The organism is Paenarthrobacter sp. C1 (assembly GCF_049315185.1).
In the GTDB taxonomy this organism is placed as follows: Bacteria; Actinomycetota; Actinomycetes; order Actinomycetales; family Micrococcaceae; genus Arthrobacter; species Arthrobacter nicotinovorans.
Genome location: NZ_CP186052.1, coordinates 1,768,572 through 2,229,944, shown reverse-complemented (window position 1 = coordinate 2,229,944; position 461,373 = coordinate 1,768,572). Strand labels below are relative to the sequence as shown.

The following is a 461,373-nucleotide window of genomic DNA, read 5'->3' as shown; positions in this document are numbered from 1 at the left end:
GGCTGCCCACGCGGCTGCCGCCCCGCATCTGGGCGTCAACGCCGGGGACGCAGCCGTGCTCAGCCAGGTGGCGATCGGCTTGCTCCGCCAGCAAATTCCGGGAGACCACCGTATTGCCTGTTACGTGGCGGAAGCCGGACACGTCACCAACATCATTCCGGACCATGCCGTGGTTCCGTTCGAATGCAGGGCCTTCACGCTCGCGGAGTACGAGGCACTGCTCGAACGGGTCAAGCGCTGCTTCGAAGGCGCCGCACTTGCAACCGGGACCACCCTGGAGATCACGGCGGCGGAACCGCTCTATGAGCCGCTGATCCAGGACGGCGAACTTGCCGCACACTGGACCGAAGCCATGGACGCGTTCGGCAAGGACACTTCCCCGGCGGCAGGAATGGGCGGCGGCTCCACGGACATGGGCAACATCTCCCAAGTAATTCCCTCCTTGCACCCGTGGCTGAGCATTCCAGGAGCCAACGTCCCCATCCACTCGCACGGCTTTGCAGCTCTTGCGAACACACCCGAGGCATACGCCGTGATGTTCGAGGCAGCCACCGCGCTGGCTTGGACTGTGGCGGGTGCCGCAACCAATCCCCAGCAGAGAGAACGCTTCGTCAATGCGGCCTACCGCAGTGAAGCCCCGATCCAGGAAGCAACATCATGAGCACCAGCACCGAAACCGCGCGGACGGACAAAGCCGGAACACGGCTTACGCTTCCCATTGCCGCGCTGGCGTTTGTCATCGCCCTTGCGGTCCAGTTCATTGGCCAGGCCAAGATTGATCTTGGCATTGGCGCGATCATCATCTTCCCCATGGTGTGGGGACTTATCCTCGGCCTGTTGGTCTCCATCCAGAAGTTCAAGCCGCTCGGCCTCGACCTCCAGCGCGTCGCGGCGGCCCTGGTCGGCGTCGCGGTTCTGCTCCTGGTGGCCAGGCTCGCCTTCAACATCGGGCCGAGCCTGCCGAGCCTCATCAAGGCCGGCCCCGCACTGCTGCTGCAGGAAGTGGGCCACTTGTTGGGAACCATCGTGTTGGCGCTGCCCCTGGCCGTACTGCTTCGCATGGGTAAGGCAACCGTGGGCGCAACGTTCTCCCTTGACCGCGAGCCCTCCTTCGCCATGGTCTCGGAGAAGTACGGCCCGGATTCCGATCAGTACCGCGGCGTCCTGGCCATGTACGTCTTCGGCACCCTGTTCGGTGCCATCTTCATCACCTTGCTGACCTCGTTGGTGGCCAACTGGAAGATCTTCGATCCCCTGGCCCTGGCCATGGGTGCGGGCGTTGGTTCCGGCTCCATGATGGCGGCCTCGGCGGCGAGCATCATCGCAGCCTACCCCGGCGACCAGGAAGCCATCCTGGGCATGGCCGCCGTCTCCAACCTCATCACCACCATCCTGGGTGTCTACGTTGGCATCTACATTGCCTTGCCCGTGGCCGACCGCTTCTACAAACTGCTCACGCGCAACAAGGAACCGCAGAAGGTTGCCGCCGGCACGGCTGCGGCTCCCCAAACCCGCACCGCAGCTGAGGTCGAGCAGGACGAGGTCCAAGCAGAAGAGAACCGCCGCTTCCGCGAAGAAGTCGCTAAGTCCTCGGCTGCCATCAAGTTGCCGTTGTGGCTTTCGCTGTCCGTCCTGACAGTGCTGGGCATCGGTACCGCATCGGTGGCCGCCAAGGGCCTGAGCCTGTCAGTCATTGCCGGCTACGGCATCATGCTCGCCTTGGTGCTCGTCAGCTTGTTCCTGGCAAAGGTCACCAGGAAAATCTCTGCCATAGTCTTCATCACGACCATCGGCGCCTACATTTCCAGCCCGTGGTTCTTCGGTGCCGGCGTCTTGAATGAGGCTGTGAAGACCGTGGACTTCCTGTCCATCGCCACAGTGATGCTGACGTTGGCCGGGCTCTCCCTCGGTAAGGACATTCCCCTCCTGCGCAACATCGGCTGGAAGATCATCCCCGTGGGCCTGGTCGCCATCACTGCGTCGTTCATCCTCTCCACAGTCATCGCCGAGTTCGCCTTGGGACTCTGGCACTGACAAACGGCTTCGGCCCGGATCCCCGCCTCGTGCGTGGATCCGGGCCGCTTCTGTCAGCGGCCGAAAGCTGACTGCAGACGGATCTGGCGGAGCGAAGCAAACGGGGCGAGAATAGGCACGTGGCCCCTCCACGCGCCCGCGGGACCGGCGACACCCTGAACCAGGACGCCCGCAAAATCCAACGCGTCTACCTCACATTGACGCTCGGCAATACGGTTGCGGCGTCTTTCATCTGGGGCATCAATACCCTGTTCCTGCTGGACGCCGGGCTGAGTAACCTTGAGGCCTTCGCCGCCAATGCTTTCTTCACAGCCGGCATGGTCCTCTTCGAAATACCCACTGGCGTAGTGGCCGATGGCTGGGGACGGCGCACGTCGTTCCTTCTGGGGACCGTCACGCTGGCGGCATCCACCTACTTGTACTACCTTCTGTGGCAGATCTCGGGTGCTTTCTGGATGTGGGCTGTGGTCTCCGTCCTCCTGGGCCTGGGATTCACGTTCTTCTCCGGGGCCGTTGAGGCATGGCTTGTTGATGCCCTTCGTTTCTCCGGCTATGAAGGCGGACTTGAATCCGTACTTGGCCGGGGCCAGATGGTCCAGGGCGTGGCGATGCTTCTGGGTTCCGTGGCCGGCGGCGTGATCGCCCAGGCCACCAACCTTGGGGTGCCGTTCCTGCTCCGCGTCGCGGTGCTGCTTGCCATGTTCGCCGTCGCCTTCGGACTCATGCACGACGTCGGCTTCTCACCGGAGCGTTCGACGCACCCGCTACGGGCTACCCGTGCCGTACTGACGGCGTCGATCGAGAACGGGCTGAAAAACCCGCCCGTACGATTCGTGATGCTGGCCGCGCCCTTCAGTGCCGGCGTCGGCATCTATGTCTTTTATGCGTTGCAGCCCTATCTTCTTGACCTCTTCGGCGACCCGCAGGCCTATTCAATCGCCGGTCTTGCCGCCGCGATCGTGGCCGGCTCGCAAATCCTTGGCGGTTGGTTGGCACCTCACGCCCGGAGCCTTTTCCACAAACGCACTTCTGTACTGATCCTGGGCGGGACGGGTGGCTGCGTGATCCTGCTGGTCTTAGGGATCACCCACAATTTTTGGATCGCCTTGGTACTGTTGGCGCTATGGGGCGTGGTGGGATCTGCCGTCACCCCGGTCCGGCAGGCGTACGTGAACGACATGATCCCTTCCAAACAGCGGGCAACTGTCCTCAGCTTCGATTCTCTGATGGGCTCGAGCGGTGGCGTCGTCATTCAGCCATTGTTGGGCCGTGGCGCAGACCTGTACGGATATCCGGCGTCGCTGGCCATGGCCGGAGTCATCGAACTGCTTTCCGTGCCGTTCCTGTTGGCGAGCCGCAAGCAGGGCGCAGCGGCAGACCGGTCCAGCACTCCCGATTCCAACCCGAACAATGAAAGCGCGGACACTACGTGATCTCACTGCACCAGGACGCCCAAGGCTTCATCCGCATGAAGCGGCACTTCCCATCAAGCGTTACTGTGGCCATCGAGTTCACCGACGGAACTCGGGAAATCTTCGCCGCAAGCCGACTCAACGGGATCTTTGATGAGGCGTTGGCGGCCTACAGGGCTGGAAACCACCTCGACGCCAAAGGCTTCAAGCGCGGGCCCGTCAAAAAGCAGCAACAGGGAATCGAATTTGTCCAGGTCTCGCCGGGAATGGGCCAACCTCTACCTTCGCCCTGAGGCATGGTCAACGCAGAACGGCGTCCATGGCCTGGCTTCAAGCCGGCCTTCCGGGATGTCCACCCCACAGACTTCACAGCGGCCATAGGTGCCGGCGGCGATCCTCGCCAGGGCCGCATCGATGTGCTGGAGGCCCTCCTTGCTTTGGTCAAGGAGGGCGGACGCCTGCGACAGCTCGAAGGCTATGGTGCTGCCCTCCGGATCATGTTCGTCGTCCACATTGGAGTCCTGGCGGGCGGCATTGACCGACGTGATGTCGCTCCGGAGATCTGAGAGCAGCAATAGCCTGCGTTCTCGTTCTTGCTCAAGGACAAGCCGGAACCGTTCCGCGTCAACCATGTCGGCTCACAGTTCCACGGTGTCACTTTCGCCCACGCTGAAGCGTGAGTTGGTTACTTTGGACTTGACCCACTGGAGTACCGTGGCTGCGGTACCACCGGGGCTGGTCCAGTATTCAGCGGAATCTGAATCCACGTGCAGGAGGCAAACCTCGGGAGTGTCAGGGCCGTCAGGGAACCACGCCTCCACAACCTGGTTCCAGAGCTCATGGATTTTTGCGCGGTCCGTGACAACCTCGGCAGTTCCGGCGACGGAGACCCACTCCGTATTCTTGCCGAAGGAAACGTTGACGCGGGAATCCCGGCGTATGTGGGCAACCTGGGAGGTGCCCAGTCCTGTGAAGAACCACATGTCGCCGTCGCCCTTGACGTCCTGGACAGCCAGCGGCCGGCTGACCAATGCGCCTTCTTCATTGATGGTGGTCAACATCCCGATCCTGGAATCGTTGATGATGCCGGTGACTTTGCTGATGCCCTGCTCTTCAGTCATATTCCGCTTCACTTCCTTTTCCTCCGGGGACTTTCCCCACTCGGACAGCCTATTAGTAAGTTTCCTTATTTACTAGGCGGCCGTGTAAAAGCCGGCACGGAGAACAAGGAAGGGGACTTCTTGGGAATCATGACGGCGCCCCATCCGTTCTGTTGATAAGAGGCGTGCCGATCGCAAGCCTGCCCGGCATCGGGCGAACATCGTACGAGGAAGTTTGGGGACTGCCATGATGTTGAATGAAACCATTGCCCACCTCCGTGCCGCGCACCTGATGGTCCGGGACGCCGAGGAATGGGACGCCTTGTCGACAGCCCTCACGGACGCCTACAGCGCCAACGATGAAGACCTCATAGAGCAGCTCCAATCCCCGTTTCTGCAATCATGGCGGACGGTCACGCGATATGTCCTCCGAGACACCTTCGACAACGCCGGCATCTCTGTTGCCGAGCCCAACGACCCATGGGGCATCGCGATTCTGACTTCACGCGGAGTGACTGCCGAACCCGTTCTCTGCACAAAGGCGCCGACAGGACGCCACAGCGCTTTCGAAGCGCCGGCCAGTCCGGTCGCCGGGGCTCTCTCAGGCCTGCGCCTGATGACATTCCCGGAGACCATGGACCACTACGCCGAGTCCTTAAGGCCTTTGTTCAGCGAACTGGATGCCCGGCAGGTCGGTTAGCCTCCACCACCTCTGCCGAGTGGAGTATCGATAACGCGGGGAACGTACTCCAACATTTGAAGCCGGCCATCAAACGTCCGGCTCTCCACCATGTCCAAAGCAACATCCGGGTAGCCGTCGTAGATCCGCTCGCGGCCGGTCTTGCCAGTGATCACCGGGAAGACCACCAGACGGTATCTGTCCACCAACCCGGCTGACAGCAAGGATCTGCACAGACTCAAACTGCCCAGGGTGCTTAAGGTGCCGGTACGTGTCTGCTTCATTTCCCTTACCGCTTCCACGGCGTCCCCGGAGACGAGTTCGGAATTCGGCCAGGCCAAGGGCTCTTTCAAGGTGGAGGAGAAAATGACCTTGGGCACGGCCGCCAGGCCCGCCAGGCTGTCGCCTTCTTCCTTGGAAAATCCGGAGTCCGCCTCGCCGGCCTGCCCGGACATGCCCGACATGAGCCGGTAGGTATTCGCTCCCATGAGAGTGGTGACGTCCTTCTTGGCCTCTTCATCGAGCCAGGCAAGGTATTCCGGACCCTCAAGGCCCCACCATCCCGGCCACCCCTCGGCCGAGGCATAGCCGTCCAGGGAGATAATCAGATCCACCAGCAGGGTTGCAGTGTGATCGCTCATGGCAGTCCTCCCGGTACGGCGGTCAACGAAAGCACGCGAACGAAAGCCCGCGCGCAAATGCTAGCCCCGCGCCGGACAGCTGTTCAAGGGGGAACGCTAAAGCGCCACCAGCACGAGTCCTCCGAGCGTGCTGACAATTCCAATGCCCGTGAGGATCCACCCCAGAATCAACACTGTATGGTCGAACCGCGGCGGCTCCAGCGAGCACCGTGAAGGATGGCAGGCATCGTAGTGAACCACCACGGGACCGGAATCAACCCCGCCCTCCGTGGCCGCAACGTCCAGCAGGACCTTCCGCTCCTCCTGGTCCTGGTCCATCCACTGCAGCCCCAGGTAGCCTCCAGCAGCGAACCGCTCGCCGTCGGCAGTGACCCATGTGCACCGGCGTCGGGCGATGATCCATGCCCAGACCAGCAAGGGCACGCCGGGGACGAACCCCACCCACGTCATCATCTCCAGGATGGGGCCCAGAAAATCCACGGGCCCGGTCATGACTCGATCCTAGAGGGGGCAAGTGAACATCGGGTATTCGGCGGGGTGGAAGTCCGGGCCCGGGCAGACGTGCAAGGCTTGTTCAATGGACCTGGAAATCTCCCCATCCCTGACGATTCCTTCATGGGAGCTGAGCTGGCGGTTCTCGCGTTCTTCAGGGCCGGGCGGCCAGCACGTCAACACCACTGACACCCGGGCCGAGCTGACGTGGGATGTTGCTGCTTCTGCTACTTTGACCGACGAGCAGCGGCAGTTACTGCTCAAAAGCCTGGCAAAGCGTCTCGTGGCCGGCGCTGTTACTGTGACCGCTTCCGAGGACAGATCACAGTTGCGGAACCGTGAGCTCGCGCTCGCCAAGCTGGCCGGGCTCATCAGGGCTGGATTGGTTCCCGCGACGGTCCGGCGTGCGTCCAAGCCCACCCGCGGTTCGGCACGCCGTCACCGGGTGGCCAAAGAGCACCGATCCGCAACCAAGCAACAACGACGGCGGCCTGCCGCAGATTAGTGCGAACTCCCCTGTTGGTGAACGGATCCTGGTGGGACCATACAGTCATGGCACCCATACAGCGCATCCGTCCCGAGGGGCTTGTCTCAAGCCCGGCCTTCAGCCACGTTGCCGTGGTTCCGCCGGGCGCGACCACCATCCACATCGGTGGCCAGAACGCCGTTGACGCCAGTGGAAGGCTCATTGGCGAAGGGGACGCGGCCATCCAGTCCGCGCACGCCCTCGACAATGCTGAAACTGCCCTGCAAGCGGCAGGTGCCAGCCTTGGTGATGTCATCCAGTGGAATGTCCTGTTCGTTGAAGGAGCCGACCTCGCGGCAGGATACGGGGCAATTGCGTCCAGGCTTGCCTCAGACGAACCACCCTTGGTGACCGCGGCCTTTGTCGCCGGCCTGGGTGTACCCGGCGCCTTGGTTGAGATCAGCGCTGTGGCCGCCATCGAGCGCGACGACTAAGACCGGCGGCCGGCTATGCCCCCGGCTGCGCCCCAGGCCGCATGGGCCACACAGTCCGTCAGGCCGATAGAGTCGTACCAATGGACAGTAAACTGACAATCGCCAGCGGGACCGAAGCCGCCCAACCGCCCCTGAACTCCGGCGACCTTGACGGTGGTTTCGTCCAGGTGCGCGGAGCCAAGGAGAACAACCTCCGCAACGTGGACGTCGATGTTCCCCGCGACGCTATCGTGGCCTTCACTGGAGTGTCGGGATCCGGAAAGTCCTCCTTGGCTTTCGGCACAATCTTCGCCGAGGCCCAGCGACGCTATTTCGAATCCGTCGCCCCCTACGCCCGACGCCTGATCCAACAGGGCCACAACCCCAAGGTTGAGTCAATCACGGGGCTGCCGCCCGCCGTCGCGCTGCAACAACGCAGGGGAACGGCAACCGCCCGGTCAAGCGTCGGCACGCTGACAACACTGTCCAACTCGCTGCGGATGCTCTTCTCACGTGCAGGCAGGTACCCGGAAGGGGCAAGCCAGCTCGACTCCGACGCTTTCTCGCCGAACACGGCCGCCGGCGCCTGCCCCGAATGCCACGGCCTGGGCGTGGCCCACACCGTAAGCGAGGAATCCCTCGTCCCCGATACGTCCCTGAGCATCAGGGACGGTGCCATCGCAGCGTGGCCGGGAGCCTGGCAGGGCAAGAATCTCCGCGACATCCTCAGCCACTTGGGATACGACGTCGATACGCCGTGGAAGAAGCTCCCCAAAAAGGACCGCGACTGGATCCTCTTCACCGACGAACAACCGGTGGTGGAAGTGACGCCGCAAAGGGATCGTGTGGCCAAGCCGTACAAGGGCCGTTTCTGGAGCGCGAAAAGCTACGTCCTGCACACCCTCGCGGATTCCAAGAGCAGCACCATGCGAGACCGCGTACTTCGTTTCATGGAGACCGGACGGTGTCCCATGTGCGGAGGCAGCGGACTCAGGCCGGAGGCGTTGGCGGTAACTTTCGCAGGCAAGACCATCGCCGAACTCAACGCGTTGCCGATGACCGAACTGGCCCGTCTGATCCGTCCCATCACGGAGGCCACCTCGGCCAGCACAGCATCCCGTACCCAGACCTCCGGCGAGACCAACGAGGTAGCAATCGCCATAACCCGTGATCTCCTCAACCGCATCACCGTGCTGCTGGACCTGGGCCTGGGGTACCTCGCCTTGGGCCGTCCGACGCCCACTCTCTCCCCCGGCGAAATGCAACGCCTCCGGATCGCCACACAGCTCCGCTCCGGCCTTTTCGGCGTGATCTACGTCCTGGACGAGCCCTCCGCAGGCCTCCACCCGGCCGATGCCGAACCGCTCCTCGCCGTGCTGGACACGCTCAAAAGCTCCGGTAATTCGGTGTTTGTGGTCGAACACAACATGGACTTCGTTCGCGCCGCTGACTGGTTGGTGGACGTGGGGCCGCACGCCGGCGAAGGAGGTGGCCAGATACTTTACAGTGGCCCTGTGGCGGGGCTGGAGGCTGTGGCGGATTCCGTCACCCGCCCGTTCCTTTTCCCTGACGGCGCCAGCGGCGACCGAGCCAAAGAAGCGGCCGACGACGGCCATGTCGCCACCGGGACCGGACACACGCCCCGGGAAGCAAAGGAAGCCCGGGCAGCCAGGGAAACCACCAACTGGCTGCAGCTCAAGAACGTCCACCGGCACAATCTGCGGAACCTGGACGTGGATTTCCCGCTGGGCGTGATGACGGCGGTAACGGGCGTCTCGGGATCCGGGAAGTCCACCCTGGTCAGCCGGGTACTCGCAGACGTGGTGGGCGCCGGGCTCCATCCGGAGTCACCCGGCGACGCCGGTGCTGGTGGCATCGAAAACCTGGCCGTGGACGCCGGGGCCGCGGACGCACGGGCCGCGGACGCGCCTGCATTGGTGTCAGGCCTTCACCAGCTCGACCGGCTGGTCCAGGTCGACCAAAAACCCATCGGCCGGACCCCGCGTTCCAACCTGGCCACCTATACCGGGCTGTTCGACGGGGTCCGGAAGGAATTCGCGGCCACCGACGACGCACGCGCCCGCGGCTTCGGAGCCGGCCGGTTCTCTTTCAACGTAGCTGGTGGCCGCTGCGAAACCTGCCAAGGCGAAGGGTTCGTGGCGGTGGAGCTCTTGTTCCTCCCCGGCAGTTACGGCCCGTGCCCGGAATGCCACGGTTCGCGGTTCAACCCCGAAACACTCGAGGTCACCTACCGTGGGAAGAACATCGCCGACGTCCTGGGCATGACCGTCAATGCCGCAGCTGCCTTCTTGTCCGATCTGCCGTCCGTGTCCCGCAGCCTGCAGACCCTCAAGGAAGTTGGCTTGGGATACCTGCGGTTGGGTCAGCCCGCAACGGAACTCTCCGGCGGTGAAGCCCAACGCATCAAACTGGCCACCGAGCTCCAACGCGTCCAACGCGGCCACACCCTGTACCTGTTGGATGAGCCCACCACCGGCCTGCATCCCGCCGACGTCCAACTCTTGATGGCGCAGCTGCACAGGCTGGTCGATGCCGGCAACACGGTAGTGGTGGTCGAACACGAGATGGACGTGGTGGCCGGGGCGGATTGGGTCATCGACCTGGGCCCCGGGGGCGGCGACGCCGGCGGGGAGATCATGATCGCAGGGCCGCCGGCCGTCGTCGCGCGTTCCACTTCGGGACGAACGGCGCCCTACCTCGCCGCCGCCCTGGGCCAGTAGGCCTAACGCCGGGGAATGTTCCGGAGATTGCTGCGTGCCATGCTCACGGCTTCTCCGGCGCCCCGGTTCAGGACCACCTTGGACATGGCCGTGGCGAATCCAATGACCTGGGATCCGGAAATCTTCGGCGGAATGGACAGCGCATTGGGGTCGGTGATGAGTTCCACCAAGGCTGGCCCGGGATGGGCGAACGCGGCGCGGTAGGCACCTTCAATGTCGGCGGGGTCCGTGACCCGCACGGCGTGGAAGCCCAGGGCCTTGGCTACCGCGGCATAATTGGCGTCGGGAACATCCACGCCGAAGTCCGGCAGCCCATCCACCAGCATCTCCAGCTTCACCATGCCCAAGGTGGAGTTATTGAACACAACCACCTTCACAGGCAACTGGTGTGCGGCCACGGTCACGAGCTCGCCGAGCAGCATTGAAAGGCCTCCGTCACCGGAGACAGACACCACCTGTCGCTCCGGATAGGCCACCTGGGCGCCGATGGCATGCGGAAGCGCGTTGGCCATGGACCCATGGAGGTAGGAGCCGATGAGGCGACGGGTCCCCAGGGGATTGATGTAGCGCGCCGTCCAGACGTTGCACATGCCGGTATCGGCGGTGAAAACCGCATCTTCGGCCGCTACCTGGTCCAGGAGCGAAGCGGCATATTCCGGGTGGATGGGTTGTTTCTTTTCTACTTTGCGGGTGTAGGCCCCCACCGCCTTGTTCATCAGGCGATCGTGCTTCTTGAGCATCTGGTCGAGGAAGCGGCGGTTCTTCTTGGGCCGGACCAGTGGCAGGAGGGCGTTCAGGGTAGGCAGCACGTCACCGTGAACGGCAATGTCGACGTCGGTGCGTCGCCCCAGGCGCTGCGCCGCCCGGTCCACTTGGGCTGTCCGGGTGTCCGGAAGGAACTGGTCGTACGGGAAGTCCGTCCCGAGAAGGATCAAGAGATCCGCGTCCTCGATGCCTTCCGCCGCAGCTCCGTAACCCAGCAAGCCCGTCATGCCGATATCGAACGGGTTGTCGTACTGGACAAAGTCCTTGCCCCGCAACGAGTGCCCAATGGGCGCGTTGATCAGCTCAGCCAGTGAGATCAATTCGTCGTGGGCGCCCGCAACGCCTGCTCCGGCGAAAATGGCCACCTTTCCGGCGTCGTTAATGGCATCCGCCAGCTCTCGGACACTTGCCTGGTCAGGCACCAGACTGGCGGGACGGAACGTCGCCGGAAGGGGCGTCGGTGCTGCCGCCTCAAGATCTGCAATGTCGCCGGGAAGCGTCACGACGGCCACTCCCCCCAAGCCAACCGCATTCTGGATGGCGCTATGCATGACACGTGGAGCTTGCTCGGGGGTGCTGATGAGCTCGGAGTACACGGAGCACTCGTTGAAGAGCCGGTCCGGGTGGGTCTCCTGGAAGAAGCCGCTGCCAATCTGCCTGCTCGGAATATGTGACGCAATGGCCAGGACCGGAGCGCCGGTGCGGTTGGCGTCGTACAGGCCGTTGATCAGGTGAAGGTTGCCTGGACCACAAGATCCTGCGCAGACGGCCAGCTTTCCCGTTAGTTGCGCTTCAGCCGCAGCAGCAAATGCAGCCGCCTCCTCGTGGCGGACGTGGATCCAGTCAATGCCCCCGTTTTTCGAGCCGCCTGTCTGACGGACAGCGTCAACAATTGGATTGAGGCTGTCGCCCACGATTCCATAAATCCGCTGCACGCCCGCAGCTTGGAGTTGTTCAATGAGTTGGGTGGCAAGTTCTTTGGCCATGCTGTGCAAGCTCCCTCAATTGTGGTGGTGGGCTGACATGGCCAATATAGTCGGCCAGCCTCATCAACGCCTGGGAGCAGGTCCGGCCTACGCCGCCAGCCGGACCTCGAACAGGCGCTCCGCCAGGCCCACGAGGTAGTCGGGGACGTCCTCCTCCAATCCCCCGGTTCCGTGTCCCAGGAACACGGCATTGCCGCTGACGGTGCCTTCCAAGGACGTGCCCGCTTCACGCATCAGGACCTCTGCGCGCGGATTCAGGGGCAAAGGAATATGAATTGCCTGGTCGTTCAGAAGGACATGCCAGCCCTGCCCGTCTATTGCTTCAACATTTCCTTCGACGATTGACTGGCACGCTTCCACTGTTTGTCCGATATCCTCCAGGCGAACCCGCTCACCCAGGCGGGCAGGCACAATCAAGGCAACTATCTTTGGCAAAATCTGGTTTTCCATTGCTGCAACTCTCAATTCCAAGCGACAGTAACTGTTCTCTATGAAGCCCGCCGAGGGTTGGTGCCACCTGCTAACGGCCGAGGCCCCACGCCATTGTGGGCGGCCTCGGCACGGCTTATCGTTGGTTTTTCCTGGGCTTGGAAAAGACGGTGTCGCTTGATTCAGCCTTTGCCCGCTTTTCCGCACGCTTTTCCAGAATGGTCTTGCCCTGCTTTTTCATTTTTGCACCATTGGGTGATTTACCGGACATTTCCATCTCCTTTCCATCTCCTTGTTCTTTGCTTATGACAACACCATACCTACTTATATTTTTAAAGCCAGTCCGCGGATTATCCCTACGCAGCAGACAGCCAAGGTTTCGATTTTTCCTTCCCCGTGCTCTGGTTGGATCCGATGTTCATTGCTAGCGTGACCGCATGAGCCCCTCCAAGACACCGGCGGAGATACTCGACATTGGCGGCGCCGAAGTCCGTATCTCCAACCCGGACAAAGTGGTCTTTCGCGAGCCAGGGTTGAGCAAGCTCGATCTTGTCCGCTATTACCTGGACGTTGCCGAAGGTGCACTCCGAGGGGCTGCCGGCAGGCCGATGGTGCTGAAGCGCTTCCCAAAAGGCATTGACGAGGAGCCTTTCTTCCAAAAACGGGTCCCGGAGAACCACCCCGGCTTCATCGACACTGCAACGCTGCACTATTCATCCGGGACGTCTGCGGAGGAGACCGTCATACGTGATGCCGCGGGCCTGGCGTGGGTGGTCAACCTGGGGTGCCTGGACCTCAACCCGCACCCGGTCAGGGCAGAAGACCTGGAACACCCCGACGAACTCCGTGTCGATCTCGATCCCATGCCTGGGGTGGACTGGTCGCAGATAGTGGACACCGCGTATGTTGCGCGTGAGGTGCTCGGCGATGTCGGGCTGGTTGGCTGGCCCAAGACAAGCGGTTCACGCGGACTTCACATCCTGGTCCGGATTGCGCCCCGATGGACCTTCAGGGACGTTCGGTTGGCCGCCGAGACCCTCGCACGCGAGGTGGAGAACCGGGCGCCAGGGCTCGCCACCGCAAGGTGGTGGAAGGAAGAACGGGGTGAGAGCGTCTTCGTGGACTTCAACCAAAATGCCAAGGACCGAACGGTGGCATCCGCCTACTCCATCCGGTCGCGGCCCGACGCCCGGGTCTCCATGCCGCTCACCTGGGATGAAGTCCGCTCCGCGCGCCCGGAACAGTTCACGGTACTAACTGTTCCGGAACGATTCGCCGCGATAGGTGATCCGCATTCGGGAATCGATGACGCGGCCGGCTCGCTGGACGGTCTGCTTGCCTTGGCCGCAGAACTCGGCCCGGCTGAGAAGGCACCGCGTGCCGGTGATGGTTCCGGCCGACGGACATCCTCAATGCCTCTGATCGAGGTAGCGCGGACCAAGACCAAGCCTGAAGCGCTTAAAGCCCTCGAGCAATGGAAGGAACTTCACGAAGGCGTCGTTCCCAAACTGCATCCGGCAGACGTTCTGATCGACGGCATGCGCGGATCGAGCTCGCTGTGGTACCGGGTCCGGGTCAACCTGCAGCACGTTCCGGAACCGGACCGTCCCCCACAGCAGGAGCTTATTGCCGATTACGACCCCTGGGCCGGCCGGGAATGGCCCGGAAAACCCTGACACGCCACGTCCCCCGGTGGGAGTAGAGCTGTGCGCCAACATCACCTGAAGCGGTCCGGAAATCGAAGGCACCCGTGATGCAAAGCTTGTCCGTGTCCCTGGTCCTCATCGCGGCCATGGCCGTCGCGGCACCCCTCGCCGCACGCTTCGTGGAGCGCGCGGTGAAAGTGCCAATCGTGGTTTTCGAGATCGTCCTAGGCATGCTCCTCGGGCCCAGCCTGCTGGGTTGGGTCCAGTCCACCCAGTTCACGGATACCTTGGCCGACTTCGGGCTGGCCATGCTGTTCTTCGTCGCCGGCAACGAAATCGACTTCAGGGCGATACGCGGCCGTCCCCTTGGCCGGGCTTCCGCCGGCTGGGTCATCTCCCTGGCGGCCGGCGTGGCTGCCGGCTTTGCTCTGACGTCCGCCGCCGAGCCGGCGGTGATTATCGGCGTCGCGCTCTGTTCCACCGCGTTGGGCACCCTGCTGCCCATCCTGCGGGACGCCAGCCAGGCGAAGACGCCGACTGGCATCGCCGTCACCGCTTTGGGGGCCGTGGGCGAGTTTGGCCCTCTGGTCGCCATCTCGCTCTTCTTCAGCGGCAGGCAGCTGGGAGCAGCATCCGCAGTGCTTCTTGGATTCGTTCTCCTGACGGCAGCAGCGATATTCCTGGCCTCGCGCTCACGGCACGTACTGTTCCATTCGCACATCACCCGGACGCTCCACACCAGCGGACAGTTCGCCGTACGGTCCATCATGCTTATCCTCAGCTTGCTGGTGGTCCTAAGTACGCTGCTGGGTCTTGACATGTTGCTGGGGGCTTTCGCGGCGGGGGTGCTGTGGAAAGTTGCCATCGCCCGGGCGCCGGAGGCGGAGCGGACCGTCATCGAGAGGAAAGTCGACGCGATCGCCTTCGGGTTCCTGGTCCCGGTCTTCTTTATCGACACGGGCATTGACTTCGAGCTGGCTTCCTTGACGTCGAGTCCCCTGGCCTTGGCGATGGTTCCGTTGTTCCTCGGCTTGCTCCTCCTGGTCCGTGGATTGCCGTGCGTGCTGGCAGCGCCGGTGGGCGCCACGGCGGCCGCGAAGCGCGCGATCGTTCTTTTTGGTGCCACGGGTTTGCCGGTCATCGTGGCTGTCACGGCCATTGGCAGGGACCACGATCTGATTTCGAGTGGCATCGCATCAGCGTTGGTCGGCGCAGGAATGCTTTCCGTCCTGCTGTTTCCGTTGCTGGCTCTTCGCCAGCTCCAGGGCACCTCATTGCCACGGCCGGCCCCGGAGAAAGAGAAACCCTGACCGTCGGGCTATTTCACCTCGGTGAGCGCGGAACCCTTATGGGCCGCCCGCGCTCCGGTTTTGTCCGATTCCACCACGTATTGCGGCTCGTCTTCGCTGGCGCGGTGGGTGTTGCCATCCAGCTGGAAGTCGCTGGTTTTCTTTTCAATTATTTTGCCGTGTGTCTTGCCCTGGGGAGTGTTCCACTCAACGTGGGTTCCAGCTTTCAGTGCCATGTCAGCCCTTTCGGTAGAGGTTCAGCGTACTGTCCAAGGCGGCGCTCCCGCCGCTGCCCGGCTTGCCGCCCCGCCCCTTCCCTGCCGTAATATTCTGCAAGCCTGGCCAATCCCTCGTCGAGGGACACCTCCGGCGACCAATCGAGGAGCCGGCGGGTTTCACGCTGGTCAAACCAGTGGGCTGTTGAAAGCTGCTCGGCAAGGAACCTGGTCATGGGAGGTTCCTCCTCACGGGCTGCCCAGGTCCACAGTTTCTCAACCAAGACTCCTGCCGCCCTCGCTGCAACACCCGGTACTGTCCACGACGGCGCCTGCACGCCACCCGCAGCACAGATCCCTGCCAGCAGCTCGCCGATGGGTCGCGGCTCACCGTTGCTGACCACCACGGCCCTGCCATGAACAGCATCCATCCGGTGCAGGGCGGCAACAATCGCAGACGCAGCATTGTCCACGTAGGTAGTGTCGATGAGGGCTGCACCGGCATCCAGGAGGGGCAAGCGGTTGCTATTGGCCCGCGCCAGGACGCGCTCCACCAGCTGCGTATCGCCGGGACCCCACACAATGTGTGGCCGGACGGCGGCAACCCGGAAGCCCGGAGAATCCGCGGCCAAGGCAAGCAGCTCTGCTTCCGCCTTGGTGCGTGAGTAGTGACCGTGGGCGCGCAACGGGTCGGCCGTTTCCGCGCCGAGACCGGCGATCGCCTGCCCGGAGTTCGCAACCGATGGAGAAGAGACAAACACGGTGTCCCCCACTCCGGCCGCCTGCGCGGCGTCAATCAGACGCTGGGTTCCTTCGACGTTGATGGCATGGAAGTCCTCGGCACGGCCGGCGAACGAGACCTTCGCAGCCAGGTGGATGATCCCTTCCGTGCCGTCCACGGCGCGCATGACGGCGGATCCATCCGTCACAGATCCGCAAACATCCACAGCGCCGACAACTCCGGAAGGCCGTCTCTGGAAGGTGGTCACGTCATGGCCCTGCCGGACCAGCAAGCGGGCTACTTCGCCCCCGAGCAGCCCGCTGGCACCGGTGACAAGGACCCTCATGGCGTTCCCGGACGGCCGCCGGCCAGGACGCGCGAAGCCCATCGGGCCAAGCGGGCCCTGTCGATCTTCGCGTTGTGCCGGATATCGGTCGGCTGGGCAGGTACCGCCAGGACGGCCGACACCTGGACGCCGGCATCATGCGCCGCGCGCCTGACGTGGCCGGCAAGTTGCGGCGTGGCCGGACCCGCTTTGCGGACAGGCGGGACAGTTTCGACGACGGCGGCAACAGCCTGGGTGCCGGCCGGCCCCACTCCCACGATCGCAGCCAGGCGGATGCTATCCAACCGTTCAATGGCTTGCTCAGCGCCCACCGGTGTCACCACAGCGCCGGGCGCGGTCACGACGTGGGCGAGGCGGCCTTCCACCCAAAGCCGCCCAACGGCGTCGAAATGGCCTACGTCACCGGTGCGGTGCCATCCAGCAGGATTGACGCTCACCTGCTGGGTGAGCCAAAGCCTGTCATAGGCTTCCTTGACGTGCGGCGCGCTCACCAGGATTTCGCCGGTTACGCCCGGGCTTGTCACGGGAACCGGCCCGGACGCCGTACCGTCCGCTTCCAAGGGGATGATTGCCAAGCGGGCACCCTGCACCGGCGTTCCGACGCACACGCCGTTCCCGGCACCGCGAACAGTTTCGGCTGCCGCTTCCGCTTCTGCCGCCTGGATTTCCTCGAGGCTGATGTCCGTGACCGGGAGTGCCTCCGTCATGCCATAGGGGGTGTGCAACGACGCTCCCGGCAGGATCTTCTGCACGTCAACAAGCAATGGTTCGGGCACCGGCGCCCCGGCGGACAAGAGCAAGCTGACACGGCCCAACGCCGCACGCCCTGTTTCGTCCAAGGCGTCGCCGGTGGCCACGACATTGTGGAGGGCCGCAGGCGCGGCGAAGACCACCGTAGCGTCGATGGCAGTCACAGCATCAGCCAAGGCCCGCGCCGTCAGGGTCCGGGGGGCCGTAACATCCATGTCCGGAATGACGGAAACCGCGCCAAGCGCCGGGCCCAAGAGGGCAAACGGTGCGAACCCCGCAACGAGCCGGGACCCTTCCTTGATGCCGAACGTCCCGGCTACGGTATCCCGCATTGCCGTCAATTGGCGGTGCGTGTAGAGGACCCCTTTCGCGGGGCCGGTGGAACCGGAGGTGAAAAGCACTGCGGCCGGCGCATCGGGATCGCTTGATTCCGGTGATTGTGCTGCCGGTCTCGCGGCTCCCCGCCGCATTAGGGCGTCCAGTGAGGTTTCCACCCCGAAGGTACGACGCCGCACGGCCGGCAGGTCGCGCACGCTGATCCGCCGTCCGGGCCACCCGAGCAGCGATGCCGCGAGCAGGGCCTTGTCGATACCGACGATGAAGTCCGCGGTTGCACCCTTCACCGCCCGGCTCAGGCCTTTGGTTCCCAGACCCGCATCAGCAACCACTACCACGGCGCCGAGGCGCAAACAGGCATACAGGGTGACCGTGAGATCCACACCGGGAGGGACCATCAGGCTCACGCGACTTCCCTTACCGACGCCCATGTCCCGCAGTCCTGCCTCGAGGTCCAGAATGTTCCGGTGCAGCTGGTGCCATGTCAGCGAGCGGCTGACAGTGCCGTCCGGACCCATTTCGGCCACAGCAGTTTCTGCACTGGCCGTTCCCGTTGCCAACACGTCAACAGAATCCCAGAACGGACGGAACCGGGGCGGGCCGTTCCCCTCGGCACTTTGCTGGCCTGGGTCGGGCAGGCTTGAGTGGCTGGAAAGAGCCTGTTGGCTTGAAGGGGTCGGTGCATTCCCGGCGAGCCACTGAAAGAGTGGTGACGCAATGTCCCGATCCTCGGCCACCAGGTGGCCGGCACCTTCAAAGCGGTGCACATCCGCGTGCGCGAGCCGGTCGATGAGGTCCTTGAGGTACCTGTCGGAGAAGATGGGATCCCTTGGGCCCCACATCATGAGCGCCGGGACCTTCAGGCCACGGAGGCCCTCCGCGATACTCTGCAGAGCCGGGAAACTGGGGTGCGTTGCATCTACCGGGATGTCGGCTACGAAGTTACCCACCCCGGCCCGTCGTTGCACGCCACGATAGGGCGCCATGTAGGCCTTGCGAATATCGGCAGCCAGTGGTGGGTGCGCGAGGGAATGGGTGACACGCAAAAAGGCGTCCGATGTCGTGGTTCCCCAACGGTGCACCGCAGGGTGCAAAGCGAGGCGAAGTGCCGGCGGGATGGGCGAACCGGACGGCTGATGGACCGCGGTATTCGTCAGGACCACGCCGGCCAGCTGTTCCTGGTGCGCCAGCGCCCAGCCGAGGCTGATCACTCCACCCCAGTCGTGACCTACTGTGGTGACCGGTCCTTGGAGGTCCAAGGCATCGCTCAGGTCGCCAAGATCGTTGATCCGGTCCTGCAAGCGGCGGAAGGTGCCGGTTCGCTCGGAAAACCCCATGTCCAGTTGATCAACAGCCACTACCCGCCACGGATGGGCCGGGTTGGATCCGGCAGACAACAGAGTCCGCCACAAATAGGACCAGGTTGGGTTGCCATGAACGCACAGCAGCGTGCCAATGGGGGTCAGTCCCTGTCTGGCAAGCTGGGCACCGTTGTCCAGAATGTGCCAGCGCCGCGTGATGCCGGGAGCATCCACTGCCGATGTTGACGTGACGTCAATTGACCGGGACCATGCAGGATCCACGCCTGGCCAGCTGGTGGCTACCAAACGATCTCCACCATCCCCGCGTTAAGACCGGAGCCCACCCCCATGCACAAGATCCGGTCACCGGAACTCAGCGACTGGGCCTCAGCCGCGAGGGTCATGGGGAGGGAGGCAGGCCCAACGTTGCCCCAGTGCGGGAAGGTAATAGGGACTTTGTCGGGATCGAGATCGATGGCATTGATGATGGCCTGCGTATAGGCATTGCTGACCTGATGGGTCACGTAGCGGTCCATGGCAGCCCAGTCCCAGTCGGGCATGGCCTCGTGCCAGGCATCCACCACCAGTTGAAGGCCGCCGTCAAGCAGGCCCTTCGTATCGGTGCTCATGCCGTCAATGCCGCCCACACACAATTCGTGGTGTTCGGTGCCGGCCCTCATCACTCCGCCCACCAGCCGATGCGCACCCGGGTGCTCGTTCGCGGGGCCGAGGACAGCGGCGGCGGCGCCGGATCCCAGTGTCAGTGTGGCGAATTCGCGGTTGAAATCGTCCCGGGTGGTCTCCGGCCGCTGCAGGCGCGCCAAGGTAGCTTCCTGGGTACTTTGGGCATCTTCACCATTGACGATCACGGCGTACTTAATCTGGCCGGAGTCGATCATGTTGGCCGCAAGGATCAAGCCGTTCACGAAACCCAGGCAGGCATTGGCCAGGTCAAAGTTCATGGCCGACGACGGCAGGCCCAGCTCGTGGTGGATCTTCACGGCAACAGAGGGTTCCAGGTTGCGCCTTGTCACCGAGGTGTTGATGAGCAGGCCGACTTCGGAAGCTTCGACGCCGGCCTCGGCCAAGGCTTTTGCCCCGGCATCCACTGCTGCATCGTCGAAGGACGTACCGGCTGCCCACCACCTTCGATGCGTCACTCCGGCCACGCGCTCAAGCAACCGCGGCGGAAACTTCAGCCGTTTCAGCGTGGCAGCCAACCTATGGTCGAAATCCGTCGAACTCACAATTCTGGGAGCTTCAACGCTGCTCACCGAGAGCAATGCGGTATTGCTGTGCCGGAAGGTTGCATTCCCTGCCAAGTCGAGCCCCTGTTCGTTTCCGTCTTGCATTCTTGCGGTGACTGTACCCATCGATGCAAGCCCAAGACATTAACTATGCAGGTGAAAACCCCGTCGCGCATATTTGGCACCCGTTTTCATGCGTGACGATCCCCACGGCGCCCCTTCCACGAGGACTTTCTGCTGGCATAGTGTGGGCAGACGCCCAGGGAGGAGAAGCCATGTTGATCTGCGCAGCGTGCGCTGTCGAACGCGAGGAACCCGTACCCGATCTGTGCCCCATCTGCACCGACGAACGGCAATACGTGCCCGAAGCCGGACAGCAGTGGCTTTCCCTGGAGGGGCTGGCCACTGCCGGCCAGCAATCAGTCTTGGTAGATAACGAACCAGGACTAATGGGAATCAGAACGCAACCGAAAGTCGGTATCGGCCAGACGGCCCAACTCGTCGTGACTCCCGCCGGTTCGCTGTTGTGGGATCCACCCGGATACCTGGACGACCACGCGGTGAACATGGTCCTGGGACGCGGGCCGGTCCTGGCCGTCGCGGCCAGCCATCCGCATATGTACGGAGTACAGGTGGAATGGTCACAACGGCTGGGCGGAATTCCGGTTCTGGTGCCAGAAGCGGATAGGGAGTGGCTGGGACGCCAGGATCCCGCGATTTCCTTCTGGTCCGGAACGTTCGACATTGCCGACGGGCTGACACTCCACCAAACCGGAGGCCATTTTCGCGGCAGCGCCGTGGTGCACTGGGCAGCCGGGGCCGAAGGTCGAGGAGTCCTGCTGTCCGGCGACAGTGTCTTTCCCAATCCGGACCGCCGATCCGTTTCCTTCATGCGGAGCTACCCCAACCACTTGCCACTGTCAGGTTCTGTGGCGTTGCGGATCGCCGCCCAGCTGGACGAACTGACCTTTGACCGGATCTACGGCAACTTCAACAACGTCATCCGGTCCGACGCAAAAACTGTTCTTCGGAACTCCGCCGCGCGGCATGCCGCGTGGGCGCGGGGCGACTTTGACCACCTGAGCTGACAACGCGGTTGCTCCAAAGCATTGCACGAACGATGTGTCGCATGTCATACTTTTCTCGATACGCATCGACGATACGTATCGACAACATCATTTTTGTTCACTGGACATCACCGTTCAACAGAGCTTGAGGAGGCCTGGCAATGCCCACCAGCAAGGACGTTGCCCAGGCCGCCGGCGTTGCGCAGAGTACGGTGTCGTACGTCCTGAGCGGCAAGCGCCCCATATCCGAAAAGACCCGGAAAAAAGTCGAAGCTGCCATCGAAGAGCTGACGTACCAGCCGAACGCCGGGGCCCGCGCCTTGGCCGGGCGCAGGACGCGCGTGATCGGGTTGGTCATCCCCTTCATTCCAGAGCTGGAAATGGCTTCCCTCATGGAATTCGTTTCCGTGATTGCCTCAACGGCAAGGCAGTTCGACCACGACATCCTGCTGGTCACCGAGGACGAAGGCGCTGCAGGACTCCGCAGGGTGGTGGGCCAGCAGATCTGTGACGGCTTGATCCTGATGCAGGTGGAGGACGAGGACGAACGGCTTCCCGTAGCGAGGACACTCAATGTCCCCGTGCTGCTCATCGGCATCCCCCGGGATCCCTCCGGACTGGTCTGCATCGATGCGGATTTCGAGATGGCAGGCAGCCAATGCGTCCGTGACCTGGCAGCCGCGGGACACTCAGTCATCTCGATGATCGAATGGCAGCCGGCGGTCGTCAACCGCCACGTGAATTACGTTGACCGGTTCATGCGCGGAGTTGACCGAGCAGCCGAATCCGTGGGGGTATCCGTACAGCACTTCCCGGGAGGGGCTGACGTGGCAACCATCACGGATTCCGTGGACAAAGCGCTGGCCGCCACGGAGGGTGTGCCGGCCTTCATTGCGCCTGACCGCACCATCCAGGACATCCTTCGCCGCGCACTCGCAGCGCGTGGGCTAACGCCCGGCAAAGACGTTTCCATCATCGGCAGCGCTTCTCCCACCCTTGCCGAACTGCAGCCCGTGCCACTTTCAACCATCGATCTGCGCCCGAAGGAAGTATCCCGGCGCGCTGTACAAATTATTTGCGAACTCCTCGAAACCGGAACTCCGGGACCACACGAATCCCTGGAACTGGTACCCACGGTGGTTACGCACCGTGGCAGCACGCTCCGTCCACCCCACGGCAGCTAGCATTTCCCCGCATTAACCCTGCCCCATTCCAGTATCAACAACTTTATCGATACGCATCGTCGATACGCATCGATGATGCCGCAACTACCTTGATCACCCGAAGAAAAAGGAACAGACAATGAAGTCAGCACATAGGAAAACCCGCCCCACCGCCTTGGCCGTCGCTGCCTTGGTTGGATTGCCGCTTGTCCTCTCCGGCTGCGGTTCCTCCTCCGCAGCATCATCCTCGGAAGCCGTCACCGAGGTCTCGGTCATGGACTACTACAACAACGAACCGGACAAGTCATTCATCGGCGATGCCCTCACTGCTTGTGGTACCAAAGCAGGGGTCACCATCAAGCGTGAGACCGTCCCCGGCAAATCACTCATATCCAAAGTGCTCCAGCAGTCGTCGTCCAAGACCCTGCCGGATGTACTGATGCTGGATAACCCTGATTTGCAGCAGATAGCCGCGACGGGTGCCCTGGCTCCCTTGGCGGACTTCAAGATCAGTACCGACAACTTTGCCGAAGGCGTCCTGAGCGCCGGAACGTACAAGGACAAGGTCTACGGACTGGCTCCCACAGTGAACACGATCGCCCTGTTCTACAACAAGGACATTCTGGATAAGGCCGGCGTTACGCCTCCCACCACTTGGGACGAACTCAAGGCCGCCGCGGCGAAACTCACCGCGGGAGACCAGTACGGGCTGGCCTTCAACGCCAACCCCACCTACGAGGGCACCTGGCAGTTCCTTCCGGTCATGTGGTCCAACGGCGGCGACGAGAAGAAGATCGACACCAAGGAGACGGAGCAGGCGCTCCAGCTGTGGACCGACCTGGTCAAGAGCGGCTCAGTATCGTCATCGGCACTGAACTGGACCCAGGCGGATGTGAAGGACCAGTTCATGGCAGGAAAGGCGGCCATGATGGTCAACGGTCCGTGGCAGATCCCGGCCCTGGACAAGCAGCCAACCCTGCAATACGGCGTCGTGAAGATCCCCGTCCGTGAAGCCGGGCAGACCGCGGTTGCCCCTCTCGGCGGTGAAGTATGGACCGTGCCCCAGACGGGAAACAAAGCCCGCCAGGCCAAGGCTGCCGAAGTGGTTGCCTGCCTGAACAGCGACGAGAACCAGTTGGCAATGGCCAAGGTCCGTAACACGATTCCGTCCAAGACCACCTTGGCCGACAAGTTCGCCAGCGAAAATCCCAAGCTCGCAACGTTTACTGAACTGATCAAGACAGCCCGCGCACGAACCGGAGAACTCGGCGAAGAATGGCCGGCTCAAGCCACCAAGATCTACACCGCCATCCAAACCGCACTGACCGGCAATGCCTCCCCCGCTGATGCCCTCAAGCAAGCCCAGGGCCAGTAAGCAGCCGGCCATGTCATTGACAACGGATGTATCTGAAACAACGGGACTCCCCCCGGGGAGCCCGCCCAAGGAGCACTCACGGGTGACCCCACGGGGTCCGCGGCGGTTTGGCCGCCAACGCAAGGAACGTTTTTTCCAGTGGCTGTTCCTCGTACCGGCCGTCATCTACATGGCATTGTTCTTCGGCTACCCCGTGGTCAAGAACGTCGTCATGAGTTTCCAGGACTACACCACGGCCACGTTCTTCACGGGTGAAGCCCCGTGGGTGGGGTTCGCCAACTACGTGACGGTACTGTCGTCGTCGTTATTCTCCACGTCGTTGCTGAATACCGCACTGTTTACCATCGGCTCCATCCTTGGGCAGTTCGTGATCGGGCTCGCATTGGCGATCTTCTTCCAGCGCAAGTTTCCGCTCAACGGCATCCTGAGGTCCCTGCTTCTTCTCCCCTGGCTGCTGCCGCTGATTGTCTCCAGCGCCGTGTGGCGTTGGATCCTGGACAAAGACAGCGGAGCACTGAACCGCTTCCTGGGAGACATCGGCATCATTGATACCGGCGTTCCATGGCTGACCAGCACGTCACTGGCCCTGATTGCCGTGGTGGGTGTGAATATCTGGATCGGTATCCCGTTCAACCTGACCATTCTTTACGGAGGTCTTCAGGAGATCCCGGATGAGCTCTACGAGGCCGGATCCCTTGATGGTGCCACCGGATGGAAATCGTTCCGGCACATCACCTGGCCCATGCTCCGCCCGGTGGTCAGCGTGGTCTTGGTACTGGGGGTCGTGTACACACTCAAGGTGCTGGACATCATCCTGGGCCTGACCAACGGGGGCCCGGCCAACTCCACCCAAACCATCGCCACGCAGTCCTACGATCTGTCGTTCCACGAGTTCAAGTTCGGTGAAGGTGCGGCTTTGGGCAACGTGCTGGTAATCATTTCCCTGGTCTTCGCGGTCTTGTACCTGCGGGCCAGCCGACGCGCCGTGGACGAGTGAGGACCCCATGACAACCGCACTGCATGCATCCATACGCCGCAAGGCAGCAAGCACCCCGGGCCGCAGGAACTGGGGCTACACGGCGCTGGCCCTGTTCTTCCTGGCCATCATGCTCTTCCCCGTGTACTGGATGGTCAACGCTTCGCTCCAGCCCAACGGCACCACCCTGGAGACCTCCTGGATCCCGTTGAAACCCGATTTCACCGGCTACGCCACGGCCATCAGCGAACAGGCAGGGAACCTCGGGACGAGCCTGATCATCTCGCTGGGCAGCGTGGCATTAAGCCTTGCCATCGCGGCCCCGGCCGCGTACGCCTTGGCCTATTTCAAGGTCCGCGGCGCCGGAATAGTCCTTTTCGCGATCCTGATCAGCCAGATGATTCCGGGGATCGTGGTGGCCAACGCCCTGTACACCGCGTACAACGACCTCGGTTTGCTCAACTCCATCCCGGGCCTGATCCTCGCGGATTCGGCGCACGGCATTCCCTTCGCGATCCTCATTATCCGCGCCTTCATGAACGGCATGCCGTCCTCGGTGATCGAAGCGGCACGGGTGGACGGCGCCGGACATCTCCGGGCGTTCTGGTCGATCGTCCTTCCGCTGAGCCGGAACTCGCTGATTACCGCGGGCCTCTTCACGTTCCTGTTCGCGTGGAGCGATTTCCTGTTCGCCCTCACCCTGACCACTACGGAGGCCGTCCGGCCGGTCACGTTGGGCATCTTCCAGTACATCGGCGCGTATGTGAACGACTGGAGTTCGGTCATGGCGACGGCGGTACTCGCCTCCATCCCGGCCATCGTCCTTTTGGTCGCGGCCCAGAAATACATTGCCGCGGGGACCACCGGCGGCGCGGTCAAGTAGACCGCCCCTCATCACTAACAAGGAGCATCACCATGTCTGACATCAAGCCCATCCGCGTCACCGTGTGGAGCGAGAACCGGCACGAGAAGCGCGACGAACTGGTCGCGAAGCGCTACCCCGAGGGAATGCACGGCGCCATCAAGGCAGGTATCGAGGAGAACCTGGGCTCCGACGTCGAGGTCCGGACAGCGACGCTGGACGAAGCGGAACACGGCCTCACCGAAGAAGTGTTGGCCTCCACCGATGTCCTCACCTGGTGGGGCCATATGTCCCATGCAGACGTCGACGACGACATCGTCGAACGCGTTCACCGGCACGTCCTGGCCGGCATGGGGCTGATCGTGCTGCACTCGGGCCACTGGTCCAAGATCTTCACCAAGCTCATGGGGACTTCCTGCACACTGCGGTGGCGCTCCGAGCAGGACCGTGAACTCGTGTGGACCGTCGACCCCACCCACCCCATCGCCAAGGGAATTCCGCACCCCATCGAGATACCCCAGCAGGAAATGTATGGCGAGTTCTTCGACATCCCCACGCCCGAAGAACTCGTGTTCATCAGCTCGTTCAGCGGCGGCGAAGTATTCCGTTCCGGGTGCACGTTCCGTCGGGGCCACGGCAAGATCTTCTTCTTCAGCCCCGGTGACCAGGACTACCCCGTCTACCACCACAAGGACATCCGAAAGGTAATCGCCAACGCCGTCGAATGGGCCGTCACCGATCGCCCGGAACGCGCCGTCCCGGAACTGCTCCGCTACGACACCAACGACTTCTTCAACGGCAAGAGCTACCAGGGAGCCAACGCGTGAACACCCCCTTTGCCACCATCCCAGACGACGGGAACCGCCTTCGCGTCATCGTTGTCGGCGCCGGAGGGATGGGCCAGGCATGGCTCCGTACCGTGGAGGAATCGACCCTGGTGGAGCTCGCCGGCATCGTTGACCTGGACCTTGAAGCCGCGCGTGCGGCTGCCGCGTCCTTGGGCCGTCCCGACCTCCCGGTCGGTGCACGCACCGCACAGTTGGCGTTCGACGTCGGCGCCCAGGCAGTCATCAACGTCACCGTCCCGGCGGCCCATCACCCGGTCACCACGGAAGCGCTGGCTGCCGGACTGCCGGTCCTCGGCGAAAAGCCCGTGGCGTCCACCGTGGCGCAGGGTCTTTCCCTGGCAGCGGCCGCGGAACTGCATGGCCAGTTGTTCATGGTCAGCCAGTCACGCCGCTACAACAAGCACCTGTTTGAGGCCAAGCATCTGTCATCGTCCGTGGGGCCGGTCGGCATCGTCTCAGCCGAGTTCTTCAAGGCACCGCACTTCGGCGGGTTCCGTGACGCGATGGACCATCCGCTCCTGCTCGACATGGCCATCCACCAATTCGACATGGCCCGCTTCCTCCTCGACGCCGATCCCGTTTCGGTGTTCTGCGAGGAATATAACCCTTCCTGGAGCTGGTATCGCGGCGATGCCGGGGCCACCGCCATCTTCGAAATGAGCGGCGGCGAGCGTTTCGTGTTCACCGGCAGCTGGTGCAGCCCGGGACAGGAAACGTCCTGGAACGCCTCGTGGCGGATCAGCGGCGAACACGGAACTGTGCTCTGGGACGGTGACACGCACCCAACTTCCTCGCTTCCCGGCACCTTCGAACCAAAACAGGATCCGGGACAGGAAATCGCTGGGTCATTGCGCGACTTCGTCTCTGCTGTCCGCACTGGAAGCAACCCCATGGGACGCGTCCACCGGAACATCATGAGCCTGGCCATGGTCGAAGCAGCCATCCTCAGCGCTTCTTCGGGTGCCCGCATCTCCGTGCATGAACTGCTGGAAGATTCCTACCAACAGGCGCTCCGCGCCGAACTGAATTCCGACGTCCGGGGGGTCCTGCAATCGTGGCCCTCGGTTCGCAACGCGTTGACGGATCAAAGCGTCAGGCTGTAGGCGGTCGACGCACGACGGCGGCAGGTCGCCGTCGTGCGTCGACGGCGGCTCGCCAGATGCGTTGACGGCAGCTCGACAGGGCGACCGGAACCCGTCAGAGGTACTCGCCGGCCCGCTCGCGGGCGATCTCAAGAAGCGTGGTGTGGAATGCCACTTCCGCCGGCGCGTACACCTTGTCCTGACGTTGGGCCAGCAGTACGCGTCGCAGGGGCGCGCCGGCGCCAAGGCCCAGTACCCTGACGTCGGGATGCTGCAGCGCCACAGCTGTCTTGGGCACCATGGCTACGCCCATTCCGACGCTCACCATGGCTTGGGCTTCCTGGTAGTCATTGGCCAGGAAACCAATGGTGGGTTCAAAGCCGGCGTCGTGTGCGGACCGCTGGAGAACCTCCACTACGGGGTGGGCATCAGCGCGGACAATCCACGACTCTTTCCTGAGTTCGCCCATGGTTACTTCGTCACGGTCGGCCAACGGATGTCCTTTGGCGACGAGGATGACGGTGCTCTCCTGGAAAACCTCGGTGGTCCTGATGGAGTCGTCTTCGAAGGGGTTCCAAGGGTAGTCCCAGAGCAGGCAGAGGCCTGTTACTCCGGACTCGAGGTCCGAAACCAACTCATCGAACCGGGCACTTCGAACCGACAGGCTGATGGCCGGGTACCTCTTCTTGAAGGCGCGGATCACCACGGGGAGGAAAGATCCCGCGAGCGTGGGAAAGGTACCAATCGTCAGGGACCCCCGCCGCAGACCCGCGATCTGGTCCAGGTCCGACTGTGCTGCCCGGATCTGCCCGACGATCTTCCGCGCATGGCCTGCCAGTACTTGGCCGGCTTCGGTGGGAACCACACCACGGGAGCGTCGGTTCAGCAGCGGCTGCCCCACCTCTTGCTCGAGCTTGCGCAATTGCTGCGATACTGCCGACGGGGTGTACATCATGGTGTCTGCCGCGGCAGTGATGGATCCCTGCTCGACAACCTCCACGAGCAAGGCGAGCCTGCGGAGATCATATAAATCACGGGCTTCATCGTTAAGCATTTCTGCACCCTTCTGAATGATTGGTTCATTCTATACACGCCCCTGCCTCTGCGCGCGGCAGAAAGCCCGATCAACTGTCCCATCTCCGATGAAGATCATCGATTCAGCCATGCTCCATCAGTGAATGAAGCGATACTACATACTCCTTCAGATATTGCACATTGTCTTCATGTGTGATCCGGCTCATGCTGATTGAAGAGTCCGCCGGGTAACGGCAGAAGGAGTGCAGGACAGATGAAGATAGAAGCGGAATGGATGCGTGGAGGCACCAGCAAGTGCTGGGTCTTCGAGACCGAAACCCTGAACGAAACGAGCATCGACCTTGACGAATTGCTTCCGCGACTTTTTGGAAGCCCCGATTCACGGCAAATCGACGGGGTGGGCGGCGCTACCTCCACCACCAGCAAGGCGATGATCCTTCGCCGCCCTTCAGACCCCTCCGTTGACGTGGAATTCACTTTCGCCCAGGTAGGGATCGAAGAAGCCACCGTGGACTGGGGCAGCAACTGCGGAAACTGCTCAGCAGTAGTGGGTCTCTATGCCATCGAAAAGGGCTGGGTCACCCCAAAAGGAGACACCACTCGAATTGTCACCCGCAATACCAACACCGGGCAGCTCATCATCCAACAGGTGGCCACTCCCTCCGGAGCCTTGCCCATCGTTCCGGACGCGCACATGCCAGGCGTTGCCTTTCCCGGTTTCAAAGTGGGCCTCGGCTTCCAGGACCCGGCAGGCAAGACCACCGGAGAGCTGCTACCCACGGGAACGGCAAGCGAAACGGTCCTTGCCGGCGGGAAATCCTGGACAGTATCGATGGTGGATGCCGGCGCCCCGGTCGTCATCGTCCGTGCCGAAGACCTCGGACTCGACATATCCCGCTACGACACGTGGACGGAACACGTGGAGCAGCATCTGGAAACACTGGACGCCATTCGCCGCCAGGCAGCAGTGCGCATGGGGATGGCAGCGACTCCTGCGCAAGCAGCCCGCGCCGTACCCAAATTGGCAATCGTCGGCGCTCCCGGCGATTCAGGTCCAGACTGCGACGTCAACGTCATGATGCTCTCCATGGGCAAGCCGCATCCAGCCTTGGCCATCACCGGCAGCATCGCCCTGACGCTCGCCGCACGCACACCCGGAACAGTACTCAACGCCATCACCGGCAACGCAGTCCATCCAACGCTGAAGCTCCGCACACCTGCCGGTGTCATCGAAACCTGGAGCGAGGAGCACCAAGGCTCCATCCTGGTAGGCGTTGACCGGACAGCCCGCACCATCGCCACCAGCATCATCCACCTCCCGGAGACTCTCGGCAACGCCGTCGAAGCCTCACTGGAAACAGCCACTCGATGAGGAGAGAACACCATGGCTAAGACTATTTACCAACCAGCTCCCGACGCCGAGAGCGATATCAAGGACGAGAGTTCCAAGCGTCCCACTACGCGCCGCCGTATCCTGCTGGTAACGGTTGCCGCTTCCGTCATCCTGGGTCTGGTCGCCATCCTGTTCGGGGGTGCCCTGTTCAACCCGGCGGCCACCCCTGAATCGGAGCCGACCATGACCGCCACGCAGATCATCCCGCTGGTCATACTCGTGTTGATGTTCGTCGTCGCCACGAAGTGGCCTTTGAACATCGGAGTGATGGGGCTGGTAGCCTCCTTCGGCGTCGGCTACTTCATGCTTGGCATGAGCGACAAGGAAATCCTTGCTGACTTCCCCGCCAACATCGTCATCACTATCATTGGCGTGACGTACTTCTTCAGCATGGCCCAGCGCAACGGCACCGTTGACATCATCGTCCAGACCTGCGTCCGGCTGGTCCGGGGCAAAACCCTGCTGCTGCCCTGGGTGTTCTTCCTTCTGGCCGCAGCCCTGACGTCACTGGGCACCTTCTCCCCCGCCGCCGTCGCCCTGCTGGCCCCCGCAGCGATCGGACTGGCCTACGAATCACGCATCCACCCCGTCCTGATGGGCGCCTTCATCATCAACGGCGCCCACGCGGGTGGATTCTCCCCGCTGTCCGTGGCCGGCGTCCTGGTTCACGACATCGCAGTGAAGAACGGCTTCCCCATCTCGCAGGGTGCGCTCTTCGGGGCAAGCTTCGCGCTCAACCTCATCCTTTCCATCCTCACCGTGGTTCTGTTCGCCCTGCTCGGAAAGCTCCGCGACGGCGCGGCCGGCCAGCACGCCGACCTCGACACGACGCGCACTGCACGCCCCCACGGCCAGCAGCTCCTCACGCTTGCACTGATTGCCGCCATGCTCGTCTGCGCCTTGGGCTTCCACATGCCCATCGGCTTCGTGGCGCTTTCCGCCGGACTTCTGCTGGCCCTGGTCAACATCAAGGAACACCGGACCTTCATCGGCGGGGTCTCCTGGTCGACCGTTCTTCTGGTCGCAGGCATGATCACCTACGTCTCACTGCTCCAGCACGTGGGTGTCATTGACACCCTCGCCGAACAAGCGCTCGCGCTCGGGGCACCGCTGCTCATCGCACTGGTCCTCTGCTACGTGATCGGCGTCGGTTCAGCTTTCGCCTCTTCCACCGCCCTCCTCACGGCTTTCATTCCTTTGGCCGGACCGCTGCTGGCAACAAGCTCGCTCAGCGCCTCGGGGACGGTGGCAGCCCTTGCCATTGCGGCAACCGTGGTGGACGTGTCCCCCTTCTCCACTGACGGAGCACTGGTTGTGGCCAACGCCCGTGAAGACGACCGCCAGCGCGTCTACAAGCAGCTCATGGCCTACGCGGGCGGCGTGGTCCTCGTCGCCCCGGCCCTGGCCTGGGCACTGCTGGTACCGACCGGAATCATGTAGGGGACTCCGGCGGCACCGAGCCTCCAAGACCCGCCGAAACAATCACTCCCGGCGGGCGTTCGGAATCACATCCTGCACACCATCGCAACAGGTAGCCCGAAGGACGGGCGCAGGACTGGATGCCAACGCACCTTTGGCAGGGCCACCACACGGTGGCCCTGCCAAATGCATGTTCAACCCCGTTCAGCTCTCCCTGGCCTTCCGTGTGGCCGCGTCATTGGCCTTCTGCAGCGCCTGCACGAGTTCGTCCTTGGACATCTTCGAACGGCCACTGATCCCAAGCTGTTGCGCCAGTTGGTATAGGTGGCCCTTGGAAGCATTGGCATCAACTCCCCCTGCCGTTGGCATGGGCGAATCGACGCCCCCTTCGGCGTGGGCGTCCGAAGGACCTCGCTCTTCCTTGGGCTCCCAGTGGTCCCCCACCTTCTCGTAACCAAGCATGCTTGGTACTTCTCGACAAGCGTCCACGGATGGCCTCTGCGCGTCCCGGTGCTGCCTGTCCTGGCTGTCCTGTTCTCCGTCAGTTGATGATCTCGCCGCGCTCGTCGGCAAGGATTGCTGCCAAGCGGTCCTTCCAGGCTTGCAGGGCCTCCGGCGCGAGCCGCGTCCAGTCCGTGACCTCACCGACCACCCTCAGCGGTGCAGTGCTCCGATAGGACCTGGTGGGATTTCCCGGAAATTTCTTGTCCGTGACGTTTGGATCGTCCTCGAACGTCCCGGTCGGCTCCACCTCGTACACCCGCGGCTCACCCTCACCGGCCGCGAGTTCCGCAGCGAGACCTGCCCCGTCCCGCAGCGCCGTGAAATAGATATGGTTCATCACTACTTCGGGACGGTAGTTCGACCTGAAGCCTGCCCGCAGCAGGTCTCCTGTGCGGAGCTTGGCTTTAGTGCCGTGAAAAAAGGGGCCAGTATCCGGAAGCTCGTTCACAGCTACAGCCTATTGGGTGGCCGGAAGGGGCGAAAAGCGCGCTTCTTTGGTCGTTTCGTCATGCCGGACGAGCGTTTTGTACCTAGGGAACTGACACTCCCGGGTTAGAGGCTTGAGGAACAGCATTACCGCCCTATCAAGGAGATCATTGTGACGACGTACAACCTGGCCCTGATTGGTTTCGGAGGCGTGAACCGCGCCTTGGCCGAGCTGATCCGCGATGAACCCGGACGATTCGCTTCCCTCGGCTTCGAGCTCCGTGTCGTAGCGATCACCGACCTGGCTTTTGGTTCGCTTGTCCAAGGTGAGGGCATCGACCTGGCCTCGGTTCTGGCCATGCCGCGAGGCTCGACCTTCGAGGGTCTCCCCGGCGGCAGCCCGGACCCGCGAAACGAGGACGTCATCAAGAACAGCCCGGCCGACATCGTCGTCGAAGCAACTTTCACCAGTCCCGTTGACGGGGAACCCGCCGTTTCGCATGTGAAGTGGGCCCTTGAGTCGGGCAAGCATGTGGTGACCACCAACAAGGGTCCTGTGGCCTTGCACGGCCAGGAACTTCGCACACTAGCAGCGGAGAACGGCGTCCGCTTCGAGTACGAAGGCGCTGTCATGAGCGGAACACCCGTCATCCGTCTGGCGCACAAGATGCTCGGAGGTCTGGAACTGAACGCGGTTCAGGGGATCCTGAACGGGACCAGCAACTACGTGCTTGGCCGCATGGAAGCCGGATTGGGCCTGGATGAAGCCATTTCCGAAGCCCAGGCTCTCGGTTATGCCGAGGCTGATCCGACCGCCGACATTGGAGGCTCCGATGTCCGGTTGAAGGTCGCGATCCTGGCCAACGAATTGCTGGGGGCAAGCATCCGCCCCGGCGATGTGGAGACCACCGGTATCCAGGACATCACCAGCGACGACGTTACCCAGGCCTTGGCGGGCGGCTCCCGGTGGAAGCTGATCGGCGAGGCACGCCGTGAAGAAGATGGCCGCATCGTCGCTACCGTCCAGCCCGTAGCCCTCCCGGCGGATCACCCGTTGGCTGGCATTTCCGGTGCCACCAATGCAGTGTCCTTCACCACCGACCTGCTCGGTGCAGTTACCGTGTCCGGCCCGGGCGCTGGTCGCGTCGAAACCGCCTACGCCCTCATTTCCGACATCATCGCCGTCGACGAATTCGCCAAAGGAGCCGTCCGTGCCTGAGACAGCCATTGCCGAGTCTCCCGTGAAAGCCGTCGCCGAGCACTTGGTGGTGCGTAACAAGTTCGACGGCGGCCCCCTGGCCACCCTGCCCCAGTGCACTGAGGCGGAGGTACGTGTCGAGCTCATCCGTGCCGCGGCCTCCGCTCCGGCAGCGGCGGCCATGCCACGCCACGAGCGTGGCAGGATTCTGGATTCCGCTGCGGAACTGTTGCAGCAGCGGTCGCAAGAGGTCGCGGAGCTGATTGTCGCCGAGGCAGGAAAAACCATCAAGCAGGCCCGCAAGGAAGTCTCCCGCGCGGTGAACACGCTCAAGCTTTCAGCGGCGGAAACCCGACGGAACGTCGGCGAAGTCGTCCCGTTCGATTCCTTCGCAGGTTCGGAGAACCGACAAGGCTGGTTCACCCGTGAACCACTTGGGCTCATCGCGGCGATTACGCCCTACAACGATGCGTTGAACCTGGTGGCCCACAAGCTCGGCCCTGCTATCGCCGGCGGCAACACGGTCATCCTCAAGCCCTCCCAGTTGACACCCTTGACCGCCATTCTCCTGGTGGACCTGTTGCGTGAGGCCGGTCTTCCCTCAGACTTCGTCACCGTTGTCCTCGGTGACCGGACAGTCGCGCAAACCATCATCTCCTCCAAGTTGGTCCGCATGGTCTCGTTCACCGGAGGATTCGCCACGGGCCGGGCCATCGCCGCGAACGCCGGAATCAAGCGCCTTTCCATGGAACTTGGTGGTAATGCCCCCGTCATCGTCTTCGACGACGCCGACATCCCAGCAGCCGTCGAGGCCAGTGTGTCCGGTTCGTTCTGGGCAGCCGGTCAGAACTGCATCGGCGCGCAGCGGATCCTTGTCCAACGCCCAGTGTTCGAGACCTTCCTGGAGGCCTTTGTCACCCAAACCGCCGCGCTGAAAACCGGCGACCCCCGCAACGAACACACCGATGTCGGACCGATGATCAGCCACGACTCCGCCGCCGAAGCGAAACGGAAGATCGATGAGGCCGTAGCGGCCGGGGCGAAACTGCTGACCGGGGGGACCCTTGACGGGCCGGTCCTCACCCCTGCCGTGCTCACCGGGGTGCCCCGGACCTGCGAGGCCTGGAGCGAGGAACTGTTCGCACCGGTCGTCCTTATTGAACCGTTCGACACCGCTGAGGAAGCCATCGAACTGGCTAACGACAGCGAGTACGCGCTGCAGGCCGGCGTGTTCACCAAGGACCTCAACCGGGCCTTGCAGACCGCCAAAGCCATCGACGCCGGCGGTGTCATGATCAACGATTCCTCCGACTACCGACACGATGCCATGCCGTTCGGCGGCTCGAAGTACGGCAGCATGGGCCGCGAAGGGGTCCACTTCGCCTACGAGGAAATGACGCAACCCAAAGTCATTGCGATCGCCTCATGAGCACCAGCACCGGACATGAAACCAGGATCAGGATCGAACGGGACAGCCTGGGCTCCTTGGCCGTTCCTACATCCGCCCTCTGGGGCATCCACACCGAACGGGCGATCCTCAATTTCCCCATCAGCGGCATCCAGCTCGGAACCCACCGTCACCTCGTCCGCGCCCTCGCGGTTGTGAAGAAGGCCGCGGCCCTGACCAACACCGAGCTGGGCCTGATCCCGGACGATATTGGCCTGGCGATCGCCTCGGCCTGCGACACAGTTGCCTCCGGCGAGGTCGACGATGCGTTCCCCGTGGACGTCATCCAGGGCGGGGCAGGAACCTCGACGAACATGAACGCCAACGAGGTCATCGCCAACCTGGCCCTGGAGTCCCTGGGCCACCCCCGGGGGTCCTACGAAGTGATCGACCCGATCGGGCACGTCAACAAATGCCAGTCCACCAACGACGTCTACCCGACAGCCGTGCGCTTGGCCCTCGTGTTCGCACTCGAAGACCTGCTGAAACAACTGGCCCTGTTGTCCGAATCGTTCGCCGAACGCGGCCACGCGTTCGCGGACATCCCCAAAATCGGACGCACGCAATTGCAGGACGCGGTGCCCATGACGCTCGGGCAGGAATTCACTGCCTTTGCTGTCACGCTCGAGGAAGACCAGCGCCGCCTTCGCGAAGCAGCCGCCCTGCTGCGCGAATGCAGCCTGGGCGCCACAGCGATCGGCACCGGCATCACTGCGGACCCGCGGTATGTGGAGCGGGTCATCGACAAGCTTTCTGCGGTCAGCGGGGTCCAGTTGACCCGTGCCCACGATTTTGTTGAAGCAACCTGGGATACCGGGGCGTTCATGACGTTCTCCGGGGCACTCAAACGCACTGCCATCAAGCTCTCCAAAATCTCCAGTGACCTGCGCCTGCTATCCAGCGGACCCCAGACAGGGCTCGCAGAGATCCGGCTGCCCCCGCGGCAAGCGGGCTCCTCGATCATGCCCGGCAAGGTCAACCCGGTCATCCCCGAGGTCATCAACCAGATTGCGTTCTTAGTCGCTGGCGCCGATGTCACTGTCACCATGGCAGCCGACAACGGACAGCTTCAGCTGAACGCGTTCGAGCCGGTCATCGCCCACGCCTTACTGCAGTCACTGAGTTGGCTGACCAACGGCTGCGACGTCCTGCGCGAGCTATGCGTCTCCGGCGTCGAAGCCAACGAAACGCTGCTTCGGTCCAGGGCACGCGCGTCCACGGCCCAGGCCACGGCGCTGCTGCCCGTCCTGGGGTACGCGGTGGCAGCCGGGGTCGCCCACAGGGCACTCGTCTCGGGGCAGAGTGTCATCGACATCGCTGTCAGTGAGGGCCTGCTCCAGCCCGAGCAGGCGGAAAGATTGATGGCCACCGATTCCTGCGGGGATGCGATCAGCGTGGTGACTGCCTGTCAATGACCGTCGAGAGTGACAACGCGGTAGTGATGTCACGGACTCCGGGCAACTCAGAAACCTGCCTCCAGATCTCCTGGATCCTTGCCGCGTCCGGAGCCTCGACCCGGACGATGAGATCGAGCTCGCCGCTTACCACATCACAGGTAGCGATTTCGGGAATGGCCCGCAGGCCGGCGATGACATCACTGCCGCGCATGCGGTCATGCCGTTGGATCATCAACACGGCATTCACGGTCCGGGTGGCCTCAGCTGCAGACTCCCTGATGGTGTAGCCCTTGATGAAGCCATCACGCTCCATCCGCTCGATCCGCTGCCGCACGGCATTGCGGGACAGGAGTACCTTCTCGCCCAGCTGCGCCAGGCTGATGCGGGCGTTGCGCCGAAGCTCCGCCAGAATCTGGGCATCTATGCCATCACGTGGGCTTCCGGGCACGGGTACTCCTGACTCAGGGTTTTGCATGTCACTGGCCGGATCCCCACGTGCGTTGGCGACGAGGGCGGCGCACAACAACATATCCCATCCGGGCAGCCCCGCCGTGCCACCGCTTCCTGATACCACCGGACAGAACGCAACGCTGTCAGTGGTGCAGTTGCATGCGTTGGAGGACGGTGGCAGAAATTTCCTCCACGGACATGGAAGCGGAGTTCACATAGGGAATGTTGTTGGCCCGGTACATGTCTTCGGCGTTGCGCAACTCAAAGGTGCATTGGTTCAGCGATGCGTAGCTGCTGCCCGGCCGGCGTTCCTGACGGATCTGGCTCAGCCGGACGGGTTGCGACGTCAGTCCAAAGCACTTGCTCGCGAAAGGCAGCAGGGGCGCAGGTAGGGACATGTTGTCGAAATCTTCCTCGACCAAGGGGAAGTTCGCGGCAAGGATGCCGTGCTGCAGGGCCAGGTACATGGTGGTCGGAGTCTTACCGCAACGGGAAGGAGCGATAAGAATCAGCTCGGCGCGTTCGAGCGCCCGAAGTGACTGGCCGTCGTCGTGTTCGATGGCATATTCGACGGCGGCCATGCGGGACTGATAGCGGACGGCATCCCCCACGCCGTGGGCCTGGCCCGGTTTTCCGTTGGCCGTTGCGCCGAGGGTCTGTTCAAGTTTCCCGATATGCGCACCGAACAGGTCGAAAAACTGCCCGCGGCTTTTGGAGAGAACCGCACGGATGTCCTGCCCGACGGCCGTGGAAAAGATGATCGGGTCAGGACCTGTGGCCGCAACCCGGTCGATCAGCGCAACGACCTCGCGCGCCTGCTCGATGGTAGTGATGAAGGGGATGGTGCGCCGCTCGAGCCGTTGGCCAGGAAACTGGGTGAGCAGCGTATTGCCGAGCGTCTCGGCCGTAATCCCGGTGCTGTCGGAGAGAAAGAACACCGTGGGGGAAGGCACGGAGCCTGCCCCCACGGTTTGATGCTCGGTCATTTAGACGGTGGGGCTGGTGACGTTGGTTGAGCGGGCCAGGCGCAGCCAGGTCTCAGTCACCGCGTCCGGGTTCAACGAGATGGAGCTGATGCCTTGCCCCAGGAGCCACTCGGCAAAGTCCGGGTGGTCGCTGGGTCCCTGACCACAGATCCCGACGTACCGTCCCTTGGCCCGGCAGGCGGCAATGGCCATTTCCAGCAGTTTGGTCACGGCCGGATTGCGCTCATCGAAGCCTTCGGCCACAAGAGCGGAGTCACGGTCGAGGCCCAAGGTGAGCTGGGTCAGGTCGTTGGAACCGATCGAGAAGCCGTCAAAGTACTCCAGGAACTCATCGGCCAGGAGCGCGTTCGCGGGCAGTTCGCACATCATCACGATCTCCAGCCCGTTTTCTCCCCGCCTCAGCCCGTTGGCCGCGAGCAGCTCGGTCACGCCGCGTGCCTCGTCGAGGGTCCGCACGAACGGAACCATGAGCTTGATATTTGTCAGGCCCATCTCGTTGCGCACAAACTTCAGTGCTTCGCATTCGAGTTCGAAGGCCTGCCGGAAGGCCGCAGAGAGATACCGGGAGGCGCCCCGGTAGCCGATCATCGGGTTTTCTTCTTCGGGTTCGAAGGCCGGACCGCCCACCAAGTTGGCGTATTCGTTCGATTTGAAGTCCGAGAGCCGGATGATCACCGGCTCCGGTGCGAAGGCCGCGGCGATGGTCGAGATGCCCTCGGCCAGGCGCTTGACGTAGTAATCGCGGGGGCCGTCGTAGGCGGCGATCTTTTCCTGGATGAGACGGACGGTGTAATCGTCCAGTGTTGCCGGGCGCTCGATCTCTCCGGCCACTGCCAGCAAGGCGTTGGGGTGGACACCGATCTGGCGGTTGATGATGAACTCCAGCCGGGCCAGGCCGACTCCATGGTTGGGGAGCTTGGCAAAACTGAATGCCTGCTCCGGGGTTCCGACGTTCATCATGATCTTCACCGGAGCCTCCGGCATGGTCTCCAGGCTGGTCTCCTGGAGCGTGTAATCCAGCAGGCCTTCATACACGAGCCCCGCTTCGCCCTCGGCACAGGACACCGTCACCGGGGCGCCGTCCTTGAGGATCTGCGAGGCGTATCCTGTGCCGACGACCGCAGGGATGCCCAGTTCGCGGGCGATGATCGCAGCGTGGCAAGTCCGCCCGCCACGGTCCGTGACGATCGCAGCAGCCTTCTTCATGATCGGTTCCCAGTCGGGGTCCGTCATGTTCGCGACAAGAACGTCGCCCTCCTGGAAGGAGGCCATCTGATCAATCGAAGACAGTACCCGGACCTGGCCGGCGCCTATGCGCTGACCGATCGCGCGCCCCTCGACCAAGACTGTGGACCGCTCGGTGAGCGTGTAGCGGGACGTGACGCCCGCTGCCTTGCGTGACTCAACCGTTTCCGGGCGGGCCTGCAGGATGTAGAGCTCCCCATCCACACCGTCCTTGCCCCACTCGATGTCCATGGGACGGCCATAGTGCCGCTCGATCGCCACGGCATGGCGGGCAAGCTGCTCGACCTCCGCGTCGGTCAGGCTGAACCGGCTCCGGGAATCCTGCGGCACGGGGATGAAGTCGACGGTCCGGCCGACCTCTTCGGATTCCGTGTACACCATCTGCACGGCCTTCCCGCCCAGACCGCGCTTGAGAACTGCCGGCCGGCCTTCCGCCAAGGCAGGCTTGTAGACATAGAACTCGTCAGGGTTCACTGCCCCCTGGACCACAGCTTCCCCCAGTCCGTAAGACGACGTGATGAACACGGCGTCGGTGAAGCCGGTTTCGGTGTCCATGGTGAACATGACGCCGGAGGCGCCGACGTCGGAACGAACCATCCGCTGAATACCGGCAGAGAGCGCTACTTCCGAATGCGTGAATCCATGGTGGACCCGGTAGGCAATCGCCCTGTCGTTGTACAGCGACGCGAAGACGTCCTTGATCGCGTGCAGGATGTTTCCGATTCCACGGATGTTCAGGAATGTCTCCTGTTGCCCGGCAAAGGAAGCATCGGGGAGGTCCTCGGCCGTGGCGCTGGAACGCACCGCCCACGACACGTCCGCACCATGCTCCCCGGTCAGGCGCTCATAGGCGGTCCGGATGTCTTCTTCCAAACCCGCGGGGAACGGGGTCTCCCGGATCAGGGTACGGATTTCCTGGCCAACCTTGGCCAAAGCGGCGACGTCGCCGCTGTCCAGGCCCTCAAGAATCTGTTCAATCCTCGCATCCAGCTTCGACTCCGCCAGGAAACGGCGGTAAGCGTCCGCCGTCGTCGCGAAACCGCCCGGAACCTTCACCCCTGCAGAGGCGAGATTTCGAACCATTTCCCCAAGCGATGCATTTTTGCCGCCAACCTGGTCAAGGTCGGACAAGCCAAGCTCAGAAAACCAAAGAACGTTAGTCATAAATTGTGTCCTCCATTGGGCACGCTCTGACAAGCGCTAAAAAAACTAGGTCTTGCAAGGATCAGGGTCGCTGGGGCTGGATGCAAACAAATGTGACACGTTCAACAGAAATGGACGGTAACGGGAGATCGCCCACCCATGACGTCAAGGGAAACCGGCTTGCGGCCCCTTCTGTCGGTTCCAGGGAGCCCATTTGGACCAGGGCGTAGTGTTGGCGGTGGACGAAAGGAGCACTTCATGAAGAAAATCCTCATGGTACTGACCAGCGTTTCGGAGCTCGGTGATACGGGCGAAAAGACCGGCTACAACGTGGCCGAAGCCGCACATCCGTGGAAGGTCTTCAAGGATTCGGGCCACTTCGTCGATTTTGCTTCCATCAAGGGCGGCCAGCCTCCCAGCGACGTAGTAGACACCGATGATCCCGTCCAGGTTGCTTTCACGCAGGACGAGACGACGCGCGCCGGGCTCTACAACACTGCCCGCGTCGACGTCATAGACCCGGAGCAATATGATGCCGTCTACCTCGTGGGAGGTCACGGCACCATGTGGGATTTCCCCGACAGTGAAGGACTGCAGCGGCTGGTAGCGAGCGTTTACGACGCCGGTGGCTTGGTGGGCGCTGTCTGTCATGGTCCCGCCGGGCTGCTGAATGTGGAATTGAAGGATGGTTTCCGGCTCGTCCAGGGTCGGGACGTGGCCGCATTCACCAACGACGAAGAAGTTGCCGCCGGGAAGGACAAGGTCATCCCGTTCTTTCTTGCCGACCGTTTGGAAGAACAGGGAGCGCACCATGTCTCCGCAGGTGTCTTTGAAGAGAAAGTCGTCGTGGATGAACGGCTGGTAACCGGACAGAATCCTGCCTCGGCAGCTGGTGTGGCGAAGGAAATGGAGAAGCTCTTCGCCGAGGTTATCCACCATGAAAAAGCTGAGGAGCAGCACGAGGCGGAAGCGCTGCGCGCTGAGAAGGACGCGGAAAAGGACGCCAAAAAGAAAGCGGCGGCCGACGCCGGACACTAGGTAGCAGCATTCGACCGAACGGCCCTCCCAAGTGGGGGCCGTTCCGTCTGCCGAAGTTGCTGTCGCTCACTGCAGGACGCACTCGGCGGCCGGGCAGTTGGCCGTAAATCTGAAGGCGGCGTTGCCTTCAGCGACCGTGAACTGACCGCGGTGACAGCCGCCGTCGGGTATCTCTTCACCCGTCGGTTTAAGGTTGGGGTAACAGTCAGAGCGCGATTGTCTTGAAAATGACTGTCTTGAAAAAACAGGAATGGTTGTCCTTGGTGCAGCCGAGCCATCACATGAGAGGTGACACAGCGTGCCTGAAGTGACCTCAGCGCCAGGGCACGGTCCCCACGGCGACCTGTGTTCTGCATTCCTCGAGGAACTGCCCATCGCCGGAGCGTCAGTGTCGATATTCGGAGGTTCTGCGGCCGAAACCCTGATGTGCGCATCCGACGCTACAGCTGCGCGGCTTGATGAGCTTCAGTACGATCTTGGAGACGGACCACGGTGGGATGTTTTCCGTACCCATCTGCCGGTCATGATCAACGATCTGAGCCACGCTGGAGTCCGCTCGTGGCCCGCCTTTGCAGAAGCAGCAAGCAGTACTGATGCAGAGGCGCTCTTCGTGTTCCCCTTGCTGGCCGGCGACCTGGTTATCGGCGTCGTGGAACTTTACTGCACCTCACCGCGCGAACTCAGCACTGAGCAGGGCGCCCGTGCCGCCCGGATTGCCAACCGGACGGCATGGACATTGCTGCGGGGATTACTGCCGGACGGTGACACCGGGACTGCCACCGTTCCGCTGGCACGGCGGGAAATCCACCAGGCTACCGGGATGGTGCTGGTCCAGACAGGAAGCACCGCCGACGAAGCGTTGCTGCTGCTGCGAGGCCACGCCTTCGCCAGCGGACGTTCTTTGCAGGACACCGCAATGGACGTCGTGAACAGGCGGCTTGATTTCACGCCGGCAGCGGGCGCCAGTGATACCGGCCCACAGTAAAATGCTGACATGGTAATAAAAAGCAGAGCCGAGCGTCTTAGCGACACATTCGTGAAGCTTACCGACACGCTCGTTGCCGACTACGACGTCCTGGATCTGCTTCACACACTCGTGGAAGACGCCGTCGATTTGCTCGATGCTGCCCAGGCAGGGCTGTTGCTCTCTGACGCTGACGGGAACCTGCAGCTGCTGGCTTCAACCAGCGAGCAAAGCCAGCTGGTGGAGTTGCTCCAACTTGAAGCCGGCGCAGGTCCCTGCGTGGAGTGCTACCGGACTGGAGCTGTCGTCACCGTCGACGACATCAGGGACCTTGGCGAACGCTGGCCAGCCTTCCAGCAAATCGCCCTGGACATGGGTTTCCGGTCAGTGCATGCAGCACCAATGCGCGTCCATACAAGGGTTATCGGTGCCATGGGTCTGTTTGGCGCCGAAACGGGTGCCTTGAGTCCCGAAGACGCGGCCATAGCCCAGGCCATGGCCGACGTAGCAACCATCAGCCTTCTGCAGGAACGGACTATTCGGGAAGCGGGCATCCTTAACGATCAACTGCAACGGGCTCTGACCACCCGGGTGCTCATCGAGCAGGCCAAGGGTGTCATTGCGCAGACCAAGAACCTTGACATGGACAGTGCCTTCAACGTGCTGCGCGCACATGCACGCTCCACCCGGCAAAATCTCCATGACGTTGCTGAAAGTATCGTCAAGCGCACCCTGATGATCTAGCACTCCCGTTGGGACAATTCGAAATGGATCGCGCGCCGTAGTCCATTTCCTATGGACTCACGGAACCTTCCGTGCCTACGCTTGAGTTGTTGCCCCAGACCTCGGCATTGCTTGCCAGCGCACCGCTTTTTCAGCGCACCGCTTTTCCAGCGCATCCGAGGAGGCAACACCTTGTCGCTCATTAACCAGCCGCCGCCGGTGGTTCCCCCACGTTCGCCTTCCCCCGCGCAGGCATCGTCGGGAGTCCGGGTCAACAAAGTCACCAGCAGCTATGCGGGGCTCTTGACATTGATCAAGGAAGCCGGATTGCTTGAGCGCTCGCGGCGTTACTACCTGGTGCTGCTGACGCTGCTTGCCGTTTCGGGCGCCGGCGCCTGGGTGGCGTTCTTCCTCCTGCGCGACTCCTGGCTCCAGCTCGCCATCGCCGGCGCGCTCGGCGTCGTTTTCACGCAGTTCGCGTTGCTCGGCCATGAAGCAGCGCATCTTCAGGTGTTCTCGTCCCGCGCGGCAAACGAATGGACCGCCCGTCTGCTCGCCACCCTGATGGTGGGCATGAGCTACGCCTACTGGACAGACAAACACTCACGGCACCATGCACGGCCAAACGTGGTCAACAAGGACCCGGACATCGCTCCAGGCGCCATCATCTTCCACAACGAATTGCCGGGCAACCGTGGTCGGTTCTCCAGGGCCTACGGCAAACGACAGGGCTATCTCCTGTTCCCCCTGCTTTTGTTCCTTGGCTGGACTCTGCACATCGACTCGCTGAAGTATTTGCTGCGTCGAGGGCCGGTCAAGTTCCGGTGGCTTGAGCTGGGCCTGCTGGGTCTGCGTTTCGGCACCTATCTCGGAATATTGTTCCTCGTCCTGTCCCCGGGTATTGCCGCTGCGTTCATCGCGGTTCAGGTCGCGGTCTTTGGTTTGTACATGGGCGGGACCTTCGCGCCAAACCACAAAGGGATGCCGATACTTCCTGAAAACAGCCGTGCCGACTTCCTGACCCGGCAGGTGCTCACTTCCCGCAACATCACGGGCGGGAAGTTTGTGACGTTCTTCATGGGTGGCCTCAACTACCAAATCGAACACCACCTCTTTCCGGATATGCCCCGCAGGCACCTTCGCGAGGCGAGCAATATTGTCAAAGCGCACTGCCTTCTCCTGGATATTCCCTATACCGAGACCGGGCTGATGCGCTCATATTCAATCGTCATCCAGTACTTGAATAAAGTTGGCCTCGCCGCTGCCGACCCCTTCACCTGTCCCCTCGCCGGCCAACACAGGCCATAACGGTGCGACACTCTTGACCCTGCCAAAGCCAAGACTTCACGACTCAAGCAATCCATTACCGGACCCCTCCTCTTCCTCTTCATCCTCGGCGATGTGTTGGGTGCAGGGATCTACGCACTGGTGGGCAAGGTCGCGGGCGAGGTGGGAGGGGCCATCTGGATTCCCCTTGCCCTGGCGCTTTCCCTCGCAATGCTGACGGCGGGGTCCTACGCAGAGTTGGTCACAAAATACCCCAAGGCCGGCGGAGCAGCCGTCTTTGCTGAACGGGCCTTCAAAGCACCGGTGATTTCGTTCCTCGTTGGTTTTTCCATGCGGCCTGATCCACACCATCCACGGGCAGATGGTTAGGCTGGGTGGATGGCGACACTTATCCTCGTGCGGCACGGCCGCACCACTGCCAATGCCTCCGGTCTGTTGGCCGGTCGCGCCGACGGAGTCAGCCTGGACCAGGTCGGGCGTGACCAGGCGGCCCTGACCGGAGACCGGCTCGCCGCGGTTACCTTGGCGGGGGTGGTATCGAGCCCCCTTGAGCGTTGCCGGCAGACCGCCCAACTCATCCTCGACCGACAGTCCAGCGCGCCGTACGCGCCGGTCGAGACCGATCTTACTGAGTGTGACTACGGCCAGTGGCAGGGCCGGAGGCTTAGTGATCTCGCGACTGAGGACCTATGGTCTTTGGTGCAGTCCCAACCATCCGCCGTCGTCTTTCCCGGCGGTGAGTCCATGGCCGCCATGCAGGCCCGGTCGGTGGCGGCGATCCGACGCCACGATGCGGCCTTCGAGGCCGAGTTCGGGCCGGCGGCCGTATGGGCTGCCGTCAGTCATGGCGATGTGATCAAGTCAATCCTCGCCGACGCCCTCGGCATGCACCTGGATCTGTTCCAGCGCATTAACGTCAATCCCGCCTCCGTATCAATCGTCCACTACGGTGCTGACCGGCCAAGCGTCTACGCAACCAACACGGAAGCCGGGGATCTGTCCTGGCTCTCGAATGGCATCCGTTCCGCCGACGCGCCGGTGGGGGGCGGGGCCGGTCAGAAGACGCCATGAACCGCATGTGCCTAAGATACTGACATGCCTACACGTGTTCACGAGTTTGCCTGGCCCGATCGGGTTGTCATCGGCACCATTGGCCTTCCGGGAGCCCGCACGTTCTACTTGCAGGTACGCGCAGGGGCGGAAATCGTCAGTATTGCCCTCGAGAAGCAACAATCGGCCCAACTCGCGGAGAAAATAGACGAAATTCTCGACCAGCTCAGCACCATCGAAGGCAACCCTTTCAGCATTCCCACAAGTACTCCCATGGAACTGGTCGACAATGACCCGCTTGAGGCCCCTCACGAGCAGTTCCGAGCCGGTGCCATGACCCTGGATTGGGACCCGACCACGGCACAGATAGTCGTCGAGGCCTACCCCATCATCGACGTCGATACCGACGACGAACCGCGCGAAGACAACGCCGGCGACACCGAAATGATGCTGGTGCGAATGCCGGTGGGTACAGCACGCGCGTTTGCCAAGCGCACCCGTGAGATCGTGGATGCCGGGCGTCCGATGTGCCCGCTTTGCGGGTACCCCATGGATGCAGATGGGCACACCTGCACCGTTCCCGAGGTCTGATGCCGACGCCGGATCTCGCGACCGCCGAACTGAAACTCACGGGCCGCATCACCACGGCCTCAAACGCCACTTTCCTGGGGAGCATCGGCGACACCCAAGTGGTCTACAAGCCCATAGCCGGTGAAAGTCCACTGTGGGATTTTCCCCATGGCACCCTCGCTCACCGGGAGGTGGCCGCCTACCTGGTTTCGCAGGTGCTGGGCTGGAACATCGTCCCGAAGACCTGGCTGCGCGATGGTCCCCTGGGGGAAGGAATGGTACAGCTCTGGCAGGAGCAGGACCCGACCCAAAGCCCCGTGGACCTGGTGTCAATGGACGAAGTACCGGAGTCGGGCTGGAAACAAGTTCTCGAAGGCCAGGATGAGAACGGACAGATGGTTGCCCTCATCCACGAAGATTCCCCGGCCCTGCGGCGCATGGCCGTGTTCGACCTCGTGGTCAACAACGCTGACCGAAAGGGCAACCACATACTGCCCATGCCGGACAGACACCGGCACGGCGTTGACCATGGGCTCACCTTCCATAGCGACCACAAGCTGCGGACCGTGCTGTGGGGCTGGCTGGGAGATGCACTGACCGTAGAGGAACTCGACGGCATTGATCGTGTCAGCGATGAACTGCCGGGTACCTTGGGCCAAGAGCTGGCAGAGTTGCTCAGCGACGAGGAATTGGAAGCGCTGGTTGCGCGCTGCACCCGGTTGCGCTTGGCAGGGCGTTTTCCTCCGCCGAGCGGTGACATGCCTGCGGTGCCCTGGCCCCTGTTCTAGAAGAGTTGTCCAAAGGAATCAGGCGTGCTGCTGCCGGGCCGGTCAGGCCAGCCAGCGCCACCAGCGCGGCCGTTCCACCTCATCGGCTTCTTCCGGCTCCGGCTCTTCGCCCAAAGCCAGTGCCGCCTCGACGATGTCATCAGCGGTGAGCGTCATGACGGCCTCCCGGTCAAGAGCATCCAGGCTTTGTCCTTCGTCCAAGGACAGCCGCAATGCCTGCCGGTTCAGTGCCTGCTCGAACAGCGTGCGGGCGAACCGTGCGTTACCGGAGTCCTCGCTCGCATGAAGCCCGGCGAGGATTCGACGCAGCATCTGGTCCGCACCCGGCTCCAACATGTACTGGTGCTGGGCAAGCATTTGGTGAAAAATCGTTTGGAGTTCGTCCACCGAGTAGTCAGGGAATGTGATCTCCCGGGCGAACCGGGAGCGCAAGCCAGGGTTGGAGAGCAAAAAGGCTTCCATTAACCGGGGGTAACCGGCGACGATCACGACCAGCCGATGCCGATGGTCCTCCATCCGCTTGAGCAGGACTTCAATGGCCTCCGGGCCGAAGTCCGTCCGCCCGTCCTCCGGGGCCAGCGCATAAGCCTCGTCGATGAAGAGGACACCGTCCAGCGCACGCCGGATCACCCGGTCCGTCTTGATGGCGGTCGCTCCGACGTATTGCCCCACCAGGCCCGAACGGTCGACCTCAACCAGGTGTCCCTTCTGCAGCAGACCGACCGCGCGGTACATCTCCGCCAAAAGCCGCGCCACGGTGGTCTTGCCCGTGCCCGGGTTTCCGAGGAACACCAGGTGCTGGGAGGTGGCCACTTCCGGCAGGCCGTGCGCCTTTCGGCGGGCCTGGACACGGAGCATGGCAACCAGGGCACGAACCTGTTCCTTCACGGTCTCCAGTCCGACCAGCGCATCGAGTTCGGCCTGCACTTCGGACAGCGGCCGGGCCGGCCCCGGCTTGACTCCGATGAGGTCGCCGACCAGGTCGTCGACGCGCTCCGAACCGGGCAGCTTGAGCTGATTGGCCAGATGGCCAATGGTCTCACGCAGGTCATCGAGCGGATTGCGGCTGGCAGCCATACACCCACTGTAGACCCCGTACCGCTTGCTGGTTATGGTGACGGGTCGCCACGAGTTGGCGTAGGCTTTTCGCCGTCGTTGTCCTCCTCTGAAACACCTGACTGCGGAAGGGCGGCCAACAGCCTCCCAAGCAGCTCCAATTGTTCGCTGTTGATCGCCATCAGCCGGTCGATCTCCGCTTTGGCCTGCACGTCTGTGTCGAAGTCGTGCTGTGCCATTGCTGCCGCTATGGCATCCTGCCGTTTCGCTGCGATCAGCAAAATGGCACCTTGAAGGCCGGCAAGCATCGACAAGAACAGGTTCAACAGGATGAACGGGTAAGGGTCCCAGGCGTTCCCGGCCAGAAGGTAGGAATTGATGGCGGCCCAAACCACCATCGCCAAGACGAAACACCCGACGAAAGTCCAGCTGCCCATGCCGTTGCGGAGGTAGTCCGCTGCTCGCTCACCCTTGCTCAGGCCCGCGAGGTGCTGACCGTGCCAGGTCTTATCGTGTTCACTCATGAGCACAGTGGACGAGGTTGAGCTACTGCTGCGTCCATACCCAGTCCCGGATTTCCGGAAGGTCTTCAAAGTGCTCCCGGATGTAGTTGGCGTGGGCTTCCAGTTGGCTCTGGCAATGCTCCAGGAGGTGCCCGGCTCCTGCGAATTCTCCCTTGGCCCGGTGCAGTGCTTCCATCACCAGGTGATACCGGCTGACTTTGTTCAGGACCACCATGTCGAAAGGCGTGGTGGTGGTTCCTTGCTCGTTGTATCCACGGACGTGGAAGCGCTCGGGCTCCGGGCGGCCGTGCAGAAGTTGGTGCAGGGCCCGCGCATAACCGTGCCAGGCCATCACGACGTCCACGTCGGCAGTGAAGAGTTCCTGGAACTTAGCACTCGAAAGCCCGTGCGGATGGGTACCCGGAGGCGGCAGGACCATGGCATCCATGACGTTGACGACACGGACGGACATGTCCGGGACATGTTTTTTGAGGAGCCAGGCAGCCGCCAAAGTCTCTTGCGTGGGTACATCACCGGCGCAGGCCAGGACGATGTCAGGTTCCCTGCCGCTTGGGGTCCCCGGGATCTCATTACCGGCCCAGTCCCATGCCGATGCGCCCACAGCTGCGTGCTGCCTCGCCTCTTCGAGCGACAAGTACTGCGGATGTTCCTGTTTGTCGATCACCACCAGATTCACGTAGTCCTTGCTCTTGAGGACGTGTTCCGCCGTGACCAGCAGGGTGTTTGCATCCGGCGGGAAGTAGACCCTGACGACCGTGCTTGACAGTGAAATCACGGCATCGATGAGCCCTGGTCCTTGATGGCTGAATCCGTTGTGGTCGTTGCGCCAGCAGGTGGAAGTCAACAGGATGTTCAAGCTGGGTACGGGTTCCCGCCATTCCAGGTCCCGGGAATGCTGGAGCCATTTGGCGTGCTGGATGGTCATGGAAGCGCTCACCATCGCAAATGCCTCGTAACTGGCAAACAGGCCATGCCTGCCTGTCAGCAAGTACCCTTCCAGCCAGCCCTGGCACAGATGTTCGGACAGGACTTCCATCACCCGCCCGTTGACGGACACGTGGTCCGCTGCAAGCGCGGCAGCACTGCTCGCGGCCGGCTCCATGAGGCCCCTGTCGGTGGCTTCGAAGATCGCGCCGAGTCTGTTGCTGTTGGTCTCGTCGGGGCAGAAGAGCCGGAACCTTGGATCGTCGGCGGTGTCGAGGTAAATGTCCCGCAGCATCTCCCCCAACGGTTTGGTACTCTCATGCATCACTGCGCCGCGGGGAACCGGCTCTATGGCGTATTGCTTGAGCTCGGGCGTGGCGAGGTCGCGACCCCCTTTCCCACGGCTGGCGGGCAGCGACCCCATGCGCAGATCGCCCTCGGGGGCCAGCCCGGACAGTTCGGCGATCAGCCGCCCATCGGCGTCGAAAAGTTCTTCCGGCCTGTAGGAGCGCATCCATTCCTCAAGTTGCCTTAGGTGCCCGGGGTTGTCCCTGACCCCGGCCAGCGGGACCTGGTGGGAGCGGTGGGTTCCCTCCACGGCTTTCCCGTCCACGGTCGCCGGCCCGGTCCATCCTTTGGGCGTCCGCAGGATGATGGCCGGCCACCGTGCGGGGCCGGTGACTCCCTCCTTACGCGCATGGGATTGGATGGCGCGAATGGAGGCGTAGGCGGCATCCATCGCTGAGGCGAGAGCGGGGTGGACCAAGGCGGGGTCATCGCCTGACACGATGACGGGATCCCAGCCGTGTGCTTCCAAGAGGGAGGCTACGGCAAGGTTTGAGCGTCTGCCCAGCACAGTGGGTCCGGAGATCTTGTGCCCGTTGAGGTGGAGGATGGGAAGTACCGCCCCGTCCCTGAGCGGGTTGATGAACGATGGCGCTTTCCAGGATCCCTCCAGCGGCCCGGTTTCAGCTTCCCCGTCGCCGACGACGCAGGCAACAATCAGGTCCGGGTTGTCCATTGCCGCACCGGTGGCATGCATCAGCGAGTAGCCCAGCTCACCGCCCTCATGAATGGATCCGGGCGTCGCCGGACCGACGTGGCTGGCGATGCCTCCCGGCGTCGAGAACTGCCGGACCAGGGTCCGGAGCCCTTCCAGGTCTCTGCCGACGGCGGGATAAACCTCCGAGTAACTGCCCTCCAAGTAGGTATTGGCGACGACGGCGGGGCCACCGTGGCCGGGTCCGGTCACCATCAGGACCTGGGCACCCGTGCGGCGGATAACGCGATTGAGGTGAGCATAGATCAGGGACAGGCCCGGGCTGGTGCCCCAATGGCCCAGGAGCCGGGGCTTGATGTGCCGTGTTTCCAGTGGTTCCTGCAGCAAGGGATTTTCCTGGAGGTAGATTTGTGCCACCGTCAGGTAGTTCGCCGCGGACCAGTACCGGTGCAGGAGGTCAAAGTTCTCTTCTTCAGGCTTAGGATCGGTATCGGTGGTGTTCAAGTCCCGGCTCATGTCGCGATCAACCTTCCTCAGTTGGCATGGCGAGCAAAGCCGCCGTCGATTCTGCAATGGCACGTTCTTCGTCGCTGGGCACTACGAGCACCGGAAATGTGGAGTCCATGGTGCTGATCACGCGGATGCCGTCCCGGGCGGCCGTATTCAGGGCCTTGTTATTCGGGGCCTTGTTATTCAGGGCCGCGTCGATGCCAAGGCCAAGTGGTCCCAACCAGGCGACCACCTTCTCCCGGAACAGCGCAGAGTTCTCGCCCACTCCCCCGGTAAACACCAGGGCGTCGGGTCCGCCAACCACCATGGAATACGCGGCTACGTATTTGGCGAGGCGGTAGGCAGCTATGTCGATGGCCAGACGGGCCCGGGGCTCGCCGTTGCGGGCAGCCATCCCAACAGTCCTCATGTCCGCGGATCCAGCAACTGCAAGCAGCCCCGATTGGTGGTTCAGGATGTGGTCGACTTCATCCGCGGTTGCTCCGTCCTGCTGCAACAGCAGGACCACGGATGGATCCAGGTCTCCGGAGCGCGTGCCCATGACGAGCCCCTCCAAAGGTGTCATTCCCATGGAGGTATCCACACTGCGTCCATGCCCGACGGCGGTGACGGACGCTCCGTTGCCGACGTGGGCCACCACAGCGCTCAGGGTGGAAACAGGCCCGTCGAGAAACGCGGCTGTGTCCTGGCAGGCCATCTCGACGGAGATTCCGTGAAAGCCGTATCGCCGCACGGGATAATCCCGGTATAGATCCTCCGGAATGGCATAACGGGCGGCAAAGTCCGGAATGGAGCGATGGAAGGCCGTGTCAAAGACCGCAACCTGTGGCAGATCGGGCCATCGTTGGCCGGCCGTCTCGATACAGGCAACGCTGGCCGGATTGTGGAGCGGCGCCAAGGGACTGAGCCCATCAATGGCCGCTGTTACTTCCGCGGTGACACGAACCGGAGTGCTGAACTGTGCGCCGCCGTGGACAACGCGGTGTCCGATTGCTTCCGGCGCGGATCCAACGCTTTTGATGGTGGCCTCCAGTTCGTCAAAAGCGGTCTCCAGGCGATCCGGGCTGGAGCGCTCCCCCGGTGGCCAGTCAACCTGTCCTGACAGCAGGATGCCCGCAGCCCGGCCGGCATCGGCGGTCTCCCGAAGGTGGTACTTCAGCGATGAGGAACCTGGGTTCAGTACAAGGACGCGCATGTTCTCCTCTCGTCACCGGTACTGCAACGGATCGTGCCCTCCCTGTGGACCCTAACGCACTGTGCCGCACAGTGGGAGGGCCTTCCGGCCCTTGCGACGGCGGCCTGTGCCACCGATAGTGGAGACCATCACCGTTGGCAACCGAAGGGAACTCCGTTCGTGAAGAATCAGATCCTGGTTGCGCTGGACGGTTCCCGGGCCGGTGGACATGTTGCGGACTGGGCTGCTGCCCGGGCGGATTCGATGGGTTCCGGCCTGGTCTTGGTGCATGTTGTTCCCGGAGAATGGCTCTATCCCAAGGAACGCGACCGGCAGCTGGCGCAGCGACGTGGCGATGACCTTCTTGAAAGTGAAGCGGCCCGCTTGACGTCGGCCTTCCCGCGCTTGAGCGTCGTCCACCGCCGGTTATCAGGTGAACCTGCCGAAGCGATCGCCGCGTTGTCGGCCGACTACGAGTTGGTGGTGGTGGGAACGGACCGTGGACCAGGCACAGAAGGGCAAGGGTACGGTTCGGTCAGTTTCCAGGTGGCTGTCACAGGCAAGGGCAACGTCGCCGTTGTTCCTGCCGACCACCCGCAGGGTCGGTCCGGCGTGGTGGTAGGTGTTGACGGTTCGGCTGAATCTCTCTCCGCCGTGGAGTTCGGCGCTGCGGAAGCTGCAAGGCTGGGTCAGGAGTTGATCCTTGTCCACGCCACGGGCCCCGATGCGGCGTCTTCCGTGGACGCGGATGTCCTCCGCGCCTCCGCCCAGCACGCCGGCCGGCAGTTCCCGGACATCATTGTCAAGGAAAGTTCCGACGCCGGAAAAGGCCCCGGGGATGCGCTCGTGGACGCGGCCCGGCATGCGCAAGTGCTGGTCATGGGGCGCAAAGGCCGCGGAGGATTGCGCGTACTCCTCGGCTCCGTCGCCCAGCATGTGCTGCTGCACGTTCAGTGCCCCACCATCCTGACGCGCCCCGGAGAAAAGGGACCTGACGGCAGTTAGCGGGTATCGCCGTCGTGCCCGTCGGCAGCGGAGGGATCCAGCGGCGGCCACCATTTGGACGGTGGGCTGATGACGAACCGGCGTCCGCTGATCTCTGTTGGCGTGACCCTGACCAGGACGTCCTTGGCACCAGGCTGCCACGGGGAAAGACCGGCTTCGACGGCCTCCTGGATGTCCTCTAGCTGGGTGACAAATTCGGGGCTTCCTTTGAGGATGACGCTCCAGGCGACGGTTCCGTAGCGGTTGAATCCATCGGCTTCCAAGGAAAGGGCGGATCCCTCCCGGAGGGCGTCGAGTTTCGTTCCCGGTCCGGTCCTGAAAAGGACGGTTCCAAACTTCGGGACAAAGTTCACCGGGAAAATCTCCGGCAACCCGTCATTGATGAGGGCGATCCTGGCGATGGACACCGACTGCAGATACTTCCAGCAGTCGTGGACGCTGAGTTCCTTGGTGTCCTCTGCCGTTGATGTGTTCTCCATAGCGCCGAGCCTAGCGCCTTCGAACCGGCACGTGTAGGGCATAAGGTCCCCTCTGCCGACGGTCGTCCGGGCTTCTCCCAAGGACTGCCCGGGCGCCAGAGCCGAAGGTCATGGTGCAAGGCCGCGGGACCTTCGGCCCTGTCGTGGCCGATGTGCCCGCCATAGGATCACGTTCATCAGCTCTCAGCTGCCCACCCGGCGCTGTGGCCCCTACATCACGCAGGAGAAACACCGTGGAAAACGACGAACGACCAGGCACCGTCCTCTCCGAAGCAGACTCGTGGAAGGTGCTCGAACGGAACCAGCATGGTCGCCTGGCCGTCAGTGTCCTGGGAGAGCCGGACATCTATCCGTTGAACTTTGTCGCCCACGAAGGTCGATTGCTCCTCAGGACGAATCCGGGAACAAAGCTGGCCGAACTGACCGTCAACGAGAAAGTTGCCTTCGAGGTCGAGGAGATCGTCGGGTCCGAGGCCTGGAGTGTTGTCCTCAAAGGCAAGGCAAGGGTGATCGAATCCCAGACAGAAATCGACGAGGCGGACAAACTTCCGCTCAAACCGTGGATCCCCACCCGCAAATACACCTACGTGGAGATCACCCCTACAAGGGTCCACGGCCGCTACTTTGAACTTGGGGACGAGCCTGAGCGGTACTGACTCCTTGGCCCTGCCGCTCGCGGGACATCTTTGAGGCACGCGGACCCAGTGCCCTGAGCGCGTTCAGGATCGTCGCCAGATCCACGAACTCCTGGAGCAACGCCCCTGCTACCGCCGGGATGACTCCCGCCATTGCCACCACCATCAGGCCAAGACTGAGCACGATGCCCGTCCAGATGCTGGTGCGTGCGATCCGCATGGTGTGTTGGCCGATATCCACGGCCAGCGCGGCCCGTGACAAGTCATCGAGCATGATGACCACATCCGCGGACTCGCTTGCCGCAGTGGCACCTTTGGCACCCATGGCAATGCCGACGTCGGCTGCCGCCAAAACGGGGGCGTCGTTGACGCCGTCGCCGACCATCATGACCGGCCGCAGCGTCAGCGCCTTGACGGCCGCGACCTTGTCCGGCGGCAGGCACTCGGCCACCACGTCGTCAATGCCGGCACTTTGGCCGATGTGGCGGGCCGTGGACGAGGCGTCCCCGGTCAGGAGCATGGTGTGCCGCACACCCAACCGGCCAAGTTCCGCCAGGGTCTCAACGGCATTGGACCGCAAGGGATCGCTCATGATGAGCGTTCCGGCGAACTTTCCCCCGACCCCCGCGTAAACGGCGAGCTGTCCGCCTTCCAGCCTTGCGCTCTCAAAGCCGGTGGTGTTCTCTTCCACGAACGCGGGCTTTCCCACAACGACCGGCACCGACCCGACCTCGGCGCGCACGCCATTGGTGGCGTGTTCGCTGGCACCTGTCGCCGGCAGCAGCGACAAACCGCGTCCGCGGGCCGCCGCAATGACGGAGGCGGCGAAAATGTGCGATGAATACTGCTCGGCAGATGCCACCAGCTGCAGGAGATCATCTTCTGACAGCCCTGTCCCCGGAGCGAGACGAATCCCGGCCAGGACGGGTTTTCCCTGCGTGAGTGTCCCTGTCTTGTCGAAGACCGCCGACTTCACCCGGCTGAGATGCTCCAGCGTGCCTGCGTTCTTGATGATGATCCCCGCCTTGGCGGCCCGGCTGGTCCCGGCCAGGAAGGCCACTGGCGCGGCGATCAGCAGGGGGCACGGTGTGGCCACCACCAGTACCTGGACAAAACGGACCGGATCCTGGCTGAGCCACCAGGCCACGCCCGCCATGACGAAGGCAACCAGGGTGAAAGGCACAGCGTACCTGTCAGCCAGGCGGACAGTCGGGGCGCGGCTTGCTGCGGCCTCCCTCACCAGGCCGATGATCTGGTTGTACTGGGAATCGATCGCGGATGCCGTGGCCACCATGCGGATTGCGTCGGCCCCGTTGACGGAGCCGCTGAGTAGCAAGTCACCGGTCAGCCGCTCTGCCGGAAGGCTTTCGCCGGTCAGTGCGGACTCGTCGAAAGTCCCGACGTCGGACAGCAGCCTTCCGTCGACCGGGACGGTTTCAGCCGGCTTGACAAGAAGGACGTCTCCGGGCGCGACCAGGTCAACGCCGATATCCTCCACCCGGCCATCCGCCTCGCGGTGGGCGTGGCGTGGTGTACGTTCGAGGAGGGCACGGAGCTCCTTGGTGGCACGGCCCTGGGCGAAGTCCTCCAGGGCTTCACCCCCGGTCAACATGAGGACAATGACCAAGGAGGCGATGTACTCTCCCACTGCGGCTGTCGCGCCGATGGCGGTGACAGCGAGCAGGTCGATGCCCCACCTGCCGTGGAAAAGGCCCTTGACCATTGTCCCGGCGCGGTAAAGCGCCACGGAGAGGGCGTAGATGGTCGCTGTGCCCTGTGCTGCGGCGCCGTTTCCGCTGAGCAGCAGTGCCCCCACGGCGAGCATGGCCAGTACGGTACCGGCGACCAGCGGGAACCGTGCGAGCAGTGTCACTGGGCGTGCCCCCGCGGCGGGCGGTCACCCACGGTGATTCCTGCTGAGGACCACTTTCAACGCTTCGGTCTCGGTGGCCCGGGAGAAGGTGTCGTAGGCGTCCATGAATCCGTCGAGGGGGAAATGGTGGGTAGCGAACTTGTCGGCCGGCAGTTTGTGCTGGGCCACCAGCCGGAGCAGCATCGGGGTGGTGGTCGTGTTGACCAGACCCATGCTGATGTTGATGTTGCGGATCCACAGGTCCTGGAGAGGCAACTCGACCGGTTTTCCGTGGACGCCGATGTTCGCTACGCTGCCGCCGGGGCGCACCAGGCGCAGGGCCATCTCGAAGGTCTCCGGAAGCCCTACCGCCTCCATGGCGACGTCCACGCCGGCTCCGTCGGTGAGAGCCAGGACGTCGCTGGCCCATTGCGGGTTCCCTGGGTTGACGGTGTGGGTTGCCCCGAAATCGGCTGCCCGGGCCAGGCGGCTGTCATTCGGATCAATGGCGATGATCGTTGATGCTCCGCAGAGCCCCGCCGTCGCCATTGCCGCAAGGCCAATGGGCCCGGCGCCCACCACGGCGATGATGTCCCCAGGGGCCACCCGGCCGTCGAGTACGCCGATTTCAAAGGCAGTGGGAAGAACGTCTGACAGCATGACCGCCTCGTCGTCGCCGACGCCGGCCGGCAGCTTGTGCAGGGAGTTGTCCGCGTAGGGTACGCGGACGTATTCAGCCTGGGTTCCGTCGATGAGGTGACCGAAGATCCAGCCCGTGCCCACCTGCCCTTCGCTGCCCAGGCAATGCGAGAAGAGTCCCTTCCGGCAGTTGATGCAGTGCCCGCAGGACTTGATGCAGGAGATGATGACACGGTCACCCTGGCTGATGCCGCTGACGGAACTACCGGTTTCGGTGACCGTACCAACAGCTTCGTGTCCAAGGATGCGGCCGGGTTGAACGGCGGGGACGTCGCCCTTGAGGATATGCAGATCCGTACCGCAGATCGTGGTTGTATCAACGCGAACAATGGCATCGCCGGGCCTGGTGATGACCGGATCCGGAACATCCTTCCAGGCTTTGACGCCTGGGCCGCCGTAGACGAGGGCTTTCATGACATGAGGTCCGTCCTGTGTGAGGCCCCGCTACAGCCCTTAACCCGGGTGCGGGGCGGTTTGGAGAAGGCGTCAGCGGAATACCTGGGCGCGTGCGTCGTTCAAGGGGGTTCCCCAGAGATCCGGCCGTTTGGTCTTGAACCTCCGGCCGGTGAGTGCTTCAGGCGCCAGGCGCAGGTAGTTGTCCTTGGTGCCCGGCTGCCAGGGATCAAGTCCGAGTGCGTCGACGACAGCCTTCTCCCGGCGGTCCAGGATCACGTGTGCCCGTCCACGGGCCACCACGCTCCATGCCTTTTCGCTGACGGGCTCGTAGCCGTCGATCTCCAAGGCACACGAGGTCGTCATGGTGCTCCAGAACTTGGTGCCCGCACCTGTGCGGAAGACAATGCTGTCGCCGTCCAGGACGTAGTTCACCGGAAAGACATCAGGATGCCCGTCCACGAGTACGGCCAGCCGGCCCACGTTGGTTTGATCCAGGAGGTCCCAGCAGTCGTCCGGGGCAAGCCGCTCAACGGCGGCAGCAGGCTTTGTGTTCATGCCCTTGACGCTAACGGCGGCAGGCCGCCGTCGTTAGGGCCGTTGGTCCCGGCTTCCCCCACATGCCGGCTACTCCAATGACGCCCGGGTAGCGTCGTCCAAGGGACTCCACCAGGTCAGTGGCGGCGTGACCTTGAAGCGTCGTCCGGTCATGGCCGTCGGAACGATACGGACAAAATGGTCCTTCCGGCCGGCCTGCCAAGGGAAGAGCAACAAACCGACGGTGTCCAGCACTTCCTGCGTCAGTTTGATGCTTTCCGCTGTTCCCTTGACGACGACGCTCCACGCGACACCAGTGTCGGAATCCACGCCATCTGCTTCGATGGCCACAGGTGTTGCGCCGAGGGCCGCGTGCAGCTTGGTGCCTTCTCCTGTTCGGAAAACCAAGGTTCCGTGATCCACCTTGAAGTTGACGGGGAAAATGTCGGGATGATCGACTGCCCATACTGCCAGGCGCCCAACTGAGACACTGCGGAGAAGCTGCCAGCATTGGTTGGCGTCGAGCTTCTCCGCCTCGGGAATTGCAGGTTTGTTCATCATGCGACGACACTAGGACGGCCGACGGTTCCGTGACAGGGTACAAAGACCCCCTGCCTGATCGACTGATGGGGCGTCCGCTGATGGAAGGCCTAACGAGTCCCGGAGTAGGCTGGCACCCAAGGAGCCGGGATGCCTCGGAGAGGGTCGCCGGCCTTGGTGAAAGGCAGCGATGAACGACACTCCGGACCCACACGGCACACCACCGGGCGTACCCGGCGTACCGCTGGAGGAACTCCTCAAGGACTTCGTGGCGAGGGCCGGAGAATTGCTCCAGGCCCAGGAAAGAACGCGAGGTCTCCTCGAAGCCGTGGTGGCGGTGGCCGAAGACCTGGGCCTGGAGTCCGTGCTGGAACGCGTGGTCGCCTCAGCCTGCGACCTGCTCCGGGCCCGCTACGGCGCTCTGGGAGTAATAGGCGAAGATGGCGGGCTCAGCCACTTCATCACAGTCGGCATCGACGAAGACCTGGCAAGCCGCATCGGCCCTCTCCCCACCGGGCACGGAGTCCTGGGGCTGCTGATCACCGATCCCATGCCGCTGCGGCTCCACGATCTCAGCCGGCATCCGAACGCTTACGGTTTTCCAAAGCATCATCCGCCGATGAAGTCATTTCTCGGAGTGCCGGTCCGGGTCCGCGACAAGGTCTTCGGGAACCTCTATTTGACGGAGAAGGACGGCGGAGAAGACTTTACCCCCGAAGACGAGGATCTCGCCGTCGCCCTCGCCGCGGCAGCCGGGGTGGCAATAGAGAATGCCCGCCTCTACGAAGACGCCCGCAGGCGGACCTCGTGGCTCGAAGCCTGCATGGACATCACCGGCAGGATGCTCGACGACGGCCAGCCTGAAGGTGCCTCCCTTGACCTGATCGCGGAAAGGGCAATGCGCGAATCCGGAGCAGAACTGGCCTTGGTGCTGCTGCCTTCAGCGGAGCAGGCCGGGGAATACACCGTTGAAGGCCACGCCGGCAGAGATGATGGCATGGCCAATGCCGCCCCGGTTAAGGGACGTGTCCTGTCCGTGGCCTCCACCGGCATTCAAGGCCGCAACGATGGATCGTCCTCAACCGTCCAGGACCCCTGGCGCCTCTTCCCCGTCGACCGGGCCGGGCAGCCGGGAACCCTGCTGGCAATGGACCTCAGCGCCCAGGGCGACCATCAGGGGATCCTGGTCGTTGGCCGATCATCCGGAAAGGGGGCTTTCTCCACAACCGACGTTGAGATGGCTTCGGTGTACGGCTCACACATCGCCTTGGCCCTCGCCCTTGACCGTATCCACCGCCTGCGTGAACAACAGGTGGTCTTTTCTGATCGGGACAGAATTGCGCGGGACCTCCACGACCTGGTCATCCAACGGCTTTTTGCCGCAGGACTCAGCATCCAAAGTTTGCGGCGCTTTGGCGCAGCACCGTCGGTCGAAGGACGCATCAACGCCATCACGGACGAGCTGGACACCAGCATCAGGGACCTCCGCAATACCATCTACTCCCTCCGGGCCACCGGAGACGATCGCGAGCTCCTGAGCACCCGCATCATGCAGACCATCCAAACAGGAGCCAAAGCGCTCACGCACGCACCGCACCTGACGTTGACAGGCGCGATCGATTCCCTTGAAGACGACGTGCTGGTCGAGCACCTCCTGGCGGTCCTGACCGAAAGCCTCAGCAATGCCGTGCGCCATTCCGGCGCGGAAACAATCACCGTCTCCGTGGCTGTGGAAGATGACGCCTTGACGATGGAGTTGGCGGACGATGGCTGCGGCTTCAGCGAAACAGGTTCCGGCAACGGACTGGACAATATGGTCCGCAGGGCGGCGGAACTCAACGGTTCATGCATCATCACCAGTACGCCGGGCAAGGGGACATCCCTGACGTGGACCGTCCCGCTGCGCTGAGCGGGACCGGTATCAGCGGCCCTTGCCGGCATTCGCCCCTGGCGCATTGGCCATGAAGACGGCGGCTTGGGTCCTGCGCTCGAATCCCAGCTTTGCCAACAACGACGACACATAATTCTTGACGGTCTTCTCCGCCAGCAGCATCTCCTCGCCGATCTGACGGTTGGTCAGGCCCTGCCCCACGAATTCCAGGACCCGCCGTTCTTGTGGAGTCAGGGACGCAATCCGGGGATCAAGCTTCTTTGGTTCAGTAAGTCCGCGGATAATCCGCGCTTTGACGTCTTCATTGAACAAGGATTCACCCTTCGCTGCCCGCCGCAGCGCACCCAGAAGGTCAGTTCCCCCGATTTCCTTGAGGATGTAGCCCGCCGCGCCGGCCAGCACTGCACCCCGCAGCGCCTGCTCGTCGTCGTAACTGGTCAGGATGAGGCAGTTCAGCGCGGGGTCGATGGACCGGACGTCCCGGCATACCTCAATTCCGGTGCCGTCAGGCAGCCGCGCGTCCAGGACGGCGACATCGGGATGGAGGGCCGGTATCCTGCGCGTCGCTTCCTCCGCCGACCCGGACATACCAACGACTTCGAAACCTTCACTTTCCAACAGTTCCTGCAGCCCCCGACGAACCAGTTCGTGGTCATCGAGGATGAACACGCGGATGGGCTTCGCCGTGACGCCTGTCGGGCCGGGTTCCTCAAAACGATTCATGGTTTCCTCTCCGGCGGGGGCGGCACCGCACATGCCGATCTTTGAACACCTCCAAATTGTTGCCGACGTGTTCGTCGGGTTACAAGGGCCTAATGACCCTGCACAACCTTCGTGACTTTTGGCCCTGTTGCCGTTCGGCGATTAAACGGACGCTGGAACTACGGGAAGACCGGACGCCACCTTGCAGGAGCTTGGTGGTTCTATCAAAGAAAAAGGAGCAGTATCACCATGAAGAAATGGACGCGATGGCAGGACTGGACAGTGGTCGCCGCTGGAGCCTACGCGGCCCTCTCAGTGCTGTGGACCACGCAAACTGGATCCTCGACGGCGGTAATGGTCACCTTGGGCATTCTTCTGGTCATCGGAGGAGTCGTTAACCTGGCCGCCCCGGGAATGCCCGCCGCGGAATGGGCGCAGGCCATTATTGCTGTGTCTTTGCTGCTGGCCCCGTGGGTTGCCGGTTTTACCTCCGCTACGGCCACTGCGTGGAGTGCATGGATACCAGGGGCGGTGGCTTTGGTAGTTACAGCGCTGGCCATAAAACCAAGCACGGAGGAATACCGGCACCACCACGTCATGCCCTCGGCATAACCAATCCGGAATCTGGCGCCTGAGCACCGCTCGGCGCCAGATGCTTACCCGATTACTTTCCCCTTTTCCAGCCGGCCCGAATGAGTGGACAGGTCACCATGCAGAACAAGCAAGCAGCCAGGCTTCGGTTCCTCGGCGCAACAGACTCCGTCACGGGTTCGCGGTATCTCATTGAGTTCATGGGCTCACGGGTACTGGTGGACTGTGGCCTCTTTCAAGGCTACAAGCGGCTCCGGGAACGCAACCGGCGGCCCTTCCCGGTCTCACCGTCTTCCGTTGACGCCGTTGTCCTGACCCATGCCCACTTGGACCATACCGGTTACGTCCCTGCCCTGGTCCGCGACGGTTTCCGAGGCCCCGTTTACGCCACGCACGGAACGGAGCAGCTCTGCAAACTCCTGCTGCCCGACAGCGGGCACCTGCAGGAAGAAGAAGCCCGCTACGCAGTCCGGACCGGTTCATCAGTGCACAAACCTGCCCTTCCCCTCTACACCGCGGCTGAGGCCGTCAAGTCGCTTAACAGCTTCAGGCCCGTCGACTTTGACACAGCCATCGAAGTTGCCCCCGGAGTCCGGGCCACGTTCGTCCCGGCCGGACACATCCTGGGGGCAGCCCAAATACGGCTCGAGGTGGGAGGGCGGTCAGCCCATTTCACTGGAGACCTGGGCAGGACGGATGATCCGTTCATGTACCCGCCGCGCCAACTTGGGACGGTAGACGTCCTGGTAACAGAGTCCACCTACGGCAACCGGCTCCATCCAAAGGGCAGCCCGGAGCACGAACTGGCTGATGTGGTCAACAGGGTCGTCAAACGAGGAGGCGTGATTCTAATAGCGGCGTTCGCTGTGGGCCGCGCAGAGACACTGATGCTCCAACTGTCCCGGCTTCGCCACAAGGGACTCATTCCGGATGTGCCGGTCTACCTTAACAGCCCCATGGCCATCGATGCCTCCTACATGTACCAACAGCATCCTGAGGAGCACAGGCTGCGTCCTGAAGAATTCACCAGCATGTACCAGCTGGCCAAAATGACCCGCAGCGTGGATGACTCGAAACTTCTCAACCTCCGCGGAGGCCCGATGATCATCATTTCCGCCAGCGGGATGCTCACGGGCGGCCGGATTCTCCACCACGTCGAAGCCTACGGTTCCGATCCCAGGAATGCCCTTGTCCTGAGCGGCTACCAAGCGGCTGGAACACGGGGGGCGGCCCTTGCCGCCGGTTCCCGCGAAATCAGGATCTATGGAAAGAATGTCCCGCTGCGGGCCGAGGTAGTTCAGCTCGAGGGGTTCAGTGCCCACGCCGATGCGGACGCGATCATCCAGTGGATGCGCTCCGCTCCCCAGGCACCGGCAATGACTTACATCACCCATGGGGAACCGGAAGCCTCCGACGCCTTGCGTTTACGCATCAAGCACGAACTCGGGTGGAACGCACGGGTCCCGGAATACTTGGAAGAGGTCAGTCTGGATGCCCCGGACTAGCTGCACAGCCAGGGACGTTGGGGTAATCAACGTCCAACAGCGGGACTTCCGGCCCTAACTCCCGGAGACGGGACACAGGAAACTGGACATGCAACCCCCGGACCCATCGCTCCGGGACATATCCAAGAAGAACGGGACAGCCATGAAGGAAGCAATTGTCGTTGGTGTCAACGATTCGCCCAGCAGTGACGCCGCAGTACGGTGGGCCATGCAGAGGGCTGCGGCCCTGAAGCTGCCCGTACAACTTGTCCACGCCGTCGACGACCGCTGGGCCTATGACGCCGTCGGATATAACGAATGGATCCGGGAGTCCGGCGAGACTCTTCTCGCCGCCGCGAAAGACCACGCCAGCAAGCTGGAACCAACTGTGGAGATCTCCACCGACCTGGTCTCAGGGGGGTCGGGCTACGCTCTTGGCAAGAAGTCCAAGAAGGCCTCCATGGTGGTGGTCGGCTCCGGGCACGGTTGGGTTGGTGGTTCTCTGACGGACCGGGCCTTGCAGGTAGCCACGGTGGCCCAGTGCCCGGTGGCGGTCATCGGCGAGCATGACATGTCGAACCGGCACGGCGTCCTGGTCGGTGTTGACGGTTCGGAAGAATCCACGCAGGCGGTCGCGTTCGCCGCCGCTGAGGCGGATCGGACAGGCCAGGAGCTGACGGTGCTGCATGCCTTCCATTTACCGGAACCAGTGGTGAGCCGCGGCATGCCCCCCGGTAACTACTCCGAACTCGTTGCCGAACAAGAGCGCGTGGTCTTGTCGGAAACAGTTGCGGGTCTGGCGGATACCTATCCCGACCTTGCGATCCACCAGGTCCTCGAAACCCGCATGCGACCGGCGGAAGCACTGCTCGCATATGCGGCCACCGCGCGCCTGCTGGTTGTCGGCAGCAAGGGCCATGGCGCCTTCAAACGACTGCTGCTCGGATCCACGGCGCATGCGGTGCTCGGCAAGATTCCCTGTCCGACCATCATTACGCGTCTTCATACAGTGAAGCACTCCGAATAGGACGGGCGGCCCTGGCGCAGTGGTCCGGCCATCGTGATCCAGGGCCTCCGCACTGTTCCTCGCCGGACATCACGTCATTCCCTGCCATCAGGCCGGCGGGTGCCTGACGACTATCACCGGACAACCGGCGTGATGGAGAACCGCATGGGCGGTTGAGCCAAAGCTGCCACTGACTGCACCTTGAGCAGAGGTGCCCACGACCACAACCTGGGCACCCCCCGCTGCCCCCACCAGCGTCCCCGCCACGGAGGTTCCCGACAGGAGGCGGTCCCGGACCTCCAGACCCGGCCAGGTGTTGCGTACTGACCGCAAGGCCGAGTCGAGCATCTCCCGCTTTTCGGTTGCACCCGCTTCGTAGAAAGCGTCTTGGTGAAATCCGTGGTGTCTGTGGACGTGCACGATTTTGAGCACAGAGTGCGCCAAAGAGGCGAAGTTCGCCGCATAGCGGAGAGTGGCCTCCCAGCCTTCGTCAGCTATGCCGACGACGACCGGCCCATGGGGTCGTTCCGAACCTCCGATGACGGCCACAGGGCAGGCTGCCGTGGAAGCCAATTCGAGGCTGACCGACCCAATCAACAATCCTGGAAATCCTTGCGCACCACGGGTGCCGACGACCAGGAGGGAAGCTGTTGCCCCCAGCTTGCGGAGGTTCTCAGCCGGCCACCCATAGACCAGGCTTGTTGCGATTTGCGCGTCTGCAAACACTTCGCGGGCGAGAGCCACCCCATCGGAAACAATTGATTCCGCTGCGTGCCTCAGACCGCTGCCTGCTATACCCGGAACCGGCCCCATGTTGTGGGTAAACACCGGCCAGAGCGAACAATGCACCACATTGAGGATGAAGCCGCTCCTGCGCGCCTGCATGGCAGCCCACCGCACAGCTTTGCCCGCCGCGTCGGAACCGTCGTACCCGACAACGATCCGTTCCTCCTCATTCATCGCCGCGTCCCTGGCACATCATAGTGGAAGGCAGCCGCTCTCAGGCCAGGAAGACGTGCTTGCCCGTGACCTCTGCGGGCTGAATCCGGACGAAAAGGTCACGCCCTCCACCTGCCCATGGTTCAACCAGGGCCTTTCCCCAAAGTTGGGTGAGCAACGCGGGCTCGACTACCCGGGAAAACGGTCCGCTGAACAGCACGGACCATCCTTCGCTACGATCCGACCGGAAATCATCCACCTGGAACGAAACCTGAAGTCTGGCGACGGGCGTGCCGATCATGCCATCCGCAGAGGTGCGGAAGTAGATGCTGTTCTCATGGACCAGGTAATTGACCGGCAGGATCATGACCCTGCCATGGTGCACAAAACCAACCCTGCCGGTTGTCCGTGAACGCAGGAGCTCCCAGCATTCCTCTTCCCCGAGATCCTCATTGACGTGCCGGGCTCCATCTATCCGGCCTGGTTCCATGCTGGGCAGGGTCATCGCTCATCCTTTCGTGGGGTGCGCCTTGGCTCTCTTCTTTGATTGAGAGCCTATGAAGCCCCACCCGGGAGGCGTAGGGCCAAAAGGCCCCAAGCTACGGTTCGCTCTGCCCCGATGCATCCTTATCCGGGTTGTGGACCACGAGCACCGGGCAATGGGCATGGGCCACACACGCCGAGCTGACCGAACCGAGCAGCAACCCTCCGAAACCCCCATGTCCGCGGCGTCCAACCACGATCATGTCCGCTTCGCGGCTGGCCTCAATCAAACCTTGCCTGGGATGATTCCGGACAAGGCGGGAGACAACGTTGTCCGGAAGCGCGGGCCCGAACGCCTTTTCGACAGCCTTGCCAAGGATCTCTCCTGCGGCTTTCTCGAAGTCCGTTATGCCCATGGCCACGTAGCCGTCGTAAACACGCGGATACTCCCAAAATGCTGTGGCTACCACCTCGGCGCCCAGGGGCCCGGCGAGCTGTTGGGCCACGCGGAGAGCCGTGATGGATGCCTCGGAGCCGTCAACTCCAACGATGATCTTTCCCGTCGAATCCTCGCGGTCCATGACCGTCCTTTCGCCGAACCAACCTTCCTGTCTGCTGCAAAATACCCTTGAATTGCCGACGTCGACCAGAGTCTTAGGTCACGATGCTGCGGTCCGGTCGTCCCGGGAGCCTTCCGAGCGAAGCTGCTCAATCGTCCGGCGAAGAGTGCGGATGATGTCATCGAGCTCCGACGTCAAATTTTCCATCCGGTCCAAAGCCGAGGGGTCGCCCATGAAGCGTCGCAGGTTCTGGATCCCCAGACCGGCAGCGAACAAACGCTGGATCACCAGATCGTGCAGGTCGCGGGCGATCCGTTCCCGGTCAGTCAGCAGCAACGACTGTTCCCGAAGCGCACTCACGCGTGCCAGATCCAAGGCAAGCCCGACCCTGCTGCCAAAAAGCTCACTTGATTCAATATCCGTACGCGTGAACAGCCGCCCTCCGGCGGGACGGGCCAGCAGCAGGACCCCGTTCTCGGTTCCCCTGTGCCCGAGCGCGAAAATCAACACCGGTCCCAGCTTGTCCGACACTTCGGTCCCGAACACCTCAACAGGGTCCCGCACGATGTCGGATTCCCCTGTGGCCAGTACCGAGGCCACGGCATCTGTCACCGGAAGTTCTTCCCCCGGGTAGACGCCTTGCACCCCGACTGCGGACCGGCAACGCAATACTCTGCCGCCCGCAGGCACCGCGACCACACCCAATGCTGAGTCGGAGGCACGCAGCGCCGCTTCCGCTACACGATCCAGATTGCCGCGGTCTTCGTCGAACTGGCTGGCAATCAAGCGGCTGCCCAAGTCAATTCCAGCTTCCAGCCATCGTTGCCGGCAGCGGCTCTCATCGAACAGGCGGGCGTTTTGGATAGCTACGCCGGCCGCCGCTGCCAAGGCGATCGCCAGCTCCTGATCTGCGGCCGAGAAATCCTGCCCGTTGCTTTTTTCCGTCAGGTACAAGTTGCCGAAAACGACATCACGCACCCGGATGGGCACGCCGAGGAAGGTCTTCATGGGTGGGTGGTTCTCTGGAAAGCCCACAGCCATGGGATGCCGACGCAAATCATGGAGCCGAAGGGGCTCCGGCTCCCGGATAAGGTGACCCAGTACGCCGTGCCCCGTGGGAAGTTCACCGATGGACCTGATGCCGTCGTCGTCGATGCCTACCGTAATGAAATGGCTCAAACGCTGGTCTTCGCCGATGACGCCCAAGGCACCATACCGTGCGTCCACCAGGACGCACGCAGACTTGACCACCCGGTCCAGGACAGCCTCCAGGCTGAGGTCCTCGGCAATCGACACGACTGCTGCCAGCAAATCGTTCATTTGCTCCTGGGCGTGCAACAACTCGTCGGCACGCTCTACGAATTGCCGGAGGAGAGTATCCAGGCGTCCATCGGCCGGAGGTTTCCAGTGGTGCTTGTCGCTCGTCATAGCCGGACTCCCTTGCAACGATCCGCCAGTGTCCTGTGGTTGAGTCTAGGGGAACTGGCCGAAGTGGGCAGGTAACCTTCGGCTTTGTTCGGTGCCTGTCTTGCGTGCCAACCTGGCGACGTTCCCTGTCTGTGTCATGGCAAAGACAGATCCCAAGGAGTGGGCACTCCAACAGAAGGCTCACATGCTGATTGCATGCCTTGCTCCCGCACTGGCGGACACGGCTGAGCCGGGCCTTCCAGCTCCCGGCCCGCTGTGACTTTTGGCCCTGTTTGAAGGACCGTCGGCCGCCCATGCTGGGACTGGAGGACAGGAGGCAAACCATGGAACTTTCCAACTTCGAGAAACTTGAATTGGACAAGATCGCCAAGGGACTCGAGGAAGAGGATCCCAAGCTGGCTGCGCTCATGAGCTTGGAGGACTTGGGACGAATCCGCTGGACGCAGACCGTGCGTGGAGTCCTCGTCGGACTGGCCGGACTCGGCTTGTTGCTCACCGGCGTCGCCCTCAGTGAACCGGTACTGGGAATAACAGGCTTCATGGTGATGGGCGGTGGCACCTTCTGGGCAACCCTCTTCATGGATGCCCGTCCCGGCCGCAGGAAGACAACCGCCTCCAAGCAACGTCAGGGAAAAGATAAGGAAACACCGTGAAAGCACTGATTGTTTACGATTCCGCTTACGGAAATACCAAGGCAATCGCGGAAGCGGTGGCTTCGGGTCTTGGCACCGCCAACGCCAGCACAGTACCAGTTGCCCGGTTCCGGCGTGCTGATCTCTCGGTAGGAGACCTGCTGGTAGTAGGAAGCCCTATTAATGGCTGGCGCCCCACTCCAAAGACCATGGAAACACTGACCGCCGTCGAGTCCGAGGGACTCATGGGGGTGTTGGCTGCTGCTTTCGACACCCGGGTCAAGCTGTTCATCCACGGTGACGCTGCCGGGAAGATTTCGAGGCACTTGAAAAAGGCGGGAGCCACTCCCGTCAGCAAGCCCATGCCTTTCTATGTCGGAGGCACTGAGGGACCCCTCCTTCCCGGCGAAACCGATCGCGCGAAAACCTGGGGCGCGCAGCTGCTGTCCCTGATGAAGTCCCAGGCCGCGAAGAGGAGCCAGTGATGGCCGGGCGTTTGGATCCCAGCAAGGTGATCGTAGGGGTCGACGGGTCTCCCGCTTCAGTTGAAGCCCTGCGTCAGGGCCAACATCTGGCCATGGCCCTCACTGCGCCTTTGGAAGCCTGGGCCTGTTGGGAATTGCCCGTTGGCTACGAGGCCTACCTGGCAATGGGGATCGACGGTTTTGCCCACGACGCCGAGCAGAACATGGAGGAGGCCCTCGCGAAGGCCTTCGGGGCGGACCTGCCGAAGAATGTGAGCAGGCGTCTCGTTCAGGGATCCGCACGCGCCGCTTTGGTGGAGGGAAGCAAGCATGCAGCGCTCGTCGTCGTCGGCCGCCGCGGACACGGGGGCTTTGGCGGACTCCTATTGGGCTCAGTGAGTTCGGCCGTCGTCGCCCACGCGCATTGCCCGGTAGTCGTGGTTCATACACACGAAACCACCCCCTGAGATGGAACCGGACCAGGCGACGCGGCTCACGGCAGCCGGCACGACCTGCCGGCGTTGGCGGCAACGGCAGCGGGACTTTGGGCCCTGTCGAGGCGGATCGCACCGCCATAGGATCGCGGCATGACAGACAACAACATAGTGCCTGAGGCAGAAGTCCTCGGAGCCGACGATTGCTGGAGGCTTCTGGGCGAAACACACGTTGGCCGTCTCTCGGTCATCGTGGACGGACACCCGGACATCTTTCCGGTGAACTTTGCGGTAGACAACGAGACGATTGTCTTTCGAACCGGGATGGGGACCAAACATCAGGCCATGGAAGCCGACTCCGTGGTGGCGCTGGAATCGGATTCGGTGAGCGGGGAGTTCGGCATCGCCTGGAGCGTTGTGGTGAAAGGTGCCGCCGAAGCAGCCGGGCCGGGCAGCCCCACCATGGACGAATTGCGGCGGGCCCTCTTCCCTTGGCAAGGAATTGGCCAGGACTTCCTCTATCGGATAGTTCCCCGGTCCATCACCGGCAGGCGCTTTGATCTTTCAGCACCGATGTCCCTGCAAACCCCGCTCGACGACGCCACGCGGGCAGGCTTGGAATAAGTCCCGGCCGTCCGCTATGCCCCTTCCTCTCAGGAAGCAGGCGACGTCCGGGCCGGTTCTTCCTTTGACGCAGCTTCCCTTGCGCACAAGCGTTCGGTGCACTGCAGTTAGCCCGCGCGTCGGTTGGTCCGGTTGTCTTTATTGGCTCTCCATGCGACTCCGAGGGGAGGCATGGATGGTGCCTGGGGTGCATGGCTCGGAACGTTCGCTCAGGGCCGTTGCCCGCGCCGCTGCCGAGTCAGACGAGGAAGGGCAAGAGCTCACCGTGAATATCGGGTGACCGCCGGGTCCCGCTCTTCACTGCCGGTGGAGGTCGCCACGGGTGAGGCTCCCGGTCTGTTCATGCACATTTTTGCTAGATAGACTTGCATCTTCAGATTAGAAGTAACTGAGGTGCGTGATGAACGGCTTCGACCAGCAGGCGCTGACGAGGGCAGCCATTGATCTGCTCGCCCTAAGTCCCGACGACGTTTGGGTCGCACAACTCGCCAACGGGGGCAATGCGAGCAGGGGGGAGATCGCTGCATATTGCGCTGCAGAGGCCGCGCTCAGCGGTGACGCCAGGGACGCGGTGTCTCAGGCCGTCAACGAACTGATCATGGATTTCGACCTGCCCCTGCGGGTTCCTTATAGCTTCGACCCGGAAACGGGAAGCGTCGAACCCCGGGAGTAGTTGCAGGCAGCCGGCTGTGGATGTTCCTTTTGTAGCGTCCGGACATCTGATGATCTGCCAGAACATGTGGGGCCTTCTGATCAACCAAGGATCTGCGCACCGGTAGTTCCTGCACCCGGCACTTGGAGGCTGAGGTACTAGCGCGCCGGTGGTGGTTTAGTGGCCCGCTTGTGGCGCAGTTCGATGTTGAGGGTTTCCTTTTCCACGAAGTCCAGGGCACTTCGCACCGCACCCATGGTCACCACGGAATCGCCCAAAGGCGACACTGCCAGCGACGGGACCGTAGCGGGAATTCGCGGGGAGCCGCACTGAAATTGGTTCGAGCAGGGCGCCGGCCGACCTGGCAACTGCACCACCTATCACCATAGGTTCGGGGTTGTGGATGGCGGCGACCGCTCCTTATGTCCCTCGCCATCCGGTCCGCCAGCCGTTCAAGAATCCACCGTGCCACGGCGTCGCCTTGGAGCGCGGCGGCGAAGACGTGTTCAGCCTCGACAGCTCCGGGACCAAAGCGCTCACTGGCCAGAATAACGACGACGACATCCACCCCGACCGCCGAACCTTGCCCGCGATCGCCCAAGGCCGCAAGGTTTCCGTCGTTGGCCAACAAAGTCGTTGGCCAACAAAACGGTCCACCCGTGGAGTTCCTTAAGGGCCCGATATCAGACCGACATCAAAAAGGGCCTAAAAAGGTTGAGCCACCAGAACATCACCGTTCCGGCTTACCGGAGCCGCGATTCCTGCGGAGTCGACACGGAGGGCGTTGCGCTCATTGGCTCTTGACCTCCCTCCCGCACAGGTCAGATACTACTTCAGGCACTAAATTTTGATCCCAAATAAACTTCGGAGACACAAAATGAATGCAAGCCCCGACCACTCAGGCAGCCACGCCATCGATGCCACGACAGATCGCTGGACCTCACTCTGGGAGCCGGCCGCCCGCCGCTACCAGCCTCTCGTCGATCAGACGACGCCGACTGTACCTCCCGCGGCCTCCCCGCTATCCGGCGCGGCAGCCCAGGCTTAGTCCGGACGAAACATTCCGGGCCACCCGGCGTCGTACGACCTCGGCCGCGACGGTGGGCCGCTTGTCCTCGCCGAGCCTTGCCCTCGGTTCGCCATTTCTACCTTTTGGTTCGCCTACAAACGCTTCCCGTCGAAGCCATTTGCTATTGCTTGATGATCCGTCTCCGCCTCTCTTGATGGATCGCCGTCAACGTCGTGCGGCCGCCCGAGTTCCCGCGGCGACGCCGGCAGGTGTCGGTATTCCCGGCCTGCAGCCGCCCATCCATGCTTGCGGCCGAAACGCCCCTTTAGGGGTCGCCGCTCCACCATCCATCACGGCGAACACCTGTGGACGCGTCGTTCCTCGCGAGCTTGCCCTTCTTCACTATTAATGATTCAGTAATACCATGTCCAGAATTCAGGCCCAACAGGACGCCCAGATGCTTCGGGCCGTCCTGCCCCTATTGACCCTCACTTTGATCGGCGAGAACGAATCTTATGGCTATCAACTTGTCGAACGGCTGGCCGGCCTGGGGCTGGACGTATCAACCGGATTGGTCTACCCCGTGCTTAGCAGACTTGAGCGCGATGGCCTGGTCAGCACGAGAAAAGTCACGTCCAGCAACGGGCCGCCCCGCAAGTACTTTGCACTCACTGCGGCCGGCACAAAAGCCAGGTCGGCCGCGAAAGAGCAGTGGCTCCTGGTAGCCGCGGCGGTCCACCAAGCAACCGAGAAGGAGCACCTCCAGCCATGACCAGCAGCACCCTGCAGACAGAGGATCCCCGCCCATCGTTTCCTGCCCGCCTACGTACGGAGACGTATCTTGCCCGTGTCGACTGGCACCTTGAGGCCGTCATGAACGGCAAGCACCGCAGGTCGACAATCAGGGAACTACGGCAAGCAATACTCTCCGATCCCCGCGGCATCGACGTAAGCCTCGACGACCTCGGATCGCCCAAGTCGCTAGCCCGGCAATATGGCGACGATGAAGACCTCCAACCTCTATGGTCAATCGGCGTCATCTCAGCAGGGTCGATGTTGTTCGCTTACTGGATCCTCTTCCTGACCTTTGCTTTTGGCATGCTGGCAGCGACGGACTCAAGCACACCCATGAAGGCGCACGCGGAATTCCTGTTCGTCGATGTCACCACCTTCTCTACAGCCGAGGCGGTTGGCATTGAGTGGACCAGCGGTTGGGCATGGCTGATCGTACCGGCGATCATCGGCGTCGTTTCTTTCTTGCTGGGCGCGCGCTGCTGGCGTCTTTTCGGCCGTTCGGGAAGACGTACGCCCTAGCGTCGCCACTGCGAGGTTCAGGACAACGGCGCCCGTACTGTCCGGCTTCCACGACGAGCCCGACATTTGTTACTGGTCCCGGCCCCTCACCAGTGAAGCCACGACTAACCGCTTCCCTGCAAGCGCGATACCCCATGGCGGCGCTGGTCCAGCCAGTCGACGCCCAGCCGAAGGCGGAACCGGAGCCTACAGCGGACGACCCCTCCACGATTCCTCGTCGACGCGTCTGACTTGCCCAGCCGGAAACCACTCCACATGATAAACGCGCCGGTCATCCACCCACTCAACAAGCCCAAAGGTCCTCGTATATTTGATGGCCCGGCCATAGATCTCCCCCACCCGGACCAGCGGCTGACTGCCAGGCTCCAACTCGATGATCTTCCCGTCATCAGGCCTGGGGTGGCTGTTATCGGCATCTATCTGCGCCAACATCCGGGCAAAGGCGGCGGAGTCTTGCTTCGGTCTCATGACAACAAGACTAGAACATATATTCGAATCAGGAATCCCTTTCCCGTACCGCACGACATCGGAGTGGTTGGGTTCGACAATTGGGAACTCTTCAGCACCACGTCCCACCCCCCGCTGACAACAGTGGACATGAACCTCGAGGACATGGGCCGCGCCGTGGCGGAGGAACTCCAGGAGGCCGTCTCGGTGCAGCCCCGGCCAGGTCGCCGTCGTCCGTGCTTCACCGTCCGAAGCTGTCCCGCAAAACGGCAGTTACCCGTGGAATATATTCTGAGCACACTCAGTTATGAGTACAGTCACCCGGGATCCCAAGGCGGGCACTTGCCAAACCTCTCCCGGAACCGTCCAGCCAGCTGGCCACGACGGTAACCACAACAGAAAGTTCGTGAAAATGTACTCACTCAAGGGAGCAGTTGTCCTCGTCACCGGCGCGAACGGCGGGATCGGAACCCACTTCGTCCACACCGCCCTGGCGCGGGGCGCCAGCAAGGTCTACGCCACCGCGCGAACCCCGCGCACCTGGGACGACAACCGAATCGTTCCGCTGACTTTGGACATCACGGACCCGTCGTCCATACAGGCCGCAGTCGAGGCTGCGCCCGATGCAACCGTCCTGATCAACAACGCTGGAGCATCCGTGGCCACCTCGGGCATTCTCAGCCACACTGATGCGGAGATCCGGGCCAATGTGGAGACGAACTTCCTGGGCCCGCTCTTCCTCGCCCGCGCGTTCGCGCCGATCCTGTCGGCCAAGGACAATGCTGCGATCGTCGATATCCACTCCGCCATGAGCTGGTACGCCGTCGGTGGCATTTACAGCGCAACCAAGGCCGCCCTGTGGTCGGCCACGAATTCGCTGCGCCTGGAGCTCGCGCCCGAGGGCGTCCATGTGGTGGGCGTCCATGTGGGGTATGTGGACACGGCGATGGCCGCACACACCACCGACCCCAAGATGGACCCGGCCGAACTGGTCAACAAGGTGCTGGACGCCGTGGAGGCCGGTGAATACGAGGTACTCGCCGACGAGACATCGGTCCAACTCAAGGCCGGGCTCAGCGCGCCAATAGAGGCGCTCTACCCCCAGCTCTCCCCCAGCAAGTCCCGGTAACAACAGCCGCGCCGTGGTGATGGATCAGCCCCATCGCCACGGCGCTTTCTCCCTTCACGCTTGACTACAAAACTGAGTCCACTCATAATTGAGTTAAATCACTTAGTAAAGGAGTACCGCGACATGCGCGCATTTGTTGTCACCAAATACAAGGAACCCCTCCAGGAAGCCGAAGTCGCCGAACCTGTCATAGGCGACCGTGACGTGCTGGTGCAGGTCCACGCTGCCGGGCTGAACCAGCTGGACGAAAAGATCCGATTGGGCGAGTTCAAGCAGATCCTTCCCTACAAACTCCAGCTGATCCTCGGCAACGACGTTGCAGGCACAGTGCTTCGCGTGGGACAAAGCGTGAAGGGATTCAAGCCCGGCGACGAGGTGTACGCCCGCCCCCACCAAGACCGCATCGGCACCTTCGCCGAACGGATAGCAATCGCGGAGGAAGACCTCGCGCTCAAGCCCGTAGCGGCCAGCATGGAGGAAGCCGGCTCGCTGCCACTTGTAGCGCTGACGGCATGGCAGGCCCTCGTAGAACAGGGCAATGTGCAACCAGGGCAGAAAGTTCTTATCCATGCCGGCGCGGGCGGGGTGGGATCCATCGCCATCCAGCTCGCCAAACATCTCGGAGCGACCGTTGCTACCACCGCCAGCAGCTCCAACGCCGGATTCGTCCGCGACCTCGGCGCCGACGTCGTCATCGACTACCGCAACCAGGACTTCGAAAAGCTTCTGAGCGGATACGATCTGGTGCTCGATAGCCTCGGAGGCGAAAACCTCCAGAAATCACTGCGCATCCTCAAACCAGGCGGGAAGGCGATAGGGATCGCCGGCCCGCCCGATCCGGCCTTTGCCCGCAGGGCAGGCCTCAACCCCGTGCTGCTCTTTGCGACCACTGCACTCAGCAGCAAGATCCGCCGGAAAGCAAGGAAGCTCGGCGTCAGCTATGAATTCCTCTTCATGCGGGCCAGCGGCGATCAACTTCGCCGAATCAGTGCCCTGGTGGACGACGGCGCACTGCGCCCCATCGTAGGGAGAGTCTTCACCTTCGGCCAAGCTCCGGAGGCACTGCAATCCCTGGCCGCAGGTGGCTTCCGAGGCAAAGCAGTTCTCAGCGTCACCGCCTGATCCACCGCTGCTATCCGCCCAGGAATTAATCCAATAACCCAGGAGAACCATCATCATGGACTACACCGACGCACCCAACGAGCCGGTCATCACCTCATATGCGGAGGCACCGGCCCGAACCATCACCGCCGGCGGCATCAGCTTCGCCTACCGCGAGCTTGGGCCCAGGGGCGGGATCCCCGTCATCTTCTTCGTGCATCTCGCCGCCACGTTGGACAACTGGGATCCCAGGATCATTGACCCCATTGCCAGGAACCGCCACGTCATCACCTTCGACCAGCCTGGAGTCGGCGCCTCCACAGGACACGTTCCCACCAGCATCGAAGCAATGGCCGACGACGCCTACACCTTCATCAAGGCCCTGGGCTTCACAACCATTGATGTCTTCTCCTTCTCATTGGGCGGCATGATCGCCCAGGACCTCATCTCCAAACACCCCACCCTTGTCCGCAAACTGGTCCTGACCGGAACCGGTCCCCGCGGTGGGAAGAACATCGACAAGGTGGTCCGTACCACCTACTGGGACATCCTGCGCGCGACCGTCACCCGTTCCGACCCCAAGGAATTCCTCTTCTTCAACCGCAACGTCGCCGGCAAGACCGCTGCGAAAGCCTTCATTAAACGCCTGCAGGAGCGGACCGGGAACCGTGACCAACCAATCACCACCCGCGCGTTCCAAACACAGCTCAAAGCAATCCGGAGGTACGGCCGCTCTGCCCCGTCTGACCTGTCCTTGCTCACCCAGCCCACGCTGATCGCCAACGGCGACAACGATCGAATGGTGCCTTCCAGGCTCTCCGAGGACCTTCACCGCCGCATCAAAGGTTCCCAACTGATCATCTACCCAGACTCCGGCCACGGCGGTATCTTCCAGAACCACGCCACGTTCGCACCCGCCGTCGTCGAATTCCTCACCCCCTGACCAGTACGCCGGTCAAGGCACTTGGCCCGCACTTCGATACACTCATTAGTGAGTCGAGTCATTTTGATTTCGGAGGAGCCCCTTGCCTGTCACATCCAAGCCTCTCGGACGGCGCGAGCGGAACAAGCAGGAGAAGCTGGACCGGATCACCGCCGCAGCCTCTGAACTCTTCGCCCAATATGGGGTGGAGGAGGTCACCACCCAGCAGATCGCCGACAAAGCGGACATCGGCACCGGAACCCTGTTCCTCTACGCCAAAACCAAAGGCGAACTGCTCCTCCTCGTTCAGAACGCCAACTACGCCGCAGCCCTCGAACGCGGCCGGGCCGCAGCGGAAGAAACTCCCGGCGCCCTGGATGCGGTGATGTCCATCGTGAAGCCGATCGTGGAGTGCAACCGAACCCAGGTAGACAACGGACGCTTCTACCTGCGCGAAATGGTATTCGGAGACCCCACAGAGCCGCACCACAGCGCAGCCCTGGCGATCGTTGGGGAAACCGAGGAAGCCATCGCCACCGTATTCACCCGGGAAGGACTGGCTGATGCCCAAGACGCCGCGACGAGAGCACGGGTTGTGTCTGCGGTCATGTTCATGACCATGGCAGCAAGTGACAAAACCGGCATTGACATCGAGGCCCTGGTGCAGGACATCAGGACCCAGATTCGGCTGTTGATACCACGCTGAAACGGGCCGGGTCCCCTGCTTCCCGCTAGAGCGCCGCCCGGATCTTCTTCAGGTGCAGCCCCCGGCAAGGGATGGCTGCTGAGACGAGGTCTTGGCTGTGCTGGTGCTGCGGATCGGCGAAGAACTTCTGGGTGTCCGTGAGTTCAACCAGACGGCCTTGGAAGAGGACGGCGACCCGCTGGCACATGTGCCGGACCACGTCCATGTCGTGGGTGATGACCACAAGGGTCATGCCGCGCTCCCGGTGGAGGCGTTTGAGCAGGTCCAGGATGGTTCGCTGGGTCAGCGCATCCAGGGCCGAGGTGGCTTCATCGCAGATGAGCACCTCGGGTTCCAGCAGCAGTGCCCTGGCAATCGTGATCCGCTGCAACTGGCCGCCGGAGCACTGGCTTGGGCGCCTGTCCAGCAGGTCAGGGTCCAGCTCGACCTCCTCCATGGCTTCCCTGAGCAGTTGGCTCCGTTCGGCAGATGTCAGTTGTTTGCGGGGTTGAAGCGGGGCTTCCAGGCTGGCGCGCAGCGTCATCCGGGGATCGAAAGAATCGTGCGGTTCCTGGAACACCAGCTGCACGGCGGTGGGGGCACTCGTTCCCCCTGCAAGCGTCCTGTCGATGCTCCCGCTGCTGATCTCTTCCAGCCCAACGATCGCCCGGGCAAGGGTGCTCTTCCCGGACCCGGATTGGCCAAGGACGCCCAGGATCTCCCCCTGCTTCACATCGAGTGAAACGGAGTCCAGCGCCGGGTGGTCAACGCCACCCCCGCCCCAGCGTCGTCCGGAGCCGAAGTTTTTGACCACGTTTTTCAATGTCAGAACGGTCCGCTCGGGTACCCGGGCATCTGAGGTGCTGGTGGGCGACAGGTTGGACGCATCACGGAGGCTGCGTGCATAGGCAGTCCGGGGACTCCCAAGCACAGCTTCGGTGGTGCCGGACTCCACGATCACTCCGGCTTCCATCACCAGCACCCGGTCAGCGAAGGCGGCCACGGAAGCAAGGTTGTGCGTGATATAGAGGATGCCCAGCCCGCGCTGGATCCGTTGCCGGTCGAGCAACTCCAGGATTTGCTGCTCCAGCACCTTGTCCAGTGCGGAGGTCGGCTCGTCAGCGAGGAGGATGTCTGGCTGACCTGCCAGGGCCATGGCTGTCATTGCCCGTTGCGCCATCCCGCCGGACAACTGGTGCGGGTACGCCCGCGCGCCCCGGGCCGGATCCTCAAAGCCGACATCGGCAAGCAATTCGTGCACCTTCGCATCGGCCGCCCTGCCTCGCAAGCCACCGTGAAGCTTCAGTGGTTCCTTCAGATGCCTGCGGATGGTTCTGTTCGGGTTGAACATCCTTTTGGGTTGCTGGAAGAGCATCCCCAGCCGACCGCCCCGGATTCGGTTAAGTTCAGTCTCCGGGGCGCGGGCCACGTCCACAGCGCCGAGCCTGATGGAGCCGGAGGCCATCTCCAGTTGCCCGGGCAGTAGCCGCAGAATGGACTTGGCAGTCATGGTTTTGCCGGAGCCCGAACCACCCACCAAGGCGACGAACTCGCCCGGCTTAACCGAAAGACTGACCCCCGACAGCACATTCCGTTCGGTACCGGCGTTGCGAACCGTCAGATCTTCGATCACGAGCTCAGGCATGCTGACCCTCCACCACAAGAACGTCCACGGGATCCGCGGCCCGGCGGGATGCCCGCTGGCCAATAAGGGTGACGCACAGAGCCACCAGGAAGATGGCAAGACCAGGTGCGATGATGCCCCACGGAGCCCTCTCCGCGTACGGCTGGGCGGCAGCAAGCATGGATCCCCAATCAGATTGCGGCGGCTGGACGCCAAGCCCCAGGTAGGACAAGGCACCCACGCTGATCAGCAGCTGCCCGAACCGAAGGGTCGCCTGCCCCAGCATCGGTGCGGCCAGATGCGGCAGGATGTGTCGGAAAATAATGAACGACGGCGGACACCCCACCACACGCGCCGCTTCAATGAAGCCGCGTGAGGACACGTCATAGGCAAGAGTCCGGGCAAGCCGGGCAAAGGGCGTCCATCCAGTGACGGTCAGGGCCACCAACAACGACGTGAAGCCGGTACCCATCGCAGCCACAATGAAGAGCGCTACTACCATCTCCGGCAGGGCCAGCAGGACGTCGTTGGTGCGCGTAAAGAATTCATCCAGCCAACCCTTGCGGCGCGCACTAAGCACACCGATCGCCAAGCCAATGACCCCGGTCAGCACGGTTGCCAGTGCCGCCACCACCAAAGAAAAGCGACCGCCGTCGAGCAAGCGGCTTAGTGTGTCCCGGCCCAAATGGTCCGTTCCCAACCAGTGGTCGCCGCTGGGCGGCGCCAGGCGCGCAGCAAGGTTTTGCGCATCCGGCGGGAAGGGCACCAGCCATGGGGCGGCCGCTATCGCTGCCACAATCAGGGCGAGGACGACGACGGCGGCGCGGTCGATCACTGAACTCCTACGCAAGGGCGCCACTCACCTTGGGGCTGAGTATGCGGTGGACGAAGTCAGCGAGCGTCGTGATCGCTACTGCGAGGGCCACCACAACCACTACGCCTCCCTGAGCCAACGGAATGTCACTGTTGACCACAGCGTCGTACAGGAGACGCCCCATGCCCGGGATGGCAAAAATGACCTCAACAATTACCGACCCTCCCAAAAGTCCGGCGAACCAGACGGCGAAAAGTGTGGACAACGGAACCAGTCCGTTGGGAATCACATGCCGCCAGACTGTTTGCACGCGGCTCAGGCCACGGGCCCTTGCAGCCTGGATGTGTTCGGCGTCAAGGGCGTCGATCATGCCTGCACGGACAGCCGAGGTGAAGAAGCTGATGGGCCGCAATGCCAGCGTTACCGCCGGCAGGACAACGGACGATGCTGTGTTCCATCCTGCGGACGGGAACACTGACAATCTAAGCGCGAATACCAGGACCAAAAGCGGCGCCAACCAGTATTCCGGCATCGCGATGAAGGATTGGGTAACTGTGGTGATGAGCTTGTCGGTCTTGCCGCCCTGCTTCAGCGCCGCAACAATCCCCAGCGGAAGCGAGACCACCACGGCGGTCCCCAAGGCCACCAGCACGAGGCTGAGCGTGATGCCCAGCGCCGGCATGACCTGATCAACCACGGGCGTGCGGCTGATATGTGAGAGCCCCATGTCTCCGGTGAGGAAGTCTCGCAGCCAGCGCAGATACTGAACGGGAAGAGGGTCCTGGAGCCCAAGGCTTGAACTCAGTGCGTGAACGGTCGAGTCGTCCACGACGTCGCCGGCGACGCGGGACCTGATGATCTTTCGGACGGGATCGCCAGGCGTGACGTAGGGAATAAGGAAAACGGCGAAAGACGACAGCAGGACGGCGGCCACGAGGGTCGCCGTCCGCTTCGCGAGGAACGTGATCATGCGTTTTGGTTCGCTGGTCCCGGATCCTCAGGAGCCGGACTTGGCTGTATCGGCCGTCAGAACGTAGCGGGACAGGGGGTCCTGCACATAGGAAAGCACGTTGCTGCGGACGGCATCCGTCGCTTGTTCGTTGACGAGCCAAAGGTTGACGGCCTGGTCGTCCAGGATCCCCCCGGCCTGGGCATACAGCTTGTAGCGTTCTTCGGTGTTGGCCGTTTGGGCCGCCTTCGCGATGAGCTGGTCGTACCCGTCGTCGCAGAAGTGGCTGAGGTTGTACGTACCCTTGCAGGTGTAATCGGCCGTCAGGAATCCAATGGGGTCCGCAATGTCGATCAGCCTGTTGCGTTGGCTGAGGATCATGTCGTAGTTGCCGGCAAGAACGTCCGGCTCGGCTGCGGCGTATTCCTTGGCCTGGATGCTCACCGGGACACCGATGTTCTTCAGGTTGTCCTGGATGACCGTAGCGACGTCCGCGAACTCTGCCCGCTCCACGATGGCGATGATTTCCAAGGGGCGGTCCGCGGAGTACCCGGCGTCCGCCAGGAGCTTCCTGGCTTCCTCCACGTTCTGCTTGGGCGAACTTGCCTCGGGTGAGGCCCACGGTTCGGAGGACGCGAAGGGACCCGCTGCGGGAAGTGCCGCACCCTCGTAGACGCTGGCGGACAGTGCTTCGAGGTCCAGGGCGGACCGAAGTGCCTTGCGGAACCCGAGGTTATTGAACGGTGCCCGACCGTTGTTCATGTAGAGCGTGGCCGTCCGGGGAGAGTCTGCCTTGAGGACAGAAACCCCGGGCGCGTTCTGCAGGGAGGACAGGGAGGCGGCAGGGATGGAGAGCGAAATATCGGCTTCCCCTGTTTGGACTTGGGCCGCGCGCGTGGCGCCATTGGTAATGAACCGGACCTCTGCCCCGGCGAGTTTGACCTCGCCGCCCCAATAATCGGGGTTGCGGTCGAGGGTCAGGGACTGCTTGGCCTTCTCCGAGACGGGAGTGAACGGGCCGGTGCAGTGACCGAAGGGATCGACCGTCGCGCCCTGGTATGCAGCCGGTGCGAGGATGCCGGTGTTGACGCTGGCGAGGCGGAACGGGACGAGCGGACTTTCCGCCGGCGTGGTCACCCGGACGGTTCTGGCGTCCATGGCTTGGACGCTGCTCACGGTGCTGGGGCCGAACGCCCTGGCGGGCACCTTCGCTTTGAGCACGGAGTTCAAGGACGCTGCCACTGACTCGGCTGTGAGTTCGGTACCGTCCTGGAATTTGACGCCGTCGCGGATGGTGAAGTCCCACTCAAGGGGTGAGACCTGCTTCCACTCCTTGGCGAGGAACGGCATCACTTTGCCCTGGGCGGCATCATACTTGGTCAACGTTTCCAGGCAGCCGGACAGCGAGAGGATGTAAGCAGCGTCGGATTCCAATGCCCAATTGGCTACAGGGGCACGAAAGTTGTCCACCACGATGCGCTGGTTCGTGTCGGCCACCTTACCCTCAGTGCCGGGCTGGCCTCCGCTCAGGCCGCAACCTGTAAGGGTAAGGAGGGCGGCAAGCCCTGTCACGGAGAATCGGCTGAGTTTGCGCAAAGGAACCGCCTGCTGAGAACGCCCGAACGGGTGGGCTTGAGGAAAATGAAGACTATTTAGGTTAGCCTTACCTCATTCTACCGCGAAAATGACGCGCCCGTTCCTCCGTAACAATGTGCGCAAGCCCACAGGCTGTTGTCAGAGCGTGCCGGCGTCTATGACGAAACGGTAGCGGACGTCGCTCGCCAGCACCCGCTCGAAGGCTTCGTTGATCTGTCCGGCGCGGATGACTTCCACCTCTGCTCCGAGTCCATTGGCGGCACAGAATTCCAGCATTTCCTGAGTTTGGCGGATGCCGCCCATCTTGGAGCCCGAGAGGTTGCGCCGCATTCCAATGAGGGACCAGGCGCGTTGACTCAATGGTTTCGAAGGCAGGCCTACCAAAACCATGGTGCCGCCGAGGGAAAGCAATGAAAGGTAGGCGTCAACATCGATGTCCGCAGAAACAGTGTTAATGACCAGATCCAGTTGCCCCTCGAGGTACTTGAACGTTTCGGGTTCCGATGTTGCGTAGTACTGCTGGGCGCCGAGCCGGAGCGCGTCCTCCCTCTTCTTCAGCGACTGGCTGAGGACGGTCACCTCGGCTCCCATGGCGGCGGCAATCTTGACGCCGATATGGCCAAGGCCGCCCATGCCGATGATGGCTACGCGTTTCCCCGGCCCTGCCCGCCAGTGACGCAGCGGGGAATACATGGTGATGCCCGCGCACATCAGGGGTGCCGCATCCTGAAGGGAAATGCCGTCGGGAATGTTCAGGACGTATTTCTCGTCCACAACAATGCTGGTGCTGTATCCACCGGCGGTGGGGAGCCCGTCACGTCCGAACGAGTTGTAGGTGCTGGTGGAGCCTTGCAAGCAGTACTGTTCCTCGCCCGCACGGCAATTGGCGCATTCCCTGCAGGAATCAACAAAGCAACCCACGCCAACCCGGTCTCCCACGAGGTGGCGGGTGACTCTTCGTCCGACCGCTTCCACCACGCCAGCTATCTCGTGACCGACTACCAGTGGGTACCGAACCCCTGACCACTCTCCGCGGGCAGCGTGGATGTCTGAATGGCAGATCCCGGTGTACTTGATGGAAATTCGAACGTCGTAGTCACCAGGATCCCGCCGTTCCACGGTGCCGGGCTCAAGGCCGGATGTTGGGGAAGAAGCTACATAAGCCTGGGCAATGGTGGGCATACCAGCGGCGTCTTTCAGTATCGGGTCAGGTGGAGGGAAGTCGCAGAACTCAGGGATACGGGACGAACCCGAGCTTTTTGTCCACAATGTTCCGCAGTGGCAGGCCACGGCTGAACCGCCAGAGGTTCTCCACGAACAGCTGGCCGAGATCGTCGAGGTAGTCCTCGGTATCGCCACTCATGTGCGGAGTAAGAATGACGTTGTCCATGCTCCACAACGGATGCCCGGCAGGCAGTGGTTCGGGATGAACCACATCCAAGGCCGCCCCGGCAATGGACCCGGAGGTCAGTGCCTGCACCAAGGCATCAGTGCGGACCAGTTCGCCGCGGCCGACATTGATGAGCTGGGCGGTAGGTTTCATGGCCGCGAGCACATCGGCGTCCACCAAGCCCCTGGTGACTTCCGTCAGCGGTGCGGCCAGCACGAGGTAGTCGAAGCCGGGAACAACCAGGGCAAGGTCTTCCGAGGAATGGATCTCATCGAAAGACGCGTCCCCGGGTCGGCTGCTGCGGCCGGCACCGCTGACACGCAGGCCCACGGCACGGAACAGGGACGCGATCTCACGCCCGATGGATCCGGTCCCAACCACCAGTACGCGCTGGCCCTGAATCTTGCGAGTGACGCGGTGCTGCCAGCGCCCGGCCTGCTGGAGCCTCAGCGAACCCTGCGAGTCCTTTGCGATGTCCAGGACGAATCCCAGCGCGAACTCGGCAATCGCGCGGCTCAGGACCCCACGCGAATTCGTGTAGACAACCCCGCTGTTGATCAGGTCATCGAAGAGGAGCTGGCTGATGCCGGCCGCCGACACATGGACCCATTTCAGCGACGAGGCCGCGGCCCAGTTCTCGCGCAGTGCCGGGGAGAATGAATGCCATTGGTACAGCACGTCCGCGCCGTCAAGCGCCTCGGCCAAACCGTCCGCCTTGGTCAGGCGGAGCTCAGCCAGCTCCTGGACTTCGTCCAGCCGGGGCGGCAGGTCCTCCCGGTACAGCACAGCGACGACCGGCCTTTTGGGTTCGGCGACCGTCATGACGACGACGCCGCTGCTGCCGCCGGCTTTCCGGAAGTCCCCGTATCCAGGGAGTCAGCGGCGTACAAGTCGTCGATGGCGGCCAGGACCGCCGCCGTGAACTCCGACGTCGACGATGGTCCCCCGACATCGCGGGTGCCAAGGCCTTCGCGCAGTACCGACTCGAACGCCAGCTGCAAGTGCCCTGCAGCCTCAGGATGGCCCAGGTGCTCAAGCATCATCGCTCCGGACCAGATCTGACCCACCGGGTTTGCCAGCCCCTTGCCTGCAATATCCGGAGCTGATCCGTGCACGGGTTCAAAAAGCGACGGGTAGTCCCCGTCCGGGTTCAGGTTGGCACTGGGGGCCACGCCAATGGAGCCGGTAACGGAGCTGCCGAGGTCAGAGAGGATGTCTCCCAGCAGGTTGGAGGCGACAATGACGTCATAGGTCCACGGCTTCAGGACCAAGTGCGCAGCAAGCGCGTCCACCAGTTCGCTGCTGAGCGTCACATCAGGGTAGAGCCGGGTGGTTTCCTCCACCACTTCGTCCCAGAAGGGCATGGTGTGGATAATGCCGTTGCTCTTGGTTGCCGAGGTCAGGTGACCGCTCCGCGAGGATGCCAGCGATGCAGCGTAGTGTGCTGCCCGCGATACGCCCAGCCGGGTGAAAATCGTTTCCTGGACCGCCGTCTCGTGCGGCAGCCCGCGGTAGGTGCGGCCACCAACCTCCGAGTACTCCCCTTCGTTGTTTTCACGCACGATGAGCACATCGATCGGCGTCTTGTTGGCCAGGGGCGACTTCACGCCGTCGAGCGTTTTGACCGGACGGAGGTTGATGTACTGCTGGAATTCGCGCCGGATGGGGATCAACAGCCCCCACAGCGATTCGGCGTCCGGGACCTCAGGTGAGCCGACGGCGCCAAGGAAGATGGCGTCGTGCTTCGCGAGCACTTCCAAACCGTCAACGGGCATCATCCGTCCGTGTTCGCCGTAGTAGTCCGATCCCCAGGGCAGGTAGGTGAATTCACAACGGATTGAGTGAAGCTGCGCGATCCGTTCGAGGCATTCGATGGCTGCGGGAACAACTTCCTTACCGATTCCGTCGCCGGCGATGACTGCGATTTTATGGGTAGTCATGATGCATTCCGTTCTGAGGTGGCGGTGAGCTGCTGCCATCGGGTGGCGGATCCGGCCAATTTGATGATGGTGCTTTTTGGTTCGGTCATCTCGCGTACTGCGTGCTTTACGCCTTCACGGCCCACACCGGACTTCTTGAAACCGCCAAAGGGCATGGAGTCAATCCGGACATCGCTGGTCTCGTTGATGACCACAGCCCCCACATGCAGCTTGTCGGCAATGGCCAAGGCCAAGCCGATCGACTCAGTAAACACCCCGGCCTGAAGCCCGTACTCTGAAGCATTGGCGGCGTGGATGGCGTCATTGACCTGGATGAAGGGCGCGATGCTGACGACCGGGCCAAACACTTCCTCCCGGATGACCCTGGCGTCTGCAGGTACATCGCTGAGAACGGTCGGCTGGTAAAAAGCGCCGCGGCGCTGACCGCCCACGTGCACAGTGGCGCCGGCTGCCTTGGCCTCCGCCACCCAGTCCTCCACCCGACGGGCCTCCGCTTCGGTAATCAGCGGTCCGATGTCCGTAGCCCGGTCAAATTTCGCTCCGGTTCGGAGGGCGCTGGTCCCGGCGACCACTTTTTCAAGGACTTCTTCGAACAGGGAGATGTGCACATAGACCCGCTGCACGGACAGGCAGTTCTGACCGGCCACGCCGAAGGCACCGGACACGATTGCCTTGGCAGCGGCCCCCGCGTCAGCGTCTGCGCAGACGATTGTGGCGTTGTTGCCGCCGAGCTCAGAAAGGATCTTCTTTGATCCCGCGGCGGCAGCAATACGATCCGCCGTCTTTGGTCCGCCGGTGAAGGAAATGAGGTCCACGTGGGGGTCGGTCACGATCGCCTCGGAGACGCCCGGCCCCGAGACGACAGCGGCGAGCCTGCCGGCCGGGACGCCCGCGTCCAGCAACAGCTGGACGAAGGCAAGTCCCGTCAGGGGCGTACGGCCGGAAGGTTTAAGCACGACGCCGTTGCCTCCGATCAGCGCCGGACCCAACTTGTGTGCCACCAGGTTCAGCGGATCATTGAACGGGGTGATGGCCGCGATGATTCCCACGGGTTTCCGGTTGTACCAGCCGATCTTGTTGGCCCCGGCCATGCTGTCTTCAAAGGCGAGTGTTTCTCCAACGAGTTCGCTGGACGCCGCAGCGGAAAGACGTAACGTCTCGATGCACCGGCGCACTTCACGCTCAGCTTCGGTGATGGTCTTGCTGCTTTCGGCTGCAATGATCTCCGCGAAACGCCCGTCCTGCTCGGCAAGCAGCGCTGCGGCCCGCTCCAAGGCCTCCCGGCGGTCCCGGAGAGCCCAATCATCTTCCTGGAGGTGACGATGAATGAAGGCAACGGCCCTGCGGACATCCTGCGGGGACGATGAACACACTTCCCCCAGCAAGAGTCCATCTTCGGGATCCCGGACCTCTACGGTCATCCCGGCTGTCTCCCAACGGCCTTCGATGAACGCGCCACCTGGCAGTGCGGCGATGCTTGCCCGCCTGTAGGCGGTCTCCTGAGCCGGTTTTGGGCGCTCTCCAGCGACTTTCGTTGATGAACTCATGGATACCTTTGTCCTGCTTACTTGATCCGGTCGATGACTTTTGCCGCTGCCCCGATGAAGGGCAGGAACCATGGCGGCCCGAAGTGGCCGGGCACTGGCGGGTTCTTCAGGTCTTCCCAGACGTTCGCTTGCTTGTCCCCGGCCATGTAGTGGGCCATCCGCTTGCCCATGTGGGCTGCCATCTGCACGCCGTGGCCGCTGTAGCAGAGCGAGTAGAAGAGACCGTCGTGAACGCCTGCGTGGACCATCTGGTCCATGGAGAGGTCAACCAGGCCGCCCCAGATGTAGTCCACCTCCACGTTCGCCAGGTACGGGAAGAGTTCCGTCATGGCCTTATGCAGAATCCCGGCACTCTTGACATCGGAGTCCGGGCTGGAGAGTGCAAAGCGTGCCCGGCCACCGAACAGCAACCTGTTGTCTGGAGTGATCCGGAAGTAGTAGGTGAGCATCTTGCTGTCGGACGCCTGGCGCCTGTTCGGAAGAATCCGGTTGACCACGTCTTCGGGCAAAGGCTCGGTGACGATGATGAAGCTGCCCACCGGGATGACTCGGCGCTGAAGCCACGGAGTGACATTGCCTGTGTAGCCGCTGGTGGCAACCAGCACCTGCTTGGCCCTGGTGATCCCCCGGGTGGTGTGGACATCGTGGACTGTCCCCGCAACCTTCTTCAGCTCGGTAACACCCGCGTTTTCGCAGATCGATGCTCCGTTGTCAGCGGCCACCTTGGCCAGCCCATGAACGAACTTCCCCACATGCAGGCCCGCACCCAGGGGATCCATCATGGCGCCCTGGTAAAAGTCCGTTCCAATTTCGCTGGGGATTTCCGACTTCGGGATGACGTTCACGTGGTGGTCAACAAGGTTGGCGAGCAGTTCCTGGGACTTCAGGAATCCGTCGTAGTGCGACTTATGGAACGCAAGCGAGAGCTTGCCGAATCGCTGAAAATCACAATCGATGCCGTTGTCGTGTACCAGCTTCTCGATGGTTTCGATGGCGTCGTTGTATTCGCGGAACATCTCTACCGCGCGCGGCGCCCCGTATCGCTTTACGGCCGTACTAAAGCCAATGGCCAAACCAGTGGTTGCCATGCCCCCGTTGCGGCCCGATGCGCCCCAGCCGACAGTGTGGCGTTCGAACACAGCAACACTGGCGCCTTGCTTGGCGAATTCAAGGGCAGCGGACAGTCCGGTAAAGCCGGCGCCGATAATCGCAACATCAACGTTCTCGGGGACCGGAGTGCGGCGGTAGTCGCCGGAGGGCTCTGCAGTATCTAGCCAGTAGGGAACAAGTTTCACGGTTTGGCCTTTCGCCTCGACGTCGGTTCAGAGACCGAGGTATGTGTTGATCTCATCCAGGGACTTGGCCGTGCGGAGGTCGTAGCCATCACCGATGGGGTCGTAGCCGCGGTCCAGCATCCAGAGGTTCCGGAAACCCATGTCGTGCATGGGATGCATGTCGTAACGGGTGTGGGAGGAGATGTGCAGGAAGTCCTCCGGCTTGGCATTCAGGGTGTCCAGCATGTATTCGAAGGCCTGGTAGCGCGGCTTATACGCCTGGGCTTGCTCGGCGGTAAGGACGGAGTGGAAGTTTGCGCCGAGCCTGGGAATGCTGATGTCCAGGAAGCTGTCGTCGGCGTTTGACAGGGCCACGAGCTGGAAGTTGTCGCCCATGAGTTTGAGTGGGGCCGGCACGTCGTCGTGGGCACCCCAGCCGCGGACCGCCTCGGCAAACGCTGCGCCTGCTCCTTCGGTGGGCCCAATGCCCCAACGCTTGCACACGCGATCAAAAGAATCCTGAAGGATCTGCTCATAGGGCTTGAAGTCCCCCAGGACCTCGTCAAACCTGTATCCGCGGAACTGCTTCTTGAACGTTGGCCACTGCTCTTCAGAGATACGTCCGTCGAGCAAGCGCCGGGTAGTGGGATCGATGTCGAAGTTGATCAGCGTGCCGTAGATATCAAAGGAGATGTACTTCGGCCGGAAGTTGCTCTCTGCCATGTCGATTCCGTTTCTTGTCGGGAGATTGAAGCGGGCGGGCCGCTGGTGAAGGTGTCGGGCGAGGCTGGATTCCGCCGCAATTGCAGGGCGGGCGGGGTGCGGGCTGCTCGACCGATGACTCGACTCTAGGGCGTTAAATTGTCAATTGTCAACAGTTTCTCACGGCAAATCAGAACGGTTCTCATCGGGCAGATTTCAGGAAAAACTTTCTGTAAATTGTTGACAATCTACTTTTGAGAGGGTTGCATTGCTGTAGATGACGGAGAGATCCGGATCACATTTCAACTTAAAGACTCCCCCTCCCCCACCGCCCGACCCCTCGAAGGGAAGCACTATGAAGATTCGCACGAAAGCTCAGACGGCCGCTGCCGGACTCGCCGTTCTGCTGGCGCTGAGCGCATGTGGCGGCACCGCCAACAGCGACTCTGCAGACAGCAGCAAGACAGCCAACACCACCGACATTTCCGAGGGCGTCCAGCCTGACGAAAAGGCCGTGAGCCTCTTGCCCGCATCCTATAAGGAGAAGGGCGAACTGACGGTGGCAATGGACCTTCATTACCCGCCGACAACCTTCCTCGCCGAAGACAACTCCACTGCGATCGGCCTGAACCCGGACATCGCCCGCTTGGTAGCCAAGAAGCTCGGCTTGAAACTGAAGTTCCAGGACACGAAGTTCGACACCATCGTTCCCGGCTTGGATGGCGGACGCTACGACTTCACCGCCACGACCATGTCCAAAACGGATGAGCGCCTTAAGGTCCTGGACATGATCGACTATTTCAAGGCCGGAAACTCAGTAGCCGTAAGCGCGGGAAATCCCCTGAAGCTCACCAACGAGACCCTTTGCGGTAAGAACATTGCCGTCACGCAGGGTTCGACCGGCCAGCTCAAGCGCCTCCCGGCCCTGAACGAGCAGACCTGCACGTCCAAGGGACAGCCGGCGATCAATGCAGTCACGCTGCCCAATGTCCAGGAAGCCTTGACCCAGCTGGCATCCAAGCGCATCGATGGCATCTTCTACGACACCACATCCCTCGCATGGGCCGGAAAGCAGCAGCCCAACGCCTTCACTCTCCTGACCCCGCAGGTTAACGTCGGCTCGAGCGACCTTACCGCCATCGGCGTCAAGAAGGGCTCGCCCCTGACCCCCGCCCTTCAGGCAGCCATCCAGTCAGTCCTGAACAGCCCTGAGTACAAGAAATCACTGGAGACCTGGGGACTTGAATCCGGCGCCATCACTGACGCCAAGTTGAACTAGCGGGTCACCGATGAGACAAGCAACTATTGAGAGAAGCAAACCGGCAATGAACGGGATGGACGCGACACTCAAACCTCGAATCCGTCGCAGGAGCACCTTTGAATACGTCGCATGGGTCCTCTGCATTGTGCTTGGCCTGGGCATCCTGGCCTCCGTAGCGACGAACCCGAATTTCAAATGGGACGTCGTGGCGAAGTACTTCACCCACGAGGCGATCCTTCGCGGGCTGATGCTCACCATCTTCCTCACCGTGGCCAGCATGGTACTGGGTACCCTCCTGGGCCTGGTCATCGCCATCATGAGGTCCTCGAAAATCAAGCCGATCGCGGCCACGGCAGGTCTCTTCATTACCTTGTTCCGCGGCACCCCTGTCCTGGTCCAACTGATTTTCTGGTTCAACATCGCAGCCCTCTACCCGAACCTGACCATCGGTATCCCGTTCACCAACATCGGCACTGCGATCGATACCAACGCCCTCATGGGCCCAATCACCGCAGCCCTGATCGGCCTGACCTTGAACGAAGCGGCCTACATGGCGGAGATTATCCGCGGCGGATTCTCTTCGGTGGGCAAAGGACAAATTGAAGCGGCCGACTCCCTGGGCATGAGCGCATCCATGAAAATGCGTAAGGTCATCATTCCCCAAGCAATGCCCTCCATCATCCCCGCTACAGGCAACCAGGTCATCGGAATGTTCAAGGAAACCTCCCTGGTCTCCGTCCTGGGTGTGGCCGAACTCCTCCAGAGCGCCCAGCTCATCTACGCCCGCACCTACGAAACCATCCCGCTGCTGATCGTCGCGAGCCTCTGGTACCTCGTCATGACCCTGCTGCTGAGCTACCCCCAATCCAAGCTCGAGCAGAAATACTCCCACACCTCCGTACGGGTCCCCCGCAAGGCCCGCAAGGTGACACTCACCGCACCGGAAGGCATCGCACGATGAACGCTGACGGCACCATCCACGCCCGCCGAATCCGCAAATCCTTCGGACCCAAAACGGTCCTTCACGATATCGACCTCGACATCGCCAGCGGTGAAATCTGCTGCATCATCGGCCCCAGCGGCTCCGGCAAGTCCACCCTCCTGCGCTGCATCAACGGCCTCGAGACCGTCGACTCCGGAGTGCTCAAAGTCAACGGCGACGACTTTGGGTACTACGAAACCGAGAACGCCTACCACGCTCTGCCACCCAGGAAACTGGCCGAACAGCGCACCCGTGTCGGCATGGTGTTCCAACAATTCAACCTCTTCCCCAACATGACAGCCCGCCAGAATGTCATGTCCGGACCGGTCCTGGTCAAAGGTGCCGACAAGAAGCAATCCGCCAAACGCGCCCAGGAGCTGCTCACCAGCGTCGGCCTTGGAGCCTTCGGCGACCGCTACCCTGCGGAACTCTCCGGCGGCCAGCAGCAACGCGTGGCCATCGCCCGCTCACTGGCGATGGATCCCGAAATCATCCTCTTCGACGAACCCACCAGCGCCCTGGACCCCGAAAAGGTCGGGGAAGTCCTCAGTGTCATGCAGGACCTCGCCAAGAAGGGCATGACCATGGTCGTTGTCACCCACGAAATGGGCTTCGCCCGCGAAGTAGCAGACACCCTGCTTTTCATGGACGAAGGTTTCGTCGTAGAACGCGGCGACGCACGCGAGATACTTACCGATCCAAAAGAACCCCGTACCCAAACCTTCCTGAAGCAGGTGCTCTAAACCATGGATGGAAAACTTGCAGTCATCGGCCTGGGCAGCATCGGAAGCATGGCCCTGTGGCAGGCCTCGCGGTTGTCCGATTCTGTAGTGGGTTTCGAAGCGCAAGCCCCTGCCCACGCGCGCAGTGCAGCCGGCGGAGACACCCGACTCTTCCGCATGATCTACCGCGGCAACCCTGCCTACTATCCCATCCTGGCTCGTTCCCGCGAACTATGGGCAGAACTTGAAGCAGAGACCGGGCAGAGCATCCTCACCCGCTGTGGTGGTCTCTCCATCGGCACCAACGACGGACCATACCTCCGCAGCCTGCTCGAGACGACACGAGAAACGGGCGCTGCCCACCACGTCCTCACCCGTGAGGAAATGGCTGCACGCTACCCCCAGCACAACCTCCGCGCCGACGACATCGCCATCCATGACCCCAACGCAGGCGCCCTGCGAACCGACCGCGCCATCACCGCGGCCATCACAGCAGCGGAAGCCAACGGCGCATCCGTCAACACCAACACTCCTATCGAGAGCATCACTGACACCGACGACGGCGTCGTTGTCACTTCCGGTGCAAACTCCTGGACTTTCGAACGGGTCATCGTCGCCTCGGGCGCCTGGTCCAAGCAGCTCATGCCGGAATATCTCAAACGCCAAACGGAAACCAGGCGGATCTTCCTCTCGTGGTTCGTCGCCCGGGACGCGGAGCAGTTCTCCCCGGAGAAATTCCCCGTCTTCATCAGGATTTCGGGTGATCGTTCCATGTACGGCGCTCCCGCAGTGGATGGTGTCACCGTCAAAGCCACTCTGGACGGTCGCGGGGCACCCACACCCGCTGCCGATTCCGTGCCCCGCGACCTCAGCACAGCGGAGATCAAGGAAACCACGGAGACGGTTTCGGAATTCTTCCCGGGTTTGATCCCAAGCATCGTGCGTTCGGATGCGTACCCGGACCTCTTCACCTCCGATTCCCACCCGCTGATGGGTTTCCTCGGCGGGTCCAGCAGGATCTACTCGGCCACTGGCTATTCGGGAGCCGGCTTCAAGATGGCCTCCGGCTACGGAGAAATCGCGGCCAGCGAAGCACTCGGTAAGCGCTGGTTCGATGATTTGGACTTCCTGCGCCCCCAGAGGTTTCAGCAGACCCAGTGAGTATCGCGCTGATCAGGACATCCGTTCGGATCGCGTATTGTTGACAATCTACAGTTCCAAAGAAAGTATGAAGCCATGGCAACACTTAGCCCGATCCTGAAGCAGGCGACCCCCGTGGTTGTCGATCACGCCGCAGGTAGCTGGATCCACGCGACCGACGGGAAAAAATACCTCGATTTCACCACCGGGATCGGCGTCACCAGCACCGGTCACTGCCATCCCGATGTTGTGGCCGCCGCCCGCGAACAGGTGGGCAGGATTGTCCACGCGCAATACACAACCGTCATGCACAAGCCCCTGTTGGAACTCACCGAGCTCCTCGGCACCGTATTGCCGCAGGGTCTGGACAGCGTCTTTTACGCAACGTCGGGCTCGGAAGCAGTGGAAGCCTCCATCCGGTTGGCCCGCATGGCCACCGGCCGGCCAAACATCATCTCCTTCCAGGGTGGTTTCCACGGCCGGACCGTCGCAGCGGCCTCCCTGACCACTGCGGGAACAAAGTTCCGCTCAGGATTCTCGCCCATCATGGGCGGCGTCCACGTAGCCCCGTTCCCGCATTGGTACCGGTACGGCTGGGACGAAGCCACCGCCGTCGAATTCGCACTGAAGGAACTGGACCACCTCCTGCTGACCATCAGCGCCCCGAGCGACACGGCCGGCTTCATCATCGAACCCGTCCTCGGCGACGGCGGCTACATTCCCACCCCTGTTGCCTTCCTCCAAGGGCTGCGCGAGCGCGCGGACAAGCACGGCATCGTGCTGATCCTTGATGAAGTCCAGGCCGGAGTCGGCCGCACCGGCAAGTTCTGGGGACACGACTGGGCGGGCATAACGCCCGACGTCGTCATCACCGCCAAGGGCCTCGCCAGCGGCTTCCCCATCTCGGCAATCGCCGCCTCCAAGGAACTCATGGGCAAGGCCTGGCCTGGCTCCCAGGGCGGAACCTACGGAGGGAACGCCGTCGCGGCAGCAGCCGGTGTCGCCACTCTCGGCGTCATCAAGCGCGAAAACCTCGTGGAAAACGCTCGTCTCCGCGGCGAGGAACTACGGGCAGGGCTGGAGGCGATCCAAGCCGGATTCAGCGGAATCGGCAACGTCCGCGGCCGGGGCCTGATGCAGGGTGTCGAATTCACAGCAGCGGACAAGACCCCCGATGCCGCTACTGCACTGGCTGTCCAACAGGCAGCCATCAAGGAAGAACTCCTGCTCCTCACCTGCGGTCCGCACGGCAACGTCATCCGCCTCATCCCAGCGTTGAACGTCAGCAGCGACGAGATCCAAGTTGCTTTGTCAAGGTTCTCGCAAGCGCTCAAGTCGGCCACCTCCTAGTCCCCCTTGATTACTGAAAGAGCCACGATGTCCCACACACTTGATCCAAGCTCACTGCAGACAGATCTCTTCATCGACGGTCACTGGCAGCCGGCCGCAAATGGCGCCACGTTTGCCGTGGAGAACCCCGCAACGAACGAAGTCATCGCCCACGTCGCCGACGGAGGCCCCGACGATGCCGCCCTGGCCATTGAGGCCGCCGGAAGGGCACAGGCAGCGTGGGGCAAATCCACTCCCCGCGAACGGGCGGACATCCTTCGCCGGGCGTTCGACCTCGTCATCGCCAATACGGAGAAATTAGCGGCAATCATGACCGCCGAGATGGGAAAGCCGCTCGCGGAGGCAAAAGGCGAGGTCGCCTATGGCGCGGAGATGCTCCGGTGGTTCTCTGAGGAAGCAGTCAGGATCGGGGGCGACAACGCCACCTCCGTGGATGGCAACACCCGCATCCTCATTACTAAAGAACCAGTAGGGCCCTCGGTCCTGGTGACTCCATGGAACTTCCCACTTGCCATGGGTGCGCGGAAAATCGCTCCTGCCATCGCTGCCGGATGCACCATGGTGTTCAAACCGGCGGAGCTGACGCCCCTCACGTCGTTGGCGCTCGTTGAGATCTTCAAGGAAGCAGGACTTCCCGACGGCGTGCTGAACGTCGTGACGACGTCGGGCGCTTCCAGCGTGGTCCAGACCTGGACGGACAGTGGGATCGCACGCAAGATCAGCTTCACTGGTTCAACTGAGGTGGGAAAGATCCTGCTACGGCAAGCTGCCGACAACGTGATGCGTTCCTCCATGGAGCTCGGCGGAAACGCACCCTTCATCGTGCTGGCCGACGCGGATATCGAGAAGGCTGTGGATGGAGCCATGAAGGCCAAGATGCGGAATATGGGAGAGGCCTGCACGGCCGCCAACCGCTTCTTTGTCCACCGCTCCGTCGTGGAAGAGTTTGGCGGGAAGTTCGCCAAAAAAATGTCAGAATTGCAGGTAGGCAATGGCGCTGTAGCGGGGACCGACGTCGGACCCCTTATTGAGCAGAAGGGTCTGGATAAGGTCGAAAGCCTGGTTGCAGATGCCGTATCCAAGGGCGCGCGGGTCTTGACCGGGGGAAGCCGTCCGGAAGGTCCGGGGTACTTCTACTCCCCCACCGTACTGATGGACGTGCCCACGGAGGCCGCCCTGATGTCAACGGAAATCTTCGGACCGGTAGCGGCGATCACGCCGTTTGACAGCGAAGACGAAGTCCTCCGCCTGGCCAACGATACCGAGTGGGGTCTGGTGGGGTACGTGTTCACGGAGAGTGTGGAGAAAGCAATGCGGTTCTCCGCCGACCTGGAGGTGGGAATGGTTGGCCTGAACACTGGCCTGGTGTCCAATCCCGCCGCACCATTCGGCGGTGTCAAGCAGTCCGGATTGGGTCGCGAAGGCGGCAAAATTGGGATTGACGAGTTTTTGGAATACAAGTACACCGCAGCAGCGGTCTAATAGGTTCAACTTGCCGAAGCATGGAATGAGGGGATGTCAATGGCGGCACCGGAGGGAATGTTCGTGTTGGAGGGCCGGCCCACGGCGCAGCTGATTGCTGACCAATTACGTGAGCTGATTGTGCAGGGAGCTTTCACGCCTGGACAACAGGTCAACGAATCAGCGCTGGCCAGCCAGCTCAGCACGTCCAGGGGCCCGCTCAGGGAAGCGCTACAGCGGCTGTGCCAGGAGGGCATCCTGGTCAGCAAGCGCAATCGTGGCGTTTTCGTTCTGGAGCTCTCTACAGAAGACATCCGGGAAATCTACGCCGTCCGCGAGGCGGTGGAGCTGGCGGCCGCCAACACACTGCTGGACTCGGAGCCGGATCAGGTCACTGATACCTGCAGGGAACTGAAGGGCATCATCCGAGGCATGGCCAAACAGGTCGCTGCGTCTGACTGGCAAGCTATCGCGCGGCTGGATATGCAGTTCCACACGGCCTTCGTTTCAGGAACCGGCAATACGCGTTTGATCCGGATCTATGAAACCCTCGCAGCGGAATCCCGCATGTGCATTTTGAGCCTTGAGGTGGCCTACCCCCGCATCGATGCCCTGGTGCAGGAACACCAGAAGATCCTGGACCTGCTCGAGGCCCGTGACCGAAGTGGTCTTCAGGATGCCATCAAACGGCACATGCAAAAGGCCGTCGAAGACCTCACTTCCAAGCCTGAAGTAACGGAAATTACCGCTTAGGCTTTTAAACTGCTTCGCACTAAGAAGGGCCCGGTTCGCGGCGGTTTCTAGGGGTCGTTGCAACACCTGTTGGTTAGGTGGTTAGTAGTAAATCACGTAAACGCTCGGCTGGAGTATTCCAGTCGAGCGTTTTGCGTGGGCGGCCGTTGAGTTCCTGTGCTACGTGCTCGAGGTCTTCGGGTCCGTAGACGGACAGGTCGGTGCCTTTGGGGAAGTACTGGCGCAGCAGCCCGTTGGTGTTCTCGTTGGAGCCGCGTTGCCAGGGGCTGGCTGGGTCACAGAAGTAGACCTGCATGTCCGTGGCCATGGTGAAGGACTTGTGGCCTGCCATTTCCGCGCCCTGGTCCCAGGTAAGGGAGCCTCGCAGGTGAGCCGGCAATGTGGCCATGGTTTTGATGAGGCCCTCGCGGACTGTTTCGGCGGTGTGGTCGCCGGGAAGGTGGACGAGCATCACGTAGCGGGTGGTGCGTTCGACCAGGGTCGCGATCGCTGACTGGTTGTGCGCGCCGGTGATGAGGTCGCCCTCCCAATGTCCGGGGATGGCGCGGTCCTCGATCTCGGGCGGACGTTCGGAAATCATGACCATGGGGTCGATGAACCTGGGGGTGCGTTGCTCACCTGTCGTGTGGGGTTTGCGGCGCGTCCGGCCGGTGCGCAGTGCTGCCTGGACCTCGCGTTTGAGTCCGCCTCTGGCTTGGATGTAGAGGGCTTGATAGATCGTCTCTGGACTCACACGCATCTCCGGGTTGTCGGGGAACTCTTCGACCAGCGTGTTGCTGATCTGTTCCGGAGACCAGCGTATGAGCAGTTTGTCCTTCACATAGTCACGCAGGTCCGACTCAACGGCGAGTTTGGCCGTCTTCGGCCGGGCCCGCCGGGCAGCGGCTTTCCGGTGCGCTCCGTGGGGCAGGTAGCCCATCCGGGTATCGGTATTGCGGGCAAGTTCCCGGCTAACCGTTGAGGGCGATCTGCCGAGGGTGTGAGCGATCGCCCTGATCGAGGACCCGGCTGCTTGCAGGTCCCGGATCAGCTCCCGCTCCTGGACGTTGAGGTATCGCCGGTCGATTGGCTTCTCCAGCGCTGATACCGGGACCGGTGTCGTTCCGGTCGCGCCGCCGGGGGAGGTCATGGTGGTCACACCACGTTTGTAATCGACGACCCTGCCATCTGGGTAAATGCGTCGCCCGCCAGTCTTCCGGATTCCCTGATCCCACTCTTCGGCGGTCCGTAAATGAATACCCACCGCCGCAGCGGCTTTCCTCCGATTCACGCCGGTCTTGCGCAGCCGGAAGTACTCATCCCGCCCAGGATGAGGGCCCGCGCCCGGCTTTCCCTGGCTTTTCAGCCCGGCTTTACGAACCCACCCGGCGCATGTATCAGGGTTAAGTGCGAGTTCTCTTGCAGCCTTCCTCGTGCTCTTGACCCGGTCGAACACTCTGAAGAACTCCGCTTTCTGGGCGGATGTGTATTTCCGCTGCCCAGCCTTACGATCCCGGAGGGCCGGCTCAGGGAGCCGAGATTTATGGACCCATTGGTAGCACGTCATCTGATTGAAGCCGAGCTCCGCGGCGGCCGCGCTCACGCTCCCACACCGGTCCCATACGAGAAAAAACTTAGCCTTCTGCTCCGGCGTGTATTTCCTCCGCCCGGCAGATTCCTCCGTTAAAGACGACACGGTCGTTGCAACTCCCAAAAGTTCTGGGTGTTGCAACGACCGCTAGAACCCGCCCGCATGTGAACCGGGCCCTTCCTTTCTGCCTCTAATTGGTCGGGACGTCAGTCACGACCCACATTTTCCGCAGCGTCTCGTGAATGGTCCACGTACCCGTCCAGCCGGCCGGCGTGACGAACAATGTGCCAGGACCAATCTCAAAGCTGCTCCCGTCTTCTTCAGTGATTGTCCCTTTGCCACTGAGGATCTGGCAGATTTCGTCGTAGCCGGGACGAGTGCTCTTGAATACTCCTGGCGTGACCTCCCAGATGCCTGTCTTGTGTCCCTCCCTTGCCCACAGCCGGAACGAGACCTCGGTCTGCCCTGGTGTGCTGCTGGTTGCCTTGCTTATGTGCTCCCCGGGGTTGGCGGTTAATGCATCGTTCATCACAGTGGCCTTGACCATTGCTGCTCCTTCCGGGCCTGGGCCCGACGTCAATGGGCCCGCCATCTTTGGCAGGCCGATCTCTATTTTAGCAATTGTCAACAATTGACGATATGTTTTGCCAGAAGTGACCACAGGGCGGACGCCCCACACCAGGGCGGAGACCCATTCACCGAGGAACAAGCGAGACCTTCATCGCCGGCTGAAACCGCCCCGACCCCGGGTCTGGCCCACGACGCCGAGCAGGAGTAGCGTCGCTCTGAGCAGGTAGCAGAACAGCCAAAGGAGCCAGACATGGCTGGATGGAATGCCGATACCGCCGCCGGCCCCCTGGGCGCGGGGACCGTCACGCTGGTGGAGGGTACTTCCTTCTGCATCTCCCTGCCCAGCGGCGACATTGGTCCGGATCATCCGCACGGCCTGTTCTTCCAGGACACGCGCATCCTGTCCGCCTGGAGCTTGACGGTGAACGGTCAGCCCGTGGAACCCCTGACAGCCCAAACGAAGGAACCGTACAGAGCCATCTTCGCCGGCCGCATCACCATGTCCGACGGATATGCGGACACCCCGCTGATCGTGGAACGTGTCCGCGAATTGGGCGTAGGAATGGTGGAACGCATGACCGTTTGGAATTATTCGATGAAACCCGCGGACTGCCTGATGGAAATCACGGTCGGTGCGGATTTCGCCGACGTCTTCGAAGTCAAGGAAGCGCGGGTTCTGACGCAGTGGGAGGAAAGCTGCGAAGCCGATGCCAACACACTGATCCTTCGCGCCCGCTGGCGGGACATCCGGAAGTCCGTCGTCGTACGTTCCGATGTTGCCCAAGCGAGCCGTGAAGGTTTTAGCTACAGGACCACTATCCCGCCCAGGGGCTCTTGGAGCACCGAGCTGACCGTGATGCCCGGACTTGAAGGGTCGGCGCCGTCAGCGCCGGTGGTGCATCCCGCCGTCGGCGAATTATCCCGAAGCGATCAACGCCGACAGGAATGGGTGGCCAAGATTCCCGTCCTGCATATGGGCAACCACTCAATTGAGAGGACCTTGAGGCGGAGTTACGACGATCTGGGAGCCCTCCGCATCGAGGATCCAGCCCACCCGGAGAGGGTGGTTGTGGCGGCGGGAGCCCCGTGGTTCATGACCCTGTTTGGCCGGGACTCGTTGTGGGCATCGGAAATGGCCATGCCGGTCGATCCCTCGCTGGCCTTGGGAACCTTGCAAACATTGGCTGAGAGGCAGGGTTCGGTAGTCGACCCCGTGAGCGAGGAAGAACCGGGCAAGATTTTGCATGAGGTCCGCCTGGATGTCTCCAGCAGCCTGGCCTTGGGTGGCAAGTCAATCTATTACGGCAGTGTCGATGCCACTCCGCTGTTCGTGGTGGTTCTGGGTTCGGTCAGCCGTTGGGGTTTCGCCAAGGACACCATTGCCGCGCTGCTGCCCCACGCAGACCGCGCCCTCGGCTGGATCCGGGACTACGGCGACAGGGACGGCGATGGGTTCGTCGAGTATGAGCGGCTCAACGATCGCGGGCTGATCAACCAGGGCTGGAAGGACTCATGGGACGGGATCAACTTCGCGGACGGAAGGCCCGCTGAGCCGCCTATCGCGCTGTGCGAGGTCCAGGCATACGTCTACGACGCGTACATGGCCCGCGCCTGGATGGCATACGACGCCGGCGACTCACCCCTGGCGCGCGAACTCGCCGATCGTGCCTCGCAATTGAAAGCCAGGTTCAATGAGGAATTCTGGATGCCGGATCGTGGCTATTATGCGATCGCATTGGACGGAAGGAAGCGGCAGGTGGATGCCTGCGCATCCAATATGGGGCATTGCCTCTGGGTTGGCCTGGTGGACGAGGACAAGGCGCCCCTCGTAGCTGAGCGGCTTATGTCACCGGAGATGTTCAGCGGCTGGGGCGTACGGACGCTGGCAACCGATATGGGCGCCTACAACCCCGCCAGCTACCACAACGGTTCCGTCTGGCCGCACGATAACGCAGTCATCGCAGCAGGTCTGATGCGCTACGGGTTCGTGGAGGAGGCTCAACGGATTGCTACAGCTTTGCTTGATGCGGCCGACTACTCCGAGGGCCGTCTTCCCGAGCTGTTTTGCGGGTTCAGCCGGGAGCAGTACAGCGAACCAGTCCCCTACCCCACCGCCTGCTCACCCCAAGCCTGGGCAGCCACCTCGCCCATCCAACTGATCACGAGCCTGATGAGGTATGACGCCCACGTTTCGCGCGGCGGCTTCTGGATGGATCCCCGGTTGCCTGCCTCCTACGGCGACCTGCACATCACCAACGCGCCCATGGCGGGCGGCCGGGTGACCATCGACATCGCCGATTCAATTCCCAGGGTGCAGGGATTGCCGGATGGCATGAAGTTCCACCGGGGACACCGGCCCTGGTTGACCGAACTCGTGGGGCAGGCGGGCTTGTGGAACGACCTCGATGCCAACAGCCGATCGCATGGCGGCCCGGGCAGGGACCCCCAAAGGAGCTAACGTTCTAGAACGCCGCGCGCAGGGATGTCGCAACGAAACGGCCGCGGCCGGCCGCCTCGCGCAGAATCCAAACAGCCGGAACTCCGCCCACGGCGGGCATCACCTGGCCCTCGGCAATGAACATCGGGGCAGCTTCATGACCTACGGACCACCACCCCGCCTGCGGGCAGTGGTGACCAGTGCTCGCCGTCTCGGACTCGTTAGGGGCTGGGGCAGCAGGGCGGCGCTTCTTCATGGCAATTCCTTCTCCGGGTAACGCCCCGTGGATGGGGCGAGGACATGAATAGAGCCTAGCAATTGTCAACAATCTACGAAAGGGTGAGGGTCTGTAATTTTTGGGTCCACCCCTGGTGCCGCTTTCCCGACCTCCTTATCTTGTTGACAATCCGGCTCGAACAAGCGTATTGTCGACAATCAACGAAGGCGTGAGCGTGTTTCGTCGACAATCGACATCACTAGAACCGGAGGAAACATGGCATTCGCAACCAACCCAAAATTCGTTACGTTCGACATGAACGGAACATTGATCAAATTCAGCATCAACGATGCGATCCGTGACGTCCTGGCTGACCGGCTTCCGGCCGACATCGCTGATCACTACCTGCGGGCCTGCAAGGCATACCGCATCGACGAATGCATGGGCGACTACAAGCCGTTCCACCAAATCATCGCCAACTCCATGGAACGGGCTTCCCGCAGGGTTGGCATCGATTACAAATCCGCCGACGCCCGCGCTGTCTACGAGACCGTCCCCGAGTGGGGCCCCTACCCGGGCGTCACCGAGGCGCTGAACAAGCTGGCTGAGGCCGTTCCGCTGGTCATCATCACCAACAGCGACACTGCGCACGCTACTCGCCTTTCCGAAAACCTGAAGGCACCGTTCGAAGCTGTTATCAGCGCCGAACAAATGGGCATGTACAAGCCTCGGCTCGGCGCATTCGAGTACATGTTCGACAAGCTCGGCGTGACGCCGCACGAGATCGTGCACGTTTCCGCGAGCCCGATGTACGACCTGCGACCCGCAGCCACCTTGGGTATCAGCAACAAGGTCTACGTCGACCGCGGCTTTGAGCACGACGAGCACTGGCTCGGCTACGAACGAATCACTGAAATCGCCGACCTGCCGGTCCTCTTTGGCCTGCAGCGTCCAGCAGCCACATGAGAAAGCCCGCATACAGATGAGCGCCACAAAGACCGGGCCGGCTATCACCAGGCTCCAGGCTCTTGGCCTGGATCTTCCCACCCTCGCCGACAACCCCCATTACGTGGATCACCGGGCCGTTCATTCGAGCATTCATATTTCCGGCCAGCTGCCATTCAAGAACGGCGCCCTCCTGGGGCAAGGCATTGTTGGACGGGACGTGGAGCTGGAGGCAGCGCGGGAACTCGCACGCCACGCCGCACTGAACTGCCTCGCCGCCGCGGAACAAGCAGTGGGAGATCTGAACCGGGTCCAGATAATCCAGATGCTGGTCTTCGTTGCCAGTGCACCCGACTTCGGACTGCAATCGCGGGTGGCCAATGCGGCCAGCGACTTGCTCCTGGAGGTGCTGGGCGAGAACGGACGACATGCACGCACCGCTATTGGCGTCGCAGGGCTGCCGCTCAACGCACCAGTCGAGATCCAAATGGTCTGCACGGCCGTTGACGAATAAGGAGAACACCGTGAACCGGCTTCAACAAGCCTTGGACAGCTTGCAGGATCGGATCGACACCCCGGCCCCGATCGTGTTGATCGATGTCATGCAGGACAACATCGATCGCATGCAGGCCTTTGCCACTCATCGGAACCTCGACGTCAGGCCGCATGTGAAAACACACAAGTGCTTGGAAATAGGCCGTCGCCAGGTAAAAGCCGGCGCGGTGGGCATCACCGCAGGCAACGTGGGTGAGGCCGAAGTGTTTGCCGCGGCCGGCTTCGACGACATCTTCATCGCCTACCCGATCTGGCCTTCAGTGACGAAAGGCCTGAGGATCCGAAAGCTTGCCGCCACCACCCGGCTGCGGGTCGGCGTTGACAACTTTGCGGCAGTCGACGCTCTTGCCGACGCGATGGGCTCTGAGGCCGATCGGCTGGAAGTCGTAATCGAAGTCGACTGCGGTGCCCGTCGTTCCGGAGCACCTCCGGAGGCAGCAGGCTCCCTCGGGTCGGCCGCCCGCAAGCGAGGCCTGGTGCCGGTGGGCGTGTTCACCTACCCAGGCCACGGCAGTCTGAGTCCGGACGCCCGCAAGCGTGCCGCCATGGACCAGGAGGCCGCGCTCACCACCGCCGTGCGCAGCTTCAATGCCGTAGGGATCAGAGCCGACGTGGTCAGTGCAGGATCGACACCCACCATCGAATTTGCAAGCAACAGCATCATTACCGAAATCCGGCCTGGCGAGTACGTCTTCAACGACCTCAACAACAGTAGGCTGGGCGCCTGCACCGAGGAACAGATCGCGCTTTTTGTTGCCGGGACCGTGGTGAGCGACTGGGTATCCGATCAGGTCATACTCGACGTAGGCACCAAAGTGCTGAGCCGTGAAGGCAGTCCTGAAACCGGCTACGGCGCCGTCGCCGGCACACAGGCAGTCCTGTCCAAACTCAACGAATACCACGGCTTCCTCGCCGTGCCCCCAGGCGATTTCCATCCCGGCATCGGCGCTGTGCTTCCGATCGTCCCCAATCACGTCTGCCCGGTAGTCATCAATTTTGACGAGCTGATAGTCACCGACAGCGCTGGCGCTTTCCTGGAGCGCTGGACAGTGGATGCCCGCGGATTCCTCAGCTGAACCGCCGCCAGCGGGCCGAAGGCATACCCGTCCCAACAATCACCGACTTCACGGAGATAGACACCATGAGACTCGAAAACAAGACTGCTGTAGTAACCGGAGCAAGCAGCGGAATCGGCGAGAGAGTGAGTTCGCACTTTCACCGCGAAGGCGCCCGTCTCATCCTCACTGGCCGGAGGGAACAGCTCGATAGCGCCCTGCCCGAGGACCTGTACGTTCCCGGCGACCTCAACGACGAAGCGTTTGTCGAAAGCCTGGCCCGTCAAGCGGCAGAGTCGTTCGGCACCGTAGACGTGGTTGTCCTAAACCATGGGCTGCAGGTCAGCGGCCCCCTGATAGAGATGAGCTACGACGACGCCAAGAACGTGCTTCACAGCAACCTGCTCAGCTCGTTCCTGATGATGAAACACTTTGCGCCCTTGTTGCCGGCTGCCGGAGGTTCATTCGTCTTGGTCAGCTCACGGCTGGGTATGGTCGGAAAGCCTGATGAGGTCCTGTATTCCGCAGCCAAAGGGGGCCTCATCATGCTGGCCAAGGGCGCAGCGATAGAGTGGGCTCCCCGAAACATCCGGGTCAACGTCGTAGCTCCAGGACTGACGGCAACCCCTGTCATCGAAGCATCGTTCCGCCGCAGGGAGGACCCCCTGGCCTATCGTCGGGAGCGGGAAGCACAGATCCCGCTACAACGCCTCGCTTCCCCCGAAGAGATTGCCGACGCCATCCTCTTCATGGCGTCATCGGAATCTTCTTACGTCACCGGCGCGGTTCTCCCTGTCGACGGCGGTTACACCGCCTTCTGACCACCACGTCCCCCAATGCACGACATCACACACAAAGCAGGACCAAAATGAATGCCCTTTCAGCAACCCCCCGCAACGGAGACCTCGGCTTCTGGATGGCCGGCCGCACAGACAATAGACCCACTTGCCCGCAATTCACGGGGCAGGACACTGTAGACCTGGCCATCATAGGTGGCGGTTACACAGGCCTGTGGGCGGCCTATTTTGCCAAGAAACTCGAACCCTCACTCAAGGTAGCGGTATTCGAGGCAGAGCAGGTCGGCTATGGCGCCTCCGGTCGAAACGGCGGCTGGCTCTCAGCAATGCCTCCGGGAAACCGGGCAACGTTCGCCCGCGCATCAGCAGGTGGCTTGGAAGCGAGCAGGGCTTTGCAGCAGGAGTTTGTGGCGGGCGTCGATTCCGTGCTGGACATTCTCCAGGCCGAAGGCATCAACGCGGACCAGCACAAGGGTGGTGCCCTGGTGGCTGCCCACACCAGGGCGGGGCAGGGCCGACTGGTGGCCCGCCGCGATGCCGACCTGAAATACGGCCTGACCGAAGACGAAATCCAGATGTTGGACCGCGATGACTTTCAAAGCCGTATTAATATCTCCACGGTCCACGGAGGGCTTTACTACAAACACTGCGCCCGGTTCCACCCTGCGAAGCTGGTTCACGGGCTGACAGACACCCTGCAGTCCATGGGGGTCAGCATCTACGAGGACAGTCGGGTAGACAGTGTCGGGCAGGACACCCTCACCCTGGCGAACGGGCGGGTCAGCGCTGCCAAGACCTTCATCTGCACGGAAGGGTACTCAGGCCCGCTGCTTGGAACCCGAACCCTTATACCGATCAATTCCTCCATGATCGTGACTAAGCCGCTCCCGGACGAAGCCTGGCAGCACATCGGATGGAAGGGACTTCAGTGCCTCAGCGACTCAGCACACACCTTCATCTACGCCCAGCGAACAGCGGACGGCCGTATCACCATGGGAGGGCGGGGAGTCCCCTACCGCTACAGCTCCGGCACTGGAGGAAGCGGTTCAACAGCACAGTCCACCGTAAATCTGCTTGCGGAGAAGCTCCGGACATTCTTCCCGGATGTCCCCTTCGAGGTGGACCATGCCTGGTCCGGTGTTCTTGGTGTAACCCGTGACTGGAACGGCGGTGTCCACTGGGATCCAGCGGCCGGCGTCGGCTCTTCAACGGGTTATGCGGGACACGGCGTCACGGCAGCCTATGTCGGTGGGCGAACCCTCGCCGAGCTGGCGTTCGAACGCGAGACTGAACGGACTTCACTTCCCTGGGTGGGCTACCGCGCGCGGAAGTGGGAACCGGAGCCCATCCGCTGGTTGGGTGTTCATGGCATGTACCGTCTCTTCGGACTGGCTGACCAATGGGAAGAGCGCCGGGATTCAACCAAAACTTCACTCTTGGCCAAATTCGGCAGCAGGCTCGCCGGACTCCATGAATAGCGCATCTGCCAACGCTCTGGCTAAACCCTCGAAGGGAAGCATCATGAAAACCGGTTCCAGACGCCGGCATGGGCCTGAAACAGGGCGCGGCGCCAATACCAGCCCGGCAAAAAACCAAGCTTCAGGGAGGGCCTGACCATGGATGGAAGACTCGCAGTCATTGGACTCGGCAGTATCGGCAGTATGGCGTTGTGGCAGGCCTCCCGGATGGCCGGCCCGGTCACTGGGTTCGAGGCACAATCCCCTGCTCACGGGAGAAGCGCCGTGGGCGGTGACACCCGCTTGTTTCGCATGATCTACCTCGGGACCCCCAGCCTCTACCCGATCCTCGAACGCTCCCGTGATCTTTGGGCTGAGTTGGAAACAGAAAGCGGGCAGGACATTCTCACACGGACCGGAGGACTGTCCATAGGCACCGCCGGCGGCCCGTACATCAGCGGCCTCTTGGAAACCGCACGACTCAACGGGGCTGCCCACGAAGTCCTCAGCCGCGAAGATCTCGCCGAACGCTATCCACAGCACAACCTCCGCGCAGACGATGTCGCCGTTTACGATCCGAATGCGGGGGCCCTGCGCACGGACCGCGCCGTCACAGCCGCCATAGGCGCAGCACGGGCCAATGGAGCTACGGTGCACATCAACACCCCTATCGACAGCATCTCCGAAACCGACGACGGCGTTGTTGTCACCTCAGGTGGGAATTCGTGGAGCTTCGAGAACGTCATTCTCGCCTCGGGCGGTTGGTCGAAACGACTCATGCCTGAGAATCTGAAGTCGCATGTTGAGACGCGCCGGGTGTTCCTGTCGTGGTTCGTGGCCCGCGACGCAGCCCGCTTCACCCCGGAAACGTTCCCCGTTTTTAGCCGCATGTACGACGACCGCGCCATGTACGGCGCGCCCGCCGTCGATGGGGTAACGGTCAAAGCCACCTTGGATGGGCGGGGAACAGTGGTCACCGACGCCGACCGTTTTCCCAGGGAACTCTCGGAAGCCGAAACCACCGAGACCTTGAAGACAGTCTCGGACTTCATCCCGGGCCTGGTTCCGTCGATCGTCCGCTCAGACGCCTTTCCGGAGCTGTACACCAAGGACCGGAACCCTCTGTTGGGATGGCTCAGCGAATCGAGCCGGATCTACTGTGCGACGGGGTTCTCCGGAGGCGGTTTTAAGAACGCCACAGGGTACGGTCACATCGCCGCGCATGAAGCGCTTGGCAAACAACCAATCGAAGGCCTGGATTTCGTGCGTCCGGAGCGGTTCACCACCGGCGCCTGATGAGGGCACCCCAGCTCAGAAACCTTCCCTGAGTAGAGCCCACCACGGACGAAATCAACACCCCCTGTATAATCGACAATCGACGAGGAGGCCCAGGGTGGATCGCAGGTTTGAGTGGCAAGAGCAGCGAACGACCACGCCTGACGGCGTCTACCGGGTGCTCCGCACCGCCATCTTGGATGGAACCGTCTCTCCCGGGGAACAGCTGCGGGAAACGCATATCGCTACGGATCTCGGCATCAGTCGTTCGCCACTGCGTGAGGCGTTGACCAAGCTTGAAGAGGAAGGCCTCGTGGTGAAAGTCCCCTTCCGTGGTTCTTTCGTTGTGGAGGTAAGCGATCGGGACGTCTCCGAGATCGCATCCATCCGCCTGCTGGTGGAGCCTTATGCCGCCGAGCTCGCTGCCCCGACACTGCGGGATGCGAAACGGCCTCTTCTCAAGCAGACCATCGAGGAACTCTACCGGGCAACCGATGCGAACGATATCCCGGCGAGCATTGATGCCCACCTTAGGTTCCACCGGCTCTTCTACGAACACTCCGGTAACGCGGCGCTTTACAGTCTGTGGAGCGGTTGGGAGAACAAGTTGCGTCTTTACTTCGCGGCGGACCATCCCACGTACAGCGATCTTCATCAAGTTGCCGTCGAACATGAAAAGCTGGCGGAGCTTGCTTTGAACGGTGACATCGAGGGCTACCGCAAGGAAACGCTCAGCCAGTTCCAGAACGCTTTAGGCGCCGAAACCGCAGACCCGGCCTGACGTCAACTCCGGAAAAGCCCGCCGGCAACGCCGGCGGGCTTTTCGCGCTATGGCGTGACCTTGAGTTCCCGGATGGTCAGTTCCCGGAACGTGGCCGCACCTTCGTGGGCGTAGAGGCGGATGCCGTCATCGCCGTCGAGCGGGAAGACCCGGTGCGAATGGACCAAGCGCCCGTCGCCGACGAACATCTCTACACTTGTCCGATCCACCAGGATGCGTAGCGTGAGTCTTCCGGCGGCGGGGTCCACCGGGGTTTGGGATTCCCCGGCCGTGGGGTTGACGGTGGGACGGCGGTTGACGTAGGCGAAGGGCCCGCGCAGGTAGGCGCCTGCTGCAACGTGTCTGCCTCCTCCTGGTGCGCGGCATAGCTCGAAACCGAGATTGGCCGGTGGCGCAGCCGGATCCCACACCACCTCGCAGCTCAGATCGTACGCGTTCGAGCGGACCTTCAAGTCGTATGTACCGGCAACTGCCACATCACCCAGCCGATGTGTGCGCTTCACGTGGTTACCCAGCGCGGACGTGGGGGTGGAGGAAAGGTAGTAGGCGCCATTTCCACGCTTGAGCCGGACGTCACGCACGATCATGTCGTCGCCGTTGTAACCGTCAGCGGCAAGGGTGGGCGTGTTGTGGGGGTAGTCCCAGAAATTGGCCCATCCGATCGCCCGCCGCAGGGTTGGGTCCTCCGCACCCGATTCTGTGTGATGCGGGTAGGTCACAGCGCCATAGAAATCGAAGCCGTAATCGAGCCATTCCGGCTCGGCATGGTCGGGCGTAAAGGAACTGCCGTCGAAAGCGCCGGTCCAATACGCATACGTCGCGGGCAATCCGCGGCCCTTGCCGTTCGCGCTGGTGCCCAAGACCCAATGGGAGGTGCCGTCGTCGGCTGTCATCCGAAAGAGGTCAGGGCACTCAAGAAGCCCAAGGTCGGTGCGGACAAACTCCCCAACACGCTTCCAGGTCCGCAGGTCCGGTGAGGCGTAGAACCCGAGCTTCTGCCCCTCGGCGTTGGCCATGAACCACCGCCCACGGTCCGCGTCCCGGATCACCTTGGGATCACGGAAATCGTGCACGCCGGGGTTGGGCAGCACCGGAGCCGCGCTACCGGGCTTGAACGAACGCCCCCTGTCAGTCGAGTACCAAAGGTACTGCGCCTGGCGCCCTTCCGGTGCCTGGGTGACGAGTGCTATGACCGCCCCCGCACCGTATCCCGCAGTATTTCGCTCATCCACCACCAGGCATCCGGACCAACAGTCACCGTTGCCGTTGCTGAACTTCGGGATCGCGACACCCCGGTCCCGGAACGCTACGTGATCGGTTGTAGTGGCCCGGCGCCAGGACGTGCCGCCCCCGCCGGTGATGTAGTCGGCGTTGTACAGGTAGTAGTAGTGGTACTCCCCGTCCAGGTAGATGGGTCGTTGGGGATCGTTCTTCCAGTTGTCGCTGACGCTGAAGTGATAGTCGGGGCGCATCCGGGTTGGTCCTTTCGAGGGGCTGCCTGCCGCCGACGCGGGGCCGGACAGCGCCAGGGATCCGCCCAAAGCAACCGCACCGGCGCCTGTCAGTAGTCCGCGGCGGGAGAATGATGATGAATTCTTCATGGGTTTCACTTCCGTTCCGGCAGGAGGCTGCGGGTTTCTTCGAACACCCCGGCCATGGTCCAAGCATCAAAGGAGAGGAGCCGCACCGTACCTTCGGTGGCGGCCAGTGTTACGCGCCCGCCGCCTTGGGTCGGGTAGACGCGGGCAGTCAGCGGCTTGCCGTTGGCGAAAATTTCGACGGCGGACCGGTCCACCAGAATGCGTAGGCGAACCCAGCCGTCCGTCATGGGAAGGGGGCCGGACTTCTCCTCCACATCAACGGCCAGGTCCAGGCTGCTGCGCGTGCGGTCCAGATGCAGCATGCCGGTGGCGCCTCCGTCGGCCGAGCGGCCCAGAATGACCACCGTCTCTTCAGCGCCGTCCACAGATCCAAGCAGTCCGAGTCGCAGCTCCGCACCTGCGGAGAGCTGCAACTCCACCTCAAGGTCGAGTTGGTTGCCGGAAACACCGGTATCCATGGCCGTTCCGGCCACCAGTACCTGGGCAGGCATATGGGTGTGACTCCTGCGCAGCTTCCCGATTTCGGGCACTGGTGCGAACTCCAGGGTTCCGTCGTTGCCCAACGTGGCGACCCGCGGCAGACTCATGACCCCGGACCACCCGGCTTCCACCATGGCTGCGTCGCTTCGCCCTTCCTGCATCCAGCCGAACATGACCCGCCGGCCGGATTCATCCTGGAAAGACTGGGGCGCGTAGAAGAAGCGGCCGCCGAAATCCAGCCGGTGCAGCGACTTGGGGTCGAAGGTGTCGCCGGCGTAACGACCCGTCCAGTACAGCGGGTGGCGGGTTTCGCCGTCGTTCCACGCGGAAAAGACCAACACATCCGTCGAGTCACCGGCATGTGGAGATCCCAACGATCCTTGTCCTGCACGGAAAAGATCAACACATTCCCACATGGTCCCTGTCCAGTCAGGGCCTTCAGGATCACCTTGAGAGGCATCCCCGATGAAGAGTGGCCCGAGATAATCCCAGGTGCGCAGGTCCGAGGACTCGTAAAGAAACGCCGTGCCGCCGACGTCCCGGATCCCAGAACCAACCAGCTGCCGCCAAACGCTTCCCTCCCGCCATACGCAATGATCGCGGAAGGCAGTGATGTCCACACCGGCCGGCGGTGCGCCAATGACCGGGTTTCGGGGGTCCTTGGTCCAGTCCTGCAGGTCCGGAGTTCCTGCGGCGACGCAGGGCAACTCCTTCCCGCCGGACCGCCCGGAGTACACCAAGGTGGGCGTGCCGCCGTCGTTCACCAACACCCCTGACCAGCAGCCCTCGGCGTCCGGTCCCGCGGACGGTTCCAGAGCTACGGGTTGGTCACTCCAGGAGACCAGATCGGTGCTGGTGGCGTGGCCCCACTGGATGCGGTGGTGGAAGGCACCCTCCGGGTTGTACTGATAGAAGAGGTGGTAGGTGCCGTTCCATTGGCTGACACCGTTGGGATCGTTGAGCCAACCGGCCGGCGAGACGAAGTGGAAACGCGGCCTTAGTGGATCTGCTTCGGCACGGCCCACTAATTCATCCTGCGGAACCGTGGCGAGCGGATGGGTCACTTCAGTCATGCGGAAGCCCCATCTTGAGCGGTCGACGCCGGGTGGCCGGGTTGGATTGGTTCACTCGCCAGGGCGTGGCCGCCGGCAGCGGCCCATGGACGGTACAGGTGGCAGCGCACCCAGTGACGGTTTTCGGGGTCCCCCACCCGATGGCGGACGGGTTCCTCGGCCGAGCAGGCCTGGTCCGGGTCGCCGTCGAACATGCAGTGCGTCGAGGCCATGACCGCCTGCCTCAGTTCGGCCCGGCGGACGGGATCGTACGAGCCGGCCCGGGCCGGATCCGGCACGGCCGAGACCAGCAGTTGGGTGTAGGGGTGCGCAGGGTTGGCCAACAGATCCAAGGACTCGCCCTCTTCAACGAGCTCTCCGGCGAACATGACCGCCGTCCGGTCCGCCAGGTAGCGGGCGGAGGCGAGGTCGTGGGTGATGTACAGCATGGAGATGCCTTGCTCGTCGCGGAGCTTGCGCATCAGGTTCAGCACGCCGATCCGGACGGAGACGTCCAGCATGGACGTCGGCTCGTCGGCCAGGATGACCTGCGGTTCAACGGCCAGGGCCCGGGCGATCGCAACGCGTTGGCGCTGACCTCCCGAGAGCTCGTGCGGGTACGAGTTCAGCATGTCAGCTTCCAGGCCGACGGTGGTCATAAGTTCTTCCAGGCGGTGCCGGGTCTGCTCCTCGGAACCGCCCTTGCCGTGGATCGCCAGGGAACGCCGCAGGAAATGCTCGATCCTGTGGGCCGGGTTCAAGGAGCCGAAGGGGTCCTGGAACACCATCTGCAATTGGGACCGGAAGGCCCGGGACGCTTGGAAACGATCCCGTTTGAGGACATCGACGCCGTCAATGAGGATCTCCCCCGAACTCGGCTTCTCGAGCCGCGCCACACAGCGGGCCAGGGTGCTTTTGCCGGAACCGGACTCTCCCACGAGGGCTACGATTTCGCCCTTGCCGATGGTCAGATCGATGTCGTGCAGGGCGCGGACGGAGTCGCGGGAGAACAAGCCGCCAATCGGGAACGACTTTCCCAGTCCACGGATTTCAAGGGCAGGGGTACTGGTTTTGGACGCGGCCGAGGGGGTCATCAGGGAGTGGCTCATCGTGCAGCTCCTTCGAAGTCAGTCGAATCAATCACCGAAGCGTCGGCACCAAACGGGGCCACAAAATGGCCGGGTGCTGCCTCGGTGAGGTCCGGGATGTCCCGGAACTTCACGCCGTCGGGCAGTCCCGTCAACGGAACGCGGGGACCGGTAAGGGGCGGAAACGCGCCCATCAGTGCCTGCTGTGGGCCAAAACGGCTACGTGAAGGGAAGTGCGGATATGGGGATCATCAAGACTCACTCCCAAAATTTTTTCGATTTTAGCTAGGCGATCGTACAAAACTGTTCGCGATAGCAGGAGTCGCTTAGCGGCAGCCGCCTTCCCATCTGGCGTCTGGAGCACAACAGCGAGTAGTTCGAGTAACTGGGTGCCGTGCCTGGCATCATAAGTAACGAGTGGCCCCAATTCGCGCCGTACGAAAAGGTTTAGCCGGTCGTCGTCGCGTAGTAATTGAATAAGACCGCGTAGATGTACATCCGCCAAGGTAACCCAGGATCTCGGATCGTCATCCGTGGTGGCGCCCAGGATATTCCTGGCATCGATCAACGTTCGGAATACCTGTTCAATGCTCTCCACAACCTCGCCGCGGGCCGCAACAAATCCTCCGGACCTTCCCAACTCCTGTGTGAGCCCTCTCAACACGCCGTCTACCGAGGTGTTCAGCGGTGTACTGACCAGGCCGAGAACATGGTCCGTGTCGAGTCCGACAAGCATTGACAGTCCAAGTGCCCGCGCTGATGATGTCAGAAGCATTGCAACGTCCGATGGCTGCCACTGCTTGGACCCGTCCACGGGGATTCGTCCTCTGATCCCTATTGCAAAAAATTGCCGGGACTGCACGGGAAATTGAACTGCTTCACAACGCAGTGCGAGCTCCGGTGACATACGACCGGAACGAAGGTCTACGAGCAGGTTCGTATGCGTATTGCGTTCGATACTGTCTCGGGCCCGTGTCCGCATCTGGTGAAGAACCAAGGCACCTGCTGCCCGTTCCAGGAGAACGTAGTCGCGGCGGCTGGGCAACGCGTCCGTCATGAGCACAAGCCGGCCCCAGTCGTCGCCGCGTGATCCAACAACAGTCATCAGCCACCCCCTGCGACGGTCGTATCCGGTTCGTCCGAATGACACTGCCGCCCTTGACCTCCGCGTCCAGTCCTTGAGGATGTATGTGGTGTTCCTCCCAGCGCTGTCAAAACCGATGACTTGGTGCCGCGTGGTTTCCAAAACCACTGGGAACCCGGCTGACCTTGCAACAGCGCCGAGAATTTCTTCCGGTCCCGATGCCTCCAAATCCAGCCGCGTAAAAGTTTCATGGACCTGGTCAACGGCCCTTAGGTCTTCAACCTGCGATTCAAGGATGAGCCCTCCGATCTGCTCAGTGACTTCGGCGAAGCGTACTTCCCGGTGCAGCGCCACGAGGAGTAGCTCGACCTTGGCGCAGGCGTTGGTGAGGGCCTCAGGAACTTCTTGCCATTTCCTCCCGAGCTCAAAGAGAAGTCCCGCGGCTCCGGCGGCAGCCAGCGATTCCGCGTATGCGCCAAGGCCTTGGTCGTCCGCGGGAAGAAATGAGCCTGTCGTCATCACTAGTTCGTCGCCGCGTAGCAGGTGGGCGATATCGGACACTTCTGCTGGATGTATCCAACGAACTGGGCGGTCGAGTTGGTGTGCAGCAGCGAGAATCTCCGGTTCTGCGGAGGCCAGAACCTGAGTGGCTAGCACTTGCCTCACTGTGGGCAACATATTCCTCCTCGAAGAACGTTAGGAATTTTGCACTGGCCCAGCTGCACGGCGAAGCCATGCTTCTTAGAAGCCAGATTGTAGTGAAAAAGCCTGATTTCCTACATTGCGTCCCGGCATTACTTGACCCGTCCACCGACAGTTGACTTGTGGTTTGGCTCAATTACGGCAGTTGAGCATGCTGGAGCTTGACCTTAAACGATGTCGGCCGCAGATACCAACGCATCCGATGCTAGTCGAGACATGGTGTTGGGAAACGCGTCTGAAACAGACAACCTGTCGCTTCGTTCCGCTTCTCTCTTCAGCGATTCTGGACTAAACAGCAAGCGGAAGACGCCGAGTGGGGACAAACGTGAAGAGACGGGAATCAGTGAGCATGAACGACACCAGCACAGCGACCGAAACAGTGCCGGCCCGAGCATATCGCCTGGACCGTGAGCATGTCTTTCACTCCTGGTCAGCCCAGGACACCTTGCGCCCTATGGTCATCACAAAGGCTGACGGAAGCTATGTATGGGATGCTGACGGCAACAGCTACTTGGATTTTTCCAGTCAACTTGTCAATATGAACGTCGGCCACCAGCACCCCCGTGTCGTCAGGGCCATTCAGGAGCAGGCAGGGAAGCTTTGCACGCTGGCTCCACAGTACGCAGTGGATGTACGAAGCGAAGCAGCACGCCTCATCTCGGAACGGTCACCCGGCGATCTCAACAGGATCTTCTTTACTAATGGCGGAGCGGATGCCAACGAGCATGCAGTGCGGATGGCACGCCTCGTCACAGGTCGTTACAAGATCCTGACGACCTATCGGTCGTACCACGGGGGAACCACCACTGCGGTCAACATGACCGGCGACCCCCGCCGTTGGGCTAACGACTACGGAAATACCGGGACAGTCCACTTCTGGGGGCCGTTCCTGTACCGGTCAGCGTTCCACTCAGAGACAGAAGAGCAAGAATGCAAGCGCGCGCTTGAACACCTCGAACGCACAATCGCCTTTGAGGGACCCACGACCATCGCGGCCGTTGTTCTGGAATCAATTCCGGGTACGGCTGGCGTCATGGTGCCGCCCGCGGGTTACATGCAAGGCGTGCGTGAAATCTGTACCACGTTTGGGATCAAGATGATTGCCGATGAAGTCATGACTGGTTTCGGCAGGGCAGGATCTTGGTTTGCCATTGGCGACATGGGAGTCACGCCCGACCTGCTGACTTTTGCCAAGGGCGTTAACTCCGGATATGTTCCCCTAGGTGGCGTTGCCATCAGCGACGAAATCGCATCCTACTTCGGCTCGCGCGCCTATCCAGGTGGCCTGACCTACTCGGGCCACCCTCTCGCTGCCGCCTCCGCCGTTGCTGCGATCAACGTCATGGAGGACGAGGGCCTCATAGACAATGCGCGCCGCCTGGGACAAGAGGTTATCGGACCACGACTGCATGAAATGGCTCGCTCGCATCCCAGCCTTGGCGATGTGCGCGGTAAAGGCGTCCTGTGGGCACTTGAGCTGGTGAGCGACCCAGCTACTCGTGCGCCAATGGCACCCTATGGCGATTCAAGCCCTGCCATGAATGAAGTCTCTGCGTTTTTGAAGACTAAGGGAATGTTGCCGTTCGTCAACTTCAATCGAATTCACGTGGTTCCCCCTTGCAACATCTCAGATGCGGATACGCACAAAGGACTGGACATGATCGATGCTGCCCTTGCACTTGCGGACAACTATGTAGTCGGCAGTGACAGCTGACGACATGAAGAGGTATCCCACCCTAGCCCCGCTTCACCACATCAGCCATTCACAAGGAGTCATTCACATGCTGCGCGAGCTTTCACACTACGTAGACGGCCAGAGGATTGACGGCACATCGGGCCGGTTCAGCGATGTCTACGATCCCTGCACGGGCGAAGTCCAGGCCCGGCTGCCGTTGGCCAGCGCGGACGAGGTTCGCAATGCCGTCGCGAATGCCGAGAAGGGCCAGCTCGAATGGGCGGCCATGAACCCGCAACGCCGTGGACGCATCCTGCTCAAGTTCGTGGACCTGGTTAACGAGAATATGGACGAGCTCGCCACGCTGCTCTCCTCGGAGCACGGCAAGACTTTCGCGGATGCCAAGGGAGACATCCAGCGCGGCATCGAAGTCGTTGAATTCTCCGCGGGTGCCCCGCATCTGCTCAAGGGCGAGTTCTCGGACAACGCAGGCCAGGGGATCGACGTCCACTCGCTGCGCCAGCCGTTGGGCGTCGTCGCGGGCATCACGCCGTTCAACTTCCCGGCCATGATCCCGTTGTGGAAGTCGGGCCCTGCGCTCGCAGCAGGCAACGCCTTCATCCTGAAGCCTTCGGAGCGGGACCCCTCGGTTCCGCTGCGACTGGCCGAGCTGTACAGCGAAGCAGGGGTTCCGAACGGCGTCTTCAACGTGATCAACGGTGACAAGGAAGCCGTGGACGCGTTGCTTGAAGATCCGCGTGTCAAGGCCATCGGCTTCGTGGGCTCCACGCCGATAGCCCAGTACATCTATGCCACCGCAGCGGCGCATGGCAAGCGCGCACAGTGCTTCGGCGGGGCGAAGAACCACATGGTGATCATGCCCGACGCCGACCTCGACATGGCAGCCGACGCCCTGATTGGTGCCGGGTACGGTTCCGCGGGCGAGCGCTGCATGGCGATTTCCGTTGCCGTGCCGGTGGGTCAGGAAACCGCCGATGCTTTGGTGGCCAAACTGACCGAACGCGTCAAGGACCTGAAGGTGGGCCACAGCCTGGACAAGGACTCGGACTTCGGGCCCGTGGTGGCTGCGTCAGCCAAGGAACGGATCGAGGGCTACATCCAGTCCGGCGTGGATGAAGGTGCAACCCTGGTCACTGACGGGCGAGGCCTCACCGTGGACGGGTACGACGGCGGCTTCTGGGTGGGCCCCACGCTGTTCGACAACGTCACCAAGGACATGAAGATCTACAAGGAAGAGATCTTCGGACCCGTCCTCAGCGTGCTCCGCGCAACTGACTACGACGAAGCGCTGAGGCTCTGCAGCGAGCACGAGTTTGGCAACGGCGTCGCGATTTTCACCCGCGACGGCGACTCCGCCCGCGACTTCGCCAGCCGCGTGGAGGTGGGCATGGTGGGCATCAACGTGCCCATCCCCGTGCCGATTGCCTATTACACCTTCGGTGGATGGAAGGCGTCCGGCTTCGGCGACCTCAACCAGCACGGCGCCGACGCTTTCCGCTTCTACACGAAGACCAAGACCGTGACGTCGCGGTGGCCCTCCGGCATCCGCCAAGGCGCCAGCTTCATCATGCCTGAAGGAAGCTAGCCTTAGTCCATCTATGACAGCACGTAGTGACCAGCCGCCCTCAACCGACGCTACCGCCAACCCCGCAAGGAGTCAGTTCATGAACGACTACACGCCCATTGGAGGTAGCCGCCCATGATCAAACGGCAGGCATCCCCGGAGAAGGTAACCGACCCGCCACCGGCGGGCCGGGCGCGGCGTCGCCACAACTTGATGGTGCCAATTCGTGACGGTGTCGAGTTGGCGTTGGACGTGCTACTGCCGGCCGGCGAAGGGCCATTCCCGACGGTGCTGATCCGCACTTGCGACAAGAACAGGCACATCGACACGCCACGTCCGGTACTGCAGGCGCTGCTCGGGGCGGGCTACGCGATCGCGGCTCAGGACGTCCGAGGCCGGTTCAACTCTGACGGTAGGTGGGGGATGTACTTCGCCGAATTCGACGACGGGTTCGACACTCTGGAGTGGCTGGCCGGCCAGGCCTGGTGCGACGGCAACATCGGCATGTACGGCGTCTCCTGCGAGGCGTCGGTGCAGTGGTTCGCGGCCCGCAGCGGCAGCGAGCACCTCAAAGCCATCGTTCCGATGGCCGCGACGCCGAGTTCGATGTGGAACAACGGAGCCCCTCCGCGGCGGGGCATTCCTGGCGCCGAGGGTGCCGTATGCGGTCGACATGGGGTATCGCTGTTTCCAGAGTATCGACTTCGGCAGCACGCTATGGGCCGAGGACCGGCCATCGTCGATGCCATTTGCCGACATTCCCGCAGCCCAGGGCTCGCAAAGCACATGGATCGCCGAGATGCTGCAGCACCCCACGCTGGACGAGTTCTGGGCGCGTGGCGACTTCAGCTACTCGGATCAGATCCGCATTTCCGGGGCAGGCCGCTTCTTATTCGGTCCTTGCTATCTACTCCCGCCACATGGTGGCTTGAAGTGTCGAGGAACGCGAAGCAGACCACCTCGCCACGGAGATGTTCGAAACCGCTATCGCCCTCCATGGAGCCCCGCACACAGTCCGGACCTTGGGTGTTCACCGAGGTCTTCCTGCGACCCGTTAGTCACGCTGGAAACCGGAACCGCGACACGTAGACTTCGACTCATCGGTTGCAGGCATCGATTGGGTCGAAGTCGATGTGAAATTTCTTTAAACGTGGTTGCACAGCTGTGGGGCTCGGTGGATTGAAGACCACTCGCCCAATGACGGACGCTACGTGTACATACCACTGGAAAATCGGATTGCCTTTTCTGAAGCTCGAGATGTCGTCGAGGCATTGGGCGCCCAATACCGAACATTGACAAAACGCCGCAGCAGAACATGCTTCACGGTTGCATTCGGCCCCCCGGTTCACCGCACAAGAGTGGCGGTTACCAAGAACTCAATATGAGCCTCAGCATGGCCTACGACGTTGCGAAACGCCCAAACAGGGACCAAGAATGGGCAACAATTCGCGCAGATTTGAAAGACAAAATCGCTGGCGTACGAGCGCTGAGACTGGAGCAGCCACTCTCAGTGAATAACGAAGCTCTTGAAGCCCCCGAATTGACCGGCCGGATGTCCAGGTCAATGCAGCAGATCTCGCCTCTCGGGCCTGTACGACGCGAAACGGTACGCCCCTGTTTCAGAAGCCCGGCAGGCAGTCCTGGCGGCAGACAGGTCCGCCCCCGTGGAGGTTTTGGTCAAGACCAAGGCCATCCTCCGGACCGTTGGCCGCACTACCTGCGTGTCTTCCGTGTAGTTGGCAGCGTAGCCGGGAACGCTTTGTTCTCAAGTGGGAGCTTAAGGACGGAGACGCGATGGAACACGAGTAGTCACCTGACTACCAACTGCGCGGGTTTGTCGTCTCGGGCTGCGGCCACGCAGGCTCGATTGTAGGATTCGCCAACTCCCACGGCCCATTTCTTCGGATCGACCAATGAATCAACCTCCTTTCCGCGGCAGGCTATCCCCAAGGCCCTGCGGCACCGGCGCCCGGCGGACGCCGATGGATCGTGGAGGAATCATGAATCGCAAAATAGCACCCTGGCGCATTTTGGCTCCCGTGCATACTCCGAGTGAAAGAGGAAACCTTGTTTGAGCCGCTGATGACTCTCGCCGTGGTGGAGAAATTCAGTTGCGAAGCCCGCGTGCCGACGAGCAAATGGAACCTCCAGGTCGGCTGCGGCGCCGACATCGTTGTCTTCGATGCTGAAAACATCCGGGATGTCGCCGATTACGGCAATGGTGCGCAGCCGTCCGTGGGCGTATGCGAACTGCTTGTCGGGGACCGCTGCGTGCTTTCCGGCGGCGAATTGAAGGAAAATATCTTGCCCGGCCGCGGCGTCTCCGGCCGCTACCACGCGTGATTCGCCCGTAGGTGTCCCCTCGACGGCAGCCGCGCTCACCTGATTTGAAAGGCCCCACCATGTCCCAACACAATGACACAACACGGACATCAGTCCTCACAACGGCCGTGAGTAAGGCTACCGTCCGACTCGTTCCACTCCTCGGGCTGATTTACTTCATCAGTTACCTTGACCGAGTTAACATCGCATTCGCAGCATCCAGCATGAAGGCTGACATTGGCCTCAGCACCGCAGCGTACGGTCTCGGCGCTGGAATTTTCTTTATTACCTACTGTCTCTTTGAGGTGCCGAGCAATATGCTCATGTACCGTCTTGGCGCCCGGTTCTGGATCGCCCGCATCATGCTCACGTGGGGCGTGATCTCCGTGCTCATGATGTTTGTCCAGAACGAGACCTGGTTTTACGTGCTGCGCCTCCTGCTCGGCGCCGCCGAGGCCGGATTATTGCCGGGCATCGTCCTCTACCTGAGCCACTGGTTTCCCGCGGGCTACCGTGCTCGGGTTTCGGCGGGCTTCCTGGTCGCGCTGCCTATTGCCATGGTGTTCGGATCACCCTTCTCAACATGGATCATCGAGGTCGGGCACGGCGCTTTCGGACTGCAGGGCTGGCAAGTCATGTTTTTCGTCGAGGGCTTGCCGGCTGTCCTGATAGGTTTCTACGTGCTGGCAAAGCTGCCATCCAAGCCCCAGGACGCCCGCTGGCTCAGTAATGAGGAGCGGGAGGCCCTTACGCAAGTCCTCGCCGCCGAGGACCGAGAGTCTCCTGCGTCGGCTATTGGAGGCCTCATCGCCGCGCTCCGCGAACCCCGGATCTATATCCTCGCCGTGATCGGTTTTTGCTCCTCATTCGGCATTTACGCGTTCAGCTTCTTCCTGCCACAGCTCGTAGGAGACATGCAGGCATCGTTCGGAATCCAGCTTTCGCCGATGCAGATCGCCCTCCTGACGGCCATCCCCTTTGCCGCCGCGGTCATCTCGATGCTGATCATCAGCCGGCATGCCGACCGCTCGGGGCGCCCCATAGGTTTTGCCGCGGTACTGCTGGCCATCAGCGGGACGGCCCTCATATGTTCGGTGTTCCCATCGTCGCCGGCGATTAAGATCACCCTGCTCTCGGTCGTGGTCGCAGCTGCACTGCCCGTAACGCCGCTGCTCTACCATCTGCCGAAGTACTTCGCCGGAGGAGCCACGTTTGCTGCGGGCGCAGCCCTAGTGTCAACGCTCGCCAATCTGTCCGGTCTCGCCGCACCTGCCTTGACCGGCGTACTCAGGGAGGCAAGTGGCGACTTCAACTCGAGTCTGTGGGTTATGGGCGGCCTCCTGTTCGCCGGCGCACTCCTACTGATCCTGCTCGGGCGCCTGCTTCGCTCAGCCAAGTTGTACCGGCAGCCCGCCTCTACAACGGCTGCGGACACCGCGCAGGGCCCCAAAACCACCCAACTCTCTGTCTGAAACGACTACTCATGACGATCCCTAGTTCATCGCCTGCGGCCAGCGAACGGCCCTATCCCGTAAACCCCCACTTTGTAGGAGAAGTTATGCCCTCTGCCGCGACAAAGCGCCAGCCCAACATCGTGGTCATCGTTTCCGATGACCACGGCTATGCGGATCGTTCCGGCCTGGGCATCCAGGACGACGTGAACACGCCCGCGCTCGACCGTCTGGCACAGGAGGGCACCTCCTACTCGAACGCGTATGTGACAGCGCCGATTTGTTCGCCGTCGCGGGCGGGGCTTGCGGCCGGGAGCTACCAGCAGCGGTGGGGTGCGCGCTGGTTCACGGACTCGGAAATCAGCCCCGAAAACGTGCCAACCATTGCCGAGCTGCTCCGGAATGAGGGCTACACCACCGGGTATTTTGGCAAGATCCACTACGGCAGCGAGCACCACGGAGACCGGGGAACGCCACCGCAGCACGGCTACGACGTATCTTTCTACGGGCTGGCGGGGGAATCGATGGGCAGACTCAACTACCTCCATCACTCGGAGGAGGCAGTGGAAGAGTACGGTGAGGAGGCGGCGTTCCGCATGGCCGTCCAGCCGCTGTGGAACGGCGAGGAGCCACAGGAATTGGAAGGCTTCCTGACCGACGCCATCGGCGAGCAGACGCGCAAATTCGTGGCAGACCACGCAGACAAGCCCTTCTTGGCCACCGTGGCCTTCAACGCCGTGCACAACTTCTGCTGGCAGCTGCCCTCCGAGGAACTGGCCAAGCGAGGCCTGCCCGCCTACGAGGACTGGAACCCTGGCGCTAGCAAGTACATTGATTGGTACGACGGTGCCATCAGCCCGCATCTGGAGAATGGCCGCGGCTACTATCTGGCGCAGCTGGAACTCATGGACGCGCAGATCGGGCTCATACTCGACCAACTCGACGAACTTGGCCTTGCGGAGGACACCATAGTGGTCTACCTGACGGACAATGGTGGTTCCACTTGCAACTATGGCCGCAATCTGCCCCTTCGCGGGACCAAGTACACGCTCTGGGAGGGTGGCGTGCGGGTGCCGTTCCTGCTGCGTTGGCCGGGCCGAATGCCAGCCAATTCCGTCGATGAGGGACTCACGAGCTCAATGGACATACTGCCCACCGCCATGGCTGCCGCCGGCGCAGACCCTGCGGCCTACGCACACAGCGACGGCCGGGACCTGCTCGCCACCAGCGGCCACGAAGCCCTGCACTGGGACTGCGGCTGGCAGTGGTCGGTGCGCCGGGGCGACTGGAAACTGCACTGGGTGGAACCGGGCTCACCGGTGGCCGAGCATATTCGGGACGTGGAGCATACCGAAGCCGGCAGCGGCTTCTTCCTGTGCAACCTTGCCGCGGATCCTGCCGAAACCACCAACCTGTACGACGCCGAAGCAACAGTTGCCGAGGAACTGACCGCCTTGCATGAAGCCTGGGCAGCAGACGTGGGGATCGGGGAGACTGCCGCCCGTCGGGAGTCGGAAATCAATTCCTAACGCCCCGTTTTTCCTGATGCCATTGGGCGCATTCCCGAGAGATGGACGGTCCCTGGGACAGGCGCCGGATCCGCCGAGAGCCCACCGTTGCGGAGATGCTCGCGGCTGCCGTCGGCCTGTGACGCGAGATTGGGCGGCCGGCATGTCGCTGTCCGCTGTGGCCCGCGGCGTGGGCATGAAGCCTCCGTCAATCGCTCTACGACGACCTCTATACCCCCAGGGGTGGCAGCACTTTTTGGCTACCGTGCTCGCGACCGGGGACCACGCACCTGACACCAGGGCGAACCCGTGGACGCACTGGCCCCTGCGCCTATGGTGGCTGGTTGCTGGCACCCCCTCGAGGAGTCCCCACAAGTAACCGGGAAAATCGGGCGAATGATGGGGGCTGGCGGCCCGGACTTGCGCGTTCGCCCTCGGTCTAAGATACGGTCACCAGCACCCCGGAAGTCGCCAACGCACCCAGTCCAAAGCGCGCTTCATCAATTCCGCCTGCCGTAAATCGTCGCCCTGGGCCTCACGTGCGGGCGATTTTTCGGCTGCTTTCAGCGCAAGACTAGGTAACCACCCACACGTAGCCATCGCGCCGTCATCATCAGACCCGAGTGGCTTGCAGTGCACGTGGCTAGCAAGACTTACCTGATGGCCTTGATTTAACTCTTCGTGGCCCACGAGGCCCTGAAACAACAGCCGGGATCGATGGGAGCAGGCGACTTAGTGGTATTCGAACCATGTCAGGATCGCTCTCACGCGACGGTTGTCTTGGCCGGGCGGCATCCCCATTTTGAGAAATACGTTCGCCACATGCTTACTTACGGCGGCACCTGACAGAAAGAGTTCCTGGGCAATTTCCGCGTTTGAACGTCCCTCCGCCATCAAGGCCAAGACCTCCTGTTCACGAGGAGTGAGTCGTGCCAAGGGGCCGTGTTCTAATCCTGTATGGGTGATATGCCTGACAACTTCGGGATCAATAACCACCCCTCCTCCTGCGACAGTGTCCAGTACACGAAGGAAGTCCGCAATGCGACCTACCTTCTCTTTCAACAGGTAGCCCACTGCCCCGTCTGCGCCCGGTCCTTTCAATAGTTCCTTCACATATGGGCCTGTGACGTAGGCGGACAGAACGAGGATGGGCAACCCCCGATGCCGGGCGCGCAGCTCGATGGCCGCGCGAAGTCCATCGTCGGTGTTACCTGGTGGCATCCGTACGTCGGTCAGTACGAGTTCCGGCAGTTCCGCGGTGCGCGCGAGTGAATCGACAGCAAGGATAAGTTCGGATGCGCTTTCGCACTCACGAATCACATCGTGACCGTTGGACATCAATATTTCGCGAATGCCGGCCCGCATCAGCAGGCTGTCATCAGCCAGCACAATTTTCATGGGTATATCCGCTGCAGCAGAAAGAAGGTCTCCATATTTACCATGTTGGTTCACACGGTGCCGAGGCTGTCACTTCTGTGCCACCGCCTGCTGGACTGTTGATTTCGAGATCCCCACCGATGCTCCTCATCCGCTCCCTTAGCCCTGCGAGACCTGACCCCGCCGCAATGTCGACTCCACCCCTGCCTTCGTCACGCACCCGCGCCCAGACCCCAGCGCCCCCGCAGCGTATTTCGATCCAGGCCTGGTCCACCTTCGCGTGCTTCGTTACATTCGTGAGTGCCTCCGAAATGGAAAAGTAGATTGCCGCAGCTGTAGGTGAAGACAACAGGGAATCCTCACCCGTTGCCGTGAATTCGATGCCTAACGGTGAGCGTGCAGCGAGTTCTTCAACGGCAACTTTCAACCCGAAATCGCTAAGTTCCCGGGGATGGATGTCACGCACAGTTTGTCGCAGGCGCTCCAGCGCGTGCTCGGCTTGCTCTCTGGCACTCGTGGCTTGCCTGGAGATGGAGGTTTCTTCCTGGGTCAGGGCTGCGGCCTCTAGGATTCCCAAACGCAACACGACTGCCATAAGCTCCTGTTGCGCCCCATCATGAAGATCGCGTTCGATCCGTTGGCGCTCAGCTTCGAATGCCTCAGTCAATGAGGCCCGACTGCTGCGTAGTTTGTCGAGTTTGGCGATCAGGTCTTGCTCCGAGGCCGTGAGGAACGCCTTGAGGGAAGCATCGCGTAGCAACGAGATTGCCGTCAGGATGGCCGCAGTTACGACTCCGAGAAGTAGACCTACCGGTACAGCGACCCAGGCCTGTAGCAAACTCATTGGTTTGAACGGTCCAACTACTGCTTCGATCCCAAAGGCCCAGAGCGCGGGATTGAAAACGAGCACCGAGGTGCTGATGAGTCCGAAGAACGAAACGATCAAAGACAATGCACACAACACGAGTGCGGTAAGGAAGACGGGCAGGTCCGTGCGCCACAATGCCCAATCTCCCAGGCGAAAGCGGATCCACGATCTCCAGCTCTGCCCAGCTGGGCGCAGCGGCATGGAGGGTGCACCGCAAAACAGGGCACGACGTCGGTCGGCCTCGGCTACAGCGATCGCCGAAATTGGCAGGACGACCACGCTGGCGAGTATCACCGGAAAAACCGCACCCGCGATGATCTCCGTGAGCACACGACGACCAGAATGAAAGTGCGGCATTCCCCCATTTTACAGGGGGTCCCTCGTGCTGAATGTAGAGCCAGCTCTACCACCCTAGGGGGCTAATACCCGTGCCCTGACTCAAAATAAAGCGTTGGATGAGTACATGCCACACAACATTAAGTCCCTCAACCCGTGCATCCGTTTGCGCGGGGTCAACATGGGGTTTCCCGTGCCCGGACGTCGTCGGGAGATCACACAAGTCCTTCAGAACATCACCTTGGACATCCCGGAGGGGCGCCTCACGGCGATCGTGGGCCCCTCTGGCTCGGGCAAATCCACGCTGCTGCTGTGTGCTGCGGGACTCGAACAAGCGACCTCCGGCTCCATCGAAGTCCTCGGCACGAACACGCTCGCACTCAAACCCCGTCAACGCGCCGCGTTTCGCAGCCAAAACATTGGCTTCGTCTTTCAGGAATACAATCTGGTCAGCTCACTGACAGTCGAAGACAACATCGCACTTCCCGCACGGTTGGCGGGACACCGAATCCCGCGTGCCGCGGTCTCTGAGGCCATGACCCGCCTAGGTATCAGCAAGCTTGCGCGTCGCCGGCCCGACCGTTTGTCCGGAGGTGAACGTCAACGCGTAGCTATTGCACGGGTTGTCGCCAACCAGTCGCGGATCGTGTTCGCGGACGAGCCAACCGGTGCGCTGGATCTCAAGTCCGGCCATTTGGTGCTGGATTGGCTGCAGGCACTGCCTGCCCAAGGGACTTCAGTGGTGATGGTCACCCATGATCCCCACGCCGCGGCCCGCGCAGACCACGTGGTGGTTTTGGGCTCAGGCCGCGTGCATCGGATCCTCCCGGGAGGCGATGCTCATGCCGTGGGCGAAGCGGTGCTCGCCGCTCAATCTGAGGACGAAACAGTCGGATCCAGCTCATGATCCGCCTCGTCCTGGCCGACATTCGGATGCAGGCGGCCATGTGGTTGTGGGCGCTGTTCTGCGCACTCATCGGTGCCGCATGTGCGGCTGGCTCACTCATCGCCATGTTCACGACAATCTCGGCCGCCCAGACTGCCGACGATTCGAGAATGGTCTCGGCTTCCATTGCACTCGGGGGAAACATCGTTTTCTTCACGGCGCTCGCCGCCATGGGTGTCATTGCATCAACCGTCGGGCTGACCTTGACGACGCAACGCAGGGAGCACGCGCTGTGGCTAATCCTAGGGATCCCGCGCCATCAGGTCAGGGCCACTCTTCGCATCGAGCTCCTGGTGCTGGGGCTGATCGCCGGCACGCTGGCCATTTTGCCAGCCCATCTGGTGGCTGGCATCACCATTCAGCAATGGGCCAATACCGGGCTCAACCTCCACAACGCCTCTGTGGCATTCGAGTTATGGCACGTCGGTATTAGTCTGCTCTCCGGGATCATCCCCTGTTTGCTTGGCGGATGGGGCGTAACCACAAGGGCTGCGCGAACACCCGAAATACGAGCATTCCGCGACGCTACCGATTCAGCCGCCAGCCCCGGGATCGCCCGCAGCATCTTCGCACTGTGCCTCGTTGCCGGTGTAGTCGGCATGTGGATTCCCGGGCTCGGACTGGAACTCGAGGGCGGCTTGGCTCAACGAACTGCCTTCGTATTCGCCGGAAATTTGTTCCTCATCTGCCTGCTGCTTCTCATGGGACCCTGGGTATTCACACCCCTGATGAAGCTGTGGACCGCTTTAGTACCATCGCGAAACGTAGCGTGGCATCTTGCCGTGCAGTCGTGCCGCACCCGTGCCGCACGAAGTGTCACCACCGTGCTGCCTTTCGCGCTCTCCCTCTCACTCGTCGGGCTTTTCATCGTGATGGGAAACGTGATGCCAAACAGCACCGCAGGCTTGGGAGACGTCCTGGTGGTACTGGGATGGGTCTTCGTTGTCGCGTGGGTGGGTGGCCTTGCCGTTATCGCTTTGGTGGGAAAGGAACGACGACGCGACTCGGCACTGATCAACGTCGCAGGCGCCCCGCCCGGAGTCACTGCGCAATCAGCAATCCTTGAAGGCGTCATTTACGCCGGCACTGCCATCGTTTTCGGCGCGCTCACTCTCGCCATCACTGGCATCACCATCGCCACAGGTGCCCGGCTCGATCCCTTTGACCTGTTTGCCGGGATCCCGTGGATCCTTCTTGGCGGACTGGCCCTTGCAACGCTGGCCACGACCTGCCTGGCGCTCGCAGTCCAATCCGCCCAAGCCTCGAGAACGATCGCCGTGCGCGTCCTTCGCACATGAACGCCTCCAACGCGCGATTTTCCATGGCGATCACCTTGCGGAGATTCAGTTCACGCAGGTCGCAATCCACAATTCAGTCCAAACCCGCCCCATGATCCGCGTCGAACTCAAAGATCCCAAGGAACCCCACACATGACTACTGGATACCGAGCCCTGGCCGCAATCCTCGCAGCCTGCACCATCTCACTCGCCGTCACCGCTTGCAGCAGCGGCGATGAGTTCGCCACCGCTCCCAAGGAGTCAAAAACTTTCGATTTCACGGGCAGGAATCTCTCGATAGAGGCCAATGCCTCGGAGCTAAAAGTTGTTCCGGCGGATATTCAAGATATCCAGGTGGAACGACAAATCAGCGGCTCTGTCAATGGCAACGCCCCCGAGTCGGAATGGGGCCTCGCAGGAAACACGCTGACGCTCAAGACCGACTGTGCAGGAGTGTCGATCACCTGCAAGGCCCGCTACCTGGTCAAGGTCCCCCAAAACGCCGTGATCAGTGCTGAAAACACCGACGGTTCAATCCAGGCTTCCGAAATCAGCACAGATCTAACTGCAACCACGGGCAAGGGAGACATCCGGTTGAACACCTTCAGTGGCCACAAGCTTGATCTGACAAGTGACAACGGAAACATCGCCGGAGACATGATCTCGGCGCCGTCCGTCACCGTCAACTCGGACAATGGCGACGTTCAGTTAGGCTTCGGGACAGTCCCGGACAACGTCGGTGTGAAAAGTGATGATGGAAACGTCGAACTAGCCCTTCCGGAGTCGGACTACCGGGTGGACACGAAAACGAAGAATGGCAAAGTGACCGTAAGTGTCGCCGAATCCAGGGCGAGCATGCGCGCCATTCAGGTGGACACTCGCAACGGTGACATCTCCATAGTGAACGGCCAGTAGGATTCACCTTGTCCGCGACCGAGTGGAGATAAACCACTTGCGTGCCAGCCGAGGAAAACCTCACCGAAGGAGCGGAACGCCGATTTGCGGCACCGCGTTAGCTCCTGCATATAGGGGTCCTGGGGGTCGTCAATGACTTGCGTGCGGGGACCTGTTCAATCACTTCGGCCACTTCGGCGCGTTTCATGACCACAGATCATCGCCGATACGGCTCACAGCCCTGCCCCTGTCACATCGACTCCCCATCAAGGAGAACCTGCCCGTGAGCTGGTTCATGGAACCCGGCGGCGGTTCTTGCGACCGCAACTTCTCTGTCCAAATCGGGTGTCTCTTGGCTGACCGCTGTAGTTTGGAAAACGATGACCTCAGGGATGGTGGTGAACGGCTGGACCTTGGGCGCATTCATGCTGGGAACTGCATTGATGAGTGCTTTGGTGTACGCGTGTTGGGCTTTGCCTGCCACGAGATCTGGAACCTTGATGTCCTCAACAAATGAGCCTTTGTACATCACGAGCAACCCGTGAACAGAGGCCTGTGACAACGCAATGTCGTAGGAAACCAGCAGGATCGCGGCTGGGTCGCCGTTCAGGATCGGGGACTGTGTAAGTTCCGAGCCATCGAAGCCGACGCTGCCCGCGCTGACGTCAAGCGGGTCCTCGAGAAATGCGGCCACAGCCATACGTCAGCGACTTTTCTGAACCAGACTCCCCACGAGGCCAACGATTTCGCCGCGCTTCACCTGGAAGCTGGCATCGTTGACCACCGTGTTCCAGCCCTGTTCCTGAGGTGCTGCGACCGTCAAGTTACGAACATCAACCACAGTCTCTGCGGGATCAACGGTTGCCGCTGGTGTTTGGCTCGATGCATCAGGGGGCTTTGATTTGAGTCGGCGCCCCGGAATCGTCTCAATACCAAAGCCCCTCGAGAGCGTCTCGCCAAGCAGGGTAAATACGACGCCGACAAACACTACGGCGGCAGCAGGAGCCAATGCTGTGGCCGGGTTGACATAGTTCTTGTCCAGTCCTTCGTTAAGCAGGCGACCCCAGTCAAACGCGGGAGCCTGAACGCCTAGGCCAAGGTAGGAAGATCCTGCGAAGGCTACAAGTGAGCCACCAGCTGCCAGGCTTGCAGTGACTGTCAGGGTCTCCGACATGCGTCCAGGCCACTCATCGCTGCATCATCGGGTGACTTACGGTGAATGCGGACCATCCACATTTGTCGGCGCATCGAACACGCAGAATGCGCTCAACTCCACTGGAGCATCGGTTTCTCCTGGGCCAGAAACGCGTGATCCCGATATTCGGCTCGACGCTTAGCTCCGTCCGAGTTTTCCCCTAATCGTTGGCTACAAGACGATCCTGATTTTGTCGTTCCGATCGTGTCCACAGGCTGACATGGTAGTGGCCATGTGGCCGGTCGGCGGGATGGCGCCTATGTGGTTCAACCCGACGATGTCGCCGGGTGACAATCGTCGGAATCACCAATTGGCTCGGATCCGATCTCTGCCAAGCTGGCTCAATGCGGATACTTCTTAGGGGCGGGCGGGTCATCGACCCCGGCACCGGCCATGACCAAATCGGCGATCTCCTTATCGAGAATGGCCGCGTAGTCGCGGCCGGGGCCCAGCTCTCCCTCGCCGAGACCGAAAGGGCCACGGTCATCGACGTCAGCGGATGCATTGTCGGCCCTGGCTTCGTCGACCTCCACAGCCACGTTCACTCTATCGCAGGGCAGCGCCTGCAGGCGATGGACGGAGTCACAACGGCACTTGACCTCGAAGCCGGGCTGGCCCCCGTCGCTGCGGCAATGGCCAATGCAGCCCGCGAGGGCCGCCCCCTCAACTACGGCTTTTCGGCCTCCTGGACGCAGGCGCGGGCCTTTGCTCACCTGGGAATGGCGCCGATCGCCGATGCGCACAACGCCCTGGGCCTACTCGCAAAACCAGAGTGGCAGCGCGGTTCGACCCCGCGTGAGTTGAACGCCTGGCTCGGGCAACTCGAGACAGAGATCGCAGACGGCGCTCTCGGAATCGGCATCCTGCTCGGCTACGCGCCGCGCACCGATCCAGCAGAGTTCCTTGCGGTCGCGCGTCTCGCCGCCGCAGCGAACGCTCCCACATTCACCCATGTGCGGGAACTGATCGAGGCCGATCCGACGACACCGATCGACGGCTCATCGGAAATCATGATTACCGCTGCCGAGACCGGCGCGGCCATGCACCACTGCCACGTCAACAGCACCTCCCGCCGACACGTTGACCGTGTGCTTGGCATGCTCGAACGCTCCCAGGCCGAGGGAAGCCGGGTCACTGTGGAGACCTACCCCTATGGCGCGGGCAGCACAGCGATCGGCGCATTCTTCCTTGCCCCGGAACGCCTCGGCGCCTGGGGCATCAAACCCAGCGACATCACGATCGTCGCCACCGGTGAACGGGTCGCGGATGCCGGGCGGCTGAGCGAGATTCGCCGCACCGACCCGGCCGCCGAGTGCGTAGTCGCGTTCCTCAATGAAGAGGATCCGGGCGACCGGGCACTGCTTCAGAGCGCCCTCGCCTTTCCCGATGCCATCGTCGCGAGTGATGCCATGCCCGTCAATTGGGGCGGAGAGGTTCGCGAATCGCTTCAATGGCCGCTACCGGCCGGCGGCGCCACCCACCCTCGCACGGCAGGAACGTTTGCCCGTTCAATTCGCATGATGGTGCGCGAGACCGGCGCCTGGAGCTGGCTGGAGGCGTTCCGGCGCTGCTCCTACTTGCCGGCGCGAGTTCTCGATGATGCAGCATCCGGCGCACGGACCAAGGGCCACATCGGTATCGGTGCCGATGCCGACATCGTCGTGATCGAACCGGAGCGATTCTCCGACGCCGCAAGTTACCTCGATTCCACCCGTCCCTCAGTCGGTGTGCGCCATCTCTTTGTTGGCGGTACCGCCGTGGTGCGGGACGGTCTCATGCTGACGGACGCGTTCCCCGGCCGCGCACTCAAGGGGGACCCCCGATGATCGACACCTTCTTAGCCCGGGATCGGCGCGGCCCGACGCACCCAGCGGCGAGCTCGGCACCTTGTCCGATCGAACCAAAATGCACACAAGTCTCGTCGTTTGCTACCCGTTTTAGTGAGGCTGCAGCGAATAGGCTCAGCGAAATCGCATTCTCAACGCGGAGGAATTTTCATGGTTGAATCACTGTCTCAGATTGGTGCTTGGGTCGAGGAAAGGCTGCCCCACCTCATCGCCAAATACCAGGTACCCGCCGCATCCGTGGCGATTCTCAGTGATGGAGACGTGGTCCGGGCCGCGGCAGGCATCTTGAATAAAGCGAGCGGTGTTGAGGCCACCACCGACTCCGTCTTCCAGATCGGTTCCATCACCAAGATCTGGACAACCTCGCTCGTCATGCAGCTGGTCGATGAGGGACTCGTCGACCTCGACGCGCCCGTTCGCCGCTACGTCAAGGACTTCGTCCTCGCCGACGAGGCCGCCGCGGCGAAGATCACCGTTCGTCAACTCCTCAGCCACCTGTCCGGTTTCGAGGGCGACATCTTCACCTCAACGACCGAGGGCGAAGACGCCGTCGAGAAGTTCATGCCGATCCTCGCCGATGTGCCTCAGCTCTTTGAGCCCGGCGAAATGTTCTCCTACAACAACGCTGCCTTCTCGGTTCTCGGCCGCATTGTCGAGGTTGTTCGCGGGAAACACTATGAGGCTTGCCTGCGCGAACACCTCATCGGCCCGCTGCAGCTCACGCATGCGGCCACGGGTGCCGGCGAGGCAATCAGGTTCCGTGCAGCGCTTGGTCACATCAGCCCTGCCGAGGGCGCCGCCCCGGAGCCGGCTCAGGTCTGGTCGCTTGTGCGTTCGAACTCTCCGGCCGGTTCCGTTTTCGCTATGAGCGCGAGCGACCTCATCACCTTCGCGAGGATGCACATCGACGGCGGAGTTGGCCCGGATGGCAAACAGGTTCTGAGCGCCCAAAGCGTTGCCGCAATGCAGGAACAGCAGGTCAAGCTTCCGGAGCTTCGTGCCACGAGCGACGGCTGGGGACTTGGTTGGGAGCTGTTCAATTGGGAGGGTGGGCCGGTCATCGGCCACAACGGAGGAACGCTCGGCCAGAGCGCGTTTCTCCGCGTGATCCCCGGGCATAAGGCTGCGATTGCAGTACTGACAAACGGCGGCCACGCTGTTGGCCTGTATAAGGAGCTCATCTCCCCCGTCATCAATCGCCTCACCGGCATTGTGGTGCCGGAGCTTCCCAGCCCCGCCACCGACGTCCACCCCATTGATGCCTCGCGCTACGTCGGCACCTACGGTTCCCGGGTCGCCGACTCCCACGTCACCCAGGACGCAGATGGGCGCATCTGGATCGAGCAGAAGATGAAGGGAATATTCGCCGGGCTTGCCCCCGATCAGCCGCCGGTGGAGCTCGTGCATTGGAAGGGCGACACTCTCATCGCACGCCAAGCACGTCAAGGAATGCACACACCGCACGCTTTCGTCGGCAATGACGGCAACGGCAACGCACTGTACCTGCACACCGGTCGAGCCGACCGGCGGGTGTCAGCATGAGCGGCGCAATCTCGGACGTCTTCGCGCGGGTTGGAGCCACCGGTTTCCTACACGCACGTGAAATCGGGGCCGACTACGGCCGAGAAGTTTCCGTCCGATCCGACGAGCCCGTAGTTCTCGCGTCCGTCTTCAAGGTCATTGTCTTGGTTGCCTACGTCCGCGCGGTCGATGCCGGCCTGCTGGATCCACGCGGGCGGACAGTTGTAAGTGCCCGCTACCGCATCGGCGGGGTCGGCGTCGCCGGCTTCGCCGACGATGTCGAGGCCAGCTGGCGCGACCTTGCCCACAACATGATGACGTTGAGCGATAACGCCGCAACCGACATCCTTTACCACCGACTCGGTCGGGAGGCAGTTGAGCAGGTCGTAAGCGACCTGGGGCTCAGCCAGACGCGACTGATTGGCTGCTGCGAAGACTTGTTCGCTTCGGTCGTCGAGGACCTGGGCGGCGGCACGAAGAGCGACTTCAAGGATTTGCTGGAAGCAGCGACGGCCGAGCAGATCCGGGGCCTTTCGGTCCTTGATCCGCTGCGCACTACCGCATCGACTCCGCGGGATATCACAACACTCTTGAATGCAATCTGGACCGACACCGCGGCGTCTCCAACTGCCTGCAGGATCGCCAGAGACATCATGGCGCAGCAAGTCTGGCCGCACCGGCTGTCGTCAGGATTCCCAAGTGATGTACGGATTGCCGCGAAGACAGGAACCATGCCCGCAGTGCGCAACGAGGCGGGCGTCGTCACCTACCCGGACGGGCGGCAGTATGCGGTAGCGGTCTTCACCAGAGCCGACTCGCTGGCAGACCGGTTGCCCCCCGTCGACGCCTCCATCGGCGTCGCCGGTCACCTCGCGGTTGAGCACCTCCGGGCGCTCTCCTTGTAACTCTAGGCACACATCCCACCTCAAACACGACCAACTGGAGAAATCCCATGCGTTCCATCACCCCATTCGTCGCCCTCGCTGGGGCCGCAGCACTCACTCTCAGTGCTTGCACCACGCCCGGCGTTTCCGGCAACGAAGCCGGCAACGAGCTTGCCGTCGACAGTACCTTCACGATGGCAATCGGCGCCGACCCTGGAAACCTCAACCCCATGATCACCGCGATGAGCGGTGCGCGCACCATTGACCGATTCCTCTATTCGCGCCTCATTGAGGTGGGCAAGGACGGCACCATCCGTTCCGGGCTCGCGAGCGCGTGGAAGGCCGACACCACAAAGGCCACCTTCACCCTGCGCAACGACGCCACCTGCGCTGACGGGACCGCGATCACGGCCTCAATGCTCGCCGAGAACATCAACTTTATTGCAGACCCGAAAAACGGCTCACCCCTCATCGGGGTGAACGTCCAGGCCGGCACCGTCGCGACAGGCGACAACGCCACTGGCATGCTGAGTGTGACGAGCGGTGCGCCCGACGCGTTCCTCCTCGAAAACCTGGGCAACGTGCACATGGTCTGCGGACCGTCTCTGGCCAACCCGGACGCCCTCGCCAAGGGCGAAGGCGCAACCGGCATGTACACGATGACGGAGATCGCCCCGAACTCGCAATACACGCTGACCCGGCGCAAGGAGTTCGTTTGGGGGCCAGACAACTGGGACTCGAAGCAGGCCGGCATTCCCGCCACCGTCATCTTCAAGGTCATCCCCAACGAGACAACTGTGACAAACTTGCTGCTTTCCGGCGAGCTGAACGCCGCACAGGTTGGAGGGCCCGATTCCGAACGGCTGCGCGCCAAGAAGCTGTTCTCCAGTGATGTCCAAGCTGGTTTGGGACAGGTTCACTTCAACAAGAACCCAAAGAAGCTGCTTTCCGATGAGGCACTTCGCGTTGCCCTCACCCAGGGCCTGGACCTGGAAAAACTGCGCTCGGTTCTCACGAGCGGAACGGGCGTCGCGCCGAGCAACCTCGTCAACATGGCACCGAACCCCTGCAATGCCGACGTGGCGGCGGCCAACACCCCGGCATTTGATGTGAAGGCTGCAGCTGAGGCGCTCGATGCTGCCGGCTGGAAGCCCGGATCCGACGGCATCCGCCAGAAAGACGGGGCCAGGCTCTCACTCACTGTCATCTACCCTTCGTATGTTTCCGCCACTTTCGGCCCGACCTCAGAACTGCTGCAGTCAATGTTGAAAGAGATCGGTGTTGAGGCGACGCCCAAGGGTGTCGATGCCAACGGCGTGAGCGAGGCGCTCTTCAGTACCGGCGACTGGGACCTTTCACTCATCCCCTTCGGCGTTGGCCTGCCCAGCCAGGTCGTGCCATTCTTCTCCGGCAAAACCCCGCCGAACGGCTCAAACTTCGGCTACACCAATAACGCGGACTACATCGCGGCCGCGAGCTCGGCCGCGACGAAACCGGGCAAAGAGGGGTGTGAGGACTGGTCGAACGCCGAGGCAGCCCTGATCGGCGCCGCAGACGTCATCCCGTTCGCGAACTCGGTTTTGTCAGTGTTCGGCAGCAAGGCTGAGTTCACTGTGAACGACACCCTCGAGCCCGCGTCAATCCGTCTGTTCAAGTAACCCAAGAAACGGCTAGCCCCATGACCAGCACCATGACCGAAACAGTGGCCGCACCCGCCGCCACGCCACTGGGAATCAGCCCCTGGCTGACCTTCGCGCTGCGACGCGGCGGACAGTTCATCTTCTCGCTGTGGGTGCTGATCACGGCGGCCTTCCTCATGATCCACCTCGTGCCCGGCGATCCGGTTCGCGCGGCACTCGGCATGAACGCACCAGCCGAACTGGTCGAGGCCCGGCGCGCTGCGCTCGGTCTCGACCAGCCGCTGATCGTGCAATACGTGAACTACTTCGCCAAGCTCTTCACCGGCGATCTCGGAGTTTCCACCATCACCAACGAGCCGGTCGCCCACATTATCGCGACACGGTTCCCTGCCACCCTGCAGCTCGCCCTGCTCGCATGCCTCCTCGTTCTGCTCGTCGCGCTTCCGGTCGGCGTCACCACGGCCGTGGCGACCCGCAGCGGCCGCAGACGCGGGCTCGAACTCAGCTTCGCCATCATTTGTGTGGTGTTCGCAGCAATCCCCGAGTTCCTCCTCGGTGTGGGGCTCGTCTACATCTTCGCGGTCAACCTCGGGTGGTTCCCGATCGCCGGCAATGACAGCCCATTGGCGCTGGTCTTACCTGTCGTCGCACTGGCAGTCGGGCCAATCGCAGTCTTCTCGCGCATCATCCGCGTTGAGGTCCTCAGCGTCCTCGGCCAGGACTTCGTGCGCACCGCCCGCGCCAAGCGCTTGGCACCGCGCAAGATCTATACACGCCATGCCCTCCCCAACGCCATGACGGCGACGCTCACCCTGACCGGTCTACTCCTCAGCGGCATGGTCGCCGGCACCGTGCTTGTCGAGAACATTTTCGCCTGGCCGGGCCTGGGGACGATGATCGTGCAGTCCATCCTGTCCAAGGACTACCCGGTGGTGCAGTCCATCGTGCTCATCTATGGAATCGGCGTACTTCTCGTCAACCTCCTCATCGATATTGTGCTTGCACTTCTCGATCCACGCTCAACAATCCGGGAGTCCTGATGCCCACTCGTCTGAAGTGGCTTTCCATTGTCCGTAGCCCGGTCGGGGCCACCGCCACGGTCCTCGTCCTTCTCTTAGCCCTGCTGGCGATCTTTGCCCCCCTCGTCTGGGGCGCACAGGCCCAGGCCATCGACACCTCCGGCACTCAGCAGGGTCCAAGCGCTGAGCACCTCCTTGGAACGGATGCGCTGGGCCGCGACGTCCTGGCCCGCGTGTTGGTTGCCACCCAGCTCTCGGTCACACTCGCCGTCATCGCCGTCGTGATCGGCGTCACGGTCGGAACCCTGCTCGGTACGGCCCCCTCCGTGCTCCCGCGCTGGGCCGGACGCATCGTGGTCGGCATCGTCAACATTGCCGTAGCCTTTCCAGGCCTACTCCTCGCGCTGTTCTTCGCCGTGATCTTCGGCGTCGGCACCACCGGGGCTGTGCTGGCCATCGGCTTTGCCATGGCCCCGGGCTTCGCCCGCCTCACCCAGACCATGTCCGCCGCGATAGCTGGCCGTGACTTCATCTCCGCCGCGCGCACCGCCGGTGTCTCGCGCCTGCGCATCCTCGTCCGGCACGTACTGCCTAACATCGCCGAGCCTCTCATTGTCAACGCAACCGTTGCCGCCGGCGGTGCGCTGCTGGCCTTCGCCGGCCTCTCTTTTCTCGGTATCGGCGTACAACTTCCCGCCTTCGACTGGGGCAGGATGCTCAGCGAGGGACTCAACCGCATCTACATCAACCCCGCCGCAGCCTTCGGCCCGGCAGCCGCCGTCGTCATTGCCGGTCTCGCGTTCAACCTGCTCGGCGAGAGCGCCGCCTCCGTTGCCGGTGGCCGCGTCGCCATTCGCCGTTCGGCGTTCCTGCCGCTGCCCACCACCCACGCGGTTCCCACCGAATCCACCGAATCCACCGACACGATCCTGAGCATCGAAAACCTCCGAATCTCGTACCCAACACACAGCGGCCCGGTACACCCCGTTCGGGGAGTCAGCTTTGAGATCAGGGTGGGTGAGGCGCTGGGAGTGGTCGGCGAATCCGGCTCAGGCAAGAGCCTGACCGCGCTGGCCGCCTCCCGACTCATCGAACCACCTGGGGTCGTGACCGCCGATCGCCTTGAGTTCAACGGCGTCCAGATACTGACCGCACCGGAGAAGACCGTTCGCAGGCTGCTCGGCACGTCAATGGCCATGGTATTTCAGGACCCACTGACCTCCTTCAACCCCGCCCGACGCATCGGCAGTCAACTCGCCGAAGCCGCACAGGAACATCAGGTCATGAGCCGACGGAACGCCATGGAACGCGCCGTTGAGCGGCTCCAGGCAGTGCGGGTGCCCGCAGCCGCCCGCCGCGCCGAGCAGTATCCGCACGAGTTCTCCGGCGGGATGCGACAGCGGGCGATGATCGCCATGGGCCTCATGAACAGCCCCAAGCTGATCATCGCCGACGAACCAACCACCGCCCTCGATGTCACGGTGCAGCGTCAGGTGCTTCGGCTCCTCAATCGGGTGCGCACCGAGACCAACGCGGCGATCCTGCTGATCAGCCATGACATCGCCGTCGTCTCGCAAAGCTGCGAGCGCGTGCTTGTCATGTACGCCGGGCGCATCGTCGAAGACCTTCCGACGGCGGAACTCTACACGGGCGCACGACACCCCTATACCCGCGCCCTGCTTGAGGTCGTGCCCGATCTGGACACCGACCGCGGACAGCCTCTCGGTGTGATCCCGGGCCGGCCGCCGGCACCCGGGGAGGTATCGCCCGGATGCGCCTTCGCTGCTCGTTGCCCGCTGGCGACGGCACAGTGCCTCGAATCCGACCCCGAACTCGCGATCCACAGCGACAAGCACCGGGTCGCCTGCTGGAACCCCGTGGAGGGGGCTACCCGCCTGACACTGCCGGAACCAAGCACCGCCGCCGCGCACACACAAGATTCGCCGATCGCAACTTTGGGAGGTACACGGTGAGCGAGCTCCGCTTTGATCATGTCAGCGTGAGATATGGATCCCGCAGCACCGGCCTGACCGCCGTCGATGACGCCTCGCTGACTATCCCCTCCGGGTCCGTCGTCGGCCTGGTTGGCGAGTCAGGTTCCGGCAAATCCACGCTTGCCCGCGCCGCCGTCGGGCTCGCCCCCGTTACGGGCGGCTCGATCACGCTCGACGGTTTGGATGTCAGGAAACTACGTGGCCGGCATCCAATTCAGATGGTCTTCCAGGACCCGTTCTCCTCGCTCGATCCGCGGATGACGATTGGCGAGTCCATCTCCGAGATGATTCCGCGCGGCACGTTCTCCTCAGCGGCAGCCAAGCGCGCCGAAATCGGGCGCTTGCTGGAGCTTGTCAACCTTGACCCCGCCCGTGCGGGTTCGCTCCCTGGCGACCTCTCGGGCGGCCAACGCCAGCGCATTGGCCTGGCCCGGGCGCTGGCCGCCCGACCCGAGGTCATCATCGCCGATGAGATCACCTCTGCTCTTGACGTCTCGGTACAGGGCTCGGTGTTGAACCTCGTGCGTGATGTCCGCGCTGAGCTGGAGCTCACGATGTTGTTTATCTCGCACAACCTCTCGGTCGTGCGCTATCTGAGCGACTACATCGCCGTGATGTACCTCGGGAACATCGTCGAGCTTGGACCGGTAGATGAGGTGCTGAACAATCCCAAGCACCCGTACACCCGCGAGCTGCTCGCATCAGTGCCGACCCGCCATGGCAACCTTCTTGCCGTGGACCCGGCCGCACTGGTGGACGTCGAACCCGCAGACCCGCATCACCCCCCGAGCGGGTGCCGCTTCAACCCGCGTTGCCCGATGGGGCCGCTGGTCCACCCCGAGCGTCAAATTTGCGTGCAGAGCCCGCCCCAGCTTCCAACCACGCCGCAACACGCCGCAGCCTGCCACTTCGCTGAGCTCACCAGCTCCGCCGAGCCGGCACTACGTACCCACTGAACAGGAGACCCACAAGATGGCACAACAACGTGTAAGCATCGACGACCTCGTTGCCACGCAGCTCCCAGAGCAGCCCGCTCTGTCGCCGGATGGCGGCACCATCGCTTATGTTCTCAAGACCACCAACCGCGCCGAAGACCGCGACGAACGTTCGCTGTGGCTCGTGGCCGCTGACGGCGGCGAACCGCGCCGGTTGACCCGGGGAACTTCCGACTCGACACCGACGTGGAGCCCGGATGGGACACGTCTCGCCTTCCTGCGCGCCCAGGATGGTCCGCCTCAGATCTGGGTCCTGCCGATCGGCGGCGGCGAAGCCGAGCAGGTCACGACCCAGGCTCTCGGTGCTGGCGCCCCCGTGTGGAGTGGCGACGGCACACGCATCGCGTTCTCCGGCCCCATCGACGCTGCTGCGCTGCCGGGCGAAGGCAGCGATGACGTCGCGAAGCGCCGGACAGCACCGATCGTCACCAACAGGCTTGGCTACAAGGCCGACGGCGCGGGCTTCCTTGGCACGCTGCGCCGGCACATCCATGTGGTGAGCCTTGGCAACGGCGAGATCACGCAGCTGACCCGTGGCGACTGGCACGCTGGCGATCCGGTGTGGTCGCCGGACGGCGAAAGGATCGCCTTCTCCACGGGCAAAGAGGCCGATTCAGACCTCACCTTCGAGGTGGCCGCATACGTGACGTCCTCGAGTGATGCCAATGCCCGGCCGCGCCTCGTGGGTGCCGCCGATGTGCAGCTCTCCGTCACCGGCTGGACGCCTGATGCAACCTCTCTTATCGCCGTCGGGCGTACCGACGCCGAGGTGGGAAACGCTAGCGTGCTGCTCCTTCCCCTCGACGGCGAAACGCCGCGAGACATCACTTCGGCCCTCGACCGCAATGTCATGCCGGGAGGCCCGGGGTACCCTGGTGCTCGCCCGCAGCTGAGTTCCGATGGCCAGACCGTCTTCTTCTGCCTCCGCGACGGCGGATATGTCCACCTTTACGCTACGGGCATCGCCGGTCAAGCGCAGCGTGTCATCGTCGGTGGAGCGGCCAACGTATCGGGCGTTTCCGTCGTCGGTAACACCGCCGCTTTCGTCCTCACAACGGAATCGTCCTTCGGTGAAGTATCTACGGTCGACCTGCGCTCTGGCACGGTTACAGTTCTCACCAGCTACTCGCCGGAGGAGACCGGCGTCATCGTCCCCGAGGCACGGAGCTTCACAATCTCGGATGGCGTCGTCGTACACGGCTGGCTGCGCCGCGACCCGGCACGCACCGGCCCCCTCCCACTCCTGCTCGATGTTCACGGCGGGCCGCACAATGCGTGGAGCGGGGCCGCTGACCCCGTCCATGCCTACCACCACGAACTCGTTGCACGCGGATGGGCTGTGCTCACGATCAACCCACGTGGAAGCGACGGCTACGGCAACGACTTCTTCCGCGGAGTTCTCGGCGCCTGGGGCACGAGCGACGCCAAGGACTTTCTCGAGCCGATCGACGATCTCATCGCCGAGGGTGTTGCCGACCCAGCACGCCTCGCCGTCACCGGCTACAGTTACGGCGGCTTTATCACCTGCTATCTCACCTCGCGCGACAACCGCTTCGCCGCTGCTGTCGCCGGCGGGGTTATCTCCGATCTGACGAGCGTCGCGGGTACATCGGATCTCGGCCACTTCCTGTCGCGCCTCGAGAGCGGTGCCCTGCCGTGGAAGAACCCGGAACAGCTTGCACCGCAATCGCCCTACAGCCAGGTGGGCCAGGTTCGCACTCCAACCCTCATCGTGCAGGGCGGCGAGGACCACCGTTGCCCAGTCGGGCAGGCCGAGCAGTGGTTCACCGCCCTCCGCGAACAGGATGTGCCAAGCGAACTCGCGCTCTACCCGGGCGGCTCGCACCTCTTTATTTTCAGCGGGCCGCCCTCGCACCGCGCCGATTGGAACCGGCGCATCGTCGACTGGGTGGAGCGCTATGCTCCGGCCGCCGGCGCCCCCGTTCGCAAGAAAGCCCTCAACGCCGCACACTGGCAGCAGCGCCTGAGCGAGCTGGCCGCCGCCCACAAAGTTCCTGGGGCCACGCTCGGCATCCTGCGCCTCGGCGAGGAGCCTGTCCTCGCAAGTCACGGCGTTCTCAACATCAACACCGGTGTCCAGACCACTGACGACTCCGTCTTTCAGATTGGCTCGATCTCGAAGGTATGGACGGCGACCGTCATCATGCAGCTTGTCGACGAGGGCAAGCTCGACCTCGATGCTCCGATCATCGACGTGGTGCCCGAGTTCCGGGTCGCTGACGCCGAGGTGAGCAAGACCGTGACGATGCGCCACCTGCTGACCCACACCAGCGGCATAGACGGCGACGTTTTCACTGACACCGGCCGTGGCGACGACTGCCTCGAAAAATACGTCGATGCGCTTTCCGAGGTCAAGCAGAACCACCCCATCGGGGCGACCTTCTCGTACTGCAACTCCGGCTACGCAGTCATGGGCCGCGTGATCGAGAAGCTCACCGGCCTTAGTTGGGATGACGCCCTTCGCGATCGCCTGTTCACACCGTTGGGCCTCAAGCACACTGTGACGCTGCCGGAGGAGGCTCTGCTCCACCGTGCCGCCGCCGGCCATGTGGGCGCCGATGAGAACGGCCCCCTTCTCGCCCCGATGTGGTCACTTCCACGTTCCCTTGGCCCTGCCGGGCTCATCGATGCCAGCGCGGCAGACGTGCTCGAGTTCGCCCGCATGCATCTGAGGTCCGGGCTGGCGACGGACGGCACCCGCATTCTCTCAGCAGAGAGCGCCGAACTCATGACCACGCACCAAAGTGACGTTCCCGACCCGTACGTGCTCGGCGATTCATGGGGCCTGGGCTGGATTCGCTTCGACTGGGGCGGAAAGCGTCTCTACGGTCACGACGGCAACACCATCGGCCAGGCGGCCTTCCTGCGCATCCTGCCAGAAGACGGCATCGCCGTGACGCTGCTCACCAACGGCGGCCACACACGGGACCTTTACGTCGAGCTCTACAACGAGATTTTCGGCGAGCTGGCCGGGATTTCGATTCCGGGATCGTTCGGCCCGCCAACGGAGCCTTACAACGGCGACATGTCGGCGTACCTCGGTACCTACGAGCGTTCCGGTCTCCTCATGGAGATCTTCAAGGAGGAAGAGGATGTTCGCATGCGCACGACCATAAGCGGCGGCGTCGCCAATTCCCTGCCGAATCCCGTAGAAGAGTACACCCTGACGCCGGTAAGCGATGGCCAATTCGCGCTCCGGGCGCCCGGCACCCAGGGGTGGCTCTCCCTGGTTTTCTATGCACTGCCGACCGGCGAGCAGTACGTGCATTTCGGTGCCCGGGCAATGCCCAAGGTTGCGTCGTGAACGTCGACACCAATCAGATGCTCGAAGACCTGCGTACAGTCATCGAATGCGAGTCGCCCTCCACAGACCTGGTTGCGATCGCCCGCAGCGCGGACACGATTACCGAGATCGGGAAACGGCTGTTCGGCTGCCCACCAGAGCGGATCGTGATCGAAGGGCGCACGCACCTGCGTTGGCGCTTCGGGATCCCCCGGGTTCTCGTACTCTGCCACCACGACACGGTCTGGCCGATTGGATCGCTCATCGAGCATCCGTTTGAGATCGACGGCGACGTGCTGCGCGGGCCAGGCTCTTTCGATATGAAGGTGGGACTCGTGATGGCGCTTCATGCCATCGCGGCCCTTCCGAACCGCGAGGGCGTGAGTCTCCTGGTGACCGGGGACGAGGAGCTCGGTTCGCCCAGCTCCCGGCAGCTCATCGAAGACGAGGCCCATGGATGCGGCGCTGCCCTGGTTCTCGAAGCATCGGCCGACGCGGGCGCCCTCAAGGTTGCCCGCAAGGGCGTCTCACTCTATGAGGTCGTGGTGCAGGGGCGGGCGGCGCATGCCGGCCTCGAGCCCGAGCGGGGTGTCAACGCTTCGATCGAGGCTGCGCATCAGATCCTTACCGTCGCCAGCCTCGGCGACGCGGCCCTCGGTACGACGGTCACGCCGACATTGCTGCGCTCCGGCACGACCACAAACACCGTCCCGGCCGCCTCCAGCTTCGCGGTGGACGTGCGCGTACGCACGCTTGCCGAACAACACAGGGTGGACACCGCAATTGGCGCGCTCGCGGCGAGGTTACCGGATGCCGTGCTGAACATCACCGGTGGGGCTAACCGCCCGCCCCTTGAGGAATCGGCCGCGATGGAATTATTCGCCCGCGCCAGCCGGTTGGCTGAGGAGCTCGGGATCGGCCGTCTCCAGAGCGCCTCTGTCGGCGGAGCTTCCGATGGCAACTTCACTGCCGGGATCGGCGTCCCAACGCTCGACGGTCTCGGCGCAGTGGGTGGTGGTGCTCACGCGATCAACGAACACGCGCTCGTTAGCGCATTTTTCGAACGTACTCGCCTTGTCCACGCGCTCATCGCCGAACTCATCCACGAGTTTGCGCAGACGGGTCCCACAGCATCGGAATCGGCACGATGACCCCAATGAGCGCCATCGGAGCAAGCGAAGACCTCGTCGAGAACGCCCGTCATGCGGCGCGTGCCGCAGCGGACTCCGCGGGCATCACGATCCGTCTGCTTCACCACGTTGAGGAATTCTCCGAGGTAGTGGCGCTTTTTGGGCGCATTTGGACCTCGGATGGCATTCAGAGGCCGGTCAATACGGAAACCCTGCGGGCAATATCCAAAGCGGGCAGCTATCTCGCTGGAGCCTACGACGGCGACAAGCTGGTCGGAGCATCCTTGGGGTTCTTTGCCGCACCTTCGCAGAAGGCACTGCACAGCCACATCGCGGGTGTCGACGGTCAAATGCGTGGTCGCAATGTCGGCTTCGCGATCAAAGCCCACCAACGTGCTTGGGCGTTGGGCGAGGGTATCCATGAGATTTCGTGGACCTTCGACCCGCTCATCAGCCGCAATGCCCACTTCAACCTCGTGAAGCTCGGCGCCCGCGCGAACACCTACCACCACAACTACTACGGGCAGATGAACGATGTTCTCAACGGTGGCGATGACACCGACAGGTTACTCGTAACGTGGGATCTCCTCTCGGCTAGAGTGGCTGCGGCCTGCTACGGAAAGCCTGCGACTCCCGAACCGGGCGAACACAGTGCCGATGACGCCAGGACGCTGCTCGAACCCTCGGCGCACGACGAGCCGACCGTGCGAAAAACCGATGCGGCGCTCGTGCTGGTTCGCCTCCCGAATGACATCGAGGAGCTCCGCCGCAGTCGGCCGGAGACCGCTTCGCGATGGCGGGCCGCCCTGCGCCACAGCCTTGGTGCGCTCATGGGTGATGGTGGGCGTGTGCTCGGGTTCGATTCCTCGCGCCGCTATGTCATCGACACCCAGGCGCGGTCCTAGCCCGGGTGCCCCGATCGCCCTGATACAGTCGGTCCCGACTCCGTAAAACCCGACGAAACCGGAGTAGTATTTCGTCGTGTACAACAGCGTAGATTCGTTCCGTCCGCCCGTAATGTGGGGGGCGTGATCATGTCAGTGACGAAGCGGCCGCGCTCAAGCCTTGGCCGGGTGCTCGAAGACCTCGGAACGACCCTTCTCGAGCTCGTCTGCGGAAACGCGGAAGGGCAGAAGCAGATCGAGACGGTCATCATCCACGACTCCCTCGACGATGCGCTTCCCTCACACGGTGCGCTCGTGCTCGGCGTTGGGATGCGCGAGACCGAGGAGATCGTCGAGCTGCTCGCAACACTCGCCACGCAAGATGCCGCCGGCCTCGTTCTCCGGGCGCCAGTAAGTGCAGACCCGGCGATCATACGCGCCTCCGAAGAATCCGGCATTCCCGTGCTCGCGCTGACCCGCGGTGCATCCTGGGCCCAACTCACGTCGATGCTGCGCTCGCTCATCGCGGAGGGCGATGTCGGGGAGAGCGGACCACAAGGTCTCGGTGGGATGCCCGCCGGTGATCTCTTCTCGCTCGCGAATGCAATTTCGACGCTCCTCAATGCTCCCGTCACGATCGAGGACCGAAACTCCCGGGTGCTCGCTTTCTCCGGCCAGCAAGACGAAGCCGACCCTGCCCGTGTGGAGACTATCCTCGGTCGTCAGGTTCCCGAGCGCTACCTGCGCCAATTAGAACAGCGCGGCGTGTTCCGCGAGCTGTATCGCAGCACCGAGCCCATCCTGGTCGCTCCCGTCGACGTCGACGCCCAAACGGCCTCCTACCCCCGGGTGGCCATCGCGGTGCGTGCGGGGGACGAGATTCTCGGCTCCATCTGGGCTGCGGTGCGCGAATCAATGCCCGAAGAGCGGGTCGGGGCGCTGAAGGATGCCGCGAAGATCGTCGCGCTGCAGATGCTGCGGATCCGCGCCGGCGCCGACGTTGAGCGCAGGCTCAGGGCCGATCTACTGGCCACGGTACTTGAGGGCGGGCCGGGCGCGGCCGATGCCGCCTCCCGTTTGCGCCTCACCGATCACCGCTGTGTGGTGCTGGCGCTCGCTGCCGCAGATTCGGAAGAGGACGGGGAGGCCGGGGAGGGAGGGGCCGCACAAGCGCGCCTACTCGCCACACGGCAACGCATCGCAGACGCCCTCTCGATGCATCTGGGTGCGGTATACCCCCGCTCCGCGGCCGCCCTCATCGGCAACATTGTCTACGGCGTCGTCAGCGTTCGCCCGGGGCAAGCGGATGCCGATCGACGCGCCGCTCGAGTTGCCCACGAATTCCTCGCGCGCCTCGGCGGCGACCGGCGCCTGTTCCTCAGCATCGGCACAATCGCGGACGACCATGCGGCAATCCCCACTTCCCGAGTCAGCGCGGATCGCGCCCTGCGCGTGCTTCAGCTCGGTAAGTCGCATGCGCAGGTCGTGATCTTCGACGATGTGCAGGTTGAGGCGCTTCTCGTCGAGCTCGGAGACCTCGCGGCCGCTCGCGGCGACCGCCCGAGCGGCCCGGTCGCACGTCTCCTTGAGTACGACCGGGCGCGTAACGCACAACTCGTTGAAACTCTCCGTGCCTGGCTGGATGCCTTCGGTGACGTTACTGCGGCGTCCGCGCTCGTGTACACCCACCAGAACACCTTCCGCTATCGCCTGCGCCGGCTTTCCGCCATTGGTGGGATCGACCTGAACGACCCGGAAGCGCGCTTCGCAGCCATGATTCAGTTGCGCTTACTTACCGACGGCGAACGCTCGCTGTAGCGTCCAGGTTCACCTTGGGGCGACAGTGACGGTCGCTGTCGTCGCCTCCGCGAGTACAGCAGGGATCGGGTCGACACCGATGCCCGGGCCGTCAGGGATCCGGATCCGGCCCCCTTCGAGGCGGAAGGGTTCGGTGATGTCCTGTGTGTAAAAGCGGTCGGATGCTGAGATGTCTCCGGGCAAGGTGAATCCGGACAGGCCGGCGAGTGCGGCATTTGCCGCACGGCCGATTCCGGTCTCGAGCATCCCACCGCACCACACAGCCACTCCATGGGCCACGGCGATGTCATGAATGCGCTTGGCTTCAAGGTATCCGCCAACGCGTCCGGGCTTAATGTTGATAATTGCTGCAGCTCCCATCGCGATGGCGTCGGCAGCGGAGGCGGCAGAGACAATCGACTCGTCAAGGCACATCGGTGTCGAGATTTCACGGGCGAGGAGGGCATGCTGGCGCAGATCGTCCTCAGCAAGCGGCTGCTCGATCAGCAGCAGGTTGAAGGGGTCGAGCTTGCGCAGGTGCGGGGCGTCGACGAGCCGGTAGGCGGTATTCGCGTCTACCTGCAACGGGATATCACCAAAGCGCTCCCGCACTGCACGGACGGGCTCGATGTCCCAGCCCTGCTGAATCTTAAGCTTGATGCGCACGTACCCCTGGTCGACATAGTCGCCTACCGCGGAAAGCAGGTCCGGGATTGATTTCTGAATTCCGACCGAAACGCCGGAGGGGACCGTGTCCACAGTCGCGCCGAAATATGTGGCGAAGGAGATGTCCGTCGCCCTCAGCTGGGCATCGAGGATCGCCATCTCGAGCGCAGCCTTCGCCATGCGGTGGCCGACAACGTGCTCGAGGACGTGACCGACAACCTCGGCGGTCAGCACCTTTCCCTCATTCTGCCAGGCGTAGAGCGCAGGAATCAGGAAGCGCCGCAACACCTCGCGCGCGCCATCGAGGTACTCGGGTGAGTACACTGGTTCGTCGAGGACGACGCACTCGCCCCAGCCGGTGACCTCACAGCCATTGTGCGCGGCCGTCACCTTGATGAGCAGTGGTGAACGCGAGGTTTGGGTGCTGAACGAGGTGGTGAACGGTGATACGAGGGGCAGGTTGATATCGATGAGGTCAATGCTGAGAATCCGCACGGGCGGGGGTCCTTTCGAGAATGTAGTGTCCTCGGCGGGCGAAGTCGGTGACCTGCCAGCCGTTGTTCATGAGTGTTGCGAGGGCTTCACGGAGCGCGGGACGCCAGCAAGCGGCTCGATCGGGATGCTCGATCCGCATTGTTTCTACGTCGGAGGGGATCTCCACCCGGACGCGCTGCGCTGAACCTATGGATTCGAGATTGAGGTGCGGCACGCCGTCCTCGTTGTGCAGGACACAGGCTTCCGGCTCCGGGGTGTCCGGCGGGATGCCGGCACCGGACTCCCGCAGCAGATCCCAGGCGAGTAGCATCCGGTCGGTGTCCTGGCCGCGGTTAATGCTGTCTGTCATCTGACCGTAAAAGTTGGGCAAGTATTTCATGGCAGCAGTCCCGAGCCTGTGGATGTTGAAGTAGGCGTTGCGGGCAATGAGCGGATCAAAGGTCCACGTTATGGTGTCGGTCCCGCGGCTGAGGCACCAGGCCCGCTGATGGTGTTTGAGGGCCTTGCCAACTCCGGCGCCGGCGCTCCCGCCCCGGACACCCGCGATGTGTGAGTGCAGCGCCCGGTCGGGCGGCGGGTGGAAGAACCCGACGCATGCGCCAATCAGCTCCGCGCCGCTGTAAGCGCCTGCCACGTAGTTGTGCGCGTGGGCGAGCGCGATGAGAATGCTTGGGTCAATGTGCGGCTTGTTTCCCTCAGCCTTCCAGATTGTCGTGAGCAGAGCTGAGGCCAGCTCCATGTCTGCGGGCTCGTGCAGGATGCGTATGCTGACGCCGCTGGCCGCAGCCAGTGACTCTGCCTCGGCCTGGGCAAGTGAGGCGACCTTGTCGCGACTGGCCTCGTTCGTAGGGAATCTACTTATCACGAGGCGTCACCGTGGGGCATGTAGCGGTAACCAAGGTAGGCGCCCTTCTCCAGCGGACGGAATTGTGCCCAGCCCGCGGTATCGGGCGTGGTGAAGAGCAGGACGCCGGGCTCGGTGGCAGGCACAAGCTTGAGGGTGGTTGCTTCGGGCTCCGCGCCGTTCTGCATAATGTCGGTGAGTTCGCGCATGGTAAGCCGCGGATTATTCTCGGCGCTCTCGAATGTGAGCGCCGCTCCGCCAGACGCGTAGTTGCGTGGTGTCAGGGCAATCTCTCCGGCAAGCGCGGTGGACGCTTCGTTCGAGTTCGCCTGCAAGGCAGCCGGAATCCGAGCCGCGGACATGGCACTGGCGGCATCGCCGAACAATTCCCGGTAGAGGCCATCCGACTGGCCTCCGGTGGTCAGCAACGCGAGCGCGAACCCGTCCTCCGGGAAGACTCGGAGGTAGGCGCGTTGCCCGATGGTGCCCCCATCGTGTCCGTAGACGAATGTTCCCTGCCAGTCTTCGAGGAACCAACCGAGCCCCCAGCCAGTGGTCGAGGGCGACACTGCGCGCAAACTCACCTGCTCTTCGACCATGGCTTTGGCCGATTCGGCGGAGAGAATGCGATTGCCGTTGGGTGCAACACCGCCACGGAGCGCAGTTTGGGCGAAGCTGAGCAGATCCCCGATGCTCGCCGTGATCAGGCCGGCAGGTCCCATGGAACGCGTAATCGACCACTTCGGAACCGGCACGGCTGCATCGCCGAATCCGGAATGCCCCGTTGCGGTGGCGAAGCGTGGGGCGTCCGAAGCCAGGGTGATCGTGTGTTCGAGTCCCATGGGGCCGATGATGTGCTTTTGTAGCGCGGCATCCCAAGTGGAGTCCCGAAGCACCTCGATGATCCGTCCCGCGACGACGAAGCCTGCGTTGCAGTACGAGAAGCGCTCATCGATCGGGTGTACCTGTTTGGCGCTCTTCAGCGACTCGACGTAACGCTCGATGCAATCGTCGCCGGGGCCGGTGTCGGTGAACAGATCCCCATCGATGCCGCTGGTGTGAATCAGCAGGTGTCGCACGGTGACGGCGGCAGCGGTGGCGTAATCCGCGAGGGCGAAATCGGGCAGAATGCTCTGCACCGGAGCATCCAAATCCAGGCGCCCCTCATCGACGAGTTGCATGATGAGAACCGTTGTCCAGACCTTGGTGATAGAGCCAATCTGGAACAGTGCCTCATCCGTCGTGGATACACCAGAGCTTGTATCAAGCACGCCCGAGCTCGCCGTGGTGCGCTCAATCGGGGCACCGTTCTCGTTGAGCCGCACGATGCCGAACTGTGCAGCCGTGACGCCGTAGCGTGTGCGGAGAACGTCCAGGCGGCGGCGCCAGAAGCCGGCACCGCGACCGGTCGCGGTGAGACCGCGCGGCCGCGCAGGCGAGACGGGCCGCGCGTAGCTTTCGAGCCACTCGATGAGACGACGGTTGTAATCGATACGATGCTCGATCGGGCCGTCCAGGATAAACAGGTGGCTCCCGCCCGGGTAGACAACAAGCCGTGTTGGCACATGGGACAGGCGCAGAGCTTTGAACCATTCCTCTGCCTGCCCGACGGGGCAGCTTGCGTCCTGGGCCCCGTGCAGGATGAGGGTCGGCGTTTTTACATTGGTGACCCGGGCGATCGGAGAGCCGTCCAGGAGCGCGCCGTAGTGTCCCAGTGGCGCAACTCCGGTGCTCATCTCGGAGAAGAAGGCGGCGTGCTCGCCATCGGCGGCCATGCTGGAGAAATTGCAGATCAGGCCACCGGCGACGGCCGCTGCAAATCGCGTGGTCGCCGCCGTGAGCGCACAGGTGCCGAAGCCTCCATAGCTGTAGCCGGTCACGGCGAGTCGATCGGGGTCGGCGAGACCCTCAGCCACGAGCGTGTCGATCGGTTCGAGGAAGTCGCGTTCATCGGCGGTACCCCAGGCCCCGTTCACGGCCCGGTAGAAGGCATCCCCGTAGCCATCCGAGCCGCGTGGGTTCACCATCAGGATGCGCCAGCCTTTCGCTGCCAGGACCTGATGGTACAGATGAACACCGTCTGCGACACCGCTCCAGGCGTTGTGGGGGCCGCCGTGAATGTCCAGCAGCAGGGGTGCCGCACCATCGGTGTCCGGGGCCGAGAGTAACCAGCCATGAATGCGCGTGCCATCCGAAATGGTGAACTCGCGTTCTTCGGCCTCGAACAGCTCAATGTCGGCCAGGGTGCTCTCGCGCAATCCCGTCAGCACTGTGAGGACTCCCGTCGACAAGTCGAACGTCACGACTTCACCCAGGCTCTGCTGGGTGGTGAGTACGAAAGCGACACGTTCGCTGGCGGACGCCACGGACAGGGCAGAGACCACCTGGTGGGGCCCTGCGACCAGTGCCCGTGAGCCCGTGCCATCGGGGGCGACTGCGTGAAGCCGCGTCCAGCCACGGTCCCGTGCGCAGTAGAGGACTTCGGAGCCGTCGGCACGAAACGCCGGGCGGCCGCCCGGGTAGGCCGGGAAGCCGGCCATGACATTGCGATCCAGCGGGGCAGTGAGCGAGGTGTCGGCCGTATCCGTGCCGACGTAAAGACGAAGGAGCTCGGCGTGGCCGGTGCGCGGGGCGTGGTTCCCGACCGCGATCACGGAGCCACCATCCGGTGACCATGTGAGGGCGCCGGTCACGCTCATGGCCTGACCGACGCGGCGCGGCGACGGCATTTTGGCGTCGACGTCGAGCACGTAGGCGCCGCTCGTCCAATCGAGGTCGCTGTCCGGTTCAATGGCGGCCGTGAAGGCGATCAGCAGGCCGTCGGGCGACCAGCTGGCCTCACTCGCGTTCCAGTCGCCGTCGCTAAGGCGCCGCACCCGGCCGGATGCGATCTCGCTGACAAAGATGTGCTGTCGAACGGCAGCGTTCCAGCCGAGTCCATCGGTTTTGTAGCCGAGCCTGTCGATCACGATCGGCTCTTCCACCGCCGATACCGTTGCGCTGCGCGAAACCGGGGCGGTGATTGCAAGGCGCAGGCCGTCGGGGCTGACGCGTGCGGCTGCAACGCCCCGGGGGAAGTCGGCGGCGCGGCTCAGGGCCCGCGCTTCGCCGCCTCCGATTGGTAGCAGGTACACCTGGGCCGGTCCGTCGGATGCTCGAAGGAAGAGAACTGCGGAGCCATCGGGAATGAACTGCGGCGCGGAATCGGCCGGGCCGCTCGTCAGAGGGCGGGCCTCGGAGCCCTCGCTGACCACCCAGAGTGAGCTGTGCGCGTTGCCGTTCAAGGTTTCCGTGCGGGTGAAAACCACGAGCATGCCATCTGGCGAGATCGCTGTCTCGGCTGGAACCACGAAGCGCGCCATATCCTCGAGCTCAAGCGGGCGGTTCGTAAAGGTGTTGGGCGTCACGGTGATTCCCCTTCTCATGGCGTTGACTCCACTGATGTCTTGTCCCTCTACCTTCGACGCTTCACCGCCCCCGCACTTCGTCGGATCGAACAATTCTGACGCCCTGTTTCGTTTCCTAGGCTCAGGTGCGGCTGGGAGTTTCGCCGCAATACTGAAACTTCATAGGCGCAGTCCTGTCGGCGCGCCCCACGCCCCACATTCGAAGGAGACCTCGTGAACTTCAAAGTATTCATCTCTAGCGACGTGGAGGGCGTCGCTGGCATCGCGACGTATGACCAGGTGGCCCGTGGCGGCCATGGCTATCCGCGCGCGCAGGAATTGATGACGCTTGAGGCGAACGCCGCAATCGCGGGCGCCCTCGATGGCGGTGCGGATGAGGTTGTCATCAACGATTCGCACGGCACATGGACAACCTCGTCCACGAGCTTTTGGACCCCCGGGAAATCGTCGTGTTCGGCAGTCCGAAGGCTCAGTGCATGGGCGAGGTACTTACCTCGGATTGCGACGTCGCCTCGTTCATTGGCTACCACGCCCCCGCAGGAGAGTACGGGGTTCTTGCGCACACCTTTCGCGCCACTTCACTCAGGTGCGGGTGAACGGTGCGGTGATCTCGGAGGCCGAGGTCGACGCCATGTACGCGACCTCACTCGGGGTTCCCGTCGGGCCCGTCAGCGGCGACGACGTGATCTGCCGCATCGCACGCGAGCAGATCGCGGGAATCGAGACAGTCGAGGTCAAAGTCGCGCACGGCTACACGTCCACCGCATCGTTTGCGCCTTACGTGGCTCGCGACGCCATTCGCGAAGCCGCGGCGCGTCGTGGGCAACGCGGCAACTCTCACAGTTCCGGAACTGCCAAAGCAGTTCACGGTTTCTGTGGATATGCCGACGGCGACCGCCGCCGAGCTTTCCATGTCAATTCCGGGTGCGCGACGCACGAGCGACCGCTCGGTCGAATGCACCGTAACAGATGCGGACCAAGTCCTCGGACTTGTCGTCGTGTTCTATGAGCTCGCCTTGAGCGCCATGAACGCGAAGGCAGCTCTTTTCATGCGGCGCTGGCTACAGTAGAAATGCCGTAGCTTCGCCGGGAGTAGACGCCGCTCCCCTATAACATGGGTGCGACAAGAGGCTCAGAACGATAACCAGAACAATCAGTCCCTATACGACAACTCCCCCGATGTATCGAGTGCGGAAGTTTCGTCCAGTTCGCGGACGCTGCGGGCATCAGCGCGTTCGCGACGGCGGCACGTCCAGCTACGTGTCCTGGGGATTCATTGACTTCGGAACGCACTTCGTCGTAAACGCTATCGGCTGTCCAGGCCGCCTTGGCGGGTAGGAGATCAAGTTCGACTTGCTCCAGCAAAGGTGCAGTGACTAGGTCTTACGGGATGGCAAGTACCACGGGCTGCACGGTACGCAAGGCCAGTTCGAAGGCCCGTTGTGTTACCACGACGGCATTCTCTGGATTTGCAACAAGCGTCTTGACCCGTACTGCTTCGACGGCGCTCTTCTGCTCGATATCAAAGGGCGAGGGCCTGGCGGGTGCGTCACCGACGACGAGGACCAGCGGGATGCGGGCGAGTCGGGCTTCGGCCAGCGAGGTATAGGCGTTGGTGAATCCCGCTCCGTAGGTAGTGGGCAGCAGCAATACGGCCCGTTGCGCGGTAGAAGGCATCAGCCATGGCAACGGTTGCCTCCTACGTCATACAGGAGTGAACGGAAAACCCTGCTTGGTCAAGTGGCTGATCAGATGGGCGTCTCCGTTTCACATCAGGCCAAAGAGGTGCCCGACCCGTTCGGCCAGTACGTCAGCGACGGCCGTGGAGACTGTGGCTTGGGTGACAGTAGTCATGTCATGTCCTTTAGTAAATTGTGGTTGCCTGCTTGGCTTGGCTCGCATGTTGTCGGCCGGAGCGTGGGCCCGTGCCCGCCGGATTAGGTGCGGGCAAGGTTTGCGTCAGCGGTGAGTTTCGGGCTTTGATTTGTGAGCAGTGATAGGACGCCTTGGTTCGCTTCAGCGTCCGCCAGGGAAATCCTGACGCCGTCGCGGGCGTATCCCCTGACGAGTATCCCCGCGGCGTTGAAGTCGGCGACGAGCTTTTCACGCGCATCGTCGTCACAGCGCAACCACAGGAAGTTCGCTTGGCTGTCGGGAATGTTGTACCCCGCGGCGCGAAGTGCTGGCAGGAGCCGTTCCCGTTCCTTAACCACAGCGTTTACCCTGTCACGTATCTCGTCTTGGGCGTCCAAGGAGGCGATCGCAGCTTCCTGTGCCAAGGCGCTCACGGAGAAGGGCAGAGCGGTCTTACGCAGTCCCTCGGCGATATCGCGGCTGGCCACGGCGTAGCCGATTCGAAGGCCCGCCAGACCGTATGCCTTGCTGAAGGTCCGAAGCAGGCACACGTTAGGATGCTCACGGTAGAGAGCAAGTGTGTCCGGGGTGTCCGCGGCTGTTGCGAATTCGATGTAGGCCTCGTCGATCACCACAAGGATGTCGGAGCGGACTAGTCCGAGGAATTCTTCGATTTTTGAGTGAGGGACCGGAACCCCGGTGGGGTTGTTCGGCGTACAAATGATAATGACTCGGGTCTGCTCAGTAACAGCCGCAAGCATTGCATTCAGGTCATGGCTCTCGTCATCCCGCAGCGGCACGGGAACGGAGGTTGCGCCGGCTAGTTGGACAACAAGCGGGTAGGCCTCGAAAGACCTCCAAGGAAAGATGACCTCATCCCCCGGCCGGCAGAATGCAGAGATGATCTGGTTCAGCACTCCCAGGCTTCCAGGCCCGACGGCGACCTCGTCCATGGTCGCGCCCAGATGCTCGGCAAGCCGCGCACGCAGCATCAACGATCCGGCGTCGGGGTACCTGTTCAATGTGCTCGCAGCGCTGAAGACTCCTCGCAGCACCGAAGGCAGCGGGTCAAAGTGGCTTTCGTTGCTTGCCAGTGCTGCAACATCTGGCCCTTCGGCGCGGACACCGGGCACATATCTGGGAAGCGAAGCGACTTCCGGGCGGAGGGTGGGGAGGCCGTTCCCGACCGGTGCAGCGCTGTCAGTCAAAGTATTCATGTCCGCGATCATCCAGACGTTGGGAGGCATGTGCAATACATGGGTTTTACGTTGGTATTTTTGTAGACAGGTCATGGTCTTTACTGAAAGTATGCACAAGTGAACACTTCTCAGCTTGATCGTCTGGACGCCCGGATCCTTCTCGCCCTCGACGCGGAGCCTGATGCAAGCGCCTTGGCTTTGTCCCGCTCTCTTGGCGTGGCCCGGAATACAGTTCACGCACGTTTGGCACGGCTCGAAGCCAGTGGGGCACTCGGTTCCTTCACTCGGCGACTAAGAGGCAGCGCCCTTGGATACACCCTGACGGCGTTGGTTTCGATCTCGGTAATGCAGACGCAGAGTCACTTGGTGGAGAGCGGGCTGTTCACGATTCCCGAGGTTGTGGAGGTCCATGCGACCACAGGTGACGCGGACTTGGTGGCCAAAGTCCTGGCGAGGGACACCACGGATTTCCACCGGATCAACACGGAGATACTGCGTCTGGAGGGCATTCAACGCACCAGTACGGTGATCTCGGTGCTTGAAGTCATGCCCACCCGAATGGAAGGGCTCCTGGAGCGTCTCGCGCGTCAGGACCGTTGAGATTGGACGTTGCTTGCTTCCGGGGACGACGCCCCAGCCGCGGCTCGAGCGCCAAGCCGTAGCAAAGCAATGACGGTTGACGTCCTTGGCCGCAATGCCCCCTACTGTGAGGCGCAAACAGTAGAAAGCTCGTTGTTCCGAGGCTAGGCGTGGAATTGCCAGATTCCATCTGATGAGAAACTCGGACTACAACAAGACAGAAGGTGACATATCCGCAGACTGGTCCGCGTCGACGTGCTCGGCCAACATCCGAGTGAGCTGCAGTGTTCCGGAGGCACCCCTGGGAGCGGTCATCTGCGTCGGGGCCCCGTCCGGCTTAAATTCGTAGAGCGCTTCAATGACACGGCCAAGACCCATTTGATAGCACTCGGCCCACCGTTGCCTCCGAACCCACACCGTGGAGTGGCCACTGCACATGCAGAGCTCCTCCGCATCCGCGGCTATGGCCATCCACATGCATGAGCAGATGTAGGCCCAAGGTGGAGAGCTGATGGCCGCCAGCAGGCGCAATAAAGAAGATCTTGGTGTGGACAATGTCCACACCCCCTTTGGCCTGACAAAGCGGCCGCCCGGCAAGTCTCCCTACGCCAGGAACGAGTCGAAACTCGGATCTTTGACGACGAACCTAGAAGTCATGTTGCGCTCAATCCCCCTACCCATGAAGAGGTGTAGGCCAACCACGACCTACCCGGCCGCACCACGAGAGGAACCCATAGCCCCAGTTCAGAGCAGGCGGAGCGCTCACCAGCCACGACCCTGACCCCGCTCCCCACAACCAAACAGGCGACCCGCGGCGCCAGGCACACCCCGCGGCCAGTGTCAGAGGGACCTGACCAACCAGAATGTACACACGTTAAAGCAAAAACCCCCTCTGATGAGGGGGTATGCCGTGCCCGAGGTGGGACTCGAACGGGATTCTGGGCCTTGCGATTGCTGGGCAGTGCCGGAAACATGCGGAATCCGGGCCAGTCCGGCGGCTGTACGAGGCAGTCCGGGCCGGAAAGTGTGGACAATGTCCACACTCTCTTTTCTGTCCCTCAACCCAGGCCACCCGGAACGTCCAAGACGACGTCCCCGACGACGCCGCGAACTCTAAGCCGGGGGTTGGACGGGCTGGAATTTTACAAAAAATACGCGGGCGAAAAGCCTTCATCGAGTCACCCCCTTTCATGATTCTATGACTTACCCTAACCGCATCCGCATGACCTTGCTCCGATAACTCCTGGGAATGCGTCCTTGACCAGATTGGTTCGGCGCCACGGCATCACGCAGAGGAAAGCCCTCACAGCGTAGGCGTCGCCGTCGAACTCGGGCCTCACCATCCAACCAGCCGCCGACGGGAAAAATCATGCCAGCGACCGACACCTTACATGTTCCCCAGACTCGAGGCTTCGGCGCCGCGGGCGGAAGCTGGACTGGGCACTTTAGGCAACAAGGCCCCGAGCTACTGCAGCTCCGACTCCCCACTATGGCCAGGAACAACGCATAGTGCTGGCTACCAACAGCTTCCAGGCTCTCCCGGAAATGGTGGCATTGGGTGCACGGTTGGTCCTGAAGTTATGACCGCCGAACGAAGCCGTTGCGACGTTTCCATCCCATCTGCACTGAGTGCGGCCGGGCACCCAACCAAAGGCGCTGACGCCACGGAGCATCCAAGGGTCTCCGGCTTCTTTGCTGGCCGTTCCTTAAATAGTCATTGGCCCGTGCTGGCAGAGTCGCGAAAGAGTTTGGCGGAGCTGCGAAGAGTCCGGCCTTCCTTCGTTGGAGACAGAATGTCGGTTGTGTCTGCCATGCTTGACCAAAGTCAGCCCGAACTTATACAGGAGGATCGTTGTCTTACGAAAGTGATTTGCGCAGGTACCGAAGTGACGCGAGTAGGCTCAGAAATGAGATCGCTCGGGCCTCTGCGACCGTCGCTACCCAACGGAAGAAGGCCGCCGACGCAAATAGCGCGGCGAGCCGTTCTTCAAGTCAATCAACGATCAGAATGAAGCTAGCTGAGGCTGTGCGAGCGACCAAATCTGCCAATGACACTGAGAAGAAGCGTGCCGATCTGGAGAAGAAGATCGCAGATATCGACTCGAAAATATATGCGACGCAGAACAAGTATGAAAAGCAACAGCAGGACAAGCAAAATAAGGCTCTGGCCGAGCTAGGCATAAATAATGAGAGAGCCGCTGCGCATTTCCGGGTTCCAGCCAAGTTAAGGTCTCCTGTCGAGGATTCGCAGAACCTGTCACCCTCGTTTGATGTGTTTCTTTCACACGCCAGCGAAGACAAAGACGAAATCGCCCGGCCGCTAATGGAGGCGTTACAAAGTCGCGGACTGTCTGTTTGGTTCGATGAACTGAAGATCAAGCTCGGTCAGAGCATTCGACAAGAGATCGAAAAAGGAATCGCAGGATGTCGGTTCGGTGTGGTCGTCATCTCTCCCGAATTCTTTAGCAAACAATGGACCCAAGCCGAGCTGGACAGTCTCTTCGGGCGCAAAATGGAATCTGGCGACAACCTGATCCTTCCAATTTGGCACCGCGTCTCCAAGGACGAAGTCATGACGCATTCCCCCTTACTCGCCGGGATCCTTGCTCTAAACACCTCATTGAAGACCATCGAAGAAATGGCGGATGACATAGCTGACGTGGTTAGAGCAAGTAGCGCTCGGGAGTGATCTCTGACCCTGGAAATCGACGCTGGCCATGCACTCTTACTCGTTGACTGGCGGAAGAGCCCACCGTGGGCCCCTTTATAGAATCTTTCCGCACGCACCCGCGCACCGGAGGACGGCCGCCACAGATCAAACTCCCACACCAAATCAAATGGCCATGAACGGCTCATGAAGGACGCCATCTGATCAGAGCTGCACGGCCATGCTTCACAGCGACATCGACGAGGCCCACTAAGAGTTGCTGATAGGCCGCTCCGCCGTTTGCTGGATATCGGGGCTGAAGTTCAGCAGTTGTTCTCAGGGAGGTAACCGGCTCTGCAGCCTATGCGCACTCAGTCCGCCGCGGTTCGCTGGTCGGCTCTACTCCGGCCACGGCGAAAGCCGGGCCAAAGGGCAGTCATGCGGGATGCCGCACTCTAGGCATCCCTATAGTGAGGTCGCTGAATTGCGGGAAACAGGCCATCAAGCTTTGGGATCCCCGTCCCGAACCTGGTCCAGTAACCGCTGCACACATGGAGTCCCTCAAAAACTCCGCTCCCGTAACGGTACAAGAGCCAAACATGGATATCGACAAGAGGCGAGTTCAATAGGGACGGCATGAGGTCGCTCAAATTCGACGGTGGCACGTACTGGCTGAACTCGGCTGTTAGGCTCTCCGGCGGGCCAAATGGATACATCACGAGATGCTTGTTCGGATAATTACCCAGCTTTTCTACCAGCGCCTGAACTCCGCCGCGCTGCTCCTTGACGTTGTGCAGTGATTGCCGGATTAACTGCCACGGATCAACCAGTGAAGGTTGGTGCAGTACAGTCCAATCGATTTGGTGTGGCGCATCGTCCGGATGCCCACAGTGTTTGACGCATAGTAACGTGACCCCGTCAGCGAGACTTCGAGGGAAAAGAAGCGGCGCGGCACCGACGTTGTCTCGGTCCGGTGTGCGGGTCCCCCACGATGACCAATGATGCTGACAAGCAGCGGTCGCTGTCGACACCAAGACTTCTTCCTGGATCTTGAGCCGTCGGGGTTTGCTGGCAACCCTCAGAAGCGTGAAAGGCAACAGCACCCGAACACAGTGGGGAAGGTCCGCATGCGGCACCGCATTCAGGTTCTTTTGCGCCTCCCGGGCGGCGCGCGGGACGGTTGTGATCACTTCCGCCACGTGTTTTCCATTAAGAGACAGAAGATCGGGCATGCTATTCGCGGACCCGTCATCGTGGTGCCGGAAATCCACGCCGAGCTCGCTTTCAAGCACAGTTCTCGCGTGTTCCTCTTCCGCCCCGATCGGTTTCCTCCGTCCTGCCTGATGACTAATCATTTTCTTCGGGACTTAGGCTGCTGCAACCTTTCGTCCGAGCAATAAACACGCAACCGGACTCCGCACTGCTGCGCAGAGCTCCATGCGGCGCTGAGCAGAGCATGGACCTGCAGCGCAACTGGACTTGGACTATCCTTAGCGAGCTCCTCGACTAACGCACGCTTCGAAAGACAAGCGCCTAGCACCAACCAGATTTCACGCGATGCTGCGTGGGACTGGACAACCTTGTTGACCATGTCCCAGTGCATTTCGCCAGTATTCTGTGGTTTACCACGGCGCAGACGAGTTGCCGGGCCAAACGTGTACGCCGGCTTCTTGCTTCTCTCAATCTTCCATTCGTGCGCCCAGTAACCCGTAGAGGGACGATCCTCGTTGCCCAATGTGAGGAAACGCAGGCTCTTCATCGCTTGGGACACGACGTCGTGAAGTGCTGACGCGGAAATCTCGGATGCCTTGTTTACCGACTTGCTCTTGGCATGAGCAAAGATAACCTTCTCCGAATCGAAGCCGATGAAGTCGGCAATCTCGCTTCCGAGGTCAGTGCAGAGGATCGTTGCGTCCTTTCCGAGCGCGTCTGGAAGAAGACAGCTGTCGAGCTGCCCGAAGACTGTGTCGTCCGGCCACGGATTCTGGCCAACTGTATGTCCCTTCTCGGCGACGACTCTCGCGAGCGGCGGGTGAGTTTCGATGATGGACATTAGTCCTTCATTAGAACTTGACTGGCGCATGTTGAGTCGCCAGAAGTTCTTATTCGAGTACACCAACCCGGATTCAGTCGCCACACGCAGCAACTGCTCGCGAGTAATGTACTGCCAGAAGTCCAGCTTGTTGTCATTGATAGGCCTGTATGGAACGTCCTGGGTCGACGAAACATTGAACCTCTTTTGAGGCGCATCCCAAGCTATATTTACTTCGACTTCGCTTTCATTGATCTCGACCGTGAACCGACCGTGTTCCACAGCCCCACCGGTCCAATCAATGACAAGCGGGCCGTGGCGGTCGTCGAATGGTTCGAAGGTCTCGGGCGCGACGTCCAGCAGGACGTGCGCTGCAACAGGTGGCTCGGTGGGTATGACAGGCAGCCCATATCGGGCGATAGCTGAAGCGGGCTTATCGCCTCTTAGCAAGGCGGCAGTCAATTCGTCGAACCAACTCCGTAGCTCGCAGTAGAGACCCTTCGACTCTCGATGATCACTCACGCGGCCGTTCTTGACGCCGGTGTAGCGCGTGATTGTTTTATCACCCATAGCCAGGCTGCCCGACGCAGTAGAGTAGCCGAACGTTGAATCACCCACTTCGGCAGCGACGGAGCCGATGTCGCGAGCTCGGATGGATCGCGACCGGACTGCCCAGTCGCTCAAGTCGTTGTTCGTGAGCGACATCGAAGTTATCGTCGAAGTGTTGGGCAGCAAGCCTACCAAGCCTTCGGCTCCGACTGAAGTGGTGTCGGTTCGAACGCTCTCAGTTAGCCCTTCCGACGCGGACACGAAGAGATGCTGGCCATTCCAGTAAAGAACCGTGTATCCAAGGGACATCTCGACGAATGCCCCCTCCCGCAGTAGTGGCGAGTTGCGGACCGTCATATGCAAAATTACGCGCACGTCGAGGCTCGGTCGAAATTGCGCCAATACCTGGCAATCGCTGGAAGTAAGATCTTGGGCAACCTTTGCGGCAAAGCCGTCCAAATCAAATTTCCCGTTTGGCCGACGGATGCATGTGCTGAGCCGATATCTGATGGCGTTCCAGGCATCATGGGCATTCAGGTCCGCTTTCTCTCGAAAGAGCCGGTCCCAGTAGAAGATGTCTGGTTGCGCACCGAGAAGCTTGGCAACGCCGACAGGATCAGTCGCAACTGATTTAGCTACTGTCGTTTTATCAAAACGAAGGTAGCGTCCCCAAGCCGCCTCCATGGTTTCGTCTGATGAGAACACGAAGGCGTGTTGGCCGGCGTCTTTCGTCGGATTCCGCAAGATGCGCCCAATCTGCTGCACCCGAGCCCGATCATTTCCGAACCCTCCGTAGACGGCGAGGACTCTTGCGGCAGGATCATCGAATCCTTCCGTCAGCTTGTGCTGGTGAATTAGGAATTCGACCTCAGGACGGTCGGATGGGCGTGGCATGCTTCTTCTCAGATGCGGGGCTTCGTCGTTACCGGTGAAACCTTCGTGCACAGCTATCACCTTGCGGTCCTTGGCCACTAGGGCAGCCGCCACGTCTCTAACGTCTGCACGGTTGCTGCAGCGGACAATTACGCGGTCGCCGGGCTTCTTCTCTACCACGTGTTCCAGCTTGTCGAGCAGGACATCGACGTACTTTCGAATAGAGGTCTCGTCAATATGTTCGAATCGCGGTACGCGTAGGACACGATGGGCGACGGCCTTCGTGTGCGTGTAGCGGTACTGCGCGGCCGAATCGATGGCAAACATTCGGTTGTCATTGCGAAAGGGCGTGGCGGTGAAAAGACAGATCGGCAGTCCAGTGGCCCGCACAGCACGAGACCAACTGGGCGCCGGTTCATAATGGCACTCATCGACAATGACCGTCGCGAAGCTTCCGAACAAAGCAGCCATCGCTGCTTCATCGAATTCCACCGTCTCAAAGATCTTCAAGACCATTGAAAGAGTAGCCACGTGCACCACGGGCTCGTACTGTTTCTGGCCACTGACATATTCGATGAAGCTCTTGGCGCTCGCGATCAAGCGTACCCTGGGAAGGTCCGCTGGACGGTCGACATCGAGGCGTTCCCATACCCGCTTGTCGATATCCTCAGCAAGCTGCCGTGCGAGCCCACGCCATGGTGTCACAACTAAGGCACTCTTCTTCTTGCCCCCGACCTGCGGGCCTGCAACGAGGGAAGCAATAACTGCAGATTTACCCGTACCAGTGGGCATCGTAACCAGCGCGGCGCCCTTTTCGCGGCTCGACCTTTTTAGGTGGCGCCTCAGAATTTTCAAGGCGGCGGTTTGGTGCTCCCACAGTGGCATGAGTGCTAGGGCCCCTCTCCCGCACGTAACGAGCGTAACGGGACCAGTGCAGCCGATGTCTCAAGCTTTACGTTGTCGCCATTCGAATATTTGCGGACAGTCTTGCACAATGCAGGTCAACCGGGCGAACTGATCCTTATTGATGACTTAGGCCGAGTACAGAAACCTCAGATAAATAGCGGTTTCTAGTTTCAAACTGGCGCAACGCCCAGGTCACGCTGCCAAAGCTTCGTCAGGGTCAAAGCACGCCAAAGCCACCCTTCGAAGATCAGACACGATCTAGTCGACCTGACTTCCCAAGAGCGCACGTCAGCAGAGCTGCTAGCCATCCACAGCGTCCGTGACTTGCCATTTTGGGAGCCGTATGTGTTACGCCTCGGCGACACGTTGGTGTTCTGTTGAAAGAACAACACAGGCTGCTGCAACAATGTCTCTCATTGATTCGATTGACTGCCGGGTGAATGCCGGGTGTGGGGGTAATGGTGGGGTTTTACGTTCGGAAGAGCCTGAAGGCAGGCCCGTTCAGGTTCAATCTGAGCAAGTCCGGGCTCGGTGTGAGCGCCGGTGTTCCAGGTTTTCGAGTTGGTTCCGGTCCTCGTGGCAACTATGTACGTATGGGCGCCGGCGGCGTCTATTATCAGGCTTCAGTCGGTGGTAGGAACCAGCCCGGTCAAGGTTCAAATTTTCCCACACCTGCTGTTTCAGCATCGGCGGATGTGGTCTTTGAGGACCAGCGGGGAATCAGCGTCCAGGCGCTTGCTCCTACATCCTCAGGTGACCTTGTACAGCAGCTAAACGAGGCCGGAAAACGTAAACCACTGACTCGCTGGGTCGTCATCGCCGTCGTGTTCCTGGGCCTGATCACGATGCCTTTTGGCTTTCTTGTGTGGCTGCTCGGTATTCCTGCCATCTGGTGGGTTGTGCAGCGGGACCGTGCCAAACGGTCCGTCGTGATCTTCTATGACGTCAATGACGGACACGCCCGCCAATTTCAGGCGATTCTCGACGCTGGCACTATCTTGGGGCAGTCCCAGAAGATCTGGCGCATTAACGAGGCCGGGGCGTTGCAGTCCGGGCACCAACAAAAGGTCAATGCAGGCGCTTCATCCTTGGTTGGACGGTCCATCGCCGGCTTCAGCCTCATCGGCCCACGGGAGCTGGTGACGAACATTGCCGTACCCGGCCTAACGGCAGATAAGACGTCAATGTATTTCCTGCCGGACCGGATCCTCCTCGCGCATAGCGGCACATTTGCGGACGTCACTTATGACTCGCTGCGTATTCGTCAGCGCTCGACAAACTTCATCGAATCCCCAGGCGCGACTCCTTCGGACGCGGTCCAGGTTGGATCTACGTGGCAATACGTCAACAAAAAGGGCGGTCCGGACCGTCGGTTTAAGAGCAATCCCGTGTTGCCCATCATGAAGTACACGGAGCTGGAGCTCGAAAACGCAAACGGCTTCAGATGGGCCCTCCAAGTATCCAGCGCCGAGGCAGCATCTCGATTCGCCAGAGAACTGGAATCAGCTGCAGACAACGAAGTCTCCATCCCCAGCCATGCCCTCGCCGCTCCAGCGGCACCTCAGCTTAATACGACGCCTTCACCCGCGGTACACGCACTCACCCAAGCACCCCAGGTTCAACCCGAGCCAGCTAATCACCCAGCACCGGCCGTGGCGGTTCCGCGCAAGACACGGTGGTATGGGCCGGAAGAGTCACTGGATCTCGGCAACGGCGTCCGCATCCCTGGCATGGTCTACGCCGGTCAGGAACTCACATCCCCGCGAGGAGGCACTGAGCCGTCCTTGATCAACCCCACCCTCCGGGTTGACTCCCGCAACCCGGACTGGGCAGGCCAATGTCTGAACTACTGGCCCTCCTATGCCGACATCACGCCGGCCGGGCGAGCCGCTTACCTCTCCTGGCTCGCCCAAGGCCGCCGACTTCCAAATACACCGATCGGTTACGTTTTTCTCTTCATGTATGGACTTGAGCGCCGCGTCCTCGTGGACATCGCCAAGCAACCAGAGCTGGCGCCCGAGCTGAGCGGCATCAAAGCGGAGATGTCGGCGCTGCTCGAGGTATACGAGGACTCAAGTGGTTCCTTCCGATCGTACGCATCCCGCTTTGTCGACGTCATCGACTTCATGATGCTGCAGGCTGAGGACGACTCCCCCAAGGTCCCCGCCCTGACAGAATCACGGTGGGACGTACCCCTAGCTCTCCGAGCACACCTTGGCTCCTTCGCCGCCGACGGCAAGGCCATCCCCGCCGAATGGGCGCTGGCATGGGGATGGTTCCACCCTGAAGTCGCCGTCCGCACACCGGCAACCCGCTGCACAGAAGAATTCACACAGCTATTCCGCCTCCGCTACCAACAACGATTCGGCGAAGGATTCACCGTCCGGCCCGGCGCATCTAAAGTGCAGCTCAGCTACACGACGGCCAATTCCCAAATCGGCGGCGCCACCATGACCATGGGTGAAATCGCCGACGTCTTCAACCAGCGTGCACCACAAAAGAAGCTCTCAGCCTTGTTCGATGACGTCACCTCAGAACTGGACGCATACAGTCGCTGGCTCGGCCGCAACACCGACAAAGCAGGAACACTTGCGGCAGCAGCACTACTGCCGAGGGACCTACTCGTCGACGCGGAAGGTCCGGTAGGTGACTTCCGAACCTGGGTTACACAAAAACTCGCAGAACGCCGAAGCGTGGAACTGACAGGTCAGGAGCTCTTCGAACACTGGCCCCCTAACAACGGCCAGAAACTCTCCAAGCCTGAAGCGGTTAACCTGGCGACACTTCTCGACGGCTTCGCCATCGGGCTCGAACCCGACGTACGTTTCGGCGGCACTGCCATCACTCCCGAACTCCCCGTCGTCCTCTTTCACACGGAGCCCGGAAGCCCCCACTCTCCAACACCGTCGTATAGCACCGCCCTGACCATGACGCACCTCGCCGCCGCGGTAATTGCGGCCGACGGCGACATCTCCCCCGCCGAACTGGACCACCTGACTGCCCACATCGAATCTTCCCTGCAACTGACCTCAGCCGAACGCACTCGGCTCCACGCACATCTCCAGTGGCTCGGGGCATCAGAGGTGAAACTCACCGGCCTGACAAAACGGCTCAGCACACTCACCACAACGCAGAAAGCAGCTTTGGGAGACATGCTGGTGACCGTCGCAGCAGCTGACGGACAGATCGCGCCTAGTGAAGTGAGTACCCTGCAGAAGATCTACAAACTTCTGGACTTGGACACCGCCGTCGTCACCAGCCGCCTCCACGCAGCTATGTCCGCACCGAACCCAGCCGCAGCGGGACCGGTCACCGTGCGACAGGCAGGAAAACCTGATCCGGGAGTTCCCATCCCCGCGCCCCTACCGCTGGCAACGCAAGATGCGCCGCCGGCCGACAGTTACCTCCTCGACACATCAACGATCCAAGCAAAGATGGCCGAAACCGCAGAAGTCTCTGCACTTCTTGGTGACATCTTCAGCGAGGACGACCCGGCCTTTGCCGAACAACAGGCACAACCATCCCCCGCACCAAGTCCATCCGTCTCGGCACCGAGCAACCAGCCCAACTCAACCATCAGGGACCTGGATGCATCTCACTCCAACCTCGTCCGCGCACTTGCCGGGGTCACGCAACTCCCCTGGGCTGACTTCGAAGACCTGTCCGCACAGCATGGTCTACTGCCGCAAGGCGCCATGGACGCCGTCAACGAAGCCGCGCTGGACGCCGCTGACGAGCCGCTGCTTGAAGGCGACGAAACCCTCACCATCAACTCGACCGCACTGCAGGAGCTCCTGGCATGACCGTCTCACCTCAGACCACCATCCGACCACGCGAACGTGACGCACTCCTGCAATCACTGCGCGCCGGCGTCGTTCCCAGAATGGGACAACAACACGTACAGGTAGGACGGGTCAACGAAGTCAAAGCACTCCTGTCCGATATCAACAGGATCAACGACGGCGGCTCGGGCAGCCGTTTCATCATCGGAGACTACGGCTCCGGTAAGACGTTCTTCCTACACGTCGTGCGATCCATCGCGCTTCAGCAAAAACTCGTCACCGTCCATGCCGACCTCTCCCCCGACAGGCGCCTTCACGCAACCGGCGGCCAAGCCCGCAGTCTCTACGCCGAACTCATGCGAAACATGGCCACACGAGCCAAACCCGACGGCGGCGCCATGTCCAGCGTCGTGGAGCGATTCGTTTCGCAGGCCCTAACGGAATCCCGGGACACCGGCGCACCTGTCGAGAGCATCATCCGCAGGAGCCTGTCTGAACTCTCCGAGCTCACCGGCGGCTACGACTTCGCCGAAGTCATCGCCAAATACTGGCAAGGACACGACACCGGCAACGAACAACTCAAGTCCGATGCTGTTCGGTGGCTGCGAGGAGAATTCGCCACCCGTACCGACGCTCGAGCAGCCCTTGGCGTCCGAACAATCATCGATGACTCCAACTTCTACGACCAACTCAAGCTTCTCGCACGCTTTGTCCGCCTAGCTGGCTTCGGGGGGATCCTCGTCTGCCTCGACGAGATGGTCAACCTTTACAAGCTGGCCAACACACAAGCTCGAAACTCCAACTACGAACAAATCCTCCGGATACTCAACGACTCCACCCAAGGCAGCGCAGCAAGCCTTGGTTTCATCTTCGGCGGAACACCCGACTTCCTGCTCGACCCCCGCCGCGGCCTCTACTCTTACTCCGCGTTGCAATCACGCCTGGAAGAAAACAGCTACGCCGTCGACGGACTCGTAGACTACTCCGGACCAGTCCTGCGCCTGGCCAGCCTGACGCCGGAAGACTTCTACGTCCTGCTGACCAAACTGCGGCACGTCCAGGCCGCCGGAGACGAATCAGCCTACCTGATCAGCGACGAAGGCATCACCCAGTACATGAACCACTGCGCTCAGCGCATCGGAGACGCGTACTTCCGAACCCCCCGGAACACGATCAAAGGCTTCCTCGACCTGCTGGCGGTGCTAGAACAGAACCCGGACCGCGCCTGGGAGGACGTCGTGACAGGCATCAACATCCAACGGGAGTCCAACCCGGACCTAGCTCCGTTGGCTCCCACCACTGACCCTTCTTCCGTACCCACCCGAACCCGCGATGTTCTCTCTGACCAGAACCCAGCCGACGACCGCCACACAACGAGCGACACCGATGACGAGCTTTCAGTCTTCAAGCTCTAGGGCCTCAGAAGCCCACACAGCGTTCAATCGGCTCCATCGAAGTGTTCAGGCGTGGATTTGGGAACAGAAATGGGAGCATCTGCGCCCTGCCCAGGCCGAAGCGATCGACCCCATCCTCCGCGGCGATACCGACGTCATCATCAGTGCAGCTACCGCCTCAGGCAAAACAGAAGCGGCCTGGCTACCAATCTTGTCGTTCTTAGCCGCGGCTCGGGACAGCGAAACGCTGCCCAATGGGGTGAAGGCACTTTACATCTCCCCCTTAAAGGCCCTGATCAACGATCAATACGGCAGGCTCGAATCCTTGGCCGAAAAAGTGGATATGCCGATTCATCGCCGCCACGGAGACGTAGGCGACAGCGCCCGCCGTGCCCTGAAGGAATCACCCGACGGGCTCCTGCTCATTACCCCGGAATCCTTGGAAGCGATGTTTGTTATCCAAGGGAATCGCCTCCCGGTCATGCTCAGCGGGCTGCAGTACATTGTGATCGACGAATTGCACTCCTTCATCGGCACTGAACGCGGAGCGCAGCTGCAATCGCTGCTGCACCGGGTCGAGCTGGCCATCCGCAGACGGATCCCCCGGATCGGGCTCTCCGCCACCCTCTCCGACCCCTCCATAGCCGCGCGCTTCCTCAGACCAGGTAACGAACAAGCCGTCCACGTGATCGGGGGCCACGACGATGACACGGCGGAGCTCCGCATGCAGCTGCGCGGGTACATCACCAGCGGCGGCGGTGTGTCCGACGGCGAAGATCCCACGGAGGTCGAACCCGACAAGCTGGCAATCGCTGACCACCTATTCCGAAACCTGCGCGGACAAGACAACCTGGTCTTCGCCAATTCGCGAGCCAATGTCGAAACCTACGCCGACCTCCTCAAAAGCATCAGCGACCGTGCGCGGGTCCCGAATGAGTTCTTCCCCCACCACGGCAACCTGTCCAAGGACTTCCGCGAAAACGTTGAGTCCCGGCTACGGTCTGCCGGGACACCAACAACGGCCGTCTGTACCTCCACACTCGAGATGGGCATCGATATAGGTTCCGCCGACGCCGTAGCCCAAGTCGGCGCACCGGGTAGTGTTTCCGCTCTGCGCCAACGTCTGGGAAGGTCAGGCCGACGTGGCAAACCGGCCACCCTTCGCATCTACGTATCGGAACGGCCAGTCGATCAACGGACCCCTCCCGTCGACCAACTCCGTGCCGAGTTGTTCGAAACAGTCGCCACCATCGAACTGCTGTTTGAGAAGTGGTACGAACCACCCAATACCGACGGCCTTCACCTCTCCACGCTGATCCAACAGACTCTCTCCGTGATCGCCCAACACGGCGGCGCGACGGCGGCGGAACTCTACAGCGCCCTCTGTACGGAGGGCCCCTTCAGCCATATTGATCAACCCATGTTCATCCAGTTGCTACGCAGCTTGGGAAACAACGACATCATCGTGCAGTCATCCGATGGCACCCTCCTGGCTGGAACCAAGGGGGAACGGCTCATCAACCACTACAGCTTCTACAGTGCCTTCCACACAGCCGAGGAGTATCGGCTCGTATCCTCGGGCCGCACGCTCGGATCGATCCCCATAGACCAGCCGCTTGTGGAAGGCGGCCTCCTGATCTTCGCCGGACGTCGGTGGCGCATCCTTGACGTCGACATCGCTGGCAAAGTCATCAACCTGACCAAGGCCGGAGGCGGCCGGCCACCGTCCTTCTCAGGTAGTGGCATCCTAATTGCCGACGGCATACGTCAACGGATGAAGCAGCTCTACGAAACTCGGGATGTACCCGTTTACCTCGACGAAGCGGCACGAGCGCTCTTCCAGGAAGGCCGGGCCGCATACGACAGGCTTGGCCTCCGAGAGAGCCCTCTCATCACGTGGGGCGATGACACCATTCTGTTCCCTTGGGCCGGTGACCGGACCTTGAACACACTCCATGTCCTTTTCAGCAGCGAAAACTACGAGTCAACCCTCGACGGTGTGGGGATGACGCTCCGTAAGACATCGCGTGTGCAAGCAGCTACCGCTCTCAAGTATCTGTCTGCCCTCCCCTCACCCGATCCATCTGACCTAGCGAGCAACGTCATGGTCAAAGAGCGCGACAAGCATGATGTATACCTTGACGACCAATTACTCACGCATTCCTACGCGGCCGCAGCGCTCGACGTCGAGACAGCGTGGCCACTTGTCAAACATTTGGCAGAGGCAACCACCAAATTTGCGGAAGACCTGACAAACTACCGGCCAAAATCAGTCGTCACGACGAACACCGAGCCCATGCTTGAACTAGCTGACGGCGGACCATATGCCGTGATCGATGTCGAAACAACCGGATTCTCGCCGCAGCGGGACCGCATTGTCGAAATTGCCATCGTGCATGTCAACGAACAGGGCACCGTTCAGGGCACGTGGTCAACCCTCGTCGACCCTGAGCAAGCAACCGGCCCTAGCCACGTCCATGGAATCACTGCTCAACACGTCCGCGACGCCCCGAGGTTCAAGGACATACTCCCTCACATCCAGCAACAGCTGGCCGGACGAACGGTCGTGGCACACAATGCAGCCTTCGACCTGGGATTTCTCAGATCGGAGTTCCAGCGAGCGGGAGTAATGATCCCGAACTGGCCTCTTGTCTGCACGATGCAACTAACAAAGAGCTACTACCCTGGCGAGAGCGCTTCCCTGGCCGACACCTGCAAACGACTCAACGTCAGAACCGGGAAAACACACACGGCAGCTGCCGACGCCCTCGCAGCGGCTGGAGTACTTTCCTCATACATCGGCAGAGACCCTAAAGTGGCAGCCCGTCGCGTCCAGACAACACCGATGACCACTGACTGACCCGAGCATCACCGATAACGGCCCATATGTAGGGCCTGGAAGCAGCCGGTGCCGGCCCGGCGCAGCCATCCCCCAAACGATGGCACACACCGAAAACCGTGGCAGTTCACGTCATGGCGACGCGCATCAGCCTGCCCATGAATTGGCACAAGCAACAACGCTGTTTGTCATTCTGATATCCCGAACGTCGCTGGACGCTACCCGCCAAATAATGGGTGCTGACGAGGCGGACCCAGTCCCCTGAGTTGCACTTCGGGCCCAATCAGAACGGCTCAGAAGAAGAAGACCAAACGCCCGCGCAAAGGAAAAGGACCATGAATGTGCTAACCATCAAAGACCCAGCTGATCTACTTAGCTTCATCGGCCACACCCTCGGCTTCTGGCCACAGGAAAGCCTCGTCTGCGTTACCCTGAGCCACAACAACGTCGGAGCAACCCTCCGAATCGACCTTCCCCGTCAACCAGGCCAAGAACGGATGTACGCCCGAACCGTCGCCAGCTACCTGACAAGTGACACCGACGCCTCCAGCATTGTGGGCAAAGTCATAGGGTCGTTGCAACGCTCTGATTGATGGAGCGTTTTATGGTCAAGTTGTTCCCCAAGGCTGCGCGTACTGAGTTTCTTGATTTGGTGTGTGCGGGGATGCCTGTTCGTACTGCTGCCCGGCGTGTCGGGGCGGTGCACGCTACCGGGCACAATTGGTGGGTTCAGTCTGGCCTAATGATGACCGTGAACCGGGGTGCTACCGGAGGTCTTGCCGATCCTGCTCCTTCAGTCGGGGGCCCTGGCCGTGCGTTGGGTCTGGAAGAGCGAGGCATGATCCAGATGGGTGTGCGGATGGGCCTCAGTTACGCGAAGATCGGCGCATTGATCGGGCGGGATAAGTCCGTAGTTTGGCGGGAGGTCAAACGCCACACGAGCGCGGACGGGAAGTACTACGCCTCGGTCGCTCACGCCAAAGCGCATCAGGACAGGCGCCGTCCCAAACCCTTCAGGCTGGCCAAGGACGAGGGTTTGTGCCGGCTGATCGGCGTCTGGATGGATGACGGGTGGAGTCCGAAGCTGATCTCCTCGATGTTGGCGTATTACTTCGGTGACGATCAGACTATGCAGGTGAGCCACGAGACGATCTACCAGGCCCTTTACGTCCAAACCCGCGGGAACCTGCGGGCGGACCTGGCCGAAAAGCTCAGCCTGAAACGCAAACAACGCATCCCCCACGGCACTGACCGGCGCGCCAACAGCCCCTATAAAGAGGCCTTCAAGATCAGCCAACGTCCCGCCGAGGTCCAGGACCGGGCAGTGCCCGGGCATTGGGAAGGTGACCTCATCATCGGCGCCAACGGGACAGCGATCGGAACCTTGGTGGAACGCTCAACCCGGTTCACGATCCTGCTGCACCTGCCAGGGGACCACACCGCGGAAACCGTTGCCGCCGCGATGATCCGGGAGATGGCCTCCCTCCCGGATCACCTGCGCCGGTCGATCACCTGGGACCGCGGCACCGAACTGGCCGACTACGCAAAAATCCAGACCGCTCTCGATACGACGATGTACTTCTGCGACCCGCACTCGCCCTGGCAGCGCGGCACCAACGAAAACACCAACCGGCTCCTGCGGTTCTGGTTCGAGAAAGGCACTGACCTTTCAGTGCACACCCCCGAGGACATCCGCCTGGTCGCAGCGAAACTCAACCGCCGCCCCAGACCAACACTGAACCTCGAGACCCCAGCCAACCGGCTAAACCAGCTGCTACAAGCGGCCTAACCCCAGCGTTGCTCCCACCAATTGACTTTGCCGTGTTCGCGCTCTACACCGCGCACAGATCAGAACCCGGGCAGCCGAGACCGCACGCCACTACCATCGCAGCCCTGACCGGAGTTCTCGCAGAAAACAACATCACGATCCGCGACGGTATCTTCGTCGGAAAGGAGACCTACTCCCCTACGACAGTGAACCAGACCAGCAGATCCTCTTGCCCCTTAGCGCAACCGAGTATAGCCACGTCAACGCTGAATTTATCTACCGCGGCAGCAGCATCGCCCCCACCAACCAAATCACGCTGCCGCGGCCACCCCCCAAGCCGATGACGCCGCGGCCGTTGAGAATCGCGTAGCGGAGATCAGCATCTTGCAACCAGACGAAGCCATCGAAAAAGCCCACCAACTCTGGGCAACCCTGCTCGACACCAAGGACTACCCCACCGACGAGGACACCTTGACCCTGATCGCAAACTTCCAATTCCCCACATCCGCGACCAGCTCATGGCAGACATCCCAGGCATCGACGAACCAGCCCACCACATTCTCTTCGCCCAAACGCAAAGCGCACCTCAATGGTCACGCATCGAATGGGCCCAACAACTATTACTCCACGCCTACACCCGCACCAGCCCAGCACATGCAGCCCCAATCCTCACAACCATCGGCTACATCAACTGGTGGGAAGGCAGAGGATCCAAAGCCCACCAATTCCTCCAACTCGCCCTCGACACCGATCCCGGCTATCGCTTCGCCAGACTAAGCGACCAAATGCTCGGCGCAGGCATCATCGCTGGCTGGAACACAAGACGTGAAACGGCATACAAGACTCAACTCGACATGCCATGAGTCTCATCATCTCGGCAAGCGGTTCTGGCCATCCATTGCAAGGGAGTCCAGGATATGACTCCTCGCCATATTTCAACGACGGCTGCAACCTACTTCCACCGAATCTGGGCGAGCGACACACTGCGCTGGGACCTTCTTGCCATTACAGACCACAGCTTCTTTCGGTATGCGGCAGATGGCAACCCCATGCGTCAGTTCAGACGCACCTTTGACGGGACGTCCGACGAGCGATGGCCGATGGTATGAAACACGGACCATGGCGATGCGTCCAGCCCAGCTCTTGGGGCCACGGATTCTTAGAGGCCGAGCTCTTCGAGCACTGGGAGCTTGGCGCGGACCCAGTCGCGTGCCTCGGTGGCGCTGGGGGCGGAAAGAGCCAGGCGTGCAAGTTCCTGCGCCTGCTCCAGCGTGACGGTCTTCAGCACGGTCCCGACCGCGGCCAACGAGCGCGCGGTCATGGACAGTGTGGTGACGCCCAGTCCGGTGAGGACGACAGCGAGAGCCGGGTCCGCGGCGGCCTCACCACAAACGCCGACGGGCTTGGCGGTACCCTCGCGGCCTGAGCTTTCCTGCGTCGCCCCTTCAACCGTGAGCTGCACCAGCCGCAGCACCGCGGGTTGCCACGGAGTGTTCAGGTCCGCGAGGGGGCCCAGCTGGCGGTCGGCGGCCATGGCGTACTGGGTGAGGTCGTTCGTGCCCAGGGACGCGAACCCGACTTCACGCAGCACGGTTGCGGCCGTCAGTGCGGCGGAGGGGACCTCCACCATTACGCCAGGCGTCTGGATTCCGGCAGCTGCGCAGAGCGAGGCAAAGCGTCCTGCCTCGGCGGCCGTGGAGATCATGGGAGCCATGACCCACACGTCAGCCTCGGATTCCGACGCGGCGCGGGCGATCGCCTCGAGCTGGCGTTCCAGGACGCCCGGGGTGGTGAAGTCGGTGCGGTAGCCGCGAACGCCCAGTGCAGGGTTGGGCTCGGTGGCATCCGTGAGGAAGGGGAGGGGCTTGTCGGCGCCGGCGTCCAAGGTGCGCGGCACAACCTTTTTGCTCGGGAACGCGTCAAACACGGCTTTGTAGGCGGCGGCCTGCTCATCCACGGAAGGTTCGGTGTCGCGCTCCAGGAAGCAGAATTCGGTGCGGAACAGGCCAACGCCCTGGGCGCCCAGCTTCGCAGCTGCCACGGCGTCCTTGGCTCCGCCCACGTTGGCGAGGAGCGGGACCAGGTGGCCGTCCGCCGTCGTGCCGTTTCCGTCGAATTCGGCCAGGGTGGCGGAGGTTTCCGCCCAAGCCGTAGCGGCCGCACGGTGCTCGTCCGTAGGTGAAACGGCCAAAACCGGCTGCGCCGTCAACGTAGATCTCGGTTCCATCCGCAATGTCGTCAACACCATGTGCGGCAACGACGGCCGGCAGGCCGAGCGAGCGCGCGATGATCGCCGTGTGGGACTGCGGCCCGCCGCCTGAGGTCACCAGCGCCAGGACAACTGCGGGATTCAGGGTCGCAGTGTCGGCGGGAGCGAGATCCTCGGCTACCAGGATGAAGGGTGTTTCGGAGGACGGGATGCCCGGTGCGGGGACACCCCGGAGTTCAGCGACAATGCGTGCGCGGACATCCAGGACGTCGGTGGCGCGCTCGGCCATGTAGCCGCCCAGGTTGTGCAGCATTTCGGAGACCGATGCGCCGGCTTCCCAGATGGCCCGTTCTGCGGAGGTTCCGGCGTTGACGAGTTTGCCCGCCGACTTCAGCAGCATGGTGTCTTTGGCCATGAGGGCCGTGGCCTCAAGGACGGCTTTGCCGTCGCCGGAGGCGGTGTCCGCGCGCGCCTTGAGCTCGTCATGGACGGCTTGTGCAGCTGTCTTCAAACGCGCGACGGCGTCTTCCGGAGCGACGTCCGCGACCAGGCGTTCCCCCGACGGCGGTTCACTCACCGGCTTGGGCATCTGGCGGACGGAACCGGTGATGCGGCCAGGGCTTACCCCAACTCCTTGGAAACGACCTTGGGAAACGAGGGTGTCTCGCGTCGGAGTTCGTGGGTCTAACCAAAGACATGGAGTGTGCGCAGATACAGATGCTGTCATCGAGGTTCCAATCTTGTGGAGAAGGGTGCGAGTAATGAGGGAAAATCGGATCATTGAGTGGTTCTGGAGGGCACGCAATGACCGGTAAAAGTGACACGGCAGGCCCATAATCGGGGGCCTTAACACGGATTTCAGGTAGCCGCCACGGGTGGCCGTTCTGCCCGAAGATCCCCAGGGCTGCAGTATGAGGGGAACGCGGATCCGTCGCGTTCTTCCAGCGGCCGGACAGTCCCTCTTTCGCTATACAGGAACAACCAAAAATCTGTCGGGTAGTCCACGGGTTCCAGACGATGGTGGCCGTGAGCCGGGGTTGCCTGGGTAAGGAAGAATGCTACGTCCGTTTGTCGGTGGCAGGATGCTCCCATGCGGGTACGTGCGGGTACGTGCGGGTACGTGCAGGTTGGGCTTCGGTCATGGGCATTTCCTCACACGCTGATAGACGTAGTGTCCCCTTGTACACAGCGGTGCCAGGGGCTCCATCTCAGGTGTTGCCGAAAGTTACAATCCCGATGACTGGGCGAATAATCGCTGTCGTCTAACTTACCTGGGATTTGTCGGGCGCATCAGTCATTTTTTGCTGATGCGTCACCATTTAACGTGGAAGTAACATGGGGCGAGATTAATGTTCTCATTGCTAACCGCGAGTGCACGGCAAAGTCATAGGGTCGTTGCAACGCTCTGATTGATGGAGCGTTTTATGGTCAAGTTGTTCCCCAAGGCTGCGCGTACTGAGTTTCTTGATTTGGTGTGTGCGGGGATGCCTGTTCGTACTGCTGCCCGGCGTGTCGGGGCGGTGCACGCTACCGGGCACAATTGGTGGGTTCAGTCTGGCCTAATGATGACCGTGAACCGGGGTGCTACCGGAGGTCTTGCCGATCCTGCTCCTTCAGTCGGGGGCCCTGGCCGTGCGTTGGGTCTGGAAGAGCGAGGCATGATCCAGATGGGTGTGCGGATGGGCCTCAGTTACGCGAAGATCGGCGCATTGATCGGGCGGGATAAGTCCGTAGTTTGGCGGGAGGTCAAACGCCACACGAGCGCGGACGGGAAGTACTACGCCTCGGTCGCTCACGCCAAAGCGCATCAGGACAGGCGCCGTCCCAAACCCTTCAGGCTGGCCAAGGACGAGGGTTTGTGCCGGCTGATCGGCGTCTGGATGGATGACGGGTGGAGTCCGAAGCTGATCTCCTCGATGTTGGCGTATTACTTCGGTGACGATCAGACTATGCAGGTGAGCCACGAGACGATCTACCAGGCCCTTTACGTCCAAACCCGCGGGAACCTGCGGGCGGACCTGGCCGAAAAGCTCAGCCTGAAACGCAAACAACGCATCCCCACGGCACTGACCGGCGCGCCAACAGCCCCTATAAAGAGGCCTTCAAGATCAGCCAACGTCCCGCCGAGGTCCAGGACCGGGCAGTGCCCGGGCATTGGGAAGGTGACCTCATCATCGGCGCCAACGGGACAGCGATCGGAACCTTGGTGGAACGCTCAACCCGGTTCACGATCCTGCTGCACCTGCCAGGGGACCACACCGCGGAAACCGTTGCCGCCGCGATGATCCGGGAGATGGCCTCCCTCCCGGATCACCTGCGCCGGTCGATCACCTGGGACCGCGGCACCGAACTGGCCGACTACGCAAAAATCCAGACCGCTCTCGATACGACGATGTACTTCTGCGACCCGCACTCGCCCTGGCAGCGCGGCACCAACGAAAACACCAACCGGCTCCTGCGGTTCTGGTTCGAGAAAGGCACTGACCTTTCAGTGCACACCCCGAGGACATCCGCCTGGTCGCAGCGAAACTCAACCGCCGCCCCAGACCAACACTGAACCTCGAGACCCCAGCCAACCGGCTAAACCAGCTGCTACAAGCGGCCTAACCCCCAGCGTTGCTCCCACCAATTGACTTTGCCGTGTTCGCGCTCTACACCGCGCACAGATCAGAACCCGGGCAGCCGAGACCGCACGCCACTACCATCGCAGCCCTGACCGGAGTTCTCGCAGAAAACAACATCACGATCCGCGACGGTATCTTCGTCGGAAGGAGACCTACTCCCCTACGACAGTGAACCAGACCAGCAGATCCTCTTGCCCCTTAGCGCAACCGAGTATAGCCACGTCAACGCTGAATTTATCTACCGCGGCAGCAGCATCGCCCCCACCAACCAAATCACGCTGCCGCGGCCACCCCACCAAGCCGATGACGCCGCGGCCGTTGAGAATCGCGTAGCGGAGATCAGCATCTTGCAACCAGACGAAGCCATCGAAAAAGCCCACCAACTCTGGGCAACCCTGCTCGACACCAAGGACTACCCCACCGACGAGGACACCTTGACCCTGATCGCAAACTTCCAATTCCCCACATCCGCGACCAGCTCATGGCAGACATCCCAGGCATCGACGAACCAGCCCACCACATTCTCTTCGCCCAAACGCAAAGCGCACCTCAATGGTCACGCATCGAATGGGCCCAACAACTATTACTCCACGCCTACACCCGCACCAGCCCAGCACATGCAGCCCCAATCCTCACAACCATCGGCTACATCAACTGGTGGGAAGGCAGAGGATCCAAAGCCCACCAATTCCTCCAACTCGCCCTCGACACCGATCCCGGCTATCGCTTCGCCAGACTAAGCGACCAAATGCTCGGCGCAGGCATCATCGCTGGCTGGAACACAAGACGTGAAACGGCATACAAGACTCAACTCGACATGCCATGAGTCTCATCATCTCGGCAAGCGGTTCTGGCCATCCATTGCAAGGGAGTCCAGGATATGACTCCTCGCCATATTTCAACGACGGCTGCAACCTACTTCCACCGAATCTGGGCGAGCGACACACTGCGCTGGGACCTTCTTGCCATTACAGACCACAGCTTCTTTCGGTATGCGGCAGATGGCAACCCCATGCGTCAGTTCAGACGCACCTTTGACGGGACGTCCGACGAGCGATGGCCGATGGTATGAAACACGGACCATGGCGATGCGTCCAGCCCAGCTCTTGGGGCCACGGATTCTTAGAGGCCGAGCTCTTCGAGCACTGGGAGCTTGGCGCGGACCCAGTCGCGTGCCTCGGTGGCGCTGGGGGCGGGAAAGAGCCAGGCGTGCAAGTTCCTGCGCCTGCTCCAGCGTGACGGTCTTCAGCACGGTCCCGACCGCGGCCAACGAGCGCGCGGTCATGGACAGTGTGGTGACGCCCAGTCCGGTGAGGACGACAGCGAGAGCCGGGTCCGCGGCGGCCTCACCACAAACGCCGACGGGCTTGGCGGTACCCTCGCGGCCTGAGCTTTCCTGCGTCGCCCCTTCAACCGTGAGCTGCACCAGCCGCAGCACCGCGGGTTGCCACGGAGTGTTCAGGTCCGCGAGGGGGCCCAGCTGGCGGTCGGCGGCCATGGCGTACTGGGTGAGGTCGTTCGTGCCCAGGGACGCGAACCCGACTTCACGCAGCACGGTTGCGGCCGTCAGTGCGGCGGAGGGGACCTCCACCATTACGCCAGGCGTCTGGATTCCGGCAGCTGCGCAGAGCGAGGCAAAGCGTCCTGCCTCGGCGGCCGTGGAGATCATGGGAGCCATGACCCACACGTCAGCCTCGGATTCCGACGCGGCGCGGGCGATCGCCTCGAGCTGGCGTTCCAGGACGCCCGGGGTGGTGAAGTCGGTGCGGTAGCCGCGAACGCCCAGTGCAGGGTTGGGCTCGGTGGCATCCGTGAGGAAGGGGAGGGGCTTGTCGGCGCCGGCGTCCAAGGTGCGCGGCACAACCTTTTTGCTCGGGAACGCGTCAAACACGGCTTTGTAGGCGGCGGCCTGCTCATCCACGGAAGGTTCGGTGTCGCGCTCCAGGAAGCAGAATTCGGTGCGGAACAGGCCAACGCCCTGGGCGCCCAGCTTCGCAGCTGCCACGGCGTCCTTGGCTCCGCCCACGTTGGCGAGGAGCGGGACCAGGTGGCCGTCCGCCGTCGTGCCGTTTCCGTCGAATTCGGCCAGGGTGGCGGAGGTTTCCGCCCAAGCCGTAGCGGCCGCACGGTGCTCGTCCGTAGGTGAAACGGCCACAAAACCGGCTGCGCCGTCAACGTAGATCTCGGTTCCATCCGCAATGTCGTCAACACCATGTGCGGCAACGACGGCCGGCAGGCCGAGCGAGCGCGCGATGATCGCCGTGTGGGACTGCGGCCCGCCGCCTGAGGTCACCAGCGCCAGGACAACTGCGGGATTCAGGGTCGCAGTGTCGGCGGGAGCGAGATCCTCGGCTACCAGGATGAAGGGTGTTTCGGAGGACGGGATGCCCGGTGCGGGGACACCCCGGAGTTCAGCGACAATGCGTGCGCGGACATCCAGGACGTCGGTGGCGCGCTCGGCCATGTAGCCGCCCAGGTTGTGCAGCATTTCGGAGACCGATGCGCCGGCTTCCCAGATGGCCCGTTCTGCGGAGGTTCCGGCGTTGACGAGTTTGCCCGCCGACTTCAGCAGCATGGTGTCTTTGGCCATGAGGGCCGTGGCCTCAAGGACGGCTTTGCCGTCGCCGGAGGCGGTGTCCGCGCGCGCCTTGAGCTCGTCATGGACGGCTTGTGCAGCTGTCTTCAAACGCGCGACGGCGTCTTCCGGAGCGACGTCCGCGACCAGGCGTTCCCCCGACGGCGGTTCACTCACCGGCTTGGGCATCTGGCGGACGGAACCGGTGATGCGGCCAGGGCTTACCCCAACTCCTTGGAAACGACCTTGGGAAACGAGGGTGTCTCGCGTCGGAGTTCGTGGGTCTAACCAAAGACATGGAGTGTGCGCAGATACAGATGCTGTCATCGAGGTTCCAATCTTGTGGAGAAGGGTGCGAGTAATGAGGGAAAATCGGATCATTGAGTGGTTCTGGAGGGCACGCAATGACCGGTAAAAGTGACACGGCAGGCCCATAATCGGGGGCCTTAACACGGATTTCAGGTAGCCGCCACGGGTGGCCGTTCTGCCCGAAGATCCCCAGGGCTGCAGTATGAGGGGAACGCGGATCCGTCGCGTTCTTCCAGCGGCCGGACAGTCCCTCTTTCGCTATACAGGAACAACCAAAAATCTGTCGGGTAGTCCACGGGTTCCAGACGATGGTGGCCGTGAGCCGGGGTTGCCTGGGTAAGGAAGAATGCTACGTCCGTTTGTCGGTGGCAGGATGCTCCCATGCGGGTACGTGCGGGTACGTGCGGGTACGTGCAGGTTGGGCTTCGGTCATGGGCATTTCCTCACACGCTGATAGACGTAGTGTCCCCTTGTACACAGCGGTGCCAGGGGCTCCATCTCAGGTGTTGCCGAAAGTTACAATCCCGATGACTGGGCGAATAATCGCTGTCGTCTAACTTACCTGGGATTTGTCGGGCGCATCAGTCATTTTTTGCTGATGCGTCACCATTTAACGTGGAAGTAACATGGGGCGAGATTAATGTTCTCATTGCTAACCGCGAGTGCACGGCAAAGTCATAGGGTCGTTGCAACGCTCTGATTGATGGAGCGTTTTATGGTCAAGTTGTTCCCCAAGGCTGCGCGTACTGAGTTTCTTGATTTGGTGTGTGCGGGGATGCCTGTTCGTACTGCTGCCCGGCGTGTCGGGGCGGTGCACGCTACCGGGCACAATTGGTGGGTTCAGTCTGGCCTAATGATGACCGTGAACCGGGGTGCTACCGGAGGTCTTGCCGATCCTGCTCCTTCAGTCGGGGGCCCTGGCCGTGCGTTGGGTCTGGAAGCGAGGCATGATCCAGATGGGTGTGCGGATGGGCCTCAGTTACGCGAAGATCGGCGCATTGATCGGGCGGGATAAGTCCGTAGTTTGGCGGGAGGTCAAACGCCACACGAGCGCGGACGGGAAGTACTACGCCTCGGTCGCTCACGCCAAAGCGCATCAGGACAGGCGCCGTCCCAAACCCTTCAGGCTGGCCAAGGACGAGGGTTTGTGCCGGCTGATCGGCGTCTGGATGGATGACGGGTGGAGTCCGAAGCTGATCTCCTCGATGTTGGCGTATTACTTCGGTGACGATCAGACTATGCAGGTGAGCCACGAGACGATCTACCAGGCCCTTTACGTCCAAACCCGGGAACCTGCGGGCGGACCTGGCCGAAAAGCTCAGCCTGAAACGCAAACAACGCATCCCCACGGCACTGACCGGCGCGCCAACAGCCCCTATAAAGAGGCCTTCAAGATCAGCCAACGTCCCGCCGAGGTCCAGGACCGGGCAGTGCCCGGGCATTGGGAAGGTGACCTCATCATCGGCGCCAACGGGACAGCGATCGGAACCTTGGTGGAACGCTCAACCCGGTTCACGATCCTGCTGCACCTGCCAGGGGACCACACCGCGGAAACCGTTGCCGCCGCGATGATCCGGGAGATGGCCTCCCTCCCGGATCACCTGCGCCGGTCGATCACCTGGGACCGCGGCACCGAACTGGCCGACTACGCAAAAATCCAGACCGCTCTCGATACGACGATGTACTTCTGCGACCCGCACTCGCCCTGGCAGCGCGGCACCAACGAAAACACCAACCGGCTCCTGCGGTTCTGGTTCGAGAAAGGCACTGACCTTTCAGTGCACACCCCCGAGGACATCCGCCTGGTCGCAGCGAAACTCAACCGCCGCCCCAGACCAACACTGAACCTCGAGACCCCAGCCAACCGGCTAAACCAGCTGCTACAAGCGGCCTAACCCCCAGCGTTGCTCCCACCAATTGACTTTGCCGTGTTCGCGCTCTACACCGCGCACAGATCAGAACCCGGGCAGCCGAGACCGCACGCCACTACCATCGCAGCCCTGACCGGAGTTCTCGCAGAAAACAACATCACGATCCGCGACGGTATCTTCGTCGGAAAGGAGACCTACTCCCCTACGACAGTGAACCAGACCAGCAGATCCTCTTGCCCCTTAGCGCAACCGAGTATAGCCACGTCAACGCTGAATTTATCTACCGCGGCAGCAGCATCGCCCCCACCAACCAAATCACGCTGCCGCGGCCACCCCACCAAGCCGATGACGCCGCGGCCGTTGAGAATCGCGTAGCGGAGATCAGCATCTTGCAACCAGACGAAGCCATCGAAAAAGCCCACCAACTCTGGGCAACCCTGCTCGACACCAAGGACTACCCCACCGACGAGGACACCTTGACCCTGATCGCAAACTTCCAATTCCCCCATCCGCGACCAGCTCATGGCAGACATCCCAGGCATCGACGAACCAGCCCACCACATTCTCTTCGCCCAAACGCAAAGCGCACCTCAATGGTCACGCATCGAATGGGCCCAACAACTATTACTCCACGCCTACACCCGCACCAGCCCAGCACATGCAGCCCCAATCCTCACAACCATCGGCTACATCAACTGGTGGGAAGGCAGAGGATCCAAAGCCCACCAATTCCTCCAACTCGCCCTCGACACCGATCCCGGCTATCGCTTCGCCAGACTAAGCGACCAAATGCTCGGCGCAGGCATCATCGCTGGCTGGAACACAAGACGTGAAACGGCATACAAGACTCAACTCGACATGCCATGAGTCTCATCATCTCGGCAAGCGGTTCTGGCCATCCATTGCAAGGGAGTCCAGGATATGACTCCTCGCCATATTTCAACGACGGCTGCAACCTACTTCCACCGAATCTGGGCGAGCGACACACTGCGCTGGGACCTTCTTGCCATTACAGACCACAGCTTCTTTCGGTATGCGGCAGATGGCAACCCCATGCGTCAGTTCAGACGCACCTTTGACGGGACGTCCGACGAGCGATGGCCGATGGTATGAAACACGGACCATGGCGATGCGTCCAGCCCAGCTCTTGGGGCCACGGATTCTTAGAGGCCGAGCTCTTCGAGCACTGGGAGCTTGGCGCGGACCCAGTCGCGTGCCTCGGTGGCGCTGGGGGCGGAAAGAGCCAGGCGTGCAAGTTCCTGCGCCTGCTCCAGCGTGACGGTCTTCAGCACGGTCCCGACCGCGGCCAACGAGCGCGCGGTCATGGACAGTGTGGTGACGCCCAGTCCGGTGAGGACGACAGCGAGAGCCGGGTCCGCGGCGGCCTCACCACAAACGCCGACGGGCTTGGCGGTACCCTCGCGGCCTGAGCTTTCCTGCGTCGCCCCTTCAACCGTGAGCTGCACCAGCCGCAGCACCGCGGGTTGCCACGGAGTGTTCAGGTCCGCGAGGGGGCCCAGCTGGCGGTCGGCGGCCATGGCGTACTGGGTGAGGTCGTTCGTGCCCAGGGACGCGAACCCGACTTCACGCAGCACGGTTGCGGCCGTCAGTGCGGCGGAGGGGACCTCCACCATTACGCCAGGCGTCTGGATTCCGGCAGCTGCGCAGAGCGAGGCAAAGCGTCCTGCCTCGGCGGCCGTGGAGATCATGGGAGCCATGACCCACACGTCAGCCTCGGATTCCGACGCGGCGCGGGCGATCGCCTCGAGCTGGCGTTCCAGGACGCCCGGGGTGGTGAAGTCGGTGCGGTAGCCGCGAACGCCCAGTGCAGGGTTGGGCTCGGTGGCATCCGTGAGGAAGGGGAGGGGCTTGTCGGCGCCGGCGTCCAAGGTGCGCGGCACAACCTTTTTGCTCGGGAACGCGTCAAACACGGCTTTGTAGGCGGCGGCCTGCTCATCCACGGAAGGTTCGGTGTCGCGCTCCAGGAAGCAGAATTCGGTGCGGAACAGGCCAACGCCCTGGGCGCCCAGCTTCGCAGCTGCCACGGCGTCCTTGGCTCCGCCCACGTTGGCGAGGAGCGGGACCAGGTGGCCGTCCGCCGTCGTGCCGTTTCCGTCGAATTCGGCCAGGGTGGCGGAGGTTTCCGCCCAAGCCGTAGCGGCCGCACGGTGCTCGTCCGTAGGTGAAACGGCCCAAAACCGGCTGCGCCGTCAACGTAGATCTCGGTTCCATCCGCAATGTCGTCAACACCATGTGCGGCAACGACGGCCGGCAGGCCGAGCGAGCGCGCGATGATCGCCGTGTGGGACTGCGGCCCGCCGCCTGAGGTCACCAGCGCCAGGACAACTGCGGGATTCAGGGTCGCAGTGTCGGCGGGAGCGAGATCCTCGGCTACCAGGATGAAGGGTGTTTCGGAGGACGGGATGCCCGGTGCGGGGACACCCCGGAGTTCAGCGACAATGCGTGCGCGGACATCCAGGACGTCGGTGGCGCGCTCGGCCATGTAGCCGCCCAGGTTGTGCAGCATTTCGGAGACCGATGCGCCGGCTTCCCAGATGGCCCGTTCTGCGGAGGTTCCGGCGTTGACGAGTTTGCCCGCCGACTTCAGCAGCATGGTGTCTTTGGCCATGAGGGCCGTGGCCTCAAGGACGGCTTTGCCGTCGCCGGAGGCGGTGTCCGCGCGCGCCTTGAGCTCGTCATGGACGGCTTGTGCAGCTGTCTTCAAACGCGCGACGGCGTCTTCCGGAGCGACGTCCGCGACCAGGCGTTCCCCCGACGGCGGTTCACTCACCGGCTTGGGCATCTGGCGGACGGAACCGGTGATGCGGCCAGGGCTTACCCCAACTCCTTGGAAACGACCTTGGGAAACGAGGGTGTCTCGCGTCGGAGTTCGTGGGTCTAACCAAAGACATGGAGTGTGCGCAGATACAGATGCTGTCATCGAGGTTCCAATCTTGTGGAGAAGGGTGCGAGTAATGAGGGAAAATCGGATCATTGAGTGGTTCTGGAGGGCACGCAATGACCGGTAAAAGTGACACGGCAGGCCCATAATCGGGGGCCTTAACACGGATTTCAGGTAGCCGCCACGGGTGGCCGTTCTGCCCGAAGATCCCCAGGGCTGCAGTATGAGGGGAACGCGGATCCGTCGCGTTCTTCCAGCGGCCGGACAGTCCCTCTTTCGCTATACAGGAACAACCAAAAATCTGTCGGGTAGTCCACGGGTTCCAGACGATGGTGGCCGTGAGCCGGGGTTGCCTGGGTAAGGAAGAATGCTACGTCCGTTTGTCGGTGGCAGGATGCTCCCATGCGGGTACGTGCGGGTACGTGCGGGTACGTGCAGGTTGGGCTTCGGTCATGGGCATTTCCTCACACGCTGATAGACGTAGTGTCCCCTTGTACACAGCGGTGCCAGGGGCTCCATCTCAGGTGTTGCCGAAAGTTACAATCCCGATGACTGGGCGAATAATCGCTGTCGTCTAACTTACCTGGGATTTGTCGGGCGCATCAGTCATTTTTGCTGATGCGTCACCATTTAACGTGGAAGTAACATGGGGCGAGATTAATGTTCTCATTGCTAACCGCGAGTGCACGGCAAAGTCATAGGGTCGTTGCAACGCTCTGATTGATGGAGCGTTTTATGGTCAAGTTGTTCCCCAAGGCTGCGCGTACTGAGTTTCTTGATTTGGTGTGTGCGGGGATGCCTGTTCGTACTGCTGCCCGGCGTGTCGGGGCGGTGCACGCTACCGGGCACAATTGGTGGGTTCAGTCTGGCCTAATGATGACCGTGAACCGGGGTGCTACCGGAGGTCTTGCCGATCCTGCTCCTTCAGTCGGGGGCCCTGGCCGTGCGTTGGGTCTGGAAGAGCGAGGCATGATCCAGATGGGTGTGCGGATGGGCCTCAGTTACGCGAAGATCGGCGCATTGATCGGGCGGGATAAGTCCGTAGTTTGGCGGGAGGTCAAACGCCACACGAGCGCGGACGGGAAGTACTACGCCTCGGTCGCTCACGCCAAAGCGCATCAGGACAGGCGCCGTCCCAAACCCTTCAGGCTGGCCAAGGACGAGGGTTTGTGCCGGCTGATCGGCGTCTGGATGGATGACGGGTGGAGTCCGAAGCTGATCTCCTCGATGTTGGCGTATTACTTCGGTGACGATCAGACTATGCAGGTGAGCCACGAGACGATCTACCAGGCCCTTTACGTCCAAACCCGCGGGAACCTGCGGGCGGACCTGGCCGAAAAGCTCAGCCTGAAACGCAAACAACGCATCCCCCACGGCACTGACCGGCGCGCCAACAGCCCCTATAAAGAGGCCTTCAAGATCAGCCAACGTCCCGCCGAGGTCCAGGACCGGGCAGTGCCCGGGCATTGGGAAGGTGACCTCATCATCGGCGCCAACGGGACAGCGATCGGAACCTTGGTGGAACGCTCAACCCGGTTCACGATCCTGCTGCACCTGCCAGGGGACCACACCGCGGAAACCGTTGCCGCCGCGATGATCCGGGAGATGGCCTCCCTCCCGGATCACCTGCGCCGGTCGATCACCTGGGACCGCGGCACCGAACTGGCCGACTACGCAAAAATCCAGACCGCTCTCGATACGACGATGTACTTCTGCGACCCGCACTCGCCCTGGCAGCGCGGCACCAACGAAAACACCAACCGGCTCCTGCGGTTCTGGTTCGAGAAAGGCACTGACCTTTCAGTGCACACCCCCGAGGACATCCGCCTGGTCGCAGCGAAACTCAACCGCCGCCCCAGACCAACACTGAACCTCGAGACCCCAGCCAACCGGCTAAACCAGCTGCTACAAGCGGCCTAACCCCCAGCGTTGCTCCCACCAATTGACTTTGCCCACCGTCCCATCCCCCGAACTGACATCTTGAGTAGATCTGCTTTGCACCCTCTGAGAGGTCAGGCTGAACTAGTACTCAACCACGCCCCGCTCATCGCACATCCTGCTGGACGCGGGCGCGGTCCGGGTTTATGGGAGGACCTGGATCGGCATGATTTGGCAGGGTGATGCCTCCATGAAGTACGTGGTCCGAAAGATGAGCCGTTAGTACACCCCTGGAGGCGTCGATTTGGAGTCAATCGGACGAAACACATTGATGCGCCGATAAGTGGGGTGTAGGACCGGATCCAACATCTCCCCTGGCACAATTCCTCCGACACCTCACCCTGCCGAACCATCTTAGTGGGGCTCGGGTCGCCCCTACTTCCCGCCAGTGAGGTTGTACGTCTTCACTTGCATGAACTCACCCTCCGGTGTGAAGCCAACAACCACGTTGGTACCCAGGATGTGACGGTCTTTCCAACTGTTAACCGTACGCATCGGGAGTTCCAGGTTCTCCTGAGACAACAGCGCCTTTTCAACCGCTTGACCCTCAACGGACTTTGCGGACTTAATGGCATCGAAAAGTGCCCACATAGTCCAGTACGTTTCCTGCGCCTGGTGATTCTCGGGAAACGCTCCGGTCTTCTGCTTGTAGTCCTGAACGAACTTTCTGGCCTTGTCGCTGGCGTCTTCGCCCTCTGTGTATGCGCCTGAGGAATAGAAGACTCCTTGAGTGTTTCCTCCAAGGGCGTCTGTCAAATTGCGTGTTGCCCAGGTCGCATTGCCTATGACCGGCGTCGTCACTCCCGCCTTGCGCAACTGTGTAATCATCGTCGGCGCATCCGGGTACATCGTTGCAAGGAGAATCACGGGATTCGAGCCAGCACTGATCGACCTTTTGATGTCGCTGACGACGGCAGAAAAGTCAGTCTGTCCGGCAGTGAGGGCGGATCGCCCGAGCTCCTTCTGCCCGGTACCCTGACGGAAAGTCTTCTCAACGGTTTTGAAGTAAGGGTAGGCCTCGTTTGTCGCGTAATAGACGGAGTCGTAGCCTTGATCCTTCGCGAATACTGCCGCCGTCTCACCATTCAGGCTGGACATGCTGCCTCCCGTAGCGAACAAAGCCCCCACACCCGGGGCGTAATCGTCGCCTGAAGCTCCGGCAATACTGAAGATCCCCTCGCCCTGGGCGGTGAGGGCGGCTGGTGTTCCCAGGCCCTCGTTTGCCGGCGGAACCAAAATTTCGGCCCCACCACGGATGAGTTCACGGGCCACCTGTCTGCCAATTGCTGGATCTGATTTCGTGTCCTGAGTCACTAGTTTCACCTGGCATCCATTGATGCCACCCTCAGCATTGACCTGGTCGACAGCCAGCTGCTCAGCGTGAGAGCCTGCTGTGTCATAGAAGGCGAATCCACCACTGAGGGCTTTCGCGGAACCTATGGTTATGGATCCCTTGGAACAAAAGCCGTTGTCAGCTTCAGCATCGTCCTTATTGCCGACCGATCCACCTCCACAGCCCGTCAAGAACAATGAAGCACTAATTGTGGTTACGAACACGACCTTTGCCGGCCCTGTCCGCAAGTTGAACTTAAGATTCATGAAATTCCATTCATAGGAGAGCAGCTGTCGAAGCCTGCGGGGTTAGTCAAGGGATTCAATGCTGAACTTTGCATGATTTGACTCGCCCGAAGGTCAGGCCGTCAAGCAGGGGGTCGTGATACGAGCCCTGCAGATCAACCAACCCTGCCACTCCGGAAATCCCGGAGAGTGGCTGACGGGAATTGGCCAGGACGCGGCTGGGCGGAAGGTTGGGTGTACTCCCGCCTCAGAAGCATGGCGCCGATAACATGCTGCGGCGTTCAACAAAGAATTGCAGCCGTAGCATCAAGTGTCAATGATTACTTAACTCCCTCAAAAATTTACGGAGACTGCCGCGATGCAGCATTCGCCTGCGAACGTTCGCTGAAGGGTCCATGGGTGACCCGCCCCAGATGTGGTCACTCCCAAATAGAACTAAATATGTACAGTCACACTTGACACTGCACGCCACATTCCATGTAATGTGCATCACAACCTGAACTTTGTGATGGTTCGTCTGCGCATCATCATCCCAATAACCGAGCTCCTACACCGACGCCCACGGCAATTACCGTGTGATGTCTCCGAGTCAGAGAAACGTTGCTGTTTTTCAGGCTGGACTATCTGCTGGACCATGTCTTCGACGCTGCCCAAGACTTAGGCCTTTCTGACCTGTTGCCAAAAGGAGATACTTTTGAATTCCAAAAATTTACGTGGAGGCGACCGCGCCATCGTTAATAGAGTAATGTGGCGGATTGTGCCGTTTATCGGGCTGCTGTACTTTATATCCTTCATTGACCGTATCGCCATCAGCTATGCCGGCCCGCATGGAATGACAAAGGATCTGGAGATGACCGCCACGGTCTTTGGCCTGGCATCCGGTATATTCTTCGCCGGCTACATCCTGCTGGAGGTGCCCAGCAACCTTGCGTTGGCAAAGTACGGTGCCCGCAAATGGCTCACTCGCATCATAGTCAGTTGGGGCCTGGTTCAAACCCTTACGGCATTCGTCCCATCGGCCGAATGGCTCATTGTGGCCAGGTTCCTGCTTGGGGTCGCGGAAGCAGGATTCGTGCCAGGTGTGCTGATGTACCTCATGTTCTGGATTCCGAAGTCACGCCGGGTCTGGGCGTTTTCTCTATTCCTCCTGATTCCCTACCTGACCAACGCCGTCAGTGGCCCCGTTATGACGTGGCTGGCAACAATCTCGAAGGACATGATTCCAGGGTTCGCCGGGTGGCGGACAATGATGTTGATCACTGGGCTTATCGCCGTGGCTTCCGGCGTTGTCGCTTGGTTTATCCTGCTGGACTCGCCGAAGATGGCGCGCTGGTTGAATGATCACGAGCGGGACTCTCTGAACAAGGCCATCGCCAGGGAGGAGGATACTGCTCCCGAAGCCGTCAACCACAGCCCACTTGCCGGGTTGAAGAATCCCAACATCCTTCTTCTGTCGTTGGCCTTCTTTCCACTTCCGTTTGGCGTCTTCAGCCTGACCTTCTTCTTGCCCACGATCATCGCGGGCTTCAAGGAGCAGCTGGGAGTTGATATCTCCTCCACCACCCAGGCTGGGCTGAATGCTATTCCGTGGATCTGTGCGATCGTCGGCGCTTTGATATTCGGGGCATTTGCCGACCGGACAGGCCGACCGGGAGCGATCACCCTCATCGCCGCCAGCGTTGGTGCTGCCGGTGCCGTTGGAGCAGCACTGGTCGACAATCCGTATGCCCTCATAGCAATGTTGTCCACCGCCGCATTTGGCCTGTCCGCCATCGCGCCAACGCTCTTCGCGCTGGTGCCCAAGATCGTGGCCGGCGTGGCCGTGGCCGCTGCGACGGCGTTGGTGAACAGCCTGGGCAGCATTGGTGGATTCGTTGGCCCCTACCTCATGGGCTTCTTTACGGACCTCGCCGGTAGCCCCAAAGTTGTCTACTACATCTTGGGTACGCTGCTGATTCTGACTGGTGTCATTGCCTTCAAAATAGACAACCACCATCGGCGTACGCTGGGTGATCTCGCTCCGCAGTCTGAACACGTAGTGCAGACCGTGAGCAGCTAGTCCTAATTCAGGATTTCAATCGTAGCGGTTGCCTCTCTTACCCGGCTGCAAAACCTGGTAGGAGAGGCACCCGGCATTAACGGAGGGCCATCCCCTTATCCGGCAGCGGTCACGCTCTCTGATTGCGGGATCGGAGTTGAGATCCTTCCCCAAGAACCTTTGTGATAGGCAGGTGACGCCAGATCCTGGTAGCGGCTGTCGCCAAGGAACTCTGCGGCTTCGACGGGCCAGTTCGCTCTAACCAACGCGGCCCTGCCGATGTTGACGGCATCAGCTCGCCCTTCCGTCACCACAGATTCGGCAAGCTTCGGGTCCGTAATAGACCCTACTGCGGACACAAACAGACGTCCGAATTTGCTGCCGGACGTCAAGATGCCTTGCCCCGCTGGCAGGGCGGAATCTGCCGCAGACCTCAGCAGAGCCTCGGCCAGCGGTACCTGGTAGGCAGCCCCTCGGGGTCCGAGGTAGGAGTCTCCTATGCCTGCCGACGACGCATCCACCCAGTCGAGCCCCAGAGGAAGCAGCTCACGGATCAGGCGGATACTGTCTTCCACAGACCAACTTCCCTCAACCCAATCGGAGGCGGACAGCCGTAGTCCCAGGATCTTGTCCGCGGGCCACACCTCGCGCACTGCTTCGACAATCCTACGAAGCAGGCGGGTCCGGTTTTCAAACGAGCCTCCCCATTCGTCGGTCCGTCGGTTGGTTACGGGGGAAAGGAACTGGTGGATCAGGTAGCCGTGGGCCCCATGAATCTGAACAGCATCAAACCCGGCCTCGTCCGCCCGGCGCGCACTCGCAGCAAAGGCACCGATGAGTTCTTCGATTTCCTCAGGAGCCAGTGCACGAGTAGGTCCAACGGCCGTCACGGGCGGGATCCCGGACGGAGAAACAGTTTCCCAACCACCCTCGTTCAAGGGGATGGCGTCTTCGGCGTAGCCGGGGTGCCAAGGCCACGTTGAGGCCTTGGCACCTGCATGGCCGATTTGTATGGCGGGAACAGCGCCCTGCGAGCGGATGAAGGCGGAAATTGGAGCCCAGGCGTCCCTCTGGGCATCATTCCACAATCCGGTGTCTTGGTCGGAGATCCGCCCCTCCGGCAGCACGGCACTCGCCTCAGCAACCACCATTCCGAAACCACCTGCGGCCCGGGCGCCCAGATGTGCCAGATGCCATGGTCCTGGCACACCGTCCTTGGTGGTGACGTTGTACTGGCACATCGGTGGAAGGATCAATCGGTTGCGCAGGTTCTGGCCGGAAACTTTGATGGGGTCGAAGAGGATACTCATGGTTTTCACAACCACGCCAACGCCGATGGTATTCCAGAAGGCCGCTCCCCGCGACAGGCCGCGTACCGGTCAGGCCGTCGCAACAGCAACGTAAGAAGTTATCGACTTGGATGCAACCCCGCGGCGATGCATTCGTTCGTGTCCCGGGAAGAATGCAGGAGCCCAAATGGAAAAACAACTCAATGAGAGGCCAGCTGATGCTGGCCTCTCATTGAGTTGTGGCTGACGTGTTGCTGAGGTGTACTTACGCTGCAGCAAGTACCTTCAGTGCCGAGTTCCACTGGAAGACGGGGAGCTGCTCGTTGGCGGAGAGCAAAATATGGAGGAATCCGGTTTGCTCGAGCTGCTGGGCGCGGCGCTGAGGGCCAACGACCACAGGGTTAAGTCCGGCTGCGGCAACAAACTCGACGACTGCCTGAGTTGCGGCTTCGTCGTCGCCGGCGATCAGGACGTCCAAGGCGTGCCCTGCTACAGCGCCTTCGGCCAGGGTGGCGGCGAAGGTGGTGTTGAATGCCTTGACGACCTTAGCCGGGGTTGCTTTCTGCAGTTCTTCGGTTGCGGAGCTGCCGGCGGGCACAGCGAGGCCATCGAAGGTGGAAAAGTCCACCGGGTTGGTGATATCTATGTAGACCTTTCCGGTCAGCGAATCGCCGTAGCGGGTCACGATTTCCTTGGCGGCGTCAAAATAGACAGCCGGGATCACGATCTCGCCGGTGACGTCTTCTCCCACAACGCCAGTGGAAACGTCGACACCGAGATCTGCAGCGAGTGCATCTGCCTTGGCTTTGTCTTCGCGGGCGAGCAGCTGGACGCTCTTGCCGGCCGCAGCCGCACGGGTTACGAGGCCGCGGGCCATGTTGCCGGTTCCGATGATGGTGATGTCAGTCATTTTCTTCTTCTTTCCAAAAAGGCGGGACAGGAACTCGCAGGGAACTTCTTGTGCTGCTAGGACGAGTAATCTTACTTCAAGCTTCAACTATTGAAGCTTCAATTTACTATGGGGTCAACCGGCCTCCTGCCCCGGTCCTGATTGTTACGTTCTACGTCGTTCGCGGACAGCTGGCGGCGACGGGTGAAGACGCACGTAGATTTGATCACCGCGCGGCCCGGCTGGACGGTGTCGCGTGACAGGACCTAGCCGTCTACGGATGCCCACCAGAACCCGCGTACCGCTCCGGATCGCTGCTGCGGCGGCCTCGCATGACGCCAAGGCGGTTGATGACGCGCCGGCCCAGCGATTCGCCTGACAGTATTCCCAGGAGGCCAACAAGCGCGGGCCAGGGTGGAGCAGGAGCCTGAGCCTGAAGTGCGAAGTAAAGAGCACCCGCCACTGCGCCAGCACCGAACGATCCCCCGAACTGCAGGACGGTCCTCATGCGACCCACCACCGAAGGGCTCCATAGCCAATGAGCATCCCAGCCAACCCCAACAGTGCGATCGGTGGAGGAGCGGGGCTGCGGACCCGCATTGCCGCATAAGCCAATCCGACAAGAATGCCGGCCCCAAACGAAATGACAAGCTCCATATCTCCCCTTCGAGTTATCGAGTCGATGAATTTACCCAAGTAGAAAAATGCTGATCAACGCTGACGCGACACCGAAGCGTCGACGTCAAACGCTGCCCGTAGCTGCGATCCGACGAACCGCCTCGCTGCCAGCGCATTACCGATGATCCCGCCAAGGTAGAAGAAAGGATGTACCTGGCCGTTGAAGCGCACTGATGTCACCTCTGTCCCCGCGTCGGCCATGGCAAGCGCATAGGCTTCGCCTTCGTCGCGCAGAGGATCGCACTCCGCAGTAACAACTGTCGCTGCGGGCAGGTCGTTCAAGTCGGCGTTCCGCAAGGGTGACAGGCGCGGATCGGTCCTGTCGGCGTCACTGGCGTAAGTAGAGTAAAAGTACGCCAAATCCCGGGAGGTGAGGAAGTGGCCATCACCGTAATCCCTGTGGCTGTCCGTATCAGCACTTGCCAGGTCGGTTACCGGATATATGAGGACTTGATGCATCAGGCGAGGTTGATGTCTCCGAAGTTGTTGGGCTACAACAGCGGCCAGGTTCCCGCCAGCACTGTCTCCGGCCACGGCCACGCGGCGGACGTCGACATTCAAGCCGGAAGCCCCGTCCAGAACAGCTGAGACAACGTTGAGGGCATCCTCCAAGGCTGCCGGGAAAATGTCCTCGGGTGCCTTTCTATAGTCAACGCTGACCAGAACAGCACCCGAGCTGGCGGCTAAGTCCCGGGCTGTAGTGTCGGCGAGCTCCAAATCCCCCAGGACCCATCCCCCGCCGTGAAAATACACCACCACCGGCAGTGGTTCGTTACTTTTGACCGGACGGTAGACCCTGACAGGGACCCCACGTACGGTGCAGTCCTGCACATCATTGACTGCTGTTTTGTCGCCGGTTAGCGGGACCGCCTGGTCCAGATCGGCACGGTTCTGCTCCGCGGTTTGCGTATCAAGCGGAGGCGCGCCAGCTACTATCTCCAGAAATTTCCGGGCATCAGGGTGGACAGACAAACCGTCTCCTCTTTCACATTTCGCAGCTTTGTGAAGCATTTTCAGTATTTGTTAACACGGTTGTTACTCCGAAGGAAGATCACCGGACGGGTCGACGTCGCCGGCTTCTCGCCAAACGTCAGGTGCGACGGCCGCAGTATCTGCCCTCGATCCGACCCCGACCCGCTTTCCATAGGCTAATTCCTCAGCTCAGGTACCGCTCGGTACTTCACACTCGCTCGGGACGGTCTCGGGAGTCCATGGATCAAACTGACGAGTTCGCGGCGTAGTGCGCACGGTCACACTTGTAAAGCTATACTGAATTTATAGGGGCGGCAAGCGTGTAGTAACACTTTATGCATACCCTGTCGCGGTCATTCCCCTGCGCCGTCGGGCCCCGTCCGGGGCCTGCCTCTGGCCGAGGGCGTGCGGTCCCAGTGCCAATTAATGGCTATTTAACATGCAATCAACAGGAGAGATATAGACATGGACAGACTTCGTATTGGGGCCATCGGACTGGGAATGGTTGGCTCAGCGCAGGTCGCGACAATCGTGCAATCTGTCGCCGCCGGCGAGTTGGTCGCGGTGTTCGATATAGATACTGCTCGGGCCAAGTCGATTGCCAGTGAATTACCGGGAAACGTGCGCGTCATGGACAGCGCCGATGAGCTGATCGCCTCAGGCGAGGTCGACGCCGTCGTGATTGCCTCCAGTGCGTCCACGCATTTGGACTTGGTCCTGGCCTGCGTCGAGCACAGGAAACCGGTCTTTTGCGAAAAGCCTCTGGCCCTGACAGGCGCGGACTGTGAAATGATCCTTGACGCCGAGATCAATGCCGGACGTCGCTTCGTCCAGGTTGGATTCATGCGCCGTTTTGATACCGCCTTTGTGGATCTTAAGGCAGCGGTTGACGCCGGGGACCTGGGCGAGGTGGTGGCCCTGCACTGCGTTCACCGGGCAGCCGACGTGCCGGAGTCCTTTACGTCCACAATGCACACTACGGAAGCCGTAGTGCATGAAGTCGACAGCACGAGGTGGTTGCTTGAGGACGAAGTGGTTGAGGTCAGGGTGGTCGGCCCCGCCGGTCGGTCAGGGGTAGAAGAGTGGCTTGACCCTCAATTCTTCACTTTCCGCACTGCAGGCGGAGTCATCGTAGACACGGAAGTGTTCCTTCGAGCAGGTTACGGCTACGAGATCGGCTGCGATGTTGTGGGACGCAAAGGCGTCGCCCGTCTGACAAACGACCTTCCGGTAGCTGTGAGTCTTGATTTCAAGCAGTCGGGCGTTCGTGAAAAGGACTTCACAGTTCGATTTGGCGACTCCTACCGCCGCGAACTTTCAGCATGGGCGGCGGACGCAGTCAAGGGTGTCGTTACGGGGCCGAATGCGTGGGACGGTTATGCTGCCGCGGCGGTCACCGATGCGTGCATCGAATCGCTACGCATGGGTACCACTGTTTCCGTGGGGTTACGCCCCCGTCCTTCGCTGTATAAGGACTGACGCAATCCGCTGGTGCCCCCGTCCTGCGGGCGGCACGACGCACGGAGCGCCGGTCATGTTGGATATGACCGGCGCTCCAGCTCAGCAGTTAATTTGAAGAATCTGACTCAGAGTCTGTTCTCGTCGACCATCCGGGCCACGTGCAATGTCAGGTAAGTTACCTCATCCGGCGTTAGTGGCTCACCGAGCCTGAGCTCCAGAACCGTCTGCAGTTTGAGGGCCGTAGCGTAAGCGTCCGGATACGACTCATTGATGGCAGCACGCAACTTGCCCGCCCCTTCTTCCAGCTGCTTGCCTGAATTGGCCCGAACAAAGAAGTACCGCAGGTGGGTTATGAAACGGGCCGCATTGACCGTGTTTCGATCGAAGGCACGTCCGTAGGCCTGTTCCAGAACCTCGAAGAGCTGGGTGAAGAGCCCCGTCATCTGATACGTGTAGGAGAGGTCTCCCGTGGCGAAGCCCGCGTTCACCAGGTGCAGAGCGATCGCCACGGCCTCGTTGTCGTCCAGCGGTTCCTCCAGACGCGAGTTCACAAACCAAAGAATGCGTTGGGCCGCCCGCAGTTCTGACGGGTAGAGATGTGTCACTTCCGCTCGGAGCGGGTACTCGAAGTCCAAGCCCATCCGTCGCCGTTTAATTGCGAAGCTGAGGTGGTCTGCCAACGCCACAGAAAGCACGGTACTTCCTGGAATGCTCATCTCTGCACGTCCAGCCTCAAGAGCCCGCTCCGCCAGCTGGAGGTGTTCCGGAGGGATGGCCGCAACCATGGCCCCGAGGTTGTCAGGGTCCCGGCCATCCTCTGGAACGAAAGTCCGCAGCACTTTCGTTAGGTCAACCAATTGCCCGGGTTTCGCTTGGAACCCCAGGCCACGGCCGGTGAGTATCACCTCCCTGCCGTCAGGGTCCCGCGAAAGAACCACATTGTTGTTGAAGACGCGCAGGACTTCCACGTCATAACTCCTGCCTTGGAAAGAGGAATAAAAAGGCGGGGCAGGATGCCCCGCCCTTTTGGCGTCATGCGGCTGAGCCGTCCAATATTGCGCCGTTGCTTGCGATGACCTCCCGGTACCAGTCGAACGACTTCTTTCGGTATCGTTCCAGGCTGCCTGTGCCGTCGTCGTTCCGGTCCACGTAGATGAAACCGTATCGCTTGCTCAGCTGGGCGGTTCCCGCACTCACGATGTCAATACAACCCCATGAGGTATATCCGAGGACGTGTGCTCCATCCGCTATGGCCTCCCGGACCTGGACCAAGTGATCGTTCATATAGTCGATCCGATAGTCATCCTCAACGGTCAAGGATCCGTCGACGTCCACGAGGACGTCTTTAGCACCTATTCCATTCTCGACGACGAAGAGTGGTTTCTGCCACCGTTCCCAATAATCGTTGATTATCACCCGCAAACCCTGGGGATCAATCTGCCATCCCCATTCGGAGGCCTCGAGTGTCGGGTTCGGTACGCCACCCATGAGATTTCCAGGGCCTTTGGCAATCGTGGCATCGGCCGACTCGCAGATACTCATGTAGTAGCTGAAGGAAACAAAGTCCACGGTATTGGTGAGATCGTCACGGTCCTGGTCCGTAATCTCGAGTTCGATTCCGTTGTCCCTGAAGTGCCGCAGGAGATAACCGGGATAGATCCCACGACAATGAATATCACCGAATGCATAGCTGGCATGCGCGGTGTGCATAGCCTGGACAACATCATCTGGAGAGGGAGTAAGCGGGTATACCGGATGGGCAACGATCATGCACCCGATCTTGGCGGCAGGCATCAGTTCGTGGGCCATGCGTGTAACCCGGCCCGATGCAACGAGCTCATGGTGAATGGCTTGGTAAAGGTCCTGTTCAGTCAGTTCATCCCGGGGTATGGGAATTCCGCCGGAAATAAACGGCTCATGAATGATCGAGTTGATCTCATTGAACGTCAGCCAGTACTTAACCCGGCTGCCGAACCGCTCAAAGAGCACCTGACAGTACCGTTCGTAGAAGCCAATCAGTTTGCGGTTGGTCCACCCGCCGTAGGTGCGGGCCAAGTTCAAAGGAGTTTCGTAGTGGCTAAGGGTCACCAGCGGCTCAATACCGTGCTTCTCCAACTCGTCAAGGACGCGATCGTAGAATTCCAGGCCCTCCTCGTTCGGCTCACTGTTGTCCCCTTCGGGGAAGATACGGCTCCATGCGATGGAGAAGCGGTAGACCTTGAAGCCCATCTCGGCAAACAACGCGATGTCCTCCGCGTAGCGGTGGTAGAAGTCAATGCCCACCTGCTTGAGGTTGTCCGGCGTCGGACCCTCCGTGGGCGGCGAGGTTATGCCCTTGGGCATCACGTCCTGGATAGATAACCCCTTGCCGCCCCCGGCGTACTCACCCTCCATCTGGTTGGCGGCAGTTGCACCGCCCCAGAGAAATCCTTCCGGAAACGGTCCGCGCGCGGGGTTTACAGATGCGTGGCTCATGCTGGAGTCCTTTCGTCCGGTTTCACGCGTTGCATGCCTAAATCTCCACGGACAGCGCGGGAGCGCCATGGAGCGCATGGCCCACAGCCACGGGCACGACGGCGGTAAGCCCCTTAGTGTTGGTCACGACCATGAGCGTAGTGGCATCGTAGCCCGCTGCCGCGATCTTTCCGCGATCCATCGTGGCGAGCAGTTGACCCGCCTCGACCCTCTGCCCACGGGTGACTGCGGGCTCGAAACCCTCACCCTTCATCTGGACAGTATCGATGCCGATATGCACCAGGACTTCCACACCGTCATCGGTCTTGATGCCGTAGGCGTGACCCGTCTTCATGACGGCCTGCAAGGTCCCGGAAACCGGCGCATAGACCCTGTCATCTTCTGGAACTATGCCCACTCCGGCTCCCATGGCCCCTGAAGCGAAGACCTTGTCCGCCACGTTGGAAAGCGGAACGATGGCTCCGGACACCGGGGCCAGGACTGTGGCGGTCCCACCTGATCGGGCAGTGGTGGCAGCTGCGCCCGCACCCTCGGTTGACGGAGAGACGACGATTCCTCCGGCGATGTCGTCAGGCTGCTCACGCGGACCGAAGAGGAAAGTCAGGGCGAACGCGATGATGATGGCAGTTGCCGTGCCGATGAGCAGTGTGGCGAAGCTGCCCACAGCCGTGTAAGCCGGAAGTGACAAGAGCGAGATGAACACAAAAGTGCTGGCAGCGCTGCCACCTATCGCAGCAATCGCACCTCCCACGGCCCCACCGACGATGCCGAAGTAGAAGGGCTTCTTGAGTGGCAGATTCACACCGTAAATACCAGGTTCCGTCACGCCGGCAAAGAAACCGGTGAAGGCGCCGGGCGCGGCGACCTGGCGTCGCTTGGCGCTCCGGGTTCGGATGGCGACTGCCGCCATGGCTGCGGCCTGAGCCATCACCGCGGGAACCAGGGGTGCCATCAGCAGGGAGTGCCCCGTCGTGGCCAGCTCATTGGTGACTACGGGAATGAATCCCCAATGCATACCGAAAAGTACAAAGACCTGCCACAAACCACCCATGATGGCACCGGCCAGCCATGGTGCAAAGCCGAACAGAGCTGTGATGGCTCCGGAAAGGGCCTGCGAAGCGAAGATGGTGACGGGACCTACTGTGAGAAGAGTCAGGGGCACCATGAAGGCGATGGACAGCAACGGTGTCAGCAAGCTACGGATAGCCGCAGGCAGCACCTTCATCAGACCTCGCTCAACGTACCCCTGCACCCACACAGCCACGATGATGGGAATCACTGAGCTGGTGTAGCTCATCATGACCATGGGAATGCCTGCGAACGACACCGGTTCTGCGGCGGCACCAAGAGCTACGATGCTCGGGTAAACCAGTGCACCGGCAATTGCCAGCGCCGTGAACTGGTTCGCCTTGAATCTCCTTGCTGCGGTGATCGCCAGGAACATTGGCAGGAAGTAGAAAAGCGAATCTGCGGCAGCCGACATGATGATGAACGTTTGGTTTGCGGGATCCACCCAACCGAAGGTGGAGGCCATCTTGAGAAACGCTTTGAACAGGCCAGCGCCGGCCAAAGGCCAAAGGATCGGTGAGAATATTGCAGACACCATGTCGATGAACCGGTTGAAGAGGTTACCGCGCGCCGCAGATTCAGAAGTGTCGTCGTCGCGACCGAACCTCGTAATCTTTCCGAGTTCGGAGAACACGGTGGGCACGTGATTGCCAATGACCACTTGGTACTGGCCTCCCGCCTTCATCACGGTAATCACGCCAGGCAACTGCTCCACAGCGGCAGTATTTGCCTTGGCCTCGTCGTGGAGTTTCAAACGTAGCCGGGTAGCGCAGTGGGAGGCGCTGGCGATGTTCTCTTCGCCGCCCACCTCTTCCAAGATGCCGGCCGCCAGTGACTTGTAATCAAGAGAAGCCATGACAGTCCTTTCTGTCTGTACTGCCCTGAGGGCACAAAAAAAGACCCGAGCCGCACGTGACCGTGCTTCTCAGGTCTTGCCTCCGGGGGGAGTAACAATCCTTTCAGGCTTAATGCCTGCTGAACAAAGCATAGCCATGATGTGGATCACATGCAACACTTTCGTTTATTATGAATGAACACATTATTCGGTCCTGACTGCCCTTGTTCTCCCGGCACTTCCGTATCCACCCCGTTCTACGCCGGTTTTACGCCGGATTTGACTCGCCCCTCGTGACCTATCCACACTGATGGTGGGTATGTAACTGGTGGTTCAGGCAGGATCCGAACAGCGAGGCTTCAGTAATCGCAGTTTGGGTCCTTTTTTGCTGCCTCCGGCCACCACCCAAATCCAATCAACCCAAGTTGCCTGAGAGAACCCCGGAGAAGACTATGAATGAACGTGTCGCTAATATTGCCAGCCGCGTCGGACTGCATGCGCGTCCCGCCGCGATCTTCGCGGAAGCCGTTGCCGGGCTCGAGAACGACGTCACCATAGCCCGCCAAGGTGAACCCGAAGAATTTGCCGTGGATGCATCGTCCATTCTGTCCCTGATGGGTTTGGGGATATCCCATGGCGAAGTCGTGGTCCTACGCTCTGAGGGTGCCGTCGAATCCCTCGACCATCTGGTGGACATTCTTGAAACCGACCTGGACATCGAAACTCCCAGCTGACCGCTGACTTCGGCGCGGGTCCGGTGATAACTAATCGTTTGGCCCGCGCCTGCCGGAAGTAGCCTCAAGGATGAGATCCAGCCAAGGGACTCTGTTGGTGAAGCGTCTCAACTTGCTCACCTGGGTCCAGCGGTAGCAATCGTGCTCCCAGTTCAAGTTAAGCCGGCGCACGCGTGTCTCAGCAGCGAAAGTGTGAACCAGCCACGGTTGTCCCTGCGCGTCGTCAATGGTCAGTACATGACCTGGGATGAGCGAATCAATGTCCTCGGGCTGCAAACCCGTCTCCTCGATGAGCTCATCGAGTGCCTGCTCCGCAGGCTTGACGTCAGCCTCGACGAAACCCGTAAGGCAATGCCACCGTCCGCCGTCGTGCTGCACCTCCCGCGACCTTCTGAATAAAGCGATCCTCCCGCGCCACGTCAGGATCACCGCAACGACCACCCGCTCCGGTTGCACGCCGGCGTTAGCGTTCATCGGACACACCGCGCCGTGCGGGACTTGCGATGGGTCAGCCACGGGGGTGTGCCGCAGTTCAACGATCAGTGCTCCCGGCACGAAGTGCGGATTTGGTTGCCAGGTGTCCGAGGATGGACACCACCACAATGATCAAACCCGCGAAAACCAAGGCATAGCCGGTACTGAGATGCACCATCAGGGCACCGACGGCAGCGCCAAGGAGCATGGCCAGAATGGCAGCCGCGCGCCGATTCAGCAGGCTTTTCATGGAGGGCCGAATGAAGAGTTCCCCCGCAAATGCAGTCAGCGTCGAGGTGACGACAACCGTCGTGACATCACGGATCGCCAGCTTTCGCGCTACGTATGCCTGCATCCCCATGGCCCAAGCAGACACCGAGGACATGACCAACTGAGCAGAAGAATCCGGATCACGGAGGACAAGCGACAATGCTCCCATCGAAAGCACCAGGGCCCCGGCAAGGAGCAGAAGTACCGTGGCGCTTCCCGGCCAGATGGATGGCTTGCTCCTAAGAGCCACTCCAGCGGCGGAAGCTCCGAGGCTGAAACACAGCATTGCAAGCAGAGGCCCAAGTACGGGTAGCTTGTCTGCGCCAACCAGGGCCATGCCGAGGATGACAATGTTCCCTGTCATGTTGCCGATGAACACATGATTCAGGGCCAAGTAACCTATGGCGTCAACAATCCCGGTGCCGAAGGTCAGACCCATCAGGAGCCACAGCACTCTTCTGTTCCAACGGTCATCGCCCCGGACGACACTCTCGTCCGTCGTTTCGGACCGCTTGATACGCCTCGGCCTCTCCGGGTTCTGTTTGCGCTGTGTCTTGGTTTGGGATGGAACTGACAAGGGTCCTCCTGGGATGTGGTCTGGTTGGGCATGCCCGCGCATCGAATTTCGCGGCTTCAGTGAGTTCTCACGCCGGATCGACTGTTCAGTGTAACTAAACTCCCCCGACGCCTGCACTGCCTTACTCGCGGTTACGCCGAGGCCTCAACCGCCGGTAGGGGCTGGTTGAGCGCCAGAACGAACGGGCTCACGGATTTGTCGATGTGTTTGAAGACCGCCGTGACTATCTCAGCCCATGCGGGGCCGGACACGTCCACCACATCAAAATGATTCGCCCCCTCGAATATCACCAGGTCAACAACGTCGCCGGCATCCGTTCCGGCTGCATGATAGCGGTCGTGGCTTTCAATCCTCCAGGAGTTGTCCTTGGAGCCAACGATGAGCGTCTGAGGCACGCCCGTCGGCAAGAGACGGATGGAAGAAGCGACCAGTGCCTTATCCCTGATCGCCTCACCATCGGCTGCGTCGAGTATGTGCCGCACGTCCTCACGCCCTGCCTGGAAGGCAGCCTCGAGGTCCACGACCCCGGCAAGATCCACCACGCCACATGGCACCAGTGGCCCTTGCACGAACAACTCGCTGTCCTGCGGTATGTTCCTCCTGCCCGCGGCCCATGTGGCCATGTGTCCCCCTGACGAATGACCCAGCAGGACCACCCGTTCCAGGTCAAGCGGGTAATCCTTCGCAAGTCGGGTGACATAGTCGATTCCCGTGGCAACATCACGGAAGGAACCGGGGTATCCGCCGCCGGGGTTGTTTACCCGCCTGAACTCAAGATTCCAGGTAGCAACACCGGCCAGCGCGAATAGCTCTGCCAGCGGCTCCATATATCCCGAGGTGTAACTCGATTCCCAAGCCCCACCGTGGATCAAAACCACAAGCGGATGCCGCTCTCCCGTAACGCTGGCCTCGGGCAGCCGCAGATCGCCGAACGTCAGTGGATTCGCGTCATACATGATGCGTACGTCTGGCGGCGTGTTAGGTAGCCAGGTAACCAAGTCCAGATCAGATAGGTTCGAAAACGAGCCAAACGTTGTTCTCTTCATGTTTCTCCAAGTGTCGGAATGTCGGCAATCCTCAGTGCATCGTCCGCGGCAGTGCCAACATGGGCGCTGCCGCGGACGATGCCTGCCTAGGGAAGAAGTCGGGCTTAGTGGATCAGCCCGTAAAGCCCTGATCAGGCAGCTGCATCGCCACGAACCATCCCTGCAGTTCTGGCCGGGTCGAGGTTGAGAAAGAAACCCTCGGGAGCCACCAGGTCACTGGCACTCAGATCTTGAATTGAGGACTTTCCCAGTCCCACGAGGGTGCGTTCAATCGTGATCCTGAAGGATTCCAGAACTTCGTAGACGCCGCGTTCACCATCCGCAGAAAGGCCGTAGAACCACGGGCGGCCAATCATGACTGACTGGGCTCCCAATGCCAGCGCTTTGACGACGTCGGCTCCCCGTCTGATGCCGCTGTCGAAGGTGACTTCGGCTTGGTCTCCAACAGCCTCCACGACTCCCGGCAAGAACCTCAACGGAGAAGGTGTGGTGTCCAGGTTGTTCCCACCGTGATTGGACACGCCAATCGCGGTGGCTCCAGCGTCCACGGCACGACGTGCATCATCCGGAGTCAGAATGCCCTTGACCATAAAGGGACCGCCCCACAATTCGCAGAGCCAAGCCACGTCGTCCCAGGTGGGGACCGGAGTCGCCATCCACTCATACAGGCCACCGACCAAGGTCGGCACCACCCCATCAGCCTTACTCATGTTCGGCGCATCAAGCCCAGGAATCTTACCCTGGCGCAGGTATCGGATGAACCACCGTGGATTAGCGAGTGCCATGGGCGCGTAACGGAGCATGGTCGCCAAGTTCAGACCGTCCGGATATACCGGTGAACCCCAATCCCGAGGTTGGCGCGCGGTACGGCCACCTGAGAGGTCAAGGGTGAAAATCAGCCCCTTTGCCCCTGCTTTACGGAAACGCTCGACTCTGCCGGCGACTGTGTCTCGGTCACCGGAAAGATAAACGTGCGCAAATGCGCTCTCGTTCTCCCGTGCCACGTCCTCGAAGGGCAAGGAGGCGAAGTTGCTGAGGCCGATCGCTGTACCCGCGCGACGCGCCGCCCGTGCCACTCCGAGTTCGGCGTCGGGGTGCATTGCCTGGGCAGCCGCCGGCGCAATAACAACGGGAAGGTTAATCGGCTGACCCATGAAGGTGGTTTTCATGTCGAGCCCGGACGGAAGTTCGATGCCCACCCGGGGGATCAAGCCGATTTCCTCAAAGGCAGAGAGGTTCCCCCGCATGGTGGCCCCGCTGTCGCTTCCTGCCAAGAGCGCCGTATACACGTCTGCCGGCAGGATCTTCTTGGCCCGGCGGTGGGCATCCTCCACAGTTTCAATCGCCCTGTGCTTCAAAAGGCTCATGGCCCCTCCTGGTTCTCTTTCTGTTTTGATTTCGGTCTCGCTGAGGACCCCGGCGGATCAGAATGTCCGGGCGACTAGGCGCGTATCACGGTGCGATCGGCAGTGGCTGTTGCTGGAGTTGTATTTCCGCCGTCGCCAGTGCGTTTGGCACCGCGAGGCCGGAACCACAGAAGTTCGCGCGAGGCCAGGAGACCGCGTGGGCGAATCGCCAGCACAACAATGAGTCCGACACCCAGGGTGAGCGCACTGAATTCGGGCATGCGCGGCAGCTGTAGACCGAAGATCACCATGCCGCCTTCCACTTGGCGGGCTAGTTCCTGCCAAACGGCAACGATGGTGGCACCGACGAGGGCGCCGCTGACGCTGTTCACCCCTCCGATGACAGCCATGATGACCACGATCACGGCTGGGTCGATACCGAAAGTAACGGGTGAGAATGCAGTTAGGTAGTGCGCCCAGACAGCCCCTGCTGCGCCGGAAAGAACTCCGCCGAGCAACAAAGCGGGAGTCCTCACACGGGCCATCGAAAGGCCTGAGGACTCGGCAGCCACCGAATCCTCCCGCCCACCCCTTGCCTCAAGCCCCCATCGGGAAAACTTGAAGGCGGAGGCAGCGAGCGTTGTGACAATCAGTACAATGCCGGCCGTTACGAGAGTGGTGTCATACGGAACGCCTGAGAAGACTTGTGCACCGCGGGTGATTGAGGGGGTTTCCCGCAAAAGATCCGAAACGATAAACATGAGCCCTAGGCTCACAACAGCTGCCGCCAACCCGGACACGCGAACCAATACCGGGCTCGCGATCAACGCAACAACGCCTGCCGCCAGGGCACCGGCCACGACACTGGCCCCGAATCCCAGTTCTATTTCCGACAGCCAACTCGGAAGATCCGGCAGCAAGGTTCCGCGGGCCGCAACCGGAACCGTGAGAACGCCCGAAACATATGCGCCTACGGCAACAAAGGCGAACTGACCGAAGAAAATCAGTCCAGTGTTGCCCATGATCGCCTGCAATGACACCGTCAAGCAAGCAAAAACCAGGCCCGAAAGCAGGACATCTTCGAACCGACCTCGGGTTAGACCATCGACCAGAATGCCGACGAACATGACAACTATCGCGATCGATGTTGGACCGGCAACAGCGCCACCAAAACCCCGGCGCGTCTGAACTCGGTCTTGGGAGAGGGAAAACGGGAGCCTCATTTGGTAAGCACCACCTTTCGTTGAAGCAGACCGTCAGGTCGTAGGATGAGGACCACAATCAGCAGTGCGTAGGTGAATCCCTGAGTAAGTCCCTGCATCTGGCTCGGCAGGTACGTTGCCATGAAGGCGTTCACAAGGCCGAGCAAGAGACCGCCCAGTACTGCGCCACCAATGCTGCGCAAACCACCGAGCACCAACGCCACAAACGCCACCATGGTGATCTCCATACCGGTCCGTGGCGACACGTTTCCGGCTTTGGCGTACCAAAGGAACGCCGCGATTCCAGCCATGGCGCCGGCGATCACCAGTGCCGTAGTCACTACGCGCTGAGTCCTGACCCCTACCAGTTCGGCAGTGGACCTGTTTTGTGCTGTAGCCCTCATTTTGAGGCCGAGATCCGTACCGCGGAGAAGAGCCATGAGGCCGCCCACGGCCACAATGGCGACCGCCAGGCTGGTTAGGCTGGCGGTGCTGATCCGCAAATCGCCCAGAGTGTTGACTCCCCCGAACCATGCCGGCGAGGGGAACAGCCTCGGCGCATCACCGAAAAAGAGTATGGCCGCTGCCTGCAGCACCAGGCCGAGGGCCAGTGACTTAAGCATCAGGACTTCGCTGCTGGCAGAGTTGCCGGTCAGGAAGGTGAGGCGGCCTGCCACAACGGTGATAACTATGACAACGAGGGTCGCAATAGCGAGAGCGATCGGCAGGGGAACCGCCGTGCTCAGCGATACGGTCAGTGATGCTGTCCACATAACCAACCAGCCGTGGGCGAAGTTTGGGAACGACATGACGGAGCTAACGAGCGCCACGCCAACAGCAAGAACGGCGAAGACGCCTCCTTGAGAAATCCCGTCGAAGAGCGCTTGGAGAAGTTGGATCACTTTGCCATCGCCCCTTCGCCCAACAATGCCGCGGTGAGGATTCCTTCATCCCGCAGAAGCTCGGCCCCGCCTGAGGTGGTCACTTCGCCGCCGCGAAGCACAACCACATGGTCAGCCAGGTCAACAAGACGCAATGGAGATTCCTCAATCACCAGTAGTGCCACACCGGTCTCCTTCAAATCGCTCAGAAGGTCGTACACAGAATCGACCACAGCTGGAGCCAACCCCATGGAAGGTTCGTCGACGATCAGAACCTTTGGGTCTGCAGCCAGCGCCCTTCCGACTGCAACCAGCTGCTGCTGGCCGCCGGAAAGGGCGCCCGCGCGGCTGCTGCGGAACTGGGCGAGCACGGGGATCATCTCAAAGATCGCTTCGACAGCGTCTTTCCTGGCGGAGGACGGACGAGTCATAGCACCTAACCGAATGTTTTCGGCCACGGTGAGGCCCGCGAAGACCTCACGCCCCTGAGGACAAAGGACAACGCCTCGACGTGAACGATCCTGAATCGACAGGCGCGTCACTTCGGTTTCGTCAAGGGTGATTGTTCCCGCTGAGGGAATCAAACGACCCGCCAGCGCAGACGCCAAAGTACTCTTGCCTGCACCGTTGACTCCAGTGAGGGCGGTTACCTGCCCCGCAGCCAGAGTCAGACTCACTTCATGGAGTACTTTGTCTCCGGCCCCATAACCGGCCACTACGTTCACCGCTTTAAGCACTGACATGTCGTTCTCCCAAGTAGCATTCCAGCACTGCTGCGTCACGAAACGCGTCAGCCGGAGGTCCGTCAAATATCAGCTGTCCTTGTCGAAGGACCAGCACCCGTTTGCATACTTCCGAAATAAGGGCCATGTCGTGGTCAACCAACAGAGTTCCGACGCCATGCTCGGTTAGGCCGGCAATGATTCCCGGTAACCTTCGGCGCTCAGAGAGATCCAAGCCGGCCCCGGGCTCATCCAGAAGCACGTAACGCGGCTCCCCGTTCAGCACCCGGGCAAGTTCCACACGACGCCGGTGGCCCCAGGACAGGTCACCTACGCGGGCATCGAGGTCTTCTTCAAGTCCAAACCTCGCGCCTACCTCCGTCACCGTTTTCTCGGACGCCCGTTTCCAACTGCCCGCCAAGCCCGCTGACATGGCAATGTTTTCGCGGACGGTCAGGTCTTCAAACAACCGAAGGTTCTGGAAGTTCCTTGCCAACCCGGCTTTGGCACGGGAGCGCATGGACGTCCCCGTTATGTCCTTGCCCTCAAACGAGATACTTCCGGCAGATGGTGCAAGGAGTCCGGAGAGGCAATTGACCAAAGTACTCTTCCCGGACCCGTTGGGCCCGATGAGCCCAGTGCAGGAAGCTTGTTCCAGGTCCAAGCTGACGCCACCAAGAGCTTTGAGGTGCCCAAAGGACATCTCTACCCCGCTGATCGACAGCACGGAGTGGGCTTCTCTTACCATCGCTTCATCACTCACCTGTCAGGTTGTACGTCTTGACCTGCTGGAACTGCCCTGCTGGCGTGAAACCAACGATGACTGTGCTTCCAAGGCTTTGACCGTTTTCCCATTTTTTGATGGTGCGCATCGGGAGCTCCAGGTCCTTCTGTGCAAATAGCGCCTTCTCGATCGCTGCCCCATCCACCGAGTTGGCGGTCTTGATGGCATCCAACAGGGCCCACACGGACCAGTAGGTTTCCTGTGCCTGGTGGTTCTCCGGGTATGCACCTGTCTTGTCTTTGTAGTTCTTCACGAATTCCAGAGCTGCGGGGCTGGCATCGTCGCCCTCCGTGTATGCACCGCCGGAGTAGAAGACGTTCTGGGTATTTCCGTCGAGGGCTTTGAGCATGTTTCGCGTGGACCAGGTGGCGTTGCCAATTACGGGGGTGTCCACGCCGGCCTTCCTGAGCTGGGTGATCAGTGTCGGAGCATCCGGGTACATGGTCGCGAGGAAGACTAACGGTTTGGAGCCTGCGCTGATCGAACGCTTGATGTCACTGACAACAGCGGCAAAGTCAGTCTGTCCGGGCTTGAGTACAGATCGACCCAGCTCTTTGAGGCCAGCATCCTTTTTGAACGCGTCTTCGTTGACGGTGAAGTACTGGAAGGCGTCCAGAGTGGCAAAATAGACGGAATCGTAACCCTGTTCCTTGGCAAAAGCTGCAGCAGTTTTACCGTTCTGGCCGGCCATGCTTCCACCTGTGGCGAATAGCTTGCCAACTCCCGGTGCATAGTCGTCGCCGGAGGCACCGGCCATGCTGAAGATGCCCTGGCTCTGTGCCGCCATTGCGGCGGGCGTTCCCAAGCCTGAGTCTGCCGGGGGCAGAAGAACCTGTGCTCCTTCCCGGATGAGTTCACGGGCTACCTGACTGCCAACGGCCGGATCCGACTTCGTATCCTTAGTTACCAGTTTTACCTGGCATCCATTGATGCCGCCCTTTGCATTGATCTGCTCAACGGCCATTTGTTCGGCATTGTTTCCGGCCGCGTCATAAAACGAGAATGCACCGCTGAGGGCCTTCGCCGAACCTATGGTGATGGCACCTTCTGAGCAGAGGTCCTTGCCTCCTGCGGCTTCGGCCTTCGCGTCGCCGGAGGACGCGCATCCGCTGAGCAGCAAAGATGCCCCTATAGCGCCGGTCAGGATGATCTTGGTGCTCCCCTTCGGGGCAGTGAACTTATTCATTGAACATTCCGATCTTCGTAGAAGAGCTGTGAGGGTTGGAGCGGTGGGCTCCGGGTCCGCGTCGTTCAAGGCGTGGCACGCCCCGCAACCGAGGTGTAGTCCGGCCAACGGGCAGTGAAGCTGAATCTGCAGTTGGACGTGTTGGGATTCCTCCGCCTGTCGGCGGCTCTGAATACTGCAGTGGTTGCTTGTCCGCCGAACTGACGGGGACCGGAAAGCACATGGCTCCCAGTGCGTACGTGCGCGCCGAACCTTGGATTCACCGGACATCGCAAAACTTGGGTCTGTGCGCCAGGGTGCCGCGTACAGATTCATTGAACACTTAGATTTCTATACGGAGTTAGGCGCGAGTGCCCCTGCCTCAGGAATCTGCGGTAAAGAGTCCAGGATGTGACCTGGGCTACATCGAACCGTTCGCTATAGGATTACAGTTCGATTCAGAAATGTCAATCAATACTGAACACTTTTACCTGAAGTCGAAATCATCGCTCCTCGCAGAAGAGGCAACCTGCCCTCAACGCCCGTTACCTCCCCATCACCGGCAAGACCAACCGGGCCGAAAAGCCCCGCCCCAACTCCCCCAGGAAGGTGTTCTTCCCGTGGGCGTTGGAGCGGGGCATAAATGAGAATTCCTGAATCAGCCCCGGTCTACGAGGGCGTAAACCCTCGCAGGGCTTCCCGTGCCACCAACAATTGGCAAGGGGGACACCACAATGACAGCGCCCGCACTGGGCAGCTGGGCCAGGTTCTGGAGCGAAGTGATGCCGTACTTGTCGTTTCCAAGGAGGTAGTGGTGCATTGGCATCTCCGGTTCCATACCGTGGGCCTGACCAGCGTCAATGCCGAGCGTCTCCACTCCGACGCCTGAGATCCGGGTATCTTCAGCCAACCACCGGGCACACTCGGCGGAGACGCCCGGAGTGTGGGGGCCCGTCTCATCGGCGTTGAGGAACTTCTCCTGGTCTTGGGAGAACTCGTCCCATCCCGTGCGCAAGAGAAGCCATGCATTATCCGGAATCGCCCCATGTTTCTCCTCCCAGGCCTTTACATGCGCGACTTCCAGCAGGAAGTCGGGATTGGCGGCGACCTGCTCAGTGAGGTCAAGAACAACAGCGGGGCCAACGAGGCGACCAAGTGGCAATTCTGAAACATCGGTTCCGTCACGGCCGGTGATCCAGTGAATAGGAACGTCCAGATGAGTGCCGGTGTGTTCACCTACGTGAATATTGTGCTGCTTCCAAACAGGTCCCCTGTCGTCATAGGCTGCAAGCTCCTCAAGCTCGAACGGGTGAGGACTGGGGAACGGCTCGGGCAGCGTAAGGCCGGGGGTGTTGGCGGAAAGCTTGTTGGTCAGGTCCACTATTTCGACTTTGCCGGTGGAGAGGGAATTGAGAAGGTCATTAAGCAGGGCCATAGAGTTTCACCTTGGGCTTGGTTGTAGACGTCACGGATAGGTGGATGAGCAGTCTGCAGGGCTTCGGCACCTTGCCCGCAGTCACCGAATGAGGTTTTAGTTAGCCGGGCACTCGCCCGGAATATGACACTCGATGTCAGCGTGGGAGGGACGGAAGTTCGCCTGCAGAAGTTCATCTGCACTGTACAACAGTGAACCAGTGAGTCGCGGGGAATGGTAGGCCTAGAGCCAATTGCCCCTGAAATCAGCCGTTCCTGGCGAATATCGCCCTACGTCGCTTGTGTCCGATCTGTGAGATTTGTCCGCTAGAACTTAACAACAGAGCTGTTCGTCGATACAGTGTGCCAATGACTATCAAGATTGCCTTGACCAAGTTTGGTCACGCTTGCGTCCGTTTGGAGAAGGATGGCAAGCGCATTGTTATTGATCCAGGAAACTACACGGATGTGCCCACGGCCCTCGAAGGAGCGGAGCACATTCTGGTAACGCACCAGCATCCGGACCATCTCTATGAAGAGCCCGTCCTCGAGTACCTGGCCGCGAATCCCAACGTGACTGTCAGGGCGCCGAAAGTACCCGCCGCTCGCTTGGCTGCAGCGGCTCCCAAGGCAGGAGTAGATGCGTCCCGGATCATCGCCACAGGAGCTGGAGAGAAATTCGAATCAGCAGGATTCTCGGTCCGGACGGTCGGTGGACAGCATGCTGTCATCCATGGCTACATCCCTGTTGTTGACAACACCGGTTACATCGTGGATGGACTCGTATACCATCCCGGAGACAGTTTCATCGTCCCCTCCGGCCCGGCTCCGGACACTCTCCTGGTCCCGATCAATGCCCCTTGGAACAAGATGGCGGAGATGGTGGACTTTATCACCGCAGTCCGCCCCCGTCAGGCGATCCCGGTTCACGACGGGTTGCTCAACGAGCACGGTATGCCGCTCTACCGCAAGCGCGCCAAAATGTTCGCGGATCGCCATGGCGTGAAGTTCACCGTCTTGGAGGTAGGAGAAACGGATCTGATCGAGGGGTCCGAAGAAGCCTTGAGCCTGGACACTGCTGACGACGTCTTTGCCGACGACCTGGATGTCTCGCACTTCAACGGTTAGGAAAATGCAAGCCTAACCACTCCCTCACCGGTCAGCGCCACCGCAACAAAGCAGCTCCGCAAGAACTTCCCCTCCGAGGGCGGATTCTTGCGGAGCTGTTCTGTTGATGGGCAAGTCTTCGGGAAAACAGCCGTCAGTGTTCACTTCGGGCTGGAAGGGTGGAGGGTTTGAACGACGGCCGGGTGGCTTCGTACGCAGTGATGTCTTCTTCGTGCTGGAGGGTCAGGCCGATGTCATCCAGGCCTTCCAGCAGGCGCCAGCGGGTGTAGTCGTCAATGTCGAACGGCGCCACCACATTGCCGCACTCGACCGTCTTGCTGACCAGGTCCACCTTCACCTCAGCGCCTGGGTGGATTTCCAGGACCTTCCAGATCAGTTCAATGTCGTCCTGTGCCACCTGGGCTGCGAGGAGTCCTTGCTTGCCGGAGTTGCCGCGGAAGATATCGGCAAAACGTGATGACAGAACAGCTTTGAAACCGTAATCCTTCAACGCCCAAACGGCGTGTTCACGTGATGAGCCGGTACCGAAGTCCGGGCCTGCAACCAGCACGGAACCGGCGTTGAACGGGGCCTGGTTCAGGATGAAGGACTCGTCCTTCCGCCAGGCAGCGAACAAGGCGTCCTCGAACCCTGTCCGGGTGATGCGCTTGAGGTACACGGCGGGGATGATCTGGTCCGTGTCCACGTTGCTCTGGCGCAGCGGGACCCCGATGCCAGTGTGGGTTGTGAAAGCTTCCATGGGATCCTCCTAGACTGCGGTTCCGGTCAGTGTGCCTGCGGCAGCGGACTCAAGGTCCGACGGCGAGCTCAACGTGCCTCGGACAGCCGTGGCCGCGGCCACCACCGGCGAGACCAGGTGCGTGCGGCCGCCCTTGCCCTGGCGTCCCTCAAAGTTGCGGTTGGATGTTGAGGCGCAACGCTCCCCCGGTTCCAGCTGGTCCGGGTTCATGCCCAAGCACATGGAACAACCGGCAAAGCGCCACTCGGCACCGAAGTCCTTGAAGACCCTGTCCAGGCCCTCGGCCTCGGCTTCCAACCGGACACGCGCCGATCCGGGAACCACCAGCATCCGGATGTTGGGGTCCTTTTCGCGGCCACGAATGATATCCGCTGCAGCGCGCAGGTCCTCAATACGGGAGTTCGTGCAGGACCCCAGGAACACGGTGTCCACACGGATGTCCTTCATGGGCGTTCCGGCTTCCAAGCCCATGTACTGCAAGGCACGCTCAGCGGCAGCCTTGGCATTCTCATCACCGAAGTCTTCCGGCGACGGAACCTTGGCAGACAGTGAAACGCCCTGGCCCGGGTTGGTACCCCAGGTCACGAACGGCTCAAGCGTGTCAGCATCCAGGTCCACCTCGACGTCGAAGGTCGCGTCGGCGTCGGTGTGCAGCGTGTTCCAGTACTCGACGGCGGCATCCCAGTCCGCGCCATCCGGCGCGTGGGGACGGCCCTGCATGTAGTCGTACGTGGTCTGATCCGGAGCCACCATCCCGGCGCGGGCACCGGCCTCGATGGACATATTGCAGATGGTCATGCGGGCGTCCATGGACAGGGCACGGATAGCCGAACCACGGTATTCCAGGACGTAGCCCTGGCCACCGCCGGTCCCGATCTTGGCGATCACCGCGAGGATGATGTCCTTGGCAGAAACGCCCGGACGCAGCGTACCTTCGACGTTGATGGCCATGGTCTTGAACGGCTTCAAGGACACCGTCTGGGTGGCCATGACATGCTCCACCTCGGACGCGCCGATACCAAAAGCCATCGCACCGAAGGCGCCATGGGTGGAGGTGTGCGAGTCGCCGCAGACCACGGTCATACCGGGCTGCGTCAGACCCAGCTGCGGACCCACGACGTGCACGATTCCCTGTTCCTTGTCACCGAGGGAGTGAAGGCGGACGCCGAATTCCTTGCAGTTGGCGCGCAGCGTCTCAATCTGCGTGCGGCTCGTCAGGTCCGCAATGGGTTTGTCGATGTCCAGCGTGGGAGTGTTGTGGTCTTCGGTGGCAATAGTGAGATCCACGCGTCGCAATGGCCGGCCGGCCAGGCGCAGGCCCTCGAATGCCTGCGGGGACGTTACTTCATGGACAAGGTGAAGGTCGATGAAGAGAAGATCAGGCTGGGCATTGGCTCCTTCGCCTTCACCCTTGCGCACAACGTGCGCGTCCCAGACCTTCTCGGCCAGTGTCTTTCCCACGGTTGAACCTGCCATTTACCTTTTGACCTTCCATCAATTCGGAGACCGATGACCCGGCGACTGAAAACGTCAATCCCGGTGCTTTCGATATGTTTTTCGTGTTTTAGTGCCCTCTGGGAACCATCTGACGGAGGTCCCTCACGGGCGTGGGTTCGGTTTGCTCCACATGCGCGTGTTGAGGCGGCCCCAACGGATTCTCCGCATCGCAAACAAAAGCCGGCCTACGCGATACACGCGTACGCCGGCCTCTGTCGGTTCAGCCAACCGCAATCCCCTCATCCAAGACTTACGCTGCGGCGATCAAACTCCCGACCGGCAGGTAGCTGGCTTTCAGTTGACGGCTAGGCTGCGTAAGGATCGGCGATGCCAACGTACTGCGTGTAAAGGTACTCATCGATGCCCTCGACTCCACCCTCGCGGCCCAGGCCCGACTGCTTAACTCCGCCAAATGGTGCGGCAGCGTTCGATACCACGCCGGCGTTCAGTCCCAGCATTCCTGTTTCAAGGCGTTCGCCCATCCGTAGCCCACGGTTGAGATCCTTAGTAAAAACGTAGGCCACCAAGCCGTACTCAGTGCTGTTGGCCAGGCGTACGGCCTGATCTTCATCGGTAAAGGTGATAATGGGAGCCACCGGACCGAAGATCTCTTCGGACAGAATCCGGACACCTTCCTTCACTCCGGTAAGGATCGTGGGTTGATAGAAATACCCGGGGCCGTCCACCGCCGCCCCGCCTAGCACCGCCGTTGCACCGGCCGCCAAAGCATCGGTGACGAGCTCGTGGACCTTGTCCCTGCTCTTTGCGTCGATCAAGGGCCCGACCTTCGAATCCTCTTCCGTACCGCGGGCTGGTGTCATCGTGGACATCTTCGCAGCGAACTTTTCCGCGAATTCCGCGGCGACGGCCTCGTGCACAATGAACCGGTTGGCTGCTGTGCAGGCCTCACCCATATTCCGGAGCTTGGCAAGCATCGCCCCGTTGACAGCGGCATCAATGTCAGCATCCTCAAAGACGACAAATGGCGCATTTCCACCAAGCTCCATCGAAGTGCGAAGTACGGTTTCGGACGCATCGGCCAACAAACGCCGACCAACCTCCGTAGAGCCGGTGAACGACAGCTTCCGCAGTCTGGGATCCCGGATCAGAGGTCCCGTGGTGGCACCCGCGCTAGTTGACGGAATTACGTTTAACACGCCACGAGGCAGGCCGGCTTCCTGCATCACCGATGCGAACAACATAGACGTCAGCGGAGTGAGCTTGGCCGGTTTGAGCACCATGGTGCAGCCAGCCGCAACTGCGGGAGCTACCTTACGGGTAGCCATCGCCAACGGAAAGTTCCACGGCGTGATCAGCAGGCAAGGGCCCACCGGTTTCTTTTGAACAAGCAACCTGGACTTACCGTCAGGTGAAACCGAATACCGACCATAGGCCCGGACAGCCTCCTCCGAAAACCATCGCAGGAACTCGGCGCCATAGGCCACCTCTCCCCGGGCCTCCGACAGCGGCTTACCCATTTCGATTGTCATAAGGAGGGCAAAGTCTTCTGCCCGCTCGGTGACAAGCTCAAACGCCTTGCGCAATATCTCTCCCCGCACGCGGGCAGGTGTAGCCGCCCAAGAGGCCTGTGCGTTGACAGCAGCATTAAGGGCCTCAGCCGCATCTTCAGCGCTGGCGTCAGCGATACTAAGCAGGACCTTGCCGGTGGCGGGATCTTCGACGTCGAACGACTTCCCCGAGCCTGCGGGACGCCATTGGCCGTCAATCAGCAGGCCGGTCGGGACAGACTCCAGCAAAGCCGCTTCTGTGAGAACAGATGTCATGGGGTTCCAATCTTGGTTGTAGTGGCGGCCGTCGCCGGCCTCGAGAAGAGGGTCGGCCCTCTGTTTGGATTCCTCTTCATGTCTGTAGCCAGGCCGGTGACGATATGGGCCATCGAAACGATGAAACGCGTACTCGGGAGGCGAGAAAAGCTTTCGCTCGCCCATCACGGGTTCCCGGATCCACACAAGTTCGAGCTTGCTCGAGACTTCATCAATGATTCCGCCAAAGCACAGTTGGCCTCGGCGTGTCACTTGGACCCAATCACCTGAACGCAGTCGGGCGACCTGCACTGGCTCCGTCAGTTTGTCCTCGTTCATCTGTGGCTTGTCCTGGATAGGCACCGTCGACTCATTGCCGGCCTTCGTCACATGCCACTAAAGAAGAATGCTCAAGGGGTTCTCGATGCGACGCTTGAACGCGGCGAGCAGTTGCGCTGCCACGGCGCCATCGATGACCCGGTGATCAGCAGACAACGTGCACGACATGACAGTCGCTACCGCCAACTGCCCGTCGCGCACTACCGGACGCTGCTCGGCAGCACCGACCGCAAGGATTCCGGCCTGAGGTGGATTGAGGATTGCGGAGAACTCACGGGTGCCGAACATTCCCAAATTGGTCAGGCTGAACGAGCCGCCTTCAAGTTCCTGCTGTCGGATCCGTCCAGCTGCGGAACGTTCTTTGAAGTCGCCCATGACCTTACCGAGCGAGGTCATGGAAAGACTCTCCAAACCGCGGACAACCGGAGTGAGCAATCCGTCGCCGGTTGCAATGGCAACCGAAATATCCACCGTAGAGTAGCGGCGGATACTGTTTCCCTGCCAGGATGCGTTGGCTTCCGGCACGTCAACGAGGGCGCCAGCGAGAGCCTTCAGCACCAGGTCATTGACAGTTACTTTCAATCCGCTGGCGGCACCGTCGGTATTGATTTGCCGCCGTAGTCCCAGCAAGGCATCCATCTCGACGTCGACGGAGACGTAGAAGTGCGGCACGCTGGTCTTTGATTCAGTGAGCCTGCGTGCGATGGCCTTGCGCATTCCGGAGAGCGGAACATCCGTATATGTTTCCTCGACTGGACCCGCCGCCGGCGGCACCGCAGGATCACTCTTGGCAGAGACTGGGGGCGTGTCTGCCTGGGTAGCCTGCTGTTTGTAGGCGACCTCGACATCGCCCCTGAGGATCCGCCCATTTGGGCCGGAACCTAACAGGGCGGACAAGTCCACTCCGAGGTCTTTGGCCATTTTGCGGGCCAAAGGTGAACCGAAGACACGGGTCTGGCCATTAAGCTGCTCCGGCTCAACAATGGCCCCGTCCGACGCGACGGGCTTTGACTCGCGCTCAGTTGCGGGCGCTTCCGTGTCCTCCGGGACGGGCGCGTTTGCGGTGCCGTTACCGCCTCCAGCGGACGCTATCTGCCGATCGATGGAAGCTTCGTCCTCACCTGCTTCGACGAGTACGGCAATAGGTTCGCCAACGTTCACGGAAGTTCCGGGCTCCACCAAGAGCCTGCCGATCGTGCCACCCGCCTCAGACTGCATTTCGACCGTTGCTTTCTCGGTCTCAATTTCTGCGATTGGCTGGCCGCTGGTGATGGTGTCTCCAACGGACACAAGCCAATCTTGAAGCGCAGCCTCAGTCGCGTCGGCCACGACGGCCGGCATGGTGATGATTGTTGCCATGGTATCTGTCCTTCTTTACGTTCAGTCAGGAGCGTCCGAGATTGCGGGCTACTTCATCGAAGCCTGCAAGGACATCATTGAGGTCGGCGTTCGCAGCAGCTTCGAGGACCTTGGAGATACTGGGAGCCGCTTCCCTTCCCGTGACCCTCTGGATGGGCTGATCGAGGTAATCGAAGAACCTGCGCTGGATTTCGTCAGACAACCAGCCACCGTAGGAAGTCCCCCGGGCCCCCTGCTCAACGATCAGCACATTGTTGGTCTTCTGGATAGAGGCACCAATTGATTCCCAGTCCAGGGACGCGCGGTCGAGCCACCGAAGATCGATGACCTCAGCGTCCAAGTCCGGACGTTGTTCGGCCGCTTGCAAGGAAATCTCCACCATATTCAAGTACGTCAGGACAGTGACGCCCTCACCTTGACGTCGAATGGCTGCCTTACCCAACGGCAATTGGTAGTCGAGGTCTCCCTCAGGTATCTGTCCCTTAATGGCGTAGAGGTCCACGTGCTCCAGCACAAGCACCGGGTCATCGAGCTCCAGCGCTGCATTCATGAGGCCGATGTACTCACGGGGCGTGGACGGCGCCACGATCCGCCACCCAGGATTGTTCGCAAAGATGCCCGCAGGGTCCATGGAGTGCTGGGATCCATAGCCGGCTCCCATCGCCACCTTCGACCGCAAGACAACCGGCATGCTGGAGTGACCGCCGAACATGTGGCGCGCTTTGCCGATCTGGTTGAAAATTTGGTCAGCGGCAACCCACAGGAAGTCGGAGTACATGAACTCCACTACGGGCTTATAGCGGCCGGTCATGGAAAGCCCGCCCGCGAGGCCCGCGAACGCATTTTCACTGATAGGGGTTCCCAACACTCGGTCGGGATACGTATCCTTCAACCCCCGGGTGGCCCCATTGGTGCCTCCCTTGAGGCGGTGGATGTCTTCACCCAGGACGAGGACACCCGGGTCTTCAGCCATACGTCGATCAAGGACATCCGCTATTGCGTCCACGAAGCGGCGCTCAACAGTTCCGCCGTCGGACACGTCTCCCAAGATCCTGCCGGTGAGTGGCTGGTCGCTCCGGATACCCGAGTCCACGGCTCCCGGATCCGGCCAGAGTGCCGGTCGGATGCGCCGCGCACCCTTGGTGCTTTCCGGATCCTTTTCGGTGATTTCCGCTACCGATCCAGCGACCAGCTCGGTGATCTGTGCGATCAAGTCTGCCTGCTGAGTCTCGGTCAGCAGTCCCCGCCGGATCATCTCGCCGGCAACCTTGGCCAAGGGATCCCGATCGCGCCACTGCTTCTCTTCCTCTTTGCTCCGGTACCCAAAAGCGCTGCCAGGGAAAGGACCGTTCTGATGGAAATACCGGTAAGTTTCGGCCTCTATGAGAGTGGCTCCCTTGCCGGCACGCATGTATTCCACTGCAGCTTGCTGAGCCAGATAGACCGCCAGAGGGTCCATGCCGTCCACACGCCACGATTTGATGCCAAATCCGGGACCGCGCGCTGCGAGTCGTGGTTCGCCAGTGACATCCGCGACGTGAGTCGACACCGCGTAGAGATTGTTTTCGATGTAGAAGCACAGTGGGAGTCGCCAAGCCGCCGCGAGATTCATCGTCTCAAGCGTGGATCCAATGTTGGATGCGCCATCACCGAAGTAGGTGACGGTAACACCCATGCCACTTTCGGCTGCCTCCGGCGCAACCTCAGCATCATGGCGCTGCGCCCACGCGTTACCTGCTGCGAGGGGAACACCTCCACCCACAATTGCATTGGTGCCAAGGGCCCCGGCATCCAACCACTGCAAATGCATGGAGCCTCCGCGGCCCCCACTGAAGCCTGCTTTCAGCCCAAGGATTTCCGACATTGTCCGGTGGATGAATTCCTTGACCGCGTCCGTTTTGAGTCCGTCGACAACGGACAAGCCTTCAGGGCAAAGAAAGGCCAGGCCCTTTGCGAGGAACTGGTGGTGGCCGCGGTGGGTGCCGTTAACACCGTCGCGTCCTTGCAGGGCCAGAACCGACCCAACGGCCGCTCCCTCCTGACCAATACTTGAGTGCGCCGGCCCATGGACCAGCCCCTCCCCTGCGAGCTGTAGAACGGCCTCTTCGAAAACTCGGATGGCTGTCATCTGGACCAACATTGACTCCAGAAGTCCGGCGGGAGCTGCGTCCCAATCCGCCCGAGTGGTACGCAGTTCGGTGCAGTCTGTTGAAAGTTCCAAGGGTGTGCTGGTGGACATCTACGGCTCCGTTGCAGGTAGTGCTGATTCTGTGCTTTGTTTCACAGTAGGCCATGATTGGATCCAATACAAGCTGTAATGGAGCCCTTGCACACAGAATCTCGTATCAATGGATCCAATGACCTAAGCTTCGTATGCTAGATACATGACCACCGAAAGCGAAGTAATCAAGAGGCCAGGGGCGGCGAGTCTGAGAATCGCGGACGAGCTCGGCCAACAGATCCTCAGCGGGAGCCTTTTGCCCGGAACGCGTATCCGGCAGGAACAAATCGCCGAGGAGTTCGGCGTCAGCAGGTTGCCCATCCGTGAAGCCCTGAGAATTCTTGAATCGCGAGGGCTGGTTGCCCTCGTAGCTTCCACGGGTGCTTGGGTCAGCTCGATGAACCTTCAGGAGTGCCAGGAATCGTACCTAATACGCGAGCGACTGGAGCCGTTGGCCTTGGGACAGGCTGTAGGACGGATTCATGCAGACGACATTGCGAGACTGGAATTGCTTGCCAAGGACATGGAACGCTGCAGTGACGTTGAGGACTTCGTTGAGCTGGACCGTGAGTTCCATTTGCTTTCATTTCGAGATGCGAACATGCCGGCACTCTTGGAGATGGTGGAACGTCTGTGGAACACAACGCAGCATTACCGGCGTGCGTATGTCCAGCTGACCGGCCCCGACCACCTCGAGGAAACACACCTTGAGCACCGCATGATCGTCGCAGCCATACGACGGCGTGATGCGCGATCGGCCGAGGAACTCCTCGCCATGCATATTCGCAAGACGCGGGTTTCCCTGTTGGATCACCCAGAAATTTTCAATCGATAAGAACCAGGAGCAATCAATGAGCGTGCCCGATGCAGTACCCGCCCAAACATCGAGGCGGGGAATTCCCGGGATCAGGGGAACTGATCATGTTGGCTTTACCGTTCCTAGCATGGAAGAGGCCCATGACTTCTTCGTGAACGTGATCGGCTGCAACCACGTCTACTCCCTTGGACCTTTTCCCCAGGATCCTGAACTTATGACAACCAAACTCAACGTTCATCCCGACGCGGAAATGGTCGAAATCCGCTTTTACCGCTGCTTCAATGGTGCCAACTTTGAGGTCTTCCACTACAAGTCACCCGATCAGCGCAGGGAGCAGCCCCGCAACAGTGACGTTGGAGGCCACCACCTGGCGTTCTACGTCGATGATCTGGATGACGCTATCGCGCACCTGAAGAAAAAGGGTATCCGGATCCTGGGCGAGCCTACGGCGAGCTCCGGCGCAAGCTTTGGACAGCGATGGGTCTACTTCCTGTCTCCTTGGGGGATGCAATTCGAGTTGGTGTCGTTTCCGGGCGGCAAGGCATACGAGAAAAACAGCGAGCTGCACCTCTGGAAGCCCTGACCAGCAGCCGGCCGCACCAGAGTTTTTATTTTCATTCGACGGCGGCCGTCCTGAGCTTTACGCCCGCAAGGACCGCCCGTTGAACTCTCCTTCTGGCCTCGCGGGTCGCCCACGCTGGTAGGTAACCCGCCCGACTGCCGCTATCGGGGCCTTGGCGCACTTGATGCCATCTGGGAACGTCAAGAATCGCGACGTGGAGACTGCTGGGTGCCTATGACAAAAAGGGCGTTATCTGCGTTGCATCGGGCCGCGGAGGGGACCCGGAATCCCAAGTTCGAGTTTCCCTCTGCCGCGACTTAAAACAGAGCACGGTTACTGCGGCGGCTGGATGCCCCGCAGTAACCGTGCTCAGACTCAACGCTGTTTCGGTCCGTTGGCCGTGTTTCTGTTACACGGTTAACGGGCCCTCAAAAGAAATTAGACTCCCAGGTCCGTGGCAGTGCGCCGAGCCAGCCTAACCCAGCAGCCGTGCGGCGCCGGCAGGAAGCCTGGAATGATCATTTCCGCGTAGGTTGATTTCGGTAATTGAATTGCCACTTTCCGTCAGCCAAGAGGTGTGCCGCAGCGCGATCTCGGGATCATGGCCCGGAATGATACGGCTTGTTTCCCTCTTCAGTTCCTGCTTCAGGGTGCCGTAAAGGTTGATCAGATTGAATGAATTTCCCTGGCCGTACCCCGGAGCCCACATCTTCTCAATGTTTGAATACCAGTAGACCGTGTCGCCAGCTGCGACGTACGGTCCGTTTTGGGTCTCAATCTTGAACCACTGCGAGCCAAAGGTGTGCGAGTCCTTTGCCAAGCGGGCCGTAATGCCAGGAAGGAGTTCCGCGTCGCCCTCCACGAAGCGGATCTTTCCATCGGCAATGCCCTGCGCAGCCTTCGCAAGATCCTGGGGGTCAAAGGAGGAGAAGACCCAGGCTTTCTCCTCCTCAGACATCATCTGGTTGGCGTTGTTGACGGCCATCGACCATCCAACATATTCATCAAACTGAACGTAGAGCTGGGCGTTCGGGAACGCCTCGAAGTTCCCCATGTGGTCGAAATGCATATGGGAAACCAAGATGACGTCGACGTCTTCCGGCGTGAATCCCACACGCGCCAGCACGTCTGTGGGGCTCTCCCAGTTTGAGAAGGCGTAGCGGTCGAGCCAGTAGTCATTGCGGAAGCCGCAGTCCACGAGCGCCACGGTCTGTTTCCCGCCAACTTCCCCGCCTACCACGAGTGTATAAAGCATGGGAATACGGACTATGCCTTGGTTACTGAATAGTCCGGCCCCTCCGAAGAAATCGTGGGGCATGTCCGCATGGCAGAACTCCAACGACCATATCGAATAGTCAGTTTTGAGGCCGGCGGGGATTTCGGGATTGTTTCCACCTAGTTGGGTCACCGTGAAGACTCCTTAGATCAGGACTAACTGTTTATGTAGGGATTAGATGAAGCAACGGACACCAAAGCCTTCGCGCAAGGCGGGGCTTAGTCCCGGGTAAGGATGATCCACAGCAACGACGGCCATGGCCGCCCCAGTAGCGGTTGTTGAACCAGCAGCCGGGCCGCCTGTGCCCGGATGGCTAGCCAAGTTCTCTCACAGGTCTCCAGTCACACACCCGCGCCTCCAAATCATGTGATGAGACATCGTGACAAGGTGCGTATTCGTGCCTTGTGGAACGACATGGCCTCCGCATACGGATCCTGCGGCGTGCGCCTGAACAGCTACACCATGTGACGTAGGCTACAGCCTGAAACCCTACCGGTGTCAAGTGTGACTTGACACCGATCGGGATCCAAGCGCCATGTTTATTACATGATGTATCTAGGTGGTGAGTGAGAACAGCGGATTTACTGCGATCTACTGGACTCTATTGCGGCACGGAGCGGACTAGAGAGAGCCTCGCTTGAAGTCCACTGTTCAGGTGTGCTGTACTTCTGAAAGCGCATATAGACGCTGAACATCGAAAATTCTAGGAGACTCCCGTGTCGAACGCCCGTATTTCACATACTCCCGCTCCCGTAGTCCCCGGGATTTCAGATTCTGTCAGAGTGACCTCAGGCGATCTGCTGTTCATTTCCGGACAAGTTGGATTTGAAGAGGATGGTTCAGTCCCCGAAGACTTCGCCCGGGCCATCGAACTGACCTACGCCGAGCTTGAGCGTGCCCTCAAGGCTGGCGGGGCCACATATGAGGACCTAGTGCGGGTAAATGTTTACATCACTGAACTGGATCAGGAAAAGCTCGTGACCTGGCGCAAGACCCGCGACGGGATCGTCAAGGCTGGAAATCCGTCGGCAAGCACTGTCATCGGAGTTCACTCCCTTTATAACGGCGCCACTATCGAGATTGACGCGATTGCCGCTGTCTAGCGACACCCGGAGGCCGTGGACGCCGCCAGGGCAGGTTTAGACGGCTGCGCCGACGAGCCTGCCCTGGGTCAGTTCTATAGAGCGAGGTGAGTAAAGGCTCACCTGTTTGCGTCTTCGTGATCCATGGAGTCACTGCGCTGCAGGACCTCAACGGGGGAAGTCGCGGAACCGCCGCGGTCCCGGTCATTAGCAGGCAAGTTACCACTGGTATGCCGCCCCACTACGAACCAAACACCGCGGGCTACCGAAGTTCCACGGTTGGCGAACATATGCGATCGCATCGAATCGAATTGGAGTGAATCCCCCGGCCCCAACTCATGAATTCCGTCTTCGAGTTGCAGCGTTATGACGCCTTCCAATACGTAGGCGTACTCGACACCAGGGTGCCTCATCAAGCGTCCGTCTTGCGAACTGGAAGCCCCGGGCGCGTACGTCACCAGCAAAGACTCCGCAGGACCACCTACGCCGCCGGCCAGGCGTTCCCAGCGAACGCCGTTTTCCATTTCGATTGATGGATTATCGGCAGCCCGCTGCACCTCTGGGACGTTCCCCGCGCTGATTGTTTGGCGGGACTGCGGCGCAGCGCCTTCCAAACCGAGTACATCGTCCAGCGATACACCCAAAAGATTGGCAAATGCGTACAGCGTCGCAACTGACGGCTTGCTCTTTCCAGTCTCCACCTGCGAAATCAAACTCGCCGAAACCCCTAGCTCCAGGGCAACACTGCGCAGGCTGACCCCGCGGGCCTGCCTCGCCTGCCGCAGCCGGGTTCCAATGCTCTGTTCAGTGGACATTTTTCATCTCCGAAAAATCAGTTGAGTTTCCTCCAGAATACACATCACTATGTTAAGCTGTACTGAACGGCCACTTAACACCAACATGGAGGAAGGTTTCGATGAGGAATACCGGCACTACAGGAACAAACGCCATCGACTGGGAAGAGCGGGTGAATTTCGACAGGCTCAGGAGCGAACGCCTGGCACGGCTGAAGGCCGAACTCGACAAGTCGGAACTCGGCGCCGTACTGGCCTTCGACTTCTCCAACATTCGTTACATGAGCGCTACCCACATTGGGACGTGGGCCATGGACAAGCTGATCCGCTTCTCGCTGCTTACGCGCAATACGGACCCCATCGTGTGGGACTTCGGCTCAGCAGCCAAGCATCATGCCTTGTACAACCCTTGGCTTGACGTCACCACGTCTGAGATGGACGCCAATCCCCACGCGCCTCACCACGGGGCAGTCAAGCCCCGCCTCGAGAGCGGTGCCCGCGCGGGCCTTTCAACCCTCCGAGGCGCTTTCCCGCCGGACGCCAAGATGGCAGAGGATGTCGCTAAGAAGATCAAACGCGAGTTGGAGAAGTTCGGGCTCGCCAACGAACCCCTGGGCGTCGACGTTATTGAGATGCCGGTTCTTATGGCCCTGCAGCGCGAGGGCATCAAGGTAATCGACGGACAGCAGGTCTTCATGGAGGCCCGTCGGATCAAGACAAACGACGAAATCCGGCTTCTAACACAAGCGGCCTCCATGGTGGACGCAGCTTATGAAGAGCTGTACCGGTTCCTAAGGCCGGGTGTACGTGAAAACGAAGTTGTAGGTCTGGTTGCCAAGACACTCTACGACTTGGGATCCGAGTACGTAGAAGGCGTTAACGCCATATCCGGTGAGCGCTGCGCGCCCCATCCCCATGTTTTCTCGGACCGGCTGATCCGTCCGGGTGACCCTGCCTTTTTTGACATTCTCCACAGCTACAACGGCTACCGCACGTGCTACTACCGTACGTTCGCTGTAGGCTCCGCAAGCAGTGCTCAGCGAGACGCGTACAAGCGCGCGAGGGAGTACATGGATAAAGCCATCGCATTGGTCCGACCTGGCGCGACGACAGCCGATATCGTGAAGGTGTGGCCTAAAGCAGAAGAATTCGGCTTCCCTGATGAAATGGCAGCCTTCGCGCTGCAATACGGGCACGGCGTTGGTCTTTCGATTTGGGAAAAGCCGATCTTCTCCCGACTCACGTCCCTTGACCACCCTGAACTCATCGAAGAGGGCATGGTATTCGCCCTGGAGACATACTGGCCTTCGGCTGATGGCTGGGGTGCAGCGCGCATCGAAGAAGAAGTCGTTGTCACGGCCAACGGTTGTGAAGTCATTACCAAGTTCCCCGCGGAAGACCTGATCGTGGCCGGTAAAAAGTACTACACGATTGACGGTCCGCTGAACCTCGAGCGGGATCCCCAGTCCCACAAGAACACTTCATGGGGTCGGGGGGAAGCATGACGACCCTGGGCTTTCTTGGCCTCGGCAACATGGGTACCGATATGGCCAAACGACTGCTCGCGGCGGGCCACGACGTTTTGGTGTGGAACCGCTCACCGGAGAAGGCAGAAGACCTGATCGAACTTGGCGCCAGGTTGGCAGCCACACCCGTCGAAGCTCTTTCCGCAGAGGTATCGTTCTCCATGTTGGCCAATGACGCTGCAGTTGAGGCGGTGCTGACCGAGGCAGCGATCACAGCTGCCGGGCCCAACACACATGTTGTCATGGCCTCTATCAGCCCGGCACTGGCCGACCGGCTATCGCAGCGATTCGAAGCAGCCGGCGCGAAGTACGTGGCGGCGCCGGTTTTGGGACGCCCCGAAGTTGCTGCCGCCGGCCAACTCCAGATCCTGGTCGCAGGGAACACTGCGTCGATTAATTCCGTCACCCCCTATCTGGAGGTGCTCGGTAAGCGCGTGTGGCAGCTCGGCACGAAACCGTCGGTGGCAAATGCGGTCAAAATTGCTGTCAACTACAACATCATCCATGCAATCCAAGCCATGGGCGAGTCTATCGCCATGTCCGAACGGGTGGGTGTCGATCCGTCGACCTTTGCAGAACTATTGTCGTCAACCTTGTTCGGCGGAGTGGTTTACACCGGATATGGAACCTTGATCGCCAAACAGCAATACACACCGGCCGGCTTCACGGTCGCGTTGGGACGTAAGGACCTCGGATTGGCAGCAGAGCTCGCCAGATCTACGAACCTCACCCTGCCCACGCTCCCGGCTCTGGTGTCTGTTTTCGATGCGGCTCTTAGCGATCCGAAACTTCGTGACGTTGACTGGTCCGCGATAGCTGAAATCACGCGCCAACAGTAATCGCGGTGGGGTGTATCGGTGCCGGCACTGATACACCCCATAGTGAACTCCCGCCTGTCTACCGAAAGCCCGAATACAGAAAGGTCGGGCGGCAGCCGCACCTGGCTTTTATTCCCCCGTACGGAGCACCCGTAGGGGGTCTTTCCGGTTTTGGTCAGCCTTCGTCGCACCGCCCGTCAGGGTCAGGCCCCCCGTTTCCCTGGCACCCGCGACAAACCAAATTCCCTTGGCTTCCCGGTCGGTTTCGTTCACGAACAAGTGGGGACCTGTGGCATCAAAACTGAAGGAGTCGCCTGGGCGCAGAACTGTTTGTTCGAAGCCCAAATACAGGGTGATCTCACCCGCCAGGATATAACCGGATTCAATACCATTGTGGCGGGTCAATTTCCGGCCTGCGGAAGCTCCGCCCCCGGGCTCGTACGTCACAAGCGTCGATTCGACATTCCAGTCCGGCTGAGCCGCCAGGGACTCCCATATGACCCCGTGAGCCCTTTTAACGCGTGACCCCATGCCGGAACGCATCACTGCGACATTGAGCGAGGGTTCATTTCGCCGGCTCGAGTACTCCGGAACACTTCCGAGACCCATGAGAGCGTCGACGGAAACGTCCAGATAAGATGCGATCTCGTAAAGCGTAGAAACCGACGGATGAAGCTTACCCGTCTCCACTTGCGACAGCATGCTCGCGGATATTCCAACGGACGAGGCGACAGCCCTCAAGCTGAGTCCTTTGCGTTCCCGCTGCGCGCGGATCCCTTCGCCTAATTCTGTAGTCACGCCATCCTCGTTGCTGTTGTCACGTGGTCAGAGCAGAACATACTCCTGCTTCAGCACTGTTCAGTACAGATTCTCAGCCTACCGTAGCTGCTCACTTGGGACTTCCCAATAGAAACGCCGGAAAACCAACGGAAATCCGCCCACTCAGAGTCTGAGACCCGCAATTGAATTACTCTTCCTGCTCTTCATCGTGACCCGCGTGTTCAGTATTCATTGACACTTTTAGCGTTTGCTGTTAGGTTGTGATGAACGCCACGGTGTGGTCCCCAGATCAGTGTCCTAAGCAGGAGTGTTTTCCATGTCTAATGCAGGTATTCGTCCCGAGATCCAGTCGATCGTTGAGCAGATTGATGGGTTGCGTCCGATGCTCATCGCCAAGGGCCGCGAGGGTGACCAGGCCCGTCGGGTCCCGGAAGAAGTCTTTGATGCGCTTGCCGCGACGGGGGCGTTCAGCATTTCTGCACCTACGAAGTTCGGCGGGCTGGCCGCAAACACGCGTGAAGCCCACGCCGTGGCACGGGCCATCGGCCGCGGCGACGGCGGAGCCGCCTGGGTCACAGGGATCCTCGATTCCGGTGCCTGGGTGCTGAGCCTCATGGACTCCCGAGCACAGGAAGATGTCTGGGGAGGCGAAGACGGACTGAAGAACTTCATCTCGATCGTTCTCGCCACATCCTCAGAAGCAGAACCCGTTGACGGTGGCTATCGTGTCACTGGCCGCTGGGGCTACGGCACCGGAAGCCTCCACGCACAGTGGTCCCTGCTCGGCATTCCCCTCAAGGACGAAAACGGCGACGTCGTCGACGCCGGCCTGGCCCTCATCCCTTCCTCGGACCTGAGTTCCGAGGACAATTGGTATGTCGCCGGCATGAAGTCCAGCGGCAGCGTCATGCAAATCGCCGAAGACGTCTTCGTCCCCGAACACCGCATCCTTCCCCTGACCGCAGCAGTCGAAGGCGGCTACCTCGGCCACAACCCCGAGCAGACCTACCAAACGATCTTCGTGCCCTCACTGTTCATGAAACTCATCGGCCCGCACCTGGGCATGGGACGAGCCGCACTGGACTTTGTCATCTCCAAAGCCGAATCCAAGGCAATTGCCTACACCGGCTATGACAAGCAGGCAGACGCTGTTTCCTTCCAACTCGCAGTGGCAAAGGCAACAATGCAGCTGAACGCCGCCGAACTGGTAGCCCAGCAGGTCGCCGACGAGATCTACGAAGGCGCCAGCCGCGGCTACTACGCCCCCTACAGCGAACGCATCGAAATGCGCGCCAAAGCCGGCTGGATCGTTGAAACCATCACCAACACCATCGACCAACTCCTCACAGCCCACGGCTCCGCAGGCTTCGCAGAAACCTCCCTCCTCCAGCGCATGTGGCGCGACCAAGCAACCGCCAGCCGCCACGGACACACCCTAGCCGCCAGCGGATACGAAGCATTCGGCAAAGTCACCTTCAACCGCCAGGACGAAGCCCGCCACGTCCTCCCCATCGTCTAAACCCAACCTCACCCAACCCGACACCCAGAAGGGACCCGCCATGTCCGCCACATTCGTGGATCAGAAGATCTCAGCGGAGGATTTCAAGTTCGCTTTCCGACACCACCCCGCAGGCGTCGGCATTATCACAGCCGACGTCGGCAATGGCCCTGTAGCAATGACAGTCAGCTCCTTGGCCTCAGTCGGCATCAATCCCCCATCGCTGGTCTTCTCTGCCTCGGCACTTTCATCGAGTACTGAGACCATCTGCGCCGCTGAGACGGTCGTCGTTCACCTGTTGGCCTCCAACCAGGTAGAGCTTGCCAAGCTCGGCGCAACGAGCGGCGTTGACCGGTTTGGCGCAGACATTGAATGGTCGCGGCTGCCCACCGGTGAGCCGTACTATCCCAACGCTAATTCATGGCTCCGCGGACGAGTGGTAAATCGCATCGATGTGAGCGGTTCGACCCTCATTGTGGTCGAGGCCATCGAGTCGAAGCCGAGGGAAGACGCAGAGCACTCAGATGCTGCCCCTCTCGTCTACCATAACCGGAAGTGGTTTGCCCTTGGTGAGCATGCAGAACTGGCCTGAACCGGGCCGAGGACGCTGTTCAAGCTATCTGCAGGGCTGACGCAGTAGACGCTGAAAACTTTTTCGTCATCAGAAGTCTGGTCCGTAGCAGCATCCGCAAGGCATGCCCGCTGCGGACCAGAGCTTTGAGTGGGGTCCAACCTGGAAAGCGTCGGGAGTTGATAAACGCGCCCGGAATCATAGGAATTCATCCCTGACCTTGGGCGAACCCAGCGATGGTTAACGGTCCGGCAGAGTAGGCGGAAACAGCGCAGTCAAGGCTGTACAGAAGTGTACCGGGAGCCGCTCCGCTGGATGCCACTCCCACTCCTCGTGATCGATGGCGGAGATATCGGTTCTGAGCCTTCATCCGAGCCAGTCGCCGCTGCCGGTGGATAGACCGACGTCGTCCCTCTGAACAAGCGCCTACTCCATGACGGTGGAGGGCTGCCAGTAATCCTGGCGCTACAAGCCCTGATGAGTACATCACGTCCGCGAGTGATACCGGGGATGAGTCCTGCTGCGAGCGTTCGTTGAGGTCACTGAGCAAGGTGCTTTATGCTCTGCTCGGGGAAAGCTGCAACAAATTCCTGGATCACGAGCCACGGTCCAGCGGCCCCCAGGGCGACTGGGGCTGCTGCGGCTAACATCCAACAGGGATCCGCCGGCTTGGGTGAGACGCCAATACCGGGACAGCCCGCGATGCGGGTATTCCGGCGTGCACATCGAGGATGATTGGGGCAAGGTTGATGTTGACCCCTGGCAATCGGATCCGGATAACAAGGTCACTGGGGCCACCTACAGGACAGGCACCGGTTCGCGGGGATAGTAGGCCTGCCTCGCGCTGCTAAGATCTCTTGACAGTACCGGCCCTTGGCGAGGTTAGTCGTGGGTGGGCTCACCGGTGATCTGGTGGTCGGCGTGGTTGATGGTCTCCTGGATCAGCCGAATCAGGTGTCCGTCATGCAGGGAGTAGATGACGTGTCGGCCGTCCTTGCGGGTATCGACCAGGCCGGACAGCCTCAGTTTGGCCAAATGCTGGCTGACAACCGTGCGTGGCATGGTTGCAGTCTCGACGAGTTCCCCGACGGTTTTGGGTCCCTGGGCGAGCTGCCAGAGCAGGTGCAAGCGTGTCGGTTCGGCCATCATCCTTAACGTTCCCGCAGCGGTATCCAGCAGTTCCGTGTCCGGGGTGACCTGGTGGAACAGTGAGGGCGCTTCAGGTGGGGCTTGGAACGGACTCTTCGGTTGGCTGCTCACCGATGTTCTCCTTGCTCACGGGTTCCCCGGCAATGTCACTATCACGGCGGGGCCAGGAGATGAAGGCTCCTGCAGTACCCAGTATCGCAAGAACTGTCAGCGCGGCTGCAGCTGGGCCAAGGCCTGCGGCCGCACCGAGCCACCCGGCCAACGGATAGGCAATGATGTAACAGGCGTGCGAAAGGGAAAACTGGGCAGTGAAGACATAGGGCCGGGTGTGCTCGTCGGAGGCATCCCGCAGCAGCCGCGCGGAGGGGGTCAGGATGCTGGAGTTGCCCGCACCGAGCAGGAACCACAGAACCAGCAGCATCGGCCAGCCCCACACGCCCGGGCCGGTAAACGTCATCATCACCGTGACCCCAGTCAGCGCCGTGGGAATCATGACAGCACCAGTCAGCATCACAGTGCGTTCCCCGAAATGCTTCAAAGCACGTGACGCGGACAGGGCAACGATCATCGACCCGACACCGAAACAAGCCAACGCCAGCGCAAGGTCGGTATCCGGGCGTTCCAGGACAGTGCGGACATACACCACGGAGTTGACCAAGACCAGCGCTGTCGGGGCCGCGACCACCAGGTTCAACGCCAATAAGGACCGCAACTGCCGGTTCCTCCAGAACATCCGCACCCCTAGCGTGGTCCGATGCCACACCGACCCTGCCGCGGTCCCGGCAGCAGCCCTGGGAACCGCAGTGAATACCAGCATGCCTGCCGAGGACAGGAACCCTGCCACCGTGCCGAGGAAGAGACTGTTGTAACTGACCGACGTTAGCAACAACGCCGCCAAAGCAGGGCTGACCAGCGCTTCCATGTCGTAGGCCAACCGAGACAAGGTCAACGCGTGCGTGTAATCACGTTTCTGCCGCAGCACCGACGGGATCAACGATTGGAAGGCCGGGGTGAACGTTGCCGACGCGGACTGAAGAAGGAAAATCACCGCGTAGATCTGCCATACCTCTGTGATGAACGGCAGACACAAGGCCATCGCGGCCCTGACAAGGTCCGCGCCTATCAAAACCGGCTTCTTTGGCAACCGGGCAACCACGGCATTGACCACCGGCGCAAAACCCACGTACGCGCACATTTTGATCAACAACGCCGTGCCCATCACCGCTCCGGCACTGTCGCCAGCCAGTTCAAACGCCAGTAACCCCAATGCCACCGTCAAAAGGCCCGTTCCCACCAAGGCAACGACCTGGGCAAGAAACAACCGCCGGTACGTCCCCACCCGCAAAACCGAAAACATCAGACTCGACACCTTCCATTAAGTACACATGTGCACATCTATGCACTTAAAAGTACCGTGTGTTGGATCCCCGTCAAAACGACTGGGGTCCGATAACGCCAGGTCTTTTGAACGGCAGTCATCACGCCGTCCCTCGGAGGTGAGGTCCGGGCCGAACTACGGGGTCCACAGTTATCTGTTCAAACTGGCCAAAATAGGCGTCCAGGGCGGACTTGCACTGAATATCCTGGGCGAACTTGATAAGAGGGCTCGTCACAGTGGCTGGGGTACCTTGACGGCTGGCAAACTAATTGAATGAGTGTCTTGATCGCCGGATGCGGCGACCTGGGTACCGAAGCCGGCCTGCGATTCGTTTCGGCAGGGCATCAAGTGTTCGGTATACGACGGTCGCCAGAGAAGCTTCCACCGCAAATCCGTCCCATACGGGCCGACCTGTCCCGCGAAGTTCCCGAGCTTCCCGCCAATGCAGAGATTGTGGTCATTGCCCTGGCAGCTGAGGCACCCACGGAGGAGGCATACCGGGCCGCATACGTGGTTGGTCTGAGAAATGTGCTGGACGCTGTCGACCGCCAAACTGTTCCACCGAAGCGGATTCTTTTTGTCTCTTCAACCGCGGTGTATCCCGACGCAGCCGGTGCGGTGGTGGATGAATCCACGCCTACTATGCCCACCAGGTTCAGTGGAAGAATTTTGCTGGAGGCTGAGGAATTGCTGCTAGCCCGCGCAGGGCAGGCAACCGCCACGATCCTGCGGCTTGGCGGCATCTACGGACCGGGCCGAACCCGTCTCATCGACCAGCTCCGCGCAGGAAAAGCGGTGATTCCTGGTCAGCCCAAGCACACCAACCGCATCCACCGTGACGATGCCGCCGCCATGATCGTCCATTTGGCCACGATGAATGAGCGCCCGGCGTCCGTCTACTTGGGCGTGGATGACGACTCGTCCGAATACGGCGATGTTTTGCGGTTCCTCGCGGCTGCTCTGCGCCTCCCGGAGCCACCCGTTGGGCCAACGTCCGACGGCGGAGCGGGCGACAAACGCTGCTCGAACCGGCGGCTCCGGTCTACGGGCTTCGAGCTAAGCTACCCCAGCTATAAGGAGGGCTACCGGGCGATCCTGGCGGGTGAAGGCGTTCGTCACGCCTGATGCTTCGACATCCCGTTTCTGTGAGTTTGCAGTTACCGCCCCCTGAAAGTCAGCGCAGCCGCGGAGTCTGCATCGCTGCAACTATCTGAACGGATCTTCATCAGCTGGAAAAGCTGAAATGCCCCCTGGTACGGCATTCGCAGTGTGTCTCTGTGGAAGACTCCTCGAAGGAACAAGTGCCAGGTAGTGGGGATACTTGCATTAAGGCTCCCAACCAGACGTAATCCGGACCCCACTTGTGGCCACACTCTGTACAGTGCCCGGTGCGTTCGCGGCCTGAGACATCGGGTTCCTGTGCTGCAGGGGCCTTTTGACACAACCTCGCTATGTAACCCAGCTTGAGTGTGCTCAAAAATCCTCGCGAGACTGCCATCTGGTCCTCTCTGACCACTATCAATACCTACGCTGCTAGGGCGCCACGGTCGCAACATTGGTTCAGCTACTATCGCTGAAGCTGTTTCATGGTTACTCTACATAGATTACCGCGAGCGTTCAGTATTCGTTGACAGTCAGGATTGATCACTCCTTGAGAACGATGAACGCCACGGTGTGGTCCCCAGATCAGTGTCCTAAGCAGGAGTGTTTTCCATGTCTAATGCAGGTATTCGTCCCGAGATCCAGTCGATCGTTGAGCAGATTGATGGGTTGCGTCCGATGCTCATCGCCAAGGGCCGCGAGGGTGACCAGGCCCGTCGGGTCCCGGAAGAAGTCTTTGATGCGCTTGCCGCGACGGGGGCGTTCAGCATTTCTGCACCTACGAAGTTCGGCGGGCTGGCCGCAAACACGCGTGAAGCCCACGCCGTGGCACGGGCCATCGGCCGCGGCGACGGCGGAGCCGCCTGGGTCACAGGGATCCTCGATTCCGGTGCCTGGGTGCTGAGCCTCATGGACTCCCGAGCACAGGAAGATGTCTGGGGAGGCGAAGACGGACTGAAGAACTTCATCTCGATCGTTCTCGCCACATCCTCAGAAGCAGAACCCGTTGACGGTGGCTATCGTGTCACTGGCCGCTGGGGCTACGGCACCGGAAGCCTCCACGCACAGTGGTCCCTGCTCGGCATTCCCCTCAAGGACGAAAACGGCGACGTCGTCGACGCCGGCCTGGCCCTCATCCCTTCCTCGGACCTGAGTTCCGAGGACAATTGGTATGTCGCCGGCATGAAGTCCAGCGGCAGCGTCATGCAAATCGCCGAAGACGTCTTCGTCCCCGAACACCGCATCCTTCCCCTGACCGCAGCAGTCGAAGGCGGCTACCTCGGCCACAACCCCGAGCAGACCTACCAAACGATCTTCGTGCCCTCACTGTTCATGAAACTCATCGGCCCGCACCTGGGCATGGGACGAGCCGCACTGGACTTTGTCATCTCCAAAGCCGAATCCAAGGCAATTGCCTACACCGGCTATGACAAGCAGGCAGACGCTGTTTCCTTCCAACTCGCAGTGGCAAAGGCAACAATGCAGCTGAACGCCGCCGAACTGGTAGCCCAGCAGGTCGCCGACGAGATCTACGAAGGCGCCAGCCGCGGCTACTACGCCCCCTACAGCGAACGCATCGAAATGCGCGCCAAAGCCGGCTGGATCGTTGAAACCATCACCAACACCATCGACCAACTCCTCACAGCCCACGGCTCCGCAGGCTTCGCAGAAACCTCCCTCCTCCAGCGCATGTGGCGCGACCAAGCAACCGCCAGCCGCCACGGACACACCCTAGCCGCCAGCGGATACGAAGCATTCGGCAAAGTCACCTTCAACCGCCAGGACGAAGCCCGCCACGTCCTCCCCATCGTCTAAACCCAACCTCACCCAACCCGACACCCGACTTTTGGCAGACAAGCCCGGCCCAATGCATGGGTCGTTCAATCCATTGATACTCGACTCGGAGACCCTGATCAGCGGATGGCAGGTGAATGTCAGGCAGCTCATGTCACCCTAGCCCTGAACCCGCCTCAAAGCCGCAGGACGCTCGGCTCCCCTTGGCCTCGATCAGTTCGACCAATTCCGGTTGTTCTCGTTGAGGCCAAGGGATGCAGGGTTGGCTGCCCATGACCTGGTCCGGATGTTTAGGCCGCAGGTGACTGCTGACTCAAAAGGCCTTCCGCCCAGGGTCCTGTGTTCAGGCTGAACTCGCCTCCCCATGCGGAGAATTGAGCGCTTGAAGCGTCGGCAAAAAAGACACTCGCCGCACCACCTGCTGAAGCGAAAGAATCGCAGCACCCGGGACGCTTTTTGGCGGCAGCTGTCACGGACTCCACGGCCACGGCGCCCTCTCCTGGGCGCGCTGACGATGTCCGTTCCAGGAGAATCGTCGGGTGCGCGTTGGTCGAGCGGGCAGCGTTCGCGTCGTCGACGACTCCGCCCTGGAAGGCGGTCCTGGCCCGTCTCCCTGAAGGACATGGTGCGTTCGGTCCCGGGTTCCAGTTCCGGCTCATTCCTGGAGCCTTGTGGCCCTTTGGGTCCCCAGAGCAATGGGCGACAGCGCCGGTTCGCGAGGACGGATTCGCTATTGCTCTCTGATCCAGAACTGGCCAGAACCTTAACGGCGGATCATCCGGCTGCCCGTCGCCACATGATCCACAAGGGCAGCCACTTTCGGCAATCGTCGCAGGCGTGTGGGCAGTCCCGCGTCAAGTGATGCCGGAGAACCCGCCGGCTTGCCGTGACGTCTTCCGTGATCCGGCCTCATACATGGCCCCGCTCGTGCGTGGCAATCTGCCGTGCGGGACGCGATCGCACTGGAGCATAGGGACGGAGTCCTCGTATCTTCGGGGCAGCGTCATAGGCGTGAGTTTTCACCCCTATTGAACTCCAGCCACCACCGCAGATGTTCACTTAAATTGAACACTTCTGCGTAGATGCCAACGGCCTAAGGTGTGACCTTCCCATTCGGCCCGTTCAGAGCCTCGGCAGCTTCGAGGAAGGTTATAGAAGGCTTTCCATCCAACAGACTGCACGCCACACTCATGTCTCCATTTGCCCGACCCAGCGTACGCTCATCGGCAGATTTCACTAACCGGTCCGTAGGCGCCCATCTGAAACCTGCGTCATTCCACCGACAGGCAACCCTGGGCGAGGCGCGCAGGCGTGAGTGGGGATAAAACACTTATGTTCAGTATTACTTGACACGATGTTATTCGGAGGAGTGTAATGGAAATCACGATATGAGCAGCCGGCATGACTCGCCAAAAGCCTGATGCGACTGCAAAGGTACAGCGTCGAGTAAGGAAAAGCAGATGAGAATTCATCAAGGAGTAGACAACCGACTGCCCGGTGCTGCCGCGCATTCATTCTCAGGCGGCAGGCGGCATGGTGCCAAAGAACTGCGTTCGAATTCGGGATGGAAGCCCCCGCATACGGACCAACTCGGCGCGACCAAGAGGGCCCCGACTATGGAGGACACTTCTTCGTCAACTGGTTCCGACGCATTTGAGTCCTGCCAACCCTGGCTGGGCTACTGGTAACAGGCCTGAGACCACTCCCGTCGTCATTCAAAGCACCCGCGCGCCTTCCAACTCGCTGTAACAGATCCACAAGCAGTCGAGTAGAACGCGCAGTTTCTATAAATCCTCCGTAGAACACGACACCGGAAATCTAAGCATTGGAGCAGAAATTATCATGCGAACCGACGATTCTCGAGTCGACGCTGACGACTTCCGGTACGCCTTTCGTGCACATCCGGCAGGTGTTGCTGTTATCACCGCAGATGCCGGCGATGGGCCTGTTGCAATGACCGTAAGTTCTGTTGCATCTGTATCGATAGATCCACCCACGATTATGTTCTCCGCTTCCGCGATTTCTTCGAGCACTCCAGCACTCCGCCAAGCCGAGACTGTGGTGATACATCTGATGGCAGCAGACCAGATCACACTGGCAAAGCTTGGCGCCCGCAGCGGCGCGGAACGATTCGGAGATGACGTCGATTGGGGACGTCTTCCTACCGGCGAGCCTTACTATCCCGGAGCCAACTGGCTGCGAGGAAAAGTGAAGCAACGCATCGACGTGACCGGCGCGACCGTCATCATCGTTGAAGCCATCGAGACTAAACCCAGGGAAGTGGTCACGGAGTCCGAGCCGGTACCGCTCGTATATCACAACCGGAGATGGCATGTGCTGAGCGATAAGTCCGCTCTATCAAATCCCATACCGGCGTTCTATCACGTGTACGGGCGTGACGAGTAGGGTTTCGAAGGCTACGATTCCATGCCCAGATAAGACCTTGTTTTCGGCACGATTCCGAACTACGGAGGCCATGGGGTTATGAGGCGATTGCGCAGCAGCTTCCTGCGCAATCGCCTCATAAGCTCAATCGCCGCGAACATCCCCTAGCGCCAATCCGTCGACCTCTTGCGCCATTTGGTGGGCTAGCCGCCCGGGAGTAATGCTCGTGGCTCGGAGCCATCGATACTCAGGCTAAACGGCACCCTACCTACTCCAATCGTCCAGAGTGTGCTGAGGCGATTGGACTCAGAATGCAGCTCACCGCTGACAGCTCGCAACTACTGACCGAAAAGATGCGAACATACCCCAAGCCCGTGGCACGTTTGGACGCATCTGACATCGGCCAACAGCGCCGCCACATGGATTGCATCTATTCCCTAGCGCTCCTTCCTAAGCTTTCCTCACACCTCTGGCATCCAAGGCCCGTCGGCCGGGAAATCATGCGGTGTGCCTGTGTAGGCCGTATGAACTGTAGTGAACAAGCAGAGCACCAGACAGCCAGCACATGACGGTCCTGAAAATGACACCAACTACATGGACCGGCTCCTGACCGAGCTGAGATCACAGTCATCCGAACTCGAACGACTCCACGCCTTCTACGAAGAGCTGGAAACCAGAAACGGCCTCCTCCACAACGAAGTCCTGCGCCTGAAGCGTGCACAGCGAACGAACGTCCAAGACCTCGCCCGCGTGGCAGCCGTTCTGCTTCAAATCTCGCGAGCTAAAGGCGTCGCCCTCGACTCAGTGACGCTCGAAATCCTGCGGCGGCGAGGTTGGCTGCCCTCCAGGCCCCGCACGGGGGTGCGCCCATGACCATGTCCATTGCCAGGCTCTCCGTACGGTCAGGGCTCAAGTACCTCTTTAATTCCACAATGCTGGACGATGCCTCCCCCGCTCCTGCGGACACCATCAGTTATTACATGAAGATGGGAACGCCCCAAGGTCGTTGGTTGGGCAATGGTCTCCAAGGGATCGCCAGGGAAGCTGGAGATAGGGTCACGGAATCCGATGCCCGCTCCATCTTCCAGGATGCGACCCACCCGGACACCCAGAATCCGATGGGGAGACCCCAAGGGCAGCTGGCGATGAGCCAGGAGGCTAGAAACCAAAAAACGAAACACGCCGTCGCCGGCTTCGACCTCACATTCAGCGTCCCCAAGTCCGTCTCCACCCTGTGGGCCCTCAGCCCGCGTCACCTTCAGGAACAGATCCTTCAGACCCACCACGAGGCCATCGAAGAAACGCTTGCCTGGATGGAAGAGAACGTCATAAACACGCGATCCGGGCGAAACGGCGTAGCGCACGTCGGCACCCGAGGCGTTATTGCCGCATCATTTGACCATTGGGAATCCCGCGCCGGCGACCCTCAGCTCCACACCCACCTTGTCATCGCGAACCGAGTCCAGCGCATCACCGACAGGGCATGGGTCACGCTGGACTCCCGCTCCCTATATAAGGCAGTAGTCGCAGCCAGCGAGCACTACAACGGGCTCCTCTTCGATGGCTTGCACATGAGCCTCGGCACAGAAACCGACATCCGAGCCCCAGCACAAAACGCCCATAACCCCAGCCAGCAACTCACCGGCATCCCTGAAGCACTTATTCGCGAATTCTCCAACCGTTCAAGGCTCATCGACATCGAGACCGATCGGCTCGTCAAACAGTGGACCACTGAACACGGAACTCCCCCGACGGCGACAACCACCGTTAAGTTGCGCCAGCAAGCTACCCTGTCGACCCGCACTCCCAAGAACGCTTCGCTGTCGCCATTACGAACGCTGTCCGCACAGTGGCGGGACAGAGCAAAGGCCAAGGGTTTCGATCCCGAATCCGTCGTAGCCTCCACTATTCGGCGGTCCCACTCACGTCCGTTCCGCGTTGGCGACTTTGCCCCTAACTGGATTGACGCCGTCGGGCTTCTCACTCGAGAACGCGTTGCGGCCAAGCGCTCAACCTGGAACCGTTGGAACCTGATCGCCGAGGGTGAGCGTGTGTGCGCTGAGATCCGTTGTGCCTCCCCCGCTGACCGCAACGCGCTGATCGATGCCGTGGCTACAGCGGCGGAGCGCCAATCCGTGCCGCTCAACGAGTACAGGTACGGCGTCCCAGCGGATGCCGCTGATGATCTGCGATTCGCCGGGCGAAGCGTCTTCGAGTTCCACGGGTCGCGCCTCTACACCGATGAGCCGACGCTAGCCTTTGAGGAAGAAATCCTTGCGGCGAAGAACGATGACGACGGGCCGGCTGTGGCGGTCGATCTCGCCTTCCAGACGCTCACCTCATACAGAAACGGCGAAGGGTCATCACTGCACGATGACCAACTGACGGCAGCGTCGGATGTCCTGCTGAGCTCATGCAGACTCGATGCCATCGTCGGGCCGGCAGGGACGGGTAAGACAACAACCCTTGGCGCGGTCAAAGCAGCATGGGAGGCAGCGTATGGGATGGGCAGCGTCGTGGGTCTGGCGCCGGCTGCTGCGAGCGCCGAGGTTCTCGGCTCGGAGCTGAGCATGGCTACCGAGAACGTCGCTAAGTGGCTGCATGAATCTGTTGGCTCTGGTGCGGCCGAACGGGCAGGGCGATTCTTCCATGCGGACGATCGGCTCCGTGCGGCAGCCGTCTCGGGCCGAAACGTTGGCCGCCTTCAACAAGAGGTCGCTCGGCTATCCGCCGAGCAGTCCCAATGGCAGTTTCATCCCAATCAGCTGGTGATAGTTGATGAGGCATCCATGATCTCGACTCTTCAGCTCGCAGCGCTGGTGCACCAAGCCAAGGGAGTGGGGGCCAAGATCCTCCTGGTTGGCGATCCCGCCCAGCTCGATTCCATTGATGCCGGCGGTGTGCTTGGTTGGCTTGATCGGCAAGGGAAGGCAGCGAGGTTGAGCACAATCTGGCGTTTCAAGGATCCGTGGGAGCGGTCAGCCTCCCTCGGGCTGCGTGAGGGTCGTCCGACTGTGCTCACAGAGTATGACGGCCATGGTCGCATCAGGCATGGCCACTACTCAGATATGGTCGACCATGCCTACTCCGCATGGCACTCGGATGTCTTGGCTGGTCGAGTTTCGGTCTTGATAGCTCCTGATAACGAGACCGTCCAAATGCTCAACGAGCGGGCCCAAGCCGACCGGGTAAGTCTGGGGGACGTGGACGCGGAATGTACCCTGGTCCTTCGGGACGGGCTTCGAGCCGGTCGTGGCGACATCGTCATTGCCCGTCGGAATGACAGATCCATTCGCGACGATCGAGGTGAGTTCCTTCGCAATGGGACGCTCCTCGAAGTCACGGGAGTCGATAGGCGCCACGGTGCTCTAAACGCAATACGGAAAGACGCCGGAGCTGCTTTACTCTTGCCGAGCAGTTATGTGGAGTCATCCGTGGAGCTGGGCTACGCCACAACGGCCCATCGCAGTCAGGGTCTCACTGTCGACACCGGCCACACCGTGGTGACCCCCGGCCGCCTCACGCGGGAACTGCTGTACGTCAGCATGACGCGGGGCCGGCACTCAAACACGGCCTACGTGAGCGAGAACGACCCTGATGAGGACGAGATCCTGGACCCGAGTGCGCGTTCGAGCTGGAGGGTGATCCTTGGCGAGGTGCTTGCTGCGGAAGGTGCGGAACGGACGGCTCACGAGGTACGGGACTTCGAACGGCAGCACGCCGACAGCCTCGAGCGTCTGAGCCGCGAGTACGATTACCTGGCTCAAATCGCTGCGGGTTTGGATCTCGCAAATGCGGTCGAAGGTCTTCTTCCCGGCTGCTCTCATGAGATGAGCGCATCTCCGGCTTGGGGCGCCACCGTCGCTGCCTGGCGACGAGCCAGCAACGTGAATCGGCCAGGAGCGCTGCGTACCTTGAACGAAGCGCTGGGCTCAGAAGCCAGTGCACGGGACCTAACCGCAGTTGCCCATGCCCGACTACGCAGGTTCTGCTCGGCGATGCCCCAAACGCCCATCGATCCGTTGACTGAGCAGCTGCCGATAGACCGCCCAGACCTTTCGGCGTTGCTAGACCAAGTACGACGGCGGATTGGGAACCGTGCGGAGCACGTCGCCAACGCGGCGCTAGTTGGTGAGCCTGATTGGACCACAGAATTGTCACAGGACATCGGTGCGGGGGCAGATCCATTTGAGATGGCCGCCTTGATTCGAGAGGTTGCTGTCTACAGGGATCGTTGGGGCGTCAAAAGCGCAGCCATCCCCCTCGGCCCGACTCCGGCGGACTGGGAATGGGAACAGCGAGCGCAGTGGGAATATCTGCAGCGAGCAATCCATCAAGTTGCCACACCACAGCCAGTTCCAGAAGATGTCCGCAACTCGTATGAGTTCGACTCCCCTATAAGCCTGACAAGTGCTGGATGGCAGCTTTAAACTGGAAGCTGGAGTAAGTATGCAGATGAACCCAGCCCTCAAGCCGAGAGTAGCAACACCCGCTCTGATCGCTGCGAGCGCAGTGACGGTGGTGCTGACCCTAATCTTGGTCGCCCTGGCCCTTACCGTTGCCGGCACCGCTTGGCTGCTGATGACCGTCGCCGCTCTCAGTGTCGTACTCGTCGTCGTCTGGAGTAGGCGCCTTCGCGGTCTACAGCGGTGGCAATCGGAAACCGACGCTCAATGGAAGCGTCTCGAGGGTCTAAAAGGGGGCAGCGGCACCACGACTGAAATCACGGTCCTTACCGTCGACGCCCCTCAGCCGACAGGCGCTTGGGTCACTATAAGGTGGAATCGTTTCGACTACATCCAACCAGCGTGGATCGAAGCGCTTCCCGAGCCCATCTGGCCGGGTTCTGTCCTGCTGATCCGGCCGGATCCCGCCCAGGTGCGACCAGGAGCTCCGTGGCCCGACACCTACCGCATCAGCGGTGATCATGTATTGGCGTGGGCACCACTCGTTTAGTCGGCGGATCACTCCGCTGCAGTTCACTCGTTGGCCTCGCCCCATAGTGCTTGATGAAACGGCCACCTCCTTCTACAGCGGCCGCCCCCGCCAAGACTCTTGGTCCACCCGCTTGACCTGTCCAGCCGGGAACCACTCCACGTGATAAACGCGTCGGTCATCCACCCACTCAACCAGCCCAAACGTCCGCGTGTATTTGATCGCCCGACCATAGATCTCCCCCACGCGAACCAGAGGCTGACCACCGGGCTCAAGCTCGATGATCTTGCCGTCGTCAGGTTTCGGGTGGCTGTTGTCGGCGTCTATCTGAGCCATCATGCGGGCGAAAGCGGCGGAGTCTTGCTTCGGTCTCATACCAACAAGACTAGAACATATATTCGAACACAGATCCCACTCACAAAAGAAGAGCCCACGCCTCGACGAACGGGACGTGGGCCTTAACGGCGAAGACAGGTCAAACCGTCATGTCATTTACCGGAGCTCCTCCTAAAGGGGACGCGACCACTGGCCCTTTGGTGGTGACGTTGTACGCTGGCCAGCCTGTCGCCGTCGTTGCTTGTGGACCCGTCGCTTCCACAGCCGCCTCTGGCTCGGCAACTGCTCGTGCAGAGCGCTGATACGTCGCGGTGCCAAAGCGAAGGTCCGGCCCAATGGTGTCGGCGATGATCCGCCGAGCTTCACGTCGTTCCCCGTCCTTGTCATAGGAGCGGAACTCGAGCTCTCCCGACACCGTCACGGGGTCACCCTTCTTCAGAGAAGTAGAGGCGTTCTCCGCAAGCATCCGGAACGCAGACACGTTGTGAAAGACCGGTTCGCCATCCCGCCAAGTGCCATCTGGGTTCTGAATCCGCAGGTTCACGGCAACGCGGATCTTCGCGTGCGGAGTTCCGGATTCCCCGATGGTCAGTTCGGGATCTGCGACCAGGTTCCCTGCGATAGTGATGGGGATCTTTGTATTCATGATGGGTTACCTTCCTTAGTCGACGGGCTTCTCCCGGCGGACATCTGCGGGTTCAGGGCCCAGCAATCTCAGGGCCGCTCATTGACGCGTTCGGTCCAGGGATCCCGGCATATGTTGGAGTGGCCACCACCGACCGGTCAGCACTGGCGGCAGCGAACTTCCCTCCGAACCCAGGAGGATCCGAGACCGCCAAAATCCCCTTGGTTGCCGAGGTCACCCTCCCTAGCACCGACTTGGCGATGTCGACGCGCGATGTCGGCACCCAGCCTTCTGAGGAGTCGTGCTTCAAGTCCTTCTCCGCGCGGATCACAGCGTCGGCCCAGCCAGCCAGATAGGACGCTGACTGCGGTCCACGATCTATGCCGTGGGCCCGCATGACGGTATAGGCAACTGATTCGGCTTCCACCTCCGCCAAGCCGCGATGGTTCGCACTGCTTCCATACAGTCGCCCCAGGCGGTCGTCTGGCCCGTGTAAAAGGACGTGACCGAGTTCGTGGGCAAGGACCGCTACCCGCTCCTCGTCGTTCATCCAGGCACCAACTTGAATTCGACGAGCATCAAAGTCGGTATAGCCGCTGGTGTAGCCCTGCTGAAATCCCGACACCTCAACCCGGAAGCTGTGTTCCTTCGCAACCAGCCGTAGGGAACTCCACAGATCACCCACGTCCGCCCCACCTTGAGGATCCGCGCGGGGCACCAACAGCGGCGCTCCCTCCGTTTGGGTGACGTCAAAGACAGCCTGCCCACGCCAACCAGTGATCACGTTCTTCTTGCCCCTGCTGAGAGCATCATCAGGTGCAGCCTGATTCGCTGGCAGGAGCTTGCGCTGTCCGTCAGGCAAAATCAGTTCCTGCATCGAGGCTGTCCGGGGCGCGATCACCCAGAGCGCGTGCTCTCCACGCAGAACCGTTCGCCCATGCCTAGCCCACTCTTTGTAGCCGGCTACCAGAGTCGGCTCTTGGGTGCCGCGCTGCGCCATCTGCGCCATCAGCAGGGCGACGTTACCCCCGGAGTACCGCCACAGGGTTGCGGAGGCGTCGAGCAGAACCTGCCAGCGCATCGGCGAATCAATAGCTTCCTCAAGTGCTGCGTGAAGTCCCCTGGTCAGTTCGGCTATGCGCTCCTCAGGTGACAGGCGAACGTTCGACGGCGGCGCGGCGGCTTCTTCAGCCCCGCTGGCGTCAGCATTCAGTTCAGATTCAGAGGCCACGACAGCCATCCTTCGTGCTTCTAGACGGCCCCAAGTAGGGATCACCTATTCATGTCGAGAAAACGAAGCGACGTCATGACGGGGTCAGCTTCGAGTCTGATGGGTGCCCAGCTTCCAGTCCTCGAAGTCCGGCTCGGCTGGCACGATCCTCACGACCGGTTCCTTATGGGTCTGCAACCCGACGCACCCAGCAGTCCGCGTGTGGGTTCGAAGACGCTCGACGCCGTGCGGCAGTCGCTCGTGGAACGCCAGCGGGCCGAATCCCGAGTCATCTGACGTGAAGGACGCCGCTTCCGCCCGCTGAAGCGCGTACAACTCTGCCACGATCTCCGAGTGCCGCCACCAACAGTCCGGCACCACCGACGTCGTCAGCTGATACGTGGCCACAAACCAGCGAACCCAATCGAAGAGGCTCTGCCACACCACCTCCGCCTGCGTAGATGACATATCCCGCCACCGATGCGTCACCCCGGCGCTGCGCGGCGACGGCTGGAACGACGAACGGAACAGTTCCGCCGTGAGTTCATCATCCAAGTCAGATACCCGCCCCACCTCGAAGTCAGAATCGTCCGCCTGGGTACTCATGAATCAGCCTCGCTGTTCGCTTCCTGCCGACTCAGGTGGCCAGCGGCCAGCTCTCGCTCGGTCTCCAGTTTCGACCGACCCAGCTCAGCGGCGTCCTTCCGCCGATGCCAGTCACGCAAGTCCAAGAGGATCGGACGAGTTCGTCGGCCAAGCATGAGCGCCGTACCAACAGGAAGGCGCCGGATCTCATCCAGACGAATCACCGGGCTCTCCCGAATCTGTTCACCGTCCTGACGGCCCTGAGATGACCAGGAACGGGTGTTGAGGATCAGGCTCCGCTCCCCCAGCAGGCCCGCCAGCGAGCGAAGGTCACGTTCATCCGAGCCGCCGCCAAAGATCACTTTGATGATCGCGGAATCCCAGATGGTGGCCGCCTCCTCTATTGACCAGCCACTCCGTGCTTGTGAAAGGGATTGCAGAACCACGAGCGTTGAGATTCCAATACCACCACCATCGGAGAGCACCACTGGCAGGCCGGGCCACGGAGAGAGATTCGCTATCTCGTCCAGAATCAGGGAAAGCGGTGGGTCGAGTCGGCCCCCAGGTGAGACAAAAGCCAGCTCACGCGCAGCGTTGTCGATGTCGTCGATTAGAGCCGACAGGTAAGGGCCGGCGGCCGCAGCTCCAGAGCGGGTTCCAATGAGGTAGAGAGTCCCCCGTTGCCTGATGAAGCTTTTGGGATCAAACTCTTGAGCTTCATCCTGTGGGTCCAGTGCCGCCAGCACCCTCGGAGATGAGAGCGGCGCCACGGCGGCTGAGACCCCAATCCAAGAATTGGAAGTATTCCGTGGGTCGTCTTCCAAGATCCCCATCAGATCTGCCTGCCACCCTAGCGCCGCACCGGGACGCCCCAAAATTTCCAACGCCTCCCTGGCCAACACTGGGCTAGAGGACCACCTACGGAACGCAGCTATTCCCTCCCCTGACAGCGCGGCCGCGTGGAGCAGGCACTGCAGCACGATCAGCGAACGCTTTTGCCACGCTGCATTCTCGCCCTTCATCTCTGTATCTGCTGTGATCACGAGAGCCCGTCGGGTTGCGATATCCGGGTCACCGCAACCACGTACCGGCGACCAACGCAGAGTCGACGGCAGACCCGACATTCCCTGTGGGTCAAAAACTGTCACTGGCCGCCCGGCAGACATCCGCGCTCGCATAGTGACCACTAGATTGTCGGCTCGCGTGGATGTGGTGACAACAGCGCCGGGCGCGTCGAGAATCGCATTGATGACGACATAGAGGCCCTTGCCCGAACGGGGCGCCCCCTGAATGACCATCGATTCTTCGGTGGAAACATGGATGGTCACTCCACGAGAGCGCCCAAGGGTCCACGACACATCATGAATGCTCGGCTTGCTCAGGCCTGGCCGAGTGAATTGCCCACGCTTTCGAACGGTTCTGGCTCCGAAGTCCCGAAGTATCTCTGCTCGGCCAGCCACGCCATCTCTGCTCAGGATGTCCTGCCGCAGCCACGCGCCGGACTGTTTCCAGGTTCTCCACGCGAAGGCCGCAACGGCTGCGAGCGCCGCCAACAAAGTGAGAACGGTACCGACGATCCACCAGATTGCCCCTACGTCTATAGCGCACCCGTTGGAGGTACCAGCAATCCAGTCCTGCCGGCCAGCCAACAGCCCGACCCCAGAAGCGGGGTTGAAGAACGATGGCGGCCTGCCGCCGCAGTGCCCAGCGCCAGCGACGTGGGCTGCTGCTTGGACCAACAGGCAGAAGGCCATGTAGCCGGTCAAAGCCCAGAGTCCTACTGAAACCAATGGACTGCTGTTACCCGATCTCGTCCTCACAGGTGCATCCGGTCATCAGTGCCAAAGACTTCCAACTCGTCGGTGGTCACTCTGTTCGCGACAATGAACGATCGGTTTCCAACCTTCCAGAGACCAACGCCCTTGGGAAGGTTCTCGACATGCTCGCACTCAGCTTCGGTCAGGCCCAGGGCTTCCTTGGTCAGCCGCATGGCGTCATGCTTCTGACGATAAATGATGCGCGTGTCCGCTTCCGTCAGCAGCCCCAAGGCCTTCTGACGATGTCCGCTCGTGCTGTCCCCGATCTCATTGAGGTCAGCCACCTTGTGCATGATCAGGAGGTTTGCAATCCCATACGTTCGCGCGAGGCGCCATTGCTCGCTCATCTTGGCCAACATGTAAGGGTCGGCGAGCATCCGCCAACCTTCGTCGTACACCACAAGCCGCTTGCCGCCGTCGGGGTTTGTTACTGCTGCTTCCAGCCAGGTGGCGCTGCAAGCAGCGGCGAGAGACAACGCCTGCTCGGACGCGCCGATGAGCGCGGACGTGTCCATGACCATCATTGGCGCGTCGGCATCAAAGGCCACCGTGGACGGCGCATCGAACATGCCCTCCAAGTCGCCTGAGACTGTGCGCCACAGCGAGTGACTGACTGACGCTCCGCCGTCCTTACCAACAAGGGCCAGAGTTTCTGCGGAAGGACTCAAAAGGTGGTCCAGCACCATAGGAAGTGTCGGCGTCGAGTTTTCCGCGGTGGTTTCCATGAGGGCCATGTCGAGAGCGGTGTGCTCAACAGGATGCAACGGTGTTCCTTGACGCATAAGAGACACCAAAGCCACGATCAGTTGCCGACGCCGCTGCCGGACGACAGCCTTCCACTGAGTGTCCGACAGCGAACTCGGCCGGGGGCCGGCATCCAAAGGATTCACACGAGCAGTGCGACCGGGACCAACGGAAATGACCTTGCCGCCCACAGCCGTGGCCACTGACACCCATTCACCTTTGGGATCAGACGCCACAGCCGCTTTCCGTCCCAACGTTATGGAACGGGCAACCAGTGACTTCCCACACATGGACTTGCCTGTGCCTACCGTGCCAATCACGACGATTGAAGGGCCGCTGATGATTCCTTTGTCGTACAGGATCCACGGATCGTAGGAAAAGGCTCCCGAACCAAAAACGTCAGTTCCTATGTACGTTCCCTCGTGGCCAAGTCCTGACTCCGTGATGAACGGGTATGCCGCCGCGAAGGTCATGGTCGAGGCGCGGTGAGGTGCCGGCCGGAGTCTATGCGGTCCCCATAGTGACTGCGGTTCCTTGCTCCCCCAATCGCCGACAAGGCGCTCGCGGTCCTCGCGCCGTTCCAAGGCTTCGTCGATTCGTTGGCCGAGTTTGCGCTTCTGCGGTAATGATTCAGCGGTTGCCGCCTTTCTGAGACTCTTGCGTTCGGCGCGAGTGCCCGACGGCGTATAGGTCACCTCTTGGTTCTTGAGACTCATCGCAATCCCCTTCCCAGGGGCAGTCCACCCGCAATGAACGCTGCCCACTGCTGCCCCGCCAGCAATCGAAGTTCGACGAACGCGCCGGCTGCGGCCGATTCGAGTTCGTGGCGGTGTCGGGCCAGATCCTCCAAGGACGCTGCGGTAATCGTCACGAAGGCGGTCGGACGTACATCGCCATGTCCGGCAACGATTTCTTCTTCCCGTTGCGATACTTCTTCTTCCTCGGCTCGCTGCTCCCTCGTCGTAGGGCGGTCGAACCGGGCATTGATCCTTCGACGGGTTTCATGAGCTTCCTGGGCCGATCGGATGTCCCGCAGTGCCTCCAAGGTGGGTACAGCACGAATGACCTGCGTGACCGTGTGCCGGAAGTCGCCGACGTAAACCAGCGGGTGCAGGAAGCCGGGGTACACCTTTTGCCGCGGCCATTCTGCGACCCAGAAAGTCTGGTGGAATCCGGAGTCCGTGCGGAGGTAAGTCCAGTGTTCCTCGAGGGCCATGGGGCTCGAACTCAGTCTCCGTTTACCGGTTGACCGGGCATCCTGAGGCTCGCTGTCTTTGTTCACCGACCCTCGGGCCACCGTTTCAGGATCAAAAGACCCCCTGAACACTTCAAGTAGTCGGGACTCCGAGAGCCATTCGTCCACCCGTACTCCGTGGGTTGCCAATGATGTAGTGATTGCCTGTACTTCCAAGCGCAGAACACGTTCGAGTCCGCCTAGGCCGCCGCCGGACTCTTTGATGCGCCTTCTCGACTTGGCCGTATCCACCACAACGGACAGCAAAACGTCGTGACTCATGGCGGAGCCAGCTGCAGCTATCAGGTCTTGATAGGCCAACTCGCCCCACGAATTGCCACCAGGTTGGCCGCCATTTTGCACGATGGTGTGGTCGTAGAAGTTCTGGAGAGCTGACGAAGGGTACGGAACCGTGTAGTCCTGCACGGCGATTCTTGCTATGTCTGAGCGTTGTGCGAGTCCAGCCTGCACGCGCGACCATGCTTGGGCGGCCCACGCTTTGTCGTCATCGTCGAGAAGAGCGAATGACCTGGTGGTACAGCGCAAGACGACCGTCGCTTCCTTACCCTGAGGGTCGACGATAAAGCACTCGCCACGTCGGGTCATCTGAAGCTTGAGGCTGCCGAGTCCACCTGGCAGTGCGAGCTTCCCTGCTTTCAATGCCTTCTCAGGGCGGGTGAGGTATCGGGTCTGCCCCAGGATCAGTCGAACGAAGAACAGCGTGATGAGGCTGACCCAGATGGGATACGGGATGCGTGCGTGTTGGAGCACTCCCATGAGCATGAGCAGCAGCCAGATGGGACTCAGCGTCGTCAGTCCGACAGGGCCTCCCGTTGCAGAGGCAATAATGGCCGTCAGGATGCCGAGGGCTAGCAACACGAGCTGGTACCATTTCAGCCCAATGAAGACGCCGCGGCGCTCGTATCGGGGAAATTTGACGGCCTCGAGGGCGCGGGAATCGTCAGTCATGGGGTTTCTCCGGAGGGAAGTGCCCCTCAGAAGCCTTGGGTCTGATGGGCGGCAATTGGGATGCGGGCAGCGCGCTGCCGGGACTTCGCACCTCGGGCTGCCGAGGAGACCTGGGGCGGTTTGACTTTGGCGGACCAGCAGCCTGGTTCCGGCCTATCGGCGAAGGTGTCGTAGACGACGCTTGCTTGCTCTGCTCGGTGACGACCTCTCCGCTCACCACGTCGTCCCGCCTTGCGGCGCCTCCGCGGGCAGAGTTTGTTCCGTACGATGCCGAAGCGTTGTCACTTGAGGTGAGTATCGGCGTCGTGCTCGTCAGGCTTCGCGGCAGGGGCAGTGAAGGCGCCAACACGCGTGTGGGGAAGTCTCTGCGACTTGATGGAATTGGTCGAGCTAAGGACGATCGGCCCAACATTGAGGCAATCGTCATGCCACCGAGTTGTCGGCTGAAGTGCCTGGAGGCAACGCTGCTACTGCGAGCAAGGACATGGCCGCCGCCAGCCGTTTGAGCCGCGGCTGCGAGTTCGCCGCCCGCAAAGCTCACCAGTCTCAGCGCCATCAATGGCGCTCCGCAGGCAAGAACCATACCGACAGTGCCGGCCGCCAAACCGGCAAAGGACGTCGAATCTGCAAATAGTTTGATCGCCGCCGCCAGTACTGTCGCCGCCAGCGGTTTCGCCAGCAAGAGCGCGACGACGACTTCGCACCACCGCCCGGCCCAGGCCTTTGACTTCTCCCAGGGCATCATCATGAGGGCGACCGGTGCGACAGCCGCGAGAACGGCGAGGGCGAACGTTCTGAAGATCATCGAGCACATGAGGATGAACGCCAGAATCCACACGACGATGACCGCCATGACGGTCACTATCGCGCCACCGACGGCTCCGCCTTGATTGCCCGGCGCCAGGGAGATGACGTTCCATTCGCGCTCGGAGCCTTCTGGAGCTCGTTCGAAGCCAAAGAGCCGCATGAACACGACATAGGGGTCCGTCCCGATCGATTCCAAGAGAGCGGTCGAAGCAGAGTCAGTCACTCGGGTGAGTTGCTGGACAAGGTAGACCGCCGCAGCAACCAACGGCACCGCTGCCGCTCCTCCAACCAGGGCCCTCATCAGCCGGCGAGGTTGCTGGCTGATAAGTCCGGAAAGGAGTTGAAGGATCATCACGACCACCAGCGGAGTCATCATCACGATGACCCACCAATTAGTCAGTCCGCCGATGGCGGCCCACTGCGAATCGTCGACTTCGGAAACGCTGAAGGCCCCTGTGATGAACCCCCACATCCACGAGGCGATGTTCTGGAGGACGTTGGCGAAGATTGAAGTGATGGAACCTTGCACGCCGTCGTTGGCCTGGGAAACCAGACCACAGCCCGGCGGCCACCAACCGTTGAGGTCACACTCGACCGGCATGATCGTGAGCGGTTAGAAGCCCAATGGAAAGGCCGTCTGGGACCAGAGTATGTAGCCGTTGATCCCGCCTAGGATTGCCGCGACCGGGCCGGTCCAAAGAAGGATCACCCCTCCGCCTGAAGCAAGCCGCGACGATTGGCTCAGTTTGCCGGCCAACAGCATCGCGGCTCCGATGATCGCCACGATCGCGATGACGATGAAGGCGCCGACGAGGATGCCGCCGCCGATCTGCTTGAGGGACTCAAGAAAAGGAAAGTTCGCGTTTGGTGTGATCCCAGGATCCACCGCTGCCAGTACCATCTGGTGCTCCATCCAGTCGTCTTCCAATTGAATGAGCTGCTTGTGCTCACGACTTCATGGATGGGGCGGAAGGCAACAACATGACCTCAACGGGATTGGACAAGGGAAGCCGGCAAACTGTGATTGCGATTCATTGGGCTAACGCCGCGCCTTGGCCTTAACGCGTCGCCGCTGCAGCTTCTGGGGCGTTCCCTCGAACTTGTCCTGCTCCAGAGCAATGGTCGCCGGACCAAGGTCAGCAATTTACCCATTTCGACCGCTGCAGGGCTCCCCGCAACCGCAACCTGGATATAGTGCTGATGGCTAAATACGGCTTTTGAAATCCAGCCTGCCGTTCACATCCAGCTTCCCCTCATAAACCTGAACTATCGTCACATAAATAGGCGGTAAGGATACGCATGGTCAGTTAGTGCGGGGGCATGGGCAATAACTTGTGCCAGTGTTTGTGAGTACTTTAGCGTCACAGGCAGCGGATCAAAAAGTGCATCGTTGTTCCAATCCATTTTAGTCAGCGCCAAAACTTCCAATGCAGTGTCCTCGAGACTGCCTTTACCGGCAAACCGGGTAAGAAGAAGTGGGCCCGGAATGGAATTGCCTCCTTGAAAATAACTGCGTCCACTCGTTGCGTCCGGGGCATTCCCACCCGTCCACAGGAGCACGGCACGTGTAGACAGGTGAACTACGGTTCCACGCCGGACGGGATAACCATCCGGCGATGTGCGCGGACCCGGCTTGGTCGGATCGCGAGGGGAGTTGAGTTTCACAGCACGCCAGGGCACACTAGCCTGCACTTGGACACACTCCACTTCAGAGATGCCAAAGAGGGCTTCACGCACCCCTTTAAGCTCTTCCTCGGTGAAGACACTGGATTTATGAATGACTACACGCCGAGGAACCCCTCCTCCATTTCTTCGCTGGTAAAGGGCGAGGCTCCTCGCGATGACGCTTCGCATCTGCTCCTTGGACAAGAAAGGGTTACGCAGATCGATGCCACCCCCGACATCGAATGCCACGAACTGCATTCCTCCCCCGTCTGCATCGAAAACTTGGCTGCAGCACGTAACATACTGGGCGTCCTCAGGCCGGCCCCGCCGGGCGTACGCAAGCCCTATATAAGCCGAATCGAGCATTGCCGGGTTCTCGGCAATTTTCCACGGGTTACCGCCATATTTGCTGTAAAGAGCAATGCTAAGACGCCATGCCACGGACGCGCGACAGCGGTAACTCCAGACTTCGTCGTTCAGTATCTGGGTCGAGATTCCGAATGAAGCGGCGCCCACTTTAATGGAATGATGTAAATCGAAACCCTTATCGTCCCTAAACGCAGAACTCCACGAGCTCGGAAGAAGGATAGCCACAACATCAAATGACTCACGGGCCGCGGCGTATTGACGCAACACGGCAAGGAGTGCCTCTGCAAGGCTTTCGCCGGAAAATTTCTTGGGTGCCAAGTCCTGGAGATCCGCCGGAAGCGTGGCATGTAAAGGTGCCGCAGCAGGCGCTATGTCCAGTCCGAAAGCACTGCTCATCCCAGGGTAGTCGGGTAGATAGTCACGGCGTTCCTGCGCCTTCTGTGGCTGACTCAGCTCGCCGAATAGATGACCAATACGATCGTAGGCGCCAGGCGGCCCAATCGTAGCAATTCGAATTGTCTTACCGAGAAGGGCGTGTACGTTCTTGCTATATGGACCGTATCGCAAAAGGCCACGCAGAGGATGAACCATTACCGCATTCTTATCGGAAGAATCAAACGCCAGCGTAGGCTCGTCCAGTACGCGATACGGAGGAAGCTTGGAACCAGTCACAGTAACCCCTTCTGCCCAGGAACACTCCATGCTGTGGTTTTACTCAGAACGAAGCGCGTGCTTTCGTCCCTTGGCCAGGCTCTGACAGTAGTTACGTCCTCCGGTGCGAGCATTGCTGCCCAGACAGAGACCATATCCGCCCAATCCTTGTTTCGTCTCTTGAACCATCTGTCTCGTATCCACGGTGAGACCGGATCAGGGCGGAGACGTTCGGGGTGGGGCTCTACCCATGTAAACGGCTCGAATAGCAGCCACCATCTGCCGAGTCGCCATTCAAGTTTCAGACGAATTCCCTCCGCGTAACGTCGTCCGTCGTACTTCGGCAAAGTTCCAAAAAGATCTGCACCATAAACACTTCTGAAAGGTTCGAGCGCAACTTTGACCTTGCCGCGAAGATCCTCGTTTCGCACCAGTCGTGGGTCGCTGAGGAGGAGTTCGTGCCCGCGATCTCGAAACTGTGGGAGTACAGGGCGATCGCGCGCCAGAGCTCTAACAAGTGACCTAAAGAGCAGGCCTTGGACAACAGTGTCAGCCTCAGGATCTGCCACACGGATTCCAAAAGCGATCCCTTCTTGATGCTTGTCTATAACTCTCCGCAGATCGGCGTCCGAGCCCAACGCAAACACCTCTCGACCGTTACTCACGGCATCCACGTTTGCACGAGCTTCCCTGAGGTCACGACGAAGTTCCTTGTTTTCAACCGAAATCCGCGCAGTGATTATGCGAGAAGGAAGGCCTGTCACAGGGAGGGCATTGAAACGCAAGATTGGGAACCTGGCATACTCCCTGTCCGGCGGTTGAACATCCTCAACTTGCGGCGCCGGTCGAAGTTCCTCAAGCTTTGCACCGAGTTCTGCAGGAAAGTCCCTATGCCTGGCCAGCTCTCCCAACAACTCATCAAAAGTCTCACTAACCACGACCCGCGTCTCCACGCCCGCTCGCTCGGCGGATGCCAGAAAAGTTACAACGCGAGGGAGTAGTTTTGTCGAAGTGCGTCGTACCCAGAATAGGCCGTTGGGAAACGGCGTCGGGGATGCGAGAGCATGCTCCAGAGCATCCATTATTGAGTCGTCCCGGCCACTGTACCCAGCTACAACTAGACCGAACCTTCGCATGGATTCCGTGAGAACCAATCCGAGATTCTCGTCCTGGGACTGAAGCTCGGATTCAGTATTCTTGATGGAATCAGATTGATAGTCGCCGTGAAGTTTGACTAGGAGTGGCCAATCGCTCTGCTCCAGGCAGCGCCGACCGATGTCAGAGTTTGTCAAGGCGCTGACTCTAAGAGGACGTCGCTGACTAAGTTCAAGCACATCGTTTGCTCGGGAAGTGGACTGCTCAATTAGGGAATCAAAATTGGTCGTAAACACCACTGGAATATGCCCGGTGGCCAGCAACGCACCCAGAATCTGCTGGCCATACGATGGGCTCCCAAGCTCGACAGCATTCGCGATGTAGCGGCGGCGATCCACCGCAGACGGATACATCTGCGTGAAGGCCGCCTCATATTCCCGAGGGTCGCCGTAATTAGGGAAGCCATTGGCGCCATCGAAGAACCGGTTGATTCGGCTCGTCCAAATTGGGTCTTCGGCGTCTATATCATTTCGAGAAAGCTTATGCGCGGACGCAAACAGCGATGCTTTGAAGTTAGCGATCATGTGTCCCGCCGTCGGAACCCCGGCGCTGGCAGAAGCTCCCGCTCCGAGAAACCAAGCTACCTGTGCCCTTCGGAGCGCTACTAAGCGCGCGAACTCGCTCTCACTTAATTGACTCGGCACCCATTCCCCCTTAGTGTCCGAGCCTCCTACTCGCCCGAGACGTCTCTGCAAATCTCTCCCAGAATCGCACAACTCAAGCCCCCCAGCATGCCGACACGAGTGCTGTCGCCTACATTGCGACCGGTCCACCTTCCGCGTCGGGAGATGCTTGTCCCTCGGGTGGTGTGCCGTGGAATACCGGCACCCAAGCACGAAGACCACGAAGACCTACGGGCAGCTATGCCAAGGCATGAAAGAGCGACGCCGAGTCCCCGTGCGCTACTTTGGATTCCTACGCAATCGCGCTGAACCACTCCATCAACTGACATCTTCTTGGACTTCGCGAAGGGCATTCTCGGCAGCGGCCCTTTGAAGTCGCGCAGTCCACAGGTCATCCGTGCTGGACCGTAAGAAGGACACACCATCAACCCCAACGTTGAGCGTGAAGCCTACGCGCCCCATCCACTGCACATACCAATCCAGGCTCCGGGCTAAGGCACCCTCGATCTCCACGTCAGTCATCGGAGTTCCGATTCCTGGAATATCGCTGAGGATATTGACAAGCGCCGCCCAATGATCTCCCACATAATCGTCCCAATTGTCGACTCCGTGCTTGTCGAGACGATCAACGGGAAACTGCCCCGCAAGTTTAGCCACAACGGCACCAGCCGCATAGCCCAGAACTTTGACGAAGTCAGCCAAGACGGATGTCACCTTTTCTCGGAGGACGGCAGGATCTGCTCCTGCCTCAGGGTCCAAGAGCGCGGTCAGCAAATCCACCGACGTTGTGTGTAGCATCCACCCCATAGAGTCGATGTGGCCCATCGGCCCTTCTTCATACCCCATGTCGGCGAGCTCGCGTTCGATTCGGAATTCCTCAATTGCGATTCCGACTGAGGCAAGCAGGTCGTACTCTTCTTGACTACCGACCATGTGGTGTCGGCTGACGAACTCTTCACCTTTCCGCGCTGCAACAACGTGCCCACCTTCGTGAGCTAGTAGTCGTTCATTTGCGTCGATCGTGGCAAGGTTAAACAACTCGTGATCAATGAAGATCGCTGGGCCAGACGAGTGCGTCACCGTCTTAGCAGCTACTTGACCGCCTCCTCTGGAAGTGGAGTAGCTCGCATACCGCGCGTCGTGAGAAAAGTGATCCCGGACTGACGTCTGTAGATCATTTGTTACGATCACCAGCGACTCTTCAGCACCAATTCGGGCGAGTCCCCTTTCGATGGCATCGGTTTGGGCTTTAGACAGAGTACAGTCGCGCGTTTCAAGAGACATGGAATGATATTCCCATAATTGGACGTGCTGGCAAGTCCAGTTGCTCCTTATCTGCCGTAATGCTTTAAACGGATGGCTGGTTTTCGGTGTCTTGGACCAAGTTTCCAAATCGCCTTGACCGGCACCACCGGGCTAGGGTTTGTGCCGACGTCGCGGCCGAGTCATGCTGCCGTCTGTACAACCATGTCTGCGAGGAGGGCATCGTCGGCAAGGACCTGCAGTCCGCCATTTAGTGTCCTTTAGCGCTCTTGCCGAACTCCGGACGAATCTCCATCAGAATCGTTTGAGGTCATCGACTCTTCAACGACGGCCTTTAGCTGGTCCTTTGCCTCAGCCGCGGCGGCTCCGCTTCCCTTGTACTTTGCCCAGCCACGTTTCCCAGCGTCGAAAATCGGCTTCGCCCCGACGCCAATCAATGCGCCGACTCCCAGCAACACTGGAGCAGATTTCTTCACAGCGTCGTATTCGATGGACTTGATCAATTTGTCCACTCCACCAAGGCTCTTTGCCAGTGTTGTGATGTCTTGATACGGACCTAAGTTCCCCATTGTCCCCTCCTGGCGCGGGCTAGCACTCAAAGTTTAGTTTAGGCGCATATCAAAGAAGCTCGTGCGCCTGCTCCTTCAATCAGCGGAACCGGGCTGAGCCAGACCTCTGTTCCTGATGCTTTCGAAACTCATTTGGCTGCCACCCAACGCGGCCACGTCGAAGCCCAAATAGCAATCTGACCCGCGCCCACCTCGACAACGGGACGTCGAGGCTATCCGTCTTCAAGGGAGATGGGAGAACCGGCCCAAATGCTTCGTCTTCGTTGTCACCAGACCATTTCGGAATCCAGTTATGTACGAACCACCCGCATCGGTACTTGTACCCACCGCAGCTCGCCCGAGCAAGGTTGTGTCTTGTTGAAGCTACCGCCGTTTGATCGCCTGGCTCGTCTTGCTTGAAGTCTCAGAGCGCGGTTTATGACGGCCAACGCGGCAAGTAGGACCTTGGAAATGCTGGCCTCATCAGACGAAAGACAGCCGTTGAAAACATCCTCAGTGCTGGAGCCCGCATCGGGTGTGAAGGTGGATGTATGCGCGCCCGCCCAAGTCTTCCCATGAGTTGATCCAGAACTCAATTGCCAGGCACCGAAGATCCAGCGTGAGAGGCCCGCTTCCTTAGTCGCCGTCGAGATAATCGTTTGGACGGATGGGTACGAACCCATGACCACGTCCTTATCTACTTGCGATTTCTCAACGGCGGCGGAAAGGAGCTCCAAACGCATCCTCGTCGTCTCGGCCACATCGACCCCCATGGTGCCATACGCCCTACCAAGCATCGCTATGTTGTTTGCCTCCAATCTCAAGGAGCGGGTGATGCGAGTCTTCCGGTCTTTAGGGTTTAGTAACCACAGTGCGGTGCTGGCGGTCTCGATGGCTGATCTAATCAGCGTGAATGGCGCGAAGATGTGTTGAGCGTCGGCGTCTTGCATCACGGTCTTTAGACAATGTAGGTGATCAACGGCCGTCAGGATCAGGTAGTTGACTGCGTGCGATGTCTGATACGGTCGCGTGAAGCGGTCGTCCAACCATAAAACAGAGCGCTCCGCGAGGGGCAAAGCGCTCTGTAGCAGTTGTTGGAGCCGGTCGATATCCACAAAGGCCAGCAGTAGCTCTCTGTGGGCTTCGGCAAGTTCTTCGTCGGGCTGGACACGAAAAAGTGGATTTGTGGGCACCGTTTGAGACTACTCTGACGCCGCAGCGGGAAACGCGTCAAACACGTCCTGTAGATCTAACAATCTCGTCCGGTGCCATCTGGCGCAACTCGTCCTCCACCGCATAGGACAATACGGCGCCCGTTGTTACTAAACCCAAGAAGAGCTTGTGTTGCCCGCTATTGCCCCGCGGAACTGAGATGTCAGGGCTCTAACTAATGAGATCGAAATATTCCGTTCCTAAGTTCCACTCGATCGGGTGAAGCAATGTCCCCGCCGACGGGTTGAGCGCGCTATACATCATGCCGTCGCCAGCATAGATCCCCACATGCCCCCAGTTGTAGGGACCTTGTGGGTTCTGAACGACAAGGTCTCCGATCTGTGGGGTATCCGTCATCCGTCCTACTCGCCACTGCTCCACACGCGGCAATTCGATCCCAACCTGCCGATAGATCCACTGCACGAATCCCGAGCAGTCCCATGCCTTGAAGGCCGTTCCACCCCAGACGTAAGCACCTCCGACACCCGTCCGAGAGAAACGCAGAATGTCCTGTCGGATTTGAGGCAGACCTTCTGCAGAGACCAACTCTGGCCGGCCGCTCTCCCCCGCGCTGCACTTCGGGACCGCCGTGACACACTGGAGCAGGTCAACGATGGCTGTCGCTTGTGGTTCCCATCGAGCATAGAGCTCTGGAAACGCTGAAACTTGAACTGCTTGGGCTGCTTGCCCTTTGCTCATGCCCGACCAGCCTGGCACATCCAGCAAACCTCGAGGACTGCCCTGGTTCGGCCCAGACGGCCCTCCGTAGAATGCCCGTGCGTTGTAAGAAAGATCCATCAGCTCTGCAACGGTCCCCCATCCAGCCGCTGGCCGCTGCTGCGCCGAACCTACTGAATCGTGGTCACTCCCAACCCCGTCATGAGGAAACTGAAATGACGCAGGGACATTCGCGTTAGCGAGCATTCGAAGCGTCGACTCCTGGAGAGACATCATTATGGCGATCACCATTGCCTCCTGAGGAACGCCAAGTTGCTTCCCCACGGAAATGTACCCCTGTGCCACAGCAATCTGCCCTGCGGAGAGTCCAACGGCTTGACCATCAGGCCGAGATCCACTGTTCTCGAGGACGCTTTGTGTGACAGCGCCGTTGTTTGACACACACTCAACGGCTGATTCCAGCTTGTCGCCCGCCAGGGCTAAAGCGACCGCACCGACGACAACACCCAGGGAGAGCACGATGACGAGAACGACGGCGGTTGCAGCCCGTACGAGCGTTCGGCGCCTGACTAGGGCCATCGCCAAAGCCGGATGCGGCATCAGTAAACGATCCGGCTAGTCGAGGCATAGAACCCGACCATTTGGCATCGATCAGGCGGGGCGGTCGCTGCCGGCGGGCAATTAGCCATGACACTGACGGGCGCTGTGTATGAATTGGTGCTACTGACAGTCTGGTCAACGACCTTGAGCCGAACCGTGCAGACATGAAGCCCCGTCCACGGAGCCGGGCGTTCGCGGACTTTTACGAGTTCGTTGTCGCATGCCATGGATTCGATCGTTGCTACCCTGTGGGCACCTTGGCCCGCAAGCGAAGCGAAGGACCCCGCGTTTATGCCCGTTGCCTCAAACTCCTGGACCAGGACGGCCAACGGATTTGACCCGTCAGGGAGGACGACCCACCAACCCCGAATTCGCGCGTAAACGTCCGAATACGACGAACTTCGGGTGTCCCAGCTATAGATGGCGACGGCGGCCGCGGAAGCAAGCGCCCGATAATCGGCCGTGACAGGCGGAACGGACGCCGGCAATTTGGGAAGTGGAGCCGACCTCGTTGGCTTCGCTGTAGCACTCGGGGAAGTGCTCGGTGGAGCCCTGTGGGTTTGAGACTCTGCCGATGGGACACCTGCCCCTTCAGTAGACGGGGACTCCCGCGGTGCGACCAGAACGAGAATGAGAGCGCCTAGGATGGCCGCCGACGCCAGGCCAAACACCCACCGACGAGCTGTTCGCCCGCGCCAAAGGGATCCCACCATGTTGCCTCCTTAGGCTGTTCATGGCTTAGCAGGCCGATAAGGACATGACTCAAACAGCCGAAGTCATGGAACTGCGAATGACTCTCCATGCCGTTTGATAGAGGCGACGGGCCGTGCCGATTTGAATCGCCACATATCGATCAGTGACTTTGAACTCCTCGGCAACCCTGGCTATGGCAACCTGCCGTTCGACGCCGTGATGTTCGGGTAGAACGATTGCTTCGGCCACTCCCCGCAGCAGCGGACTCGGCAGGCAACCAACGGCGTGCCGGCACAGACCGGGCATGTCGTGCACAGCTTCAGGATCTACATCCAACGCTTGGTTTATTGTCTTTGCAGTCTGCCGAACCGCTGTGACTGCATTCCAGCGGCGACGGTCATGCGGCGATGGAGGGGCGTATCGTCGCGGCTCGGTAAGGCTGCCCACCGCGAGGCGCCATACCGGAGCTGACACAGCGGCTCGAGTCAGCCCAAGAACCATGTGCGCCCATTCTTGATCGATGATCTCCTCGGCATCGCGGTAATCACGGGACACGACCAATACCGTTAGCTGCCGGAGTATCTCCGAGCTCTCACCTTCGCCCGGATCTATAAGCAGAGGAAGCGTCTTGTGGCCGAGCTCTCTACGGACGTGCGCGGCACAGACATTTCCGGTGACGCCTTGCACCCAGGCCTCGAACGGAACCCCAGGGATCTGTCGGTAGTTTCCTCGTGCCACCCCGTCCCAGACTGCCATCCTGATGTCTTGCATGACATCGTCCACATCGCACGAGCGGCCGATCCGAGCCAAGTGCGAGATGACGTATCGACGCACGCCTTCGACCGCTCCCATCATTTGGTCGACGGAAACTCGCAGGGTCGGCGCCACCGGACTCAGCAGCGAAATGTCCACCGGCGATGGGTTTAAGTTCTCTATTTCTGCCTTGCCCGCTAGGTGTTCCAGGCTCATGGCTCTCACCGCTTCGACTAACGGATTTGAATATCTTCAGCGTCACCAGATGGGGGCGACTCGACGTGGCAGGAACGATCCTGACCACAACACAAGCTTCTAAAAATTATTGTCAAAGATAATTAAAGTATCGTCAAGACCCTAGTTCTTACTTTTTGTATGTCGTTCAGCCAGAATGGAGCCATGCCACGGATCACGCAGCCTCACGACGACGCCTGGTCGCCTGACGTTGAAGACGCCGTGGCGACGTTCGGGAACCGCTCACGGAATGAGATTCTGAGGTTCCTGACGGCAAACGGTCCTGCGTCCAGAGGGGACATTGTCGCAGCGGTCAGCGCCGGCGAGCCCAGCGTCGCCAAACACCTCATCGCACTTGAGGAAGTCGGCGCCATCGAGGTCGACGTGGAAGCCGGACGGCGCCACGGCCGCTCTCCTCGCTACTCAGCGAATCCTGCCCGCATCAAGGAGTTGCTGGACGCTCATCTCCGGTATGTCTTGGAGGAGTAGCCGCGGCACGCTCCCCATTCGGGTGCAAGTCGATGTCTTTGTTCAGATACTCGGAGATTGCGCGCAGCGTTTCCGGCGAGACGTCCCCGAGCGTCCTAGCGGCGAATGACTTCACCCGGGCTGCCCTCAGAGACTTCACAAACTCCAACTGCGAGTCGATCCGTTCGGGAACGTCGCCTTCGACACCGTTCAGCAAATAGGAGGGATCGACGTCGAACATCTCGCAGATAGCCGCGAGCAGCTGAGGATCACTGACCAGGCGCCCTGTTCCTTCCTTCATGTAGAACCACCTGGCTCTGGAGATCTTGATACCTCGAGCTCGGAGCCCGGCCTCAATCTCCCTGAAAGTGACGGGCGAACCTCTCTCAGCTACAACGACATCGAGTAGCAGGTTCAACCGGTGGGCCAGAGCGGCTTGGGGCGACAACGCGTCCTCGCGACTTGCCCCGTTTGATTTCATGCTCACCCCGGAATCCGAACTCCACGTAATGACACTAAAAGACATGTCTTCTGGTGTCAGTATTTCGCGAGAGCGCGCGTGGAGCAACGGGCAACGGGCAACGGGACGACTTCTTTTCACGCCTTCCGCCGAGGCGTATCCTGTTGCTGTAGACCCGTCTACACCATCAGCCTCCACAATCGTGAGCCGTGGTTTGAATGTCGACATCCATCTTGATGAACCGAACACGGAGCCAGATCCTTCGCTTTCTCATCAGAAGCGGGCCATCGTCCCCCTGCGCCTTGGCTTCAGGGCTTCAGGCTCCTCAAACAACTGTTCGGCATCATCTCTTCATCCTTGAGTCGGCTGGTTACGTTCAGGCTTTGGCTGACGGGCGTTACTCCGCCCACGCCTCCCTCGTCGAGTGCCAGCTAATCGACCTAGCGGCCCAGTACTCAGTGCAAGTGCCTCCTACAACTCCGCCGCCGCTTGCTCAGGACTAGTTGCGGCCAACGGGAGACCGTGGAACCAGTCCTCGACTGATCGCTCCCACTTTTCGGGGTCGATATTCCACTCCAAAGAGTGGCCCTGAGCTTCAAACTCCACCAAGTCAATTAGGTCTGGCCTCAAGCTGGCAGCTTTCCAGGATGCTTCGAAGGGTGTTGTGTCGTCCTTCGCCCCATGGAGCACAAGGATCGGTTTGTTCAATTCAGTTGAGCGGGCCAGCCAATCCAGGGAATCGAGACATATTGGTTCAGCAAGGCCAGTCACCCACCGGAGGGCCTTGGATCGAAGAATGTTGAAGCCCAGTTGTACAAATGGAAGAGGTAGTCCGGCCGCCTTGGCGTTCGCTGCCAGGGTCGTTCGCCAGTCGAAGACTGGCGCGTCGAGAACCATCCCGACTACTCGCGATGAATTTGGCGACAGGGCCGCTGCTTGAAGGGCGATGGCAGCGCCGAGTGACCATCCAAAAAGGACAATACGTTCAGCGCCATTGGAAATGGCGTAGTTGATCCCGGCTTCGACGTCGCGCCACTCGCCTTGGCCGAGACTGTACCGGCCATCGTACGACGGCGGGGCGTCGCCGTCGTTGCGGAACGAGACTACCAGCGACGTCAGTCCCAGACGTCCTGCGACTGGTATGCCGCGAAGAGTGCCTGCCCGCTTACCGCCCATGCCGTGGATATGGATGGCCCATGCTCCGGGAATTGCGACACCAGCGGACGGGTCAAATCTCCACGCTGGGGCGACACCGATATCGACCGGAATCTCAACGTCTTGGTACGGCAAACCAAGTTGCCCAGGTTTCGAGTAGACATATCCGCTCCAGACACCGGCCCTGGCTTGTTTGAGGTCACCAGAGTCCACTCGCTCAACCTCCCGGATTACTGTGCTCCGGTCGTGGTTAGACTCAATGACAGGTCCCAAACACGCGTGACACCTCCCCTGATCGAACCAAAAGCTGTACTGTCCCGGCGCTCTCGTTTGTTCGGTTGCGGGAAGTTCGATTTCTAGAGATCCGTCTCCATTGGTGTGAACGGCCCGAACGTACAAACCCTCACGACGGCTGTATTTCGGGACTACAACCTGACGGGCAAAGTACGTTGCACCAGCGGCGCCGGCAAGCAGAGCCGCGGATGCAGCAAGAAGTCCAATCTTCAAAACCCTATGGCTGGTTGGTCTCGGCATCGTTCACCCCTTCGGCTCTCTTACGTTCGTCGATTACTTGGCGGAGCCTCATCAGGGTATCGGGAGAGATCCCTTGTAACTGACGAGCGGCAAAGTTCCTTACACGTGACTCACGCAAGGTACGGAGAAGTTCCAGTTGAGCGTCCACAAGCTTGGGTATTTCCCCGGCATCATCGAGGAGGTAGTCACGGTCCACGCCGAAGAACTCGGCAAGATTGCGGAGCAGCACAGGATCATTTGCCAGCGAGCTATCCCCGCTGCGCATATAGGCCCAGCGGGAGCGGGAAAGTGGAGTTCCACGCTGACTCATATGCCGATTGATTTCCGGGTAGGTCAATGCCTCCGATCCCTCGACCTCATAGAGGTCAAGAAGGAGGTTGAGCTTATGGGCCAATCTGGTCTGAGGGGTTTCGGAGGAACTGGCATCATCCGTCATATCGCCTGTTCCCGCTTCCGTCTACGAACTGGAACTTGGCGCACGAAAGGTCCCGCCAGATAGTTCTCAGCAGCATTCAAGACATTGAGTTCATGGATGTCCAAGGAGCTGCCCAAACTGGGCTCGACTAACAGTGCGTCCTGTACTTCGACAAGCATTCTATGGAGCTTTTGAGCCCGGTCCAGTCGCCTGATCATTTCGGTGTCTCGCACGAGCCGTACGTCTTGCCGCTTCTTTGTCGTCTTTTCCCAGATCTTTGTAAGACCGCTGACCAACTCCTCCTCGGTCACGGAATCCCTGTGGCGGAGAACTCGACGCGCTAAGGGCGGGATCGCCAGACCAACGCACAGGAAGGCCATGGCCGCAACAACTGCCGCATCGTAGATTGGCGAGACTGAACGCATAGCATCCAGTCGCCCCTGCAAATGCAGAATATCCATGACCAGCACGAGCAATACGAGGAGAACGGCAAAGCTACAGCCAACCCCGGTGCAGGTAAATGCCGTGCGGAAGTAGGGTCTCAACATGTCGCCGCGAAACCGGAAACACGTAATACCGGTGACGCTAACCACATAGCCGATGTATCCAAACTGGATGGATGAGTAGAGGGCGGCAGACCACTGGTCACCGTAATCCACCATGAAACGAGTGGAACTGCCTTGGGCGACGATGGCGCTGAAGCTGGCCGCAAGGCCCACAATCACGACGGCCAAGAGAATCATGCCAGCCCTGTCTCGTTTCTCGATCGCCTCGTCCGGTCTCGCCGCCCGAATGATTGCTCTCGAGAGAAAGTAGATCCCCACGACCATGGATACATTGGCCAACGGGTCAACGAAGTTTCGACCACCCAGTGCTGGATCGAGGCTCAGATAGACCTGATCGATGTTCAGCGTTAGGGCGACTGAAATTGTGATGGCCGCTGTCAGTACGCTGTGATCGCGCCGTACCCGGATTCCAGGGAGGAGACAGATGACAAGTAGCCAAATCAAGACAGCAGCCACTACCTGAATCATTCGAAGACTCTTTCGAACGATCTTGGTTCCCTCGCGCTATTCCTGATTGCCCCTGCAAAGAGATCCGCGAGTGATTCAGCGGCGGCTTCCAGGTCATCAGTGAAGCTGCTCCGGGCAAGGACGCGTGAGACGAGTCCCACGGGAAGGTTCGGGAACAGGACTTCTATGTAGTCGGCCTGGACGACTAGTTCGTCGTGCCTCAGGACCATGTGCCCAAGTTCGTGCAGGACGAACTGTTGCCGATGCAGCCCAGACGGACTGACGGCGTGCAAGATTATCTCGACGTCGTCCTTGGACAGCCACAACCCGCAGACCGATCCACCATTTAGTGCTCGGGCAGCTTCGATTTGTATGGGACGATGGCGGACGCTCTCGACCACTCCGACGAGCCGCTCCAGGTTCAGATGAGCAGGAAGCGCCAAAGAATCGAAGGCACTCGCGGCTCGTTCGGCAGGCGACTGTTCTGAAGGATATGGGTTCTTATTCATGAGCATCCCCAGTGATGCGTTCACCCTCGGTTCGTTGGAAGCCCAACGCAGATCGTGCTACTTGAGCCTCCTCGCGAACCCTCAAATCCATTGAACCCCCGCGCTCTGGACATGTCCAGAGCGCGGGAGTTCAATTCCCGCCCTCCCGCGGTCGACTAGACCTAGGGCGAGGGGTCTACGCCTTCATGTTGCTCCCTAAAGGATTTGACGATTCGTGCAAAGCTTGCCAGCGCGTAGGGCCTGCGTTCGTCTAGGGTCGGGTCGTGGTCGAAATAGGCGCGAAGGTCCGTTCTACTGCTAGGACTGGGTAAGTCGCCCAGCGTGGCTGCAACTTTTTCGATGCCAAGCATTGAGTCAACGGTTTCGGCCTCCAAGTCACCAACCGTCCGCCACTCGTTGGTGCCATCGCTCCCATGGCCTAGGGGACTTAAGACGACAAGAACATCAGCAACGTCCCGGTTCCGCCAACTCCCTATTAAGTCCCACAGCACCTTCTGGACATGCGTTTGGGAAGTCAGGTCACGTAGTGCATAGATGTTCCGAAAGGCTCGTTCGAAATCTGCGTCTGAAGTCTTTTCTTCGACGACGCTCAGGTACGATTCAATTTCGTTGGCAACGAACTCCCCAGCTTGCTCCATCCATTTAGGTGGCTGCTCTGCCTCCTCTTCGCCCGGTGAACGGATCAATTGTCTCAACAAGTCACTGACAAGGGTCAGACCAGAGAGCGTTTCGCAGGCCGCTTTAATGATTGGGATTGCATCCTCAGGAGCCGGCGGAATCAGTCGCTGCGCAAGCTGAAGTGCCGACCACGTGGGACGGTATGCGAGAAACCCTGACTCTGCTGCTCCAATGGCGTCGTAGTTCTTGCCAAGCAACCGCATCAGTCCCTCTACGGGCACATCGGAACCTTCGGTGTGACGCATGAGCTTCGCAACAACTAAGGGAGCGTCCTTTCGGAGTTTGGATTCGACTGTCGCCACCGCGATTCCTGGACGGGATTCTTGTAGTTCTCGAAGACACTCCAGCACCGTGCTTTCGGCAATGTCACTCCGAGGAATCCCAATTTGCGTATATCTGTGGAAGTAGTCAGGATGCCCCACGCCCTTGCGGTTGGAGAGGTCAGATTTCATGGCAGATCCGTACTCCATGTTGTCCCTTGCACTTCTCAGTGGGACAAACATTTCGGCGAGTAGTTCCCGCATCTCCTGTGGATGCTGGGCCCCTTCTTCTTTGATGTGCCCAAGCCAACGATCCCATCGGTCCCTATGGGACTCTTTAGACCTAACATTCCAGTAGCTGCCACTCGGTGAAAGCAACTCATCCGCTCGTCTTTCCACCAGGTGATACACGGACGGTTCAAACGTCCTCATAAATGTCATCAGTACGAAGTCCACGAAATCGACCTCACCCGCGACGTCCATCCAGGTTGCATCAACCTGTGTGAACAGTCTCTTGGCCGCACGGGGTTGATTGATATAGACATCCAGGCATTTACCCCAAGACTGGCTCATTCGTTTCATATCTTGCTCGGTTAGGTCCAGGCGATGATTTGTTAGTACTTCTTTAAGGACGGCATTAACCAAATCCAGACGATCCTCAGGGAGCATCGTGGGAATATCGAGCCGAAGTTGGATCATCTTTTCCATGTACTCCCGTGCCCGACTTTTTTCATCGGCAACCAGGCCAGTCCTTAAGAGAACGTCCTGAAGCGTCTTCTCGTCGTAGGACAACAGGTAGTAAATATTGGGCAGCCTTCCCAAAAGCCGTACAAGTTTGAACGTCATAAGAAGCTCGTCGGGACCTAGCCGATCAAGATCATCGATCAACATCAAGATTGGAGTATCGAGGTCTCGGAGTAGATCCTCGGCATCTGAACGCAGCTTCTCGGGACTGCGATCGCCGATGACTAGATCAGCGAGTATTTTGGCCGGAGCGGACAGATCCGCGCCGACCACACTACCCAGTTGACCAAGCGGAGCCAGCCTCGAGATCCAACCACCAATCGCTTCCCGTGCCCCCGAATTCTTTGAATCACCAGGCAGGGCTGCTCTGATCTCTGAAAAGAATCCTGGAACAGCGGTATCCAGAGACGAATATGACCACGGGTTGTACTTTGCGACTCGCCATTCCTCGCTTGTAGCCAAGGCCGCCTCAACCTCATTCAACAGCGTGGTCTTACCGCTACCCCAGGATCCAACGAGAGCAGCAACGGCGCTAGGCGTTCTGCTGCGAAGAACGTTCAGCGAGGACAGAATGCGGCTAACGATCCTCTCTCGCCCAAGTCCTTCTCCATGGTTAGCGATAATAAGAGGGTCATCACCATACAGAATCGACAAGTGTCATACTCCTTTGAGTTGGCTCGTGGCCTTGATCATAACCGAATAGGCTTGGCAGCACTGGCGAGCACAGGCATCCTACAAATGGCGTTTCGAGAGGCTTCCATTGCAAAACGAAGCCGCACCTAAGAAGACGATAGCTGGAGTGCCATTTGGAAGTTTCACACATCTCATCCCGCCCCGCTGAAACGGCCCTAGAGCGCTGCGTTGCCCTTAGCGACAGATTGCGCAGTACGACAAACATGAAAGCGGCTAGCTCAGGTAAGAAGCTAGCCGACTCGGCCCGCACCGCGGTGTGGTCTGGCTCGCCATCCGAACGAGTCATTCAACTTCGTCATGTCGCAATCGGCCCCAAAGTCTCATGAGACTGGAGATAGACCAAAACAAGACTGGACTGACATGGATTTGGAATTCTTTGAACCTGCCGAAGCTGCAGCCCTCATGCGCTGCAGCGAGGGTTGGCTGCGCGACGGCGCTGCGGCGGGCCGGTTTCCGCACGCTTGCTGGGGCAAGGGGAAAATCGTCTTTACGTCCGAGCACATCGCGGAGATCGCCAGGATTAGCGAGATATTGCCCGGCTCCCGTTCGGCACCCGATGTCCGCGAGCGAAGCAACTCCAACACTCGGCTCATAGGGACTAGAGCCCGTAACCGCTTGGCTTCCTAGAAGAGCATCAACGAGCCCGCCCACATCACCGCATGAACGCCGATACCGAACGCTCCGTGGCATCCGCCCCAGCCTGCAACGCTTCCGGCATGAGATGCCCATAAACGCCCTCTGTGGTCCTGGTCGATGCATGCCCCAACCGACGCGAGATCGTGAAGATGGGGACGCCGTCCTGAATCAGCCAAGAGGCATGTGTATGCCGTAGATCGTGAATGCGCGGATTCTTCCGCAGGCCGCGATCTTGAGCGGCCTTCACCGCAGGCATCCAGTAATGGTGCCAGAACAGCTTGTGAACGATCCGTTCCCCTTTTGGCGTGGTGAAAAGCAGGTCGCTGCTCGGGCGACCAGCCACCAAGGGAATCAACAACTCCACAAGGGCGGGATTCAACCCGATGGTCCGTTTGCCGGCGCCCGTCTTCGTCGGCCCAATGTAGAACTGGTTCTGCCCGTCCCGCTTCCACGCCTTGTTGATCCGGGCTGTCGCCGGCTTGCCGAGCAGATCAATATCCGCGACGGTCAGCGCCGTGGCTTCCCCAAAGCGCGTCCCAGTCATCACCAGGAAGTTGGTGAAGTCCTTGTACCGCTCCCCCATGCCGTCCATGATCAGGCCAAACTCCGCATGGGTCAGGAACATCATTTCGTCCTCGGCCTTTTCGACGCTCGGCAGCTGCACGCCGCGGCAGGGATTGCGCGTGATGTATCCCAGCATCTCCGCCGTGTTCATCGACACAGAGATCAGGCCGTGCACATTCTTGATCGTCTTCGGCGAGCGTCCCTTGGCCATCATCGACTTCACCCAATAGGCAATGAGTCGGTAGTCGAGCTTGTCCACGGGGACGTGGCCAATGACCTTCTTCACATGGAGATCGAGCATGGTCTGATACGTCTTCACTGTCCCGCTCGACGGCCGGATCAGCAGGTCGATGTGCTCCTGAACGACCTCACCGACGGTCGGCACACGCTTCTGGTTTGTGAGGATCGCGTGCTGGGCGATTTCGAAGTTCTGCCCATTGGCGTCGAGCAATCGCTTGAGCGTTTCTGCTTCGGATTCAGTGGCTACAGTAAGGCCCTGGGCCTTCCCAGTCTTGGGGTCCCGCCAGCGGACCATAAAGGACTGAGATCCGTCCTTTTTGGGTCGTTTAGAGATGCTGGCCATGCATAAAACGCTACGCCGCTGTACACACTTTTAGGGGTTTTGTACACAGTCAGGGGCCATATAGGCCCCTGACCTGCGACAACACAGTGCCCGAGGTGGGACTCGAACCCACACACCTTTCGATACCGCATTTTGAGTGCGGCGCGTCTGCCAATTCCGCCACTCGGGCCCGGAATACTGGGAGTTCAGCTGCTCTCATTCCTGTGAGCAACGCGATCCTTTCCCAGCACGCGAAATTACTATACATGCAGATAGGCTGATTCAAAGAACCGGGCGCGCTGATGCAACAAAAACCTGCCATCAAAGAGTCCACACTAAGATGGACATGAACCCGCCGAACCTTTTCAAGGAGATCCCGTGACCGAACAGACGGAGTCCACGTCTACAGCCCAGCCGGCCCGACGCGTTGTCGTAGCCGAGGATGAAACCCTCATCCGCTTGGACATTATCGAGATCCTGAAGGGCGAAGGGTACGACGTCGTAGGCGAGGCGGACAACGGCGAGAAGGCCGTGCAGCTGGCCGAGGAACTCAAGCCCGACCTTGTCCTCATGGATGTGAAGATGCCCGTCATGGATGGCATCTCGGCAGCCGAGAAGATCGTCAAGGCCCGCATTGCTCCCGTCGTCCTGCTGACCGCGTTCAGCCAGAAGGAATTGGTGGAGCGCGCCCGCGACGCCGGTGCCATGGCTTACGTCGTCAAGCCGTTCTCCCCCGCGGACCTGATCCCGGCCATTGAGATCGCCCTCTCGCGCCACGAGGAAATCAAGGCCCTGGAAAACGAGGTGTCCGACCTCCAGGAGCAGTTCGCCACGCGCAAGCTTGTAGAGCGCGCCAAGAGCCTCCTGACCACCAAGATGGGCCTGACGGAACCGGAGGCTTTCCGCTGGATCCAGAAGACCTCCATGGACCGCCGCCTCAGCATGCGTGAGGTTGCCGAGACCATCATCAACCAGGTCAACTAACTAAACGCAACGCACGGCCGCGTACCTCGCATGAGGTGCGCGGCCGCCGTCGTACTCACCACGGATTAAAGAAACCCAAGACAAAACACAGCCGGCCCCGCCAAATGGCGGGGCCGGCTGTGTCAAAGCTGAGGCTTAGTTCTTGGCCTTGGACTTCTTTTCGGGCCAAGGACCAACAGGTTCCTTACGCGAACCGTCGTCGGTCTTGGAGGTGTCGGCGAGGTCGCCTACCTTGTGGACCTTCAGCGAGTTCGTGGAACCGGCCTGCCCTGGAGGGGAACCGGCTGCGATGACAACCAGGTCGCCTTCGTCCACGAGATCCATTTCCAACAGGCTCTTGTCCACCTGTGCGGTCATCTCGTCGGTGTGGCCCACGGAGGGAACCAGTACCGGCTGGATGCCCCAGGTGAGGGCCAGCTGGTTCCAGACGTGCTCCACCGGCGTGAACGCGAAGACCGGCTTGACCGGGCGGAGGCGCGAAAGGCGGCGTGCCGAGTCACCGGACTGGGTGAAAGTACAGATGTACTTTGCATCCAGCTGGTCGGCGATTTCGACGGCGGCACGGGTGATGGCGCCACCGCGGGTCTTGGGCTTGGTACCCAGCGGGGGTACGCGCTCAAGGCCGTGGACTTCGGTGGACTCGATGATCCGTGCCATGACCTTGACGGTCTCGATGGGGTACTGGCCCACGGAGGTTTCGCCGGAGAGCATGACTGCGTCGGCGCCGTCGAGGACTGCGTTGGCGCAGTCGGAGGCTTCGGCGCGGGTCGGACGCGGGTTGTCGATCATGGATTCGAGGACCTGGGTGGCCACGATGACCGGCTTGGCCCAGCGGCGTGCCAGTTCGATGGCACGCTTCTGGACGATCGGCACCTCTTCGAGCGGCAGTTCGACGCCGAGGTCGCCACGGGCAACCATGATGGCGTCGAACGCGTCGATGATTTCGTGGAGCTGCTCCACGGCCTGCGGCTTTTCGATCTTGGCGATTACCGGCACGCGGCGGCCTTCTTCGTCCATGATCTCGTGGACGCGCTTGATGTCGGAGGCATCACGCACGAACGAGAGGGCGATCAGGTCAGCACCGCGCTTGAGGGCCCAACGGAGGTCGTCCTCGTCCTTTTCGCTCAACGCGGGAACGTTGACGGCAACACCGGGAAGGTTGATGCCCTTGTTGTTGGACACCTTGCCGCCGACGGTGACCGTGGCGACAACCTTGACGTCGTCAACTTCGATGGCGCGCAGCGCCACCTTGCCGTCGTCGATCAACAGTGCGTCGCCGACGTTGACGTCCTCGGTGAGGCTCTTGAGCGTGGTGGAGCAGATGTCCTTGGTGCCGGGAACGTCTTCAGTGGTGATGGTGAAGGTGTCGCCGACAGCCAGCTCGTGCGGGCCGTCAACAAAACGTCCAAGGCGGATCTTGGGTCCCTGGAGGTCGGCCATGATGGCCACGGGCTTGCCCAACTGGGCCGCAGCCTTGCGGACGTTCTCGTAGGTGTTGTCGTGCACGGAGTAGTCGCCGTGGCTCATGTTCATGCGAGCAACGTCGACGCCGGCCTCCAGCACCGCGAGGGTGTTGTCGAAGCTGGAGATAGCCGGGCCGAAAGTTGCCACAATTTTCGCGCGTCTCATATACCTACCCTAAGTAGTTCATGCTGATTGAGTAAAAGATCAGTTCCTGCCGGCGCTATAAGACCGCTATCGCCCGGTCGGTGGGGGCGACCGGTGCCGGGAGAATGGTGCTTCCCATCAGGAACCTGTCCACTGCGGCCGCGCACGCACGGCCTTCCGCAATGGCCCACACAATCAGTGACTGGCCACGTCCGGCATCGCCGGCAACAAATACTCCCTCGGTATTTGTCATGTAGTAGCCGTCGCGGGCTACGTTGCCCCGACCGTCGAATTCTGCACTGACCTGCTCGGTGATCCCTGCCGGCTCAGCGCCGGTAAAGCCGAGGCTCAGGAACACCAGGTCAGCCGGAATAATCCGCTCCGTGCCTGCCTTGGGCAGTCGCTTGCCGTCCACGAACTCGGTTTCGGCGACCTTGACGCCGGTGAGCTTGCCATTTTCACCAACGAACTCAACGGTGGACGCAAGGTACGTACGCTCGCCGCCTTCTTCGTGGGCGCTGGCCATCTCGAACAAGGTGGGGAACGTCGGCCACGGTTGGTGGGCTGCGCGTTCCGACGGCGGCTGCTTGCCGATCGCCAGCGTCGTCACCGACGCTGCCTGGTGGCGGTGGGCGGTTCCGATGCAGTCAGCACCGGTATCGCCACCACCGAGGATGACAACGTGCTTGCCGCGGGCGTCGATGTGGTTCCCCGGGGTCTCCCCCGCCACTACGCGGTTAGCCGGCACGAGGTAATCCATGGCGAAGTGCACGCCTTCAAGGTCGCGGCCCGGGATCGGCAGGTCGCGCGGGACGGTAGCCCCGGTGGCGACAACGACGGCGTCGTAACGGCGGCGCAGCTGCTCCCACGTGACATCCGTTCCGACGGCGACGCCGGTCCGGAAGCGTGTGCCTTCGGCCTTCATCTGCTCGAGGCGGCGGTCGACCTGTTCCTTCTCCATCTTGAAGTCGGGGATGCCGTACCGAAGCAGGCCACCGATCTTGTCGTCGCGTTCGTACACGGCAACGGTGTGGCCAACACGCGTCAGCTGCTGCGCCACGGCCAGGCCGGCGGGGCCGGAACCGACGACGGCGACCGTCTTGCCGGTGAGGCGCGTCGGCGGAAGGGGCTGGACCCAGTCGTTGTCGAACGCCTGGTCGATGATGGAAACCTCGACCTGCTTGATGGTCACGGCAGGCTGGTTGATGCCCAGCACACAGGACGCTTCACAGGGTGCAGGACACAGCCGGCCGGTGAACTCCGGGAAGTTGTTCGTGGCGTGAAGGCGCTCAATCGCTTCCTCACCCTTGTCCCGCCAAACGAGGTCGTTCCATTCCGGAATCAGGTTGCCCAGCGGGCAGCCCTGGTGGCAGAAGGGAACACCGCAGTCCATGCAGCGCCCGGCCTGGCTCTTCAGGACGCCCTTCTCCTGGGCTTCGTACACTTCTTTCCAGTCCATGATTCGGACGGGAACGGGACGGCGTGGCTGCGTCTCGCGCTGCCGGACTTTCAGAAATCCGCGTGGATCAGCCACCGGTTACCTCCAGGATTCGAGACCATACTTCTTCGCCATCAGGGTCCAGGCCCTCTTCGATGGCGTCGAGACGGGTTTGCAGGACTGCAGCGTAATCGCGCGGCAGTACTTTGGTGATGCGGGCGGCAGTGTCGTCGAAGTTTTCGAGCAGACGGCCGGCCAGGACGGATTCGGTTTCCTCAACGTGCTTGGTGAGCAGGCCGTGGACAATGTCACGATCCTCAGCGTCGAGCTCCAGGAGCTGGAGTTCACCCGTATCCAGGGCGAGCTTGTTGACGCGCTCAGGCTGCAGGTCCAGCACGTAGGCGGTACCACCGGACATGCCGGCGCCGAAGTTGCGGCCAGTACGGCCGATGATCAGCGTCTGGCCACCGGTCATGTATTCACAACCGTGGTCGCCAATGCCTTCGACGACGGCGGTGGCACCGGAGTTGCGAACCAGGAACCGTTCGCCGACCTGGCCACGCAGGAACATCTCGCCGCTGGTCGCACCGTAGCCGATGACGTTGCCGGCGATGACGTTGCGTTCCGCCTGGAAGACGTTGGTACGGTCCGGGCGGACAATGATGCGCCCACCGGAAAGTCCCTTGCCCACGTAGTCGTTGGAGTCTCCGAACATGCGCAGCGTGATGCCGGCAGGCAGGAAAGCACCCAGTGACTGGCCGGCGGTGCCATTGAGCGTGATGTCGATGGTGTCCGTCGCCAGTACATCGGTACCGAACGTCTTGGTCACCACGTGGCCGAGCATCGTGCCCACGGAACGGTCCGTGTTGATGACGTCCAAGGTGATCTTGACAGGCATGCGGTCGCTGAGTGCTTCCTGGGCCATGGTGATCAGGCGCTGGTCGAAGTGCTTGTCCAGCTCGTGGTTCTGGCCGGTCATGTTGCGCAGCGGCACGTCGTCGTCGAACTCGAGACCGTGCAGGATCGGATCCAGGTCCAGGCCTTCGGCCTTCCAGTGGTCGATGGCCTCGCGGGTGTCCAGCATCTCGGCGTGGCCAATGGCCTCTTCGAGGCTGCGGAAGCCAAGCCCGGCAAGGATTTCACGGACTTCTTCAGCGAGGAACTCAAAGAAGTTGACCACGAACTCGGGCTTGCCATTGAACCGGGACCGAAGTTCAGGGTTCTGCGTGGCAACACCCACCGGGCAGGTGTCCAGGTGGCAGACACGCATCATGATGCAGCCGGACACCACCAGCGGAGCAGTCGCGAAACCATACTCCTCGCCACCTAGCAGGGCAGCAATGACGACGTCGCGGCCGGTCTTGAGCTGACCGTCCACCTGTACAACCACGCGGTCGCGGAGGCCGTTGAGCATGAGGGTCTGCTGGGTCTCGGCCAGTCCGAGTTCCCACGGCACGCCCGCGTGCTTGAGCGAGTTCAGCGGCGAGGCGCCGGTACCGCCGTCGTGACCTGAAACAAGCACGACGTCGGCCTTGGCCTTCGTGACGCCGGACGCCACAGTGCCGATCCCGACTTCCGAAACCAGCTTCACGTGCACCCGGGCCGAAGGGTTGGCGCGCTTGGCATCGTAGATGAGCTGCGCGAGGTCTTCGATCGAGTAGATGTCGTGGTGCGGGGGCGGGGAAATCAGCCCGACGCCGGGAGTGGAGTGACGGGTCCGGGCTACCCAGGGGTAGACCTTCTGCGCCATCAACTGGCCACCTTCGCCGGGCTTGGCGCCCTGTGCCATCTTGATCTGGATGTCGTCGGCGTTGGTGAGGTAGAGGCTGGTGACTCCGAATCGGCCTGAAGCGATCTGCTTGATGGCAGAACGGCGTTCCGGATCCAGCAGGCGGTCCACGTCCTCGCCGCCTTCGCCCGTGTTGGACTTGGCGCCCAGACGGTTCATGGCGATGGCCAGTGTCTCGTGCGCTTCCTTGGAGATGGAGCCGTAGCTCATCGCACCAGTGGAGAAACGCTTCACGATGCTGGAAACGGACTCCACTTCTTCCAGCGGCACAGGCGGACGGACGCCGTCCTTGAACTTGAGGAGCCCACGCAGGGTCATCAGGTTCTCGGACTGGTCGTCAACGCCCTTGGTGTAGGACTTGAAGATGTCGTAGCGGCGTTCGCGGGTAGCGTGCTGCAGGCGGAACACTGTCTCAGGGTTGAAGAGGTGCGGTTCGCCGTCGCGACGCCACTGGTACTCGCCGCCGCCGAGCAGCGGCTGGTGCGGGTGCTCGATGCCACCTTCGGGGTACGCCATCTGGTGGCGTGCCGAAACCTCCGCGGCGATGACATCCAGGCCAACGCCACCGAGCTGGGAGTGTGTGCCGGAGAAGAATTCGTCCACGAGTTCCTGGGACAAGCCCAGCGCTTCGAAGGTCTGGGCACCCGTGTAGGAAGCCACGGTGGAGATGCCCATCTTGGACATGATCTTCAGGACACCCTTGCCCAGGCCCTTGATGAGGTTGTAGACGCCGTCTTCCGGGGTCACGCCCGTCACGTCACCGTTGGAGATCAGCTGTTCCACCGATTCCATGGCCAGGTACGGGTTGACAGCGGAGGCACCGTAACCGATGAGCACGGCAACGTGGTGCGTCTCGCGGACGTCACCGGCTTCAACCACCAGGGCGGTCTTGGTGCGGTTGGCGCTGCGAAGCAGGTGGTGGTGGACCGCGCTGACCAGCAGGAGCGAGGGAATCGGTGCCCACTGGGCGTTCGAGTCGCGGTCGGACAGCACCACGTACTGGACGCCACGGTTGATCGCGCCGGATACCTGCTCGCAGATCTCCGTCAGGCGGGCACGGAGAGCCGCTTCCCCACCCTCGGGGCGGTAAAGGCCACGGACCTTCATGGCGATGCGGTCGCCGTCGGGGCTTTCAATGTTCGCGATCTTGGCGAGCTGGTCGTTATTGATCACGGGGAATGGCAGCGAGATCTGCGGTTGGCGGACTTGCTTGCCGTCCAGGAGGTTGCCGTTGGGACCGATGGCGCACTTCAGGGAAGTCACCAATTCTTCGCGGATGGCATCCAGCGGCGGGTTGGTGACCTGGGCGAAGGACTGCACAAAGTAGTCGAACAGCAGACGCGGCCGCTTGGACAGCACAGCTACCGGCGTGTCCGAACCCATGGCGCCCAGGGGCTCGGCACCGGTGCGGGCCATCGGTCCAAGCAGGATCTTCAACTCTTCGGTGGTGTAGCCGAAGGTACGCTGGCGGATGTTCACCGATGCTGCCGTGTGGAGCACGTGCTCACGCTCGGGAAGCTCGTTGATATCGATCAGGTTGTCCTTGAGCCACTCGGCCCAGGGGTTGGCAGCAGCTACCTCGGCCTTGACCTCGGCGTCGTCAATGATGCGGCCGGCTTCGGTGTCCACCAGGAACATCTTGCCGGGAGCAACGCGACCCTTCTTCACCACGTTGGAGGGCTCGACCTCGATAACGCCAACTTCGGAGGCGAAGATGATCAGGCCGTCTTCGGTGATCCAGTAGCGTCCCGGGCGCAGGCCGTTGCGGTCCAGCGTGGCGCCAACGAGGCTTCCGTCGGTGAAGGACACGGCAGCGGGACCATCCCACGGCTCCATGAGGAGGGAGTGGTACTCGTAGAAGGCACGGCGTGCCGGATCCATGGTGGCGTGGTTTTCCCACGCCTCCGGGATCATCATCATGATGGAGTGTGTGATGGGGCGTCCTGAGAGCCACAGCAGCTCGGCTACCTCATCGAAGGAGGCGGAGTCAGAGGCACCCGGGGTGCAGATCGGGTACAGCTCTTCCGGGACCGAACCCAGCAAGGGGCTGGCCAGCTGCGACTGGCGGGCACGCATCCAGTTCCGGTTGCCCTTGACCGTGTTGATCTCACCGTTGTGCGCGATAGTGCGGAACGGCTGTGCCAGCGGCCAGGACGGGAACGTGTTGGTGGAGAAGCGCGAGTGGACAATGGCCAGCTTGGTCTTGAAGCGCTTGTCCGAAAGATCGGGGTAGAACGGCTCCAGCTGGGCCGTGGTCAGCATGCCCTTGTACACGATGGTGCGCGAGGACAGCGAGGGGAAGTACACGCCAAATTTGTTCTGGGCGCGCTTGCGGATCCGCCAGGCGCGGGAGTCCAGCTCGTTGTGCTCAAGCTGCTCACCGTTGGCAGAGGCCAAGAACGGCTGGGAGAAGTAGGGCATGCATGCCCGTGCCATGGCTCCCACGAGGTCAGCGACCACAGGAACCTCACGCCAGCCAAGGACTGTGAGGCCTTCGTCGGCGGCAAGTGCCTCGATGCCGGTTTTCGCTGTCGCAGCTTCGCGGGCTTCAGCCGGAAGGAACGCGGTACCCACCACGTACTGTCCGGGTGCCGGCAGTTCAAATTCGGTGACGGCGCGGAAGAACTCGTCGGGGACCTGCATCAGCAGGCCCGCTCCGTCGCCGGTTCCTTCGTCGGCGCCCACGGCGCCGCGGTGTTCGAGATTGCGGAGGGCGGTCAGTGCCGCTTCCACGATGTCGTATCCCGGTTCCCCGCGGAGCGTGGCAATGATAGCCAGGCCGCAGGCGTCCTTCTCCTTATCAGGGTTGTAAAGACCCTGGGCCTCCGGGAGCGCAGCAAAACGCTTGAACGGAGACATGGCACCCTGCGGTTCGATATTTTCGGACCAACCGGGGTTATGAAGATGGGTCATGGGAGACGTCCTTCCTCGAGATCGTGCGTATGGAAGGGACAACGTTGGCCCCACCTTGCCTGCCCTGTGACGGGCACAACAAAGCGCTAGTTATTGGAATTGTAGGCCAGTCGATCCAGCGCAACGAACAGTTACGCAGACCTCTGGCCCCGGCTTGACCAGTGAACATCGGTATGCTGCGATCCGGTTTCCGGGGTGCCACGACGCTGTGGACTGGGCCCTACGAGCGGTGACTCTGTTGCCCCTTTACCTTCGGCGACTACTTGGTGTCGTCAGCCCCAGGCGAGGATCCGGATGTTTTCCTGGCGGCGGTGGCATCAGATGACGGCTCCGTTGTGGACGTGGTGTCCTGGACGGTCTTCACTGATGCATCCCGCGGCCCGTCGACGTTGCCCGGATCACTTTGGTTATCTGGGAGATTATCACGCGAACCACTATCCGAGACAGGTGCGTCCACATCATGACTGGTGACGCTCGTCACCGTAGCGGGGTCCTTGACGGCCTCTTTTTCCGGCTCGCGCCCCGGCAGATAAGGAGTGTCCGGCACCGGTCGGCCGCGCCGGGCGAGCAGCAGGAAGATAACCAAGGCCGCGATGAAGACAAAGATGCTGGTCCACACGTTAAGCCGGGTCGTGATTCCGAAAAGGGTGATCTGCTCGGCGTCGTCGATCCGGAGCGCTTCGATCCAGACGCGGCCCAGCGTGTAGTACATGGCGTAGAGCCAGAACAGCCGGCCCCAGCGGAAGGCGAATTTCTTGTCCAGCACCAGGAGGAGTGCTACGCCGGCGAGGTTCCACAGCATCTCGTAGAGGAACGTCGGGTGGAAGAGGGTTCCGGCGGCCATATCGGGCGGGAAGTTCGCGTTGGAAGGATCGATCTCCAGGCCCCATGGCAACGTGGTGGGCGCGCCGAAAAGTTCCTGGTTGAACCAGTTCCCCAGTCGTCCGATGGCCTGCGCAAGAAGCAGGCCAGGTGCAGCGGCGTCCAGGAAGGCCGTCAGCCGGACACCGGCACGGCGGCATCCGATCCATGCGCCCACGACACCGAGGACCACCGCGCCCCAGATGCCCAGCCCGCCGCGCTGGATCTGGGGAATCAGCGAGAGGTCGCCGGTGCCGTCGAAGCCCGGGCCAAAGTAGGCATCGGGCGAAGAGAAGACGTGGTACAGGCGACCGCCGATAATTCCGAATGGAATCGCCCAGATGGCGATGTCCCACAGGCTGCCTTCGGGCGCGCCGCGCTGCTTCCACCGGGCAGACGTCAGCCAAAGGCCAACAATGATGCCCGCAAGGATGCACAAGGCGTAGGCGTGGATACGCAACGTCCCCCACGGCAGCGGAATGTCGAAACCGGACCAGGATGGGCTCGGGATACTCAAGGGGACCATTGCCGCTGCGTGGAGGACCGTCTGCATGCGCTTCGCTGTTTCCTTTTCTAGGCTTCTGCAGCTGCGCGGCCCAAGCCGGCGCTGAGGTTCTTGGTGAGTTGCCCGACGGCGTCCACCCCGCCATCGCGGAGGGCTGCCACCAGGGCGGTGCCTACAATGACACCGTCGGCATAGGCAGCAATTTCACGGACATGGTCGGGACTGGAGACACCCAGGCCTACGCATACCCGATCCGCACCGGCTGCGTGGGCACGGGCCACCACCTCTTCGGCAGCGCTGCTGACGGAGGTGCGGGCTCCGGTGACACCCATGATCGAAACAGCGTAGACAAAACCGCGGCTGGCCTTGACCGTCATGTCCAGACGTTCAGGAGTGGACGACGGGGCCACGAGGAACACCCTGTCCAAGCCGTACCTGTCCGAGGCCTCGAACCATTCTGCAGCCTCATCGGGAACCAGGTCGGGAGTAATGAGACCTGCTCCCCCGGCTTCTGCCAGACGGCGCGAAAACTCGTCCACGCCCATGCGCATGACCGGGTTCCAGTACGTCATCACCAGGACGGCGGCATCCGTAACTGCGGTAATCCCTGCAACGACTTCGAAGACGTCGGCTACGCGGAAACCGTTCGAAATCGCTTCGGTAGTGGCCGCCTGGATGACAGGACCGTCCATCACGGGATCGGAGTACGGGATTCCGATCTCAATGAGATCGGCGCCGTTCCGGGCAAGCGCGATGCCGGCCTCGATGCTTTCCTTGACCGTGGGGTAGCCGGCGGGCAGGTAACCCACCAAAGCGGCGCGGCCTTCGGCCCTGGCCTTGTCAATGGCCGCAGCGGACTTGCTGGCTGTTGATTCGTTCATCAGTTCTGGTCCTCGTTGTCATCCGCGGATGCTTCAGAGGCTCGCTCTGAAGGGCCCTTGGGCTTACGGGTGGACAGGGTGGTCCCCTTGACGTGCCCCTCGTCATCCAACATGTTGAACCATGCGGCGGCGGTTTCCACGTCCTTGTCGCCTCGCCCGGACAAGTTCACGATGATAGTGACTTCCGAGGGGTCTTCCTTGCCTTCCGTGAGGCGGTGGCCGATCTTGATGGCACCGGCCAGGGCATGCGAGGACTCGATGGCGGGGATGATGCCCTCAGTCCGGCAGAGCAGGCTGAAGGCGTCCATGGCTTCGGTGTCCGTGACGGCCTCGTAGGTGACCCGGCCGATGTCGGCGAGGTATGAGTGCTCGGGGCCAACGCTGGGGTAGTCAAGACCGGCAGAGATGGAGTGCGACTCGATGGTCTGGCCGTCTTCGTCCTGCATGAGGTAGGAACGGGCGCCGTGCAGCACACCCGGGCGGCCAAGGGAGATGGCCGCAGCGTGACGGCCGGTTTCCACACCCTCGCCACCGGCTTCAAAGCCGTAGATCTTCACGGAAGCATCATCGAGGAATGCGTGGAACAAGCCGATGGCGTTGGAACCGCCACCGATGCACGCACAGATGGCATCAGGAAGCTTGCCCGTCTGCTCCAGGATCTGGCTGCGCGCCTCTTCGCCGATGACCTCGTGGAAGTAGCGGACCATGGCCGGGAACGGGTGCGCTCCGGCGGCAGTACCCAGGAGGTAGTGCGTGTCCTCGACGTTGGATACCCAATCGCGGAGGGCGTCGTTGATGGCGTCCTTGAGTGTCTGCGAACCGTTGGTCACGGGCACGACTGTGGCACCAAGAAGCTGCATGCGGGCGACGTTGAGTGCCTGGCGGCGGCAGTCTTCGGCACCCATGTAGACCACGCACTCAAGTCCCAGGAGCGCCGCAGCCGTGGCACTTGCGACGCCGTGCTGTCCGGCTCCGGTTTCGGCAATGACGCGGGTCTTGCCCATCCGCTTCGCCAGGAGCGCCTGGCCCAGGACGTTGTTGATCTTGTGGGAACCGGTGTGGTTGAGGTCCTCACGCTTGAGGAAGATGCGGGCGCCACCGGCATGCGCCGAGAAGCGCTTGGCCTCGGTCAACAGCGAAGGCCTGCCCGAGTAGTTCTTGTTGAGGTCCTTTAGCTCGGCGATGAAATCGGGATCGGCCTTGGCTTTTTCGAAGGTGTCCTGGACTTCATCCAAGGCGGCAATGAGAGACTCCGGCATCCAGCGTCCGCCGTAGCTGCCGAAGTAGGGTCCCGATGCGTTGCGCAGCGAAGGGCCACCTTGCAGGAATGCGTCTGCCGCATTCTCTTCTGAGCCGGCTGTTGGCGCGTCGACCATCAGTCTCACCGTCCTGTTCCAGTTAGTTCTTTGGGTAGTTCCACGTGCCACAAGGCAGCCACGGGCTGGTGCCCGGGCTGCCTCATGACTGCTCGCCGTAATTCAGTAACTGCCTCAGTTCCTGACGGCGATGGCGGCAGCTCCTGCTGCCTTGAATTCGGTAATTCGTTCACGCGGGGTTGAATCGCTGACCAGCGCTTCGCCCACCAGGATGGCATTGGCGCCATTGGCTGCGTAATGCGCGACGTCGTCGGCACCCCTGACGCCAGACTCCGCGACCACGACTGCCCCGGCCGGAATCAAACCGGCCAGCGAACCGAAAACCGAGCGGTCGACGTCGAGCGTCTTCAAATTGCGCACGTTGATGCCGATGATCCTGGCGCCGGCCGCAACCGCCCGCTCGATCTCTTCTTCGGTATGGGTCTCCACGAGCACGCTCATGCCCAGTTCATGGCTCAAGGCACTGAACCGGACGAGTTCGGCGTCGGTCAGCGCTGCGACGATGAGCAGGATGAGGTCGGCACCGTGGGCACGGGCTTCCCAGATCTGGTACTCGTCAACTGTGAAGTCCTTGCGGAGCAACGGCGTTTCGACGGCGGCACGCACGGCATCGAGGTCGGCCAGCGAGCCGCCGAAGCGGCGCTGTTCGGTCAGGACGCTGATGACGGAGGCGCCGCCGTCCGCGTACTGCACTGCGAGCGATGCGGGGTCTGCGATGGAAGCGAGGTCGCCCTTCGACGGACTGCGGCGCTTGATCTCTGCGATGACTTTGAGGTCGTTGCGGTCGGATGCGGGTCCGCCCAGGGCCGCCCAGGCATCCCGTGCAGGTGCAGCACCGGCGACGCGGTCCTTTAGCTCCTCGAGGGACACTTGAGCCCGGCGGGCCTCCATGTCCTCCTTGACGCCAACGATGATGTCATCAAGAACGGTCACGATTAGTGGCCGTTGTTCTGCAGCTTGCTGCCGCCCACTCCGTAGCCCGCCTTGCGCATAACCAGGCCAACAATCAGGCCGATAACCATGACAACCAGGCCGCCGACGAAGATCGGGGTGCTGGCGATGACGAAAGCGATGGAGGAAATCAAGGCACCAACCAGCATGACAATCACGCAGGTCCAGGCAGCCGGGCTGTTTCCGTGACCGATGGCGTCAGCGTGGCTGGCCATGGTGGATTCAGTTTGGTTTGCGGACACTGTGGTTTTGCTCATGTGAAATCTCCTCAGGATGAATACTGCTTACATTCTGCCATTTATTGACGTCAGCCGGGGACATGGACCGACGTCCGGGGCAACGGTGGCGGCAAAGTCGCAATGAAGCTGCGCGAAACCCGCTCCCGGCTGCCTACGTAGGGTCCTCGCCGCGCGACAGGCTGTCCCAGCTGTCGATCTCATCCACCGGTTCGCCGTCATTCCTGACGGCATTGGTGTCGTACTTGGTGCGGGTCTTCCAGTAACGCCCGGCCACCGGCAAGCCCACCGCAACCACTGCCAGCAGCGCCCCGGCCACTATGGCTACTACGGGGAAGGCCGTCGCAGCGACACTCGCCTGTCCACCCGCAAGGCCCGTCGCGGCTGCAATGGCACCCTGCGCTGCGCCGAGCGGATCGGTCAGCACGGTAGTGGCCGCCAGGATGATCCCTACCGCGGACAAAGCAATGATGACCGCAATGATCCAGCGCGCCACCTTGCCTGCAATGGATGCCGCCAGGCCACCGGCCAGGGCCACCAGGGCCAGAGCCGTGACTGCGGTAGCAGCCTTGTTTCCGGGAACCTGGAGGTTGCTGCTGGATACACCGGAGGGGTCAAGCTGCACTTCAATCCAGGTCTGGGTGGTGGTTCCGAAGACAGCGAGGGCCAGCACGACCGCGGCGAGCACCAGTGTGGATTTACGGGCCCAGCGCGGTGAAGTCCTGGCGGGAAGTGCGGATGCGGCGGCGCTCACGAGGCAGGCGTCCCGTCGTCGGGAACTTCGGCCCGGCCGGCGTCCACCGCAATGTTCTGCAATGAGCCTGCGGTGTGCACGGCGCGAAGCGGCGCAGCTGCCTTGTTTACCGTTTCAAGCGCTTCCGAAGGCTTGTGCGAATCGGCCACGATTCCACCGCCGGCCTGCACATAGGCGCGGCCCTCACGGAGCAGTGCCGAACGGATGGCAATGGCCATGTCCATGTCACCGGCGAAGTCCAGGTAGCCCACCACGCCACCGTAGATGCCGCGGCGGTGCGGTTCGAGTTCATCGAGGAGCCGCAGCGCACGGGGCTTCGGGGCGCCGGACAAAGTACCTGCCGGGAAGGTTGCCCTGAGGACGTCGTATGCCTTGGCGTGGGGAGCAAGCTGCCCCACCACAGTTGAAACGAGGTGCATGATGTGGCTGAAGCGCTCCACTTCCATGAACTGGGTGACATCGACTGTCCCGGCCACGCACACTTTGGAAAGGTCGTTACGGGACAAGTCCACCAGCATCAGGTGTTCCGCGCGTTCCTTCTGGTCCGCGAGCAACTCTGTGGCCAGGGCTTTGTCGGCCTCTACAGTCTTCCCTCGGGGACGTGAACCGGCGATGGGGTGCGTGATGACTTCCTCACCGGTCACCGTCACCAACGCTTCCGGCGAGGACCCGACAATCGAGTACTCGCGGCCGTCTGCATCTTCGAGGCTGAAGAGGTACATGTAGGGGCTGGGGTTGGTGTTGCGCAGCACGCGGTAGACATCCAGGGGATCTGCGGCGCATTCCATCTCGAAGCGGCGCGAAATCACCACCTGGAACACTTCGCCGTCAACAATCGCTTCCTTGCCACGGTCGATGGCTTCCAGGTACTTCGCTTCCTCCCAGCGTTCCTGCACGCTTGAGGCAAAGTCCAGGGCCGCCGTGTCCAAAACGGAAACAGGCTGGGGAACGGGCGTGCTGATCTGGTCCAGGAGCGCTTGCACTCGAGCCACGGCATCGTGCCAGGCATCATCGACGCGTTCGCTGCTGCCGTCGAAGTTGATGGCATTGGCAATGAGCAGGACAGTGCCGTCGAAGTTGTCATGAACCGCCATGTCGGTGACCAGGTTCAGCGCCATCTCCGGCAACTGCAGGTCGTCCTCGGGCGGAGAGGTCAGGCGTTCCCAGTGGCGCACGGATTCCCAGCCAAGGAAGCCGACCAGGCCGGAGGTGAAGGGCGGAAGGCCCTCGAAACGATCGGTCTGCAGTGCGGCAATCGTGTTGCGGACGGCCTCCACCGGGTTCCCGGAAACTGGCACGCCGACGGGCGGCTCACCGATCCAGTGTGCCTGGCCGTCCTGGGTGGTCAGGGTTGCGCGGGACTTTGAACCGATGAACGAATAACGCGACCAGGCCCCGCCTACTGCTGCTGATTCCAGGAGGAAGGTGCCGGGCTGTCCCTTGGCGAGCTTCCGGTAAAGGCCAATGGGGGTTTCTGCATCGGCCAGGACTTTGAGCCGCACGGGGATGACACGGCTGTGGACGGCGAGTTCCCGGAACTCTTCCAGGCCCGGGCTGATGATTCCAAGGTCCTGCATGGCTATTGTTCTCCGCCTTTTGGTATGAGGTGGTGCGTCAGTGGTAAGTGCTGGGTGCCTTAGTCGCGGTAGCCCGTAACGACTGTAAAGTCGCGACCGTCGAAGCAGGTCCGGGTTCCGGTGTGGCAGGCTGCGCCGATCTGGTCCACGCGGATCAGGAGGGCATCGCCGTCGCAATCAAGGGCGACGGACTTCACGAACTGTACGTGTCCGGAAGTGTCGCCCTTACGCCAGTATTCCTGGCGGGAGCGGGAGTAGAACGTGACGCGCCCGGTGGTCATGGTGCGGTGCAGTGCCTCGTCATCCATCCATCCGAGCATGAGGACCTCGTTGGTGTCGTGCTGCTGCACAATAGCAGCAACCAGGCCGGCGGAATCGCGCTTGAGAGCGTCCGCGATCTCCTGCGGCAACGGACCCGCGGGGTCGCTAAAAAGCTCCACGGCGGGAGAGGGGCTGGGGGCGGACTGCTCTGACATCAGATCAAGTCTAGTGCCTTTGACGGGACTGGCGGTTCTGCGGCGGTTCCACTGCGCAAGAGCGCTCCGATCGTGCTAGTTTCACAAGTGATGCATTTCGTCGATCCCTCCCGAGAAGTACTGGCCGAAACCCTGCTGGCGGCCGGGCCTGACTCCCCCACGCTCTGCGAAGGCTGGCGGACCCGTGACCTTGCCGCGCATTTGTACCTGCGGGAGCGGAAAATCGCTGTCGGTCTTGGACTGTTGATTCCCAGTCTGGGCAAGGCATCGGAAAAAGCCACCTCCAAGCTGGCCTCCCAGCTGAAGACCACGGACGCCTACGCGGACCTCGTCAAGACGTTCCGCTCCGGGCCTCCCGCTTTCTCTCCTTTGAAGATCAAGGCGCTGGACGAGACCTCCAACCTCATCGAGTACTTCGTGCACACCGAGGACATCCGCCGCGCCGGCGACAGGTGGGCGCCGAGGGCACTGGACGAGGCCTATTCGGATGCACTCTGGAATGACCTCATCAAGCGTGCAGCGTTCCTGTACCGCGGCGTGGACCTCGGCATCGTCCTTGTCAGGCCCACGGGGCCGCGGCATGTGGCCAAGCGCGCACCCGTATCCGTCGCCATCGTTGGCGAGCCGGGCGAGCTTCTCATGCACGCCCACGGCCGCACCAACCAGGCCCTGGTCACCTTCGAAGGCCAGCCGGACGCCGTCGCGCTCTTGCAGTCAGCGGACATCGGCCTTTAACCAAGCTACGCGGGGTCGCTGATGGCCCATCCCGCAAGGGATGATGGCCAGCAGCGACCCCGCGTTTGCGTTGCCTAGCGGACTTCGAAGCCGGCCTCGCGGATCGCGGCCTTGACCTGAGCGATCATGTCATCCGGACCGAAGTGGAACACCGAGGCGGCCAGCACAGCGTCAGCCCCAGCCTGTACAGCGGGCGGAAAGTGCTCCGGGGCACCGGCACCGCCCGAGGCGATAATCGGGATATTCACGGCTGCCCGAACCAAACGGATCAGCTCAAGGTCGAAGCCGTCCTTGGTGCCGTCGGCGTCAATGGAGTTGAGCAGGATCTCCCCCACTCCCCTGTCCGCGGCTTCCTTCGCCCAGGCAATGGCATCGATTCCGGTACCGGTCCGGCCGCCGTGCGTGGTGACTTCAAACCCGGACGACGTCGGGGCGTCGCCTTCCCGGGTCCGGCGCGCGTCGACGGAGAGCACCAGGACCTGGGAGCCGAAGTGGCGGGTAATTTCATCGATGACATCGGGCCTGGCAACGGCGGCTGTGTTGATGGACGCCTTGTCCGCACCAAAGCGCAGGAGCTTGTCCACCTCGGCCACCCCGCGGACGCCACCACCCACGGTGAGGGGAATGAACACTTCCTCTGCGGTGCGACGGACGACGTCGAACGTTGTTTCGCGGTTCCCTGACGACGCCGTGACGTCCAGGAACGTCAGTTCGTCTGCCCCGCCATTGTCGTACCGGTGGGCGAGTTCCACAGGGTCTCCGGCGTCGCGAAGGCCTTCAAAGTTGACACCCTTGACGACGCGGCCGGCGTCCACGTCCAGGCATGGAATGACGCGTACGGCTACAGCCATGTGCTGCTCCTCAGTTCTGCTGGGCTCTAGTCGGTCAGTGTGGGTCAGATCCGGCAGGCGTGGATGCTGCTGACCAGGATGGCGCGCGCGCCGAGGTCGTAAAGCTCATCCATGATGCGGTTGGTTTCCTTCTTGGGAACCATGGACCGCACGGCTACCCACTCGGAATCGCGAAGCGGCGAGACCGTGGGCGATTCAAGTCCGGGAGTCAGCGCCGCGGCGTCTTCCACAAGGTCCTTGCGGATGTCGTAGTCCATGAGCACGTACTGGCGCGCAACCAGAACGCCTTGAAGGCGGCGGATGAGGATGTCGATTTCCTTCGCGGTCCCGTTGGCTGCGCCAGCGGAGCCCGTACGACGGATCAGGACGGCTTCGGACTTCAGGATGGGGTCGCCGAAGATCTCCATGCCGGCGGCCTTGAGGGTATTGCCGGTTTCCACGACATCGGCAATGGCGTCGGCCACGCCCAAGCGGACGGATGATTCCACGGCCCCATCGAGACGGACCACTGTGGCGTTGACGCCGCGTTCAGCGAGGTAGTCACGCAGGAGGCCGTCATAGCTTGTGGCCAGCCGCTTGCCTTCAAGCTGCTCGACGCCGGTGAAGTCACCAACAGGGCCGGCGAAACGGAAAGTCGAAGGCGCGAAGCCCAAGGGCAGCAACTCTTCGGCTTCCACCTTCGCGTCAAGCAGGAGGTCCCTGCCGGTGATGCCGACGTCCAGGGTTCCCTGGCCTACATAGACGGCGATGTCACGGGGACGGAGGAAGAAGAACTCAATGTCGTTGTCAGGATCAACCATCACCAGTTCGCGGGAGTCGCGGCGCTGGCGGTAGCCGGCCTCGGAAAGCATTGCCGAGGCGGCTTCGGACAGGGATCCCTTGTTGGGGACTGCTACACGGAGCATTGGGAGAGACTTTCTTTTTGGAATGGAGGTTTCAGGCACATCGGCCACGCGGCTGACTCCGCTTGAAATGCGTGCGGAGGGGCGTGGCTAGAGATGCTTGTAAACGTCTTCCAGGCTGAGGCCCTTGGCGAGCATGAGGACCTGCAGGTGGTACAGCAGCTGAGAGATTTCCTCAGCAGCGGCCTCGTCCGATTCGTACTCCGCGGCCATCCAGACTTCGGCGGCCTCTTCGACCACCTTCTTGCCGATGCCGTGGATTCCGGAGTCCAGCTCGGCTACCGTGCGCGAGCCTGCCGGACGGGTCGCTGCTTTCTCACTCAGTTCTGCGAACAGCGTCTCGAAATTCTTCACGCCCTCCAGACTACTTGCTCCGGGCCCGGCGCCGCTTGTTGGGGCGTTGCATGACGAAGGGGATGTGAGTGAACACACACTCACATCCCCTCCGTTCGCGCTGGAATCAGCTGTATTGCTTGAGCGTCACAGCGGTGGCCAGGGCAGCGGTGACCGCCTCGTGGCCCTTGTCCTCCTGGGAACCCGGGAGGCCGGCCCGGTCAAGGCCCTGTTGTTCCGTATCGCAGGTGAGTACGCCGAAGCCGACCGGCACGCCGGTGCGGACGCTGACATCGGTGAGTCCCGACGTCGCGGCCTGGCAAACGTAGTCAAAGTGCGGGGTTCCGCCACGGATAACAACGCCCAGGGCCACGACGGCGTCAAAGTGCGGTGCCAGCCTGGCGGCTGCAACCGGCAATTCAAAACTGCCTGGAACCCGCACCAGGGTGGGTTCGGCGATGCCTGCTTCCTTCGCGGCACGCAGGGCACCGTCCACCAGGCCGTCCATGATCTGGGTGTGCCAGCTCGCGGCCACGATGGCGAGCTTGAGCTTCGAGGTTTCTTCAGGGTTGAGGGTGGTGAGGTCGATTGTGGGCGCGCCGTGTCCGCTCATGGTGTGCTGGGGATCCGTTCAGTCTTGGTTGCTGTTTGAGGTTTGGGGTGAAGCTGTCTTCTTGCCGTTGCTGACCGGCTCGACGTCGAGCGTCAGCCGGTGGTCCATACGGTCCTTCTTGGTTTGCAGGTACCGAAGGTTCTGCTCCCGGGACGGCACCTCCGTAGGCACCATCTCCACGACAGTCACCCCGGCTTTGTCCAGGCGGTGCTGTTTGTCCGGGTTGTTGCTCAACAGCCGGACTTCGTTGAGACCCATTTCGGCAAGGATCTGACCCGCTGCGCTGTAGGAACGGGCATCGACCGGCAGGCCCAGTTGCTCGTTGGCCTCGACAGTGTCAAAACCGGCTTCCTGCAGGGCGTAGGCCTTGATCTTGTTGGCGAGTCCGATGCCGCGCCCTTCCTGTCCACGCAGGTAGAGCAGCGTGCCGCCTTCCCTGTGAATGAGCTCCAGGGCGAAGGCAAGCTGTTCACCGCAATCGCAGCGGTAGGAACCGAACACATCTCCGGTCAGGCATTCAGAGTGCAGCCTGACCAAGGGTGCCTGGCCGCCCTTGGGCGGATTGGGCGAGCTGACCGCGAGATGTTCAACCCCCGTGACATGATCCGTCCACGCCTGCGCCACAAATTCACCAAAGGCCGTCGGCAACTGGACGATCGGTCCCCCGCTTACGGGGTGCGGACCGGGCTCCGTGTGCTCACTGCTGCGTGTTGTCGATGCGGTCATCGCTTCTCCTCGTCTACCCGTGAAACCTGCGCCGCCCGGGACTCCGTCGCCTCAACATACGACACCAGGTCCTCGATGGAGATGAGGGGGCATCCATGTTCAGCGGCGAACCCGCGCAGGCTGTCCAAGCGCATCATTTCACCGTCGTCATGTACCAACTCTGCGATCACACCCACCGGGGCGAGCCCGGCCAGGCGACACAAGTCCACGGCAGCTTCCGTGTGTCCCGGACGTTCTCGCACTCCCCCCTTAACGGCCCGAAGCGGAAAAATATGCCCGGGGCGGGTGAGTGACGCCGGAGTGCTGCTCGGGTCCGCCAGGATCCGGGCCGTCAGGGCCCGGTCCGTGGCAGAAATACCCGTGCTGACTCCTACCGCAGCGTCACAGGAAACAGTATAGGCAGTACCCTTAGCATCTTCGTTGATTTCGACCATCGGGGGCAGAATCAGCGCGTCGGCCCGCTGGCCTTCCAACGGAACACAGATGACGCCGGAGGAATATCGGATGGTCCAACCCATCAGGGCCGGGGTGGCATGTTCAGCGGCAAAAATGATGTCGCCTTCGTTTTCCCTGTCCTCGTTGTCCACCACAATGACGGCCCGCCCGGCCGCCATGGCTGCGATGGCGGATTCCACGGAGTCCAGGCCCGGACGCTGCGACGTCGCCGGTTGCGGGGTCGTGGAGGCGCTCATCGGGTGCCCTCCTGCCGCGGAGCGAACGACAGAAGCCGTTCGGTGTATTTTGCCAGGACATCCACTTCCAGGTTGACGTGCCCGCCAACCGGTTTCGCTCCGAGGCCCGTCTCCTCAAGCGTGGTGGGGATGAGGCCGACTTCGAACCACGCGTCCTTTTCGGAAGCCGCGCTGACGGCGGTCACCGTGAGCGATACCCCGTCGACGGCGATGGAACCTTTTTCGGCGATGTAGCGTGCCAGCGGGGCGGGGACGCCGAACCGCAAGCGGTCCCAGTTACCCAGCGCTTCGCGCTCGAGCAGCTCCCCCACGCCGTCAACATGGCCTTGCACGACGTGGCCATCCAGCCGTCCGCCGGCAGGAACACAGCGTTCCAGGTTCACGGTGTCTCCCGCAGCCAATTCCCCGATGGTGGTGCGCGTCAGGGTCTCGCCCATGACATCGACGCTGAAGTCCTGTCCATCAATGCGGGTGGCCGTGAGGCAGACACCGTTGACGGCAATGGAGCCGCCCAACGGCAGGTCCCCGGTAGTGGTGGGGGCCTTCAAGCGCAGCGTTGCGCTGGCATCGCCGTCATGCTCGATACCCAGGACAGTGCCTTGTTCTGCAACGATTCCGGTAAACATCAGTGTCCTCCTGTGACATATTCCGCGGCGTCACTGCGTGAAACCATATTCTTCTGCGGAATCGAATTCTTAGTGGTGTTGGCAGCACGTCCGGCCGGACGGAGATGGAGCCGCAGGTCGTTGCCGAGGGTCCGTACCGGACCCCCTGATGCCTCGTCCCACGCCCAGTGCTGGGCTTCGGCGAGCGTGCCGATGCCCAAGTCGTTCAGCGCCGGAGTACCGGACCCCAGCAGGGTCGGCGCCAGGTAGACAATCAACTCGTCCACCAACTCCGCCGCAAGGAAGGTACTCAGAATGCTCGAACCCCCTTCGACCATTACATGCCGGACACCCTCTTCGAAGAGCATGCCCAGGGCCTCTGCTGGATCCCGGGTTGGCAGATGCCGGAAGCGGCCGTCGGTTCCCCGTACCGCTGCCCCCTCCGGGACATCCCGCAGGCCCATGACTGCCCGGACGGGCTGGCGTTGGGAAAGTTCACCGTCAGGAGTGCGCGCCGTCAGCCGGGGGTTGTCGATGAGCACGGTTCCGGTCCCCACGAGGATCGCGTCGATCAGGCGCCGCAACGCGTGGTTGTCTGCCAGCGACTCTGCGCTGGAGATCCACTGGCTGGTGCCGTCAACAGCAGCGATCCGGCTGTCCAGGGTCTGTGCAATATGCAAGGTGACGAACGGGCGTTTGGCGGCAACGGCGTCGAACCATTCCCGGTTCAAGTCCAGGGATTGGTCGTAGCCGAGCCCGGACGTGACATCGATTCCTGCCGCGCGCAGCGTCTTGGCACCGCCGGCGGCGGGGTCGTGCGGATCGTCGACTGCGTAGATCACCTTTGCGATGCCGGCTGCAATGATCGCCTGGGCACAGGGACCTGTCCGGCCTACATGGTTGCAAGGCTCCAGGGTGACCACCATGGTGGTGCCCTTGGTGTCGATTCCCTGGCGCCGGGCTTCGGAGATGGCGTCGGCCTCCGCATGGGCCGTTCCGGCACCGCGATGGTAGCCGGTGGCAAGTTGCTCGCCTTCCGCGCCGAGGATCACTGCACCAACCAGCGGATTCGCTCCTCGCGGGCCAGCCAGGGCGGCGGTGAGAGCTGCGTCCATGGCGGCCTTTTCAGTAGCCGAAAACTCAACGGCCTGCGCGCTCATCGCACGGCTCCTGCGGGCGCCGGAAGTGGTTGAACAGCGCCACGCTCGCGCTTTTCGGCCCGCCACCACACGAAGAATCCGGTCAGGGTAAAGAACCCGTAGAACAGGTACATCACAGCACTGGCGTAATAGCCGGCACTGAACAGCAGAGGCACGCCCACGATGTCCACGGCAACCCAGATCAACCAGAATTCAGTCCATCCCCGGGCCATGCCGTAAGTGGCCAGAAGGGAGCCCATGAAGGTCCAGGCGTCTGCCCACACAGGCGGGTAGGAGCCGAGGGCGTCAAACAGGGGCGTCAAGGCCGCAGTACCGGCTACCATCGCGCCGATCAGAACCAGGCGCACCTTGTTACCGGCCCAGCCGGGGACCACGGCCCGGCCCTGGGTGCTCGACTGCCGGCCTTGACGCCACCGGTACCAGCCATAAAGTGCAACGGCGATGAACATCACCTGCCGGCCGGCCTGTCCCCAGAGGGTTGCGGGCGCAGCAGCACCGAATACGTTGCCGAGGAACACGGTGAGCAAAAGGATGTTGCCGATGATTCCTACCGGCCAAGCCCAGACTTTCCGGCGCATTCCGCCGAGGGCGCTGAGTAACCCAAAGATGTTTCCAAGCACTTCGCGTAAGACTAGAGCAGATCCTCCAACGGGGATCTGTGCTTCGAAGAGCCATCGCAGAAAATCCATGCCGTTCCTTCCCAGTAAGCCGCGATGACTCCGGGGGTGTACGACAGCGCAATGCCGGGCGTCACTGAAGGAACGCCCACGGCATGACTGTACGTGCTTCTCCCATCCAGACTTTAACTGTCGGTACCGGAATTCCACCGGTTCAACCGTCCGCCACCTCTATCCGGATTGCTCAGGACATCGGTGGCTCGCGGGTCGCGGACTATAACCGCCGGTTCGGACTTACACCGACCCCGGAGCACGTATGTGTGTTGTTATTGTGCCATAACCAGAGCGATGACCAGGCTATTCCCGGCCATCTTCGTAATATCCGGTGACGGCGTAAAGGCCTAGGCCGCCGTCGCGGCCTGGCCTGCTGCGCGCAGCCGATCGATCGCCGCAGCCGGGTCCTCGTGACCGTAGACAGCCGAGCCCGCAACAAAGACGTTGGCGCCGGCCTCAGCAGCCCGGACGATGGTCTCCTCCGTAATGCCGCCGTCCACCTGGATCGCTACAGCAATGCCCGAACCCTCGATGGCAGCACGGGCACGGCGGATCTTGGGCAGGGTGATGTCAAGGAACGATTGCCCGCCGAAGCCGGGCTCCACCGTCATGATCAACAGCATGTCCAACTCACTGAGCATGTCCAGGTAGGGCTCTACCGGTGTCGCAGGCCGTAAGGCCATGCCTGCTTTGGATCCCCGTTCCCGCAGTTCACGGGCCAGTTTCACCGGGGCCATGGCGGCCTCGGCGTGGAACGTCACGGACGCGACGCCGGCGTCTGCGTAGGCAGGCGCCCAGCGGTCGACGTCGGAAATCATCAGATGCGCGTCCAGCGGAACAGGGCTTACGGCCTGAATCCGCTGTACCACCGGCAATCCGAGCGTCAGGTTGGGCACGAAGTGGTTGTCCATGACGTCGACGTGGACGGCGTCGGCGTTGCTGATCCTCTGCAACTCCGCCTCAAGGTTGACGAAGTCCGCGGACAAGATGCTCGGGTTGATACAGCACTGAGACAAGGCAGCTCCTTCGGGTCGGTATGGGTCATGGTACGGCTGCAGCGAAAGGAATGGTTCCGCCGCAGCCAGGGGATGTAGCGGCTACGGCTTCTTTCGGATAATGGCCATGAACATGGCATCCGTCTGGTGGATGTGCGGCCACAGCTGGGCAGTGAGCTCATGTCCCGCACCCAGATTTCCGGTCAGGCTGACATGGTCGAGTGCCTGCCCGGAGTCGAGCAATTCGAGGTCGTCCCGCTTGTAGAGTACGTCGCCAACCACTGCGGTGGTCTCAGCAGGGTGGGGAGAACACGTCACGTAGGCCACGACGCCGCCGGGTTTGACGGCGTCGATCGCCGATTTCAGGAGATCCCGCTGCAGCGGACCGAGATCGCCGATGTCCTTGGGCGAGCGACGCCAACGTGACTCCGGCCTCCTGCGCAGGGCGCCAAGGCCGCTGCACGGAACATCCACCAGGACACGATCAAAAGCTTCTGGCTGCTCGGCGCCGACTTCGCGTCCGTCGCCCGTGCGCACACTCCAGGATTCCGTGGGCACAGCGGACAGCGCCTGTTGGACAAGCTTGGCCCGGTGTGGTGCCGGCTCGTTTGCCAGGAGGGTAGCTCCGTCGCGATAGGCAAGGGCGGCCAGCAGCGCCGCCTTGCCACCGGGACCTGCGCAAAGATCCAGCCATTTCTCGCCATGGGCGGCACGCTCCCCGAGTTCCACGCCGGCCAACGCACGTGCAACAAGCTGGGATCCCACGTCCTGGACACGCGTGGTGCCCCGCCGTACTGATTCGAAGCGGCCAAGGTCCCCGCCTGCGGAGAGCGCCGAGCCTTCTACGAGTTCACCGGGAGTGGCTCCGTTGTCAAAGGCCTCATCCAGGTCACCCAGACCCGGTAGAGCCACCAGGTTGACCACCGGCGCCGCGTTGTCGGCTTCCAGGAGGTCGTCGATCTCGGCCTTGGGCCTGCCGTGGTTCACCAGTGACTGCCGCAGCGCGCGGACGATCCACTCAGGGTGTGCATGGCGGAGGGCAGCGATCTTGGTCTCATCGGTTTCCTGGTCCAGCAGGATATCCAACCACTCGTCCATGCTGTGGGCAGTGACCTTGCGGAGTACCGCGTTGATCAGGGCCGATGGACCGGCGCCAATGACTGCACGGGCCAAACCTACTGTTTGGTCCAACGCGGCATGGGCAGGAACCCGCATCGACAGTAGCTGGTGCGCACCGATCCGCAGGGCATCCAGGATCGCGGGGTCCAGCTGCTCCAGGGGCCGGTCAACACAACGGGCCAGAATGGCGTCATAGGTACCCTGGCCACGCAGTGCCCCGTAGCTCAGCTCGGTGGCGAACCCGGCATCTCGACGGTCCAGGCGGTGCTCCCGGATTCTCGCGGGGAGGACCAGGTTGGCGTAGGCGTCCTCCGAGGCGACAGCCCGGAGTACCTCGAATGCGACCAAGCGCGCAGGGTCGGCCCGGCGGGTACGCTGCGACGGCGCATTGTTGGTGAATCCGCGCTGGGGTCCCCTGTTCCGCTCCCTGCCTTGGGCGTTGCGTTGGCTACCGCCCCTGGCCCCGCGGTTGCCCTGCCCGCCGCCGTCCCGGCTCCCGCTGTTGTTGGGGCCTCGACGGCCGGACTCACTCATTCGAATACCACTCTCTCAGGTGCTGCCAAGCCGCGGGCCCAATCGGCCGGCGACATCATTTTCTTGCCGGCCGGTTGAATCCGGCCAAGCTCTACGGCGTGGGAACCGGTGCCCACGAGTACGGATTTGCCATCCACCCGGATGGTTCCGGGCGCGAGATCGTCGATCCCGGGCCTCAACGTCACAGGTTCCAGTTTGACCCGCTGGCCTTCCAATATTGTCCATGCTCCCGGTTCCGGGGTCACTCCCCTGGAACGGCGGTTCAGTGCCAGCGCCGGCTGCCGCCAGTCCAGGCGCCCGTCATCCAATGTCAGCTTGGGAGCCAATGACACCTCTCCTGACTGCGGTTGCGGAGCAGCCTGTCCGGCGTCGATGGCGGAGAGCGTCTGGCTCAGCAGCACGGCTCCGCTGATGGACAACCGCTCAAGGAGATCGCCGGCAGTATCTTCCGGCCGGACAGTTTCCGTGAGGGTTCCAAACACGGGCCCGGTATCGAGGCCCTCTTCGAGCTGGAACGTTGCGGCGCCAGTGACGTCGTCTCCGGCAATGATGGAACGCTGAACAGGAGCAGCACCGCGCCAAGCCGGCAACAAAGAGAAGTGCAGATTGACCCAGCCATGCGTGGGGACGCCCAGGGCAGCGCGCGGAACAATCCCGCCGTAGGCAACGATGGCGGCCACATCAGGCGCATAACCCGCGATGCGGGCCGTGGTATCGGCGTCAACCTTGGCCGCGCGAATGACCTCGATGCCCAATTCCCCGGCGCGGGCCGCTACTGGAGAGGGAGTCATGACGCGTTTGCGGCCCAGTGGAGCGTCCGGGCGGGTCAGGACGGCAACGACGTCGAAACCGGCCTTAACCAAAGCGTCCAACGACGGTACAGCTACGGCCGGCGTCCCCGCGAAGAGTACCCTCACTCGGGAACCCCGAAACTGCCCCCACCGAAGCTTGAACCCACACTGTTAGCACGCTTCGACGTCGTCTTTTCGGTTATGGCGTGGTAGTTGGCGTTTCTGATGGCGCGAAGGGCAGCCTTGCGGTCCTCCCCTTCCAGCCTGTCTGTGTACAGCACGCCGTCAAGGTGATCGGTCTCGTGCTGGAAACAGCGTGCCAGCATGCCTTCGGCCTCCACCGACACCGGGTTGCCGTTCAGGTCCACACCAGTTGCCCGGGTGGCCCTGTAGCGGCGCACGGGGAATCCAAGGCCGGGAATCGAGAGGCAACCCTCTACCTCGTCAGGCTGGAAGTCTTCGCTGTTTTCCAGGACCGGATTGATGATGTGGCCCTCCACTCCGCCAATGCGGTAAGTGAAGACGCGCTGGCTGACGCCGACCTGCGGAGCGGCCAGGCCTGCGCCCTCAACGTCCTCCATGGTTTCTGTCATGTCAGCTACCAGCTTGGCGAGCTCCGGACCGAAGTCGGTGACGGGGTCGGCCACGGTGCGCAGCACCGGATCCCCGATGATTCGGATACTCAAAATTGCCATGCTTTGCCTGTCCTCACGATCGTCGAACCCGGCCCTCGCGTTGCGGAGCCTAAGCCAGTTTAGTTGAGGTCATGGCACCGCCGCTGTTGGCCGGCGCGGCACCGGCCGCAGTAAACACCGGTGGCGCAACCGGCAGCAGGGCTTGTCCGGCAGCAGTGACATCCGCCGACATCTCCCACACCCGCCGAAGGGCACAGAACTTCCACCAGTGGTGCTTGAGAATCTCCGGGTTTGCCCGCATGGGCCTCACCTCGGTTTCTCCGATGGCAACAGCCAGCAACATGGGATTGTCCCCGTACCTCCAGGGTTCCCACTCACCCGAAACGGGGTCCACCAGGCTTTCTTCGGCTTTCATCCCGGCCGTAAGCTGCATGACCACTTTGTCGTCAAGGGATTTAACCGTTCCGTCACGGGTGGTGCCCTTGGTTTTGTAGTCAATGAGACAAATACGTCCATTGATTTTGGCCACCAGGTCCAGCGTCCCCGCATAGCCCACTGTCTTGTTCCACACCGTAATTTCGGGCGCCAGCGGCTCCACCCGGTACAACTCCCACCATTCATCGAAGCGGGCCGCAAACGCCTGCTCACCGTTGGCTGCAAGTTCGTCCCTGCATTCCTGCATGCGGTGCGGGCGTCCCAGGGCCCGCAAAGCTACCTGCTCGCAGTATGTATGGACGCGATCACCACGCGCCGCAGCCGCGTCCCGGTACACCTCGGCTGCCTTGGATGCCTTATTGACTGCTTGCCGCACTTTTGCCGGACTTCCGAGGATCGCCGGGAGGTCAGGATCCGCCGCCAGGCTGCTTGCCCCCATGTAGCTGAACCAACCGTCCAGTGCATGGGCCTGTTGGCCGATCACCGTCGTGATGGATGGCACGGAGAATTGCTCTGTGGTGGAGCGGGCATACATCCGGCCGTAGTCAGTAGCGTGGGCAAGCAGTGGAGCAGTCATATAAAGACTTTGTCATAGAGGACCGACAGAATTCTCCGGCGGGAAGATCCTGAGGAGCTGCTCCGGAGAGAGCCGGGCAAGCTTGCCGGCAAGGACGGGCGCGCTCCGGGCCAGCTCCTCAAACGGCGGGCGGGGTTGCTCCGCGGTGCGAAGCTGTTCAGCATCCTCAGGTTCCTGCATGCTAAGTATGTGCTGAAGCAAGGCAATTCATGATGCTGTCGATAAGATCCTTATGCCAAGCATGTGCCTGCTGGAGCGGACGCCTGATTCATCAGTTCAAAATTTTTTTGCGCAATCGTGAAACCCTTTGTGATCTTGCGGACACTACAGGTTATGGGGAATTTGGAATCTCACGATGCCGGATTATGGACGCGGAGTCTGACTGGTGACGGTGCAGCATTCGGCGTACTGTTCGATCGGCACCGTGACAGGGTCTTCCGGCACGCATACCGACTCTGCGGCAATCGCCATACATCCCAGACCAGGAAACCCGGTCACGAGTCCCGCGCAGCTCCCAGGAATTTGTGGAAAGGTCCAGAAACCCAAAAGGCCCCCGGATCTCCGGGGGCCTTCTTTTGGTGGGCGATACTGGGTTCGAACCAGTGACCTCTTCGGTGTGAACGAAGCGCGCTACCACTGCGCCAATCGCCCGGGTGCATAGAAAACACTAACGGACCCGGGCCGGATTGCAAAACGAGCGGAAGGCTGCCGAAGGCCGGTGAACTACAGCTGTGGAATTACAGCAGTGAAACTCGCCCGAATCCGCGTCAGTACAAGGAACCAAGGCCCGCCGCACCCGGATCCAAGCTACCGATTTGGAGAATGCAGGAACCTCCTATAGAGTTTTTACTCGTCGGAAAGCGACGGAATGCCTACAGGGTTGCCCGTCGGAACCGCACTGCGGACGTAGCTCAGCTGGTAGAGCACCACCTTGCCAAGGTGGATGTCGCGAGTTCGAATCTCGTCGTCCGCTCGCAAGGCACTGTCAAGGCAAGTATTCCCCGGAATCCTGCTTACACGGTGGGTTGGCCGAGAGGCGAGGCAGCGGCCTGCAAAGCCGTATACACGGGTTCGAATCCCGTACCCACCTCGGTGAAAACCATGTCTTCCGGCTTTTGCTGGATGCATGGGCGATTGGCGCAGCGGTAGCGCGCTTCCCTGACACGGAAGAGGTCACTGGTTCGATCCCAGTATCGCCCACCAGAACAAGGCAACTTGTTTGTTGTTGAAAGCCGGACCCGGTCTGGCAGGCAACATGTGCGGACGTAGCTCAGCTGGTAGAGCACCACCTTGCCAAGGTGGATGTCGCGAGTTCGAATCTCGTCGTCCGCTCTCCTCATTGCAGGACCCGGTAACGGGCGATTGGCGCAGCGGTAGCGCGCTTCCCTGACACGGAAGAGGTCACTGGTTCGATCCCAGTATCGCCCACCAGAACAAGGCAACTTGTTTGTTGTTGAAAGCCAGACCCAGTCTGGCAGGCAACATGTGCGGACGTAGCTCAGCTGGTAGAGCACCACCTTGCCAAGGTGGATGTCGCGAGTTCGAATCTCGTCGTCCGCTCCACGAAAAGCAGCTCCCAGGAGCTGCTTTTTTTATGCCCTCATTTACCTGCGACCCAATTCATCATGAGAAGTAACCGATACCCCTCGGAAGAAGTCGCTTTATCTAATGTGATTCCGCTCGCATAATGTACTGCGAGCTCATCACCGTTCCACGCCTACCGGCAGGAGTACCCCCATGAATGTAAAGACGGCTTCACAGTCCGTCCTGAGGCGCAAGCCCATCGACGATATCGAGGAAGAAAGCAAGCACAGCGGGCTCTTTAAGAGTCTTGGCCTTTGGCAGCTGACGGCCATCGGCGTCGGCGGAATTATCGGCGTCGGAATTTTCTCCCTTGCGGGCCTGGTAGCCCACGGCAGCGACAGCACCCCGGGCGTGGGCCCGGCCGTCCTGTTTTCCTTCCTGATCGCCGGACTCGCCTCCGGGGCGGCTGCATTGTCCTATGCCGAATTTGCCGGCATGATCCCCCGCGCCGGATCGGCCTACACCTACGGCTACGTTGCGCTGGGCGAAATCATCGGCTGGTTCATCGGCTGGGACTTGCTGCTTGAATACATCGCCATCGTGGCGGTGGTAGCCATCGGCATTTCCGGCTACTTCGACGCCTTCCTCTCCGGCATTGGCATCCACATGCCAACCTGGATGACGTCCACTGCCGATGAAGGCAAGGGCGGCATCATCAATCTTCCCGCCATCCTCGTCTGCCTTCTGGTGACCTGGATCCTGAGCCGTGGAACCAAGGCGTTCGGCCGATTCGAACTGGTGGCCGTGGCCATCAAGGTCATCCTGATCCTGTTCATCATCGGGCTCGGCATCTTCTACGTGAACACCGAGAACTACAACCCGTTCATGCCCAGCGGTTTCGGCCCCGTTGTGGCTGGTGCCGCGACCGTCTTCTTCGCGGTCTTTGGTTACGACGCCATGAGTACTGCAGCGGAGGAAGCCAAGGACGGCAAGAAGCACATGCCCAAGGCCATCATCCTGTCGCTGATCATCGCCATGCTGCTCTATGTTGCGGCCACGCTCGTCCTTACAGGAATGCAGAACTACAAGGACATCAACCCGACCGCCGGCTTCGCCTCGGCGTTCACCGGCGTCGGCCTCCCGGTCATCGCCACCATCATTTCGGTGTTCGCGGTGCTGTCCATCCTGACCGTGATGCTGACGTTCCTCCTGGGTGTCACCCGCGTTTGGTTCTCCATGAGCCGCGACGGGCTGCTGCCCGGCTGGTTTGCCAAGACTGACCGCCACGGCACCCCGCAGCGTGTCACGTGGATCGCAGGCATCGCCTCGGCCTTCCTGGCTGGTGTCTTCCCAATCAAGGAAGTTGCGGACCTGACCAACATCGGCATCCTGGCAGCCTTCGTCGTGGTCTGTGTTTCGGTGATCGTGTTCCGGTACACCAAGCCGAACGCAGCGCGTACCTTCCGCCTGCCGCTCATGCCCCTTGTTCCCGCCTTCGGCGTGCTGGCATCGGCGTTCCTGATGTTCCAGCTCCACTGGGAAACCTGGGTACGGTTCGGCGTCTGGCTCATCATCGGCCTGGTGATCTATTTCGCCTACGGCCGCAAGCATTCCCTGATGAACCCGGACAGCCCGCGGCACAAGGTCGCCAACGAACCGTTGGCCTAGTTATCCACAGGCCGCGTTTGAGCCCTTGGCACCTCAGGGAACTGGTGTTAGGGTCGGACGCGGAGGAGCGAACTGGCTCCGCGATGGAAGGGAGGTGCCCGTGGGTTTAATTGACGACCTGAAGGGCAAGGCTCAGGGTCTCATTCAAGGCAACGAAGAAGCCATCAAGAATGGCATCGAAAAGGCCGGGGATTTTGTGGACGAAAAGACGGGCGGCAAGTACGCCGGTCACGTCGACAAGGTCCAGAACGCCGCTTCCGACTTCGTGGCCAAGAACGACGGTCAGCCTGAGCAGGCTCCCGTCACGGATGAGCCGAAGCAGCCGTAGCTGCCTGAGCCGCCGTACCAGATACGTCAAGGGGGCACCGGTCCCGCCGAGAGGCGCCACCGGTGCCCTTGGCGTTTAACCGGTGCTGTTGGCGTTTGCAACGGCCGCCAACAGGTCAGGTATTTTGGAGCTTATGCCTTCAGCCTCCCCGACAACCACCAACAGTCGTGCCACCCGGGACGCTCTGGGACCGCCGATCACTGCAGGCATCGTCACAGCCTTGGTCGGGTTCACTTCATCATTCGCTGTCGTCCTTGCTGGACTCAGGGCAGTAGGCGCGGATCAAGGACAAGCCTCCAGCGGATTGCTGGCCCTGACCCTGACTTTTGGTCTGGGCATCCTCTGGCTGTCCTGGCGGAGCAGGATGCCGGTGACCCTCGCGTGGTCAACTCCCGGTGCGGCGCTCCTTGCGACCGCAGGAACGGTCGACGGCGGGTGGCCGGCGGCCGTGGGGGCCTTCCTGTTGGTCGGGGTGCTGATCGTCCTCACGGGGTTGGTTCCGTTGCTCGGGAGGTTGATGGCAAAGATTCCCACGGCCTTGGCCCAGGCCATGCTCGCAGGTGTCCTTCTCCCCTTGTGCCTTGCACCCTTCAAGTCGCTGGGTACGGCACCGGCGTTGATCGCCCCGGTGCTGTTGTGCTGGATTGTGCTGATGAAATTCGCGCCGCGCTGGTCCGTTCCTGCATCGCTGCTGGTGGCACTGGCGGTGATTGGGATCCACATCATGTCCTCGGGCGTACAGATCCCGGCTGAGAGCCTCCTCCCGCGGCTGGAATGGACAACGCCGGTGTTCTCCGTGGAGGCTGCCATCGGCTTGGCGCTGCCGTTGTTCGTGGTCACCATGGCGTCGCAAAACATTCCCGGCGTAGCTGTCTTGAAGTCCTTTGGATACACCACCCCGTGGCGGCCGTCCATGCTGGTGACCGGAGCCGGAACCATTGCCGGCGCACCGTTCGGCGGCCATGCGATCAACCTGGCAGCGCTAAGCGCCGCGCTTGCCGCCGGGGAGGAAGCAGGCAAGGATCACGGCCGGCGCTGGATCGCCGCCTTCGTCTCCGGTTTGGCGTATCTGGTCCTCGCGGCGGCGTCGGCAGCGCTCGTTACGGTTGTCGCGGCAGCGCCCCCGGGACTCCTTGAGGCCGTCGCGGGCCTCGCGTTGCTGGGTACTTTGGCAGCCTCGATCTCGTCTGCGCTGGCAGTGGCTGAGGAGAGGATACCGGCCTGCATCACTTTCCTGCTGGCAGCTTCAGGAATTGCTTTCGCCGGTGTCGGCGCAGCGTTCTGGGCCTTGGCAGGCGGAATCGTTATCCGCTGGGTGTTGAAGGACCGCGGACCCCGAAAAGCGGTCTGATTCAGGCAGGTTCGTGATTTTGTGCTTCGCGGGCCAGGGCGGTCAGGCGCGAAACGGCGCGGAAGTACTTCTTCATGTATCCGCCCGTCATCATCTCTTCGGTGAAGAGCTGGTCGAAGGGAACGCCACTGGCCAGAATGGGCACATCCTTGTCATAGAGCCGGTCGGCCAGCACCACGAAACGGAGCGCGACGGCCTGTTCCGTAATGGTTTCGACGTCGCTCCACACCACGGCCTCCACGCCGGAAATGAGTTGACGGTACCGGCTGGGGTGCACCGCAGCCAGATGGTTGACCAAGGTGCGGAAATCATCCACCGCCACGGTCTTCCCGTCGAACTCAGTCCGCATCCGGTGCTTGAGTTCTTCGGTCTTGAGCGGTGCCGGCGCGGCGGGAAGGCCACGGTGGCGGAAGTCCTCGCCGTCGATCCTGACGACGTCGAATTGGTCCGCGAGTACCTGGATTTCCCGCTGGAAGTCGACGGCGGCGAAGCGGCCTTCGCCCAGTGAACCAGGCAGGGTGTTCGACGTGGCAGCAAGCTTCACACCGGCGTCGGCGAGTTCCCGCATGAGGCGGGACATCAGCACCGTGTCTCCGGGATCATCGAGTTCGAATTCGTCGATGCACACCAGTTTGTAGTTGCTCAGCGCTTCCACGGTCTTGCGGAACGACAACGCCCCCACCAGGTTGGTGTATTCCACGAACGTTCCAAACGCCTTGGGGCCTGGAGACCTGTGCCAAAGGGACGCCAGGAGGTGGGTCTTACCCACACCGAATCCGCCATCGAGGTAGATCCCGGCCCTCGTGGCCGGTGCCTTCTTGGCGAAAAGCTTTTTGAAGAGTCCAGCGTCATTGCCGTTGCCTACGCCATCGACAAATGCCGACAGGAGTTTCACCGCGTTGGCCTGGCTTGGCTGGGAAGGATCGGGCCTGTAACTGTCGAACGACACCTCTCCGAACCGGGGAGACGGGTAGAAACCCTTGAGGAGTTCCTCCACGGAAACTGCCGGCGTGCGGGCAGCCAGTTGTTCGATCTTTACCACGGTGGTCCGTTCCTTCGGCATTGGGTCCCCAGCAAGAATACCGGCAACGGACGCCACGGTAACTGGCACGTGACCAAGCCCATGTTTCACCGTATGACCGCCGGGAAGCAATCCGCGCAGCCCGTGGTTAGTGTTGAAGCAGGCCGGGCCCGCACCTGCACCACCTTCCACGGCCTGGCTCCGTCCGTTGTCAGTGAAAGGCCATCATGTCCTACCCCGTTGAACAAAACGAAAAGTTTGCCTCTTACGCGAACCCTGAACGCCTCGTTTCCACCGACTGGCTCGCGGCAGCAATTGCTGACGGCGCTGTAGCCGACGGCAAGTTGGTGCTGGTCGAGTCCGACGAGGACGTCCTGCTGTACGAAACCGGGCACATCCCGGGAGCAGTCAAGATCGACTGGCACACCGACCTGAACGATGAAGTCACCCGGGACTACGTCGACGGGGCAGCCTTCGCTGCCCTCGCCGCTTCCAAGGGCATCTCGCGCGACAGCACTGTGGTGATCTACGGCGACAAGTCCAACTGGTGGGCTGCCTACGCCCTGTGGGTCTTCACGTTGTTCGGTCACCAGGATGTCCGCCTCCTTGATGGCGGACGCGACAAATGGATCGCCGAGGGCCGCGAGCTGACCACTGAGGTCTCCCGGCCTGCTGCGGGCGAATACCCCGAGGTCGAGCGCGACGACGCTCCCATCCGGGCCTTCAAGGAGGATGTCCTGGCACATTTGGGCAACCCCTTGATCGACGTCCGCTCCCCCGAGGAATACACCGGCCAGCGCACCCACATGCCTGCCTACCCCGAAGAGGGCGCCCTCCGTGGCGGCCACATTCCCACAGCAGCATCGATCCCGTGGGCACGGGCCGCTGCGGAAGACGGCACCTACCGCAGCCGCGAAGAACTTGAGGCCCTCTACTTGGGCGAGGCGGGGCTGAAGCCGGGCGACGATGTCGTGGCGTACTGCCGCATCGGCGAGCGGTCCAGCCACACCTGGTTCGCCCTGAAGTACCTCCTGGGCTTCGGCACAGTGCGCAACTACGACGGCTCGTGGACCGAGTGGGGCAACGCAGTGCGGGTTCCCATCGTCAAGGGAGCCGAACGGGGTACAGTTCCCTCCGCCTTGGTCCACAGCTAGTACCGCGCTCTCAGCACCTTTGTGCGTAAGCTGGAAGAGATGAGTACGAACACCTTGCCCACCGCCCTGGCGGAAATTGTTGACGACTTCCAGGCGTTGACGGAACCTGACCGCCTCCAGCTCTTGCTGGAGTTCTCCAGAGGCCTGCCTGAGCTGCCGGAGCGTCTGAAGGACCACCCGGAACTGCTGGAGCAGGTCGTGGAATGCCAGTCCCCGCTGTTCCTGACGATTGAGTCAGAGAAGAACGCCGACGGCGAGCGTTCATACCGTCTCTTCTTCAAAGCGCCGCCGGAAGCACCGACTACCCGGGGTTTCGCAGGGGTGCTGCATGAGGGGCTGGACGGACTGACTGCCAAGGAGATCCTTGCGGTGCCTGACGACATGCCCGAGCTCCTGGGCCTGACCCGCGCCATCACGCCCTTGCGGATGCGGGGAATGACGGCGATGCTCGGCCGCATCAAGCGGAAGGTTGCGGCCGCAAGCCGTTTGGAACACTGAAAGGCAACGCCACTCGGTATGGCAAGGAAAATGGCTTCACAGGGAACGCCGGCAACAGCAGCACTCGCTGCGGCCGGCGTTCCCTTCGTCCTGCACCCCTACGCGCATGATCCCGCTGCAAGCAGCTACGGGCTGGAAGCGGCGGAGGTCCTGGGCATTGATCCCGACCGTGTCTTCAAGACGCTGATGGTGGAGGTGGAAGGCAAGTTGGCCGTTGCCATTGTCCCCGTGTCCGGGAACCTGGACCTGAAGGCCGCAGCTGCGGCCTTCGGGTCCAAGAAAGCGGCGATGGCAGATCCCAAAGCTGCTGAACGCCGCACTGGCTACGTCCTGGGCGGTATATCACCGCTGGGGCAACGCCAGCCCTCCCCCACGGTCCTGGACGAATCAGCCCTGGCTTTTGACACCATCCTGGTCTCCGGTGGCCGTCGGGGCCTGGATATAGAGCTTGCTCCTGCGGACCTGCTCCGGCTCACCAACGGCGTCACCGGGCCGATCGGCACGGGAAGCAACTGACCCTCAGGCTGCGGGCCCCGCGGCAGCAGCACCGCCGGCTTCGCCCGATTGGCCCGGGTTCCTCCGGGGTGCGAGTTGGGCTTGGAGCCAGGAGCGCACCAGCCGCTCCCAACGCTCCGGATCGACGTTCCATTCCTTGGTGTGGCGGGCACCGTGGAACGGCTCGAATGTCACCATCTTGGGGTTCTTTTCGGCGAGACTGGCCGAGGGCCCGAAAGGAACGTAGTCGTCGTCCACACTGTGGATCAGCAACGTTGGAGTGCGCAACTCAACGGCGCGGCTGTCCCAGTCCATTGCTTTGAGGTCCACGGGTGCTGCGAGCCCCGTCAGCCTGCGTCCCAGGGGATGGCCCAGCATCAGTTGCCCGTAACGCCCCACGGTATAGGGGATCCTGTTCATTTCGGCGTGGTGGGCCATGACGTCCACCCAGTTGATCACCGGAGCATCCAAAACCAAGGCCCTGATGACTTGCCGGTATTTGGAAAGGTCCGCAGTCTGCAGGCTGATCGCACCGCCCATGGACCAACCGAAAAGCACCACTTCGCGTGCGCCGTTCTCCAAGGCGTATTCGATCGCTGACTCCACATCACGCCATTCCGTGGAGCCCAGACCGTAGCGGCCGTCCAGGGCGGAAGGTGCCAGTCCGTCGTTCCGGTAGGAGATAAGCAGGCTGTCCAGGCCAAGGTCCCGGGCGGTGCGGACTGCCCGGAGACCTTCGAGCCGGGTGGCTCCCCGGCCATGGACCATGATCGCCCAGACCGGCGCCGGCGACGAGGCATCGGCGCGGATCAACCACGCAGGCGCCTTCCCGCCGTCGACGTCGATCTCAACATCTTCGGCCGCAAGGCCGATCGCGGACGGATCGGGGTAGGTAGCGCCGCTCCACCACGCCCGGCGTGCTTCCGAAAGATCGCCGCTGTAGACCTCCTCGACTTCCCGGAGGACGGTCTGTTCGGCGGGCAGGTAGGAGACGATCCGGCCTATCCTGGCGTGTCCCTTTCCACCTGAGAAGAACAGGCTGAAGACGCCGTCGATGGTCGAGTCGGGCGTGGCAGCCAGGATGACCTGCAGGCCATTGTCCCCACGGATGACGGCCAGGACTTCCTGGTCCTCGTGCCGTGCGGCGGGCGTGATGACCCGGCGGGCAAAGTAGACGGCGAGCGCAGAGGAACCGGCGCCGACAAGTCCCGCGATGGTGGCGCCCGCAAGAAAACCTCCAATGGCCCACTTGGTGCGGGGGGACAGTTTTTTCTCAGCAGCGTCGCTCGCTGGCCTTGTCATTGATGCCATGGTTCCATTTTGCCGTGAGTCGGCGTGGGCTGGCGCAGGCTGGGCCCGCGCGGCGAAGGTTGGGCCGAATCGGGCGCGGAAACCCTGCGGACGCCGTTCCCCGGGACTACGCTGTAGCCATGAGTGATCCCATAGTTATCTTGACTGAAGAGCCCCTTGGCCCCGACGACCGCGTGAACATCGCCAAACTGATCGACGGCGGGGACGCGCCGTTGGTAGTGCTGGTTCCTGCCAATACTGAGCGCCACCTTTTGGTCGATTTCCTCGAGAACCTTTCGCTGCTTGATGTGGCGAAGGCGTTCCGGGAACTTACTGCCCAGTCACCGGATCCAGCGGCTGAGCGTGCGGAAGCCGCGGTGACGTTGTCGACTTCCCTGGCAGCGCTGGAAGGCCTGGGTGGCGGTGTTACCGGCGAAATCGTCGACGGCGGTGCTGTCGACGGCTTGGTGGCCAAGGTCCGGGAGGTGGATGCGGCGCAGGCAGTGGTCATTACCCGGCCCCATGCCATCTCTGACACGCTCCACACGGATTGGGCCAACAAGGCCCAGGACCAGTTGGGGCTTCCGGTGCTCCACTTGTACGCGGGTTCGGGATTTATCGGCGACTCGTGAGCGTTGCATAAGACATGAACACTCCTGAAAACATCAGCAAGACACCTTCTGTGCCCCTGGAGAAGAGCGATGCCCAGTGGCGCGAGGAGTTGACCCCTGAGGAATACCGCGTGCTGCGCCAGGCCGGCACTGAGCGTCCTTATACGGGCGAGTACTGGGACACGCACACCGAGGGTGTCTACCAGTGCCGGGCCTGCGGCAGCGAGTTGTTCACCAGCAAGGAGAAGTTTGACTCGCACTGCGGGTGGCCGTCCTTCTGGGCGCCGTTGGCCGAGGGTACTGTCAGGTACCTCCATGACCGCACCATGGGCATGGACCGGGTGGAAGTACGGTGTGCCAACTGTGATTCGCACCTGGGACACGTTTTCGAGGGCGAGGGTTATGGCACGCCGACGGACCAGCGGTTCTGCATCAACTCCATATCGCTCCGTCTGGTTGACCCGGAAGAGCGGTAAGCGGCTGTGTGTCCCCCGAACTGGATCTAAAGGTCCAAGTTCGGGGGCTATGAGCAAGAGTTTCTTATGCTCAGTCCATTCTTGAATTAGCGATGCTATTCGCTTGCTACGCTCGGCCCAGAAGCAATAACAACTTCGGAAAGGGCCGAGCACCATGACCACCACCGCTATCGCCACCCTCCCGCGTGTCACCGCCGACAACGCTGAATGGGTAGCCCTCAAAGCCGCTGCCACGTCCCTCCAGGGGTACCAGGAGCAGGACGGATCCATCGCCGATCCCTCTGTCCACGATGAGGCGGCAAGGCTCGTAGCCACCATCACCAAGTCCATCACGGCCCTCGCCCCCAGCTTCGATCACGACGCCCAGTACCTGGCGCTGCTCGTGGAGGACTTCAAGCGTTGGGCCGGCAACGGCTTCGGCGTCCCGGACTTCCTGGATTCCCTCCAGGCTTTCCAACCACAGAAGCAGCGCATCGACGGCCTCCAGCATCTGGTGGTCTTCCCCATGTACACGCAGAACGGCAGCACCAACCGCTTGGTCGAGGCTGTGCTGATCGAGGTCATCTGGCCGGAATTCATTGACGGCCTGGAGGCCGGGGAGTACTCCAACAAGCTCTTCGTCCCCATCCGGTTCGTTGACTTCACCCCCGGCTATGACACCAACTCCGCAGTGCTCTTCCCGGAGACCGTGGCGGTGCGCGAGACACCCACGTTCACGTGGGGAGCCATCTTCGCCGACCGCGAGGCCGCCCGCTTCCGCCGGGTGCTCAAGGCCGCCGCGGAAACAACCTCTCTGGAACTGCCCGAGGACGCGGCCCAGCTGATCGAGGACCAGGAGCTCACCCAGCGAACGTTCGTCATGTGGGACCTGATCCACGACCGCACCCACATGCGCGGCGACCTTCCGTTTGATCCGTTCATGATCAAGCAGCGGATGCCCTTCTTCCTCTACTCCCTTGAAGAACTGCGCTGCGACCTGACCGCCTTCCGCGAATCCGTCCTGATCGAAAAGGACGAGAACGCCGACCCCGATGCCCGCAAGCACGCAAAGCTTGTCCAGTACGCAGTCATCTTCGACCGGATCTTCCGCTTCGCCATCACCGGCAACCGCGTCCGCAACTACGACGGCCTGGGCGGGCAGCTCCTGTTCGCCTGGATGCACCAGCACCACGTACTCCACTGGACCGACAGCAAGCTCTCCATCGACTGGGATGACGCAGCGGCTGTCGTCGTTGAACTCGGCGCCAAAATCGAGGAACTATACTGGCGTTCCATTGATCGTCCCAAGGCTGCCCACTGGCTGGCCGCCTATGAGCTGATCTCAAGCACCGTCACCCCGCACCCGGCTTCGGTCTGGGCAAAGGGCCCGGACGCCCTGCCCTTGGACGGCGCCCCCCGCGGGCTGACCGACCAGGTCCTGGACGATGAGTTCCCCCTGTCCATGTTCTACGAAGCCTTGGAGAAGAAGATGCGTCCCGTCATCGAATCCACCACCGGCATCACGGGCGCCACGGCGGCCTGATGTCCCCACTGACAGTTTTGGTAACGGGCGGTAGCGGCGCTTCGGGCGTCGCTGCCGCCCGGGCCTTGTCCACTGCCGGCCACCGGGTCCTGACTGTTGGTTCGGACCAGACCCGGATCGAGGCGGCCGCGCGGGAGGCCGGCGACGCTGTGACTCCCCTCGTGTGCGATCTCGGCGACCTGGAATCCGTTCGTGGGCTGGCTTCGATGATCGCGGACCGCGGCTTTGGGGGCGTCGACGGAGTAATCCACCTCGTCGGTGGTTGGCGCGGGGCCAAGGGCATCGAAGACCAGACGGATGCTGATTGGGAGGAGCTGGAACACAGCGCGGTTACCACGCTGCGGAACGTGACCAGGGTGTTCTACAGCCAACTCGAAGCGTCGCCGCATGGCCGGTTCGCCATGGTGTCGTCAACCGCGGTATCCAGCCCAACCGCGGCCGCAGCCAGTTACGCTGCTGCGAAGGCCGCTGCAGAAGCTTGGACACTTGCGGTGGCTGATGGCTTCCGGCGCGCCCAGTCCGTCGACACAGACACCAGCGGACAGCACAGTGCCGCCGTGGTGTTCGTGGTCAAGGCGCTCGTGGACGAAACCATGAGGCGCGCACATCCCGAACGGCGGTTCCCCGGACATACCGACGTCGAAGAACTGGCCGCTGCCGCCGTCGGCCTTTTCGATCAACCTGCCTCCTTCCTGAACGGCCAGCGGATCCTGCTGGCCAAATAGACTTGAAAGCGTGAATGAACAAGTGACGAGCACAACAGAGGCAATGCCCAGCACGGGCCACATTTCCGAGGGCAGCCGGCTGCACGACCCCACGGTCAGGGGTTTTGCTTCCGACAACTACTCAGGCGTGCACCCGGAGATCCTTGCGGCCTTGGCGGCCGCCAACGGTGGACACCAGGTTTCCTATGGCGAGGACGTGTACACGGCCCGGCTGCAGGCCGTCCTGGAGCAGCAGTTCGGCGAAGGCATCGAGACCTTCCCGGTTTTCAACGGCACCGGCGCCAATGTCCTGTCGCTGCAGTCGCTGCTGCCGCGCTGGGGGGCCGTCATCTGCGCCTCCACCGCACACATCAACATGGACGAGAACGGGGCCCCGGAACGTATCGGCGGGATCAAGCTCCTGCAGGTCCCCACTGAGGACGGAAAACTCACCCCGGAGCTCATCGATCGTGAAGCCTGGGGCTGGGGCGACGAGCACCGTGCACAACCCCTGGTTGTTTCCATCACGCAGACAACGGAACTCGGCACCTGCTACACGCCGGAAGAAGTTCGCGCCATTGCCGACCACGCCCACTCCAAGGGCATGAAGCTGCACATGGACGGCGCGCGGCTGGCAAACGCCGCTGCCCACCTGGACGTTCCCTTGCGTGCATTTACCCGCGACGCCGGCGTGGACATCCTCTCATTCGGAGGGACCAAGAACGGCCTGCTCTTCGGCGAAGTGGTGGTGGCCCTCAACCCTGAAGCCGCCGACGGCCTGAAGTTCCTGCGGAAGATGAACATGCAGCTGGCTTCGAAGATGCGCTTCATCTCCGCCCAGTTCATCGCACTCCTGGAGGACGGGCTGTGGCTGCGGTCCGCCGCTCATGCCAACGCCATGGCCACCCGCCTGCGGAGTGCCGTTGAAGGGATCGACGGCGTCGAGCCCACCCAGGCGACGCAGTCCAACGGCGTCTTCGCCATCCTCCCGGAAGGCGCTGCCGACCGCCTGCGGAAGTCCTTCGCGTTCTACGATTGGGATGCCGCCCGGCGCGAGGTCCGCTGGATGTGCTCGTTCGACACCACCGAAGAAGACATCGACACCTTCGTTGCGGCGATCAAGCAGGAACTGGCGTAACGCTGATACGCCTGCCGTCCGGGGCGGCGAGCCTGCACAGGTTCGCCGCCCCGGACGCATAATCTGCGAGTGTGAACGCCCTCGCACAAGTTCCCCAGGACTTTCTCTTCGCCTTGGGAACGCTACGAAAAGCCCAGTGCCGCAGCGAGTTGCGGCTTGATGAGATCCCCGCCCCCGCACGTTTGGCCCCTTATGCAGTGGCCTTGGGCGCTGAAGTCTTCAGCCCCACCGCCGCCACCCGCCAGGTTCCCGTGCATGGACCGGCAGCCAAGGCCTTTGCCAAGAGCCAGGCCGGCAGCCCCTCCAGCGAAGACGAGGACGAACTGGCCACAGGCCGCTTCATCCTGCTCTACGATCCGGACGGATCGGCCTTGTGGGAGGGCGAGTTCAGGATCGTCACGTATATCCGGGCCCAAATGGATGCGGAAATGGGCAACGACTCCATGCTCGGTTCCGTGGCCTGGACGTGGCTCGTCGAAGCCCTGGAACACCGTTCAGCCCCTTACCGGGCTGCCGGCGGCACTGCTACCCGGATCCTTTCCGAAAGCTTCGGCACCCTGGCTGAGCGGCCCGACACCATCGACATAGAACTCCGGGCCTCCTGGACGCCTGACGGCGCGGATGTCCAATCGCATCTGGAAGCCTGGTCCGACATGGTGTGCACTTTCGCCGGACTGCCTCCACTGCCACCCGGGGTCACCGGCCTGCCCAACAGGAGGCGCAATTGACGGCCACCCGCGCCGTAACCGCTGCGCTGGCGAAGGCAAAAGCGCCCCGTTACGCGACAAATCGGTAAGCTTAAGCCACCATGACCCCTGAAAACCTGGAAAACACCACAGCCGGCGATCCGGTTGCTGATCCCACCACCCACATCAAGGTTGACGGCTTTGACAGCCACGTACCTGAAGTCATTGATCTCGACACCCCACGCGAGGGCGTACCCCTGGTCATCGACACACCTGCCGGACTTGAACGATGCGCAGCCGCAATAGCAGCCGGCACCGGACCTGCCGGCGTCGATGCCGAGCGGGCTTCCGGTTTCCGCTACGGCCAGCGTGCCTTCCTGGTGCAGATCCGTCGCGAAGGAGCCGGGACCTGGCTCATCGACCCCGAACCGTTCGACAACCTGGACATCGTCAACGACGCCCTGCGCGGGGTGGAATGGATCCTTCACGCTGCCACCCAGGACCTGCCTTGCCTGTCCGAGCTCGGCATGTGGCCGGACAAGCTGTTCGATACTGAACTCGCGGCGCGGCTCGCAGGGCTCCCCCGCGTCGGCCTGGCGGCTGTTATCGAACAACTTCTCGGTTTCGGTCTCGCCAAAGAACACTCTGCCGCTGACTGGTCGACTCGGCCACTGCCCGAACCCTGGTTGCGGTACGCAGCGCTCGACGTCGAAGTCCTCGCCGAGCTGCGCGAAGAACTTATTGAACTCCTGGAGGCCGACGGCAAGCTGGAGTACGCCGAACAGGAATTCGCCGGCATCCTCGCCGCAGGTGTCCCGGCACCCAGGGTCGAACCATGGCGTAAGACCTCCGGTCTCCATCAGATCCGTGACCGCCGCCAGCTGGCAGCCGTCCGGGAACTGTGGCAGGAACGCGACCAGCTGGCCCGCAAGCGCGACGTCGCACCTGGCCGGCTCATCCCTGATTCAGCCCTGGTGGCCGCCGCCAAGGCCATGCCAACCACAGTCCCACAGCTTCTGGCCACAAAGGGGTTCCACGGCAGGTCAGCGCAACGGGAAGCTCCCCGATGGCTGCGCTGCATCACGAACGCCAGATCCATGACGGACCTTCCTCCGCTGCATCTGCCCACAAATGCCCCGCCGCCTCCCCGGGTCTGGGCAGACCGGGACCCGGAGGCAGCAGCGCGGCTGGCCACGGCAAGGCCGGCCCTCCAAGCCAAGGCTGACGAACTCAACTTGCCCGTGGAGAACCTGCTGACTCCGGACTACCTCAGGCGCATAGCCTGGCGGCCACCAACGGATGTATCGCTGGAGACCGTTTCGCAGGAACTTCGGACGCTTGGCGCAAGGGAGTGGCAAATCGCCATCGCCGCCCCCATCCTGACCGAGGCCTGCTTAAACCCGAGCCCGCTACCAACCAAGGAATCCAAGGCCAACGAAGCACAGCATTCCAAGGACTCCTAGTGGTTCTCGCCGTCGCAATGGCCCGTTGCCCGAACGTACGTTCGTGGCGGCGGGCCATTTGCGTGCCGGATGCGGCGGGCAGAAGCCCATGGCCTTGCACGCTAAGTTACCCATGAGTAACATTGCAGTTATGCCAACCGGACCCCGCCCCGCGGGACACGGTGCCATGTCTCAACGAGGAGTAAATACATGAGTCCATCACGCACTGCCCAGCGCAACGTCCGGGACGTCGTCTTCGTGGACGGTGTCCGCACGCCCTTTGGCAAAGCCGGCGAAAAGGGTATCTACGCCGGGACCCGCGCCGATGACCTGGTAGTGAAATGCATCCGCGAACTCATGAGGCGTAACCCCTCGCTTCCCGCGGAGCGCGTCGACGAAGTAGCCATCGCCGCCACCACCCAGACCGGAGATCAAGGCCTGACCATCGGCCGCACAGCGGCCCTCCTGGCCGGCCTCCCCCGTTCCGTTCCCGGCTTCGCCATCGACCGCATGTGCGCAGGTGCCATGACCGCGGTAACGACGACGGCGAGCGGCATCGGCTTCGGCGCCTACGACGTCGTCATCGCAGGCGGCGTGGAACACATGGGCAACCACCCCATGGGCGCGGGCGCGGATCCCAACCCGCGTTTCATGTCCGAGCGACTGGTTGACCCTGCAGCCCTGAACATGGGCAACACCGCCGAAAACCTGCACGACCGCTTCCCGGCGATCACCAAGGACCGGACGGACGCTTACGCAGCAGCTTCGCAGGCCAAGCTGGCCGCCGCCTACAGCAACGAACTGATCCAGCAAGACCTCGTGCCCGTCGCCACCATGAAACCCGGTCAGGGATGGGCGCTGCACACCACGGACGAACCGCCGCGTCCAGGCACCACCGTTGAGGACCTGGCTGAACTGCGCACTCCGTTCCGCGCACACGGCCGCGTCACTGCGGGAAATGCCGCAGGGTTGAACGACGGGGCCACGGCCGCCGTCCTGGCCTCAGCGGAAGCCGCCGAGGAACTCGGGCTTTCCGTCAAAATGCGCCTCGTGTCCTACGCTTTCGCCGGCGTCGAGCCCGAAGTCATGGGCATCGGCCCTGTCCCGGCCACCGAGAAGGCCCTGAAGAACGCCGGGCTGGGCATCGAGGACATCGGACTGTTCGAAATCAACGAGGCATTCGCCGTCCAGGTACTGAGCTTCCTGGACCACTTCGGGATTGCCGATGACGACCCGCGCGTCAACCGCTATGGCGGGGCGATCGCCGTCGGACATCCGCTGGCTTCCTCAGGCGTCAGGCTGATGAACCAGCTCGCGCGCCAGTTCGAAGAGGACCCGTCCGTCCGCTACGGCATCACCACCATGTGCATCGGCCTGGGAATGGGCGCAACGGTGATCTGGGAGAACCCCCACCACGCCGACTACGCATCGTCCACCCCTGAGCCGGTCACGACCGCAACCACCGCCCCCACTGAAGGAGCCGCCGCATGAGCGCCGCAGAATTCCAGAAGCTCGCCGCACTGTTCCCCGACGAGGTCGTCACACACTCCTACGTCCAGGACATCCAGCTCCCCGGCGGAGTGGGGACCTTTGCCCTCATCACCCTGGACAACGGCCTGGACCACTCCAAGCCCACCACCCTCGGCCCCAACACGCTGGTTGAGCTCGGCAGCGTCCTTGACGGTCTCAAAGAACGGGCCTCGCGGGGCGAAATCGTGGGTGTCGGTGTCACAGGCAAGCCGTATTTCCTGGTTGCCGGCGCCGACCTCTCGGCCGTGAAAACCCTCAAGGAGCGCGAACACGGTCTCTGGATGGCCCAGCTCGGGCACGCCGTCTACGCAACCTTGGCCGATCTCGGCGTCCCGAGTTTCGCGTTCATCAACGGCCTGGCCCTCGGCGGTGGCCTGGAGATCGCCCTCCAGTCCACGTACAGAACCGTCTCCACGGGTGCCGGCGCGCTGGCGCTTCCGGAAGCCTTCATCGGCCTGGTCCCGGGATGGGGCGGCGTCTACATCCTCCCGCGCCTGATCGGGCCGGAGAATGCGGTCAAGGTGATGATCGAGAACCCGCTGAGCAACAACAGGACGCTCACCGGACCGCAGGCCTACGATCTGGGTATAGCCGACGCCATCTTTGAACCCGCAGACTTCGTGGAACAGTCCCTGGCCTGGGCCGCACGCGTCATCGCAAGTGAAGAGGTGCCGGAACGCAAGAACGCCGTGGACGCAGCCGATGAAGCGGTGGCCGCCCGCTGGGCCGCTGCGGTCGCGGCAGGACGTGCCTTCGTTGAGGCCAAAACCTCCAACGCCTCGCCCGCGCCGGCCAAAGTCCTGGACGTCATGGAAGCCAACAGGTCCATGACACAGCAGGAGTCGGCAGAGCTCGAATGCGAAACCCTCGCCGGACTCATGCAGACGGACGAGTTCCGCTCCACCGTGTACGCCTTCCTGGACCTGGTGCAGAAGCGTTCCAAGCGCCCGGCCGGAGCCCCGGACCGCAAGTTGGCACGACCTGTCACCAAGATCGGCGTCGTGGGTGCGGGCCTCATGGCCAGCCAGTTGGCATTGCTGTTCGCGCGGCAGCTGAAGGTCCCCGTGGTCATGACGGACATCGACCAGGCGCGCGTGGACAAGGGAGTAGCGTACGTCCACTCCGAGGTGGACAAAATGCTGGCGAAGAAGCGGATCAAGCCTGACGCCGCGAACAGGACCAAGGCCCTGGTCACAGGCTCCGTCTCCAAGGAAGCCTTTGCCGACGCCGATTTCGTGATTGAAGCCGTCTTCGAAGAACTGCATATCAAGAAGCAGGTCTTCGCAGAGGTGGAAGAAATTGTCTCCCCGGAGTGCATTTTGGCCACCAATACGTCGTCGCTGTCCGTGACCGCCATGGCCGAAGACCTGAAGCACCCGGAGCGCCTGGTCGGCTTCCACTTCTTCAACCCGGTGGCCGTCATGCCCCTTCTTGAGATCGTGAAGGCACCGAAGACCGACGACGCTGTCCTCGCTACAGCCTTCGAACTGGCCAAGGGACTAAAGAAGACCGCAGTGCTGGTCAAGGACGCGGCCGCCTTTGTTGTGAACCGCATCCTGCTTCGCCTCATGGGCGAGGTCATCGCAGCGTTCGACGAGGGAACCCCGGCAGAGGTTGCCGATACCGCACTGCGTCCGATGGGCTTGCCCATGTCCCCGTTCACCCTCAGCGCCATGGTGGGGCTTCCGGTGGCCCAGCACGTCCAGGAATCCTTGCACACGGCATTCGGGGACCGCTTCCCGGTTTCGCAGAACCTGCAAAAACTGATCGACAACGGCGTGAAGTCCTTGTGGGTCCCGGGATCCGATGGGAAACCGGTCATTCCCGCTGAGACGCTGGCCATCATGTCGTTCGGCAACACCCCCTCCACCGGGGAAGAAGTGCTTCGCCGCACTCAGGATGCCCTGGCCGAAGAAATCGGGCTCATGCTCGAAGAGGGCGTCGTGGCCGGCCCCGAGGACATCGACCTGTGCGTCATCATGGGTGCGGGATGGCCAATGTTCCTGGGCGGCATCACCCCTTACCTGGACAGGGTGGGTGCCTCCGAGCGGGTCAACGGCAAGCGCTTCCTGGCGCCTGGCGTAGCTTCCGCACCGGCCTAAATCCAAAGAGTAGAACAGGCCAAACAGTAAACAGGCCGGCCCCGGAGCAGTTGCTCCGGGGCCGGCCAGTTCTGTATCGGATCAGAAGAGCGCCACCTTGGGCGACTTCGGGAAGATGTCGTCCAGCTCGTCACGGTCTTCCTGGGTTGGTACCCAGCAGACCGCTTCAGCATTCTCGCGGATCTGTTCGGGCCGCGTCGCACCGGCGATAACGCTGCTGACTCCGGGTTGGGCAGCGAGCCAGGAGAAAGCCAACTGCAACTCGCTGATGCCGCGCTCCTTGGCGAACTGGCCGAAGCGGCCCAGCTGCTCCCAGTCGGCGTCGTGCACCAGGTTGGTCCGTGTATGGCTCAGCCTGGAGCCCTCCGGCGCCTTGCCCGCCGAATACTTTCCCGTGAGCAGCCCGTTGGCGAGGGGGAAGTACGGCAACACGCCCAGGGAGAACGCCTGTGCCGCGGGAAGGACCTCAAGCTCGGCGCGGCGGTCCAGCAGGTTGTAGTGGTTCTGCGTGGAAATGAAGCGGACACCACCTGATTCGCGTCCCACATACTCGGCCTGCGCTATTTGCCAGCCGGCAAAGTTGGAATGCCCGATGTAACGGACTTTGCCGCTGGAGACCAGGTCATCCAGGGCAGCCAGAGTTTCCTCAATCGGCGTCCGGGGATCAGGCGTGTGGAACTGGTAAAGGTCGATCCAGTCAGTGTCCAGCCGGCGCAGGGAGGCTTCGACGGCCTTGACGATGTACCGCCGCGAACCACGGGCATCGAAGTCATTGCCGTTCACCCCGCGCATGTCCATGCCGAACTTCGTGCCGATCACGACATCGTCCCGGCGGCCCTTCAGAGCCTTTCCCAGCATGGTTTCGCTGAGCCCCGGCTCACGTCCGTAGACATCGGCGACGTCGAAGAACGTCACGCCTGCTTCAACGGCGGCGCGGACAACTGCGTCAGTGCCTTCCTGGGACTCCGTGGGCGTATTGGCACGCCCTAGGTTGTTGCAGCCCAGCCCTACAGCTGAGACGGTCAGTCCGGAATGGCCAAGGCGTCGGTATTCAGTCATGAATTCACCCTATCCCGCTCCCGCGGGAAGATAGTCACCCCGGGCAACAAAACCCCTAGCCGCCGGCAGTACCGTAGGTGATTCCCGATTCCTCCATGGCATCCTCAAGCTGGGCGATGGCCACTGGACCCATGCCGTGGAGCTTGGAAACCTGGCCCTCACCGTACTCGGCCAGCTGCTCCAATGTTTCTATGCCCTGATGGGCCAGTGCGCGCTTGGCCGGCGCTGCCAGGCCCTTGGGCAAAGGTGTATGTCCGGGCCAGTTGCTCTTGGACGACATGGGGTTCCCTCCTCGTGCATTGGGTGCTACTTAGAGACTAAAGCCCATACCTTGCTTCGGCGAGTGCTTCACCTTGAACGCTGCGGGATCTCCATGGGGCGCGGCAGCCACGGTGAGCTTCGTGAAGTCCAGGTCTTCGCCGCGGACACAGATCTTGATGGCGTTGACGGCTTTGTTGACATCCGGGCACAGGCAAAAGATGTTGAGGTGGCCGTTGCCGATCTCAGAGCGGTCCACGATCCCCAGTCCACGCCACGCCAGTTCGCCGGTAAGGGCCGCTTTCGCCTTCCTTTCCAGATGGCGGTCGCGTTCTGTGCCGTCCTTGGTCTTCAGCGCAATCTGCGCCACCACCCAGAACTGCTCGGACTCGGGAATCTCGGCGTAGCCGTCTTCCTCGCATTGGGCGGCAAAGGCGGTCATCAAACCTTCGACAGCGGACTCGTCATCCACTCCGGTTTCGTTGGTCTTGCTCTGGTGGCCAACTACCCCGTGGTTAACCACGAACTGCTGGTCTTCGTCGTCGTACCAGGCTTCGCGAAAGTGCAGTACACCCTCGTCGTCTGTCTTGTACGTCCGGATAATCCCGGTCATGCGCGTCCTTTCCTGAACCACTCGGCGCTGGGACTGTTGGACCCCAGAACGTCGAACGGTGGTTTCATGGTGTCCACTGCTTCGTATAGCGCTGCGCATTCGGCACGCATGGCGTCCACTGTTTGTCCCGGATAGCCCATGGCTGCCCGGTGTTCCTCGAACTCGTCCTCATCATCAACAAACACCCCGTGCGTGGTGGAACGGATGACGTCCAGGTCCATGTCGATCATGTGGAACTCGGTCACACCGGCTTTTATGGGAGTCCAGGCGTGGGCGGTGGCCAGGTCCACATAAATGCGGAAGTCGCCCGGGTAGCTGTCGTCGTAGAACGTTGCCACGTACTCGCCTGTCCTGGGTACAAGCAAGATGGCATCAGAAGCGGTGTAGAACGCCGCCCCCGGGCGGGAACAGAACTCCCCTGCGCCCTGGAATATCCACCAGCCGTAAATGTCCTCACCAAGATAACGGCCGGGAACAACCCAGTGGGCGGTGCCGTCCCACTTCCTGTTCCGCGCCACAACAAGGTCTCCAGGCTGCAGGGCGCCCGGTCCGCGATCGTCCCTCACAGGGTGGGCAAGCTGCCTGTAGTGGGGTGCTCCTGACCCGGGAGGGGGCGTGCAAAGGGGACCTTGGTCCCCAAAACCTGGGCAACGACGTCGTGCGTTATCTTTTGCGCGGTGAGCCCGACGCGTTCCAGCACCTGGCTCCGGGAACCGTGCACCAGGAACTCCACCGGCAAGCCGACCTCGTTCAGGGCAGTATCCACGCCGGCTGCACGCATTTCCTGGCGGATGCGGGAACCAACGCCACCGGCGCGTACGCCGTCCTCGATGCAGATCACCAAGCGGTGACGGGCTGCGAGGGCGATGATTGATTTCCGGACCGGAAGGACCCACCGCGGATCCACCACTGTTGAACTGATGCCTTGGGCGCCCAGGCGGTCGGCCACGTCCAAGGCCAACTCGGACATCGCACCTACGCTGACGATCAGGACGTCGTTCTCAGTGGAGCCTGCAGGCCTGCGCGCAAGGATGTCCACGCCGTCGTGGAGCCGTTCGATGGCTTCAACTTCGGAACCGACACTGCCCTTGGAGAAGCGCACAACGGTGGGAGCATCGTTGATGGCAACAGCCTCACGGAGTTCTTCGCGGAGCCGGGTTGCATCGCGGGGGGCAGCCAAATGGAGGCCAGGAACAATCTGGACCATGGCCATATCCCACATGCCGTGGTGGCTGGGCCCGTCCGGACCGGTCACTCCGGCGCGGTCCAGGACAATGGTGACACCGGCTTTGTGCAACGCAACGTCCATCAGGAGCTGGTCGAAGGCACGGTTCAGGAAGGTTGCGTACACGGCAACCACAGGGTGCAGGCCGCCGAAGGCCATTCCTGCGGCCGAGGTCAGGGCATGTTGCTCGGCGATGCCGACATCGATGACGCGTTCAGGATGGCGCTCAGCGAACTTATGCAGCCCCACCGGGATGAGCATGGCGCCGGTGATGCCGACGATGTCCTCGCGCTCGTCAGCAATGTCCGCGATCTCCTCGGCGAACACCGAGGTCCACGACCTGGCACCGGGGATTTCAGTGGACTCCCCTGTTTCGGGGTCGATGATGCCCACGGCGTGGAACTGGTCCGCCTCGTTGGCGAGGGCGGGTGCGTACCCGTGCCCCTTCTCGGTCATGGCATGCACAATGACAGGCCCGCCGTAGGCTTTCGCCGTGTTGAGGGCATGCTCCATGGCCTGGAGGTTGTGTCCGTCGACGGGGCCGATGTACTTCATCCCCAGGTCCTCGAACATGCCCTGCGGGGCCCACCAGTCCTTGATGCCCTTCTTCATGGCGTGCAGGCTCTTGTAGGTGAACTGGCCGGCCGGGCCGCCGTTCTGCAGCTTCTTCTTCCACCAGTCGAGCATCCGCTCGTACGCGGGGGCAGTGCGGAGCGAATCGATCGTGGGGCGCAACGAGGCAAGGTAGTCGGCAAAACCACCGACAGTGGGCGCGTAGGAACGTCCGTTGTCGTTGACCACGATCACGACGCGTCGCCGCTTGTCAGCGGCAATGTTGTTGATGGCCTCCCATGTCATGCCACCTGTCAGCGCACCATCGCCGACAACCGCGACGACGAACCGGTCACCTTCACCGGTGAGCTGGCGGGCGCGGGAAATTCCGTCGGCCCAGGACAAGGATGACGAGGCGTGGGAGCTTTCCACGATGTCGTGTTCGGACTCGGCCCGCTCCGGGTAGCCGGAGAGCCCACCCTGTTGACGGAGGGTACTGAAGTCCTGGCGACCCGTCAGAAGTTTATGGACATAGGACTGGTGGCCGGTATCAAAGACGATGCTGTCGCGCGGCGAATCGAACATCCGGTGGACTGCAAGGGTAAGTTCAACCACGCCCAGGTTCGGACCGAGGTGGCCGCCTGTCGCGGCGACGTTGGTGATCAGGAACTTCCTGATTTCGCCAGCCAATTCTTCCAGCTCTTTGCCGGACAGTTTGGCCAGGTCCTGTGGATCCTTGACGGTTTCCAAAAGTCCCAACGGCCCTCCTTAGGGTGAATGACGTGCTCGTTAACTTTAGCGCGTGCCCGGTGCCGCGCGTTCCCCCGGCCACCGCTTCGGCGGGGCGGAATTCTCCCGGACGCCAGCAGCCCCGGCCGGTCAATCGACCAGCCGGGGCTGCATGGCACCGTAATCGGCTGAAACCAGCCGGATTACGTTATGCGGAGATCTGACGCAGAACGTACTGCAGGATGCCACCGTTGCGGTAGTAGTCCGCTTCGCCCGGGGTATCGATACGCAGCACAGCATCGAAGGACTTGGATGTGCCGTCCTCAGCCGTTGCCGTGACCTTGAGCGTCTTCGGCGTGGTGCCGTTGTTCAGCTCGGTGACGCCCTCAACTGCAAAGGTTTCCGTACCGGTCAGGCCCAGCGTTGCAGCCGACTCACCGGCCGGGAACTGGAGCGGAAGGACACCCATGCCGATCAGGTTGGAGCGGTGGATGCGCTCGTAGCTCTCGGCGATGACTGCCTTGACACCCAGGAGCGCAGTGCCCTTGGCTGCCCAGTCACGGGACGAACCGGAACCGTATTCCTTGCCTGCCAGGACAACCAGCGGCGTTCCCGCAGCCTGGTAGTTCTGGGCGGCGTCGTAGACGTAGGCCTGCGGTGCGCCTTCCTGGCTGAAGTCGCGGGTGAAGCCACCTTCGACGCCGTCCAGGAGCTGGTTCTTGATGCGGATGTTGGCGAAGGTACCGCGGATCATGACTTCGTGGTTGCCACGGCGTGAGCCGTAGGAGTTGAAGTCCTTGCGCTCCACACCGTTGGCCAGGAGGTACTGGCCGGCGGGGGTGTCCGACTTGAAGGAGCCGGCCGGGGAGATGTGGTCCGTGGTGACGGAATCGCCAAGCTTCAGGAGCACGCGGGCACCCGAGATGTCCTTGACGGGATCCGGCTGCGCCTTCATGCCCTCGAAGTATGGGGGCTTCCGCACGTAGGTGGAGTCCTCGGCCCAGGCGAAGGTGTCACCGGCAGGGGTGTCGAGTGCCTTCCAGCGGTCGTCGCCGTCGAAGACGCCTTCATAACCCTTGGCGAACATGGCCTCGTCGATGGAGGAGTCAATGACTTCCTGCACCTCGGTCGGGTTCGGCCAGATGTCCTTCAGGAACACCTCGTTGCCTTCGGAGTCGGTGCCCAGGGCATCGGTGTCGAAGTCGAAGTCCATGGAACCAGCCAGTGCGTAAGCGATGACCAGCGGCGGCGAAGCCAGGTAGTTCATCTTTACGTCCGGGTTGATGCGGCCTTCGAAGTTGCGGTTGCCCGAGAGGACTGCCGTCACGGAGAGGTCGTTGGCCTGGATTGCTTCGGAGATTTCCGGCTCAAGCGGGCCGGAGTTGCCGATGCACGTGGCGCAGCCGTAACCCACGATGTAGAAGCCGAGCTTCTCGAGGTACGGGGTCAGGCCGGACTTTTCGTAGTAGTCCGTGACCACCTTGGAGCCGGGGGCGACGGACGTCTTGACCCACGGCTTGGAGGTGAGGCCCTTGTCCACGGCGTTGCGTGCCAGGAGGGCGGCAGCCAGCATGACGGAAGGGTTGGACGTGTTGGTGCAGGACGTGATCGAGGCGATCGACACTGCGCCGTGGTCCAGTTCGAATTCGCGTCCGTCAGCGGTCTTCACGTGAACCGGCGACGACGGACGGCCGTTCGCACCATTGGCGGCGGACGCAACGCGTGCCGTCTCCGTGGTGTGCGAGTCGGCGTGCGTGAAGGACGGCGAATCGGAAGCGGGGAAGGATTCGTCCAAGGCCTCGTCCACGCTGCCGTCTTCGATGGAGACGTAGTTGTGGATGTCCTTGCGGAACTGCTCCTTGGCATCCGTGAGCTCGATGCGGTCCTGGGGACGCTTCGGGCCGGAGATCGACGGAACAACCGTGGAGAGGTCCAGCTCGAGGAACTCGGAGAAACGCAGTTCGCGGGAAGGGTCGTGCCAGAGGCCCTGCTCCTTGGTGTACGCCTCCACCAGGGCGACGTTCTCTTCGGAGCGGCCCGTCAGGCGCAGGTAGTCCAAGGTGACGTCGTCGATCGGGAACATGGCGGCCGTGGAACCGAATTCCGGGCTCATGTTGCCGATGGTGGCGCGGTTGGCCAGCGGCACAGCCGCAACGCCTTCGCCGTAGAACTCGACGAACTTGCCCACAACACCGTGCTTGCGCAGCATTTCCGTGATGGTCAGGACGACGTCCGTAGCGGTTGCGCCGGCCGGAATGCTGCCGTTGAGCTTGAAGCCGACAACACGCGGAATGAGCATGGAGACCGGCTGGCCGAGCATTGCTGCCTCGGCTTCGATGCCACCGACGCCCCAACCCAGGATGCCAAGGCCGTTGACCATGGTCGTGTGGGAGTCAGTGCCCACACAGGTGTCGGGGTAGGCACGGACGACGCCGTCAACCTCGCGGGTCATCACGGTGCGTGCCAGGTACTCGATGTTGACCTGGTGGACAATACCGGTTCCCGGGGGAACGACCTTGAAGTCGTCGAACGCGGTCTGGCCCCAGCGAAGGAACTGGTAGCGCTCACCATTGCGCTGGTACTCGATCTCCATGTTGCGTTCCAGCGCGCCCGAGTTACCGAACGCGTCGATCTGGACGGAGTGGTCGATAACCATTTCCGCAGGCGCCAACGGGTTGACGCGCTTGGGGTCGCCGCCAAGTTCCTTGACGGCTTCACGCATGGTGGCCAGGTCAACAACGCAGGGAACGCCAGTGAAGTCCTGCATGATGACACGTGCCGGGGTGAACTGGATTTCCGTGTCGGGCTCCGCGTTGGGATCCCAACCGGCCAGGGCGCGGACATGGTCAGCCGTTATATTGGCGCCATCCTCAGTCCGCAGGAGGTTTTCAAGCAATACCTTGAGGCTGAACGGAAGGCTGTCTGCGCCTTCTACGGAGTTCAACCGGAAAATTTCATAGTCGGTGCCGGCTACATTCAGTACGCCTTTGGAACCGAAGCTGTCCACAGTGCTCATGGCAGGACTCCTCTCGCAACAGTTTCATCTTTGTCGCGTGGTTGGCCGCTAGCCAGTTAGGTGGACCTTACTTAGCCGGGCGGCATCTCTGTTGGTCACCCCACCCCGGGGGTGTTCATTCCTGCGGAGCGGGACTACTACGCCCATCGTAGTGGCATTGTCTCCGCCACGGGCAGCCATCCGCCAAAGCCGCCCCGTCCGCAGTCTCGCGCGGACGGGGACCGGCCCAGCTAGGCGGCCGGAACGATCAGGCCAACCGTTTCGAGATGGTGGGTGTTGGGGTAGAGATCAAAAGCCCGCAGCGATTCCAGCCGCCATCCACCCTGATGGAAGTAACCCAGATCACGCGCAAAGGAAGCGGGATCGCAGGACACATAGGCGATTGCACGCGGGCCGGTGGCCATCAATTGCTTGACCACGGTTTTGCCTGCGCCGGCCCTGGGCGGATCCAGCACCAAGGAGTCGAAGCTGCGGGACCGCTGGTGCAGGACCCGCTCCACGCGGCCCTGGACTATTTCCACCTGGGGCGCTCCATGGAGGTTCTTGCGGGCGTCCCGGCTGGTGCCCGGCGAGCCCTCGACAGAGAGGACCGAACCAGTGATCCCTACGGCGTCCGCCAGAGGGGCCGTAAACAGCCCGGCGCCGGCGTAGAGATCGGCGACAGCCGCACCGGGCTCCAGATACCCGCCGCGGGAAAGATAGTCCGTCACAGCTCCAACCAGGGTGTCCGGTGCGTCCTTATGGATTTGCCAGAAACCCTCTCCTGTTACCCGGTAGTCGTAGCCTGCGGCACTCTCCTGGACCCAGGTCCTCCCCCGCAGTTGCTGGACCTCGCCCTTGATGGGATCGAAACCCGCCACGGAGACGTCGCCTGGCAGTTGGGAGACGATGCTGTGCAAGCGTTTGGGGCTGGTGCCTTCCTCCGGAGCCAGGAGGATCAGGGGCCTGGAACCGTTGGCTGGGACAGCGACCTCCACGCGGGCTATGCCGGAAAGGTCAATGTCCCAAAGCCGGAGGTCGTTGATCCCCTGCAGGGCCAACGGCATTTCCTTGACCGGAAGCACCATGTCCGAGCGGTGGGCATGCATGCCCAAGCGTCCGTTGGAGGTCACCGCGAAGCTGGCGCGCGTACGCCAGCCGAGTCCGTCGTCGTGGTTCCCGCCGACTGCCTCCACCCCGGTGGCGAGATCCAGGCCGGCGAGCCGTTTCAGCTGTTCGGCGAGAACCTCTGCTTTCAGGCCACGCTGCCGCTCGAGCGAGATGTGCCCCAGTTCGGCGCCGCCGACCGGCGGGGCACCCCGGTTCCAGGACGCCAGGGAATCCGCCGCCTTCCAAAAGTGCGGAACGCGGTCGGGCGAAGCGTCCAGGACCTCCACGACGTCGGCGCGCCAGAAGCGCGACGAGTCACCCGAGTCGGTCAAGCGGACGCGGACCTTCTCACCGGGGATGGCATGCCGGACGAAAATAACGCGGCCCTCGTGACGTGCGACGAAATGCCCGCCGTGGGCGATCGGACCGACGCTGACGACGAGTTCATCACCGTCCGCGGCCTGGGCTCCGTGGGTGTCGCTGTGCCCCGTGCGGGGCGGATTGCTGTGGGGGGTCATTGGGTATCCTGCAGTGCCTTTGCTTCTTCGGACGACTTCAGTTGCCACGGAACGCTGGCAACCATGACTCCGGGTTCAAAGTGGAGCCTCGTCTTGATTCTGAGTGCTGTCTGGTTGTGGACCAGCTGTTCCCACCACTTGCCCACCACATACTCAGGGATGTACACGACGATGAGGTCGCGTGGAGAGTCCCGGCGCATGGTTTTGATGTAGTCCATGATGGGCGTGACAGTTTCACGGTAGGGGCTGGCCAAAACAGTCAAGGGAACGGGAATTTCCAGTTTTTCCCAGTCCCTGACGGTGTGCTCCGTCTCTTCGGAGTTGATGTCCACGGTCACGGCGTCCAAACGTGATGGCCTTGATGCGCGGGCATAGGCCAGCGCCCTCAGGACCGGTTTACGCACGTGCGAGACGAGAAGTACGGCATGGACCCGGGTAGGCAGTGCGCGGGGAGAGGAGTCTTCGTCGACTGCGAGTTCCTTGGCGACATTGTCATAGTGGGCCCGGATGCTCCACATGATGAGGAAGAGGATGAACATCGCGAGCAGGGCGATCCAGGCACCCTGTTCAAACTTTGTGATGAGGACAATCACCAGCACCAGTGCCGTCATCCCGAAGCCCATCATGTTGATGGTGCGGGATTTGATGATGCGCCGCCGGACAACCTTGTCCTTGGCCAGCTTCAGCTCACGGCCCCAGTGGCGGATCATGCCCAGCTGGCTCGCCGTGAAGGAGATGAAAACGCCCACGATGTAGAGCTGGATCAGCTTGGTGACATCTGCGTTGAACGCGAGGATGAGGACCAAGGCTCCGGCTGCCAAGGCCAGGACACCGTTGCTGAAAGCCAACCTGTCGCCCCTGGTGCGCAACTGGCGGGGAAGGTATCCGTCCTGCGCAAGGATGGAGCCCAGTACGGGAAATCCGTTGAAGGCGGTGTTGGAGGCAAACACCAGGATGATGCCGGTGGCTGCAACGACGATGTAGAAGAGGATGGAGCCGGAGCCGAAGATCGTATCGGCGATCTGGCTGATGGCCGGGGTTTGGATGTAGCCCTCGGGAAGCGGCTTGCCGTCCACCAGGAACTCCTTTGCCGGGTCCAGGACGATGTGTACCTTCGTGGCATTGGCCAGGTAGAGGATTCCAGCCAGCATCGAAGCGGCAATGACACCCAGGAGCAGCAGCGTCGTCGCTGCATTCTTGCTCTTGGGCTTCTTGAAGTTGGGTACGCCGTTGCTGATGGCTTCGACGCCGGTGAGGGCCGCGGCTCCCGAGGAGAAGGCCCGAAGCAGCAGGAAGGCGCCGGCAAGTCCCACCAGGCCTTCATCGAATCCGGGCGCGGGAACGATTGTGAAGTTGGCTGACGGGGCCTCCCCCAGTTGTCCGGTCGCCGCCTGGAAGATTCCAACGGCCGTCATGCCCAGGATGGACGCCATGAAGATGTAGGTAGGAATGGCGAAGACCGTGCCGGCTTCCTTGATTCCCCGCAGGTTGACCAACGCAAGGATGGTGACACCTATGGTGGCGATCAACGCCTGCTGGCCGTGGAGCGAGGGGATGGCGGTGGTCAGGTACGTCGCAGCCGACGACATGGACACCGCGACGGTGAGGACGTAATCAACCAGCAGGGCCGACGCAACCGTAAGGCCCGCATACTTGCCGAGGTTGACGTTCGCGATCTCATAGTCGCCGCCACCGGACGGGTAGGCATGGACGTTTTGGCGGTACGAGGCCACCACTGTGAGCAACACCACCATGACGGCGAGGCCAACCAGGGGCGAGAACGCCACGGCGCTGACCCCGGCCAAGGCGAGCGTAAGCAGGATTTCATCCGGGGCGTACGCCACCGACGACAGGGCGTCCGAGGCGAAGATCGGCAATGCGATGCGTTTGGGCAACAGCGTGTGGGACAGGCGGTCGTTCCGGACAGGCCGGCCCACCAGCACCCGCTTCGCGGCATTCAAAATTGTCAGCACTCCGCAAAGCTACTCTGAATACCCTGCGATGTCATGACGACGAAGGCGTGCTTAGCCGGCCGGCGACGGTAAAGTCATACCGAGCGGCAGGGACAACACACATTAGGAGACATGGTGGCTCACTTCGTGATCATGGGTTGCGGGCGTGTTGGCGCAACTCTGGCACACACTTTGGAGGATGCAGGCCATTCCGTGGCCATCATCGATCAGGACGAGCGGGCCTTCCGCCGGTTGCGGAAGTCCTTTACCGGGCGCAAGGTCACCGGAGTGGGCTTTGACCGGGACACCCTCAAGCAGGCCGGCGTGGAGGAAGCCTACGCTTTCGCAGCGGTCTCCAGCGGCGATAACTCGAACATCCTGGCCACCCGGGTGGCCCGCGAGACCTTCCACGTTGCCCACGTGGTGGCCCGCATCTACGACCCGGGACGCGCCGAAATCTACCAGCGTCTGGGCATCCCCACGGTTGCCGCCGTGCGTTGGAGTGCGGATCAGGTCCTTCGCCGCATCCTGCCCGAACAACACCTGGCGGGCGATTACCGCGAACCCTCAGGCCGTTTGGTCCTGGCTGAAGTGGACCTGCACCAGGATTGGATCGGCCACAGGCTCAGCTCCATCGAAGAGGCCGCCGGTATACGCATCGCCTTTCTTACCCGCTTCGGAGAGGGCCTGCTTCCGCAGGCCGGCACCGCCTACCAGGAAGGCGACACGGTCCACGCCATGCTGAGCCTGGACCGAACATCCGAGATCAGCCGGATCCTCGCCAAAGCACCCGCCAAGGAGTCTTAGTGAAAGTTGTCATTGTTGGCGCAGGCAGCGTCGGCTCGTCCATTGCGCGCGAGCTCCTGGCCCACCATCACCAGATCCTGCTCATCGATCTCAAACCCGAGGTCATCGGACGCAGCGGACTCCGCGGTGCCCGGTGGCTGGTGGGCGACGCCTGTGAGCTAAGCACCTTGCAGGACGCCAAACTTGACGATGCCGACGTCGTGGTTTCAGCCACAGGCGACGACAAAGTAAATCTGGTCGTGTCGCTTCTCGCCAAGACCGAGTTCGGCGTCGGACGCACCGTCGGACGCGTCAACAACCCGAAGAATGACTGGATGTTCAACGACTCCTGGGGTGTTGACGTCGCGGTCAATACTCCGCAGCTCATGACGGCCCTCGTCGAGGAAGCCGTGGAGATTGGCGACATCGTGCGCCTGCTGACCCTGCAAACCGGTGTGGCATCAATCGTGGAGTTCACGGTTCCGCACGACTCCCATGTGATTGGGAGCACCGTGGGTGCGATTGAATGGCCCGAAGATTCAACACTTGTGGCCATTTTGCGCGACCAGGCCCCCATCACCCCCACGCGGGACGACGTCCTCGATGGTGGCGACGAGCTCTTCTTCGTCACCACCATCGCGGCGGAAGATGGTCTGCGGGCACTGTTGTCGAAGAATTCAGGCGCCGGCGAAGACTCCGGCGAACACGCCGCGGAAACGGCTCAAGCGTCCGACGACGACGGCTTCGACGGCTGAACTCCGGGCTTGGTGACCAGCCACGCCACCCACAACCCCAGGATGTAGAGCGGGGCACCCATCAGGAGCCGGGTGGTGGCAAGTGCGGTCAACCCGTCCTCGCCCATGAAGTACAGGGGAACCTGCACTACCAGGCGCAGGGCGAGCACAGCCACCACGATCCAGGTGCCGAGCTTGTAAGCACGGAGCCGCTCAGGATCCTTCCGCCATTCAAGGCCCTCATTGCGGACGAACCCTAAGAGCAGGCCGGCCACGGGCCATTTGAGCACGATGGAAAGGACCATGGCGGCGATATACGCGAGGTTGGTGAAGAACCCGAGCACGTAGAAGTCCTCGGCCTTCCCGGTGGTGTTCGCGAGCCAGGCGGAAATACCGACTCCAACCACGCCTGCCAGCGCCTGTGTCAGGGGGCGCCGCTGGATCAGGCGGACGACGGTAAAGACTGCTGCAGTCGCCAGGGCGGCAACAAGCGACGGCGTCAGGTCCCGGGTGATGGTAAAGGTCACCAGGAAGACAAGCCCCGGCAGGATACTCTCGGCAATGCCTTGCACACCACCGGCCGACTTCAACATGTCCACGTGGCCGGCGCTGTTGCGGTGAAGTCCTGCTTTTTCGGCGTATCCGGCGGCGATGTCGGACATGCGCGGCTTATCCGTGTCGGGCGCCGGTGCCTCCAGACCAGGCCCCTCGCCGCGTTGGGGCGAAGACGGTCCGGTGTCCTTGGGGTCTGATCCGTTGGCGACGGTCATAGGTGCTCCTGACGGGAAAGTATTTCGTAGCGCGGGTTGAACATTGCCGGGAAGCCGTCAAGCTGCGTCACCATGCCGTTGAGGCGAAGTTCCACGCCGGCTTCGATTCCCGGTACACGTGTCCGGCCGAGCCAGATGACGCGCAGGCGGTCGTAGGGCTTCCTGGCTCCCCCGCTCGTCGCGGAGGGCTGGATTCCCGGCCTGAGGGCGTCCACCACCATAGCGGAGAAAAATGGCTGTTCGCTGGGTGGCTGGTGCGTCACCGACTCGATGATCCCCGTGCATACTGCCCTTCCCCGCTCGGGAAGATCACGGATCCCCCGGTCCCCGGGGCGCTGCGACGCCACTCCCCCGTGGCCCGGCGAGTCAGCCAATCTGGGTGATCTCCGGGCCTCGCTCGGGCTGCTGAAGGGTGGAGTCCGACGGCGGCACGGCTCCCTGTGGAGCGGCGGCCGGGCCGGGAACGGCTGCATCCTTGGGCAAGCGCAGCTGCAGCAGTTCTCGTGGCGGCATCGGATTGTCGCCGCGGACCACTACTACGCGGCGGAAGAGCTCCTCCAGGCCTGCTGCGGCGTCACGTTCCAGGGCAGCCTGCCCACCGAGCACGCCGCGCAGGAACCAGCGGGGCCCGTCCACGCCCATGAAGCGGGCTGCGCGGAATCCCTTGCTTCCATCGGCGGCCTCGGCCGGCAGCTTGGCTACGAGTTCGGTACCGAAGTCTCCCTGGATTTCTTCCGTTTCGCCGCCCTGGCTTGCTACGGACTGGGTGATCTGTTCCCGGATTTCATCCCACAACCCTTCCGAACGTGGTGCAGCAAATGCCTGCAACTGCAGGCTGGAACCTGCCAGATCCAGCGTCACTGCCACCACGCGTTGGGTTGCTTCTTCCACCTCAAGGCGGAGCTGGAGACCTTCAGCAGGCGCGATCAGCAGGGCACCCAGGTCAACGTACCCCTCGCGACTGTCGATTTCATCCACGTCCAGGGGACCTTTGCCCAGACGGAAGTCACCCCGCGCAGGGGACTCACTGGTTTGGGGATCTTGCGCCTCGGCACCGGATTCCTCGACGGTGCCGGCGGTGTCAGACCGCTCGGCCTTGGACTTCTTGCCGCGCCCAAAAAGCATTGGGTTTTCTCCTTAGTAGTGGTCTGTCCCCAAGTAAACCGCAACCACGTTAATCCACGTTAACCGCGCAACAGCGTCAGAGGGCAGTCGGCAGCACGCGCCGATTGAGTAGTCGGCTCAGGCCTTCGGTGCGTTGAATCCGCCCGTGGAACCGAAGCCGCCGGTGCCGCGGACGGAATCGGACAACTGGTCCACGGTAACGAACCGCGCGTACTCCACACGCTGAATCACCATCTGTGCAATTCTATCGCCGCGCTTGAGGCTGATGGCGCTGTTTTGATCGGTATTGAGCAGTGTCACGGCAATCTCGCCGCGGTATCCGGCATCGACGGTTCCCGGAGCGTTGACGACTGTCAGCCCGTGTTTGGTGGCGAGTCCCGACCTCGGATGGATGAGGGCGACGAAGCCGTCGGGCAAGGCGATGGAGACCCCCGTCGGAACGAGCTTCCGTTCCCCCGGGGCCAGATGCACGTCCTCGCGGGCGCGGAGGTCGGCTCCGGCATCGCCTGGGTGGGCGTAGGACGGGGCTTCCAGGCCGGCGTCGAGCATTTTCAGCTGCACGTCCAGGGTCGGGGCACCGTACGCTGCGGTGGTCTCCGCATCAGGGCTGGCGGTGTCTGTACTGAATACTGCGGTCTCGTTACTCACAGTGGTTCATTCTACTGTTATTGGCGCTGCCTGCTCCGGTTGCGGCCCCGCAGGCATGCACGCAGTGGTGTCAGCCGCCGGATAAGCTGGGTACATGCCTACGCCTGACAAGTCTTCCCCCGTGCCTGCCCGGAATACCCCAGCAACTTCCGGGGTCCTGTACACGGAGAAGCTGTGGCCGTCGTTGTGGATCTGGATTGTGGTCCTGGGCCTGTCAAGCGCAGGCCTGCTGATGTTCGGACCGATCAGCCCTATGGCCGGAATTATCGCAGCCCTCGCCTTGCTGGCCATCATGACCACCATGCTGGTACTTTCCACTCCCACCATCACCGTCACCGCAGACACTGTGCGCGTGGGGCGTGCCAGCATCGACCGCGCGTTCGTGGGTTCGGTCCAGGCGTTCAAGAAAGCCGAAGCAACCGCCGAACGCGGACCGCGCCTGAACGGGCTGGCCTACATGTGCTTCAGGGGTTGGATCGACCCCGTGGTCAAGATCGAAATCACGGACCCGGCCGACCGCACCCCTTACTGGCTCGCTTCCTCCCGCCGGCCCGACGAGCTCGTCGCTGCCCTCAGCACACCCCGCGCCTAGTTCCTGCCCGCGGGCACGGGCCGCCTAGCTTTCACATTCCGTGCAGTACAGGTGACCGCCCCGTTCTGCAGCGATCTGGGACCTGTGCTTGACCAGGAAACAGTTGAAACAGGTGAACTCGTCAGGTTGCGGTGGCATGACCTGAATCAGGAGCTCTTCTCCGGAGAGGTCGGCTCCCGGGAGTTCGAACCCATCGGCAAGATCGGTCTCATCGACGTCCACTGCTGAGGACTGTTTCCCCGATTGGCGCGTCTTGAGTTCCTCCAGGGAATCCTCGCTGACGTCTTCCTCGGTCTTTCGAGGAGCATCGTAATCCGTGGCCATGGTCTTTCTTCGTCCTCCGTACCTGCTCTGGGTGGGATCCGGGACGGCTCCTTGTCCGCCACCGGTGTATGGGTGCAACACCGGACGCACGGGATTTGTGCCCGATATCGGCCAGATTGTCCTCCGGCGTCCGGCAAAAGTCCATAGCCCCCCGCCGCAGCACAGCATGGGGTCGAATCCGGCCGGTTTCTGCGGAATATCACGGCACGCCCTCGCTCCTAGTAGGAAAAGGCCCCCGCTGATGGCAGAGTTTCGAATGTCAGTTATGCCATGTGGTGGAGGGTGTTATGCAGGATCTACGGCTGGTAGGCGTCCACGACGACGGCGGGCACCTGCTCTTAAGCGGCCCGGGCGGTGCGATGTTCCAGCTGCCGATCGACGAAGCTCTGAGGGCGGCAGCGAGCCGTACCCCGGCACAGGTGGCCGCCCGCGCCTCCAACACGCCGATCGCCATGTCCCCCAGGGACATCCAGGCCAGGATCCGCAGCGGCGCAACAGCAGCCGAAGTGTCCGAGTTGTCAGGGCTCCCTCTTGCCAATGTCCAGCGTTACGAGGGACCCGTCCTCGCCGAGCGCGAGTACGTTGCCCGGCAAGCGCGTGCCATCGAAGTGGCGTCCCCCGCTCCGGGCCACGACGCCTACCGTTCGGCTTTCGGGGATGCCCCCGCCACCCTTGGTGAAATGGTGGACCACAGGCTGTCTGCCCACGGCATCGACTCATCGACGCTCGAGTGGGATTCCTGGCGCCGCCCTGATGGTTCCTGGACAGTGGTCGCCAGGTTCGAGACCGCTCCAGGCTCGCACGCCAGCATTGGTGAGGAACCTCCCGCCATGTGGACGTTCAGTCCGCAACGCAAGTCACTGCAAAACGCAAACCGTTGGGCCCAGCAGCTCAGCGAACTTGAACCACTGGATGGCCCGGTGCCTGCCCGACGGCTCGCCGCCGTCTCGGACCGCCCTTTCGATTTTGAGACCGATGCCGAAACTGCCGCCCGTGCCTCGGGGAAGGAATCGGACAGCCTCCTGGAAATGCTCCGTTCACGCCGGGGACAGCGCTTGGGCGTCGACGAAGACGGCGACGACGCGTTGGCCGTCTTGTTGAGCAACGTGCCTGCGGCCCATCCCCGACCTGGCGACGACGCTACTGATGCCCCCGAGGACGAGGGTCTTTCCCAGGGCGCTTCCAGTGTCCCCGTTGCCGAGGAACCCGCACGCAAGGACGGACGGCCCTCAATGCTTTCCCGGCTGAGCCTTGCCCCCCGGCACGTCGAGGCTGATGACGATGACGATTCCCTGAAGCTTCACAACGGCGTCAGCACTGACACCCGCGAAATCACGGTGGTGGCCGGCCCGGTTCGTCCTGTTACTTCACTGACCGGCCGTAAGCCGGCCGGTCTCGACGAGCTCCTGGGTGGCGGCCCGGGCAGCGAAACTCCAGCCCCTGCTGCCGGGCGCCAGCAGGAGACGTCCACGGACGAAACAGCGGCGGATGAATCCACCGAGCCCGGGGCACCGCAACCCGCCGACGCCCCAGCCGAACGCCAACCAGCACGCCCCAAGAGGTCCAGCATCCCCAGCTGGGATGAGATCGTGTTCGGAGCGCGCGGAGACTAGCGCTGGGCCTGTTGTCCGGCTCCCGGCCAGAGGCACGCATCGATGTCGAACGGCAACGGCTGATCGCCGCCCGCCATGAGGTTGGCCCCGTGGGCCGTGACCCTTCGCATGTAATGGCGTCGGCACAGAGTCTCGTAACCGACGACGCCGGCATCGGCCCGGTCTTGGGCATCGGCGTCTGAGGCGGTGGGAGCGACATCACCCACCATGACCTGTTCGCCTTCCACCACCATGATGCCGTTGAGTGTGCGCGCATTCTGGGTTGCCCGGCGGCCACACCAACAGAGTGCCTCGACCTGCAGGACCTGAACCTTGTCGGCCAACTCGATGAGCCGCTGGGATCCCGGGAATAGCCTGGTGCGGAAATCGGACGTGATTCCAAAAGCGAAAACGTCGACGTCCATCTCGTCCACTACCCGCGCCAGCTGCTCCACCTGGACCGGTGAGTAGAACTGTGCTTCGTCGCAGATGAGGTAATCCACGCGAAGTCCGCTGGTGCGGCGGATTACGACTTCGTCCCAGAAGTCCGTGTCGCCCCCCACCTCCACGGCATCGGTCTGGAGCCCCAGCCTGCTGGAAATCGTGGAATCACCTGCCCTGTCGTTGCAGCTGAACCGGACCCCACCGCGGCCCCGGGCACGGTGGTTGTGGTCCATTTGGAGGGCCAACGTCGATTTTCCGCAGTCCATGGTGCCGGAGAAGAAGACCAGCTCAGCCACGTTTGCCCTGCCTGCCCGCCGCAGGGAAGCAGAGAAGCGGCACTTCGCGTTCGGCGCGGGTCAGTGAACCGTGCTGGCCCACCACGTCAAGCGAGGCTGGTCGGGCACGGCGGGTGTCGTACAGGGCCAAGGTGTCCCTGGCGGCAATCATGATGTCACCAATGCGCGGAGCTACCTCGGGAAGGACGTCGCCGAACAAGCCGGCTGCCACTGCCTGGTCGCGGGTGAAGACCCAGATCCGTTCGCCAAAGCGCCGGCGCCAGGCATCAACCAGCGAATCGCGGTGTGCCTCTGTGGCGTCAGGTTCCAGATAGAGGTGCACCATGCGTGGTTCCCCGGCTGTGTGCCGGACACCGGCCACCAACGAGGCATCGGCCGCGTAGTCGATCCGCTGGGATGCAGGGACGTCGAGCATGCCGTGGTCACCGGTCAACAGGATGGTGGTCCCTGCCGGCAGCGTGGCGGAAAGCCGCTTCACCGTGGAATCAAGCTCTTCGAGCTGGTGCTCCCAGCGATCGGACTGGCAGCCGTAACGGTGACCGGCTTTGTCGAGTTCATTGACGTAGAAGTACATCAAGGACCGGCCACCACCGGACATGGCTTCAGCCGCAGCAGCAGTTCTTGCGTGCAAGCTGGTCCCTCCAATGAACCGGCTTCCCCGGAGCGCAGCCTGGGTCATGGGTGAATTCCCAAACTGGGGCAGGCTGACCGTGACAACGTCCAGCTCGGCGGCCACGCGTTCAAAGACCGTGGCATTGGGCTGCCAGAGAGCGGGATCCACCTGGGGGTCCCAGTTCCCAAGGAGGTTGACCACCTTGTCCTGTCCAGGGTCCAGGACGTCGTACCCCACCATCCCGTGCTGCCCGGCGGCCAGCCCCGTGCCAAGGCTGGCAAGGGAAGCGGCCGTGGTGCTCGGAAAGGCGGAGTCAATCCACTGCGGGACGCTTCTCTGGCCCGCCGCAATGACCGAACGCAGGAACGGCGTGTGGGAAGCCTTTTGCTTGAGCAGGCTCCTTCCCAAGCCGTCGGCCAGCACGACACAGACCCGGTGGGTTGACGGCAGCTGGAGCTGGTTGCTGAAACCGGGGACCCCGAGCGCCGCCGCGGAACTCGTCAAGACTTCAGCGATCGATTTTGTCCTGTAAAGGGGTGGAGCTGGAAGGTCAGCTGCCGCGGAATCCACCGGCGCGGGGGTCTGCGCGGTGTCCCTCAACGCTGGTGCCCACGGCTCAGGCGGCTGCTGAAGACGCCCGAACGCGGCCTGGGGGCCGGAATGCCGGAGTGCTGGACCGGGGCGGGATTTCCCGTGTTGACTGCGCGCAGCGCCCTGGCGAAGAGTTTGGCGTCCTGGACGGCCTGCAGTCCATCGGCTTCTGCACTGATACGCAGAACGATGTCTTCCTGGGCGATGGTTCCGCTGTAGCCGTGGTCAGCTTCGCACTGGGGGTCTCCGCAGCTTGCAGGGCCCATGTCCAGCCGTTGTCCGCCGGACCAGGCGATGGATACCGTCAACTCGCGCACGGGATCGGATGGTTTGTAGTTTTGCGGCTGGGAGTACATGTAGCTAAGGACCACCGAACGGATCTGGGCAACAGGTACCGACTCCGTGGAGATCTGGGCAACGATCTGCTCACCGGCCTCGTCCAGTTGCTGGTCATCCACATGGGTAATCACCAGCATGTCCTCCGTGAGGACGAGCACGGTGATGTGCCGGCGGACCTCCGCGCGATCGAAGTGCGTCTCGAGGTGGACCAGGTGCGACAAGCACTCGCGGCCATCGAGGGCATCGTCAACGACGTCGGCCACCAAACGCGGGTAGAACCCGGCCTGCTGCAGGGCCTGCTCCAGGCTTTGTCCTTGGGAACTGTGGTGGTGTCCTGCGTGGTTCCCGGTGGAGGACGGGCGGGACTGAGGCGTCGGAGACTGGGTGCTCATTCCCCCATTTTCACAGATCGCATGGTGACTTCCTAACCGCGCACCGTGCCCCTGTGGCTAACTTCGCATCGCACGGCGGGCACTGTCGGTACGCTGGGCCGCGTTGCCGATCCACACCTCGGCTCCGAGGATCGTGCCGCCTGCCGGGCCTGCAAGTACGGGGTTGAACTCAACCAATGCAATCCCAGGGTGGTCGTCCTTGAGTTTGGCGAGCCGGGCTGCGATGTCTTCAAGGGCAGCGACATCGACGGCCGGGAGCCCCTGGTAACCGAAGAGCTTCCTGGAGGCACGAGGCGAACGAATGACATCGTGAAGATCCGCGGCCGAAAGTGGCGGCACCCTGTGGGCCCAGTCATCCAGGAGGTTCACCGCGTCACCGGCCAGTCCGAACGACACGACGGGCCCCAGGAGCGGGTCCTCCATGGCACGGAAGGTACACGCCTGCCCCACGGGGGCCATGGCTTGCACTTCCAGCGACGGAGAGCCGTAGGGCTCCAGGGCCCGGCGCATCTGTGCGATGTTCTGGCGCAAGGATCCGGCATCCTGGATGTCCAGCCGCACGCCGCCCAGGTCAAGCCGGTGTCGAAGCGCCGGCTCGGTAGTTTTCAGCACCACGGGCCAGCCCGCCTTGTCCGCGGCACTGACGGCTTCCTCATCCGTGCCGAAACCGAAGCTGGGCAGCACCTCGATACCGTAGCCGGCCAGCAGGGCCGCAGCTGCACCGGCGTCGAGCTTCCTGATCTTTTCACCCGTGACACCGGCGAGCATCGCCGCGAGTGTGTCCCTGGTGCCGTCGACATCGCAGCCTTCAGGTTCCACGAAGAGTCCCTGGTCGCGGTCCCGCCACTGAGCGTACCGGACAATCGACGCCAACGCAGCTACAGCTGCCCCGGCATTGGAGTAACAAGGCAACAGTGGCCTACCGTCAGCTCCCACCATTCCTTCGACGTGGACGGAGGGGTCCAGGATTCCCGTGAAAGCCGCGATGATGGGCTTTCCCGCCTCCGCAGCGCACTCGGCCAGGACGCTGGCCAGGGCCTCCACTGTCAGGCCGCGGGCCGGGAGGAGAGCAGCCACCACAGCATGGACGGAGGTGTCCGCGAGGCTCTCCAGCAGGCTGGCCCTGAGCGCCGGCAGCGCGAGGGACATCCCGGCATCGAGGTCCACGTCGGTCACCAGGCGGTTGACGTCCAGGCCCAGTGGCACGGCACTGTCCGCCACCACCTTCGCCAGCGCAACCGAGTTCGAATACACGGCCAACCCCGGGCCCTGCGGCAGCGCTTGGGAGGAGGCGATCTGGGCGATGTCCATGAGTTGCTCGATGGTGTCCACGCGGATCACGCCCGCCTGCCGCATCATGGCATCCAGTGCCGCAGCGGGCGCCTGCGTGGTCCGGACCTCATGCCCGGGCGGCAGGCTGAGGCCAGTGACGTCGGATTTGGCGACGATCACCGGCTTGTTGCGCGACAGGCGGCGCGCCAGCCGCGAAAACTTGCGCGGGTTGCCAATGGACTCAAGGTAGAGGCCCACGGCGGACGTGTCGGCGTCGTCCTCCCAGTACTGCATGACGTCGTTACCCGAAACGTCAGCGCGGTTGCCTGCGGACAGGAACGAGGACAACCCCAATCGACGGCGGCTGGCGGCCGCGTACACCGCCACACCCACGGCGGCCGACTGGCTGAACAGGCCAAGGCTTCCCCGGGGTGGCATGGCGGGGGCCATGGACGCGTTCAGGGAAACGGCCGGGTGGGTGTTCAGGATCCCGAGGGACTCCGGACCGATCACGCGCATGCCGTTGGCCCGTGCCCGCCGTACCAGCTCATGCTGGCGTGCCAGGCCCCGCTCGCCGTCGTCGGCAAATCCTGCCGTGGCCACAACGATCCCCTTGACTCCTGTGGCGGCACATTCGTCCACCACCTTGGGCACTTCGTCATAGGGAACGGCGATGATGGCCAGCTGGACGGGCCCCGGAATTTCGGACAGTTTCGAAAACGAGATCATGCCGGCGAGCTCGAACGCCTCCGGATTGACTGCATAGACAGGTCCCTTGAAGCCGCCTTCAATGATGTGCTCGAGCAGTTGATAGCCGACGGTCCCCCATTTGCGGCTGGCACCGATGACAGCCACCGACGACGGCGACAACAGGTCGCGTACGCTGCGCGCCTCAGCGCGGTGCTCACGGGACTCCATGACTGCCCGCGATTTTTCCGTGGGGTCGATGTTGAACTCGACGCTCACCACGCCGTCGTCAAAGTGGCGCTTGAGGTCATACCCGGCGTCGGCGAAGACCATCAGCATCTTGCGGTTGTCCGGCAGGACCTCGGCGGTGAACCGCCGGATGCCGTTCTCCCGGGCAGCCACGGCGAGGTGCTCCAGGAGGATCGAACCGATGCCGCGCCCCTGGTGGGCGTCGGAAATGTTGAAGGCCACCTCGGCTTCGCTGGGATCATCGAGCCGGTCGTAGCGGCCTATTCCCATGATTTCGCCACCGATGGTGATCACGAACGCGACGCGGTTGATGTGGTCGACTTCGGTGAAGCGCCGCACTTCCTTGCCGGACAGTTTGGGCTTGAAGGAAAAGAACCGCATGTAGATGGACGCCTGCGACTGACCTGCGTGGAATGCCTGCAAAGCCTCGGCGTCCTCGGGCCTGATCGGGCGGAGGTGGGCCGTTCCGCCGTCGCGCAGCACGACATCGGCCTCCCAATATTCCGGATAAATGCCGACGCCGGGCTGATCCACCATAGGCTTAGCCTAGCTAAAACATCCGCAGTACAACTCTCAAGGATCCACCGACCCCATGGCCCGCAGCCAATCTTCCGCACGCAAAGCCGAACCGCTCGGCGATTTCACCGAGAACATCGTCGATATTGACGTCACGTCCGAGATGGAAGGCTCCTTCCTGGAGTATGCCTACTCAGTGATCTATTCGCGCGCCCTTCCGGACGCGCGCGACGGCCTGAAGCCTGTCCAACGGCGAATTCTCTACATGATGTCCGACATGGGCCTGCGCCCTGACCGGGGTCACGTCAAGAGCGCCCGTGTTGTGGGCGAGGTCATGGGAAAGCTCCACCCCCACGGCGACGCGGCCATCTACGACGCCATGGTCCGCATGGCGCAGGACTTTTCGCTCCGCCTGCCGCTGATCGATGGCCACGGCAACTTCGGCTCGCTCGACGACGGCCCGGCGGCTCCGCGTTACACCGAGGCACGCCTGGCGGCTGCTGCGCTGACCATGACCGACCACCTCGATGAAGACGTGGTGGACTTCGTCCCGAACTACGACAACCAGCTCACGCAGCCCGAAGTCCTTCCTGCAGCTTTCCCCAACCTGCTGGTCAACGGCACTACCGGCATTGCCGTTGGCATGGCGACGAACATGGCTCCACACAACCTGGTGGAAGTCATTGCGGCCGCCCGGCACCTGATCGCCAACCCCGACGCCACCCTGGATGAGATCATGCGCTTCATCCCCGGTCCGGACCTGCCCACGGGCGGCCGCATCGTGGGACTGGACGGGATCCGGGATGCCTATGCCACCGGCCGTGGATCCTTCAAGACACGCGCCAAGGTGGAGGTGGAGCAGTTGTCCGCCCGCCGCACCGGCCTGGTGGTCACGGAACTCCCCTACATGGTGGGCCCCGAAAAGGTCATCGAGAAGATCAAGGATGCCGTCAATGCCAAGAAGCTGACAGGCATCAGCGACGTAGTGGACCTCACGGACCGCAACCACGGTCTGCGTCTGGTGATCGAGCTTAAAAACGGCTTCAATCCCAATGCCGTGCTGCAGCAGTTGTACCGCTACTCACCCATGGAAGATTCCTTCGGGATCAACAATGTCACGCTGGTGGATGGGCAACCGCAGACGCTCGGCCTGCTGGAACTGCTCCAGGTCTATGTGGCACACCGCCTCAACGTGGTCCGCCGGCGGACAGCTTTCCGCCTCGGCAAGAAGAAGGACCGCCTCCACCTGGTGGAAGGTCTGTTGATCGCGATTGTCGACATCGACGAGGTCATCCAGATCATCCGCTCCTCGGATGAGGCAGCGGCCGCCCGCGAACGGCTCATGTCCATCTACGACCTCACCGAGATCCAGGCGAACTACATCCTGGAGCTACGGTTGCGGCAGCTGACCAAGTATTCACGGCTTGAACTGGAGAAGGAACAGGACGAACTGCGCCGGGAAATCGAGGCGCTCGAAGCCATCCTGGCCTCCGACGAATTGCTTCGCGACCTCGTGTCGGGAGAGCTGGGCGTCGTCGCCGAAAAGTACGGCACCCCACGGCGGACTGTGCTCCTGGAATCCGAGGCCGTATCCCCCACGGTTGCCGCCGCCCTGGCCGCCGCGCCAGGTCCCAAGGGGAAGGCAGCCGCCCTTCCCCTGGAGATTCCGGACGACCCCTGCTGGGCCTTGCTCAGCACCTCCGGGCAGATTGCCAGGACCTCCAACCAGGAGCCGTTGGTTGAAGCCGGTCCGCGCGTCAAGCACGATGTGTTCCGCTCCGTGGTTAAGACCACTGCCCGTGGAGAAATCGGTGCCGTGACATCGCAGGGGCGGATGCTGCGCCTGCAGGTCATGGACATGCCGGTGCTGCCGCCTGTCTCAGGCCTTCCCAACCTGGCCGGAGGCGTTCCTGCCAAGGACTTCATCACGCTTCTCAAGGGAGAAACGGTCATCGCGTTTGTCCCCTTGGACGCGGTTCTGGCCGTCGGTACGCGGCAGGGAGTGGTGAAGCGCGTTCAGCCGGACTACCCGCTGAACCGCGAGGATTGGGAGATCATCGCCCTGAAGGACAAGGACTCGGTTCTCGCCGTGGAGCCCGCCCAGGAGGACGACGTCGATCTCGTCTTCGTGACCAGGCAAGCCCAGTTGCTGCGGTTCAGTGCCTCCAACGTCCGCCCGCAGGGACGCACGGCCGGCGGCATGGCCGGTATCAAGCTTGCCGCTGGTGACGAGGTGATCCACTTCGGTGCCGTGCGCACCAACGATTCCGCCGCCGTCGTGGTGACCATCGCCGGCACCACGGGTGCGCTGCCGGGCACGGCCCCTGGTACCGCGAAGGTGACAGCTTTCGAGGAGTATCCGGCCAAGGGCCGCGCTACCGGTGGCGTCCGCGTCCACCGTTTCCTTAAGGGCGAAGACACTCTGCTTCTGGCGTGGGCCGGGCATGGACCGGCCAAGGCGTCGTCCGCGGCAGGGGTGGCACGCGCCCTCCCCCATGAGCACGGAAGGCGCGATGGCTCCGGCGTCCCGTTGTCACAGCCGGTTGAAGCCATTGGTCCGAGCATGACGTGGGCTGACGCCTCAGAATAGTGCCCGCGCCGGGCATGGCAGAGGCCGGAGGTTCCAGACGACCTCCAGCCTCTGCCTCGCAGCGGCCGCGGGGCCGCCAGCCGGGCTAGCCGTTCTGGTTGATGCTCAGTATGTTTCCTTCGCTGTCGAGGAACCACGCTGCGGCACTGCCGTCGGGCATGGTCGCCACGCCGTCTTCGGTCTTCAGTCCGGGGAAGTCGTAGTCCTCGAACGTGACTCCTTTGCCGCGCAACTCCTCCACCGTTGCCCTGACGTCACTGACGGTCCAGCCCATTTGGGTGTTCTTCGCCGTCCCCGCATTCGGCGTCTGATACACGAAGAATCCGGTCCCGTCGCCGCACCTGTATTGGAGGTTGTCGTCGGCGTCCGGATTTTCGGGTTCCAGTCCGAGCTTCTCGCTGTAGTAAGCGCGGGCCCGGGCTATGTCCTGTGCCGGGAGAACGGCACCAACCTGCTGATCCTTGAGCATTGTTTTCTCTTTCCGGCTCTCCCCCCGGAACGAACTTTACTCCTGGCCGGTATGGGAAGAAATCGCAATAGGGCAGCATATTTCCTGACCTGTAACGGGCTGTGGCCGGGATGAGCTTAGACTGGCCGCATGCCGATCATCCCTGATGAAAAGGACTGGACCTGGGTCCTCTCCGAGCCCTGCCCCGAATGTGGTTTCGACCCCTCAACGGTGACTCCTGCAACGGTGCCAGGCACCGTCCTGAACATGCTTCCGCGGTGGCGGGCCGTCCTGCGGCGGGAAGACGCAGCCGTGCGCCCGAACGACCATACGTGGTCGCCCCTGGAATACGCGTGCCACGTCCGCGACGTCTTCAGCCTTTTCGACCAGCGCCTGAACCTGATGCTCGCAGAGGACGACGCCCGTTTCGCCAACTGGGACCAGGACCAGGCCGCGATCGACGGTGAATACGATTCCGCTGATCCCCGTGCCGTGGCTGATGAACTCGAGGCGGAAGGCACCGTGATCGCCGAGTCCTTTGCGCGCGTCGTGGAGGACGACTGGCAGCGCACCGGGACCCGGAGCAACGGTTCAGCTTTTACTGTGCTGACGTTCTCCCAGTACTTCCTGCACGACGTTGTCCATCACCTTCACGACGTGGATGGGTAGCAGTCAGAGCATCTTTTCCCACGTCATGCTGCGGTTCACCGGGGCATAGCCCATGCCCAGGTACAGTTGCAGCGCTCCCGTGGGATTCGCAGAGTCAACGTCCAGGGACGCTATGTCCATCCCTGCCAGGGCGTAGCGGCGCATGGCGTCCGCGAGCAAAGCCTGGGCGATGCCACGGCCCCGGTAGGAGCGTCGGACGCCAAGGAGCTCGGTGTAGCCTTCCTTGAAGCCGCGCTCCACGGCGGACTGGGGATCATGGCTGGTCAGTTGATACCCGGCCACGGCACCCGTGGAACTATCGATCACTACGGCGCTGAGGTCGTGCCGCCCTGTGGGTTCCTCGATGGTGAAGCGCCACGATTCCTCGTCGCGTGGTTCACTCCCCCAGTGGTCCCGGAAGGCATCGTTGTGGGCCAGGCGCACTTCCTCGAAGAGGGAGGAATCCAGGGTCCGGAGTTCCAGCCCGGCGGGCAACGGCGCATCCGGGATCCGGCCAGCCAACGGTCTGTGCATTTCGTTGAACCAGCGCACGGCACCATAACCGTGCCCCATCAGGAGTTTCGCCTGGTGCTCGTGCTTCTCTTCGGTTTGGACCCGGAGCCGGGGCGGGGTTACAGGATGGCCGGCGGCCGCGTCCGCCTCGAAGCGGCTGCGCGTTTGCTCTTCCTGCCAGAGAAGGACCGCCGAGCCAATGCCACGTTGCTGCCATTCGGGGTCAACACACGCCATCCCGGTTGCTTTGTCGCCGCCGGGGTTCTTGGTGATGCGGCCGTAGGCATGCGGCACGCCCTTGGCGTCCATGCCCAGCAGGGTGTTCGCTTGGGGTGGGTTCTTGCTGGACTGCAGGATGTGGACGAGGTCGCCGCGTTTTTCATACCAGACCGGTTGTTCGACGGCGGCCGTCCTGGCGATCAGTCCGGCCCAACCGTCCAGGTCCGCCATGCTGGCAGGGCGCCACTGCAGGCCGGTGACCTCCGGGTCGGGCATGGCATGGCTTGCATCTTTGAAAGGCATGCCCTCAGGTTACTGAGCAGTAGGCCCTCCCACCAGTTCCGCCGCGCCCGGCCTGCGCACCGGTGTTCCTGCGGCGGACAGCTCAAGCCGCGCATCCGAGGGGTCTATGTCATCAGGGTTGTGGGTCACCAGGACCACGGTGACGTCCTTCAGACCCTTGCGAAGCACAGCCATCATTTCCCGCGCAGAGCCTGCGTCCAAATGTGCTGTTGGTTCGTCCAGCAACAGGACGGAGGCGCCCGTCAGCAGTGTCCTGGCCATGGCGAGACGCTGCCGCTCGCCGCCGCTGAGGAAGGAACCACCCGGCCCGATGCGCGCATCCAGTCCACCCGGCAGGGCCGCCACTACGGCGTCAAGGCCGACGGCGGCCAGCGCCTTGTACATGTCCGCTTCGCCGGGCTTTTCGGCCGCTGGCCGGCCAAGAAGGAGGTTGCCCCGCACCGTGGAGTCGAAGAGGTGTGCTTCCTGCGGGCACCACGCGGCAGTACCGGTCAGCTTTGCCGTTCCTTCCGTGAGGGGAAGGAAGCCCAGCAGGACCGAGAGCAGTGTGGATTTGCCGGCCCCGGACGGTCCCGTGACGGCCAACCAGCGGCCCGGTGCGGCCACGGCGTTGAGTCCGGAGATGACGGTGGGCCCTCCTGGCCACGCTGCAGCCGCACCGCGCAACTCGAGTCCCTCCTTGCCGGGCCGGTCAGGCAAAGGCAGCGGACCGTCGTCGTGGTTTTCCCGGCCCCGGGGACCGTCCGTTGAGTCCAAAGCGCCGGAGGAGGCCACCTTTCCCAGGACGGCCGCGAGCGCCGGTGCCTGACGCGTCGCGGAGACGATGCCCGCGAAGGGTTCCACCAGGGCCAGCAGCATCAGGACAATGACAGCGGCGAGCTCCGGAGCCACCGTACCCTCGAGCACGGAGGGAGCGCTGAGAGCGCCTGCCCAGAGTGCCGACAAAGAACACGCGAGGACGATCACTGCCTGGCCCAGACCCTCGGCCCATGCGGCGCGCTTGGCCGACACGGTGGCGGCCCGGTCTTTGCCCTCCAGTGATCCGATCACCGGTTCGCTGACGTTGTTGACACTCAGTTCAGCCCTCGCATCCAGTGCCGCAGCAACTCCCCGGAGCACCACCGAACGCAGCTGTCGTTCGGCCTGTGCGGCGTTCCGGTCAGCCAGGACAGCCAGGACAGGAGCAACCACCAGTCCCACCACGGCGGCGATCACCACGGCGGGCAACGCGGCAGGCACGACGATGGCGGTCGCTGCGATGGCCGCGCCGCCAACTCCTACCGCAGTAAGGGGCGGCAGGGCCACCCTGGGCAGGAGGTCGCGGAGTGTATCGACATCGTCCACGATCGATCCCAAAACGTTTCCGCCCTGCAGCAGGCGCCGCAGCGACAACGCCCGCTGGCTCAGGGTTGACCAGAGCGATCCGCGAAGCCGTGTCATGGCCGCGAACACGGCGTCGTGGGTCAGGAGACGTTCGCAATACCGCAGCACGGCCCGTCCGATGCCGAAGAACCTGACGCCAACGATGGCGCCCAGCAGGTAGAGGATGGGTGGTTGCTGACTGGCCCTGATGATGAGCCAGCCGGACAGGCCGGACAGGGCGACAGCGAACAGTGCGGCCAGCACCGCCACGACGCCGGCGGCTGCGAACTTCCAGCGGACAGGTTTGAGGATGGCCGCGAGGAGGCGAACGCTGCCGGCACGCGACCGGTCCGTGACGTTGAACGGCCCGGCGCTGCCGAGGGCCTCAGCCGGTTCCCTTGCGGTGTCCCGTGCGGTGTCCGTTACGGTCAAGGCGACCGGCTGCGCGGCGGCCGCGGCGACTGTCCCGGCAGGTGTTGCCTTGTGTCCGATGGCTACAAGGTGGTCAGCGAGCGCACGGGTGGCGGAGTCATGGGCCACCAGGATCACGGTGGCCGTGCCGCGAAGCGATTCGATGGCGCGACGGACGGCGGCGGCCGAGTCGTCGTCCAGGTGAGCGGTGGGCTCATCGAGGAGCAGCAGCGTTGCGCCTGCCTCGACGCGGGCCAGACCGCGGGCCAAGGCCACACGGCGCAGTTCGCCCGGGCTCAGTTCAGCCGGGTGCTTCGCTGCCAGGTGTCCGGCGGATGCCCTGCTGAGGATCTTGGCCACGGCTTCGGCGGTGTCGCCTTCGAACCCGTCAAGGTAGAGCTCGATCTCCTTCTGCACGTTGTCGGCTGCCATGACGGGATGCTGCGGAACCCAGGCCACGGCTGCAGGAGCCACCCCCGCCACAGTACCTGTGACGCGGGCTCCCGGCCCGTTGCCGATGAGTCCCGCCAGCACTCCCAGGACGGTGCTCTTTCCGGCGCCGCTGTCGCCGTCGAGGGCTGTGATGCTCCCCTGCGGGGCAGTGAAGTCGAGGGGTCCGACGGCGGCAGCGGTCCTGCCGCGGTACGTCACCGACAAGTCGCTGACGACGACGTCGGCGGGCTCCGTACGGCGCGTCGCGTCCGTGACGCGTCGGTGCCGGGGAGCTTCCAGTACGGCGTTGGTTGTTTCGAGGGCTGCCCGGCCGTCGTCGCTGGCGTGATGCGCGGTGCCGAGCTCCCGCAGTGGCAAGTAGCAGTCAGGGGCGAGGATCAAGGCCAGGAGGCCCGCTTCCAGGGCCATGTCCCCTGCTACGAGCCGGACACCGATGAATACTGCAACCACGGCTACCGAGATGGTGGCGATGAGTTCAAGGGCAAGCGCGGAGAGAAAAGCAGTGCGGAGCGTACCCATGGTCCTGCTGCGGTACTGCTCGGAGATGTCTTCCAATGCGGCGCGTTGCTCGCTGGCGCGGCCAAGCCCCACCAATACGGGCAGCCCCTTGGCCAGTTCCAGGATGTGGCCGGAGAGTTTCCGCAGGGTGGTTTGCGCATCCCGGACGCGGTCTTCGGTGTGTCGTCCGATCAACACCATGAACAGGGGCACCAACGGCACAGTCAGGACGATGACCACGGCGCTTACCCAATCGGCGAAGAGGATCCGCGCTCCGATCAATAAGGGAACCGTGGCGCAATTGACCAAAGCGGGAAGGTACTGGGTGTAGTAGTCGTCCAGCGCATCCAGCCCGCGCGTCGCCAGTATCGCCAGGCCGCCGTCGTTCATTCCTTCAACAGGGGCCGAACCGCCGTCGTCCAGGGACCGTCTGAGCAGCCGCACGCGTAGTTCCTCTTTGACACCCAGAGCGGCGTGACGTGCCGCAATTCCTTGTCCCCACACGGTCAGTGACCGCAGCACGGCCCCGGCCGCACCCCACAGCAGGTCACTGTTCCAGTCACCGGAACCCGCTGCGAGACCGGCGAGCATTGTGGCCACAGCCTGCGCCATCAGGACAAGGGACAGCGCTTTGAGCGCGGACATCAGCCCCAGGACGTAGAGCGCCGAGCGGGTGGCCTGTCCGGAAGGAAACACCGGTTTCATGAGCCGGCTATTTTCCCGGTTGCGCGGGGTTGGAGGAGGCGCCTTCCTTGGAAACGAGTACTTTTGCCGCGATGGCGGGGAGGAAGCCGTGTGCCTCAGGAATGTGTGCCGCGCTGACACGCCGCCGGAACACCCAGTAGGTCCAGGCCTGGTAGGCGATCACCAACGGCAGGCCCACGGCGGCCACAATGCTCATCAGGCCTAGCGTGTAGTCCGAGGAAGAAGCCGTGGAGATGGTCAGGTTGAAGGCGGGATCGATCGTGGAGGGAATAACCACCGGGAATGCCGCTCCGAAGATTGAGGCGGTGGCGCAGACAATGAATGCACCCAGGGCTCCAAAGGCCCGTCCCTCGGAGCCTGCGCGGGCCAGTGCCCAGGCCAGGACCACTGCGATGACGGCGGCAGCTACCAGAGCCCACGTCCATGGCTTGCCGCTGAGGAACTGGACTGCCACCATCCACCCGAACATCGGCAGAACCGCGGCCGGGACCAACCGCACAAACCAGCGGCGGGCACGGTGCCGCACCTCGCCGTCGGTCTTGAGGGCAAGGAATGCCAGGGCGTGCACCAGGGCGAAGGCCACCACTCCGAAGCCACCCAGAAGCGCGTAGCCGCTGAACCAGGACATCGGGCCGCCCTCCCGGTCTCCGTTGGCGTTCAGGGGCAGGCCCGTTGTGGTGAGTGCAAGTGCTGCACCGATGCCGAAAGCGGCAACGAAGGAGCCGACGGCGATCGCCCAGTCCCAGCGGTTGCGCCAGCGTTCGGAATCGACCTTGCCCCGGTATTCGAAGGCAACGGCCCGGAAAATCAAGGCAACCAGGACTGCCAGGAGCGGCAGGTAGAGGGCGGAGAACAGAGACGCGTACCAGAGCGGGAAGGCGGCGAAGGTAGCGCCGGCTGCGGTCAGCAACCACACCTCGTTTCCGTCCCAGACCGGACCGATGGTGTTCAGCAGGACCCGGCGGTCGGTGTTGTTTCGTGCGAACAGCTTCATGAGCATGCCCACGCCGAGGTCAAAGCCCTCAAGGAAGAGGTAGCCGGTCCACAGGACGGCGATGGCCACGAACCAAATGGTTGGCAACAGTTCCATTGTCAGTTTCCCCTGCTCCTAGTAAGCGAATGCCAGAACGTCGTCGCCGGACTTGTCCGGGGTGTCGTTGTCTTTGCCATCCCCGTTCGGGGACCCGTCCTTGTCTTTGCCATGCCCCAGTTCCGGCATCGCGGAAGCAACGCCACCGCGGACATATTTGACCAGCAGCTTCACTTCCACCACCAGCAGCACCGCGTAGATTGCCGTAAGCACTACCAGCGAAGTCAGGATCTCCCCTGCGCTGACCCCTGGGGACACCGCAGCGGCGGTGAACATGAAGACCTGGTCGATGCCGTTCATATCCGGATTAGGGGCAACGACGAACGGCTGCCGGCCCATTTCGGTGAAGATCCAGCCTGCGGCGTTGGCGCCAAAGGGCGCCAGGATTCCGAAGACCGCAATCCGCATGAGCCACTTGGACTCCGGGACTACGCCCTTACGCGTTACCCAGAGGGCCAGCAGCGCGGCGAGGGCTGCGACGCCGCCGAATCCGATCATCATGCGGAAGCCCCAGTAGGTCACTTCCATGACGGGAACGTATTGGATTTCCTGTCCGGCACGGTCGCCGTAGAGCGGGTTGTCCGGCAGATTGGTGCCGTACTTCTCTTTGTACTCGCCGAGCAGGCTGTTGACTCCCTTGACCTCGGTGGTGAAGTCTCCCTTGGCCAGGAAGGAGAGGATGCCCGGCACTTCGATGACGGCCACGACATCTTCACAGTTGGAAGAGCCCACGTTTCCGACGCTCAGTATCGAGAACCCTGTTCCATCGTGGCAGGCCGCTTCCGCTGCAGCCATCTTCATGGGCTGCTGTTCGAACATGAGCTTGCCTTGGAGGTCGCCGGTGAAGGCCGTTCCTGCGAAGGAAATCATGGCCACGACGGCGCCGATGCGCAGGGACTTCATCCAGACTGTGTAGTCGGCTTTGTCCCGCCCGGGGATCTGCGGCGCATCACCGGGAATGATCCGGCCGTCCTTGCCCACGGTGTCGATCCCATCGTGGCGCCGACGCCACAGGTGGTACCAGGCGATTCCCAGGAGGAAGGCTCCGGCGACGGCCAGCGCACCAAACAGGGTGTGGGGCACCGCTACCAGGGCAGTGTTGTTGGTGAAGACGGCCCAGGCGTCGGTCATGACGGGGCGTCCGTCCACCATTTCAACTCCCACGGGGTGCTGCATCCAGGAGTTGGCCACAATGATGAAGTAGGCAGAGAAGACCGAGCCGATGACCGCGATCCACAGGCAGGCGAGGTGGACGCCGCGCTTCAGTTGCTTCCAGCCAAAGATCCAAAGCCCAAGGAACGTGGACTCCACGAAGAATGCCAGCAGCGCTTCGAGAGCGAGGGGCGCCCCGAACACGTCACCGACGAAGCGGCTGTACTCACTCCAGGCCATGCCGAACTGGAATTCCTGGACGATGCCGGTGGCCACGCCCATGATGAAGTTGATCAGGAAGAGCTTTCCCCAGAACTTGGTCATGCGCAGGTACTCGGGCTTGCCCGTGCGGTACCACATGGTCTGGATGATGGCCACGACCAAACCCAGCCCGATGGTGAGGGGCACCATCATGAAGTGGTAAACGGTAGTGATACCGAATTGCCAGCGTGCGATTTCCAAGGCGTCCATGGCTGTCCTTTGTGCGGTGGACCGAAGTACGATGACGTTAGTTCTACATAGCGTAGAAAACTTCTCTTCTACACAGTGTAGAACAAATGCCGGGCAACGAAACCCATTCTTCAAGTGGCATCGGCCACGCGCAAGAGGTGACCGGGCGTGGCGGCGCGCCGACAGTTCTACCTCACGTAGAATCAACGTAGGAAAAGCGGTAGATTTATTGTGGAATGCTGGATCATCGCTCCCCGCGGCAGTAACCCTGCAGCAGGAAGCGGAAGGTAGGGAAGTAACGATGGCAAGTCTTGGGGAACTGGAACGGGCAGTGATGGATCTGCTCTGGGCAGGCCAGGAAGCTGCAACCGCCAATACGCTGCGCGATCTTCTGGCGCAGGACTCGGAGGCCGGCGACGGCACCGCAGGCCATCAAGGCAAAGACCTGGCAGTAACCACCGTCCTGACCGTGCTGTCCCGCCTGGAAAAGAAGGGTCTGGTGGAACGCGAGCGGGGAACGCGCCCGCACCGTTACCAGGCAGTCTCCAGCCGCGCCGACCACACTGCAGAACTGATGCACGAAGTCCTGGGCTCCGCTCCGGACCGTGAGGCTGTCCTTGCCCGCTTCATTGGCTCCGTCACCGAAAGTGAAGCCGCTACCCTGCGCAAACTGCTCGGCTACAATTAGCCACTATGTTCTGGACCTCATACCTGCTTGCGGTCCTGGCATTGATTCTGGCGTGGCCGGTTCCCGTCCTGCTGTCGCGCGCACAGTGGCCGGCACGGTCGCCCTTCACCGCCATGGTGCTGTGGCAGGCCATAGCCCTTGCCGGTGGATTGTCGATGATCGGCGCCATGCTGGTCTACGGTCTGGAACCGATTGGCGACAACCTCCTTGCCGGCCTCAGGAGCCTGGCCGGAATGGTGTTCAACAATGAGCCCACCACTGCTTTGGGTTTCTGGCACCTTTTTGCCCTCTCCGCCGCCGCACTCCTGACCGCGCATCTCGTTTTCACCCTGTTGCTGACGTACTACAAGATCGAGCGCCAGCGTCGCCGGCACCGGGAACTTCTCGCGCTGCTGGCATCACCCTCCGACGACGGTCCCGGGACCGTCGTGATCAACCATGAGTCCCCGGTTGCTTACTGCCTGCCCGGCGGCGCCCGTTCGGTCACGGTCCTGTCCGATGGCCTCATGGCCGCACTCGATCCAGCCGAGCTGCGGGCCGTCCTCATCCATGAGAACGCCCATCTTTCCCAGCGGCACGATCTCTTGCTGTGGGCCTTCGCTGCCTGGCGCCAGGCCCTCCCCTGGTTTCCCACAACCCGCCTCGCCCAGACAGCCGTGAACTCCCTGATCGAGATGCTGGCGGACGACGTCGCGCTTCGGACCGAAAGCAAGGGCACGCTCATCAAGGCCATCGCCATCGTAGCCAGCGGCAGCTCCCAGCCGGCCGTCAGCGCCGCCGCGCTGAAGGGTGGTGGCGCCGTCGTCGAGGGCAACGGTGTCAGCGCCACCGGAGGTGCCGATTCACCGCGCACGACGGCGTCACGCGTCAGTCGGCTGCTCTCGCCGCAGCCGCCCCTCACCAAGGGACTGAGGGTGCTGGTCCTTGCTGCCTCGGCGATGCTGCTGGCCGTTCCCACAGCGCTGTTGATTGTGCCCGGTCTGCTCGGTTAGCCGGCAGGGATGGGCTCCGCCCACAGTGCCAGCAGCGCAGCTTCCTAAGGACACCACAGCGCCTTGTTACATTTAGGGGCGTGAATCCGGTTACATCTAGGGGCGTGAATCCGTTACATTCAGGGGCGTGAATCCGCCCGAAAAGACCGGCCCTGCGCGCAGATCTCCCTACCAGCGGTGGCCCCTTTATGCTGCGGGCTTCACTACAGCTTTCGGGGCGCATGCTGTTGCCGCAGGTCTTGGCGCCGAAAGCCAGGACATCGGACTGAGCCTTCTCGGACTGGGTATTCTGCTCGCTTTGTATGACGTTGCCGAAGTCTTCCTCAAGCCTGTCTTCGGCGCACTGAGCGACCGCATCGGGCCCAAGCCGGTGATCGTGGGCGGGCTTCTGGCCTTCGCCGCCGCGTCTTTGGCGGGTCTTTGGGCTGAACAACCCGGCATGCTCGCCGCGGCCAGGCTCGGTCAAGGCGTGGCAGCATCGGCCTTTTCACCGGCTTCCTCCGCCAGTGTCGCCCGGCTCGCGGGCAACAATACCGGCCGCTATTTTGGGCGCTACGGCTCCTGGAAAGGCCTCGGCTACGCCCTGGGCCCGCTATTGGGCGCCGGTGCCATCCTGGCGGGCGGTTTCGGGCTCCTGTTCTCCGTCCTGTCCGGCGTAGCCCTAGTGGTGGCCGTATGGGTCCTCATCTCCATGCCGCATTTGGAACCATTGCCCAGGACCCGGTACACCCTGGCGGACGTGTGGCGGCAGAGCACCGGGAAGACGTTCCCGGGCTCCACAGTGGTGCTCGCAGCGGCCACAGGGGCGCTCGGGGCTGCTGATGGCTTCCTTCCGGCCCTTGCCGCCAGGGACGGACTGGGCACTGCCGGGAGCGTCGCCGTCGTGACTGTCCTGGCCATTGTGTCCTCCGCAGTCCAGCCACGCATTGGCGCCCTGCGGGATCGCGGCATACTTACCGACAGGCCGGGGATGATCGCCGGACTGTCATGCATCGCCGTGGGGATCCTGATCGCGGCCACCTTGCCAGGGGCACTCTGGATCTACGCTGCGGCCTTGCTCATTGGAGTCGGGATTGGCGTGGCGACGCCGCTCGCGTTCGCCCATCTTGCAGATTCCACACCCAAGGCCAGGCTCGGCCGGACCATGGGCTCGGCCGAGCTCGGGCGGGAACTCGGCGACGCCGGGGGTCCGTTACTGGTAGGTGGTATCGCCGTTGCCGCAGGGCTGCCCTGGGGGCTGGGTGCGCTAGCAGTTCTGGTGGGAGCGGCAGCGTTCGCCGCCCCCGCCGCTGCCCCCAGCCACGCATCGTCCGCCCGGGAGCCACGGTGATCCCCCTGGTGGGGCTAAGCGTCGATACGCTCCCGGTCCAAGGTTGCTGCGCCGGCGATGATGAATTCCTTGCGTGGTGCCACATCCGAGCCCATCAGCAGGTCGAAGACTTCTTCCGCCCGCTGCGCACTGTCAATACCGACTTTCCGCAAGGTCCTGTGCCGGGGATCCATGGTGGTCTCCGCCAATTGCTGGGCGTCCATCTCGCCAAGGCCCTTGTAGCGCTGGATCGGTTCTTTATACCGTTTCCCTTCCTTGACCAGCTTCGCGAGGAGCACGTGAAGCTCGGCTTCGGAGTAGGTGTAGATCATCTCGTTGGCCTTCTGGCCCGGGTTGATGACTTCCACGCGGTGCAGCGGCGGGACTGCGGCGAACACCCGGCCGGCTTCGACCATGGGCCGCATGTACCGGAAGAACAGCGTCAGCAGCAGAGTACGGATGTGAGCACCGTCAACGTCGGCATCCGTCATGAGGATGACCTTGCCATAGCGCGCCGCATCAAGGTCGAAGCTTCGGCCGGAACCGGCGCCCACCACCTGGATCAGGGCAGCGCACTCAGCGTTGGACAACATGTCGCCCACCGACGCCTTTTGGACATTCAGGATCTTTCCACGAATCGGCAGCAGCGCCTGGAAATCCGAGGACCGCGCAAGCTTCGCTGTACCGAGCGCGGAATCTCCCTCCACAATGAACAATTCCGACCGCGCCACATCATCCGTGCGGCAATCAGCCAGTTTGGTGGGCATCGACGAAGTCTCCAGCGCGTTTTTGCGGCGCTGGGTCTCCTTGTGGACGCGGGCTGAGATGCGCGATTTCATCTCGCTGACCATCTTCTCCAGCAGGAGGGCAGACTGTGCCTTGTCGTTGCGGTTGGCCGAGTTCAAGCGTGCGGTGATTTCCTTTTCAACCACCTTGGCAACGATCGCCCGAACCGCTGAAGTTCCAAGAATCTCCTTGGTCTGCCCTTCGAACTGCGGCTCAGCCAGGCGAACAGTCAGGACGGCCGTCAAGCCGGCAAGAATGTCGTCCTTTTCGATCTTGTCGTTGCCCGCTTTGAGCTTGCGGGCATTGGTTTCCACGGCCTTACGGAAGGTCTTCAGGAGAGCAGCTTCAAAGCCCGACTGGTGCGTGCCACCCTTGGGCGTTGCAATGATGTTGACGTAGCTGCGCATGGTGGTTTCATAGCCGATCCCCCAACGCAGTGCGATGTCGACTTCGCAGTCACGCTCCACTTCGGCGATCTTGCTGTGCCCGTTCTCATCCAGCACAGGAACGGTTTCCTTGAATTTCCCGGATCCGTGAAGCCGCCACACATCGGTAACGCCGGAGTCGGCTGCCAGGAATTCAACGAATTCACTGATACCGCCGTCGTGGTGGAACACTTCCTCGTGGACCCCGTGCTCACCGGGGGTGCCGGCGAGCTTTCGTTCGTCGCGGACCGTGATCCGCAAGCCGGGCACGAGGAAGGACGTCTGGCGGGCGCGGGCCACCAGATCGTCGTAGGAGAACTTCGCGTCGGGGGTGAAAATCTGGCGGTCCGCCCAGTAGCGCACACGGGTTCCTGTGACGCCCCGCTTGGCCTTGCCCACAACGTCCAGTACCGAATTCTCAACGAATGGTTCGAACGGCGAATCAGGTCCGGTCTTGGAGCCGGCATCGAGGAAGCGGCCAGGTTCACCCCGGCGGAAGGACATCTGATAGGTCTTGCTGCCGCGGTCCACCTGGACATCGAGGCGGCTGGACAGTGCATTGACCACGGAAGCGCCCACGCCATGCAGGCCACCGGACGCCGTGTAGGAGCCGCCGCCGAATTTGCCGCCCGCGTGCAGCTTGGTAAAGACGACTTCGACGCCGGACAGGCCGGTTTTGGGCTCGACGTCCACTGGAATGCCACGGCCGTCATCATGGATTTCCACTGAGTTGTCCGCGTGCAGGATCACCTTGATGTCGTGCCCAAAGCCGGCCAGGGCTTCGTCCACGGCGTTGTCGATGATTTCCCACAGGCAGTGCATGAGGCCACGTGAGTCGGTGGAGCCGATGTACATGCCCGGGCGCTTGCGGACCGCTTCCAGGCCCTCCAGGACAGACAAATGCCGGGCGTTGTATTCAGAACTCGGTGCCACGTGGGGGTGTGCTCCTTCGGGGGTATAACTCAGGGTGCTTCCCAGCCGTATGTCGCTGGTATTTCGCTGGTAATTCAAGGCAAACACTGCCCATACTAGGCTAGCCGCCGTGGCCCTTAGGTACTGGTTGCCACTCCCGGCGTCCGATGATCCGCATCGTTACGTTACGCACATGTGATACGCGGACAGCGAAAGTGACCCATCCTTGCCATGGATCTGCGTCGAATGCTGGTTATATGGATGTACAGAACTACTAAGGAGGCCGACATGACAACAGCAGTTGCAGACCGCACACTGAACGCCGCTGACCGGTGCGATCGTTGCGGAGCCCAGGCGTATGTCCGCGTTGTACTCGAGTCCTCCGGTGGTGAGCTGCTCTTCTGCGGCCACCACGCACGTGCAGTTGAAGCCACGCTCCGGCCCATGACTTCCGACTGGCATGATGAGACCGAGCGCCTCAATGAGAAGGCACCCGTACCCGTCGACTAACGTACACGTCGACTGGACAATGCAACCGGCAAGAGTCCGGAACCACATCGAGCCAAAGGACCCTTCCCCACCGGGAGGGGTCCTTTTTGCTGTATCCGTCTGCTTCCACAGGGCGCTGCTTAATGCCGGTTCCGCCGTGGATTGATGTCCGGGCGGTCAACAAGAAAGCGGCCCAGCCGGATAACCGACTGGGCCGCTTTGGTGCTGACGCACTTGCTTGGAATTTTAGTCCAGGTAGTCCCGCAGGACCTGCGAGCGGGACGGGTGCCGCAGCTTGGACATGGTCTTGGATTCGATCTGGCGGATGCGCTCACGCGTCACTCCGTAGACCTTGCCGATTTCGTCTAAAGTCTTCGGCTGGCCATCAGTGAGGCCGAAGCGCATGGCGACCACGCCTGCTTCACGCTCTGACAAGGTGTCCAAAACTGAGTGCAACTGCTCCTGCAGGAGCGTGAAGCTCACTGCGTCAGCCGGAACAACTGCTTCGGAGTCCTCGATCAGGTCACCGAACTCGGAGTCGCCGTCCTCGCCCAACGGGGTGTGGAGCGAGATGGGTTCGCGACCGTACTTCTGGACCTCGACGACCTTTTCGGGTGTCATGTCCAGTTCCAGTGCCAGCTCCTCGGGCGTGGGCTCGCGGCCCAGGTCCTGTAGCATCTGGCGCTGAACGCGGGCCAGTTTGTTGATGACTTCGACCATGTGCACCGGAATACGGATGGTGCGGGCCTGGTCAGCCATGGCACGGGTAATTGCCTGGCGGATCCACCACGTGGCGTAAGTGGAGAACTTGAAGCCCTTGGTGTAGTCGAACTTCTCCACGGCGCGGATAAGGCCCAGGTTGCCTTCCTGGATCAGGTCCAGGAACAGCATGCCTCGTCCGGTGTAACGCTTCGCGAGCGATACAACCAGGCGAAGGTTGGCCTCGAGCAGGTGGTTCTTTGCACGCTTGCCATCGTGGATGACGAACTCGAGCTCGCGCTTGAGCTTGGGATCCATGGACCCGTCATCCGCGTTGATCTTTTCCTCAGCGAAGAGCCCGGCCTCAATGCGGAGGGCCAGATCGACTTCCTGTTCGGCGTTCAGCAAGGCCACCTTGCCGATTTGCTTCAGATAGTCCTTGACGGGGTCTGCGGTTGCACCAGCTGACATGACCTGCTGTACAGGTGCGTCGTCATCATCGGCATCCGAGTAGACAAAGCCTGAGCCGGATGGGGCGGCCTTGTCTTTGGCGGCAGTCGCGCCGTCCTCGGTGTCGTCGTCTCCGACTTCGACTTCCTCCGCTGCTGCGGGGTCGAAGTCTTCGTCCTCGGCGCTGGGCTCCTCGGCGTCGGTGGCGGAGGAGCTGTTCGCTGCTTCGGCAGCGGCCTTCGCACCGGGTTTGGGTCCACGCTTCTTCGGGGCAGGCTTGTCAGAGTCGCCCTCTGAAGCCTTGTTGGCAGCACGTGTCGCGGCGCGCTTTGCCGATGTGGCCGCCTTCTTTTCCTCAGCGGACAATTCGGCCTGGGCGGCGGGTTCCTTCTCGACGGAAGACGGGGTCACAGAAAACCTTTCTAGCGGCGGTCTGTGGAATCACCATACGGGCAACACCACTATGACCCTGTCAAGTCCGCGATCAACTTCAAATGCGATCACCGCCTGCAGAGTCTTTGATTACAACTACCGGCGACACTGGATTGTTCCCGTCTCCGGGCCCATCCAGGCATTCAAACGCGGACCCAACCGGGTCTCGGCATCCATTGTCTCACGGTTTTGCGAAACGTACGCCTGTTCAGTGCCAAGGAAACTAGGCAGGTGCATTGCCCGGCCCCTTCCATGCGGAGTCGGGGCGGCGCGCCCACCCACACAGAACGCCCTCCCCCAGAATCTCCATGAGCAGCTCGGCCAAGCGGTAGCCTGGCTGGGCGTCTCCGGCCCGGCTCAGGCAGGCGTGTGCGAGGGAGCCGTTGCCCCTGCACCAGAAAATCCACCCTTGCAGGGTCAGCGCAGCGGCTGCCACTTCTCCCAGCTCGCCCTCGATGGTCAGTAGGGCAAGGGCCTGTTGCAGCACGTCGAGGTCGCTCCAGCAGGGCACCTCCGGATGCATGCCCAACAGGACATCGCCGTAGGTGTAAACGTCGGCGGACTCCCCGGATCCTGCAGTACGGGCGGCCCCCGACTGGTTTTCGGTGGTTGGCCCGACATCGGGCACGCCCAGTTCCCGAGAATCAAAAGGTGGGCTGTCCAGCCCATCCTCGACGAAGAGTCCGAATTCTTCAGCGCCGGACTTTGCAGCATCCGTGCCGGCTGCGGCCATCACCACCACCGCGTCCCGCCACGCCGTCACTTTCAGCGTGGTCCTAAGAAATCCGATGAGCGTCGCATCAGCGGCCGGGTCCAGGGGAGCATTCCGGAGGGCCCTGGTCATGACGTACCGCCACACAGCAAGGACAGCATCGAAGCAGGCCTCGCTGCGCCAGCTGCCAAGTATCTGTCGACCGAATTGCACCTCCGCTTCCGATACCCGGGATCCGTGCGGGCCGGACAAGGCGAGTCCCAGCCCTTCAAAGCCTTTTCGTGGGGACGGTCCGATGGCATTCCCCTGGTACACCAATTCCGCACTGAGCCGGCTTTCCTTGATCCGTTCAACGGCGAACCCGGGAAGCGGGCAACAGCCTTCATCGACGCAGTAGGCTCCCCGCCAGTATTCGGCACCCACCAGCCAAGCGTCACGCACTGAGAGATCGACGCAGTCGAGGCTGGCCCTGAGGGCATCGAGCAAGGGCGTCATCCGGCCAACCACTGAGCCGTCCTGCCAACCGCCATCGGTATACACGGCGAGGACCACGCCATTGGCAGCCTCATCGGCAATCAGATACTGGCGCACATGTTCAGCGAAACGGGCCATGCCTGCGTGGGAGGACAACGCCGGCAGGTCTACCCGGAGGGTTGCGCCCAGGAGCTTTCCCTGCATCGTGATGGCCACGAGGCTGTCCTCGGGCCAATAGCCCAGCATGTGGGGTATGTAGCCAAGGATGTCTTCGGGCTGGTGGATGTTAAGAGTTTTGTTGGTGGTCATGCCTCAAGCCTGCGCACCGGCGAAGACAAGGAACAGGCACAAACCCAGCTATGTGGAAAAGCCGTCAGGGTGCGGAGGCGGCAGCTGCGCGCCTTCTACTCGCCCGCCGCTCTAGTCCCCGCCGCCTTGGAGCGTGCCTCGCGCCGGCGCTCCAGGCGCTCACGCCGCTGCCTTGCGAGCGCGGTTGCCAACGGAGGGACGTGGATGCCCTGGCTTGCCATTTGGCGCCGGACTTTCCGCCGGGTTACCAGAATCAGGACGGTTCCGATCGCGAGCAGCAGGAACTGGACACTGAGGGCAATCCGGAACGGTGCGAGGCCGTACAACTCTCCGCCGGAGAATCCGCTGGCGTTCAGGAGGTCGAGCACCAGGCCAATGAGGTAGATGGCAATGAGGGCGGCGATGAAGCCGCCAACGTTGACGATTCCTGTTGCCGTGCCGATCCGGTGTGAAGGATTGAACGTCCGGGCGAAGTCAAAGCCGATCATGGAGCCCGGGCCACCGATGGCAAGCACCACAACCAAGAGAACCAGAAGCCAGAGTGGAGCCCGCTCAGGAAGAAGGAGCACGGCCGCCCACGCCATGGCCGTGGCGGTGGTGATCAAAAGGACCATTGCCGATCTGCGCATGGGGTGCCTGGAGACGAACCGTCCTAGTCCTGGTCCGGCAACGATGGCCGTTGCCACGAAGAGCGCCATCAGGGCGGACACCGTTCCGGCGTCCAGTCCCTGGGCTGAGAGCAGGAACGGGTATCCCCATGTCATCGCAAAGAGGTTGCCGCTGAACTGTACGGTGAAGTGGCTCCACAGGCCCAGCCTGGTCCCGGGCTGTTTCCAGGCGCTGGACAGGGAAACGCCCGTGGCCCGCAGGCCTTGGGCCGAAGCCTTGGCGGGGTGGCCTGGAGGGGCGTCCCGCAACAGGCAAAGGACCAGGACAACTGCCAGCACCGACATCGCAGCCAGTGTCAGGAACGCTGGCGTCCATCCGGCAGAATGCAGCAACAACGCGAACGGGACCACACTGAACAGCTGGCCCAGCTGGCCGCACATGCCAGTCAACTGGGTCACCAGGGGAACCCTTGCCGGGGCGAACCACAGGGGAACAAGGCGGATTACCGAGATGAACGTCATGGCATCGCCCGCCCCTACGAGAACGCGGCCCAGGACACCGCCGGGAATGCTCTCAGCGAAAGCAAGCTGGAGTTGTCCGGCGGCCATGAGGACAGCACCGCCGGCCACCATGACCCGCGACCCGAACCGGTCCACCAGTACGCCCACCGGAATCTGCAGCCCTGCATAGACCAACAACTGCAGGACGGTGAAGAAGGAGATGGCTGAGGCGCTGGCGTGGAACCGTTCAGTTGCCTCCAAACCTGCCACGCCGAAGGAAGTCCGCTGCGCTACAGCCACGAGGTAGGCGAAGATGCCTATGGTCCAAATAAGCCAGGCGCGGGGAGAAGTCACACCTCAATTATGCCGGTCAACGGATAAAGCTGATTTATTGAGGCGTGTCTTTACGTGCCAGGTACGCTTCCACAGCTGCTCCGATGTCCTCGGCGTTGGGCAGTTCGTCGTTCTCGTCGGCAAGCAGGGAGCGGCGGACGATTCCCTCGGATTTCTCGTCGTAGCGGGTCTCCAGGTTCGCCACCACCGCCTGCACTTCTTCGGAAGCTGCGATCTGCTCAGCGATCTGCCGGCCAACCTCCCGCCCCGCTTCGCGCAGGCGGTCAGTGGGGAGCATCAGGGACGTCGCCGCCCCGAGGTATTCCAAGCCCGCCACTGCCGCGGGAGGGTACTCGGCCTCGGACAAGTAGTGCGGCACGTGGATGACGTAACCGGCGACGCTGCGTTCGGCCTCGGTGAGCCGAAGCTCGAGGATGTGGCCAATGGCTGCCGGCACCTCCACGGTGGGCTTCCAGCTGGAGATTCCTTCGATGAGCTCGGGCCTGTTGCCGTGCACCGTCACACCCACTGGCCGCGTGTGCGGCACAGGCATGGGGATTGAGTGGATCCATGTGACGAGGTTGACGTCCAGTTTCTCCACAATTCCGACCACGGCGCGGGCAAACCGCTCCCATTGCAGATCAGGTTCAAAACCGGCCAGCAGGAGGAAAGGCTGTCCCAGCCCATCCGTCAGCTTGTACAGGCCGAGCTTGGGCGCCTGGTAATCCTGCAGATGGTCCTCCACAAAGCTGATGTGGGGTCGGCGCGAGCGGTAGTCGATGAGCTGGTCGGCGTCGAACATGGCCACGACCTCGGCATCGAGCTCGTCCAACAGTTCCGCATTGATTTGCCGGACTACATGACCGGCATCGGCAAACCCCGTGAAGCCCATGACCATGTCCAGGCCGCGCAATTCGGGGCTGTGGAAGGTCTCGATGTTGCTCGCGTAGAGCGCTTCAGGGTCCAGGAGGGTGCCGGATATCCGTTCAAACACGGCGTATTCCTTTCACGGGGCAAGTTCGGTTCTGTGGTTCGGGATGGTCTGTATGGTTACAACGCTGCACGCGGAGCTGGCATTCCTGCCCCCGATGTGCGGCAGCTCTCATTTAATTGCTGTCAGCGGTCGCTGAGAGACTACGATCGAAACGGGCCGACGTCCTCCAGTGACGCCCGGCCTGAAGACCAAGGCCGCCGTCGCACGTGGACGTCGGGCGCGTACCGGGGCAGGCCGCCTAACATGCGGCCCCGCCATGCAATGCAGAGAGAAGTGAGGACACATCCTCGTGGTCAAGACTACTGACATCATCCTGGGCATCATTGCCAAGGACCTGAAAAAGTCCCCCAGCGACGCACTCGTGATCGGAGTTGCACAAGGCACGGATGGGCCGGTGCTGCTTCCCAATCCGCTCAGTGCCAAGTCTGCCGAGTCCGTGGCAGGCTCCCTGAAGCTCCTGGGGATCAGCGGCGCGGCCGACCAGGTGCACCGCCTTCCCGGACTGCCCGAAACGGGCGCCGGAATTCTGGTCTTGGCGGGCGTGGGCAAACTTGCCAACGGCGGCAACCTCAGCGAAGAGGCTTTGCGGCGGGCCGCGGGATCGGCAGTGCGCCAGCTTGCAGGGCTGCCGTCGGTGACACTGGCTTTCCCGACGCCGGCACTCACGGATGTGGCAGCGGTCGCCGAAGGTGCCGCTTTGGGCGCCTATTCCTACACTGAGCACCGCTCCTCCATCGATGGCCTGAAGGCGCCGGTGGCCAAGGCACTGATCTTCTCTGACGTGGATGCAAAGACGGCCCAGCCTGCGCTCGATCGGGCAGTTGTCCTGGCAAGGGCAGTCAACGCCACCCGCACCTTGGTGAACCAACCGCCCAGCCACCTCTACCCTGAGTCGTTTGCCGAGTCCGCCAAGGAACTCGCCAAGGGCCTTCCGGTCAAGGTAACCGTCTGGGATGAGAAGCGCCTGGAGAAGGAGGGCTTTGGCGGCATCCTCGGCGTCGGCAAGGGCTCCACCCGCCAGCCGCGCCTGGTCAAGGTGGAATACGCTCCCGCCAAGGCCACCCGGAAGATTGCCCTCGTCGGAAAGGGCATCACCTTTGACACCGGTGGCATCTCCATCAAGCCCGCCCTCGGCATGGGCGACATGAAGAGCGACATGGCGGGCGCCGCCGTCGTCCTTAATACTGTCCTGGCGCTGGCTTCGCTGGGTCTGCCCATCAAGGCAACCGCCTGGCTCTGCATCGCAGAGAATATGCCGTCCGGTGCCGCAGCGCGGCCCGCCGATGTCTTCACCATCCACGGCGGCAAGACCGTGGAAGTACTGAACACCGACGCCGAGGGTCGCCTTGTGATGGCCGACGGACTCGTCGCCGCCAGCCTGGAGAAGCCGGATGTGATCATTGACGTCGCCACCCTGACGGGCGCGCAGCTGATCGCCCTGGGCCTGCGCACCGCTGGTGTGATGGGTTCGGATTCCGTCACGGCTGCACTCAAGTCCGCCGCCGACCGCGCAGGCGAACTGGTGTGGCCGATGCCGCTGCCGGAAGAACTCCGCCCAAGCCTGGACTCCCAGGTGGCAGACATCGCCAACATTGGTGAGCGCAACGGTGGCATGATGACCGCCGCGGTGTTCCTGCGCGAATTCGTGGGCAAGGACGATTCCGGCGAGCAAATCCCGTGGGCCCACGTGGACATTGCCGGCCCCTCCTTCAACAACGGCAGCCCCTACGGCTACACACCCAAGCAGGGCACCGGATGCACCGTCCGCACCCTGGTTGCCTACGCCGAGGACCTTTTGGCGGTTTCCGCCTAGCGGCACACTCCCCGCTTCCTCCGGGGTTGCGTGGTCCGGGCGATGACCCGGCAAGGGCCACGCAACCCCGGAATTATGCGGCGTGTAGCGCTGTGTCACAAGTGAACGTGAGTCTCGACACAAGCGCTCCACAAACACCCGCAGAGGGTGGAGCATGGGTAGGTGGTTCGCTAAGGTGAACTCGATAGTCACAAATGCAAGAGAACTTAGGTGCTGGCATAATCACGGCAGAACAAGTTCCAAAGACCAGATGGCACGCAGTCCCGTGTCATCATTCACGCGAGGGAGCGTTTTAGTGGCCGATCAGGCAACTGCGCAAGAATTCGACATCCTGGTACTCGGTGGCGGCAGCGGCGGCTACGCCACTGCCCTGCGGGCCGTGCAGCTTGGGTTCACCGTTGGCCTTGTGGAAAAGGCAAAGCTCGGCGGAACCTGCCTGCACAATGGTTGCATCCCCACCAAGGCCCTCCTGCACTCGGCCGAACTGGCTGACCATGCACGCGATTCCGCCAAGTACGGCGTGAACGTCACGCTCGACAGCATCGACATGTCGGCCGTGAACGCCTACAAGGACGGCATCATCGCCGGCAAGTTCAAGGGCCTCCAGGGACTCATCAAGTCCAAGGGCATCACCGTTATCGAGGGTGAAGGCAAGCTCCAGGGCAACAACACCGTCGTAGTGAACGGCACGGCTTACACGGGCAAGAACATTGTCCTGGCCACCGGTTCCTACTCTCGGTCGCTCCCGGGCCTTGAAATCGGCGGCAAGGTCATCACCTCCGACCAGGCCCTCACCATGGACTACATCCCCAAGAGCGCCATCGTCCTCGGCGGCGGCGTCATCGGCGTCGAATTCGCTTCCGTATGGAAGTCCTTCGGCGTGGACGTCACCATCATCGAAGGCCTCCCCTCCTTGGTCCCCAACGAGGACGCCTCGATCGTGAAGAACCTCGAGCGTGCGTTCAAGAAGCGCGGCATCAAGTTCACCACTGGCATCTTCTTCCAGGGCGTCGAGCAGAACGACGACGGCGTCAAGGTCACCTTGGTTGATGGCCAGACCTTCGAAGCAGACCTCCTGCTCGTTGCAGTAGGCCGCGGTCCCGTGACCGCCAACCTGGGCTACGAAGAAGCCGGCATCACCATCGACCGTGGCTTCGTCATCACCAACGAGCGCCTCCACACCGGTGTCGGCAACATCTACGCCGTGGGCGACATCGTCCCGGGAGTCCAGCTCGCACACCGTGGCTACCAGCAGGGCATCTTCGTTGCCGAGGAGATCGCCGGCTTGAACCCGGCCATCGTCGAAGACATCAACATCCCCAAGGTCACGTACTGCGAACCTGAAATCGCCACGGTCGGTTACACCGAAAAGGCCGCCAAGGAGAAATTCGGCGACGACCAGGTGCAGACCCAGGAATACAACCTTGCCGGAAACGGCAAGAGCTCCATCCTCGGCACTGGCGGCATCGTCAAGCTTGTCCGCCAGAAGGATGGCCCCGTAGTTGGTATCCACATGATTGGTTCACGTATGGGTGAACAGATCGGTGAAGCCCAGCTGATCGTGAACTGGGAAGCCTACCCGGAGGACGTGGCCCAGCTGGTCCACGCCCACCCGACCCAGAACGAAGCTTTGGGCGAAGCCCACCTCGCCCTCGCGGGCAAGCCGCTCCACGGCTAAGTCTTTACCCAAGACAAACGGGTCGGGTGCATGCGGCGGAATCTGCCGGATGCACCCGGCCCGGACCAGCAGAATTCATCCGCACAAAGATCAATAAGGAGAACGGGGACGACATGTCTGAATCCGTTAACTTGCCCGCCCTCGGTGAGAGTGTCACCGAAGGAACCGTCACCCGCTGGCTCAAGCAGGTTGGTGACCGGGTGGAGATCGACGAGCCGCTGCTCGAGGTTTCAACCGACAAAGTAGACACCGAAATCCCTTCTCCGATCTCAGGCGTCATCGAAGAAATCCTCGTCGCTGAAGACGAGACGGCTGAAGTTGGCGCACCCTTGGTCCGCATCGGCGATGGCTCCGGCTCAGCTGCAGAGGCCGCACCTGCGGCACCGGCTGAGGAAGCACCTGCCGCTCCCGCGGAAGAGGCCGCACCGGCCGCAGAAGCTCCCGCCGCAGAAGAAGCTCCGGCTGCGGAAGCACCCGCCGCTTCGTCCGGCGAAGGCCACGAAGTCACCCTCCCCGCGTTGGGCGAGAGCGTCACCGAAGGCACCGTCACCCGCTGGCTCAAGGCCGTCGGTGACACCGTTGAGGTCGACGAGCCCCTTCTTGAGGTATCCACCGACAAGGTCGACACGGAGATCCCCTCCCCCGTTGCCGGTACCCTCCAGGAGATCCGCGTCAACGAGGACGAGACTGCTGAAGTCGGTTCCGTCCTGGCAATCATCGGCTCGGGCGCAGCCGCCCCGGCTGCCGCTCCGGCTCCGGCCGCCCCTGCTGCCGCTCCGGCTCCGGCCGCTCCTGCAGAAGCACCGGCAGCACCTGCCCCCGCTGCAGCAGCCCCGGCTCCCGCCGCCGCCCCGGCTCCCGCCGCCGCTCCGGCCGCCGCACCTGCTGCTCCTGCCGCCGAATCGGCTGGCTCCTCCGAATCCGGCTACGTCACTCCGTTGGTTCGCAAGCTTGCCAACCAGCACGGCGTTGACATTGCATCGGTCTCCGGCACCGGCGTTGGTGGACGTATCCGCAAGCAGGATGTGCTTGCCGCCGCGGAAGCCAAGCAGGCTGCCGCTGCACCGGCTGCCCCCGCTCCTGCCGCTGCGCCCGCAGCCAAGGCTGCTGCACCGGTCGTTGCGTCGTCGCTGCGCGGCACCACGGAGAAGGCTCCCCGCATCCGTCAGGTCATCGCCCGCCGCATGCGCGAGTCTCTTGAGGTCTCCACCCAGCTGACCCAGGTGCACGAGGTCGACATGACCAAGATCGCCAAGCTCCGCCTCAAGGCCAAGAACTCGTTCCAGGCCCAGAACGGCGTCAAGCTGACGTTCCTGCCGTTCATCGCCAAGGCTGTGGCCGAGGCACTGAAGCAGCACCCCAAGCTGAACGCTGCTTACGACGAGTCCAAGCAGGAAATCACCTACCACAACGCCGAACACCTGGCGATCGCCGTCGACACTGACAAGGGCCTTCTGGTTCCCGTCATCTCCGACGCCGGCAACCTGAACCTCGCCGGCCTTGCCGGGAAGATCGCTGATGTTGCAGGCCGCACCCGCGACGGCAAGATCGGCCCGGATGAGCTGTCCGGCGGTACGTTCAGCATCACCAACATCGGTTCTGTCGGCGCCCTGTTCGACACCCCGATCATCAACCAGCCGCAGGTAGGTATCCTCGGCACCGGTGCCATCGTCAAGCGCGCTGTTGTGGTTGCCGACGAAAACGGTGACGACTCGATCGCCATCCGCTCCATGATGTACCTGTCGCTGACGTACGACCACCGCCTGGTGGACGGCGCCGACGCCGGCCGGTTCCTTCAGACCCTCAAGGCACGCCTTGAAGAGGGCGCGTTCGAAGCAGACCTCGGTCTCTAAGTAGTTCCGTCTGCAGGTACTCCCGCAGATCCGGAAGGGGCAGGTTGCCGGGGAAACCCGGGGACCTGCCCCTTCCGCTTTTAACACCAGCGCGTGGCTTTGCTACAGGACGTAGAACCGACTGGATAAGCTAGGGCCATGAGTATTCTCTTCAACATTCTGGTGTTCTTGCACATCGTCGGCGCAGCCATGATCGTGGGCTACTGGATCGCCACCCTCAGGGAGCCAACCGTCCACCCGCGCCAGCGCGATGGTGCGTTCCTTCAGCTCCTGACCGGCATCGCCATGATGGGTGTGATCCCCTTCTTGCCGGACGCCGATCCCAACTACTTCAAGCTCGGCGTCAAGTTCGCCATTGCCGTGGCCGTGGCCGTGCTGGCGGTCATCGGCTCGCGCAAGGTCAAGAACGGTGAAGCTGTGTCTACCGGATTGGCTCACGGTGTGGGCGGGCTTGCCTTGGTGAACATAGCAATCGCCACTCTCTGGAACTAGCTCCCACGCCTGCATCCTGATGCAAGAGGCCGCCCCACCGTGCGCACAGCCCGGTGGGACGGCCTCCGCCGTTAAGTACGCTGCTACTCCTGGGCGATACAGAACTCGTTTCCCTCAGGATCATGCATGACGTCCCAGTGGAAATCCGCTACGTCGTGCCCCTCAATGAAAGTAGCGCCCAGGGACTCCGCCTTTCGCCGCAAGGCAGCGGCATCGGCGTCGTGAAGGTCCAGGTGAAGCCGGCGCCGTCCTTCGGTAGGTTCGTTGACCTGCTGGAACGCCAGTTGGGGAAGACCCGGTTCGGCTGGACGCAGCCAGATAAACCCTTCGTGCTCCGCTGAAACGGGCATGTCCAGCAGTTCAGACCAGAAAGCGGAGAGTCGGGCCGCATCCACGGCATTGACCATGATCGACGCGATTCTTGGGCCTCGGCGTGGCACGCCGGTTACGTGTTCTTTTGTATCCATGGCGCCAGTTTAGGGGGTCACAATCCACCGACAGCGGAATGACCGTGCAGTCCTTGGACCGAATCCCTAGGATTGAAAGCGGTGGCACGCGGCGGAGGCCGGGTGCCGGAATACAACGACCCAAGGAGTGGACATGGCAGCAACACGCACCGCACACACGGTATGGAACGGCAACCTCATTGAGGGCGCTGGAAACACAACGCTGGACAGCTCCGGCCTGGGTACGTTCGATGTCACCTGGAAGGCCCGCACGGAGCAGTCCGGCGGCAAGACCAGCCCGGAAGAACTGATCGCTGCAGCCCACTCCGCGTGCTTCTCCATGGCCTTCAGCCACGCCCTGGCCGGTGAAGGATTCACCGCCGAGGAAGTCAACACCAAGGCCGACGTGACCTTCGTTCCGGGCACCGGCATCACCGGCAGCCACCTGACGATGACCGCCAAGGTTCCGGGTCTTTCCCAAGAGGATTTCCGCCGTATCTCCGAGGACGCGAAGACGGGTTGCCCCGTTTCGGGCGCGCTGGCCAGCATCGAAATCACCTTGGACGCAACACTCGCCGAGTAGCCACAGCAAGCGCGTATTGCAGAGGGGCCAGCACCCCCCGCGCTTGATGCAAAAGAACCCCGTCACCAGCTGGTGACGGGGTTCTTTGTGCTTACCGGGCTCTCTACTTCCGGGCCTGTGGCCGTGAAGGCAACGGCTCCGGCCGCAGCTTCCGGTAGCCTTCGCGCAGCGGGGGCCGGTCGGTAGGCAGCTCCTGGATCATTTCCTTGAGTGCACCGATACCGTACTCGAGCTGGGGATCCGTGCCGGCTGCGTACGCGTGCGGCGGGAAAAGTACTTCGATGTCAGGCTCAACGCCCCGGTTCTCAACGTCCCAGCCGATTCCGCCGCTGAACCAAGTGGCGTAGCGGGGCTGCGTGACGCCCGTACCGTCGGCCAGCGAGAAGCGGTTGTCGATTCCCACCACGCCACCCCAGGTCCGGGTCCCGATGACGGGCCCGATGCCCCTGAGTTTTGAGACCTGCGTGATGATGTCGCCATCGGAACCGGCAAATTCGTCGGTCAGGATGATGACAGGTCCGCGGGGTGCATGGTCCGGGTAGGTCCGGGGCTTCTCGCCGCGCGGCATGCTCCAGCCGGTCACCTTGCGTCCAATCAGCTCGGCGACCAGTTGCGAGGTGTGTCCACCGCGGTTGCGGCGAACGTCCACGATCAGTCCGTCGAGTGCCGTTTCGGTATCCAGGTCACGGTGGAGCTGGGCCCAGCCGTTGGCCATCATGTCGGGGACGTGGAGGTAACCGAACTTGCCATTGGAAGCTTCACGGACGGTCCTGCGGTTCGCACGCACCCAGTCCTGGTAGCGGAGCCGTTCCTCATCACGGATGGGAACCACTGCCACACGTCGCTGCGCGCCAGCGGAACCGCCGTGTCCGTCACCGTTCAGAAGCGTCAGCTCCACAGTCCGTCCTGCTGCGCCCACCAGCTGCATCGCCGGCGTCAAGGCTGCCGAAAGCCCGACGCCGTCAACAGCCAGGAGCACGTCGCCCACCTTCGCGTCCACACCGGGTCGCGTTAAGGGCGAGGTAGCCAACGGATCCGATGATTCCCCTGCGAGGATCCGGGTGATTTCCCAACCCTTGCTACTGAGCTGCAGCTCGGCACCCAGCCGCCCCTGGCCATTCCGCCCCGGTTCGTTGACGGCTGCCGGACGCACGTAGGCGTGCGAGGTTCCCAACTCGCCGTGGAGCTCCCACAGCAGGTCAACGAGGTCGTCATGGGAGCCGAGGCGGTCCACGATCGGCCGGTACCTCTTGTAGACGGAGTCCCAGTCCTGGCCTGCCATGTCCGCGGTCCAGAAGAAGTCGCGCTGCAACCTCCAGGCTTCATCGAATGCCTGTCCCCAGGCCGCGACCGGGTCGAGGGTCACGCGGATCCTGTTAAGCTCCACTTTCACGCGTTCTGCCGAATCCTCCTCCACCTTGCTATCGGCGGGCACCGAGGTGACGCTCTTGTCCAGGATGTAAACCACCCGACGCAGGTCACCGGATAGCCGGTAGCTGTCCACTGCAGGAACGATGGTGGTGGACTTGCGCTTGGCGAGGTCATAACGCACCAAGGATGGCGCAGACTTCTTATCCTGGGGCGTGCCTTTGCCCTCGCCGGTAACGCCTGAAAGTTCAGTGTCCAACCACAGCAGTGCGCCCTCGCCGACGGCGAGGTGGGAATAGTTACCCTGCGGAACCGGAACGGTGATGACCCTGTGGGCCAGTCCTTCGGCATCCACGCGCACGTCCGGGATGTCGCCGTCGTCGGACTTTCCGGCATCCAGCGGCGCATCCTCAAGTGTGTCTACCGAGGGTCCGAACGGCGACGGCGTATCCGCCGCCAGCGCCACCATGTACGGCTTGATGGGGCTGGGGAAGGAGAGGTCGAAGGAGTGACCGTCGTAGACGGGGTCGAAACTCCGGTTGGACAGGAATGCCAGGAATTTGCCGTCCGGGGTGAACCTCGGCCATTCGTCGCAGAAGCGGCCGTCAGTGACATCAATGATGCCCGGGCTGGGCTCGCCTGGGCGGGCAATCCTCAACTTGCTGCGTGAGCCAAAGGACGTGACCGGTTCGGACCAGGCGAGCCACTGCGAGTCGCCCGACCACGCGAACTGCTCGATGCTGCCATCGCCCACACTGACGAGCTTGACCAGCTTCCCGGTCGACGTATCAGCGACGAAAACATCACCAAAGGAGGTCCCGACGGCGATCCAGCGGCCATCAGGGCTCGGCTCCAAAGCGCTGGTTCGAGTGGGCTGCGGAAAGTCGATGCGGAGCTGGGCGGCGTCCTCAGGCGAAGGAACTGCATCAGAGGTAGAGACGCCGGCGGCCGTGTCGGGCGAGGGCGCAGCGTTGGCAGGAGTGTCGGCGTTGGCGACGGAAAGCGTTACCGGTGCGGCTGCCTCCCCGGCCGATTTCGGTTGTCCCAAAACGTTTGAGGCGGAAACCGGCTTCGGCAGGGAATCGTCTTCCTTCGCCGGCGCCGGCGCCGGCGCCTCAGCATCCTTGGATACCTCCACCGAGGCAGTCAGCCGTGCCGCAATGCGCTTGATGTAAAGCGCTTCGACTCCCCCGTGGTCCGCCACGTAGGCGATCCTGCCGTCGGTGAGCGGACGGGGCAGGCGTGCGCGGACACCGGGCGTGGCCTCCACCACCCGCGAGGGGCCGTCCTTGTGCCGAAGCCAGTGAATGGTGCCGTGCGCTTCCACGGCGCTGGCCGTGCCTCCGGCATTCGGGAAGACATCGCCGAGGTGCGCGGAAGCCTTGAGGGGTGCGGGACGGCGCGCCGGTGAAGCTGAGCCGAGCGAGATCTCCAGCTTGGCCGGCTGCGCCTCAGCATCGAGGGAAGGAAGGACCCACAGCTCGCCGGCAGACTCGAAGACGACCCGCTGGCCGTCCGTGCTGGCGTGCCGGACATAGAAGTCTTCGTGATCCGTGTGCCGCAGCAAACCGGAGCCATCGGGAAGGACTGAATAGAGATTGCCGTAACCTTCGTGGTCCGACAGGAAAGCGATCCTGCCCTTGACCCACAAGGGGTCGGTGACGTTTCCATCAATTTCCGGAATCAGCCGTTCAAACTCACCGTTGCCGTCGGCGTCGATCCACAGCTTGCCGGCAGTGCCGCCACGGTAACGCTTCCACCAGGCGGGTTCGCGGGAAAGAACGCTCGCCAGAACCACCGGCTTCTCGTCGCCGATCTCCGGCCCGAAAGCAACAGCCTCTACCGGACCAAAAGGAAGTTCGACGGCGGCGCCGCCGTCGAGCGGGAGGCTGTAGGCGTGCGTGTGGCGGCTTTCCGCCTGCTGGAAGGCACTGGTAACCACTACGTGGCCCGCCGGAGTGAATCCCTTGACTTTCGTGGTGCTGTGCCCGAAGTAGCTCAGCTGCCGGTACCCTCCGCCGTCGACGTTGGCCGTGACGACTTCCGGGGACGTTCCCACCACGACCGTCCACACCAACCGTTTTCCATCCGGGGTGAACCGCGGGTTCCTTGCTTGAAGCTGCTGGGAGGAGACCCGCCAGGCGCGGCCCCCTTGGAGCGGTGCGACCCAGACGTCGTCTTCGGCCACGAAAGTGACCAGATCGCCGTGCACATGCGGGAAACGGAGGTAGCTGGAGGAGGTCATTGTTCGATCATAGTCAAGAGGCACCTGCCCTCGGCGGCAATGACAGGCGTTTCCGCCAGACGTTGGCCTTATGGTGAGATGGGTCATGCGCATCGTGATGTCCGGAGCTTCAGGAATGATTGGAACCGCCCTGGCCGGGCAATTGGCCGCCCAGGGCGATGAGGTTGTCCGGCTTGTGCGCCGGCCCGCCGCCACGCCCGGTGAATTCACCTGGGACCCCGCCAAGGGCGAGCTGGACGAAGCAGTCCTGGATGGCGTGGATGCTGTGGTCAACCTCTCCGGCGCCGGCATCGGGGACCGGCCATGGACGAAGAAGCGGATCGAAGTCCTCCGCGATTCCAGACTGCAAACCACGCACACGCTGACCGCGGCCATGGGGCGCCTTGCCAAGCCGCCCGCTGCCTTCATCAGCCAATCCGCCTCCGGTTATTACGGAGCGGACAGTACAGGCGTCCTCCGCGAGGATTCGCCCGCCGGCGGCGGCGTGCTGGGCCCGCTCTGCGTCGAGTGGGAAGGCGCTGCCATGACGGCACCGGCGGGCGTCCGGGTAGTGACTCCCCGAACGGGTGTTGTGTTGAGTTCCGCGGGCGGAGCGTTGGGGCCCCTGCTCCCCCTGTTGAAGCTTGGGCTCGGAGGTCCTTTCGGGAACGGACGCCAGTACTGGCCATGGATCACCCTGCAGGACGAGGCGGCTGCCCTCGCTTTCCTCCTGAGGTCCGGACTCGAAGGTCCGGTCAACGTTTGCGCCCCGGAAAGTGCTGACGTCAACACGATCGTGAAGGCGCTGGCGAAGGCGTATCACCGGCCGGCGTTTTGCCGGGTGCCCCGCCCTGCCCTGCGTCTTGTCCTGGGGAAGCTGGCGGATGAACTCGTGCTGGCCAACCAACGTATGGAGCCCTCCCGCCTGGCCGAAGCAGGCTTCCACTGGCAACACCCGTCCCTGGCCGAAGCCATGGAGTGGCTGCGTAGGGACACTGACCACTAAGCGCAGCAGGGTTCCCGGACGGCCGGCCGTGATGCGGTCATTTGCCCGGCCCGGTTACTTCCGAAAGCCACCAGCGTCCATCCGCACGGATCAAGGTCAGGCGAAGGGCTTGGGACGCGCCGGCCGTTTGCGTCCGGACCACCGCGCCCGACGCATCACGTTCCTCATAAGCCGAGATGGTGGCCGTGACGTCTACCTGTACGCGGTCCACTTCCGGTGATGCGCCAACCGATGCTCCCGACAGTTCAGTAGTGAACCCCCCGAACGTCGTGCCGGACAGCCGCAGCTGTTCGCGAAGCCCGTGATCCGACTCCGCAGCCGGGGAACCTTGGGCATTGACCAGGTCCAGCAGTTGGAGCCGTCCTTCCCTCAGCGCGAAGTCACGAACAGCTGAGAGGGCACCCACAGCGACCTCTGGATCATCGGCTGTGAGGGCTCCGGCGAGCCCTTCCGGAAGATCATCCGCCTTTGCAGGCTCCATGGATGGACCGGGACCGGCAGACGGGCTGGCCGTTGGCTCAGCCTGGAAACTCCTTGGCTCGAGACCACCCCCTTGCCACAGGTTCCAAGCCATGACGCCGATCAGCGTGCCGCCCACCCCCACCAGAGCCACGCGGACAGCCAGGACGCTCCTGGAGGTACCGGGCCGTCGGGCTCCTGATTGTCCCTCCACCCGGGGCAACGGCAGGAGCCTGCGCATCCAAGAGTGCCCACGGCTTGCCCGGCGTGCCTGACGACCGTGCACTTCGCGCCGGGTGAGCAACTCAGGAATCACGGAATCATGCACCGCTCCGGACAGGTCAAGGGTCTCCGGGGCAGCACTCCTGAAGATAGCCGTGCCGAACTCCTTTGCCGTCGGCCGCATCTGCGGGTCCGGTGCCAACCCGGCCTCAAGGGCTGCGGCCAAGCCTTTCGGCACGTCAGGAACCAGCATTGACAATGGTGGCCTCACCTGGGGCGGCCCGGGTACGACGCCGGTCAGGCAGTACCAGCCGACTGCCGCCAAGGAGTACACGTCCCGTTGCGGCTGCAACCCATGTTCTGAGGTCCCATGCGTGGATACCGGGCTGAACGGATCCTTGAATCCCGTGGTTCCGGCATCAAGGTTCTGATGCGTATCCCCCACCCTCACTGCAAGGCCCAGATCCGCCAGGACCGGCATGCCCACCGCTGTGAACAGGACGTTTCCCGGCGAAACGTCACCGTGCACGATGCCGTTGAGGTGCAAATAGTCCAACGCCTGTGCAATGGGCGTCAGCACCGTCACTGTTTCGCCAACGCTCAACCGTTTCCTCCCCGGCACCAGGTTCGCCAGCGATCCCCCTGCGGCGTAATCCATAACGATCCCGGCCGTCCCGCCGGAACCATCATCCGCTGGGAGGACCTCGTGGATGCGCACAAGATGTTGGTGCACCAGGTGCGACAGCAGCGTGACCTCGCGGGCGGCGCTCCCCAAGTCTTCAGCCTGCACTTCTCCACGCGGACATTTGACCGCCAACAGGGCCCGGTCGCTGAGCCGGTTGACGAGCCAGACGTCGGAGCTGCTGCCCTGACCCAGGAGTCGGGAAATTTCGTAGCCCGGAAGCAGGGGTGCCACGGCATTGGCGGTTTCCAGAGTTTCCATGGATCAGGTCTACCGGACCTTGCGATTCTCTGCAGAAGTTATCCACAGCCACGGCACTTTTGCCGTTGTCGCACTTGTCACGACAGCACGTGATGCGACTGAGAGCTTCACCACAAAACCATGGGCAATCCCCTGCTGGGTCTAAGCTTGAACGCATGACTCTTGAGTTTTCACAACTGGGTCTTGCCCCGGATTTCGTTGACTACGTACAGGGCTGGGACCTGCAGCGCGAGATCCACAACAAAGTTGTTGCGGGTGAGCAGAACAGCACCGTCCTGCTTCTGGAGCACGCCGCCGTTTACACTGCCGGCAAGCTCACGGAAGATCACGAGCGGCCCTTCGATGGAACCCCCGTTGTTCCCGTGGACCGTGGCGGCAAACTGACGTGGCACGGTCCCGGTCAGCTGATCGCTTACCCGATCCTCAAACTGAAAAACCGAGCCGGCATCCGCGACTACGTCGAGCGCCTCGAGGCCATCATGATCGCCGTCATGGTCGACTACGGAATCAAAGCCGTCACCGTCAAGGGCCGCGCGGGAGTATGGATCCTTGCCGACGACAAGGGACCGGACCGGAAGATAGCCGCAATCGGCATCCGCGTCCTGGAAGGTGTCACCATGCACGGCGTCGCCATCAACTGCAGCAATGACCTGGCACCCTACGACCAAATCATTGCCTGTGGAATCACTGACGCCAGCGTCACCACCATGACGCTGGAAACCGGCCGGACCATCAATCCCGCCGATATCGTTGACCGCTTCGTGGAAGAATTCCGCAAGCATGAAGAAGCACTCGTTTCCACCCCCGAAGGAGCACTCCAGTGACCTTGGCACCTGAAGGCCGTAAGTTGCTGCGCGTTGAGCAGCGTAATTCTGCGGTACCGGTTGAACGTAAGCCTGAGTGGATCAAGGCCAAGGTCCAGATGGGGCCTGAGTTTGTCCAGCTCAAGAACCTGGTGAAGAAGGAAGGCCTGCACACGGTCTGTGAAGAGGCCGGCTGCCCGAACATTTTCGAGTGTTGGGAAGACAAGGAAGCGACGTTCCTGATCGGCGGGTCCGAGTGCACCCGGCGCTGTGATTTCTGCCAGATCGACACCGGCAAGCCCTCCCCGGTGGACATGTTCGAACCCACCAAGGTGGCCCGGAGTGTCCAGGCGATGCAGTTGCGCTACGCCACCGTGACCGGGGTGGCCCGTGATGACCTGGCCGATGAGGGTGTCTGGTTGTACGCCGAAACGGTCCGGAAGATCCACGAACTGAACCCGGGCACCGGGGTGGAGTTGCTGATCCCGGACTTCTCCGGCAAGCCTGAGCACATCGCGGCGATCTGTGATTCCAAGCCCGAGGTGTTCGCCCACAACGTCGAGACCGTGCCGAGGATTTTCAAGCGGATCCGCCCGGCGTTCCGGTACGAGAGGTCCCTGGATGTCATCACCCAGGGCCGGGATTTGGGCATGGTGACCAAGTCGAACCTGATCCTGGGCATGGGCGAGACCCGGGAGGAAATCTCCGAAGCCCTGCGGGACCTGCACCAGGCCGGATGTGACCTGATCACGATCACCCAGTACCTTCGCCCGTCCGAACGGCACTTGCCGGTGGACCGGTGGGTCAAGCCGCAGGAATTCGTGGACCTCCAGCACGAAGCCGAAGAAATCGGCTTCCTCGGCGTCATGTCCGGGCCGTTGGTGCGGTCCTCATACCGGGCCGGCCGCTTGTGGGCCACCGCGATGCGGAAGAAGGGCTGGGAAATCCCCGAAGCCCTGGCACACATCGAGTCCTCCGGCACCACCCGCCAGGAAGCCTCCACCATCCTCGCCGCCCACGGCTAGCCCAAAACGGCACAGAACCCAAACGACACAGAAGTAACAGCAAGCAGTTCTGAAGGACCGGATGCCCCACGTAACGGCGTCCGGTCCTTCGACGTACATCACGTAGAATTAAGGCACTATGGCGAACTCCTCTGATTCCAGCAATTCGACCCCCTCGGCCGACGCACCCAAGCGTGGGCTGTTCCAGCGCAAGCCCAAGGAAGCCAAGGCCAAGAAGCCGAGCCAGCTGAAGCAGATCGCTGAAGTCTTCAAGATGACCCGGCGAAATGATCCCCAGGTTGTCTGGATCATGCTGCTGGCATTCCTCGCTGTGGTTGCCGTTGCCTTCCTTATCGGCTTCCTGTTGGAGAACTGGGTCACCGGCCTGATCATCGGTATTCCTTTGGGCCTTCTCGCAGCCGTCTTTATCCTTTCCCGTCGCGCGGAGAAAGCCGCCTTCGCGCAAATCGAGAACCAGCCCGGCGCCTCCGGTGCTGCATTGGGCACGCTTCGGCGCGGGTGGGTCACCCAGGATCAGCCGGTTGCTGTCAACCCCCGCACCCAGGATGCCGTCTTCATGGCGATCGGACGTCCCGGCGTCGTTCTCGTCAGCGAAGGACCCAGCCACCGCGTGAAGACGCTGGTGGATGCGGAGCGCAAGCGCCTTACGCGCATCCTCCCCAACGTCACCATCCACGTCCTGGAGTCAGGCCGCGGCGAGGGCCAGGTCCCCCTCAACAAACTTGCTAAGACCATGGGCAAGATGAAGAACGAACTGACCAAGGTTGAGGTCAACGCAGTTTCCAAGCGCATCAACTCCCTTGGCAACCGTCTCCCGATCCCCAAGGGCATCGACCCCTACAAAGCTCGTCCCGACCGCAAAGCCGCACGCGGCCGCTGATATTCCTGAACCAGGCAAAACCGCCCCCGCCTCTGGGTAACAGAGGCGGGGGCGGTTTGTTTTGTCGTTGGTCCGGGGACAACCGGCGGTCTTCACCGCCCGGCCCCGCGGAATCACATGCGGATAAGGATGGTGTTCATGGCTTTGTCGTGAAGACCGCGTTGGTCGGGATCGAAAACAACGGCCGGTATGACCAGGCACAGCAGGAGGGTTCGCACTACGGCGGCCAGCGGGCCTGCAGGACCGCCGCCCAAGCGGACCACATGGATACCGGCAATCCTGTGTCCCACGCTGTATCCCAACGTGCCGATCAGCAGGATCTGTTCCACGGCAAAAATGGCCAGCGTTGCCCACTGATTTCCGCCGAAGGCAAAGTTGCTGATGACCAAGGCGATGGTCCAGTCGATCACGATGCCGAGGATCCGGCGCCCGGCACGCGCCATGGAGCCAGGACCGGACTCGGGCAGGCCGAGCCTTTCACCAGGATATTTGGAGATGCCGGAAGTGTCCGGACCGCTCAACCAGGAGCCAATGTCTTTTCGATCTACCACCCTCCAAGCCTACCGCTGGAGGATGGTTGGGCATGCCGGGCGGAGGCCCCGGGACGAGTCCGAACCGGCCGGGTGTTCGACCAGCGGACCCACGTGGACCTGGCACCGGAAAGCAGACTACCGTTTACACAACAGATGATTCTGTAACCTGCCGGAAACAATACTGACACCCCCGGGAAATCCCACCTCCCTATGGTGGTATGAGTTGCCAGCCACCATGGCAAGGGGACCTTTTTGTGTTTCCTGCGTCCTGGTCTGGGCTGCACCACGCGGCCTTCCGGGCCTGTTACTTGATATGCATAAGGAGCATAGATGTTCAAGACTGCGGACGAAGTCCTCAAGTTCATCAAAGACGAAGACGTCAAATTCGTCGATATCCGCTTCACCGACCTTCCTGGTGTCCAGCAGCACTTCAATGTGCCTGCCAAGAGCGTTGACCTGGACTTCTTCGTCCACGGCCAGCTCTTCGACGGATCCTCCATCCGCGGCTTCCAGGGCATTGCCGAGTCGGACATGCAGCTCATCCCGGATGTGACCTCGGCCTTCATCGACACTTTCCGCATCGAGAAGACCCTTGCCCTGAACTTCTCCATCGTGAACCCCCGCACGGGCGACCCTTACCACCGCGACCCCCGTGGCGTGGCCGAGAAGGCAGAGGCCTACCTGGCTTCCACAGGCATCGCCGACACCGCATTCTTCGCGCCGGAAGCCGAGTTCTTCGTCTTCGACAACATCCAGTACGAGTCTTCCCCGCAGGGCAGCTTCTACAAGATCGACTCTGAAGAGGCACACTGGAACACGGGCCGCAAGGAAGAAGGCGGCAACCTCGGTTACAAGACCCCCGTCAAGGGCGGTTACTTCCCGGTGTCCCCCACCGACAAGCAGGCTGACCTCCGCGACGCCATGTGCGTTGAGCTGGACAAGGCCGGCCTCGAGGTCGAGCGTTCCCACCACGAAGTTGGTTCTGCCGGCCAGGCGGAGATCAACTACAAGTTCACCACCCTGACCGCAGCTGCTGATGACCTGCAGAAGTTCAAGTACGTCATCAAGAACACCGCTGACGCCTGGGGCAAGTCCGTGACGTTCATGCCGAAGCCCGTCTTCGGCGACAACGGCTCCGGCATGCACTGCCACCAGTCGCTGTGGAGCAACGGCGATCCCCTGTTTTACGACGAGAAGGGCTACGCAGGACTCTCCGACACCGCCCGTTGGTACATCGGCGGCCTGCTCAAGCACTCCTCGGCAGTTCTGGCGTTCACCAACCCGACCGTCAACTCCTACCGCCGCCTGGTCAAGGGTTTCGAGGCTCCCGTGAACATGGTTTACTCGCAGGGCAACCGCTCTGCCGGTATCCGCATCCCGATCACGGGCACCAACCCGAAGGCCAAGCGCATCGAGTTCCGTGCTCCGGACCCCTCGTCCAACCCGTACCTGGCGTTCGCCGCACAGCTGATGGCCGGAATCGACGGCATCCGCAACCGCATCGAACCCCCGGCTCCCATCGACAAGGACCTCTACGAGCTCCCGGCCGAAGAAGCCAAGGACATCCCCAAGGCTCCGGGTTCCCTGGAAGAAGCCCTGGAGGCCCTGCGCGAGGACAACGAGTTCCTGCAGGCCGGCGGCGTCTTCACCCAGGACCTCATCGATACTTGGATTGACTACAAGTACGAAAACGAGATCCGCCCGCTGTCGCTCCGCCCGAACCCCTACGAGTTCGAGCTCTACTACGGCGTCTAAGCCCCTGGGCACATACTGAGAAGGCCAGCCCCATCCGCGAGGATGGGGCTGGCCTTTTTCAATGCGCAGGGATTACTGCCCAGGCTTCCCCTGTTCACGCTCCCTGATGTTCCGGGTGATCTCATCCAACTTCTCTTTCACGAAGCTTGCTGCCTCGGAAAGACCCTTTTCTGCGCTTCCCAAGGGGTCGAGCTGGAGATAGACCTTGTGGTCGATCGACAGGTCGTATTCATCCTTCAGATGCGTTCCGCCGCCGACTCCGTCGAGAGACAGATAGACGAGGGCCTCAGTCCGGGCGATGCCTGCGATGGTGCCGAAGACAACTGTGAAGTCATTTGGTTGAAAGCTAACCGATTGACCCACGTGGCGCCGGTCGAGTTCTCCGGCAGGAATTGCCCTTTCAGTGGGGCTTCCGTTGTATTCCATGGACGTTCCCTCCGATTCGAGATCAGTGACACGCCAAGTCTATAAGGTTGCTTAGTTTTATGTGCAACGCGTGACTCCGGCCAGCCAACGGCGATGAATACCGCGTCACAGGAAGGACTTGAACATCGTCCTCTGCGGTCCGGAATTGCCGCCCGAATACCGCCCGGCGTCCACAAAGCCGGCCTTCTTGTAGGCGGCCAACCCTGCAGGGTTGCGCTCATTGACAGAAAGCACGACGCCGGACTGGCCGCCTCCCAGCCTCGCTGTCAGCTTGCGGGCTTCGGCCACGGCAGCGCGGGCAGCCCGGGTACCCAGACCACGCCCCTGGCTCCCGGCGTCGATAAGGAAACCCCTGAGCAGCCATGCCGAATCGTCATCTCCCCAGCCCGCCAGCGACGCCGCACCGGTCTGCAGTGTCAGCACCCCTACACCCACACCACCCGACTCAATGACAAAGGGCAGCCTGGACTCTTCCTCCAGAGCTATCAGCATCATGCGCAACGGATCCCCCACAAACTCCCGCTGCCCATCCCCAACGGACAGTTCAGCCACGGCGCCAAGCTGGATGGCACGGGCGTCGGCGTCGAGCATCTTCAGCGGAATCAACCACACATCGCTAACAGGATCTTGATCGCTTCCGATTGAAAAAGATTCTTCTGAGTCATCTTCACGCATTAAGTGCTTTCCTCCCCTTAGGGTTGTCTCAACAGTTTCCTACGGCAAAGGAACCCTTCGATGAGCCAGCCCAACGTCATCCTGATCTGCGTTGACGAATGGAGGGGCGACTGCCTGTCCTCGGACGGTCACCCTTATGTGGAGACACCCCACCTCGACGAACTCGCCAGGAACGGCGTCCGATTCTCCAAAGGCTATTCTGCTACGCCGTCGTGTGTGCCAGCCCGCGCAGCACTGTTCACCGGACAGTCCCAGGAGAGGCATGGCCGGGTTGGCTACAACGATGGCGTTCCTTTCCATGCGGTCCACCCGGTGACGGTACAGGAGGAGTTCAGAAAGGGCGGGTACCACACGCAGGCCATAGGAAAGATGCACGTGTGGCCCGAACGCTCCAGGCTCGGTTTCGACGACGTCATCCTCCACGATGGCTACCTCCACCACGCCCGCCGGGAGCACCAACAGCATTTCGCGATGTTTGATGACTACGTGCCATGGCTCCGCAGGCAACCCGGCATGGGCCCCGACGCCGAGTACTTCGACCACGGCGTCAACTGCAATTCCATCGTCGCCCGCCCGTGGGACAAGGCTGAAAGTCTGCACCCGTCGCACTGGGTCGGCACGCAAGCCATTGAATGGATGCACCGCCGGGACCCCGTGAAGCCCTTTTTCCTGTATCTGTCCTTCCACCGCCCCCATCCGCCGTACGATCCGCCGTCGTGGGCTTTCGAACAGTACCTCGGCATTCCCGCCTACGAAGCCGTGGAGGGCAACTGGGAACACCACTGGGACGCCCACCGGCAGGACAGCGACTACCAAGCCAGCTACGGCACCATTCCCGACCACGTTGTACATAGAGCCAGAGCGGGATACTACGGCCTGATGGCCCAGATTGATCTGCAGATCAACCGGATCAAAGAGTCGCTGGCGGACTTCGGTCTCGACCGGAATACCGTGATCGCTTTTACCAGTGACCACGGGGAGATGATGGGCGATCACCATATGTTCCGCAAGGCCGTGCCCTATGAGGGGTCGGCCCGGGTCCCATTCATCATCGCCAATGCACCCACCGCGGTGCATGCCGTCCGCGGAGCCGTAGTGGACCACGTAGTGGAACTCAGGGACATCATGCCCACTCTGCTGGAGCTCGCCGGCCTCCCGATCCCCGATTCCGTGGACGGCAAGTCCCTGGCATCAATCATTCGTGGTGAAAACACTGATGCCGTTCGGGAGGTAATGCACGGCGAACACGTGTATTGGGGGCAAAACCTGCACTGGCTGACGGACGGCCGTTACAAGTACATATGGGGCTCGGGCGAAGGCGCTGAGGAACTGTTCGACCTCGACGCCGATCCGCAGGAACGCAACAACCTCGCCGACGACGCAACCCATCAGGCGGAATTGACGATGTGGCGCCAACGCATGGTGGAGGCACTGACAGACCGCGAAGAAGGGTACGTCGTTGACGGCGAGCTGGTCACCGGGGTGCCGGTGGTGACGATGCTGCGGCATGCCCGGGAGCTGGCCGTCTCGGCCGCTGTCACGAAGTAGCCCGTAATCCCTTTGGCCTTAGGTGGCGTAGAACATCTTCTCGAAAACCGCCCTGGCCCGACGACTCAGCCGGAGGTAGTCCTCCTCAAAATGGCCGGCGTTCCCGGGCGGGTAGCCGCACCAACGCGCAACAGCTTCAAGGTCCTTGCGCGAGGAAGGCAGGACATCTGAGGCACGCCCGGTCACGATCACATTGGCCGACCGGATGCGGCTGGCCAGACGCCAAGCATCCCGCAGCAGTGCCGCGTCGTCCCTGCCGATGAACCCCAACTCCTCAGCGGCAGCCAGGGCCTCAAGGGTGGAGCTGGTCCGCAAAGCGGGATGCTTCCCGGCATGCTGCAACTGAAGCAGCTGCACCAGCCACTCGACGTCGCTCAGACCACCACGGCCAAGCTTGACGTGTCTGGCGGGATCTGCGCCCCGGGGCAGCCGTTCGGACTCTACCCGCGCCTTGATCCGCCGGATCTCCCGAACATCCTGCTCCTGCAGTTCCTGCGGATACCGGATGGGATCGATCAGCTTAACGAAGTCTGCCGCCAACTCATCCGAACCAGCCATGGGACGGGCACGCAGCAGCGCCTGGGCTTCCCAGATCAAGGACCACCGGCGGTAATACTCCGCGTAGGAGTCCAAGGACCGCACCATCGCACCGTTCTTGCCTTCCGGCCGGAGGTCGGCGTCCACCATCAGCACCCGCTCGGCCATGATTGCCGGCTTGAGCGGCTGGGTGAGGAAGCCGGAGACCTTGGCGACGATCGCCGTCGCCTGTTCCTGCGCCTCGGCATCGCTGAAGCCAGGGCGGGCACGGTGCACATACATAACGTCCGCGTCCGAGCCGTAGCCGATCTCGCGGCCGCCCTGCCTACCCATGGCAACCACAAGTACATCGGTTTTCAACGGGCCTGAGCCAGCCACTACGGCCTCGGCCACATGCAGGGCTCCCAGTACGGCAGCGCGGTCAGTCTCGGCCAAAGCCAAACCGACGGCGTCCTGGTCAAGGAGTCCGGCGCTGTCCGCAATGGCCGTCCTGAGGATCTCGCGTCGCCGGATCAACCGGATAAGCCTCATGGCACTCTCAGGGTCAGGATGCCGGGACAGCTTGGATTGGATTTCCTGCCATTGGGCTTCGAAACGAACGGGGGCCAATTCCTTGTCGCTGCCAAGCCACGCCACGGACTCCGGTGATACTTCCAGGAGGTCCGAAATCAAACGGGAATTGGCCAGGACCTGGCATAGGCGTTCGGCGGCAGCCTGCGAATCACGGAGCAGGCCCAGGTACCAGTGCGTGGTGCCAAGGGCTTCGCTGACCCGGCGGAACGCAAGCAGGCCGGCATCGGGGTCGACGCCCTCAGCAAGCCAACCAAGAAGGATCGGCAGCAACTGCCGTTGCAAAGCAGCACGGCGGCTGACGCCCGCCGTCAAAGCTTCAATGTGTCGCAGAGCTCCCTGGGGATCCAGGTAGCCGAGAGCCGCCAGCCGGCCTTGGGCTGCCTCAGGACTGAGCTTTGCGTCTTCGCTGCTCAACTTCGCAGCAGTGTTGAGCAGCGGACGGTAGAAGATCCGTTCATGGAGTTCCCGCACGGACTTCTTGGTCTTTTGCCATGCAGCCATGAGCTGGTCCGGATGGGGGCGCTCAAGGGAAAACGGACCCAGGACAGCTTTGGCCAGGAACCGCTGGGCATCCTCAGCCACAGGCATCAGGTGGGTGCGCCGCAGCTGGAACAGCTGGATCCGATGCTCCAGCAAGCGGAGGTACCGGTAAGCGCTGTCGAAGGCAGCGGCATCGGCACGCCCGATGTAGCCACCCGCCGAAAGTGCGGCGATGGCCGACGTCGTGTCTTTGCAGCGGAGGGATTCATCGGACTTGCCGTGTACCAACTGCAGCAACTGGACGGTGAACTCGACATCCCGCAGTCCGCCACGTCCCAGCTTGATCTGCCGCTGCTCCTCGGATGCGGGGATGTAGTCGGTCACCCTGCGGCGCATCGCCTGCACGGACTCCACAAAGCCCTCACGGCCGGCAGAAGACCAGACCAACGGCTCCACGGCCTTTTCATAGCGCTGGCCAAGTTCCCGGTCGCCGGCGATGGTCCGCGCCTTGAGCAGCGCCTGGAACTCCCAGCTTTCGGCCCACCGGGCGTAGTAGCTCAGGTGGGAAGGAAGGGTGCGTACAAGAGGGCCCGATTTTCCTTCCGGGCGGAGATTCGCATCCACTTCCCAGAGGCCTGGTTCGGGAGCAAAGGAGGAAATTGCCCGGGAAATACCCGAGGCCAGGGCCGTCCCGATCGTGGACGCCCGGGCATCCTCCAGCTCTTCGGACTCGATGACATAGATGACATCGACGTCCGAAATGTAGTTCAGCTCGCGGGCTCCGCATTTGCCCATGCCGATGACGGCCAGTCCGACGTCGGCGATGTCGTCAGCGTCGTATTGGCCTGCCGCTTCAGCCCGGGATACAGCAAGGGCGGCTTCGATCGCGGCACCGGCGAGGTCGGCCAGTTCAGCTCCGGCTGCAGGCATGAAGTCCTGGGGCGAAGCTGCGCACAGGTCTTTGATGGCGAGCTCAGTCAGGCCCCGGCGGTACGCCGTCCGCAAGGCGGCATAGGCGGGCTGCCCGGTGATGCCTGCCACGGGCCTGTGGGCGCCGGGCTCAGCCTTGACGGAACGAAGCAGTGTGGCGCGGAGCTCGTCGCTGGAAGCCTGCAGGGGCTCCGGACTGACAGGAGCATCAAAGACGTCCAGGTGCTCAGGCCGGCGCATCAGGAACTCCCCCAGCGCCTCCGAGGCCCCCAGCAAACGGTACAGGGGCTCGCAGGTGTCCGGATCCGCCGCGGCCAGCTTCTTCAGGCCAGGATTCTTCTCAATGAGCCGGACCAGTGACTGCAGGGCCGTATCGGGACTGGCAGCCATGGAAAGGCCGGCAAACAGTGCGTCCTCGTCAATACCCTCAAGCTCGGGGGCAGCAAGGAAGCGCTCCCCCTTCTCAAGGTCGCTGAATCCGGCTGAGATGAGCCGTCGTGCAAGGCTCACTGGCCCTGCCTAAAGAATGCCGAGGTTGCGCTGCAGCTCATAGGGGGTGACCTGGAGCCTGTAATCCTGCCACTCTGCCCGCTTGTTGCGGAGGAAGTGCTCGAAAACCTGCTCGCCAAGGATTTCGGCCACCAGTTCGGATTCCTCCATTGCCCGGATGGCGTCGTGGAGGCTGGCCGGAAGAGGCGCGTGCCCCATCGCCTTGCGCTCCGCGGTGGTCAGTGACCATACGTCGTCCTCAGCGGCAGCGGGAAGCTCATAGCCCTCCTCGATGCCCTTCAGGCCCGCCCCGAGCAACACGGCGTAGGCCAGGTAAGGGTTGGTGGCGGAGTCGATGCCACGGTATTCGATCCGCGCAGACTGTCCCTTGCCGGGCTTGTAGAGCGGAACGCGCACCAGCGCAGACCGGTTGTTGTGTCCCCAGCTCAGGTAGCTCGGGGCCTCGCCGCCGCCCCAAAGCCGCTTGTAGGAGTTCACGAACTGGTTGGTGACAGCCGTGAATTCCGGAGCGTGCTTGAGGATCCCGGCAATGAACTGGCGTGCGGTCTTGGAGAGCTGGAACTCCGCACCGGCTTCGAAGAATGCGTTGGTGTCGCCCTCGAACAGCGAAAAGTGCGTGTGCATGCCGGAACCGGGGTGGTCGGTGAACGGCTTGGGCATGAACGTGGCGTAGGTACCCTGCTGGAGCGCAACTTCCTTGATGACGGTACGGAAAGTCATGATGTTGTCCGCGGTCTGAAGCGCATCGGCGTAACGAAGGTCGATCTCGTTCTGCCCCGGGCCGCCCTCGTGGTGGCTGAACTCCACGGAGATGCCCACGGATTCGAGCATGGTGACCGCAGTACGGCGGAAGTCCTGTGCCACACCACCGGGAACGTGGTCGAAGTAGCCGCCCTCGTCCACAGGTACCGGCGAGCCATCCGGGCCCAGGTCCTTGGACTTGAGCAGGTAGAACTCGATCTCAGGGTGGGTGTAGCAGGTGAAGCCCATGTCCGCGGCCTTTGCCAAGGTCCGCTTGAGGACGTTGCGGGGGTCCGCGGCCGACGGTTCGCCGTCCGGAGTCAGGATGTCGCAGAACATCCTTGAGGTTTGTTCGGTCTCACCACGCCAGGGCAGGATCTGGAAGGTGGAGGGATCCGGCTGCGCGAGCATGTCGGATTCGAACACACGCGCCAGGCCCTCGATCGCTGAGCCATCAAAGCCAAGGCCTTCTTCAAAGGCACCCTCGACTTCGGCGGGCGCAAGCGCCACCGATTTAAGGGAACCCACGACGTCGGTGAACCACAAGCGTACGAAGCGCACGTCACGCTCTTCGATTGTCCGCAGAACGAACTCTTGCTGGCGGTCCATAGGGCCTCTTTTCCGATTCGTTGTCCATGCCGCTGGTTTCAAGGGACAGAAGCCACGGCAGCTCAGCCTTCACTCTACTAAGAGTTCCCCCCTAAAGCCGCAGCAGTAGCTGCGTGTAACACACCGTTTACAAAAGGTGACGCTGGGCACACTGCTGGCAGCCGCCGTCGGCACCGCTTAGGCTCTATCCATGGCCCCGAGCAACCTTCCTGAGTCCACCACGCCCGCCGAAGTTTCCGCCCCTTACGGAAGCGGTCCCGGAACCGGTGCGCAGGCGCCATCAGCGACCGGCAGGAAGCCGGCCGGCCGGATACGGATCCACCACCTCCAGCAGGCCAAGGACAACGGCGAACACTTCGCCATGCTGACCGCGTATGAGCAGTACGCGGCGGAGATCTTCGACCAAGCGGGAATCGAAGTGCTGCTTGTCGGCGATTCGGCGTCCAACAACGTCTTCGGCAACGAAACCAGCCTTCCCGTCACCGTGGATGAGCTTCTTCCCCTGACCCGGGCAGTGAGCCGCGCAGCCAAGCGGGCATTGGTCATTGCCGACCTGCCTTTCGGCAGTTATGAGGTCTCTCCCGGCCAGGCCGTGGCTACCGGCGTGCGCTTCCTGAAGGAAGGCCTTGCACACGCGGTCAAGATCGAGGGAACCGCGTACTACGCGGACACTGTCAAAGCGATGGTCCAGGCAGGCATCCCCGTCATGGCGCATATCGGCTTCACACCGCAAAGCGAACACTCCCTCGGCGGTTACCGCGTCCAGGGGCGTGGGGATGACGCGCAGCGGCTCGTGGACGACGCTGTGGCCCTCCAGGATGCCGGAGCGTTCAGCGTCCTGATGGAAATGGTCCCCGCGGAAACGGCCGCCATTGTGGACGCTGCGTTGCGCGTACCAACGGTGGGCATCGGAGCAGGCAAGAGCACCACGGGCCAGGTCCTCGTCTGGCAGGACATGGCGGGACTCCGGGGCGGCAAGATGGCCAAGTTCGTCAAGCAGTACGCAGACCTGCGCACAACCCTGACCGACGCAGCTGCCGCATTCGGCGAGGACGTCCGGTCCGGGCAGTTCCCCGGACCGGAACACTCCTTCTAGGCAGGCCTTGGCTAATCGTCGTCCTGGGCATCCCAGGCGTCATTGCGGGCTTTGACCTTCTCCAATGCGTGCTCGGCTTCTTCCCTGGTTTTGTAGGGGCCAATCAGCTGGGTCCAATCGGACATGGCGTCCTCTTCGATCTCGTGCGTCTTGACGTTGTACCAGTACTCCGTCACGTCTCCTCCTCATCGCCGGGGCCGTTGAACGCGTAACGTTGGCGCGGCCACAGGAGCCTTGCCGTGCATTGTTACTTACGTCTCTTGCGTGCCTTATATGATCAATCTATGCCTTCTCTTGCTTCGACTGCACCCATTGGCGCCCTCACCCCGGGAACCATCAGCCCTGAACGCCCCGTCCCCGCATCGATTCCCCGGCCGGAGTACGTCGGCAAGAAGGCGCCTGCGAAGTTCACGGGCTCCGAAGTGAAGTCGCCGGAGACGATTGAGAAGATCCGCGTAGCAGGCAGGATTGCCGCCCAGGCGATAGTAGAAGTAGGAAAGCACATCCAGCCGGGTGTCACTACCGACCAGCTGGACAAGATCGGCCACGAGTTCCTCCTGGATCACAACGCCTACCCGTCCACCCTGGGCTACCGGGGGTTCCCCAAGTCCCTCTGCTCATCCCTCAACGAGGTGATTTGCCACGGCATCCCGGACTCCACCGTGGTCCAGGACGGCGACATTCTTAACATCGACATCACCGCCTTTATTGACGGTGTGCATGGGGATACCAACTACACTTTCCTGGTTGGCGACGTGGATGAAGAGTCCCGTCTGCTGGTTGAGCGTACGCAGGAGTCGCTCAACCGGGCCATCAAGGCCGTGGCCCCGGGCCGCGAAATCAACGTAATCGGCCGTGCCATCCAGTCCTACGCCAAGCGCTTCGGTTATGGTGTGGTCCGGGACTTCACAGGCCACGGCGTGGGTGAGGCCTTCCACACGGGCCTCATCATTCCGCATTACGACGCAGCCCCGGCATACAACACCGTGATCGAGGCGGGCATGGTGTTCACCATCGAGCCCATGCTTACCCTCGGCACCATCGAATGGGATATGTGGGCAGATGACTGGACAGTCGTCACCCGCGACCACAAACGAACGGCCCAGTTCGAACACACGCTGCTGGTCACTGAGACCGGCGCGGAAATCCTTACCCTTCCCTGAGCTCACCGGAAGGTCCAAGCAGCCCGGCCGGCTGTGCCTTGCCCATCCCCTCCTGCCATGATCGGAAATGCATTGTCCAAGAAGGATGAGAAAACCCACAAGAACGCGCCGCTGATCGGTATCGACATCGGCGGTACCGGCATCAAAGGCGGCATCGTCGACCTCAAGAAGGGGAAGCTGATCGGCGACCGCTTCCGGGTCCCCACACCGCAGCCTGCTACACCGGAAGCGGTGGCCGATGTCGTAGCCGAGATTGTCGCGGAGCTGTCCAAGCGTCCCGAGGCCCCGGCAGCGGACTCCCCGGTGGGCGTCACTTTTCCCGGCATCATCCAGCACGGCGTTGTCCACTCCGCAGCAAATGTGGACAAGTCCTGGCTCGAAACCGACATAGACAAGAAGTTCACCGAGCGCCTCGGCCGTCCGGTTGAGGTCATCAACGACGCCGACGCAGCGGGCCTCGCGGAAGCACGTTACGGAGCCGGTGAAGGTGTCGACGGTACCGTCCTGGTGATCACCCTGGGAACGGGCATCGGGTCAGCATTCATCTTCAACGGCCAGCTGGTCCCCAACGCCGAGCTCGGCCACCTTGAGGTGGACGGACATGACGCCGAAACCAAAGCCTCCGCCGTGGCCCGCGAACGGGATGGCCTCAGCTGGGACGAGTACGGCGTGTTGCTCAACCGCTACCTCCAGCACGTGGAATTCCTGTTCTCCCCTGAGCTCTTCATCGTGGGCGGTGGCATCTCCAAGCGCTCGGACGAGTACTTCCCGCACCTGGACCTCCGTACCAGGATCGTGACTGCAAAGTTGAAGAACGACGCCGGCATCGTGGGCGCAGCCCTCGAAGTTGCCCTGCACCACAAACTCGCCAAGTAACCCGGACATGGCCGAGGCTACAGAAAGCGGCTCAGGCATCGCGATCGTCACCGGCGCAAGCCGCGGGATTGGCGCTGCCGTCGCCCAAGCAGCGGCCTTGGCGGGATACGGTGTCGTCGTCAATTACTCGTCTGACGCCGCGGGCGCGGATGCCGTGGTTAACAGCATCCGCGCCCGCGGCGGCGAGGCACACGCCGTCCGGGCAGACGTCAGCCAACCCGCCGACGTCGAGCGTTTGTTTGACGAAGCTGCGCGCCGCGGACCCGTGACTGCCGTTATCAACAACGCAGCCATCACGGGCGATCTGATCGGGCCGCTGGTGGACGTACCTGCCGGGACCGTGCAGCGGGTATGCGACGTTAACATCGCCGGCCTGATCTATATGTGCCAGGAAGCTGTCCGGAGGCTCTCGTTGGATTCCGGCGGACCCGGCGGTTCCATCATCAATATTTCGTCGACGGCCACCAAAGCCGGTTCTCCCGGAACCTGGGTCCACTACGCCGCAACCAAAGGCGCAGTGGACGTTCTGACCGTGGGCCTGGCTGCCGAGGTCGCCAAACAGGGAATCCGGGTTAACGCCGTAGCGCCCGGAAGCACGAACACCGGGTTGCATGCCGCAGCCGGAATGCCGGATCGTGTGGAGAGGCTCAATCCCACCATTCCCATGGGCCGCGGAGCCGAACCCGAGGAAATCGCGGCAGCTGTGACGTGGCTGATGTCCGATGACGCCGGGTACATCACGGGTGCAGTGCTGCCGGTCTCCGGCGGCCGCTGATACGGCCATGCCTTGGTGCCGGTGGCGGCTGCGGCTTCCCCTCCGCTGCCGCCACCGGAGCTAGAGTTGGCTCGCCTCGGAGCCTTTGGGTTGCTTGCTGCCCGCTTTTGCGTGAGCTTCATGCTCGTGTCGGAGCAGCGAAATAGCGGATTCGAAGTCTTCCAATGATTCGAAGGCCTGGTACACACTGGCGAAGCGGAGGTAGGCAACCTCGTCCAATTTGCGGAGCGGTCCAAGGATGGCGAGCCCGACCTCGTGGGCATCAATCTCCGCCGCGCCGGATGAGCGGATGTTTTCTTCAACTTCCTGGGCAAGCATGGCGAGGTCGTCCTCGGTCACCGGCCGCCCCTGGCAGGCCTTGCGGACGCCACTGATGACCTTGATGCGGCTGAATGGTTCACCCACGCCGGAGCGTTTGATGACGGAGAGGCTGGTTGTCTCCACCGTGGTAAAGCGGCGGCCGCATTCCGGGCATTGCCGACGGCGGCGAATGGAAGAGCCGTCGTCCGCCATGCGGCTGTCGACAACACGGGAATCGGGATTCCGGCAGAACGGACAATACACGCTGGGCCTCCCCTGACAACTCCGGCACGGGCACCACCCGGCAAGCCGCCGGATGCGCAAAAGGTGCCGGAAGATTCACTTCCGGCACCAGTTTACGTAGGTACACACCGTAATGACAAGCTTGTAATTACTACATGTAGTGGTGGTGACCCTTATATGTAGTGGTTGACCTGCTATTCGAAGCGGATCCGCACGGCATCTCCGTGACCCGGCAGGTCCTCGGCACCGGACAGGCTCACGATGTGGCTGCTGACCTCCTCCAGGGCACCGCGGTCATATTTGATGACCTGGACGGCCCGCAGGAAGGTGGTCACGTTCAGTCCGGAGGAGAACGCCGCCGTGCCGCTGGTGGGCAGGACGTGGTTGGATCCGGCGCAGTAGTCGCCGAGGCTGACAGGGCTGTAATCCCCCACGAAGATGGCCCCGGCGTTGTGGATGCGTCCGGCTACCGCTGCGGCATCCGCCGTCATGATTTCCAGGTGCTCCGCAGCGTAGGCGTTGCAGACTGCAATCCCCTGCTCAAGATCATCCACGAGGACCACGCCGGACTGCGGGCCGGAGAGGGCCTCAAGAACACGGGCGCTGTGCTTGGTTGCCGCCGCCTGACGCGCCAGCTCACGCACGACGGCGTCAGCGAGTTCGGTCGAATCCGTCACCAGGACTGAGGCTGCTTTGGGATCGTGCTCTGCCTGGCTGATGAGGTCGGCCGCCACAAGCGGGGCTTGGGCAGTGGAGTCGGCGAGGATGGCGATCTCCGTAGTGCCGGCCTCCGAGTCAATACCCACCACGCCCTTGACCAGCCGCTTGGCCGTGGCCACGAAGATGTTGCCCGGGCCTGTCACGACGTCCACAGGTTCGATGGGCAGCTCGTCCCCCGAGCCCGGAATCCCGTAGGCGAAGGACACAATGGCCTGCGCACCGCCGATGGCGTAGACCTCATCAATGCCCAAAAGCTTGGCGGCCGCGAGAATAGTGGGGTGCGGAAGTCCGCCAAAATCCTTCTGCGGCGGTGAGGCCAGGGCGATGGATTCGACGCCGGCGGCCACCGCAGGAACGACGTTCATGATGACGGAGGACGCCAACGGAGCGAGTCCCCCGGGAACGTACAGCCCCACCCGGCCCACCGGAATCCAGTTCTGGCTGACGACTGCACCGTCCCCCAGCGAAACGTCCACGTTGCGGGGTCGCTGCCTGTCGGCAAACTGCCGAGCCCTGCTGATTGACTCTTCAAGGGCGGCCCGGACGTTGGGATCAAGCCCGGCGAGAGCCTGGGTCAGGGCCTCCGCGGAAACCCTTGGATGCGACTGCTCAACGCCGTCGAACGTGCGTGCCAGCTCGGCCAAGGCACTGAACCCGCGGCTGCGAACGGCGGCAATGATGTCCTGGACCTTCTGTTCCGCATCCGCCATGGTCTGATGGCGCGCCCTGGGAACAGCTCCGCGGAGTTCCGCCAGGGAGAGGCGACGACCCCGGAAGTCAATGCTCCGGAAGTTAAGGGCGGCTGGGGCGGAAGTATCGGAGGAAGTGGTCACCCCGCTATTTTACGGGCTTCTTGGAGAGAACCCCGAATAAAGACAGGACGAAGGTGACAAACGCCGTCGCACCGGTCCATAGCAGGAGGACAGCATAGGACCGGAGCGTGAACCCATAACCAGGGCCGAGGGCCGGGTTGGCTGGAGGACCCCATAGCTGGGCGGCCAGCAAGCCGGTCAGCCATGCGAGGAGTGCACCCGCCGCACCCCCGAGAAGCGCCAACACCAAACGCCGGGAGGCGCTGGCACCCTCGAGCTTGCCATCGAGCATGAGCCCGGCAGCGCATCCCGATACCAGCATCAAGGCCGCCAGGATCAGGTCACGCGGGAGCCACGACTCAGGGTTGTCAGGATTGGACAGCTCGGGATTGCCGGAGACGAGGTTGAGGCCGCCCGGAGCCAGCAACCACCAGAGCAGCCCCACAACGATTCCGGAAGCGGCCGGGACAACCAGCCAAAGGAAGTCCCGCGCCGGGCGGGAAGCGGTGGCCGGAGCCGGTTCGGAAGCAGCTTGGAGGTTCACACTGGGCTCGGTCATGCACTCACATTAACAAAGGTTCACGCTGGCTCCGCAAAATAGGGGAACCGCTGCGTGGGAGGAATACTCTGGGAGGAGAGCATAGGCCCACCCCAGGAGAACACCACCGTGGCAAGCGAACCATCCGGCTTCGAACAGACTTTCAGGGAGATGTTCCGCAGGCACGCCGCCGGAGTCGCCATCATTACGGCCAACCTCAACGGCAAACCCTTTGGTTTCACCGCAACATCCGTGGCATCGCTGTCCGCCGAGCCGCCCCGTTTCACCTTCAACATGGCCAGGAGCTCCAGTTCCTGGCCCGCCGTCGCGAACGCGGAATATATCGGTGTCCATATGCTGGGGCTGGAGAACCAGGCGTTGGCCGACAGGTTCGCACGGACCCGCGACAGGTTCGACGGCGACCACTGGGAACCCGGCCCCCACGACGTTCCCATCCTCAAGGACGTCAGCGGCTGGCTGGTCGGCAAGATCCAGATGCGCTTGTCTTTTGAGAACAACGCAGTGGTTGTGGTCGAGGTCGTCGACGGCCAAGTCGGCGGGGAAGGGACCCCGCTGCTGTACCACGGCGGCGCTTACAGCAAGCCTGCGCCGCTCGACTACGAGATCTGACTACCGCGGGCCCGGCTGTCAGTTGTCCAGACAGGCCGGACCGAGCAGGACCTTGAGGTCTCCAAAGAGCGACGGACTGGGATTCACCCGAAGATGCACTGGCAATCCCATGACCTCCACCTTGGTATCACCCATCAGCTTCAACCGGACCTCCGAGTTCCCGCGGTGGGTGCGAAGGACGTCCCGCAGATCCGTTACCACTGCCTCCGTGGCCTTGAACGTGGGAATGGTGATCACGACGGGACCGTTGACGCTTTCGCTCAGGTCCGGCACCGATAGTTCCATGCAGTTCAATGTCACGGCGCCGTCATCCCGGCGCTGCAGGCGCCCCTTGACCACAACGATCAGGTCTTCGGCCAGCACAGAAGCAATGGGGCCGTAGACCTGGCCGAAGAACATGACCTCCATTGATGCACCGAGGTCCTCGATCTCCGCCCTGGCATAGGCATTGCCGCTGGCCTTGGCGATCCTGCGGCTCAGGGAGGTGATCATGCCTGCAATGGTGACAATGGCGCCGTCGTGTGGTCCGTCCTCGGCGATGATCGACGCAATGGTCTGCTCGGCGTGCTGGCTCAGGACACCCTCCAACCCCTGCAGGGGGTGGTCTGAAACGTACAGTCCCAACATGTCGCGCTCGAAGGAGAGTTTGTCCTTCTTTTCCCATTCAGGGAGATCGGGAATTTCCGTGGTCAGCGAAGCTTCCGGTTCCTGGTCTTCGAACCCGGCGAAGAGGTCGAACTGGCCAATGGCCTCGTTTCGCTTGAGCGTGATCACCGAATCAATGGCTTCTTCGTGGATCATCGCCAGCGCCCTGCGATGGTGGCCGAGGGAATCGAAGGCGCCCGCCTTGATCAGCGATTCAATGGTGCGCTTGTTGCACACCACCGCCGGGACCTTGAGGAGGAAGTCCTTGAAGGACGTGTAGTTTCCCTCCGTTGCCCGGGTGGACACCATCGCGTCCACCACGTTGACACCAACGTTGCGGATGGCTCCCATGCCGAAACGGATGTCCTGGCCCACCGGGGTGAAGTTCAGCGACGATTCGTTGACGTCCGGCGGAAGCACCGTGATGCCCATGCGCCGGCACTCATTGAGGTAGATCGCGGACTTGTCCTTGTCATCACCCACCGAGGTCAGCAGTGCCGCCATGTACTCCGGTGCATAGTGCGCCTTCAAGTAGGCAGTCCAGTACGAAATAACCCCGTACGCGGCCGAGTGCGCCTTGTTGAAGGCGTAGTCGGAGAACGGAAGCAGGATGTCCCAGAGGGTTTTGACCGCGGCCATGGAGTAGCCGTTGTCCTGCATGCCTTGGGAGAACCCGGCGAACTGCTTGTCCAGTTCGGATTTCTTCTTCTTACCCATCGCGCGGCGAAGGATATCTGCCTGGCCAAGCGAGTAACCGGCCAGTTTCTGGGCGACGGCCATGACTTGCTCTTGGTAGACGATCAGGCCGAAGGTGCCACCAAGGATCTCCTTGAGCGGCTCTTCCAGCTCCGGATGGATGGGAATGACTTCCTGGATGCCGTTCTTCCGCAAGGCATAGTCCGTGTGGGCGTTGGCGCCCATGGGACCCGGCCGGTACAGGGCCAGGACAGCGGAGATGTCTTCGAAGTTGTCAGGCTTCATGAGCTTGAGCAGCGACCGCATGGGTCCGCCGTCGAGCTGGAACACGCCCAGGGTGTCGCCGCGGGCCAGAAGCTCATACGACGCGGCGTCGTCCAGCGCAAGGTTTTCGAGATCCAGGTCCACGCCACGGTTCATCTTGATGTTTTCCAGGGCGTCCGAAATGATCGTGAGGTTTCGGAGGCCCAGGAAGTCCATCTTGATCAGGCCGAGGCCTTCAGAGGTGGGGTAGTCGAACTGGGTGATGACCTGGCCGTCCTGGAACCGCCGCATGATCGGAATAACGTCGATGATGGGGTCCGAGGACATGATGACGCCGGCGGCGTGTACACCCCATTGGCGCTTCAGGCCCTCAATGCCCAGCGCCGTCTCGAAGACCTTGGCTGCCTCCGGGTCGGTGGCAATGAGCTGCCGGAAGTCCCCGGCCTCGCTGTAGCGCTTGGACTCCGGATTCTGGATGTCCGCGAGGGGAATGTCCTTGGCCATGACGGCCGGCGGCAGGGCCTTGGTCAGCTGCTCGCCCATGCTGAACGGATAGCCCAGCACGCGGGAGGAGTCCTTGAGCGCCTGCTTGGTCTTGATGGTTCCGTACGTCACGATCATCGCCACGCGCTCGTCGCCGTACTTCTTGGTGACGTAGTCGATCACTTCCGAACGGCGACGATCATCGAAGTCGACGTCGAAGTCAGGCATGGAAACGCGGTCCGGGTTGAGGAAGCGTTCGAAGATCAGACCGTGCTGGAGGGGGTCGAGGTCGGTGATGCGCATGGCGTAGGCAACCATGGAACCGGCACCGGAACCACGTCCGGGACCCACCCGGATGCCGTTGTTCTTGGCCCAGTTGATGAAGTCGGCCACCACGAGGAAGTACCCGGGGAAACCCATGGAGGTGATGACGCCAAGCTCGTAATCGGCTTGTTTGCGGACCTTGTCCGGGATGCCCTGGGGGTAGCGGTACTTCAGGCCGGCGTCGACTTCCTTCACCAGCCACGAGGTCTCGTCTTCGCCTGGCGGGCAGGGGAAGCGGGGCATGTAGTTGGCACCGGTATTGAAGGAAACTTCGCAGCGCTCGGCGATCAGGAGCGTGTTGTCGCAGGCTTCCGGATGGTCACGGAACAGCTCCCGCATTTCCTGCGGTGATTTCAGGTAGTAGCCACTGCCGGAGAAGGCGAAGCGTGACCCGCCGTTGTCGTAGGTTGGCTCGAGCAGAGTGGAACCGGACTGGATGGCCAATAGGGCTTCGTGCGCCTTGGCATCGTGTTCGTGTGTGTAGTGGAGATCGTTGGTGGCCACCAACGGCAGGTTGAGCTCCTTGGCCAGGCGGAGCAGGTCACCGGTGACGCGCCGCTCAATGTCCAGACCATGGTCCATCAACTCGCAGAAGTAGTTTTCCGCGCCGAAGATGTCGCGGAACTCGGCTGCGGCTTCCACAGCCTCGCGGTAGAGTCCCAGGCGGAGCTTCGTTTGGACTTCTCCGGAGGGGCAACCCGTGGTGGCAATGAGGCCTTCGGAATAGGTGTTGAGCAGTTCACGGTCCAGGCGCGGCCACTTACCGAAAACAGAATCCAACGACGCAATCGACGAGGCCCGGAACAGGTTTCGCATGCCCACGTTGTTGTAGCTCAGCAGGGTCATGTGGGTGTAGGAGCCACCGCCGGAAACGTCGTCCTTGCGCTGGCTCTCATCGCCCCAACGGACCCGCTCTTTGTCACCGCGGGCCGTTCCCGGGGTCACATAGGCTTCGACGCCGATGATCGGCTTGATGCCTTTATCCGTCGCCTTGCGCCAGAAGTCGAAGGCGCCAAACAAATAGCCGTGGTCTGTGGTTGCGAGGGCCGGCATGCCCAGGCGCTCAGTTTCGTCGAACAACTCCCCCAGCCGTGCCGCTCCATCCAGCATGGAGTATTCGGTGTGGGTGTGAAGGTGGACGAACGAATCATTGCTGGAAGTCACCACGACAGTCTACCGTCCCGGGTCGGGGAGGAAACGGACCGCAACGGCACCGGACTTCAGGTCAATGGAATCAGGCCGAACCTGTTTCCAACAGATCCAAGGCGTACTGGAGGTCCGCCGGATAATCGCTGGCAACTTCCACCCATTCGCCGGTGCGGGGGTGCGTGAAGCCGAGCTGGCGGGCGTGCAGCCACTGCCTGGTCAGCCCCAGCGTTGCCGCAAGACGGGGATCGGCACCATAGGTGAGATCTCCGGCACACGGGTGGCGCAGCGCCGAGAAGTGGACACGGATCTGGTGCGTCCGTCCGGTCTCCAGATGGACTTCCACCAGGGTCGCCTTGCCGAAGGCTTCCAGGACCTCGTAGTGGGTAACGGACGGACGACCGTCCTCGATGACGGCGAAGCGCCAGTCGTGGCCCGGGTGCCGGCCGATCGGTGCATCAATGGTTCCGACCAAGGGATCGGGCAGCCCTTGGACAACGGCGTGGTAAACCTTGTCCACGGTGCGCTCCTTGAAAGCCCGCTTGAGCACCGTGTACGCATGCTCGGTCTTGGCTACGACCATGACACCGGACGTGCCAACGTCGAGCCTGTGGACGATGCCGGCGCGCTCCGGCGCTCCGGACGTGGAAATCCTGTACCCCGCCCCGGCGAGACCGCCAACCACTGTGGGTCCAACCCACCCGGGAGACGGATGCGCCGCAACTCCCACAGGCTTGTCGATGACAACGAAGTCTTCGTCATCCAGCAGGATTTTCAGGCCTTCCACAACTTCCTCCACCACTTCAAGGGGGTTACGCCGGTCGGGAACCGTGACGTCCAGCACCGCACCGGCCACAAGCTTTGCCGACTTCCCCAAGGGCGCACCGGCGCTCGTAACGTTCCCTTCGGCGATCAACAGGGCCGCGGCCGAGCGGGATATGTCCAGCAGCTGGGCCAGTCCGGCATCCGCGCGGACGCCGGCCAGATGGTCAGGTACAACCACAGCGTCACTCACCGGCGGGGCCTCCGCCGGCCGGCTTGGCGTCCTTGGAAGACTTCGCGGCGGCGACATGGCGCTTGCCGTCCATGCCAATACCCCGCAAGGTCAGCAAACAGATGATGACGACGCCGGACACCACCGCGGAGTCAGCGATGTTGAAGATGGCGAAATTCGGCAGCTGGATGAAATCGACCACGTGACCCATGGCGAACGAAGGCTCCCGGAACAAGCGGTCCGTCAGGTTGCCCAGGGCTCCTCCCAGGAGAAGGCCCAAGGAGAGCGCCCACCATGCAGAGCCCAGGCGACGAAGCTGGAACAGGATGGCCACCGATACCGCCGCCATAATGATCGTGAAAATCCACGTCACATTCTCGCCAATGGAGAACGCGGCCCCGGAGTTCCTGATGAAGTACCAGTGCAGCAACGGAGGCAGGACCGGAATGCGCTCCCCCTCGGTCATGGTGCTCGTAACCCAGAGCTTGGTGAGCTGGTCAAACGCGTAAGCGAACGCAGCGAAGCCGGCAAAAAGCCACAGCATGGCCGGACGCCACTTACGTTGCACGGTGGGTGCCGGCTGTGAGGCGTCGTCAGTTAGGTCGTCGGTCATAGTGCTTTCATTCGGGAGGCGTGGCGGTCTGTTATTGGTCTTTAACAGCAAAGGCCGGTGGCCGAGGAGTCCTCAGCCACCGGCTTTTAGAATACTTGCTAAACGTCTGCGGTTGCTTCGCCGACCTCGGGGGCAGCAACGGAACCACGGGCATCGAGATCGCGCAGCTGGCCTTCGATGTAAGCCTTCAGGCGTGAACGGTAGTCACGCTCGAAGCCACGGAGCTGCTCAACCTTGCGCTCCAGGACGGAACGCTGCTGCTCGAGTGCACCAAGGATCTTGCGGGACTTTTCCTGGGCATCGTTGACGAGGCTGGAAGCCTCGATCTGAGCCTCGGCAATGATCTTTTCCTTCTGCTGCGCACCGTCGGAGACGTGCTTGTCGTGCATCTGCTGCGCCATGGCGAGCAGGCCTGCAGCGGATTCAGCGGAGGGGGTAACGCTGTTGCTGGCGGCCGGGGCCTTGGCAGCGGCTGCAGCCTGCTCAGCTTCCTTCTTCTTGGCAGCTTCGGCGGCCTTCGCTTCAGCCTCGGCCTTCGCCTCGGCTTCCTTGTCGACCTTGACGGGAGCCGGAACCTTCTCGACGACCGGAGCCGCAGCAGTTGCAGCGGGCACAGCCGAACCAGCCTCGCCGAGCTTCTTGCGGAGCTCGTCATTTTCCTGGTTCAAGCGGCGCAGTTCCACCACGATCTCGTCCAGGAAGTCATCGACCTCGTCCTGGTCGTAGCCTTCGCGGAACTTGGTCGGCTGAAAGCGCTTGTTGACAACGTCTTCTGGCGTCAAAGCCATCTGGTCACCTCGTTGGTCTAGTTAGTCAGTAGGCCTTCCGGCCGTTCAAAACTACGGTACCTAAATAACATCTTGTTCCTCCAATTCAACACCATCGTGTTGATTTGGAGAATTTGCGGCCTGTGAACCATCGGTGGTCCAGGTTCCGCGGGCAATCAGGCCAGGCTGAAGGTCACTGCCATGGCGATGCTCACGGCAATGATCAGGATCAGGAAGCCCAAATCCAGGGATATTCCACCCAGCTGCAATGGCGGTATCAGTCGACGAAGCCTTCCCAGGGGAGGATCCGTGACGGAGTAGACCACATGTGCTGTAACCAATGCCACACCCCTGGGGCGCCACTGGCGCGCAAACATCTGCACCCATTCAAAGACCAGGCGGATGATCAGGGTGATGAAGAACAGAAACAACACAATATGGATAAGGCCGAAAACAATGCCCACGAGTTAGCTCAGATCTCCCACTTGTTCCGGAATGCGGATCGGTCCCTACTATTGCAACACAGATGCCAGGCAGGTTGACCCGCCTGGCATCCGCGAAAAGACTGTTGTCAGCTCTGATTGAAGAAGCTGGCCTGCGTTTCGCTGGCCTTCTTGTCATCTCCGATGACTTCAACGTACGACGGCGACAACAGGAAGACCTTGTTGGTAACCCGCTCGATACTGCCGTGCAGGCCGAAGACCAGGCCGGCGGAGAAGTCCACCAGGCGCTTGGCGTCCGCTTCACCCATGTCGGTGACGTTCATGATGACCGGAATGCCATCCCTGAAACTTTCACCGATGACCTTGGCATCGTTGTAGGAGCGGGGATGAACGGTGGTGATCTGCCTCAAGCCAGAGGCATCTTCGCGGCTGGACGCCGCACGCTTAATTGGTGTCACGGGTGCGCGGTATTCCTCTTCGACCTCAACAGGGGGCATTTCACGGACAACTTCCCGGACGGGAGCGGGCGCGCGTCGCTCTTCCCGATCCTGTGTCTGGGGGCGTTCTTCGTCGTGGTGCGCGGCGACGGACTGCTCAGATTCGTAGTGTTCATCGCCGTCGGCGAGCCCAAGATAGATCATTGTCTTGCGCAGAGCGCCAGCCATGGTGCACTCCTATCATTTCTGCAGTAGGCGGGCCGCCATGACTTGACATATTGGAACCCCGGCCCGTCATTCCAATACTTTGACGCTACCCCACGGCCGGACGTGAACCGAGAATATCGGAGCCAATTCTCAGGTGTGTCGCCCCGAACTTCACAGCGGCCTCCAGGTCCTGGCTCATGCCGGCGGAAATCGCCGTCGCGGACGGATGGTCGGCACGCAGTGCGGCAGAAATGCCGGCCAGGTTCGCGAACGCTTCTTCGGGGTCCGCGCCGAGTGGCGCGACCGCCATGAGCCCGCACAAACGCAGGCCGGCCGCCGACTCGATCCGGGCGGCGAGGTCCCCGACCATTGCCGGAGCGGCACCGCCCCGGTGGGTACCGGCGTCGTTCTCCAGGCTGACCTGGATGAAGCAATCAAGGTCTGCCCTGCCCGTGGCGTCCTGCTCACGGGCGACAGCCTTTGCCAGGGCATCAACCAGTTGGGGCCTGTCGATCGATTGGACCGAAGACGCATATTTGGCCACGGATTTGGCCTTGTTGCTTTGAAGCTGGCCGATGAAATGCCAGCGGATGTCCAGTTCAGTAAGCCCGGCAGCCTTTGCGGCGGCCTCCTGGTCGCGGTTTTCTCCAACATCGGTGATCCCGAGGGCGGCCAACCTGCGGACATCGTCCGCGGGATGGAACTTGGTCACGACGATCAGCCGGGGAGTGTCGGAGCGGGCGGCGGCAACAGTAGCGGCCTTGATCCGGTGACTTACAGCATCGAGACGCTCCGCAAGTTCCGCAGAACGCGCGTCACCGTGCCGCGGGGCGTCGCCGTTGCCTGGGCTAGTCATGCTCCCACACCAATCCTGCGAATCGACCGGTACGGGAGTCCCGCCGGTATGAAAACAGCGAGTCGCTCTCGAACGTGCACTCCCCCAGGTACTCCACGGCAACGCCGGCAGCGTCCATCTGGGCCCGGACGCCCGCAGACAGGTCCAGGGAAGGAGTTCCCCACGATGTGGAAGACCACGTCGCAGGAACCTTTTCCGCGACCTCGGACCGCAACTGCTCCGGGACCTCATAGCAGTTTCCACAAATTGAGGGACCCACCCATGCCTGGATATCCAGCGCACCCCGGTGCCGCATTTCGGCCACCGTGGAAGAAACGATTCCGGAGGCAACACCCGGGCGACCGGCGTGGGCCACGGCGATAACGGGGCGATCTCCGGAGTCGATCCCTACCAGAACCACCGGTACGCAATCGGCGACCATGACTGCCAACGGTTGGGGCGCACCGTTGGGCAGTACGGCCGCAGACACCATGGCATCGGCGGTGGGCCCGGAACCGTGCGAAGCGATGAACTCCACATGGTTTCCATGCACTTGGTCCATGAATTGGAATCGCTTGGAGCCCAACCCTGCCGATTGCTCCAGCCCGGTACGGCGGAGCTGCACGTCGCCGGGATTGTCCCCCACGTGGAGGGCCAGGTTCCCGGCGCCCGTATCAGTGAATGCTACGGAGACGCCGGGCCGGACCTCATCGCGCCACAAAAACACCAAGTACTTCTTCTCCGAACGTGGCTTACTTCAGGAAGTCAGGAACATCGAGATCGTCCGAGCGGCTGCCCGAAAGATCGGGCTCCACCACTGCGGGGAGGTCGACGTCGAAGCCTGAGTCCGCGGGCAACGCGGCAGGACGCTGCTGGCCCCAGTTGCTCAAGCCGGCGGCGCCGATGCCAGCCGTTGCGTGCTGCGGAGCCGCAGCGTTCGACGGCGCGCTGGACGGCGCAGCAGGGCGGTCGGCCGGTACGGGGTTCTGGGCCGGACGGGACTGGTCCATGGAAGGCGAAGTGGCCTTGACGTCGTCAAAGCCTGCAGCGATGACAGTTACGCGTGCTTCGTCGCCAAGGGCGTCGTCGATAACAGCACCGAAGATGATGTTGGCCTCAGGGTGGGCAACTTCCTGGACAAGGCGGGCTGCCTCGTTGATTTCGAAGAGGCCGAGGTCCGAGCCACCCTGGATGGAGAGCAGAACACCATGCGCACCATCGATGGAAGCCTCCAGGAGCGGCGAGGCAATGGCAAGTTCCGCTGCCTTGACCGCGCGGTCCTCGCCGCGGGCCGAGCCAATGCCCATCAGGGCCGAGCCGGCACCCTGCATGACCGACTTGACGTCGGCGAAGTCCAGGTTGATGAGGCCGGGGGTGGTGATGAGGTCCGTGATGCCCTGGACACCTGAGAGGAGCACCTGGTCCGCGGAACGGAAGGCGTCAAGGACAGAGACATTGCGGTCGCTGATGGACAGGAGGCGATCGTTGGGGATCACGATCAAAGTGTCGACTTCATCGCGGAGGGCGTCGATTCCGGCCTCGGCAGAACCTGCACGGCGACGGCCCTCGAACGTGAACGGACGGGTGACCACACCAATGGTCAGCGCGCCCAGGGAGCGGGCGATGCGCGCAACAACGGGGGCGCCACCGGTTCCGGTGCCACCGCCCTCGCCGGCGGTCACGAAGACCATGTCAGCGCCGCGGAGAACTTCTTCGATCTCATCAGCGTGGTCCTCGGCGGCCTGCTTGCCGACCTCAGGGTTTGCGCCGGCGCCAAGGCCGCGCGTCAGCTCGCGGCCGACGTCAAGCTTGACATCGGCGTCGCTCATGAGCAGCGCCTGCGCGTCAGTATTGATGGCGATGAACTCGACTCCCCGAAGGCCGACCTCGATCATGCGGTTGACTGCGTTCACGCCACCGCCGCCGATGCCGACGACCTTGATGACGGCCAGGTAATTCTGCGGTGCTGCCACGTTTCGTGCCCCTTGCTTGTGTCCTATAGCGAAACTGATCGAGTCCAACTTGAATCCTTGGACCTTAACCCTCTAGTTGAAGGTTATAGTTATGTCAAGTAACTCTACTGCGACGGTATTTCCTATGGTTCGCACATGCAATGACCGCTTGCGCGTGTCGTGGGAATGTCGCAAATTAAGGGCTACCGGCGGCAGTGGATTTACATCGTCAAAGCTGCCTATTTGGTGAATGGATGCCGGGGAACACTGACGTCATAGACGCTGACGGGAACCTTCGGATCGGCAGGCATCTTGAGCAGTGCCTCAAGTGCCTTCGCCTTCAGCTCCCTGTCCTCGGCATTGCCCCACACTACAGTCTTTCCGTCCACGAGTTTGAGTTCCACGGCGTCGACCGAAACCGCAGACGCCGTCGACATCCGGGCCCGGACATCCGCAGGCAAGGTATCCAGGACTGCGGCGATCGCCTTGAACAATTCCGTATTGGTCGATCCGGCACCAGCATCGATCAACGGCAGTGCCACGGCGGAGGGATCCTGCGTCGCACCTAACTGGACCCCATCAACGTCAACCATGATGTAGGAATCGCCCTGCTTCAACAGCGCCACCGGAACACGCTCATTGATGTGCACCAACAGCCCCGACGGCGGCCGGGCCTCCATCGTTGCCGATCGGACCTGGACCAGGGGTTTGAGGAGCTCATTGATGTCCTGCTCAGTGACCTGCGGCAGCGGCTTGCCCTCGAGGCCGGACAACGCCTTCTGCACGGCGTCGGGCGTCAGCAGGGTGGTGCCGTCAACCGTGATGGTCCGTAATGCCAATACCGGCGAGAAGATGGCCCCGGCAATAAGCACGGCAATAAATGCGGTCACCACGGAAACCGTCCACCACACGATGCGGCGTTGACGCCTGCGCTTGGGTTCGGGGAACGCAATGATGTTGTCCCCGGATGACGCAGCAGACTTGGTTGCCGTCGCGCCTGCCTTCCCGCCGGACTTCCCGGCAGGTTTTCCGGGGGCTTTGTCAGCGGTCTTCCCAGGCAACTTGCGGCCGGCTCTATCTGCCGGTTTCACGTCAGGTTCAAGATCCCGTTGCGCACTGATGATGGCGCCGGAGTCATGGCCCCCGGGCTTGGCCGAACGGCCCGCCGCAGGTTCCGGTTGGCGGGCAGCCGGCTTGAACGTGGGCTTCCGGGTGCTAGCCACCCAACGCCTCCACAATGGCGGGACCATAGGCTGTAACGTCCCCGGCCCCCACCGTGATCACCACGTCGCCCTCCGTTGCAACCGCCGCAATGGCGTCCACGGCCTCGGCCCCGGTCACCAGGCGCCCATTCGACAGCCGGTCGGAGATCAGCGAACTGGTCACGCCGGGAATCGGGTCCTCGCGCGCCGGATAAATATCCAGGACCAGCGCTGTATCTGCCGCCCCGAGTGCCGAGGCAAACTCCCCGGCGAATTCCCGCGTGCGCGAGAAGAGGTGCGGCTGGAAGAGAACGTGGACTTTGTGGCCGCCGGCTACCGAACGGGCAGCAGACAGGGCGGCACGGACTTCCGTGGGGTGGTGAGCGTAGTCGTCGTAGACCCGCACGCTCCTCCCCTGCCCCTTCAGCTCGAACCGGCGCGAGGCTCCAGTGAAGTGTCCCAGCGCTGCCGCGGCAGCCGCAGGGGCCACCCCCAGTTCAAGCGCGACGGCGAAGGCAGCCGCTGCGTTGAGCGCGTTGTGGCGTCCGGGTACCTGGAGTTCGAGGCGGTGAATGTCGTCGCCAAGACCCACCGACACCTCTCCGGGTCCACCATCGTGGAGCCTGATGTCGGCGTCGGGTGACGTTCCGTACGTCAAGACCCGGGTGCTTTCCTTGGCCGCTGTTCGTTCGGCGAGTGCCAGCGCTCCGGGGTCGTCGGCGCACGCCAGCAGTACGCCGTCGGCGGGCAGCAGCGCTGCGAACGCGTCGAAGGAAGCAAAGACAGCTTCGGGTGTGCCGTAGTGGTCCAAATGGTCCGCTTCGACATTCGTCACGACGGAGATGAGCGGCTGGTAGTTCAGGAATGAGCCGTCTGATTCGTCCGCCTCGGCCACGAAAATATCCGAGGAGCCATGCGCTGCATTGACCCCAAGCGCGGGAACGTTCGCCCCAATGGCGAAGGACGGGTCCAGGCCGGCTTCCTTGAGCAGGACTGCAACCATGGAAGTTGTGGTGGACTTCCCGTGCGTACCGGCTACCGTGACCACCCGGTGTCCCGCCATGGTGGCCGCCAGGCCTTCTGAGCGGTGCAGGACAGGCAGCCCGGCACTTCGTGCCGCCACGAGTTCAGGATTGTCGGCCCGGATGGCTGATCCAGCGACGATGGTCTGGGCGTCACCCAGGTTTGCCGCGTCGTATCCGACGCCGATGCGTGCTCCGGCAGCAGCCAGATCCTGCATGACCGGCAGATCCTTGGCGTCGCTGCCGCTTACGGTAACTCCACGGGCAACCATGATGCGTGCAACGGCGGACATGCCGACACCGCCGATACCAATGAAGTGGACCCGGCCGAGGGTCTCAAGGGGTGCGATGCTGGTGGTCATGCGGATACCGCTTCCAGGACGAGATCAGCCATGCGCTGATCGGCGTTTCTAATACCAAGGGCCTCGGATTTCCGGGCCATGTCGTTCAGTCGTTCACGGTCCGAGAGCAGGGGAATGAGCTCGCGTTCCAGCCACTGCGGGTCAAGGTCCTGGTCCGCGACCAACAACGCACCGCCGGCTTCCACCAAGGGAGCCGCGTTCAGGGCCTGCTCCCCGTTTCCGATCGGCAACGGCACAAAGACCGCCGGCACGCCGACTGCTGCCACTTCGCTGACCGTTCCGGCTCCCGCGCGGGCCAGCAGGACGTCAGCAGCAGCGTAGACGTTCTCCATCCCGTCCACGTACTCAACCTGCCGGTAGCCTTCACCGGCCAGCAGGCCGCCGTCGTCGTTCTTGACGGCTTTGCCAACACCTGTGATGTGGAGCGTCTGGACCCCTGCAGCCCCGAAGGCAGGCAAAGCTGCGGCGATGGCACGGTTGATGCTGAGCGCTCCGGAAGAGCCTCCGGTCACGATGAGGGCTGGCCGGTCCGGATCGAGGCCGAGCATGGCTTTGGCAGCCGGACCCGCTGCGCTCCGGTCGAGAGTGGAGATGGCACGCCGCATGGGCATGCCTACATGGCGTGCGCCCCTCAGGCGGGTACCGGCAAAAGCCACGGCGACGTGGTTGCTGAACCGGGCGCCGACCCGGTTGGCCAGCCCTGCCTTCATGTTGGCTTCGTGGACCACGATCGGGATGCCGAGCTTCCGTGCTGCAAGGTACATGGGGGTGCAGACGTAGCCGCCGACACCTACCAGGACGTCGGCCCGTGCGTTCTCCAGGATCCGGCGGGCTTGCTTGACTGCCCCGCCCAGGCGGCCCGGAAGCTTGAGCAGATCAACGGAAGGCCGTCGGGGGAACGGGACACGGTCAATGGTGGCGAGCTCGTAACCGGCCGCCGGGATGAGCCTGGTTTCCATTCCCGACGGCGTGCCAACAGTCAGGATGGACGCCTCCGGACGCTTTTCCCTGATGGCATCAGCAATGGCGAGCAAAGGGCTGATGTGCCCGGCAGTTCCGCCGCCTGCGAGGACGACGGACAAAGGCTTGGTCGCGTGGGAATCAGAAGTCATGAAGTGCTAGGTACGCTTTCGTGCGGGTTTGGGTGAGCGGCGCGGCAGGAATCGTGGACGTTGCTGGGGTGGCAGCTGGCCGCGGGCCAAGGACAACACTACGCCCACACCGCACAGGGACATGATCAGCGCCGAACCGCCATATGAGATGAACGGCAGAGGCACTCCCACCACTGGCAGCAACTGCGTTACCACCGCCATGTTCATGCTCGCCTGGCCCAGGAGCCACACCATGATGCCGCCGGCAAGGGTCCGCTGGAACGGGTCTGTCTGGCGGACCACGACCCGGAAAATCGCAATGCCCAGGATGGCAAACAGCACCAGGACCACAATGGTTCCCATAAGGCCGAGCTCCTCACCGATGATGGCGAAGATGAAGTCGTTGTGGGCTTCCGGAAGCCAGTTGTACTTCTGCCTGCTCTGGCCAAGGCCCAGGCCTGTCCAGCTACCCTGGGCCAGGCCGTACATGCCGTTCGTTGACTGGAAATCGAAGTCGAATTGTTCGGTGCACGTCGCGGACGCCGTTCCGAGCCATGACGTGATGCGGCAAATCCGGTTGGAGCTGCTGACGGTGGCCAGCACAGCCCCGACGATACCCACGGCGCCGGCGATGCCGAGCATGCGCCCCGGAACGCCGGCGAAGTAGAGCCCTGCGGCGGCGATGGCCGCAATGACAATGACTGTTCCGAGGTCATTACCGAGCATCACCAAACCGATGACCAGTCCGGCACCCGGCACAACCGGGATGATCACGTGCATCCACCGGTTAAGGAGCTTTTGTTTCCGGGCAAGCACGGCGGCAATCCAGACACAAAGGACCAGCTTGGACATCTCCGAAGGCTGGAGTGTGACACCGCCGATGTCGATCCAGTTCTTGTTTCCGTTGACGCTGTTGCCCATGACCTGGACCAAGGCCAGGAGGACCACGACGGCGCCAAGAGCCCACCAGGAAAGTTTCTTCATCCAGTTCACGTTGGTTCGTGAAATGACGTACATGGCGACCAGGCCGACGACGCCGAACACGGCCTGCTTCAACGCATCCGCGTAGGGGGACTTTCCCTCCGAGATGGCTTCGACGCTGGAAGCGGACAACACCATCATGATGCCAATGGCCGTCAACGCCAGGGCACAACCGAGAATGAGGTAATAAGTGGAGCTGTTGGGCGCCTTGCTTTTGCCCTCTAGGCTCTCCCAGAAGCTGCGCCAGTGCCGGCGTAACCCTTTGGGCTGCCTGGCGGCCCGGGGCGTGGCCTTGTTCTTCCCGTCCCGTGGCTCTTTTCCGCGGGTGCGGGTGGGCGTGCTGACCATTGTTACTCCTCGGTGGTCTGTGCCTGCCCTTCCACAAGCTCGCGAACTGCCTGGACGAATGCGTCGCCACGGTGAGCGTAGGAAGAGAACTGATCCATGGATGCAGCCGCTGGTGCCATGAGGACGGTATCGCCCGAGGTTGCCACTCCGGCTGCGGACGCCACGGCCTGGGCCATGATGGTCTCGCCGAAAATTGGCGAAGCGGCGTTACCGGCTGCGGTCTGCACACTCTCAGTGTCACCCTTGGCCTGGGCTATCACCGGGACATCCGGCGCGTGTCGCTGGAGGGAGGCTTCCAGCGGAGCTGTATCGGTTCCGATGAGCACTACAGCCTTGAGCCGTGGTGCATGTTCCTTGACCAGCTCGTCGTAGTTGACGCCCTTGGACAGGCCGCCGGCAATCCACACCACGTTCTGGAAGGCCGAGAGTGCCGCCGATGCCGCATGCGGATTCGTCGCCTTCGAGTCGTTGATCCACAGGATGTCGTTGTGCTTGGCCACCAGCTGGATCCGATGCGCGCCGGGGAGGTAGTTGACCAGTCCCTGCTTCACAGCCGAGGGTTCCACACCGTAGGCCCGGACCAATGCCGCGGCGGCCAGCGCGTTCGCTACCATGTGGCGCGGGGCCACCGGGCCAAGATCTGTCATGGCGGCCAGTTCCGCTGCCGAATCCTTGCGTTCGGCGATGAAAGCGCGGTCCACCAGCAGACCGTCCACGACGCCCAGCATGCTGATGGCAGGCGTGTTGGTGGTAAAACCGATGGCCCGGCAACCCTCCACAACATCCGCATTCTCGACCATGCGCTCGGTTTCGATTTGCTCGGCGTTGTAGATCGCTGCCTTTTGGGTGTTCTCGTACACCTTGGCCTTGTCCGCGAGGTAGGACGCATAGGAACCGTGCCAGTCCACATGGTCCTCGGCGACATTGAGGCACACACTTGCCACCGGTGAGAGCGAGTCGCTCCAATGCAGCTGGAAGCTGGACAGTTCCACAGCAAAGACGTCATAGTCGACCGGGTCCCGCAGGGCGTCCAGGATCGGCGTTCCAACATTGCCGACCGCGATGGCCTTCAAGCCGGCAGCCTGCAGCATTGACTCGGTCATGCCCACCGTGGTGGTTTTGCCGTTGGTGCCGGTGATGGTCAGCCAGTCGGTGGTCTTGCGCCCTTCACGGACCCGGAGACGCCACGCCAATTCGACGTCGCCCCACACGGCGATGTGCTTGCGCTTGGCCGCCGCCAGCAAGGCCTGATCCGGCCGCCAGCCGGGAGAAGTTACCACGAGGTCGGGCAGGCTGTCCTCAATCAGCGGGAGGGTGCTGACAGCGTCCTCCCCCAGCAGGACGTCAACGGCGCCGACGATTTTCAGGGTATCTGCCTGAGCTTTGGCTTTGTCGGTGGTTGCGGCGTCCACCACTACTACCTTGGCTCCGAGCTCAATCAGGGTGTCGGCAGCGGAAAAGCCGGACAGGCCGATACCCGTCACCACGACCCGCAGCCCGCTCCAGTTGGAATCCCAGCTGGTCAGCTCCTTGAGCCGGTCGGATGAAGAGGACATGGTTCCAGAACCCTCGTTCACAGCAGCACCACCCATTCAGCGTAGAAAATTCCCAGGCCTGCGGCCACGAACAGCCCGGCGAGGATCCAGAAGCGGACCACCACGGTGACCTCGGCCCAGCCCTTCAGTTCGAAGTGGTGCTGGAGCGGGGCCATTTTGAACACCCGTTTACCGCCGGAGAGCTTGAAGAAGCCCACTTGGATGATGACCGACAGGGTGATGAGCACGAACAGGCCGCCGATGAAAGCCAACAGCAGCTCAGTCCGGGAAAGGATGGCAAATGCTGCCACGGCCCCGCCGATGGCCAGCGAGCCGGTGTCGCCCATGAAGATCTTGGCCGGTGACGTATTCCACCAGAGGAACCCGACCAGGGCTGCGCTGAGGATGGCCGCGAGCAAGGCCAGATCCATGGGGTCGCGGACCTGGTAGCACCCGCTGCCCGCTTCCTTGGGTGAACCGCATGCTTGGTTGTTCTGCCAGATACCCATGATGGTGTAGGCGCCGAAGACCATGATGGATGCTCCGGCGGCCAGCCCGTCCAGGCCGTCTGTCAGGTTCACGCCATTGGTTGCTGCCGTGATGATCAGGTTGGACCAGACAATGAACAAGATAGCGCCCAGTACTGTCCCGCCGAAGGCGAGATCCAGCCAGGGAATATCCCGTACCAGCGAGATCTGCGTCGAGGCCGGACGGAGCCCGTCCTCATTCGGGAACTGCAGGACCAGCACGGCGAAGATGATGCCAACGGCTGCCTGGAGGATGAGTTTGGCTCGGGCGTTCAGGCCCAGGCTGCGTTTGTTCGAGATCTTGATGTAGTCATCCAGGAATCCCACGAAGCCCATGCCGACCATGAGGAACAGCAGAAGAAGACCTGACGCCGATGGCCCGGCGGACCGCGGGTTCATCATCCACATGATCAGGTGCGTCACAAAGTAGCTGATGAGCACAGCCGCCACCACGACGGTCCCGCCCATGGTGGGGGTGCCGCGCTTGGTGTGGTGCGAAGTGGGGCCGTCATCGCGGATGAACTGCCCGTAACTCTTGGCTACCAGGAACCTGATGAAGAGGGGTGTGCCTATCAAGGCCACCAGAAGGGCGACGCCGGCGCCGATCAAAAGTGCAATCACAGCTGCTCGTTCCCTTCGCTTGCGGCAGCTTCAGCCGCGCTTTCTCCGGTGGGCTCGGCCCGTGGAGGTAATGCTATCCGATCCCCCAAGTGCCTGAGCCCCACACCATTGGAGGACTTGAACAACACGAGGTCGCCTGGTCTGAGTTCGTTCTGCAGGAGTTCGTATGCTTCCTCCACAGTCTCGGTGAAGGAACATTCATCCCCCCAGGAGCCTTCCTGGATGGCAGAGACATAGAGGGCGCGGGCTTCGCGTCCCACCACCACCAGCCTGGAGATGTTCAGCCGGACCACCTGAGTGCCAACCGCAGTGTGTTCGCGGATGGAGTCTTCGCCCAGCTCGAGCATGGCGCCAAGGACAGCCCAGGTCCTCCTGCCTTGTCCAAGGTCTGCAAGAGTGCGCAGAGCAGCGCGCATGGATTCCGGGTTCGCGTTGTAGGCATCGTTGATGATGGTCACGCCGTCTTCACGTTCTGTTCGCTCCATGCGCCAACGGCTGGCTGCCGACTGGGAGCTGAGTGACGAGGCGATGTCGACGGCTGGAATCCCGGCCGCAAAAGCCGCTGACGCAGCTGCGAGCAGGTTGGTCATGTGGTGGCCACCGATCAGGCGGCTCCGCACCGGAACAGAAGGACCGCCGTCGGGAAGTATGAGGTCGAAGTCGGGGAAGCCCTGGTCGTTGACCACGACGTTGCGGGCTTCCACCTCTTCGGTCGTAGCGGGCGAGGCCGTGAACCCCAGGACCTTGGCCTTGGTGCGGGCGCGCATGGCAGCTACGCGGCCGTCGTCGAGGTTGATGACCGCAGTGCCGTTTTCGCTAAGGGCTTCGACCAGTTCACCCTTGGTTTTGGCGATGTTCTCCACACCGCCGAATTCGCCGGCATGGGCGGTCCCGACTACCAGGACTACACCGATGTCCGGCTTGACCATCTCCGCGAGGTACTTGATGTGGCCCAGGCCGGTGGCACCCATCTCGATGACAAGGAAGCGCGTATCGGTGTCAGCGGCAAAAACCGTGAGCGGAACACCCACCTCGCCGTTGTACGAACCCTGTGGCGCCACAGTGGCGCCTGCCGTCGACAACACGCCGGCAAGGAGATCCTTGGTGGTGGTCTTGCCGGCTGAGCCGGTGATCCCAATAACCGTGAACTGCTCGCCGCGCTGTTCGCGGTCGGCCCGGATGCGCCGGACCGCTTCAGCCGCCAGGGCGCCCATGGCCAGGACAGCGTCATCGACCACGACGGCGGGATATGGGCTGCCGTGGGCATCGGTCACCTCACGTTCGGCGAGGACCAGAACGGCGCCACGCTCAAACGCGGCGTCGACGAAGTCGTGGCCATCGGCGTGCTCGCCGGGTTTGGCCACGTACAACGAGCCGGGCGTCGCCTCCCGTGAGTCAGTAACCACAGAGGAGGGCACGATGCCCGGATCTCCGGTCAAACGGCCATGGGTGATGTCGGCGATCTCCGCCGCAGTAAGTGCAATCATCTCGGTTTAGGACTCTATCCGCTGGTCGGATGAAACGCTGAATCCCTTGGATGTCAAGGCGGCCCGCAACTCGACCCTGTCGTCCAGGGCGAGGTTTACGCCTTGTACTTCCTGCCACACCTCGTGGCCGCGTCCTGCGATGAGGATGGTGTCCTTCGCCGTCGCCAGGTCAACGGCGAGGCGGATGGCAGCATCCCTCGGGTAGGACTCGATGATCTCGCTGCCCAGGTTCTCTCCCTCCCGCGCAGCAAAGGCGCCCGCCAGCACCTCAGCGCGGATGGCGGCGGCATCCTCATCGTGGGGGTCGTCATCGCTGATAATCACGACGTCGGCCAGACGGGCCGCGATTGCGCCCATGGTAGGCCTTTTACCTTGGTCACGTTGTCCTGTGGCGCCAAAAACCACGATGACGCGCGACTCTTCCTCCGGTGACCGGACCGCCATCAGCGCACGGGCCAGGGCATCGGGATTGTGGGCAAAATCAACAACGGCGGCGGGCTCCGTGGAGACGAGCTGCATGCGCCCGGGAACAGCAACCGTAAAAGGATCGTGGGCATCCAAGGCGTCCTGGAGCTCGGATTCATTCACCCCGGACGCCAGGACCATGACGGTAGCCAACGCCGCGTTTGCCACGTTGAAGTCGCCCGGCAAGCCGGTGTGGACCCGCAAGGTCCGGCCGTCCGTGTGGTGCAGTTCGAATTCCGAACCCAACCCGCGCGGGTTGATGGACGCGACGTGCCAGTCAGCATCCAGGGCGCCACTGGAAGAAGCCGCTGAAAGCGTGGTGACCGGAATGTCCGCCAGGGCGGCAAGCTTGCGGCCCCATTCGTCGTCGACCGTGACAACAGCCTGGCGTGCGCGTCCGGCGGTGAAGAGTTCGGCCTTGGTGTTGAAGTACTCCTCCATGCTGCCGTGGAGGTCCAGATGGTCCTGGGTGAGGTTGGTGAATCCTGCGACGTCGAACATGACAGAGTCCACCCGGCGGTAGGAGATCGCGTGCGATGAAACCTCCATGGACGCCGCGTCCAGGCCCCGCTCCCGCATCAATGCGAGCAGTGCGTGGACATCCGGGGACTCCGGAGTGGTCAGGAGGCTCGGGATGGGTTCTCCGCCGGCCACTATCTCGATGGTCCCGATCAGGCCCGGCTGCTTGCCCAAGGCACGCAGCAGCGAGTTGATGAAGTAAGTGGTGGTGGTCTTGCCATTGGTCCCCGTGACGCCGAAAAGCGACGGGAAGGCCGCATCCTCCGGTTGGCTGCGATAGATCAGCGCGGACAAAGGCCCGACGGCGGCCCGCGGCTCCGCAATGATGAGGACAGGGACGGGCTGCTCGGTTGCCAGCGCAAGCTGGCGTGCACCGGCGTCGTCCGTAACCACTGCGACGGCACCGGCCTCCACGGCTTGGGGTACGAAATCGGCACCATGGCGCGTGGCGCCCGGCAAGGCCATGTAGAGATCGCCCGGTTCAACGGCACGGGAATTGAGCGTGATGCCGGTGACGCCAAGGTCCTGGCTGCCGTCAGGAGCCGTTACTCCCAGCGCTCCCGCTATGGCCGCCAGGGGCACCGCAGCAACGGATGCGGGACGGAAAGCTGACCGTCCGGCATCCGGCGTCGCGGTATTGGAAGCTGCCTCTTTGTGCTCTGACACGTGGTTCTCCGTTGGTGCTCGTGGAACGACCGGCCGGGGGCCAGCGGCGCCCGGGCCGTTAGTGGTGGATCGAATGGTGACCGAAACAGACGCCCAAGAAGCTTACTTGACGAACTGGGGCAGCCGCGCGGGAGTCCCGGTGGATGGGGCCACGTTGTAGGTCCTCAGGACCTGTGCCATCACTGACCGGAACACCGGGCCGTTGGTGACTCCATAGATGTTTCCCTTGGGGCGCTGCAAGACCACTTCCACGATGAACCGGGGGTCATCCATGGGGGCCATGCCAACCATCGAGGCAGTGTAGCCATCGAAGCCCGGCAGTCCGTCCTCACGCGGGGCTTGGGACGTACCGGTCTTGGCGCCGACACGGTAGCCGTCGATGGCGGCATCCTTGATCTGTCCCTCGGTCACTGCGCTCTCCAGGATGTCCCTGACCTGTTGGGCGGTCTCCTTCGAGACCACTTGGCGCGGATCCTTGGCAGGGGCCTTCTGCTCCTGGCCGTCGGGGCCGATGTAACCGTCAATCAGCCGGGGTTGGAGCATCACCCCGTTGTTGGCGATGCTCTGGAAGGCCCGGACCGTCTGCAGCGTCGACTGCGACACGCCCTGCCCGAAGAGCACCGTGTACTGCTGGCGTTCATCCCATTGGTCTGGCGTGGCGAGGATGCCCGTCGCTTCGGCCGGCAGCCCGATGTCCGTCTGCTCTCCGATGCCGAACTTCTTCAGCCAGTCATACCGCTGCTCTTTGCTCAGGCGGCTCCCGACCATCACGGTGCCGGTGTTCATGGACCAGCCCAGGATGCCGGCGAGGGTGCGTTCTTCGGTGCCGTGCTCGAAAGCGTCCGTGAAGGTCTGTCCGTCAATGGTGTATGCGGGCGGAATGGTGAAGTGGTCCAGCGGGAAGGACTTGCCCTCCTCGATTGCCGCCGCAGCGGTGATCATCTTCTGGACGGAGCCGGGCTCGTAGGCGGCAGTCACCGAACGCACGCCACGGTCCTTGGCGTCGACTTTGCCGGGGTCGTTCGGGTCCGGGGCATTGGTGTCGGCCAGGGCGATGAGGTTGCCGGTCTTCGTGTCGATCACGACGATCGAACCCCACTCGGCATTCATTTTGTTGACCTGGCTCTGAATAGCCTGTTGAGCGAAGTACTGGATGTCGGTATTGATGGTCAGTTTGACGTCACTGCCGTCGACGGCGGGTGTCAGTTCGTCAGTGGCCACGGGAATACGGAGGCCGTCGGCACCGATCTCGAAGACGCGCTTGCCTTCAGTACCGCGGAGAATCTCGTCCTGGGTTTGCTCGATGCCCGCCTGGCCGGTGGTCCCGTCCTTGAGGAAACCCACTACCCCGCCGGCCACGCTGCCATTCGGGTAGACGCGTTTGCTGATGCCTTCAGCTTTGAGTCCCGGGATGTAGAGCTTGGTAATCCGGTCCTCCAGCTCAGGCTTGATGTCCTTGGCGACCACAAAGTAGCGCTTATCCCCCGTCAGGGACTCCCGGACCTTGGCGACGTCGGTCCCGAGCAAGGCCGCAAGATCAGCAATGCCCTGGTCACGCGTGATTTCGTCGAGCTTTTCCGTTTTCTCGTTGTAGCGGTGGAACGTCTCGGTGTTCGTATTCACGGTCTGGTCGACGACGATGTTGTACCGGATGACGCTGCTGGCCAGAACAGTGCCGTTCGCGTCCAGGATCTGCCCACGCTCAGCAGGGAGGACCTGGGGGGTCAGGCGCTTGGCAAGGGCAGCCTCGGCCATCCCGCCCATGTCCAGGCCCTGGACCATGAACAACTTGCCCCCGACCACCAGCAGCAGGGTCAGCATGATGCCGAGCCCAACGCGCAGCCGCCTTCGTGCCGCCGGCGTCTTCGTTTTATTCGATGTGCCGGGGTTCTGAGCCACGTTGATTCCTTGCTGCTGGCCTTGGTTCAGTGGACGGATGGACTACTGTCCGGGAGTCTTCTGCTGGGGGGCCGGGACCGACCCTCCATGAAGATCCACCGGCGGTTTCGCTGCCGGGGACGCCGGAGCTGCCGGCGCAGTTGCCTGCGCGGCCGACGCTGCCGGCGCCGCGGGGGTGACTGGCTTGAGGTTCTCCAACGGATCCTTGGTGGTCACCGAGGGAACAACATCCAATACGCCCCCGACGGCCGGAGGAGCAAGAACAGCCCCGGGGTTGTCGCCCTTGACTGCGGGAGTAGCCTTCCCGGTCACCGTCATGGTGTTCAGGTCGATCTGGCCTTTGACCGTGGAAGGAACCATACCCAATTCTGTAGCCTTGGCGGCCAGATTCTGGGGAGCTTCGAAGTTCTGCTTCTTCTGTGTCAGGTCCTGGTTTTCCTTGTTAAGGGTCGCGGCCTGCGCCTTGAGCTGCACCAGCTGGTACTGCGCCGTCGACACGGAGATGTTCAGCACCAGGACCGTCAGGAGCGCCGCTGCCATGGCCACGAAGCACAGAACCACGAAGGGGGTCCTGCGCCTGCCGGGAGCACTGCGTACAACGGAGAGCGGCGTGCGCGGCCGGCGGGCGACATCCGGCTTCCCTGCCGGTGTTGGAAGCGCGCGGGCAGTGTTGCCCACCACGGAGGGCAAAGTCCTCGCTGCGGCGTTGCTCATGCGTCTCTCCTCGATTTGATGCGTTCGACGGCCCTCAGCCGCGCAGAAGCCGCGCGCGGGTTCTCTGCGATTTCTGCCGCTGTGGGCACTTCCGTGCCTTTGGTGATTGTCTTCAATTCAGCTTTGTGTTCTTCAAGTTCCACCGGGAACCCGAGTGGCGCCGAGGATTTCGAGCCCTTCTGGAATACGGACTTGACGATCTTGTCTTCCAGCGAGTGATAGGACATCACCACCACGCGGCCACCCAACGCCGTGGCGGCCACTGCGGCCGGAACTGCGCGTTCCAGGACATCGAGTTCCTCGTTGACCTCGATGCGCAAAGCCTGGAAGGTGCGCTTGGCAGGGTGTCCCCCGCTTTTCGCTGCGGCGGCAGGAACCACGCTGCGAATCTGCTCCACGAGCTCGCCCGTGGTGGCAAATGGCTTCTCCGCCCTCGCGTTGACGATCCTGTTGGCAATCCGTCCGGCGAACTTCTCCTCGCCCCATTTGCGGATGATGCGGACAAGATCTTCTTCGCTGTAGGTGTTCACGACGTCGGCGGCGGTCTGCCCGCGGCTCGTGTCCATGCGCATGTCCAGAGGAGCGTCATAGGAGTAGGCGAATCCACGTTCGCGTTCGTCCAGCTGCAGCGAGGAAACTCCCAGGTCCATCAGGATGCCGTGGACCTCCGGAATTCCGAGGTCAGCCAGCACGTCCTCGATCTCGTCATAGACGGCGTGAACAAGGTCAGTGCGCTGCGAAAAGGGCTCCAGCCGGGCCCCGGCCAGTGAAAGTGCTTCTTCGTCCCGGTCAATGCCAACGAGGTGAAGATCGGGAAAGCGCTGCAGCATCGCTTCGGAGTGCCCGCCCATGCCGAGAGTCGCATCGATGGCAACAGGAGTCTCTCCCCTGCTCCTGGCAGCTTCGAAGCCGGGAGCGAGCAGGTTGATGCAGCGGTCTTTCAGGACGGGCACGTGGCGCTCCGATGTGGGCTTTGCCGCGTCCTGCTCTTCCACGCTGCCTCCTCTTTCCTCAGTTACGTGCATGGTGATTCTTGAACCGGATCCCCATCCGCGCCTATCGTCCGCCGGCCTGGCTCAGGGGAAGTTGAGCCAGGAAGACTGTCCGATGGGCGGCTGGAGATCCCATTCAAGAAGCGGTACTGCTTCCACCGACCGGTTAGATGAACCCGGGCAGATTGTCGTCATCCGTTTCCGAGAAGGCTGCTTCCTTCTCGTTGAGGTACTCGTTCCAAGCGTCTGCATCCCAGATCTCGGCCCGGGTGCCGGCACCAATCACTGCCAGCTCCCTTCCCAAGCCTGCGTATGCACGGAGCGCCGGTGGAATGGTCACGCGCCCCTGCTTGTCAGGTACTTCGTCCGAGGCTCCGGACAGAAAGACCCGGATGTAGTCACGTGCCTGCTTGGAAGACAATGGCGCTTCCCGCATCGACTCGTGGATACGTTCGAATTCCTTCTGGCTGAAGACGTAGATGCAGCGCTCCTGGCCCCTTGTGAGGACCAGTCCCTCTGCAAGCTCCTCACGAAACTTGGCGGGAAGTATGATCCGGCCCTTTTCATCGAGACGCGGCGAGTGAGTGCCCAGAAACACTGGCCCCACCGCCCCTCAGTCAAGGTGCCCGTACATACCCAACACTGCCACTACCCTCTTATGTGCTCCACTTTACTCCACAACGCACCACAGTCAACGCACTCGTGGGCGTTTCTCCACCACTTTGAGATTCCTCGGGGCCGAATTGCCGCGGGTTTTCCGGGGGTGGAGTGAAGTGGAGGTATCGACACGTCGGCCGACGTCCAAGTCCCGCGCCGGGAAGCTGAAAGGCGCCTGGGAAGCGCTCTGCACCCCAAAACCGCTTTCGGCGGGAGGAAAGTGGAGCTGGTGGTGGGAAATGGAGGGGCCGGGCGTTGCAACCCTTAAATGCGAAAGGACCCGCTTGGCGGGTCCTTGTCAAAGCTTTGGAAGTGTTTAATCCACGAGCGGGCTCAGGGGCGCGACTGACTCACGATGGCCTGCTGCCGGGAGAAGTGACACGCCCTCCGTCAGTGGTCGTCGCGGCGTCGTTCATCCCAGCGCTCTTCGAGGCTGCTCATGAAGGTGCTCTTGGGCTTGGCCTTGGCGGGCTTTCCCTTACCGGATTTCCCGAAAGCCGCTCCACGCAACGTCGCGAAGTACACGCCAGCACCCATGACTATGAAGCCGAGGACACCCACAGGTATCGCCTGCAGCGAGACGCCGACCAGCAGGAGAAGAATGCCGGCGATTGCCCCAAGGACGCCAATGATGACATGCCTGGTCGACCAGCTGCGGATGGGATCCGAACCCATGGTGTTGGCAAACTTCGGATCGTCCTCATGAAGTTGCTTTTCAAGTTGCTCAAGCAGCTTCTGTTCGTGCTCCGAGAGGGGCATCGCGACCTCCTTTAGTCAGCCAGCGTCTGGACATAACGCGTCCTGTGCGTCTGTTTACCCCAACGATCGGACCAAGAATTTCGTTCCCAAAATACCCTCTTGGTTCAGCGGATACCTCAGGGCCGACTGTTCAGGAAACAGTTTGTCCAGACGATCTAAATCTCTGTAATAAATAGGATAGTTTGTCCGGGGCCGTTCTGAAAGACGCCTGGGGCCGTGCGGGACCAAGGTCACAGGGTTCAGGCCTCCGAGGCAGGTTTACCGGGTTCCAGGAGCCGGGCCGGAAGCAGGGTTTTGGAACCAAATCGCTGGGAAACCCTGTCCAGGGCCTGCTCGGCTGCCCGCCAGTTGTCATCCCGGCGGTCCAGGCTCAATTGCATCGACGTCTGACCTGCCGGTTCCAATTGCTCCGCCCGCACTCCCACCAGCCTGACGCTCATGGAACGCGGGCCCAAGGAGTCGAGCAGCTGCATGGCCACCTGGTAGATCAACTGGGCACTGTCTACCGGCGTGTGCACAGTGCGGCTCCGGGACACCGTGGAGAAATCGGCATACCGGAGCTTCAAGGCGACCGTCCGTGCGAGCATTCCGGAACTCCGGAGACGACTGGCCGTCCGGTGGGACAACCTCAACAACTCCCTGTGCAGCAGTTCTTCATCTGCTGTGTCTACGGAGAAGGTCTCTTCAGCACCAATGCTCTTCTCAACCCTGGTGGGCGTCACTGGACGGGGATCAATTCCCATGGAGAGCCTGTACACATGTTCCCCGCTTGCGCCAAGAACCTTCTTCAGCGAGGACAAGGGTGTGGCGGCCACATCGGCGACCGTTCGGATGCCCATACGCGCCAGGACCTCCCCGGTCTTGCCACCCACACCCCAGAGGGCGCTGACAGGAAGGCTGTGAAGGTAGGAAAGGGTGTCTTCGGCGTCGATCTGCAAAATGCCGTCGGGTTTGCACCGGGTGGAGGCGATCTTGGCAACGAACTTGGTGCCGGCAATCCCCACGGAAGCCGTGATGCCAAGCTCTGATTGGACCCTGCGCCTGATGAGGTGGCCAATTTCCAAGGGCGTGCCCAGCCGGCGGATGGCCCCGCCAACGTCCAGGAAAGCTTCGTCCACGCTCAAAGGCTCCACCAGGTCCGTAATGGACCCGAAGATCTCCATGAGCTGCGCTGAGACCTCGTAGTACAGAGTGTGGCGGGGATTGATGACGACCGCCGCTGGACAGCGCCTCATCGCAATGGACATCGGCATGGCCGACTTGACCCCTGTGGCCCGGGCTTCATAGGAAGCAGAGAGGACCACGGACCTGTCCGCGGGGAATCCCACGATCACGGGCTTGCCCCGCAGTTCGGGACGGCCGCGGAGTTCGACGGAGACAAAGAATGCGTCCATATCCACGTGCAGGATGCTGGTTCGCCTCAATTCCCGCAGGGCCTCTTCAGCGCTGCGGGCCGGTCTGTGTCCAGCGCTTGACTCGCCGCCGGGTGCTTCCTGCCTCACAACGGCAATACTATGCCCGGGCACTGACTAAACTGGAGGCAAAGTCCGGCTCAGCCCCAGGAAGGATACCCTGTGAAGCTCTTTGGAACTCCTCAATCGCGAGGGTTTGCCCTGCTCGCAGTCAGTGTCGCAGTGGCGGTCTCCGCATGCACGCCGTCCCCCAGCGGTTCGGCGGCTCCGTCATCCACCGGCGCTGCTTCATCTTCGTCAGCTTCGCCGGCGCCCTCACCCTCCGGGACAGCGTCTTCGGCGAGCAGCACCCCCTCGCCTGAAACCACCGGGTTCACCGAGTCCAGCGCACCCGACCCCAATGCCACGGCCACGGTCAATGCGCTTGTTCCCGGATTCCCTGAGAAGCTCATTCCCGTCATGCCAAAGACCTCGGTACGGTCCAGCAGCTTCGACAAGAACGCCTCCCTGGCCACCGTGGCGCTGGTAGGGACCGTCAAAGCACCTCCGCAGGGCGTAGTGGACTACTACAAGTCCTCGCTCGAGGCCCAGGGCTTTAAGCTTGTCCCCGGACCGGAAGCGGTGGGCAACGTCACCTCCCTGGACTTTGTCCGCGGTGATGGTGAAACAGTGAATGTCTCGATCATGCAAAAGGAAGGCGTCTCTACCTTCACCATCGGTGCCAATGTGGCAGCCGGGTCCATCAAGTGACGTCAGCGTCCCCCGTCGCGTCAGAGCAGGCCCTATACATTGAAGGCGTCGCCGGCAGCCTCAGCAGTTTCCTGTCGGGACAGCGCGACGTCATGGCTACCGTTTCACCCGACGTCGATCCGCTCATCGGGTCGATCTCGACGTTGGTAACCGGCGGCAAGCGGCTGAGGGCGTTGATGTGCTACTGGGGTTGGCGCGGCGCAGGCGGCCCCGCCGGCGACGCGGACATTGTCACAGCCGGATGTGCCCTGGAACTTTTCCAGGCTGCGGCACTGATACACGACGACATCATCGACCGTTCCGATACGCGGCGCGGCGGCCCAAGCGTGCACAAACGGTTCAGCCAGCTTCATGAAACGAACGGCTGGGCCCTGGACAGCGAACATTTTGGAGATGCTGCCGCAATTTTGACCGGTGACCTCTGTCTATCCTTCAGCGAAGAGGCTTTTACCGGGATTGGGCCCCGCGCCGTTTCAGGAAGCCCTGCCCGCCGCATCTTCAACGTGATGCGGGCAGAGGTGATGGCCGGTCAATACCTTGACATCCTTGAAGAGGTGGCCGGCCCCGTGCGCGACCGGGCGGGATCGGTGGACCGGGCCCGCTCCATCATCCGCTACAAGTCAGCCAAGTACTCCACGGAACATCCGTTGGCATTGGGCGGTGCCCTTGCCGGCGCTTCCACGGAACTACTTGCCGGGTACTCCGGTTTTTCGCTCCCGCTCGGTGAAGCGTTCCAAATGCGCGATGACGTTCTTGGGGTCTTTGGAGACCCAGCAACGACAGGAAAGCCGGCCGGAGATGACCTGCGGGAGGGCAAGCGCACTGTGCTGGTTGGCTTTGCCCTTAATCAGGCTTCGGCGGCCGAAGCCGATTACCTTGACCGCATGCTGGGGAACCCGGAACTCGCTGAGGAGGACGTTGCCAGGATCCGCCATCTCATGGTTGATTGCGGGGCTCTGGACGCGACGGAATCGCTGATCGCGCAGCTGAGCACTGACGCATTCGAAGCGTTGGAACGCCTGCCACTGGATGCACTCCCGCTGCAGGCTTTGGGAGAACTGGCCGAAGCGGCCGTCAGCCGCGCAGCCTGACACCGGGCGCAGGTCAGCCGCGCGGAGCAAGGCAAAGAAGGCATGAGACGACGACGGCGGTTTGGGGACCGCCGTCGTCGTCGCTTTAAGTAGTTGCCGCTTTAGGAAGTGAACCGGCGCAATTACCAGGCCAGGGACTGGGCGCGGCGCCTGATCTCCGTTTTACGCCCCTCACGCAAGGCGTCAATGGGACGGCCACGCAGTGATTCATCGGGAGTGAACAGCCAGGTGATCAACTCTTCGTCGTTGTAGCCGGCGTCACTAAGGACCGCAATGGTCCCCTTCAAGCTGTCCACAACATGGCCATCCTGAATAAACAAGGCCGGGACGGAGCGGATATTCCGTTCTCCCCGCCTGACGGCGACGAGCGCACGCTCATCCAAAAGTCCATGGACTTTGGTGATGGAAACTTCCAGCAACCCGGCAACATCCGGAAGCGGCAACCACTCGGAAACAAGGCTTTCTACATTACTCACGGATCAAGGTTGCCATGCCGGCCCACCCGTCGCCTAGCCGGAGCCCGAAAGGGACCACGTCGAAGCCCTTATTACCTGCAATTCCCATACCAACAAATGGCATCAAGAATCTTCCCCCGCGGGAATTGTTGTGTCCACGGAATAAGTATGAGAGATTCACACTGATCACACTTGCACCATTGATAACATAAGTAACATTGGCAACACTGACAACAGCGTTAACAATCAACCCCCGCTGTTTGAGATGAGGACTCCTTCATGACGACGCCCCGCTCGCCGAAACGAACCATGAGCATGCCCGTTATCGCGGCAACCACGGCCGCGCTTCCCGCTGTGGTTTTGTCGTCGCTTGCGCTGGCCCAACCGTCCATCGCAGCGCCCGCACCCCAACCCCGCAAAATACCGGCCACGCTCGCTGCCGCCATGAAGGCCCAGGCAGTCACGACCGGTACGGTGATCCCCGCGCAGGCAGTGGCCGCCACGCTTCCCGCGGCGCTCCGCCCGATGGCCCCCGCAACCCCGGACAGCTACACCGTGGTTCGAGGCGACACCATCAGCGCCATCGCCCGACGTTTCAACCTCGACACGTCCGCGGTGCTCCAGCTGAATAACCTGACCCCCACCACGCTGATCTACCCGGGGCAGAGCATCAAGCTCACCGGAACGGCTGCGTCGGCCCCGGCGCCCAGCGCCCCGCCTGCCTCCGGCACCGCGAGCACCGCCACCGTCTACACGGTTGTCTCCGGCGATACCCTCGGCGGCATTGCGGCCAAGCACGGCGTTCCGCTGTCCAGCATCTTCAGCTGGAACAACCTCAATGGCAGCTCCATCATCTACCCGGGCCAAAAAATCAAGGTCAGTGGCGGATCGGCGCCGTCCGCGCCCGCAACTCCGGCACCCGCACCAGCGCCGGCACCAGCACCTGCCCCCCTGGCAAGCACGGGTTCCTACACCATCAAGGCCGGCGACACCCTCAGCTCCATCGCCTCACGGTTGGGCGTTTCGCTCTCCGCACTCATGTCGGCCAACAACGTGAACGCCAGCACGGTCATCTACCCCGGCCAGAAGCTGACCATCCCCGGCGGCAGCCTGCAGCCTGCCGGAGAGACCACACCGCTGGTGCCCAGCACATTCCTGGGGTTCACCTATCCCCCGGCCGTGGTCAGCTCCGCGAATGAAAACAAGGCACTCCTCAACGCTTCGCCGGTGCCCAGCCGCGCTGAGATGAAGACCATTGTGGCTGACACGGCACGGCGCATGGGCGTCAGCCCGTCGCTGGCCCTCGCGTTCGCAGAGCAGGAATCCGGTTTTGACCAGCGGGCCGTTTCCCCGGCCAACGCCATTGGCACCATGCAGGTCATTCCGTCCTCCGGCCAGTGGGCCTCTGACCTGGTTGGCCGGAAACTCAACCTCCTGGACCCCTACGACAACGCCACGGCCGGCGTCGCGATCATCCGCGTCCTGGTGGCCACCAGCAAGGATCTCGATACGGCCATTGCCGGTTACTACCAGGGACAGTATTCGGTGAGCAAGTACGGTATGTACGAGGACACCAAGCGCTACGTCGAATCGATCAAGGCACGTCAGCGCACGTTCGGCTAGGCCTGTTGCAGCACCCTCGGGAGGGGCCCGCATCCCACCGGGGATTCGGGCCCCTTCCCTGTCTCGTTTAGGATCGTATGGTGCAAGAAGCAACGCAGGACCACCTCATCGGTACCACCGTGGACGGGCGCTACGTGGTCCGTTCCCGCTTGGCGAAAGGGGGAATGTCCACCGTCTACCTGGCCACTGACAGACGCCTGGAGCGCGACGTGGCCCTCAAGGTCCTGCACCCGCATCTGGCAAACGACCAGACCTTCCTGGAGCGCCTGAGCCGCGAAGCAAAAGCCGCAGCCAGCCTCTCACACCCCCACATTGTCGGCGTCCTGGATCAAGGCGAAGACGGCCATATCGCGTACCTGGTCATGGAGTACGTCAAGGGGCACACCCTCCGTGATGTCCTCAATACCCAAGGAGCGCTGCCCCCGCGCCTCGCCCTGGCCTTGATCGATCCCGTGATCGAAGGTCTGGCGGCCGCCCATTCATCAGGCTTGATCCACCGCGACATCAAGCCTGAGAACGTCCTGATCGCAGACGATGGGCGGATCAAGGTCGGGGATTTCGGTTTGGCCAGGGCCATCTCTGCCAACACCAGCACCGGGGCCCTGATCGGGACTGTGGCCTACTTGGCTCCGGAGCTTGTCCTTGGCCGGCCTGCCGATGCCCGCAGCGACATCTACTCGGCCGGAATCATGCTCTACGAAATGCTGACCGGCAAGCAACCGTACAACGGCGACTCCCCCATCCATGTGGCCTACCAGCACGTGAACGCCTCTGTCGGCCGCCCGTCGGACGCAGCCCCCGGGTTGGCCGAAGACCTGGACGAACTGGTGCAATGGTGCACCTCCGTTGACGCAGAGAACAGGCCCATCGACGGGTCCGCACTGCTGACTGAACTGCGCCACATCCGTACGACGCTCACCGACGAACAGCTGGATCTCAAGCAACAGTCAGCCACCGCTGTCCTCCCTGCCGCTCCCACCACAGCCATGGCAGCCTCCGGGCCGGACACTAACGCCACTGAAGCCATTGCCACCACGGCATCACCAACGGAATTCATTGCCCGGCAAAGCAACCCCACCACCATCATGGCCGCCGGTGGCGCGTCCTACCAGTCGCCAAAGGGTGCCACGGAGGTGGAGTCACGCCCGCCCGGAAAAAGGGACCTGAAACGGATCGAACGGCAGCAGGCCAAGGACCAGGCCCGTGCGGCGGCAACCCCGGTCCGACCACTCCGGGAAGGTAATCCACGCGGTCGTGGCTTGATCTGGACCGTGGTGATCGTGATTCTTGCGCTGCTCGCGGCAAGCGCCGGCTGGTTCTTCGGCATGGGGCCGGGGTCGCCAGGCACCGTTCCGGACGTCAAGAACAAGACTGTCGCCGAGGCCCAGCAATTGCTTCGCACTGCCGGCTTCCAGTCAGAACCCCAGGATGTTTTCGATGACGATATCCTCTCCGGCCTCGCTGTCGGCACCAAGCCGGAGTCAGGTGCCGAAGTCCGGAAGTTTCAGCCCATCACCCTTTTCGTGTCCAAGGGAGCCCAGCTCTTCCCTCTCGAGGACCTCACCGGCGGCACCCTGGACGAAGCCAAAACTGCCTTGAATTCAGCCCAGATGGCCCTGGGCAACGTCACTGAGGCTTTCGATGACAAAGTGCCTGCCGGGGTGGTCATCGCCCAGGATCCCGCGAAGGGCACGGAAGTCAGGCACGGCACTCCCATTGCCCTGGTCGTCTCCAAGGGTCCCCAGCCCATCCCGGTCCCGGATGTACGGGGTCTTGCGCAGGACGCGGCAGTCAAGGCAATCCAGGATGCCGGGCTGAAAGCCGTGATCGCCCCGGAGACGGTGAACGACAAGTCCGTCCCCAAGGGCTCTGTTGTCTCGCAGGCGCCCGCCAATGGCACGCTCGTCAAGGGTGAGACGGTGACGTTGACGGTCTCGAAGGGCCCAAAGATGGTCAAGGTACCGAGTTTCATCGGGAAGCAGGCCGCCGAAGCGGAGAAAGAACTCAAGAAGCTGGGCTTCAAGGTAGAGATCAACAAGATCCTGGGCGGCTTCTTTGGAACGGTACGTGATCAGAATCCCGTCAATACCGAGGCACCCGAAGAATCGGTCGTGACGCTGACAGTGGTGTAGTAACCCGGCCACGCAGCGACCCAGTACCCAAGAAGGCGCGGCCCGGAGAAATCCGGACCGCGCCTTCTTCTGTGGCAGCAGGGACTGTCAGCTACCGCTTGGACAGGGCGCCGGCCACCAGGAACGCCATCTCCAGCGACTGCATGTGGTTCAGGCGCGGGTCGCATACGGACTCGTAGCGGTCCAGGAATGCGTCCTGGTCGATCGGGTCTGCGCCGCCCAAGCACTCAGCGACGTCATCGCCCGTCATTTCAACGTGCAGACCACCGGGGACGGTGCCGAGCGAGTGGTGCACCTCGAAGAAGCCACGGACTTCATCGATGACGTCGTCGAAGTTGCGGGTCTTGTAGCCGTTGGGTGAGGTCACCGTGTTGCCGTGCATCGGATCGGTCACCCACAGCACCTGGGCACCGGATGCCGTGACACGCTCGACGACGGCCGGCAGCTTTTCGCGGATGTTCCTCGCGCCCATGCGGGTGATGAACGTCAGGCGGCCGGGTTCGCGGTTCGGGTCCAGCTTGTCGATGAGGCGCAGGGCGTCGTCACCGCTGGTGGTCGGCCCGAGCTTGACGCCAATGGGGTTCCGGACACGCGACAGGAAGTCCACGTGCGCGTGGTCAAGTTCCCTGGTCCGCTCCCCGATCCAGAGGAAGTGGGCGGAGGTGTCATAAGGGAGGCCTGTACGGGAGTCGATGCGGGTGAGGGCGCGCTCATAGTCCAGCAGCAATGCTTCATGGCTGGCGAAGAATTCAACACGCTTCAGGGCCTCGAAGTCTGCCCCGCAGGAATCCATGAACATAATGGCGCGGTCGATGTCACGGGCCAGCGACTCGTAGCGTGCATGGGCAGGGTTTTCAGTGAATCCCTTGTTCCACTGGTGCACCAGGCGCAGATCAGCGAAGCCGCCCTGGGTGAAAGCACGGATCAGGTTCAGGGTGGAAGCCGAGGTGTGGTAGGCCTTCAACATGCGGCCGGCATCGTGTGCGCGGGACTCAGGTGTGAACTCGTAGCCGTTGACGATGTCCCCGCGGTAAGCGGGCAAAGTCACGCCGTCGCGGGTCTCGTCATTGGACGAACGCGGCTTGGCGAACTGGCCGGCCATCCGTCCCATCTTGATCACGGGCATTGCTGCGCCGTAGGTCAGCACCACGGCCATCTGCAGGATGGTTTTGACGCGTGCGCTGATCTTGTCGGCCGTGGCAGCCTCGAACGTTTCTGCGCAGTCTCCGCCCTGGAGCAGAAACGCTTTGCCCTGGGCTGCGGCAGCCAGACGTTCCCGAAGAACATCCACTTCTCCGGCAAAGACCAATGGCGGAACAACGGAGAGTTCGTTGACCGAGGCCTTGAAGACATCGGCATCCGACCACGTTGGCTGCTGCGAAATCGGCAGGTCACGCCAGGCATCCAGCCCGGGATAGTTTGCCGCTCCGCTCTGGGCGGTGCTGGCGAGGGGATCTACTGTGGAAGGTGCGGTGTTCGCGGTTAGCTCAGTCACCCTTCAAGAGTAGTAGCCTCCGGCGGGGTTGAGGCACTGCAGGCGTAACTGATGCCGCCGTCTGCGTCACAGTTTCCTTGGTGGTTCCTGGCCTTCGGGATTGGGGTCGTCCCTGTCTTCGGCGATGTCCGCGACGGCGTCTTCGGTCCCTTCGAGCTTGTGGAGGGGCTCCGGCCCCTTTCCGGCCAGCCGTGCCTTGACGACGGCGGCATACTCGTCCACATATTCCTGGCCGGAGAGGCGCATCAGTTCGTACATGATTTCGTCGGTGACCGCCCTCTGGACCAGGCGGTCGTCCTCCATGCCGTAATAGCGGCTGAAGTCCAAGGGTTGCCCAAAGATGATGCCAATGCGGCGAATGCTTGGAAGCCTCTTGCCGATGGGTTGGACTTTCTCCGTGCCGATCATGGCTACCGGAACCACCGGAACACGGGTCTGCAGGGCAAGCCGGGCAACGCCCACCTTGCCGCGGTAGAGCCGGGCATCGGGGCTTCGCGTGCCTTCGGGGTAGATACCCAGGAGGCCGCCCGACGTGAGGACGTCTTTGCCTGCCTGCAGCGACATCTCGGACGCAGCGCCTCCGGACCGGTCCATGGGGAGCTGGTTGCTCAGCCTGAAGAACAATGCCGTCAGGCGTCCTTTAAGCCCTTTGCCGGTGAAGTACTCCGACTTCGCCAGGAAGATCACCGGGCGATGCACCATCAGGGGAAGGAAGATGGAGTCCGAAAAGGAAAGGTGGTTGGAGGCCAGGATCGCTGCGCCGTTCTCAGGGACATTGTCCAGGCCTTTGACCCAGGGGCGGAACAGGAGTTTGAGGATGGGACCCAGAAAGATCCTCTTCATGACCCAATAGAACACGTTTGTCCTCTCACGGCCGTTGGCAGGCATGCGTCCGGCAACCCGGCCGGCATTCAACTGCAACCCTACTCCAGTGTGAAATGCCCGGAACAATGACACGATGGAAGGCATGACGGAACGCAAACCACCAGCCGCGGCCGCTTTCCACTACGCCGGACATGGGCCGAACGCCTCCACTGGCGTAGCGATCTGCCACGGATTTACCGGCAGCCCGTTGAGCATGCTGCCGTGGGCTGAATATCTGGCCGCGCAAGGCTTCGCTGTCACGGTCCCCCTGCTTCCAGGACACGGGACAAGTTGGCATGACCTGGCCACAACCCGCTGGCAGGACTGGTACCGGGCCTTTGAAAAGAGCTACCTGGACCTCGCTGCCACAACGGAAACCTGTTTCGTGGCGGGGCTGTCCATGGGTGGGGCCGTAGCCCTCCGTCTGGCGTCCCTCCACGATGTTCCGGGCGTCGTGCTGGTCAATCCGGGTTTGAGCTTCTATGACCGCCGCGTGAAGTACGTGGGCGCGTTGAAATACGTCATGCGCACCACGGATCCCATCGTGGAGGATTCCCCGGCACCTGAGCTCATCGAAGACAGTGACTACTCCAAGACACCCTTGAAGTCCGTGCACGAGCTCAAGAAGCTGTTCCGGTCCGCGACCCGGGGATTGACCCAGGTGAAGGCGCCGGCATTGGTCTTCAAATCGTCGGTGGATGGGGTCATTCCGCCCAGCTCGGTGGACACGATCCGCAGGCACATCGACTCGGCGCGCCTGAAAGTTGTGACCCTCCCGCACAGCGGGCACGTGGCCACCCTGGACGTTGACGCACCCACCATTTTTGAAGAATCAGCAGCATTTTTCCGCCGGCACGCCAATCACAGAGTAGCCTCGGAGTCATCATGAAGATGACCCCGGATTTCTCACCGTTCCTCAGCAGCTGGAGCGGAACTGGACCGCGCGTCGGCGTGGTCATGTCCCACGGCTTCACCGGGAGCCCGCACAGCGTGCGGCCCTGGGCTGAGCATTTGGCCGCTTCCGGCTATGCCGTCCGCCTGCCGTTGCTGCCGGGCCACGGCACTACCTGGCAGGACATGGCGAAGCGATCCTGGCAGGAATGGCACAGGGCAGTGGATGATGCCTACCTTGAACTGGCTGCGGAGTGCGACTACGTCTTCGCCGCGGGCTTGTCCATGGGCGGCACCCTGGCGTTGCGAATAGCAGCCACGCGGCCCGTCGCGGGGACTGTGGTGGTCAATCCCGGCCTCGTCCTGGACGATCCACGTGCCGTGATCGTCGCCGCACTCAAGTACGTGGTGAAGACGACGCCGGCCATCGCCAACGACATCCTCAAACCGGACCAGGACGAAGGTGCGTATGCACGCACCCCTGTTGCCGCGGCCCATCAGTTGAAGAAGATGTACAAGGACACGGCCGCGATCCTGCCACGCATCAGCGCCCCGGTGCGCGTCTACCGGTCAACAGTGGACAACGTCATATCGAACGCCAGCTTGGAATTTCTCCGCTCCCGCGTGAACGCTCCGGTTGACATCAGCTATCTTCACAACAGCCACCACGTGGCCACCCTCGACAACGACGCACCGGAAATCTTCTCCGGTACGGTCGATTTCATTCAACAGACACTTGCCGCCTTGGCCGGACAGGGGCCATCTCCCGATAAGGACGCAGCCCATGAACAGGCCTGATCCCAACTCCGCCGACCAAAGCGCCAATAAAGACGACGACGCGGTCTGGCAGGACCTCGTGGCCCGGCTTGAGGCAACCAGGTCCACGCCTGATGAACAAGAACCGGATCCCACCGCCGGCCCCGGCGAGGCTCCGGCGGGTCCAGCCAGGTCTTTCCGGGATTTCGATCCCCTCGGCCTTTCCACGCCCGCTGCAGTGCCGGCCGCTGATCCCATGGCCGGAGAGGGTCAGGGGCGTGCGCCGGGACCGCGTGACTTTGAGGTGGACGATGACGACGAGTCGTTCGTCCCGGAAGAACCGCCGAGCCTGGCAGGTACCGAACCGCTGACCATGCTGGCCTGGGTAGGCGCTGTGGGCGGACCCATCGCGCTGCTCTTCACTGCCATGTTCTGGCGATCAGCGCCGCTGGCAGCCATCCTCGGAATCGTCGCCGCGTTTGTGGTCTCGGTGGTTTTCCTCATCATGAGGCTTCCGCAGGAGAAGAACGAGGACGACGACGGCGCCCGCATCTAGGTGCCGACACTCCAGGTCCCGCTGACGCTTAGCTGTGCGTCCGGCCGCTGACCCGTGAGAGGTCGGCAGCGCCAATCATGCCGGCACGTGGGCCCAGGGCAGCAAGTTCAATCCTGGCCATGGGCCGGAAGCCACGCCCTGTGAGGTTCTTGGCAAAAGAGTCGCGGGCAGGACCAGCCAAAAGGTCTCCGGCGTCGCAGAGTCCACCACCGATGACAAACATTCCCGGGTCCAGGGCAGCTGCAAGGTTGGCCAGGCCCAGGCCAAGCCAGTCGCCCTGGTCCGCCAGCAACTCCCGGGACGTAGCGTCCCCGGCCAGGGCGAGGGCGGTGACGACCGCCCCCGTGATGTTGTCGGCGGTGCCTCCGGCGCGATCCAGCAAGGCCCGGCCTTCGGGCGAATTTGTCCTCACCAGCTGGCGGGCTTCACGTCCCAGCGCGTTGCCCGAAGCGTATTGTTCCCAGCACCCTCGGTTCCCGCATTCGCATCGGTGGCCGCCGGGAAAAATGATCTGGTGACCGAATTCGCCGGCGACACCGTAGCGGCCCCGTTCCACCCGGCCGTCCATCACCATGGCACCGCCGATGCCAGTACCAAGGGTGATGCACACAAGCCGGCTCTCTCCTTGACCGGCCCCGAAGCGCCATTCCGCCCATGCTGCGGCATCGGCGTCGTTGGTGAGCAGGACCGGGCGCCTGAGCAGTTTCTGCAGGCTGGCCCTGAGCGGTTCGTTACGCCAGGCGAGGTGCGGGCTGAAAAGCACCGTGCCGCCGTCGAGGTCCATCCAACCGGCGGCGCCTATCCCCACGGAGGCCACCCTGTGCCCCGCACTGAGTTCGTCCACGAGTTCCACAATGGTCTGTTCAACTGCCCGCGGATCGGCGCCCGGGGTGGACCGGCGCGCCTCGGCGAGGACCCTGCCGTCGGCGTCCACCACACCGGCGGCAACTTTGGTGCCCCCGATATCGATTCCGATGGCCAGTCCCCTGCGGCCCAAGTGGCTTCGCCGGGCGGCCCAGGGGACGTCCTTCCAGGCAGCGGCCGGGGGCCTGGAGTTTACGCGGGTGCTGGACCGAAATGCGGGCATCCCATCATCCTATTCCGCCATCGGGCACGCCCCCGCATCGCCGGGTCCAGAAGTCCCCGAGTTGCTTGAAATGGGGCCTGATCCGTAAAGTTACTCGCCAGTAGGTGAAATAGAACACACCTCCGCGAGCGGGCATACTAGAGTGGAAGAAGCCCCTCGTGGCCCGTGGATATCAAAGGAGCTACCGTGCGTGAAATCAGTGTTCCTCCCCTCGTGAACATCTCCCCTGAAACCAACATCACGGACCTCGTGCTTCGGGAGGCGGGAAAGGCGTCCAACCCCCCGCTGTTCTCCAAGCTGGATGCCAGCGGGCAGTGGGCGGACATCCGCGCCACCGACTTCCTCGCTGACGTCCGGGCTCTGGCCAAGGGCCTCATCGCCAGCGGCGTAGGACAGGGCGACCGTGTAGGCATCATGTCCCGGACACGCTACGAGTGGTCGCTGGTGGACTTCGCGATCTGGTTCGCCGGGGCCGTCTCCGTCCCGATCTACGAAACGTCGTCGCCGTCGCAGGTGGCATGGAACCTTGGTGACTCAGGCGCAGTAGCCGCCTTCGGCGAGTCAGCCCACCATGAGGACATCATCCGCCAGGCCGTCGTCGCGGAGGACATCACGTCCGTTGCCAACGTCTGGCAACTCGAAGGCGCCGGCCTCGATGCCCTGCGCACTGCGGGAGCGGGAGTTCCCGACGACGAACTCGAGTCCCGGCGGTCCGCGGCAGGCCTGCGGGACATCGCCACCATCATCTACACCTCCGGAACCACGGGCAGGCCTAAGGGCTGCGAACTGACCCACGGAAACTTCGTGGAACTTTCCGAGAATGCCCGCGCCTCGTTGCCGGAAATCATCAACGAATCCGGCAAGACCATCATGTTCCTGCCATTGGCCCACGTTTTTGCCCGCTTTATCTCTGTGCTGGCCGTGGCCGGCGGCGTCAAGGTTGCCCACACCCCGGACATCAAGAATCTGCTGGGCGACCTCCAGAGCTTCCAGCCGACGTTCATCCTCGCCGTGCCCCGCGTGTTCGAGAAGGTATACAACTCGGCGCTCACGAAGGCCGAAGACGGTGGCAAGGGCGCCATCTTCCACCGGGCGGTAGACACCGCGATCGCCTATTCCAAGGCGCGCCAGGACGGGAACCTTGGCCTGGGGCTGAAGATCAAGCATGCCGTGTTCGACAAGCTGGTCTACGGAAAGCTCCGGGCGGCGATGGGTGGCCACGTGGCCCACGCGGTATCCGGTGGCGGGCCGCTCGGCGAACGCCTGGGCCATTTCTTCCAGGGCATCGGCCTGCAGATCCTCGAAGGGTACGGGCTGACCGAGACTACGGCTCCGATCTCCGTCAACACTCCATCCATGATCCGGATCGGCTCGGTGGGCGCTCCCCTTCCGGGGAACGCAGTGAAGATCGCGGACGACGGCGAGATTCTCGCCAAGGGCGTCTGCGTGATGCGCGGCTACTACAAACGACCTGACCTCACGGAAGAGACCTTCACAGCCGACGGATGGTTCCGAACCGGCGACATCGGAGAGCTGGACAGCAACGGCTTCCTGAAGATCACTGGCCGCAAGAAGGAGATCATCGTCACCGCAGGCGGCAAGAACGTGGTCCCTGCGCTGTTGGAGGACCAGATCCGCGCAGACGCCTTGGTGTCCCAGGTCCTGGTGGTTGGTGACAACCGTCCTTTCATCGGCGCGCTGGTGACCCTGGACGAGGAAGCCCTGCCCGGCTGGCTCGAACGCCACGGACTTCCGGCCGGCACGACTTTGGCCGAGGCCACCGAAAACGCCGTGGTCAAGGCTGCGGTGCAGGAGCTGATCAGCAAGGCGAACCAGTCAGTCTCCCAGGCAGAGGCCATCAAGGCCTTCCGTGTGGTTCCGGCTGACTTCACCGAGGCCTCCGGTCACCTGACACCGTCGTTGAAGGTCAAGCGCGCGCAGGTCATGAAGGACTTTGACGCCGTGATCGAGGAAATGTACTCGGCTCCCCGCGCCTCCTAGACCGCCTTCCGGCCAAACAGCCGGACAGCACACAGCAAAAAGCAAAAAGTACCCCGCCCGGATGACTCCGGGCGGGGTACTTTTTCGTGGCCGCTAGCTAGCTGATGACCAGCAGCAGATCGCCACCCTGCACTTGCTCCACCGCTGAGATGGCCAGGCGCGAAACCGTGCCGGCCACCGGCGTCGTAATGGATGCCTCCATCTTCATCGCCTCAATGGTGGCCACAGTGTCACCGGCCTTCACGGCATCGCCGGCCTTGACCGTAACGGTCACGGCACCGGCAAACGGTGCTGCAACCTGTCCGGGCTGGGCGGGGTCGGCCTTTTCTGCAGCCTTGACGTTGCTGACCACGGAGCGGTCGCGGACGACCACGGGCCGGGACTGGCCATTGAGCGTGCACATGACCGTGCGCATGCCCTTCTCGTCGGCTTCGGAAACGGCTTCGAGCTGCGCAATGAGGCGGACGCCCTTTTCCAGTTCGATGACGTGCTCGGAGCCCTGCTGGAAACCGTAGAGGTAGTCACGGGTGTCGAGAACGGAAAGGTTGCCGTAGGTGTCCACGCTCTTCAGGTAGTCCTTGGTGGGACCAGCGAACAGCAGGCGGTTCAGCGTGTGCTGGCGCGTCTTGGAGTCGCCCTTGAGCGCTGCGCTGTCTTCCGGGCTGATATCGACGTCGCGGACCTTCACGCTGCGGCCCTGGAGGGCCTTGGTGCGGAAGGGTTCGGGCCAGCCACCGGGAGGATCACCAAGTTCGCCGGACAGGAAGCCGATGACGGAATCCGGAATGTCGTAGTTCTGCGGGTTCTCGTTGAAGTCCGCCGGGTCTGCATTCAGTCCCACTAGGTGCAGGGCGAGATCGCCCACGACCTTGGAGGACGGTGTCACCTTGACGAGGCGGCCGAGGATGCGGTCTGCCGCGGTGTACATGTCCTCGATCGCTTCGAACCGCTCCCCCAGTCCCAGGGCAATGGCCTGCTGGCGCAGATTGGACAGCTGGCCGCCCGGGATCTCGTGCTGGTAGACACGGCCGGTCGGGCCCGGGAGGCCGGATTCGAAGGGTGCGTAAACGCGTCGCACAGCTTCCCAGTACGGTTCCATGGCGCCGACGTTGGCCAGGCTGAGGCCGGTGTCACGGGGAGTGTTGGCCAAAGCGGCAACCAACGCGGAGGCAGCAGGCTGGCTGGTGGTACCGGCCAGGGAAGCCGCGGCGACATCCACCGCATCCACGCCGGCGTCGACAGCTGCCAGCAGGGTGGCCAGCTGGCCGCCGGCGGTGTCGTGCGTGTGCAGGTGCACGGGCAGGTCGAAGCGCTCACGGAGTGCGGTAACGAGCTTGGCCGCGGCGGCCGGGCGAAGGAGGCCGGCCATGTCCTTGATGGCGAGGATGTGCGCACCGGCGTCGACGATCTTCTGGGCCAGGTCCAGGTAGTAGTCCAGCGTGTACAGGTCCTCGTTGGGATCCAGGAGGTTGCCGGTGTAACACATGGCCACTTCCGCTACAGCTGTTCCCGTGGCCCGGACCGCCCGGATGGCCGGAGCCATCTGGTTGACGTCATTAAGGGCGTCGAAGATCCTGAAGATATCGATGCCCGTAGCGGCGGCTTCCTCGACGAAAGCTTCCGTCACTTCTTCCGGGTAGGGCGTGTACCCGACGGTGTTTCGTCCGCGAAGCAGCATCTGGAGGCAGGTGTTCGGAAGGGCCTGGCGCAGTGCGGCCAAGCGGTCCCAGGGATCCTCGCCCAGGAACCGCAGGGCGACGTCGTACGTCGCGCCACCCCATGCCTCCACTGAAAGCAGCTCAGGCATCAAAGCTGTCACTGCCGGACCGGCCGCGACCAGATCGCGGGTGCGGACCCGTGTGGCAAGGAGCGACTGGTGGGCGTCACGGAACGTGGTGTCCGTGACCGCCACAGCGTTCTGCTCGCGCAGAGCCTTGGCGAAGCCCTCCGGGCCGAGCTCGATCAGCTTCTGCCGCGAACCCGACGTCGGAACAGGACCCTCGACGGCGGGCAGCTTGCTTGCGGGATCGCTGTGGACCTTGAGTTCGCCGTTCGGCTTGTTCACAGTCACCTCAGCCAACCAGGTGAGCAGCTTGGTGCCACGGTCGGCGGAGATGTGCGACTTCAACAGTTCAGGACGCTTGTCGATGAAATCCGTCGCCACATTGCCGGCGTTGAAGTCGGGGTCGGCGAGGACGGCCTGCAGGAACGGGATGTTGGTGGACACGCCACGGATACGGAACTCGGCGAGTCCGCGCCGGGCGCGGGCAACAGCGGCCGGGTAGTCGCGGCCGCGGCAGGTCAGCTTCACCAGCATGGAGTCAAAGTGGGGGCTGATCTCGGCACCCGAGTAGACCGTGCCGCCGTCGAGCCTTACACCGGCGCCACCGGCTGAACGGTAGCCGCTGATCTTTCCGACGTCAGGCCGGAAGCCGTTGGCGGGGTCTTCAGTGGTGATACGGCACTGCAGGGCCGCGCCCTTGATGGAGACGGTTTCCTGGCTCAATCCCAGATCCGCCAGGGTCTCCCCCGACGCAATGCGCATCTGCGCCTGCACGAGGTCGACGTCGGTGATTTCCTCCGTCACGGTGTGCTCCACCTGGATGCGGGGATTCATTTCGATGAAGACGTGCTGTCCCGCACGCTCACCTTCGGTGTCCACCAGGAACTCGACCGTTCCGGCGTTGACGTAGTTCAGTGCTTTGGCGAACGCCACGGCATCGCGGTAGAGCGCCTGGCGGATGTTCTCATCCAGGTTCGGTGCCGGGGCGATTTCAACGACCTTCTGGTGGCGACGCTGCAGGGAACAGTCACGCTCGAAGAGGTGCATGACGTTGCCCTCGGCGTCAGCCAGGATCTGTACTTCGATGTGGCGCGGACGCAGTACGGCCTGCTCAAGGAACATTGTGGGATCACCAAAGGCCGCGTCAGCCTCGCGCATGGCAGACTGCAGTGCTTCGGGGAGGGCCTCGCGCGTCTCAACGCGACGCATGCCGCGACCGCCACCTCCGGCAACAGCCTTGGCGAAGATGGGGAATCCGATCTCGTCGGCTGCCGCAATGAGTTCGTCAAGATCCTTGGAGGGCTTGCTCGACTTCAGGACGGGCACACCGGCCTTGCGGGCGGCTTCCAGTGCTGCGACCTTGTTGCCGGCCAGTTCCAGGACCTCGGCGGGCGGGCCCACGAAGGTGATGCCCGCAGCTTTGGCCGCTCGCGCGAGATCCGGGTTCTCCGAAAGGAAGCCATAGCCGGGGTAGATGGCGTCTGCCCCGGCTTCCTTGGCGACGCGGACAACCTCCTCGACGTCCAGGTAGGCGCGGACGGGGTGACCCACCTCGCCGATCAGGTAAGCTTCGTCGGCTTTCTGACGGTGGATCGAGTTACGGTCCTCGTGCGGAAAGACGGCTACGGTCTTGGCGCCCAGTTCATAACCAGCGCGAAACGCCCTGATCGCGATTTCGCCGCGATTGGCCACCAGAATTTTCGAAAACATACTTCTCCTGCATCATTGCGGGTGGATCGGTCGGTGGTCACAGTGTGTAGTGCCGCCAGCATCAAACACAAATCTTTGTGGCAACCATCACAAAGGAATCGTCATGTGCGCTGTATATGCGTGCGCGCGATCCAACGGCATGCTATTGCCAACTGCGATCTCCCTTGGCCGGGCGCGTAGAAAGCGGGATTCGATGCCGAAGCACCATATGATGTTGAGGGGGCTTCGGCAAGCCCCGGCTCCGGTGATTCCGGAGGCGAATGAGCGCGATACGGCAACCGGCGTTAGGTTTTGGGTTTTCAAGTGCAAGTAGTCAGCATCAGCAGCCTCAAAGGTGGAGTGGGAAAGACGTCCGTGACCACCGGTCTGGCGTCCGCGGCCCTCGCTGCCGGCATATCCACCCTGGTGGTGGATCTCGATCCCCATGCCGACGCCACGACGGCACTTGGTGTCCAGCCCGGCGGCCAGCAGGACATCGGTCGGATGCTGAAAAGCCCTCGGCGCGCCAGGCTCCAGGACAACGTCGCCGGCAGCAGCTGGGTCTCCAACGGCTCCAGCAACGGCACCCTGGACGTCGCAGTAGGCTCAGCGTTCACCGGAATCTACGACCGCCCCGACCTCGGCCGCCGCGACCTCCGCAGGCTGTCCACGGTTCTGGCCGGCACCACCAACTACGAGTTGGTACTGGTCGACTGCCCGCCGTCCCTGAATGGATTGACCCGCATGGCCTGGAGCGCCAGTGACCGCGTGGTGCTCGTGGCCGAGCCCGGGCTTTTTTCCGTAGCGGGCACCGAACGAACCATGAGGGCCATTCAGCTGTTCCGCCAGGAATTCGCCCCCAATCTGGCCCCGGCAGGTATCGTGGCCAACCGCGTGCGCAGCGGATCCGCCGAGCACACCTTCCGCTTGGCCGAAATGGAGTCCATGTTCGGAGAGCTGCTGTTGACTCCGCACATTCCGGAACAAGCCAATTGGCAGCAGATCCAGGGTGCGGCGCATTCCGTCCACCACTGGCCGGGAGATTCTGCGAAGAATGCCGCAAAACTTTTCGATGCCCTGCTAGAGAGTCTTCTTGAGGGGCAGGGTTCCACCAGGGAACGCCGCCAACGCTGACGGGCGCGGGGCTCCGTCAGCGGCCCCGGTCTGCACAACAAGAAAGCCTCTTCCCTGTGGGAAGAGGCTTTCTTCATATCATTTGTCTGTTGCCTAGCCTATGCGGCGGGCAACGCGGCGCTTGCTCAGTTCGTCGTCGGGAAAGGATTGCTCGACGGCGTGCTCGCTCGGCAGCGCGGCCAAGCTGCCCTCAACTTCCCGCCATACGCGGCCAACGGCTATACCGAAGACTCCTTGGCCACCCTGCACCAGGTCGATGACCTCATCTGCGGAGGTACATTCGTAAACACTGGCACCATCGCTCATGAGGGTGATCTGCGCGAGGTCCTCCACGCCACGTTCGCGGAGGTGTTCCACCGCGGTCCTGATCTGCTGGAGTGATACGCCGGTGTCAAGAAGTCGCTTGACCACTTTGAGAACCAGGATGTCGCGGAATCCGTAGAGCCGCTGTGATCCGGAGCCGGCAGCTCCACGGACAGCAGGTTCAACGAGTCCTGTGCGTGCCCAGTAGTCCAGTTGGCGGTAGGTGATGCCTGCCGCCTTGCATGCGGTGGGGCCGCGGTATCCCGCGTCCTCGTCCAGCACGGGAAGATCCTCGGTGAAGAGCAGACCTTGGGCGCCGGATGCGGGCGCAGCAATGCCGGCAGAGGACTGCTTCAGCTCGCCTGCTTCGCCTTTCGGACTCACGTGACCTCCTTGTTCTCAGCTCCCTTGGGGACGGTGCATACCCCTGACACAACAACAAAATGCAGCAGTGTAATTCCCACAAGTCGGCACCTTCCAGTGTGACTTGCGCGGGCAGTGTATGCAACGGGAACTTGATACTTCGACGTTAGGCCCGTGAAGCGCCGAGGTCAAAGACCTCGGGCCCAAAATCCAGTCGTGTCGAAACTTTCACCCTCAACTTTAGGTTGAGGGTGTTTCAACCTTCGAAATCTTCAGGTTCCACATCGTCGAGGAACTCGCGGAACCGGCGCATTTCTCGTTCTTCGTCCACCGTGGGATCCGGCTCCGAATCCTCGCCTTCATCGTGCTCGGTGATCCGGACACCCGCTTCTTCCATGACGGCGTCAGCGCACCAGATGCGGCACTTGGCCCGCAAAGCCAGGGCGAGGGCGTCCGAGGCGCGGGAACTGACCACCGTGCCGTCGTCGAACTGCAGCTGGCCATAGAAGATGTTGTCCTCGACCGCCACGATGTTCACGCTGATGATTGTGTGACCCAGCGATTCCACGACATCGATCAGGAGATCATGCGTCATGGGCCGGGGCGGGACCACGCCCTGCTGGGCGAGGGCGATGGCACTGGCTTCCGGCGTGCCGATCCAGATTGGCACATGCCGTTCACCGTTGAGTTCGCGAAGGAGCACCAATGGCTGGTTGGACGGCAATTCGATCCGCACACCGACAATTTCGACTTCGATCATCAGCTGTCCATCCGGGAGATTCGGTCGTGGACGAGGGCCCGGTGGAGGGTGAGGCACAGCTCGCTGATCTCGCGTGCCGCTTCTGCGGCCCTTGCCTGGGATGCTGCGTCGCGCCGTGAGGTCAACGGCGCGACGGCCCTTTCAACCAAGCCGAACTCCCGCTCGGCTGCAGCCTGGAAGGGACGAAGGTGCCGGGGCTCAAGGCCGTGGCCCTCCAATTGAACGCAAGCCCTGGCCACCTGGAGGGCATGTTCGTCGAACTTGCCACCGACATGGGAGATCAAGCCAAAGCTCAGGAGCGCTTCCAGCAGCGGCACGCTGGCGCCGGACTCGGCACGCAATTGCTCCTCCGTGAGGGCCCGGGCTCGTCCTTGCATCTCCGCCGCCATTTCCGGCGAGACAACCCTCGGGGAGACAGTGACCCCCGGAGGAAGATTCTCCGGCCGTTCACCGCGGTCGATGGCGTCGAGGTAGTCCTTGATGACCTTGAGCGGCAGGTACTGGTCACGCTGCAGGGCAAGGACGAAGCGCAGGCGCTCCACGTCGCTGTCCGAATACTGCCTGTATCCGGCAGGAGTCCTCTTCGGATTGATGAGGCCCTTTTCCTCCAGGAAGCGGATCTTGGACGCAGTCATTCCGGGGAAGTCATCGCTCAATTGGGCGAGGACTTCACCGATGTTCAGGACCTGCGGCCCGCGACGGTCCGGCTGGGCAATAGCCACAGGCAGGTTCCCCGTCAGACTTGGCCTGCTGAGCGGACAGGGCTGATGTAGTAGGTCAACCGGAACTTACCGATCTGGACCTCGTTGCCGCTCTTGAGCTGCACGCGGTCAACGCGGTCGTGGTTGACATACGTACCGTTGAGGCTGCCCATGTCCACGAGCTCGAATCCCGACGCAGTGCGGATGAACTGCACGTGCTTGCGGGACACCGTGACATCGTCAAGGAAAATGTCCGCGTCAGGGTGCCGGCCGGCAGTTGTGGTGTCCGCGTCCAGCAGGAACCGGGCTCCGGCGTTGGGTCCGCTGTGCGCAATGAGCAAGGCCGAATTCGGCGGAAGAGCATCCACGGATGCACGCTCTTCAGGAGCCAACTTGGGGGCAATGCTCGGCTCGTCCCACGTTGGCGTGATGCTGATCGAGGTGGTCTCCGACGTCGGCTGTTCCTCCGCGCCGTTCCCGACATTGGCTTGATTCTGTTCGCCGCCAACCATGGAATTTCCTCCTCATCCGCTGACAGTTCCAAACCCTGCCAGCAACTTCCGCATCCCGGTACCGCCGGGCAAATCGGTTCCTGGCCCGCCCTTCCATTTCCCCTGTAATGGGAAAACAGCCTGGCGGGCCAGATAACTTTAGCCTACCTGTTGTTCGTACTCCGATGCACTGAGCAGGGAATCCACTGCGTCAGGTTCTGCGAGCTTTACTTCAATGAGCCAACCTTCGCCGTACGGGTCGGAGTTAATCAGTGCGGGATCCGTATCCAACGCGTCATTGCGATTGGTGACCTCGCCGGAAACCGGAGCATAGATGTCGCTGACGCTCTTGGTGGATTCGACTTCCCCAACAACTTCATTGCCGGTGATTTTTGTCCCCGGCTCCGGCATCTGGGCGTAGACCACGTCGCCCAGCGCGTCCTGGGCGAAGTCGGTAATGCCAATGCGCACAACGCCGTCGGCATCCGGAGCGGTGACCCACTCGTGTTCTGCAGTGTAGGAAAGTTCTTCAGGAATATTGCTCACGGGTGGCCTTTCATCGGGACAATGACGAACCTCGGCGACGGCCTGCGCAGCTGGCCGCCGCTGAAAGTATAGGCACAATTCCCCTGCGCCTGATGGGGTCTCTGCCATGATTGACCCATGACTGAACAAGCACAAGTACCAGCCGGGAAAAAGAGCAACCTGGGCGCCAAAATAATCCTGGTCCTTGTGTTTTTGCTGGTTGCTGTGGCCGCCTGGTTCATTCTTGGGGCAATTCTTCCCAGATGGTGGTCCGATGTCATCGCAGGACAAATCAGGCGTGACCTTGGTGCCAGCGTGCTGGTCGGCATGTTCTACGGCTTCGTATTTACCTTCATTCCTTTGCTGGTCGCCTGGCAGGCCACCAGGAAAGCGGTTCGCTGGCCCTGGAAAACAGCCATCGTCCTGCTGGCAGTTGCCATCGCAACTCCCAATCTGCTCACTGCCGGAATCGTCTTTGGCTCCACGGAATCAGCCCACGCCGGCCAGAGGACCCTTAGTGTGGATGCAGGCTTCTTCACCACCTGGACAGCCATCTCCGCCGTTGCCGCGGTAGTTGTCTTTATTGCGGTGACGGTCATGTGGTCGATCTGGCGGCGCCGGGGCAAACAGATGAAGGCCCTGAAGCAGGCGGAGAACGAACGCATCAAGGCTGCCGGGAACCGGAACGCCGAACCGGAACCGCAGAACCCCACGCCCACCCCGTAAGAGCCGAAAATGCCCGCCACGGACTTTCCGTGGCGGGCATTTTCCTGCCTGTGTCAGACGTGACGCTCCAGGCGTCGGGCTCCAGGCCTCATGACTTAGGCGACGATGGCCCCATCAGGTTCGCGTTCGACGTCGGGAGTTGCCGTCGGTGCGGCCCCTCCCCCGCGCTTGGCGGCCGCAGCAGCAGCAATCATGACCAGCAGGGCAGCAACCGTGATCCCTGCGCCCGCCCAGATGGGCGAGGTGTAGCCGAGACCGGCAGTGATGGTGACGCCGCCCAGCCATGCGCCCAGCGCGTTGCCCAGGTTGAAGGCACCAATGTTCGCACCCGATGCCAGCGTTGGTGCCGTGGAGGCGAAGTGCATCACGCGCATCTGGAGGCCTGGAACGGTTGCGAAGCCGAATCCGCCCATCAGGGCCAGGGACACCAGGGTTGCAATGCTGCTGGCAGCCGTCAGGGCGAAGAAGACCAGAACCACCACAAGTCCGGCGAGGATCACGATGAGTGACTTGTCCAAGGCCTTATCGGCAGCCTTGCCGCCGAGGAAGTTGCCGACGAACAATCCTCCACCGAACAGCACCAGCAGCCATGGGACGGCGCCCGGCTCAAATCCGGAGACCTCGGTGAGGGTGAAGGCAATGTAGGTGAAGGCGCCGAACATGCCGCCGAAGCCGAGGATGGTCACGATTATCGACAGCCACACCTGGCCGGATGCGAAGGCGCCCAGTTCGCTGCGTAGGCCCTTTGTGGGTTCCGTGCCGGCCTTGGGGACCATGAAGGCGACGCCGAGCAGCGCCACTACGCCGATAACGGTGATAGCCCAGAACGTTGAACGCCAGCCGAAGTTCTGGCCCAGCAAGGTCCCGAAGGGAACACCCAGGACGTTGGCCGCCGTCAGGCCGGTGAACATGATCGCGATGGCGCCGGCCTTCTTGTGCGCCGGCACGAGGCTTGCGGCCACCACTGAGCCGATACCGAAGAAGGCCCCGTGGCACAGTGCGGCCACGATGCGTCCGAGCAGCATGGCCGAGTAGGTGTCGGCGATCGCGGAGAGGAAATTGCCTGCGATAAAGAGCACGAGCAGGCCCATGAGTACAGGTTTGCGGGGCAGCCGGGTCACAGCGGCAGTCACCAGCAGGGCACCGACAGTGACGCTGAGGGCGTAACCGGAGATGAACCAACCGGCCGAAGCCTCGCTGACGTCGAAGTCGGCGGCAACCTCGGGCAAGAGGCCCATGATCACGAATTCGGTCAATCCGATGCCGAATCCGCCGAGGGCAAGGGCAATCAACCCTGCGGGCATGTGGAACTCCTTAGATGGCCGGTTCCCCTGGGAAGTGGAAGTGCGCCGCCGGGAACCGTAGAATAATAGTTGCAGACGCTCTATATATAGTTGCATACGCTAGGTACTTGCGCAAGCAACTACTTTCGAACGTCCGCGATCGACTCAACATCAAGGCAGGAGCACAGCAGACATGGGCATCAAGGATGACGCCGTAGAAGTACGGGCACAGGGCTGGCGGACCCTTGCCGCCCTGCACGGAAGCATCGAAGCGGAACTGGAACGGGCGCTCCAGGCCTCGAACGAGCTCTCTGTTGTGGAGTACACGGTGCTGGATGCGCTGAGCCGCCAGGACGGCTGGCACATGCGGATGCAGCAGCTGGCCCGCGCCACCGCACTCTCAAGCAGCGCCACAACGCGCCTGGTCAACCGCCTGGAAGACCGGGGGCTGCTCACCCGCATCCTCTGCGCCGACGACCGGCGAGGGATCTACACGGAGCTGACGGGCGCCGGCCAGAAGCTCCTCGAAGCGGCCAAGCCTGTCCATGACGACACCCTGGCTGCAGCCTTGGACGCCGCGGAGGCCGTGCCGGAGCTTGAGCCGCTGGTGAGGGCGCTCGGAGCGTTGCAAAAGGCTTAGGCCGGATCCCGGGCTCGTAGGCGCAATTCCGCCCTGAATGACGGGCGTGGCCAACGAGCCCGGGAAGTCTTGCGCCTTAGCGACCCGACTTAACGACCAAAGGCCGGAATCACGCGTTTCCACGTGATTCCGGCCTTTTTGGTCGGGCTGACAGGATTTGAACCTGCGACCCCTTGACCCCCAGTCAAGTGCGCTACCAAGCTGCGCTACAGCCCGCTGGTTCCACCGTTCTCCGCCTAAGTTTTCCTCCGAAGAGTCCCACCTAAGCAGTCCGGCCGAACCACCTCCAAAAGCTTACACGAAGTTGGAGGTCGGAGACGCCATCACAGCCAAAGTGGGCTGTGATGCGCGTCTCACTTAGCGCTTCTTACCGCGCTTTTCGCGTACGCGCATGTTGACCTCGATGGGCGTGCCCTCGAAGCCGAACGTTTCGCGCAGGCGGCGGGTGATGAAGCGACGGTATCCCGGGTCCAGGAAGCCGGTGGTGAAGAGCACGAACTTCGGCGGACGGCTGGAAGCCTGGGTACCGAAGAGAATGCGGGGCTGCTTTCCACCACGGACCGGGTGCGGGTGGGCTGCGACGAGTTCACCCAGGAACGCGTTGAGGCGTCCGGTGGGGATACGGCGGTCCCAGCTCTCCAGGGCGATGTCCAAGGCAGGAACCAATCGGTCCTTGTGCCAGCCGGTCTTGGCTGAGATGTTGACGCGGGGAGCCCATTCAACGTGGGCCAGGTCCTGCTCGATCTCACGCTCAAGGTAGCGGCGGCGCTCGTCATCCAACAGGTCCCACTTGTTGAACGCAAGCACCAGGGCGCGGCCGGATTCGATGGCCAGCTGAAGGATGCGGACGTCCTGCTCGCTGAGGACCTCGTCCACGGCTAGAAGCACGACGGCGACCTCCGCCTTTTCGAGCGCGGCCTGCGTACGCAGGGATGCGTAGAAGTCTGCACCCTGGGCCATGTGCTGGCGGCGACGGATACCGGCGGTGTCCACGAATCGCCAGGTGCGGTCACCCAGCTCGATGAACTCGTCAACGGGATCGCGCGTGGTGCCGGCCAGCGGATCCACCACTACGCGCTCGGAACCTGCGAGCTTGTTCAGCAGCGAGGACTTGCCAACGTTCGGGCGTCCGATCAGGGCGATACGTCGCGGGCCGCCGGAGCGCTCCACTCCTTCGACCAGGGAGTACTCGGGAAGGGTGTCCATGACGTGGTCAAGGAGGTCGGCAACACCGCGTCCGTGCAGCGCGGAGACGGGGTACGGCTGACCGAAGCCCAGTCCCCACAGTGCTGCGGAATCGGCTTCCTGCGCAAAGTCGTCCACCTTGTTGGCCACCATGATGACCGGCTTCTTGCTCTTGCGGAGCATCTTCATGACGCCCTCATCCGTGGCTGTCGCGCCAACGGCGGAGTCCACCACGAAGAGAACTGCGTCAGCGAGCTCCACTGCCATCTCGGCCTGCTCGGCTACGCGGGCATGGATGCCCTTGGCGTCATGCTCCCAGCCACCGGTGTCCACCAGGGTGAAGTTGCGGCCGTTCCAGCGGGCCGAGTACATGACGCGGTCGCGGGTGACGCCGGGGGTATCTTCGACAACTGCCTCGCGGCGGCCCAGGATGCGGTTGACCAACGTGGACTTGCCGACGTTCGGACGGCCGATGATGGCCAGGACGGGGTCCAGCTTGAGGGGACCTTCGTCTCCTTCATCGCCGTACTCGCCACTGAGCAGCGCAGCATCTTCTTCATCGAGTTCGTAATCGTCCAGGCCTGCCCGGAGGGTGGCTGCGCGCAGCTCGGCCTCGTCGTCGTCCAGGGCAGCCAGGTTTTCAGCCACCTGGTCGGTGCCGGTGGGCGTGTATTCGTCGTCGCCGGCTCCGTGGAGGCCGGATTTTTGAGTCGTATCGCTCATTGCACTTTCCTTAGTGGTGGTCTGCCGGCGTCCCGGCTACTTCTGATGGGCGGTGCTGCAGAAGGGCTACCCCGGGCACAGGCTCCGTAGGCAGGCCCTGGCCCGTGGCCAGGATGGCATCCTGGACGTGTCCGGCAAGGGCTTCACGGATCTCCGCAGCTGCCCTGTCCATTGAAACACGCCCCGGTTCGCCCTTCCGGCGCTTCACCGTGATGGGTTCGCCGAAGCTCACATGGAGCTTGCGGCGTGGTTTGGGGATATGGTCGCGGTGCTCGTCACCCTGGCGGGTTCCGAGGATGGCGACCGGAATTACTGTTGCTCCGGAATTGATGGCGAGCCACGCAACCCCGTTGCTGATGTTTTCTGCGGCGCCGCTCCCCCGGGTTCCTTCAGGAAGAATCCCGACGCAGCGGCCGTCGTCGAGCAGTTGCTTGCCGATGTGCAGCGCCGTGCGGTCGCCGGTCCGGTCCACTGGAATCTGCCCGGAGCCCCTGAGGACCTTGCCCAGGAATCCTTTGAACATCTCTTTCTTGACCAGGACGTGCATGGGACGCGGCGAAGCGCCGAACATCACCGGTCCGTCCAGAAAGCTGATGTGGTTGGCGGCGAAAACCACCGGGCCGGCAGCGGGCACGTTGGTCTTGCCCGATACCTCGGTCCGGTAGAGGACGTGGTCCAGGAACCAACCCACAGGCCGGCTCCAGAGGCGCGTCCACGCTGCCGGGAGTTGATTGCTAGTCGCCATAGATGACCTTGCTGACGATTGCCAGGGCGGTGTCGACGGTTTCCTCGAAGTTGAGGTCGGAAGAATCTAGCGTCACAACGCCGTCGGCAGCCTGGGTGAAGTTCACCACCGTGGAGTCCTTGGCATCGCGCTGGATTACCTGGGCCGCAAGCTGCTCTTTGCTCTGCGTGCCACCCAACTGGATTCCACGACGCCGGAGCCTGGCTTCCTCACTGGCGGTCAGGAGCATACGGACCTCGGCATTGGGGACGACGACAGTGGTTATGTCCCGCCCTTCCACCACCATGCGGTGGTGGTGCTGGTCGATCAGCTCTCGCTGCCGGCGGATCAATTCGGTGCGTGCGCCGAGGGTTGTCGCCACGGCACTGACAGAGGACGAAATCAGGGGTTCCCGGATCTCATCGGTGATGTCGGTGCCGTCAACGGCCACATATTCCTTGGCAGTACTGGTGCTGACTTCCAAGGGCATGGTTTTGGAGGCATGTTCCACGGCGGCGCCGTCCTGCAGGTCCACTCCGGTTTTGAGGCAGTACCAGGTCAAGGCACGGTACATCGCACCCGTATCCAGGTAAGCCAGCTTCAAGCGGCGGGCCACTTCCTTGCTGACGCTCGATTTTCCGGAACCCGAAGGGCCGTCGATCGCAATCACCAAGGGCTTGCCGGGGCGGGCGACCGTCTCGGGGCCAAAGAATTCACGTGTCATTACTGGAGTACCCGCCATCCACGGTCGGTCAAAGCTTCAACAAGGAGGTCATGCTTGCTGGGAAGCACGGAGAGCTCCACCATGCCCACGTTCTGCCCGGACGAATGGTCGAGCCGAAGGTCTTCAAGGTTCACGCCGATTTCACCGATCTCGGTCAGGAGACGTGCGATCTGGCCTGGCTTGTCGTCCACCAGGATGGTGAGCCACGAGTAGGCCTGCGGTGGTCCGCCGTGTTTGCCTGGAATCCTTGCCTGGCCGGCGTTGCCTTCGCTGATCAGTTGGGCGAGGTCGAGCCTGGCGCCCGGCGCGGACGGTGCTTCCAACGTGCCGATCAGCCGGTTCAGGTCCTCCCGCACACCGTGCAGGATGGACACCACCTTGTCTGCGTTGCCTCCCAGGATCTGCACCCAGAGGGTTGGATCACTGGCGGCAATCCGGGTGGTGTCCCGGAGCCCGTTCCCGGCCAGGGAGAGGGCATGCAGTGGCGTACCCTGCAAGCGGCTGGCCAGCAGGGACGACATGATCTGCGGCAGATGCGACACCAAGGCAACGGCTTCATCGTGCTCGTCCGCGGTGAACTGGGAGACAATCGCCCCAAGATCTCCGGCGAGCGAACGCGCTACCTGGACGGCCGCTGCCGAGGTCTCCTCGGAAGGGCAAACGACCCACGGCATGGACGTGAAGAGTTCCCCCCTTGCTGCAACGGGACCGGACTTCTCGCGCCCGGCCATGGGGTGTGTCCCCACGTACCGGGAGAGATCAACTCCGCGTTCGCGCAGCTGCGCCAGGATGGTTGCCTTTACGCTCGCGATGTCGACGACGACGGCGGACGGGTAGTCCCCCAGCGCTTTTTGCACGACGTCGGCCGTCACGTCAGGCGGGGCAGCAACGACTACCAGTTGGGGTACTTCATCCAGCTCAAACAAAGGACGGCCTGCACCGATGTCCACCGCAACCGCCTGGTTGGTGGGCGAAGGATCGAAAAGAAAGACCGGGACCCCGCGTCCGCGCAGCCCGAGGCCAATGCTGGCCCCCAGCAGGCCTGTACCGAGAACGACGACCGGGCCATCAAGATGGCCCCGGCCGTGCGTACCGAATGCCGACATGCCCTAGAGCCCCACAGATGCCAGGAGGTGTCCGACTTCCTGCCTGCCGAGGTTGCGGATGCTGCCCTGGCGCTGGTCACCCAGGCCGATGGGACCAACCTTGACGCGGACAAGCCGTTCTACCGGGAAGCCGACGGCGTCGAACATGCGGCGCACAATGCGGTTCTTACCGGAGTGGAGGACAACCTCGATCAGGACGTGGCCCGGAGTGGAGTCCACCAGCCGGAAGGAGTCCACTGCTGCTACGCCGTCTTCAAGCTCAACGCCGCTCTTCAGCTTGGCGCCGACTCCTTGCGGGAAGGGGCCACGCACCTGGACCAGGTACGTCTTGGGTACCTCGTAGGAAGGGTGGGTCAGACGGTTGGCGAGTTCGCCGTCGTTCGTCAGCAGAAGCAGTCCTTCGGTGGCGACGTCGAGGCGTCCTACGTGGAACAGGCGTTCGCCCTTGTTCTTGCTGTTCTTGAGGAAGTCGCTGATGCAGGGGCGGCCCTCGGGGTCTTCCATGGTGGAGACAACGCCCTTGGGCTTGTTGAACACCATGTAGACGAGGGTCTCGTCCAGCTGGATACGGATACCGTCCACGTGGATGACTGCCGTTGCAGGGTCCACGCGCATTCCGAGCTCGGTGGTGACCACACCGTCTACTTCAACGCGGCCTTCGAGGATCATTTCCTCACAGACGCGACGGGAAGCAACTCCGGCCTGGGCCATGACCTTCTGCAGGCGTACGCCGTCGGCATCGTGAAGGTCCGACTGCGGGACCTCTTGGCGGGGCCCGCGGTTGCGGCCCGGCTTGCGCACGGGGCCAAGGTTCTGGCCGAACCGTTCGCTGCCGAAGGCCTTGGAACCGTATTGCCGGGCCGGCTTGGCCTTGGGCTTCAAAGCGCCGGGCGTGCCGGGTGCCTTGCCGAAGCCGGGCTTGTTGGAGCCGGGCTTGCGGAACGGCTTGGCAGGCCTTGCAGCCTGGCCGCGGTCGTAGTCGCCGGCCGTTGTGGGGTTGTCGGGATCGAAGGGTGCCGCTTCGCGCGGCTTCGAAGCCTTGAAGGGGCGACCCTCGCCCTGGGTGAAGTTGCGCTTTCCAGCGCCGGCGCTTCCGCCGCGGCCGGAGAAGCCGCCGGCGTTGGAGCGGCCAGTGCCGCCTCCCTTGGCCTCATTGCGTCCGGAGCTGTTGCGCCCCGAACCGTTACGTGGTGAACTCTGGCGTCCCGCCTGTGTCATGACCCGTCCTTGTGTAGTAATGGCCGGCATTGTGTGCTGCAATCAACACTAGCCAGCCGGGCAGACATCGTCTGCCCCTTGTCGCTGTGCACCTATATAAGGTGCCGAAATTCAGTATGAAGTTGTGTCGCACAGCCTATTGGAGCCCGTGGCTACATCCGGCTTGCGTCGTAGTATTCGTCGATCCCTTCCAAACCCGGAAGGTGCGGCGAGAGCTGTGGCAATTCGGCCACCGATCCAATGCCCATCCGTTCCAGGAAGTACGAGGTTGTCCGATACAGGACAGCCCCGGATTCGGGATCCGTTCCGGAGTCCTCGATCAAGCCCCTCTGTGTAAGGGTCCTGACCACGGAATCGACGTTAACGCCGCGAATGGCGGACACCCGGGCTCTGGAGACCGGTTGCCTGTAAGCAATAACCGCCAGGGTTTCGAGTGCTGCCTGAGTAAGCCTGGTGGTCTGCCCCTCGAGGACGAACCTTCCCACGATGTCGGCGAAATCCGACCGTGAATAGATCCGCCACCCTCCAGCGACGTTCCGCAATTCAAAACCCCGGGGTGCAGTGCTGGCAACGGCAAAGCCGACAGCATCCACGTCCGGGGCTTTAACAGTATAGCCGCTATACTCCCGCCGCAGGTCCTCCAGCAAATCCTCGACGACGGCGACCGTTACGTTGAGTCCGGCGGCCAGCTCTTCGGAGGTTGCCGGCTGGTCGATGACCATGAGCACGGCCTCCAGCGCAGCGCGGGCTCCGCCGGGCAAAGCCTCCAGTTCCGCAAGCCCATCCTGGACCGCTTCTTGTTCACTCATTGATGCCTGCCTCGTATTCTTCACTCAGCCTTGAGCTGTCCCATTCGGCGTCGTCGCCGGTCCACCGCACCGTCAGCTCTGCCAGCGGCTCCGGCTGTTCGAATGCGATCACGCGATCCCGGAACATCTCCAGCAACGCCAGGAACCGGGCCACCACCACCAAGGTGGTTTCGGCATCGGCAATCAGCGTCTGGAAGGACAGCGGGGCACCCAGCTTCAGGCGATGGCCGATGATCGCCGCCTGCTCCTTGACGCTCACCGGCGGGGCGTGCAGGTGGCCCAAACCCACCTCTTCCGGAGTCGAGTCCTTGGGCTTGAGCGCTTTGGCCGCCAGTTCACCGAATTGTTCAGGGGTGTGCCGCCACACGAGTTCCGGAAGCAGCGCGGCGAAGTGAGCCTCAAGAGCCACTTGGCGCGGGTACCGCATGGCTTCCTGCTCCAGCGTTTCACCCATGATTCCGGCGATTTGCTTGAAGGCCTTGTACTGCAGCAGACGGGCGAACAAGAGGTCCCTTGCCTCCAGCAAGGCAATGTCCTCGGCATCCTCCACTTCTCCTGCGGGCAGGAGGCGGGCGGCTTTGAGGTCAAGCAGGGTTGCTGCGATCACCAGGAATTCGCTGGCTTCGTCCAACGCCCAGTCCTCCCCCAGTTCCTGGAGGCGGCGGATGTACTTGATGAACTCATCGGTGACGGTAGCCAAGGCCACTTCGGTGATGTCCAGCTTGTGCTTGGAAATCAGTCCCAGCAGGAGGTCGAAGGGGCCGGTGAAGTTGGCCAGCCGGACCTCAAAGCCCGCTTTGGGAGCTGCGGAGGTATCGGCGTCGGGTGCTTCCCGTTCGGCGATCGCTTCCGATGCCGGGGCGAGTGACGGTGCCACCGTCGGTTACGGCGCGCCGCCGCGCGAAATCAGTTCCTTGGCAAGGCGGCGGTAGGCGTCGGCACCGATGTGGTTGCCGGCGTAGCTGGTGATCGGCTCCGCCGCCACCGTGGCGTCGGCGAATTTGATGGAGCGTTTGATGACGGTCTCGAAGACTTTGTCTCCGAAGGCTTCCACCAGGCGGGAGATGACTTCACGGCTGTGCAGGGTCCGGGCGTCGTACATCGTGGCCAGGACGCCGTCCACCTGCAGGCGCGGGTTGAGGCGGTCCTGGACTTTCTCAATGGTCTCGACAAGCAGGGCCACGGCGCGCAGGGCGAAGAATTCGCAGATCAAAGGGATGATGACGCCGTGGGCTGCCGTGAGCGCGTTGACGGTCAGAAGACCCAAAGAGGGCTGGCAGTCAATGAGCACGACGTCGTAGTCGTCTTCGACGTTCTTGAGGGCGCGGTCAAGGACCTGTTCCCGGGCTACCTCATTGACGAGCTGCACTTCAGCAGCAGAGAGGTCGATGTTGGCAGGAAGGAGATCCACGCCCTCCACCCCGGTCTGCTGGATGGCGTCACGGATATTGACCTTGCGGTCCATCAGGACGTTGTAGACAGTGAGGTCGAGTTCATGCGGATTGGCGCCCAGGCCTGCCGACAAAGCGCCCTGGGGGTCAAAGTCCACCAACAGGACCCGCCGGCCGTACTCTGCGAGCGCTGCTGCAAGGTTGATGGTGGACGTCGTTTTACCGACCCCACCCTTCTGATTGACCATGGCGATGACTCGCGCCGGCCCGTGGGAGGCAAGGGGTGCGGGTTCCGGGAATTCGCGGTAAGGGCGGCCCGTAGGCCCCATGACGGCGTCTTCCAGATCGAGCTCGGTGCCTTCCAGCGTAGCTGTTCCCCGTTCGATGCTCACGTATCTAACCACTCTTTCGACGACGATCTTCCCTGCCGCTGTACCCCCGGCTGCAGCGCTACTACCCCCTTAGGCTACATGTCCCGACACGGTAATCCGGGGAACTTGACTTTGTCCGTTGTTTGAGCCTTGACCCTCTAGTTGAGGTCGAAGGTTGGGATCCGGGAGCCTGCCCGGGAATTGGAAAACGCCGAAAGCCGGCACCTGGATGGTGCCGGCCTTCGGCGTTGCTGTTCTGTTCCGGGACTTGGCTGTTAGACGACAGCCTTGCCGCGGGTTTCGGCTTCGGCGACAGCCACGTCTTCTTCGCCATGGGCCATCATCGTCTGCTCGTCGAAGGGCTCGCTTCCGGAGAGGACCCGCTCGACCTGGCCGTTGTCGATTTCCTTGACCCAGGTACCGATGAGGACTGTGGCCACAGCGTTCCCGGTGAAGTTGGTCAGAGCGCGGGCCTCCGACATGAAGCGGTCGATGCCAACGATCATGCCTACCCCGCCCAGGAGTTCGGGCTTGTGCGCCTGGAGACCGGCCGCCAGGGTCGCCAGTCCGGCGCCCGTCACGCCTGCGGCTCCCTTGGAGGCAATGATCATGAAGACCAGCAGCGAGATCTGCGCACCGAGGTCAAGCGGCGTACCCATGGCGTTGGCTACGAAGAGGGAGGCCATGGTCAAGTAGATGGCCGTGCCGTCCAGGTTGAAGGAGTAGCCCGTGGGAACGGTGACGCCAACGACCGGCTTGGAAACACCCAGGTGTTCCATCTTGGCGATGAGGCGGGGAAGAGCCGCTTCGGAGGACGACGTGGAGAAGATCAACAGGTATTCGCGGGCCAGGTACTTCATGAGGCGGAAGATGTTCACGCCGGCCACGGCGCGGAGCAACGTACCGAGGATCACCACAATGAACAGGGCGCAGGTGATGTAGAAGGCCAGCATCAGGGTGAACATACTCAGGATGGCCTGGGCACCCGTCGCACCGACGACGGCGGCAATCGCACCGAACGCACCTACCGGGGCCAGCCACATGATCATGATGAGGATGCGGAACACGAGTCGCTGACCGTGGCCGATGGCATTGAGGATGGGCTGGCCTTGCTTGCCCATCTTCTGCAGCGCGAAGCCGACCAGGATTGCAGCAAGCAGGGTGGGCAGGACGGGGATGTCGCCCGGAATGATGCCGAGGAGGAAGTCAACGGTGCTGTCCGTCGCCGCCTTCTTGTTGGGATCGTACGGCGTCAGCTTGAGTCCCTCACCCGGGTGGATGAGGTTGCCGACCACCAGGCCGATGGCGAGCGCGAACGTCGACATCGCCACGAAGTACCCCAAAGCGAGCCCGCCGACCTTGCCGACGGTTGCGGCCTTGGCGATGGAGCCGATGCCAAGGACAATGGTGCAGAAGATCACGGGGGCGATCATCATCTTGATGAGTTTGATGAAGCCATCACCCAGCGGTTTGAGTGACTTTCCGACCTCAGGGAACATCAGGCCGACGACAGCGCCAAGCACTACGGCCAGGATGACCGCGATGTACAGGTAGTGCGACTTGTCGAGCCCCTTGCGTCCACTTTTGGCAGCTACTGCCGACTCTCCTCGTTGAGAGGTCATGGGATTCTCCTTCTGGATACTGTGTAAGGCGCTGCGGTCCTGCACTGATGTCCAATCCGCTGCCCTTGTGTGATATCCATCATTGAGCCGCTGGTGACATACATCACCGTTGCGGTCATATTGGTCATGGAGGTCCATGTGTTTCACAGCTGGAGCATTGCCCGGCGGTTGTTTGTTGCGAACTTGCTGTTCGTCCTGGTGATGACGGCGGTCTTCGGGACCTTTTCGGTGCTGGAAGCCAGGGACCGGGCGTATGACAACGCCGGCGGGCGGATGCTTGCCCTGTCCACGTCGATTGCCAACAACCCCCTCGTGCTGGAGGCGGCCGCCACTGCCAACCCATCAGAGACGCTCCAGCCGTATGCCCTGAAGGTCATGCACGATGCCGATGCGGACTTCATTACGATCATGGCTCCGGACCGGACGCGGTGGACCCACCCCCGGGCCGAAGAGCTGGGCAAGCCTTACATCGGGACGATCGAGCCAGCCCTGCGCGGAGAGACCTTCACTGAAGTCACTGCGGGAACGCTGGGGCCTTCGGTCCGTACCATTGCACCGGTCAGGGCACCGGACGGATCCATCAAGGCTTTGGTTGCCGCAGGGGTCACGGTCCGCACGGTGGACACCGACGTTGCCGAGCGGTTGGGCGTCATTGGCAGCATTGCCTTGGTGGTGCTGGCATTCGGGTCTTTTGCTGCCTGGCTGCTGGGCCGCTACCTCCGCTCGGTCACCCGCGGTTGGGGGCCGGAACAGCTGGCACAGCTCTTCGCCTACTACGAATCGGTCCTGCACTCAGTACGCGAGGGCCTGATTCTCATCGACACCCACGGCAAGGCCGTGATGTACAACGACCAGGCAGCCGAACTCCTGGGTTTGGAGCCTTCCGACGCCGACAGGTCACCAACGGCGGCGCCAAAGCTGGCGGAGCTGCCGATCGACGGCAGCCTGCGGGCACTGTTCGAATCCGGCAGGGCCGCCCATGACGAAATCCACCTCACCGGCTCCCGCATCCTGGTGATCAACCAGGCTCCGGCGGTCGGACCGGTTCCCGCGCGCAGCCGCCAGAAACCGGCGGTGTATGGGACAGTGGCCACCATCAGGGACCGCACGGAAATCGAATCGTTGGGCACGGAGCTGCAGACCATGAAAACCCTCTCCGATGCTCTGCGTGCCCAGACCCACGAACACGCCAACCGCCTCCACATGATCGTCTCCTTGCTGGAACTGGGCCGGACACCACAGGCCCTGGACTTCGCCACCAAGGACCTGGAACTCAGCCAGCAACTCACCGATGACATGGTGGCCTCGGTGGATGAACCCGTCATGAGCGCTCTGGTGATGGGCAAGGCCGCCGAAGCTCATGAGCGCGGCGTGGAACTGATTGTCCGGACATCAGGGAGTGGCGGTGTCCGGGGGCTGGAAATCCAGGACCTCGTCACCATCCTGGGTAACCTGCTGGACAATGCGATCGATGCCGCGGCAGCCGGAGATTTCCCCCGCCAAGTGGAAATGGACGTGGACGCCGGTCCTGCCGCTGTCGAATTCACCGTGCGCGATTCGGGCGCCGGCATCGACCCTGAATCGATCGACGACGTCCTGCAGTACGGATTCAGCACCAAGTCGTCGGAGGGAAACTCCCGTGGAGCGCACGGCCGGGGCGTGGGTCTTGCCCTGGTGCGGCAGGCCGTTCAGCGGCTGAACGGTACGATGACCATCAGCAATCCCGGCGGTGCACAGTTCCATGTTGTGCTGCCTTCGCCGGTTCCCGAGGAAGAGAAGGCATGACAGACATCCGCGTCCTGGTTGTAGAGGACGAGCCGATCGCCTCGGATGCCCACTCCGTCTACATCGGCCGCCTGGACGGATTCACCCTGGTGGGAACAGCGCCAGACGGACAATCGGCCCTGCGCATCCTGGGTGAGTTCGCAGCATCAGGCTCCCCCGTGGATCTGGTCCTGCTGGACATGAACCTCCCGGACCTGCATGGGCTGGACGTCGCCCGCCGCATGCGCTCAGCAGGTGTCTTCGCCGACATCATCGCCATCACGGCCGTCCGTGAACTGAACATTGTCCGCAGTGCCGTGTCCATCGGCGTCGTGCAGTACCTCATTAAACCGTTCACGTACGCCACCTTCGCGGACAAGCTGCGCAGCTATCGGACGTTCCGCGAACAGTTGGCGGGTTCACTTTCCGGGATTTCCAAAGCCGGCGCGTCACAGAGCGACGTTGACCAGGCGTTCGCGAGCCTCCGTGCACCGACGGAACTGCCGCTGTCCAAGGGTCTGTCCGGGTCCACGCTCGAAGCGGTCAAGGAACTGGTGCGGGGGCGCGAGGATCCCATTTCCGCGAGTGAAGTCATGGACGCGCTGGGCATGTCCAGGGTGACCGCCCGCAGGTATCTGGAGTACTTGGCCGACGCCGGAACAGTCACCCGGGCACCGCGGTACGGTACTCCTGGCCGACCGGAGAACGAGTATGGTTGGAACCGCAATTGAATGAATGTATACAAAGCATCGCTCTATAGTCAGAATGCTGGCGTAGCTCGTCCTCAATGTATACACTGAGGTCATGCGCGCCAGTGATCGGGCTTACAGGGCCCTCCGGGAAGACATTCTCGAGTGGCGCCTCCGCCCCGGCACCGTCCTCGCTGAGGTCGAGCAGTCCGAACGCCTTGGAGTCTCGCGCACTCCCGTCAGGGAAGCGCTGGGGCGACTCACCGCGGAAGGTCTGACGACGGCGGCGGGGGGCCGCGGCGTCGTCGTCACCGATATCTCGCTGGACAGCATCGACGAACTGTTCGAACTGCGCGAAACCCTGGAGGTGAGGGCCGCTTCCCTCGCCGCGCAACGCGGCGAACCCGGAGTGTTCGCGGAACTGCACGCAGAACTGCTGCTGGCTCCCACGCTGCTGGGCGACGACGATCCCGCCAGGCACGAGTACTACGCCCTGGTGAGCCGTTTGGACGAAGCCATCGACGCCGCGATCTCCAATGTGTACATGGCCAACGCCATGCGAAGCCTCCGCGTCCACCTTGCCCGCGTCCGCCGCCTGGCCGCCGACGATACCGCCAGGCTCCAAGCAGCGGCCGCCGAACATGCCGCGATCGCCGAAGCAATCGCCGTCGCCAACCCGCGCCTGGCCGAAGCCGCCACGATGGTCCACCTGCACCGCAGTCTCACCCACCTCAAAGCCGCTCATTCAGCCGGCTGAACGTCCCACCAGAAGGAGCACCATGGTCAAGTCCAACCACGTCCGTGTTTACAAGTCCGAGGAGAACCTTCCCCGGGAGGAGCAACTGGCGCACAAGATCGCCGTGGTCGCCGCCGACCCCGTCGAGGTCACCCCGGAGGTCACCGACATGGTGATTAACCGCATCATCGACAACGCTTCCGTTGCCATCGCCTCGCTGAACCGGGCACCGATCGTCGCAGCCCGTGCACAGGCCCTGACGCACGGCCCCACCGCCAACGGCAGGGGTGCCCACGTCTTCGGCATCGCTGAGCAGGTCTCTCCGGAGTGGGCTGCCTGGGCCAACGGCGTAGCCGTGCGCGAACTCGATTACCACGACACGTTCCTGGCCGCCGACTACAGCCACCCGGGCGACAACATCCCGCCGATCCTGGCCGTTGCCCAGCACGTTGGCTCCAACGGCGCTGACTTGGTCCGTGCCATCGCCACCGGCTACGAGATCCAGGTGAACCTGGTCAAGGCCATCTGCCTGCACAAGCACAAGATCGACCACGTAGCCCACCTCGGCCCCTCGGCCGCCGCAGGCATCGGCACCTTGCTGGGGCTGGATGTCGAGACGATCTTCCAGTCCGTGGGCCAGGCCCTGCACACCACCACCGCCACGCGCCAGTCCCGCAAGGGCGAAATCTCCACCTGGAAAGCCCACGCCCCGGCGTTCGCAGGCAAGATGGCGATCGAAGCCGTGGACCGCTCCATGCGCGGACAGACCTCCCCTGTGCCGATCTACGAAGGCGAAGATGGCGTGATCGCCTGGATGCTCGACGGACCGGACGCCTCCTACGAGGTCCCGCTGCCGCTGCCCGGTGAAGCCAAGCGCGCCATCCTTGACACCTACACCAAGGAACATTCCGCCGAGTACCAGGCCCAGGCCTGGATCGACCTCGCCCGCAAACTGCACCGCGAGCACCCCGAAACCACCGACCCCGCCAACGTGGAATCGGTGCTGATCAAGACCAGCCACCACACGCACTACGTGATCGGCTCCGGCGCGAACGACCCCCAGAAGTACTCCCCCACGGCATCCCGCGAAACCCTGGACCACTCCATCCCGTACATCTTCACCGTCGCGTTGCAGGACGGCGCGTGGCACCACGTGGACTCCTACGCCCCCGAACGCGCCGCCCGCCCGGACACTGTGGAACTCTGGCACAAGGTCACCACTGTGGAGGACCCGGAATGGACCCGCCGCTACCACTCCCTGGACATCGCGGAAAAAGCCTTCGGCGGCACTGTTGTCATTACACTCACGGATGGGTCGGTTGTCACGGACGAGATCGCCGTAGCCGACGCCCACCCTCTCGGTGCCCGGCCGTTCGCCCGCGAGCAATACATCAACAAGTTCCGCACGCTTGCTGCCGGGCTCGTGGAGGAAGCCGAAATCGAGAGGTTCCTCGCCGCCGTCGAACGCGTCACCGAACTGGGCGAAGGCGAACTGGACCAGCTGAACATCACCGCAGCCCCCGGCGTGATCGACCTCAACAACGCACCCAAGGGACTGTTCTAAATGCTGTACTCCAAAGTCACCCCCGAACAGAAGCGGCTGAAACTCCGGGAACTGCTGGCCTCCGGGACCGTGCAGCAGTTCCCGGGCGCCTTCAACCCGCTCTCGGCCCGGCTCATCGAAGAGAAAGGATTCGCCGGCGTCTACATCTCCGGCGCCGTCCTCGCCAATGACCTCGGCCTGCCGGACATCGGGCTCACTACCCTGACCGAGGTGGCCACCCGGGCAGGGCAAATCGCCCGCATGACCGATTTGCCGTCGCTGGTGGATGCCGACACCGGATTTGGCGAACCGATGAACGTGGCACGCACCATCCAGGAACTCGAAAACGCCGGCCTGGCCGGTTGCCACATTGAGGACCAGTTCAACCCGAAACGCTGCGGACACCTGGACGGCAAGAACGTCGTGGACATCGACACCGCCACCAAACGCATCCGCGCCGCAGCAGACGCCCGCCGGGACCCGAACTTCCTCATCATGGCCCGCACCGACATCCGCGCCGTTGAAGGAATCCAGGCAGCACAGGACCGCGCCAAAGCCCTCGTAGACGCCGGCGCCGACGCAATATTCCCTGAAGCCATGGCCACCCTGGACGAATTCCAAGCCATCCGCGACGCCGTGGACGTTCCGATCCTGGCCAACATGACCGAGTTCGGCAAAAGCGAGCTCTTCACCGTCGACCAGCTCCAAGGGGTGGGCGTCAACATGGTCATTTACCCCGTCACGCTCCTCCGCATTGCCATGGGCGCTGCAGAGCGTACTCTGGAATCGATTAAGGCTGCGGGGACCCAAGAAGCGCAAGTGGAAAACATGCTCACGCGTGCGCGCCTCTACGAACTCGTCGACTACGAGGCATACAACCAATTCGATACCGGCGTTTTCAACTTCCAGGTTCCTGGCGTCCGCTAGGTTCCGGATTCATCAAGGGGAACGCAGGCGTTCCGGATCGACCCGGTGCACCTGCACAATGAACGAAGGAGAGCAGCATGGCAGCTGTTGACATCAAAAAGGGCCTTGCCGGCGTCGTGGTGGACTACAC

The 461,373-nt window shown here is 62.1% G+C and carries 400 protein-coding genes, 9 tRNA genes, 11 pseudogenes and 1 riboswitch (2 of these 421 running past the window's edge); of the genes and pseudogenes, 186 read left to right on the top strand and 234 right to left on the bottom strand.

The features are described 5' to 3' along the window. The 4 genes from ACNAOU_RS10460 to ACNAOU_RS10445 form a co-directional block, all read left to right on the top strand. Positions 1-661: the 3' portion of an amidohydrolase gene (locus ACNAOU_RS10460; protein WP_079581217.1), read on the top strand. The gene continues 563 nt to the left of window position 1, outside the view; only the last 661 of its 1,224 coding nucleotides appear in the window; its start codon lies off the left edge, out of view; the stop codon is at positions 659-661. Continuing rightward, positions 658-2,034: a DUF3100 domain-containing protein gene (locus tag ACNAOU_RS10455; RefSeq protein ID WP_422758611.1), complete on the top strand. Its 1,377-nt coding sequence runs from the start codon at positions 658-660 to the stop codon at positions 2,032-2,034. The genes ACNAOU_RS10460 and ACNAOU_RS10455 overlap by 4 nt, the downstream gene beginning before the upstream one ends. Before the next feature lie 119 nt (positions 2,035-2,153). Then, complete coding sequence (locus ACNAOU_RS10450; protein ID WP_422758610.1) at positions 2,154-3,467, top strand: MFS transporter; 1,314 nt, start codon at positions 2,154-2,156, stop codon at positions 3,465-3,467. After that, positions 3,464-3,739, top strand: coding sequence for a hypothetical protein (locus ACNAOU_RS10445; RefSeq protein WP_018779643.1), 276 nt, complete (start codon positions 3,464-3,466; stop codon positions 3,737-3,739). The genes ACNAOU_RS10450 and ACNAOU_RS10445 overlap by 4 nt, the downstream gene beginning before the upstream one ends. Here ACNAOU_RS10445 and ACNAOU_RS10440 read toward each other — a convergent pair. Further along, entirely contained in the window at positions 3,725-4,078 is a 354-nt protein-coding gene (locus tag ACNAOU_RS10440) for a TraR/DksA family transcriptional regulator (RefSeq protein WP_081623390.1), read from the bottom strand. The genes ACNAOU_RS10445 and ACNAOU_RS10440 overlap by 15 nt on opposite strands. Positions 4,079-4,084: 6 nt before the next feature. Beyond that, positions 4,085-4,567, bottom strand: a complete 483-nt coding sequence (locus ACNAOU_RS10435) for a pyridoxamine 5'-phosphate oxidase family protein (RefSeq protein ID WP_422758609.1) — start codon at positions 4,565-4,567, stop codon at positions 4,085-4,087. A 226-nt stretch (positions 4,568-4,793) separates the two neighbouring features. On the opposite strand from ACNAOU_RS10435, the gene ACNAOU_RS10430 reads away from it, so the two are divergent. Then, positions 4,794-5,246, top strand: a complete 453-nt coding sequence (locus tag ACNAOU_RS10430) for a hypothetical protein (protein WP_179128346.1) — start codon at positions 4,794-4,796, stop codon at positions 5,244-5,246. Here ACNAOU_RS10430 and ACNAOU_RS10425 read toward each other — a convergent pair. Together ACNAOU_RS10425 and ACNAOU_RS10420 are read right to left on the bottom strand one after the other, a co-directional pair. Beyond that, positions 5,243-5,866 (bottom strand): dihydrofolate reductase family protein, encoded by a 624-nt coding sequence (locus tag ACNAOU_RS10425; RefSeq protein ID WP_422758608.1) that lies wholly within the window; start codon positions 5,864-5,866, stop codon positions 5,243-5,245. The two genes, ACNAOU_RS10430 and ACNAOU_RS10425, sit on opposite strands and share 4 nt — an antisense overlap. A 96-nt stretch (positions 5,867-5,962) precedes the next feature. Next, positions 5,963-6,358 (bottom strand): hypothetical protein, encoded by a 396-nt coding sequence (locus ACNAOU_RS10420; protein ID WP_039241123.1) that lies wholly within the window; start codon positions 6,356-6,358, stop codon positions 5,963-5,965. A gap of 85 nt (positions 6,359-6,443) precedes the next feature. Here ACNAOU_RS10420 and arfB point away from each other — a divergent pair, with 85 nt between their 5' ends. The 3 genes from arfB (at position 6,444) to ACNAOU_RS10405 (ending at position 10,038) form a co-directional block, all read left to right on the top strand. Next, on the top strand, positions 6,444-6,863 hold the full coding sequence (gene arfB, locus ACNAOU_RS10415) for an alternative ribosome rescue aminoacyl-tRNA hydrolase ArfB (protein WP_039241121.1): 420 nt from the start codon (positions 6,444-6,446) through the stop codon (positions 6,861-6,863). 47 nt (positions 6,864-6,910) lie between these two features. Next, positions 6,911-7,318 carry a RidA family protein gene (locus ACNAOU_RS10410; protein WP_422758607.1) on the top strand — a complete coding sequence of 136 codons (408 nt, stop codon included), beginning with the start codon at positions 6,911-6,913 and terminating at the stop codon, positions 7,316-7,318. A gap of 80 nt (positions 7,319-7,398) precedes the next feature. Further along, positions 7,399-10,038: an ABC transporter gene (locus ACNAOU_RS10405; protein ID WP_422758606.1), complete on the top strand. Its 2,640-nt coding sequence runs from the start codon at positions 7,399-7,401 to the stop codon at positions 10,036-10,038. Positions 10,039-10,040: 2 nt separating this feature from the next. Here ACNAOU_RS10405 and ACNAOU_RS10400 read toward each other — a convergent pair whose 3' ends face one another. The 3 genes from ACNAOU_RS10400 to ACNAOU_RS10390 form a co-directional block, all read right to left on the bottom strand. After that, positions 10,041-11,789 carry a pyruvate dehydrogenase gene (locus tag ACNAOU_RS10400; RefSeq protein ID WP_039241116.1) on the bottom strand — a complete coding sequence of 583 codons (1,749 nt, stop codon included), beginning with the start codon at positions 11,787-11,789 and terminating at the stop codon, positions 10,041-10,043. A gap of 87 nt (positions 11,790-11,876) precedes the next feature. After that, complete coding sequence (locus ACNAOU_RS10395; protein WP_422758605.1) at positions 11,877-12,239, bottom strand: DUF3846 domain-containing protein; 363 nt, start codon at positions 12,237-12,239, stop codon at positions 11,877-11,879. Between the two features lie 115 nt (positions 12,240-12,354). After that, complete coding sequence (locus ACNAOU_RS10390) at positions 12,355-12,489, bottom strand: hypothetical protein (RefSeq protein WP_269453333.1); 135 nt, start codon at positions 12,487-12,489, stop codon at positions 12,355-12,357. A gap of 166 nt (positions 12,490-12,655) precedes the next feature. Here ACNAOU_RS10390 and ligD point away from each other — a divergent pair, with 166 nt between their 5' ends. Beyond that, positions 12,656-13,894: a non-homologous end-joining DNA ligase gene (ligD, locus tag ACNAOU_RS10385; protein ID WP_055976147.1), complete on the top strand. Its 1,239-nt coding sequence runs from the start codon at positions 12,656-12,658 to the stop codon at positions 13,892-13,894. A gap of 77 nt (positions 13,895-13,971) precedes the next feature. Next, a complete protein-coding gene (locus ACNAOU_RS10380; protein ID WP_422758604.1) occupies positions 13,972-15,174 on the top strand; it encodes a cation:proton antiporter in 1,203 nt (400 codons plus the stop codon). Positions 15,175-15,182: 8 nt separating this feature from the next. Here the strand turns inward: ACNAOU_RS10380 and ACNAOU_RS10375 are convergent, their stop codons facing one another. From ACNAOU_RS10375 to ACNAOU_RS10360, 4 genes are read right to left on the bottom strand one after another with little or no spacing between them, the layout of a single operon-like run. Beyond that, complete coding sequence (locus tag ACNAOU_RS10375) at positions 15,183-15,389, bottom strand: DUF2945 domain-containing protein (RefSeq protein WP_018779657.1); 207 nt, start codon at positions 15,387-15,389, stop codon at positions 15,183-15,185. Continuing rightward, positions 15,380-16,435 carry an NAD-dependent epimerase/dehydratase family protein gene (locus ACNAOU_RS10370; RefSeq protein WP_422758603.1) on the bottom strand — a complete coding sequence of 352 codons (1,056 nt, stop codon included), beginning with the start codon at positions 16,433-16,435 and terminating at the stop codon, positions 15,380-15,382. The genes ACNAOU_RS10375 and ACNAOU_RS10370 overlap by 10 nt, the downstream gene beginning before the upstream one ends. Continuing rightward, positions 16,432-19,128: an alpha/beta fold hydrolase gene (locus ACNAOU_RS10365; RefSeq protein WP_422758602.1), complete on the bottom strand. Its 2,697-nt coding sequence runs from the start codon at positions 19,126-19,128 to the stop codon at positions 16,432-16,434. The genes ACNAOU_RS10370 and ACNAOU_RS10365 overlap by 4 nt, the downstream gene beginning before the upstream one ends. Continuing rightward, positions 19,122-20,174 (bottom strand): 3-oxoacyl-ACP synthase III, encoded by a 1,053-nt coding sequence (locus tag ACNAOU_RS10360; protein WP_018779660.1) that lies wholly within the window; start codon positions 20,172-20,174, stop codon positions 19,122-19,124. The genes ACNAOU_RS10365 and ACNAOU_RS10360 overlap by 7 nt, the downstream gene beginning before the upstream one ends. A gap of 170 nt (positions 20,175-20,344) precedes the next feature. On the opposite strand from ACNAOU_RS10360, the gene ACNAOU_RS10355 reads away from it, so the two are divergent. The 7 genes from ACNAOU_RS10355 (at position 20,345) to ACNAOU_RS10325 (ending at position 27,463) form a co-directional block, all read left to right on the top strand. Continuing rightward, entirely contained in the window at positions 20,345-21,157 is an 813-nt protein-coding gene (locus ACNAOU_RS10355) for a hydrolase (protein WP_422758601.1), read from the top strand. 140 nt (positions 21,158-21,297) lie between these two features. Continuing rightward, entirely contained in the window at positions 21,298-22,320 is a 1,023-nt protein-coding gene (locus ACNAOU_RS10350) for a LacI family DNA-binding transcriptional regulator (RefSeq protein ID WP_018779662.1), read from the top strand. Positions 22,321-22,438: 118 nt separating this feature from the next. Further along, entirely contained in the window at positions 22,439-23,674 is a 1,236-nt protein-coding gene (locus ACNAOU_RS10345) for a sugar ABC transporter substrate-binding protein (RefSeq protein WP_422758600.1), read from the top strand. A 10-nt stretch (positions 23,675-23,684) separates the two neighbouring features. Further along, positions 23,685-24,671 (top strand): carbohydrate ABC transporter permease, encoded by a 987-nt coding sequence (locus tag ACNAOU_RS10340; RefSeq protein WP_422758599.1) that lies wholly within the window; start codon positions 23,685-23,687, stop codon positions 24,669-24,671. A gap of 7 nt (positions 24,672-24,678) precedes the next feature. Further along, on the top strand, positions 24,679-25,533 hold the full coding sequence (locus ACNAOU_RS10335; protein WP_422758598.1) for a carbohydrate ABC transporter permease: 855 nt from the start codon (positions 24,679-24,681) through the stop codon (positions 25,531-25,533). A 32-nt stretch (positions 25,534-25,565) separates the two neighbouring features. Beyond that, positions 25,566-26,339 carry a ThuA domain-containing protein gene (locus ACNAOU_RS10330; RefSeq protein WP_422758597.1) on the top strand — a complete coding sequence of 258 codons (774 nt, stop codon included), beginning with the start codon at positions 25,566-25,568 and terminating at the stop codon, positions 26,337-26,339. Next, a complete protein-coding gene (locus ACNAOU_RS10325) occupies positions 26,336-27,463 on the top strand; it encodes a Gfo/Idh/MocA family protein (protein WP_422758596.1) in 1,128 nt (375 codons plus the stop codon). Before ACNAOU_RS10330 ends, ACNAOU_RS10325 begins: the two co-directional genes overlap by 4 nt. A 94-nt stretch (positions 27,464-27,557) precedes the next feature. Here ACNAOU_RS10325 and ACNAOU_RS10320 read toward each other — a convergent pair whose 3' ends face one another. Then, entirely contained in the window at positions 27,558-28,496 is a 939-nt protein-coding gene (locus tag ACNAOU_RS10320; RefSeq protein WP_018779668.1) for a LysR family transcriptional regulator, read from the bottom strand. 234 nt (positions 28,497-28,730) lie between these two features. On the opposite strand from ACNAOU_RS10320, the gene ACNAOU_RS10315 reads away from it, so the two are divergent. Together ACNAOU_RS10315 and ACNAOU_RS10310 are read left to right on the top strand one after the other, a co-directional pair. After that, positions 28,731-29,849: a PrpF domain-containing protein gene (locus tag ACNAOU_RS10315; protein WP_039241094.1), complete on the top strand. Its 1,119-nt coding sequence runs from the start codon at positions 28,731-28,733 to the stop codon at positions 29,847-29,849. Between the two features lie 12 nt (positions 29,850-29,861). Next, on the top strand, positions 29,862-31,310 hold the full coding sequence (locus ACNAOU_RS10310; protein ID WP_422758595.1) for an SLC13 family permease: 1,449 nt from the start codon (positions 29,862-29,864) through the stop codon (positions 31,308-31,310). Between the two features lie 183 nt (positions 31,311-31,493). Here the strand turns inward: ACNAOU_RS10310 and ACNAOU_RS10305 are convergent. Together ACNAOU_RS10305 and arr are read right to left on the bottom strand one after the other, a co-directional pair. Next, positions 31,494-31,745, bottom strand: a pseudogene (locus ACNAOU_RS10305) (Rho termination factor N-terminal domain-containing protein); the annotation flags it as partial. 85 nt (positions 31,746-31,830) lie between these two features. Then, positions 31,831-32,241, bottom strand: coding sequence for an NAD(+)--rifampin ADP-ribosyltransferase (gene arr, locus ACNAOU_RS10300; RefSeq protein ID WP_079581264.1), 411 nt, complete (start codon positions 32,239-32,241; stop codon positions 31,831-31,833). Positions 32,242-32,391: 150 nt separating this feature from the next. Here arr and ACNAOU_RS10295 point away from each other — a divergent pair, with 150 nt between their 5' ends. The 3 genes from ACNAOU_RS10295 to ACNAOU_RS10285 are packed head-to-tail and all read left to right on the top strand — an operon-like array spanning position 32,392 to position 36,279. Further along, positions 32,392-33,438 carry a homoserine dehydrogenase gene (locus ACNAOU_RS10295; RefSeq protein ID WP_189075638.1) on the top strand — a complete coding sequence of 349 codons (1,047 nt, stop codon included), beginning with the start codon at positions 32,392-32,394 and terminating at the stop codon, positions 33,436-33,438. Beyond that, positions 33,431-34,846: an aldehyde dehydrogenase family protein gene (locus ACNAOU_RS10290; RefSeq protein ID WP_422758594.1), complete on the top strand. Its 1,416-nt coding sequence runs from the start codon at positions 33,431-33,433 to the stop codon at positions 34,844-34,846. The genes ACNAOU_RS10295 and ACNAOU_RS10290 overlap by 8 nt, the downstream gene beginning before the upstream one ends. Then, positions 34,843-36,279, top strand: coding sequence for an aspartate ammonia-lyase (locus tag ACNAOU_RS10285; protein ID WP_422758593.1), 1,437 nt, complete (start codon positions 34,843-34,845; stop codon positions 36,277-36,279). The genes ACNAOU_RS10290 and ACNAOU_RS10285 overlap by 4 nt, the downstream gene beginning before the upstream one ends. On the opposite strand, the gene ACNAOU_RS10280 is transcribed toward ACNAOU_RS10285, so the two are convergent. The 3 genes from ACNAOU_RS10280 to ppsA form a co-directional block, all read right to left on the bottom strand. Continuing rightward, the gene (locus ACNAOU_RS10280) at positions 36,254-36,709 is read right to left on the bottom strand and encodes an Lrp/AsnC family transcriptional regulator (protein WP_422758592.1); all 456 of its coding nucleotides are present in this window, start codon (positions 36,707-36,709) and stop codon (positions 36,254-36,256) included. The two genes, ACNAOU_RS10285 and ACNAOU_RS10280, sit on opposite strands and share 26 nt — an antisense overlap. Before the next feature lie 145 nt (positions 36,710-36,854). Then, positions 36,855-37,697, bottom strand: coding sequence for a pyruvate, water dikinase regulatory protein (locus ACNAOU_RS10275; protein ID WP_035734266.1), 843 nt, complete (start codon positions 37,695-37,697; stop codon positions 36,855-36,857). Continuing rightward, the gene (gene ppsA / locus ACNAOU_RS10270; RefSeq protein ID WP_422758591.1) at positions 37,698-40,106 is read right to left on the bottom strand and encodes a phosphoenolpyruvate synthase; all 2,409 of its coding nucleotides are present in this window, start codon (positions 40,104-40,106) and stop codon (positions 37,698-37,700) included. 237 nt (positions 40,107-40,343) lie between these two features. Between ppsA and ACNAOU_RS10265 the strand changes: the two genes are divergently transcribed. The 8 genes and pseudogenes from ACNAOU_RS10265 (at position 40,344) to ACNAOU_RS10230 (ending at position 46,505) form a co-directional block, all read left to right on the top strand. Further along, positions 40,344-41,123, top strand: a complete 780-nt coding sequence (locus ACNAOU_RS10265) for a type 1 glutamine amidotransferase domain-containing protein (protein ID WP_193590482.1) — start codon at positions 40,344-40,346, stop codon at positions 41,121-41,123. A gap of 298 nt (positions 41,124-41,421) precedes the next feature. After that, positions 41,422-42,108 carry a GAF and ANTAR domain-containing protein gene (locus tag ACNAOU_RS10260; protein ID WP_082924747.1) on the top strand — a complete coding sequence of 229 codons (687 nt, stop codon included), beginning with the start codon at positions 41,422-41,424 and terminating at the stop codon, positions 42,106-42,108. 9 nt (positions 42,109-42,117) lie between these two features. Continuing rightward, positions 42,118-42,831: a GAF and ANTAR domain-containing protein gene (locus ACNAOU_RS10255; RefSeq protein ID WP_422758590.1), complete on the top strand. Its 714-nt coding sequence runs from the start codon at positions 42,118-42,120 to the stop codon at positions 42,829-42,831. Positions 42,832-43,002: 171 nt separating this feature from the next. Next, entirely contained in the window at positions 43,003-44,118 is a 1,116-nt protein-coding gene (locus tag ACNAOU_RS10250; RefSeq protein ID WP_422758589.1) for a fatty acid desaturase family protein, read from the top strand. 54 nt (positions 44,119-44,172) lie between these two features. Next, positions 44,173-44,430, top strand: a pseudogene (locus ACNAOU_RS10245) (amino acid permease); the annotation flags it as partial. A gap of 45 nt (positions 44,431-44,475) precedes the next feature. Beyond that, positions 44,476-45,168, top strand: coding sequence for a histidine phosphatase family protein (locus tag ACNAOU_RS10240; protein ID WP_422758588.1), 693 nt, complete (start codon positions 44,476-44,478; stop codon positions 45,166-45,168). A gap of 24 nt (positions 45,169-45,192) precedes the next feature. Next, complete coding sequence (locus ACNAOU_RS10235) at positions 45,193-45,738, top strand: DUF3090 domain-containing protein (RefSeq protein ID WP_422758587.1); 546 nt, start codon at positions 45,193-45,195, stop codon at positions 45,736-45,738. Next, entirely contained in the window at positions 45,738-46,505 is a 768-nt protein-coding gene (locus tag ACNAOU_RS10230; RefSeq protein WP_039241076.1) for an SCO1664 family protein, read from the top strand. The genes ACNAOU_RS10235 and ACNAOU_RS10230 overlap by 1 nt, the downstream gene beginning before the upstream one ends. 42 nt (positions 46,506-46,547) lie before the next feature. Here ACNAOU_RS10230 and ACNAOU_RS10225 read toward each other — a convergent pair whose 3' ends face one another. The 4 genes from ACNAOU_RS10225 to ACNAOU_RS10210 are packed head-to-tail and all read right to left on the bottom strand — an operon-like array spanning position 46,548 to position 51,714. Next, on the bottom strand, positions 46,548-47,582 hold the full coding sequence (locus tag ACNAOU_RS10225; protein ID WP_055976214.1) for an AAA family ATPase: 1,035 nt from the start codon (positions 47,580-47,582) through the stop codon (positions 46,548-46,550). 32 nt (positions 47,583-47,614) lie between these two features. Beyond that, a complete protein-coding gene (locus ACNAOU_RS10220; protein WP_055976217.1) occupies positions 47,615-48,085 on the bottom strand; it encodes a DUF1003 domain-containing protein in 471 nt (156 codons plus the stop codon). A gap of 22 nt (positions 48,086-48,107) precedes the next feature. Next, positions 48,108-50,525 (bottom strand): phosphoketolase family protein, encoded by a 2,418-nt coding sequence (locus ACNAOU_RS10215; RefSeq protein ID WP_055976220.1) that lies wholly within the window; start codon positions 50,523-50,525, stop codon positions 48,108-48,110. 7 nt (positions 50,526-50,532) lie between these two features. Then, a complete protein-coding gene (locus ACNAOU_RS10210; RefSeq protein WP_422758586.1) occupies positions 50,533-51,714 on the bottom strand; it encodes an acetate/propionate family kinase in 1,182 nt (393 codons plus the stop codon). A 159-nt stretch (positions 51,715-51,873) separates the two neighbouring features. On the opposite strand from ACNAOU_RS10210, the gene ACNAOU_RS10205 reads away from it, so the two are divergent. Continuing rightward, entirely contained in the window at positions 51,874-52,698 is an 825-nt protein-coding gene (locus ACNAOU_RS10205; protein ID WP_422758585.1) for a universal stress protein, read from the top strand. Here ACNAOU_RS10205 and ACNAOU_RS10200 read toward each other — a convergent pair. Beyond that, on the bottom strand, positions 52,695-53,177 hold the full coding sequence (locus ACNAOU_RS10200; protein WP_422758584.1) for a pyridoxamine 5'-phosphate oxidase family protein: 483 nt from the start codon (positions 53,175-53,177) through the stop codon (positions 52,695-52,697). The genes ACNAOU_RS10205 and ACNAOU_RS10200 overlap by 4 nt on opposite strands. A gap of 233 nt (positions 53,178-53,410) precedes the next feature. On the opposite strand from ACNAOU_RS10200, the gene ACNAOU_RS10195 reads away from it, so the two are divergent. Continuing rightward, complete coding sequence (locus ACNAOU_RS10195) at positions 53,411-53,833, top strand: pyridoxamine 5'-phosphate oxidase family protein (RefSeq protein ID WP_018779696.1); 423 nt, start codon at positions 53,411-53,413, stop codon at positions 53,831-53,833. On the opposite strand, the gene ACNAOU_RS10190 is transcribed toward ACNAOU_RS10195, so the two are convergent. From ACNAOU_RS10190 to ACNAOU_RS10175, 4 genes are all read right to left on the bottom strand, one after another. Continuing rightward, on the bottom strand, positions 53,778-55,637 hold the full coding sequence (locus ACNAOU_RS10190; protein WP_422758677.1) for a heavy metal translocating P-type ATPase: 1,860 nt from the start codon (positions 55,635-55,637) through the stop codon (positions 53,778-53,780). The two genes, ACNAOU_RS10195 and ACNAOU_RS10190, sit on opposite strands and share 56 nt — an antisense overlap. A 72-nt stretch (positions 55,638-55,709) precedes the next feature. Continuing rightward, the gene (locus ACNAOU_RS10185) at positions 55,710-56,777 is read right to left on the bottom strand and encodes a zinc-dependent alcohol dehydrogenase family protein (protein WP_422758583.1); all 1,068 of its coding nucleotides are present in this window, start codon (positions 56,775-56,777) and stop codon (positions 55,710-55,712) included. 72 nt (positions 56,778-56,849) lie between these two features. Beyond that, the gene (locus tag ACNAOU_RS10180) at positions 56,850-57,314 is read right to left on the bottom strand and encodes a pyridoxamine 5'-phosphate oxidase family protein (RefSeq protein ID WP_018779699.1); all 465 of its coding nucleotides are present in this window, start codon (positions 57,312-57,314) and stop codon (positions 56,850-56,852) included. A 69-nt stretch (positions 57,315-57,383) separates the two neighbouring features. Next, positions 57,384-57,854, bottom strand: coding sequence for a pyridoxamine 5'-phosphate oxidase family protein (locus ACNAOU_RS10175; protein ID WP_018779700.1), 471 nt, complete (start codon positions 57,852-57,854; stop codon positions 57,384-57,386). A 169-nt stretch (positions 57,855-58,023) separates the two neighbouring features. Between ACNAOU_RS10175 and ACNAOU_RS10170 the strand changes: the two genes are divergently transcribed. Next, positions 58,024-59,742, top strand: coding sequence for a GAF domain-containing sensor histidine kinase (locus ACNAOU_RS10170; RefSeq protein ID WP_422758582.1), 1,719 nt, complete (start codon positions 58,024-58,026; stop codon positions 59,740-59,742). A gap of 12 nt (positions 59,743-59,754) precedes the next feature. Here the strand turns inward: ACNAOU_RS10170 and ACNAOU_RS10165 are convergent, their stop codons facing one another. Further along, positions 59,755-60,447, bottom strand: a complete 693-nt coding sequence (locus ACNAOU_RS10165; protein ID WP_055976492.1) for a response regulator — start codon at positions 60,445-60,447, stop codon at positions 59,755-59,757. Positions 60,448-60,675: 228 nt separating this feature from the next. On the opposite strand from ACNAOU_RS10165, the gene ACNAOU_RS10160 reads away from it, so the two are divergent. The 3 genes from ACNAOU_RS10160 (at position 60,676) to ACNAOU_RS10150 (ending at position 63,528) form a co-directional block, all read left to right on the top strand. Continuing rightward, positions 60,676-61,038: an SPW repeat domain-containing protein gene (locus ACNAOU_RS10160; protein WP_422758581.1), complete on the top strand. Its 363-nt coding sequence runs from the start codon at positions 60,676-60,678 to the stop codon at positions 61,036-61,038. A gap of 98 nt (positions 61,039-61,136) precedes the next feature. Beyond that, positions 61,137-62,522 carry an MBL fold metallo-hydrolase RNA specificity domain-containing protein gene (locus ACNAOU_RS10155; protein ID WP_422758676.1) on the top strand — a complete coding sequence of 462 codons (1,386 nt, stop codon included), beginning with the start codon at positions 61,137-61,139 and terminating at the stop codon, positions 62,520-62,522. Between the two features lie 88 nt (positions 62,523-62,610). Then, a complete protein-coding gene (locus tag ACNAOU_RS10150) occupies positions 62,611-63,528 on the top strand; it encodes a universal stress protein (RefSeq protein WP_082010175.1) in 918 nt (305 codons plus the stop codon). A gap of 87 nt (positions 63,529-63,615) precedes the next feature. On the opposite strand, the gene ACNAOU_RS10145 is transcribed toward ACNAOU_RS10150, so the two are convergent. The 5 genes and pseudogenes from ACNAOU_RS10145 to ACNAOU_RS10125 all read right to left on the bottom strand — a co-directional run. After that, positions 63,616-64,467, bottom strand: coding sequence for a universal stress protein (locus tag ACNAOU_RS10145; RefSeq protein ID WP_422758580.1), 852 nt, complete (start codon positions 64,465-64,467; stop codon positions 63,616-63,618). 40 nt (positions 64,468-64,507) lie between these two features. Then, positions 64,508-64,951: a pyridoxamine 5'-phosphate oxidase family protein gene (locus ACNAOU_RS10140; RefSeq protein ID WP_079581283.1), complete on the bottom strand. Its 444-nt coding sequence runs from the start codon at positions 64,949-64,951 to the stop codon at positions 64,508-64,510. 94 nt (positions 64,952-65,045) lie between these two features. After that, positions 65,046-65,510 (bottom strand): universal stress protein, encoded by a 465-nt coding sequence (locus ACNAOU_RS10135; RefSeq protein WP_079581284.1) that lies wholly within the window; start codon positions 65,508-65,510, stop codon positions 65,046-65,048. A gap of 78 nt (positions 65,511-65,588) precedes the next feature. Then, a complete protein-coding gene (locus ACNAOU_RS10130) occupies positions 65,589-65,849 on the bottom strand; it encodes a histidine kinase (RefSeq protein WP_422758675.1) in 261 nt (86 codons plus the stop codon). A gap of 510 nt (positions 65,850-66,359) precedes the next feature. Beyond that, a pseudogene (locus ACNAOU_RS10125) lies at positions 66,360-66,809 on the bottom strand (GAF domain-containing protein); the annotation flags it as partial. Positions 66,810-67,240: 431 nt separating this feature from the next. Here ACNAOU_RS10125 and ACNAOU_RS10120 point away from each other — a divergent pair. The 5 genes from ACNAOU_RS10120 to ACNAOU_RS10100 all read left to right on the top strand — a co-directional run bounded on the left by ACNAOU_RS10120 (position 67,241) and on the right by ACNAOU_RS10100 (position 69,744). Continuing rightward, on the top strand, positions 67,241-67,570 hold the full coding sequence (locus ACNAOU_RS10120; RefSeq protein ID WP_160291498.1) for a DUF3040 domain-containing protein: 330 nt from the start codon (positions 67,241-67,243) through the stop codon (positions 67,568-67,570). Beyond that, the gene (locus ACNAOU_RS10115) at positions 67,567-68,034 is read left to right on the top strand and encodes a flavodoxin family protein (RefSeq protein ID WP_018778537.1); all 468 of its coding nucleotides are present in this window, start codon (positions 67,567-67,569) and stop codon (positions 68,032-68,034) included. The genes ACNAOU_RS10120 and ACNAOU_RS10115 overlap by 4 nt, the downstream gene beginning before the upstream one ends. Then, the gene (locus ACNAOU_RS10110; protein ID WP_039241036.1) at positions 68,034-68,480 is read left to right on the top strand and encodes a universal stress protein; all 447 of its coding nucleotides are present in this window, start codon (positions 68,034-68,036) and stop codon (positions 68,478-68,480) included. Before ACNAOU_RS10115 ends, ACNAOU_RS10110 begins: the two co-directional genes overlap by 1 nt. 120 nt (positions 68,481-68,600) lie before the next feature. Continuing rightward, positions 68,601-69,071, top strand: coding sequence for a pyridoxamine 5'-phosphate oxidase family protein (locus ACNAOU_RS10105; protein WP_018778539.1), 471 nt, complete (start codon positions 68,601-68,603; stop codon positions 69,069-69,071). Between the two features lie 400 nt (positions 69,072-69,471). After that, a complete protein-coding gene (locus ACNAOU_RS10100) occupies positions 69,472-69,744 on the top strand; it encodes a hypothetical protein (RefSeq protein WP_018778540.1) in 273 nt (90 codons plus the stop codon). A 137-nt stretch (positions 69,745-69,881) separates the two neighbouring features. Here the strand turns inward: ACNAOU_RS10100 and ACNAOU_RS10095 are convergent, their stop codons facing one another. Next, positions 69,882-70,010 (bottom strand): hypothetical protein, encoded by a 129-nt coding sequence (locus tag ACNAOU_RS10095; RefSeq protein WP_422758579.1) that lies wholly within the window; start codon positions 70,008-70,010, stop codon positions 69,882-69,884. 590 nt (positions 70,011-70,600) lie between these two features. Here ACNAOU_RS10095 and ACNAOU_RS10090 point away from each other — a divergent pair. The 3 genes from ACNAOU_RS10090 to ACNAOU_RS10080 all read left to right on the top strand — a co-directional run bounded on the left by ACNAOU_RS10090 (position 70,601) and on the right by ACNAOU_RS10080 (position 72,046). Next, a complete protein-coding gene (locus ACNAOU_RS10090; protein WP_413302177.1) occupies positions 70,601-70,771 on the top strand; it encodes a hypothetical protein in 171 nt (56 codons plus the stop codon). A 385-nt stretch (positions 70,772-71,156) separates the two neighbouring features. After that, on the top strand, positions 71,157-71,504 hold the full coding sequence (locus ACNAOU_RS10085; protein WP_018778542.1) for a PadR family transcriptional regulator: 348 nt from the start codon (positions 71,157-71,159) through the stop codon (positions 71,502-71,504). Then, a complete protein-coding gene (locus tag ACNAOU_RS10080; protein WP_413302183.1) occupies positions 71,501-72,046 on the top strand; it encodes a hypothetical protein in 546 nt (181 codons plus the stop codon). Before ACNAOU_RS10085 ends, ACNAOU_RS10080 begins: the two co-directional genes overlap by 4 nt. 186 nt (positions 72,047-72,232) lie before the next feature. Here ACNAOU_RS10080 and ACNAOU_RS10075 read toward each other — a convergent pair whose 3' ends face one another. After that, complete coding sequence (locus ACNAOU_RS10075; protein WP_035733907.1) at positions 72,233-72,514, bottom strand: hypothetical protein; 282 nt, start codon at positions 72,512-72,514, stop codon at positions 72,233-72,235. On the opposite strand from ACNAOU_RS10075, the gene ACNAOU_RS10070 reads away from it, so the two are divergent. The 5 genes from ACNAOU_RS10070 to ACNAOU_RS10050 all read left to right on the top strand — a co-directional run bounded on the left by ACNAOU_RS10070 (position 72,446) and on the right by ACNAOU_RS10050 (position 76,351). Further along, a complete protein-coding gene (locus tag ACNAOU_RS10070) occupies positions 72,446-72,883 on the top strand; it encodes a substrate-binding domain-containing protein (RefSeq protein ID WP_422758578.1) in 438 nt (145 codons plus the stop codon). The two genes, ACNAOU_RS10075 and ACNAOU_RS10070, sit on opposite strands and share 69 nt — an antisense overlap. Before the next feature lie 22 nt (positions 72,884-72,905). Next, positions 72,906-73,622 carry an SDR family oxidoreductase gene (locus ACNAOU_RS10065; RefSeq protein ID WP_227453704.1) on the top strand — a complete coding sequence of 239 codons (717 nt, stop codon included), beginning with the start codon at positions 72,906-72,908 and terminating at the stop codon, positions 73,620-73,622. A gap of 123 nt (positions 73,623-73,745) precedes the next feature. Next, positions 73,746-74,744 (top strand): NADP-dependent oxidoreductase, encoded by a 999-nt coding sequence (locus ACNAOU_RS10060; RefSeq protein ID WP_413302190.1) that lies wholly within the window; start codon positions 73,746-73,748, stop codon positions 74,742-74,744. A 55-nt stretch (positions 74,745-74,799) separates the two neighbouring features. Continuing rightward, positions 74,800-75,666, top strand: a complete 867-nt coding sequence (locus tag ACNAOU_RS10055) for an alpha/beta fold hydrolase (RefSeq protein ID WP_413302193.1) — start codon at positions 74,800-74,802, stop codon at positions 75,664-75,666. An 82-nt stretch (positions 75,667-75,748) separates the two neighbouring features. Then, positions 75,749-76,351: a TetR/AcrR family transcriptional regulator gene (locus ACNAOU_RS10050; RefSeq protein WP_422758577.1), complete on the top strand. Its 603-nt coding sequence runs from the start codon at positions 75,749-75,751 to the stop codon at positions 76,349-76,351. A gap of 25 nt (positions 76,352-76,376) precedes the next feature. Here ACNAOU_RS10050 and ACNAOU_RS10045 read toward each other — a convergent pair whose 3' ends face one another. The 10 genes from ACNAOU_RS10045 to ACNAOU_RS10000 all read right to left on the bottom strand — a co-directional run bounded on the left by ACNAOU_RS10045 (position 76,377) and on the right by ACNAOU_RS10000 (position 88,187). Further along, the gene (locus ACNAOU_RS10045; protein ID WP_079581292.1) at positions 76,377-77,975 is read right to left on the bottom strand and encodes an ATP-binding cassette domain-containing protein; all 1,599 of its coding nucleotides are present in this window, start codon (positions 77,973-77,975) and stop codon (positions 76,377-76,379) included. Continuing rightward, positions 77,968-78,813, bottom strand: a complete 846-nt coding sequence (locus tag ACNAOU_RS10040) for an ABC transporter permease (RefSeq protein ID WP_079581293.1) — start codon at positions 78,811-78,813, stop codon at positions 77,968-77,970. Before ACNAOU_RS10040 ends, ACNAOU_RS10045 begins: the two co-directional genes overlap by 8 nt. Further along, on the bottom strand, positions 78,797-79,738 hold the full coding sequence (locus ACNAOU_RS10035) for an ABC transporter permease (protein WP_422758576.1): 942 nt from the start codon (positions 79,736-79,738) through the stop codon (positions 78,797-78,799). Before ACNAOU_RS10035 ends, ACNAOU_RS10040 begins: the two co-directional genes overlap by 17 nt. A gap of 27 nt (positions 79,739-79,765) precedes the next feature. Further along, the gene (locus ACNAOU_RS10030) at positions 79,766-81,313 is read right to left on the bottom strand and encodes an ABC transporter substrate-binding protein (RefSeq protein WP_110504183.1); all 1,548 of its coding nucleotides are present in this window, start codon (positions 81,311-81,313) and stop codon (positions 79,766-79,768) included. Positions 81,314-81,451: 138 nt separating this feature from the next. Next, positions 81,452-82,495, bottom strand: a complete 1,044-nt coding sequence (locus ACNAOU_RS10025) for an NAD(P)-dependent alcohol dehydrogenase (protein ID WP_079581295.1) — start codon at positions 82,493-82,495, stop codon at positions 81,452-81,454. A gap of 49 nt (positions 82,496-82,544) precedes the next feature. Continuing rightward, positions 82,545-83,525 (bottom strand): D-2-hydroxyacid dehydrogenase, encoded by a 981-nt coding sequence (locus ACNAOU_RS10020; protein ID WP_422758575.1) that lies wholly within the window; start codon positions 83,523-83,525, stop codon positions 82,545-82,547. Further along, positions 83,522-84,643 (bottom strand): tartrate dehydrogenase, encoded by a 1,122-nt coding sequence (locus ACNAOU_RS10015; protein ID WP_422758574.1) that lies wholly within the window; start codon positions 84,641-84,643, stop codon positions 83,522-83,524. Before ACNAOU_RS10015 ends, ACNAOU_RS10020 begins: the two co-directional genes overlap by 4 nt. Beyond that, entirely contained in the window at positions 84,640-86,190 is a 1,551-nt protein-coding gene (locus ACNAOU_RS10010) for an aldehyde dehydrogenase family protein (RefSeq protein ID WP_110504180.1), read from the bottom strand. The genes ACNAOU_RS10015 and ACNAOU_RS10010 overlap by 4 nt, the downstream gene beginning before the upstream one ends. Before the next feature lie 17 nt (positions 86,191-86,207). Continuing rightward, positions 86,208-87,485, bottom strand: coding sequence for an NAD(P)/FAD-dependent oxidoreductase (locus tag ACNAOU_RS10005; protein WP_422758573.1), 1,278 nt, complete (start codon positions 87,483-87,485; stop codon positions 86,208-86,210). Positions 87,486-87,512: 27 nt separating this feature from the next. Next, a complete protein-coding gene (locus tag ACNAOU_RS10000; RefSeq protein ID WP_018778560.1) occupies positions 87,513-88,187 on the bottom strand; it encodes a haloacid dehalogenase type II in 675 nt (224 codons plus the stop codon). 334 nt (positions 88,188-88,521) lie between these two features. Here ACNAOU_RS10000 and ACNAOU_RS09995 point away from each other — a divergent pair, with 334 nt between their 5' ends. The 7 genes from ACNAOU_RS09995 to ACNAOU_RS09965 all read left to right on the top strand — a co-directional run bounded on the left by ACNAOU_RS09995 (position 88,522) and on the right by ACNAOU_RS09965 (position 95,835). Continuing rightward, positions 88,522-89,445, top strand: a complete 924-nt coding sequence (locus tag ACNAOU_RS09995; RefSeq protein ID WP_018778561.1) for an ABC transporter substrate-binding protein — start codon at positions 88,522-88,524, stop codon at positions 89,443-89,445. 46 nt (positions 89,446-89,491) lie between these two features. Next, positions 89,492-90,388: an amino acid ABC transporter permease gene (locus tag ACNAOU_RS09990; protein WP_026267280.1), complete on the top strand. Its 897-nt coding sequence runs from the start codon at positions 89,492-89,494 to the stop codon at positions 90,386-90,388. Further along, positions 90,385-91,152, top strand: coding sequence for an amino acid ABC transporter ATP-binding protein (locus tag ACNAOU_RS09985; protein WP_018778563.1), 768 nt, complete (start codon positions 90,385-90,387; stop codon positions 91,150-91,152). The genes ACNAOU_RS09990 and ACNAOU_RS09985 overlap by 4 nt, the downstream gene beginning before the upstream one ends. A 3-nt stretch (positions 91,153-91,155) precedes the next feature. Beyond that, the gene (solA, locus tag ACNAOU_RS09980; protein ID WP_110504178.1) at positions 91,156-92,292 is read left to right on the top strand and encodes an N-methyl-L-tryptophan oxidase; all 1,137 of its coding nucleotides are present in this window, start codon (positions 91,156-91,158) and stop codon (positions 92,290-92,292) included. Positions 92,293-92,367: 75 nt separating this feature from the next. Continuing rightward, entirely contained in the window at positions 92,368-93,621 is a 1,254-nt protein-coding gene (locus ACNAOU_RS09975) for an aspartate aminotransferase family protein (protein ID WP_039241009.1), read from the top strand. Between the two features lie 27 nt (positions 93,622-93,648). Further along, on the top strand, positions 93,649-95,103 hold the full coding sequence (locus ACNAOU_RS09970; protein ID WP_422758572.1) for an NAD-dependent succinate-semialdehyde dehydrogenase: 1,455 nt from the start codon (positions 93,649-93,651) through the stop codon (positions 95,101-95,103). A gap of 39 nt (positions 95,104-95,142) precedes the next feature. Continuing rightward, complete coding sequence (locus tag ACNAOU_RS09965; RefSeq protein ID WP_051088518.1) at positions 95,143-95,835, top strand: GntR family transcriptional regulator; 693 nt, start codon at positions 95,143-95,145, stop codon at positions 95,833-95,835. A gap of 73 nt (positions 95,836-95,908) precedes the next feature. Here ACNAOU_RS09965 and ACNAOU_RS09960 read toward each other — a convergent pair whose 3' ends face one another. Further along, positions 95,909-97,105 (bottom strand): IS30 family transposase, encoded by a 1,197-nt coding sequence (locus ACNAOU_RS09960; RefSeq protein WP_422758571.1) that lies wholly within the window; start codon positions 97,103-97,105, stop codon positions 95,909-95,911. A gap of 490 nt (positions 97,106-97,595) precedes the next feature. Next, positions 97,596-97,952, bottom strand: coding sequence for a cupin domain-containing protein (locus ACNAOU_RS09955; RefSeq protein ID WP_018778568.1), 357 nt, complete (start codon positions 97,950-97,952; stop codon positions 97,596-97,598). Between the two features lie 273 nt (positions 97,953-98,225). Between ACNAOU_RS09955 and ACNAOU_RS09950 the strand changes: the two genes are divergently transcribed. Next, on the top strand, positions 98,226-100,433 hold the full coding sequence (locus tag ACNAOU_RS09950; protein WP_422758570.1) for a glycogen debranching N-terminal domain-containing protein: 2,208 nt from the start codon (positions 98,226-98,228) through the stop codon (positions 100,431-100,433). Positions 100,434-100,437: 4 nt separating this feature from the next. Here ACNAOU_RS09950 and ACNAOU_RS09945 read toward each other — a convergent pair whose 3' ends face one another. Then, the gene (locus ACNAOU_RS09945; RefSeq protein WP_144401263.1) at positions 100,438-100,668 is read right to left on the bottom strand and encodes a hypothetical protein; all 231 of its coding nucleotides are present in this window, start codon (positions 100,666-100,668) and stop codon (positions 100,438-100,440) included. 237 nt (positions 100,669-100,905) lie between these two features. On the opposite strand from ACNAOU_RS09945, the gene ACNAOU_RS09940 reads away from it, so the two are divergent. The 7 genes from ACNAOU_RS09940 (at position 100,906) to ACNAOU_RS09910 (ending at position 107,494) form a co-directional block, all read left to right on the top strand. After that, positions 100,906-101,595 (top strand): haloacid dehalogenase type II, encoded by a 690-nt coding sequence (locus ACNAOU_RS09940; protein WP_354627771.1) that lies wholly within the window; start codon positions 100,906-100,908, stop codon positions 101,593-101,595. Between the two features lie 16 nt (positions 101,596-101,611). Further along, entirely contained in the window at positions 101,612-102,088 is a 477-nt protein-coding gene (locus ACNAOU_RS09935; protein ID WP_422758569.1) for a RidA family protein, read from the top strand. Positions 102,089-102,098: 10 nt separating this feature from the next. Then, entirely contained in the window at positions 102,099-103,205 is a 1,107-nt protein-coding gene (locus ACNAOU_RS09930) for an alanine racemase (protein ID WP_422758568.1), read from the top strand. Between the two features lie 65 nt (positions 103,206-103,270). After that, the gene (locus tag ACNAOU_RS09925) at positions 103,271-104,005 is read left to right on the top strand and encodes an SDR family NAD(P)-dependent oxidoreductase (protein ID WP_422758567.1); all 735 of its coding nucleotides are present in this window, start codon (positions 103,271-103,273) and stop codon (positions 104,003-104,005) included. A gap of 47 nt (positions 104,006-104,052) precedes the next feature. Then, complete coding sequence (locus ACNAOU_RS09920) at positions 104,053-105,459, top strand: NAD(P)/FAD-dependent oxidoreductase (RefSeq protein ID WP_413308022.1); 1,407 nt, start codon at positions 104,053-104,055, stop codon at positions 105,457-105,459. A 138-nt stretch (positions 105,460-105,597) separates the two neighbouring features. Beyond that, complete coding sequence (locus tag ACNAOU_RS09915) at positions 105,598-106,734, top strand: FAD-dependent oxidoreductase (RefSeq protein WP_422758566.1); 1,137 nt, start codon at positions 105,598-105,600, stop codon at positions 106,732-106,734. Positions 106,735-106,831: 97 nt separating this feature from the next. After that, entirely contained in the window at positions 106,832-107,494 is a 663-nt protein-coding gene (locus ACNAOU_RS09910; RefSeq protein ID WP_018778577.1) for a GntR family transcriptional regulator, read from the top strand. A gap of 47 nt (positions 107,495-107,541) precedes the next feature. On the opposite strand, the gene ACNAOU_RS09905 is transcribed toward ACNAOU_RS09910, so the two are convergent. The 5 genes and pseudogenes from ACNAOU_RS09905 to ACNAOU_RS09885 form a co-directional block, all read right to left on the bottom strand. Next, on the bottom strand, positions 107,542-108,966 hold the full coding sequence (locus tag ACNAOU_RS09905; protein WP_422758674.1) for a glycoside hydrolase family 32 protein: 1,425 nt from the start codon (positions 108,964-108,966) through the stop codon (positions 107,542-107,544). Positions 108,967-109,100: 134 nt separating this feature from the next. After that, complete coding sequence (locus tag ACNAOU_RS09900) at positions 109,101-110,648, bottom strand: glycoside hydrolase family 32 protein (protein ID WP_422758565.1); 1,548 nt, start codon at positions 110,646-110,648, stop codon at positions 109,101-109,103. Continuing rightward, on the bottom strand, positions 110,645-111,736 hold the full coding sequence (locus ACNAOU_RS09895) for an ATP-binding cassette domain-containing protein (RefSeq protein ID WP_422758564.1): 1,092 nt from the start codon (positions 111,734-111,736) through the stop codon (positions 110,645-110,647). Before ACNAOU_RS09895 ends, ACNAOU_RS09900 begins: the two co-directional genes overlap by 4 nt. Further along, a pseudogene (locus tag ACNAOU_RS09890) lies at positions 111,733-111,918 on the bottom strand (ABC transporter ATP-binding protein); the annotation flags it as partial. The pseudogene ACNAOU_RS09890 and the gene ACNAOU_RS09895, both read right to left, overlap by 4 nt. Next, entirely contained in the window at positions 111,909-113,477 is a 1,569-nt protein-coding gene (locus ACNAOU_RS09885) for a PucR family transcriptional regulator (protein ID WP_422758563.1), read from the bottom strand. The pseudogene ACNAOU_RS09890 and the gene ACNAOU_RS09885, both read right to left, overlap by 10 nt. 373 nt (positions 113,478-113,850) lie before the next feature. Here ACNAOU_RS09885 and ACNAOU_RS09880 point away from each other — a divergent pair, with 373 nt between their 5' ends. The 6 genes from ACNAOU_RS09880 to ACNAOU_RS09855 all read left to right on the top strand — a co-directional run bounded on the left by ACNAOU_RS09880 (position 113,851) and on the right by ACNAOU_RS09855 (position 122,063). Then, positions 113,851-115,215 (top strand): aspartate aminotransferase family protein, encoded by a 1,365-nt coding sequence (locus ACNAOU_RS09880; protein WP_422758562.1) that lies wholly within the window; start codon positions 113,851-113,853, stop codon positions 115,213-115,215. A 67-nt stretch (positions 115,216-115,282) separates the two neighbouring features. Beyond that, on the top strand, positions 115,283-116,782 hold the full coding sequence (locus ACNAOU_RS09875; RefSeq protein WP_422758561.1) for a CoA-acylating methylmalonate-semialdehyde dehydrogenase: 1,500 nt from the start codon (positions 115,283-115,285) through the stop codon (positions 116,780-116,782). Positions 116,783-116,896: 114 nt separating this feature from the next. Beyond that, positions 116,897-117,850: a CocE/NonD family hydrolase gene (locus ACNAOU_RS09870; protein ID WP_422758560.1), complete on the top strand. Its 954-nt coding sequence runs from the start codon at positions 116,897-116,899 to the stop codon at positions 117,848-117,850. A 963-nt stretch (positions 117,851-118,813) separates the two neighbouring features. Further along, positions 118,814-119,104, top strand: a complete 291-nt coding sequence (locus ACNAOU_RS09865) for a hypothetical protein (RefSeq protein WP_422758559.1) — start codon at positions 118,814-118,816, stop codon at positions 119,102-119,104. Positions 119,105-119,307: 203 nt separating this feature from the next. Beyond that, positions 119,308-120,555, top strand: coding sequence for an MFS transporter (locus ACNAOU_RS09860; RefSeq protein ID WP_422758558.1), 1,248 nt, complete (start codon positions 119,308-119,310; stop codon positions 120,553-120,555). An 86-nt stretch (positions 120,556-120,641) separates the two neighbouring features. Further along, positions 120,642-122,063 (top strand): sulfatase family protein, encoded by a 1,422-nt coding sequence (locus ACNAOU_RS09855; protein WP_422758557.1) that lies wholly within the window; start codon positions 120,642-120,644, stop codon positions 122,061-122,063. Between the two features lie 711 nt (positions 122,064-122,774). Here ACNAOU_RS09855 and ACNAOU_RS09850 read toward each other — a convergent pair. Then, positions 122,775-123,440, bottom strand: coding sequence for a response regulator transcription factor (locus tag ACNAOU_RS09850; RefSeq protein ID WP_422758556.1), 666 nt, complete (start codon positions 123,438-123,440; stop codon positions 122,775-122,777). Between the two features lie 37 nt (positions 123,441-123,477). Then, the gene (locus ACNAOU_RS09845; protein WP_422758555.1) at positions 123,478-124,644 is read right to left on the bottom strand and encodes a histidine kinase; all 1,167 of its coding nucleotides are present in this window, start codon (positions 124,642-124,644) and stop codon (positions 123,478-123,480) included. A 106-nt stretch (positions 124,645-124,750) separates the two neighbouring features. Between ACNAOU_RS09845 and ACNAOU_RS09840 the strand changes: the two genes are divergently transcribed. The 3 genes from ACNAOU_RS09840 to ACNAOU_RS09830 all read left to right on the top strand — a co-directional run bounded on the left by ACNAOU_RS09840 (position 124,751) and on the right by ACNAOU_RS09830 (position 127,761). Then, on the top strand, positions 124,751-125,530 hold the full coding sequence (locus ACNAOU_RS09840; protein ID WP_422758554.1) for an ABC transporter ATP-binding protein: 780 nt from the start codon (positions 124,751-124,753) through the stop codon (positions 125,528-125,530). After that, positions 125,527-126,867, top strand: a complete 1,341-nt coding sequence (locus ACNAOU_RS09835) for an FtsX-like permease family protein (protein WP_422758553.1) — start codon at positions 125,527-125,529, stop codon at positions 126,865-126,867. The genes ACNAOU_RS09840 and ACNAOU_RS09835 overlap by 4 nt, the downstream gene beginning before the upstream one ends. 132 nt (positions 126,868-126,999) lie before the next feature. Continuing rightward, positions 127,000-127,761 (top strand): DUF4097 family beta strand repeat-containing protein, encoded by a 762-nt coding sequence (locus ACNAOU_RS09830; protein ID WP_422758552.1) that lies wholly within the window; start codon positions 127,000-127,002, stop codon positions 127,759-127,761. 229 nt (positions 127,762-127,990) lie between these two features. On the opposite strand, the gene ACNAOU_RS09825 is transcribed toward ACNAOU_RS09830, so the two are convergent. Together ACNAOU_RS09825 and ACNAOU_RS09820 are read right to left on the bottom strand one after the other, a co-directional pair. Continuing rightward, a complete protein-coding gene (locus tag ACNAOU_RS09825; RefSeq protein ID WP_422758551.1) occupies positions 127,991-128,434 on the bottom strand; it encodes a hypothetical protein in 444 nt (147 codons plus the stop codon). 9 nt (positions 128,435-128,443) lie between these two features. Next, positions 128,444-128,914, bottom strand: a complete 471-nt coding sequence (locus ACNAOU_RS09820; protein ID WP_422758550.1) for a hypothetical protein — start codon at positions 128,912-128,914, stop codon at positions 128,444-128,446. A gap of 365 nt (positions 128,915-129,279) precedes the next feature. Between ACNAOU_RS09820 and ACNAOU_RS09815 the strand changes: the two genes are divergently transcribed. From ACNAOU_RS09815 to ACNAOU_RS09765, 11 genes are all read left to right on the top strand, one after another. Beyond that, positions 129,280-130,761, top strand: coding sequence for an amidohydrolase family protein (locus tag ACNAOU_RS09815; protein ID WP_422758549.1), 1,482 nt, complete (start codon positions 129,280-129,282; stop codon positions 130,759-130,761). A gap of 171 nt (positions 130,762-130,932) precedes the next feature. Continuing rightward, positions 130,933-132,324, top strand: a complete 1,392-nt coding sequence (locus ACNAOU_RS09810; RefSeq protein WP_422758548.1) for a serine hydrolase domain-containing protein — start codon at positions 130,933-130,935, stop codon at positions 132,322-132,324. Beyond that, positions 132,321-133,208 carry a serine hydrolase gene (locus ACNAOU_RS09805; RefSeq protein WP_422758547.1) on the top strand — a complete coding sequence of 296 codons (888 nt, stop codon included), beginning with the start codon at positions 132,321-132,323 and terminating at the stop codon, positions 133,206-133,208. The genes ACNAOU_RS09810 and ACNAOU_RS09805 overlap by 4 nt, the downstream gene beginning before the upstream one ends. A gap of 47 nt (positions 133,209-133,255) precedes the next feature. After that, positions 133,256-134,845 (top strand): ABC transporter substrate-binding protein, encoded by a 1,590-nt coding sequence (locus ACNAOU_RS09800; protein WP_422758546.1) that lies wholly within the window; start codon positions 133,256-133,258, stop codon positions 134,843-134,845. Between the two features lie 20 nt (positions 134,846-134,865). Continuing rightward, positions 134,866-135,867, top strand: coding sequence for an ABC transporter permease (locus ACNAOU_RS09795; RefSeq protein WP_422758545.1), 1,002 nt, complete (start codon positions 134,866-134,868; stop codon positions 135,865-135,867). Further along, positions 135,867-137,819, top strand: coding sequence for a dipeptide/oligopeptide/nickel ABC transporter permease/ATP-binding protein (locus ACNAOU_RS09790; protein WP_422758544.1), 1,953 nt, complete (start codon positions 135,867-135,869; stop codon positions 137,817-137,819). The genes ACNAOU_RS09795 and ACNAOU_RS09790 overlap by 1 nt, the downstream gene beginning before the upstream one ends. 26 nt (positions 137,820-137,845) lie before the next feature. After that, positions 137,846-138,796, top strand: coding sequence for an ABC transporter ATP-binding protein (locus ACNAOU_RS09785; RefSeq protein WP_422758543.1), 951 nt, complete (start codon positions 137,846-137,848; stop codon positions 138,794-138,796). A 16-nt stretch (positions 138,797-138,812) separates the two neighbouring features. After that, on the top strand, positions 138,813-142,160 hold the full coding sequence (locus ACNAOU_RS09780; protein WP_422758542.1) for an LpqB family beta-propeller domain-containing protein: 3,348 nt from the start codon (positions 138,813-138,815) through the stop codon (positions 142,158-142,160). Continuing rightward, positions 142,157-143,290, top strand: a complete 1,134-nt coding sequence (locus tag ACNAOU_RS09775) for a M20 family metallopeptidase (protein ID WP_422758541.1) — start codon at positions 142,157-142,159, stop codon at positions 143,288-143,290. Before ACNAOU_RS09780 ends, ACNAOU_RS09775 begins: the two co-directional genes overlap by 4 nt. Before the next feature lie 5 nt (positions 143,291-143,295). Beyond that, on the top strand, positions 143,296-144,174 hold the full coding sequence (locus ACNAOU_RS09770) for a GNAT family N-acetyltransferase (RefSeq protein ID WP_422758540.1): 879 nt from the start codon (positions 143,296-143,298) through the stop codon (positions 144,172-144,174). A 129-nt stretch (positions 144,175-144,303) separates the two neighbouring features. After that, positions 144,304-145,971 (top strand): PucR family transcriptional regulator, encoded by a 1,668-nt coding sequence (locus ACNAOU_RS09765; RefSeq protein ID WP_422758673.1) that lies wholly within the window; start codon positions 144,304-144,306, stop codon positions 145,969-145,971. A gap of 9 nt (positions 145,972-145,980) precedes the next feature. On the opposite strand, the gene menC is transcribed toward ACNAOU_RS09765, so the two are convergent. The 4 genes from menC to ACNAOU_RS09745 all read right to left on the bottom strand — a co-directional run bounded on the left by menC (position 145,981) and on the right by ACNAOU_RS09745 (position 151,761). After that, entirely contained in the window at positions 145,981-147,111 is a 1,131-nt protein-coding gene (gene menC / locus ACNAOU_RS09760) for an o-succinylbenzoate synthase (protein WP_422758539.1), read from the bottom strand. Next, a complete protein-coding gene (locus ACNAOU_RS09755) occupies positions 147,092-147,976 on the bottom strand; it encodes a hypothetical protein (RefSeq protein WP_422758538.1) in 885 nt (294 codons plus the stop codon). Before ACNAOU_RS09755 ends, menC begins: the two co-directional genes overlap by 20 nt. Further along, entirely contained in the window at positions 147,973-151,362 is a 3,390-nt protein-coding gene (locus ACNAOU_RS09750) for a serine hydrolase (RefSeq protein ID WP_422758537.1), read from the bottom strand. Before ACNAOU_RS09750 ends, ACNAOU_RS09755 begins: the two co-directional genes overlap by 4 nt. Positions 151,363-151,521: 159 nt before the next feature. Further along, the gene (locus ACNAOU_RS09745) at positions 151,522-151,761 is read right to left on the bottom strand and encodes a hypothetical protein (RefSeq protein WP_422758711.1); all 240 of its coding nucleotides are present in this window, start codon (positions 151,759-151,761) and stop codon (positions 151,522-151,524) included. Here ACNAOU_RS09745 and ACNAOU_RS09740 point away from each other — a divergent pair. Further along, positions 151,642-152,137, top strand: a pseudogene (locus ACNAOU_RS09740) (M55 family metallopeptidase); the annotation flags it as partial. The gene ACNAOU_RS09745 and the pseudogene ACNAOU_RS09740 overlap by 120 nt on opposite strands. 43 nt (positions 152,138-152,180) lie before the next feature. Beyond that, positions 152,181-152,432 carry a hypothetical protein gene (locus ACNAOU_RS09735; protein WP_422758710.1) on the top strand — a complete coding sequence of 84 codons (252 nt, stop codon included), beginning with the start codon at positions 152,181-152,183 and terminating at the stop codon, positions 152,430-152,432. Positions 152,433-152,745: 313 nt separating this feature from the next. On the opposite strand, the gene ACNAOU_RS09730 is transcribed toward ACNAOU_RS09735, so the two are convergent. Both ACNAOU_RS09730 and hisC read right to left on the bottom strand, forming a co-directional pair. Further along, the gene (locus ACNAOU_RS09730) at positions 152,746-153,039 is read right to left on the bottom strand and encodes a thiamine pyrophosphate-binding protein (RefSeq protein WP_422758536.1); all 294 of its coding nucleotides are present in this window, start codon (positions 153,037-153,039) and stop codon (positions 152,746-152,748) included. Positions 153,040-153,299: 260 nt separating this feature from the next. Further along, on the bottom strand, positions 153,300-154,433 hold the full coding sequence (gene hisC / locus ACNAOU_RS09725) for a histidinol-phosphate transaminase (RefSeq protein ID WP_422758535.1): 1,134 nt from the start codon (positions 154,431-154,433) through the stop codon (positions 153,300-153,302). Positions 154,434-154,532: 99 nt separating this feature from the next. On the opposite strand from hisC, the gene ACNAOU_RS09720 reads away from it, so the two are divergent. Further along, entirely contained in the window at positions 154,533-155,015 is a 483-nt protein-coding gene (locus tag ACNAOU_RS09720) for an Lrp/AsnC family transcriptional regulator (RefSeq protein WP_422758534.1), read from the top strand. Positions 155,016-157,002: 1,987 nt separating this feature from the next. Then, a complete protein-coding gene (locus ACNAOU_RS09715; protein ID WP_422758533.1) occupies positions 157,003-157,683 on the top strand; it encodes a toll/interleukin-1 receptor domain-containing protein in 681 nt (226 codons plus the stop codon). A gap of 413 nt (positions 157,684-158,096) precedes the next feature. Here the strand turns inward: ACNAOU_RS09715 and ACNAOU_RS09710 are convergent, their stop codons facing one another. Both ACNAOU_RS09710 and ACNAOU_RS09705 read right to left on the bottom strand, forming a co-directional pair. Beyond that, positions 158,097-158,933 carry a hypothetical protein gene (locus ACNAOU_RS09710; RefSeq protein WP_422758532.1) on the bottom strand — a complete coding sequence of 279 codons (837 nt, stop codon included), beginning with the start codon at positions 158,931-158,933 and terminating at the stop codon, positions 158,097-158,099. Positions 158,934-158,992: 59 nt separating this feature from the next. Continuing rightward, positions 158,993-161,950 (bottom strand): DEAD/DEAH box helicase, encoded by a 2,958-nt coding sequence (locus ACNAOU_RS09705; RefSeq protein ID WP_422758531.1) that lies wholly within the window; start codon positions 161,948-161,950, stop codon positions 158,993-158,995. 491 nt (positions 161,951-162,441) lie between these two features. Here ACNAOU_RS09705 and ACNAOU_RS09700 point away from each other — a divergent pair. The 7 genes and pseudogenes from ACNAOU_RS09700 to ACNAOU_RS09670 all read left to right on the top strand — a co-directional run. Beyond that, positions 162,442-162,558 (top strand): annotated as a pseudogene (locus tag ACNAOU_RS09700) (DUF4236 domain-containing protein); the annotation flags it as partial. A 138-nt stretch (positions 162,559-162,696) separates the two neighbouring features. Next, entirely contained in the window at positions 162,697-165,804 is a 3,108-nt protein-coding gene (locus ACNAOU_RS09695) for a TerB N-terminal domain-containing protein (RefSeq protein ID WP_422758672.1), read from the top strand. Next, positions 165,801-167,198 carry an ATP-binding protein gene (locus ACNAOU_RS09690; RefSeq protein ID WP_422758530.1) on the top strand — a complete coding sequence of 466 codons (1,398 nt, stop codon included), beginning with the start codon at positions 165,801-165,803 and terminating at the stop codon, positions 167,196-167,198. Before ACNAOU_RS09695 ends, ACNAOU_RS09690 begins: the two co-directional genes overlap by 4 nt. Beyond that, positions 167,116-170,037 (top strand): DEAD/DEAH box helicase, encoded by a 2,922-nt coding sequence (locus tag ACNAOU_RS09685; protein ID WP_422758529.1) that lies wholly within the window; start codon positions 167,116-167,118, stop codon positions 170,035-170,037. Before ACNAOU_RS09690 ends, ACNAOU_RS09685 begins: the two co-directional genes overlap by 83 nt. Positions 170,038-170,351: 314 nt before the next feature. Further along, positions 170,352-170,609 carry a DUF4192 family protein gene (locus ACNAOU_RS09680; protein ID WP_422758528.1) on the top strand — a complete coding sequence of 86 codons (258 nt, stop codon included), beginning with the start codon at positions 170,352-170,354 and terminating at the stop codon, positions 170,607-170,609. A gap of 11 nt (positions 170,610-170,620) precedes the next feature. After that, a complete protein-coding gene (locus ACNAOU_RS09675; protein WP_039243563.1) occupies positions 170,621-171,805 on the top strand; it encodes an IS30 family transposase in 1,185 nt (394 codons plus the stop codon). 497 nt (positions 171,806-172,302) lie between these two features. Further along, on the top strand, positions 172,303-172,647 hold the full coding sequence (locus ACNAOU_RS09670) for a DUF4192 family protein (protein WP_422758525.1): 345 nt from the start codon (positions 172,303-172,305) through the stop codon (positions 172,645-172,647). Positions 172,648-172,943: 296 nt separating this feature from the next. Here ACNAOU_RS09670 and ptsP (ACNAOU_RS09665) read toward each other — a convergent pair. Then, a pseudogene (gene ptsP, locus ACNAOU_RS09665) lies at positions 172,944-174,582 on the bottom strand (phosphoenolpyruvate--protein phosphotransferase). A gap of 835 nt (positions 174,583-175,417) precedes the next feature. Between ptsP (ACNAOU_RS09665) and ACNAOU_RS09660 the strand changes: the two are divergent. Then, positions 175,418-176,600, top strand: a pseudogene (locus tag ACNAOU_RS09660) (IS30 family transposase). A 498-nt stretch (positions 176,601-177,098) separates the two neighbouring features. Continuing rightward, a complete protein-coding gene (locus tag ACNAOU_RS09655; RefSeq protein ID WP_422758525.1) occupies positions 177,099-177,443 on the top strand; it encodes a DUF4192 family protein in 345 nt (114 codons plus the stop codon). 296 nt (positions 177,444-177,739) lie between these two features. Here the strand turns inward: ACNAOU_RS09655 and ptsP (ACNAOU_RS09650) are convergent. Beyond that, positions 177,740-179,381: pseudogene (ptsP, locus tag ACNAOU_RS09650) on the bottom strand (phosphoenolpyruvate--protein phosphotransferase). A gap of 1,067 nt (positions 179,382-180,448) precedes the next feature. On the opposite strand from ptsP (ACNAOU_RS09650), the gene ACNAOU_RS09645 reads away from it, so the two are divergent. Then, entirely contained in the window at positions 180,449-181,396 is a 948-nt protein-coding gene (locus tag ACNAOU_RS09645) for an IS30 family transposase (protein WP_422758527.1), read from the top strand. Between the two features lie 170 nt (positions 181,397-181,566). Here ACNAOU_RS09645 and ACNAOU_RS09640 read toward each other — a convergent pair whose 3' ends face one another. Beyond that, on the bottom strand, positions 181,567-181,896 hold the full coding sequence (locus ACNAOU_RS09640; protein WP_422758526.1) for a hypothetical protein: 330 nt from the start codon (positions 181,894-181,896) through the stop codon (positions 181,567-181,569). On the opposite strand from ACNAOU_RS09640, the gene ACNAOU_RS09635 reads away from it, so the two are divergent. Then, on the top strand, positions 181,895-182,239 hold the full coding sequence (locus ACNAOU_RS09635; protein ID WP_422758525.1) for a DUF4192 family protein: 345 nt from the start codon (positions 181,895-181,897) through the stop codon (positions 182,237-182,239). The two genes, ACNAOU_RS09640 and ACNAOU_RS09635, sit on opposite strands and share 2 nt — an antisense overlap. 296 nt (positions 182,240-182,535) lie before the next feature. On the opposite strand, the pseudogene ptsP (ACNAOU_RS09630) reads toward ACNAOU_RS09635, so the two are convergent. Then, positions 182,536-184,175, bottom strand: a pseudogene (gene ptsP / locus ACNAOU_RS09630) (phosphoenolpyruvate--protein phosphotransferase). Positions 184,176-185,009: 834 nt separating this feature from the next. On the opposite strand from ptsP (ACNAOU_RS09630), the gene ACNAOU_RS09625 reads away from it, so the two are divergent. Next, on the top strand, positions 185,010-186,194 hold the full coding sequence (locus ACNAOU_RS09625; RefSeq protein ID WP_039243563.1) for an IS30 family transposase: 1,185 nt from the start codon (positions 185,010-185,012) through the stop codon (positions 186,192-186,194). Between the two features lie 393 nt (positions 186,195-186,587). Here ACNAOU_RS09625 and ACNAOU_RS09620 read toward each other — a convergent pair whose 3' ends face one another. Beyond that, positions 186,588-187,811, bottom strand: a complete 1,224-nt coding sequence (locus tag ACNAOU_RS09620; RefSeq protein ID WP_422758524.1) for an ABC transporter substrate-binding protein — start codon at positions 187,809-187,811, stop codon at positions 186,588-186,590. A gap of 673 nt (positions 187,812-188,484) precedes the next feature. On the opposite strand from ACNAOU_RS09620, the gene ACNAOU_RS09615 reads away from it, so the two are divergent. Then, entirely contained in the window at positions 188,485-189,849 is a 1,365-nt protein-coding gene (locus ACNAOU_RS09615; RefSeq protein ID WP_422758523.1) for an MFS transporter, read from the top strand. A 95-nt stretch (positions 189,850-189,944) separates the two neighbouring features. Here the strand turns inward: ACNAOU_RS09615 and ACNAOU_RS09610 are convergent, their stop codons facing one another. The 5 genes and pseudogenes from ACNAOU_RS09610 to ACNAOU_RS09590 all read right to left on the bottom strand — a co-directional run bounded on the left by ACNAOU_RS09610 (position 189,945) and on the right by ACNAOU_RS09590 (position 193,440). Next, complete coding sequence (locus tag ACNAOU_RS09610; RefSeq protein ID WP_422758522.1) at positions 189,945-191,138, bottom strand: NADH:flavin oxidoreductase/NADH oxidase; 1,194 nt, start codon at positions 191,136-191,138, stop codon at positions 189,945-189,947. Between the two features lie 244 nt (positions 191,139-191,382). After that, positions 191,383-192,027: an NADPH-dependent F420 reductase gene (locus tag ACNAOU_RS09605; protein ID WP_422758521.1), complete on the bottom strand. Its 645-nt coding sequence runs from the start codon at positions 192,025-192,027 to the stop codon at positions 191,383-191,385. 397 nt (positions 192,028-192,424) lie between these two features. Continuing rightward, positions 192,425-192,514: pseudogene (locus ACNAOU_RS09600) on the bottom strand (hypothetical protein); the annotation flags it as partial. Further along, positions 192,511-192,606, bottom strand: coding sequence for a DUF1427 family protein (locus tag ACNAOU_RS09595; protein WP_422758671.1), 96 nt, complete (start codon positions 192,604-192,606; stop codon positions 192,511-192,513). The pseudogene ACNAOU_RS09600 and the gene ACNAOU_RS09595, both read right to left, overlap by 4 nt. A 111-nt stretch (positions 192,607-192,717) precedes the next feature. Then, complete coding sequence (locus tag ACNAOU_RS09590; protein ID WP_422758520.1) at positions 192,718-193,440, bottom strand: alpha/beta hydrolase; 723 nt, start codon at positions 193,438-193,440, stop codon at positions 192,718-192,720. A 681-nt stretch (positions 193,441-194,121) separates the two neighbouring features. Between ACNAOU_RS09590 and ACNAOU_RS09585 the strand changes: the two genes are divergently transcribed. Then, positions 194,122-195,135, top strand: coding sequence for a Gfo/Idh/MocA family oxidoreductase (locus ACNAOU_RS09585; protein ID WP_422758519.1), 1,014 nt, complete (start codon positions 194,122-194,124; stop codon positions 195,133-195,135). 107 nt (positions 195,136-195,242) lie between these two features. Here the strand turns inward: ACNAOU_RS09585 and ACNAOU_RS09580 are convergent, their stop codons facing one another. From ACNAOU_RS09580 to ACNAOU_RS09570, 3 genes are all read right to left on the bottom strand, one after another. Beyond that, positions 195,243-196,085: a PRD domain-containing protein gene (locus ACNAOU_RS09580; RefSeq protein WP_422758518.1), complete on the bottom strand. Its 843-nt coding sequence runs from the start codon at positions 196,083-196,085 to the stop codon at positions 195,243-195,245. 64 nt (positions 196,086-196,149) lie between these two features. Beyond that, positions 196,150-197,592 (bottom strand): glycoside hydrolase family 1 protein, encoded by a 1,443-nt coding sequence (locus ACNAOU_RS09575; RefSeq protein ID WP_422758517.1) that lies wholly within the window; start codon positions 197,590-197,592, stop codon positions 196,150-196,152. Positions 197,593-197,629: 37 nt separating this feature from the next. Next, the gene (locus ACNAOU_RS09570; RefSeq protein WP_422758516.1) at positions 197,630-199,516 is read right to left on the bottom strand and encodes a beta-glucoside-specific PTS transporter subunit IIABC; all 1,887 of its coding nucleotides are present in this window, start codon (positions 199,514-199,516) and stop codon (positions 197,630-197,632) included. A gap of 431 nt (positions 199,517-199,947) precedes the next feature. On the opposite strand from ACNAOU_RS09570, the gene ACNAOU_RS09565 reads away from it, so the two are divergent. After that, on the top strand, positions 199,948-200,229 hold the full coding sequence (locus tag ACNAOU_RS09565; protein ID WP_422758515.1) for an HPr family phosphocarrier protein: 282 nt from the start codon (positions 199,948-199,950) through the stop codon (positions 200,227-200,229). A 30-nt stretch (positions 200,230-200,259) separates the two neighbouring features. On the opposite strand, the gene ACNAOU_RS09560 is transcribed toward ACNAOU_RS09565, so the two are convergent. The 10 genes from ACNAOU_RS09560 to ACNAOU_RS09515 form a co-directional block, all read right to left on the bottom strand. Continuing rightward, positions 200,260-200,703, bottom strand: coding sequence for an NUDIX domain-containing protein (locus ACNAOU_RS09560; RefSeq protein ID WP_422758514.1), 444 nt, complete (start codon positions 200,701-200,703; stop codon positions 200,260-200,262). Between the two features lie 58 nt (positions 200,704-200,761). Then, entirely contained in the window at positions 200,762-201,550 is a 789-nt protein-coding gene (locus tag ACNAOU_RS09555) for a YoaK family protein (protein WP_422758513.1), read from the bottom strand. A 131-nt stretch (positions 201,551-201,681) separates the two neighbouring features. After that, positions 201,682-202,596 (bottom strand): alpha/beta hydrolase, encoded by a 915-nt coding sequence (locus ACNAOU_RS09550; protein WP_422758512.1) that lies wholly within the window; start codon positions 202,594-202,596, stop codon positions 201,682-201,684. A 131-nt stretch (positions 202,597-202,727) separates the two neighbouring features. Beyond that, positions 202,728-203,963, bottom strand: a complete 1,236-nt coding sequence (mftD, locus tag ACNAOU_RS09545; RefSeq protein WP_422758511.1) for a pre-mycofactocin synthase MftD — start codon at positions 203,961-203,963, stop codon at positions 202,728-202,730. 74 nt (positions 203,964-204,037) lie between these two features. Next, positions 204,038-204,964 (bottom strand): branched-chain amino acid ABC transporter permease, encoded by a 927-nt coding sequence (locus ACNAOU_RS09540; protein WP_422758510.1) that lies wholly within the window; start codon positions 204,962-204,964, stop codon positions 204,038-204,040. Between the two features lie 197 nt (positions 204,965-205,161). Continuing rightward, complete coding sequence (locus tag ACNAOU_RS09535; protein ID WP_422758509.1) at positions 205,162-206,046, bottom strand: branched-chain amino acid ABC transporter permease; 885 nt, start codon at positions 206,044-206,046, stop codon at positions 205,162-205,164. Beyond that, positions 206,043-206,807: an ABC transporter ATP-binding protein gene (locus tag ACNAOU_RS09530; protein WP_422758508.1), complete on the bottom strand. Its 765-nt coding sequence runs from the start codon at positions 206,805-206,807 to the stop codon at positions 206,043-206,045. The genes ACNAOU_RS09535 and ACNAOU_RS09530 overlap by 4 nt, the downstream gene beginning before the upstream one ends. Continuing rightward, positions 206,755-207,474 (bottom strand): ABC transporter ATP-binding protein, encoded by a 720-nt coding sequence (locus tag ACNAOU_RS09525; RefSeq protein ID WP_422758507.1) that lies wholly within the window; start codon positions 207,472-207,474, stop codon positions 206,755-206,757. The genes ACNAOU_RS09530 and ACNAOU_RS09525 overlap by 53 nt, the downstream gene beginning before the upstream one ends. Positions 207,475-207,502: 28 nt before the next feature. After that, positions 207,503-208,717, bottom strand: coding sequence for an ABC transporter substrate-binding protein (locus tag ACNAOU_RS09520; RefSeq protein ID WP_422758506.1), 1,215 nt, complete (start codon positions 208,715-208,717; stop codon positions 207,503-207,505). Positions 208,718-209,354: 637 nt separating this feature from the next. Then, positions 209,355-210,131 (bottom strand): cyclase family protein, encoded by a 777-nt coding sequence (locus ACNAOU_RS09515; protein WP_422758505.1) that lies wholly within the window; start codon positions 210,129-210,131, stop codon positions 209,355-209,357. A 347-nt stretch (positions 210,132-210,478) separates the two neighbouring features. Here ACNAOU_RS09515 and ACNAOU_RS09510 point away from each other — a divergent pair, with 347 nt between their 5' ends. Further along, the gene (locus tag ACNAOU_RS09510; protein ID WP_422758504.1) at positions 210,479-211,237 is read left to right on the top strand and encodes an MBL fold metallo-hydrolase; all 759 of its coding nucleotides are present in this window, start codon (positions 210,479-210,481) and stop codon (positions 211,235-211,237) included. 133 nt (positions 211,238-211,370) lie between these two features. On the opposite strand, the gene leuD is transcribed toward ACNAOU_RS09510, so the two are convergent. From leuD to ACNAOU_RS09485, 5 genes are all read right to left on the bottom strand, one after another. Continuing rightward, positions 211,371-211,976, bottom strand: coding sequence for a 3-isopropylmalate dehydratase small subunit (gene leuD / locus ACNAOU_RS09505; RefSeq protein WP_422758503.1), 606 nt, complete (start codon positions 211,974-211,976; stop codon positions 211,371-211,373). A gap of 9 nt (positions 211,977-211,985) precedes the next feature. Further along, positions 211,986-213,437 carry a 3-isopropylmalate dehydratase large subunit gene (gene leuC / locus ACNAOU_RS09500; protein ID WP_422758670.1) on the bottom strand — a complete coding sequence of 484 codons (1,452 nt, stop codon included), beginning with the start codon at positions 213,435-213,437 and terminating at the stop codon, positions 211,986-211,988. A gap of 341 nt (positions 213,438-213,778) precedes the next feature. Beyond that, entirely contained in the window at positions 213,779-215,257 is a 1,479-nt protein-coding gene (locus ACNAOU_RS09495; protein ID WP_422758502.1) for an NAD-dependent succinate-semialdehyde dehydrogenase, read from the bottom strand. Positions 215,258-215,632: 375 nt separating this feature from the next. Continuing rightward, positions 215,633-216,934, bottom strand: coding sequence for a dihydrolipoamide acetyltransferase family protein (locus ACNAOU_RS09490; RefSeq protein WP_422758501.1), 1,302 nt, complete (start codon positions 216,932-216,934; stop codon positions 215,633-215,635). A 25-nt stretch (positions 216,935-216,959) separates the two neighbouring features. After that, the gene (locus ACNAOU_RS09485) at positions 216,960-219,173 is read right to left on the bottom strand and encodes an alpha-ketoacid dehydrogenase subunit alpha/beta (RefSeq protein WP_422758500.1); all 2,214 of its coding nucleotides are present in this window, start codon (positions 219,171-219,173) and stop codon (positions 216,960-216,962) included. 145 nt (positions 219,174-219,318) lie between these two features. Between ACNAOU_RS09485 and ACNAOU_RS09480 the strand changes: the two genes are divergently transcribed. Both ACNAOU_RS09480 and ACNAOU_RS09475 read left to right on the top strand, forming a co-directional pair. Continuing rightward, on the top strand, positions 219,319-219,990 hold the full coding sequence (locus tag ACNAOU_RS09480; RefSeq protein WP_422758499.1) for a GntR family transcriptional regulator: 672 nt from the start codon (positions 219,319-219,321) through the stop codon (positions 219,988-219,990). A gap of 109 nt (positions 219,991-220,099) precedes the next feature. Continuing rightward, positions 220,100-220,555 (top strand): VOC family protein, encoded by a 456-nt coding sequence (locus ACNAOU_RS09475; protein WP_422758498.1) that lies wholly within the window; start codon positions 220,100-220,102, stop codon positions 220,553-220,555. A 454-nt stretch (positions 220,556-221,009) separates the two neighbouring features. On the opposite strand, the gene ACNAOU_RS09470 is transcribed toward ACNAOU_RS09475, so the two are convergent. Continuing rightward, positions 221,010-221,942, bottom strand: a complete 933-nt coding sequence (locus ACNAOU_RS09470) for an N-acyl homoserine lactonase family protein (RefSeq protein WP_422758497.1) — start codon at positions 221,940-221,942, stop codon at positions 221,010-221,012. A gap of 650 nt (positions 221,943-222,592) precedes the next feature. On the opposite strand from ACNAOU_RS09470, the gene ACNAOU_RS09465 reads away from it, so the two are divergent. Continuing rightward, on the top strand, positions 222,593-222,913 hold the full coding sequence (locus ACNAOU_RS09465; RefSeq protein ID WP_422758496.1) for a RidA family protein: 321 nt from the start codon (positions 222,593-222,595) through the stop codon (positions 222,911-222,913). 98 nt (positions 222,914-223,011) lie between these two features. Here the strand turns inward: ACNAOU_RS09465 and ACNAOU_RS09460 are convergent, their stop codons facing one another. After that, the gene (locus ACNAOU_RS09460) at positions 223,012-223,707 is read right to left on the bottom strand and encodes a helix-turn-helix domain-containing protein (RefSeq protein ID WP_422758495.1); all 696 of its coding nucleotides are present in this window, start codon (positions 223,705-223,707) and stop codon (positions 223,012-223,014) included. Positions 223,708-223,808: 101 nt separating this feature from the next. Between ACNAOU_RS09460 and ACNAOU_RS09455 the strand changes: the two genes are divergently transcribed. Beyond that, entirely contained in the window at positions 223,809-225,191 is a 1,383-nt protein-coding gene (locus ACNAOU_RS09455; RefSeq protein WP_422758494.1) for a M24 family metallopeptidase, read from the top strand. Beyond that, positions 225,188-226,051 (top strand): NAD(P)-dependent oxidoreductase, encoded by an 864-nt coding sequence (locus ACNAOU_RS09450; RefSeq protein ID WP_422758493.1) that lies wholly within the window; start codon positions 225,188-225,190, stop codon positions 226,049-226,051. The genes ACNAOU_RS09455 and ACNAOU_RS09450 overlap by 4 nt, the downstream gene beginning before the upstream one ends. Positions 226,052-226,159: 108 nt before the next feature. Here the strand turns inward: ACNAOU_RS09450 and ACNAOU_RS09445 are convergent, their stop codons facing one another. Then, complete coding sequence (locus ACNAOU_RS09445) at positions 226,160-226,828, bottom strand: helix-turn-helix domain-containing protein (RefSeq protein ID WP_422758492.1); 669 nt, start codon at positions 226,826-226,828, stop codon at positions 226,160-226,162. 298 nt (positions 226,829-227,126) lie between these two features. On the opposite strand from ACNAOU_RS09445, the gene ACNAOU_RS09440 reads away from it, so the two are divergent. Both ACNAOU_RS09440 and ACNAOU_RS09435 read left to right on the top strand, forming a co-directional pair. Further along, the gene (locus ACNAOU_RS09440; RefSeq protein ID WP_422758487.1) at positions 227,127-228,329 is read left to right on the top strand and encodes an acyl-CoA dehydrogenase family protein; all 1,203 of its coding nucleotides are present in this window, start codon (positions 227,127-227,129) and stop codon (positions 228,327-228,329) included. A 40-nt stretch (positions 228,330-228,369) separates the two neighbouring features. Further along, positions 228,370-228,900, top strand: coding sequence for a flavin reductase family protein (locus tag ACNAOU_RS09435; protein ID WP_422758491.1), 531 nt, complete (start codon positions 228,370-228,372; stop codon positions 228,898-228,900). 861 nt (positions 228,901-229,761) lie between these two features. Here the strand turns inward: ACNAOU_RS09435 and ACNAOU_RS09430 are convergent. Both ACNAOU_RS09430 and ACNAOU_RS09425 read right to left on the bottom strand, forming a co-directional pair. Further along, complete coding sequence (locus ACNAOU_RS09430; protein WP_422758490.1) at positions 229,762-230,139, bottom strand: ArsR/SmtB family transcription factor; 378 nt, start codon at positions 230,137-230,139, stop codon at positions 229,762-229,764. Further along, positions 230,099-231,385: an MFS transporter gene (locus tag ACNAOU_RS09425; RefSeq protein WP_422758489.1), complete on the bottom strand. Its 1,287-nt coding sequence runs from the start codon at positions 231,383-231,385 to the stop codon at positions 230,099-230,101. The genes ACNAOU_RS09430 and ACNAOU_RS09425 overlap by 41 nt, the downstream gene beginning before the upstream one ends. Before the next feature lie 294 nt (positions 231,386-231,679). Between ACNAOU_RS09425 and ACNAOU_RS09420 the strand changes: the two genes are divergently transcribed. The 5 genes from ACNAOU_RS09420 to mobF all read left to right on the top strand — a co-directional run bounded on the left by ACNAOU_RS09420 (position 231,680) and on the right by mobF (position 241,116). Further along, complete coding sequence (locus ACNAOU_RS09420) at positions 231,680-232,531, top strand: SDR family oxidoreductase (protein ID WP_422758488.1); 852 nt, start codon at positions 231,680-231,682, stop codon at positions 232,529-232,531. 588 nt (positions 232,532-233,119) lie between these two features. Next, positions 233,120-234,322 (top strand): acyl-CoA dehydrogenase family protein, encoded by a 1,203-nt coding sequence (locus ACNAOU_RS09415; RefSeq protein ID WP_422758487.1) that lies wholly within the window; start codon positions 233,120-233,122, stop codon positions 234,320-234,322. A 1,821-nt stretch (positions 234,323-236,143) separates the two neighbouring features. After that, positions 236,144-236,707, top strand: a complete 564-nt coding sequence (locus ACNAOU_RS09410; protein WP_422758486.1) for a flavin reductase family protein — start codon at positions 236,144-236,146, stop codon at positions 236,705-236,707. A 513-nt stretch (positions 236,708-237,220) separates the two neighbouring features. Then, a complete protein-coding gene (locus ACNAOU_RS09405; RefSeq protein ID WP_422758485.1) occupies positions 237,221-237,559 on the top strand; it encodes a hypothetical protein in 339 nt (112 codons plus the stop codon). Further along, on the top strand, positions 237,556-241,116 hold the full coding sequence (gene mobF / locus ACNAOU_RS09400; protein WP_422758484.1) for a MobF family relaxase: 3,561 nt from the start codon (positions 237,556-237,558) through the stop codon (positions 241,114-241,116). Before ACNAOU_RS09405 ends, mobF begins: the two co-directional genes overlap by 4 nt. A gap of 598 nt (positions 241,117-241,714) precedes the next feature. Here the strand turns inward: mobF and ACNAOU_RS09395 are convergent. The 15 genes from ACNAOU_RS09395 to ACNAOU_RS09325 all read right to left on the bottom strand — a co-directional run bounded on the left by ACNAOU_RS09395 (position 241,715) and on the right by ACNAOU_RS09325 (position 258,133). Then, complete coding sequence (locus ACNAOU_RS09395; RefSeq protein ID WP_422758483.1) at positions 241,715-241,996, bottom strand: hypothetical protein; 282 nt, start codon at positions 241,994-241,996, stop codon at positions 241,715-241,717. A 100-nt stretch (positions 241,997-242,096) separates the two neighbouring features. Next, entirely contained in the window at positions 242,097-242,603 is a 507-nt protein-coding gene (locus ACNAOU_RS09390) for a single-stranded DNA-binding protein (protein WP_422758482.1), read from the bottom strand. Positions 242,604-242,655: 52 nt separating this feature from the next. After that, positions 242,656-243,813, bottom strand: coding sequence for an ArdC-like ssDNA-binding domain-containing protein (locus tag ACNAOU_RS09385; RefSeq protein WP_422758481.1), 1,158 nt, complete (start codon positions 243,811-243,813; stop codon positions 242,656-242,658). A gap of 84 nt (positions 243,814-243,897) precedes the next feature. Continuing rightward, on the bottom strand, positions 243,898-244,398 hold the full coding sequence (locus ACNAOU_RS09380; RefSeq protein ID WP_422758480.1) for a hypothetical protein: 501 nt from the start codon (positions 244,396-244,398) through the stop codon (positions 243,898-243,900). Further along, positions 244,395-245,705, bottom strand: a complete 1,311-nt coding sequence (locus tag ACNAOU_RS09375; protein ID WP_422758479.1) for a type IV secretory system conjugative DNA transfer family protein — start codon at positions 245,703-245,705, stop codon at positions 244,395-244,397. The genes ACNAOU_RS09380 and ACNAOU_RS09375 overlap by 4 nt, the downstream gene beginning before the upstream one ends. 488 nt (positions 245,706-246,193) lie before the next feature. After that, positions 246,194-247,654 carry an ATP-binding protein gene (locus ACNAOU_RS09370; RefSeq protein WP_422758478.1) on the bottom strand — a complete coding sequence of 487 codons (1,461 nt, stop codon included), beginning with the start codon at positions 247,652-247,654 and terminating at the stop codon, positions 246,194-246,196. Next, positions 247,651-249,141, bottom strand: a complete 1,491-nt coding sequence (locus ACNAOU_RS09365) for an SCO6880 family protein (RefSeq protein ID WP_422758477.1) — start codon at positions 249,139-249,141, stop codon at positions 247,651-247,653. Before ACNAOU_RS09365 ends, ACNAOU_RS09370 begins: the two co-directional genes overlap by 4 nt. Continuing rightward, a complete protein-coding gene (locus ACNAOU_RS09360) occupies positions 249,134-250,549 on the bottom strand; it encodes a type IV secretion system protein (protein ID WP_422758476.1) in 1,416 nt (471 codons plus the stop codon). The genes ACNAOU_RS09365 and ACNAOU_RS09360 overlap by 8 nt, the downstream gene beginning before the upstream one ends. A gap of 12 nt (positions 250,550-250,561) precedes the next feature. After that, the gene (locus ACNAOU_RS09355; RefSeq protein ID WP_091551245.1) at positions 250,562-250,876 is read right to left on the bottom strand and encodes a hypothetical protein; all 315 of its coding nucleotides are present in this window, start codon (positions 250,874-250,876) and stop codon (positions 250,562-250,564) included. Positions 250,877-251,220: 344 nt separating this feature from the next. Next, positions 251,221-252,654, bottom strand: a complete 1,434-nt coding sequence (locus ACNAOU_RS09350; RefSeq protein WP_422758475.1) for an argonaute/piwi family protein — start codon at positions 252,652-252,654, stop codon at positions 251,221-251,223. Next, positions 252,651-254,312, bottom strand: a complete 1,662-nt coding sequence (locus tag ACNAOU_RS09345) for an SIR2 family protein (RefSeq protein ID WP_422758474.1) — start codon at positions 254,310-254,312, stop codon at positions 252,651-252,653. Before ACNAOU_RS09345 ends, ACNAOU_RS09350 begins: the two co-directional genes overlap by 4 nt. 417 nt (positions 254,313-254,729) lie before the next feature. Then, a complete protein-coding gene (locus ACNAOU_RS09340; protein ID WP_422758473.1) occupies positions 254,730-255,695 on the bottom strand; it encodes a hypothetical protein in 966 nt (321 codons plus the stop codon). A 239-nt stretch (positions 255,696-255,934) separates the two neighbouring features. Further along, positions 255,935-256,243 carry a hypothetical protein gene (locus ACNAOU_RS09335; RefSeq protein ID WP_422758472.1) on the bottom strand — a complete coding sequence of 103 codons (309 nt, stop codon included), beginning with the start codon at positions 256,241-256,243 and terminating at the stop codon, positions 255,935-255,937. A 290-nt stretch (positions 256,244-256,533) separates the two neighbouring features. After that, entirely contained in the window at positions 256,534-257,415 is an 882-nt protein-coding gene (locus tag ACNAOU_RS09330; protein ID WP_422758471.1) for a hypothetical protein, read from the bottom strand. Between the two features lie 190 nt (positions 257,416-257,605). After that, on the bottom strand, positions 257,606-258,133 hold the full coding sequence (locus tag ACNAOU_RS09325) for a C40 family peptidase (RefSeq protein WP_422758470.1): 528 nt from the start codon (positions 258,131-258,133) through the stop codon (positions 257,606-257,608). A 743-nt stretch (positions 258,134-258,876) separates the two neighbouring features. On the opposite strand from ACNAOU_RS09325, the gene ACNAOU_RS09320 reads away from it, so the two are divergent. Beyond that, positions 258,877-259,050, top strand: coding sequence for a hypothetical protein (locus tag ACNAOU_RS09320; protein ID WP_422758469.1), 174 nt, complete (start codon positions 258,877-258,879; stop codon positions 259,048-259,050). 424 nt (positions 259,051-259,474) lie between these two features. On the opposite strand, the gene ACNAOU_RS09315 is transcribed toward ACNAOU_RS09320, so the two are convergent. Further along, positions 259,475-260,374, bottom strand: coding sequence for a sigma factor (locus tag ACNAOU_RS09315; protein WP_422758468.1), 900 nt, complete (start codon positions 260,372-260,374; stop codon positions 259,475-259,477). Positions 260,375-260,557: 183 nt separating this feature from the next. Between ACNAOU_RS09315 and ACNAOU_RS09310 the strand changes: the two genes are divergently transcribed. Then, complete coding sequence (locus tag ACNAOU_RS09310) at positions 260,558-260,881, top strand: ArsR/SmtB family transcription factor (RefSeq protein ID WP_091325166.1); 324 nt, start codon at positions 260,558-260,560, stop codon at positions 260,879-260,881. On the opposite strand, the gene ACNAOU_RS09305 is transcribed toward ACNAOU_RS09310, so the two are convergent. Continuing rightward, positions 260,835-261,161 carry a hypothetical protein gene (locus ACNAOU_RS09305; RefSeq protein WP_422758467.1) on the bottom strand — a complete coding sequence of 109 codons (327 nt, stop codon included), beginning with the start codon at positions 261,159-261,161 and terminating at the stop codon, positions 260,835-260,837. The genes ACNAOU_RS09310 and ACNAOU_RS09305 overlap by 47 nt on opposite strands. Before the next feature lie 377 nt (positions 261,162-261,538). Here ACNAOU_RS09305 and ACNAOU_RS09300 point away from each other — a divergent pair, with 377 nt between their 5' ends. Further along, positions 261,539-261,823, top strand: coding sequence for a winged helix-turn-helix domain-containing protein (locus ACNAOU_RS09300; RefSeq protein WP_422758466.1), 285 nt, complete (start codon positions 261,539-261,541; stop codon positions 261,821-261,823). Here ACNAOU_RS09300 and ACNAOU_RS09295 read toward each other — a convergent pair. From ACNAOU_RS09295 to ACNAOU_RS09275, 5 genes are all read right to left on the bottom strand, one after another. Further along, entirely contained in the window at positions 261,792-263,009 is a 1,218-nt protein-coding gene (locus ACNAOU_RS09295; protein WP_326336399.1) for an alpha/beta hydrolase family protein, read from the bottom strand. The two genes, ACNAOU_RS09300 and ACNAOU_RS09295, sit on opposite strands and share 32 nt — an antisense overlap. Continuing rightward, on the bottom strand, positions 262,987-263,445 hold the full coding sequence (locus tag ACNAOU_RS09290; protein ID WP_326336400.1) for a hypothetical protein: 459 nt from the start codon (positions 263,443-263,445) through the stop codon (positions 262,987-262,989). Before ACNAOU_RS09290 ends, ACNAOU_RS09295 begins: the two co-directional genes overlap by 23 nt. Then, the gene (locus ACNAOU_RS09285) at positions 263,442-264,458 is read right to left on the bottom strand and encodes a hypothetical protein (RefSeq protein WP_422758465.1); all 1,017 of its coding nucleotides are present in this window, start codon (positions 264,456-264,458) and stop codon (positions 263,442-263,444) included. The genes ACNAOU_RS09290 and ACNAOU_RS09285 overlap by 4 nt, the downstream gene beginning before the upstream one ends. Further along, positions 264,455-264,667 carry a hypothetical protein gene (locus ACNAOU_RS09280; RefSeq protein WP_422758464.1) on the bottom strand — a complete coding sequence of 71 codons (213 nt, stop codon included), beginning with the start codon at positions 264,665-264,667 and terminating at the stop codon, positions 264,455-264,457. Before ACNAOU_RS09280 ends, ACNAOU_RS09285 begins: the two co-directional genes overlap by 4 nt. A 440-nt stretch (positions 264,668-265,107) precedes the next feature. Beyond that, positions 265,108-267,282 carry a KAP family P-loop NTPase fold protein gene (locus ACNAOU_RS09275; RefSeq protein ID WP_422758463.1) on the bottom strand — a complete coding sequence of 725 codons (2,175 nt, stop codon included), beginning with the start codon at positions 267,280-267,282 and terminating at the stop codon, positions 265,108-265,110. 399 nt (positions 267,283-267,681) lie between these two features. Between ACNAOU_RS09275 and ACNAOU_RS09270 the strand changes: the two genes are divergently transcribed. Further along, positions 267,682-267,948 (top strand): hypothetical protein, encoded by a 267-nt coding sequence (locus tag ACNAOU_RS09270; RefSeq protein ID WP_326335402.1) that lies wholly within the window; start codon positions 267,682-267,684, stop codon positions 267,946-267,948. A gap of 25 nt (positions 267,949-267,973) precedes the next feature. Here ACNAOU_RS09270 and ACNAOU_RS09265 read toward each other — a convergent pair whose 3' ends face one another. Both ACNAOU_RS09265 and ACNAOU_RS09260 read right to left on the bottom strand, forming a co-directional pair. Next, a complete protein-coding gene (locus tag ACNAOU_RS09265) occupies positions 267,974-269,104 on the bottom strand; it encodes a tyrosine-type recombinase/integrase (protein ID WP_422758462.1) in 1,131 nt (376 codons plus the stop codon). Between the two features lie 87 nt (positions 269,105-269,191). Then, a tRNA-Leu gene (locus ACNAOU_RS09260) sits at positions 269,192-269,273 on the bottom strand. A gap of 188 nt (positions 269,274-269,461) precedes the next feature. Between ACNAOU_RS09260 and ACNAOU_RS09255 the strand changes: the two genes are divergently transcribed. Next, positions 269,462-270,067: an ANTAR domain-containing response regulator gene (locus ACNAOU_RS09255; protein WP_011774540.1), complete on the top strand. Its 606-nt coding sequence runs from the start codon at positions 269,462-269,464 to the stop codon at positions 270,065-270,067. A 135-nt stretch (positions 270,068-270,202) separates the two neighbouring features. On the opposite strand, the gene pyk is transcribed toward ACNAOU_RS09255, so the two are convergent. The 11 genes from pyk to hisI all read right to left on the bottom strand — a co-directional run bounded on the left by pyk (position 270,203) and on the right by hisI (position 285,432). Beyond that, entirely contained in the window at positions 270,203-271,696 is a 1,494-nt protein-coding gene (gene pyk / locus ACNAOU_RS09250) for a pyruvate kinase (protein ID WP_035733916.1), read from the bottom strand. A gap of 55 nt (positions 271,697-271,751) precedes the next feature. Then, positions 271,752-273,209, bottom strand: a complete 1,458-nt coding sequence (locus tag ACNAOU_RS09245; protein ID WP_422758461.1) for a glutamate synthase subunit beta — start codon at positions 273,207-273,209, stop codon at positions 271,752-271,754. Further along, on the bottom strand, positions 273,202-277,815 hold the full coding sequence (gene gltB, locus ACNAOU_RS09240; protein ID WP_422758460.1) for a glutamate synthase large subunit: 4,614 nt from the start codon (positions 277,813-277,815) through the stop codon (positions 273,202-273,204). Before gltB ends, ACNAOU_RS09245 begins: the two co-directional genes overlap by 8 nt. A gap of 259 nt (positions 277,816-278,074) precedes the next feature. Beyond that, entirely contained in the window at positions 278,075-279,229 is a 1,155-nt protein-coding gene (gene lgt / locus ACNAOU_RS09235) for a prolipoprotein diacylglyceryl transferase (protein WP_039240826.1), read from the bottom strand. A gap of 20 nt (positions 279,230-279,249) precedes the next feature. Next, a complete protein-coding gene (gene trpA, locus ACNAOU_RS09230) occupies positions 279,250-280,062 on the bottom strand; it encodes a tryptophan synthase subunit alpha (protein WP_018778628.1) in 813 nt (270 codons plus the stop codon). After that, positions 280,062-281,438, bottom strand: coding sequence for a tryptophan synthase subunit beta (gene trpB, locus ACNAOU_RS09225; RefSeq protein WP_039240824.1), 1,377 nt, complete (start codon positions 281,436-281,438; stop codon positions 280,062-280,064). Before trpB ends, trpA begins: the two co-directional genes overlap by 1 nt. 114 nt (positions 281,439-281,552) lie before the next feature. Then, on the bottom strand, positions 281,553-282,371 hold the full coding sequence (trpC, locus tag ACNAOU_RS09220; RefSeq protein ID WP_193590433.1) for an indole-3-glycerol phosphate synthase TrpC: 819 nt from the start codon (positions 282,369-282,371) through the stop codon (positions 281,553-281,555). 2 nt (positions 282,372-282,373) lie between these two features. Then, on the bottom strand, positions 282,374-282,646 hold the full coding sequence (locus ACNAOU_RS09215) for an HGxxPAAW family protein (RefSeq protein ID WP_018778631.1): 273 nt from the start codon (positions 282,644-282,646) through the stop codon (positions 282,374-282,376). 133 nt (positions 282,647-282,779) lie between these two features. After that, entirely contained in the window at positions 282,780-283,379 is a 600-nt protein-coding gene (locus ACNAOU_RS09210) for a Trp biosynthesis-associated membrane protein (RefSeq protein ID WP_018778632.1), read from the bottom strand. Next, positions 283,376-284,956, bottom strand: coding sequence for an anthranilate synthase component I (locus ACNAOU_RS09205; RefSeq protein ID WP_422758459.1), 1,581 nt, complete (start codon positions 284,954-284,956; stop codon positions 283,376-283,378). Before ACNAOU_RS09205 ends, ACNAOU_RS09210 begins: the two co-directional genes overlap by 4 nt. A 59-nt stretch (positions 284,957-285,015) precedes the next feature. Further along, positions 285,016-285,432: a phosphoribosyl-AMP cyclohydrolase gene (gene hisI, locus ACNAOU_RS09200; RefSeq protein WP_422758458.1), complete on the bottom strand. Its 417-nt coding sequence runs from the start codon at positions 285,430-285,432 to the stop codon at positions 285,016-285,018. Between the two features lie 90 nt (positions 285,433-285,522). Between hisI and ACNAOU_RS09195 the strand changes: the two genes are divergently transcribed. Then, a complete protein-coding gene (locus tag ACNAOU_RS09195) occupies positions 285,523-286,167 on the top strand; it encodes a TIGR03085 family metal-binding protein (protein ID WP_018778635.1) in 645 nt (214 codons plus the stop codon). A 74-nt stretch (positions 286,168-286,241) separates the two neighbouring features. Here ACNAOU_RS09195 and hisF read toward each other — a convergent pair whose 3' ends face one another. The 16 genes from hisF to ACNAOU_RS09115 all read right to left on the bottom strand — a co-directional run bounded on the left by hisF (position 286,242) and on the right by ACNAOU_RS09115 (position 298,457). Further along, positions 286,242-287,018, bottom strand: a complete 777-nt coding sequence (gene hisF, locus ACNAOU_RS09190; RefSeq protein ID WP_018778636.1) for an imidazole glycerol phosphate synthase subunit HisF — start codon at positions 287,016-287,018, stop codon at positions 286,242-286,244. Between the two features lie 44 nt (positions 287,019-287,062). After that, positions 287,063-287,923, bottom strand: a complete 861-nt coding sequence (gene hisG, locus ACNAOU_RS09185; RefSeq protein ID WP_018778637.1) for an ATP phosphoribosyltransferase — start codon at positions 287,921-287,923, stop codon at positions 287,063-287,065. Between the two features lie 87 nt (positions 287,924-288,010). After that, entirely contained in the window at positions 288,011-288,274 is a 264-nt protein-coding gene (locus ACNAOU_RS09180; RefSeq protein WP_018778638.1) for a phosphoribosyl-ATP diphosphatase, read from the bottom strand. Positions 288,275-288,380: 106 nt separating this feature from the next. Next, the gene (ribH, locus tag ACNAOU_RS09175) at positions 288,381-288,866 is read right to left on the bottom strand and encodes a 6,7-dimethyl-8-ribityllumazine synthase (RefSeq protein ID WP_422758457.1); all 486 of its coding nucleotides are present in this window, start codon (positions 288,864-288,866) and stop codon (positions 288,381-288,383) included. Positions 288,867-288,884: 18 nt separating this feature from the next. Then, positions 288,885-289,592, bottom strand: a complete 708-nt coding sequence (ribA, locus tag ACNAOU_RS09170) for a GTP cyclohydrolase II (RefSeq protein WP_039240819.1) — start codon at positions 289,590-289,592, stop codon at positions 288,885-288,887. Beyond that, positions 289,589-290,284: a 3,4-dihydroxy-2-butanone-4-phosphate synthase gene (ribB, locus tag ACNAOU_RS09165; RefSeq protein ID WP_422758456.1), complete on the bottom strand. Its 696-nt coding sequence runs from the start codon at positions 290,282-290,284 to the stop codon at positions 289,589-289,591. Before ribB ends, ribA begins: the two co-directional genes overlap by 4 nt. After that, positions 290,281-290,910, bottom strand: a complete 630-nt coding sequence (locus ACNAOU_RS09160) for a riboflavin synthase (RefSeq protein WP_039240817.1) — start codon at positions 290,908-290,910, stop codon at positions 290,281-290,283. The genes ribB and ACNAOU_RS09160 overlap by 4 nt, the downstream gene beginning before the upstream one ends. Then, positions 290,910-292,049 (bottom strand): bifunctional diaminohydroxyphosphoribosylaminopyrimidine deaminase/5-amino-6-(5-phosphoribosylamino)uracil reductase RibD, encoded by a 1,140-nt coding sequence (gene ribD, locus ACNAOU_RS09155; RefSeq protein ID WP_079581331.1) that lies wholly within the window; start codon positions 292,047-292,049, stop codon positions 290,910-290,912. Before ribD ends, ACNAOU_RS09160 begins: the two co-directional genes overlap by 1 nt. Then, positions 292,046-292,738: a nicotinamide riboside transporter PnuC gene (gene pnuC / locus ACNAOU_RS09150; RefSeq protein ID WP_018778644.1), complete on the bottom strand. Its 693-nt coding sequence runs from the start codon at positions 292,736-292,738 to the stop codon at positions 292,046-292,048. The genes ribD and pnuC overlap by 4 nt, the downstream gene beginning before the upstream one ends. 89 nt (positions 292,739-292,827) lie before the next feature. Continuing rightward, positions 292,828-292,984: riboswitch (FMN riboswitch) on the bottom strand. A gap of 83 nt (positions 292,985-293,067) precedes the next feature. Continuing rightward, positions 293,068-293,736 (bottom strand): ribulose-phosphate 3-epimerase, encoded by a 669-nt coding sequence (gene rpe / locus ACNAOU_RS09145; protein WP_018778645.1) that lies wholly within the window; start codon positions 293,734-293,736, stop codon positions 293,068-293,070. A gap of 81 nt (positions 293,737-293,817) precedes the next feature. Then, positions 293,818-295,368, bottom strand: a complete 1,551-nt coding sequence (locus ACNAOU_RS09140) for an RsmB/NOP family class I SAM-dependent RNA methyltransferase (protein WP_018778646.1) — start codon at positions 295,366-295,368, stop codon at positions 293,818-293,820. Then, a complete protein-coding gene (fmt, locus tag ACNAOU_RS09135) occupies positions 295,365-296,285 on the bottom strand; it encodes a methionyl-tRNA formyltransferase (RefSeq protein WP_422758455.1) in 921 nt (306 codons plus the stop codon). The genes ACNAOU_RS09140 and fmt overlap by 4 nt, the downstream gene beginning before the upstream one ends. Next, on the bottom strand, positions 296,282-296,854 hold the full coding sequence (def, locus tag ACNAOU_RS09130; RefSeq protein ID WP_018778648.1) for a peptide deformylase: 573 nt from the start codon (positions 296,852-296,854) through the stop codon (positions 296,282-296,284). The genes fmt and def overlap by 4 nt, the downstream gene beginning before the upstream one ends. A gap of 49 nt (positions 296,855-296,903) precedes the next feature. Further along, positions 296,904-297,806, bottom strand: a complete 903-nt coding sequence (locus tag ACNAOU_RS09125) for a hypothetical protein (RefSeq protein ID WP_039240808.1) — start codon at positions 297,804-297,806, stop codon at positions 296,904-296,906. 12 nt (positions 297,807-297,818) lie between these two features. Beyond that, the gene (locus ACNAOU_RS09120) at positions 297,819-297,986 is read right to left on the bottom strand and encodes a hypothetical protein (RefSeq protein WP_179128352.1); all 168 of its coding nucleotides are present in this window, start codon (positions 297,984-297,986) and stop codon (positions 297,819-297,821) included. Positions 297,987-298,382: 396 nt separating this feature from the next. Beyond that, positions 298,383-298,457 (bottom strand) — tRNA-Val (locus ACNAOU_RS09115). 249 nt (positions 298,458-298,706) lie between these two features. On the opposite strand from ACNAOU_RS09115, the gene ACNAOU_RS09110 reads away from it, so the two are divergent. From ACNAOU_RS09110 to ACNAOU_RS09070, 9 genes are all read left to right on the top strand, one after another. Continuing rightward, positions 298,707-298,779 (top strand) — tRNA-Gly (locus ACNAOU_RS09110). A gap of 46 nt (positions 298,780-298,825) precedes the next feature. Continuing rightward, positions 298,826-298,896: transfer RNA gene (locus ACNAOU_RS09105), tRNA-Cys, on the top strand. Between the two features lie 38 nt (positions 298,897-298,934). Continuing rightward, a tRNA-Val gene (locus tag ACNAOU_RS09100) sits at positions 298,935-299,009 on the top strand. A gap of 56 nt (positions 299,010-299,065) precedes the next feature. Next, positions 299,066-299,138: transfer RNA gene (locus tag ACNAOU_RS09095), tRNA-Gly, on the top strand. A 24-nt stretch (positions 299,139-299,162) separates the two neighbouring features. Continuing rightward, a tRNA-Val gene (locus ACNAOU_RS09090) sits at positions 299,163-299,237 on the top strand. Positions 299,238-299,293: 56 nt separating this feature from the next. Then, positions 299,294-299,369: transfer RNA gene (locus ACNAOU_RS09085), tRNA-Gly, on the top strand. A gap of 174 nt (positions 299,370-299,543) precedes the next feature. After that, positions 299,544-300,998 (top strand): amino acid permease, encoded by a 1,455-nt coding sequence (locus tag ACNAOU_RS09080; RefSeq protein ID WP_018778654.1) that lies wholly within the window; start codon positions 299,544-299,546, stop codon positions 300,996-300,998. Positions 300,999-301,092: 94 nt separating this feature from the next. Continuing rightward, on the top strand, positions 301,093-301,326 hold the full coding sequence (locus ACNAOU_RS09075; RefSeq protein WP_018778655.1) for an antitoxin: 234 nt from the start codon (positions 301,093-301,095) through the stop codon (positions 301,324-301,326). Between the two features lie 133 nt (positions 301,327-301,459). After that, positions 301,460-302,677, top strand: a complete 1,218-nt coding sequence (locus tag ACNAOU_RS09070) for a benzoate/H(+) symporter BenE family transporter (RefSeq protein ID WP_039240805.1) — start codon at positions 301,460-301,462, stop codon at positions 302,675-302,677. A gap of 1 nt (position 302,678) precedes the next feature. Here the strand turns inward: ACNAOU_RS09070 and zapE are convergent, their stop codons facing one another. Further along, positions 302,679-303,719 (bottom strand): cell division protein ZapE, encoded by a 1,041-nt coding sequence (zapE, locus tag ACNAOU_RS09065; RefSeq protein WP_422758669.1) that lies wholly within the window; start codon positions 303,717-303,719, stop codon positions 302,679-302,681. 206 nt (positions 303,720-303,925) lie between these two features. On the opposite strand from zapE, the gene ACNAOU_RS09060 reads away from it, so the two are divergent. The 3 genes from ACNAOU_RS09060 to ybaK are packed head-to-tail and all read left to right on the top strand — an operon-like array spanning position 303,926 to position 305,866. After that, positions 303,926-304,852 (top strand): sulfurtransferase, encoded by a 927-nt coding sequence (locus ACNAOU_RS09060; RefSeq protein ID WP_422758454.1) that lies wholly within the window; start codon positions 303,926-303,928, stop codon positions 304,850-304,852. A gap of 39 nt (positions 304,853-304,891) precedes the next feature. Then, on the top strand, positions 304,892-305,350 hold the full coding sequence (locus ACNAOU_RS09055; protein ID WP_018778661.1) for a SufE family protein: 459 nt from the start codon (positions 304,892-304,894) through the stop codon (positions 305,348-305,350). 18 nt (positions 305,351-305,368) lie between these two features. After that, positions 305,369-305,866 carry a Cys-tRNA(Pro) deacylase gene (gene ybaK / locus ACNAOU_RS09050; RefSeq protein WP_422758453.1) on the top strand — a complete coding sequence of 166 codons (498 nt, stop codon included), beginning with the start codon at positions 305,369-305,371 and terminating at the stop codon, positions 305,864-305,866. Between the two features lie 3 nt (positions 305,867-305,869). Here ybaK and ACNAOU_RS09045 read toward each other — a convergent pair whose 3' ends face one another. Next, positions 305,870-307,156 carry an alpha/beta hydrolase family protein gene (locus ACNAOU_RS09045; RefSeq protein WP_422758452.1) on the bottom strand — a complete coding sequence of 429 codons (1,287 nt, stop codon included), beginning with the start codon at positions 307,154-307,156 and terminating at the stop codon, positions 305,870-305,872. 119 nt (positions 307,157-307,275) lie between these two features. Here ACNAOU_RS09045 and ACNAOU_RS09040 point away from each other — a divergent pair, with 119 nt between their 5' ends. The 9 genes from ACNAOU_RS09040 to ACNAOU_RS09000 all read left to right on the top strand — a co-directional run bounded on the left by ACNAOU_RS09040 (position 307,276) and on the right by ACNAOU_RS09000 (position 317,346). After that, complete coding sequence (locus tag ACNAOU_RS09040; protein WP_018778664.1) at positions 307,276-307,767, top strand: hypothetical protein; 492 nt, start codon at positions 307,276-307,278, stop codon at positions 307,765-307,767. A 14-nt stretch (positions 307,768-307,781) separates the two neighbouring features. Further along, positions 307,782-308,222, top strand: coding sequence for a peptide-methionine (R)-S-oxide reductase MsrB (gene msrB / locus ACNAOU_RS09035; RefSeq protein WP_018778665.1), 441 nt, complete (start codon positions 307,782-307,784; stop codon positions 308,220-308,222). Positions 308,223-308,376: 154 nt separating this feature from the next. Further along, positions 308,377-309,744 carry a DUF6421 family protein gene (locus ACNAOU_RS09030; RefSeq protein ID WP_055977681.1) on the top strand — a complete coding sequence of 456 codons (1,368 nt, stop codon included), beginning with the start codon at positions 308,377-308,379 and terminating at the stop codon, positions 309,742-309,744. After that, a complete protein-coding gene (locus ACNAOU_RS09025) occupies positions 309,744-310,469 on the top strand; it encodes an SDR family oxidoreductase (RefSeq protein WP_422758451.1) in 726 nt (241 codons plus the stop codon). The genes ACNAOU_RS09030 and ACNAOU_RS09025 overlap by 1 nt, the downstream gene beginning before the upstream one ends. Positions 310,470-310,512: 43 nt before the next feature. Beyond that, positions 310,513-311,586 (top strand): threonine aldolase family protein, encoded by a 1,074-nt coding sequence (locus ACNAOU_RS09020; RefSeq protein ID WP_018778668.1) that lies wholly within the window; start codon positions 310,513-310,515, stop codon positions 311,584-311,586. 71 nt (positions 311,587-311,657) lie between these two features. Next, a complete protein-coding gene (locus ACNAOU_RS09015; RefSeq protein WP_422758450.1) occupies positions 311,658-312,314 on the top strand; it encodes a DUF3000 domain-containing protein in 657 nt (218 codons plus the stop codon). Between the two features lie 80 nt (positions 312,315-312,394). Then, on the top strand, positions 312,395-313,735 hold the full coding sequence (locus ACNAOU_RS09010; protein ID WP_275779077.1) for an HRDC domain-containing protein: 1,341 nt from the start codon (positions 312,395-312,397) through the stop codon (positions 313,733-313,735). 189 nt (positions 313,736-313,924) lie between these two features. Next, positions 313,925-315,205, top strand: a complete 1,281-nt coding sequence (locus tag ACNAOU_RS09005) for a thiolase family protein (RefSeq protein WP_422758449.1) — start codon at positions 313,925-313,927, stop codon at positions 315,203-315,205. Continuing rightward, positions 315,202-317,346, top strand: a complete 2,145-nt coding sequence (locus ACNAOU_RS09000) for a 3-hydroxyacyl-CoA dehydrogenase NAD-binding domain-containing protein (RefSeq protein WP_422758448.1) — start codon at positions 315,202-315,204, stop codon at positions 317,344-317,346. Before ACNAOU_RS09005 ends, ACNAOU_RS09000 begins: the two co-directional genes overlap by 4 nt. Before the next feature lie 81 nt (positions 317,347-317,427). Here ACNAOU_RS09000 and ACNAOU_RS08995 read toward each other — a convergent pair whose 3' ends face one another. From ACNAOU_RS08995 to ACNAOU_RS08960, 8 genes are all read right to left on the bottom strand, one after another. After that, positions 317,428-318,405: an aldo/keto reductase gene (locus ACNAOU_RS08995; RefSeq protein WP_039240789.1), complete on the bottom strand. Its 978-nt coding sequence runs from the start codon at positions 318,403-318,405 to the stop codon at positions 317,428-317,430. Positions 318,406-318,460: 55 nt separating this feature from the next. Next, a complete protein-coding gene (locus tag ACNAOU_RS08990; protein WP_018778674.1) occupies positions 318,461-318,685 on the bottom strand; it encodes a hypothetical protein in 225 nt (74 codons plus the stop codon). Between the two features lie 30 nt (positions 318,686-318,715). Next, positions 318,716-319,276, bottom strand: coding sequence for a hypothetical protein (locus ACNAOU_RS08985; protein ID WP_039240788.1), 561 nt, complete (start codon positions 319,274-319,276; stop codon positions 318,716-318,718). Beyond that, on the bottom strand, positions 319,273-319,842 hold the full coding sequence (locus ACNAOU_RS08980) for a DUF402 domain-containing protein (protein WP_422758447.1): 570 nt from the start codon (positions 319,840-319,842) through the stop codon (positions 319,273-319,275). The genes ACNAOU_RS08985 and ACNAOU_RS08980 overlap by 4 nt, the downstream gene beginning before the upstream one ends. Continuing rightward, a complete protein-coding gene (gene dxs, locus ACNAOU_RS08975) occupies positions 319,839-321,812 on the bottom strand; it encodes a 1-deoxy-D-xylulose-5-phosphate synthase (protein WP_018778677.1) in 1,974 nt (657 codons plus the stop codon). The genes ACNAOU_RS08980 and dxs overlap by 4 nt, the downstream gene beginning before the upstream one ends. 178 nt (positions 321,813-321,990) lie before the next feature. Then, on the bottom strand, positions 321,991-324,798 hold the full coding sequence (locus ACNAOU_RS08970) for an aconitate hydratase (RefSeq protein ID WP_018778678.1): 2,808 nt from the start codon (positions 324,796-324,798) through the stop codon (positions 321,991-321,993). Between the two features lie 230 nt (positions 324,799-325,028). Continuing rightward, the gene (locus ACNAOU_RS08965; protein WP_079581344.1) at positions 325,029-326,405 is read right to left on the bottom strand and encodes a class I SAM-dependent RNA methyltransferase; all 1,377 of its coding nucleotides are present in this window, start codon (positions 326,403-326,405) and stop codon (positions 325,029-325,031) included. Then, on the bottom strand, positions 326,402-328,378 hold the full coding sequence (locus ACNAOU_RS08960) for an APC family permease (RefSeq protein ID WP_039240785.1): 1,977 nt from the start codon (positions 328,376-328,378) through the stop codon (positions 326,402-326,404). Before ACNAOU_RS08960 ends, ACNAOU_RS08965 begins: the two co-directional genes overlap by 4 nt. 114 nt (positions 328,379-328,492) lie before the next feature. Between ACNAOU_RS08960 and ACNAOU_RS08955 the strand changes: the two genes are divergently transcribed. Both ACNAOU_RS08955 and ACNAOU_RS08950 read left to right on the top strand, forming a co-directional pair. Continuing rightward, positions 328,493-329,164 carry a potassium channel family protein gene (locus ACNAOU_RS08955; protein ID WP_026267290.1) on the top strand — a complete coding sequence of 224 codons (672 nt, stop codon included), beginning with the start codon at positions 328,493-328,495 and terminating at the stop codon, positions 329,162-329,164. Next, positions 329,164-329,898, top strand: a complete 735-nt coding sequence (locus ACNAOU_RS08950) for a potassium channel family protein (RefSeq protein ID WP_018778682.1) — start codon at positions 329,164-329,166, stop codon at positions 329,896-329,898. The genes ACNAOU_RS08955 and ACNAOU_RS08950 overlap by 1 nt, the downstream gene beginning before the upstream one ends. On the opposite strand, the gene ACNAOU_RS08945 is transcribed toward ACNAOU_RS08950, so the two are convergent. The 4 genes from ACNAOU_RS08945 to dut form a co-directional block, all read right to left on the bottom strand. Then, positions 329,865-330,647, bottom strand: a complete 783-nt coding sequence (locus ACNAOU_RS08945) for a DUF3159 domain-containing protein (protein ID WP_422758446.1) — start codon at positions 330,645-330,647, stop codon at positions 329,865-329,867. The two genes, ACNAOU_RS08950 and ACNAOU_RS08945, sit on opposite strands and share 34 nt — an antisense overlap. Beyond that, positions 330,644-330,910, bottom strand: a complete 267-nt coding sequence (locus ACNAOU_RS08940) for a hypothetical protein (protein ID WP_229778591.1) — start codon at positions 330,908-330,910, stop codon at positions 330,644-330,646. Before ACNAOU_RS08940 ends, ACNAOU_RS08945 begins: the two co-directional genes overlap by 4 nt. A gap of 103 nt (positions 330,911-331,013) precedes the next feature. Beyond that, the gene (locus tag ACNAOU_RS08935; RefSeq protein ID WP_018778685.1) at positions 331,014-331,772 is read right to left on the bottom strand and encodes a DUF3710 domain-containing protein; all 759 of its coding nucleotides are present in this window, start codon (positions 331,770-331,772) and stop codon (positions 331,014-331,016) included. A gap of 117 nt (positions 331,773-331,889) precedes the next feature. Next, a complete protein-coding gene (gene dut, locus ACNAOU_RS08930; RefSeq protein ID WP_018778686.1) occupies positions 331,890-332,420 on the bottom strand; it encodes a dUTP diphosphatase in 531 nt (176 codons plus the stop codon). Between the two features lie 94 nt (positions 332,421-332,514). Between dut and ACNAOU_RS08925 the strand changes: the two genes are divergently transcribed. Next, entirely contained in the window at positions 332,515-333,012 is a 498-nt protein-coding gene (locus tag ACNAOU_RS08925; RefSeq protein ID WP_422758445.1) for a DUF3093 domain-containing protein, read from the top strand. Between the two features lie 24 nt (positions 333,013-333,036). Here ACNAOU_RS08925 and ACNAOU_RS08920 read toward each other — a convergent pair whose 3' ends face one another. Continuing rightward, positions 333,037-333,336: a DUF4193 domain-containing protein gene (locus ACNAOU_RS08920; protein ID WP_018778688.1), complete on the bottom strand. Its 300-nt coding sequence runs from the start codon at positions 333,334-333,336 to the stop codon at positions 333,037-333,039. A gap of 287 nt (positions 333,337-333,623) precedes the next feature. On the opposite strand from ACNAOU_RS08920, the gene sepH reads away from it, so the two are divergent. After that, the gene (gene sepH / locus ACNAOU_RS08915; protein ID WP_422758444.1) at positions 333,624-334,949 is read left to right on the top strand and encodes a septation protein SepH; all 1,326 of its coding nucleotides are present in this window, start codon (positions 333,624-333,626) and stop codon (positions 334,947-334,949) included. Here sepH and ACNAOU_RS08910 read toward each other — a convergent pair. The 4 genes from ACNAOU_RS08910 to ACNAOU_RS08895 are packed head-to-tail and all read right to left on the bottom strand — an operon-like array spanning position 334,946 to position 340,348. Continuing rightward, positions 334,946-335,668: a thymidine kinase gene (locus ACNAOU_RS08910; RefSeq protein WP_018778690.1), complete on the bottom strand. Its 723-nt coding sequence runs from the start codon at positions 335,666-335,668 to the stop codon at positions 334,946-334,948. The two genes, sepH and ACNAOU_RS08910, sit on opposite strands and share 4 nt — an antisense overlap. Next, a complete protein-coding gene (locus ACNAOU_RS08905) occupies positions 335,661-336,881 on the bottom strand; it encodes an alkaline phosphatase family protein (RefSeq protein ID WP_422758443.1) in 1,221 nt (406 codons plus the stop codon). The genes ACNAOU_RS08910 and ACNAOU_RS08905 overlap by 8 nt, the downstream gene beginning before the upstream one ends. After that, entirely contained in the window at positions 336,878-337,603 is a 726-nt protein-coding gene (locus ACNAOU_RS08900; protein ID WP_018778692.1) for a DUF5998 family protein, read from the bottom strand. The genes ACNAOU_RS08905 and ACNAOU_RS08900 overlap by 4 nt, the downstream gene beginning before the upstream one ends. Positions 337,604-337,660: 57 nt before the next feature. After that, complete coding sequence (locus tag ACNAOU_RS08895) at positions 337,661-340,348, bottom strand: GNAT family N-acetyltransferase (protein WP_422758442.1); 2,688 nt, start codon at positions 340,346-340,348, stop codon at positions 337,661-337,663. 55 nt (positions 340,349-340,403) lie between these two features. Between ACNAOU_RS08895 and ACNAOU_RS08890 the strand changes: the two genes are divergently transcribed. Continuing rightward, complete coding sequence (locus ACNAOU_RS08890) at positions 340,404-342,917, top strand: DNA gyrase/topoisomerase IV subunit A (protein WP_422758441.1); 2,514 nt, start codon at positions 340,404-340,406, stop codon at positions 342,915-342,917. A gap of 85 nt (positions 342,918-343,002) precedes the next feature. Here the strand turns inward: ACNAOU_RS08890 and ACNAOU_RS08885 are convergent, their stop codons facing one another. Then, positions 343,003-343,386, bottom strand: a complete 384-nt coding sequence (locus ACNAOU_RS08885; protein WP_018778695.1) for a VOC family protein — start codon at positions 343,384-343,386, stop codon at positions 343,003-343,005. Between the two features lie 129 nt (positions 343,387-343,515). On the opposite strand from ACNAOU_RS08885, the gene ACNAOU_RS08880 reads away from it, so the two are divergent. Further along, positions 343,516-344,034, top strand: a complete 519-nt coding sequence (locus ACNAOU_RS08880; protein ID WP_018778696.1) for a DinB family protein — start codon at positions 343,516-343,518, stop codon at positions 344,032-344,034. A gap of 3 nt (positions 344,035-344,037) precedes the next feature. Here the strand turns inward: ACNAOU_RS08880 and ACNAOU_RS08875 are convergent, their stop codons facing one another. Genes ACNAOU_RS08875 through ACNAOU_RS08860 form a run of 4 tightly spaced genes read right to left on the bottom strand, consistent with a single transcriptional unit; the run spans position 344,038 to position 351,190 of the window. Beyond that, a complete protein-coding gene (locus tag ACNAOU_RS08875) occupies positions 344,038-345,048 on the bottom strand; it encodes a GNAT family N-acetyltransferase (RefSeq protein WP_422758440.1) in 1,011 nt (336 codons plus the stop codon). A gap of 9 nt (positions 345,049-345,057) precedes the next feature. Continuing rightward, entirely contained in the window at positions 345,058-348,477 is a 3,420-nt protein-coding gene (cydD, locus tag ACNAOU_RS08870) for a thiol reductant ABC exporter subunit CydD (RefSeq protein ID WP_422758439.1), read from the bottom strand. A 7-nt stretch (positions 348,478-348,484) separates the two neighbouring features. Next, positions 348,485-349,567 carry a cytochrome d ubiquinol oxidase subunit II gene (cydB, locus tag ACNAOU_RS08865; RefSeq protein ID WP_039240777.1) on the bottom strand — a complete coding sequence of 361 codons (1,083 nt, stop codon included), beginning with the start codon at positions 349,565-349,567 and terminating at the stop codon, positions 348,485-348,487. 18 nt (positions 349,568-349,585) lie between these two features. Continuing rightward, positions 349,586-351,190: a cytochrome ubiquinol oxidase subunit I gene (locus tag ACNAOU_RS08860; protein ID WP_018778700.1), complete on the bottom strand. Its 1,605-nt coding sequence runs from the start codon at positions 351,188-351,190 to the stop codon at positions 349,586-349,588. Positions 351,191-351,470: 280 nt separating this feature from the next. On the opposite strand from ACNAOU_RS08860, the gene ACNAOU_RS08855 reads away from it, so the two are divergent. The 3 genes from ACNAOU_RS08855 to ACNAOU_RS08845 all read left to right on the top strand — a co-directional run bounded on the left by ACNAOU_RS08855 (position 351,471) and on the right by ACNAOU_RS08845 (position 354,179). Further along, entirely contained in the window at positions 351,471-351,857 is a 387-nt protein-coding gene (locus ACNAOU_RS08855; protein ID WP_011774471.1) for a BlaI/MecI/CopY family transcriptional regulator, read from the top strand. Positions 351,858-351,862: 5 nt separating this feature from the next. Then, complete coding sequence (locus ACNAOU_RS08850) at positions 351,863-352,849, top strand: M56 family metallopeptidase (protein WP_039240773.1); 987 nt, start codon at positions 351,863-351,865, stop codon at positions 352,847-352,849. Between the two features lie 127 nt (positions 352,850-352,976). After that, positions 352,977-354,179: an MFS transporter gene (locus tag ACNAOU_RS08845; RefSeq protein ID WP_422758438.1), complete on the top strand. Its 1,203-nt coding sequence runs from the start codon at positions 352,977-352,979 to the stop codon at positions 354,177-354,179. 14 nt (positions 354,180-354,193) lie between these two features. On the opposite strand, the gene ACNAOU_RS08840 is transcribed toward ACNAOU_RS08845, so the two are convergent. Further along, positions 354,194-356,302, bottom strand: a complete 2,109-nt coding sequence (locus ACNAOU_RS08840) for a DNA gyrase/topoisomerase IV subunit B (RefSeq protein ID WP_039240769.1) — start codon at positions 356,300-356,302, stop codon at positions 354,194-354,196. Between the two features lie 267 nt (positions 356,303-356,569). On the opposite strand from ACNAOU_RS08840, the gene ACNAOU_RS08835 reads away from it, so the two are divergent. Further along, positions 356,570-356,791, top strand: coding sequence for a DUF7455 domain-containing protein (locus ACNAOU_RS08835; RefSeq protein ID WP_018778705.1), 222 nt, complete (start codon positions 356,570-356,572; stop codon positions 356,789-356,791). Between the two features lie 225 nt (positions 356,792-357,016). On the opposite strand, the gene ACNAOU_RS08830 is transcribed toward ACNAOU_RS08835, so the two are convergent. The 4 genes from ACNAOU_RS08830 to ACNAOU_RS08815 all read right to left on the bottom strand — a co-directional run bounded on the left by ACNAOU_RS08830 (position 357,017) and on the right by ACNAOU_RS08815 (position 362,282). Then, positions 357,017-358,330, bottom strand: coding sequence for an RNA polymerase sigma factor (locus ACNAOU_RS08830; RefSeq protein ID WP_018778706.1), 1,314 nt, complete (start codon positions 358,328-358,330; stop codon positions 357,017-357,019). Between the two features lie 244 nt (positions 358,331-358,574). Beyond that, on the bottom strand, positions 358,575-359,846 hold the full coding sequence (locus ACNAOU_RS08825; RefSeq protein ID WP_079581354.1) for a DUF4192 domain-containing protein: 1,272 nt from the start codon (positions 359,844-359,846) through the stop codon (positions 358,575-358,577). 95 nt (positions 359,847-359,941) lie between these two features. After that, on the bottom strand, positions 359,942-361,309 hold the full coding sequence (locus ACNAOU_RS08820) for an MFS transporter (RefSeq protein ID WP_018778708.1): 1,368 nt from the start codon (positions 361,307-361,309) through the stop codon (positions 359,942-359,944). A 34-nt stretch (positions 361,310-361,343) separates the two neighbouring features. Continuing rightward, positions 361,344-362,282, bottom strand: coding sequence for a proteasome assembly chaperone family protein (locus ACNAOU_RS08815; protein ID WP_018778709.1), 939 nt, complete (start codon positions 362,280-362,282; stop codon positions 361,344-361,346). 289 nt (positions 362,283-362,571) lie between these two features. Here ACNAOU_RS08815 and ACNAOU_RS08810 point away from each other — a divergent pair, with 289 nt between their 5' ends. The 4 genes from ACNAOU_RS08810 to ACNAOU_RS08795 all read left to right on the top strand — a co-directional run bounded on the left by ACNAOU_RS08810 (position 362,572) and on the right by ACNAOU_RS08795 (position 368,118). Then, positions 362,572-364,095: a leucyl aminopeptidase gene (locus tag ACNAOU_RS08810; RefSeq protein WP_422758437.1), complete on the top strand. Its 1,524-nt coding sequence runs from the start codon at positions 362,572-362,574 to the stop codon at positions 364,093-364,095. Positions 364,096-364,390: 295 nt separating this feature from the next. Then, entirely contained in the window at positions 364,391-365,773 is a 1,383-nt protein-coding gene (gene lpdA, locus ACNAOU_RS08805) for a dihydrolipoyl dehydrogenase (RefSeq protein ID WP_018778711.1), read from the top strand. 113 nt (positions 365,774-365,886) lie between these two features. After that, positions 365,887-367,626: a 2-oxoglutarate dehydrogenase, E2 component, dihydrolipoamide succinyltransferase gene (gene sucB, locus ACNAOU_RS08800; protein WP_422758436.1), complete on the top strand. Its 1,740-nt coding sequence runs from the start codon at positions 365,887-365,889 to the stop codon at positions 367,624-367,626. A gap of 138 nt (positions 367,627-367,764) precedes the next feature. Next, positions 367,765-368,118: a hypothetical protein gene (locus ACNAOU_RS08795; RefSeq protein ID WP_018778713.1), complete on the top strand. Its 354-nt coding sequence runs from the start codon at positions 367,765-367,767 to the stop codon at positions 368,116-368,118. 83 nt (positions 368,119-368,201) lie between these two features. Here the strand turns inward: ACNAOU_RS08795 and ACNAOU_RS08790 are convergent, their stop codons facing one another. Then, positions 368,202-368,585: a VOC family protein gene (locus ACNAOU_RS08790; protein ID WP_422758435.1), complete on the bottom strand. Its 384-nt coding sequence runs from the start codon at positions 368,583-368,585 to the stop codon at positions 368,202-368,204. 133 nt (positions 368,586-368,718) lie between these two features. Between ACNAOU_RS08790 and ACNAOU_RS08785 the strand changes: the two genes are divergently transcribed. After that, positions 368,719-369,147, top strand: a complete 429-nt coding sequence (locus ACNAOU_RS08785) for an OsmC family protein (RefSeq protein ID WP_018778715.1) — start codon at positions 368,719-368,721, stop codon at positions 369,145-369,147. Positions 369,148-369,250: 103 nt separating this feature from the next. On the opposite strand, the gene ACNAOU_RS08780 is transcribed toward ACNAOU_RS08785, so the two are convergent. After that, entirely contained in the window at positions 369,251-372,760 is a 3,510-nt protein-coding gene (locus ACNAOU_RS08780) for a S41 family peptidase (RefSeq protein ID WP_422758434.1), read from the bottom strand. 85 nt (positions 372,761-372,845) lie between these two features. On the opposite strand from ACNAOU_RS08780, the gene ACNAOU_RS08775 reads away from it, so the two are divergent. Next, positions 372,846-373,745, top strand: a complete 900-nt coding sequence (locus tag ACNAOU_RS08775; protein ID WP_416428992.1) for a TIGR01777 family oxidoreductase — start codon at positions 372,846-372,848, stop codon at positions 373,743-373,745. 37 nt (positions 373,746-373,782) lie between these two features. Here the strand turns inward: ACNAOU_RS08775 and ACNAOU_RS08770 are convergent, their stop codons facing one another. Next, positions 373,783-375,369, bottom strand: a complete 1,587-nt coding sequence (locus ACNAOU_RS08770; RefSeq protein ID WP_422758433.1) for a serine/threonine protein kinase — start codon at positions 375,367-375,369, stop codon at positions 373,783-373,785. Positions 375,370-375,524: 155 nt separating this feature from the next. Between ACNAOU_RS08770 and lipB the strand changes: the two genes are divergently transcribed. From lipB to ACNAOU_RS08755, 3 genes are all read left to right on the top strand, one after another. After that, positions 375,525-376,193, top strand: coding sequence for a lipoyl(octanoyl) transferase LipB (lipB, locus tag ACNAOU_RS08765; protein WP_018778719.1), 669 nt, complete (start codon positions 375,525-375,527; stop codon positions 376,191-376,193). Then, positions 376,190-377,197 (top strand): lipoyl synthase, encoded by a 1,008-nt coding sequence (lipA, locus tag ACNAOU_RS08760; RefSeq protein ID WP_064722886.1) that lies wholly within the window; start codon positions 376,190-376,192, stop codon positions 377,195-377,197. The genes lipB and lipA overlap by 4 nt, the downstream gene beginning before the upstream one ends. Before the next feature lie 118 nt (positions 377,198-377,315). Continuing rightward, a complete protein-coding gene (locus ACNAOU_RS08755) occupies positions 377,316-378,077 on the top strand; it encodes a DUF4191 domain-containing protein (RefSeq protein ID WP_018779321.1) in 762 nt (253 codons plus the stop codon). Positions 378,078-378,190: 113 nt separating this feature from the next. Here ACNAOU_RS08755 and ACNAOU_RS08750 read toward each other — a convergent pair whose 3' ends face one another. Then, positions 378,191-378,628, bottom strand: coding sequence for an RDD family protein (locus ACNAOU_RS08750; RefSeq protein WP_055977749.1), 438 nt, complete (start codon positions 378,626-378,628; stop codon positions 378,191-378,193). Between the two features lie 312 nt (positions 378,629-378,940). Between ACNAOU_RS08750 and glnA (ACNAOU_RS08745) the strand changes: the two genes are divergently transcribed. Beyond that, on the top strand, positions 378,941-380,365 hold the full coding sequence (glnA, locus tag ACNAOU_RS08745) for a type I glutamate--ammonia ligase (protein WP_018779319.1): 1,425 nt from the start codon (positions 378,941-378,943) through the stop codon (positions 380,363-380,365). Between the two features lie 72 nt (positions 380,366-380,437). On the opposite strand, the gene ACNAOU_RS08740 is transcribed toward glnA (ACNAOU_RS08745), so the two are convergent. Both ACNAOU_RS08740 and ACNAOU_RS08735 read right to left on the bottom strand, forming a co-directional pair. Beyond that, on the bottom strand, positions 380,438-380,791 hold the full coding sequence (locus ACNAOU_RS08740) for a hypothetical protein (protein WP_055977752.1): 354 nt from the start codon (positions 380,789-380,791) through the stop codon (positions 380,438-380,440). Between the two features lie 105 nt (positions 380,792-380,896). Then, a complete protein-coding gene (locus tag ACNAOU_RS08735; RefSeq protein WP_422758432.1) occupies positions 380,897-381,466 on the bottom strand; it encodes a GNAT family N-acetyltransferase in 570 nt (189 codons plus the stop codon). A gap of 60 nt (positions 381,467-381,526) precedes the next feature. Here ACNAOU_RS08735 and ACNAOU_RS08730 point away from each other — a divergent pair, with 60 nt between their 5' ends. Beyond that, entirely contained in the window at positions 381,527-383,014 is a 1,488-nt protein-coding gene (locus tag ACNAOU_RS08730; protein WP_422758431.1) for an arylsulfatase, read from the top strand. Positions 383,015-383,032: 18 nt separating this feature from the next. Here ACNAOU_RS08730 and ACNAOU_RS08725 read toward each other — a convergent pair whose 3' ends face one another. Then, positions 383,033-386,044, bottom strand: coding sequence for a bifunctional [glutamine synthetase] adenylyltransferase/[glutamine synthetase]-adenylyl-L-tyrosine phosphorylase (locus ACNAOU_RS08725; protein ID WP_416430045.1), 3,012 nt, complete (start codon positions 386,042-386,044; stop codon positions 383,033-383,035). Positions 386,045-386,053: 9 nt separating this feature from the next. After that, positions 386,054-387,394: a type I glutamate--ammonia ligase gene (glnA, locus tag ACNAOU_RS08720; protein WP_018779314.1), complete on the bottom strand. Its 1,341-nt coding sequence runs from the start codon at positions 387,392-387,394 to the stop codon at positions 386,054-386,056. Positions 387,395-387,584: 190 nt separating this feature from the next. Here glnA (ACNAOU_RS08720) and panB point away from each other — a divergent pair, with 190 nt between their 5' ends. Continuing rightward, positions 387,585-388,490, top strand: coding sequence for a 3-methyl-2-oxobutanoate hydroxymethyltransferase (gene panB, locus ACNAOU_RS08715; RefSeq protein WP_055977763.1), 906 nt, complete (start codon positions 387,585-387,587; stop codon positions 388,488-388,490). Positions 388,491-388,501: 11 nt separating this feature from the next. Here panB and ACNAOU_RS08710 read toward each other — a convergent pair whose 3' ends face one another. Continuing rightward, the gene (locus ACNAOU_RS08710) at positions 388,502-388,666 is read right to left on the bottom strand and encodes an SPOR domain-containing protein (protein WP_011774435.1); all 165 of its coding nucleotides are present in this window, start codon (positions 388,664-388,666) and stop codon (positions 388,502-388,504) included. Positions 388,667-388,774: 108 nt separating this feature from the next. Here ACNAOU_RS08710 and map point away from each other — a divergent pair, with 108 nt between their 5' ends. From map to ACNAOU_RS08695, 3 genes are all read left to right on the top strand, one after another. Continuing rightward, entirely contained in the window at positions 388,775-389,653 is an 879-nt protein-coding gene (map, locus tag ACNAOU_RS08705; protein WP_055977766.1) for a type I methionyl aminopeptidase, read from the top strand. Positions 389,654-389,725: 72 nt separating this feature from the next. After that, the gene (ppgK, locus tag ACNAOU_RS08700) at positions 389,726-390,529 is read left to right on the top strand and encodes a polyphosphate--glucose phosphotransferase (protein ID WP_018779311.1); all 804 of its coding nucleotides are present in this window, start codon (positions 389,726-389,728) and stop codon (positions 390,527-390,529) included. Positions 390,530-390,536: 7 nt separating this feature from the next. Further along, entirely contained in the window at positions 390,537-391,304 is a 768-nt protein-coding gene (locus ACNAOU_RS08695; RefSeq protein WP_422758430.1) for an SDR family oxidoreductase, read from the top strand. A gap of 60 nt (positions 391,305-391,364) precedes the next feature. Here the strand turns inward: ACNAOU_RS08695 and nrdR are convergent, their stop codons facing one another. From nrdR to ACNAOU_RS08680, 3 genes are all read right to left on the bottom strand, one after another. Then, positions 391,365-391,868, bottom strand: a complete 504-nt coding sequence (gene nrdR, locus ACNAOU_RS08690; RefSeq protein ID WP_026267383.1) for a transcriptional regulator NrdR — start codon at positions 391,866-391,868, stop codon at positions 391,365-391,367. A gap of 173 nt (positions 391,869-392,041) precedes the next feature. Continuing rightward, positions 392,042-393,400: a histidinol dehydrogenase gene (gene hisD, locus ACNAOU_RS08685; protein WP_422758429.1), complete on the bottom strand. Its 1,359-nt coding sequence runs from the start codon at positions 393,398-393,400 to the stop codon at positions 392,042-392,044. 4 nt (positions 393,401-393,404) lie between these two features. Then, positions 393,405-393,938 carry a hypothetical protein gene (locus ACNAOU_RS08680; RefSeq protein ID WP_018779307.1) on the bottom strand — a complete coding sequence of 178 codons (534 nt, stop codon included), beginning with the start codon at positions 393,936-393,938 and terminating at the stop codon, positions 393,405-393,407. A 108-nt stretch (positions 393,939-394,046) separates the two neighbouring features. Here ACNAOU_RS08680 and ACNAOU_RS08675 point away from each other — a divergent pair, with 108 nt between their 5' ends. Next, the gene (locus tag ACNAOU_RS08675) at positions 394,047-394,547 is read left to right on the top strand and encodes a flavin reductase family protein (RefSeq protein WP_018779306.1); all 501 of its coding nucleotides are present in this window, start codon (positions 394,047-394,049) and stop codon (positions 394,545-394,547) included. Between the two features lie 18 nt (positions 394,548-394,565). Here the strand turns inward: ACNAOU_RS08675 and dnaE are convergent, their stop codons facing one another. The 24 genes from dnaE to ACNAOU_RS08555 all read right to left on the bottom strand — a co-directional run bounded on the left by dnaE (position 394,566) and on the right by ACNAOU_RS08555 (position 422,073). Further along, entirely contained in the window at positions 394,566-398,123 is a 3,558-nt protein-coding gene (dnaE, locus tag ACNAOU_RS08670) for a DNA polymerase III subunit alpha (RefSeq protein ID WP_026267382.1), read from the bottom strand. Between the two features lie 70 nt (positions 398,124-398,193). Then, positions 398,194-399,120 (bottom strand): RluA family pseudouridine synthase, encoded by a 927-nt coding sequence (locus ACNAOU_RS08665; RefSeq protein ID WP_422758428.1) that lies wholly within the window; start codon positions 399,118-399,120, stop codon positions 398,194-398,196. Continuing rightward, on the bottom strand, positions 399,113-399,712 hold the full coding sequence (gene lspA / locus ACNAOU_RS08660; protein WP_055977774.1) for a signal peptidase II: 600 nt from the start codon (positions 399,710-399,712) through the stop codon (positions 399,113-399,115). The genes ACNAOU_RS08665 and lspA overlap by 8 nt, the downstream gene beginning before the upstream one ends. Before the next feature lie 98 nt (positions 399,713-399,810). Further along, positions 399,811-400,500, bottom strand: a complete 690-nt coding sequence (locus ACNAOU_RS08655; protein WP_018779302.1) for a DivIVA domain-containing protein — start codon at positions 400,498-400,500, stop codon at positions 399,811-399,813. Between the two features lie 155 nt (positions 400,501-400,655). After that, positions 400,656-400,943: a YggT family protein gene (locus tag ACNAOU_RS08650; protein ID WP_018779301.1), complete on the bottom strand. Its 288-nt coding sequence runs from the start codon at positions 400,941-400,943 to the stop codon at positions 400,656-400,658. 107 nt (positions 400,944-401,050) lie between these two features. Then, a complete protein-coding gene (locus ACNAOU_RS08645) occupies positions 401,051-401,587 on the bottom strand; it encodes a cell division protein SepF (protein ID WP_018779300.1) in 537 nt (178 codons plus the stop codon). Between the two features lie 85 nt (positions 401,588-401,672). Then, positions 401,673-402,422, bottom strand: coding sequence for a YggS family pyridoxal phosphate-dependent enzyme (locus ACNAOU_RS08640; RefSeq protein ID WP_422758427.1), 750 nt, complete (start codon positions 402,420-402,422; stop codon positions 401,673-401,675). Next, positions 402,415-403,128 carry a polyphenol oxidase family protein gene (locus tag ACNAOU_RS08635; protein ID WP_422758426.1) on the bottom strand — a complete coding sequence of 238 codons (714 nt, stop codon included), beginning with the start codon at positions 403,126-403,128 and terminating at the stop codon, positions 402,415-402,417. Before ACNAOU_RS08635 ends, ACNAOU_RS08640 begins: the two co-directional genes overlap by 8 nt. Positions 403,129-403,153: 25 nt before the next feature. Then, positions 403,154-404,374 carry a cell division protein FtsZ gene (ftsZ, locus tag ACNAOU_RS08630; RefSeq protein ID WP_018779297.1) on the bottom strand — a complete coding sequence of 407 codons (1,221 nt, stop codon included), beginning with the start codon at positions 404,372-404,374 and terminating at the stop codon, positions 403,154-403,156. A 218-nt stretch (positions 404,375-404,592) separates the two neighbouring features. Next, positions 404,593-405,576 (bottom strand): FtsQ-type POTRA domain-containing protein, encoded by a 984-nt coding sequence (locus ACNAOU_RS08625; RefSeq protein WP_422758425.1) that lies wholly within the window; start codon positions 405,574-405,576, stop codon positions 404,593-404,595. Continuing rightward, on the bottom strand, positions 405,569-406,939 hold the full coding sequence (murC, locus tag ACNAOU_RS08620; RefSeq protein ID WP_422758424.1) for a UDP-N-acetylmuramate--L-alanine ligase: 1,371 nt from the start codon (positions 406,937-406,939) through the stop codon (positions 405,569-405,571). The genes ACNAOU_RS08625 and murC overlap by 8 nt, the downstream gene beginning before the upstream one ends. Further along, a complete protein-coding gene (gene murG, locus ACNAOU_RS08615; protein ID WP_018779294.1) occupies positions 406,936-408,051 on the bottom strand; it encodes an undecaprenyldiphospho-muramoylpentapeptide beta-N-acetylglucosaminyltransferase in 1,116 nt (371 codons plus the stop codon). Before murG ends, murC begins: the two co-directional genes overlap by 4 nt. Before the next feature lie 6 nt (positions 408,052-408,057). Further along, complete coding sequence (gene ftsW, locus ACNAOU_RS08610) at positions 408,058-409,359, bottom strand: putative lipid II flippase FtsW (protein ID WP_422758423.1); 1,302 nt, start codon at positions 409,357-409,359, stop codon at positions 408,058-408,060. A gap of 2 nt (positions 409,360-409,361) precedes the next feature. After that, the gene (gene murD / locus ACNAOU_RS08605) at positions 409,362-410,951 is read right to left on the bottom strand and encodes a UDP-N-acetylmuramoyl-L-alanine--D-glutamate ligase (protein ID WP_422758422.1); all 1,590 of its coding nucleotides are present in this window, start codon (positions 410,949-410,951) and stop codon (positions 409,362-409,364) included. Then, positions 410,933-412,042 carry a phospho-N-acetylmuramoyl-pentapeptide-transferase gene (gene mraY / locus ACNAOU_RS08600; protein ID WP_018779291.1) on the bottom strand — a complete coding sequence of 370 codons (1,110 nt, stop codon included), beginning with the start codon at positions 412,040-412,042 and terminating at the stop codon, positions 410,933-410,935. Before mraY ends, murD begins: the two co-directional genes overlap by 19 nt. Next, the gene (locus ACNAOU_RS08595) at positions 412,039-413,529 is read right to left on the bottom strand and encodes a UDP-N-acetylmuramoyl-tripeptide--D-alanyl-D-alanine ligase (RefSeq protein WP_039240734.1); all 1,491 of its coding nucleotides are present in this window, start codon (positions 413,527-413,529) and stop codon (positions 412,039-412,041) included. The genes mraY and ACNAOU_RS08595 overlap by 4 nt, the downstream gene beginning before the upstream one ends. 6 nt (positions 413,530-413,535) lie before the next feature. Further along, entirely contained in the window at positions 413,536-415,179 is a 1,644-nt protein-coding gene (locus ACNAOU_RS08590) for a UDP-N-acetylmuramoyl-L-alanyl-D-glutamate--2,6-diaminopimelate ligase (protein WP_422758421.1), read from the bottom strand. 102 nt (positions 415,180-415,281) lie between these two features. After that, positions 415,282-417,078: a peptidoglycan D,D-transpeptidase FtsI family protein gene (locus ACNAOU_RS08585; RefSeq protein ID WP_018779288.1), complete on the bottom strand. Its 1,797-nt coding sequence runs from the start codon at positions 417,076-417,078 to the stop codon at positions 415,282-415,284. 42 nt (positions 417,079-417,120) lie between these two features. Beyond that, the gene (locus tag ACNAOU_RS08580) at positions 417,121-417,792 is read right to left on the bottom strand and encodes a hypothetical protein (protein WP_039240731.1); all 672 of its coding nucleotides are present in this window, start codon (positions 417,790-417,792) and stop codon (positions 417,121-417,123) included. Then, on the bottom strand, positions 417,789-418,817 hold the full coding sequence (gene rsmH, locus ACNAOU_RS08575; protein ID WP_051088534.1) for a 16S rRNA (cytosine(1402)-N(4))-methyltransferase RsmH: 1,029 nt from the start codon (positions 418,815-418,817) through the stop codon (positions 417,789-417,791). The genes ACNAOU_RS08580 and rsmH overlap by 4 nt, the downstream gene beginning before the upstream one ends. 133 nt (positions 418,818-418,950) lie before the next feature. Then, the gene (mraZ, locus tag ACNAOU_RS08570) at positions 418,951-419,382 is read right to left on the bottom strand and encodes a division/cell wall cluster transcriptional repressor MraZ (protein ID WP_018779285.1); all 432 of its coding nucleotides are present in this window, start codon (positions 419,380-419,382) and stop codon (positions 418,951-418,953) included. A 449-nt stretch (positions 419,383-419,831) separates the two neighbouring features. Next, the gene (locus tag ACNAOU_RS08565) at positions 419,832-420,200 is read right to left on the bottom strand and encodes a DUF3040 domain-containing protein (protein ID WP_039240730.1); all 369 of its coding nucleotides are present in this window, start codon (positions 420,198-420,200) and stop codon (positions 419,832-419,834) included. Between the two features lie 239 nt (positions 420,201-420,439). Then, on the bottom strand, positions 420,440-421,702 hold the full coding sequence (gene dinB, locus ACNAOU_RS08560) for a DNA polymerase IV (protein ID WP_422758420.1): 1,263 nt from the start codon (positions 421,700-421,702) through the stop codon (positions 420,440-420,442). A 92-nt stretch (positions 421,703-421,794) separates the two neighbouring features. Then, positions 421,795-422,073 (bottom strand): hypothetical protein, encoded by a 279-nt coding sequence (locus tag ACNAOU_RS08555; protein WP_306765510.1) that lies wholly within the window; start codon positions 422,071-422,073, stop codon positions 421,795-421,797. On the opposite strand from ACNAOU_RS08555, the gene ACNAOU_RS08550 reads away from it, so the two are divergent. Continuing rightward, positions 422,072-422,362: a hypothetical protein gene (locus tag ACNAOU_RS08550; RefSeq protein WP_018779281.1), complete on the top strand. Its 291-nt coding sequence runs from the start codon at positions 422,072-422,074 to the stop codon at positions 422,360-422,362. The genes ACNAOU_RS08555 and ACNAOU_RS08550 overlap by 2 nt on opposite strands. After that, a complete protein-coding gene (locus ACNAOU_RS08545) occupies positions 422,359-423,453 on the top strand; it encodes a polyprenyl synthetase family protein (protein ID WP_064723220.1) in 1,095 nt (364 codons plus the stop codon). Before ACNAOU_RS08550 ends, ACNAOU_RS08545 begins: the two co-directional genes overlap by 4 nt. A gap of 122 nt (positions 423,454-423,575) precedes the next feature. Here ACNAOU_RS08545 and ACNAOU_RS08540 read toward each other — a convergent pair whose 3' ends face one another. Beyond that, entirely contained in the window at positions 423,576-423,929 is a 354-nt protein-coding gene (locus ACNAOU_RS08540; RefSeq protein WP_018779279.1) for an Rv2175c family DNA-binding protein, read from the bottom strand. A 258-nt stretch (positions 423,930-424,187) separates the two neighbouring features. On the opposite strand from ACNAOU_RS08540, the gene ACNAOU_RS08535 reads away from it, so the two are divergent. Together ACNAOU_RS08535 and pknB are read left to right on the top strand one after the other, a co-directional pair. Then, entirely contained in the window at positions 424,188-425,531 is a 1,344-nt protein-coding gene (locus ACNAOU_RS08535; protein WP_026267378.1) for a LysM peptidoglycan-binding domain-containing protein, read from the top strand. A gap of 77 nt (positions 425,532-425,608) precedes the next feature. Beyond that, positions 425,609-427,663, top strand: coding sequence for a Stk1 family PASTA domain-containing Ser/Thr kinase (gene pknB / locus ACNAOU_RS08530; protein WP_422758419.1), 2,055 nt, complete (start codon positions 425,609-425,611; stop codon positions 427,661-427,663). A gap of 91 nt (positions 427,664-427,754) precedes the next feature. Here pknB and ACNAOU_RS08525 read toward each other — a convergent pair whose 3' ends face one another. Together ACNAOU_RS08525 and ACNAOU_RS08520 are read right to left on the bottom strand one after the other, a co-directional pair. After that, on the bottom strand, positions 427,755-429,158 hold the full coding sequence (locus tag ACNAOU_RS08525) for a class II 3-deoxy-7-phosphoheptulonate synthase (RefSeq protein WP_039240719.1): 1,404 nt from the start codon (positions 429,156-429,158) through the stop codon (positions 427,755-427,757). A gap of 66 nt (positions 429,159-429,224) precedes the next feature. Further along, positions 429,225-430,016: a lysophospholipid acyltransferase family protein gene (locus ACNAOU_RS08520; protein WP_026267377.1), complete on the bottom strand. Its 792-nt coding sequence runs from the start codon at positions 430,014-430,016 to the stop codon at positions 429,225-429,227. A gap of 109 nt (positions 430,017-430,125) precedes the next feature. Here ACNAOU_RS08520 and ACNAOU_RS08515 point away from each other — a divergent pair, with 109 nt between their 5' ends. From ACNAOU_RS08515 to ACNAOU_RS08505, 3 genes are read left to right on the top strand one after another with little or no spacing between them, the layout of a single operon-like run. Then, the gene (locus ACNAOU_RS08515) at positions 430,126-430,911 is read left to right on the top strand and encodes an alpha/beta hydrolase (RefSeq protein WP_026267376.1); all 786 of its coding nucleotides are present in this window, start codon (positions 430,126-430,128) and stop codon (positions 430,909-430,911) included. Beyond that, positions 430,908-431,711, top strand: coding sequence for an alpha/beta hydrolase (locus ACNAOU_RS08510; protein ID WP_018779273.1), 804 nt, complete (start codon positions 430,908-430,910; stop codon positions 431,709-431,711). Before ACNAOU_RS08515 ends, ACNAOU_RS08510 begins: the two co-directional genes overlap by 4 nt. Then, the gene (locus tag ACNAOU_RS08505) at positions 431,698-432,225 is read left to right on the top strand and encodes a hypothetical protein (protein WP_422758418.1); all 528 of its coding nucleotides are present in this window, start codon (positions 431,698-431,700) and stop codon (positions 432,223-432,225) included. Before ACNAOU_RS08510 ends, ACNAOU_RS08505 begins: the two co-directional genes overlap by 14 nt. A gap of 28 nt (positions 432,226-432,253) precedes the next feature. On the opposite strand, the gene ACNAOU_RS08500 is transcribed toward ACNAOU_RS08505, so the two are convergent. Continuing rightward, positions 432,254-433,312: an ROK family protein gene (locus tag ACNAOU_RS08500; RefSeq protein ID WP_018779271.1), complete on the bottom strand. Its 1,059-nt coding sequence runs from the start codon at positions 433,310-433,312 to the stop codon at positions 432,254-432,256. Between the two features lie 186 nt (positions 433,313-433,498). On the opposite strand from ACNAOU_RS08500, the gene ACNAOU_RS08495 reads away from it, so the two are divergent. Then, a complete protein-coding gene (locus ACNAOU_RS08495) occupies positions 433,499-435,313 on the top strand; it encodes an AMP-dependent synthetase/ligase (protein WP_018779270.1) in 1,815 nt (604 codons plus the stop codon). Positions 435,314-435,410: 97 nt separating this feature from the next. Here the strand turns inward: ACNAOU_RS08495 and ACNAOU_RS08490 are convergent, their stop codons facing one another. Continuing rightward, the gene (locus ACNAOU_RS08490; RefSeq protein WP_422758417.1) at positions 435,411-438,806 is read right to left on the bottom strand and encodes a pyruvate carboxylase; all 3,396 of its coding nucleotides are present in this window, start codon (positions 438,804-438,806) and stop codon (positions 435,411-435,413) included. 303 nt (positions 438,807-439,109) lie between these two features. On the opposite strand from ACNAOU_RS08490, the gene ACNAOU_RS08485 reads away from it, so the two are divergent. Further along, complete coding sequence (locus ACNAOU_RS08485) at positions 439,110-439,919, top strand: ParA family protein (protein ID WP_018779267.1); 810 nt, start codon at positions 439,110-439,112, stop codon at positions 439,917-439,919. A gap of 93 nt (positions 439,920-440,012) precedes the next feature. On the opposite strand, the gene ACNAOU_RS08480 is transcribed toward ACNAOU_RS08485, so the two are convergent. The 5 genes from ACNAOU_RS08480 to gcvH all read right to left on the bottom strand — a co-directional run bounded on the left by ACNAOU_RS08480 (position 440,013) and on the right by gcvH (position 443,083). Next, positions 440,013-440,606: a MerR family transcriptional regulator gene (locus tag ACNAOU_RS08480; protein WP_018779266.1), complete on the bottom strand. Its 594-nt coding sequence runs from the start codon at positions 440,604-440,606 to the stop codon at positions 440,013-440,015. A 235-nt stretch (positions 440,607-440,841) separates the two neighbouring features. Further along, entirely contained in the window at positions 440,842-441,345 is a 504-nt protein-coding gene (locus ACNAOU_RS08475; RefSeq protein WP_018779265.1) for a bifunctional nuclease family protein, read from the bottom strand. Beyond that, complete coding sequence (locus ACNAOU_RS08470; protein ID WP_079582343.1) at positions 441,345-442,061, bottom strand: MerR family transcriptional regulator; 717 nt, start codon at positions 442,059-442,061, stop codon at positions 441,345-441,347. The genes ACNAOU_RS08475 and ACNAOU_RS08470 overlap by 1 nt, the downstream gene beginning before the upstream one ends. Before the next feature lie 20 nt (positions 442,062-442,081). Continuing rightward, the gene (locus ACNAOU_RS08465; protein ID WP_018779263.1) at positions 442,082-442,558 is read right to left on the bottom strand and encodes an FHA domain-containing protein; all 477 of its coding nucleotides are present in this window, start codon (positions 442,556-442,558) and stop codon (positions 442,082-442,084) included. Between the two features lie 138 nt (positions 442,559-442,696). Continuing rightward, positions 442,697-443,083 carry a glycine cleavage system protein GcvH gene (gcvH, locus tag ACNAOU_RS08460; RefSeq protein ID WP_018779262.1) on the bottom strand — a complete coding sequence of 129 codons (387 nt, stop codon included), beginning with the start codon at positions 443,081-443,083 and terminating at the stop codon, positions 442,697-442,699. 117 nt (positions 443,084-443,200) lie between these two features. Between gcvH and ACNAOU_RS08455 the strand changes: the two genes are divergently transcribed. Continuing rightward, positions 443,201-443,788 carry a hypothetical protein gene (locus ACNAOU_RS08455; RefSeq protein ID WP_064723228.1) on the top strand — a complete coding sequence of 196 codons (588 nt, stop codon included), beginning with the start codon at positions 443,201-443,203 and terminating at the stop codon, positions 443,786-443,788. A 95-nt stretch (positions 443,789-443,883) separates the two neighbouring features. Here ACNAOU_RS08455 and ACNAOU_RS08450 read toward each other — a convergent pair whose 3' ends face one another. Further along, positions 443,884-445,092, bottom strand: coding sequence for an MFS transporter (locus ACNAOU_RS08450; RefSeq protein ID WP_018779260.1), 1,209 nt, complete (start codon positions 445,090-445,092; stop codon positions 443,884-443,886). A 172-nt stretch (positions 445,093-445,264) separates the two neighbouring features. On the opposite strand from ACNAOU_RS08450, the gene ACNAOU_RS08445 reads away from it, so the two are divergent. After that, positions 445,265-445,711 (top strand): MarR family winged helix-turn-helix transcriptional regulator, encoded by a 447-nt coding sequence (locus ACNAOU_RS08445; RefSeq protein ID WP_275778993.1) that lies wholly within the window; start codon positions 445,265-445,267, stop codon positions 445,709-445,711. Between the two features lie 139 nt (positions 445,712-445,850). Here ACNAOU_RS08445 and ACNAOU_RS08440 read toward each other — a convergent pair. From ACNAOU_RS08440 to ACNAOU_RS08395, 10 genes are all read right to left on the bottom strand, one after another. Beyond that, positions 445,851-445,927 (bottom strand) — tRNA-Pro (locus ACNAOU_RS08440). Positions 445,928-446,068: 141 nt separating this feature from the next. Beyond that, positions 446,069-447,619, bottom strand: a complete 1,551-nt coding sequence (der, locus tag ACNAOU_RS08435; RefSeq protein WP_039240711.1) for a ribosome biogenesis GTPase Der — start codon at positions 447,617-447,619, stop codon at positions 446,069-446,071. Positions 447,620-447,629: 10 nt separating this feature from the next. Beyond that, entirely contained in the window at positions 447,630-448,364 is a 735-nt protein-coding gene (locus ACNAOU_RS08430) for a lysophospholipid acyltransferase family protein (protein ID WP_422758416.1), read from the bottom strand. After that, the gene (cmk, locus tag ACNAOU_RS08425) at positions 448,354-449,067 is read right to left on the bottom strand and encodes a (d)CMP kinase (RefSeq protein ID WP_039240700.1); all 714 of its coding nucleotides are present in this window, start codon (positions 449,065-449,067) and stop codon (positions 448,354-448,356) included. Before cmk ends, ACNAOU_RS08430 begins: the two co-directional genes overlap by 11 nt. Beyond that, positions 449,067-450,173: a prephenate dehydrogenase gene (locus tag ACNAOU_RS08420; protein ID WP_422758415.1), complete on the bottom strand. Its 1,107-nt coding sequence runs from the start codon at positions 450,171-450,173 to the stop codon at positions 449,067-449,069. The genes cmk and ACNAOU_RS08420 overlap by 1 nt, the downstream gene beginning before the upstream one ends. A gap of 3 nt (positions 450,174-450,176) precedes the next feature. Then, a complete protein-coding gene (locus ACNAOU_RS08415) occupies positions 450,177-451,391 on the bottom strand; it encodes a pseudouridine synthase (RefSeq protein WP_039240696.1) in 1,215 nt (404 codons plus the stop codon). 152 nt (positions 451,392-451,543) lie between these two features. Then, on the bottom strand, positions 451,544-452,200 hold the full coding sequence (scpB, locus tag ACNAOU_RS08410) for an SMC-Scp complex subunit ScpB (RefSeq protein WP_018779253.1): 657 nt from the start codon (positions 452,198-452,200) through the stop codon (positions 451,544-451,546). Continuing rightward, complete coding sequence (locus ACNAOU_RS08405) at positions 452,193-453,077, bottom strand: segregation and condensation protein A (protein WP_039240693.1); 885 nt, start codon at positions 453,075-453,077, stop codon at positions 452,193-452,195. Before ACNAOU_RS08405 ends, scpB begins: the two co-directional genes overlap by 8 nt. 6 nt (positions 453,078-453,083) lie before the next feature. Then, positions 453,084-453,983, bottom strand: a complete 900-nt coding sequence (locus ACNAOU_RS08400) for a ParA family protein (protein ID WP_018779251.1) — start codon at positions 453,981-453,983, stop codon at positions 453,084-453,086. A 254-nt stretch (positions 453,984-454,237) separates the two neighbouring features. Then, the gene (locus tag ACNAOU_RS08395; RefSeq protein ID WP_064723234.1) at positions 454,238-455,584 is read right to left on the bottom strand and encodes a cation:dicarboxylate symporter family transporter; all 1,347 of its coding nucleotides are present in this window, start codon (positions 455,582-455,584) and stop codon (positions 454,238-454,240) included. A gap of 138 nt (positions 455,585-455,722) precedes the next feature. Here ACNAOU_RS08395 and ACNAOU_RS08390 point away from each other — a divergent pair, with 138 nt between their 5' ends. From ACNAOU_RS08390 to ACNAOU_RS08365, 6 genes are all read left to right on the top strand, one after another. Further along, complete coding sequence (locus ACNAOU_RS08390; protein WP_039240744.1) at positions 455,723-457,369, top strand: sensor histidine kinase; 1,647 nt, start codon at positions 455,723-455,725, stop codon at positions 457,367-457,369. Beyond that, the gene (locus ACNAOU_RS08385) at positions 457,366-458,079 is read left to right on the top strand and encodes a response regulator (protein ID WP_422758414.1); all 714 of its coding nucleotides are present in this window, start codon (positions 457,366-457,368) and stop codon (positions 458,077-458,079) included. The genes ACNAOU_RS08390 and ACNAOU_RS08385 overlap by 4 nt, the downstream gene beginning before the upstream one ends. A gap of 73 nt (positions 458,080-458,152) precedes the next feature. Then, a complete protein-coding gene (locus ACNAOU_RS08380) occupies positions 458,153-458,794 on the top strand; it encodes a GntR family transcriptional regulator (protein ID WP_026267373.1) in 642 nt (213 codons plus the stop codon). Between the two features lie 22 nt (positions 458,795-458,816). After that, positions 458,817-460,337, top strand: coding sequence for an MmgE/PrpD family protein (locus ACNAOU_RS08375; RefSeq protein ID WP_422758413.1), 1,521 nt, complete (start codon positions 458,817-458,819; stop codon positions 460,335-460,337). Beyond that, a complete protein-coding gene (prpB, locus tag ACNAOU_RS08370) occupies positions 460,338-461,243 on the top strand; it encodes a methylisocitrate lyase (protein ID WP_064723236.1) in 906 nt (301 codons plus the stop codon). It abuts the gene before it with no gap. A gap of 77 nt (positions 461,244-461,320) precedes the next feature. Further along, positions 461,321-461,373 carry the 5' end (the start) of a bifunctional 2-methylcitrate synthase/citrate synthase gene (locus ACNAOU_RS08365; protein WP_018779244.1) on the top strand. The gene runs 1,087 nt beyond the window's last position, so the window shows 53 of its 1,140 coding nt (coding positions 1-53); the start codon lies at positions 461,321-461,323; the stop codon falls past the right edge of the window.

What these genes read in the sequence shown, in the direction of transcription:
- ACNAOU_RS10455 (WP_422758611.1), top strand. Translation starts at nt 658, where the DNA reads ATGAGCACCAGCACCGAAACCGCGCGGACGGACAAAGCCGGAACACGG.
- ACNAOU_RS10440 (WP_081623390.1), bottom strand. Translation starts at nt 4,078, where the DNA reads ATGGTTGACGCGGAACGGTTCCGGCTTGTCCTTGAGCAAGAACGAGAA.
- ACNAOU_RS10435 (WP_422758609.1), bottom strand. Translation starts at nt 4,567, where the DNA reads ATGACTGAAGAGCAGGGCATCAGCAAAGTCACCGGCATCATCAACGAT.
- ACNAOU_RS10430 (WP_179128346.1), top strand. Translation starts at nt 4,794, where the DNA reads ATGATGTTGAATGAAACCATTGCCCACCTCCGTGCCGCGCACCTGATG.
- ACNAOU_RS10425 (WP_422758608.1), bottom strand. Translation starts at nt 5,866, where the DNA reads ATGAGCGATCACACTGCAACCCTGCTGGTGGATCTGATTATCTCCCTG.
- ACNAOU_RS10420 (WP_039241123.1), bottom strand. Translation starts at nt 6,358, where the DNA reads ATGACCGGGCCCGTGGATTTTCTGGGCCCCATCCTGGAGATGATGACG.
- arfB (WP_039241121.1), top strand. Translation starts at nt 6,444, where the DNA reads ATGGACCTGGAAATCTCCCCATCCCTGACGATTCCTTCATGGGAGCTG.
- ACNAOU_RS10410 (WP_422758607.1), top strand. Translation starts at nt 6,911, where the DNA reads ATGGCACCCATACAGCGCATCCGTCCCGAGGGGCTTGTCTCAAGCCCG.
- ACNAOU_RS10405 (WP_422758606.1), top strand. Translation starts at nt 7,399, where the DNA reads ATGGACAGTAAACTGACAATCGCCAGCGGGACCGAAGCCGCCCAACCG.
- ACNAOU_RS10400 (WP_039241116.1), bottom strand. Translation starts at nt 11,789, where the DNA reads ATGGCCAAAGAACTTGCCACCCAACTCATTGAACAACTCCAAGCTGCG.
- ACNAOU_RS10395 (WP_422758605.1), bottom strand. Translation starts at nt 12,239, where the DNA reads ATGGAAAACCAGATTTTGCCAAAGATAGTTGCCTTGATTGTGCCTGCC.
- ACNAOU_RS10390 (WP_269453333.1), bottom strand. Translation starts at nt 12,489, where the DNA reads ATGTCCGGTAAATCACCCAATGGTGCAAAAATGAAAAAGCAGGGCAAG.
- ligD (WP_055976147.1), top strand. Translation starts at nt 12,656, where the DNA reads ATGAGCCCCTCCAAGACACCGGCGGAGATACTCGACATTGGCGGCGCC.
- ACNAOU_RS10380 (WP_422758604.1), top strand. Translation starts at nt 13,972, where the DNA reads ATGCAAAGCTTGTCCGTGTCCCTGGTCCTCATCGCGGCCATGGCCGTC.
- ACNAOU_RS10375 (WP_018779657.1), bottom strand. Translation starts at nt 15,389, where the DNA reads ATGGCACTGAAAGCTGGAACCCACGTTGAGTGGAACACTCCCCAGGGC.
- ACNAOU_RS10370 (WP_422758603.1), bottom strand. Translation starts at nt 16,435, where the DNA reads ATGAGGGTCCTTGTCACCGGTGCCAGCGGGCTGCTCGGGGGCGAAGTA.
- ACNAOU_RS10360 (WP_018779660.1), bottom strand. Translation starts at nt 20,174, where the DNA reads ATGCAAGACGGAAACGAACAGGGGCTCGACTTGGCAGGGAATGCAACC.
- ACNAOU_RS10355 (WP_422758601.1), top strand. Translation starts at nt 20,345, where the DNA reads ATGTTGATCTGCGCAGCGTGCGCTGTCGAACGCGAGGAACCCGTACCC.
- ACNAOU_RS10350 (WP_018779662.1), top strand. Translation starts at nt 21,298, where the DNA reads ATGCCCACCAGCAAGGACGTTGCCCAGGCCGCCGGCGTTGCGCAGAGT.
- ACNAOU_RS10345 (WP_422758600.1), top strand. Translation starts at nt 22,439, where the DNA reads ATGAAGTCAGCACATAGGAAAACCCGCCCCACCGCCTTGGCCGTCGCT.
- ACNAOU_RS10340 (WP_422758599.1), top strand. Translation starts at nt 23,685, where the DNA reads ATGTCATTGACAACGGATGTATCTGAAACAACGGGACTCCCCCCGGGG.
- ACNAOU_RS10335 (WP_422758598.1), top strand. Translation starts at nt 24,679, where the DNA reads ATGACAACCGCACTGCATGCATCCATACGCCGCAAGGCAGCAAGCACC.
- ACNAOU_RS10330 (WP_422758597.1), top strand. Translation starts at nt 25,566, where the DNA reads ATGTCTGACATCAAGCCCATCCGCGTCACCGTGTGGAGCGAGAACCGG.
- ACNAOU_RS10320 (WP_018779668.1), bottom strand. Translation starts at nt 28,496, where the DNA reads ATGCTTAACGATGAAGCCCGTGATTTATATGATCTCCGCAGGCTCGCC.
- ACNAOU_RS10315 (WP_039241094.1), top strand. Translation starts at nt 28,731, where the DNA reads ATGAAGATAGAAGCGGAATGGATGCGTGGAGGCACCAGCAAGTGCTGG.
- ACNAOU_RS10310 (WP_422758595.1), top strand. Translation starts at nt 29,862, where the DNA reads ATGGCTAAGACTATTTACCAACCAGCTCCCGACGCCGAGAGCGATATC.
- ACNAOU_RS10285 (WP_422758593.1), top strand. Translation starts at nt 34,843, where the DNA reads ATGAGCACCAGCACCGGACATGAAACCAGGATCAGGATCGAACGGGAC.
- ACNAOU_RS10275 (WP_035734266.1), bottom strand. Translation starts at nt 37,697, where the DNA reads ATGACCGAGCATCAAACCGTGGGGGCAGGCTCCGTGCCTTCCCCCACG.
- ppsA (WP_422758591.1), bottom strand. Translation starts at nt 40,106, where the DNA reads ATGACTAACGTTCTTTGGTTTTCTGAGCTTGGCTTGTCCGACCTTGAC.
- ACNAOU_RS10265 (WP_193590482.1), top strand. Translation starts at nt 40,344, where the DNA reads ATGAAGAAAATCCTCATGGTACTGACCAGCGTTTCGGAGCTCGGTGAT.
- ACNAOU_RS10255 (WP_422758590.1), top strand. Translation starts at nt 42,118, where the DNA reads ATGGTAATAAAAAGCAGAGCCGAGCGTCTTAGCGACACATTCGTGAAG.
- ACNAOU_RS10240 (WP_422758588.1), top strand. Translation starts at nt 44,476, where the DNA reads ATGGCGACACTTATCCTCGTGCGGCACGGCCGCACCACTGCCAATGCC.
- ACNAOU_RS10235 (WP_422758587.1), top strand. Translation starts at nt 45,193, where the DNA reads ATGCCTACACGTGTTCACGAGTTTGCCTGGCCCGATCGGGTTGTCATC.
- ACNAOU_RS10230 (WP_039241076.1), top strand. Translation starts at nt 45,738, where the DNA reads ATGCCGACGCCGGATCTCGCGACCGCCGAACTGAAACTCACGGGCCGC.
- ACNAOU_RS10225 (WP_055976214.1), bottom strand. Translation starts at nt 47,582, where the DNA reads ATGGCTGCCAGCCGCAATCCGCTCGATGACCTGCGTGAGACCATTGGC.
- ACNAOU_RS10220 (WP_055976217.1), bottom strand. Translation starts at nt 48,085, where the DNA reads ATGAGTGAACACGATAAGACCTGGCACGGTCAGCACCTCGCGGGCCTG.
- ACNAOU_RS10215 (WP_055976220.1), bottom strand. Translation starts at nt 50,525, where the DNA reads ATGAGCCGGGACTTGAACACCACCGATACCGATCCTAAGCCTGAAGAA.
- ACNAOU_RS10210 (WP_422758586.1), bottom strand. Translation starts at nt 51,714, where the DNA reads ATGCGCGTCCTTGTACTGAACCCAGGTTCCTCATCGCTGAAGTACCAC.
- ACNAOU_RS10200 (WP_422758584.1), bottom strand. Translation starts at nt 53,177, where the DNA reads ATGGAGAACACATCAACGGCAGAGGACACCAAGGAACTCAGCGTCCAC.
- ACNAOU_RS10190 (WP_422758677.1), bottom strand. Translation starts at nt 55,637, where the DNA reads ATGCTCGCCGTGGGGGCACTGCTGCTCAGCGGAAACGGCGCCGCAGCA.
- ACNAOU_RS10185 (WP_422758583.1), bottom strand. Translation starts at nt 56,777, where the DNA reads ATGAAAGCCCTCGTCTACGGCGGCCCAGGCGTCAAAGCCTGGAAGGAT.
- ACNAOU_RS10180 (WP_018779699.1), bottom strand. Translation starts at nt 57,314, where the DNA reads ATGAACACAAAGCCTGCTGCCGCCGTTGAGCGGCTTGCCCCGGACGAC.
- ACNAOU_RS10175 (WP_018779700.1), bottom strand. Translation starts at nt 57,854, where the DNA reads ATGATGAACAAACCTGCAATTCCCGAGGCGGAGAAGCTCGACGCCAAC.
- ACNAOU_RS10170 (WP_422758582.1), top strand. Translation starts at nt 58,024, where the DNA reads ATGAACGACACTCCGGACCCACACGGCACACCACCGGGCGTACCCGGC.
- ACNAOU_RS10165 (WP_055976492.1), bottom strand. Translation starts at nt 60,447, where the DNA reads ATGAATCGTTTTGAGGAACCCGGCCCGACAGGCGTCACGGCGAAGCCC.
- ACNAOU_RS10160 (WP_422758581.1), top strand. Translation starts at nt 60,676, where the DNA reads ATGAAGAAATGGACGCGATGGCAGGACTGGACAGTGGTCGCCGCTGGA.
- ACNAOU_RS10155 (WP_422758676.1), top strand. Translation starts at nt 61,137, where the DNA reads ATGCAGAACAAGCAAGCAGCCAGGCTTCGGTTCCTCGGCGCAACAGAC.
- ACNAOU_RS10150 (WP_082010175.1), top strand. Translation starts at nt 62,611, where the DNA reads ATGCAACCCCCGGACCCATCGCTCCGGGACATATCCAAGAAGAACGGG.
- ACNAOU_RS10145 (WP_422758580.1), bottom strand. Translation starts at nt 64,467, where the DNA reads ATGAATGAGGAGGAACGGATCGTTGTCGGGTACGACGGTTCCGACGCG.
- ACNAOU_RS10140 (WP_079581283.1), bottom strand. Translation starts at nt 64,951, where the DNA reads ATGACCCTGCCCAGCATGGAACCAGGCCGGATAGATGGAGCCCGGCAC.
- ACNAOU_RS10135 (WP_079581284.1), bottom strand. Translation starts at nt 65,510, where the DNA reads ATGGACCGCGAGGATTCGACGGGAAAGATCATCGTTGGAGTTGACGGC.
- ACNAOU_RS10120 (WP_160291498.1), top strand. Translation starts at nt 67,241, where the DNA reads ATGGAACTTTCCAACTTCGAGAAACTTGAATTGGACAAGATCGCCAAG.
- ACNAOU_RS10110 (WP_039241036.1), top strand. Translation starts at nt 68,034, where the DNA reads ATGGCCGGGCGTTTGGATCCCAGCAAGGTGATCGTAGGGGTCGACGGG.
- ACNAOU_RS10105 (WP_018778539.1), top strand. Translation starts at nt 68,601, where the DNA reads ATGACAGACAACAACATAGTGCCTGAGGCAGAAGTCCTCGGAGCCGAC.
- ACNAOU_RS10100 (WP_018778540.1), top strand. Translation starts at nt 69,472, where the DNA reads ATGAACGGCTTCGACCAGCAGGCGCTGACGAGGGCAGCCATTGATCTG.
- ACNAOU_RS10090 (WP_413302177.1), top strand. Translation starts at nt 70,601, where the DNA reads ATGAATGCAAGCCCCGACCACTCAGGCAGCCACGCCATCGATGCCACG.
- ACNAOU_RS10085 (WP_018778542.1), top strand. Translation starts at nt 71,157, where the DNA reads ATGTCCAGAATTCAGGCCCAACAGGACGCCCAGATGCTTCGGGCCGTC.
- ACNAOU_RS10080 (WP_413302183.1), top strand. Translation starts at nt 71,501, where the DNA reads ATGACCAGCAGCACCCTGCAGACAGAGGATCCCCGCCCATCGTTTCCT.
- ACNAOU_RS10075 (WP_035733907.1), bottom strand. Translation starts at nt 72,514, where the DNA reads ATGAGACCGAAGCAAGACTCCGCCGCCTTTGCCCGGATGTTGGCGCAG.
- ACNAOU_RS10065 (WP_227453704.1), top strand. Translation starts at nt 72,906, where the DNA reads ATGTACTCACTCAAGGGAGCAGTTGTCCTCGTCACCGGCGCGAACGGC.
- ACNAOU_RS10060 (WP_413302190.1), top strand. Translation starts at nt 73,746, where the DNA reads ATGCGCGCATTTGTTGTCACCAAATACAAGGAACCCCTCCAGGAAGCC.
- ACNAOU_RS10055 (WP_413302193.1), top strand. Translation starts at nt 74,800, where the DNA reads ATGGACTACACCGACGCACCCAACGAGCCGGTCATCACCTCATATGCG.
- ACNAOU_RS10045 (WP_079581292.1), bottom strand. Translation starts at nt 77,975, where the DNA reads ATGCCTGAGCTCGTGATCGAAGATCTGACGGTTCGCAACGCCGGTACC.
- ACNAOU_RS10035 (WP_422758576.1), bottom strand. Translation starts at nt 79,738, where the DNA reads ATGATCACGTTCCTCGCGAAGCGGACGGCGACCCTCGTGGCCGCCGTC.
- ACNAOU_RS10025 (WP_079581295.1), bottom strand. Translation starts at nt 82,495, where the DNA reads ATGCCCACCATTGCCCAGGCTTATGTAGCTTCTTCCCCAACATCCGGC.
- ACNAOU_RS10020 (WP_422758575.1), bottom strand. Translation starts at nt 83,525, where the DNA reads ATGACGGTCGCCGAACCCAAAAGGCCGGTCGTCGCTGTGCTGTACCGG.
- ACNAOU_RS10015 (WP_422758574.1), bottom strand. Translation starts at nt 84,643, where the DNA reads ATGACTACCCATAAAATCGCAGTCATCGCCGGCGACGGAATCGGTAAG.
- ACNAOU_RS10010 (WP_110504180.1), bottom strand. Translation starts at nt 86,190, where the DNA reads ATGAGTTCATCAACGAAAGTCGCTGGAGAGCGCCCAAAACCGGCTCAG.
- ACNAOU_RS10000 (WP_018778560.1), bottom strand. Translation starts at nt 88,187, where the DNA reads ATGGCAGAGAGCAACTTCCGGCCGAAGTACATCTCCTTTGATATCTAC.
- ACNAOU_RS09995 (WP_018778561.1), top strand. Translation starts at nt 88,522, where the DNA reads ATGAAGATTCGCACGAAAGCTCAGACGGCCGCTGCCGGACTCGCCGTT.
- ACNAOU_RS09990 (WP_026267280.1), top strand. Translation starts at nt 89,492, where the DNA reads ATGAACGGGATGGACGCGACACTCAAACCTCGAATCCGTCGCAGGAGC.
- ACNAOU_RS09985 (WP_018778563.1), top strand. Translation starts at nt 90,385, where the DNA reads ATGAACGCTGACGGCACCATCCACGCCCGCCGAATCCGCAAATCCTTC.
- solA (WP_110504178.1), top strand. Translation starts at nt 91,156, where the DNA reads ATGGATGGAAAACTTGCAGTCATCGGCCTGGGCAGCATCGGAAGCATG.
- ACNAOU_RS09975 (WP_039241009.1), top strand. Translation starts at nt 92,368, where the DNA reads ATGGCAACACTTAGCCCGATCCTGAAGCAGGCGACCCCCGTGGTTGTC.
- ACNAOU_RS09970 (WP_422758572.1), top strand. Translation starts at nt 93,649, where the DNA reads ATGTCCCACACACTTGATCCAAGCTCACTGCAGACAGATCTCTTCATC.
- ACNAOU_RS09965 (WP_051088518.1), top strand. Translation starts at nt 95,143, where the DNA reads ATGGCGGCACCGGAGGGAATGTTCGTGTTGGAGGGCCGGCCCACGGCG.
- ACNAOU_RS09955 (WP_018778568.1), bottom strand. Translation starts at nt 97,952, where the DNA reads ATGGTCAAGGCCACTGTGATGAACGATGCATTAACCGCCAACCCCGGG.
- ACNAOU_RS09950 (WP_422758570.1), top strand. Translation starts at nt 98,226, where the DNA reads ATGGCTGGATGGAATGCCGATACCGCCGCCGGCCCCCTGGGCGCGGGG.
- ACNAOU_RS09945 (WP_144401263.1), bottom strand. Translation starts at nt 100,668, where the DNA reads ATGAAGAAGCGCCGCCCTGCTGCCCCAGCCCCTAACGAGTCCGAGACG.
- ACNAOU_RS09940 (WP_354627771.1), top strand. Translation starts at nt 100,906, where the DNA reads ATGGCATTCGCAACCAACCCAAAATTCGTTACGTTCGACATGAACGGA.
- ACNAOU_RS09935 (WP_422758569.1), top strand. Translation starts at nt 101,612, where the DNA reads ATGAGCGCCACAAAGACCGGGCCGGCTATCACCAGGCTCCAGGCTCTT.
- ACNAOU_RS09925 (WP_422758567.1), top strand. Translation starts at nt 103,271, where the DNA reads ATGAGACTCGAAAACAAGACTGCTGTAGTAACCGGAGCAAGCAGCGGA.
- ACNAOU_RS09920 (WP_413308022.1), top strand. Translation starts at nt 104,053, where the DNA reads ATGAATGCCCTTTCAGCAACCCCCCGCAACGGAGACCTCGGCTTCTGG.
- ACNAOU_RS09915 (WP_422758566.1), top strand. Translation starts at nt 105,598, where the DNA reads ATGGATGGAAGACTCGCAGTCATTGGACTCGGCAGTATCGGCAGTATG.
- ACNAOU_RS09905 (WP_422758674.1), bottom strand. Translation starts at nt 108,966, where the DNA reads ATGCGCCCCGACTATCACTTCAGCGTCAGCGACAACTGGAAGAACGAT.
- ACNAOU_RS09900 (WP_422758565.1), bottom strand. Translation starts at nt 110,648, where the DNA reads ATGACTGAAGTGACCCATCCGCTCGCCACGGTTCCGCAGGATGAATTA.
- ACNAOU_RS09895 (WP_422758564.1), bottom strand. Translation starts at nt 111,736, where the DNA reads ATGAGCCACTCCCTGATGACCCCCTCGGCCGCGTCCAAAACCAGTACC.
- ACNAOU_RS09885 (WP_422758563.1), bottom strand. Translation starts at nt 113,477, where the DNA reads ATGTTGCCCACAGTGAGGCAAGTGCTAGCCACTCAGGTTCTGGCCTCC.
- ACNAOU_RS09880 (WP_422758562.1), top strand. Translation starts at nt 113,851, where the DNA reads ATGAACGACACCAGCACAGCGACCGAAACAGTGCCGGCCCGAGCATAT.
- ACNAOU_RS09875 (WP_422758561.1), top strand. Translation starts at nt 115,283, where the DNA reads ATGCTGCGCGAGCTTTCACACTACGTAGACGGCCAGAGGATTGACGGC.
- ACNAOU_RS09870 (WP_422758560.1), top strand. Translation starts at nt 116,897, where the DNA reads ATGATCAAACGGCAGGCATCCCCGGAGAAGGTAACCGACCCGCCACCG.
- ACNAOU_RS09860 (WP_422758558.1), top strand. Translation starts at nt 119,308, where the DNA reads ATGAAGGCTGACATTGGCCTCAGCACCGCAGCGTACGGTCTCGGCGCT.
- ACNAOU_RS09855 (WP_422758557.1), top strand. Translation starts at nt 120,642, where the DNA reads ATGCCCTCTGCCGCGACAAAGCGCCAGCCCAACATCGTGGTCATCGTT.
- ACNAOU_RS09850 (WP_422758556.1), bottom strand. Translation starts at nt 123,440, where the DNA reads ATGAAAATTGTGCTGGCTGATGACAGCCTGCTGATGCGGGCCGGCATT.
- ACNAOU_RS09845 (WP_422758555.1), bottom strand. Translation starts at nt 124,644, where the DNA reads ATGCCGCACTTTCATTCTGGTCGTCGTGTGCTCACGGAGATCATCGCG.
- ACNAOU_RS09840 (WP_422758554.1), top strand. Translation starts at nt 124,751, where the DNA reads ATGCCACACAACATTAAGTCCCTCAACCCGTGCATCCGTTTGCGCGGG.
- ACNAOU_RS09835 (WP_422758553.1), top strand. Translation starts at nt 125,527, where the DNA reads ATGATCCGCCTCGTCCTGGCCGACATTCGGATGCAGGCGGCCATGTGG.
- ACNAOU_RS09830 (WP_422758552.1), top strand. Translation starts at nt 127,000, where the DNA reads ATGACTACTGGATACCGAGCCCTGGCCGCAATCCTCGCAGCCTGCACC.
- ACNAOU_RS09820 (WP_422758550.1), bottom strand. Translation starts at nt 128,914, where the DNA reads ATGTCGGAGACCCTGACAGTCACTGCAAGCCTGGCAGCTGGTGGCTCA.
- ACNAOU_RS09815 (WP_422758549.1), top strand. Translation starts at nt 129,280, where the DNA reads ATGCGGATACTTCTTAGGGGCGGGCGGGTCATCGACCCCGGCACCGGC.
- ACNAOU_RS09810 (WP_422758548.1), top strand. Translation starts at nt 130,933, where the DNA reads ATGGTTGAATCACTGTCTCAGATTGGTGCTTGGGTCGAGGAAAGGCTG.
- ACNAOU_RS09805 (WP_422758547.1), top strand. Translation starts at nt 132,321, where the DNA reads ATGAGCGGCGCAATCTCGGACGTCTTCGCGCGGGTTGGAGCCACCGGT.
- ACNAOU_RS09800 (WP_422758546.1), top strand. Translation starts at nt 133,256, where the DNA reads ATGCGTTCCATCACCCCATTCGTCGCCCTCGCTGGGGCCGCAGCACTC.
- ACNAOU_RS09795 (WP_422758545.1), top strand. Translation starts at nt 134,866, where the DNA reads ATGACCAGCACCATGACCGAAACAGTGGCCGCACCCGCCGCCACGCCA.
- ACNAOU_RS09790 (WP_422758544.1), top strand. Translation starts at nt 135,867, where the DNA reads ATGCCCACTCGTCTGAAGTGGCTTTCCATTGTCCGTAGCCCGGTCGGG.
- ACNAOU_RS09780 (WP_422758542.1), top strand. Translation starts at nt 138,813, where the DNA reads ATGGCACAACAACGTGTAAGCATCGACGACCTCGTTGCCACGCAGCTC.
- ACNAOU_RS09770 (WP_422758540.1), top strand. Translation starts at nt 143,296, where the DNA reads ATGAGCGCCATCGGAGCAAGCGAAGACCTCGTCGAGAACGCCCGTCAT.
- ACNAOU_RS09765 (WP_422758673.1), top strand. Translation starts at nt 144,304, where the DNA reads ATGTCAGTGACGAAGCGGCCGCGCTCAAGCCTTGGCCGGGTGCTCGAA.
- ACNAOU_RS09730 (WP_422758536.1), bottom strand. Translation starts at nt 153,039, where the DNA reads ATGCCTTCTACCGCGCAACGGGCCGTATTGCTGCTGCCCACTACCTAC.
- hisC (WP_422758535.1), bottom strand. Translation starts at nt 154,433, where the DNA reads ATGAATACTTTGACTGACAGCGCTGCACCGGTCGGGAACGGCCTCCCC.
- ACNAOU_RS09715 (WP_422758533.1), top strand. Translation starts at nt 157,003, where the DNA reads ATGAAGCTAGCTGAGGCTGTGCGAGCGACCAAATCTGCCAATGACACT.
- ACNAOU_RS09690 (WP_422758530.1), top strand. Translation starts at nt 165,801, where the DNA reads ATGACCGTCTCACCTCAGACCACCATCCGACCACGCGAACGTGACGCA.
- ACNAOU_RS09685 (WP_422758529.1), top strand. Translation starts at nt 167,116, where the DNA reads ATGTTCTCTCTGACCAGAACCCAGCCGACGACCGCCACACAACGAGCG.
- ACNAOU_RS09680 (WP_422758528.1), top strand. Translation starts at nt 170,352, where the DNA reads ATGAATGTGCTAACCATCAAAGACCCAGCTGATCTACTTAGCTTCATC.
- ACNAOU_RS09675 (WP_039243563.1), top strand. Translation starts at nt 170,621, where the DNA reads ATGGTCAAGTTGTTCCCCAAGGCTGCGCGTACTGAGTTTCTTGATTTG.
- ACNAOU_RS09670 (WP_422758525.1), top strand. Translation starts at nt 172,303, where the DNA reads ATGGCAGACATCCCAGGCATCGACGAACCAGCCCACCACATTCTCTTC.
- ACNAOU_RS09655 (WP_422758525.1), top strand. Translation starts at nt 177,099, where the DNA reads ATGGCAGACATCCCAGGCATCGACGAACCAGCCCACCACATTCTCTTC.
- ACNAOU_RS09645 (WP_422758527.1), top strand. Translation starts at nt 180,449, where the DNA reads ATGATCCAGATGGGTGTGCGGATGGGCCTCAGTTACGCGAAGATCGGC.
- ACNAOU_RS09635 (WP_422758525.1), top strand. Translation starts at nt 181,895, where the DNA reads ATGGCAGACATCCCAGGCATCGACGAACCAGCCCACCACATTCTCTTC.
- ACNAOU_RS09640 (WP_422758526.1), bottom strand. Translation starts at nt 181,896, where the DNA reads ATGAGCTGGTCGCGGATGGGGGAATTGGAAGTTTGCGATCAGGGTCAA.
- ACNAOU_RS09625 (WP_039243563.1), top strand. Translation starts at nt 185,010, where the DNA reads ATGGTCAAGTTGTTCCCCAAGGCTGCGCGTACTGAGTTTCTTGATTTG.
- ACNAOU_RS09620 (WP_422758524.1), bottom strand. Translation starts at nt 187,811, where the DNA reads ATGAATCTTAAGTTCAACTTGCGGACAGGGCCGGCAAAGGTCGTGTTC.
- ACNAOU_RS09610 (WP_422758522.1), bottom strand. Translation starts at nt 191,138, where the DNA reads ATGAGTATCCTCTTCGACCCCATCAAAGTTTCCGGCCAGAACCTGCGC.
- ACNAOU_RS09605 (WP_422758521.1), bottom strand. Translation starts at nt 192,027, where the DNA reads ATGACTGACATCACCATCATCGGAACCGGCAACATGGCCCGCGGCCTC.
- ACNAOU_RS09595 (WP_422758671.1), bottom strand. Translation starts at nt 192,606, where the DNA reads ATGCGGGTCCGCAGCCCCGCTCCTCCACCGATCGCACTGTTGGGGTTG.
- ACNAOU_RS09585 (WP_422758519.1), top strand. Translation starts at nt 194,122, where the DNA reads ATGGACAGACTTCGTATTGGGGCCATCGGACTGGGAATGGTTGGCTCA.
- ACNAOU_RS09575 (WP_422758517.1), bottom strand. Translation starts at nt 197,592, where the DNA reads ATGAGCCACGCATCTGTAAACCCCGCGCGCGGACCGTTTCCGGAAGGA.
- ACNAOU_RS09570 (WP_422758516.1), bottom strand. Translation starts at nt 199,516, where the DNA reads ATGGCTTCTCTTGATTACAAGTCACTGGCGGCCGGCATCTTGGAAGAG.
- ACNAOU_RS09565 (WP_422758515.1), top strand. Translation starts at nt 199,948, where the DNA reads ATGAATGAACGTGTCGCTAATATTGCCAGCCGCGTCGGACTGCATGCG.
- ACNAOU_RS09560 (WP_422758514.1), bottom strand. Translation starts at nt 200,703, where the DNA reads ATGAACGCTAACGCCGGCGTGCAACCGGAGCGGGTGGTCGTTGCGGTG.
- ACNAOU_RS09550 (WP_422758512.1), bottom strand. Translation starts at nt 202,596, where the DNA reads ATGAAGAGAACAACGTTTGGCTCGTTTTCGAACCTATCTGATCTGGAC.
- mftD (WP_422758511.1), bottom strand. Translation starts at nt 203,963, where the DNA reads ATGAGCCTTTTGAAGCACAGGGCGATTGAAACTGTGGAGGATGCCCAC.
- ACNAOU_RS09540 (WP_422758510.1), bottom strand. Translation starts at nt 204,964, where the DNA reads ATGGGCAACACTGGACTGATTTTCTTCGGTCAGTTCGCCTTTGTTGCC.
- ACNAOU_RS09520 (WP_422758506.1), bottom strand. Translation starts at nt 208,717, where the DNA reads ATGAATAAGTTCACTGCCCCGAAGGGGAGCACCAAGATCATCCTGACC.
- ACNAOU_RS09515 (WP_422758505.1), bottom strand. Translation starts at nt 210,131, where the DNA reads ATGGCCCTGCTTAATGACCTTCTCAATTCCCTCTCCACCGGCAAAGTC.
- ACNAOU_RS09510 (WP_422758504.1), top strand. Translation starts at nt 210,479, where the DNA reads ATGACTATCAAGATTGCCTTGACCAAGTTTGGTCACGCTTGCGTCCGT.
- leuD (WP_422758503.1), bottom strand. Translation starts at nt 211,976, where the DNA reads ATGGAAGCTTTCACAACCCACACTGGCATCGGGGTCCCGCTGCGCCAG.
- ACNAOU_RS09495 (WP_422758502.1), bottom strand. Translation starts at nt 215,257, where the DNA reads ATGACATCTGTTCTCACAGAAGCGGCTTTGCTGGAGTCTGTCCCGACC.
- ACNAOU_RS09490 (WP_422758501.1), bottom strand. Translation starts at nt 216,934, where the DNA reads ATGGCAACAATCATCACCATGCCGGCCGTCGTGGCCGACGCGACTGAG.
- ACNAOU_RS09485 (WP_422758500.1), bottom strand. Translation starts at nt 219,173, where the DNA reads ATGTCCACCAGCACACCCTTGGAACTTTCAACAGACTGCACCGAACTG.
- ACNAOU_RS09480 (WP_422758499.1), top strand. Translation starts at nt 219,319, where the DNA reads ATGACCACCGAAAGCGAAGTAATCAAGAGGCCAGGGGCGGCGAGTCTG.
- ACNAOU_RS09475 (WP_422758498.1), top strand. Translation starts at nt 220,100, where the DNA reads ATGGAAGAGGCCCATGACTTCTTCGTGAACGTGATCGGCTGCAACCAC.
- ACNAOU_RS09460 (WP_422758495.1), bottom strand. Translation starts at nt 223,707, where the DNA reads ATGTCCACTGAACAGAGCATTGGAACCCGGCTGCGGCAGGCGAGGCAG.
- ACNAOU_RS09455 (WP_422758494.1), top strand. Translation starts at nt 223,809, where the DNA reads ATGAGGAATACCGGCACTACAGGAACAAACGCCATCGACTGGGAAGAG.
- ACNAOU_RS09450 (WP_422758493.1), top strand. Translation starts at nt 225,188, where the DNA reads ATGACGACCCTGGGCTTTCTTGGCCTCGGCAACATGGGTACCGATATG.
- ACNAOU_RS09440 (WP_422758487.1), top strand. Translation starts at nt 227,127, where the DNA reads ATGTCTAATGCAGGTATTCGTCCCGAGATCCAGTCGATCGTTGAGCAG.
- ACNAOU_RS09435 (WP_422758491.1), top strand. Translation starts at nt 228,370, where the DNA reads ATGTCCGCCACATTCGTGGATCAGAAGATCTCAGCGGAGGATTTCAAG.
- ACNAOU_RS09425 (WP_422758489.1), bottom strand. Translation starts at nt 231,385, where the DNA reads ATGTTTTCGGTTTTGCGGGTGGGGACGTACCGGCGGTTGTTTCTTGCC.
- ACNAOU_RS09420 (WP_422758488.1), top strand. Translation starts at nt 231,680, where the DNA reads ATGAGTGTCTTGATCGCCGGATGCGGCGACCTGGGTACCGAAGCCGGC.
- ACNAOU_RS09415 (WP_422758487.1), top strand. Translation starts at nt 233,120, where the DNA reads ATGTCTAATGCAGGTATTCGTCCCGAGATCCAGTCGATCGTTGAGCAG.
- ACNAOU_RS09410 (WP_422758486.1), top strand. Translation starts at nt 236,144, where the DNA reads ATGCGAACCGACGATTCTCGAGTCGACGCTGACGACTTCCGGTACGCC.
- mobF (WP_422758484.1), top strand. Translation starts at nt 237,556, where the DNA reads ATGACCATGTCCATTGCCAGGCTCTCCGTACGGTCAGGGCTCAAGTAC.
- ACNAOU_RS09395 (WP_422758483.1), bottom strand. Translation starts at nt 241,996, where the DNA reads ATGAGACCGAAGCAAGACTCCGCCGCTTTCGCCCGCATGATGGCTCAG.
- ACNAOU_RS09390 (WP_422758482.1), bottom strand. Translation starts at nt 242,603, where the DNA reads ATGAATACAAAGATCCCCATCACTATCGCAGGGAACCTGGTCGCAGAT.
- ACNAOU_RS09380 (WP_422758480.1), bottom strand. Translation starts at nt 244,398, where the DNA reads ATGAGTACCCAGGCGGACGATTCTGACTTCGAGGTGGGGCGGGTATCT.
- ACNAOU_RS09370 (WP_422758478.1), bottom strand. Translation starts at nt 247,654, where the DNA reads ATGAGTCTCAAGAACCAAGAGGTGACCTATACGCCGTCGGGCACTCGC.
- ACNAOU_RS09365 (WP_422758477.1), bottom strand. Translation starts at nt 249,141, where the DNA reads ATGACTGACGATTCCCGCGCCCTCGAGGCCGTCAAATTTCCCCGATAC.
- ACNAOU_RS09360 (WP_422758476.1), bottom strand. Translation starts at nt 250,549, where the DNA reads ATGCCGGTCGAGTGTGACCTCAACGGTTGGTGGCCGCCGGGCTGTGGT.
- ACNAOU_RS09345 (WP_422758474.1), bottom strand. Translation starts at nt 254,312, where the DNA reads ATGATCGCTAACTTCAAAGCATCGCTGTTTGCGTCCGCGCATAAGCTT.
- ACNAOU_RS09340 (WP_422758473.1), bottom strand. Translation starts at nt 255,695, where the DNA reads ATGTCTCTTGAAACGCGCGACTGTACTCTGTCTAAAGCCCAAACCGAT.
- ACNAOU_RS09335 (WP_422758472.1), bottom strand. Translation starts at nt 256,243, where the DNA reads ATGGGGAACTTAGGTCCGTATCAAGACATCACAACACTGGCAAAGAGC.
- ACNAOU_RS09325 (WP_422758470.1), bottom strand. Translation starts at nt 258,133, where the DNA reads ATGAGCAAAGGGCAAGCAGCCCAAGCAGTTCAAGTTTCAGCGTTTCCA.
- ACNAOU_RS09320 (WP_422758469.1), top strand. Translation starts at nt 258,877, where the DNA reads ATGAAGCCCCGTCCACGGAGCCGGGCGTTCGCGGACTTTTACGAGTTC.
- ACNAOU_RS09315 (WP_422758468.1), bottom strand. Translation starts at nt 260,374, where the DNA reads ATGAGCCTGGAACACCTAGCGGGCAAGGCAGAAATAGAGAACTTAAAC.
- ACNAOU_RS09310 (WP_091325166.1), top strand. Translation starts at nt 260,558, where the DNA reads ATGCCACGGATCACGCAGCCTCACGACGACGCCTGGTCGCCTGACGTT.
- ACNAOU_RS09305 (WP_422758467.1), bottom strand. Translation starts at nt 261,161, where the DNA reads ATGAAGGAAGGAACAGGGCGCCTGGTCAGTGATCCTCAGCTGCTCGCG.
- ACNAOU_RS09300 (WP_422758466.1), top strand. Translation starts at nt 261,539, where the DNA reads ATGTCGACATCCATCTTGATGAACCGAACACGGAGCCAGATCCTTCGC.
- ACNAOU_RS09295 (WP_326336399.1), bottom strand. Translation starts at nt 263,009, where the DNA reads ATGCCGAGACCAACCAGCCATAGGGTTTTGAAGATTGGACTTCTTGCT.
- ACNAOU_RS09290 (WP_326336400.1), bottom strand. Translation starts at nt 263,445, where the DNA reads ATGACGGATGATGCCAGTTCCTCCGAAACCCCTCAGACCAGATTGGCC.
- ACNAOU_RS09285 (WP_422758465.1), bottom strand. Translation starts at nt 264,458, where the DNA reads ATGATTCAGGTAGTGGCTGCTGTCTTGATTTGGCTACTTGTCATCTGT.
- ACNAOU_RS09280 (WP_422758464.1), bottom strand. Translation starts at nt 264,667, where the DNA reads ATGGTCCTGAGGCACGACGAACTAGTCGTCCAGGCCGACTACATAGAA.
- ACNAOU_RS09270 (WP_326335402.1), top strand. Translation starts at nt 267,682, where the DNA reads ATGGATTTGGAATTCTTTGAACCTGCCGAAGCTGCAGCCCTCATGCGC.
- ACNAOU_RS09265 (WP_422758462.1), bottom strand. Translation starts at nt 269,104, where the DNA reads ATGGCCAGCATCTCTAAACGACCCAAAAAGGACGGATCTCAGTCCTTT.
- pyk (WP_035733916.1), bottom strand. Translation starts at nt 271,696, where the DNA reads ATGAGACGCGCGAAAATTGTGGCAACTTTCGGCCCGGCTATCTCCAGC.
- gltB (WP_422758460.1), bottom strand. Translation starts at nt 277,815, where the DNA reads ATGACCCATCTTCATAACCCCGGTTGGTCCGAAAATATCGAACCGCAG.
- lgt (WP_039240826.1), bottom strand. Translation starts at nt 279,229, where the DNA reads ATGCAGACGGTCCTCCACGCAGCGGCAATGGTCCCCTTGAGTATCCCG.
- trpA (WP_018778628.1), bottom strand. Translation starts at nt 280,062, where the DNA reads ATGAACGAATCAACAGCCAGCAAGTCCGCTGCGGCCATTGACAAGGCC.
- trpB (WP_039240824.1), bottom strand. Translation starts at nt 281,438, where the DNA reads ATGGTCGACGCGCCAACAGCCGGCTCAGAAGAGAATGCGGCAGACGCA.
- ACNAOU_RS09215 (WP_018778631.1), bottom strand. Translation starts at nt 282,646, where the DNA reads ATGAGCAAAACCACAGTGTCCGCAAACCAAACTGAATCCACCATGGCC.
- ACNAOU_RS09205 (WP_422758459.1), bottom strand. Translation starts at nt 284,956, where the DNA reads ATGCAGGACCTTGGAATCATCAGCCCGGGCCTGGAAGAGTTCCGGGAA.
- hisI (WP_422758458.1), bottom strand. Translation starts at nt 285,432, where the DNA reads ATGTCAGAGCAGTCCGCCCCCAGCCCCTCTCCCGCCGTGGAGCTTTTT.
- ACNAOU_RS09195 (WP_018778635.1), top strand. Translation starts at nt 285,523, where the DNA reads ATGCATTTCGTCGATCCCTCCCGAGAAGTACTGGCCGAAACCCTGCTG.
- hisF (WP_018778636.1), bottom strand. Translation starts at nt 287,018, where the DNA reads ATGGCTGTAGCCGTACGCGTCATTCCATGCCTGGACGTGGACGCCGGC.
- hisG (WP_018778637.1), bottom strand. Translation starts at nt 287,923, where the DNA reads ATGCTCCGTGTAGCAGTCCCCAACAAGGGATCCCTGTCCGAAGCCGCC.
- ribH (WP_422758457.1), bottom strand. Translation starts at nt 288,866, where the DNA reads ATGAGCGGACACGGCGCGCCCACAATCGACCTCACCACCCTCAACCCT.
- ribA (WP_039240819.1), bottom strand. Translation starts at nt 289,592, where the DNA reads ATGACCGCATCGACAACACGCAGCAGTGAGCACACGGAGCCCGGTCCG.
- ribB (WP_422758456.1), bottom strand. Translation starts at nt 290,284, where the DNA reads ATGAGCGCCTCCACGACCCCGCAACCGGCGACGTCGCAGCGTCCGGGC.
- ACNAOU_RS09160 (WP_039240817.1), bottom strand. Translation starts at nt 290,910, where the DNA reads ATGTTTACCGGAATCGTTGCAGAACAAGGCACTGTCCTGGGTATCGAG.
- ribD (WP_079581331.1), bottom strand. Translation starts at nt 292,049, where the DNA reads ATGAGCGCGCAGGCCGTTGAGTTTTCGGCTACTGAAAAGGCCGCCATG.
- pnuC (WP_018778644.1), bottom strand. Translation starts at nt 292,738, where the DNA reads ATGGATTTTCTGCGATGGCTCTTCGAAGCACAGATCCCCGTTGGAGGA.
- ACNAOU_RS09140 (WP_018778646.1), bottom strand. Translation starts at nt 295,368, where the DNA reads ATGAGTGAGTCCGGCCGTCGAGGCCCCAACAACAGCGGGAGCCGGGAC.
- def (WP_018778648.1), bottom strand. Translation starts at nt 296,854, where the DNA reads ATGGCAATTTTGAGTATCCGAATCATCGGGGATCCGGTGCTGCGCACC.
- ACNAOU_RS09125 (WP_039240808.1), bottom strand. Translation starts at nt 297,806, where the DNA reads ATGACTGCTCCACTGCTTGCCCACGCTACTGACTACGGCCGGATGTAT.
- ACNAOU_RS09120 (WP_179128352.1), bottom strand. Translation starts at nt 297,986, where the DNA reads ATGCAGGAACCTGAGGATGCTGAACAGCTTCGCACCGCGGAGCAACCC.
- ACNAOU_RS09080 (WP_018778654.1), top strand. Translation starts at nt 299,544, where the DNA reads ATGAATGTAAAGACGGCTTCACAGTCCGTCCTGAGGCGCAAGCCCATC.
- ACNAOU_RS09070 (WP_039240805.1), top strand. Translation starts at nt 301,460, where the DNA reads ATGCCTTCAGCCTCCCCGACAACCACCAACAGTCGTGCCACCCGGGAC.
- ACNAOU_RS09060 (WP_422758454.1), top strand. Translation starts at nt 303,926, where the DNA reads ATGTCCTACCCCGTTGAACAAAACGAAAAGTTTGCCTCTTACGCGAAC.
- ACNAOU_RS09055 (WP_018778661.1), top strand. Translation starts at nt 304,892, where the DNA reads ATGAGTACGAACACCTTGCCCACCGCCCTGGCGGAAATTGTTGACGAC.
- ybaK (WP_422758453.1), top strand. Translation starts at nt 305,369, where the DNA reads ATGGCAAGGAAAATGGCTTCACAGGGAACGCCGGCAACAGCAGCACTC.
- ACNAOU_RS09045 (WP_422758452.1), bottom strand. Translation starts at nt 307,156, where the DNA reads ATGGCATCAATGACAAGGCCAGCGAGCGACGCTGCTGAGAAAAAACTG.
- ACNAOU_RS09040 (WP_018778664.1), top strand. Translation starts at nt 307,276, where the DNA reads ATGAGTGATCCCATAGTTATCTTGACTGAAGAGCCCCTTGGCCCCGAC.
- msrB (WP_018778665.1), top strand. Translation starts at nt 307,782, where the DNA reads ATGAACACTCCTGAAAACATCAGCAAGACACCTTCTGTGCCCCTGGAG.
- ACNAOU_RS09030 (WP_055977681.1), top strand. Translation starts at nt 308,377, where the DNA reads ATGACCACCACCGCTATCGCCACCCTCCCGCGTGTCACCGCCGACAAC.
- ACNAOU_RS09025 (WP_422758451.1), top strand. Translation starts at nt 309,744, where the DNA reads ATGTCCCCACTGACAGTTTTGGTAACGGGCGGTAGCGGCGCTTCGGGC.
- ACNAOU_RS09020 (WP_018778668.1), top strand. Translation starts at nt 310,513, where the DNA reads ATGCCCAGCACGGGCCACATTTCCGAGGGCAGCCGGCTGCACGACCCC.
- ACNAOU_RS09010 (WP_275779077.1), top strand. Translation starts at nt 312,395, where the DNA reads ATGACCCCTGAAAACCTGGAAAACACCACAGCCGGCGATCCGGTTGCT.
- ACNAOU_RS09005 (WP_422758449.1), top strand. Translation starts at nt 313,925, where the DNA reads ATGAGTCCATCACGCACTGCCCAGCGCAACGTCCGGGACGTCGTCTTC.
- ACNAOU_RS09000 (WP_422758448.1), top strand. Translation starts at nt 315,202, where the DNA reads ATGAGCGCCGCAGAATTCCAGAAGCTCGCCGCACTGTTCCCCGACGAG.
- ACNAOU_RS08995 (WP_039240789.1), bottom strand. Translation starts at nt 318,405, where the DNA reads ATGACTGAATACCGACGCCTTGGCCATTCCGGACTGACCGTCTCAGCT.
- ACNAOU_RS08990 (WP_018778674.1), bottom strand. Translation starts at nt 318,685, where the DNA reads ATGTCGTCCAAGAGCAACTGGCCCGGACATACACCTTTGCCCAAGGGC.
- ACNAOU_RS08985 (WP_039240788.1), bottom strand. Translation starts at nt 319,276, where the DNA reads ATGACCGGGATTATCCGGACGTACAAGACAGACGACGAGGGTGTACTG.
- ACNAOU_RS08970 (WP_018778678.1), bottom strand. Translation starts at nt 324,798, where the DNA reads ATGAGCACTGTGGACAGCTTCGGTTCCAAAGGCGTACTGAATGTAGCC.
- ACNAOU_RS08965 (WP_079581344.1), bottom strand. Translation starts at nt 326,405, where the DNA reads ATGACCCCCCACAGCAATCCGCCCCGCACGGGGCACAGCGACACCCAC.
- ACNAOU_RS08945 (WP_422758446.1), bottom strand. Translation starts at nt 330,647, where the DNA reads ATGACCGTCGCCAACGGATCAGACCCCAAGGACACCGGACCGTCTTCG.
- ACNAOU_RS08935 (WP_018778685.1), bottom strand. Translation starts at nt 331,772, where the DNA reads ATGCTTTTTGGGCGCGGCAAGAAGTCCAAGGCCGAGCGGTCTGACACC.
- ACNAOU_RS08925 (WP_422758445.1), top strand. Translation starts at nt 332,515, where the DNA reads ATGCCTACGCCTGACAAGTCTTCCCCCGTGCCTGCCCGGAATACCCCA.
- ACNAOU_RS08920 (WP_018778688.1), bottom strand. Translation starts at nt 333,336, where the DNA reads ATGGCCACGGATTACGATGCTCCTCGAAAGACCGAGGAAGACGTCAGC.
- sepH (WP_422758444.1), top strand. Translation starts at nt 333,624, where the DNA reads ATGCAGGATCTACGGCTGGTAGGCGTCCACGACGACGGCGGGCACCTG.
- ACNAOU_RS08900 (WP_018778692.1), bottom strand. Translation starts at nt 337,603, where the DNA reads ATGAGCACCCAGTCTCCGACGCCTCAGTCCCGCCCGTCCTCCACCGGG.
- ACNAOU_RS08895 (WP_422758442.1), bottom strand. Translation starts at nt 340,348, where the DNA reads ATGGTGGATCAGCCCGGCGTCGGCATTTATCCGGAATATTGGGAGGCC.
- ACNAOU_RS08890 (WP_422758441.1), top strand. Translation starts at nt 340,404, where the DNA reads ATGGCCCGCAGCCAATCTTCCGCACGCAAAGCCGAACCGCTCGGCGAT.
- ACNAOU_RS08885 (WP_018778695.1), bottom strand. Translation starts at nt 343,386, where the DNA reads ATGCTCAAGGATCAGCAGGTTGGTGCCGTTCTCCCGGCACAGGACATA.
- ACNAOU_RS08880 (WP_018778696.1), top strand. Translation starts at nt 343,516, where the DNA reads ATGCCGATCATCCCTGATGAAAAGGACTGGACCTGGGTCCTCTCCGAG.
- ACNAOU_RS08875 (WP_422758440.1), bottom strand. Translation starts at nt 345,048, where the DNA reads ATGCCTTTCAAAGATGCAAGCCATGCCATGCCCGACCCGGAGGTCACC.
- cydD (WP_422758439.1), bottom strand. Translation starts at nt 348,477, where the DNA reads ATGAAACCGGTGTTTCCTTCCGGACAGGCCACCCGCTCGGCGCTCTAC.
- cydB (WP_039240777.1), bottom strand. Translation starts at nt 349,567, where the DNA reads ATGGAACTGTTGCCAACCATTTGGTTCGTGGCCATCGCCGTCCTGTGG.
- ACNAOU_RS08860 (WP_018778700.1), bottom strand. Translation starts at nt 351,190, where the DNA reads ATGGACGCCTTGGAAATCGCACGCTGGCAATTCGGTATCACTACCGTT.
- ACNAOU_RS08855 (WP_011774471.1), top strand. Translation starts at nt 351,471, where the DNA reads ATGGCAAGTCTTGGGGAACTGGAACGGGCAGTGATGGATCTGCTCTGG.
- ACNAOU_RS08850 (WP_039240773.1), top strand. Translation starts at nt 351,863, where the DNA reads ATGTTCTGGACCTCATACCTGCTTGCGGTCCTGGCATTGATTCTGGCG.
- ACNAOU_RS08835 (WP_018778705.1), top strand. Translation starts at nt 356,570, where the DNA reads ATGACAACAGCAGTTGCAGACCGCACACTGAACGCCGCTGACCGGTGC.
- ACNAOU_RS08825 (WP_079581354.1), bottom strand. Translation starts at nt 359,846, where the DNA reads ATGACCACCAACAAAACTCTTAACATCCACCAGCCCGAAGACATCCTT.
- sucB (WP_422758436.1), top strand. Translation starts at nt 365,887, where the DNA reads ATGTCTGAATCCGTTAACTTGCCCGCCCTCGGTGAGAGTGTCACCGAA.
- ACNAOU_RS08795 (WP_018778713.1), top strand. Translation starts at nt 367,765, where the DNA reads ATGAGTATTCTCTTCAACATTCTGGTGTTCTTGCACATCGTCGGCGCA.
- ACNAOU_RS08790 (WP_422758435.1), bottom strand. Translation starts at nt 368,585, where the DNA reads ATGGATACAAAAGAACACGTAACCGGCGTGCCACGCCGAGGCCCAAGA.
- ACNAOU_RS08785 (WP_018778715.1), top strand. Translation starts at nt 368,719, where the DNA reads ATGGCAGCAACACGCACCGCACACACGGTATGGAACGGCAACCTCATT.
- ACNAOU_RS08780 (WP_422758434.1), bottom strand. Translation starts at nt 372,760, where the DNA reads ATGACCTCCTCCAGCTACCTCCGTTTCCCGCATGTGCACGGCGATCTG.
- ACNAOU_RS08775 (WP_416428992.1), top strand. Translation starts at nt 372,846, where the DNA reads ATGCGCATCGTGATGTCCGGAGCTTCAGGAATGATTGGAACCGCCCTG.
- ACNAOU_RS08770 (WP_422758433.1), bottom strand. Translation starts at nt 375,369, where the DNA reads ATGGAAACTCTGGAAACCGCCAATGCCGTGGCACCCCTGCTTCCGGGC.
- lipB (WP_018778719.1), top strand. Translation starts at nt 375,525, where the DNA reads ATGACTCTTGAGTTTTCACAACTGGGTCTTGCCCCGGATTTCGTTGAC.
- ACNAOU_RS08755 (WP_018779321.1), top strand. Translation starts at nt 377,316, where the DNA reads ATGGCGAACTCCTCTGATTCCAGCAATTCGACCCCCTCGGCCGACGCA.
- glnA (WP_018779319.1), top strand. Translation starts at nt 378,941, where the DNA reads ATGTTCAAGACTGCGGACGAAGTCCTCAAGTTCATCAAAGACGAAGAC.
- ACNAOU_RS08740 (WP_055977752.1), bottom strand. Translation starts at nt 380,791, where the DNA reads ATGGAATACAACGGAAGCCCCACTGAAAGGGCAATTCCTGCCGGAGAA.
- ACNAOU_RS08735 (WP_422758432.1), bottom strand. Translation starts at nt 381,466, where the DNA reads ATGCGTGAAGATGACTCAGAAGAATCTTTTTCAATCGGAAGCGATCAA.
- ACNAOU_RS08730 (WP_422758431.1), top strand. Translation starts at nt 381,527, where the DNA reads ATGAGCCAGCCCAACGTCATCCTGATCTGCGTTGACGAATGGAGGGGC.
- glnA (WP_018779314.1), bottom strand. Translation starts at nt 387,394, where the DNA reads ATGGACCGCCAGCAAGAGTTCGTTCTGCGGACAATCGAAGAGCGTGAC.
- panB (WP_055977763.1), top strand. Translation starts at nt 387,585, where the DNA reads ATGGCCCCGAGCAACCTTCCTGAGTCCACCACGCCCGCCGAAGTTTCC.
- map (WP_055977766.1), top strand. Translation starts at nt 388,775, where the DNA reads ATGCCTTCTCTTGCTTCGACTGCACCCATTGGCGCCCTCACCCCGGGA.
- ACNAOU_RS08695 (WP_422758430.1), top strand. Translation starts at nt 390,537, where the DNA reads ATGGCCGAGGCTACAGAAAGCGGCTCAGGCATCGCGATCGTCACCGGC.
- ACNAOU_RS08680 (WP_018779307.1), bottom strand. Translation starts at nt 393,938, where the DNA reads ATGACCGAGCCCAGTGTGAACCTCCAAGCTGCTTCCGAACCGGCTCCG.
- lspA (WP_055977774.1), bottom strand. Translation starts at nt 399,712, where the DNA reads ATGACCGACGACCTAACTGACGACGCCTCACAGCCGGCACCCACCGTG.
- ACNAOU_RS08655 (WP_018779302.1), bottom strand. Translation starts at nt 400,500, where the DNA reads ATGGCTTTGACGCCAGAAGACGTTGTCAACAAGCGCTTTCAGCCGACC.
- ACNAOU_RS08645 (WP_018779300.1), bottom strand. Translation starts at nt 401,587, where the DNA reads ATGGCTGGCGCTCTGCGCAAGACAATGATCTATCTTGGGCTCGCCGAC.
- ACNAOU_RS08640 (WP_422758427.1), bottom strand. Translation starts at nt 402,422, where the DNA reads ATGACTAGCCCAGGCAACGGCGACGCCCCGCGGCACGGTGACGCGCGT.
- murC (WP_422758424.1), bottom strand. Translation starts at nt 406,939, where the DNA reads ATGACCACCAGCATCGCACCCCTTGAGACCCTCGGCCGGGTCCACTTC.
- murG (WP_018779294.1), bottom strand. Translation starts at nt 408,051, where the DNA reads ATGACTTCTGATTCCCACGCGACCAAGCCTTTGTCCGTCGTCCTCGCA.
- ftsW (WP_422758423.1), bottom strand. Translation starts at nt 409,359, where the DNA reads ATGGTCAGCACGCCCACCCGCACCCGCGGAAAAGAGCCACGGGACGGG.
- murD (WP_422758422.1), bottom strand. Translation starts at nt 410,951, where the DNA reads ATGGGTGGTGCTGCTGTGAACGAGGGTTCTGGAACCATGTCCTCTTCA.
- ACNAOU_RS08595 (WP_039240734.1), bottom strand. Translation starts at nt 413,529, where the DNA reads ATGATTGCACTTACTGCGGCGGAGATCGCCGACATCACCCATGGCCGT.
- ACNAOU_RS08580 (WP_039240731.1), bottom strand. Translation starts at nt 417,792, where the DNA reads ATGAGCAACGCCGCAGCGAGGACTTTGCCCTCCGTGGTGGGCAACACT.
- rsmH (WP_051088534.1), bottom strand. Translation starts at nt 418,817, where the DNA reads ATGCACGTAACTGAGGAAAGAGGAGGCAGCGTGGAAGAGCAGGACGCG.
- ACNAOU_RS08565 (WP_039240730.1), bottom strand. Translation starts at nt 420,200, where the DNA reads ATGCCCCTCTCGGAGCACGAACAGAAGCTGCTTGAGCAACTTGAAAAG.
- ACNAOU_RS08550 (WP_018779281.1), top strand. Translation starts at nt 422,072, where the DNA reads ATGCCAAAGACCTCGGTACGGTCCAGCAGCTTCGACAAGAACGCCTCC.
- ACNAOU_RS08555 (WP_306765510.1), bottom strand. Translation starts at nt 422,073, where the DNA reads ATGACGGGAATGAGCTTCTCAGGGAATCCGGGAACAAGCGCATTGACC.
- ACNAOU_RS08535 (WP_026267378.1), top strand. Translation starts at nt 424,188, where the DNA reads ATGACGACGCCCCGCTCGCCGAAACGAACCATGAGCATGCCCGTTATC.
- pknB (WP_422758419.1), top strand. Translation starts at nt 425,609, where the DNA reads ATGGTGCAAGAAGCAACGCAGGACCACCTCATCGGTACCACCGTGGAC.
- ACNAOU_RS08515 (WP_026267376.1), top strand. Translation starts at nt 430,126, where the DNA reads ATGACGGAACGCAAACCACCAGCCGCGGCCGCTTTCCACTACGCCGGA.
- ACNAOU_RS08510 (WP_018779273.1), top strand. Translation starts at nt 430,908, where the DNA reads ATGAAGATGACCCCGGATTTCTCACCGTTCCTCAGCAGCTGGAGCGGA.
- ACNAOU_RS08505 (WP_422758418.1), top strand. Translation starts at nt 431,698, where the DNA reads ATGAACAGGCCTGATCCCAACTCCGCCGACCAAAGCGCCAATAAAGAC.
- ACNAOU_RS08500 (WP_018779271.1), bottom strand. Translation starts at nt 433,312, where the DNA reads ATGCCCGCATTTCGGTCCAGCACCCGCGTAAACTCCAGGCCCCCGGCC.
- ACNAOU_RS08490 (WP_422758417.1), bottom strand. Translation starts at nt 438,806, where the DNA reads ATGTTTTCGAAAATTCTGGTGGCCAATCGCGGCGAAATCGCGATCAGG.
- ACNAOU_RS08475 (WP_018779265.1), bottom strand. Translation starts at nt 441,345, where the DNA reads ATGATCGAAGTCGAAATTGTCGGTGTGCGGATCGAATTGCCGTCCAAC.
- ACNAOU_RS08465 (WP_018779263.1), bottom strand. Translation starts at nt 442,558, where the DNA reads ATGGTTGGCGGCGAACAGAATCAAGCCAATGTCGGGAACGGCGCGGAG.
- ACNAOU_RS08455 (WP_064723228.1), top strand. Translation starts at nt 443,201, where the DNA reads ATGACTGAACAAGCACAAGTACCAGCCGGGAAAAAGAGCAACCTGGGC.
- ACNAOU_RS08450 (WP_018779260.1), bottom strand. Translation starts at nt 445,092, where the DNA reads ATGCCCGCAGGGTTGATTGCCCTTGCCCTCGGCGGATTCGGCATCGGA.
- ACNAOU_RS08445 (WP_275778993.1), top strand. Translation starts at nt 445,265, where the DNA reads ATGGGCATCAAGGATGACGCCGTAGAAGTACGGGCACAGGGCTGGCGG.
- der (WP_039240711.1), bottom strand. Translation starts at nt 447,619, where the DNA reads ATGAGCGATACGACTCAAAAATCCGGCCTCCACGGAGCCGGCGACGAC.
- ACNAOU_RS08430 (WP_422758416.1), bottom strand. Translation starts at nt 448,364, where the DNA reads ATGGCGACTAGCAATCAACTCCCGGCAGCGTGGACGCGCCTCTGGAGC.
- cmk (WP_039240700.1), bottom strand. Translation starts at nt 449,067, where the DNA reads ATGACACGTGAATTCTTTGGCCCCGAGACGGTCGCCCGCCCCGGCAAG.
- ACNAOU_RS08420 (WP_422758415.1), bottom strand. Translation starts at nt 450,173, where the DNA reads ATGTCGGCATTCGGTACGCACGGCCGGGGCCATCTTGATGGCCCGGTC.
- ACNAOU_RS08415 (WP_039240696.1), bottom strand. Translation starts at nt 451,391, where the DNA reads ATGACACAGGCGGGACGCCAGAGTTCACCACGTAACGGTTCGGGGCGC.
- scpB (WP_018779253.1), bottom strand. Translation starts at nt 452,200, where the DNA reads ATGAGTGAACAAGAAGCGGTCCAGGATGGGCTTGCGGAACTGGAGGCT.
- ACNAOU_RS08395 (WP_064723234.1), bottom strand. Translation starts at nt 455,584, where the DNA reads ATGACCTCTCAACGAGGAGAGTCGGCAGTAGCTGCCAAAAGTGGACGC.
- ACNAOU_RS08385 (WP_422758414.1), top strand. Translation starts at nt 457,366, where the DNA reads ATGACAGACATCCGCGTCCTGGTTGTAGAGGACGAGCCGATCGCCTCG.
- ACNAOU_RS08380 (WP_026267373.1), top strand. Translation starts at nt 458,153, where the DNA reads ATGCGCGCCAGTGATCGGGCTTACAGGGCCCTCCGGGAAGACATTCTC.
- ACNAOU_RS08375 (WP_422758413.1), top strand. Translation starts at nt 458,817, where the DNA reads ATGGTCAAGTCCAACCACGTCCGTGTTTACAAGTCCGAGGAGAACCTT.
- prpB (WP_064723236.1), top strand. Translation starts at nt 460,338, where the DNA reads ATGCTGTACTCCAAAGTCACCCCCGAACAGAAGCGGCTGAAACTCCGG.